The sequence below is a fragment of the Castellaniella sp. GW247-6E4 genome, assembly GCF_040276065.1.
Taxonomy (GTDB): domain Bacteria; phylum Pseudomonadota; class Gammaproteobacteria; order Burkholderiales; family Burkholderiaceae_B; genus Castellaniella.
The window spans coordinates 172,635-628,394 of sequence record NZ_JBELOI010000001.1 but is presented as its reverse complement, the minus strand read 5'-3'; the positions used below and the strand labels follow the sequence as shown (position 1 = coordinate 628,394).

Genomic DNA, 455,760 nt, shown 5'->3' with positions numbered 1-455,760 from the left:
CGCAGGCCTCGCGCATGGATTCCAGAATGTTGACCAGCGCATCGAAGGGGGTGCGGCCCGTGCGCAGGGCCGCCAGCATTTCCTGCAGGCTCTCGGCCTGCCGGCGCACATCCTGCACCTGTCCGCGCATCGTGCCCACCCGGTCGAGCACCTGGGCGCTTTGCGAGGCGATGCGCGAGACGGCGGCACTCATGTCGTGGTTGGTCTGGTTGACCTGCGAGACGTTGTCGGCGACCTGGTCCATCTGCCCGCCCATGCCCTCGAGCTCGTGCACCAGCGCGGTGAATTGCTGTGAGAAATCGCCCACCATGGTGTTCGAGGCCGTCATGTCGGCGTGAATGTGATCGGTCTGGCGACGCGTGCTGGTGACCAGCCCAAGGATCTCTCCGGTGTGCCGGACGATGTCGCCGGTGGCCGCGTTGACACGCTCGGCGAGCTTGCCGACCTCGCTGGCAACCACGGCGAATCCCCTGCCCGCCTCACCCGCGCGCGCCGCCTCGACCCCGGCGTTCAATGCCAGCAGGTGGGTCTGCAAGGCGATGTCCTTGATCAGGCGGCTGGTGTCCTCGACCGAGCGGGCGCGCTCGTTCAGTTGCACCACCATCTCGGAGAAAGCCTGCATCTGCGCGGCGACGCGCCCCACCCGATCATGCAGTTCGTCGAGCCGCGAGCGCGTCTCCTGCAGGGATTGCAGTTGGGTCCGGAAGGACTCGGCCATGCCGATGACGGTCTCGTTGGTCTGCTCGGACAGGCCGGCGATCTGATTGCCCTGGACCGACAAACCGTCGGCATCGAGCGCCTGCCCTTGTGCCAGGATTTCGCATTCCTCGGTATAAGCCTGCAGGCGGGCGGCGTTGATGGAAATCTGGATGCTGGAATGACGCATCACCACGAAGCGCGCCCTCAAGGAATCCAGGAAGCGGCCCACCGGCCAAGCCGCCGGACTCAGGGTCCAGGATCGGTCGGCGAGCGTCGCGTGTCCATGGCTCAGGCGATTGAGCAACCGTCCCAGGCCAAGGGTCCTGCCGTGATCTCTTTTCATGCTGTCTCCTTTTGACCGGTCGCCCATTCCGTCATGGGCCGTATCTAGACATCAATTCATGATTCGCCCGGACCGCTCGTTTGCACCCGCAACGGCACGTCACCGCCCCGCGTGCCGCTCAGAAACCGAGGCTCGCGAGCAGATCGTCGACCTGGTCCTGATTGGCCACGACATCCGCCTTGCCGTCGGGTTTGACCGCCGGCCCGTTGAGCAGCGACCGGGTTTCCTCGCGCCGGTCCTGGGGCACGTTGTCGATCAACACCTGCACGAGCTCGGTCTCGATGGCGGTGACGACGCCCAGCATCTTCATGATCACCTGGCCGGTCAGATCCTGGAAATCCTGGGCCATGATGATCTCCATGACGTTTTGCTGGGTGGCCTGGGTCTTTTCCGGGATGTCCTTGAGCAGGGCCCGCGTCGCATCCACCAGCTCGCGCGCCTGGCCCAGCTCGACCGGATGGTCGAACCACGCCTGCCAGCGCGTATCCAGATCCTGCGCCTGGCCCTGCAGGGCGTCCTGCCAGGGCTGGATCTGCTCGGCGGCGTTGAGGACGCGGTTGGCGGCCTGCTCGGTCATCTGGGCGACGTAGTGCAGGCGGTCGCGCGCATCGGGGATCGCGTGCGCCGCATCCTTGATCGCCTGGTCCAGGCCCAGTTCGCGCATGCTCTCGCGCAACATCCGGGTTAACTGCGCGATCCGGTGGATCAGGTCTATGGGTTCCTCGGGGAACGCACCGAGGCTCATGCTGTTGTCCGTTGTCATGCCGTCCTCCACTCAGAGTTTCTCGAAGATCTTGTTGAGTTTTTCCTCGAGGGTGGCGGCGGTAAAGGGCTTGACCACATAGCCGCTCGCCCCCGCCTGGGCCGCCGCAATGATGTTTTCCTTTTTTGCCTCTGCGGTCACCATCAGGACGGGCACAGACGCCAGGTTGGGATCGGCCCGGATCTGCTGCAGCATCGTCAGCCCATCCATATTGGGCATGTTCCAGTCCGACACCACGAAATCGAAGTTGCCGTTACGCAGCTTCTCGAGGCCGATGGCGCCGTCCTCGGCCTCATCGACATTCTCGAACCCCAGGTCCTTGAGCAGGTTCTTGATGATCCTGCGCATCGTCGGGAAATCGTCGACGATCAGGATTTTCATGGTTTTCTGTACCACCGGTCACTCTCCAATATCAAAGGTGTCAGTACGCATCCATTTGGGGCGGGGCCGTGCGGGCCTCAAACCCGGTGCCCATAGGCGCCCACGCTCTTGAGTATTCTCTCGCTCATGTCCGCCAGCGGGACGGCCTCCTCGGCCGCCCCGATCAGCAGGGCTTCACGCGGCATGCCGAAGACGACGCAGCTCGCCTCGTCCTGGGCGAAGGTGCGCGCGCCGGCCTCGCGCATGGCCAGCAAGCCCTGCGCGCCGTCCTTGCCCATGCCGGTGAGGATCACGCCGATGGCGTTCCGGCCCGCGACCTGCGCGGCCGAGTGGAACAGCACATCCACCGATGGCCGGTGGCGGTTGACCGGCTCGGAGTACTCGAGCTTGACGACGTAATTGGCCCCCGAGCGCGCGAGCTTCATGTGCGCGACGCCGCCCGGCGCGAGATAAACGTGGCCCGGCAGCACGCGCTGTCCGTCCTCGGCCTCGTGGACGCTCATCGCGCACAGGCCGTCGAGACGCTGGACGAAGGATTTCGTGAAACCTGCGGGCATGTGCTGCGTGATCATGATGGCCGGACTATTGGCCGGCAGGGGTTCGAGGACATGACGGATGGCCTCGGTGCCGCCCGTCGAGGCGCCGATCACGACGAGTTTTTCGGTGGTCGCAAACGCCACCGCCAGGCGCTTGCGGGCGCCCCCGTCCACCATCTGGCGCTGGCGCGGCCGGGCGAGCGCGGCGGCGCGGATCTTGTCGGCGATCATGTCGCTGTACTCGAGCAGCCCGTCGCGCAAGCCCAGCCTGGGCTTGGTCACGAAATCGACCGCGCCGAGTTCGAGCGCACGCAAGGTCACCTCGGAATTTCGCTCGGTCAACGAGGACACCATCACCACCGGCATGGGCCGCAGGCGCATCAAGCGTTCGAGAAAATCCAGCCCATCCATGCGTGGCATCTCGACGTCCAGCGTCAGCACGTCGGGGTTGTGCTGTTTGATGAGCTCGCGGGCGACCAGCGGGTCGGGCGCCGTGGCCACCACTTCCATATCGGACTGCCCGCCGATGATCTCGCTCATGAGGCTGCGGACCAGCGCCGAATCGTCCACACACAAAACGCGGATTTTCTTCATGGGTGCCATGTCTGATTGCGCCCGACCTGTCAGGCCAGGGTATAAACGGTCTGCCCCTTCAGGCGCAAGGCCTTGGTCAGGTACGTGAAATTCTCGGAGTGCCCGGCAAACAGCAGGCCGCCGGGCTTGAGCAAGGGTACGAAGCGCTCGAGGATCCGAGTCTGGGTTTGCTTGTCGAAGTAGATCATCGTGTTGCGACAAAAGATGGCGTCGAATTGCTGGGTGAGCGGCCACTGGGGCGCCACCAGGTTCAGCACATCGAAGGACACCATCTCGTACAGCACGGGCTTAACCTTGGCCATCCCCGCCTGCCGGCCCGATCCACGCAGGAAATAACGTTTGAGAAAATCGGGCGGCACGGGCTTGATCCGGTCCAGCGTATAGATCCCCGCGCGCGCCTGCTCGATCGCCTGGGCGTCGATGTCGGTGGCGATGACCGACAAGCCCGCCTCGGACTGCCCGCAGGCGTCGTGCAGGGTCATGGCGATGGTATAGGGCTCCTCGCCAGTGGAGGCGGCGCAGCACCAGACCGTGACCGGCCGCTTGCGCGACTTGACCCACTCGGCCAAGATCTTGAAATGATGCCGCTCGCGAAAAAACGCGGTGTGATTGATCGTGAATGCGCTGATGAAGCGCTCCCATTCGGGAGCCGCCGCATCGAGCTCGAGCATGGACAGGTAGTCGCGCACGGACTCCAGGCCCAGATGGCGCGTGCGCAGGCCCAGGGTGCGCGCAGCCATGTCCATCTTGTGTTCGCCCAGGACGATGCCCGTGCGCCGCCGCAGAATCTGGACAGCACGCGAGAGCTCGTCCGGCTCGGCCCTGGGCAGGATCGGTTGGGAAAAAAACGAGGTCGCCAGCGTTTCGCTGCTCATGCCGCGCGCCTGTGCATCACACGGCTCACGTATTCAGTGCCAGGGTGGGCAGCACAGGCTGAGACCGGTATCCCAGCGCACCGCCCGATACGTCGATCACCTCGCCGCCCTCGCGGATCTTGAAGACCGAAACCGCCTCGGCGAGGCGCTCGGCCTGCTCCTGCAGGGAGCCCGCCGCCGCCGCCGCCTGCTGGACGAGCGCGGCATTCCGCTGAACCACCCCATCCATTTCGGTCACCGCCTGATTGATCTGCACGATGCCGTCGGACTGTTCGCGCGATGCCGACGAAATCTCGTGCATGATGGCGGTCACGCCCTGCACGGACTTGACGATCTCGTCCATGATGCGCGCCGCGTCGCCGACGCGCTCGGAGCCTTCCTTGACCCGCCCGATGGATTCGTCGATCAGGCCCTTGATTTCCTTGGCGGCCTGGGCGCTGCGCTGCGCCAGGGACCGCACCTCGCCCGCGACCACGGCAAAGCCCTTGCCCTGCTCGCCCGCTCGCGCGGCCTCGACGGCGGCATTGAGCGCTAGAATGTTGGTCTGGAAGGCGATGCCGTCGATCACGCTGACGATCTCGGACATCTTGCCCGAGCTCGCGGTGATCCCGGTCATGGTCTCGGCCACGACGGCCACCGCCGCGCCGCCGCGCTGCGCCACCTCGGCCGCGCTCTTGGCCAGGCGATCGGCCTGCTCGGCATTGTCCGAGTTCTGGCGCACGGTGCTGGCGAGCTCCTCCATGCTGGCGGCCGTCTGCTGCAGAGAGGCCGCCTGCTGCTCGGTCCGGCTGCTGAGATCTGTGTTGCCGGCAAAGATTTCCTGCGACCCGTTGCGAATCTCGCCCACGCCGCCGCGCACCGATGCGACGGTCCGGGACAGGCCGTCCTGCATGCGGCGCATGGCCTCGTACAGCACGCCGATCTCGTTGCGCGCCGTGGCGGCGATGGGCCTGGTCAGATCACCGGCGGCAATTCCGTCGAAGTGGGCGCCGGCATTGGCCAGGGGCCGCAACACGACCCGCTGCAGGAATACATAGGCCGAGAAGGCGAACAGCAAGGCCACCAGCATCGAGACGCCGACGATCGCCACGACGCGCTCGAACAGGGTTTCCTCGCGGGTCACGGCCTCGGCGATGTGCAGCCGCTGATACTCCTTGAGGGTCTCGTAGGACTGCTGCAGGTTGGCCTCCATGGGCACGACGAGATTGGTGAGAACATCGTTGTAGGTCTCCATCTGGCCGCTCTTCAGGGCGTCGAGGAGCTTGGTCAGGCCGCTGCTGGTCAACTCGTCATAGGCGTTGATCACGCGGTCGTAGCCGCTCTCGGGCGCCATGGTCGCCTCGGCCTGAGTCTTGAACACGGAAAAAGCCTCTCGGGAACGGGCGATCTGGCGTTCGGCCTCTTTGAGCAGGGCCTGGCTGGCATCGCTCAGGCCGCTGGCCTGCTCATCGCCGCTCCAGCTCGAGACGATGCTGTTGTTGAGCAGATCGCTGTTCACGGTGAAGCTGGCCATCGTGCGGCCCATCATCACCTGGACATCCTGATACTGGTTGATCGCCGCGTCCATGCTGGAGGCGGTGTGCTGGTCTCGAACGATGCTCTTGAGGGCATCATTGTTGAACCTGAGCGACAGCACGCCGAGCGCCGCCCCCGCGACCAGCATGACAAAGAAAAAGGTCAACACCAGGATCAGGCTGGTGCGAACCTTGAGGGCGCCGAATAAGACTTTTTTGCCTATTTGCATGAAGAGTCCCGCCTCTGGATGTCAGGGAATGCGCGGAGGGCCGATCAGGCCGCCGCGCTCTCGACCAGCGCCATTTCGTCGCTGGTCATGAGCTTTTCGATGTCTACCAGGATCAGCATGCGCTCGCCCACAGTGCCGATGCCCATCAAGTGCTCGGTCGAGAAGGCGGACCCGAATTGCGGTGCCGGGCTGATCTGGGAGGACTGCAGCATCAACACGTCGGACACGCCATCGACCACGACCCCCATCACCCGCGAATGGACGTTCAGGATCACCACCACGGTCTGGTGGTTGTATTCGATCTTGTCCAGGTTGAACTTCATGCGTAGATCAACGATGGGGACAATGACCCCGCGCAGATTGGTCACCCCCTTGATGAAGGACGGCACGTTCGCGATCCGGGTGACCGACTGGTTGTCGTAGCCTCGGATTTCCTGGACTTTGAGGATATCGATGCCGTATTCTTGCTCGGCCAGCGTGAAGACCAGGAACTCCTTGCCCTGGCCCTCGGCCTGGTCCCGTTTTTGATTGAGATTCATGATGGTCTCCGAACGTGAAGAGGATCAAGCCACGGCGCGCAGAGCGGACGCGCGCCGCAGCGCAAAGACGTCCACGATCAGCGCGACGCTGCCATCGCCCAGGATGGTGGCCGCCGAAATACCCGGCACCTTGCGATAATTTGCCTCGAGATTCTTGACCACGACCTGGTGCTGGCCGATCAAGTGATCGACCATCAAGGCGAAACGCACATCCTCGGCCTGCAAGATGACCGCGATGGCACGCGTCAGGTTGGCCTCGGCGCCCTCGACGCCGAACACCTCGTGCAGCGCGACGACCGGCAGGTACTCGCCGCGCACGTGCAGCATCCGCTCGGTGTCCGAGATGTTGTGGATCTGGTCGGCGGTGGCCTGCATGGATTCGGTGACGTGGGACAGCGGCAGGATGAAGGTTTCCGCACCGACTCGAACGGACATCCCGTCGAGGATCGCGAGCGTGAGGGGCAGCACGATCCGCGTGGTGGTCCCCTCGCCGGCCCTGGACGAAAGCTGGACGTGCCCGCCCATGCCCTGGATATTGCGCCGCACCACATCCATGCCCACGCCTCGCCCGGAAATGTCGGTGACTTTCTCGGCCGTCGAGAACCCGGGCGCGAAAATCAACTGCCAGAGCTCCTCGTCGGGCGTGGACTCGGAGACCGGAAAGCCCTGGGTGATCGCCTTTTTGAGGATGCGCGCGCGGTCGAGGCCCGCGCCGTCGTCGATGACGTCGATGACGATCTGGCCGCCGTTGTGCTGCGCCGACAGGATCAAGGTGCCCTCGGGATCCTTGCCTTGGGCCTGGCGGACCTCGGGCATCTCGAAGCCATGGTCCAGGCTGTTGCGCACGAGGTGCGTCAGCGGGTCGATGATACGCTCGATCAGACTCTTGTCGAGTTCGGTCGCCTGGCCCTTGGTGACCAGGCGGATGCGTTTTCCCATGCGGGTGGCGTTCTCACGCACCACGCGCGGGAAGCGGCTGAAGACGTAGTCCATCGGCATCATGCGGATGGACATGACGGCCTCTTGCAAGTCGCGCGCGTTGCGCTCGAGCTGCTCGATACCGTTGAGCAGACGGTCATGTAGCACCGGATCCAGGGATTGCGAGGTCTGGACCAGCATGGCCTGGGTGATGACGAGTTCGCCCACCAAATTGATGATCTGGTCGACCTTTTCCACGCCGACGCGGATGGTGCCGGTTTCTTTGGGCTTGCCGGCCTTGCCGAGCCTGCCCGCCTTGTCGTCGCGAGCGGCCGGTGGCTCGGATGCGTCATCGGCGGCCCCGGCCGGCGCGGGTTCGGCCAGGGTGGCGGCTGCGGGACTGGCTGGGGGCCCCGCATCGAGGGCGGTCTCGATGGCGTGCGCGGCCTCGGCAAAGAGCGCGGCGGTCGCCTCGGGCCGCGACGCGGCGGCGCTGGGCAAGGCCTCGGGCCGCACCGAGACCTGATCGGCATCGACGACGAAGCAGCACACGGCCTCGAGGTCGCTGGCCGTCGCGGTGGTCTCGAGCCAGATCGACAAGGCCCCGTCCCGATGCTCCTCGTGCAGCACCTCGCCCATCAGCGCCATTTCGGCCGCGAGCGGCCCGATGTCCTTGTCCCGGATCCGGGCGACGTGGACCCGCAGTGGCAGGTCGGTACCGGACTCGGCGGCAGGCGGATCGGCGAGGGCCGGGTCCGGGGAGGTCGGACGGTCGGCAGGCGAGGACGGCGCCTGGATCGTGGCGGCCTCGCCCTGCTGCTCCAGCGCAAGCTGGCGCAGTTGCGCACAAATTCGCTCGTACGCGTCCTGGTCGGGTTTCCCGGATTCGCGATAGGCGGCAACTTGTTCGGTCAGCACGTCTTTGGTTTCCAGAAAGAGGTCGATCATGTCCTGACGCAGCGGCATCTCGCCGTGGCGGATCAGGTCCAATTGGTTCTCGAGCAGATGGGTGGTCTTGGCCAATTCCTCAAAACAGCCAAACGTGGCCGCTCCACCCTTGATCGAGTGCGCTGCTCGGAAAATGGCGTTGAGCTCGTCCACATCCGGCGCGCTCGGGTCCAGGCCGAGCAGGAGTTGCTCCATTTCGGCGAGCAATTCGTCGGCCTCGTCGAAGAACGTATCGAAGAACTCACTCAGATCCACACCAGCGCTCATGCTTTCGTCCTTAGCCGTGATTGGTGCGCGCCCTGGGCGCGGACGCCGGACCGCGAACCACGCCAGCGTCCACGGCCGCCCCCTGGGTGGGCCCTGTCGGACCGCCCAGGGGAGCCGACGGCCCTGGGGGCGCCGCCGGGACCGCCGGCGCCTCACCCGTCGCCCCGGCGGGAAACGGGGGTGGCGCGGAGTCCGTGGGCGCCTGCGGAGCTGCGTCCGCAGGCGCCGCCGGATCAGCCCCGGGGTCCGCCATGGGCGCGTCCGGCTCGAATGGCGTGCCCAGGCGCTCGCGAAGCTGAGTGGCGTCTCGCCCTGCGGCGTTCTGCTCGTCGATACGGCGTTCCGCCTGGCGATTCAACACCAATATACTGATACGCCGGTTAACGGCTGCGAATGGATTTTCTTTAATGAGATTGACGGTATCGGCTAGGCCGAGAATGCGCTTGATCTTGTTCTCGACGAGGCCGCCGGCCACAAGCTCGCGGCGCGCGGCGTTCGCGCGATCGGCGGAAAGCTCCCAATTGCTGTACTGCCGGTCGCCGGCCGCGTAGCGCATGGCGTCCGTATGCCCCGAAACCGTGATCGAATTGGGCAACCGGCTCACCGCAGGGGCGAGTTCGCGCAAAATGTCGCGCATATAAGTCTGCACGATGGCGCTGCCGGTGGCGAACATCGGCCGGTTCTGCTGATCCAGGATCTGGATGCGCAGGCCGTCCGGAGTCATGTCCAGCAGGAGCTGAGGCCGGAACTGCTGCAGGACCGGATTGTGCTCGATCAGGTTCTCGAGCTCGCGCTGCAGGTTCTCGAGGCGCATGGCGTCCTCCTGGTCCTCGTCGCCATCGCTCTGGTGCGAGGCCGGCAGCGGAAAGGTGTTGGGCACGATGCTGGGCTGGCCCCCGGGAATCACCGACTCGCTGGTGTCGATGTTGGGGCCACCCGAGATCGCCGTCATGAGCGGCATGCGGAAATACTCGGCGATGATCTTGAGATCGCGCGTCGGCACCAGCATCAACAGCCACATGACCAGAAAGAAAGCCATCATCGCCGTCATGAAGTCGGCGTAGGCGATCTTCCAGCTGCCGCCATGGCTGGACTCGCCGTACACGCGCTTGCGTCTGACGACGATCCGGCCCGAGTCGAGCTTGGCCATTCCGCGGCCCTAGCGAGCCGCCTGGCTCTTGGCCTGGCGCACGTGTGACTCGAGTTCGGTGAACGAGGGCCGCACCGACGAGAACAGGACCTTGCGCCCGAACTCGATCGCCAGGGGCGGTGGATAGCCGTTCATGCTGGCCAGCAATGTGACCTTGATGCACTCGAGCACCTTGATCGAAGCCACCGACTGGCGTTCGACCGCGGAGGCGAACGGCGCGACGAATCCATAGGACAGCAGGATGCCGAGGAACGTGCCCACCATCGCCTTGGAAATCAAGTCGGCCAGAACGACCGGGGGCTGATCGACCGCCGCCAGCGCCTTGACCACCCCGAGCACGGCGGCGACGATACCGAAGGCCGGCAAGGCGTCGGCCACGGCGCGCACGGCATTGACCGGGTTGTGATGCTCGCTGTGCAGGGCCTCGATCTCCTGGTCCATCAAGGTTTCGATCTCAAAGGAGTTCATGTTGCCGCTGATCATGATGCGCAGGTAGTCCGTGAGGAACTCCATGAGCTTGGCATCGCGCAGCACGCGGGGGTATTGGGAAAAGATGGGGCTGGAGCCCGGATCCTCGATGTCGGACTCGATCGCCATGAGGCCATCGCGCCGCGCCTTGTTCAGCAGGGTGTACAGCAGCGCCATGAGCTCCATATACAGGGATTTCCCGTAGGGATTGCGGCGCACGGCCCTGGGGATGGCATGCAGCAGCAGCCTCACCGAGGCGCCGTTGCTGGCGGCAATGTAGGCGCCCAGGGCGGAGCCGCCGATCAGGACGAACTCGAACGGCTGATACAAGGCGCCGAGATGTCCGCCCATGGCGATGTAGCTGATGAGCACCGCGCCAAGAACGATCGCATAGCCAAAGATGATAAACACTTGCGCGCCCTGAAATCCAAATACCGACAATCATCGCCCGAGCGACGCCCATCAAAAGCGTCATTCAATAGGGGTTTTTGTCGTCAAATCCCTGCACCGCGATGCGCGCCGCCCCCGCGGCCGGTCACATGGCCTCGGCAGCCTTGCGGCGCGCCCGGGTCTTGCCGGCGCGCGGCGGCGGCTTGCAGATCGCGCAGATGAACCCGTTTTGAGGATCGTGTGCATGCGCCACGAAAGTGCCCGTGCACTGTCCGCAGGGTGTCAGTTGCAGCAGGCCGCTGTCGAAGAACCGCACCAACATCCAGGCGCGGGTGAAGCTGAGCACGGGTTCGCCGGACGCGTCCCCGGGCAGGACGCCAGCGTGGGCTTGCTCGAGGTAGAGCCTATAGGCCTCGACCAGGGCGTGGGATTTCTTGGCCGGCGTATACCGATCCATGAACTGGTAGATGCCATAGAACATGCTGGAGTGGATGTTTGGCAGCCAGGTCGTGAACCAGTCGACGGAGAACGGCAGCATGCCTTTGGGCGGGGAGGCTTTTTTGACCTCGCGATAGAGTCTTGCCAGACGATCGTAGCTCAGCGAGGTCTCGGCCTGGAGCACCTGCAGACGCGCGCCAAGACGGATCATCTCGGTGGCGAGGCGTATTTCGCTCGCCTCCCGGGCGACGCTTTTCGTGGACATGAGGAATATGGTCGAAGGGTCAGTGGTCAGGCGGGCGAGGTATCCCGCTGCGACAGCAGAATGGTGGAATGCGCCTGCTGCAGCACCCCGCCCAGCACCTCATGCGTCAGCGACGAGAGCAGTTGACCATCGTTCAGGCGGAACCCGCAGATCACCGAATTGGAGCCCGCCAGCCGCACGAGTTGGGCCGGCGAGAGCTTAAGGATGGTTTCCGCCACATCGGCGTCGAAGCCCAGGCGGAACATGCCGGCGGCCAGGTTTTCCCTCAACAGGCGCTGGGCCAGCATCAGATATGAAAGATTGACTTCCCGGATGTCGTTCAAGAGCGCGGAATCTAGGTTTGGCATGGATTTCCTTCGGGGATCATGGCCTGCGGAGAAGGCTCGGACGATGACTATGAAATACCGGACAGCCTGTGTTTACAGATTCAAAATGTCATATTTAAATTAATCTATTAATTTGGAAATGACATCTAAAAGACACTTTCATGCATTTTTTACATAACATTGCCAAGTATAGTGCCAAATTACCCAAAAATCACAGATACTTTCCTCGCGCCCATGGTCTTTGTGTAACAAATAATTATTAAAGCAACAAAAACATGTTGCAAATACATTCCGCAATCAGAGGCTTAGCGGCCATGCGAGCCGCGCACCAGGCCCCTGCTCCCTGGGGAAAACGTAAATCGGCATAGAATGGGCCTTCCGGCATCCCGGCCGCTTCGGCCACGCCAGACGCCCCGCGGAAACCGCCATGCTCAAGAACATCATCCTGGTCCTCGCGATCTTCGTCGTCATCCTGCTGGCCCTGAGCTTCGGTGAAACGGCATTCCACGAGGTCTTTGCCTGGATCTCCGCCCTGACGGGCGTCCTGGTGCGCAATTTCGGCGAGCTGTTCGATGCCGTCGCCTACTATCTGCATCTGCACACCGGCAAGGTCCTGCTGGCCCTGCTGCTGACGATTCCGATCAGTTTCTGGGTGCTGCGCTCGCGCCGGGATGTCCTGGCCGTGTCGTCCACGCAGCGCAAGATCGCCATCGTCCTGGCCCTGTTCCTGGGCTGGCTGGGCGCACACCGCTTCTACCTCGGGCAAGTCGGCTGGGGACTGGGCTATCTGCTCATCTGGTACTGGTTCACCCCGCTGGCCGTGGTCCTGGGCCTGATCGACGCGATCCGCTACCTGTTCATGGACGAGGAGGCCTTCGCAGCCTCGCGCCAGCCCTGAGGCGCGCATGACACGCGCCCGCGAGCCATCCGCCGCATGCGGTTCCTGATTCTGCCCGCCGCCTCGTCCAGCGACGGTCGCGCCGACGAGGACTTGATTCCACAGGCGGCGGCGCTGGGGCCCGTGGCCAGGATCTGGGAAGCGCCCCGGGGGCTGGTCGTGCCGCGCACCTATGCGTCCCTACCCGGCTTCGACCACGTCCGCGAGGCCTTTGCCCGCGAAGGCTGGCCAATCGCGGTCCGGCAATCGGGCGGCGGGGTGGTGCCGCAGGGCCCCGGAATCCTGAACCTCAGCCTCGCGTTGCCCCTCCGGGGCCGGCCTCTCGACCACTCAGAGGCGCTGTATCGCTTGATCTGCGCCATCATCCAAGCCGCCCTGACCCCACTGGGCATCGACGCACGCGCCCAGGCCGTCGAGGGTTCATTCTGCGATGGGCGATTCAATCTGGCCGTCGGCGAGCCGGCCCGCAAGATCGCGGGCACGGCCCAGGTCTGGCGCCGCATCCCCGACGGGCCGCGCGACCTGCATGCGGGACTGGTGCACGGGCTGATCCTCGCCCGAATCGATCCAACCGCGCTGACCGGCCAAGCCAACCGGCTCGAGTCGGCGCTCGGCTCGAGCCGGCGCTATCTGCCGGAACGCATTGCCTCCTTGGACACGCTGGGGCCCAGCCCGCGATCCGGCCTGTTCAAAGCCTTGAAATCGGGGCTGGCGGATGCACTGCGCTCGGCCTGGCCCGACCTCACCACGGATCGCTGAGCAGCCCGGGCTGCGGCGCATCGCCGCGCAAGTACACCAGCGCACGCGGCAGGTCGGGCTGTGTGCCGTCCTCGCCGAGGCGATCGAGCACCCCCATGCGCCGCAGCTTGCCGGCTACGCGCGCGTTCGCGCCACACAACACCAGGCGCACGCCGCGCTCCGCGAGTTCGGTGGCCAACTCGTCCAGCGCCTGCAGGGCCGTGGCGTCGGCAAAGGGGACGCGCTCGAGCCGCAGCACCAGCGCCTCGGCGCGCGAACCCTCCAGGGCAAGGCGCAGACGCTCGACCGCGGCAAAGAACAACGGGCCACTGACCTCGCGCACCTCGACGCCGGGCGGCAAACCCTCGAAGCCTCCGGCGCCCAGTTCACGGCGCAGGAGGTCCTCGCCTTGCGCCACGACATCGACGCTATCAGCCATGCGGCGCAGAAAATGCAACACCGCCAGCACAATGCCGATATTCACCGCCACCACTAGGTCGGCGAACACCGTCAGGAAAAATGTCACCAACAGGATGACGACATCGGCGCGCGGCGCGCGACGCGCGAGCCGGATGAAGCGCGGCGCCTCGCTCATGTTCCAGGCGACGACGAACAACACCGCCGACAAGGTCGCCAGCGGGATGTGGCGGGCCAGCGGCGCCAGCAACAGCAAAACGAGCACCAGCGTCACCGCATGGACAATGCCCGCCAGCGGACTATTGCCGCCGCTGCGGATGTTGGTGGCGGTCCGGGCGATCGCGCCCGTGGCGGCGATGCCGCCGAACAGCGGTGAGAGAATGTTGGCCAGCCCCTGCCCCATGAGCTCGGCATTGGAATCGTGACGCGTGCCCGCCATGCTGTCGGCAACCACAGCCGACAGCAGGGATTCGATGGCACCGAGCATGGCGATCGCAAAGGCCGGCCCGATCAGGCTGAGCAGCCGGTCGAGCGACCATTGCGGCCAGGTGAACTCCGGCAGGCCGCGCGGAATGTCGCCAAAGGCGCTGCCGATGGTGGCGACCTGGGGAAACTGGAAAACCCCCTGAATCAGAGTGGCGGCCACCAAAGCGAGCAGCGGCCCGGGGATGCGGCGCAGAGCGCGGACCCGCAGCGGCAGGATCACCAGGGCGAGCGAGCCGATCCCGAACAAGGTCGTGAGCGGGTCGAACTGCGGAAAGGCCTGGACGAGGTGCCAGATTTTTTCATGAAAGTAGCGCCCGGGCGCGGCGGGCAGGCCGAAGAAATCCTGCCACTGTCCCACCCAGATAATGACGCCGATGCCCGCGGTGAAGCCGATGATCACCGGCATCGGAATGTAGCGAATCACCGCACCCATCCGGGCCAGCCCGAAGCCGCAGAGCATCAGGCCCGCCATCAGAGTGGCAAGCTGCAGGCCATCGACGCCGTGATCGGCCACGATGCCCGAGAGGATGACGATGAACGCCCCGGTGGGCCCGGCAATCTGGATGCGGCTACCGCCGCACACGGATACCACCAGCCCCGCGATGATGGCCGTGTACAGGCCCTGCTCGGGCTTGACTCCCGAGGCAATGGCGAAGGCCATCGCCAGCGGCAGGGCAACCACGCCGACGATGACCCCGGCCACGATATTGGGCAGCCAGTAACGCGGGGCCAACAGGCCGGCCCGCCGAGCCTCAAGCAAAGCGAACATAAATCACCCATGAAAGGCCGCCTATTATATCGTTGAACCCTGGGCCAAGGCGGGCGCGGAGCCGGGCTTGCGGGCCGTCTTGGCGGCGCCCTACAATCGCTACGTTACACGAGCGTCGCTAGGGGTGCCGCACACGCGGCTGAGACAGTCCCTTCGAACCTGATTGAGATCATCCTCGCGCAGGAAAGCGGCTAGCCTCGGCCGCCCTGCGGTCAGCGCCTTTTTCCTGTGCTCACGACCAAAGGCGCAGCATGGCTTCTTCCTCCCCATCCCCCTCCCCCGCCAACCAGGCCTTGGCCCCGCTGCCCGACGCACAGCGCGTCTTCGGCTGGCGGGACCACACGGCTTTGTGGTTCAGCCTGGGCGTGGGCCTGCTCGTCATGCAGGTCGGCGCCTATCTCGTCCCCGCCCTGGGCGTGCGCGACGCGCTCGCGGCGGTGATCATCGGCTCGATCCTGGGCGCGGGGCTACTGGCCTGGGTGGCCCGCCTGGGCTGCGACAGCGGCCTGTCCAGCGCCGGCCTGATACATGCCGTCTATGGCAGCCGCTTCGCGCGCCTGCCGGTATTCCTGAACATCATCCAACTGCTCGGCTGGGCTACGTTCGAGCTGGTCGTCATGCGCGACGGCACGATCGCGATCGGCCGCCAAGCCTTCGGCCTGGAGCTCGGCCTCGTGCTCCCGACCCTGTTCTGGGGCTTGGTGGTCACGGCCCTGCTGTGCGGCTCCATGATCACGCTGGTGCGCCGCTTCGTCAGCCGCTACGGGCTGCCGCTGGTGATCGCCTCGCTGGTCTGGCTGACCTTCCAATTCCTGATGAAGCTCGACGCCGAGGGCTTGCGCGCCGCCTGGCTGCGGCCCGGCGCCGGCGGCCTGGGGGTGTTCGGCGCCCTGGACCTGGTGATCGCCATGCCCGTCTCGTGGCTACCGTTGGTGGCCGACTACGCCCGCCACGGACGCAGCGGCCGCGCCGCGTTCGCCGGCACCTGGCTGGGCTACACCGTGGCGAACATCTGGTGCTATGCGCTGGGCGTGCTGGTGATCACGGCGGCCGGCACCGACACCGACATGATCGGCGCCCTGCTGCTGGCGCAGGGCGGGCTCATGGCCCTGGGCCTGATCCTGGTGGACGAACTGGACAACACCTACGGCGACCTGTATTCGGGTTCGATCTCCGCCCACAGCATCACGCCGCGCCTGAGCGTGCGCGGCTGGGGCGTGGCGCTCGCAGCCCTCTCGATCGTCCTGGCCATGGTCTTGCCGATGCACAGCCTGGAGCCCTTCCTACTGACGCTGAGCTCGGTTTTCGTGCCACTGTTCGGCACCATCCTGGGACGCCTGGGGCTGACGACGGGGCCCATCGCCGTATCGGGCCGCGGCCTGCACGTGGGCCCGGCCCTGATCTGGGTGCTGGGCATCCTGTGCTATCACGCCCTGGCGCAATGGGCGCCGCAGTACGGCAGCGCCCTGCCAACGCTGGCGCTGACGTTCATCCTGGGCGCCCTGAGCGTGCGCGGTGCCGGACGACGCCCCCTGGCGGCCTGAGATTCCATCGGACGGTCCGAAGCCCTTATCATGCAGGCATCCACAATCCCCACGGAGACCAGGCCATGAGCAATCCTTTCATGCGGGCAGCCATCGAGGAGGCGCGCAAGGGCCTGGCCGAGGGCGGTATTCCCATCGGCTCGGTGATCGAGCACCGCGGACGCATCATCGGCCGGGGCCACAACCGGCGGGTGCAGAAAAACAGCGCCATTCTGCACGGCGAGATGGACGCGCTCGAAAACGCCGGCCGCCAGCCGGCCAGCGTCTACCGCGAGGCGGTGCTCTACACCACGCTGTCGCCCTGCGCCATGTGCAGCGGCACAATCCTGCTGTACGGCATTCCCCGGGTCATCATCGGCGAGAACCAGACCTTCATGGGCGAGGAAGACCTGCTGCGCTCGCGCGGGGTTGAGCTCGAGGTCCTGCAGGATCCGGAATGCCTCGAGCTGATGCGCCGCTTCATCGCCGAGAACCCCAGTCTCTGGAACGAGGACATCGGGGTCTGAAGGCCGCGGAACGCACAGCACGCGCTGTCGGGCGCGTGCTGTGCTGGAAAGTGTTGGCCGGCGCTGAACGTCCGTGCCGGACGCTCAGCGCGGCGGGACGGACCGCCTAGGCCCGTTGCGGTGCCAGCTCGGTGCCGGGGGCCGACGGCGCGGCCTCGCGGTCGAGCAGTGCGGTCACGACCTGCCACATCACGCCCAACCCCCCGACGATGAACACCACGTCGCCGAAGGTCCGCGCCCAGCGCAGGGTCTGCAGGATGTCCTGCTGCATGAAGGTCTCGCCGCGAGCCCACCAGGTGCCGACGCTGTAGCTGGCGTGGAACTGCATCAGGCCGATGGGCAGCAGGCTCATGACGATCATCAGGACCAGGCCAACGTTCATGCCCCAGAACGCGGTCTTCATGAGGCTTTCGTTGAACTGCATGTTCGGCCGCAGGTAACGCAGCACGAACAGGGTGAAGCCCAGGGCCAGGAAGCCATACACGCCGAACAGGGCCGCGTGCGCATGCACCGCCGTGGTGTTCAGACCCTGGATGTAGTAGAGCGCGATCGGCGGGTTGACCATGAAGCCGAAGACTCCGGCACCCAGCATGTTCCAGAAGGCCACCGCGACGAAGAAGGTCAGCGGCCAGCGCAGGCTTTCCATCCATGGCGCGCGCTCCTTCAGGCGCCAGTTTTCCCAGGCTTCGTAGCCCAGCACGACCAGGGGCACGACCTCCAGGGCGCTGAACGAGGCGGCAATGGCCATGATCGGGGTGGTGGTACCCGAGAAGTACATGTGGTGCAGGGTGCCCGGTGTGCCGCCCAGCATGAACAGCACGGCCGCGGTCAGGCTGGCGATGGTGGCGCCGCGCTTGGACACCAGGCCCATGGTCGAGAAGATGAACGCCAGCGCCGTGGTGGCGAACACCTCGAAAAAGCCCTCGACCCACAGGTGGACCACCCACCAGCGCCAGTATTCCATGACGGAGATGTGGGTCTTCTCGCCATAGGCCAGGCCGGCGCCGTAGAACAGGCCGATGCAGATGACTGACGCACTGAACAGCGCCAGCAGGTTCTTGTCGCCCTTTTGTTTAAAGGCGGGCACGATGCCGCGCAGCATCAGGAACAGCCAGAACAGGATGCCCAGGAACTTGCCGATCTGCCACAGGCGGCCGAGCTCGACATACTCATAGCCCTGATGGCCAAGCCAGAAATTCCATTCGGCCGGGATCAGGTGGGCAATGGCGGCGAAGTTGCCGGTGAATGACCCCACCACCACCAGAATCAGCGCCCAGAACAGGACGTCCACGCCGAGCTTCTGGTGCTTGGGGTCTTTGCCACCGTTGAGAATCGGCACCACGAACAATCCCACCGCCAGAAAGCCGGTGGCGATCCAGAACAGGGCCGCCTGGATGTGCCAGGTGCGCACCAGGGAATACGGCAGCCATTCGGATACGTTGATGCCGTAGAAGGTCTGGCCCTCGACCGTATAGTGTGCGGTAAAGCCGCCGATGAAGATCTGCGAGACGAACAGCGCCACCACCAGGAACAGGTACTTGCCCAGAGCGCGCTGCGAGGCCGTCAATGGAATCTGCAGCACCGGATCGCGGGCCGGCGCAGGTCCGTCATCGTGCTCCCCACGCGTGAATGCCCAGCCCCAGACCAGCAGACCCACGCCCGCAATCAGGATGACCACGCTCATGAGAGACCAGATGATGTTCTCGGCCGTGGGCACGTTGTCGATCAAGGGCTCATGCGGCCAATTGTTGGTGTAGCTGGCCTCGGTCCCCGGCCGGTCGGTCGAGGCCGCCCAGGCGGTCCAGAAGAAAAAGTTCGCAAGGCGGGCGCGGGCTTCTGGCGACGGCAGCGTGCCTTCCTTCATGGCGAAGCTTTTGCGCGACTTGCGCAGGGAGGCGTCGTCACCGAACAGCTTGTCGTAATACACGGCCGTCTGGGCGATGGCCTGGGCGCGCCGATCGGACACCGTGACGGCGCCCGTGGCGGCATCATAGGTGTTCTTGCGGTATTCGTCCTTGAGACGGTGCTGCAGCACCGCCTGGGCATCGCCGTTCAGTTGGGCAAAGTTCACCCCGAACTGGTCCTGCGCGGCCAGATCCAGCCAGGCCAGCAATTCGCGGTGCAGCCAGTCGGCGGTCCAGTCCGGAGCCTGGTAGGCGCCGTGTCCCCAGATCGAGCCGACCGTCATCCCGCCCGCCGACTGCCAGGCGCTCTGGCCGTCCAGAATCTGCCCCTCGGTCATCACGACATGGCCGGAGGCCGTCGCAACCTGGGTCGGGATGGGAGGCGCCTGATTGTAGACTTCCTTGCCCATCCATCCCAGGATGCCGAATGTCACCAAAAGAACGCCGATCAGCGTCCACCACAACTTTTTATACTCACCCATTCTGCGCTCCTTCTGCAGCTATCAGGCATTCTCGACATGGCGCCGGATGACGCCACCTGATCACTTCGATAAAGTATTAAGCAATCGATGTGCCAAGTGTTAACCCTTAGACAGACACTGATCTATATCAAATTGGGTATTTACAACCCTTTCTAAAATGGTATAAATAACCATTTAAGTGTCTTTTATACCTTCATGGAAAATCAACTGCTGACCGATCTGGCCGAGGACCTGCCCGACGGCGTGCGGCTGCAGCGCGCGGCGCAGACCATCCGCAATGCCTTCTCTTGCGACGCCGTGGGCCTGCTGGCACTGGACGGCGGGGACACGCTGCGCCTGGTCGCAGCCGCGGGCCTGGCGCACGAGGCCCTGGGGCGGCGCTTTCTGGTGGCCCAGCACCCCCGCTTCGCCACCATCCTGTCGCGGCGCGACCCAACCTGGTTCGACTTGGACAGCGTGTTGCCGGACCCCTACGACGGCCTGCTGGATGACCGCAAGGGATCTCCGCTGCCGGTGCACGACTGCATGGGCATGACGCTCTACGAGGAAGAGCGGCCATGGGGAATCATGACGCTGGATGCGCTGACCACGGGCGCCTTCGACGAGACGGCGCGTGCGCGGTTGCGGCGCCTGGGCCTGATCCTGCAGGCCGCTGTGCGCCTGACCGGCCTCGAACGCGAAAACCGCCGGCTACGCCAACTGGGCAGCAGCCAGCACGGCATCGAACGCATCGGCGAGGACACCGAGATTCTCGGGCATAGCGAGGCCATCCAGTCCCTGCTGCGCGAACTGGACCTCGTGGCCGATTCCGACCTGCCCATCCTTCTGCTGGGCGAAACGGGCGTGGGCAAGGAACTGTTCGCGCGCCGGCTGCACCGCCGGTCACGCCGCAGCCAAAAGCCCATGATTCACGTCAATTGCGCCGCGCTGCCCGAATCGCTGGCCGAGAGCGAGCTCTTCGGCCACGTGAAAGGCGCATTCTCCGGCGCGACCAGCGACCGCCCAGGGCGTTTCGAGGCCGCCCAGGGCGGCACCCTGTTTCTCGATGAGGTGGGCGAGTTGCCCCTGGGCCTGCAGGCCAAGCTGCTGCGGGCGCTGCAGAATGGCGAAATCCAGCGCCTGGGCACCGACGACGTGATCAAGACCGACGTGCGCATCATCGCCGCCACCAATCGAGACCTGAAGGCCAACACCCTCGCAGGGAACTTCCGCGCCGACCTGTATCATCGCCTGTCCGTCTACCCGGTGCCCATCCCGCCCCTGCGCGAGCGTGAACGCGACACCCTCATCCTGGCGGGCCATTTCCTTGAATTCAACCGGGCGCGCCTGGGCCTGCGCGGGGTGCGCCTGTCCTACGGCGCCGAGCGCGCGCTGCTGCACTACCCATGGCCCGGCAATGTGCGCGAACTCGAGCACGTCATCAGCCGCGCCGCCCTCAAGATGCTCAGCCGCGGCGCCTCACGCGATCAGGTGATGACGATCGGCCCCGAACTGCTGGACCTCGACGCGCCCGAGGTGCCGGCGGCCGAGGACCACTACGAAGGCCTGCACCGCACCCAGGCGGGAGCCTCCCGCCCCTCGGAGGCATCGTCCGAAGGCGAGGATCTCTATGACACCGAGCCATTCTACGGCCCCGGCATGCAGACCGCGCCCGATCTCGCCAGCCCCTCGGGCACGCGGCAAGAGGCGCAGGCGATCCGCGCCCTGCGCGAGAGCGTCGAGTCTTGCCAGCGGACAGCCATCCAGCATGCCCTGGCTGCGACCAACTACAACTGGGCCCAGGCGGCGCGCGCGCTGCAGCTCGATCCCAGCAACCTGCACAAGCTCGCCCACCGGCTGGGCCTCAAGGCTCGGCGCGCGCGCGCATGAAACCATCCGGCGTTTTGTCCATCCAACCCAAAGGCCGTCAACGCCGCGAAAAAGCCGCACGTTCTCACCCTCCGGCACCGGCAGGCCCTAAAATGCCGACGATCCATTACGGCACGCCAACTCTCAATAAGGACAAAGACTCGCCATGGACTGGAACAAGGTCTTGATCGAAAGCGGCTTGTGGCTGCTCAAAGCCTACGTCATCACCCTCTTCGCAACGGCCACCGCCGCCTGGTGCGTGATCCGGCTCACGCGCTGGGGGCGGCAGTTCTGGCTGCTGAGCAAGGACTATTTCTCGCCGCGCCGAAGCTGGCGGCCGCTCGCCGGCCTCGCGCTGATCCTGCTGCTGACGCTCGCGGCCGTGCGCCTGGATGTGCTGTTCTCGAACTGGTACAACACCATGTACACGGCCCTGCAGCAGCTCGACGAATCGGGATTCTGGCTCGCAATGCTGTTGTTCGCGCTGTTGGCGGCCGTGCACGTCGTCCGTTCGCTGTTCGATTTCTACGTGCAGCAGGCCTTTGTCATCCACTGGCGCACCTGGTTGAACGAAACCCTGCTCGCGCGCTGGATGGACCGCCAGGCCTACTACCGGGGCCAGCCGCTCAGCCACTTGGCCGACAACCCCGATCAGCGTATCCAGCAAGACATCACGACCTTTGCGCAGGATTCGATGACCCTGGCCGTCGGGGTGATCAACGCCGTCGTCTCGACCATCGCCTTCACCCTGATCCTGTGGACGCTGTCGGGCCCCATGACCGTGCTCGGCATCGAGGTCCCGCGCGGCATGGTGTTCCTGGTGTTCATCTACGTCTTTCTCGCCACGCTGCTGGCGATCCGCATCGGCCGTCCGCTGATCCGCCTGAACTTCCTGAACGAAAAATTCAACGCCGACTACCGCTATGCGCTGGTGCGCGTGCGCGAATACGCCGAGAGCATCGCCTTCTATCGCGGCGAGCGCGTCGAGGGCAGCGCGCTGCGGCGCTGGTTCGCCCAGGTGATCGCCAATGCCTGGGCCATCATCTATCGGTCCCTGAAGTTCCTGGGCTTTAACTTCGTCGTGACCCAGACGGCCGTCGTGTTTCCCTTCATCATCCAGGCGGCACGCTTCTTTTCCAAACAGATCAGCCTGGGCGACCTGATCCAGACGGCCCAGGCCTTCGGACGCCTGCAGGACAATCTGTCGTTCTTCCGGAACGCGTACGACAATTTCGCCACCTACCGCGCCACCCTGGACCGTCTGACCGGTTTCAACGACGTGATCGACGCGGCGCACGCGCTGTCGCTGCCGCCCGCCCGAGAGGACGGGGAGCGCCTGGCCCTGCACGGCGTCACCCTGCGCACGCCGGATGGCCGCCTGCTGCTCAAGGACCTCGACCTCGAGGTTGCGCCGGCCCAGCCCCTGCTGATCCGCGGCCCCTCGGGATCGGGCAAGACCACGCTGCTGCGCATGATCGCCGGCATCTGGCCCTACGGCGAGGGCGAGGTCGTGCGTCCGGCGGAATCGGCGCTGTTCCTGGCCCAGAAGCCCTACTTGCCCCTGGGCTCGCTGCGCGACGCCCTGCACTACCCCAACCCCGTCCTCGAACAGGCCGACGAGGCAACCCGCGCGCGCGATCGCGAGGTCCTGCGCCGGGTGCAGCTCGGCCATCTCGAGGCACGCCTCGACGATGTCGACGACTGGGGCCGCATTCTGTCGCTGGGCGAACAGCAGCGGCTCGCCTTCGGACGCCTGCTGCTCGCCCGGCCCAGCGCCGCCTTCCTCGACGAAGCCACCTCGGCCATGGACGAGGGCCTGGAGGACGCCATGTACCGGCTGGTGCGCGAGGAACTGCCGGGCACGCGACTGGTCAGCGTCGGCCACCGCAGCACGCTGCAGCGCCACCACGGCGCCCAGCTCACGTTGGCGGGCGGCGCCGAGGGGGGCTGGGCGCTGGCGCCGATCGCCTGAGCCTCGGTCCCGGGCGGCGCGGGCCGCCGCCCGAGCCTGTTAAGATCGCCCCAACAGGCTCGCCGAGCCGCCCCAACGCATCCTCAAAGAAACCGCCATGGATTATTACTACCTCATCAAACACCTGCACGTGACGGCCGTCGGCCTGAGCATCACGCTGTTCCTGATCCGCGCCTACTGGTCGATCGTCGAGTCGAGCCTGCTGCAGGCGCGCCTCGTGCGCATCCTGCCGCACATCGTGGACACCGTGCTGCTGGTCTGTGGCGTCATCCTGGCAGCCATGATCGGGCCCAACCAGCCCTGGATCCTGACCAAGATCGTGCTGCTGCTCGTCTACATCGGCGTGGGCACCATCGCCATCAAACGCGGCAAGACCCGCCGCACGCGCGCCATCGCCGCGCTCATCTCGGTCGCCGTGTTCGTCTACATCGTGGGTGTGGCGATCCACCACGACTCGGCCTCGTGGTTCGCCTAGCGTCGCGCCCCGCTCGACGGCACACGCCACGGGTCGGCCGGTACGGGCCTACAGCATGCCCATCAGGGCCTGCATCCCGAGACTGCTGAGCGCCACCGCGACCCACGTTCCCAAGCCCAGCAGCAAGGGCCGCAACCCCGCGGCGGCCATGCGGCGCAGATCCGAGGACAGCCCGATCGCGGTCAGGGCCATGACGATCAGGAACTGCGAGGCGTGGTGCAGGGGCTCCTGCAGCACCGCGGGCACCCAGCCCAGCGTGTGCACCGCCGAGGCGGCCAAGAACCATACAATGAACCAGGGGAAGATCCGCCGCAGCGACACGCGCGCCGCGCCACGCCGTGCGTGCCAAGCCATCCAGCCCGCGATGACCAGGCAGACCGGAATGATCAGGGTTGCGCGGGTGAGCTTCACGATGGTCGCGACATCGCCGGCCGCCACGCTATAGCTGTAGCCGGCCGCCACCACCGACGAGGTGTCGTTGATGGCCGTTCCCGCCCAGAGCCCGAAACCCGCATCGCTCAGCCCCAGGACATGGCCCAGAAAAGGGAACAGCAGCACCGCGACGACGTTGAACAGAAAGATCGTGGACACCGCCAGCGCCGTGTCATGCCCATCGGACTGAATGATGGGCGCCGTGGCTGCGATCGCAGACCCGCCGCAGATCGCGGTGCCCACGCCGATCAGCGTGCACAGGCGCCCCGTCAAGCCCAGCCAGCGGCCCAGCACCCAGGCGGCGAGAAAGGCCGTCGACAGCGTGACCAGGGTGACCGCGAGCGAGGCGCCGCCCGTATCGACCACCTGGCCCAGGCTGAGGCTGAAACCCAGGCCGATGATGGACCATTGCAGGACCTGGCGCGAGCCGTAGGCGACACCCGGCGCGTACACCGGCGAGACGCCGATCACGTTGCGCCACGCCATCCCCAGCAAAATGCCCAGGACCGGACCGCCGATCAGCGGCAGCCACACACCGAGGCGCCAGGCCAACAGCCCCAGGGCCGCCGACAGGGCCAGACCATGCAGGCGCGAAGGCGAGCGGCCATGCCCATCGGCGCCAATCTCCCGGGTCTGCATGGCGGAGGGCACGGCTTGCGGAACAGCGGAAATAGGAGGCATGCGGGAACGGACTCGAAATGTGTTTATGATTTCCCGTTATTTTAGAAAGAGACGCCCCATCAATAAATTCAACAATTATTAATCATCATATAAAATACATTGATGTCTAAACCCGAGGACTGAACCCCATGCTCGGCATCAGCCTGCGCCAGATCGAGGTCTTTGCCACCATCGCCGCCACCGGCAGCGTGCGCGGCGCGGCCGAGCAACTGCACCTGACACAGCCAGCCATCAGCATGGCCCTGGCCGAGCTCGAGCGTCAGCTCGGCGCCCCCGTGTTCGACCGCGAACGAGGCCGCCTCAGGCTCAATGCCCGCGGCCGCGAGCAACTGCCCCAGGCGCGGGAAATCCTCGAGCGCCTGCGCGACATGCAGCGCCGCAACCCCGCGCAAGCGGGCGAGCTCAACGGCGAGCTGCGGATCGGCGCCAGTAATACCGTCGGCAATTACCTGGTCGGGGAACTTTTGGGGCCATTCGTTGCCCGATATCCCATGGTTTCCCTGCTGCTCGACGTGGGCAATACCCGCAGCATCACCCAAAAGCTGCTCGATCACGAGGCCGACCTGGCCTGTGTCGAGGGCCCAGTCAATCATCCCCGCCTCGAAACCCTGCCCTGGCGCTCGGATGCGCTGGTGGTCTGCGCCGCGCCCTCGCACCCGCTGGCCGCCCGGGTCAGGCTGCGCCCCGAGGATTTCGCGGGCGCGCGCTGGATACTGCGCGAGCGCGGATCGGCCACCCGCAACCAGACCGAGCAGGCCCTGAGCCGGCTACCGCCCGGCCGGATCCTGCTCGAACTGGGCCAGATCGAGGCCATCAAACAGGCCGTCATGGCCGGACTGGGGATTGCCTGCCTGCCGTACGCGGCGACACTGGACGCCGTGGCCACTGGACGCCTGCGTGTGCTGCGCACCCCATTCCTCGCGCTCGAGCGCCGCCTGTCCATCGTGCTGCACCGCGGCCGTTACCGAGGCGCGCTAATCGACGCTTTTCTACAAACCCTCACGGAGCCCCCCGATGCCCAGCCGCAGATCCGCCCCAGCCCCCCAGCAGGCCAGCCTGCTATGCAAGGCCTGCAAAGCCTATGAAACGACCGCACTCGTGCTGCAGGGCGGTGGCGCACTGGGCGCGTACCAGGCGGGCGTCTACGAGGGCCTGCACGAAGCCGGCATCGAGCTCACCTACCTCGCCGGCATTTCGATCGGCGCGCTGAACCTCGCAATCCTGGCGGGCAATCCGCCCGAGCGGCGCATCGAGCGGCTGCGGGAATTCTGGGGCACGATCTGCCAGCCTTATGGTGGCCTGCCCACCAATCCCCTGCTCGAAGCCAGCCTGTTCCAGATCAATGACATGGCGCGCCAGGTCATGGGCAATCTGCACGCCGGCAGCGCACTGCTGGTCGGGCAGAAAGGATTTTTCCGGCCCCGTTTTCCGCCCGCCGTGTTGACGCCGCTGACAGACCCCGGCAACGTGGGCTATTACGACACCCGCCCCCTGAGGGACACGCTCGAGCGCCTGTGCGACTTCGACCGCATCAACGACGGCGGAATCCACGTCTCGGTGGGCGCGGTGAACGTGCGCACAGGCAACTTCGCGTATTTCGACAACCAGCGCACGCGCCTGCGGCCCGAACACTTCATGGCCTCGGGGGCGCTGCCACCGGCCTTCCCGGCCATCGAGATCGATGGGGAATACTATTGGGACGGCGGGCTGGTTTCGAATACGCCTCTGACCGAGGTGCTGACCGAAAGGCCCGAGCGCGACACCCTCGTGTTCCAGGTTGATCTATGGAGCGCGCGCGGCTCGGCGCCGCGCAACATCGGGGACGTCGGCGACCGCATCCAGGACATCCGCTATTCCAGCCGCACGCGCGCGGTCACCGAACAAATGCGCGCATACCGCAAGATGCAGCGGGCGCTGCGCGACGTGCTCGACAAGGTGCCCGCCAAAATCCGCGACCAGGACGCCGCCTGCCGCCGGGCCGAATCGCTTGCCGGCCACAAACGCTACAACATCATCCACCTGATCTATCGGGACAAGGACTACGAGCAGCACCACCGGGACTACCAGTTCGGCCTGGCCACGATGCGCGAGCACTGGGAAACGGGCCTGCAGGACATCCGCAACACCCTGGCCCACGACGAGTACCTGGCCATGCCGGACAATACGGCCGGCTTCGTCACGCACGACGTGCACCGTGACGAGATCGAGCAGGCCATGCGCAGCTCCCACACCACGAGCACCAACGGCGACCGGCCCTGACGGCGAACCGTTCGACGCGGCGCAGCGGCTAGCGCCGGCCGAGCACGACCGCGCTGACGGCCACGAACACCGTGCCGCCGACCTGTATGGTGGTGATCGGCTCGCCCAGGAACACATAGGCCAGGAACAGTATCGAGACCGGGCCGATCAGGCCGAGCTGGGCCGCCAGAGGTGCGCCGATGCGCGCCACCGCCCACATGACCATGAAGGTCGGCAGGACAGTGTGGAACACCGCATGAATCAGCGAGAGCCGATAGACCGGCCAGGGCACCATCAGGCCGTCCCACCCCCTGACGAGAAAAAAATGCGCCATGGTCACCACCGCGGAAACCGACATGGCATAGGCCGTCAGGCGCGTGGCGGTGACGCGCTCGACCATTTCCCCCGAGCCGATCAGATACAAGGCATAGGAGATCGCGGCACCCAGCACGCACAGGGACCCGATCACGACACCATCGCCGCTGATTGACAGATCCCCCCAGAACACCAGGGCCACGCCGAAATAGGCCAGACCCATGGCGACCCATTGGCGCCGCGCGATCGGACGCTTGAGGAAGCAGGCGGAAATCAGCAGGACGAAGGTGGGCGCAAGGAACAGGATCAGGCGCTCGAGTCCGGCCGAAATGTATTCCAGGCCAATGAAATCCAGGAAACTCGACAGGTAGTACCCGATGACTCCCAGAAAGACGATCCGCAAGCCGTCGCGCCGATCCAGCCGGGCGATGCGGCCCAGGCGCGCGCGCCGTGCCTGGGCCCAGGCGATCGCAAGAAAGAACGGCAGCGACAACATCATGCGAAAGCCGATGACATCCAGGGCCTGGACGCCGTACCGATAGGTCAGCTTGGCCACAATCGCCTTTGCGGAGAACAGGACCGAGCCTAATGCCGCCAGCGCAAAGCCCGTCCAGAACATCCGCGCCGTCGGAGGTTTCAAGATATACTTGCCTAGTCAGATACTGATCGTTTAATATTCTAGCATGTCATCCAAACGCGATACGCCTCCGTTCGTTCCGGCCGAGCGCGCGTCGGGCGCCTGCCAATACTACCAGGCTTGCCCCAGCGCCCTCAGCCGGGACAACAATCTCGGCCTGCTGATCAAGCAGGTCCACAGCCTGCTGCATCGCGTGATCGACCACAAGGCGGCGCCTCTGGGCCTGACCGCCATTCAGTGGCGCCCCTTGATGCTGATCCACCACCAGGGCATCGACACCCCGGCGGGCCTTGCCCGCGCCATGCAGGCGGACACCGGAGCCATCACGCGCACGCTCGATCGCCTTGAATCCAAAGGGTTTCTCAGGCGAGAGCCCTATCCCGAGGATCGGCGCGTCGTCAAAATCGTGCTCACCGAAGAAGGCCGAACGGTCGTCGACCAGATCCTGCCGGCTATCGCGGACACTCTGAACCTGCACCTCGAAGGATTTTCCAACGACGAGATTCAGATGCTGTTCGGCCTGCTGCGTCGCATGATCGACAACGGCGAGCGCTACCTGCGCCACGCCTCGGCCCCCGCCACGCCGCCCGGAGCCTGAGCGCACAAAATCCCCCACTGAAAAACACCATCGGTCTTTCGCTCGCTATATAATTGCCTAGTCAGATACAGACCAATCAACAATATTCAGCTTATTGTCAGCATGAAGCCCCTTGCCCCCCTCTTCCTCGCCCTGGCCCTATCGGCCTGCGCCCCCATGGACCCGGGCGCGCCGGCGGTCCAGCCCCTGGATGGCGCCGGCATCGGCCTGCGGGACAGCACCGCGGTCCAATGGCCCACCCACCAATGGTGGCAACGCTATCAGGACCCGCAACTCGACGGCCTGATCGAACGCGCCCTGGCCGACAGCCCGACGCTGGACAGCGCCGCCGCCCGCGTGCGCATGGCCAATGCGGCGGTGCGCAATGCCCGCGCCCTGCAATGGCCGCAGGCCGACGCCCGCTACCGCATGACGCGCCAGCACTACAGCGAGAACTATATCTACCCTCCGCCATTGGGCGGATCGATGGACACGGACAATAGCCTGACGCTGCAGGTCGATTTCGATCTTGATCTGTGGGGCCGGCAACGTGCCCTGACTGCTGCGGCCCAGTCCAACGCGCTCGCCGCGCAGGCCGAGCAGCAACAATCGCGCACCCTGCTGGTTTCGACGGTCGCCCAGAGCTATTTCCAATTGCAGGACGCCCTCGCACAGTCGACCGCGCTCGAGGCCATCGTCGGCAAGCAGCAGACTGCGCTCGACATCACGCGCGACCGTTATACCCATGGGCTCAGCACCCAGGTGGATGTGGACCAGGCCCGTTCGGCCGTCTCTGCCGCCCACGTGCAACTGGCGCAGGCACGCAACAATGCCGAGCTCCTGCGCCACCAGCTCGCGGCGCTCACGGGCACGGGGCCGGATCGATTGCCCGCCCTCGCGCCACGCGAAGGCGCAGCCCTGCCCCAGGGCGTACCCGAGAGCATGCCGATGGCCCTGCTCGGCCGGCGCGCCGACGTGGTCGCCGCGCGCCTGCAGGCCGAGGCGGCCGGCGCCGAGATCTCGGCGGCAAAGGCTGAATTCTTTCCCGACATCAATCTGTCGGCATTCGCCGGATTCATGTCCCTGGGCATGGACCAGCTCCTGCGCGGCGATAGCCGCAGCTACGGCGCCGGCCCCGCCATCACGCTGCCGATCTTCCACGCTGGCGCGCTGAACGCCCGACTGGAAGGCCGCCGCGCCGCCCGCGACCTGGCGATTGCGCAATACAACCAAACCGTGCTCGGCGCGGTGCGCGAGGTCGCCGACGCCAGCGCCTCGATCCGCTCCCTGCGCGAACAGATCCGCTATCAGGAGGCCAGCCTCGCAGCCAGCACCTCCGCCTATGACATTGCGCTCAAGCGCTACCAGGCGGGCCTGGGCGATTTCGTGCAAGTCCTGCTCGCGCAAAGCGACGCTCTCACGCAATCGGTCCACACCGCCGACCTGCGCGCGCGCGCCTACATCCTGGACGCCCAGCTCGCCACCGCCCTGGGCGGCGGCTACCAGGCCGAGCCACCCTCCCCCGCCCACTGATCCTCGACACCCTTCCCACCATGACTTCCGCAACTCAAGCCCCCAAAAGCCCACGCAAGCGCCTGCTGTGGCTCACCACCCTGGTCTTCATTGCCATCGGCATCGCCTACGCCTTCTGGTGGTTCCTGTTCGCCGCCCACTACGAAACGACGGACGACGCCTACGTGCATGGCAACCTGGTGCAAGTCACCTCGCAGATTCCGGGCACCATCATCGCCATCGACGCCGAGGACACACAGCGCATCAAGCAGGGCGCATCCCTGCTGACGCTGGATCCGAGCGACACGCGCATCGCGCTTGCGCAAGCCAAGGCCGCACTCGCGCAGGCCGTGCGACGCACCCGAACCCTGTTCGTCCAGAACGATGCCCTGGCAGCCGACGTGGCAATGCGCAAGGCCAATATCGAGCAGGCCCAGGCCGCGCTCGACAAGGCGCAAAGCGACTTGCAAAGGCGCAGCGCCTTGGGGGGTTCGGGCGGGGTCAGCGGCGAGGAGCTACTGCACGCCCGCATCGCCGTCAAATCCGCACAAGCCGGCATCGCCCAGGCGCAAGCCTCCTATGCCGCCTCCAAGGCCAAGCTCGAAACGAACCAGGCGCTCACCCAGGGCAGTACCGTCGCCACCCACCCCGATGTCCTGCACGCCGCCGACCAAGTGCGCAACGCCTGGCTCGCCGAGGCCCGCACGCGCATCGTCGCCCCGGTGGACGGGATGGTCGCCCAGCGCACGGCCCAACTCGGCCAGCATATCCTGCCCGGCACCCCGCTCATGACCATCGTGCCCCTCGAACAACTCTGGGTCGAGGCGAACTTCAAGGAAAACCAGATCCACGAGATGAAGCCGGGGCAAAAGGCCACCATTACCTCGGACCTGTACGGCGGCACCGTGATCTACCACGGCACCTTGATCGGCGTCTCGGCAGGCTCGGGCGGCGCGTTCTCGCTGCTGCCCGCGCAAAACGCCAGCGGCAACTGGATCAAGGTCATCCAGCGCATCCCTGTGCGCATCCAGCTCGATCCCGAGGAACTGCGCGCCCATCCGCTGCGCGTGGGCCTGTCCATGCAGGTCGAGGTCGCCCTATCGGCACCCGCGGCCGACGCCGTGCCCGCCGATCCGGCGCCGCAGCGCACTGCCGCCTACACGCATGACAGCCGTGAGGTCGATGCCCTGATCCAGTCCATCATCCAGGACAACCTCGGATCATGAGCGAACCCACTCCCGCGTCCCCCTCGGAGGGTGGCGAGGCGCCGCGCGCCGCTCCGGCTCAAGCCGCGCAGGAATACGCGCCGCTGGAAGGCAGCGCGCGCACCTTCGGCACCATCGCGCTATCAGCCGCGGTATTCATGAATGTGCTCGATTCCTCGATCGCCAATGTGTCGATCCCGACGATCGCGGGCGACCTGGGCGTGAGTGCGACCCAAGGCACCTGGGTGATCACCTCGTTCGCCGTGGCCAATGCCATCACCGTACCGCTGACCGGTTGGCTGACGCAGCGCTTCGGCCAGGTGCGGCTGTTCGTCCTGTCGGTGCTGCTGTTCGTGCTCAGCTCCTGGCTGTGCGGCTTTGCGTGGTCCCTGGAATCGCTGGTGTTCTTCCGCGTCCTGCAAGGCGCGGTGGCCGGCCCCATGATCCCGCTGTCGCAATCCCTGATGCTGGCCACCTATCCCAAGGCCAAGGCTGGAATGGCGCTGGCGATGTGGTCCATGACCATCCTGATCGGCCCGATCGCCGGCCCCCTGCTGGGCGGCTGGATCTCGGACAACTACTCCTGGTCGTGGATCTTCTACATCAATGTGCCAGTCGGCCTGGTGGCGGGCTGGGGATCGTGGCAGGTCTACAAGGCGCGCGACTCGCGCCGCGTGCACCTGCCCATCGACCGCATGGGCCTCGTCCTGCTGGTGGTTTGGGTCGGTGCGCTGCAGGTGCTGCTCGACAAGGGCAAGGAGCTGGAATGGTTCGCCAGCCCGATCATCTGTGCGCTGGCCGTGACGTCCGTCGTCGCCTTCGTCTATTTCGTCATCTGGGAGCTGACCGCTCGTCACCCCATCGTGGACCTCACCTTGTTCGCGGGTCGCAACTTCACCGCCGGCGTGATCTCTCTATCGGTCGCCTACGGGGTGTTCTTCGGGACCGTCGTGCTGCTGCCCCTGTGGCTGCAGAGCACCATGGGCTACACGGCCACCTGGGCCGGCATCGCGTCGGCGCCCGTCGGGATCCTGGCCATCATCCTGTCGCCCGTCGTCGGCAAGCTGCTCGCCAAGCACGACCCCCGCGTCATCGCCACCGTGGCCTTTCTGATTTTTTCCCTGATCAGCTACATGCGGGCACAGTTCAACACCCAGGTCGATCTGTACGCCGTCATGCTGCCGACCTTCATCCAGGGCGCGGCGATGGCCACGTTCTTCATCCCGCTGACGACGCTGACCTTGTCCGGACTGAGCGCCGACCGCATCCCGGCGGCGGCGGGCCTGTCGAACTTCGCCCGCCTGGTCTGCGGCGCCTTCGGCACCTCGATCACCACCACGCTGTGGGATAACCGCGCCACCCTGCACCACAGCCGCATGACCGAGGTGGCCCGCCCCGGCGAGCCGGCCTTCGACCACATCATGAATGGCCTGCATCAACTGGGCCTGAGCACTCAGCAGGGTGCCGCCCTGATCGACCGCACCATCGGTCAGCAGGCCTACACCATGTCGGCCACGGACATTTTCTACGCCTCGGCGCTAGTGTTCCTGCTGTTGATCGGCCTGATCTGGACCGCTAAGCCAAAGTCCGCGCGCCAGGCCCTGTCCAGCGGCGGCGCAGGGGTGCACTAGAGAGACGGCCTGAAAAAAACTATGCTATAGTTTCGCTTCTTCGCAATTCCCCGATAGCTCAGTCGGTAGAGCGACGGACTGTTAATCCGCAGGTCCCAGGTTCGAGCCCTGGTCGGGGAGCCAGGAAACTCAAGGACTTAGGTGAAAATCTAGGTCCTTTTTGTTTTGGTGTACGAAAACTCGGAATGTGAAACGTACGGAGCCTGCCCCTCACCCGCCTAGCTCTATTTGCGGATATATCCTGATAAGGCAGGCTTTGCTTCAGGCTTTGCGAATTGCATGAATTTCCTGCAAAACCGGCCATAGGTAGGTGCGCAACAGAGAATAATTTTCCGACATCGGAAAGTGGCCAAGATTTTCCATGCGCTGGAATTTCGCCCCGGGAATCCTCGCAGCCACCTCGGCTGTCATTTCTGGTGTTGCCGAGTAATCGTACTCGCCGGTCAACAGATACAGCGGCGTGCGCCGGGTATCGATCATCCCGAGTTCCTCCAAGGCGATATCTCCTCCTTCCCGGTAATACATCGTGTCACCGTAGAAAATACCCGGGCCGCCCTGCATGTAGTGCCATAGAGTCTCCCAGCGGCCTACCGCCGGACTGGTGGGCGCCATTATGCCGCTCAACCAGCCAGCCGTCGCTTCGCCCCCATTGACATCGGGGCGGTCGAGGTAGGCCGTTTCATGGGTTTGCGCACGCAGCCTGCTCGCAGAATGACGCGTTGTCTGCAACCCGATCGCCCCTCCGAACAACTGGGGGTGTTCCAACAGCAGGTGCAGCACGGCCCGCCCGCCAATGGAACACCCGATGACGACGGGCCGGTGCAAATCGAGCCCGCGCACCACCGCCATGATCGTGTCCATGTAGTAACGACGCGTCAACACATAGTGTTCATTCTGAAATCCCTCGGGCGGAGAAGACTTCCCATGCCATGGCATGTCGAACACGATAACCCGGTACTTTGCGGCGACTTCCGCATCATTGAGCAGCGAACGGTATTGCCGCCCATCTGTGCCTGCCGTGTGCAAGCACAGCAGGGGAATGCCGCTGCCGGCTTCTTCGATATAAACCCGGTGCGCGGCGCCACCGATTTCCAGACGCAAATAGCGCCCGACAATGGGTTCGATCTCTACGTTCACCATGATGCGTCCGCACGCCAAGCGGCGGCCATGACGCCTTTGATCAGGAAGAGGTTGCGAAAGAACAGCAGCATATCGCCCGTCACGTCAAGATGCCCGCTTTCAATCAGCGCGATGATGTCGTGGTACTGAGGCTTGCGATCAGGGCTCGCGTAAGCCTGCCAAACGGATTCAGAAGCCTGCAATTCAAAAGCGCCGCCACTCGCTCGGCCCGCGGGCCGTACCCGGATATCGCCACGGTCGACCGTCACCCGGTAGCGGCTGGCCCCTACCAGGAAATCGAAACACAAATCCAGAAAACGGGCTTTGCGCAACAGAGCCGGATTGCGCCGTATGATAGGCATCACATCGACAGTAGGTAGCACCATGGCACGTATCCAATCGTGGAGACGAGGCCATGATCGACCGGAAACCGAACGCTTGCATAGGTAATAAAATCGAATCCGCAGTTTGGTTTCAATGAAATGTCAGCCCAAGTTCAACATGCCACGTCCACCCCACCTCACCCAGCCCCTTCTTTCAACTTTATCGAAAGACTGATTCGAGCGCCCTGTATGTATCTGCCCCCTGGGCGCAGATACAGTGAAAAGGACTCGTATATCGATGCAAAACCGGCTCGAGAAGCCGCCACTTCCGCATCAAAAAATAGAGAAGACAGACATGGATCGACGTAATTTCTCGCTTTGCGCGACGGGAATATTTTCCTATGCGCCCTTGCTTGCGCATAGCGCTATCGCACCCCGCCCACCACATTCCATCACGCCCGTGATGGACCTCGCCACCGATGGCCCAATAGAGGGGTCCACACGAGCCATCGGCGTTCCTGCACAAAACGGCTAATCCGCCCGGAGACATGAAAAATGGATGTCGCGACGCTAATTGGCCAGTCCATCGTTAACGGGCTCGTCCTGGGCACGATGTACTTCCTGATGGCCATCGGCTTCACCATGGTCTTTGGCATCATGCGGGTCGTCAACTTCGCCCATGGCGAATTCTACATGCTGGGCGGCTTTGCCGTTCTCTATCTGTTCGGCAGCCTGCATTGGTACTTTCTCGCAGCACTGGTCGGGGCAGCCCTGCTGGTGGGCGTGCTGGGATTTGCCATGGAAAGGATTATTTTCCGTCCGTTTCGCGGTGATGAACTCAGTGGCATGATCGCGGCACTGGGCTTGTCGATCGTGCTGCAGAACACGGCTGCGCTGGTCTTCGGCGCCATGCCACAATCCATGCCCGACGTCATAACCGGCAGCGTTGCGCTAGGCCCGGTCATTATCCCCTTCTCGCGCCTGATGGTGATCGTTCTTTCCTTCGCGATCCTGGCGCTACTGTGGCTGTTCATCCGGTTCAGCCGCACCGGTCGCGCCATGCGGGCCATGGTGCAAGACAGCACGGCGGCCACGCTTCAGGGGATGCGGCCGCAGCGCATCTATCCAATCGCCTTTGGCATGGGTGCGGGCTTGGCCGCCCTGGCCGGCGGCATCATGGCGCCGGTCCTGACGGTAGAGCCGTTCATGGGCGCCATCCCGCTGCTCAAGGCTTTCGTGGTCGTCATCCTCGGCGGATTGGGCAGCGTCATGGGTGCAGTGCTGGCCGGCCTCGGTCTAGGCATCTTTGAAAGTTTCGTGAGCAATTTCTACGGTGCGGCAGCGGCCGACCTGCTGCAGTTCCTGCTGGTCATCACCATCCTGCTGGTACGCCCTCAAGGCCTGTTAGGAGAAAAGGAAGTATGAAAAAAGGGACGGAAATGACCATTCCTCTCGGCTCCCCCGCCCCAGCGGGCCCACCCGGACGCATGCCCGCCCGCATGGCAGGATGGCTGGTCGCCTTCGCGGCAGCGCTCTTGCTGCCGGTGGTATCCAAAGAAGCCTTTTACATTCATACAGGCGTCATTACCGCGACTTCTGCGATCGCGGTCATCGGGCTGATGCTGATCTACCGGGTCGGGCAGCTTTCCTTCTGCCACGCGGCAGTCGTCGGCCTCGGCGCCTACACCGGCGCGCTCTTCTCGACTCGCTGGGGATTTCCCGCGCCCTTGTCCATGATCACGGCAATGGCCATCGTGGGCCTCGCCACGTCCCTGCTGGGCTGGATCATCCTGCGAACCCGCGGCGTCTATTTCGTGCTGATCACGTTCGCCACCGGACAAGTTCTGGGACTGATGTTTCTCGATCTCGAGTCGATCACCGGTGGCGCCGTCGGTTTGTCCGGAGTGCCCGCCCCCTCGATGCTGGGCTTCAATTTCGATACGCCATTCAGCTACTACTACCTGGCCCTGGCGATGCTGGCGCTGGCGATCGCCTTTGCCACCCGTATCCTCGAATCGGACATCGGCCACGCGTTCGATGCCGTATCCAGCAACGTGGCCCTGGCGGAGTCCAGCGGTATCGCAACCCTTTCCTACCAGATTCTGGCCTTTGTGATCGGCAGCATGCTCGCGGCCGGCAGCGGAGTGATCGCGGCGCACTACACCCGGTTTGTCACGCCTGGATCCTATGAAATCACATTTATGGTCAACCTCATCGTTATGCTGGTCCTGGGTGGCCGCACCTCGGTCACCGGGGCCGTGGTGGGCGCCCTGTTCGTTGGGCCGCTAATGGAAATCCTGCGCGACATGAAGGAAATGGAAAACATCATCTACGGCGTAATCGTTCTGCTGGTCCTGCGCTTCGTTCCCGGCGGCATCACCAGCATCCCGGGCCGCGTTGTGGCATCTCTGCGCAACCGCTCTGGAGGCCGCCCATGACCGCTCTGCTGGAAGCCAACCGGATATCCAAATCGTTCCGCGGCCTGCGCGCCCTCTCCGAGGTCAGTCTGCGCGTCGACGAAGACGAGATCGTTGGCCTGGTCGGCCCCAATGGCGCAGGAAAAACCACGGCCTTCAATCTGATGAGCGGCGTCACGCCACCCACCGAGGGCGACATTCACATCGCCGGACAACGGATCAATGGGATGTCCCCGCACCGGATCGTGCGGCTGGGCCTGGCGCGTACCTTCCAGGCGACTACCGTATTCCATGACACAACGGTCGTCGAGAACGTGCGGCGCGGTCTGCTGGGAGCGCTGGGTATACGATTCTTCAGCACACTATTCAACACCGCGAGCTATCGGGAACAAACCCGCGCCTCCACCCGGCGCGCCTATGACGTCCTGGAAAGAGTCGGCCTGTCCGGCCATGCCCACGCCTCGGCGGCGACGCTGGCCTACGGGCATCAGCGATTGCTCGGCATCGCTATTGCGCTGGCAGCCGACCCAAAGATTCTCCTCCTCGACGAACCAGCCGCCGGCCTGAACCCGGCTGAAGCACAGATGATGGGCGAGATGATCGTGCGCCTGCATAAAGAACTGAAAATTTCAGTACTGCTTGTGGAGCACAACATGCGCATGGTGATGGGCATCTGCGATCGCCTGTTCGTCCTGCAACACGGCCAACTGATTGCACAAGGCACACCGCAGCAGATCCGCAATGATCCGCGTGTCATCAGTGCCTATCTGGGAAGCGATGATGACGAAGCTGCTTGACATACAGGGCATGTGCGTTGCCTATGGACCAATCGAAGCAGTCCGCGGCATCGACCTGGAAATCGCCCCCGGGGAAGTCGTCGCCTTGGTCGGCAGCAATGGCGCGGGGAAAAGCACCACACTCAAGGCCATCATGGGCCTACAGCAGCCCAGTGCCGGACAAATCCTTTTCGACGACAAGCAGATCGACGCGTTGTCCACGGCTGAAATCGTCGCACGCGGTATCACGCTATCCCCTGAAGGCCGGCGCGTCTTTCCCAAGATGTCGACTCACGAAAACCTGCTGGCGGGCGCGTTTCTACAGCGCGACAAATCCGATAGCCAACAAACAATCGACGGTGTTTATGCCCGCTTCCCCCGGCTGTACGAGCGGCGGACCCAACTGGCAGGATCGCTCTCGGGCGGTGAACAGCAAATGCTGGCTATCGGCCGAGCCCTCATGGCCAAGCCCCGCCTGCTGCTACTGGACGAGCCCACGCTGGGATTGGCCCCTCTTATGGTCAAGGAAATCGCTCGCACGATAGATAGCATTCGCGCCGAAGGGGTCAGCATCCTTCTGGTTGAACAGAATGCCAACATGGCACTGCGCGCCTGTAACCGAGCCGTGGTCATGGAGAACGGCAGTATCGCAATGTCCGGCACCGGGCAGGAGTTGCTGCACGACGAGCACATCCGAAAACTCTACCTGGGGCTTTAAGCATAAGCCACTGGAACAACCCATCAAACCGAGGAGATGATATGAAAATCGCACGAATCAACACTGTGGCGGCAAGCCTTTGCCTCGCCGCCGCCACACTGGGTGTCTCCGCTACCCAGGCCCAGGCCCAGGACACTCTCAAGCTCGGCGTCATCGCCATCCTCTCCGGGCCAGGCCAGCCCTGGGGTCAAGCGCTGCAACACGCGGTGGAAATGGCCGTCGAGGAAACCAATGCCGCCGGGGGGCTGGATGTCGCCGGCAAGCACTATCAGGTCAAGATCATCGCCTACGACTCCAAGTATCGCCCGGACGAAGCCATGTCGGCAGCCAATCGCCTGGTGCTGCAGGATGGCGTGAAATTCATCACTGGCCCGGTCGGCGCGTCCGAAACCATTGCCACGCAATCGGTGACGACGGCGAACAAAGTGTTGACCCTGACCCAAGGCTGGAGCCCACGCGTACTGGGCCCCTCGATGCCTTATCAGTTTCGGGTATCCGCCTCGGATCTCGAGTTCTCCGGCCCCTTGATGAACTGGGTCAGCCAGCGACTGAAGTTTAAAAAGATTGGCGGCCTGTTCCCCAACGACGAACTCGGGCAACAATCCTCCAAGCAGGTTTCCGCCGTTTATGAAAAACTCGGGATTCAAACCGAAATCGAGATGTTCGAACGCAACAGGGTTGATTTTGTACCGCTGCTCACTCGCCTCATCAACCAGGGCATAGACGCCATAGACCTGGATGGCAACGCACCAACCACGTCCGGCCTGATCGTCAAGCAGGCCCGCGGCATGGGTTTCAAGGGGCCCATCCTGCGCAGCGGCGGCCCCGCCGAACAGGAAATCCTGCAAGTCGCCGGCAAAGAAGCCGCCGAAGGCATTTACTTGTATTCGCCCATCAATCCGGCCGATCCGGCGATTGCCGAATTCATGAACAAGCACAAGGCGAAATACGGTAATGATGTCAATGGTTTTGCCCCCGGCTATTACGACGCAACCCGGATGTTGTTCGAGGCCATGCGCCGCGCGGGCACGGTGACGGATGCCGTGGCAGTCACCGCCGAGTTGGAGAAAATGCACGACTTCCCCGGCATCCAGGGCAAGCTGAAATGGACGGGCGCTGAACGTTATGGCGTGAATCGGCAGATCGATTCGGCCTTCTACATCATGCAGCTACGCGACGGCAAATCGGTGGCGGTTGCCAAGTGCAGCTATACCTCCTGCTCCGATCTCTGAGGCCACATGACGACACCACCCGTTTACGAAATCTATGCCTTGCGGTTCGCGACCTTGGCCAGCTCGGCCAAGGACAATTTTCTACTGCGAGGCGAGGTGCATGACGGACCGCTCGCGCTGGATTTCTTTCTCTGGGCTATCCGTAACGAAGAACGGGTCGTCGTCTTCGATACTGGCTTTGGGCACGAGGCCTCCACCCGTCGCAACCGCCCGCTGCTTCGCCATCCCGTCGAAGCCCTGGCTGCCCTGGGCATCGACGCCGCCACAGTAAAAAACGTCGTCTTCAGCCATCTGCACTATGACCACAGCGGCAACGCGGAATGCTTCCCCGCGGCCACTTTTCACGTACAGGACTCCGAGGTCCAGTTCGCCACGGGCCGCTGCATGTGCCACAGGGCCCTGCGCGGCGCGTTCGACGCACAAAATGTGGTCGACCTGGTGCGCAACGTCTATGCGGACAGGGTGAAATTCCACGACGGAGACGAGGAACCGTGGCCCGGCATCAGTCTGCACCGCCTCGGCGGGCATACGGGCGGCCTCCAGGTCATGCGTGTGCATACCGCACGCGGCTGGGTCGTGCTGGCCTCCGACGCGGCGCACTATTACCGAAACTTCCTGCTGGACAACCCATTTCCCATCGTACTGAATATCGCCGACGCGATCGAAGGCAACCGGAAGCTGCTGGCCCTGGCCGATTCGCCCGACCATGTCGTGCCCGGCCACGACCCCCAGGTTCTGAACCTCTACCCACGCCTCGAGTCCGATGAAATCGGCATCTCGTGCCTGCATCTCCCTCCTGTCGGCGAGGTGCAATTATGAAATTTCTTCCAAGACCCAGGAATCAATCATGCGCATGAAGAACAAAATTGGCATCATCACGGCGGCCGCCTCGGGCATGGGCCGGGCGGGCGCGCTGCGTTTCGCGCGGGAAGGCGCATCGGTTGCCGTGGTTGACCTGGATGAAGCCCGCGCCAAGGAAACGGTCCGCGAAATCACCGAAGCGGGCGGCCAAGCCATTGCGTTGTCCGGTGACCTGACCGACGAAAGTTTCTCGCGCCGCATTGCCACTGTCACGGCAAAACACTTCGGCGGTCTGGATTTCATCTGGGCGCACGCCGGCTACCCCGGCCCGGCGGCCATCGAAGATCTCGATCTGAAAGACTTCGACTTCACCATCAACCTCAACGTGCGTACCAACCTGGCCACCGTCAGTACCGCCATTCCGCTGATGCGCAAACGCGGCGGGGGCAGCGTGCTGTTCACGGCGTCCAGCTCTGGGCTGGTGGGCTCACCGTTCAGCCCCGTGTATTCGGCCGCCAAGTTCGGCGTCATCGGGCTGGCTCGGTCGCTGGCCAAGCGCTACGGTGGCGAAGGCATCCGCTTCAACGTCGTGTGCCCTGGCACAACCGATACCCCGATGCTGCGCACCTTCGTGGCCCGCCCGGACAGCGCGGCCGCCAAGGCGGGCAAGGACCCGGAAGAGTTAGTCCAGCAACGCGCCGGGGCCAATCCACTGAACCGTCCCGGCCGCCCAGAGGAAATCGCCAACGCGGCGCTGTTCCTGCTCTCTGACGAAGCCTCTTTCGTCAATGGCGCATCGTTGGCCGTCGACGGAGGCGTTACCGCATGAAAACACCCCGCAATGCGGCCATCACTGGCGGCGGTAGCGGTCTGGGCGCCGCCGCCATCCGCAAGCTGCACTCAAGCGGCGCCAAGGTTGTCATCGCCGACATCGATGAATCGCGCGCCCAGGCCCTCGCCCTCGAACTGGACCCCTCCAGCCGGACTAGTCTGGGCGTTCGCTGCGACATTACGCAGCCCGACGATTGTGAAACCCTGATCGCGCGCGCCGAAGGGTTCTTCGACGGCCCCGTTCAAGTGTTCCTGGCGAACGCGGGTGCCGGATTCGCCGGTTCACTGACACAGGCCGATCCGCTGCAAATCAAGCGCGTCATCGACACCAATCTGACCGGCAGTGTCATGTCGGCTCGCGCCGCACTGCGCAGCATGCTGAAGGGACGCGACGGCGTGCTGCTGTTCACCTCGTCGCTACAAGGCGTCATGGCCCGCTCCCAGCGCAGCATCTACACCGCCACCAAGCATGGCATCATAGGGCTGGTAAAGGCGCTCGCCCTGGAATACGGCCCGCACGGCATCCGCGTCAACTCCATCGCACCGGCATCCACGGACACGGCATTCCTGCGCGGGCAGTTCGAACGCCTCGGCCACTCGGACATCGACAGCTCCGTCGCACAAGTGGCTAAATCCATGCCCTTGGGCCACCTGCCCGACGTGAGTGATTTTGCCGAGGCGGTGCTGTTCCTGTCTTCTTCGGCGGCAAAATCGATCACTGGCCATACCCTAGTGATCGATTGCGGCGCATCGGCGGGCCGTATGTAAGGCCCCATAAGGCCCGTGGCACCACCGCAATAAGATCCCGCCGGATACCGAACGCACCCGGATGCCCATCGCAGCGGTCACGCCTTCTTCAATTAAATCGAAAAATGCTTTCGACCTGGCGGGATTCCTCTACCCCCCTGGCGGCTGCACAATCGTCTCAAGCCATGTACACCATGCCTCTCGCACGCCCGCTTTCAAAAGCCGGTATCGACCGGCCTCCCCGAAACGCCGACCATCCATCGGCCCTGGCCAGGACGGCATCACCATCACATACATCCACTCTCGATAGGAACAGCCACCATGAGTTCGAGCGATTTCGACATTGCCGTCATCGGCGGAGGCAACGCCGCCTTGTGCGCCGCATTGTCGGCCCGCGAATCGGGTGCCCGAGTGATCATTGTCGAACGCGCGCCAAAAGAGAGCCGCGGCGGCAACTCGGCCCATACCGGCGGCGCCTTTCGCATTGCCTACAATGGCAGCGATGATCTCAAGGCGCTGATCCCCGACATGACGCCCGAAGAACTGCGCGACAACGACTTTGGTTCTTACACCGAAACGCAGTTTTTCGAAGAAAGCATTTCCATGAGCGGCTACCGCGCCGACGCTGACGTGCTGGACACGGTAGTCAAAGAAAGCATGCCGACCATGCATTGGATGCGCAGGCAGGGCGTACGCTTCATCCCCATATATGGCCGCCAATCCTTCAAAATCGACGGCAAAAACAAATATTGGGGAGGCCTGACAGTAGAAGTCTCGGGCGGTGGCCTGGGCCTGATGGAATCGCTCTTTGCACGCGCGGAAAAACTGGGCATCGACATCCGCTACAACTGCCGCGCCTATGGCTTGGCCCGCGCGGGCGGCGGCTGGGACATCACCCTGCGGCAAGACGGCCAGGATACTGTGCTGCACACACGCGCCGTGGTGTTGGCCAGTGGCAGCTTTCACGCCAACCTGGAGCGCCGCGCCAAATACCTGGGCCCTCACTGGGACTTGGCCAAGGTCCGCGGCTCGCGCTACAACACCGGGGACGGCATCGATATGGCCCTGAGCGCAGGCGCCGTCGCGCACGGCAACTGGACGGGTTGCCATGCCGTGTTTTATGACCTGAACGCGCCCGCCTACGGCGACCTCAACCTACTCAACCAGCAGAAGAACTACTTCACCTTGGGCATCGTGGTCAACGCCGACGGCCGGCGCTTCGTCGACGAGGGTGCCGACTTTCGCAACTATATCTATTCCGGCATGGGCGCGCGCGTGCTGGCCCAACCCGGCGCGGTCGCCTGGCAGGTGTTCGACGCCAAGACCTCCGGCCTGCTGCCCGACGAATACCGGGTTCGCCACGCAACGCGGCTGACGGCCGACACGCTCGAAGAGCTGGCTGAAAAAATGGAAGGCATCGATCAGAAAACCTTTTTGCGGACCGTGGCGCAATTCAACAACGCCGTGGATCAGAGCATCCCTTACAACCCTGCGATCAAAGACGGGCGCGGTACGCACGGCCTGGACATCCCCAAGTCAAATTGGGCGCACCCGATCGATACCGGCCCCTATGTGGCGTACGCGGTCACCTGCGGCATCACCTTTGCCTACGCCGGCGTCAAGGTCAACCAGGACGCGCAAGTGCTGGATGACCAAGACAAGCCCATCCCCAGCTTATATGCGGCGGGCGAAATGGTCGGAGGCCTGTACTACGTCAAATACGCGGGCGGTATTGGCCTGACGGCGGGATCCGTCTTGGGCCGTCGCGCCGGCGCCCATGCCGCGGGCATCGCGCGCGCCGCAGCCTGATCTTCCATTTTCCCTATCAAACGGAATATGCATCATGAATCACAATGATATCCAGGCCGACCTGATCGTAGTCGGCGGCGGCATGGCCGCCTTTGCCTGCGCGCTGCAAGCGGCGCAAGGCGGCGCCGAGGTGGTCCTGCTGGAGAAACTCCCTGAAATCGGCGGTTCCTCGGCCATGAGCGGCGGCTGCCTGGCCTTCGCCGGCACCGATCTGCAGCAGGCCAATGGCATCGAGGACTCCAATGAACTACTGTTCAAGGACTTGCGCGAAGTCGGCCAGAACGAAAATGATGAAAGTCTGGTCCGCATCTATGTCGACAACCAGCTCGATACATACCAATGGCTGAGGCAAAGCGGCGTACAGTTCAGCAAGGTCATCGACGCCTCATCGGGCCAGTCGGTGCCGCGCGCGCATAACGTGGACCCGGCCGATGCCGTGCGCGCCCTGGCCAAGAGCGCGAAAGACACCAACCGCGTGCGCGTGTTGATGAACACCCGCGCCCTGCGTCTGCTGCGCGACGAGACGAACCGTGTCATCGGCGTCAGCGCCCGGCAGGGCAACGACACTTTCAAGGCCCTGGGCAAGCAAGGCGTGGTGCTGGCCAGTGGCGGTTTCTGCAAGAATCCCGAACTGGTGCATCGCTTTGCGCCGCAATATGATGCCGCCATTTTCATCGGCGGCGAGGGCAATGTGGGGGACGGCCTGAAGATGGCCCAGCAGATCGGCGCAGATAGTCGCGACATGATCTACATCAAAGGCACCTACGGCAAGCACCCTACCGACGAGACCAATCATCACAGTTGCCTGGCCGTATACAAGGGCGCGATCGCCATCAACCAGGAGGGCAAGCGCTATGTCGATGAATCGATCTCATACAAGCTGCTGGGCGATGCCTGCATCCGCCAGACGTACGGCGCCACTTTCCAGGTCCTCGATCAGCCCATCCTCGACAGTGGCGACTACCAGGTGCGCATTCTCGACCTCCAGCGCCGCCTCGAAGAAGGCCTGATGATCCAGGCCGACACGCTGGAAGCGCTGGCTGAGAGGATCGAAGTCCCCGCCGATGCCCTGGTCGACACCGTCAAGACCTACAACCGCTATGTCGATGCCGGGCATGACCCCGATTTCGGCCGCGAGCACCTGGTGCACCAGCACGGCAAGCTGGTCCGGATCGAAACCGCGCCTTTCTACGCCTATCCCTCCACGGTCGCCGTCTACGGCACCTACTGCGGCCTGTGCGTGGATGCGGGCATGCGTGTGCTGGATGTCTACGGCGACGTGCTGCCTGGCCTGTACGCGGCGGGCGAAATAGTGGGCGGTCTGCATGGCGCGGCCTACATGACCGGATCGGCCTTGGGCAAGGCCGCCATCTTCGGCCGCGTCGCTGCGCGCACCGCGGCCGCCGCTTGAGTACCGCCATGCATGTTGCCGTCTTGCTGGCCGGCGTGGCCGATCCGAAGAAACCTCTGCCCACGCCCGCTTCAGGTGATTGGCGCGATCTGCCCGCCGCAACCGCCCTCGCCTACAAGCTCAGCCCTTTCGATGAGGCGGCACTGGAAATCGGCCTGAAACTGCGCGACCAGGGCGCGGCCGCAAGTATTACCGTACTGGTCACGGACGGCGTCCGGGACCTCGCCCTGATGCGCGCCGTGGCCGCCCTCAAACCCGACCGCATGGTCGGCTTGTGCCCGCCGGCATCCCAACGCGGCAATCCCGCCTGGCTAGCACATCACGCAGCCGATCTGCTGCGCGAGGGAGGCCAAGAGCCAGGGCTCATCCTGATCGGCCGCGAACATGGCGATCTCGATGACGGCATGACCCCGCCGTACCTGGCCGAAGCCTGGCAACTACCCTACGCTCACCTGGCCCTGCAAGTGCAGGCCGACCCGGAAGGTGGATGGACGCTGCTGCGCAGCCGCACCGGACAGGACGAAACGCTGCATCTGCCGGCCCCAGCGCTAGCCAGCATCAGCAACGACAAGAGCAACCGCCTGCGCCATCCGCTCATGAAGAACGTGCTGCAGGCCAAGCAACAGAAATTCGATATCGTCGAGCCGGCGCCTGACGTGGCCGCCACGGCATCCGTCCTGGCCGATGCCGGCCCCGCGCAGACCAGCGCGCGCGGATCGCAGGCCTGCCGCATGCTGACCGGAACCGTCGAGGAGCAGGCCGCGGCCCTGGCGGCTTACCTGCGCGCACCCAACCACCAAACGATCCCATCCGGCGCAACTCAACATGTCTGACACACCCTCAGTCCTGGCCCTGATTCCCGCCTGTGGCCGCATGCCCGAGAACGACCTGGCGATGATGCATCAGGCGCGCCGGCTCGCCGACCAGCGTGGCGGCCATGCGCATGCCTTGCTGGCTGGCCCCGGCAGCACAGCCGCCACGGCGCAAGCCCGCGAGGCCGGCCTCGATCACGTCTGGCTGATCCCCGACGGCGGGACCGATACACAGCCGCATCAATACGCGGACCTGTACGCAGCGGCCCTGCGAACCGCAGCGCTCTCCTCGAGCCTGGAGCATGCGCTATTACTGATTCCAGCCCACCCCGACAATGACGCCTGCGCCGGCGCGCTGGCTGCCCGCATCAGCGCCGCGCCGCTAGGCCGATGCTCCGGCTTTGAATTCAACCAGGAAGGCCATTTGACCGCTCGCCGCACAGCCTATGGCGGCCGGATCAATATCGCCTTGTCCTGCGCCACCGGCCCCGCGATAGCCAGCGTGCGCCCTCAGGCGCGGGCCGCAGCCACCGGGGTGGAAAACCACGCCGCCACAGCCCCCACCGTGCACGAGCTGCCTGTCGCCGCAGCCGTCGCACGCCCTCCCCATGCCATCACCGCAGCCCCGCATCGCGAACCCCATGCGGGCCTGGACGGCGCGCGCCTGGTCATTTCAGGCGGCCGGGGCATGGGAGGCGAGGCCGCCTTCGCAGCGCTCTACGAACTGGCGGATAGACTCGACGGTGCCGTTGGAGCCAGCCTGCCCGCGGTAGACTCCGGCTGGGCGCCGGTGACTCGCCAGGTCGGCATTTCCGGCAAATACGTCAGCCCCGACATCTATCTCGCCATCGGCATCTCGGGGACTCCTCAGCATTTGGCCGGCATCGATCCCCACACCCGCATCATCGCCATCAACCGGGATGCCGACGCCGCCATTTTCGGCGTCGCGGAGGTCGGCGCGCTCGCCGAGTGGCAAGCCTTGCTGCCAGCCTTGTTACAGGCGCTGGATTGACAAAGGCACAACCATCGCCCGGCCATGTCAGCTTTTACGGGTGGCAGAACACCACAGCCTCCGTGGTGTCCGTCCTGCAAAAACGGCTGATACTGCCCATGGAGTTCGCATGCTCTTCGAGGCTATGCGCGGCGCAAGCGTCTTCGAGGACGATCACTTCGTAGTCGCGGTCGTGCGCATCGCGCACGACCGCTTGCACCACAGCCTGGGTGGACACACCCGAGCAGTAGATGCGCCGCACGTTGTTGGCACGCAACTGGGCTTCCAGCGTGGTGGAATAGAAAGGGCTGACCCGGTGCTTGACCACCTGAATGTCGCCTGCCTTCTGTTCCAGGTCGGGATGGATCTCGGTGCCCCAGGAACCCAGCTTGAACAGGCCAAGCTTGGGCGCACCCGAAAATACCTGCGAACCTTTTGGACACTCGGGGTAGCCTTCAGAGAAACCCACACGCACAAAACCCACCAGCAGGCCGCCGACGGCCCGCGCCTTGGCGATGGCCCTGGCGGTCTTGGCAAGGACTTGGCGCGCCTGGACCTGCTCACCCAGGGGGCTTTTGCCACTGGGGCCATCGGCATGTACCAGATCGTTCTGCATATCCAGTACGAGATAAATGGAACGGGGAGCGTCCATGTTCAATTCCTTATTGTGAAAAATGAGTCGTCAGCGGTTTGCCAGGCCCGCGTCAATCGCACCAGAGGCCGCCATTGACATCCAGCACTTCGCCTGTAATGAAGCCGGCTTGTGGCGAAGCCAGAAAGAGTATGGCGGCGGCGATTTCTCCTGCGCTGCCTATGCGGCCGGCAGGAATCAGGTCTTTCAAGACCTGCGGAAAGCGGGTCGTCATGGCCGAGGCGACCGGACCGGGCGCCACGGCATTGACGGTGATGCCCGAGGCGGCGAGCTCCTTGGCCAGATAGGACGTCATCGTGTGCACGCCAGCCTTGGAGACGCCATAAGCCACGTTGCCGGCGCTCGCCTGCTCTTCCGGGTTGATCCACGGCCGCGGATTGCCGCCGTTCTTGCCAAGGACCGATCCCAGGTTGATGATGCGGCCCGCCCCCTGCTGTTTCATGGGGCCGATAGCGGCTTGGCAACACAGAAAGGTGCCTTTGAGATTGATGCCGAGGACGCGGTCCCACTCGGACTCGGCCAAATCCCCAGCGCTGCCCGCGGACACCACGCCCGCCACATTCACCAGTACGTCAAGCCGGCCCAGGCGCGACACCACTTCGCGCACACAACGCAGAACATCGTCGCGGCGGGTCACGTCCAGCCGCAAGTGCTGGATACCGGCTGCTTCGGTGGCATCCAGGTGTTCCGGGCCCTGGATATCGGCGGCAACCACTCGGGCGCCATGGGCGGCAAAGGCCCCGCACACGGCGCTGCCGATGCCCCCTGCGCCACCCGTCACCAAGACCACGCAGCCGGCGAATAAATCTGCTGCATACATCATCGAATCCTCGTTGATAGCGATGCTCATGGTGCAGAGCAAGCCATTTCGAAAGCGGCCCGCACCTGCCCCTGCATCAACCTCTGCCATAACCTGTCCGCTTGCCCCTCGCGGCCGACATAGCGCAAGCAATCGTCGAACTTCAGGCGGGCTCGCTCCTCGGTCACATGGATGTCGCCCGCATCGAACACGGTATGCAGCAAGGTCCTGCCGTCTTCGAGCAAGGTCAACTCGGCCTCGGGGTGAGCGGGACCGTCCGGCAAGCTGTCCTCCAGCTCGATACGATCAGCCAGCGCCAGCACCTTGGCATCGGACAAAACTTGCGCCGATAAGCCCTCCAACGTAGGCTCGCCATGCGCCAACGCATATGCCGTCATGAAGGGGATGCTGTATTTGGCATCCTGCAAGGTCCGCGGCCGGCGACGTTGCGCCAAGGGCCGGCATAGGCGTCCCGCCGACGCGTTGACCGCAACACGCACGCGGGCGCCGGGGTGTGCCAGGCTGGTTTCGCGCGCCGCAAGCGCCACCGATATATAGGGATGCGACAGACGACAGCTTGGCCAGAGCTTGATCTCGACATCGGCGCCATGCCAGGTCGAAAAATCTAATAACACGCGACGCTGGCGCGGCGCCAGGGCGCCCGCCAGATAGATACGAAACATCCCCGCTGCGCCGTCCAGCGATCCGACTGGACCGACTACACCCGCCTGCGCCAGCAAGGCGGCCTGCAGGCCGCCTTGCGCGGCAAAGGCCGGGTAGATGCCACGGGATGTTGCTCCAGTGCCAAAGCCCGATTCTTTGCCGCCCGCAAGCTGCATATACGCCAGGCCCAAGCACGACACCAGCTCCAACACGTCCAGCTCCAGCACCAGGCCCGCCCCCAGCGCCGAACCGAGATAACCGAAAAGCTGCGTCAGGAACCACTCCGAACCTGGCCCCTCGCCTTGCGGCGCGCAAACCACACCCAAACGACACATCAGCTCATTACCCAGGGCCACAGCGTCCACCAGCGCCTCGTCGGATACTTTGCCCAAGTGCGCTGCTCCCATGATCGCCGGCAACACGCACGGCCCCGGGTGTAGACGGCCCACATCGTGGATGTCGTCGTAGTCCAGGATATGAATCAGCGCAGCATTGGTGAAAACCGCTCCCAAAGCGGAAGCCGGACCCGCGCCGATCACGCCATGTGCACCCTCCCCGCCTCCCCGGCGCTGAGCCCGCTCGACCTGGCGGGCCAGGTCTGTATCGCGCGCCGCCAGCCCGACACTCAGAGCATCGGCGATATGCAAGCGCGTCTTGGCCCGGATGGACTCGGGAACTCCGGCACGGAATACGCGTGTCACCGTCTGCGCCAGCTCGTAGGCCAGGGCTCTGGCGTCGACCTCACTGCTCATGACACCCTCTTATAATTTTGACTCTGCGATGTGCTGCGCAGACAAGCGGCCAAATACGAGGCCCTTCAGCACCGACGTGGCACCGGTATAGTTGGTGTAGTACATGCCCACCGTTTCCCCGGCCGCATAGAGGCTTCTAATGGGATTGCCATCGGTGTCCAGCACCTGGCCGGCGGAATTGATCTTCAAGCCGCCAAAGGTGAACACATTGGCCGAAATGATGGGGTAGGCCATGAAGGGGCCCTGATCGACGCGGCGCGACCAATTGGACTTCTTCGGAACCAGCCCCCGCGTGGCCAAGCCGTCGAGTTCCAGCGCCTTGAAACCAGCATCCAAGGGGCAGGCCTCGTTATAGCGCTGAACCGTGGCATCCAGCGCGCCCTCGGGCATGCCAAGCTTGGCGCCCAGCGCTTCCAGCGTGCCGGCCTCTATGGCGGGCTGGTCGGTGCGGATGGCCAGGCGATAGTTGGGCACATCTTTTATGCGTTGGTCGAGAATGACGTAGGCGATGCCCTCCCGCTGCTCGTAAATGCGGCGCGTGACGGACTCGTAGCAGGCGTCCACCGTACCCGGAGCTTCGTCTGTGAAACGTTCGCCCGCTTTGTTGACCAGTATCCCGTACGGGAAAACGAATATGGAAGGCTCGGACACACCTGAACGCGGGTCCACCGGCTCGGCGTGGTAACTGCCAAATTCACCGCAGGGCGCCGCACCGGCCTCCAGCGCCATTTCGATTCCCTCGCCCCGGTTGAAATAGCCCCCCTTGCACACAGGGCGCAGATATACTGAACGGGGGCCGAGGTACTTGGCCATCAAGGCCGGATTACCCTCGAAACCGCCGCATGCCAGCACGACCTTGCCCAGGAAATGCACGCCGCCTTCTTCGGGGCTCTGCGCCAACAAGCCTTGCACTTCGCCACGGTCATCGCGTAGCAACCCGCGCGCCGTGGTCTGGTAGAAAAATGTCACGCCCAGTGCCTCGGCCTTGGCGGCAAGCGCTTCGACCAGCGCCTCGCCACCGCCCACGGGCAACAGGCGCGGCTGGGTCTTGGTCAGAAACTGGGTCGGAAGAAAGTCGAACGTCACACCCAGGCCCTGCAGCCAAGCAATCGTGGCTGGCACGTGATCGGCAAAATTCATGATCAGTTCGGGATCGGCGACCCCCAGGGCGCGTGTCGCATGCGACCATGAATTGCGTTCTCGCCCCAGTTCGGCCACGAAATCCGGGTCCATGTAGACACCCGCGTTTTCAGCCAGGTGCGTTTCAAAGTCATCGGACACCCGATCCAATGTCTTCATGCGCAGATAGGCCTCGGTGTAGCGGCTCTGCCCCCCTCGTTCGGCCCGGCTGGCCCGCTCGAGCACCGCCACCCTCAGGCCACATTCGGCGGCGGACACCGCCGCCGACAAGCCCGCCACACCACAACCAGCAACCACGACATCGAAAGTTTTGCCCATGCTCTCTGCCTTCATAAGAATCCTCACCCGAGCGGTATAATCGTCGTTCACCTGGATAGCTTAGAGGGCTGCGTGATTGTGTGTTAGGTGTCGGAACCTAATGCGGTATTTAAAAAAATCGAAAGGGGACTCATGGACAAGCTCTGGGCGATGAAAGTGTTTGTCCGCGTCATGGAATGCGGCAGCCTATCGCGCGCAGCCGAGTCCCTTGATCTGGCAAACGCCACCGTCACATCCAGCCTGCGCAATCTCGAGAAGCACCTGGGCACGACACTAGTCCAGCGCAATTCCCGCCATTTGCATCTCACCGAAGAAGGTCGGCTATTCCTGCCCCGCTGCCAAGAGATCCTGCGCGACGTTGCGCGCGCCGAGGCCGAGATCACGAGCCACTCAGCCGGTGTGTCGGGCATGCTGCGTGTGGAGGCTCCCTTCGCCATTGGCCAAAACCTGCTGTGCCCCGCCCTCATTGAGTTGACGCGCCGGCACCCTGGCCTGTCGGTATCGGTGACCTTGACCAACTCGCCCAACAACATGATCGAGCGCGCCACGGACATCGCCATCCGCATGGACAGCATAGAGGATGCCGACCTGGTCGCCCGGCCTATCTACGAAGCCAGGTATCTTGTTTGCGGCACCCCACTCATGGCCCAATCCTTGCGCACAGGTTCGCCGCGCGACCTCGACCCCGCTCATTGCCTCGGCCTGTTCTCAGAGGGCAACCACAGCCCCAACCCCTGGGTCTTTACCCAAGGCGACGACGAGGTCGTGATTCGTCCGCGTGGGCCTCTGCTGTTCAATAATACAGAGTCCCTGATCCAGGCGGCCCTGCAGGATGTCGGCCTGATCTATGTGCTCGATCTCTTTGTCGCCGACTACATCAAACAGGGCAAGCTCGTCGAACTATTCCCTGAATGGCGGACCACCAAGCGCACTTTTCACGCCGTCACGGTAAAGTCGCGCTTCGCAGCCCCCAGGGTACGCACGTTCATCGACTTCCTGCTGGAGATCTTCGACGCGCGCCGCCGCCCGAATGTCACAATGATTGTTCCAATCGGTTCAAACCGTAAAAAGAAAAAATCTCATTGATCCGGCCTGGATCAGGCAGCCGATGATAGTAGCCCTTGCTGCAGGCCTTGATACCGCAGATATTTCGCAAGTCCCCCAACGCTTCGGCTTGCTTGACCCAGGCCGCCAGCGAATCCAGCACTGGCACGCCGTCCACTTCCGACACGCCGTTCTGCGCCAGCAGCACATTCAGCGGAGCCTCGCCCGGGATGATGACATCCGCCCCCTGAGCAATGAGCATGCGCGCCGCAATACGGAAGCGCTCGATCAGCTCGGTCGGATCCTCGAAAGCCTTGAGCACATCATTGAAGGCGAAGCCCACAGGCACCGCACCCACGAAACGCTCCGACAAACCGTGGTTGCGCGCATTCTCGGCAACGAGCTCTTTCATGTCGTCGATGAAAAGCAGCACACCAAATTTGCGGCCCAGCATGCAGGCCATCAGCATAGCTGACTCGCCATAACCCACCACGGGGATGTCCACCAGCGCACGGATTTCGCGCAGCGCCGGTTCGGGCAAGGTGCTGATGGCATACACATCGTAGCCCTGCTCTTGTGCTTTCAATGCCGCTGTCATGAACTGCACGCCATGCACATATTGGAAAGCCGCATGGCAGATGTCCGATCCTGGGTAGTTGCTGCGATAGGTGCCGGGCTGCATACCGTGCAAGTCGATCTCGGTGCCCGGTCTCGCCACAAGGGCGAAGTGTCGCTTCAAGGATTCGTGATACGCCTCGAGATCGCCAAGGACGGTAAAGCTCTGATGCCAGATTTTCATGAAACACCCTTGTGTGTGAAAGCTTGATCTTCTCAGGAATTTTGCCCGGGCATGCCTTCCCCAGGAACAGTAAAAAGTCGAAGAGGTGATTCACTAATGTTGAATGATCGCCGCGGCGTGGGGCCGCTGCCGCCGCACCCGCACGGCCCGATTCAAGGCCGCGCGGGCGGGTCAATCCTGGGCGCCGTGCACACGCGCCAGTTGGCCGCCGGTCTCATATGCACTGGGAGGCACGCAACGGGAAGGTCAGCCGCCGACACTGGCCGCCTCATGGAACCCCTCCTCGCCCTGCTTCCAGTACGAGGCGATCCGCATGCGCTGCGGGTCGACGCCGGGCACAGCCAGCACATGCTGGCGCAACCGCGCCATGGCGCGGTGCTCGCTGGCAGCCCAGATGAAACCCCCGCCCGGCGGCACTTCCAGCGACTGAACCGCGTCATCCAGGGCATCAACCCATTGCAGATCCAATGCCCTTAGTGGCCCGCGGGTGGACCTGCGCCCTTGGTCCCACTGGCCACGGCCGCCTCCTCGCTCTTGATTTCCGTGACGACCGGATCGTCCCAGGTGCCGGTGACCCGATAGCGCACCGTCATGGCGCGAGCCAGCGGGTTCTTGAACAGCCACTGGCTGAGGAACGCGCCCACGCCGATGACCGGATTGATCGCAATTCCTGCGGCGATGGTCGCGCCGCTGACATCCAGATTGGGAACGATGACGGCCTGCATGTCCAGGCTTTCGTCGATGATGTTGGAATTGCCCTCGAGCAGGATGGTCCCCACCGGCCTGATCACCTTGTAGTCGCGCGCATGGGCCACGCCCTTCGAGAGCTCCACGCTACCGCGCAACTGATCGAAAGGGAATCCTTCCTGGGTCAGGCCCGTCAAGCCCTTGTCCAGGCTGGACAGGCGGGCGACCGATTGCAGCGACAGCAGCTCGAGCAGTTTGGCCGAACGGGATCCCAGCTTGCTGAACCGTCCCTTGTCGAGTTGCACGTCCAGCGAACCGCCGAGCCTGTCCTTGCGATGCGTCCAGGGAAAATCGCGCCATTCGAAGCCGCCCTTCAGCACGCTCTGGCCACCCTCCATCACATCCGCGAAACCGGCGCCGTCCAGCCATGCGCCCAGGTCCGCGACCTCGGCATTCGCCTTGAGGCTCAGGCCGCGCTGCCGCCCCCGCAGGCGCCGGGAGCCGGTGCCCCGGACCTTGGCATGCCCATTGCCCAGGAATAGGGATTCGAGCCGCCAGTTTCCGGCGGCCACGTCCTTGACGCCCTCGAGCGACAGGGCGCCCGCCGAGTGGCCGTAGATCCGCAATTCGTCGGCCTCCAGAGTGATCGCCGGCATGTCCAGCTCGTCATCGAAGGAGATCTCTCCCGTGCCGTTCTCGGGCAGCAGGGACGGCCCATCCGCTGGGTCGTCACCCAGGCCCAGGCGGGCGAAGCGGCCCGACACCCGGCCAACCACCTTGCCCTCCGTCTGGCGCCACTTGAGCGTCCCGGTAGTCTGGTCGGAACGGACATTCATGGACCACTGGCCAGCCTCGGGGTCGCGCAGCAGCCGCAGGACGGCATGGTCCATTCGCATGCCGAGCACGCGGGCCTCGTCGGCCTGCAGATTCAGCATCGTCAGCTCGGGGAACACCGTGCCCGCAGAGCCGGCGCCTTTGCGGACATCCCCATCGACCGAAAACTCGGCCACGATATCGTTCCAGGCGTCCATGTCCATCAAGGGATAGGCGATGTCGATCGCCAGGCCGTCCGGCGGCGGCGCGGCGCGGCTCAGGCCGATCAAGGCGGCGCTGAACCTCGCAATCCTGGCGGGCAATCCGCCCGAGCGGCGCATCGAGCGGCTGCGGGAATTCTGGGGCACGATCTGCCAGCCCTATGGTGGCCTGCCCACCAATCCCCTGCTCGAAGCCAGCCTGTTCCAGATCAATGACATGGCGCGCCAGGTCATGGGCAATCTGCACGCCGGCAGCGCACTGCTGGTCGGGCAGAAAGGATTTTTCCGGCCCCGTTTTCCGCCCGCCGTGTTGACGCCGCTGACAGACCCCGGCAACGTGGGCTATTACGACACCCGCCCCCTGAGGGACACGCTCGAGCGCCTGTGCGACTTCGACCGCATCAACGACGGCGGAATCCACGTCTCGGTGGGCGCGGTGAACGTGCGCACAGGCAACTTCGCGTATTTCGACAACCAGCGCACGCGCCTGCGGCCCGAACACTTCATGGCCTCGGGGGCGCTGCCACCGGCCTTCCCGGCCATCGAGATCGATGGGGAATACTATTGGGACGGCGGACTGGTTTCGAATACGCCTCTGACCGAGGTGCTGACCGAAAGGCCCGAGCGCGACACCCTCGTGTTCCAGGTTGATCTATGGAGCGCGCGGCGCGGCGCCGCACAACATCGGAGACGTCGGCGACCGCATCCAGGACATCCGCTATTCCAGCCGCACGCGCGCGGTCACCGAACAAATGCGCGCATACCGCAAGATGCAGCGGGCGCTGGAGGAGATCGGTCTGTCGGACGTGGCCCCCGGCCAGTTGTCGGCCATCACCAAGGGAAAGCAACGGCTCATCCAATTCAAGACGATCCTGGCGGCTGCTCGCCGCGTGGAAAGTTGGGTGGGTGAGGTTGACGGCGGGGACACCGGGCCGTTTCGCCGGTTCATGTGGAACCGGGTAAAGGACGCCGCGACCGCGTACCGCACGGACAAGGCTAAACACCTCACGAAGCTGCGCGACCTGCTCAACGATATTGCGCCCACGCTCAAGCCCCTACGCATCGAAGCCCCCGAGTTGGGGTACACCTTCGGCAATGACGCAGGCAATAGCGCCACAGCGGAAATTCTGCACGCGCTGCTGCACACGGGCAACGAGAACAACAAGCGCAAGCTGCTGCTCGGACGCAATTGGGCGACCGAGCGCGAGGATGGTTCGCTCGATACCGCGCGATGGGATGCCTTCGTCAAGCGCATGATCGACGAGGGCCGGATCACCAAGGCCCACTACGATTTCGGGCAGGGTGTGTGGGACTTGCTCGAAAGCCTCAAGCCGCTGGCGCAGAAAACGCACCGGGACGTGTTCGGCAAATACTTCGACGAGATCACAGCCACGGCGTTCGCCACGCCCTTCGGCAGCTATCGAGGCGGCTACGTCCCGGCCAAGGCCGACACGCGCGTCGTGGGCGACGCCGCCATGCGCGATCTCGTCGAACGCGAAAACGCCAGCATGGCCTATGCCTTCCCTGCCACGGCTAAGGGGTTCACCAACGGCCGCATCGAATACAACCGCCCCCTCATGCTCAACCTGCGTACACTCGTGCAGCACGTCGATCAAGTGCTGCTGTTCTCGCACATGGAAATGCCGGTGCGCGACGTGACGCGCGTGCTCAAAAGCGTGCAAGGCACGCTGCACCGGCTCGACCCCACGGCCCTGTCCGGGATGCTCACGCCGTGGCTTAACCGGGCGGCTCGCCAGCAGGTCGTCACCCCCATCATTGGCGACGCCGGGATGTCCCGATTCTGGTCTACGTTGCGCACGCGGGCGGACGCGGCGGCCATGCTCGCCAACATCACCAACGCCGCGCAGCAGATCACGGGCTTCTCCCTGGCGGCGGTGAAAGTCAAGCCGAGTATGCGTCGGAACTGTACCAGCCCTGGGCGTCGTCCATCGACGGAAATTCAATCACCACCAGATCGCCCGACCACGATCCTTCCAGCGGTTTGTACGGATCGCCGTGGACTATGTACTTGCCGGAAAACGGGGTCAGCGTCTCATCAATACTGCGCAGATATTTGGCAATCTCATCGTTCAACCTGGTTTCACGGATTACCGCCACGGCGTATGCAGTCATCAATATCCCCCGGGCTCAGCCACCAAAACGGCAGCCTACTTGCCATCATAAACGAGGAGCGGGATCATGCCTATCAACTCACAGAAGCCGCATGACCGCCGGGAGCTTTGCGACAAACCCCAAGCCAACGTCGGCACGGCCACGTCTTGCGGCCCCCTGACTATTTGACGGGCTTGAACGCCGCGACAGTGAGCTGGGCGGCAACCTCATCGAGATCATCGATCTCGTGGCCGTCCGCCTCTGCTTGTTTCAGGCAGTCCCTGATTGCAAGAAACTGGCCGACAACCCGCGCCGCCCGCGCCTGATGCTTTCTGCTGATCCTGTTTTCCTTGATCTTGTCCTGTGGTCCTGACATAAGGGCCTCCATTTCAGTAGCGGTTCAAGTATGCCATAACGCACGCGCGCCAGCCGTCGGCGCCGCTTAGCCGCTGACCAACATGCGCGGCTGCCGGGCATCGTCGGGCAACAGGCTCGCGGCGGCTTCATCGAGAATGACCATGGCGCGCGGATGTCGCTTCAGCACCGTGAACGGAATCGCCTCGGTCACCCCCTGCTGATACCACCGCGCCACGATCTTGGCCTTGGACTCACCGGTAGCGACCAGCAGAATCTCGCGCGCCTCCATGATCTCGGCCATTCCCATCGTGATTGCCGACGCCGGCACGATCGAACCTTCCGCAAAGAAGCGGCTATTGTCGATGCGGGTCTGCTCAGCCAATTCGACCACGTGGCACGGGCAATCAAAGGCCGTCCCGGGCTCGTTGAAACCGATATGCCCGTTGCCACCCACGCCCAGCAACTGTAGGTCAACCCCCCCGCTCGCGCGCAGCCTGGTCGCGTATGCCTTGCAGTGGGCCGGCAGATCCGGCGCCAAGCCATCGGGCAGGTGCAGACGCGCCGCGTCGAATGCCAGATGCTGGAACAGGTGTTCCCGCATATAGGCCGCGTAGCTCTTGGGGTGATCCGGGCTCAATCCGATGTACTCGTCCAGATTGAAGGACGTCAAACGGGACACATCCAGCTTCGATTGGCGCGCCTGAGCGACAAACCGTGCATAAATCGGCTCCATCGTTCCGCCGGTGGCCAAGCCGAGCACGGTATCGGGCTTGGATTGGATTTTGGCGATGAGAATGGCGCTGACGTACTCCGCAATGGATGACGGATCGGGAAAAACTCGGAACATGGGCGGGTGCTTTTGCTTGGCGACCGGGCGCCGATCGGATGGCGCGCCGGACAAAATGCGACGATCGTAGCATGGGATCGCCGCAAGGCCAGCCCTCTCAGTCCGCTCCTTTCAAGCCCCGACCGCTCTTTCCCCGGCTCCGCCCATGCACGGCCCACGGATGCTCAAGACGAGGCGGATGCTCGGCGGCCCACCGGGTATTACTGCGAAAACGGGGCCAGACGTCCCTTTAAAAGGTCGAAGAATTGCTGCGCCAGCAGCGAGGGCTGCCGATTCTTCGGCAAGAGAATGCCGATGCCATAGCGGATTGCCGGCAGGAAGGGCCGGATCACGATATCCGCGCCCGCATGCATCCGGGCGGTCACCGGGTCCAGCACGGCCACACCAACCCCTCTCATCGCGGCTGAGCAAGCCGCCTCGAAATACTCTGTTTCGAGGATCACGCGCCATTCCTTGCCCGCGCCGGCAAAGGCCTCGGCCAGTTGCCGATAGGTGGAATGCTCGTGGAACACCGAGACAAAGGCCTGGCCATCGAGCAAGGCGGGCGTCAACACCGCCTCGCTCGCCAGGGGATGATCCGGATGCAGCGCCATCACGCACTCGAACGACAAGGGCGTCACGTCAACGACAGTGTCGTCGACCGGCAGCTCGGAGATGCCAATGTCGAACCAATTGACGGGAAACAGCTCGCGAATCTCGCGCGAGCTGCGCGACTGCAACTTGACGCGCACGGCCGGGCGGTTCTCCAGGAACTCACCCAGGACCTGCGGCAGAAACTGCATGGCGACGCCGGGGTATGACACGATCGTCAAATAGCCGAGGCGGCCATTGCGGATTTCCTGCGCCACATCCGCGGCCCTGTCCAGGGAATCCAGCGTCTGCAGCGCCACCGTATGGAAGTGATGCGCCTCCGCGGTCGGTATCAGGCGCCCTTTCTCGCGCACGAACAGATCGAAACCAAGCTGATGCTCCAGATTCGACAGCCTCGAACTGATCGAAGGTTGCGACAGATTGAGCATTTCAGCCGCAGCCGTCGTCGTGCCGCAGGCCATGATCGCCCGAAAGCATGCGAGTTGTTGCCAATTCAACCTCATACCCTGCCCCCTCGTCGCCGACGCCACGCATCGGAAACCGCTGATCATGGTCAGTTTCCCAGAGCACCCGCCGCGACGGCAACAGCCATCGCATCCCGCTGCCAGGCCCTCCGAACCTATCAAGATTCTTAATAGCCTACCCAAGATAATTCATTAGCTATGAATATGTCCACAACCCATAATGGGATCAGATCAATGTCTGGAGCACACATGAGCAGCCACAAGCGCACGAGCCCTCCCGGCCAGCAAACCCCGCAAGCGGCACCGGCGCAGAACACGGACGGCGCGCGCGAGAGGCTGCGGGCAACCACGCAACAAACCGCCGAAGAGGTCGTGTCAATCACCTCGCAGCTCGTGGCCATCCCATCGGAAAGCCCACCGGGCGACACCCGGGCAATTGCCGAGGTCATCGCCGGCATCATACGTGGCATCGATGGCGCGCAGGTCGAGCTGATCACCTCGGAACCGCACATCGTCAACGTGGTCGCCCGACTGCAAGGCCACCGCCCCGGCCGCCGGTTGATCTTCAACGGCCACCTCGACACATTCCCGGCCGGCAAGGCCGCGCAGTGGCAATCGGATCCTTTCACCGCCACGCAGCGCGAGGGATTCCTATACGGGCGCGGGGTCTCGGACATGAAAGGCGGCGTCGCCACCTCGATCTACGCCATGAAGACGCTCAGTGCATGGCGCAGCCACTGGCGCGGGGAATTGGTGCTCACACTCGCCGGAGACGAGGAGACGATGGGCAGGCTCGGAACGGACTATCTCCTGGACCATGTGGCCCACGCGACGGGCGACGCCATGATTTCCGGCGATGCCGGCTCGCCACGCGTACTGCGCTTCGGCGAGAAAGGCATGTTGTGGATGGAAGTGCACGCGCACGGCCAGGCAAGCCACGGCGCCCATGTGCACCTGGGCTGCAACGCCATCGATCGGCTCATGGCCGCCCTGCAGCGTCTGAGCAGCCTACGAGATTATCCCGTGGCCCTGCCCAAAGCGGTCGACGCCGCGATCGAGGACGCCCGCGCGGTCTCCGAGTCGATTTCCGGGCAGGGCGAGGCCGAGGTTCTGCGCAAGATCACCGTCAACATCGGCACCATCGATGGCGGCACCTCCAAGAACCTGGTGGCGGACCACGCTCACGCGGGGCTGGACATCCGCATCCCTCCAGGGGTGGACCTGGCGAAACTCGAAGCGCATATCGCGAGCTTGCTGGATCCGCTGGAAGGCATCGAATACCAATACACCAACCGCTATGAACCCAGCTATACCGATCCGGAACATGAGATCGTGGCCCTGACCGCCGCGGCCTGCGCGGAAGTCCTGGGTCAGGCCTCCGTACTGAACATGCGCGTGGGCGCGTCGGATTCACGGCTGTACCGCTACCGTGGCATCCCTTCGGTGGTGTGTGGACCGACACCCTATCGCCTGGGTGCCGCGGACGAACATGTCGAGGTCGAGGAACTCAAAGCCCTTGGGCGGATTTTCGTCCTGGCGGCCTTTGATTATCTGCAACAGGGGGCCGAGTCAGAAGCGGCGTTCCGGACTCAGTCGATAGCGGCGAGCACGCCGCGCACACAAGGTAAAGAGCAATGACCACATCATCTCAACCCGGCCTCACGCCGGCGGCACGCGCCACAGGCCTGACGTCATTCGCACAGCCCACGAGCGCGGCCAGCTTCATGGGGGTGCCGCTGGCCACCGACCCGCGCGGCGCCCGCGCTGCCATATTGGGCGTCCCTTTTGACTGTGGCTCGCACCCTACACGCATCGGCGCCCGACTGGGCCCGTCCGCGATCCGCCAGCAGTCCACGCTGGTGCGGCGCTTTTCCGTGACCGGCCCCGACACCGATCCGATCCAAGCTCTGGGCCTCGTCGACTGTGGCGACGTGATCTTGACCCCCGGCTCGGTCGAGTCCTCGTACCCGAACATCCAGAGGGCCGTGGCCTCGATCGCCGCGGCCGGGGCCATCCCGATCACATTCGGCGGCGACGGCGCGGTCACCCTGCCGCAACTGCGCGCCCTGGCCGGCGAACACGCCGACCTGGCAGTGCTGCATTTCGATGCGCACACCGATGCCTACGACATGACGGGCCATAACACGGCGACGACCTTCACTCGCGCGGCCGAGGAAGGCCTGATCGATGCCGGCGCCTCGATCCACATCGGCGCGCGCGGTCCAACGTTCATGCCCGGCGTGCTCGCCCACACCCGGTCTCTTGGCTACGAGGTGATCGAATTCAACGACTGGCGCGCACGCGGAACCGATCATCTGCTGGGCCATCTGCACCAACGCCTGAAGGGTCGGCCGGTGTACCTGTGTTTTGACATGGATTTTTTTGATCCCTCATGCGCCCCCGGAGTGTGCGCCCCTGTGTGGGGCGGAGCCTTGGCGGGCGAAGGCCTGGCCTTGCTCGAAGGCCTGCAGGGCTTGAATTTCGTCGCCTTTGACATCAACACCGTCAGTCCCCCGCACGATCCGCATGGCCAGACCGCGTACTTGGCGGCAACGGTGGCCTGGCAATGTCTATGGCTGGCTCTGGCCGCTGGCACCTCGAACGGAGATCGCAATTGAAAGATTTCATCTTCCCCACCGCAACCGCGATACTCGTGCTCGCGCTCTGGTACGCGGCCGTACTGGTCTTTGGCGTACCATCCTATCTGCTGCCCTTGCCGGGCGACGTATTCGGGAAAATCGTCAATGAGTTTCCCTTCCTGCTGTGGCACACCTGGGTGACCACCTACGAAACCGTCGGCGGGTTCCTGCTCAGCATTGTCCTCGGCATCGGCCTGGCAATCGCAATCGTGAGCTCGCGCACCGTGGACAAGGCCTTGATGCCTTGGCTGATCCTGTCGCAGACCTTTCCCAAGGTCGCCCTGGCCCCCCTGATCATCGTCTGGTTCGGCTTGGGCCTGGCGCCAAAATTGATCGTCACCTTTTTGGTCGCCTTTTTCCCGGTGGTGATCTCGACCGTGGTCGGCCTTCGCTCCATCGAGGGCGAGATGCTGGAATTGGCCTACTCCATGCGTGCCAGCCGCATGCAGCTCTTCTGGCAGTTCCGCCTGCCCATCGCATTGCCGAATATTTTCGCGGGGCTGAAGGTCTCGGTCGCCTTCGCCGTCGTAGGCGCCGTGATTGCGGAATGGGTCAGCTCGAACGAAGGGCTGGGCTACCTGCTGATCCGCGCCAACGCGGATTTGAACACCACCCTGCTTTTCGCCGTACTGATCATGCTGATGATCATCGGCGTCGTCCTGTATTACGCCGTAGCCCTGGTGGAGCGCGTGATGATCCCCTGGCACCAATCAATCCGCTTGAAGGACGTACAACCCACGATGTAACCCACCACAGATGGAGGAGATCATGCAACAACTATTCAAACCCGCCAAACGCAAGACTCTGAAATACCTGCTGTCGACAGCAAGCCTGGCTGCCGGATCGCCAGTCCTGTACAGCGCGCCCGCGTTCTCGGCCGGCAAGGCATTGATGCCCGTGAATTTCGGGCTGGACTGGTCGCTGTATGGCACGCACGCGGCGTTTTTCCTGGGCCTGAAGAACGGCCTGTACGCAAAAGAAGGCCTGGACGTCAAAATCACCGAGGGCTCGGGTTCCGCCACTCTGGCCCAGCAGATCGCCCGCGGCAACCAGGATCTGGGTTTTCAAGATTTCGCGACCATGATCCGTGGCGTCGAGCAAAAGCTGCCCATCATCGCCGTGATGCGCGTGCTCAGCGGCGCCCTGTGCGTCATTTCGCGGGCGGACAAGCCGATCAAGACTCCAAAAGAGCTCGAGGGGCACACGATGGCCTATTCCCCGGCCGAGTCGTCAGCCCAGATCCTGCCCGCATTGTTGGCCAAAAACGGGGTCGACGCCTCAAAGATCGAGGTCATCCAGCCTGCCGCAACCGCCAAGCTGGCTTTATTCCTGCAAGGACGGGTGGATGCCATCCCAGGCAACGTAAACCAGCAGGTCGCCCAAGCCGAGGAAAAAGGCATCAAGGTGCACTACTTCCGCTTCTCTGACTTTGGCGTAAACATGCTGGCCAACGGCATCGTGTCGAACACCGAGTTTGCGAAAAAAAACCCGGAAGCCGTCCGCGGCTTTGTGCGCGCCACGCGCGCGGCATTCGAGCAGGCCGCGAAAAACCCGGAAGCGGCCGTCGATGCCCTCCTGTCCTACTACCCGCAGCAGGCCGACACGCGCAGCACCCTGTTGAGGCAGTGGGAACTTTCGCTCCCCGCGTTCGAGACGCCCTACACCGCGGGCAAACCCTTGGGCTGGATGGACGAGCGTGACTGGCAGGAAACCCAGGACATTCTGCTGAAATACGGCGGATTGCCCAAGGCCACGGCGATGAACCTGTTGTATACCAACCAATACCTGCCTGAAAATGGGAATTGAATCTATGAAAAAGGCGATCGAGTTCGAGGGGATCAGTAAAAAATTCTCTACGAAACAGGGCATCGTGACTGCCTTGCAGGACGTCAGCTTCGAGGTCGCCGAACATGAATTCGTCGCCGTGGTCGGCACCTCGGGCTGCGGGAAAAGCACCTTGCTGCGGATATTGGGCGGCTTGGTGCCCGCCTCGAACGGCGCCGTGCGGATCGACGGCAAGCCCGTGCAAGGCCCGGTATCCGAGATCGGCATTGTTTTCCAGACCCCCGTCCTCCTGCCCTGGCGGTCAGTGCGGCGCAACATCGAATTGCCGCTCGACATCCGCAAGCTGGATCGTCAACAGTACGCCGACGAAATCAGCAAGCTGATCTCGCTGGTCGGCCTGGAGGGCTTCGAGGAACGCAGCCCATACGAGTTGTCGGGCGGAATGCAGCAGCGCGTGGCGTTGTGCCGCGCGCTGATTCACCAACCCTCGCTGCTATTGATGGACGAGCCGTTCGGCGCGCTGGACGCGATGACGCGCGAGGCCATGAATATGGAAGTTCAACGCATCTGGATGGAAACCAAGAAAACCATCATGCTGGTTACCCATTCGATCTCAGAAGCGGTATTTCTGGCCGACCGCGTCATCGTCATGACCTCGCGACCTGGCCAAGTGCGCGAGATCGTCCCTGTGGACCTCGAGCGGCCCCGGACCTTTGCCAGCATGAAGTCCGAGGTCTATCACAACGCCGTCGGGCGTGTCCGGAAACTATTGAACGCCCAGGCGATGACCGAATAGTATATGATTCGTAGATACATGAAATACACTTTCAAAGTGCCATCGGCCCAGGGTGCGCACAATGGAGCCGAGCCATAACAATGGGCGATCCCATCGACCTCGCAATACTCATCGTTGCTGCCTTCGGCGGCGGCCTGCTGAATGCCGCCGCCGGCGGCGGCACTTTTCTGACCCTGCCGGCGCTGATGGCCGTCGGCGTACCGCCCGTCATCGCCAATGCCACCGGCACCGTGGCGCTACTGCCCGGCTACATCGCCAGTACCCTGGGGTTTCGTGAAGACCTGCAGCGCAGGCGGGATATCAGCCTGCGCACGATCGTCGTCGCCAGCCTGGCCGGCGGGGTCTGCGGTGCCATACTGCTGCAAATAACCCCCAACGCGGCATTCCGCCAGATCGTGCCATGGTTCATGCTGGTGGCGACGCTGTGGTTCGCGCTATGGCCTCTGGTGCAAGCCCGCGGCACGCGCAAAAGCAACGCCGGCACGACGGCCACATTCCTCGGCGTCTTTGCCGTTGCCGTGTACGGCGGCTATTTCAATGGCGGCCTCGGCATCATACTGCTGGCCCTTTTTGGCGCCCTGGGGTTCTCGGACCTGAACTTCATGAACGGGCTCAAAAATGCGGCATCGGCCATCCTGACCACGATTGCAACTGTCGTCTATGCCTGGGGGGGCTTGGTGTACTGGGGCCATGCCGGCCTGATGATGGTGGCGGCCATCATCGGCGGCTACGTGGGCGCGCGCTGGGCCAGACGCATTCCGAGCCGCTGGCTGCGCGCCGGGGTGGTGTCGATCGGCACGCTGATGACCATTATTTTCTTTATCTGGTAGGGCCTCGGGCAGGCATGGTGTGATCGACGCTCATCTCTCGGCCTTGTCGGCTGTGGGGGCGTCCGCGCCGCCGACCTCGGTGACGACCGGGTCGTCCCAAGGGCCCGTGACCCGGTAGCGTACCGTCATGGCCCGAGCCAATGGATTCTTGAGCACCCATTGACTCAGAAAGGCGCCAATGCCGATGACCGGATTGATGGCGATTCCAGCAGCGATCGCCGCGCCGCTGACGTCCAAATTGGGCACGATGACCGCCTGCATGTCGAACGTCTCGTCGATGATGTTGGAGGCGCCTTCGAGCAAAATAGTGCCCACGGGCCCGATCACCTTATAGTCGCGCGCCTGGACCACCCCCCGCGACAGATCAAGCTTGCCGCGCAGTTGGTCAAAGGGGAACCCCTCTTTGGTCAGACCCGAAAGCCCCTGGTCCAGGCTCGAGAGCCGGGCGATCGACTGCAGGGACAGCAGTTCGAGCAATTTGGCCGACTGCGAGCCCAGCTTGCTGAAGCGCCCTTCATCGAGCGAGATCTCCAGCATGCTGCCAAGGTTGGCTTTATCATGCGTCCAGGGCAAGTCGCGCCACTCGAAATTACCCTTCAGCGTCCCTTTGCCACCCGTCATCACGTCCCGGAACCCCGCGCGGTCCAACCATTCGCCCAAGTTCGAAATCTCGGCGGCAGCCGTGAGGTGCAGGCCGCGACGAGGTCCCCGCAGGCGCCACAAGCCCGTGCCCCGAACCTTGGCATGCTCGTCACCCAGGGACAGGGACTCGAGCCGCCAATCGCCGGTGGCCGCGTCCTTGACCCCCTCGAGCGCGAGGCGGCCCGTCGAATGGCCATAGATCCGCAGGTCGTCGGCCTGCAGGACGATCGCCGGTATGTCCAGCTCGTCGTCGAAGGAAATCTCTTTCGTTGTGATCTCCGGCAGCAGGGATGGCCCCTCCGCGGGATCGTCGCCCAGGCTCAAGCGGGCGAAGCGGCCCGCCACGCGGCCGACCACCTGGCCGTTCTTTTCGCTCCACTTGAGCGTCCCGGAAGTCTGGCTCGAGCGTACGTTCATGGACCATTGATCCGCATCCGGGTCGTGCACGAGACGCAGAACCGCATGATCCAGCCGCATGCCAAGCAGGCGGACCTCGTCGGCCTGGAGGCTCAACGCCTCCAGTTCGGGGAATACTTCGCGCGCGGCCTCCCCCCCCTTTCGGCCATCGCTCTGCGCAGAGAACTCGCCCACAATGTCGTTCCAGACATCCATGTCCAGCAGGGGATAGGCCATGTCGATCGTCAAACCCGCCGGGGGCGGGGCCGCACGGTTCAGGCCGACCGACGCGGCCCAGAAATAGGGGCCGACCCGTTTGCCGCGGCGGTGCCGCAATCGGACCGAGAGGTCGGTGCCCAGGTCGACGCTCAGCGTGTCGTCGCGCGCCTCCTGGTTGGACCAGACGACCTGTAGCGTCCTTGCCTGCGGACCGGGCTTGGCGAGCGGCGCGGGAAAATCCAGCGCCAGGCCCCGCAGGTCGGACGCCAACGCCAGCCGGTAGCCACGGTCACCGCGTGCAAGCCGAACCTCGTAGGGCAAAGTCCCCGTGACCCTGGACATCCCGGGCACGCCGACATAGGCCGCCAGGGCTTCGGCCGTCATGCGGCCCCGCATGGCCAGCCCCTGGCCGGCGCTCAACCGCCCGGACAGGCCGGCCTCGCCGCCCAGTACCCGCAGGGTGAAGCCGGGCTCGGGCTCGATCCCCTCCTCGGTGAAATGCAGGGCGCCCTTCAGGCCCTCGAACTCGGGCATCCCCGGCATCAGACGCAGGGCCGCGTCATCGAGCACGACACGACCATCGACCCGCGCATCCTCGCTGTGCGCCAAGGGTATGGTCAATGTCAATGGCACCTGCCAAGCGCCCGAGGCCCGCGCGTCGTCGAATACCTCATCGAGCAATCCGCTCAGGGGCGTATGCGCGAGCAACGCCATATAGTCCGCGCCCGAGGCCCGGGTTTCGCCAGAGACGGTCAGAATGGCGTCATTCTCGATATCCGGGATGGCGGCGCGCAGGTCCGCGAGATCGATGACGGTATCGTCCGTGGGCCGCATTCGTGCCTGGCGGGCGGTCAGCGACAGCGCGACGCGATGCAACTCGGCCGTGCCATCCATGTCCTGCAGCATGGGCCAGGTGGGCTCGGCCGGGACATAGTCGATCACCGCACTGCGATAAGGGCCGGCGACCAGAAAATCCCCCGCCTCGGGATGGTCGCCGAACGGAAACTCGGCCAACTCGCCGCTCAGGCGCAGACGCGCGTCTGTCAGGATGCCCGCCTTCAGACCGTGGGCGAGCCAATCCCTCGCATCAGCGTCCACTTCGAGCGGCAGATAGCGATGAATCGCGGCGAGTTGCGCGCGCGCGATCACCCCTTGGACGTTGATCAGGCCGGCGCGGTCGTTTGCGCGCCACGTCCCCGACGCACTGACGTCGATGTCCGGATTGCGCCAGCGCAACTGGTCGAGGTCCACGGACGGGGAATCGCCCAGCCGCAGCCGCGCCTCGGCATCCAGCCACCCCAGGGCGATGGGGTGCTGGAACCACTCCGGATTGCTCAAGACCAGGCCTCGGGTCTGGATGGCGATGTGCAAGGGGTGGTCCGCGTCGGGCGCGCCGCCCACGGCGGCCCGCCATCCGCTCCAGGGGCCCTGGGCGTAGACCCGGACTCGAGGCGCTAGAAAGCGCGTCGTGGAGGACTGGGTCCAGTCCACATCGTCAACCGCCGCCTCGAGCGTCATCCTGGGGTCGGCGATCTCGCCGGTCGGGCCGGCCTCGGCCCAGGCCCGCAAGGTCGCGCGGCCATCGCGCAAGGGCGGGGGAACGTCCACCCAGGGCCGCCAGGCGGCCGCCCGCACGTCCTCGAGCGCCGCGTACACCCGATACGCGTGCGGCCACTCGCCCTGCGCCAGCCGTTCGGAGTCCTCGAAGCGCGCCCGGACCTCGACCCCCTGACCCAGATCATCCGGCGGTCGCATGGAGAACGAGGCCGACAGCACGCCGTGCACGGATCCGTCGAGGATGGCCTGGACGTCGGTGAACACGAGCTCGGGTGCGGCGCGCCAATCGTCGCGCCAGCGGATCGTGGTGTCGAGCAGGGCGATGCTCGGCTGTGCCACGAGCCAGGCCAGCCATCGCGCATCCCCGCCCCCCTGCCCCCGGGCCTGGATGCGCTGGCCGAGGATGCGCACGGAATCCTCGGCATCGCGACGCAGGGCCAGGTCCATGCCGCGCACCGACACGCGCAATCCGGGGCGCAGGCGCAAGATGCTGCGCCAACTCAGGCGCGCCCGCGTCTGCGGAATCGAGAGCAGGACGACACCCCGCGCATTGCGCAGCACGACGTCGTCGAACTCGAACACGGGATTCCAGCCCTGCCACCCCGCGCGAATCTCGCCCAATTGCACGGGCAGGTCAAGCATTTCCGAGAGCTGCGCCTGGATCTCGGGACGCCAGCGATCGATCTGTGGCATGACCGCGTAGCGCAAACCCAGCAGGGTCAAACCCAGGATGAAATACAGGCAAACAGCGAGGCCGATGATCCGGCGGGGCCATCCAGAGGATATGCGGACACTTGAAATCGATTGGCGCATGCCGTCATTTGAAGTATTTTTAGGGGTCCCCCCGCGGCACGAGGTCCCACAGGCAGAGTCGCGACAACCCTCTGAGGTTAAACCTTCATGTCCGAGGACATTATATTAGAGCCCGCCTTGCGCTGGTCCGGCGCCCTGCGCCGCAAGGCCCTGGCCCAGCCGCGCTTCCTGGAACGGCTGGCCGAGGATGCGGCGCAACCCGTCACGCGCAAGACCATCGCAGAGTGGTTCGAGGAGATCCTACCCACGGGCAATCCCGGCGAGACACCACCGGTCGCCCACCTGCGCCCGGCGCTGCGCCGGCTGCGCGAGCGCGTCTTCTACACCCTCATGGTACGTGACATCGCCGCGCAGGCGCCCCTGCGCGAGGTGGTCACCGCCATGTCGGCGCTGGCCGACCTGGCGATCGGCCAAGCCTATTGGGGGGTCATGCGGGAGCTGATCGAAATCCATGGCACCCCCCGGCATCCGGAAACCGGCACGCCGCAAGACATGATCATCCTGGGCATGGGCAAGCTCGGCGGCAAAGAGCTGAACGTCTCATCGGACATCGACCTGATCATGCTATACGGTGAGGAAGGCGAGACCGATGGCCGCCGGCGCATCAGTCATCACGAGTTCTACGGCAAGGCCTGTCGCATGATGATGCCGGCGCTCTCCGAGATCGATGCCGACGGCTTCGTGTTCCGCACCGACCTGCGCCTGCGTCCGGATGGCGACAGCGGGCCGCTCGCTTGGAGCCTGGATGCGCTCGAGAATTACCTGGTCGCCCAGGGCCGCGAATGGGAACGCTATGCCTGGCTGAAAGCGCGACCGGTCCTCTGCCCCTATTTCACCGAAGACGACCTTGCGGCGCAGACACGGCAGCTCGAGGCCCTGCGACAGCCCTTCGTCTATCGGAAATATTTCGACTTCGACGCACTGTCGGCACTGCGGCGCCTGCGCGAGCGCATCCGCATGGACTGGCAGCGCCGCGCCCACGCCCGCAACGGCGTGGACACGCGCCACAACATCAAGCTCGGCGAAGGCGGCATCCGCGAGATCGAATTCGTGATCCAGCTCAACCAGCTCATTCGCGGCGGGCGCCTGCCCTCGCTGCAGCAGCGCAACCTGCTTGCCGCCTTGCACAAGCAGCGGCGCGCGGGTCTGCTCGATCCGGCGCAGGCCGAGGGGCTGGAGGCCGCCTACGGCTTTCTGCGCCGGGTCGAGCACATGCTGCAATACCGCGAGGACGAGCAGACACATCTGCTGCCGGCGGAACCCGGGCGCCACGCCGAGCTCGCCCGCGCCATGGGCCTCTCGTCCGAAGATTTCACGCGGCGCCTCGAAGCGCACCGCGGCTTTGTGACCCAATGCTTTCGCGATGCCTTCCGCATCGCGGGCATGGGCGGCGTGGCAGCCGAGCCGACCGCCCTGGCCGCCCCGAGCGAACCTGGTGCGCCGCTGCCGCCGCCCTACACCGACGAGGACGCCAAGGTCATCCACCCGCGCATCGAGGCGCTGCTCGAGGGCCACCGGACCCGCAGCCTGCCCAATACCAGCCGCAGGCGGCTGACGGCGCTGTTGCCGCGCCTGGTCGAGGCCGCCGGCGGCACCGCCGACCCGCGCGGCACGCTGCTGCGCCTGCTGGATCTGGTCGAGCACGTGGCCCAGCGCAGCGCCTACCTCGCGCTGCTCGCGGAATACCCCGAAACCCTCGCGCGCGTGGCCCGCATCATCGGGGCAAGCCCCTGGGCTTCACACTATCTCACCCAGTATCCGCTGCTGCTCGATGGCCTGATCGAATGGCGCAGCCTCATGCAGGCCCCGGACTTCGCGGCGATCGCCGAGCAATTGTCCGCCGACCTGGATGCCTGCGTACTGCCCGACGGCCAGGCCGATGTCGAGCAGCAAATGAACCTGATGCGCGACCTGCAGCACCAGGTGACTTTCCAGCTCCTCGCCCAAGACCTCGAGGGAACGATCACCGTCGAGGCCCTGGCCGACCACCTGTCGGCCTTGGCCGACTTGCTGCTGGCCGAGACCATCCATCGCGCCTGGCCGCTGGCACTGCCGCGCAGCCAGCGCGCCGAGCCCGGAACCCCGCACTTCGCGATCATCGCCTACGGCAAGCTGGGCGGCAAGGAAATCGGCTACGCCTCGGACCTGGATCTGGTGTTCCTCTACGATGACCCGGATCAGGACGCGAGTGAACGCTACACCAAACTCGGCCGGCGGGTGGCCTCATGGCTGTCCACCCTGACCTCGTCGGGCCGCCTGTACGACATCGACCTGCGCCTGCGCCCGGACGGTGACGCGGGCTTGCTGGCGGTGCCGATCGATGCCTTCGAGTCCTACCAGCTCAACCAAGCCTGGGCCTGGGAACACCAGGCGCTGACCCGCGCGCGCTTCGTGGCGGGCGACACCCGGATCGGCGAGCGCTTCGAGGACGTCCGCCGGCGCATCCTGCTGCTGCCTCGCGATCCCGAGGTCCTGCGCAAGGACGTGCGCGACATGCGCGCCCGGATCACCGCTGGCCACCCCAACCGCAGCGGCGATTTTGATCTCAAGCACGATCCGGGCGGAATGGTCGACATCGAGTTCGTCACCCAATTCCTGGTGCTGTCCCAATCCGCCACGCACCCCGAGCTGCTGGATAACCTGGGCAACATCGCCCTGCTGGGCCTGGCCGCGCGCGCCGGACTGATCCCCGAGGCGCTGGCCGCGCAAGTGGCCGACGCCTATCGCGTCCTGCGCCGGCGCCAGCACGCGCTGCGTCTGCAAGGCGCTGAAAAGGCGCGCGTGCCGGCCGACGAGTTGACCACCGAACGCGCGGCGGTGCGTGCGCTGTGGAACCAGGTTCTGGACGCGCAGGCCGCGGCCGCCGCCGACCCAAGCGCCTGAGCGTCAGCTTGCGCAGCGTGGGGGCCCCTTCCACCGCCGGATCATTGCAGGGTGCGCTCGAACACGAACTTTTCGCCATTCCAGTCGACTGGCACCACATCGCGCGGTCCGAACCTGCCTTCCAGGATCAGGCGCGCCACGGGGTTCTCCACGTGCTGCTGGATCGCACGCTTGAGCGGACGCGCGCCGAACACGGGATCGAAGCCCGCGCGCGCCAATTCGGCGACCGCCGCGTCCGAGACCTCGAGGCGCATGTCCTGCTGGGCCAGGCGCTGGGCCAGGCGCTTCAACTGGATGCGGGCGATCGGCTCGATGTGCGCGGCGTCCAGTCCATGGAACACCACGATCTCGTCGATCCGGTTCAGGAACTCGGGCCGGAAAGCGGTCTTGAGCTCGTCGCGGATGACCTCCTTGACCACATCGTAGGGCTGCCCGACCATGCTCTGGATGTGCTGCGAACCGAGGTTCGAGGTCATGATCACCACCGTATTGCGGAAGTCCACGGTGCGGCCCTGACCATCGGTCAGGCGTCCGTCGTCGAGCACCTGCAGCAGCACGTTGAACACGTCCGGATGCGCCTTCTCGACCTCGTCGAGCAGAATCACGCTATAGGGCTTGCGGCGCACGGCCTCGGTCAGGTAGCCGCCCTCCTCGTAGCCCACGTAACCCGGGGGCGCACCGATCAAGCGGGCCACCGAATGCTTTTCCATGAACTCGCTCATGTCGATGCGCACGAGATGGTCCTCGGAATCGAACAGGAAGCTCGCGAGCGCCTTGGTGAGCTCGGTCTTGCCCACGCCCGTGGGCCCGAGGAACAGGAAAGAGCCGTAAGGCCGCTGGGGATCGGACAGACCGGCGCGCGAGCGCCGGATGGCATCGGACACCAGGCGCACCGCCTCGTCCTGGCCGACCACGCGCTGGTGCAGAAAGCCCTCCATGCCCAGGAGCTTCGCCCGCTCGCCCTGCATCATCTTGGATACCGGGATGCCGGTTGCACGCGACACCACCTCGGCAATTTCCTCGGCCCCCACGCGGGTGCGCAACAGGCGCGGCGCCTGCTCGTCGGCCGGATGCTCCGGGGCCGCCTCGGCCGCCTTCAAGCGCGCCTCGAGCTCGGGCAGGCGCCCGTACTGCAGCTCGGCCAGCTTGTCGTACTGACCTTTGCGCTGGAGCTCGGCCATCTCGGCGCGCACACGGTCGATCTCCTCTTTGACCGCCTGCGAACCCTGGACCGCGGCCTTTTCGGCCTTCCAGATTTCCTCGTAATCGTTGTACTCGCGCTGCAAGGACTCAAGCTCGTCCTCGATCGCCTTCAGGCGTCGTTCGGAGGCCTCGTCCGTATCTTTCTTGACAGCCTCGCGCTCGATCTTGAGCTGGATGATGCGCCGGTCGAGCTTGTCCATCACCTCGGGCTTGGAGTCGATCTCCATGCGGATGCGCGCGGCCGCCTCGTCAATCAGATCGATCGCTTTGTCGGGCAGAAAGCGGTCAGTGACGTAACGGTGCGAAAGCTCGGCCGCCGCCACGATCGCCGGGTCGGTGATCTGCACGCCATGGTGCAGTTCGTAGCGCTCCTGCAGACCCCGCAGGATGGCGATCGTCGACTCGACGTCGGGCTCGTTGATCAGAACTTTCTGGAACCGGCGCTCGAGCGCGGCGTCCTTTTCGATGTACTTGCGGTACTCGTCCAGGGTGGTCGCGCCCACACAGTGCAGTTCGCCGCGCGACAGCGCGGGCTTGAGCATATTGCCCGCGTCCATGGCACCTTCGGCCTTGCCGGCGCCCACCATGGTGTGCAGTTCGTCGATGAAGACGATGGTCTGGCCGGAATCCTGCGAGAGTTCCTTGAGGACCGCCTTCAGGCGTTCCTCGAATTCACCACGGTACTTGGCGCCCGCCAGCAGGGCGGCCAGGTCCAGGGACAGCACGCGCTTGCCCTTGAGGGTTTCGGGCACCTCGCCGTTGACGATGCGCTGGGCCAAGCCCTCGACGATGGCGGTCTTGCCCACGCCGGGCTCGCCGATCAGCACCGGGTTGTTCTTGGTGCGGCGCTGGAGAATCTGGATCGTGCGACGGATCTCGTCGTCGCGCCCGATCACCGGGTCGAGCTTGCCCGCGCGGGCGCGCGCCGTGAGGTCGGTGGTGTATTTCTGCAGCGCCTGGCGATTGTCCTCGTCCTCTGCACCGGCCACCTGGGCGCCGCCGCGCACCGCCTCGATGGCGGTCTCGAGCGCTTTGCGCTGCAGGCCCACCTCGCGTAACACACGGCCCACATCGCCTTTGTCGTCGCATAGGGCGAGCAGGAACAGTTCGCTGGCGATGTAGGTGTCGCCGCGCGCGGCGGCCTCCTTGTCGGTGCGGGCGAGCGCGGCCTGCAGATCACGGCTGGCCTGTACGTTGCCTTCGGTTCCGCTCACCGTGGGCAGGGCCTTGACCAGCCGGTCGACTTCGGTCGACAGGCGTGGCACGACAGCGCCGGCATGGGCCAGCAAGCTGGCCGCGCCGCTGTCGCCATCGGCCAGCAAGGCCGCCAGCACGTGGATATTCTCGATGTAGGGATTGTCCTGCCGCACCGCGAGGCTTTGCGCATCGGCGATCGCCTGCTGGAACTTTGTCGTCAATTTATCGAATCGCATGATGAGTCCGTATCCTATGGGTGGGCGCGAAGCCCGAATGGAAACTATGTGCGGTCGCACACAGGGATTTTCAAGTCGGGATCAGGGCCCGCCGACCGGCGGCGCCTGGGCGCAGGGTGATTGCGCCGGGGCGCCGCCTGCTGTTAAGCTGGTCCCCGTATCCAGCTCAACGAGGTCGAGGATCATGCGGGGGGTCGTCAAAAAATGGGGTAACAGCGCAGCCGTGCGCATCCCCGCATCCATGCTCAAAACCCTGCGGCTCGGCCCGGACAGCCTGGTGGACATCCGGCTCGAACGCAATCACATCGTCATCGAACCCGTGCGCGGCCAGGAATACGTGCTGTCGCAGCTCCTCGGCACCATCAAGCCCCGCAACATTCATCCCGAGATCGACTTCGGTTCGGCGAGCGACTGATGGCTCCCCGCACCGCCGGCCCCCGCGCTTTCGTGCCCGATATCGGCGACGTCGTGCACGTGCATTTCGCCGCCGCGCCCATGGGCGCACCCGCCGCCCCCAAGGCCGCCCTGATCCTTAGCCCGGCGGCCTACAACCGCAAGACCGGCCTGATGGTGTGCTGCGCCCTGACCCGCCAGCCCAACGGCTATCCCTTTGAAACCCTGCTCGAGGTCCAGCCCGGCGCGGCGGTGCTGGCCGACCAGGTGAAAAGCCTGAAATGGGCCGGGACACACATCACGCTCGAGGGCCGGGCCACGCCCGACGAACTGGCCCAGGTCCGCGCCAAGCTTCGCGCCCTGCTGTTTCACGACTAGCGCGCCGCGTCTGAGCCACCGGAAAACCGGACACAATCCCTTGAAGTAAAAAGCATTGGTTTCATAGGGTTATCCGAAAATAAGGGAAAACCCCATGCTAGAGTGGGTGCAGCCTGCGCGAAGCGCGCCGACATTCCACGATTCTGGCAGAAACGCATGAGTACACACAACGACTGGGACCCGAGGGCGCCGGAAGTCCTGGCCAACCCGATCCATGCCTACGATGCAATGCGCAAGCGCTGTCCCGTGGCCCACAGCGACGCCATGCATCACTCAGTGTTTCAGCACGCCGACGTCATGCGCATCCTGCTCGACCCCGAGACCTTCAGCAACCGGACCGCCGGGTGCGCCTCGGTGCCCCACGGCATGGATCCCCCCGAGCACACGCCATATCGGCGGCTGATCGAGCCGTATTTCAGCCCCGCGCGCATGGCGGCGTTTCGGCCGGAATGCGAGCGGATCTGCGCCGAGCTGACGGCGCGCCTGCCGCGCGACGGCGAGCTCGAGATCATGTTCGACTTCGCCCACCCCTTCTCCCTGTCCATGCAATGCGCCTTCCTCGGCTGGCCCGAGGAACTGCACGCGCCCCTGCTGGACTGGATTCACAAGAAAAACCTCGCCTTGCTGTCGGGCGAAGCCGAGGCGGTCGCCGCCGTCGCCACCGAATTCGACGGCACGATCCTTCGCTTGCTCGACGCCCGGCGCACAGCGGGGCCGGACGCCCCCGACGACGCCACCACCCGCCTGATGCACGAGACCGTCGAGGGCCGTCCAATCGCTGACGATGCCATTGTCAGCATCCTGCGCAACTGGACGGTCGGCGAGCTGGGCACCATCGCCTCGAGCGTGGGCATCATTGCCCACTACCTCGCCGAGCGCCCACGCCTGCAAGAACGCCTGCGCGCCAATCCGGACCTGGTGCGCGCCGCCAACGACGAGATCCTGCGCATGCATGCGCCGCTGATCGCCAACCGCCGCACCCTCACGCGGAATGCGCGCATAGGCGACAAGAATCTGTCGGTAGGCGAGCGCGTCACCCTGATGTGGGCGTCGGCCAACCGCGACGAAGCCGTCTTCGGTGACCCGGACGAATTCCGGCTGGACCGGGACCCAGGCCTGAACCTGCTGTACGGCGTCGGCGTCCATGCCTGTCCGGGCGCGCCGCTGGCGCGTCTCGAGCTCGAGGCCGTCGTGCGCGCACTGCTCGCGGCCACGCGCGAGATCGCGCCGGTGGCCGATGCGTCACCCATCCCCTCGGTCTATCCGGCCGGGGGCTACCGCGAGGCCCGGTTGCGCATCAGGCGCTGAATCCCGCATGGCCACCACCGTGCGCGCGGCGCAACGAAATCCCCGCCTTTGGGTCGCCCCGAGAAGCGCGGCCATGCAAGACCGCGCGGCGAGGTCTACAATTCAAGCATCAAAGGGCGCCCACCGGCGCCCTCATCCGATATTCCGGGATCTGCTCGCCATGTGTCAGCTTTTGGGCATGAATTGCGCCACGCCCACCGACATTACGTTTTCATTTACGGGCTTCGCGGCCCGCGGCGGCCAGACCGACCACCACGCCGACGGCTTCGGCATCGCCTTCTACGAGAACAAGGGCTGCCGCAGCTTCATCGACAACGCCCCCTGCTGCCGCTCGCCGGTCGCGGACCTCATCAAGCGCTATCCCATCAAGTCGCGCAATGTCATCGCCCACATCCGCAAGGCCACTCAGGGCGCCACCGAACTCGAAAACTGCCACCCTTTCGTGCGGGAACTCTGGGGACGCCACTGGCTGTTCGCGCACAACGGCGACCTCAAGGACTTCGAGCCCGCGCTGGGCGGCCATCACCTGCCCGTCGGCCAGACCGACAGCGAGCGCGCCTTCTGCTACATGATGGACGGCTTGCGCACGCGCTTCGGACAAACCGAGCCGGCGGACGACGAGTTGTTCGCAGCCGTCTCGGACATGACCCAGAGGCTGGCCACCCACGGGGTCTTCAATTTCCTGATGTCCAACGGGCGCTGCATGCTGGCGCATTGCTCGACCACGCTGCACTACATCACCCGAGCCTGGCCCTTTCGGGCCGCCCATCTGGTGGACACGGACATGTCCATGGACTTCTCGCGGACCAATGCCCAAGGCGACTGCGTGTCGGTCATCGCCACCAAGCCCCTGACGGACAACGAAACCTGGAGCGCTTTCGAGCCCGGTCGCCTCATCATGTTCGCAGAGGGCCAGCCAAGCGCGGAGGCGTTGATTTCCATCCCCGAGGACGTGCAGCGCAGCAATTTCGACAATCTGGCCTGCGCATGACCCCGGACGCCGATCCACGCCCGCTGGAGCCCGAGGAGCCCGACCTCAACGATTGCTGCGGCAATGGCTGCGAGCCTTGCGTCTTCGACACCTACATCGAGGAAAAACGGGCTTGGGAGCAAGCCATCAAGGTCTGGGAAGAGCGCCACCGCCCTACCGGCGCGGCCAAACCCGCAGCCGATTCGCCCTAAGGCCCGAGGCGCTCATTGCGCCGCGTCCTGCCAGCCCAACCCCATCGACACCCGCCTTGCGGCCGCCCGCAAGGCCAACGCCTGCGTGGTGTCGGTGCGCGCCTCCAGTGAGGAGGCCGGCCCGACGAGGGTCAATGCGAGCACGATCTCGCCCCGGGCGTCGAACACCGGCACGGACAGGCCATTGATCCCCGCGACGTAATCACCCTCGACGCAAGCCATGCCCTCGCGGCGAATCCGGGTGCGCAGGGCCTCGGGCAGCGCCGGCGTCGCGGACTCGCGCCAGGCGTCGAACACCCGTCCGGTGGCCGATGAGCGCGGATCGAACAAGGCGCCCTCGCCCACGCTGATCGATACGCTGCGGGGTGGCTGGCTGACCCGGATCGCAGTGGCCCCGCCGCTGCCCCAGACGGCCACGAAGCAGGTTTCCCCGAGATCGAGGGCGAGGTCCCGCGCCTCGGCCATGGCCCATTGCAAAGGATCCTGGCGGCTGAGCCACGACAGGGCCAGATCGCGGATCGTCGGGCCCAGGCCGTAGTGTCCAGAGCCCGGGTCCTGGGCCACCCAGCCGGCCCGCACAAGGCTGGCCAGGTAGCGATGCGCCTTGGCGCGATGCATGCCGGCCAGGCGTGCGAGATCCGACAGGCCGATCGGGCCGTCAGCCGTCGCCAGCACGCGAAACAACTCGAGGCCCACCTCGACGGACTGCACGCCCTTGCTGCCTTCGCCGTTCTCATCCTGCGCCATCCGGGACTCCCATCATCGCCCGCGCCGGACCATTCGGCGCCTTCCGCAGGGATTGTAATCGCAGGGCCGCGGGCGGGATCCTGAGGTACGGTGCGCCCTCCGGGAAAAACCTAGGCTTGACGCTGATCAAATGCCACGTTATCGTTACTATATTAATAACATTGTTATGTAAATCATAACAAAACCGCAGCCCCCCCCTGCCCTTCCAGACCGGAGACCCATCCATGAAGACCCCCATTACCTTCCCTAAAGCCGAAGGTATCCACACCCGCCAAGCGCACTGCGACATCCCCGACGGCCTGTACGAGCGCGAGCACGGCCGCAGCGGCTTCTTCGGGCCCGCCAGCCACATCCTGCATGCCCATAAACCCACGGCCTGGACCAAATGGGAAGGCCCGCTGGAACTCACTCTGCTGGATCTGAACAAGCTCGAAGACAGCGCGCCCTGCCCCTGGAAGGCCCGCCGCTTCATGCACAATGCCAATACCCAGGTGTGCTTCTGGAAGTTCAGCGAGGCCATGCCCGATCTCGCCCGCAACGGCGATGGCGACATGATTCTGTTCTTTCACCGGGGCGATGGCGAGTTCTTCTGCGACTACGGCCACATGAGCTATCGCGAGGGCGACTACTTGATGATCCCGCGAGGCACGAGCTGGCGCCTCGAGCCAGCAAACCCGGCCGAGGTCCTCACCATAGAGGCCACCGAGGATTCCTTCCAGTTGCCCGATCGCGGCATCGTCGGCCGCCACGCCCAGTTCGACCTGGCGGTGCTCGACACGCCCAAGATCGACGAGGCCTTCAAGGCTCAGCAAGGTGAATTCGAGACGCGCGTGCGCGCCAAACGCCGCAACCAGATCACCACGGTCACCTTTCCCTATAACTTTCTCGATGCCGTCGGCTGGCATGGCGACTGTTGCCCGGTCAAGCTCAACTGGCGCGACATCCGCGAGCTGCTGTCCGACCGCTATCACCTGCCGCCCACAGCCCATGCGACTTTTCTGTCGAACACCATCATCGTCTGCACCTTTGCCCCGCGCCCCATCGAGAGCGATCCCGGCGCGCTCAAGGTCCCGTTCTTCCACAACAACGACGAGTTCGACGAGTCGATCTTCTACCACGCGGGCAACTTCTTCAGCCGCGACAACATCGGCCCCGGCATGTTCACCCTCCACCCCTCGGGCTTTCACCACGGTCCGCACCCCAAGGCCTTCGCAGCGGCGGCGGCCAACAACAAGGGCGAGCGCAAATACACCGACGAGGTGGCCGTCATGATCGACTCGCGCTTCCCGCTCGAGCTCGACGAACTGCCCACCGGCGTCAAGAATCTCGACTACATGAACTCGTGGATGGAATAAGGTCGCGACAACCTTGCCGGCAATAGGGTTCCCAGGGGCGGACGGCGCGGCGGTTCCTATAATGGAATCTCGATGAACTTGCCCCGCCCAAGGAACTCTGCCGTGGCCTCTGACTCCATCCCCATGTTTGCCGAAAACACCTACCCATTCGACGCGCGCGGCGTCGCCAAACGGTTCCGCCACGCAGCGATCTTCGGCGCCCTGTCGGCGCTGCAGCCGGGCGAGACCATGCGCTTTTGCAACGACCACGACCCGCTACCGCTGCTGCAGCAACTGCAAGGCCACTTCGGCGAACAGATTCAGATCGAATACCTCGCGCGCAACCCGGGCGAGATCGTGATCGATTTTCGGATTCTTGCCTGATCCGACACATCGGGCGTCGCCTCCCGGCATCCAGGCGCCCCTGTGATCGCGCCCTCATCGAGGGCGCTTTTTTTGGCCCCCGACACTGCTGATACGGCCCATCCACCCACCCTTGCGGCACGCGCCAGACGCCGCCTCGCGCACGAAAACAAACCTGGATCAAGCTTTCCATGAAAAGCGATTGCAGTGGATTGTAGATACTACATATTGTGCTTAATATGATTAAAAACACAACATATGGTATTTCATCCTGATGAACAATTTTCAATCATTCGGCCGCACAGCACCCGCCATCGACGTCATTCACTCGGTCGATGAGTACCTCGAGCGGCAGGACTGGCGCGTCAACGCCAATGCCAATCAGGGCTATTCCCTGGGCGGCCTGATTCTCAACACCTCGGGCAAAATGATCGCCAATTACTGGCTCAGCCACGTCTATCCCGAGGCCATCGGCCAGGCTCACCGGCAGGCCGATCTGCACATCCACGACCTTGACATGCTCTCGGGCTATTGCGCCGGCTGGTCGCTGCGCACCCTGCTCGCCGAGGGCCTTAACGGCGTGCCCGGCAAGATCGACTCCGCCCCCCCGCGCCACCTGTCCAGTGCCGTCGGCCAGATCGTCAATTTCCTCGGCACGCTGCAAAACGAATGGGCCGGCGCGCAGGCCTTCAGCTCGTTTGACACCTATATGGCGCCCTTCATCCGCAAGGACGCGATGGACGACGCGCAGGTGCGCCAGTGCATCCAGGAAATGATCCACAACCTGAACGTGCCTTCGCGCTGGGGCACCCAGACACCATTCACCAACCTGACCTTCGACTGGACCTGCCCCGAGGATCTGCGCGACCAGACGCCACTCATCGGTGGCGAGGAGATGCCCTTTTCCTACGGCGAGCTACAGGCCGAGATGGACATGATCAACCGCGCCTACATCGAGGTCATGATGGCGGGCGACGCCAAGGGTCGAGCCTTCACCTTTCCCATCCCCACCTACAACATCACCCCCGATTTCGACTGGCACAGCCCCAATGCCGAACGCCTGTTCCAGATGACGGCCAAGTACGGCTTGCCGTACTTCCAGAACTTCATCAATTCGGAACTCAAACCCAACATGATCCGCTCCATGTGCTGCCGGCTGCAACTCGACCTGCGCGAGCTGCTCAAGCGCGGCAACGGCCTGTTCGGCTCGGCCGAGCAGACCGGATCGCTGGGGGTGGTCACGATCAACTGCGCGCGCCTGGGCCATCGGCACCGGGGTGACGAGGCGGCCCTGTACGCGCGTCTGGACGAACTGCTGGCGCTGGGGCGCGACAGCCTCGAGATCAAGCGCCGCGTCATTCAGCAGTACATGGACAAGGGCCTGTTTCCCTATACCCGCCGCTACCTGGGCACCCTGCGCAATCATTTCTCGACCCTGGGGGTCAACGGCATCAACGAGATGATCCGCAACTTCACCGCCGATGAACACGACCTGACCACGCCCTGGGGCCACGCCTTCGCCGTGCGCCTGCTGGACCACGTGCGCGCGCGCATGGTCGAATTTCAGGAGCAGACCGGCCACATGTACAACCTCGAGGCGACCCCCGCCGAGGGCACGACCTATCGCTTCGCCAAGGAAGACCGCAAGCGCCACCCCGGCATACTGCAGGCCGGCACCGCCGACATGCCCTACTACACCAATTCCTCGCAACTGCCGGTGGGCTTCACCGACGACCCCTTCGAGGCCCTGGAGCGCCAGGACGAGCTGCAGCGCAAGTACACCGGCGGCACCGTGCTGCACTTGTACATGACCGAGCCGCTGTCCTCGGCGCAGGCATGCCGTACGCTGGTGCGGCGTGCCCTGGGCCGCTTTTCACTCCCCTACCTCACCGTTACGCCGACGTTCTCGATCTGCCCGCGGCACGGCTACCTGCCCGGCAAGCACGAATTCTGCCCGCATTGCGATGACGAGCTCATCGCCCGCAAGCAGCGGGAAATCCCTGGCGGACCGACCGCCCAGGATACGGGCGCCCTCGCCTGAACCGGGCTCGCAAAGCCCATCCATCACCCCAGACCAAGGAGCATTCACCATGACACATACCATCACCCTGCGCGCCGACGAACGCCAGCCCTGCGAAATCTGGACCCGCGTCATGGGCTACCACCGCCCCATGTCATCCTTCAACATCGGGAAAAAGGGCGAATTCCACGAACGCCGCTACTTCGTAGAGCGCCGCGACAGCCAGGCGCCCGCGCGCCGGGCGGCCTAAGGCCGCGTGGGTCTGCGTACCACCGCCCCGCGCATCGCGCCGGGGCGCGGCGAGGCGCACCTCAAGGTCGGCGGGCTCGTGCCCTTCACGGCGACGGACTTTCCCGGCCTGCTGTCGGCCGTGGTCTTCATCCAGGGCTGCCCCTGGCGCTGCGGCTATTGCCACAATCCGCACCTGCAGCCCCGCACCCCCGGCAGCCCCCTGGAATGGGGCGAAGTCCTGGCCCTGCTCGAACGCCGTGTCGGCCTGATCGACGGCGTGGTGTTCAGCGGTGGGGAACCCACCATGGATCCGGGCCTCGGCCCGGCCATCCACCAAGTGCGGGCGCTGGGCTATCGCATCGGCCTGCACACGGGCGGCACGCACCCGCGCCGGCTGGCGCAGGTCCTGCCGGACATCGACTGGGTGGGACTGGACATCAAGGCCGGCTTTTCAGCCTACGAGCGCGTGACGCGGGTGGCCGGCAGCGGCCGGCCGGCCCGCGACAGCCTGCGGGCCGTACTGGACAGCGGGGTGAACTTCGAATGCCGTACCACGGCGCATCCCGATCTGATCGGCGCCGACGAGTTGCTGGCCCTGGGCCACGAGCTGGCCGGCCTGGGCGTGCGGCACTACGCGGTCCAGGTCTTTCGCCCGCAGGGCTGTGCGGACGACACGCTGAACGCCCATGGACGTTCTCTGCGGGATTGGCCGGGCGACGCGGCGCGGGATGCGTTGGCCGCCTTATTCGAAAGCTTTGAATTGAGGCGCGGCTGAGAAACCGCAAGCGGCTCGGATCCGCCAGGCATCGGGGAATCCGCAGGGACTCCCCGGTGCCTGGCTTATTCCCGCATGGCATCCATTAGCATGCGCGCGGTGGAATCGGCGAAGCTGCGCCGCACGATCAGTTCCCAGGCATCGCCCCGATCCCCCAGGGGCCGCAGCAGCATGTCGGCCTTGAAGAAGTGCGACTGGGCGCACTGTCCCAGAGTCAGGGCACGCGGATGCAGATCCAGGGGACACCCGGCATTGAGGACGTTGGCAGCCTCCGGGCCCCGCACCTGCAAGACGGAATAGCCGCTGGTCTGATCCGTCACGGCAAACCAATGGCCCGTCAGCGCCTGCTCGACTCGCGCCGCCAGCGTGGTTTCACCCGACGCGTCGGCGCGCAGCAGCCATTCGTCGGGGGCCAGCCACAAAGCCGTCATACCCCCCGCCTGCGTGACCGTGTTGGGCCGCAGCGGCAAATCCAGGCCCAGGCTGGCGCGCACGGCATCCCGCATGGGCTGCGAGGCCGGATCCAGGCGCAGATTGGCCAGCGCAACGCCGAGCTGCTCGGTCAGTTCGGCCGCATCCGAGACCCGATACGCCAGGGGCAGGCCGTGGCGGGCGTGCAGGCCAACCAGCGGAGTTTCAATTTCAGTCGACATTTTGACGTGCTCCTTCGGGGTCGTAGAACACCGTGCCGCAGACACGAGCGGGCATGAACTGGCCATCGGCCGTGGCGACGATCACGTCCTGGTCCATCCTGGACTGACCGTCCTTGAGCAAGGCCATGGCGATCGAACGCCCCAGGGCCGGACTCATGTAGCTGGAGGTCACATGACCGAACATCGGCGCCAGCGGCGCGTGCGTTTCGCTCAGCAGAATCTGCCCCCCCTCGGGCAGGACGCACTGGGGATCGCGGGCCAGCAGCCCGACCAGTTGCTTGCGGCCCGGCCCCTGGGTGTCGCTGCGCGTGAGCGAGCGCTTGCCCAGGCAGTCCTTGGTCTTGGCCACCATGCCACCCATGCCAAGATCCAGCGGCGAAACCGAGCCGTCCGTCTCCTGGCCGACGATGATGTAGCCTTTCTCGCCGCGCAGCACGTGCATGGCTTCCGTCCCGTAGGGGGTGATGCCGTAGGGCGCCCCCGCCGACATCAGCAGATCGACCACGCGGCGGCCGCTATCGGCCGGGGTGTAAATCTCGTAGGACAGCTCGCCCGAGAAGCTGACCCGCAAAATCCGGGCAAAGACGCCGTCTATCGTGCCTTCCTTGAAACTCATGAAGGGGAAGGCCTCATTGCCGAAGTCGATGTCCTTGCACACCGCGCTCAACACCTTGCGCGCCTGCGGCCCGGCGACCGTTGCCACGGAATACTGGTCCGTGATCGAAGTCAGGTAGACGCGAAAATCCGGCCATTCGGTCTGCAGCCAGCGCTCCATCCAGCTCATGACGCGTGCCGCGCCGCCGGTGGTGGTCGTCATGATGAAATGATCCTCGGACAGGCGGATGCTGACGCCATCGTCCATGACCATGCCGTTCTCATCCAGCAGCAGGCCGTAGCGGCAGCGCCCCGGCTGCAGCTTGGTCCAGGAATTGACGTAGAGGCGATTGAGGAACTCGACGGCGTCCGGACCGCGCACATCGATCTTGCCCAAGGTGCTGTAGTCCAGTATCCCGACGGCATGGCGCACCGCCAGACACTCGCGCTGCACCGCGGCATGCATGTCCTCGCCTGGTTTCGGGTAGTAGTGGGCGCGCTTCCAGTTGCCAACGTCCTCGAACAAGGCGCCCTGGGCCACGTTCCAGTCATATAGGCAGGTCTTGCGGATCGGATCGAAATAGTCGCCCAATTCACGCCCGGCGATGGCGCCGAAGCTGACCGGCGTGTAATTCGGCCGGAACGTGGTGGTGCCCGTTTCGGGGATGCTTTGCTTCAGCACCTCGGCCAGCACCGCCATCCCGTTGATGTTGCCCAGCTTGCCCTGATCGGTGCCGAAACCCATCGCCGTGTAGCGTTTGACGTGCTCCACTGATTGGTAGCCTTCGCGAACCGCCAGGTAGATGTCGGACACGGACACATCGTTCTGATAATCGATGAACTGCTTGGGGCCCCGGTTGGCTTGCTCTCCCTTGCCGACCGACCACAGCGGCAGCAGAGGCGACTCCTCGAGCGAACGGGCCGACCAGGCGGGCAGGTCGACGGGCTGCGCCCCGACCGCGCCTTGCGCGGCGCGCAGGCCCGCCCGCGCGCCGCCGTCCAGTGCGGACTGCAGGCTGAAATCCCCATTGGCGGCGCCCGCGCTGCTTTGCGGCTGCGCCGCCGCATCCGGCACAAAGCACGCCCGGTCGTCGCACCAGCGGGGGCGGCCCCGGGATTGCGCATACAGGTGCACCACTGGATTCCATCCACCGGACATGGCCAGCAGGTCGCAAGGCAGCACATCCACCGCCTCGAGCAGTCGGGCCCCATGCCCGCGCAGCCGGACGCTCGTGACATGCGTGCCGCCCTTGGCCTCGACGACCACCGCCTGATGGATCACCCGGATCCCCAGACTCGCGGCCTCCTCGGGCAGTGTCCCGTGGCTGAGCACGCGCGGATCGATGACCGTCACCTCGGCGCCATGGCGCTTGAGGTCGATCGCGCACTGATAGGCGCCATCGTGATTGGCGAACACGACGGCGCGGCGCCCCGGCGGCACGCCAAAGCGGTTGATGTAGGTGGACACGGCTCCGGCCAGCATCACACCGGGAATGTCGTTGTTGCCGAACACCATGGGCCGTTCGTGGGCGCCGGTCGCCAGCACGACATGGCGGGCGCGAATCTTCCAGACCCGTTCACGCACCCCGCTGCGACGGTCGACCGGCAGATGATCATGCAGCCGTTGGCAGGCCGTGACCAGATTATGGTCCTGGTAACCGAAGGCGGTCGTGCGCTGCAGCACCCGCACCTGCGGCAAGTCCCGCAACTCGGCCACGCGCTCGGCCACCCACTCGTTGGCGGGCCGGCCATCGATCTGCTCCAGATCGCCCAGCAGGCTGCCGCCCGCCTCGGCGTCATCATCGACCAGGATCACCCGGGCGCCCGTGCGGCCCGCGGCGCAAGCCGCCGCCAGCCCGGCCGGGCCCGCGCCGATCACCAGCACATCGCAGTGCGCGTAGCGCTTTTCATAGCGGTCCGGGTCGGGGACCTCGGGAACCGTCCCCAGTCCGGCGGCATCGCGGATGCGTTCCTCGTATTTGCTCCACCAGCTCCGTGGCCACATGAAGGTCTTATAGTAGAAACCCGCGGGAATGAAGCGCGCGAAACGCTGCATGATCGCCATGCGATCACGTTCGATATCCGGCTTGGCATTCACACTGGCGGCGACCAGGCCCTCATAAAGCTCCACCTCGGTGGCGCGCGCATTGGGCACGGTGTAGGGGCCGCGCTCCAGTTGCACCAGCGCGTTGGGCTCCTCGACGCCGGCCGTCATGATGCCGCGCGGGCGATGGTACTTAAAACTGCGGGCGACGAAATGCACGCCGTTGGCCAGCAGGGCCGCCGCCAGGGTGTCCCCCTGGAATCCGGTGTAGGCCTTGCCGTTGAAGGTGAAGTTCAAGGGGATGCCGCGCTGAATGCGCCCTCCCTCGGACAGACGGCTGATCTGGCTCATATCGTCTCCTTGGTGCCGGCAAAGGTTTCGTAGCCCTGGAAGTCATAGGTCCTGGTGTCGCGCTCGGCGATGAACCAACGGCGGCAGCCATGGGTATGCACCCACTGCTCACGGAACAGCCCAAAGGTATTGCGACGCATGAACACATAGTCGCCCCACTGCCGGTCGTCCATCGACGCGTTGTCCACGGGTCGGGCGATGTCGGCCTCGCCGCCATAGCTGAATTCGCTTTCGGCGCGCTCGCCGCACCAGGGGCATTTGATCTGCAGCATGAAATCTCCTCAGTGGGCCACGGCAGCGGCACCGTGCTCATCGATCAGGTGGCCACTATAGAAACGGTCGATGGAAAAAGCCTTGTTCAAGGGATGCGGCTCATCGTGCGCCACCGTGTGCGCAAACACCCAACCCGAGCCCGGCGTCGCCTTGAAGCCACCCGTGCCCCAGCCGCAATTGAAATACAGCCCCTTGACGTCGGTCTTGCTGATGATCGGGCAGGCGTCGGGCGACACATCGACAATACCGCCCCACTGGCGGTTCATGCGCACGCGGCTCAGGGATGGGAACATCTCGACGATGGCCTGCAGGGTGCGCTCGATGTTCTGGAAACTGCCGCGCTGACCATAGCCCAGGTACTGGTCGATGCCGGCGCCAATCACCAGATCACCCTTGTCCGACTGGCTGATATAGGCATGCACGGCGTTGGACATGATGACGGTATCGATACAAGGTTTAACTGGCTCAGACACCAGCGCCTGCAAGGGATGGCTCTCGATCGGCAAGCGGATGCCAGCCATGTCGGCCAGCACGCTGGTATGGCCAGCCACCACCACAGCGATCTTCTTGGCCTTGATGAAACCCTTGCCCGTCTCGACGCCCTCGACCGCGCCGTCTTTCTTGCGGATATTGGTGACGGGGCAGTTCTGGATGATGTGCACCCCCAGGCGGTCGGCTGCGCGCGCGAATCCCCAGGCCACGGCATCATGTCGCGCCACGCCGCCGCGAGGCTGGAACGAGCCGCCCAGCACCGGATAGCGGCTGTTCAGATTGATGTTGGGGACCATTTCCTTGACCTGCGCCGGCGTGACCCATCGGCCGTCCACACCGTTGTAGCGATTGGCATTGATGCGCCGCTGGGTGTCGCGGACCTCCTGCAAGTTGTGGGCCAGATTCAAGACGCCGCGCTGGCTGAACATCACGTTGTAGTTCAGGTCCTGCGACAGGCCCTCCCAGAGCTGCATGGCCTTTTCATAGAGCTGGGCGGATTCATCCCAAAGGTAATTGGAACGCACGATGGTCGTATTGCGGGCCGTGTTGCCACCACCCAGCCAGCCTTTTTCCAGGACGGCGACATTGCGCACGCCATGGACCTTGGCCAGATAGTAGGCGGTGGCCAGGCCGTGGCCCCCGGCCCCGACGACCACGACGTCGTATTCGCGCTTGGGCTCGGGGCTGTGCCAGACCCGCCCCCAGCGTTCGTTGTGGCTCAGCCCGTTGCGGATCAGGCTGAAAATCGAGTAGCGATTACTCATGGTCTCCTCGCTCATATGACGGCGCACCCCTCCGGGCTGCATGGGTGCAGTACATCAAAAGCGGGCGGGACCCGATAGAACTATTCCGCCGTTCCGATGGAAGAATCTGGCGGTTCGGCATGCCGGGCGACCGCCGCGGTGCATACGAATTCGAGTGCCCCCTGGCCGACTGGCGGCCACCGCGCCAGGCGAGCATCCCTCTCATGCCGGACAATTCAACCCCCCTGGCGCTTTCGTTCTATTCACGCCATACGCTCCGATGGTGTAGTAGCCCGCAGACGGCGCCGGCATGCCGAGCGACGCCACAGCCTCGGACAAGGAGACCCACCCCCATGCGGACCCCACCGCCACTCGCCCCGCCGCTCGGGGCCACCCCATTCTGTCTGACCGTGTCCTGCCCCAGCCAGGCTGGCCAGGTAGCCGCCATCGTATCCTTTCTGGACCAGCGCCAAGGCTACATCGATGAATTCACGGTCTTCGACGAAAAGGACACCCAGCAATTCTTCGTGCGCTGCGTCTTTCATACCGAAGGGCCGCAGGCCCTGGACCTTGCATCCCTGAACCGGGATTTCACGGAGCTGGCGCGGCGCTTTTCCATGCGCTGGGCCATCCACGACCTGTCCCAACGCCCCAAGGTGCTGATCCTCGTGTCCAGGCTCGAACATTGCCTGGCGGACCTGCTGTTTCGCACCCGCATGGGGGAGCTGCCGATGGATGTCGCCGCCATCGCCTCGAACCACGACACCCTGCGCGGCCATGCCGACGCCGCCGGCATCGCTTTTCACCACCTGCCAGTCGGCAACGACAACCGGCCGCAACAGGAAGCCGCCATCCTGGACCTGGCCCGATCGACCGGCGCCGAGCTCGTCATCCTGGCGCGCTACATGCAGATCCTGCGTCCCGAAACCAGCAAAGCGCTGGCCGGCCGTGCCATCAATATCCACCACTCATTCCTGCCCGGCTTCAAGGGCGCCCGCCCCTATCACCAGGCCTACGAGCGCGGCGTCAAAGTGATCGGCGCGACCGCCCATTTCGTCACCGACGATCTGGACGAAGGCCCGATCATCGCTCAGTCCGTCGAGCCCGTGAACCACGCGCAAAGCCCGGAACAACTGCTGGCCACCGGCCGCAACCTGGAGTGCCGGGCGCTGGCCCAGGCAGTGCGCGATTATCTGGAGCGTCGGGTCTTCATCAACGGCCACAGGACGGTGGTGCTGTAGCCACGCCGCCGCCACCGGATGCCGCGGGCGCCGAATGAATCGGCACCCGCGGCATCCGCTGCTTGCGGTTCAGCCGAAGTAAGCCTGCTGGACTTCGGTATTGTTGCGCAGCGCCTCGGTCGGCCCCTCCGCCACCACGCGTCCCTGCATCAGGACATACCCGTAATGCGCGACCGCCAAGGTCTGGTGCACGTTCTGCTCAACCAACAGCACGGTGACGCCCAGCGCATTGATGCGCTCGATGACGCTGAAGGTTTCCTTGACGAACAAAGGCGACAGACCCAGTGACGGCTCGTCGATCAGCATGATCCCGGGCGCGGACATCAATCCGCGGCCGATCGAGAGCATCGCCTGCTCGCCGCCGGACATGGTGCCGGCGAGCTGGCTCTCGCGCTCGCGCAGGCGCGGGAAAATTTCAAACACCTGCTCCATGCGCGCTTGGACGATCGCCGGATTGCGTTCCCGGAATGCCCCGATGCGCAGGTTCTCGCGCACCGTCATTTTCGGAAATACCCGGCGCCCCTCGGGGATGCAGGCGATGCCGGCATGATTGATCCGGTGCGTCGCCAGGCCCGTGATATCCTGCTCGCCCAGCATCACCCGGCCCGATCGCGGTGGCGTCAAAGCCAGGATGGAACGAATCAGAGTGGTCTTGCCCGAGCCGTTCGAGCCCAGGATGCAAGTCACCTTGCCCGGCGTCACCCGAATCGAGACATCGCTGAGCACATCGGCCTTGTCGTAGGCCGTATAGATATGCTCCAGCCGGAGTTCAAGCTGATTTTCCATCACGATTGCCCCAGATAAGCCTGTTGCACATCCGCATTGGCGGCGATCTCGCGATACGAGCCCTCGCACAACTTGCGGCCATAGTTGAGCACCACGCAACGGTCCGTGATGCGTTCGATGACGTTCATCTCATGTTCGATGATGACCACGGACAAGCCCGGAATGCGCTTGCGCACCGCCAGGATGTCGTCCATCAGCTCGCGGGTTTCCTCGTGCGTCATTCCCGCCGAGGGTTCGTCGAGCAACAGCAGCCGGGGCCGGCTGATGAGCGCGCGGCAGATTTCGATGCGGCGCCGGTCGATCATGGTGACGGAGCCGGCCGGGTCGAGCACCCGGTCCGCCAGCTTGGCATTGAAGACCCCAAGCAGTTCGCGCGCCTCGTCGAAGGCCTGCTTGATCTGGCGCCGCAACGCGCCGCGGCGCATCAAATTGAACCACAAGCTATGGTCAAGGCCCTGGTGATTGCCCACCATCACATTGTCGAAAATGGACAACGACAGGCACAGGCGCGAGCGCTGGAAAGTGCGCGTGATGCCGGCCCTGTAGATCTGCTGCGCGGTGTAACGGGTGATATCGCGGCCATCGAACACGAACTGGCCGCCGCTGGCCAAGTACACGCCGGTGATGACATTGAAGCACGTCGTCTTGCCCGAACCGTTCGGCCCCAGCAGGCCCAGCACCTCGCCGCCATAGACGTCCAGATCGAGGCTGTCTAGCGCCACCAGGCCGCCGAAGTGCATGCTCAGGCCGCGGCAGGAAAGCAATGCATCGCTCATTTCACGCTCCCTTTGGCAATCAGCGTGCGCAGGGGCCGCCGAAACAGGCCATCGGGCCGGAACAGCAGGATCAGGATGACCGCTATGCCATACAGCAAGAAACGATATTCCTGGATCGCCTGCAACTTTTCGGGTAGCAACAGGACAATGGCCGCCGCCGGAAACACCGCCCATTGGTTGCCCATGCCTCCCAGCACAATGATGGACAGCAGGATCAGCGAATCGGCAAAGGTAAAGCTGGTGGGCGCAACAAAGCCCGTCATCAGGCCGAAGCAGGCGCCGGCGATGCCCGCAAACAGATTGCCGATAATGAAAACCGTGATCTTCCAGCGCGCGATGTTGATGCCGAAAGTGGCCGCCGCGACCTCGTCGATACGCACCGTGTCGAAACTCACTCCGATCCAGGAGCGCTCGATGCGGCGGGAGGCGACAAAGCATATGACCAGCAGGCCAAAGATCAGGAGGGCGTAGTTGGCGTAGAAGGAAAACGTCAGCCCGAACAGCGTCAGATCCTGACTCAGATCCCAGCCAAACAGGTTCATGCCGGGCACCAGGATCCCCTGAGGCCCGCCCAGGGTGTCGTTGACCTCCAGAAAGGAACGAAACATCGTACCGAAGGCGATCGTCACCAGGGCCGCATAGTGGCCCCGCGTGCGCAGCACGGGCAGGAGGAGCAGGGAGCCCAGCAAGGCCGCCATCAAGCCGCCGCTGAGGATCACCAGCACATGCGGCATGGCGGTATTCACCGACAGGACAGCGGCGGTGTAGGCACCGGTACCGAAGAAGGCCGCGGCGGCAAAGTTCATCACTCCGCAAAGACCGGTCTGCAGGTTCAAGCCCAGGCACACGATGCTGTAGAGCATGAGCGTGGACAGCAGCAGCAGCGAGAAATGCTCCGAGCGCAGCACCACGACCACCACAAGGAAGGCCAGGCCGATGCCCAGGTTCGATGCCGTGCTCCAGGTGGCCATGCCGTGCGAGGCGCTGGCGAACCAGCCCGTGCGTCGCGCAATGAGGCCCCCGCCCACGGCCACGACGAGCGCGAGCAGCATGTTGAATTCATTTTCCGCATGCATGAGAAAGATCACGAAGGCCGCCATCGCGGCAATCCCCGCCAGAACGGCGATCAGATCTGGAATGCGTCTTTCGATCGTCATTGTCTTATACCCGTTCCGAAGATTTTTCGCCGATCAGGCCCGTGGGCTTGAAGGCCAGCATCACAATAATCAAGCCGAACGCCACGACTTCCTTGTAGGCGCTGGGCAGCGGCAACAGCACCACCGTCGCGATCTGGATTGCGGCAAACAGAAAGCCGCCCAAGATCGCGCCATAGATATTGCCCAGACCGCCAACGACCGCCGCGCTAAAACCGATGACCGCCAGCATCAGGCCATTGCCGAAGTACACCTCGCGGTAATACAGCCCGTTCATGAGGCCGGCCATGGCCGCCAGGCCGGATCCCAGGCCGAACGTTGCCAGCACCACCCAGCGGAAGTTGATGCCCATGACGCGCGCCGTCTCGCCGTCCTGCGCAACGGCGCGGATGGCCAGGCCCAGACGGCTGTGATTAATCAATGCATGCACCGCCCAAATCACGATCAAGCCCACCACGACCAGGATCAGGGTATCGATTCGCAGTTCAAAAGTGCCGAACACCAGGGAATTGGTGGGCAGCAGTTCGGGAAACGGCTGCGGGTTCGAGCCGCTGGGGTAGAACAGGCGGATCGCTTCGCGAATCACCGTGCCGATCATCAAGGTGATCAATAAGGTGATGAAGGCCGGGGCCTCACGCAACGGCAGCACGCAATACTGGGCAATCAAGGCGCCCAATACCACCATGCTGCTCACCGACACGATGGTGATCACCAACAGGTGCACCCAAGTCTGCTCCACGCCCACGGCGTGCAATCCAAGATAGGTGGCCAACCCGACAAAGGCGCCCAGGGTCACCACATCGCCATGCGAGAACTTTATAACGTCGAGTACTCCGAAAAACAGGGTAAAGCCGACGGCGACCATCGCATAGATGACGCCCAGCATCACGCCGTTCCAGATGTACAGTCCTATGAATCCGAGGTCCATGGAATCTTTCCGGGTAGCGCCTGCCCGCGCGCCTGCAAGTCATGCACGGCACGGGTCGATGGCGAGGTTTCAGAAAAAGGGGCCGCCTGAGAACATCCGCGGCCCCCGGCCGGTCAACGGCCCTTGAGCTTGCGCTTGCCGGTGGCGTACTCGCTGTCTTCCCAGTCGATCCACTTGCCGTCCTGAACCACGTACTTGGTGGTGGACGGATTGATGTTCTGGCCATGATCGTCGAAGGTCACCTTGCCGATGATGGCCTCGTAGTCCTTCACATCCGCCAACGCATCAAGGATTTTTTCGCGATCCGGACCCACGCGCTCGATCACATCGATCGCCAATTGCGTGGCCGTGAACGCGTAGGGGCCATAGGCCTCGAACGGCTCGTTGTACTTCTGCTTGGCATATTCCTCGAGGAAGAACTTGCCGCCGGGCAGCCTGTCGACGGGCGGCATGTCATACATCGCCATGACGCCCTCGGCAAGATCACCCGCCCCCTTGAGGAAGGCATCGCCCACCATGCCCGATGTGCCCTGGAACTGCGCGTCGATGCCCAGGCGGTCCATCTGGGTGACCCCACGCACCGACAGCGGCGTCAGATTGCCGTAGAAAATGATCTCGGGCTTGAGCTCCTTGATCTTGGTGAGCTCGGCATTCAGGTCTTGCTGGTCAACGCCCACGCCAAAGCTCGCCAGCATCTCGCCCGGGGTATCCTCGGTGAGGAACTTGTTGAAGTAATGGAACATGGACTTACCATAGTCCGTCGTGTCATAGATGGCCGCCCAGCGCCGGTAGCCCATGTCCGTAAAGAACTTGGCGGCGACTTTATTCTGCGAAATCAGCGTCGCGCTGACCCGGTGCATGCTGCGCGTTTTCTTTTTGTAGGTCACATCCGGGTGTACCGCCGCCCACACGATGACCGGCGCCTTGAAACGCTCATAGACATCCACCGTGGCAACCGCCACCGCCGAACAGTAGTGGGGAATAATCACCATGATGGATTTATCGGCGGCCGCCCGCGTCGCCACCTGGACGCCGACGTTGGGCTTGCACTCATCATCCAGGCTGACCAGCTCGAACTGATACTTGGATTTGGGATCGGCGTTATGCAGCTTGACAGCAAGATCGGCGGAATTGCGCCCCCCGAGCCCGTGTGAAGAATTGGAACCGCTCAGCGGGCCGATGAACGCCAGCTTCACCGTTTCCTTGGCGCTGGCGATGCCGGCCGTGCCCACCATCAACGCGAGCGAGGCCATCACAGCACCCGCCTTGAGCATCAATTTCTTGTTCATGACTCCTCCTATTGGTTTTCATGTCGAGATGCTTGCGACCGGTTTCACCGCCGCTTCGCCCGCATCACTTTTCTACTTCTGCAACGTCACCGTGAAAGTGCAATGCGCATGGCCCTGCGCCTGGCACGCCGACTCTTCACACACGGCCCGCAGCACGGGCCGCCGCTCGCGATTGACCCAATCCATGGCGCCAGCGAACCAGCCGGCGAACATATAGCACAGCAGGCCCTGCGCCTCGGGCTGGCCGAGCACCATGGACGAATGGCGCAAGCGAATGCGCGCATGGGCACGCTCTGGATCCACCTCGATGAAATCGAACAAGCCCCAGCCGCGGCTGGACAGGCGATCCAGGTAATGCGAAAACACATCCAGGCCCTGCTTGCCGTGGGTCACCGCCTCGGCATCGCACCAGGTATAGGCCGAGGTGTGGCCGGCCTCATAGAGCTGCTTGGCGTAGACCTCGCGCCCTACCGCGCGCTCGATGGCCGCATGGTTATTGACAAAGAAATGACGCGGCACGTACAACATGGGCAGGCCGTCGGTCATCCACACACCGCTGTCTGGATCGACATCGATAGGCACACGAGGTTCCATGGTCTCACTCCCCTGATAGCGTGATGATCGGTATGCCGGTCCGGCACTCAGTGGCGCGCCGGCGCCCAGACCTCGCCGAACACGCGCATCCAGTTCTCGCCCAGCACCTTGCGGATGCGCGTCTCCGTCCAGTCGGCGCGTTCCATCGCGGCCGTGAGGTTGGGGAAGTCGCCGATGGTGGCCATGCCGGCGGGGTTCTTGATGGTGCCGAAATCGGTCAAGCGGCGGTAACGGCCCTTGTCGTGGGTGATCCAGTCGAAGAAGGCCTGGTCATGTCCCTGGGTGAAATCGGTCCCGATGCCCACGGCATCCTCGCCGATCAAATTGATCACGTAGCCGATGGCTTCCACATAGTCGTCGACGGTGGACTCGATCCCGCGTCGCAGGAAGGGCGGGAACATGGTCACGCCGACGAAGCCGCCGCGATCGGCGATGAAGCGCAAGGCCTCGTCGCTCTTGTTGCGCGGATGATCCTTGAGGCCCGAAGGCAGGCAGTGGGAATAGCACACCGGCTTGGAGGACGCGAGGATCGTTTCCTCGGACGTGCGCGCCCCGACGTGCGACAGGTCGACCATGATGCCGACACGGTTCATTTCAGCCACGACCTCGCGGCCATAGTCCGACAGGCCGCTATCGCGCTCGTAGCACCCCGTGCCGATCAGGTTCTGCGTGTTGTAGCACAACTGCACCACACGGACGCCCATGTCGGCGAACGCCTCGACATTGCCCAGCGAGTCCTCGAAGGCATGAGCATTCTGGAATCCGAGGATGATGCCGGTGTGACCATCGCGCTTGGCCTTGAGGACATCATCGGTCGTGCGCACCAACGCGACCAGGTCGCTGTTTTCACGGATCATCGCCTTCATGCGTGCGATATTGTTGACCGTGTCCTGGAAACCCTCCCAGACGGAGACCGTGCAATTGGTTGCGGTCAGCCCACCTTTGCGCATGTCCGCAAAGACGCTGCGGTCCCATTTGGAAATAATCAGACCATCGATGACGATGCCGTCCTGGTGCAGGCGACTCATGAGCAAGCTCCTCGATTCTTATAATGTGACGGTGCCGAACAACATCCGGCGACGCTCTTAGTACAGCAAAGCTAGAGGGTTCACATATAGAACAACCGCGACATAGGGTCAGAAGAAAGAAGCCATACCCTCGGCGTGGTCGGATTTCAGAAGAAACGCTCTCGATCCGGGTAGCATTCCCCGTAGTCCTCATCCTGCATGTCGGCCCGAGGAGCGGGCGCGGGGGCCAGCGGCGCGACCACGCCGTGATGCTCGCGATAAGCCCCGGGCGAGACACCGAAGGTCCGCCGAAACTCTCGTCCCATATGCGATGCATCGGCGAAACCCGCCCCCGAGGCGATCGAGGAAATGGGGCGTCCAGTGTGCAGGAGCAGCCACTTTGCCATGCGCAGGCGGATTTGGCGCGCATAGATTTGGGGCGACGCCCCCAGGGACTCTTTAAAAAGACGCTGTAGCTGACGTACCGAGACGCCGACCTTTGCCGATAGCGCCTCCATGGACAGCGGTTGGCTGAGATGTTGTTCCATCAGCAACACCGCGCGCTTTACCTTGGGGTGCGTCGTCGGCGCAAGCCCCGCGGGTTGAGGCTGCGGCGCATCGAAACGCGCCGACTCGTCCACCTGCAGAATGCGCAAGGCTTTCTTGACGACACCCGCATCGATGTGCCGCACCAGGATGGCCGCCGCGACGTCGATGGAGGCCCGCCCGCCCGAACAGGTGACGCGACGGCGGTCGATCACATAAAGACGTTCGGAAACGATCAGATTCTCATCCGCCGCCGGAAAGCGCTCGAGGAAATCCCAGTAGTGAAACCAGCTGATACACACCCGGTGATCCTTCAGAACACCGGCGCGCATGAGCGCGAAAACACCGGTGCACACCCCAACCAGGGTGGCGCGGGTTTGCCCGACCGTATGCAGATAGGACAAGATCGCCTCGCTGGTCGTGGAGCCTGAATGCAGCAGGCCGCCCACCACGACGACATAGTCGTACTCATCGGCATCGCCGAACGTGGCCCAGGGTGCGATCTGTATGCCGCAACTGGAGCGCACCGGCGCCAGATTTTCTCCCACGACGCACCATGTACAGCGCACCGGCCGGCTATTGTCGCCCTCGTCGCTGGACAAGCGCAGCATATCGATGAAGCCGGATAGCGCGGTCAGGGTGAAGTTGGGCAACAGGACGATCCCGAAACGCACCGGGGCCGCGGGCTCTGGCATTCCGTCCCTTGGCTTTTCCTGTTCAAAGTGACGCGCAGTCATGACTGAAGTACCCCCATCGCAATGCCATGAACCAGGCAAGTCGCGCGCAGAGCGCGCCTCGCAGGAGACAATATAATGTTTTCGGCCCCGCTGCGTATCAGAGATTTTGATCCCGGGCGCTACGCGGCAGCCGCCGGACACGCCACGCGCCTGGGCACCCGGTGCGTCAAGCCCGCCAGCAGGTCGTTGGCGATCGTGCTGGATGACCACGCGACCTCATCGACGCTGGGGCCGCCGTCACCCCACAGCACCACGGGGGAGCCCACCTGCGCCAGAGGCGCCGGATCCAGATCCACGGACAGCATGTCCATCGAGACCCGCCCCACCAGCCGGGTCCGGACGCCCGCCACCGTCACAGGGGTCCCGGTAATGGCATGACGGGGATAGCCGTCCGCATAGCCGCAAGCGACGATGCCGATCCGCATGTCGTGATCCGTGCGAAACGCATGGCCGTAGCCGATGGCCTCGCCCGCCGGCAGGACATGCGTGCTGATCAACTCGGCACTCAGCGTCATGGCCGGCCGCAGCCCCAGGGTGGCGGCGTGGCGGCCGATGTAGGGGGAGGCCCCGTACAGACAGATTCCGGGGCGGACCCACTGGTCAGCCCCCGGCACGGCGGCCGCCAGCCCGGGGAAAAGAACCGCCGCCGAATTGCATGCGCTGACCGGGCCGGGCAAATCGGCCGCCACACGTCGAAAGCAATCCAATTGCGCCCGCGTCACGGCCAGGTCGTCATCCGCGCGGGCGAAATGGGTCATCTTGCCCACCGCCGCCAAGGTGCCGGCCGCCTGCAGCGCCAGCGCCCGGCCGAAAACGGCGCGATACTCATCGGGCTGGAACCCCAGCCGATGCATGCCGGAATTCAGCATGATGTACGCCTCGATGCCCGACACACTGGAATCGGCGGCCAGCATGTCCAATTGCGCATGACTGTGGACTACGGTGCTGATCCGATGACGGGCCAGGACGCCCAGGTCGGCCGGCCTGAAGAAACCCTCGAGCAGCAGGATCGGCCGCCGCCACCCCAGCTCGCGGCAGCGCAGCGCCTCCTGGATGTCCAGCAAGGCAAGGCCATCGGCCGTTGCAAAGCCGCGCACGGCCGCCTCCAGCCCATGGCCATAGGCATTGGCTTTGACGACCGCCCAGATGCGGGCGGGGGTCGCCGTATCGGCTGACAGGCGGCCAGCCACCAGGCCCAGGTTGTGCCGCAGAGCCTGCGGATCGACGGTGGCTAGGATCGGGCGCGACATGGTGGTTCCTCGGGAACGATGGGGAGATCTTTCAGACGGCGCCCGCCAGACGCCTGCCTCGCTCGCGGAAGCTCTGGCGGATGTCCTCTGGCACCAGCGCGCCGCCCGTGCTCCAGACAAGGTGCGTCGCCCCGTCCATGCGCGCCTCCAGGTGCTGGCGCTGCAAGTACGCGCGTCCCTGCGGCGTATCCAGCACCTGGAGCGGCCCCCGCAGGCCGGTGGCGGCCGAGGGCTCGACATAAATGCCTTCCAGTTCCTCGAGGCGCCAGGCATCGGCATAGAAGATCGCCTCATCGACGGTAAAGACGCCCGACAACAGGCTGGCCATCAAGGGTGCGGCCAAGGGCGAGGCCAGGCCGACCGCCAAGCCGTCCGCCTCGGTCCGGTTGTCCAGCCCGACGTCATAGACCGATACGGGCCGCTCGATCCCACAGGCCAGTTGCACCAGCATGCAGGGCGAGGCGGTCGGCTCGACGAAGAAGCCGTGCACGTGGCGGCCGAACAGGCGCTTCAAGCCGTACAGAATGCCGCCCGGCGCCCCGCCGACCCCGCAGGGCAGGTAGACGAACAGCGGGTGATCGGCATCGACCGGACGCCCGACCGCCCGCAACTGCTCTTGCAGCTCATGTGCGGCCGCCGCATACCCCAAAAACAAGGCCTCGGAGCGCTCATCGTCCACGAAATGCATCAGCGGATCGGCCTGCGCAATGGCACGCCCGGCCTCGACGGCGGCGGCGTAGTCCCCCGGATGCTCGACCACCTCGATGCCACGGTCGCGCAGGCGCTGCTTCTTCCATTCCTTGGCGTCCGCGGACATGTGCACGACGGCCCGCAGCCCCAGCCCGGCGCCGATCAGGCCGATGCCCAGGCCCAGGTTTCCGGTGCTGCCGACCGCCAGGGTATGGCGCCCCAGCACCGCCCGCGCCTGCGGCCCGGCCAACACGCGACGATCGGTCTCATCGCCCAACACACCCGCCTCAGCGCCGATGCGCTCGGCCAGCGACAAGACCTCGTGAAAGCCGCCGCGCGCCTTGACCGAGCCCGCCACCGGCAACGCATCGTCGCGCTTCAGCAACCAGACGCCGGCCGGCCCGGATGGCGCCATGCCATCCCGGAAACGAGGGATCGGCACCAGGGGCGAGATCAGCCGCCCGGCGCTGGCCTGCAATTCGGGAAACACCTGCCGCAACAGGCCGGCGCAACGGGCGAACCGGACCTCGGCCAATGCCGGATCCAGGTGCGACGTCCCACCATCGGCCTGCGGGTCATAACCCGGATTCAACCACAACAAGGGCTGCCGCTCGATCAGACCCTCGGGCAAGCGACTGCGCAATGCCGCAACGTCGGTATTCATGTGCCACTCCTGTGTGCCACGGCCGGGGGCAAAACGTTCATTCATCGAGTCGCGACCCCCGCCTTTGCCCTATAGGATGCCACGCTGGACGAGTATTGCAACATGACGGCCACATCGCGAACGGGGGCTTCGCCGCGCCGCTGGCGGACGGTCCGCCTTGCACACCGCGCTTCTGCACACGGCCGGCGGCGGCCGGCATGTCATTCGCATGCCTGCACTTTGGCGCGAACGTACAAGCGGGAAAGCCTGGCTTCCCTAGAATGGGTCATGAGCCGCCTCCGACCCTCCTCGGAACCGCCTGGCGGCAAACTCATTCACTACGGGAGACACCATGTTTTCAGGAAAGGAACAGATCCAGGGCTTCGACGACGCGCTATGGGCGGCCATGCAGGCCGAAAGCCAGCGCCAGGAGGAACACATCGAGTTGATCGCCTCGGAAAACTACGCCAGCCCACGCGTCATGCAGGCCCAGGGCACCAAGCTCACCAACAAATACGCCGAAGGCTATCCCGGCAAGCGCTATTACGGCGGCTGCGAACACGTGGACGTGGTGGAGCAACTGGCCATCGATCGCACGTGCGAGCTCTTTGGCGCCGACTGGGCCAATGTGCAGCCGCATTCCGGCTCGCAGGCCAACGCGGCGGTCTATCTGGCCCTGCTGCAACCGGGCGATACGCTGATGGGCATGAGCCTGGCCCACGGCGGGCACCTGACCCACGGGGCCAAGGTCAGCTCCTCGGGCCGCCTGTACCACGCCGTCCAGTACGGCCTGGACCAACACGACCTGATCGACTATGACGAGGTCGAGCGGCTGGCGCTGGAACACCGCCCCAAAATGATCGTGGCCGGCTTTTCGGCCTATTCCCAGATTCTGGACTTTCCCCGGTTCCGCCAGATCGCCGATCAGGTCGATGCCCTGTTCATGGTGGACATGGCCCATTTCGCCGGCTTGGTGGCTGCGGGCCTGTATCCCAACCCCGTCCCCCATGCCGATATCGTCACGACCACCACGCACAAGACCTTGCGCGGCCCACGCGGTGGATTGATCATGGGCCGGGCCAATCCGGACATCCAGAAGAAAATCCAGTCCGCCGTGTTTCCCGGCGCCCAGGGCGGCCCGCTGATGCACGTCATCGCTGCCAAGGCCGTGGCGCTCAAGGAAGCCATGCAACCTGAATTCCGCGACTACCAGCAGCGCGTGCTGGACAACGCCAAGGCGATGGCCGAGGTCTTCGTCGAACACGGCCTGCGCATCGTCTCGGGCGGCACCTACGATCACTTGTTTCTGGTGGATCTGTCGGCCAAAGGGATTACCGGAAAGGCCGCCGACGCGGCCCTGGGGGCCGCCCATATCACCGTCAACAAAAACGCGGTTCCGAACGACCCTCAGCCCCCCTTCGTCACCAGCGGCATCCGGATCGGATCCCCAGCCATCACGACCCGGGGTTTCCAGGTCGAGCAGGCCCGCCAGTTGGCGGGCTGGATGTGCGAAATCCTGGACGATCCGGACAACCGCGCAACCATAGACCGCATCCGGGGACAGGTGATCGAGCTCTGCCGCCGCTTTCCGGTCTACCGCGAACGGACGGAGCCGGTCACGATATGACCCGTGCGCCACGGGGCGCCAGCCGCTGCTGCAGGGCCTGCGCCAGGCCACGCAGCACGGCGCGCGGCTGGAACACCGCCATGTCGATGGAGTCCAGCGTGTTCTTGACCATCAGACCCAGTTCCGTGTCGCCCTCGATCACCAGGCGGCGGCTGAAGAACAAGGTGTCCGGATCCTCGCGACGTTGCAGCAGACGGTGGAAGTCCCAGGCATCGGCGCGAAAGGTCAAATCGGGCCCGGCCCCATCATGCCGGGCGGCCCGGAAAGCGCCGTCGCGCCAGGTGTAGTCGAAACGCAGTCCCGCATCCGCCACGTGGATGCGCAGCGAGCGACCCTCGAGCCGCTGCAGGGTGTCGGGATGCAGGTGGCGGGCGAGCAACAGATTCAGCCCGGTGACGAAGAGCACCGAGCCCGGATAGCGGGGCAGATGACCGAACACCCGGGCAAAAGGCTCGGGAATACGATAGGCAGGGGTCGAGGGGGCTTGCACGTTGGGGCTCCAGCAAATAAATGAAATCAGGCCATGGTCGCCTGCGGCGGCACCATGTCCAGCCCGGCGCGCCCGTGCCAGTAACCATTGCACGGCCCGGCCGGCATCAGCGGGACCAGGCGCGCATGCGCCTCGCCCGCGTCCGCGCGGGCCTCGAGCACGTCGCGAAACGCCGCGACCACCTGGTCCATGTCCCGCGACTGAGGGCTGAGGCGCAACACGTCCACCCCCAGTGTCCGCAAGGCTGCGAGCTCGTGGATCAGGGTGTAGACCAGCGCCGACTGGGTCTGGATGCCGTTGATGGTCAGGAACGGCTGGGATTCCTTGGTTTCCAGCAGCAGGCCGTCGGGATGGTCCATGCAGACGTACTGGCAGTTGTCCTTGGGAAAGTTGCGATTGCGCGCGGTAAAGCAGCGTGCCGAGAACGCCAACGGCATCCGGCCGTAGGCGAACACCTCGGTCTGCAGGCCGGCGGGGCGGCCCTGCTGCAACTGCGCCAGACCCTCGCGTCCCATTTCCAGGGGCATGGTCCAGCGCGTCGCGCCCAGGCCCGCGATCACCTCGAGCGTGGGCGTGTTGTAGATGTTCAGGAACGGGCCGGCGACAAAGGGCTGGCCCTGCATGAGATGCACCGCGCCCATGTCGTTGGCCTCGACGGCGTAGCGGTCGTTGCCGGCGATCTTGCGCAAGGTGTTGAGGTCGGCGCCGGATTCCAGCAGGACCTGGGTGGACAGCACCACGGCCTTGCCGGCCTCGGCCAGCATGTCGGCGACCTCGATCCAGTCGGGCAGGCGCAGTTCATGGCGCCGCGAACAGACGGTTTCCCCCAGGTAGACGATATCGACGGGCCATTCGCGCACGGACTCGTAGAACTGGAGGGTCGCGACGCGCGGCCAATAGTATTGCAAGGGTCCCAAGGCGAGTTTCATGTTTGCCGGCCTCCGCGTCATTTCCAGGGCCGATGATAGGCGCCCAGCGTATGCTGCTGGCCCTCGGCCACCTTGTTCAGTTCGGTCATCCACGCGGGTTTGACCGAGTAGCGCGCCGCGCTGACGCACGCCAGATCGATGGCCTCGCGCCAGACCCGCGTGACCTGCGCGACGTAGGCGGGGCTGCGCTGGCGGCCCTCGATCTTGATCGCCCGCACCCCCATGGCCATGAGCCTGGGCAGCAGCTCGAGCGTGTTCAGGCTGGTGGGCTCCTCGAGGGCGTAGTAGTTCTCGCCCGCCACATCGAAGCGGCCCTTGCACAAGGTCGGATAGCCCGCGTTCTCGCCCTCTGTGTAACGGTCGATCAGCACGCCGTTCAGTCGCGATTCCAGGCCCTTGCCGGTTTGCTGCCAGCGCACGTGGCGCGCCGGCGAGCATACGCCGTGTGTATTGGGCGATTCGCCCGTTGCATAGGATGACAGCGCGCAGCGCCCCTCGACCATGACGCACAGGCTGCCGAAGCCGAACACCTCGATCTCGACCGGCGTGTTCTCGGCCACCTGCTCGACCTGGGCCACGGACAGCACGCGCGGCAATACCGCGCGCGCCACACCGAAGTGCCGGTGATACCAATTGATCGCCTCGTAGTTGGTGGCCGACCCCTGGACCGACAAGTGCAGGCGCAAGTCGGGATAGCGCCCGCTGGCGTAGGCCATGAGGCCCGGATCAGCCACGATGACCGCGTCGACGCCGGCATCGGCGGCGCGATCGACGGCGGCGCGCCACAAGGCCCAGGCGTCCGGCTGTGGATAGGTGTTCAGGGCGAGGAAGACCTTGCGGCCACGGTCATGGGCATAGCGCATGCCCTCGGCAATGGCCGCCGCGTCGAAGTTCAGGCCCGCGAAATTGCGGGCGTTGGTCGCGTCGCGAAAACCTAGATAGACGCAATCGGCGCCGTGATCAACGGCGGCCTTGAGAGCGGGCAGGCTGCCGGCGGGACAGACGAGTTCGAAGCCGGAAACGTCGCGGTGGTGGACGACGCCCGGTCGGGCTTGGGAAAACGGTGGGGGCATGGCGGAACCATCGGAAACATGAGGCCGCCAGCGCTGGATACCGTACGGGACGGTCGCGGGCCTCGGCATTGACAACAACAGCACTATGCGCTGATTCGGAGCTGGCATCCTTAATCCCGATCAAGAGACATGACACCTGCCGGTCGGCGCTGCAGCGCGCAGGGTCTTGAGTGCCCGCGCCTGCGCAATCGTGTAAGGTATGCGCGACCCCTGTCACAGGACACTCGACATGAACGATCCCGACATTGCACTGGACGTGCGCGGCATGGCCCCGCCCGAGCCAATGGAGCATTGCCTCGAGGCGCTGTCCAGCCTGACGGCCGGCCAGCGGCTACGCATGAGCATCGACCGCGATCCCATCCCGCTCTACCAGATCCTCGCGCGAAGCGGCTACGCTCACGATACGGTCTTCGAGGGCACCCACTACGTCGTGACGATCTGGCACGCGGCCTCGGGCGGCCCGGACGGGCGCTGATCCATGCAGCGCGCACTGGCCTTTGACAACACACCCGCCCTGCGGGTGCCGCTGCCCTTTTTCCTCAACGTCCCGGCGTTCGCCCTGCTGGCTGGCCTGCTGGCGCTCTGGGCCGGCCCCCAGGCCTTCGACTCGCGCTGGGCGCCGACCACGCTCGCCCTGACCCACCTGTTTACCCTGGGCGTGCTGGGCAGCGCCATGCTGGGCGCCATGATGCAGATCCTGCCCGTGGCCTGCAACGTGCCCTTTCCCCGGGCCACGCGCGTCTCGGCCTGGGTCCATGGCTTGCTGACCACGGGCACCCTCAGCCTCGCCTGGGCCTTTCTGTCGATGCGCGCCTGGGCGTTCCAGGCATCTGCGGGCCTGCTGGGAACGGCTTTCGCCGTCTTCATCGGCGGTGCCGGCCTCGCCCTCTGGCGCCATCGGCACCAGGTCTACAAGGGCGCGCGGGAAATCCTGGTGCCCGTGCGCGCGGCCCTCGCCGGCCTGGCCCTGACGGCCGTCCTGGGCGTGGCGCTGGCCGGCGCCCTGGGCCACGGGCGCGGTCTGCCGGGGCTGATCGACTGGCACGCGCTCTGGGGCCTGGCCGGTTGGGCCGGCCTCCTGCTGATCAGCATGTCCTTCCAACTGATCCCGATCTTTCAAGTGACCGAGATCTACCCCAAGCCCCTGACCCGCTGGCTACCCTTCGTCATCCCAGGGCTGCTGCTGGCCTGGACGGCGCTGGACGCCACCGATGGCCTGCCGCCGCTGATGAGAGAAACGGCCGAGCTCCTGCTGCTGGCCGCCTACGTGGTCTACGCCCTCACCACCTGGCACCTGCTCCAGCACCGCAAGCGACCGCGCGCCGAGCCCACCACCTGGTTCTGGCACCTCGCCATGCTGTGCCTCATTGCCTGCGCCCCGTTGTGGATCTGGCTCACCGGCGATGCCGGCGCGCGCGCGCCGCTGACCCTGGGCATCTGCATCATCGTGGGCGCGCTGTGGTCGGCGGTCAACGGCATGCTCTACAAGATCATGCCCTTTCTGCTGTGGAAGCACGCGCAGGACCACATGGTGATCCCGGATCACGACCCCGCACAGGTCCGCGCCTACCTGCTCGTGATGCCCAAGATGACCGCCTATATCCCCGAGAGCCGCGCGCTGGGCCAGTTCGTCGTGCATACGCTGGCGGTCGCCGCCTGGCTCGGCGCGGGCCTGGGCCTGCCTGGCTGCGCCTGGGCGGCCGGCGGCCTGCTTGCCGTCTCGGCGGCCTGGCTGGCCCTGAACATGGGCTGCGCCCTATGGACCTACCGCCGCACCCTGCGCGCCATGGCCGCGCTGCCCCTGGCGGCCGCCGCCCCCGGGAACACAAGCCGGCCCGCGGCGTGAGGCCGGCTAGCCGTGGTAATGAATCAGGGCGCTCATCTCCAGGATCGTGATCTCGCGGCCGCGCACACGGATCAGTCGCTTGTCGCTGAGCTCGCGCAGAATGCGCGAGAAATGCTCGGGCGTGAGATTCAGGCGCGACGCGATCACGGCCTTGCTGGTCTCGAGGCGAAACGGCGCGGCCTCGTCGCCGGCCAGGCCCTTGAGCAGATAGCCAATCACGCGCTGCGCGCCCGAGCGCAGCGAATACGCCTCGACATCGCCCATGAGGCTGTGCAGGCGCATGCTCAAGCCGGCAAGCATCTTGCGGGCGATGGCCGGCCGCCGATCGAGCTCGTCGAACAGGGCTTCGCGCCCGACATGCAGCAACAGCGAATCGGCCAGGGCCTGGGCCGTGACGATGTAGTCCTTGCCCATGAACATCAGGGCCTCGCCGAAACTGTCACCCGGACCAATCAGGCGCACGACTTTTTCATCGCCCGACATGGACACGAACATGAGCTTGATCTGTCCATAGATCACGATATGAAAGCCCAGGCAGGGTTCGCCACGCCGGAAAATAATGTCGCCGCGCGCGACATGCAGCTCAGTGGTGCCCATGGCGATGGGTTCGAGCTCGGCGGGGGGCAGCTCGTTGAACAAGGGCACCTGTGCCAAATGGTCCTGAATGCGCACGCCGCGCCGCTTTCCACTGCTAGAATCCGTACGAGTCGCCATGTTGGTCGAGCCTCCCTTGTACTCAAATGATCCGCGTCCTGTTCAACGTCCTGGGCACTCTGTCCCTGGGTCTGGGGTTGCTGGGGATTTTCCTGCCCCTGCTGCCCACCACGCCATTTCTGCTGCTGGCGGCGTTCTGCTACCTGCACGGCTCGCCGCGCATGCACCACTGGCTGCTGTCGCACCGCATTCTGGGTCCCTATATCCGCGATTTTCAGGCCGGGCGCGGCATCCCGCTGCGCAGCAAGCTGATAGCGCTGGCGCTGATGTGGCCTTCCCTGGCCTGGTCGGCCTGGGTGATGCCGGTGCCCTGGGCACGCTGGCTGCTGCTGATCCCGGGCATCGGCGTCACGGTCTACCTGATCCGCACGCCGACCCGTCCGAGATCCGAGGACTAGTGTGCTGTCTGGCTCATCCAGACACGACACTAGACTAGATCAGTTTGGAATAGGTCGACACCGTCGGCCGCCCGATGTAGCGGTCAAAAACCATCGCCAGCGCCCGTACGAACAGGCGCCCCTGGGGCGGCACGCGCAGGCCCGCGCCCGAGACCTCGACCAAGCCCGCCTCGGCATAGGGCTCGAGGCGCGCGAGCTCATCCCCGAAAATCTCGGTGAACGGCACGCCGTGCCGGGCCTCGAAGGCGCTGAAATCCAGCGGCATGCTGCACATGACCGTCATGATCACCTCGCGCCGGATCACGTCGTCGCGCGCAAGGTCGAATCCGCGGTCGGTCGGCAGGCGCCCTTCGGACACCGCTTTGCAATAGGCGTTCAGGGAATGTTCATTCTGCACATAGGCGTCGCCCACCTTGCCGATGGCCGACACGCCAAAGCCCACCAGGTCGCATTCCGCGCGCGTCGTGTAGCCCTGAAAATTGCGATGCAGGCTGTGATCCAGGCGCGCCCGATTGAGCTCGTCGCCGGGTTTGGCAAAATGATCCAGTCCGATATATAGATAGCCCGCCTCGAGCAGGCGGCGTACCGACATCAAAAAAATCTGCAACCGCGTCTCGGCCGAAGGCAAGTCCTCGGCGCGGATCAGGCGCTGGGCCTTGAAGCGGTCGGGCAGATGCGCGTAGTTATACAAGGCGATCCGATCGGGCGAGAGCGCGATCAACTGATCGAGGGTGCGGCTGAAGCTCTCGAGGGTTTGTTTCGGCAGCCCGTAGATCAGGTCGGCGTTGATCGATTCGAAGCCGTTGTCCCGGCTGGCCTCAATGGCGGTGCGCACCATCTCGTAGGGCTGTACGCGATGGACGGCCTCCTGGACCAGGGGATCGAAATCCTGCACCCCGAAGCTGCAGCGGTTGAACCCCAGGCCAGCCAGCATGGCCAGCGATTGCGCGCTGACGGTGCGCGGATCGATTTCGACGCCGAGTTCGGCGTCGGGTGTGAACTCGAAGTGGCGGCGCAACCGGACCATGAGCTCGGCGAGCTCGGCGTCGCTCAGGAACGTGGGCGTGCCCCCGCCCAGGTGGAGCTGGACGGCCCGCCGGTGGCGCCCCAGACGCGGACTGAGCAGCTCGAACTCGCGATACAAATAGCCCAGATATTCGGCCGATCGGCTGTGGTCCTGGGTGATGATTTTGTTACAAGCGCAGAAATAGCACAGCGACTCGCAAAAAGGCAGGTGGACGTAGACGGACAGGGGCGGCGCGGCATCGGTCGCGGCTCGCCGCGCCAGGTGCGCCAGGTAGTCCTGCTCGGTATAGCCGGACCGGAAGCGGTCGGCGGTGGGATACGACGTGTAGCGCGGGCCCGAACGGTCGAAGCGGCGTATCAAGGCCTCGGAAATCTCGATATCCGGAAACGAGATCGTATCCGGAACGCTGTGGCCGTTGGTCTGTATGCTGCTCATTGATGCCTGGCTCCTGAACGCGAACGGAGGGTGTATGCCTGCCGGGTCTGATAGGCCAGACCGCATTGTCGGGCGACGCACGGGGAACGGCCTTGACGTAAATCAAACCTTGAACATCACGTATCATAAGCACTCTTGCATCGAATCCGCAGCATTCCCCCATGCTTCTGACGCTTATCCTGACCCTGCCGTTCGCCTGCAGTCTGTGCGCGGCGTTGCTGCCCGCGTCAGCGCGGCGCAGCGGGGCCTGGCTGGCGGGACTGTGCGCGCTGACCTGCCTGGGAATGGTGCTGGCACTCACGCCCGAGGTGCTGGCGTTCGACGTGATCAAGATCCGGATACCCTGGATCCCCACCCAGGGCGTGGACATCACCCTGCGCATCGACGGCTACGCCTGGCTGTTCGCGGTGATCATCACCGCGATGGGCGCCCTCATCGCCTTGTACGCTCATTACTATTTGTCCGACCAGGACCCGGCGCCCCGGTTCTTCACTTTTCTGCTCGGCTTCATGGGCGCCATGCTGGGGGTGGTGCTCTCGGGCAATCTGATCCAGCTCCTGGTGTTCTGGGAACTCACCAGCCTGTCGTCCTTCATGCTGATCGGCTACTGGCACCACCGCATGGACGCGCGCCGGGGGGCCCGCATGGCCCTGCTGGTGACCGGCGCCGGCGGTTTCTGCCTGTTGGCGAGCATGCTCATCATCGGCCATATCGTCGGCAGCTACGACCTCGACGAGGTCCTGGCCTCGGGGAGCCTCATCCGCGAACACCGCTGGTATCCTATCCTGCTGATTCTGCTCGCCCTGGGCGCCCTGACCAAGAGCGCCCAGTTTCCCTTTCACTTCTGGCTGCCCAACGCGATGGCGGCCCCCACGCCGGTCTCGGCCTACCTGCACTCGGCCACCATGGTCAAGGCGGGGGTATTCCTGCTCGCGCGCTTCTGGCCCGTCTTCGCCGGTACCGACTGGTGGACCTGGACCATCGGCGGCGCGGGCCTATGCTCGCTGCTGCTGGGGGCGTATGCGGCGACCTTCCAGCGGGACATGAAGGGCGTGCTGGCCTACTCGACGATCAGCCACCTCGGCCTGATCACACTCCTGCTGGGGATGAGCAGTCCGCTGGCGCTGGTCGCGGCGATCTTTCACATCATCAACCACGCCACCTTCAAGGCCTCGCTGTTCATGGCGGCCGGCATCGTCGACCACGAAAGCGGCACCCGCGACCTCACGCGCCTGTCCGGCCTGCGCACACTCATGCCCCTGACCGCGACCCTGGCCATGGTGTCGGCCGCCGCCATGGCGGGCGTGCCGCTGCTCAATGGCTTCATCTCCAAGGAAATGTTCTTTGCGGAAACCGTATTCGTCACGGGACACTGGGCGACACGCTGGGGGCTGCCAATCGTGGCCGTGGTGGCCAGCGCCTTCAGCGTGGCCTATTCGCTGCGCTTCATCCTGCAGGTCTTCTTCGGCCCACCCGCCCACGACCTGCCGCGCACTCCGCACGAGCCGCCCCTGCGCATGCTGATCCCATGCATGCTGCTGACGCTCATTTGCCTGATCGTCGGCATACTGCCCGGCGCCACACTGGGCCAGATCCTGGGCATGGCCATGCGTGCCCTGCTGGGCACGCACCTGCCGGCCTATAACCTGCAGGTATGGCACGGCCTGAACCTGCCCCTGGCAATGAGCTTGGCCGCAACGGTGGGCGGCATCACGCTGCACGCGCTGCTGCGCGACCGGGACCGGCGCCACCCGGGGCGCACGCCTTTGATCTACCGCCTCGATGGCCGGCATACCTTCGAGGCCATCCTCGAGGCGATCGACGACTGGTCCGCGCGACTGCTGGGCGTCCTCCAGACCCAGCGGCTGCAACCCCAGGTGCTGCTGCTCGTGATCTCGACCCTGGGTGTGGCCACGCTGCCGCTGTGGCACGGCGGCTGGTGGCAGACGACCCTGAGCACCCCGCCCCAGGCCGCGTTCGGCCTGATGTGGCTGGCAGGCGGCGCCTGCGCGCTGGCTGCGGCCCACCAGGCCAAATACCACCGCGCGGCCTCGCTCATGCTGGCCGGCGCGGCCGGCCTCGTGACCAGCATCACTTATGCGTGGCTGTCGGCGCCGGACCTGGCCCTGACCCAGCTCGCCGTCGAGGTTGTCACGACGGTGCTGATTCTGCTGGGCTTGCGTTGGCTGCCGCCGCGCATCGAAGAGTTCCCCGGTCCGACGGCGCGGCTGACGGCCATCCGCCGCCTGCGCGACTTGGGAATCGCCGCTCTCGGGGGCGGCGGGCTGGCGCTGCTCGCCTATGCGATGATGACTCGGCCGTCCCCGCGCGGGGTATCGGGCTTCTTCATCGAACAGGCCCTGCCGCTGGGCGGCGGCGCCAACGTGGTCAACGTGATCCTGGTGGACTTCCGTGGTTTCGACACCTTCGGCGAGATCACGGTGGTGGGCATCGTGGCCCTTAGCGTCTACGCGCTGCTGCGCCGCTTCCGACCGCCGGCCGAGACCATCGCCGCGCCGCTGCGCCAGCGCAGCACGACGGCCGGCACGGCGGCGGCCTTCGTCGAGCCCGATCTCCAGGCGCCGCTGCCAGATGGCCTAATGCGCCTGCCAGCCGTCCTGGTGCGCCTGCTGCTGCCGGTATCCACCCTGATTTCCCTGTACTTCCTGCTGCGCGGCCACAATCTGCCCGGCGGCGGATTCGTCGGCGGCCTGATCATGGCCACCGGGATCATCCTGCAATACATGGTCGGCGGCGTGCTATGGGTCGAGGCGCGCCCCCTCATCCGGCCCCAGGCCTGGATCGGCCTGGGCCTGCTGGTCGCCGGCCTGGCCGCCATGAGCGTCTGGTGGGCCGGCCAGCCCTTGCTGTCGGCCTATAGCGTGGACCTGGCTCTGCCGATCATGGGCACACTGCACCTGTCCAGCGTCCTGCTGTTCGACCTCGGCGTGTACATGCTGGTCGTGGGTGCCACCGTGCTGATCATCATCGCCCTGGCCCACCAGTCGCTGCGCTTCTACCGCAAACTGCTCCCTGAACCCCCTTTGACCGACGTGGACGCAAACTGACATGGAATGGATATTGGCCTGCGCGATCGGGGTGCTGGCGGGTTCGGGCATCTGGCTGCTGCTGCGTCCTCGCACCTTTCAATTCATCATGGGGCTGGCGCTGCTGTCCTACGCGGTGAACCTGTTCATCTTCTCGATGGGCCGCATTCGCCTGGACGCGCCGCCGGTCATCAACACGCAATGGGCGGCCGATCCCAGCCAATACGCGGACCCACTGCCCCAGGCCCTGGTGCTGACGGCCATCGTCATCGGCTTCGCGACCACGGCGCTGTTCTTGGTGGTATTGCTCGCCTCCCGAGGCCTGGCTGACACCGACCACGTTGACGGCGAGGAGCACCGTCCGTGAACTGGAGCCACCACCTGCCGGTCCTGCCGGTGCTGATCCCGCTGCTGGCCGCCGCGCTGATGCTGCTCGTGCGCGACAACCAGCGCGGCGTGCGCCTGGCGATCTCGGCAAGCGCCCTGGTCCTGCAGGCCATCGTCGCGGTGCAATTGCTCGCGGCGACCGGCAACACGACCCAAGGGCCGTGGCCGGACGGCGTGGGCGTCTACCTGGTCGGCGACTGGCCAGCCCCCTTCGGCATCGTCGTCGTCGTAGACCGCCTCTCGGCCCTGATGCTGGCCCTCACCATCCTGCTGGGCGCGTGCTGCTGGGTATACGCCACGGCCCGCTGGGATCGCGCGGGCGCCCACTTCCACCCGCTGTTCCAGTTCTTGCTGATGGGACTGAACGGCGCCTTCCTCGCCGGCGACCTGTTCAACCTGTTCGTCTGCTTCGAGATCCTGCTGACCGCCTCCTACGGGCTGATGCTGCACGGTTCAGGCAAACAACGGGTCAGCGCGGGCCTGCACTACATCGGGATCAACCTGATTGCCTCCTTCCTGCTGCTGATCGCCCTGGCCATGATCTATGGCCTGACCGGCACCCTGAACATGGCCGATCTTGCCGTGCGGGTCCATATGCTGCCGGCCGCCGACCGCCGCCTGTTCGATGCGGCGGCGGCCGTATTGGGAATCGCCTTCCTGATCAAGGCGGCCGCCTGGCCCCTGAACTTCTGGCTACCCAGCGCCTACGCGCTGGCCTGCGCGCCCGTGGCCGCGCTGTTTGCAATCATGACCAAGGTGGGCATTTACGCCCTGCTGCGCATCGGCTCGCTGCTGCTGCCGGCCGGGGCGCCGGCCGCATTCGGCGGCGCCTGGATGTTCCCCGCGGGCATCATCACCCTGGCCTTCGGCTCGCTGGGGATGATCGCCAGCACACAGCCTGAACGCATCGCCGCCTACGCCATCATCGTCTCCTCGGGCACACTGTTCGCCGCGCTGGGCATGCCGGGCGTCACCCTCACGGGACCCGCCCTGTACTACCTGGTCAGCTCGGTCCTGGCGCTGGGCGCCCTGTTCATGCTGCTCGAACTGGTGGCGCGCACGCAATCCTTCGGCTCGGACCTGCTGGCGATCAGCCTCGAGGCCTTTGACCTCGACGATCCCGATCGCGCGGACCTGTCCGACGACGTCGTCGGCATGCCCTTGCCGGCGGCCATGGCCTTCCTGGGGCTGAGCTTCTTTGCCTGCGCGCTGCTGGTCATCGGGCTGCCGCCGCTGTCGGGTTTCGTCGCCAAGTTCTCGCTGCTGTCGGCGGCCCTGCGCACGGCGGAGTTCGGCGCGCCCACCCTCAACGTCTGGCTGCTGGTGGGCGCCATGTTGGGCTCGGGCTTCGCCTGCCTGATCGCGCTCAGCCGCAGCGGGGTGCGCCTGTTCTGGATACCCGACGACATCCGCGTGCCCCGCCTGCGCCTGAGCGAGGCAGCGCCAATCTGCATCCTGTTGCTGACCTGCGTGGGCCTCACCTGGAAGGCCGGCCCCGTCATGGCCTATCTCGAAGACACGGCCTACTACCTCGACCAGCCTCGCCATTATGTGCAGGCGGTGCTGCAGCAGGATCCCTTGCGGCCGCAAGTGCCCTCGGGCAACGGCGGGGATCCCCCATGAAAGCCCTGCGCCGATTCCTGCCGCTGCCGTGCCTGCTGCTGCTCCTGTGGTTGCTGCTGAACGACAGCCTGTCGACGGGCAACCTCGTGCTGGGCGGATCGATCGCGCTGATCCTGAGCCTGCTTGCGCCCGGATTGCGGCCGGTTCGCGCGAGCCTATCGCACCCCCTGACCGCGGCGCGGCTGATCGGCCATGTCGCGGCGGATATCGCTCGCTCGAACGTCGCGGTCGGCTGGCGCATCCTCCGGGGCGACCGGGCGGGCGCATTGCCCGGCTTCCTCGACATCCCGCTGCGAATGCGCGACCCCCACGGGCTGGCGGCCCTGGCCTGCATCATCACCTATACGCCGGGTACGGTATGGGCGGGCCTGGACGAGCAAACCCACACCCTGACCCTGCACGTCCTCGACCTCCAGGATCGCGAGGCCTGGACCCGCACCATCCAGGACCGCTACGAGGCCCCACTCATGGAGATCTTCGAATGATGCCCTTGCTGAACTGGGCCGGCGCCTTTGCACTGCTGTGCTTCTCGCTCGGCCTGTTGTGCGCCGCCCTGCGCCTGATGCACGGCCCCACGGCCGAGGACCGGGTCCTCGCCCTGGACACCCTCTACATCAACGGCATGCTGATCCTCCTGGTGCTGGGATTGCGTTTCGAGGAGGGGCTGTATTTCGACGTTGCCCTGTTGATTGCCCTGTTCGGCTTCGTCGGATCGGCCGCATTGGCCAAGTTCCTGCTGCGCGGCGAGGTGATCGAGCCATGACCGACATGCCCGCCTGGATCATCGTACCCGCCGCCCTGCTGATCGTCGTCAGCGGCCTGCTGACCCTCATCGGTTCGATCGGCCTGCTGCGCCTGCGCAGCTTCAACGAGCGCATGCACGCCCCCACGCTGGGCATGACGCTGGGCGTGTTCTGCATGGTGCTTGCCTCGATGCTGGTGGCCACCACTTTGCAGGGCCGACCGGTCTTTCACGAATTCCTGATCAGCCTGTTTCTGATCATGACCGCGCCGGTCACCGCTATTTTATTGATGCAAAGCGCCATCCGGCGCCAGGGCGGGCGCAACCGGGAATGACTTTGTTACACGCACCCCTAGGGCAAACCCGTACACTGGATATCCATGACAAGCGCGACCCAAAACCCCGGGCCGCTTCGAGCAAGGAGTACTCATCATGCGTATCCCGACACCCGCGCGCACAGCCGGCCTGATCGCTCTCGGCCTGGGCGCCACCCTCCTGTTTTCCCCCCTCGCCCGCGCGGCGGATTCGGCACAGGCGCAGTACCAGACGGACGTCCAGCGCTGCCATTCCACACCGGGCATCGATCAACAAGCCTGCCTGCGAGAGGCCGGCGCCGCGCTCGAGGCCACCCGCCGCGACGCGCTCTCGGCGCCCGGCGTACAAGCCGAGGACGCCAACCGGACCGCGCGCTGCAACGCCCTGCCCGCCGACCAGCGCCAGGACTGCCTGACACTGATGGAAAAACCGGGCACCGTCACTGAGGGTTCGGTCTCGGGAGGCGGCGTCATGCGCGAAACCACGATCACCATCCCGGCACCCGCGACACCAGCAGCGGCACCGGCGACGCCGGCCCCCGTGTCGGGCGGCGGCATGGGGAAATGAGTCGCGGCATCGAATCGCCGACCGAGCCTACAACTCGGTCTGCATGCCCATCTCGACCACTCGGTTGGGCGGAATCTTGTAGAACCGGGTGCTGCGGCTGGCGTTGCGTGCCATGAAGGCGAACAGCCGCCGCTGGCAGAGATCCAGCCATGAGCGCTTGCGCACGACGATGACGGTCTGGCGGGACAGGAAATAAGAAATCCGCATCGGATCGAGCTCGAGTTCGGGCACCTCCTGGGCGATCTGCTCGATGACCTGCGGCACATTGGGTTCCTGCTTGAATCCCCAGCGCGCCACCGCCTGCCAGCTGCTGCGGCTGACGCGCTCGAGGCGCACCCGTTCGTCGAATGGGACATAAGGCACGCCGACGCTCTCGACCGTCAGGAACAGGGCCTGCTCGTGCAACACCTTGTTGTGCTTGAGGTTGTGCAGCAGCGCCGGCGGCACCGTCCCCACGATCATGCTCATGAATACCGCGGTGCCGGGCACGCGGGTGGGCGGGTACTGCTCCAGCCCTTCCATGAATTCGGCCAGAGGTTGTTGATCGCCGGCCAGCATCTCGTGGATCTGCTGGCGGCCGCGCTTCCAGGTCACCATCAGGGCAAGCAGCGCAAGGCCGACCAGCAGCGGCAGCCAGCCGCCCTCGTGGATCTTGAGCGTGTTCGAGGAAAACAACAGAATGTCGATCACCAGGAACACGCCGATCAAGGCGAGCCAGGCGAGGCGGCGCGCCCCGCGCGCGCCACGAGGGAGGACGGCGAAGGCCAGCACCGAGGTCATCAGCATGGTGCCCGTGACGGCAAAGCCATATGCATGCGCCAGGCGATCAGAGGACCCAAAGGCAAGGACCAGGATCAGCACAGCGAGCATCAGCAACCAGTTGACCCGCGGCAAATAGATCTGGCCTTCCTCGCGCGCGGAGGTGTGCTGGATCACCATGCGCGGCCAATAGCCGAGTTGCACGGCCTGCCGGGTCACCGAGAACGCCCCCGAGATCACCGACTGCGAGGCGATCACGGTGGCAGCCGTGGCCAGGCACACCAGCGGCACGAGACCCCAACCCGGAGCCAGCAAAAAGAAGGGGTTGAGGATGGCCGCCGGATCGTCCAGCAGCAGCGCCCCCTGCCCGAAATAGCACAGCACCAGCGCGGGCTGGACCAGCCAAAACCAGGCGCGCCGAATGGCCGGTCGTCCGAAATGGCCCATGTCGGCGTATAGCGCCTCGGCCCCGGTCAACGCCAGCACCAGCGAACCCAGGGCCACAAAGGTTTCCCAGGGCGCCTCGCCAATGAAACGCAAGGCCCAGACGGGATTGATGGCCTGCAGGACCTGCGGCACCTGCAGGATGCGCCAGGCCCCGAGCACGCCCAGCACAAGGAACCAGAGCAACATGACCGGGCCGAACAGCCGGCCCACCGTCCCGGTGCCGCGCGCCTGAACCATGAATAGAGCCACCAGCACCAGCACGGAGATCGGCACCACCCACGGGTCGAAGGTGTGCGAAATCACGCCGATGCCCTCGACCGCCGACAGCACCGAGATCGCCGGCGTGATCATGCTGTCGCCGTAGAACAGACTGGCGCCGATCAGACCCAATATCATCAGGCGCCAGCGGGTCCGCTCGGAGCGGCCGCGCACGGCGAGCTCCATGAGGGCCAGCGTGCCGCCCTCGCCCCGGTTGTCGGCCCGCAGGATGCAGGTCACGTACTTGAGCGAAACCACCACCAGCAACATCCAGAACAGGATGGACAGCACACCCAGGATATGTCCGGCATCGGGCCGCCCGGCGCCCGAGAGCGCGACCTTCATGGTGTACAGCGGGCTGGTGCCGATATCTCCGTATACCACGCCCAGCGCCCCAATCATCAGCGCGGCCTTGGGCGAGGACGTGCGAGCATCGGGATTATTTTGCATATGCGGCGTCATCGGCCGATTCGATCCGTGTCAGATGAGCACCCCGCCGAGGCCCGGGAAAAACGATCGTCACGCGGGTGCCTTGAAAGTCGGGACGGCTGGCGAGCCTCCACCAGGCGCCATGCGCCCTGGCAATCTCGCGTACGATCGCCAGGCCCAGCCCCGAGCCCTCGACCGAGGCGCCGGCCGAGCGGTAGAAGGCTTCGAACACACGCTCGACATCCTCGGTATCGACGCCCGCGCCATCGTCCTCGACCGTGAAGGACGGCGGATTCGCGGCAATGCGCAGCGTTACCCTCGTGGCCCCCTTGCCGTAGCGTAGCGCATTATCGATCAGGTTTCCGAGCAGTTCGCTCAGCAGCAAAGGATCACCATCGATCCAGACCGGCCCGTCGGGCGCGACAAGCTGCAGCTCGAGCCGCCGGTCACGGGCCGCGCCCAACCAGTCCGAGCCCGCATGGCGCATCCACTCGCACAAGTCCAGCCGGGTGAAGCTGTCGCGCGGGCGCGCCGAATGGTCCGCGCGCGCCAGGATCAAGAGTTGCTGGCCCAGCCGGATCATCCGGTCGCTGACCTGCTTGATCCGCTCGGCGCGCGCGCGCACGTCCTCGGGCAGATCGCGCGCCAGCATCAGCTCGGACTCGAGCTTCAGGCCCGCCAGCGGCGTGCGTAGCTGATGCGCCGCATGGCCTATGAAGCGGCGCTGCGCCTGCATGGCATCATCAAGCCCCTGCAGCAAGCCGTTGAAGCGTATCACCAAGGGCGCGATCTCGATCGGTAGGCCAGTCTGATCCAAGGGCTGCAGGTCGTCGACGGAGCGTCGGCGGATTTCATCGGACAGCCGATTGATGGACGCGAGCTCGGAGCGGATACCCGAGATCAGGACCCAGGCGAACAGGATCACCAGGAAGGCCTGGCTGAACACCATGGTCCAGAACAGGTCGCGCAGCAGCCAGGCATTGGCGGCGATGCCGCGCGTCATGAACCAGGTCGCCACCAGATCGATGAGCACCAGAATCACCAGGGCGGGCAACAGGCGCTGGACCAAGTGCCGCGCCAGCGAGCCGCGAGGCATCAGGCGCCCGAGCACGCCACCAGGCGGCGCGGCCTCGTCCTGGTCCGAGGCCGCAGGTGGTTTTACGCTATTGGGCACGATCGGTGTCGAGCAGATAGCCAAATCCGCGCACTGTCTGGATGCCGGCGCCCGTGCCGTCCAGGCGCTTGCGCAGGCGGTAGATATAAACCTCGACTGCGTTCTCGCTGAAATCGGCATCCCAGGCCGAGAGAGAATTGACGATCTGCTGCTTGGTGACGACCCGGCCTGGACGGGCCATGAGCATCTCGAGCACCGACAATTCACGCACCGACAAGGACAGCCGGACACCATCGACGCGCACCTGGCGGTCCACCGTGTCGAAGACCAATGGGCCGCATTCGAGCAGTGTCCTGGCGGTGCCGACGCGCCGGCGAGCGAAGGCGCGCACCCGCGCGGCGAGCTCGGGCAGTTCGAAAGGCTTGGTCACGTAGTCGTCGGCACCGGCGTCGAGCCCGGCGACCCGGTCTTCGAGCCCGTCGCGCGCCGTCAGGATCAGCACCGGCACCTGATTGCCCGCGGCCCGCAGGCGCCGCAGCACCTCGAGCCCGGCGAGGCCCGGCAAGTTCAGATCCAGCAGGAGCAGGTCATACGCCTGGCCCGCGACCGCGCCCTCGACGCGGTCGCCTTCCTTGAGCCAGTCGACGGCATAGCCTTGATCGCCCAGGAATTCGCGTAGGGCATGGCCCAGGGTCGTATCGTCTTCGATCACTAGCACTCGCATGCCGTGATTCTAGCCCGAAGCGCGGTGCTCACACAGCGCTCGTTCGCGGGCGTTACATTCCTGACGACACCCTGAAGACAAGCGGTGGATTCAAGCGTTCAATGCGTGGCCGGCGCGGCGGCCGAAGCGGGTTTGACGGGTTCGTCGGCCGTGCCCGGCGCGGCTGATTCGCCGGGCTGGGTGATGAAGCCCAGACGCTTGATCCCCGCCCTGCGCGCCGCGCCCATGATCTCCGCCAATAGCGCATAGCGCGTGTCGAGGTCGGCCCGGATGCGCACCTGAGGCTGCGGATCGCGCGCCGCCTCCTGGGCGAAACGCGCGGCCAGCTCCGCCATCGCCACCGGCTGCTCGTTCCAGAACATGCCGCCGTGGGAGTCGATGGCCAAGTCCACCACGAGGGGCTCCTGCTCCACCGGCTGCGCGCTGACCCGCGGCACGTCGATGCGGATGGAGTGGCTGAGCAACGGCGCCGTGATGATGAAAATCACCAGCAGCACCAGCATTACGTCGATCAGGGGCACCATATTGATTTCCGACATGGTGCTGGACGAACCCTTGGAATCGAAGCCGCCGAACGCCATGTCAGGCTCCCCGGGCGGTGGGGGCCGCGAGGCTGATATGGCGGCCACGCTCATGACCGTTCTCGGCGACCTGCTGTCCGGTCGACAGGAAGGTAAACAGATCGTGGGCGAAGGCGTCCAGGTTGGCCAGGTAGACGCGATTGGCGCGCACGAAGGCGTTGTAGGCCAGCACCGCCGGGATCGCCACGGCTAGGCCCAGGCCCGTCATGATCAGCGCCTCGCCCACCGGGCCGGCGATCCGGTTGATCGTCACGCCGTCGGACATGCTGATGCTCAAGAGCGCGTGATAGACGCCCCAGACCGTGCCGAACAAGCCCACGAAAGGCGCGGTCGAGCCGACCGAAGCGAGCAGCGTCAGGCCGTTTTCCAGGCGCGCGGTCTCTTCGTCGATCACCTTGCGGATCGTGCGGGTGATGAAGGCGGCCGTCGAACCGCTTTCCTCGAGTTTCATCGCACCGTATTTCGCATGGTGCTTGCGAGCGTGGATGGCGTGGCTGGCCAGATGGGCAAAGGGCTCCTCGGCACCGTGCGTGGCGATCTCGTTCTCGACCTGCTCGAGCGAACTCGCCGCCCAGAACTCTGCCAGGAACTTGGCCGAGCGCCGCCGAATCCGCAAATGCGTGAAGGATTTCGACAGGATCAGGTACCAGCTCGCCAGCGACATCAGCAGCAGGAAGACGAACAGCGACTTGCCCACGGCATCGCTTTGCGACACGAAATGCAGAACACCCAGGCCGCCCGGCCCCAGGTCGGCCGGTGTCGGCGATGTCGGCAACAGGGGGGCGACAGCGCCGGCCAGGGGCACGGTGGAACCGGCCAGCGGCTGCGCGACACCCGCCGCGCCATCGGGCCCGGCCACCTGTGCCAGGATGTGCAAGGCGTCACTCATGAACTCAAGCATGGCGATGTGTCCTATAAAACGAAATCGAAAGGAATGTCGACGAGCGCCTTGTAGGCGATCCCGTTCTCGGTGTAGGGGCGAAACCGCGCGCTGCGCATGGCGTCGATGGCGGCCTGATCCAGCCGCGAATGGCCCGACGAGCGATGCACGGTCACATCGGCCACCCCGCCTTGCGGAGAAATCAGGACGCGCAGCACCACACGACCCTGCTCGCCGCGACGCTCGGACAGGCGCGGATAGATCGGGCTGGGGCGCCGTCCCAGGTAATCGACCTGCCCGATGGTGCGCGGCCGGTCCGGATCGACTGCCTGATGCTCGCCACGCGCCATCGCGGCGGGAGCGCTGACGCCGGGAGCGGCGGCGACTGGCTCGGGTGCCGGCTTGGGCGCCGGTTTAGGTACCGGCTTGTGAACCACGGGCTTGGGCTTTGGCTTTGGCTTGGGCGGGGGCTCGGGTTTGGGCCGCTCGATGATCGCCTCGGGCTCTGGCGCCGGCTCGGGCTCGATCACAGGCTCGGGCGCAGGCTCGACCGTGGGCTCGATGACAGGTTCGGGCTCGGGTTCGATCACCGGCTCAGGCTCCGGCTCGACCACGGGTTCGGGCGGCGGCTCGGGCTCAGGTTCGGGTGGAGGTTCCACGACCGGCTGCGGCGCGGACGGCTCGACCGTCGGCTCGATGGCCGGCCCAAGTTCGACAAACTGGATGTCGAGGGCCTCCTCCACGCCCGGCGCCACGTGATCCGCCGTTGTAGACAGGACCATGGCCAGCACAGCCGCATGCAGACCGATCGCCACGAGCGCGGCGGCCAGCCTCTGGAGCGGATAACGGGGTGTTGAGCCAATAGGCATGGGGATATGGTTCAAGGAGTGGAGACGAATCCCCGAAACCGAGAGATTTTATCAGGAATGCGAACGATTCTCAATTCAAAATACCCATCCAATGCGCGCGAAAATCGTCGCTCGCCAGCCCGCCGGCGATCCGCGAACCCTGCTCGCCACCCCTGGAGAAACAAAAAGATACTCATTGGATGAAACTCGAAACAAGGAATTCCGGTCATTTAGGAAAAGAGTTCGACCACAACCCATCCAACAGGAGACCGGACGCCATCATGCACAAATCCCTCGCCATACTCGCCGCAGTCTGCGCACTGTGCCTCCAGGCCCCGGTGGCCGCATGGGCTGCAAGCACCGCGCCCACAGGCATCTACCTCACCAGCGACTTTCCATCGGTGACCGTCCAGGCGGGCGGGACGTCCAACATCCGCCTGAGCCTGCGCAACAACGACACCCCCCCGGAACGCCTGTCCCTGTCTGTCTCGGGCGTGCCCGAAGGCTGGAAGGCGACGCTGCTGGGCGCAGGCCAGCCAGTGGCCGCCGCCATGCCCGCAGCCAACGATACGCTCTCCCTCCAATTACGTCTTGACATCCCTCAAGCGAAGGATGCTTCGACCCACACGCTGGTGATCCATGCAGAGGGCGGCCAGCGCCAACTGAGCCTGCCCATTGACGTCACGCTCGCCGATCGGCTGCCGCCCAAGCTCTCGATTCAGTCCGATCTGCCTCAGCTCACGGGATCGACCAAAACCGCCTTCGACTTCCAATTGAAGATCAAGAACGACAGCGGGCAGGACGTGCTCGCCAGCCTGGATGCCCAGGCACCTCAATACTACGACACCTCGTTTACGGAAGGCTACGGCAGTCAACAGGTCAGCGCAGTGCCGATCAAGGCCGGCGAATCCAAGGACATTAAACTGCACGTCCGCCCGCCCGCCATGGCGCCTTCGGGCGACCATCCCATCAAGGTCACGGTATCGGCCGGCGGCGTCTCGGCCAGCACAGACCTGAAACTGGACATCACCGGTCAGCCACAACTCGACCTGTCGGGCCGCGACGGGCTGATGAGCGCCAGCGCCCAAATCCAAGAGGCTTCGACGGTACCGCTCGAGATTCGCAACAGCGGCACCGCCGCCGCCCAGGATATCACCGTGGACGGCACTGCCCCCTCGGGGTGGAAACTCAGCTTCGAGCCAGCTCGCATCGAGCGCATCGAGCCGGGCAAGACCGCGGAGGTCCAGGCGCACATCACGCCCTCCTCGCAGTCGCTCGCCGGCGACTACATGGTCAAGCTCTCGGCGCGGTCGCAGGGCCAGTCGGCCCACGGCGATCTGCGCGTGTCGGTGACTACCTCGAGCCTTTGGGGCGTGAGCGGCGCCATCCTCATCGCCATCGCCCTGCTGGTGCTGATCGGGGCAGTCGCAAGGTATGGCCGCAGATGAGCGCGCCCGTCATCACGGCCCAGGGTCTGGGCAAGCGGTACGGCCGGCACACCGCCCTGCACGAGATCAGCTTCGAGGTGGGCGCGGGCGAGGTCTTCGGCCTGCTCGGCCCCAACGGCGCGGGCAAGACCACAACCATCCTGATCCTGCTCGGGCTGACCGAGGCCACGCGCGGAACCGTGCGCATCCTGGGCGAAAACCCGCAGCGCAAGCCGCTGGAGGTCAAGCGCCGCGTCGGCTACATGCCCGACTCCGTCGGCTTCTACGATCAGCTCACGGCGCTCGACAACCTGAGCTATACGGCCAAGCTGCTGGGCATCGAGCCCGGCGAACGCAATGCGCGGATCCTGCAGGCGCTCGAGCGCGTAAACCTCGCCGCGCACGCCCGCCAGCGCGTCGGAACCTTTTCCCACGGCATGCGCCGCCGCCTGGGGCTGGCCGAGATCATCATGAAACGCGCACCGATCGCCATTCTCGATGAGCCCACCTCGGGCCTTGATCCGCAGTCCACCGAGTCCTTTCTGGCGCTCATCGAGGAACTACGCGCCGACGGGACGACCATCCTGCTGTCCTCGCACCTGCTCGACCAGGTACAGCGCGTCTGCGATCGCGTGGCCTTGTTCAACGCCGGCCGCATCGTCCTCGCCGGCCCGGTCGACGAGCTCGCGCGGCAGGTGCTGGGCGACAGCCACGAAATCCGCCTGACGGCCGTCGGCCCGGACATTCGCGCCGCGCTAGCCACTGTCCCCGGCGTCAGCCAGGTCCGCATGCCCGAACCTGGCCACTATGTCCTGCAGGCTGCTGGCGACGTGCGCGCCGATGCGGCACGCGCCGCCATCCAGGCCGGAGCCGGACTGCAATCCCTGGCCGTGGACGTCCCCAGCCTCGAGGCCATCTACCGGCACACCTTCCACACGGGAGCACCCCTATGAGCACACGCAGAGAAGGCTCGCCCTGGCAGGGGCTGGGCGCGGTGACGACCAAGGAGCTGGCCGACCACATGGGCAGCGCGCGCATGCGCGTGCTGGAATGGCTGGTGGTACTGACGGCCGCCGCCGCACTGTATGGCGCCATCGAAGGCATCCGCCAGACCACATCGACGGACCCCTTCGTGTTTCTGCGCCTGTTCACCGACGCGCAGGCGCCGCTGCCCTCCTTCGCGGCGCTGCTGGGCTTCCTGATTCCGCTGGTGGCGATCGGGCTGGGGTTCGATGCGATCAATGGGGAGTACAACCATCGCACCATGAGCCGGATCCTGTCCCAGCCGATCTATCGCGACGCCCTGCTGCTGGGCAAGTTCCTCGCTGGCCTCGCGGCCCTGGGGATTTGCCTGGTGTGCCTGTGGCTGCTGGTGATGGGCGCGGGACTGATCCTGCTGGGCGTACCGCCCAGCGGCGAGGAAGTGCTGCGCTCGCTGGCCTTTCTCTGCGCCGCGCTGGCCTATGCCGGGGTCTGGCTGGGTCTGGCGCTGCTGTGCTCGACCGTGTTCCGTTCGGCCTCGACTTCGGCGCTGGTGGCGCTGGGTCTGTGGCTGTTCACCGCCATGCTGTGGCCGATGCTGGCGCCCGCGATCGCGCAGGCAATCGCACCGCCCGACCTGGCAACCCTGCTGTCGGGCGGCATGGACATGCACACCCTCGCCTGGCAGCAGGCCCTGATGCACGCCTCGCCCGCGACACTATTCAACGACACCGCCATCACGCTGCTGAGCCCGGCCACCCGCAGCCTGGGGCCGGTGTTCCTGTCGCAGATCCAGGGTGCGCTGTTGGGCGCGCCTCTGCCGCTGTCCGAGAGCCTGGCCATCGTCTGGCCGCAGTTCACGGGGCTGATCGCGGCGGTGCTGGTGCTGTTCACGGCAGGATACGTGTGCTTTCAGCGCCAGGAGGTGCGCACCTGACCAGGCGCGCCGGCCCGGCGTGGAACCCGCCCCGCGCCAGGCCGGCGCCCGCTGAATCCGGCATCGCCGCCGGTGACCGCTACAATGGGCCTCGGAGTTCCCTGACCGCAGGCCTCAATGACGCGACCACCGGCGCCCTCGCCACCCGAAACCGATCCGAACGACGGCGGCACCGTGCCGAACGCCGTGCGCTGGCGCATTCTGGCGGTGCTGCTGACCGCCATTTTCATGACCCTGATCGGCGTGAGCATCGTCAACGTGGCCCTGCCGTCGATACAGACCGCCCTGGATGCCTCGCGCTCCGATATCCAATGGGTGCTGTCGGGCTACGCGCTGACCTTCGGGGTCGTGCTGGTGGCGGCCGGGCGCGCTGGCGACATCATGGGCCGAGGCGGGCTGTTCCTGCTGGGCGCCGGAATTTTCACCCTCTCGTCAGTCGCCGCGGGCCTGGCGCCCGACGCGGACTGGCTCAATGCCGCCCGGCTCTCGCAGGGCATCGGCTCGGGCTTGCTCAACCCGCAGGGCATCGGGATGATCCAGCAATACTTCCGAGGCGCCGAACGCGGGCGGGCGTTCGGCTATTTCGGCACTGCGGTCGGCTTTTCGGTGGCCATCGGCCCCGTGCTGGGTGGCTTCCTCATCGAAATCGGCGGCCTGGAACTCGGCTGGCGCCTGACCTTCCTGGTCAATGTGCCCATCGGCATCGCCACGATCATCCTCGGTCTGCTCTGGTTTCCAAAACCTCTGATCCGCCGCAGCGGCGCGCCCCAAGCCGGCGCGCCCGGCCGCGCGGCGCGCATGCTGCGCGCGCTGGATCCCGTGGGCTCGGCCCTGCTGGGCCTGGCCGTGCTCGCAGTGCTGCTGCCCTTCGTCGAAGCCCGCGAGACGCCGCTCACGTGGCTGCTGCTGCCCGCATCCGCCCTGTTGTTCTTCCTCTGGGTCCGATGGGAACGGCGCTACGCGCGCCTGGGCGGCAGCCCCATGGTTGACTTGGAAATCTTTTCCACCGCCAGCTTCACCAACGGCATCGTCATCATGACACTGTACTTTTTGGGCATGACCAGCATCTGGGTGCTGGTGGCGCTCTACATTCAAGAAGGCGCCGGCATGTCGGCGCTGGAATCCGGGCTGTTCGGCATCCCGGCGGCCCTGCTCTCGGCCTACGCGGCGGACTGGGCCGGCCGGCGCGTGCACCGCTACGGCCGCAAGGTCGTGATCGGCGGCCTGCTCCTGGCCCTCGTCGGCCTGGCGACCAGCAGCGGCGTCGTGCTCCTGTACGAACAAGGCCACCTGAGCATCTGGTGGCTGCTGTTGTCGCTGTCATTCATCGGGCTGGCCCAAGGATCGGTCATCAGTCCCAACCAGGCGCTGACCCTGGAGGATGTGCCGCTGGACTACGCGGGCAGCTCGGGCGCCATCATGCAGACCGGCCAACGCATCGGGACCTCGGTGGGCATCGCCATCATCACGGCGGCGGTGTTCGGGACCCTGACAACATCCTCATGGTCAATGGCCGTGTCCGTCGGGTTCGGGGTGATCGGCCTGGTGGTGGCGCTGGCGCTGGGCGTCGCCTTCAAAGACCTGCGCGACCGCGACGGGAGCAGCCGGGTCCGGCTGGCGGACTGAGCGCGCCGGGGGCGGCCCGGCAAATCCGACCGAGCATTCGACCGATTTCAGGGCGCCAGCCCCGTCTCCATCCCCGGCACGCCTTGCCGGATGATCCGCGAGAAGGCCGCATCGCTATCGGCTTGCTGGGCGCGCAAGGTGATTCTGCCGGCGGCCCGCAGGACCTCCAGATCGCCGGGACCGGCTAAACCGCCGATCTGCTCGAGGTATTCCGGCAAATACCCCGAGGCCAGGAGGCGCCAGTTCATGGGCAGGCCGGGCACGATGCGGCGAGCCATTTCGTATACGATGGTGGTGCAGTTGGCCGTGAGCGTATGGTAGTAGCGGGGCTCGGCGACCAGGGCTTGCGCTTTGGCGAGATAGGCCAGAAACAGTGATCGCGCCGCCTCCTTGCTCATATTGACCCGATATAGATAGACGTCTTCTTTGCGGGTGTCGGCGCGTACCCGCAAAACGTCGCGCTCATCCGCAGCGACCAGGCTGAGTTCGAACTGCTTGAAGAACCCCCCGACGGCGGAAAATGCCTCACCGCGCTCTTTGCGGATCTCGATCGAAAATACCAGATAGTCGGTGCTGTCGCGACCCCCGTTGAAGCCGAAGGAGACCAGCGTGTGCGCGATGGCCGGGCCCATCCAGTACGACGCGATCACGTCCACGCTGCTCAGGGAATCCAGATCGTAGCGGCGGGTTTCCCAGCGTTCGACGAAGTCCGTATCGCTGTGCCAGTCGAAGTTGCGCACATTGTGCAGCGTCACGATGGAACCATCAACCTCGGCATGCAGATGCCGCGACACGTCGGGAGCCCAGTCACGCGCATCGGAGGGCGCGAGCATCGACCACCACGCGCACAAGGCGACAAAAACCAGGACGTATGCGGCCAAGGCCTGAAACCGGTATTGCGTCCAGACCAGGGCGGCGGCGGCGAGCGCCAGAGCGGCCCATGCCGAGCAAAGCAGCCAGACGGCTGGGCGGCCGGGCTGAAAGGGGCTCTGATAGAACAGCGCCAGCGTGCCCCAGGCGCCCGATGACAGCAGCATCAGGCTGAGGATCAGCTTGCCGGCGGGCGCACTCAGCATTGCGCGCAAGAACTCCCAGGTCGTCGCGCTCATGCTTGCGTTCCGCGCCCTGCGCCGCCCGCAGGGCAGCATGACGGACACAGACACCAAAGGTACTGCGGATCCTCGGCGGTTTTATGGGCGTCAGACACCCTCGTCATATCGGAATACATATCTATGATCTTAGTCGCTGGGCCCACTTGGCACAGCCCGCGAGCCTCCATGCCTCCATGAGGCGCGCTCTGTGCACCTGGCCAGCAAAGCACTCTAGCAGGAACACAAAAACAATGGCTTCGGCCAGACGAACATCGGGCGCTATCAGGCCCGCTGAAAGCAAAAAACCCGCAAGACCTAGTGTCCATGCGGGTTTTGCTTCGATGCTTCGTACTATATCCGGGTTTTGCTTCGATGCTTCGTACTGAATTGGACCTCTCAAAACAGAGAAGTGGTGCCCAGGAGAGGACTCGAACCTCCACACCTTGCGGCACATGGACCTGAACCATGCGCGTCTACCAATTCCGCCACCTGGGCACTGCATAACGTGTATGCTATTGCTTTTGCTGCCCGCTGCAACTGGCGCCGCGTTCAACGAAGACAGGATTATAGCAGCATTTTTTAGGATGAAAAGCAGCCTTTGAAAAAGCGATTTGATAAAGATAAAAACCCAGACGCCCTCCCCCCATCGTCCGCCGAACTGCCGCCCGACTTCGATCCGGCGGTTCCCAGCCGCGAGCTGGTGATGCACATCCTGCGCACTGCGGGAAAACCCATGACTATCGAAGCCCTGGCCGACGCCACCGACGCGGGCATCCCCCTGTCGGCCGGATTCGTCCGCCGGATCAAGGCCATGGAGCGCGACGGCCAACTGCGCTTCAATCCTCAAGGAAAGTTGCAGATTTGCAACAATACGGATTTCGTCACCGGAGTTGTCCAAGGACACCGGGACGGCTTCGGTTTCCTGATCCCCGACGACAACGGCCAGGACCTGTATCTGTCCACGCATGAAATGGCCAAGGTCCTGCACGGTGACCGCGTGCGGGTCAAGCCCTCGGGCGAATTCCGGGGCCGCACCGAAGGCACGATCGTCGAAGTCCTCGAGCGACGCACCGGCAAGCTCGTCGGCCGTTTTCTCAAGGAACACGGCGCCTGCATCGTGGCCCCCGAGGACCAGCGCATCAAGCACGACATTCTGATCGCGCCCGCCGACACGGGCGGCGCCGAACACGGACAGGTCGTCACTGCGCAGATCCTGCGCCAGCCGGCGCGCCACATGCAGCCGCTGGGCAAGGTCATCGAAGTGCTGGGCGAAATTGACGATCCCGGCATGGAGATCGAGATCGCCGTGCGCAAGTTCGACGTCCCGGTCGAGTTCTCGGACGCCACCTCCCGCGAGCTGCGGACCGTCCCCGATCAGGTGTCGGCGGCGGAATGCCAAGACCGTGTCGACTTGCGCGACATCCCCTTCATCACGATCGACGGCGAGGACGCCCGCGACTTCGACGACGCGGTCTTCTGCATGCCGACCGACCTGGGCAGCGCATCGCGCAAGCGCCCAGGGTGGCGCCTGCTGGTCGCGATCGCCGACGTCAGCCATTACGTACGCCCCGGCAGCGGCCTGGACGAGGACGCACTGGACCGCGGCACCAGCGTCTATTTCCCCCGGCGGGTCATTCCGATGCTGCCCGAGGCGCTGTCCAACGGCATCTGTTCGCTCAACCCCGGCGCCGACCGCCTGGTGATGGTCTGCGACATGATGATCCCCGCCCAGGGCGCCAAGGCCGGCACTGTCACAGCCTACCAGTTCTACGAGGCGGTCATCCACTCGCACGCGCGCACCACCTACACCGATATCTGGGGGGCGCTGCAACAACCCTCCGGCCCGGCGGCGCAAAACCTCGGCCCCCTGCTCGAGCACGTGCGCGACGCCCACGACCTGTACCAGGCATTCGTCGAGGCGCGGAAAAGGCGTGGCGCCATCGACTTCGACACGACGGAGACCCGCATCGTCTGCAACCCGCTGGGCCGCATCGAAAAGATCGAGCCCTACGCGCGCAACGACGCCCACCGCCTGATCGAGGAATGCATGCTCGCGGCCAACACCTGCGCGGCGGACTTCATCGTGCGCAACAAACGGCGCTCGTTGTTCCGCGTTCACGAGGGGCCGACCCCCGAGAAGCTGCAAGCCCTGCGCGAGTACCTGCGCAATCTGGGTCTCGTCCTCGAGGGCGGCGACGAGCCGCGCACCCAGGACTACGCCAAGCTCATCCTCGCGGCACGCAGCCGCCCGGACTACGAGATCATCCAGTCCATGTGCCTGCGATCGATGCAGCAGGCCATCTACAGCCCCGAGCCGGCCGGCCACTTCGGCCTGGCCTACGAGCACTACGCGCACTTCACTTCGCCGATCCGCCGCTACCCCGACCTCCTGGTCCACCGCACGATCCGGGGCATCCTCTCGGGCCAGCGCTACGCCCCGCCACCCCTCGAGGGCCAGCCAGTGGCCGGGGTGCCGGCGGCCAAGCGCGAACAAGAGACCTGGGAGGACCTGGGCATGCTGCTGTCGGCCCGCGAGCGCCGCGCGGACGACGCCTCGCGCGATGTCGCCGCCTGGCTGAAGTGCTGGTTCGTGCGCGAGCACGTGGGCGAGGTCTTCAGCGGCAAGATCACCGGGGTCGCCAGCTTCGGAGTATTCGTCACGCTCGACACGCTCTATGTCGAGGGCATGGCGCATGTCTCGGAACTGGGCTCGGATTACTTCCAGTACAACGAGATCACCAACGAGCTGCGCGGCGAACGCACTGGCATGCGCTATCGCCTGGGCGATGCCCTGCAGGTCCAGGTCTCGCGCGTCGACCTCGAGGCGCGGCGCATCGAGTTTCGCCTGGTCAAGGGCGAAGACTTCAAGGCCCTGCAGGCCGAGATCTCGGGCAGCACGCGGCCTGCCCCCAAACCCAAGAAAGCCGCGGGCGCCAAGCCCACCGCGCTGCGGGGCACCACCTCGCACCAGCGCCGGGCCGAGGCCAAGCGCGCGGCGCGCCAGGCGCCCCCCAATAAGCGGCGCAGCTAGCGCACACACTACAATGGCGCCCGAGGGGCGGCGGGAATGTCGCCCCCCTTGACCGACACAAGGAACACGATGGCATCCAATCAGGTATTGGCGGGCTTTCATGCCGTGCAGGCACGCCTGCGCCACGCCCCGGACTCGATCGTCGATCTCTACGTCGACACCTCGCGTCAGGACCAGCGCATGCGTCACTGCATCCAGCAGATCGAAGCCGCCGGCGTGCGCTGGCACGCCGTCGATGCCACTCGCCTCGATGGCCTGGCGCGCGGCATGCGGCACCAGGGCATCGTCGCCCTGGCCCACCCGCGCGCCCTGGCGATCACGGTCGATGAGGTTCTCGATACGCTGGAGGATCAGGCCGAGCCCGCGCTATTCCTGGTACTCGACGGCGTCACCGACCCGCACAACCTCGGGGCCTGCCTGCGCACTGCCGACGCGGCCGGCGTGCACGCGGTGATCGCCCCGCGTGATCGCGCGGTCGGCTTGAACGCCACTGTCCAGCGCGTCGCCTGCGGCGCGGCCGACACCGTGCCCTACATCATGGTGACGAATCTCGCGCGCACGCTGCGCGCCATGCGCCAGCGCGACGTCTGGCTGGTCGGCGCGGACGATGCGGCCGAACGTTCCATCCACCAGGTCGACAGCCGACGCGCCATGGCCTGGGTCATGGGCGCCGAGGGCGAGGGCATGCGCCGGCTGACGCGCGAGACCTGCGACGAACTGGCCGCCATCCCCATGCGCGGCTCGGTCGAGAGCCTGAACGTGAGCGTCGCCAGCGCTGTCTGCCTGTATGAAACCGCGCGCCAGCGCCTGCTGCCGGACTAGGCCTCGTCGACAGGCAACCGCCGGCTTGCACCCGAAAGGCGCATAATGAGCGGCATCGGCCCCGGCCCATCCGAACTTTCACTCTCTTTCTTTCGCAACACCATGTCCGATAACGGCTTCTCTACTCAGATCGTTCACTCCGACCGCCGCTCGCAACCTACCAACGGCGCCGTCCACCAAGCCATCCATCCGTCCACCGAGTACGGCTACGCGGATGCGCGGGAACTGGCCGCCGTATTCCAGGGCAAGGCCGGCTACACCTATGCACGTCAGGGCACCCCCACGACGGCGGCGCTCGAGGCCAAGGTCACCGCGATGGAGCAGGCCGAGGCGAGCGTCACCTTCTCCACCGGCATGGCCGCATTGACGGCGACCCTGTTTACCCTGCTGCGCAGCGGCGACCACCTGATCAGCAGCAAGTACATCTTCGGCAACACCAATAGCCTGCTGATGACGCTCGCGGACCTGGGCGTCGAGGTCACGCTCGTGGATGCCACCGAAGCGCGCGAGGTCGAGGCGGCCATTCGCGACAACACCCGCATGGTCTTCGTCGAAACCATCGCCAATCCGGGCACCCAGATCGCGGACCTGATCACGATCGGGGACCTGTGCAGTGCGCACGGCCTGGTCTACGTAGTCGACAGCACCCTGTCCTCGCCGTATCTGCGCCCGTCGCGGTTCTTCGGCGCTTCCCTGGTCATCAACTCGCTGTCCAAGCACGTGGGCGGCCACGGCAACGCCCTGGGCGGCGCGGTCACGCAGACCGGGCTCTACGACTGGAAGGACTACCCGAACATCCATCCACAGTACCGCAAGGGTGACTCGCGCAATTGGGGCCTGCTGCAGATCAAGAAAAAAGGCCTACGAGACATGGGCGGCACCCTGGCATCGGATGTGGCACACCGGCTGGCGGCGGGCGCCGAGACCATGGCGCTGCGCATGGACCGGATCTGCGCCAACGCCCTGGCGCTCGCCGGCTACCTCGATGCGCACCCCAAGGTGGCGCGCGTCCACTATCCCGGCTTGCCCTCGCACCCCCAGCACGCGCGCGCGGCCGAATGGTTCGGCGGGCGTTTCGGCGGCCTGCTGGGCGTCGAGCTCGACCCGCGCATCGACGTCTTTGAATACCTGAATCAACTGCGTATCGTGATTCTCGCCACACACCTGGGCGACAACCGCACCCTGGTTCTGCCGGCGGCCCACACCATCTACTACGAAATGGGTCCCGAGCGCCGCGCGCTGATGGGCATTCCTGACGGGTTCCTGCGCATATCGGTGGGCATCGAAGACGAACAGGATCTGATCGGCGACTTTGCGCAGGCCCTGGCGGCGATGCCGGACTGAGTCCTCGAAAGGCCCCGGCCGGCACCGGGCGGACCACGGGACTCCCGGACGCCCGTGGCCGTGTTCCATGAAAGTCAGTAACGGTGCGGCTCTTGGGCGGTTTTCTTCTTGACACCATCTAGTTTCGAAGGCTTAATACGCCTTAGCCGGTAGACTCGATCGCGTGTATGCACAAGGCCATTGGGCCATCGCTATCCATCCGGTCGGGTACGGCTGGCGGTTATGGCAGACCTTATCAATCACAAGCTGGTCGGGCACGCCCGGCGGCCACAATAAACTTCAGGGGTATTCCTTAAAATGAACAAAACCGAGCTTATCGAGCATATCTCTTCCAAGACCGACCTGTCCAAAGCCGACGTCGGCCGTGCCCTGGAAGCGTTTGTCGGTGCCGTCAAGACCACCCTCAAAAAGAAGGGCTCCGTGACCCTCGTCGGTTTCGGCACCTTCGCCGTGTCCGAGCGTGCCGCCCGCACGGGCCGCAACCCGCGCACCGGCGAGGCGATCAAGATCAAAAAGGCCCGCGTGCCCAAGTTCCGTCCGGGCAAGGCCCTCAAGGACGCCGTCAACTAAGCGACGCCCGCGGCCAGGGCCGTTTGCGCGGCGCCAGGCCAGCCGATATAATCGCAGCCTTTCGCACGCACCGTGGCTTCAAGGGGTGCTTAGCTCAGTTGGTAGAGCGGCGCCCTTACAAGGCGTAGGTCGGGGGTTCGAACCCCTCAGCACCCACCACCAAGCCACCCCTTAAAGGCACCTGGAATCCCGGGTGCTTTTATTTTTGCCGCTCAAGGCGCCGTTTTCCGGCCCCGGCGGGCGCCTAAACCCGGGCGATGGCCCTACAATTCCCGGATGAGCCCACAACCCCCTCACGTCCCGTCGCTGCTGTGCGGCCTGGACGAACTCGCCCGTTTCGACGAGATCATCGACGTGCGCACGCCCGCCGAGTACGAGGCCGATCACATCCCGGGTGCCATTAATGCCCCCGTCCTGGACAACGATGAGCGGGTGCGTGTCGGCACGCTGTACACCCAGGAATCCCCCTTCAAAGCCACGCGGCTGGGTGCGGCACTGGTGGCACGCAATATCGCGCACCACCTCGAAACCCTATTCGCCGATCGGCCCCGGACTTGGCGCCCCCTGATCTATTGCTGGCGCGGCGGCAAGCGCTCGGGTGCCATGACCGCCTGGTTCAACCTCATTGGCTGGAAGGCGCGGCAATTGGACGGCGGCTACAAGACCTACCGCCACGACGTGCTGCAGCGCCTCGAGTCCGTCCCGCTGGCGCTGGATTTCATCGTGCTTGCCGGCCCGACCGGCTCGGGCAAGACGCGTCTGCTGCATGCGCTCGCCCGCGCGGGGGCCCAGGCCCTGGACCTCGAGGCCCTGTCCGGGCATCGAGGTTCGCTGCTGGGCGCGATGCCGGATCAACCCCAGCCCTCGCAGCGTGGCTTCGAGTCGACCCTGGTGCAAGCCCTGGCCATACTCGATCCGACGCGCCCCGTCTTCGTCGAGGCCGAGAGTCCGAGGATCGGCCGCATCAGCCTGCCCCAAAGCCTGCTCGCCCGCATGCACGCGGGGCGCTGCGTGCGTGTGCGCGCCAGCCTCGAACACCGCCTGGATTTCCTCTTGCAGGACTATGCGCATCTGTTCGACGACCACGCGGCCTTCAAGCAAACCCTGGAACGCTTCATCGGTCTGCACAGCCGCAACACCGTGGCCGCCTGGCAGGCCCTGATCGATGCCGATCGCCGCCGGGACCTCTTTCGCGACTTGGTCGAGCGGCACTACGATCCCGCCTACCGACGCAGCAGCGGACAGCACTACACCGGCCTCGCGCAGGCCCCCGCCTTTATCTACGACCCAACCGCGGCCGGCGCTCCGGACCAGGCCCTCGCTTGCCTGCGCCTGGCGCAGCAGGCCGGCCTCCCACAGGAATCCACGCCATGAACGCTCCCGATGCCCCCCGTTTGACCGCCCTGTCCCACGGCGGCGGCTGCGGCTGCAAGATCGCCCCCGACGTGCTGGCGCGACTGATGCGCGACGCCCTGCCCGCCGGCTCCTTCCCGGACCTGCTGGTGGGCACCGAGACCGCCGACGATGCGGCGGTCTACCGCCTCAATGACGAGCAGGCCCTGATCGCCACGACCGATTTTTTCATGCCAATCGTCGACGATCCCTATGACTTCGGCCGCATCGCCGCCACCAACGCACTGTCCGACATCTATGCCATGGGCGGGCGACCCATCCTCGCCCTGGCCTTGGTCGGCATGCCCATCAACGTCCTGCCGCACGAGACGATCGCGCGCGTCCTGGAAGGCGGCGCGTCGGTCTGCGCGGCTGCGGGCATCCCCATTGCCGGCGGACACTCCATCGATTCCGTCGAACCCATCTACGGCCTGGCCGCCATGGGTATCGCCCACCCGGCCCGCATCAAGCGCAACGACGCGGCCCTCGATGGCGATGTCCTGATCCTCGGCAAGCCGCTGGGCGTGGGCATCCTGTCGGCCGCCCTCAAGCAGGGGCGGCTGGAGGCCGAGGGATACCGGGCCATGATCGACGCCACTACGCGCCTGAACACGCCGGGCACCGCGCTCGCCGCCCTGCCCGGGGTCCACGCGATGACCGACGTCACCGGATTCGGGCTGCTGGGCCACACCCTCGAACTATGCCGGGGCGCGGGCCTGCACGCCCACATCCGGTACGCCGACCTGCCCTGGCTCGCCGGCGCACCGATGCTCGCACAAGCCGGCGTCCGCACCGGCGCCTCGAGCCGCAACTGGCGCGCCTGCCAGAGCGCGACAAGCCTGGACCCAGCCCTGCCGGACATCGCCCAGACGCTTTTGTGCGATCCGCAAACCTCGGGCGGCCTGCTGGTCGCTTGCGCGCCCGAGGCAAGCGGCGAGGTTCTGGCCACGCTGCGCGGCGCGGGCTTCGAAGCCGCCACCCCGATCGGACGGCTCGCCGCCGGCCCTGCCGGGGTGAGCATCGCCTGAGCCTCTCGACCGGCACTGCCAAGCCGCTACACTTGGAACCCACGCAACCGTTACGGAGCCCACACATGGCCGATCCCCTGATCATCGCCCAGAACTCCAGCGCGCAAGCCGCGCTCCTGCCGCAGTACGCCAACCGGCACGGCTGCATCACCGGCGCGACCGGGACCGGCAAGACCATCACCCTGCAGGTCCTGGCGGAATCATTCTCGCGGATCGGCACGCCGGTGTTCATGGCCGACGTCAAGGGCGATCTGACGGGGATTTCGCAGGGGGGCGCGAGCTCGCCCAAGCTCGCGGCGCGGCTACAAAAGCTCGGCCTGCCCGAGCCGGCCTGGGGCCCCTGCCCCGCCACGCTCTGGGATATCTTCGGCGAACAGGGCCACCCCGTGCGTGCGACGGTCTCGGACCTTGGCCCCCTGCTGCTCGCGCGCATGATGGACCTGAACGACACCCAGGAAGGCATACTCGCCCTGGTGTTCCGGGTAGCCGACGACGAGGGTCAACTGATCCTCGACCTCAAGGACCTGCGCGCCATGCTGCAAAACGTGGCGGATCGAGCGGCCGAGCTGCGCACGCGCTACGGCAACGTCTCGGCGTCATCGGTGGGCGCGATCCAACGCGCCTTGCTGCGCCTCGAGTCCGAGGGCGCCGCGCAATTTTTCGGTGAACCCATGCTCGATGTGTTCGACTGGATGCGCACCGACGCCCAGGGGCGCGGCATGGTGAACATCCTGGCCGCCGACAGACTCATGCAGTCGCCCCGCCTGTACGCGGTGTTCCTGCTGTGGATGCTGGGCGATCTCTACGAACGCCTGCCGGAAACCGGCGACGCGGAAAAGCCCCGACTCGTCTTCTTTTTCGATGAGGCGCACCTGCTGTTCAAGGACGCGCCCAAAGCCTTGCTCGACAAGGTCGAACAGGTGGTGCGCCTGATCCGCTCCAAGGGCGTGGGCGTCTATTTCGTGACGCAAAACCCGTTGGATATTCCCGACTCCGTGCTCGGCCAGCTCGGCAACCGCGTGCAGCACGCCTTGAGGGCCTTTACGCCGCGCGACCAAAAGGCCGTCAAGGCCGCCGCCCAGACCATGCGGCCCAATCCGGGCCTGGACGTCGAGGCGGCCATCACTGAATTGGCCGTGGGTGAGGCCCTGGTGTCGCTGCTCGATGCCAGCGGCCGCCCCACGCCCACCGAAAGGGTCTGGCTGCACGCACCGGGCAGCCGCATCGGCCCGGTCAGCGATGCCGAGCGCCAGGCCCTGCGGGCCGCCTCGATGCTGGGCGGGAAATACGATCGGACCATAGACCGCGAGTCAGCCTACGAGGTCCTGACCAAGCGCGCCCAGGGCGAGACTCAGGCCCCTGCGGCAACACCGCCCGCTGACGCCGCACCGCCCGCGACCCGCCGGCCGGACGCCGGCACGCAGACCGAGGGCGACGGCCTGATGGGCACGATGGGCGATTTCCTGTTCGGCTCGACCGGGCCGCGTGGCGGCCGCCGTGACGGTGTGGTCCAGTCCGCCGTCAAGAGCGCCGTGCGCCAAGCGACCAACCAGCTCGTCCGGGGCTTGCTCGGCTCCCTGGTCGGGCGCCGCCGCTAGAACCGACGGAGGCTCTCCATGCAGCGTTGCGTGTGGTGTTCAAACGATCCTTTGTATATCCAATACCACGACCAGGAGTGGGGCGTCCCCTCACGCGACTCGAGGCACTTATTCGAGATGCTCGTCCTCGAGGGATTCCAGGCCGGCCTGTCCTGGCTGACCGTGTTGCGCAAGCGCGAGGCGTTCCGCGAAGCGCTGCTGGGCTTTGATCCCGAGGCCCTGGCGCGGGTGGACGAGGCCTGGGTCGACGCCAGGATGCGCAATCCCTCGATCATCCGCAACCGGCTCAAGCTCCTGGCCACGCGCACCAATGCCCGGGCCTGGTTGGCGCACCCCGATCCCGTGGGCCTGGTCTGGTCCTTTACCGGCGGACAGCCATTGATCCATCACTATGAGCCGGGCGACGACATTCCCACCGCCGGCCCCGAGGCCCAGGCCCTGAGCCGAGCCCTGGCCAAGGCGGGCTTCAAGTTCGTCGGGCCCACGATCTGCCAGTCCTATCTGCAAGCCGTCGGCTGCCTGATGGACCACACCACCGATTGCCACCGGCATGCGGCCCTGGCGCAAAGCGCCCGATGAGCCGGGCCGCCGCAGATCCGCGCCAAGCCTACCTGGGCGCCGATTACACGGTGCGGACCGACCCGCCGTTCACTCTGCGCATCGGCGAGCCCAGCGCGGCCTTGATCCGCCTGTACGCCCGCCTGGGCTGCGAGCGCTGCGTCTATCTGACCGCCTGCAACCCGCGCAGCCGCCTCCTGCGGCCGGCCGCCAACAGGCGCCGCATGCGCGCGCTGGCCGCCGCCCTGGCGCAACGCGGCTGGAACCCCATTGCCGGCGAAGGCCGCGACCCCTCGGGGCGGTGGCCGGCCGAGCCCAGCCTGCTGGTGCCTGGCATGGATATTCCCGAGGCGCTCGCCCTGGCGCGGCGCTTTGGCCAGAACGCCTTTGCGGCGGCGGGCTCCGAAGGCATCCCGGAGCTGGTCTGGTCCCCCCGTTCCGGCCTCTCGGCGCCTGCCCGGCATGTGCGCCCACCCGGCTAGTCTGCTAACTTTAGAGCATCCAACCACAGGGAAGCCGCCATGCATCGATTTCTCACGCGCTACACCGCCTTTTATACGGCCCTCGGACTCGCGATCCTCTGCGCCCTATTGGCGCTGGCGCGCGGCGGCGGGTGGTGGCTGCCCTGCGCGCTGTTCACCGGGCTGACCTTGCTTGGCGTCTACGACATGCACCAGACGCGCCACGCCATCCGCCGCAACTATCCCGTCATCGGCAACCTGCGGTTTCTGTTCGAATTCATCCGCCCCGAGATGCGCCAGTATTTCTTCGAGGACGATACCGTGCGGCTGCCCTTCTCGCGCGTCGATCGATCGCTGGTCTACCAGCGCGCCAAGCTGGCCATGGACCAGCGCCCCTTCGGCACCCAGGGCGATGTCTATCAGAACGGCTATGAGTGGATCAACCACGCCATGGTGCCCACGCACATCACGGACCACGATTTCCGCATCACGGTCGGCGGCCCGGACTGTGCGCAACCCGTCTCGCTGTCGGTGTTCAACATCTCGGCCATGAGCTTCGGCGCCTTGTCGGCCAATGCCGTGCTGGCCCTGAACAAGGGCGCCGCCCTCGGAAACTTCGCACACGATACCGGCGAAGGCGGCGTCAGCCGCTATCACCTCGAGCATGGCGGCGGCCTGATCTGGAACATCGGTTCAGGCTATTTCGGATGCCGCAACAAGGATGGCAGCTTTTCCGAGGAACGCTTCGCCGACATGGCGCGGCGCGACAACATCCGCATGATTGAGATCAAGCTGTCTCAAGGCGCGAAACCCGGCCACGGGGGCATTCTGCCCGCCCCCAAGGTGACCGCCGAGATCGCCGCCGCGCGCGGCGTTCCCGAGGGCCAGGATTGTATTTCGCCCTCGAGCCATAGCGCCTTCGGCACCCCCATCGAAATGATGGGCTTCATTGCCCGCCTGCGCGAACTCTCCGGCGGCAAGCCGGTGGGCTTCAAGCTGTGCATCGGCCACCCCTGGGAATGGTTCGCCATCGCCAAGGCGATGCTGGCCACCGGCATCACACCCGATTTCATCGTCGTCGACGGTGCCGAAGGCGGCACCGGCGCGGCGCCCATCGAGTTCGTCGACCATGTCGGCACGCCGCTGCGCGAAGGGCTGCGGCTGGTGCACAACACCCTCGTTGGCATCGGGCTGCGCGAGCGCATCAAGCTCGGCGCCTCGGGCAAGGTCATCAGCGCCTTTGACATGGCGCGGATCATGGCCCTGGGTGCCGATTGGTGCAATAGCGCGCGCGCCTACATGTTCGCCATCGGCTGCATTCAGGCCCAAACGTGCCATACGGGACGCTGTCCGACCGGGGTCACCACCCAGGACCCCGAGCGCCAGAAAGCCCTGGTGGTGGCCGACAAGTCCCTGCGCGTGAGGAATTTTCACGCCAGCACGCTCAAGGCGCTGGGCGAGCTGCTGGGCGCCGCCGGTCTGTACCACCCCGGCGACCTGCGCCCGCACCACATCGCGCGGCGCATCGCCAACGACGAAATCCGCGTCCTCTCGGCCCTATTCCCAGACATGGAAAAGGGCGCGCTGCTCGTTGGTCATTACCCAAACACGATCTTCCGCACGGTCTGGCCCATGGCCCAGGCCGAGTCTTTCGAACCGCTCTACAGCCTCAGCGCGGCCCTGTCCGGGCATATGCGCCAAACCATCCCGGCCCCGGCAGCGCAGACCTCGTAACCCGATGCCCGCGCCCCGCCCCCGGGCCGTGCGCCCGCCTGAGGACACTTCACATTTGCTTAAAATTTTAGGGATTAACCCTGGATTGCGAAGTCCCAAGCCATTTCCTATACTGGATTCGCTACCCGATGGTAGTGTCTAGTCACCTTCACGGGTGATTACATAGCACCGCGCCCATGTGGTGCTACTGCCACACTGGCAGTAAGGCCCCGCCAAAAGGCGGGGCCTTTACGTTGGCGGCCCCCGGCGCCGGCTCCCGGGCCGCCACGACCTCATCCAGCGGCGACACGCCCGACGGACTCTGCCCCAGCCTCCATCACCCGGTTGCGCCCCGATGCCTTGGCGAGGTACAAGGCCCGGTCCGCGGCCTTTAATACCTGGACGAAATCCTCGTTGTCCCGAGGCCAGGCGGCCACCCCGCCCGATATCGTCACCCGGCCCGGCAGCCCGAGATCCGCCGCTGCGATCGCCTCGCGCAGGCGATCAGCGCCTTTCAAGGCATCCTCCGCGGCCAGCCCCGGAAACAGCATCAGGAACTCCTCACCGCCCAGGCGGCACGCCACGTCCCCCTCGCGCAACTGCTGACGCATCAAACGCGCCACGCCTACGATCACCTGATCGCCCACATCGTGGCCATACCGGTCGTTGACCTGTTTGAAATGATCGATATCGATCACTACAACCGAAAACTCGCGTCCCAGCGCGAGCCAGGTCTCCACCTCCAGTTCGAGGCCCCTGCGGTTGAGGAGGCCGGTCATGGGGTCGGTCTGGGCATCACGACGCAATCGCCCCATCCGCAACTGCAACAGGCCGATGCCCGCGAGCATCGCGCGCTTGAGCTGCGCCGCCTCGAAATACCAGGAGCGCACCCCCTCGATCTGCCCGAAGGCCTCGGGCGAATCCATTTCACGGGCAATCCGGGCCAGGCCGCCCAAGGGTTCGGAAATCAGCCGCGCCGCCAACCAGACCAAGATCAGCGCAACCGCCGCGGGCCAGACCGAGCGCCGCAGCACATCGAGCATCAACGCATCCAGGCGATCCAGCGTCACCGCCGTGGGCCGCTGGGCCACGATCCCCCAGCCCACCGTCGGCATGGGGGCATAGCCCGCCAGCATGTCGACCCCGCGGGCGCTGACCACGTGCCGCTGGCCCGATCCGCCGCCCAGCACCTCGTCGATCACCTCGCTGCGACCGGCCTGCGTGCCCACGCGCGCGCCGTCCGGGTGATACAGCAGGTGGCGAGTGCGATCGACCACGTAGACGTACGAACCATCCCGATAGTAATGATCCTCGAGCAATTGATTGAGCACATTATGCTCTCGCAGATAGATCGTCCCGGCGACATAACCCAGATAGCGTCCCTCCCCGGTTTCGACCGGATGCGACATCTGCACGACCAGATTGCCCAATACCGACGTGTAGGGCTCGCTGATCAGCGGCGCTCTTTTTTCGAGCGCTTCGAGCGCCCCCCTGGATTCCAGCCGCTGGCCTCGCAGGGACAGGCGGGCCGGCGAGGCCATCCGGACCGTGCCCCGCGCATCGATGAAGGACACCGTATTGAACATGTCGGCCTGCTGGTGCAGGCGTTCGACCTCGGTCGCGATGCGCGCCGTGTCCGCCGCCTGCGTCGCCGACGCCAGCGCCGCGGCCCCGTAGGCGAGCTGGCGCTGTGCCTGGCGCAGATAGTTGTCTGTCGTTGCTGCGAGCTTGGCGGCATACGCCTCGTTGGCATCCAGGGTCCCCTGGATCAGCAGCTCGCGCTGGACCTGGTAGGCCGCCTGGAAACCGTTGACCAGCATCACCAGCGCGCTGAACACCGCCAGCATCAGAATCAGCCGACGCAGATCGATACGGATCCGGAGGCGGGAGCGCATATGCAAGGAATCCCCCTATGCCAGTGTCCAAGCCCGGGACGGCTAGCGGCCCGCCAGGACGTGGACCGTCGCAAACCCCGCAGCCGTCATCGCCAGGGAACCCGCCACATGGGCCGCGATCGTCCCGAAGGCCCAAGCCAGGCGGCCTTGCTGCAACAGCACCCAGACCTCGGCCGAGAACGTCGAAAAGGTCGTCAAAGCCCCGCAAAAACCCGTCACGATGAACAAGCGCCAGGCCACGCTGATCCCCTCGTGGCCGGCGAACCAGGCGATCGCCAGGCCAATGAGGTAGCCGCCCACCAGGTTCGCCACCCAAGTACCCGGCGGCAAGGTCGGGAACAGGTGGTTCAAGCGCAGACTCAGGCCCCATCGCAGCCAGGCGCCCAGCACGGCGCCGAGGGCAATGGCGAACATGGATTTCAGCATGATTAGACCCCGAAGATCAGGAAAGTGCAGCCCTTCCGCAGGCGCTTGGGCATGGTATCACTCGCACGGGCGGCCGATACAAGCAGGGACGCCGGAGAGCCGCCACGCGGCGGGCGGCCGACACGGCTCGCCGGGCGCGCCTCGCTTGCGGGCCCTTGGAAACCTTGTTAGAATTTCGTGCTTTGGCGCATTAGCTCAGCCGGTTAGAGCGACGGAATCATAATCCGCAGGTCCCCTGTTCGAATCAGGGATGCGCCACCAGGAATATATAAATAGCATCAAACACTTACGCCAGCCTTTAACCGGGTTGGCGTTTTGCTTTGGCTCTACCCCATGGCTCTACCCCATAATTGAGGGATGGGCATTCCTCAGACACGGTTGATGACCCCGTTCCAACCGCACTGAGCCAAGTAGCCGCGCAGGCTCGCCTCCGAGCGTCCCAGCACGACATCGAACACCTTGTGGTGCTTCAGATCCACCAGCGTCGTGGCGTAGCCCTGTTTACGGGTGAAGAAGTGCTCGTCGATACCTGCTATTTCAAGTGGGTGACTGTGTCCGGTGTTTCAGGGGGCCGATCCATGCCATGAACACCATTGCGTCAGACCAGCAGATATCAAGATGATTGGTAGCCTATGATGCCAGCAGAGGCCGTTTCAAATGCATAATGACAGCTTGAGCTAGATATGCATAGGCAGTACTGATGATTGATCAACAAATCCAGATATTTGTTAGCCAAGATGGCAAGGCTCAGCTTGAAGTAGCGCTGAATCGGGATACTGTCTGGCTGAGTCAAGGCCAAATGGCCACGCTATTTGATACTTCTGCCGACAATATCAGCCTGCACTTGAGGAATATCTATCAGGAGAAGGAACTGAATGAATCGGCAACTACCGAGGAATCCTCGGTAGTTCGCCAGGAAGGCAAACGCAATGTCCGCAGGCAGATCAAGCACTACAACCTGGACGCCATTGTTTCGGTTGGCTACCGAGTCAGCTCAAAACGAGCAACCCAATTCCGCCAGTGGGCCACTCGGGTGCTCAAGGACCATCTGGTACAGGGTTATAGCCTGAATCAGCACCGCTTATTAGAGCGTGGTGCCGAGTTTGAGCAGGCAGTCAATTTGCTCAGCCGCACGCTCACTAATCAGGGATTGATGTCTGCCGAAGGCGAAGCGGTGGCCAGAGTCATCAGCGACTATGCACGCTCATGGAGCCTGTTACAGGGCTACGATGAGCAGGCACTCGAGGAAATTTCTCTTAATCAGCCGGACATACGCCCGTTGGTTCTGAGTGAGGCTCTAGCCGCAATTACCGAATTAAAGCAGACCTTAATCACGAAAGGCGAAGCGACCAATTTATTTGGATTAGTGCGGGGCGATGGTCTGGCCTCCGCGCTGGCAACGATTGAGCAGGGGCTTGGCGACGAACTGTTTTACCCCAACGTTGCTAGTCGCGCAGCGCATTTGCTGTATTTTCTGGTGAAAAATCATGCACTGGCCGATGGCAATAAGCGTTGCGGTTCCTTCTTGTTTCTTTGGTACCTGCGCCGCAATCAGCATTTATTGGCCCGCCCCGTGGAGCAGTTAATCAACGACAATACCCTTGTTGCGCTGGCCCTTCTGGTGGCTGAAAGCCTGCCTGATCAAAAGGCTCTGATGATCCGGCTGATTGAGCACTTTATCCTGTTGAGGGAGCCTAGCGAGGACAAGAATAGTGTCAACCAATCGTCGACAGCATAGCGAAATAAAGCACCACCATAGCGAAAACAAAGCGGTCTAACATATTGATTGCCAAGGCAAATCGCATGAAAATCGACTCTATAATACGGAATCATAATCCGCAGGCCCCCTGTTCGAATCAGGGATGCGCCACCAGACAAATCAGGCATTGACGCCAATCCTTCGAGGTTGGCGTTTTTCTTTTCGTCACTGTCACGTGGCGCGATGTTGGCGCAACAGCACCAAGACCCCGCCGACGATGATGAGCAAGGTGCTGGCGGCGAACACCGGAGGGATATCCTCGCCAAATATGATGGCACTGGCGACGATGCCCACGAATGGCGTGGACATCAGCATCTGTCCGGCGACGGACGGCGACATGCGGTCCAGCACCCGGCTCCAGGCCCAGATGGCCACAGCGCTGGGCACGATGAAGTTCCAAAGCAGTATCAGGACCAAGTTGACCGTGAACCGCGACTCGAGCGGATTTTCGAGCACCAGCGCCAAGACCACGAAGACCACGCCCGAGGTGAGCAATTGCCAGAGGGTCTGGCTCAGAAAGCTCGCCTTCCACTGATACGATTTGTATAGCACGGCCCCCAGGCCCCAGCCCACGGCGGCCGTCAGAACCAACGCGGTCCCCAATGGGACGCCGGGGTCCCCCCAGGCCAGGACCATCGGATCCAGGAACAACAGCAAGCCCGCCAGGCTGACGGCGATCCCCAGGACTTGGCGCGGCGTCAACCGCCTGCCCAGCAACAGCATGTCGAACAGCGCCGCCCACAGTGGCATGGTGTAGATGATGGCGACCGTGCGACCGGCCGGCAGCACCAGCATCGCCACCGTCGCCAGGCCGATCACCAAGGCGAACTGCAGGATCCCGACCACTGCGAACCGCACGCGCTCTTCCTTGGGCGGCAACAACGGCCCCAAGCGGCCACCGAGGATGAGCAGGGCGACGATCACCGCGCCGCCCAGCGACCGCAGGGCGGAAAACGTCAGCGGCGGCATGTCCTGGACCGCCAGCTTCAACAGCGGATAATTCGTGCCCCACGCAATGATGACGGTTGCGGCCAGGGCCGCCGTCACGACAGCGGGGAATCTTCCGGTCGTCCGGCCGCGCTTCCCGTCCTGGGCGCTCATGGGCACACGCCCGGCTGACGCGGAATATCGGCCCAGGCGGCGCAGCCCGCGTCCAGCAGGTGCGCCAGCCCATCGAGCCGCGTCCGCAGCACGATGTCCGCAAATCCCGCAATGATCTCCTTGGGCCGGAACCCGACGGCCAGCCCCGCCGCCGCCATCATGTCGATATCGTTTGCGCCATCGCCGACGGCGATGGCCTGGTGTGGCTCGCAGCCGTAGAGATGACAGGCCTCTCGCAGCACGGCGGCCTTGCGGCCGGCATTCACCAGGATGCCCTCGAGTTCGCCCGTCAAAACCCCTCCTTCGACGACCAGCCGATTGCCATGCGCAAACGATAGGCCGAGCTCATGCCGCAGGGCTTCCGTGAAAACGTCGAAGCCGCCAGAGACGATGCCGGTCCGCAATCCCGCGGCGTGTGCCGCGGCCACCAGCGCCTCCGCACCCGGATTCAAGCGCACCCGATGCGTGCGGACCCATTGTAGCTCCGACGTCGGCAGGCCCGCCAACAGGCGCACACGCTCGCGCAGGCTACGATCATAGTCCTGTTCGCGCCCCTCCATCGCTTGCGCGGTGAGCGCGGCCACCGCCTGCGCACATCCCTTGCGCACGGCGAGTTCGTCGATGCATTCGATCGGGATCAAGGTGGAATCCATATCGAAGAGCATCAGTGCAAAGGACTCCAGCCGCCGGGGCGGCGCCTCCAGCCATGCATGATCATGCCCATGCATGGCCGATACGCGTGCCACGGGCCCCCGCTCGCCGCGCGGCACGGCATCGACCAGCAGCATCGCGGTGCGCGCATCAAACCGCAGACGCCGATAGGCGCGAACATGGGTCTCGTACGCGTCCAGGGCGGCATCGGGCAACTCGCCCGCCGCGGTCAACACCAGCAGCATCGGCTTTTCCGGGAGATCGTCTTCAAGCATCCCCGGCCGGCTCCTGATCCGGTGCGGGCACAAGCCCCCGCACCGTTTTCCGGACGACCAGCCGGACCGGTGCAATCACGGCGCGCGCGTCGCGGGCCTCACCCCGCATCTGGTCCAGCAGGAGCGTCACCGCATTCTCGACCATCAGTTGCGCAGGCTGCTCGATCGTCGTCAACTGATATCCGCGCCAGGCCGACGGCGCCGCATCGTCAAAGCCCAGGACGGAGACGTCCTCCGGCACCCTGAGGCCCAGATCGTCGCGCAGGCAGTCCATGGTCGCAATGGCCATGTAGTCGTTGGCGGCAAAGATCGCATCGGGCCGGCGGCCGCCCTCGAACAGCGATCGCACCGCCACCTTGGCCTGCTCGAAACCATAATCGCCGACAGCGCGCTGGTAGGGCCCCACACCCAGCGCGGCCAGTTCATCGCGGAATCCCGCCTCGCGGTCCCGGCTGGTAGAGGTGTTTTCCAGGCCAGCGAGAAATGCGAGCCGCCGATGGCCGGAGTTCACCAGGACCTGCGCGGCCAGGCGACCGCCGGCGTAATTGTCTGCCGCGACGGAATTGACGTTCCCATGCCGGCTGACCCGATTGAACAACACGACGGGAACGCCCATGTCCTTGCAAGTCTGGGCCAGCGTCGAGGATAGCGTGGTGCTGACGAGGATCACGCCATCGGCCTGATACTGCATGGACTGCACCAGGAACTCATCGGCCTCTCCGCTATCGCTCACCAACAGGAGCAGGCAGTATCCCTCCTTGCGCAGGCGTTTCGAGAGCTGCTCGATGGCCGAGAGGTAGAACGGATTCTCGAGGTAGGACGCGACGATCGCGACGATCTGCGATTGCTTGGTGATCAGCGTGCGCGCAATGGCATTGGGGCGATAGCCGAGCGTGGACGCCGCGGCGAGGACCCTGGTGCGCATATCGTTCGACACGCTGGCGCCCGGCGTGAACGTCCGGCTGACCGCCGACTGGCTCACTCCGGCAAGCTTGGCGACATCCACCGACGTCACGGGCCCCGACTTGTTCGACATTCTTCTACGCCACGTTTCGATTTATCTCGCGGTCCAGCCCCCGTCCACGACCAGCGCGGAACCAGTGACCATGGCCGACGCATCACTCGCCAGGAAGACGACCGGCCCCATCAGGTCCTCGACGCGCGCCAGCCGGCCCAGGGCGATCATGCTCATCACCATGTCGCGAAATGCCGAATCCTCGAACATCGGCCGCGTCATTTCGGTCTCGACGAACGTCGGGCACACGGTGTTGACGCGAATGCCGTGCGCACCCATCTCCCAGGCCAGCGCCTTTGTCAAACCCTCAATCGCGTGCTTCGTCGCGCAGTATACTGTGCGGCCCGGACTGCCGACGAGGCCCATCTGGGACGATATATTGATCAGGCTGCCCTCAGTCCGCGTCCGCAGCAGGACGCGGCACCACTCCCGTGCGATGCGCCACGCGGCACGCAAGTTCAAGTCAACGACGGCATCGAAGTCCACATCGGGCGTGTCGATGATCGGCTTGGGGCGATTGGTCCCCGCATTATTCACCAACACATGAAACGGCTCATTTGCGGCAAAGAACGCATCCACGCCGTCAGCGTCGGTGACGTCGAGCACCATGGCCCGCGCCGCAAGGCCCGCGGCGCGGATCAGCGAGGCCTGGTGCTCGATGTCATCACGCGACCGCGCCACCATCACGACCTCGGCCCCAGCCTGCGCCAGGGCCGCCGCGCACGCCAGCCCGATTCCGCGGCCGGCGCCAGTCACAAGCGCCCGCCGGCCGTCCAACCGGAAAGAAGGGGTTTGAGGAATCATGGCAAGCTCCTGAAATCGGCCGGCGCCGCGGCCGTCAATCAGCCGGGGCGGGTGCCGGCTGATACCAAGGCAGATCGGGATTCCCGCCATAGCGCCTGACCCTCAGGTTGGCCTGCTCGCCGTGCGCCACGAAGTTCTCCATATGGCACAGCCGCGAACAGATTTCCCCAAGCCGCACGGACGCCTCGTCGGTATCCACGCGCTGATAGGTGCAGGTCTTCAGGAATTTCCCGACCCAAAGACCCCCAGTGTATCGGGCCGCGCGCTTGGTCGGAAGCGTATGGTTCGTGCCGATCACCTTGTCGCCATAGCTGACGTTGGTTCTGGGTCCCAGGAACAGCGCGCCGAAATTCTGCAAGCGATCGAGAAACCACTGTGGATCCTGGGTCATCACCTGGACGTGCTCGAACGCGAGCTCGTCCGCTTTCAGGCGCATCTCGTCGAGCGTGTCGCAAACGATCACCTGGCCGTAGTCGCGCCATGCGATGCGTGCAATGTCCGCCGTCGGCAGACGCTCGAGCTGGCGATCGATCTCTTTCAGGGTCGCCCGCGCCAAGGTCTCGGAAGTGGTCAGCAGAGCCGCGGGGGATGTGGGCCCGTGCTCTGCTTGTCCCAGTATGTCCACCGCGCACATTTCCGCATCGGAGGTATCGTCGGCAATGACGAGCGTCTCGGTCGGACCGGCGAACAGATCAATGCCGACGCGGCCGAACAGTTGGCGCTTGGCTTCCGCCACGAACATGTTCCCAGGACCGACCAGCATGTCCACCGCCTCGATGGACTCGGTGCCGACCGCCATCGCCGCCACCGCCTGGACGCCGCCGAGGGCCAGGATTTCATCGGCGCCGGCAAAGTGCATGGCCGCCACCATGGCGGGATGCGGCTTGCCGTTGAACGGTGGTGCCGTTGCGACGATGCGCTTGACGCCGGCCACCTTGGCGGTCAGCACACTCATGTGGGCCGACGCGATCATGGGATAGTGGCCGCCCGGCACATAACAACCCACCGCGGACACGGGGATGTGCTTGTGGCCCAAGATGACGCCGTCCTGCGTCTCGACCTCGACATCCCGCATCGATTCGCGCTGAATGCGGGCGAAGTTCCGGATCTGCTCCTGCGCATAGCGGATATCCGAGAGCTCCTGGCGCGAGAGGCTGGAGATCGCGCCCTCGATCTGTTGCGGCGACAGCTTGAAATCGGCCGGATCCCACTGATCGAATTGCCGCGAATAACGCCTTACCGCGGCCTCGCCCTCTTGCTCAACATCGCGAATGATCGACTCGACGACCGCACGCACCTTCGCGTCGGCCTCAACCACGGCGGCGGCATCCCGCCCCTGCTTCAAATACCGAATAGCCATGTTCAGACAGTTCCATTAATGTGAAGAAGACGCATCGAGCGCCCCCTGGGCCAGCATGACCTGATCCAGAGATTCGACCAGCAAATCGATCATCAGATCGATTTCGGGCCGGGTGATCGTGTAGGGCGGCGAGAGCACAATGTGGTCCCCTTGATAACCGTCCACGGTTCCCGGCGAGGGATAGCAGATCAAGCCCCTCTGGAATGAGGCGTCCCTCACCTTTTGCGCCAAGCCCAGTGCCGCGGCGAACGGTGCCTTGGTCTGGCGGTCGCGCACGAGTTCGATGCCGATGAACAGTCCCCTGCCTCGGATATCGCCGATGTAGGGACGATCGCCCAGGCGCTGTCGCAACTGCGTCATGATGTACTCGCCGTCCTGCGCGCACTTGTCGACCAGGCCGTCGCGCCGGATGATCCGCTGGACGGCGAGTGCGGCAGCACAGGCGGCGGTGTGGCCTGAATACGTATGCACGCTGGCCAAAGTGCCAAATTGCCGGGCAATGGGCTCGTACACCTTGTCGGAGAACAGTACGGCGCCGATCGGCGCATACCCGCCCGCCAGCCCCTTGGCCGTATACATGATGTCCGGCTCGACCCCGTCGTGCGCCAACGCGCGCCAGGTGCCGCAACGACCGACGCCGCACATGACCTCGTCGGCGACCAGCAGCACGCCGTATCGCCGGCACACCTCCTGAATGCGCTGCGCATAGCCCTGCGGCGCGGGAACGGCACCGCCCGCGGCCCCCACGACGGGCTCCATGAAGAACGCGGCGACTTTCTCGGCACCAATATCGAGAATCGTGCGCTCGAGCTCGAGCGCCAGGAAATCCACCAGATCCTCGTCCCGCACCCCTGCGGGCGGACGATAGCTGTTGGCCGGCGACACATGCGTGACACCCGGCATCAGGGCGTTCACATACGGCCGGCGACGGGCAGGATGTCCGGACAGCGACAGCGCGCCGAACGTGTAGCCATGCCAGGACTGGCGTCGGGCGATGAAGTGCGTGCGCCCCCCCTCGCCCCTGGCCAGATGGTATTGCAGCGCGGCCTTCATCGCCGTGTCGGTCGCCTCCGAGCCGCTGGAGACGTAAGCGACACGGCGCAGGTTGCCGCCCGCGCTCTCGGCCACGATCTGCGACAGCTCATCGATGACCGGGCTGGAGAACATCGTGGTATAGCCGAACTCCAAGGTATCGTATTGCGCCTTGATCGCATCGACGACCTCGCGATTGTTGTGCCCGAGGCAGAACAACGCCGGACCCGCGGATCCGTCGAGGTAGCGCTTTCCCGTGCTATCGATGACGAAGACGCCATCGCCGCCAACCGCCAGGGGCAACTGCTGTCCCTCGGCGTGCTGGTTTATCCATAAATGTTTGATATCACCCATGTCCAAACTCTCTGAAATATAGGCGCGGGCGGGCAGGCGCCCTGCCGCCGCCCGGAACCCCGCCCACCCTCAATCCATCATCCCGATACCCGGGTCCTCGTGCCCCACCTCTTCGAACCGCCCCGCCAGCAGCGAACCGAGCGTCTTGATGACGATCATGGCTGCTTCTAGAAAGAATATGGTCATGCCGATCGACACGAATGCGAAAGGAATCGAGAGCGGCGTCTCGAGCGGGGTCAGGGATACCATGCCGGCCCGGTACGTCGACATGAACGACAGCCAGCTATACCAGGTCAGCATGCCGATGATCACGAGGCTGGCCGATGACACCAGCAACTGCACGACCGCGCGGGACGCGCCGTGCAGACGATCCACGAGCATCCGCACCGACACGTGCTTGCCCGCCCTCAGCGTGTACCCCACCCCGAAATAGAATATCGCCACCAGGAGGTACTGCGCGTACTCGTCGACGAACATCATCGGCTGCTTGAAGAGGAATCGGGAAAACGCGTTTACCGTCACGCCCAAGGCCACGACAATCAGCGCCATGCACGAGATCCAGTTTCCCGCCGCCGATACCCTCTCGACCTGACGATCCAAGAATACGGAAATATTGGCCATCATATTGCCTCCGATGATTACCCCTGGCGGCTCGGCTCAGTCAGCCACCACCTCGTTCAAGAGCTTGACGCTCTTTGCGGCCATTTCCCCACCCGACTCGACATAATCGGTCAGCAGGCTGGCGGTGCGCTTGCGAGCCTCGGCGCGCATTTCCGGAGAGATCTCGTCAAAGGTCGCGCCTTGCGCCTTGGCACCTTCGACGATCTCCTGATTGAACTTGCTGTGGAACTCGTACATCGGCGCCAACGAGAACCACTCTTCGAACAAGGCCGCAAGCTTGGGCTTGAGATCGTCCGGCAGCGAGTCCCATTTCTTTTGGCTGACGACGATCTCGTCGACGCCGTAATAGGGCTCATACATGTTCGTGAATTTCAGGAGCTCCCAGAGCTTTTGGGCATATGCCCCCTGGAGCGAGGTCATCACGCCATCGATCGACTTTCGCTGAACGGCCACATACAGCTCGCTGTAGGGCACCGTCGCGGGCGTCGCGCCGAGCACCTGGGCCAGGGCCGCCGTGTTCTTGTCGTGGGCGCGAATCATCAGCCCCTTGAGGGAATCGAAATCCTTCAGCGGCACCGGAGTATGAATCGCATTGCCCCAGCCACCCGAATCCAGGAAGTAGGCCAGGACTTTCAGACCGTACTTTTCCTTCAGGTACGGATTGGCCACCTCTTCGTGCCAGCGGCGCGTGAACTCATGCTGTTTGTCATAGGGCACCGCGAAAGGCACCATGGGCAGCGCGAACCAGGACTCGACAGAGCTCAGGTAGGTCAAGCCGGTGTGAGAAATCTCGGCCAAGCCATCCGTGGCGATCCGCAGCCCGTCGCGATACTGATAGGGATGCTGCCCCGCCACCAGCACCTTCAGGCGGAACCTGCCATCCGTGGCTTTCTCGGCCGCCTTCGCGAAGTCCTGCATGCGGTGCGTGGTGACGTCGGACGCCGGGAACGGCGACACCATTGTCCAGGATACTTTCTCCTGCGCGAGGGCCACGGCGCCCCATTGCAGGCAGGATGCGCCAACCACTGTGACGACTAGTTTTTGAATCATATTTTTCATGATCGATCTCCCCAAAAAAAAACTACTCTATTCCCAGCCGCGGACCACGCGTCCGGCATTGACTGGCATACGCTCTCCCGCTTCGACGGCCAACTGGCCGTTGACCATGACGTACTCAATGCCCACGGGATAGACATTGGGCCGCGCAATTGTGGATTTGTCCTCGATCCGGCCCGGATCGAAGACGGTGATATCGGCATAGCTGCCCACGCGCAAGTGGCCGCGCCTCTTGAGCCCCAGGCGGCGGGCCGGCAACGAGGTGATTTTGCGCACCGCCTCCTCGAGGGGCACGATTTTCTTGTCCCGGACATACTGGCCCAGCCATTTCGCCACCCAACCGTACGAGGATGGCGAAAACTTCATGTCCGCGAGTTCGCCATAGGGGGCCAGCGCAATCGTGTCGGACATGATCGCGCAATCCGGATGCGCCATGGTCAGCGTCAGGTCCGCTTCGGTGAGAATGTGGCCGACCCAGGTGGCGTTGTAGAGGTTCTCGCCCTCCTCGAGCAGCAGGTCCAGGATGGCGTCGTAGGGATCGCAGTTGCGCATCCGGGCGATTTCCTCGAAGCTCAGGCCGACCAGCGCCTTGTTGGCCTCCGAGGCAAAGAGAATCAACTGGCTCCAGCGCCTGGCAGGCACCAGCTTCCAGATGGTCAGGGGGTTCTGCTTGATCAGCTCGCGGGTCTCGGGGTCCCGTAAGCGCGCCCGTATCTGCTCGATCCCGCCCTCGAACGCCCACGGAGGCAGCACGGCGCTCAGCAAGGTGGGGCCCCACTCGTGAGGAATCGCGTCAAAACCCACATCGACACCCTGGTCGCGCGTCCATTGGACCATTTCCAGGGTGTGTGCGGTGGCCTCCGGCGGCGCGCCGAACTTTGGCGTGATGTGCGAGATCTGGGTCTGTACCCCCGAGAGCCGCGCCACAGACAGGGCCTCGCCGATGCCCTGTTCGTAGAAGTAATCCCGGTTTCGGACGTGGGTGGCGTAGACCTTGTCCTTGCGGGCGGTGACTTTGCAAAGCTCCAGGACCTCCTCGGTCCTGGACGCATTGCCCGGCGAATACTCGAGCCCCGTCGAAAAACCGATGGCGCCCTCTTCCAGGCTCTGCTCGAGCAGGCGCGCCATCTGCCGCGTCTCGTCCATCGTGGCGGGGCGCTGCTGCCCTTTCAGCACCCCGATGCGCAAAGGCCCGTGGCCAACGTAGGCGGCGACATTCACGCCAAGCGGGCGGCTCTCCAGTTGGTCGAGATACTCCGCGAACGTGCGCCATGTGATATCGATGCTCGAGTGATGCCCCACGATGCTGCGCTTGAGAATGGCAGGGTCCCCGATCACCGGCGCACAGCTATGCCCACAATTCCCGATAGCCTCGAACGTCACCCCCTGGTGAACCTGGCTCTCGGCCTTCCCGTCCACCAGCAAGGTGAAATCGGAATGCGTGTGCAGATCGATGAAGCCTGGCGACACGATCGAGCCGCGCGCATCGACGCGGCGGCGACATTCCGCCCCCGCCAGATTGCCGATCGCGGTCACCGTATCCCCGGCGATTCCGACATCAGCCTCGTACCCCGGCTGGCCCGAGCCGTCCACGATCAGACCGCCCGTCAAGATCACGTCAAACATTTTCAGCCTCCCCAGCCCCCGCGGGCTGTATCAAAAAGACCATCGGAGAACCACTCACCCATTACGCTCAGAACAATTTCCCAGGCAGCCACAATGCAATCTGCGGAAACAGATACAAGAGGGCCAACATGAGGATCAGCAGCATCCAGTAGGGGATCGTACCAATGACGACATCCTTCATCGGACGCCCGCCCGATACGCCCTGGATCACAAACAGGTTAAAGCCGACCGGGGGCGTGAGGTTCGAGAGCTCCACCAGCACGACCAGCACCACGCCAAGCCATACCGGCGAAAATCCGAGGGAAACCATCAGCGGATGCACGATCGGCAAGGTGAGGAACAACATGGAGGCGGGCTCCAGGAACATACCCAGGCAGATGTACATCACGACGAGGACGGTAAAGAGCAGCGGGATCGAAAAGTCCATGCTGGTGACCCATGCCGTGATCTGCTGCGGCACCTCGAGCATCGACAGCGCCAGCGAAACGATCTGCGCCGTGACGATCAACAGGATCAAGAAGCACGTCGTATAGACGGCATCCTGGGCCGCATTCCGGATCGTCGCCCAGCTCAGGCGTCCGCCGAACACCCCGATCAAGGCCGCGAATACGCAACCCAGCGCGGCCGCCTCGGTCGGCGTCGCCAGGCCGGTGTACATCGACGCAATGATGGCGATGATCAAGGCGAGGGCGGACCACATGCCGTACAAACCGCGCATGGCCTCGACAAAGGAAAACGGCAGTTTCGGACCCGATGACGAGGGCTGGATCACGGCACGCAGATAGATCCACACCATGAAGATCAGCGCCAGCAGGATGCCCGGTATGATTCCCGCGGCGAACAATTGGCCGATCGATTCGCCAACGAATACCCCGTAGGCGATGAAGGTCACGCTGGGCGGAATCAGGATCCCCAGAGTCCCGCCAGCGGCAAGCGAGCCCATGACCGAGCGCGGGGGGTATTTGTGCTCGTCGATCTCGAGTGAAATGGCCACCGACCCCAGGGATGCCGCCGTGGCGACACTCGAGCCGCACATGGCCGAGAAAATGGCCGAGCTGAAGATATTCGCATGCAGCAGGCCGCCGGGGACCGAGGACACCAGGGCTTTGCTGCCGTTGAATATCTTCTCGGCCAGTCCGATGTGCAGGATCAGATAGCCCATGAAAACGAACAAGGGCAGTGAAATCAGCGCGTATTGGTCGGCCAGTGTGTTGAACAGCAGCAGACCCAGCATGATCAGGCTGCCGCCGCTATCGGCCAGAACGACGAGCGCGAAGATCCCCACGCATGCCATGGCGATCCCGATATGCATGCCAATAAACAGGAGCGGCAGCAAAATACCCAGGATGATGCTTATATTTCGCAGCAGATCGAAACTTTCCATGCGCTTCTCCTATCGCCTCGGCGAGGGCAAGCCCTCACCGGATATCCATTCACATTTTGCATTCGCATGCAACCTCATGACGAGGACCCTGCCCTCACGACCGCGCGCCGATGGCCAGGGACCCATGTCGCGGTGCCTTAGCCCGCGGCCTGCAAAACCCTGCCGATATAATTTTCAAGAACCTTGGATACATCGTTTGCGTATCCGTCATGCGAGAGGCTGCCCAGAAAGGTGATCGAGCCGACCGCGAACAAACTGCCCCACCCTTCGCGCGGCGCGGCATAAATCATGTGCGAACAAATGCCCGGGTGCGCGCGCTCCGACGCGCCCGGCAGCGTCCAGGTCAGAATTTCCTCAGGGGCGGTCTTGAACGAGGGGCCGTGCTGCTCGGATACGGCGACGACGACGGCATGATCCGGAGTCCCGAGGCTCTGGTCCGCCTGGTCGAGTTCGAAGCCCGCCGCACCACCGCCCGACAAGCCAAATCCGCCAAAGGTTTCATCCTTGACGCCATCGAACAGCCAGGCAACGCCGGCGTCGCGGGACTCGGGCGTCCGACGGTAATGGCTCCCTTCGAATTCGCCCTGCACAGTGAAACCGACCCCGCCAACCGCTTGAGGCGCCAGGCCGTTGCGGCGCCACAGGCCGCCGTAGCCGCCGTCCAACTGGTGATAATATTCCCCGGGCTCGCTCGCCCAGGCGCGTACGCCGCCTTCGGCGCGGCGAATTTCCAGCAACTCATCATCGGCGCCGCCCAAGGCGATCTTCCAATAGAACCCATTGCCGCCGAGGTAGGCCAAGTGGCCGCCATTCCGGCGAAAGTCGATCAACGCCTCCAGCATGGCGCGGGTATGGTATTCGGGATGGGATCCGGTGAGCAGGAGATCGTACGGCGCCAGCACCTCGGCACCCTCCTCGTGCAGATCCTCGTCGGTGATCACATCGTAGGCAATGCCTTTCGCCGCGAGCCAGTCGGTCAGATGCGAATCCGCGGGAAAATGACGCAGCCCCGAGCCGCGTGAGTCCGCAAAGGTCAGATAACCCGGCCGCATGGTCAGCAAGGGCCGCAGCCTGGACGACAGGCTGACGCCGGAACCATCGGGATGGCGGTTGTAGGTGGACAGGCCAAACTGCGGGACCCTATCGGGATTATGGGGATACGCACCCCAGCGTTCGATCCGTTCGGCCAGCGCGCCCGGGTAATTGCCGCGCGCATGGTTTCCATAGGCCAGGTAAGTCAGCGTAGAGGCCAGATACGCCACGCGCGCATGGGGTCCCGACTTGGCGGGAACGACAAAGAACGGAATTGTGTCGCGGCCCTGCCCGTTATCGACGACCAGGCCATAGACCGCAGAGCGCGCCGACTGGGGAATCCGCAGGACCAGGCTCGTTTCCCAACCGCAGTCCGACAAGTCGTCCGCATGGAAATGAATGGCCGCGTACTCCTCGGGCCCGTCCTTCCAATCCATGATCAGGCCGCTCCAGCGCATGCCGCGCACCGCACGCATCGGCGCATTGATCAACCGCATCCCGCCGTCTTGGTCAACCGTGTTCGCGACGCATGATTCCTCCATGTCGCTGGAGAAATCCCACCGCGCGATGCAGCGCGCACCTCCGTCCAGCGACACACCCGGAGCCTCGATACGCCCATCGAAAAACCAGAAGGGCCGATCTCCGCGTCTCGCACCGGCCACCAGGACGCGATCCAGCGCCCGGCCACGCCAGTCTGCCGGCAGCGGCGTCTTGGCGCGCGCCGTCCCGGCGGGCGTCCCGTGCTCATGCGCAATCAGCTCGATATCGACACCATCCCGTGAAAACGCCGCCCGTATGAAATACCACGCGCCGCGGTCCACGCCCAAACCCGTCGCCAGCAAGGCCGCGTCACCGGGCCTGTCGAGCCCGTGCAAGACCAGTTCGCCGTTCGCAACAGCAATCACGACCCCCTGCGAGCCGCCTTCGTCCTGGATGGACACCAGAGCCTGGGGATCCTCCTTGACCAACAGACTTTGGAACCCGAGTTCCACGACGAAATCATCGCCGGGCTTTATCGGTGCTATCGGGGCGATGCCATACGAACCCAATTGCGTGGTCTGATACAGGCCCGGGCGTGGATCGGCATCGAGCTCGAAATCCACCGGCACGCACTTCATCCCAGGCCCGTCTGGATTCGGATCCGCACAGTCAATCCTGACCACATGCGCCGAGAACGGCGCATCGCCAGCGGAACTGATCTTGAACTCGAGCCGAGAACCCGGCCGGCCCCGCAAGGGAGTCACATAACCGACGATGGGCGGTTGCGCAGCACCACGAGTCACAGGCATCGGGCCCCTCCTTGCTCCGGGCTCAAACAGGGGATCCCTGGACCGCGCCGGAGCGGCTACACCATTCGCACATGGGATGACGATGGCTGGTTTTGTCTTCTTGCATTCGTATGCAAGGCGATTTATGAAGCGAATGGTACTGATTTCTCTAAACACAGTCCATATCGCATTGTCATGAAATACGCAAAATACGGGTAATCCCCTAATCGCGAAGAAATTTTCGGGCACCGCACCGGGAAGCGGGTTGCGCGAATTTTTCTGGCCGCGATGACCTCCCCTCTTGCGCAGCACTCTAGGCCAGGAATGCCTTGATCAAGGGCGTGACGACCTCCGGCATCTGTATGTGGGGCGCGTGCCCGCAACCAGCCAGCTCGGTGAGCTGCGCGTCCGGAATCACCGCTGCCAGCTCACGTGCCAAGGCAACCGGCGTCGCCTGGTCCTCCAGCCCGACCACCACAAGCGTCCGGCTTTGGACGGATGCCAGGCCCGGGCGCAAGTCCACCATCATCAGATTGCGGCACATCCCGATGAAGGCCTCTGCATCCATCTCCGCCAGCGCCGCCCGGCAGGAGGCCACCGCGCCCGGGTGGGCCTGCGCATAGGCCGGCGGAAACAAGCGCGACAAGGCGATATCCATGACGGCGGGCATGCCGCCCTCCCGCACGCTGTCCATCATCGCCCGCACACCCTCTTTGCCCGCCGGCGGGAAAGCCGCTGCGCTATCGAGCAGGACCAACCGCCGGACCTCCTCCGGAAACTGCTGAGCCAGCGACAAGGCAACAAATCCGCCGTAGCCATTGCCAAGGACACCGAGTTCATGGTTCAGGCCATCGGCTGCCAGCGCCGCCATCAATTCCGCCGCGACTTCCGGAATCGATGCGCCGGAGCGGGGTGATCCGCCATAGCCCGGCAGATCGGGGATGACGACGCGATACCCCGAAGAAAGCTCCGATGCCAAGGCATCCATGCTGCGACTGTCCGCAAGAAGCGAATGCACCAGCAAGAGCGGGCGCCCGTGCCCAATTTGACGCAAGACCATAGACCCTCCGAGAGATTGGTAACTTCACAAAAATGCCAAGCTTGAAAGATTCGTGATATCTCAGAACTACAATTTTCAATATTAATAATTCAGATCACATCATAGAATATTATTGAATCATGATGGATTTTCCTGCTAACTTATTGATATAAAATAGTTTTTACTTACGGGATCATAAGCTATCGCTTATGTTGATCAAGGGAAGCCTTTTGATGTAATATATCAGAAATCGATTTGCAAATATTGTGATATGTCAATACACAAAGCAATCTCATTGAGCCAGAACGTGTACCAGGTCCTGAAAAGCGAAATCCTCGAATGCCGGCTGTTGCCGAATTCAGATCTGCGCGAGCAACATCTCGCGCATCGCTTCGCGGTCAGCAAATCCCCCGTCCGGGAGGCCCTGCTGCGTCTGGAGCAGGAGCGGCTCGTGACGGTGGCGCCCCGCCAGGGCTACAAGGTGGCACCCATCTCGCTCGAGGATGCGCGGGAAATGTTCGAACTGCGCAAGGTCCTCGAGTCCGCCTGCGCCGAAACCGCCGCGTCGACCGGCACCAAAGAATCCCTGAGCATGCTCGATGCCTTCCGGACACTGGATCACGCCGGCGGCGACGCGCCAACCGACGCTTTCATCAAATACAACCGCGAATTCCACATTGCAGTCTGCGAAAGCTCCGGAAACTCGCGCATGGCTCGCTTGGCCACAGATCTGATCGAACAAATGGAGCGGATGATCCGCTATAGCGTGGACGCCATGCCGGCCCAGAACAAAAGCGTGCTGCTCCAGGAGCACGGTGAAATCATCGACGCCATCCAAGGCGGGGACCGCCGCAAGGCCAGCCGCCTGATCAAGCACCACATCTCGGATGCGGAAAAACGCGTCGTCAATCACCTCAGCCAGGCAGCCATCCATCGCTGACCTTACCAGGAGGACACATGCAGGAAACCTACGCCCCAGACGAAAAATCACGCATCCCCAACGTCGGCCACCACATCGGTGGGCGTGAATTTTTCGGCGATGGCGAAAACATGATCGACATCATCAACCCGAACCTGGGAAGCGCGTTTGCGCGCGTGCCTGACGGCAGCCCCGCCACCGTCGAGGTCGCCTACGCCAGCGCACGCGACGCATTCGAGTCTGCCGCCTGGGGCGGCCTGTCGATCCGCGAGCGGGCCAAGCTCGTCAATCACCTGGCCGATGTGCTCGAGGCTCACCTCGAAGAACTCTACCTTCTCGAAACCCAAAACAACGGCCGCCCAATTCGCGAAACCCGCGCCCAACTCGCCCGGCTGCCGGATTTCTTCAGATACAACGCCGGGCTCGCGTTAGCTCGGCGCGACGCCGTGATTCCCGTCCAAGGCGAATATCTGAACTACACCCTGCGCACGCCGGTGGGTGTGGTTGCCAACTGCACGCCGTTCAACCACCCCTTGATGATCCTCTGCAAAAGCCTCGCTCCGGTCCTTGCCTCCGGCTGCACAACCGTGATCAAGCCCTCAGAGTACACACCGCTCACCACCCTGCGACTGGCCGCCTTGTTTTCCCAGGCGGGTCTGCCGGACGGCGTCTTCAATGTGGTGACCGGGATAGGCGCCAACACCGGCAAGGCCGTTGCGAACCACCCCGGATTCGACAAGTTCGTCCTCACCGGCGGGACCGAGGCCGGCCGGATCACCGGGGCCCTGGCCGGCCGCCACTTCGCGCGGCAGACACTAGAGCTCGGCGGCAAGACCCCCGTCATCGTGTTCGACGATTACGACGTGGACCAAGCCGTGAACTACGCCGCGTTCGGCGCATACATCGCGGCGGGCCAGACCTGTATTTGCGCCAGCAGGCACTTGGTGCACAAGAGCATCTACGACGAATTCGTCAGGAAACTGGCCGCCAAGGCCGCCAGCATCCGCATCGGCGACCCGGCCGATCCCGAGACTCAAATGGGCCCTGTCATCTCGGAACGCCAACGCCAACGCGTGCTCGACTTCGTGCAGCGCGGGCGCGATGAGGGCGCACGCCTGGTGGCGGGCGGCCAAGTCCCCTCCCATCTGAAGGGACAGGGGTTCTTTGTCGAGCCCACCCTGTTCGCCGATGTCACACCCTCGATGGCAATCGCCCGCGAGGAGGTGTTCGGCCCGTTCACGGTGGCCATCCCCTTCGAGACCGAAGCCGAGGCGATCGCCATCGCCAACGATTCGCCCTACGGGCTGGCCGCGGCCATCCGCACGCGCGATGTCGCCCGAGCCCACCGGGTCGCCGCGAAAGTGAAGTCGGGCATCGTCTGGATCAACGATCATCATCGCCTGGACCCTGCTTCACCCTGGGGCGGCGTCAAAGATTCCGGCATCGGGCGCGAATGCGGCACAGAGTCCTTTGATGAACATTTCGAGGTCAAGAGCGTTCTCGTCAACGTCGGCGACCACCCATTTGATTGGTACGGTCAGGCAGCCGAAGGTACGCGGCGCTTGAATTGAAATTACAACTAGAAAATCGCCACTACTTGCCGTGCACCCAAACCCGGTGCCGGCAAACAACAGGAGACTATGATGAGCACGGACTTGGCTAAACGAATACACCGGCACTGCTCCATGCGCGCAGTCGCGATCACGCTAGCAGTTGCCTGCCTTTCCACAACCGCGTTCTCGGCGAATGCCAAGACGCTGCGGTGGAGCAACGAAGGCGACGTGACCTCTATGGATCCGTATGCCTTCTACACAACCAGCAATGCAAGCTTTCTCCAGAACATCTACGAGCCTCTCGTAAGGCTCAACAAGGAACTGAAGCTCGAGCCCGCACTCGCCACTTCTTGGGAGGTGGTTGAGCCCACGAGGTGGCGTTTCAAGCTGCGCAGCGGTGTGAAATTCCATGACGGAAAGCCGTTCAATGCCGACGACGTCATTGCGTCGCTGAGGCGTGCGGGTGATCCCAATTCCCCTTATCGCGTGGCCCTGAGCGCGGTAAAGGATGTCGTGAAGGTCGATGACCTCACCGTGGATGTGCTTGTGAACGCCCCCTACCCCGTCCTGCTTAACGACCTTGCAGCGGTATTCATCATGAGCAAGGGATGGATGGAGGAACACAACAGCCTCGCAGCAGTCAATCCCACAAAGGGCGAGGATAGTTACGCCTCTATGCATGCGAACGGCACCGGCCCGTTCATGCTGAAATCCCGGCGACCGGATGCGGAAACCGTTCTGATCTCCAATCCAAATTGGTGGGACAAATCCGAAAGCAATGTCACCGAGGTTGTTTTCCGCCCGATCAGTTCGGACGCAACGCGTGTATCGGCTCTGCTATCGGGCGAGCTCGACTTGATCACGCCCGCTCCTCTCCAAGATGTCGAGCGCCTCAGAAAAGCTCCGGGCGTCGACGTGATTCTCGGCCAAGACGTGCGCCTGATCCTGCTAGGCCTCAATCAAGGCGCCGCACAACTCAATGCCAGCGACATCAAGGGGAAAAATCCGCTTGCCGATCAGCGCGTCCGCAAGGCACTGACCCAGGGCATCGACTTTAAAACATTGACGGCTCGGATTCTACGCGGCCTCACCAAACCGACAGCCAATCTCGTTGCACCACAGATCCAGGGATATGATGCAGCGCTCTCGGATCCACTGGTGCCTTATGATCAGGATGCCGCCAAGGCCTTGCTGGCGGATGCCGGATACCCCAATGGTTTCGAATTGGGCATGGACTGCCCTTCGGATCGATACGTCAATGCCGAACAGGTCTGCCAGGCCATTGCAACGATGTGGGCCCGGATCGGGGTGCGCGCCAGATTGACCGTACAGCCCATGACGCCATACCTGAAAAAAATGCTCGGTGGTGGGGCGGACGTCTATATGATCGGCTGGGCGAATTCCCCCCAACTCGACGCCTACGTCATGCTCAATAGCGTGCTGCATACCAAGGGTGGTAAATCGGGTGCCTGGAACCCCGGTGGTTATTCGAATCCCCGGCTGGATGAATTGGCTACAAAAGTCAGCTCGGAGCTCGATATGGCCAAGCGCCAGGAGATGATCAGCGAAGCCTTTACCATCCACCGCCAAGACTTCGGTTCCATACCGCTCTATCTCGAGCCGCTGGCCTGGGCCACTCGAACGGGCGTCAATGTCGTGCAAACAGCCGACAATAAGGTGCGGCTGTGGTGGATCACGATCGATTAGGAAAAAACAGCCACCACAAAAAAATGCCTCCTGATAAGGGCGCCTCGGATCGTTTCAAAACATAAGGGATATAGGGACAAAATGAGCAGAAGCAGCGACACCTGGTGCATCATCGGTGCTGGAATGGGCGGCAAAGGGCTCGTGGCGGAACTCGGGACCGCCGGCATCCGCTTGCATGTGCACGACATCGATGAGATGCAAATTGCCGGCATGCGTGAAGCCGGTGGGCTTCATGTGGAGGGGCGGGATGCAAATTTCGCACCCACAGCGCTGGCAACCACCGACCTCGCCGCAGCCGTCCAAGGAACGTCCGTCATCCTTATATCGACCTACGGCAATGCGCATCCAGCGGTCGCCCGCATGCTTGCGCCCCTGCTGGTCGATGGCCAAACGATCGTGCTGATCCAGGGGCATTTCGCCGGATCACTCGCTTTCCGCGCAGCACTCGACGCCGCTGGCTGCCGTGCCAATGTCAACGTCGGTGACATGGACGCCTATCCCTACATGCTGACGGTGAAAGCGCCCGATCGCGTGCTGATGACATCGACCAAAGAGGCCTGGAGCCTTGCGGCCTACCCGGCCTCCAGCAGCACCGCAATCATGGACAGGATAGGTTCCGCCTTCCCGGGCATGAGGGCCGCTCCCAACTTGCTGCATACGGCTTTTAATGACCTCGGCGGACTCTTCCACGTTGCGGGCATGATCACCAACGTGGCCATGGTGGAAACGCCCGGAGCCTATAATTTTTACGCAAACAATATGGTTCCCAGTGTATGCCGCCTGATCGAGAAGCTCGACCAGGAGCGAGTCGCCGCCGCGCAAGCCTATTCGGTGGTCGTACCCAACGTACGCGATTGGCTTGTCGAGACTTACGCTCTGCAGCACCCCACACTAGAGCAGTCCCTGCAGGAAATGGCAGTGACCCATTATCGCTACGCGCCTGCGCCCAAGTCGCTTTCGCACCGGTATCTGGTGCAGGACGTGGCTTGCGATCTCGTTCCCATGGCTGAACTGAGCCGAGCGGCCGGTATCTCGACGCCAGCCATGGACGCCGCCATCGGCATGGCCAATGCTTTGACAGGTCGTGACTTCATAGCCGAGGGACGCAATATGCAGAGCCTCGGGCTGGAAGGCAAGTCGGTCGAGGAGATTGTTGCCGATATTTCCGCCTGACCGCCTGCGATCCGCCACAACCGCCATGTTCACGGGCCACTGTCGCACCACCACCTCGGGAAATGAGCCTCACACCCACGAGGACACACGCACAGTTGAACTATCCGACAAAGAGAAAAAAACGTGATCTTGTTTGTCCTGCGCCGGTGTATCCAGGCCATCGTTGTCGTGCTGATAGTATCGTTCGTGAGCTTCGCGATGTTCACTTACGTCGGCGATCCCGTGAACAATATGGTCGGAGAGGAAGCCGGCCCCGCGGAACGCGCCGAGTTGCGCACCAAGCTGGGCCTGGACGATTCGGTGCCGGTGCAATTTGCACGTTTCGCGAGACGGGCGGCTTCTGCGGATTTCGGCATCTCCTACCGCAATGCCGTGCCAGTGACTCAACTGCTCACAGAGCGGCTGCCGGCGACGCTGGAGCTCGTGATCTGCGCCACGATATTCGCCCTGGTACTTGGCATATTGTTCGGCGTCTATACGGGGATAAGACAAAAGGGCCTTCTTTCCCAGCTCATCCAAATGCTATCGCTGGCTGGCATATCGCTTCCGAGCTTTGTGGTGGGCATCCTGCTGATCCTCGTGTTTTCGGTCACGCTCAATTGGCTGCCGTCGTTCGGCCGCGGAGAGGTGACGTCCGTCGGCGGGTGGACGACCGGTTTTCTGACACTGAGCGGCATCAAGGCCCTCATTTTGCCATCCATTACACTGGGCCTCTATCAAATGACGCTCATCATGCGGCTGGTGCGCTCGGAAATGCTTGAGGTGCTACGCACCGATCACATCAAGTTTGCGCGCGCTCGGGGACTACCAGAGAGGCTCGTTTATTTTCGCCATGCGCTCAAAAACACGCTTATCCCCGTCATTACCATAACCGGCTTGCAAATCGGATCGTTGATTGCCTTCGCAATCGTGACCGAGACAGTTTTCCAATGGCCGGGGATGGGCCTGCTATTTATACAAGCCGTAGAGTTTGCCGATATCCCCGTGGTGTCGGCTTATCTCGTGCTTGTCGCGGTGATGTTCGTATCCATAAACCTCATCGTCGACCTTCTTTACTACGCCGTGGATCCGCGCCTACGCGCCAACGGTGCGGCCAAAAAATGAATTCCGCCAAGGATCAACAAATGGCTACTTGCACAGAAAACATCAGGCGAATTCTCGACCACGACCTTGTGTGGAGCCTTCGCTCATCGCCAACAGCGATTCTTGCCGCGGTGATCACTGGCTTGCTGTTCATGATTGCAATTGGGGCTCCATTCATCGCACCGCAAAACCCCTTTGATCTTGCCTCTGTCAGCCTCCTGGATTCCGAGCTTCCCCCAGCCTGGATGGCGGATGGCACGAGCCACTACATATTCGGCACCGATACCCAAGGCCGCGACATTTTCTCCCTCGTCATATACGGCCTGCGCATTTCACTCATGGTGGGCTTCTTGAGCGTCGCAATGTCTTTGCTTATCGGCGTCTCGCTTGGCCTATGGAGCGGTTACGCCGGTGGCTGGGCAGACACCATCATCATGCGTGCCGCCGACGTAAAGCTGAGTTTTCCCACCATCCTCGTGGCAATCATGCTCAACGGGGTGGCAAAAACCCTGCTGCCCGGCGAGGTGTTCCAGCAGTCCGTCCTTCTCATCCTCGTCTTTTCCATAGGTATATCGGGCTGGGTGCCATACGCACGAGTGGTGCGAGGGCTCGCCATGGTCGAGAAAGAGAAGGAATACGTCCAAGCCGCGCGTCTTGCGCGGCGTTCAGCCAGCGCCATTGCCATTTCGCATGTCCTGCCCAATACCCTCGGGCCGATTGCAGTCATTGCCACGATCAACCTCGCGCTCGCCATCCTCACTGAGGCGACTTTGTCCTTTCTGGGCGTCGGCATGCCGCCCACGGAACCCTCGCTTGGCACGCTCGTGCGGATAGGGAACGAATATATGTTGTCCGGCCTATGGTGGATCGTTATTTTTCCATCTCTCATGCTCGTGGTGCTTATTCTCGCCGTCAACCTGTTCGGCGACTGGCTCCGCGATGTCTTTAACCCGAAACTGCGATGAAGACTCCATTACTTCAGGTCGAGAATCTCAGAGTCGAATTCCCGACACGACATGGTACGTTGGTCGCCGTGCGCGATGTGTCGTTTTCGGTGGAAGCCGGCCGAATCCTTGGCATCGTCGGTGAATCCGGAGCCGGCAAATCTCTGACAGGTTCCGCCATTATCCGCCTGCTCGAACCACCGGGACGCATTGCGGACGGCCAGGTTCTGCTTGACGGCCAGCGCATTGACAACCTGCCGCTCGCCACGATGCGGACGGTCCGTGGACGGCAGATCGGTGCCATTTTCCAGGATCCACTGACGAGCCTGGATCCTTTGCAAACAATCGGTTCCCAACTTGTCGAGACGATCGATGTACATCTCGACATAAACAGATCGGCATCGCGTGCGCGTGCCCTAGAACTGCTGGGCGATGTCGGTATCCCCGCTCCAGCGGACCGTTTCGACCAATATCCACACCAATTCTCGGGAGGCATGCGCCAACGCGTGGTAACGGCACTGTCACTGGCGGCCCGGCCACGCCTCATAGTGGCTGATGAGCCCACGACGGCGCTTGATGTGTCCACACAAGCGCAAGTGATGGCGCTCCTGAAACGTCTGTGCGCGGACCATGGCGTTGCCGTGATTCTGATCACCCACGACATTGGTGTCATTGCCGAAATCGCGGACGAAATCGCTGTCATGTATGCAGGCCAGTTGGTTGAGATCGGGCCGGTGCGGCAGGTCATCGACCAGCCGCAACACCCCTACACCTCCGGGTTGATGGCCTCGGTGCCAAGGCTTGAACAGCGTCAGGCGCGCCTGAATCAAATCGGCGGCGGCATGCCGCGGCTCGACAGCATGCCGACGGGCTGTGCATTCCATCCACGCTGTGCGCTAGCCACCGAGCAGTGCAGAGTCGAATCACCACCCTTGGAACTTCATTTCGGCAGGCAAGTCGCCTGCTGGCACGCAGGCGAACATCATGCCTCTCAACCCGAATCAGTCACAGAAGGTACTCCCCACCCGGATGCCGAAGCCCGAACGGAGGCCCCCCTCGTTTCGGTAAAGGCGCTGTCCCGCCATTTCGGGATCTCGCGATCGCCCCTCACGCGTATTGTCATGGGCCAAAAACCACAAACGCTCAAGGCTGTCGATGAGGTATCGCTGAATATCTGGCGCGGCGAAACACTGGCTATGGTGGGCGAATCCGGTTGCGGAAAATCGACCTTTGCGCGCCTGATGGCTGGCCTTTACACGCCGACGTCGGGAAACATATCATTTTCCGGCGCGCCCCATTCGCAGCCACGCATCCAGATGATCTTCCAAGACCCCTATGCAAGCCTCAATCCAAGATGGCGAGTGGAAGATATCATCGCCGAGCCGATGCGCATGGCAACGCCTGTCCCGAGCGCTGCGCAGAGACGCGAGCGCGTCGCAGATTTGCTCAACCAGGTCAGCCTGTCACCCCGCGACGGCGGAAAGTATCCGCATGAGTTCTCCGGCGGACAGCGCCAACGCATTTCCATAGCACGCGTGCTTGCGGCGGACGCCGAGTTCATTATCTGTGATGAGCCGACTTCGGCGCTCGATGTCTCGGTTCAGGCGCAAATCCTGAATCTCATGCAGGACTTGCAGACGACCTTCAACCTGACCTACCTATTCATTTCGCATAACCTGGCCGTGGTCCGGCATGTCGCCGATCGGGTCGCGGTCATGTATCTCGGGCGAATCGTGGAGATTTCGGATGCGTCCGAATTCTTTACCTCGCCAGCACATCCCTACTCCCGCTTACTGCTGCAGTCCGTGCCAAGCCTGTCAAGGCGGGACGATGAAAGAACGGCAATCAATGGCGAGGTGCCCAACCCCATGTCGCCGCCAAGCGGTTGCGCATTCCACCCTCGCTGCCCCTATGCCAATGACCGCTGCCGTGTGGAAGCCCCACGGGACGTGCCCCGGCCCAGCGGGCGTGTCGCCTGCCACGCCTGGGAGGAAAACCGCTTGCCGTATATGTAAGGCCAATGAATATATCAAGCAACCAGGATGCTTGGTAGCGAAACACTTTCCGATCATTTTCTGAGGAAGACATGAGCTGCGCAAAAAATGGAATATGGACCATCATCGGTGCCGGTCATGCCGGCTATAGTCTCATCGGCCGCCTTGGCACATGGGGCTACCGTATTCGCGTGCTGGACACCGACAAGCACAAGGTTGCGGCGATTGACGCGAGCGGAGGGCTGCATGTCGAAGGGGGCGACAAGGATTTCGCGCCGGTGGAACTGGCAAGCACAGATCCCGCACAGGCGCTGCGTGGCGCGGACGTGATCGTCGTATGCACCTACGGAACAGCACACGCGCAAGTGGCCGAAACCATCGCGCCGTTTCTGGAGGACGGCCAGACCATTTTGCTCCTCCAAGGCAATATGGCTGGGGCGCTCATCGTCCGCCGCGCACTTGAGAGAGCCGGCTGCCGCGCGCACGTTGATGTCGCGGATATGGATTCCTCGCCTTTCCAGGCCAAGGTGCTGGCGGCCGACCGCGTCCTCCTCACCGGCATGAAGGCAAGGTGGCAGCTTGCCGCCATGCCCGCCAGCCGCACAGCCGCCGTCCTCGAGCGAGTCGGAGCAGCCTTTCGCGGCATGGTGGCCGCAACAAACCTCCTGCACACCGGCTTCGCAGATCTGGGGGGGGTCTTCCATGTCGGCGGCATCATCACCAACGTGAGCCGCGTCGAAGACGACGGCGATTACCACTTCTATTCGTCGAATATGGTGCCAAGCGTATGCAATCTCCTCCTGAAGCTCGACGCGGAGCGGGTGGCGATCGCAAGGGCATACGATGTCGCGGTGCCCGATGCCGTGTCGTGGCTCGCCTCGACCTACAGGATGGAGCCGTCTTCGCTACACGACATGCTGCATGCCCTTGCAAGCACCGCATATAAGTATTCACCGGCACCAAAATCTTTGCAGCACCGATTCCTTGTGCAGGATGTCGGTTGCACTCTGGTTGCTTTCTCGGCATTGGGTCAAGCGGCCGGCATCCCATCGCCCACGACCGACGCGGCAATCGAGATCGCCGGCGCATTGACGGGGCATGATTTCTGGCATGAAGGCCGATCACTGGACGCCCTTGGGATTGCCGGCATGACGCCACAAGAAATCGTCGAATACATAAGCTGACAAGGCCTGCCGGAACCTGCTGGGCCTCGGTCACACTACGAAGGCGGCGGATTCCGGAAAATCAGATTTCCGGCATGCGCGCCGCCCGACACTCACAAGAGGTCAGTCACGATTTCAGGTGAAAACATGAAGATCATCATCGCAAGCATCAGTCATGAAACCAATAGCTTCTCTCCGGTTCCCACGAGCCTTCGCTGCTTTGGTGTTGGTGACGGGCCGCTATTCGGACAAGACGCTCTTTCTATTTTTCGGAATACCCGAACACCTTTCGGCGCATTTGTCGATATCGCGGAGGAAAAAGGCCACCAGATCGTGACGCCCGTGGTCGCACGGTGCTCGCCCAGCGGGCCGGTGGAGGATACGGCCTATCGTGTCATTTCAGAGTCCCTCATACAGTCTGTCCGGGACGAGCACTGTGATGCCCTTTTGTTGGATCTCCATGGCGCGATGATTACAGAGTCCCTAGACGATGGCGAAGGCTTCTTGCTCGAACGGCTACGCGAGATCGCCCCCGATCTACCGATTGGAGTCGCGTTGGACTTTCACGCGAACGTATCCGAAAGAATCGTAAAAAACTCCACCGTCCTCATGGGATACAAAACGTACCCCCATGTAGACATGTACGAAACCGGAACACGGGTGGCCAATATGCTATTCGAATCGATCGCCGGCACAATCAGACCAAAAATATCGTGGAACAATCTGCCGATGCTTCCACACACTTTGTGCATGGATACCGGACAAGAACCCATGGCTGGGCTCATCAGGATGACGATAGACGCCGAGCAGGAGGAATCCGTACTGGCGGCCAGCGTCTTTGGTGGATTTCCGCTTAGCGACACCTATGACGCCGGGTTCAGCTGCGTCGTGGTCACCGACGCGGACCGCCCGACCGCCGATCGGGTTCGCGATCGCATCTTGGCAGAAGCGTGGGAACGACGCGCGGATTTCGTATACCAGCCAGAACCTCTTTCGGACGCGATTGCCAGGGCTCAAAGAGCAAGTGAGGGGCCGATACTTTTGATTGACCATGCTGACAATTGCAACTCGGGCGGCACCTTGGATTCCATGGAAGTCATCGCCGAAGTGCTGCGTCAAGGACTGACAGGGGTTGCTGCCGCGCCGGTTTGTGACCCAGAAGTCGCGGAGCAACTTCACAGAGTCGGCTGCGGCGGGCAAATCACTGTCGATCTCGGTGAGAAGGTTGCAGCCAAAGGGATAACCGGAACACGCGCGCCTCTGCGCCTGAGCGGAAGGGTGACTGGCTTGTCGAACGGGCGGCTCGTGGTCGAGGGCCCCGTGTACACCGGAACCGAATTGAATATGGGAAAATCGGCCGCATTCACCACCGATAACGGAATCACGATTGTTGTCACATCCAGGCGCATCGAGCCTTATGATCTGAATGTCTTTCGTGCCGTGGGTGTCGAACCCACAGAACAGCGATTCCTGATCTTGAAGTCCAGAATACAATACAAGCCGGCCTACCTCCCGATCGCCAAGGGGGTTATCGAATGCAACGGCAGGGGGGTCGCCAGTTCGGATTACGGAATCTTTAAATTTCAAAGGATCCGCAGACCGATCTATCCGTTGGACGCCGACGCAGCCACGACACGATCAGGGCGGCCCGAATAGCCGTCGCGGGATGAGCGCCCGCTCCCCCCGACTCTACCCCACGCTCCCAATAAACCCCCTCACCATCCCCACGAACTCTTCAGGGCGCTCGAAAGGCGCGAGGTGCCCGCAATCCAGCTCGGCATAGCGGGCACCGGCGATGGCATCGGCCATGGTCCTGGCATGCGCCTTGGGTACCATATAGTCCTGTGTGCAGCCGATCACCAGCGTGGGCGCCTTGACGCGGGCGAGGTGGGGCCTGATGTCCAGCCGGGCATCCAGTGCGATCTGGCGCGCGATCCCGTCCCAGCGGTTCGATACAATGATGGCATCGAGCCATTGCCTCATCTGCTCTCGGTCCAGGTTCGCCAGAAACGCGGGGCTGAAGCCCGTCAACAGGATCATCTTGGCAAAGCTGTGTGGATCGTGGCGAATCAGTTCCAGCCAGAGTTCGGACTGCAACCCCAGCCTCGCGTCCTGGCCGGTCGGAAACCCAGCCAGCAACGTCAGTGACCGCAACAGGTCTGGATGCTCGGCGGCGATCTGGATCGAGACGCACGCCCCGAGCGAGAAGCCGACCAGATCGAATGGCACCGCATCGGCGGCTTCGGCGGCGGCGACGATCTGCGCGGCAAGCAGCTCAATGCTCAGTTCCCCGGGCGGATCGGTGGTCTCGCCCGAGCCTGAGTAATCGGCACGCACCAGCTTGCGGTCCCTGGACAAGGGCTCGACCAAGTGGCCCCAGTTGCTTTGCAGGTTTCCCCCGGTACCGGCCACCAGGACCAAGCCAGGACCATCGCCATCCACCTGGTACGACACCCGCGTGCCCAGCACGTCGACAAACCGCATGATGCGCTCCTTGATCCCGTCCTTGAGATGGGCTTTTGTAACCGAATCCGACAGCACGGGTCAATGACCACCCGGCCGCGTCCGGCCAAGCGGCCCCGCCCGCCGGCGCCTCTCCGCGCCAACCCACGTGTTAAAGCAGGCCCCGAGGCTTCGCGGCTTGCGCGGCCGCCTCGGCGCGTTCGCGCACCAGCGCCACCCAGAACGCAATCTGGCCCAACAGAGCCGCGCCCACCAGCACGACGGCAGCCGACAGTGCAGGATCGCCGCCCACGGCGGCCAGCGTGGTGCACAAGGCGCCGATCGTCATCTGCGCACAGCCATATAGGCCGGCCGCCGAGCCGATGCGGGCCGGATCGACGCTGATCGCCTTGGTCAGGGCTGCAGGGCTGGCCATGCCCGCGCCGCAGGTGAACACCAGCATGATGCCCAGGATCCCGTAAAGGGTCAGGCCCTCGGCCAGCACGACGGTCAGCAAGGCCCCCGCACTCACGAGGCAGATCATGTTGCCCGTCAGCATCAGCCGCTCCATCGGGACACGGCGAATCAGGCGGCCGGTCAGTGCGTTGCCCACCGACATGCCCACAATCATGAAGCCGAGGAAGAGACCCACTTCGCCGGCCGTGCGGTGCAGTTCGTCGATGAAGATGAAGGGCGCGGCCGCGATAAAGGCGTAGATGGCGGTTGTGGTACAGCCCCCGCCCACGGCGAATCCGGCGAATTTGACGGATGACAGCAGGTCGCGATAGCTGCTGAGCAGAACCCAAAAGAAATGGAGCCCCCACGCCGCGCCTGCGGCTTGCTGCCCCCCAAGGGGGCCGCTTTTCCCTTGGGGCGGCCCAGCGGGAAAAGAGGGCCCCCACGCCGCGCCTGCGGCTTGCTGCCTCGAACGGGCGCCGCCGGTCTCGGGCAGCAGGCGCCAGGTGAGCCAGACGGTCAGCAGGCCCAGGGCCGACAGCAACCAAAAGATGGCGCGCCAGCTCATAGAGGTCGCGATGGCGCCGCCAACGATGGGCGCCAACCCGGGCCCGATCATTATCATGAGATTCATCAGGGCGAGTTGGCGCACCGCTGTATCAGCCTGCGCGGTGTCGCGCACGATGGCGCGCCCCAGCGCGAGTCCCGCGCAGCCACCCAAGCCCTGGGCCAGGCGCGCGCCCAGCAACAGGTGCAGGTTGGGTGCGAGCGCCGCAGCCAGTCCCGCCAATGCATACAGAATCAGCCCCGCGATAAGGACGGGGCGGCGCCCCAGCGCGTCGGATAGCGGCCCGTAGAGCAATTGGCCGGACGCCAGACCGAGGATGTACAGACTGATCGTCATCTGCATCTCGCCCACGCCCGTGGCCAGGCCCCGCGCCGCGAACGGCAGGGCCGGCACGAACATATGCATGGCCATGGTGCCGCTGATGGTGATCATGACCAGCAGCCAGATCGGCGGTCGGGAGCGCAGCGGGGGCGGCCCCAGGGCCAGCAGACGCCAGGCGCGGGCCCTCACACCCATTGCTCCGGGTCCTGATCCAGGGCGTCGGACACCTTGAGCAGCACGGCAAAGGCGGCGTCCAGCTCGCGGGAATCGACGATATTCAATAAGCGGGCTCGCAAGTCCTGGGCAATCGCCTCGACTCGGGCAACCATGTCACAGCCCTCGGGGGTCAGCCGCAAAGTCTTGGCGCGGCGGTCAGCATGCTCGAGGCGCTCAACCAGGCCGTCGGACTGCAAGGCATCGAGCAGACGCACCACAGAGGAACCGTCCAGACCCATGGACTGGGCCAGGTCTTTCTGACGCAACGGCTCTGGCGCGCGCGACAGGTGCAGCAAGGCCAGCCAGGTGGCCTGGGTCAGGCCCAGTGGCAGGAGGCGGCGATCCAGCACCCTGCGCCATTGCCTGGAGGTGTGGCCCATGAGGGCAAAGAAGGATTCGCGCGAAGATCCGGCAACATGGGGCATGAGAGGACACGAGCCGCCCGAGGCGTGTTCGTCCATCGGCGGCAGAATTAAATGGCTTTCAAATTATATTACATGCCAATTATTGGTGACTGCCTGTTGCCGGGGCGATGCCAGCCGGTGCGGCTTTTCCGCTGCGGTTTTTCACGAGAAACCAAACCGTTCCCAATCAATGGCGGGCGGACAGTAGCCCAGGCGAATCATCAGACGATTAACGTGCTCTCCGATACCACGGCAAAAGAAAACGGGACGTCCTGCGCCCCGTTTCCTCTCTCTCGATTTCCAGCCTCAATGCCCGACTGAATGGGGCGTCTCGGCGCTGTGGAAGATGGTGTCGTCCGCCTTGCCCTTGACCGTGAGGATTCCCGCCACGCCCTTTTCAACGCGCGACAAGGCATGGTCGACCATGATGTACTTGCCCGGATAGTCAGTCTTGAACTCGACCATCGTCGCGCCGCCCGGCGGCACCATGGTTGTCTGGATATCGGTCAGGGGCTTGCTGGTAAGCGACGCCTGATCATACACGCGATCGAATATCTCGCCGATGACGTGGAAACTCGAGGCCAGGTTCGGCCCGCCCACTCCCATGAAGATCCGCACGGTATCGCCCACATTGGACTCCATGCTGTAGACCTTGGTCAAAGCATCCATCGATCCGTTGAACATCACATGCTCGGGATTTTCGGCCAGGAGCTTTTCCAGCGAGAACTCCTGCAGACCGCTCGCGCCGTGCGGCTGGGCGGTATAGAGCTCGCCCTGCATCACATAGAACTCGCGATCGACCTTGGGCAGGCCGCCCTCGGGCTCGACGAGAATCATGCCGTACATACCGTTGGTGATGTGCTGGGCCACCATGGGGGTGGCGCAGTGATACACGAACAGGCCGGGATGACGGGCCGTGAAGGTAAAGCTCTTGGTCTGGCCCGGAGGCACCTGCGTGACGTCGGCGCCGCCGCCCGGGCCTGTCACCGCATGGAAGTCGACCGAGTGGATGTGCGTGCTGTCCTTGGCGTTGGTGACATTGATCGTGACCAGATCGCCGACGCGCACACGGATGAAGGGTCCGGGCACCTTGTTGTTGAAGGTCCAGAAGCGATAGGTGCTGTGGTCGCCCAGGCGGCCCTCGACCTCGGTGGTCAGCAGGTCCACCGTGACCTTCTGAGGCCCGCGTTTGCCGACAGGCTCACCCACATCATTGGGATCGTGCGCGATCTGCGGCGCCTTGGGCTCGATCTCGGCCGTGGGCTCACCCACGACGATCTTGCCCACCATGCCGGCCGCCTTGTGGCCCGGCAGCGTGCACAGGTATTCGAATGTGCCGTTCTTGGCCGCCCGGAACACGATAGCCGTGGCCGCTTCCCGGCCGGAGATATTATCGGACTTGGCATGGAACTCAGGAATCGCGATGTCGTGGGTGGCGCCATCCCCGTTGACCAGGTTGATCTGCACCACGGCGCCTTCAGGCACCTTCAGGTCAGGATTGATCTGTCCGGTGATCTCGCCCCTATCCCCGATGAACACCAGCTTGCCCTCTGCAATCGAGGTGCGCAGCGTGAACGTGACATCGGGCTTGTACGTCACCGACCGATCCACACCATCATCGCCATGAGCGGCGAACGCGGCGCCGCCAAAGGCCAGCGAGGCCACCAATATCACTGACATCCAGAATGACATCCATACCGACCTCATCATCACCTCCTGCTTTAACCATCGAATGATTCAGCATGGATCATATAGGTAGCACATGCCGCGCGCAATGAAGCCCCCACTAAGCCACCGCCCATCGGGCATCCCTCTTGGGCGGCAGAGCGGCAGGGCGGCCGGCTCGCCCGGCCACGCCCGACGGCAGGGTCGAAAAGCCGAGAAATCCCTAGAAACCCCAAATATACCGACAAAAACCTTATAATCCGCCACGAGGCCCATGGTCTTTCCGGCAAAGCCTTCGCGTATACTGGCCGCGTGATGACCAGGATACAGTTTTCCGCGCCAGGAGCGCTTTTCTGTAGGCGAACCCTTGCTGACCGAAACCCTTTCCCCTGGACGCTCGTCGAAGGCCCGCATGCTTAGACGCGTACCCGTCGCCCCTGAATCGACACGCTGCTCCACCTGCATGCTCAATGCGATCTGCCTGCCGCTGGGCATGTCGCGCACCGACGTCACCAAGATGGACGAGCTCATCAGAGAGCGTATCCGGCTGAGCAAGGGCGGCGCCCTGTATCACCTGGGCGACCCGGTCGACGCCATCTACGGCATCCGCTCCGGCTCGATCAAAACCCAGCTCGAAGACGCGGGCGGTCAGGTCCAGATCACGGGCTTTCTGCTGCCCGGGGAAATTCTGGGTCTCGATGGCTTGATGAACAACCAGCACGTCTCGCACGCGGTCGCGCTCGAGGACTCCGAGGTTTGTATCATCCGCCTCGACGAGATGGACAGGCTGTCCCTGCAGCTACCGTCCCTGCAACTGCAGTTGCGCCGCCTCATGAGCAAGGAAATCAACCGCTCGCACCAGCTGCTGCTCACACTGGGCAGCCTGCGCTCGGAACAGCGCCTGGCGGCCTTTCTGCTGAACCTGTCGCAGCGCCTGCAACTGCTGGGCTACTCGCCCTACGAATTCATCCTGCGCATGAGCCGCGAGGAAATCGGCAACTTTCTGGGCCTGACGCTCGAAACCGTCAGCCGCCTGTTCTCGCGATTCGCGCGCGAAGGGCTGATCCGCGTCCAGCAGCGTGAGGTGCACATCCTCGACATGGGTGCCCTGCAGGCTCTCTCCGGCACTGACTGCGGCTAGCCGCCGGCCGCCCCGAGATCCAGGACACTAGACCGGCCGGAACCGGATCGGTCCGCTATTCCACGGGATCGCCGAACTCGTCGATCTCGACCCCGCGCGGCGCGATCTGCAATGTCAAGGCGCTCGACAGGGCCGCCATCATCCAGAACGTGAAGAACCCCAGGCTGTAGACCAGTTGCCGCGAGGCACTCAGGTGATCGAGAAACACCACGTCCTGAGGGTCCACCAGGGCGAACACGATGGCGCTGGTCACCCCGGCGACCAGGAAAGACGGCCACAGTATCCACATCAATTTGCGCAGCGTCGGCTTCATGCATCCCCCTTGTAGTCGAGCGAGCCCGGTCGATGCCCAGGCCTGTCCTGTGCCGGCGGGCTGACATGCAGCCCCCGCCGCACCCCGCCGTCCTGTATGGCCTGGTCCCCGTAGGACTGGAAGGCCAGGACGATTGTAATGATGCATCCGACCACGGCCAAGGCCGGGCCGAGCATCAACAGCCAAGGCCAGCGGTGCCGCCACCAGGGCCTCTCGGTTTGGCCGGCTGCGTCGACTGGCCGGATTTCCTTGCGTGCCATGGATTCACCTCTTGCAATGCCGGGACGCGGCGCCATCGCTCTACCGGGGCACATAGAAGCTGGACTGCTCGATCACGGTGCTGACGTCGTCCGGCGCCCGGGTGCCCACGCCCGTGAAACTGATATCGTGCAGCCCGGGCGCCAGGCCCTGGGCCGGCGCGCGCAGGACCACGGGCACCAGCCGGTTGGACGAGCCCTCGACCTGCACACGCGTGGCGCCATCGGTGGTTTCGACCACCAGCCCCGGCACGCCGCCCACGCTCAGATCGAGCGTCACCGGGCGCTCGGACGAATTGATGAGCTGCAGGCGATAGACGTTTTCGATCAGGCCGCCGGCGACCTCGCGCCCCAACGCACCACGGTCGCGGATCACATCCATGCGCAAGGTCGTGCGCGTGGCCAGGGAAAACACGAAGCCGATGGCGATGGCGCCCAGCACGGCCGAGTATGCGATCACCCTGGGCCGCAGCACGCGGCGGCGCGCCTGGCCCTGCGTCAAGCCCTCGGTAATGGCGTTGCCCGAGGTGTAGCGAATCAGGCCGCGCTCATAGCCCATCTTGTCCATCACCTGGTCGCAGGCGTCCACGCAGGCGCCGCAGCCGATGCACATGTACTGCAGGCCATCGCGGATATCGATCCCGGTCGGGCAGACCTGCACACACAGGCTGCAGTCCACGCAATCACCCATGCCGGCTTCCTTGTGGTCGATCTTGCGCGAGCGGCCGCCGCGCGGCTCGCCGCGCACATGATCGTAGGTCACGACGAAGGTGTCGTCGTCGACCATCACGCTCTGAAAGCGCGCATACGGGCACATGTACTTGCACACTGCCTCGCGCATGAAGCCGGCGTTGCCCCAGGTCGCGAAGGCGTAGAACAACATCCAGAACCACTGCCATGGCCCCAGTGTGAAAGCCAGCAGGTCCGAACCCAGCTCGCGGATCGGCGCAAAATACCCGATGAAGGTATAGCCGGTCCACAGCGCGATCAGCACCCACAGGAAATGCTTGATCGCCTTGATGCGCAGCTTGCGCGCGTCCCAGGGCTGTTCGTCCAGGCGGATGCGCGCCAGCCGGTCGCCCTCGATCTTGGCCTCGACCCACATGAAGATCTCGGTGTAGACCGTCTGCGGACAGGCATAGCCGCAGAACAGGCGCCCCGCCATCGCTGTGAACAGGAACAGCGCGAACGCCGAGAGCACCAGCAAGACCGCGAGATAGATCACGTCCTGCGGCCACAGCACCATGCCAAACAAGTAGAACTTGCGTGCACCCAGATCAAAAAGCACCGCTTGCCGGCCATTCCATTGCAGCCACGGCAAGCCGTAATAGATGAGCTGCGTGAGGAACACCATGGCCACGCGGATGCGCGCATAGTTGCCCGAAACCGAACGCGGATGAATCTTGCTGCGGACCTCGGCCAGCGCCCGCTCGACCTGCGGCGAGGAACCCCCGGAACCCTTGCGCACCCTCGGAGGCTGCGGCGGGGGTGTGCGGCGAGACTTTTGCTCCACCACCAGTTCAGGGGTTTCCTTGCTCATGATGTCCTCGATATCGATTCAATCGCCGCGCGGGCGGCCGCCTCGGGGCGGCTTGCGGTTCACTCGTTGGATTGCCCCCAGACCCAGGCCGCCAGGAGCTTGATCTGCTCGGGCGTCAGGATATGCTCCTGGCCTGGCATCTGGTTGTCGCGTCCGTTCAGGATGGTATCGACGATCGTCGCCTCTGAGCTGCCGTACAACCAGATGTTATCGGCCAGATTCGGCGCCCCCAACAGCGGATTGCCCTTGCCCTCGGCGCCGTGGCAGGCCACGCAAAAGGTGTCAAAGCCACGCTTGCCGGGCACCACGCGCAGGGGATCATGCGCCAGACCCGAGAGCGAGCGCACGTACTGGGCGATGTTTGCGGCCTCGTCGGGCTTGATCGAGGCACTCCAGGCCGGCATCATGCCGTGGCGGCCCTTGGTGATGGTCTCGAGGATCTGGTCGGGCTCGCCGCCCCACATCCAGTCCTTGTCGGTCAGATTGGGGAAGCTGCGCCCACCCTTAGCGTCGGACCCGTGGCATTGGGCGCAGTTGTTCAAGAACAGGCGCTGGCCGATCTCGCGCGCGCCCTCGTCGCGGGCGATGTCGGGGATCGACATCGCCGAAAAACGCTCGTAGAGGGGTTTGATGCGGGCGTTCAGGGCCTCTTGCTCTTGCTGGAGCTGTTTGCCGGAGGTAAAGCCCAGCGTGCCCTCGTAACGGCCCAAGCCCGGATACAGGACCAGATAGCCCAGGGCGAATATGCACAGGGCGAGATACATCACCGTCCACCAGCGCGGCACGGGGTTGTTCAGTTCGCTGAGGTCGCCGTCCCACACATGGCCGGTATCCTCGACGACCTCGACATTGCGCTTGAGCCAGGCGCGCTGGGAGAACAGCAGATACACGCACCAGACGATGCCGCCCAGCGAGATGACGGCGATGTAATAGCCCCAGAAACCGCTGATGAAGTCACTCATTTGTATCCCCGTCCCTCTTGTCCTGCTGAAATTCCTCGGGCAGCGCGAACGGCAGCATCGACGCCTGCCGGTTCGCGTCGGCGCGCCGCGCCGACCAGGCCCACCAGACAATGCCCGCGAAAGTGCCCATCGCCAGGACCGTCATGATTCCATTGAGTATGCCGACCATATCAGTGGCTCCCCGCTTCCATGGCCGCCGCGGCGGCGGCGCGCCCGCCGACCCCCAGGCCCTGCAGATAGGCCACGATGGCGTCCTCCTCGGTCTTGCCCTTGAGCTGCTCGGGCGCCGCGGCGATCTCCTCGTCGGTATAGGGCACGCCCACCATGCGCAGGGCGCGCATGCGGGCCTGGACGTCGGCGCCCTCGACCGAATTGCGCTGCAGCCACGGATAGGCCGGCATGTTGGACTCTTTGACCACTGCGCGCGGGTCGCGCAGGTGGATCCGATGCCATTCGTCGGAATAGCGCTGGCCCACGCGCGCCAGGTCCGGACCGGTACGCTTGGACCCCCACAGGAAGGGATGGTCGTACATGGATTCGGCGGCGATGGAGTACGGACCATAGCGCTGGACCTCTGACTGCAGCATGCGGATCTGCTGCGAGTGGCAGCCCACGCAACCCTCACGGATGTAGACGTCGCGCCCCACCAGGTGCAGCGCCTCGTAGGGCCGCACGCCCTCGACGGGCGTCGTCGTCGAATGCTGGAAGAACAGCGGGATGATCTGGACCAGGCCGGAGAACGACACCACCAGAATGCTGAAGAAGATCAACAGCCCGACGTTGCGCTCCAGCATCTCATGTGAAAAACGCTTCTTGGAATTGGACATGAGTAAGACTCCTTAGGCCGACGCGGGCACAACGGTACGGGGGGTGACGTCCTCGGCGCGATCCAACGGCACGAGCGGATCAACGCCTTCCTGCCCCTTGACGGTCAGCCAGGTGTTCCAGGCCATGACGCACATGCCGGCGAGGAAGCACAGGCCGCCAATCATGCGGATGGTGTAGAACGGATAGGTCGCCTTCACCGCCTCGACGAAGCTGTAAGTCAAGGTGCCGTCGTCGCCGGTGGCGCGCCACATCAGTCCTTGCATCACGCCCGCGATCCACATCGAGGCGATGTAGAGGACCACGCCCAGCGTCGCCAGCCAGAAGTGCAGGCTGATCAGGTCCGTGCGGGCCATGGATTCGCGGCCGTACAGACGCGGAATCAAGTAGTACAGCGAGCCGAAAGTGATCATCGCGACCCAGCCCAGGGCACCCACGTGCACGTGGCCGACGGTCCAGTCGGTGTAGTGGGACAGCGCGTTGACCGTCCGTATGGACATCATCGAGCCCTCGAAGGTTGCCATGCCGTAGAAGGACAGCGCCACCACCATGAACTTGAGGATGGGGTCGGTGCGCAGTTTATGCCACGCGCCCGACACCGTCATGATGCCGTTGATCATGCCGCCCCAGGACGGCGCGAGCAGAATCAGCGAGAACGCCATGCCCAGGGACTGCGTCCAGTCGGGCAGCGAGGTATACAGCAGATGGTGGGGGCCAGCCCACATGTACGTGAACGCCAGCGCCCAGAAGTGCACGATCGACAGGCGGTAGGAGTAGATGGGCCGATCGGCCTGCTTGGGCACGAAGTAATACATCATGCCCAGGAAGCTCGTCGTCAGGAAGAAACCCACGGCATTGTGGCCGTACCACCACTGCACCATGGCGTCCTGCACCCCGCCGTAGGCGGAGTAGGATTTCCACAGCGACACCGGCATCTCGATATTGTTGAAGATGTGCAGGATGGCGATGGTGAGGATATAGGACCCGAAGAACCAGTTCGCCACGTAGATGTGCTTGACCCGGCGCTTGGCGATGGTGCCGAAGAACACGACCGCGTAGGCCACCCAGACCAGGGTGATCAGGATATCGAGCGGCCATTCGAGTTCGGCGTATTCCTTGGTCGAGGTGTAGCCCAGCGGCAGAGTGATCACCGCGCCCACGATCACGGCCTGCCAGCCCCAGAATGTGAACGATGCCAACTTGTCGCTGAACAGCCGGACCTGGCAGGTGCGCTGCACCACGTAGTACGAGGTTGCGAACAGGCCGCTGCCGCCAAAGGCAAAAATCACGGCGTTGGTGTGCAGGGGGCGCAGACGCCCGTACGTCAACCAAGGTGTTTCAAAGTTGAGTTCGGGCCAGATCAACTGCGAGGCGATCAGGACGCCCACCGCCATGCCCACGACACCCCAGACGATGGTCGCAATGGTGAATTGTCTGACGACGCCGTAGTTGAAGGTCTCGGCCGGTGTCCCTTTGGTGCCGGACATGCCCATGCGCTTTCCCCTAAAAACAAGTTAAGACATTAATTTTTAAAACGGTGAATAATCCCTTACCCGAGGCAAAGGCACATTGATTTACATCAAGTAGCCTAAGACTGGGGCCGATCGTCATCCCGGAGGATCGCCTGGGCCGCGTCCTGCGTATCATCGAACTGCCCAGAGAAGATCGCCCACCAGAATGCCACGCCGATTCCCACGACGAACAGCAGCGAAACCGGCAGGAGGAGAAACAGGGCATCCATGGCGGCCTTCAGGCGAGGCTCTGCGCCAGCGGCATCGGCTCACACGTGGCCATGCGCGTCAGGCGCCAGGCATTGGCCGCCACCGCCAAGGAGGACGCCAGCATGGTGAGCGCCGCCAGCCAGGGCTGTACCCAGCCCAGGGCGGCCAGCGGCGTCATCAACAAATGCCAGACAAGCGAGCCGTAGAGGTTCTGGCGTGCGATCCGGGCCGTCGCGCGGTCGAGCGCCTGCGCGTCCGCAGGATCCAGCACCCCTCCCTCGCGCAACTGGACCGCACGGCGTGCGGACAGCGCCGTAGGCACCGACATGGACATCGCGCAGGGACAACTCATGACCAGCAATGCGACGGTCACGGTCATCGCGTGCTCGGGCGTGGTCCGCAGCCAATACAGGCCGACGAGACAGGCCAGCAGGATCTGGACCAGAACGAACCAAAAGGCCAGGCGATCGGCCGAGCGCAGCAGCGGCACCCCATCGAAGCCTCCGGGCTGCCCGGACACCGCCTGCCGCGCGCAAGTCTCTAGATAGCGCGCCGTCAGTAGAAAGGCGACGAACATCGAGACCGAATCGAAATAAACCTCACCCGCATCGGCCCAGGTGGCGAGGACGCTGGGGATGAAGGCGGCGAGAATGCCCAAGGCCACCGGCACGTCCATGCCCACGCGCAGCCGAGCCAAGTCGTGCCAGGCCCCGCGCCACACCGGCCAGGCGCAATACAGCACCACCGGCACGCACAAGGCTAGGCTGATCCAGTTCATGAGGACGATGGCCTGCTCGAGGGAGGCCTGGGATTCGGCCGAGCGTACACCACCGCGCAGGTAGCCCGGAAACGCCAGCATCATGATCTGCATCATGCCTAGCCACGCCAAGCCAGTGCGCGCCAGCATATGGCGGCGCGCGCGACGCATCCCCCCGCTCATGCCGGGGGGTGGGGAAAACAGTGAAACTCTGGGCATAGTGGGCACTATATCGACGGAAAACCCCTTTAGCTTTGATTTAAATCAAAGTGAACTTATTATCCCTGCTAACGATGTGGAAACACCACACCCCACCTTGCCGCAAAAAACGGGAGGGCCAAGCCCTCCCGAAACACGGCATGGAAAAGTCCCCCGACTTTTCCGTCCTCAGGGATCCGCTGCGCCTCAGGCCACCCGCGCCTCGGCGTGCTCGTGGTCGAACTGGGCCTCTTCGGTCGATCCGGCCAACGCGGTGGTCGAGGACTGCCCGCCCTCGATAGCCTGGGTCACGGCGTCGAAATAACCGACCCCCACCTCGCGCTGGTGCTTGACCGCCGTGAACCCCTTGTCCGCGGCGGCGAACTCTTTTTGTTGCAACTCGACGAAGGCGCTCATCTGGCTTTGGGCGTAGCCGTGGGCAAGCTCGAACATGCTGTAGTTCAGGGCATGGAAGCCGGCCAGGGTGATGAACTGGAACTTGTAGCCCATCGCACCCAGCTCGCGCTGGAACTTGGCGACCGTCGCATCGTCCAGGTTTTTCTTCCAGTTGAACGAGGGCGAGCAATTGTAGGCCAGCATCTTGCCGGGGAACTGGCGGTGGACCGCCTCGGCGAAGCGGCGCGCATAGTCCAGGTTCGGTGTCGACGTTTCGCACCAGATGAGGTCCGCATAGGGCGCATAGGCCAGGCCGCGCGAGATGGCCTGGTCCAGGCCCGCGCGCGTGCGGTAGAAACCCTCGATCGTGCGCTCGCCCGTCACGAACGGTGCGTCGTTGTCATCGATGTTGCTGGTCAGCAGGTCGGCGGCCTCGGCATCGGTGCGCGCCACCAGCAGGGTCGGCACGCCCAGCACATCGGCGGCCAAACGGGCGGACACGAGCTTGGCGACGGCCTCGCGGGTAGGCACCAGGACCTTGCCGCCCATGTGGCCGCATTTCTTGACCGAGGCGAGTTGGTCTTCGAAGTGCACGCCCGCCGCGCCCGCCTCGATCATGGATTTCATCAGTTCGAAGGCATTGAGCACGCCGCCGAAGCCGGCCTCGGCATCGGCCACGATGGGCGCGAAGTAGTCGATATAGCCCTCGTCGCCGGGATTGCGCCCCTCCATCCACTGGATCTGGTCGCAACGGGTCAGGGCGTTGTTGATCCGGCGCACCACGCTGGGCACCGAATTGGCGGGATAGAGGGATTGGTCCGGATACATTTCCCCGGCGATGTTCGCATCGCCCGCCACCTGCCAGCCCGACAGATAGATGGCCTTGAGCCCGGCCTTGACCTGCTGCATGGCTTGGTTGCCCGTGAGCGCGCCCAGTGCGTTGACGAAATCCTCTTTGTGAAGCAGGTGCCAGAGGCGCTCGGCACCGCGGCGCGCCAGGGTGTGCTCGACAACCACGGAGCCCCGCAGACGCACCACCTCGTCGGCACCGTAACCTCGCTTGATCCCCTGCCAGCGCGCATCCTCGGCCCATTGGCGCTGCAAGTCGCGCACTTCACTCTCACGTGTCTTCATGGTCATGCTCCTCGATGAAAGAAAGAAGAAATCATTGAGTCACAGTCTATGCGGATGACGCAGCGCACACAGCACTTATATCTTATATAAGACAAAAAATATTTTCTTTTAAAATCAATTAATTATTAATTAAATTTCATGTTATGAAAAGTTTTTTCTCTTTACGAAAGGATCGCGTCCGCAATGCAGCATGGTGATTTTCATATGGCGAAGTGATCGGCCCACGATCCGGAATCGCGAGTGACCGGGGCTACAATCAAGCCATCCCAAAATCGACGCCCCAGGCCGCCATGTCCCGCACTCTCTATACCGACAGTCCTCTGGGCCGCAGCGTGCCCGAGCCCACGGGCTACGATCCCGCCCTGCTCTACCCCATCGCCCGCGCGGATACTCGCGCCGGCATGGATCTGCCGACCCCCACCCACGGTGCGGATATCTGGAACGCCTATGAGCTGTCCTGGCTGAACGGGCGTGGCAAGCCCATCGTCGCCATGGGCCGCTTCACCTTTCCCGCCGACAGCCCGAGCCTGATCGAGTCGAAATCCCTCAAGCTCTACCTGAACAGCTACAACGAAGAACGCATCGAGCACCCCGACATCGTGCGCCAACGCCTCCAGGCGGACTTGACGCGTGCCAGCGGCAAGTCCGTGCACGTCGAGATCCTGCCGGTGCGACCCGCCTTCGAGCTCAGTTGTCAGGCGCTGGCGGGCCAGTGCATCGACGACCAGGACATCGCGATCGACACTTACGAGCCGGCGCCCGAGCGGCTGCGCTTGGCCGATCCCGCAGGCGTCGTGCGCGAGGCCCTGGTATCCGAGCTGCTGAAATCGAACTGCCCCGTCACCGGCCAGCCGGACTGGGCGAGCCTGCAGATTCGCTACGCCGGCCCACGCATCGACCACGAGGGCCTGCTGGCCTACATCGTGTCGCTGCGGCGGCACAATGAATTCCACGAACTGTGCGTGGAAAAGATCTACGGGGAAATCATGCAGCGCTGTCAGCCACAAGAGCTGCTGGTCTACGCGCGCTATACCCGCCGGGGCGGCCTGGACATCAACCCCTGGCGCGCGAACCACGGGCCCGAGTCCATCGGACAGGCCCGGACCTTGCGGCAATAAGCCTCGGAGCCGCCGCCAGGCGAGCCCGCGTGGCGGGCCGCCGGCTCAGCCACGCTCCCGAATCTGGGGCCAGGCACGGCGCAGGTAATAGCACATCGACCAGACCGTCAGGATGGCGGCAACGACGATCAGCACCGAGCCGACGATCCGCGTGGACACTCCATACAGGGGCTGCCAGTACAGCAGGCAGGGGATGGCAACCATCTGCGCGGCGGTCTTGAACTTGCCCAACCGATGCACGGCGACGCTGCGGCTCGCACCGATCTGGGCCATCCATTCGCGCAGGGCCGAAATCGTGATCTCGCGCCCGATGATCACCAGGGCGATGAAGGAATCCACGCGATTGAGGTCCAGCAACACCAGCAAGGCGGCGCTGACCATGAGCTTGTCGGCAACCGGGTCGAGGAAGGCACCAAAGGCCGAGGTCTGGTTCCAGCGCCGCGCCAGCCACCCGTCCAGCCAATCAGTGACCGCCGCCACGAGAAACGCCACGGCGGCGACCGCATCGCGCAGGCTCGGATCGACCCAGCCCACAGGGATGTAGAACAAGCCCACGACCAGTGGGATCATGGCGATGCGCAGCCAAGTCAGTGCGATGGGGATATTGAACGGCATGATAGGTGCAATACTACCCCACAAGACGGGCCCGCGCAGGGCCGGCGCCGCGGCTCAGCGCAGGGCGTGGTAGATGCGTTCGGCAAGCTCGTCCGAGATCCCTTCGACCGAGCGCAGGTCGTCGATGCTGGCGTCGACGACCCCCGAAAACCCGCCAAAGCGCGCCAGCAGTTTCTGGCGTCGCTGCTTGCCCACACCCTCGATTTCCTCAAGACGCGACACGTTGCGGGCCTTGGCGCGGCGGGCGCGCATCCCGGTGATGGCAAAGCGATGAGCCTCGTCGCGCACCTGGGCCGCGAGCATCAGCGCCGCGGACTCGACACCCAGGGCCACGGGCGGGCGGCCGTCGACGAAGACCAGGGTCTCGAGCCCCACCTTGCGCCCTTCCCCCTTGGCCACGCCGACAATGGTGCTCACATCCAGGCCCAGCTCGACGAAGACCTGGCGCGCGACCTCGACCTGCCCCTTGCCGCCATCGATCAGCACGACGTCAGGCATCTGCGCATCGCCGTCGGCCACGCGGGCGAAACGGCGCGAGAGCGCCTGGCGCATGGCGGCATAATCGTCGCCCGGTTCGATGCCGGCGATGTTGAAGCGCCGGTACAGCGAGGGCTGCATCGCGTGGTGCTGATAGACCACGCAAGAAGCCTGGGTCGCCTCACCCGCGGTATGGCTGATGTCGAAGCACTCGATATGCATGGCCTCGAGCGCCTCTTCATCGGTGTCCAGGTCCAGCTCGATCGCCAGCGCCCGGGTGCGCGCGGCGCGCGCGCTGGACTCGCCGAGCATGCGCGCCAGCGCCATCTGGGCATTGCGCACGGCCTGCTCGAGCCACAAACGACGCGCACCCTGGGGCCGCGTGAGGACACGCGCCTTGTGGCCGTGCTGCTGGGCGATCAGATCGATCAGGCCCGGATCCGAGAGCGTATGAGAGCAGACCAGCACCGGCGGCAGAGGATTGTCGGCGTAGTGCTGGGCCACAAAGGCCGACAGGACGTCCTCCGGCGCCTCGTCCTGGGCCTGGCTGGGAAACAGGGCTTTGTCGCCCAGGTGACGTCCGGCGCGCACCATCGCCAGGTTGACGCACACGCGCCCACCCGCGCTGGCCAACGCGATCACGTCCACACTGTCATCCCCGACCTGCTCCATGGTCTGTTGCTGCAGCACCTTGGCCAAGGCGCGCATCTGGTCCCGCAGCACGGCGGCCTGCTCGAAATCCTCGGCCTCGGCAGCGCTCAGCATCCGGGCCTCGATATCGCCGAGCACCTCGCCGGCGCGCCCCTCGAGGAAACGGATCGCGCGGTCCACATCCGCCTGGTAGGCCTCGGGCGATATCAGGCTCACGCAGGGCGCGGAGCAGCGGCCAATCTGATAGAGCAGGCAGGGACGGGTGCGGTGGGCATAGACACTGTCCTCGCAGGTGCGCAGGCGGAACACTTTCTGCAGGATTTGGATCGTCTCGCGCACCGCCCATGAATTCGGATAGGGTCCGAAGAAATGCCCTTTGCCCTGGGTGCTGCCGCGGTAATAGACGATGCGCGGCGCCGCGTGCGCGGTGATGTGGAGATAGGGGTAGGACTTGTCGTCCCGGAACAGAATGTTGTAGCGAGGCTTCAGTCGCTTGATCAGGTTATTTTCCAGGATCAGCGCCTCGGCCTCGCTGCGGGTCACGGTGACCTCGGTGCGCACCACCCGCGCCAGCATATGACTGATACGCGGGCCATGGCCCGACTTCTGGAAATACGAGCTGACGCGGCGCTTGAGGTCGCGCGCCTTGCCGACGTACAGTACCTCGTCGTTCGCATCGATATGCCGATAGACGCCCGGGAGGCGCGGCAACTCAGCCAAAAAGGTTTTGAGATCGAAGGCTTCGGGCACGGAGATACCTCGGATCCGCCAGCAGCGCCGCCCAGCCGGGCGCCGGGCGCGCGGGCATGAGGCGGCGGATGCGGTTCACCGAACGGGGGTCCAGGGGGCGATCAAGGCCGCGGAGGAGCTCGTCGGCGAGATCCGGCCGGTTGCACACCAGCACCATGTCGCAGCCCGCATCCAGGGCTGCGCGCGCGCGCGCATGAATGTCGCCCGCGACAGAGGCGCCCTCCATGGTGAGGTCGTCGGAGAACACCGTCCCGTCGTATGCCAGGCGACCACGCAGGATCTCGGTGATCCAGCGCGCCGAAAACCCCGCAGGCTCGGGCGCCACCTCGGGATAGATCACGTGCGCCGGCATCACCGCCGGCAAGACCAGGTCGCCCAGCCAGGCATAGGGTGCCGCATCCCGCGCGAGAATGGTCTCGAGGGGCCGCTGGTCGACCGGAATCTCGAGGTGCGAGTCCGCCGCGACGGCCCCGTGGCCGGGGAAGTGCTTGCCGCAGGCCGCCATTCCCGCCTCATGCAGGCCCTGGATCAGGGCGCGCGCCAGCAGGGCCACCACCTCGGGGCGGTCGTGAAACGCACGATCGCCGATCACCTGACTGACGCCGTAGTCCAGATCGAGCACCGGCGTGAAGCTGAAATCCACCCCGCAGGCCCGCAGCTCGCTGGCCAGCACGAAGGCAGTCTCGGTCGCGCCGCGCAGGGCCTCCTGGGGCTCGGCGTCGTACCAGCGTCCGAACAGCCGCATGGGAGGCAGGGGCGTGAAGCCATCCGTGCGAAAACGCTGGACACGCCCTCCCTCGTGATCCACGGCGATCAGCAGCCGCTCGGCGCGCGCCTCATGGATGGCGGCGCACAAGGCCGTGAGCTGGGCGCGGTCTGAAAAATTGCGCGCAAACAGGATCACGCCCCCGACCTGCGGATGGCGCAGCCGTTCGCGCTCGTGCGGGCTCAGCTCGAGCCCCGCCACATCCACCATCACGGGACCCGGCGCCATGATCGACATCATGATTTCCTCACCTCGACATCGGCGGACAGGGCCTCGATGATCACGAAGGCCGCCACCATGTCGTGCTCATCCGTCAGGGACACGTGAGCCGGCCCGAAACGCGCGTGGTACCAGTCCGCCAACGGCTTCGACAGCCGCACGCCGGGCCGCCCCCCCGGCAGATTGATCACCTGCATGCGCGACCAGGCCATGGGCATGTGCATCCCCAGTCCGATCGCCTTGGAGAAGGCTTCCTTGGCGGCGAAGCGCGTCGCCAGGTAGCGCATGCCCCGCCGGGGATCGCGTGCCGCGCGTCGGCGAAACACGGCCTGCTCATCGGGCCCAAGGATGCGTGCCACGAACCGCTCGCCGTGCCGCGCATAGACGCGCTCGATGCGCTCGATGCGCAGCAGGTCGGTGCCGATCCCGGCGATTCCAGGCGCGGACATGGCTCCCCTCAAAGTTTGATGAAATGCTCGCGGTAATGAGCGAGCTCGGCAATCGATTCCTGAATGTCGGCCAGAGCCTCGTGCTTGCTCTGCTTGACAAAGCTGCGATAGACCTCGGGCTTCCAGCGCAGGGAGAGCTCCTTGAGCGTGCTGACATCCAGATTGCGATAGTGGAAATAAGCCTCCAGGCGCGGCATGTACTTGACCATGAAACGCCGGTCCTGGCCGATGGTGTTGCCGCACATCGGCGACTTGCCCTCGGGCACCAGGGGCGCCAGGAAATCCAGCAAAATGCCCTCGGCCCTCTCCTCGGTGATCGTCGAGGCCCTGACCCGGTCGATCAGGCCGCTCTTGCCGTGGGTGGCTTGATTCCACTTGTCCATGGCCTCGAGCAGTGCGTCGCTCTGGTGGATCACCAGAACCGGCGCCTGCGCCACGGGCGTCAGGTCGGGCTCGGTGACGACCATCGCGATCTCGATGATGCGTTCCTTTTCCGGATCCAGGCCGGTCATTTCCATGTCCAGCCAGATCAGGCGCTGATCGTTAACCGCCATACCATATAATCCTTGATAGAAAACCTGATTTTCGCATATGGCCGGACGGATATGTTTACCTCGCTGTTCATCGCCTGCTTGCTGGGCGACCTTCTCATCCGATTCTGGCTCGCACGGCGCCAGGTCCGGCACGTGCTGCGCCATCGCGACGTCGTACCCGAGGTCTTCGCCGAGCGCATCGGCCTGTACAGCCACCACAGGGCCGCCGACTATACCACCGCGCGCGTACAGCTACTCCTGGTCGAGCGGGTGGTCGAGGCCGCTGTGTTGCTCGGCCTGACGCTGCTGGGCGGGCTGCAGTTCCTCGACCTTCACATCGGGCGTCTCATCGAGCCCGAGATTCCGCGCCAGTTGATCCTGGTCGGCTCGGTCTTCGCCATCCTGGGCCTGGTGGGCCTGCCCTTCGCAATCTGGCGCATCTTCAGGCTCGAGGCGCGCTTCGGCTTCAACCGCATGACCCCGCGGCTGTTCGCACTCGACACCCTCAAGATCCTCCTCATCACGCTGATCCTGGGCACGCCGCTGCTGGCCGGCATCCTATGGGTGATGGCGCATACGGGCGCCGCCTGGGCCTGGTGGGCCTGGGGCCTGTGGGTGGCCTTCAACCTGCTGGTGCTGTGGCTGTATCCCAGCCTCATCGCGCCCTTGTTCAACCGCTTCGCGCCGCTGGACGACCCTGAGCTGAGCGCGCGCATCCACGCGCTGGCCAAGCGCTGTCGCTTTCATCTGTCCAGCCTGTACGTGATGGACGGCTCGCGGCGCTCGGCGCATGGCAATGCGTACTTCACCGGCTTTGGCCGCCACCGGCGCATCGTCTTCTTTGACACTCTGCTGGCGCGCCTGAATTCCGACGAGGTCGAGGCCGTGCTCGCCCACGAGCTGGGGCATTTCGCGCACAAGCATATCCTCAAGCGCATGGCCGTGAGCTTCGGCACCGCGCTGCTGCTCCTGCTGCTGCTCGCCTGGCTGTCCACGCAGCTCTGGTTTTACACCGGCCTGGGCGTGATCCCCCAGCTCGGCCGCCCCAATGACGGCTTGGCCCTGCTGCTGTTTTTTCTCGCAATGCCGGTTTTCACGTTCTGGGCGGCGCCGCTCGCCAGCCTGCTGTCCCGCCATGATGAATTCCAGGCCGATCGCTACGCCGTTGCGCAATGCGGCGCCGAGCCGCTGGTCAGCGCGCTGGTCAAACTCTATGACGACAATGCGGCGACCCTGACACCCGATCCGCTGCACTCGGCCTGGTACGACAGCCACCCGCCGGCCGCCGTGCGCATCCAGCACCTGCGGCATGGGCACTGATGAGCACTGAGGACCAGGCCGTCGGGCTCGTCGTCGCCTCGCACGGCCGGCACTACGCGGTTGCGCTGGACGGCGGCGGCCAGCGCCAGTGCTATACCCGCGGCAAGAAATCCGGTCCCGCCGTGGGTGATCGGGTCACCATCCGGCTCGAAGGCGACCAAGAAGGCGTCATCATCGGAATCGCGCCCAGACGCAATCTGCTCTACCGGTCCGACGCCACGCGCAGCAAGCAGTTCGCCGCCAACCTGGACCAACTGCTGATCGTGCTCGCCCCCGAGCCGGAATTCTCGGACGACCTCACGGGCCGCGCCCTGGTGGCCGCCTGGAGCGCAGGCATCGAACCCGTCATCCTCCTGAACAAAGCCGACCTGACGGCGGCCCTGGCGCGCGCCCAGGCGCGCCTGCAGCCGCTGGTCGACCTGGGGGTGCGTGTCGTGACCCTGTCCGCCCTGGACTCCGGCGAGGTCCACCACCTGCTCGATCCCATGCTGCGGAATCGCCGCAGCCTGCTGCTGGGCCAGAGCGGCATGGGCAAATCCACCCTCCTGAATGCGCTGGCGCCGGACGCCGGAGCCGCCACCCAGGCGCATTCGGACGCCCTGGGCACCGGGCGGCACACCACCACGAATACGCGCCTGTATACCCTGCCCAACGGGGGCGAGCTCATCGATTCGCCGGGCTTCCAGGCCTTCGGCCTGCAACATCTCAGCGCCCACGACATCGAGCAGGGCTTCCCGGAATTCGCCCCGGCCATCGCACACTGCCGCTTCTACAACTGCACCCACCGGCATGAGCCGGGCTGCGGCGTGCTCGAAGGTGTGGCCCACGGCGGGATTTCACCGGCCCGCCACGCGCTCTACCAACGCATCCTCGAGGAAAACGAGGCGGCCCAGCGCTATTGAGCACATGCTGCGCGGCCGGCGCTACTGCCCGAGACGCGCAGCCGCCAGGTAGTGATAGAAATTGCGGATCAAGACGGCTGTCGCGCCCCAGATGAAATAAGACTGCCAGGTGATGGAAAAATAGCAGCGTGCCGCGCCATCGGGCAGCCGCAGTTCATGCAGGCGATGCTGCGCCGGATCCATCAGAATCCCCAGAGGCACCTCGAACACCTCGGCCACCTCCTGCCCGTCGGACTGGATCGTGAAGCCCGGCAACAGCTCGCCGATGATCGGCGTCATCACAAAGTGGGTCGACGTGAGAAAACTGGGTTGGACGCCGATGACACGCACAAACTGCCGGTCAATGCCGATCTCTTCGCGCGTCTCGCGCAGGGCGGCCGCGATCGGATCGCGGTCGCTGGCCTCGATGCGCCCGCCCGGAAAGCTGATCTGGCCCGCATGATCGTGCAGATGCTCGGCCCGCCGGGTAAAGACCACGTGCAAGCCTTGGTCGCGCTGCACCAGCGGCATCAGAACCGCGGCCTGTCGCGCACCGGATGGGCCGACCACGGCGGGCGAGAAGGATTCGGTGAACAAGGGCTCGACCTGCCAGTGCACGGGCCGCTGAAACGCGTCGCGAATGTAGTCCAGCCGCAAACATTCCGCAGGCAGGCCGGGCAGTGCCTCGCACCCGAGCACAGGTTGGGTCGCGGGGTCGAAGCCGGCGATGCGCGCGGTATCCGAGGACGATATCCGGTCAGACATGAAATCCTAGAAACAACAAGGGCACCCGTACGGGTGCCCTGTTGGACTGGCGGCGCGACTAGTTGGCGACAGCCTTGCGAACCAGCTTTTCCTTGATGCGAGCGGCCTTACCCGTACGACTGCGCAGGTAGTACAGTTTAGCACGACGCACGTCGCCCCGACGCTTGACCTCGATGGAGGCGATCTGCGGGGAATAGAGCTGGAAGGTCCGCTCGACGGCCTCGCCCGAGGAGATCTTGCGCACGGTGAAGGCCGAGTTCAAGCCTCGATTGCGACGCGCGATGACCACGCCCTCATAGGCCTGGACGCGCTTGCGCGTGCCTTCAACGACGTTCACGTTGACCACCACGGTATCGCCCGGACCAAAGCCCGGCAGCTCGCGCCCGGCGGTCAGACGCGCGATTTCCTCTTGTTCGAGGGTTTCGATGAGATTCACGGTAAGGCTCCGATACATCATTCACGCGGCTATTGGTCGGAATTGGCGTGCCGCGCCAGAGGATGAATTTGGTAAAACAGGGAATTATACAGGAACCGCACAGCTGATGGAACACATGGCGGGCATCGGCCCGGATGATCCCTCAGAACCCGGCCACCGCCCCCAGCCACATCAGGCCGGGGATCATTGCCGCCCACGCAAGCACCATGCAGACGTCGGCGGCCGCTAGGGCCAGGCGGTGCAGGCGGGCGGCCCGCCGGGCGCGCGCGAAGCCCGCGCCCACCACCGGCAATCCCTCATCCAGCCTCATGGCGCGATCAGGAATGCGTCGCCTCACCACAGCCGGCGCACGCCGGACCTGGGTGGCGGCCCGCCGCCCTGCGGGCGCCGGGGAAATCCGCCATTGGGAATAGACTGTTGCCGTCATGCCGTCACCTCGCCTCGTGGACTCGGGCCGACCGAAATGAGCTGGCCCGTGAATACTGTTTTTTCATACAGTTTTATATACTGTACAAAAAAACAGCATCCGGTGCAAGCATTTTCTGCGCTGGGCCGCCCGGCGGCAAGCGCGCGGGATCAGCGATTCGGCTGAGGGGTGATCCGCAGATAGGGACGGACCTCTTTATAGCCCTTGGGGAATTTTTCCTTCAGGACGGCGGGATCCTTGATCGAGGGCGCGATGATGACGTCCTCGCCCTGCTTCCAGTTCACCGGCGTGGCGACGCTGTAATTGTCGGTGAGCTGCATCGAATCCAGGGCACGCAGGATCTCGTCGAAATTGCGGCCCGTGCTGGCGGGGTACGTCAGGATCAGGCGGATTTTCTTGGCGGGATCGATCACGAACACCGAGCGCACCGTGGCGGTGGTGCTGGCGTTGGGATGGATCATGTCATAGAGGGTCGCGACCTTGCGATCCTCGTCGGCCAGGATCGGATATTCGACCTTGGTGTTCTGCGTGTCGTTGATGTCCTTGATCCAATCGATGTGGGACTGCCGGCCATCGACCGAGACCGCGATCACCTTGGCACCGCGCTTGGCGAATTCGCCCGAGACGATCGCGGTATAGCCCAGCTCGGTGGTGCACACCGGGGTGAAGTCGGCCGGATGGGAAAACAGCACACCCCACCCGTTGCCCAGAAACTCATGGAATTTAATCTTGCCGAGCGAGGAATCCTGCTCGAAATCGGGGGCGATGTCGCCCAGGCGCAGTGTGGCCATCGAATACTCCTGTTTTGCGGACCTGAAGTGCCCGCCGCCGGCGGTTGACCGGCGGCGGCGAAAGTTGACACTTCATATTCTGACAAGATATAGAACGAGGTCCAAATAATTTTTACTTATATTTATATCCACTGCCGATTCATATAGCGATCGGCCAGCGCGCCGACCGAGATCGCATCGGCCATGGCGGCGGCGCGCGGCAACACGTGCGCCGCATAGGCCACCGCCGTGGCGATCTTGGCCGGATGGAACGCATCGGTGGAACCTGCTCGGATCGCGCGCGCCGCCGCCAGTGCGGAACGCGCGAGCTGCCAGCCGGCATGTACAGTGCCGGCCTGCATCAGGCATGGGACGCTGCCCATGAAGGCACCGCGGACGTGCGTGCCCGCCTGCGCGAGAATGTCGTCGACCGAAGCCTCGTAGGCCCTCGCCGCAGCCTCGAGGCGATCGGCGATCAGGGCCAGGCCCTCGGCGTCGGCCCCGTCGTCCGCACGCAAACCGGCCGCGGTCTCGAGCATCCCGGCGATCTGCTCCTTGGCGATCGCACCGCCATCGCGCAGGATCTTGCGGCCGATGAAGTCATTGGCCTGGATCGCCGTCGTACCCTCGTAGATCGGCAGGATGCGCGCGTCGCGGTAATACAGGGCGGCACCGGTTTCCTCGATGAAACCCATGCCGCCGTGCACCTGCACGCCGAGCGAAGCCACCTCGACCGATGATTCGGTCGAGAACCCCTTGACGATAGGCACGAAATATTCGTAGATGGCCTTGTGCCGGGCCCGCGCCTGCGGGTCGGCCGCACGCGCGGCCTTGTCGCGATGCGAGGCGGCGACGTAGGCCACGGCGCGCGCGCCCTCGGTGAGGCCGCGCATGATGCCCAGCATGCGCTGCACGTCCGGGTGGCGCGCAATCGGCACCGCGCCATCCGAACCTTCCAGCGCCTGCCCCTGGACGCGCTCGTTGGCATAGGCCACGGCCTGCTGCAAGGCGCGTTCGGACACCGCGACGCCCTGCAAGCCCACCGCGTAGCGCGCGGCGTTCATCATGATGAACATGTACCCCAGGCCGTGATTTTCCTCGCCGATCAGGTAACCCACCGCGCCGCCCCCGCCCACCTCGCCCTTGCCCGAGCCGTACAACAGGACCGCGGTGGGACTGCCATGGATGCCGAGCTTGTGTTCGAGCGAGGCGCAATAGACGTCGTTGCGGGCGCCAAGGGTGTTGCCGTCCGCCAGGAATTTAGGGACGATGAACAGCGAAATGCCCTTGACCCCCTTGGGTGCCTGCGGCGTGCGCGCGAGGACCAGGTGGATGATGTTTTCGGCCATGTCATGATCTCCATAGGTGATGAAGATCTTTTGGCCGGTGATGCGATAGCTGCCGTCGTCCTGGCGCACGGCGCGGGACTGCAGCAAAGCCAGATCCGAGCCAGCCTGCGGCTCGGTCAGGTTCATGGTGCCCGTCCATCGCCCTGCGAGCAGGGGCGGGATGTAGAGGGCCTGCTGCTCGGGCGTCCCCACCAGCGACAGCGCCTCGATCACGCCGTCGGTCAGCAAGGGGCACAGCGAGAACGCCAGGCTGGCGGCGTTGAGATTCTCGGTGGCGGGCGCGCCGACGAGCCGGGGCAAGCCCTGGCCGCCCATCTCGGATTCATGCTGCAGGCCTTGCCATCCTCCCTGGGCGAAAGCCTCGAACGCGGCCTTGAAGCCGGGCGAGGTGCGAACCTCGCCATCCTGCCAGATGGCCGGATGACGATCGCCCTCGACGTTCAGCGGCGCAACCTCCTGTTCGACAAAGCGCGCGTTTTCCTCGAGGATCGCATCCACCAAATCCTCGGACACCTCTTCGAAACCGGGCAGCGCCAGCACGCCCTGAAGGTCGGCGAGCTCGCGCAGCACGAAGCGGATATCCTGAATGGGGGCCTGATAAGTCATGATCGCTCCTATCGCATGAGCGGCGGGCCCCGCCTGGGCCCGCCATGGCGGACGCACCAGGGCGCGTCCGGATTGTCTCGGCCTAGAGTGCCTTGACCAGTTCCGGCACCGCCTCGAACAGATCGGCGACCAGCCCGTAGTCGGCCACGCCGAAGATCGGCGCCTCGGCATCCTTGTTGATGGCGACAATGACCTTGGAGTCTTTCATACCCGCCAGATGCTGAATGGCGCCAGAGATGCCCACCGCGACATACAACTGAGGCGCGACGATCTTGCCGGTCTGTCCCACCTGCCAGTCGTTGGGCGCATAGCCCGCATCCACCGCCGCGCGCGACGCCCCCAGGGCGGCGCCAAGCTTGTCGGCGAGCGGCTCAAGGAGCTTGAAATTCTCGGCGCTGCCCATCCCGCGGCCGCCCGACACCACCACCGAGGCCGAGGCCAGGTCGGGACGATCGCTCTTGGCCAGGGCACGGCCGACGAAGGAGGATTTGCCTGAATCGCCGACCGCCTCGACGGTGTCGATGGCACCGCCGCCACCCTGAGCCGCCACCGGATCGAAGCCCGTGGTCCGCACGGTGAGGACCTTGACGGCGTCGGTGGTCTGCACCGTCGCCATGGCATTGCCGGCGTAGATCGGGTGCACGAAAGTATCGGCGGACTCGACCGCGACGATGTCCGAGACCTGCGCCACGTCCAGTTTCGCTGCTACGCGCGGGGCGATGTTCTTGCCCGAGGCGGTCGCGGCGAACAGGATGTGGCTATAGCCGCCGGCCACGGCCAGGACCTGCGCCGATACGTTCTCGGCCAGGCCATCGGCCAGCGCCGGCCCATCGGCCAGCAGCACCTTGGCAACCGACTGGACCTGCGCAGCCTGCTCGGCCACGGCACGGGCACCGGCACCGGCTACCAGCACATGGATATCGCCGCCCAGACGGGCGGCCGCAGCCACGACGTTCAGGGTCGCGGCATTGAGTTGGGCGTTGTCATGTTCCGCTATGACGAGAATGCTCATTTACACCACCTTTGCTTCGTTCTTGAGTTTGTCCACCAGCGTGGCGACATCGGGCACCACGATCCCGGCCGCGCGCGCGGGCGGCTCGGAAACCTTGAGGGTCTTGAGGCGCGGCGCCACGTCGACGCCCAAATCCTCGGGCGAGAAGGTATCCAGGGTTTTCTTTTTGGCCTTCATGATGTTGGGCAGGGTCACGTAGCGCGGCTCGTTCAGCCGCAGGTCCGTGGTGATGATGGCCGGTAGCGCCAGGCTCAGGGTCTCGAGACCGCCATCGACCTCACGGGTGACCTTGACACGGTCGCCCTCGACCTCGACCTTGCTGGCGTTGGTGGCCTGCGGCCAGTCCAGCAAGGCGGCCAGCATCTGGCCGGTCTGGTTGGCATCGTCGTCAATGGCCTGCTTGCCCAGGATGACGAGCCCGGGCTGTTCCTTGGCGGCCAGCGCCGCCAGCAGCTTGGCCACGGCCAGCGGTTGCAGCTCGGCGTCGGTCTGCACCAGCAGGCCCCGATCGGCACCGATCGCCATCGCGGTGCGCAGCGTTTCCTGGCACTGGGCCACGCCGCAAGACACGGCCACGACCTCCTGGGCCACCCCGCTTTCCTTGAGGCGGGTCGCCTCTTCGACGGCGATTTCGTCGAATGGGTTCATGGACATCTTGACATTGGCGATATCCACGCCGCTTTGATCGGATTTCACGCGAACCTTGACGTTGTAGTCAACGACGCGCTTGACAGGTACCAGGACCTTCATCGAGCACTCTCCATAAAAAAAATAACCCGCACCCGGCCTTGCACAGCCAGGCGCCGAGCCTTGTCGGGCAATATGCCAAATATATTCATAGTCCGCCCAGCGCCCGGATATGCGCCGCGACGCTGCGACCCAGGGCCGAGAGGTTGTACCCCCCTTCCAGGAAACTCACGATCCGCCCCTGGGCACAGCCATGCGCAACCTCAAGCAGCTCCCGGGTGATCCAGGCGTAATCCGCCTCGGTCAGCTTGAGCTGCCCCATCTCGTCCTCGCGATGACCGTCAAAGCCCGCCGAGACCAGGATGAGTTCAGGACGAAACGCCCGCAGCGCGGGCAACCAGCAATCCGTCACGATATCACGACAGACCGATGCCTCGGCATACGGAGGCACCGGAACATTGATCATATTGGACCCAGGGTCGCTCGCCCACATGTCGGGGAACAGGGGACGCTGGTAAAAGCTGCACATCAGGACGCGCTCGTCGCGCAGAAAGATCTCCTCGGTCCCATTGCCGTGATGCACGTCAAAATCGATGATCGCCACGCGGTCCAGAGCGTGGCGCTCGAGGGCATAGGCGGCGGCCACGGCGATGTTGTTGACGAAGCAGAACCCCATCGCCTGGGCGGGGCGCGCATGATGGCCGGGTGGACGCACGGCGCAAAAGGCCGTGCGGGCCTCGCCGCCCATCACAGCGTCGATCGCCGTCAGCCCCGCGCCCGCGGCCGCCTGCGCTGCCTCGAACGTATGTGGATTCATGGCGGTGTCCGGGTCGATCATGGCATAGCCCTCGGCGGGCGCCGCCCGCCACAGCGCCGCCAGATACTCGGCCCGGTGCACGCGCAGCATATCCTCGTCGCCGGCCAACCGGGCCGTGCGTGGCGACAGGAAGTCCATCAAGCCGTGGATCAACAACTGATCGGAAATCGCATCCAAGCGTTCCGGGCACTCGGGATGCCGGGGGCCCATCTCGTGCAGCCGGCACGCGGGATGGGTAATATAGAGAGTTTCCATAAAGGCGATTATGTCCAGACCAGTCCGCATTTTACAAGTTGCCGCCGCGTCACTTGCCCTGGCTGGCTGCGCCACGAGCGGCACCGCGGACCCCAGCGCCCCCGTCGCCCCCAGCGCCCCCCATTCAGACACGGCAGCCGCCATACCGAACAGCCCGCCGAAGCGTGCGCCGGTGCCGGCCCGTGGGGATTTCGTCGCAGCCAACGGCGCGCTTCAGCCGGACGTGGCCGCCTTTGCCCGCGAAGTATCCGCCGCCCACGGCATCGCCCTGCCGGAGGTCGAGGCGCTGCTGCTCGAAGCCCGGTTCGACGCCACCGCGGCCCGCCTGATGACCCCGTCGGGCAAGCGCATCCGCCGCGCCTGGCTCAGCTACCGACAGCGGCACGTGGACCCGATCCGGATCCGCGAAGGCGTGGCCTTCTGGAACGCAAACCGCGCCGACCTGGACCGGGCGAGCCGGCGGTATGGCGTGCCGCCCTCCATCATCGTCGCCATCATCGGCATCGAGACCGTCTACGGCCGCTACACCGGCGACCACCGGGTGCTCGATACGCTGGCCACCCTGGGCTTCCGCTACCCGGATCCCGGCCGCCCCGAGCGCGCCCGGATGTTCCGCCAGCAGCTCGAGGATCTGATCGTGCTCGACGCGCAGGGATTGCTCGACGCCCGCAGCGCCGAGGGCTCTTTCGCCGGCGCCATGGGCCTGCCTCAATTCATGCCGGGCAGTCTCATGCGCTACGCCGCCGATGGCGACGCCGATGGCCGCATCGACCTGATGGGCAGCAAGGCCGACGCCATCGCCTCGGTGGGCCTGTTCCTGCAAGAGCATGGCTGGGTTCGCGACGTGCCGGTATTCGCGCCGGTGGCCCTGCCTGCCCGGGCCGACGCCCTGGTGCAAGACGGCCTGTCGCCGACCACCGACTGGCCCAGCCTGCGCGCCGCGGGCGCCCGGGCGCTGCCAGGCGGCGGCACCGCCTGGCAAGCGGCGGCGCTGGGGGTGATCGACCTGCGCGACGAGGTGCGTGGCGTGAACGAATACCGCAGCGCAACGCCGAATTTCTTTGCGCTGACCCATTACAACCGCAGCTACTTTTATGCCGCCTCAGTGGCGGATCTGGCGCACGAAATCGCCGATCGGGTCGGCTACGGCGACCCAAACCGCCTGGATCATTGACGCCCCGGATCCCCACCGACGGCGACACCGCTGCGCCAAGGTCCATGCGAGAAACGCTCCAGCATGAAATCGAGAAACACCCGCACTTTCGGCATGCGGTGCCTGCCCTGGGGATAGACCGCAAACAAGGGAATCGGATCGACTACATGGAAATCGTCCAGGACAGGGACAAGGCACCCGCTCCTGACCGACTCCCCGACGAGCAGGTCCGCCACGCGTGTAATGCCACCGCCGGCCACCGCGATGCGCAGGGCGGTTTCCGCGTTGTCGACCGCCAGCCGGGCGGCGACATCCACGTCCACGAGGCCGCCATTCACCAAAAACGGCCAGCGATAGGGGGGTTTGCTGGCATGAACAATGCAGTCGTGCGCCGCTAGGTCACCCGGGGTTCCGGGCATGCCCCGCTTTGCGAGATAGGCGGGCGCGGCGTACAACCGCCGTTCAAAGTCCGCTATTTTCCGGGCGACAAGCGATGGATCCAGGATGGCCCCCGAGCGAATCCCAATGTCCGCGTTCTCGGCAAGCAGATCCACAACACGATCGGTCACGGCAAGCTCGATGTGCATGTCGGGATAGCGGGCGGAAAAAACAGGGAGCGCATTCGCAAGCTCATGGAAGGCGAACCCTGTCACACAGTTGATGCGCAGCCGGCCCCTGGGCATGCGCCCGGCTTGGGATACCTCCGCTTCCGCATCCTCGATCGCGGCCAGGATATCCCGCGCACGCAGGTGGAAGATGTCCCCTTCGGGCGTCAGCGAAAGTCTTCTGGTCGTCCGATGCAGCAAGCGGACTTCCAGGCGATCCTCGAGGCGCGACACCAGCTTGGACACCGCGGAGGGCGTCAAGCCCAGCTCGGCGGCGGCCAGGGAAAAACTCCCACGTTCGACCACCAGGACGAAGGTCCGAAGATCCGCGTTCATCTATTCCAAAAATTCACAAATATTATTCCATGTGCCTAATTTATCATCATCTTGTTAAAGAGTAGCATTCATTTCACATTCCCGAAAAGCCGCAATGGCTGACAACCTGGAGATAGATTTGAAAGTTTTCCTGACTGGCGCCTCTGGCTACATCGGCGGCACGATCGCCAATGCGCTGCTCGCGGCGGGGCACTCCGTGACCGGCTTGGTCCGCTCGCAAGAACGCGCACAACGGGTTCGCGCCCACGGCATCCAAGCGGTATTGGGGACCCTGGATCACGCTGAGCTGCTGGCGGAGCTGGCCGACTCCGCTGATGCCGTCATCAATGCCGCGGATGCCGACCACCGGGGCGCGGTGGAAGCCATGCTGCCGGTCCTGCGCGGCAAGGCATTCATCCAGACCAGCGGGTCCGGAATCGTTGCCGATTGCGCGGGGGGCGAACTTAGCGACAAGATTTACGAGGACGACACGCCCGTCCAACCCCTGGCGGCGCGCGTGGCCCGCGTCGCGCTCAACACGCTGGTGCTCGACTCGGCCAGCAACGGCGTACGGGCAAGCGTGATCGCGCCGCCGATGATCTACGGCAGAGGCACCGGCCTGAATCCGGACAGCATCCAGATTCCACGGATGATTGCGGTCGCCCGCAAACACGGCGTCGCCCGATACGTCGGCCGGGGTGCCAACACCTGGTCCAACGTGCACGTCGAGGACTTGGCCGACCTGTACGTCAAGGCGCTGACCGACGCCCCCGCGGGCGCCTTCTACTACGCCGAGAACGGCGAGGCGTCGATGGCGGACATCTGCCGATCCATCAGTCGCATGCTGGGATTCGGCGAAAAGACCGCCTCCATGACCCAAGAGGAGGCCATTGCCGAATACGGCGAGGGTCCCACCCTTTACAGCTTCGGGTCCAACAGCCGGGTCAGGGCCCTGCGTGCCAGAGCGGAATTGGGCTGGAGCCCCCGGCGCGCCTCCCTGTTCGACGAGATCGAGCAGGGATCCTATTCGAGTCAGGCATATTGAGCCACGAGGACACGCCATGACAAACCCGGACCTCGACCGCCTGTGCTCCATCCAGGAGATCAAGCGGCTGAAGACCCGCTACTGCCACTACGAGGAAGCCTACCGGCGGGAGGACGGGTGCTGGCGGATCGCCCACTTGCGCCTGTGCCGCATGCGACTGATACCGCTGCCCCCGGACCATCCACGCCCACACCTGCCGCCCCCTTGACCGCAATGGACTGGCTCCAGGACTACTGAGGTCTCAAAAGTGAAACATCGCTATTCACTGGCACACCTGTCCGCCCTCGGGCTGACGCCGCCGCGCCTGATACAGGCAGCGGCGGACGCGGGCTATGCGCGCGGCGGTATCGGCATCGCAGGCCGCCTGAGCCCCGACTCAGCCGAACACGCCGGTCGACAGATAGCGGTCGCCGCGGTCGCAGACGATGAACACGATGGTGGCGTCGCGCACCGTGGCGGCCACCCGCATCGCGGCCACCGCCGCGCCCGCCGACGAGATGCCGCCGAAGATGCCCTCCTCGGCGGCCAGGCGGCGCGCCATCGCCTCGGCCTGCTCCTGCGAGATGAGCTCGAAGGCATCGACGCGCGAGGCGTCATAGATCGAAGGCTGGTAGGCCTCGGGCCATTTGCGGATGCCCGGGATGTGCGCGCCCTCGGCCGGCTGGGCGCCGATCACGCGCAGCTCTGGATTGCGCCCATGCAGGTAGGAGCCGACTCCCATGATGGTGCCGGTCGTGCCCATGGCGCTGACAAAGTGGGTGATACGCCCCTCGGTCTGTTCCCAGATCTCGGGACCGGTGGTCTCGGCATGGGCCCTGGGGTTGTCTGGATTGGCGAACTGATCCAGGACCTTGCCCTTGCCCTCGGCCTGCATCTGCAAGGCAAGGTCGCGAGCGTACTCCATGCCGCCCCCCTGGGACGGCGTCAGGATGAGTTCGGCCCCATAGGCCGTCATCGCCGCGCAGCGCTCTTGGGATGAATTGTCCGGCATGATGAGGATCATGCGATAGCCGCGCACGGCCGCGGCCATCGCCAGGGCGATGCCGGTGTTGCCGCTGGTCGCCTCGATCAGAGTGTCGCCCGGAGCGATCTCGCCGCGCTGCTCGGCGCCGCGGATCATGAACGCGGCGGCACGGTCCTTGACCGAGCCCGCCGGGTTGTTGCCCTCGAGCTTGGCGAGGACCACGTTGCCACGCGCCTGCCCCGCCTCGCCCGGGATGCGCTGCAGGCGCACCATGGGAGTGGAGCCGATGATGTCTTCGATGGTGGGGTACGTTTTCATGCTCGAAATCATACACCCGGCATCAACATTCCGCCTCACGGCCCCACAGCCCTCAGGGGCGCCGGGGCGGTACCGGCCCGGAGGCCTTGGCGCGCCCGGCCGCATCCGGCGGCGCGGCGAGCGCCGCTGGTCCCGTATCAATGCTCAGGCCAGCCGCGCGCAGCGCATCGGCCCGCCGTGGGCCGATGCCCCGCACCCGGTCGGACAGGTCCTCGAACGAGGTGTAGCGCCCGCCGCGTTCGCGCTCGTGGTGAATGGTCTGCGCGGTCTTGGGGCCGATACCGCGGATGCCCTGCAGTTGCGCAAGCGTCGCCGTGTTCAGGTCCAGGGCGAACGTGCCGCCCGACCAGGTGACCGCAGCCAGGCCCGCGGCGCCCAGGGCGCGTGCGAGACGCCGGCCGCGAGGCGCGCGGCGTCTCGCGAAGGTGCGCGGCGGGATCAGCCTGGAGGAACGGCGTGAGCCGGTGCGCAAGGGCTGGGCGACGGTGGGATGAAGAAAGGGATTCATGGTGGGCTCCTCGTGTGGTATGAGTCCGTCCATGATCGCTCGCCGCACTCGTCAAGGGCAGGCCTGGGGGAGGTTCGCGCCCATGCGGACAAGCCGCGAGCCATGGGGTTGTCGCAGGCGCGGCGACGGCGCCATCCGGCCCCCACCGCCGCGGCCCAATGCGCGAACTAGGGCAAGCGCCCCTGTTCGATCAGCCGCTGGGCATAGGCCGACACGCCGGCTTGCACATCGCGGAAGGCGCCCTCGTACCCCGCCGCCCGCAGCCGGGTCAGGTCAGCCTCGGTATGGCTCTGATAGCGGCCCTTGAGGTCGTCGGGAAACGCGATGTAGCGCAGGGACTGCTGGGCCACGAGCTCCTCCAGGGGCAGCGCCAGGCGCCCCTGGTGGATCCTCAGGGAGTTGACGACGGTTTGCGCCACATCGTTGAACGGTTGGGCGCGGCCCGTGCCGCAGTTGAAAATCCCAGAAATCTCGGGGTGGTCGAGGAAAAACAGATTGACCTTGACCACGTCCTCGACATAGATGAAGTCACGCTGCTGCCCGCCATCGGGATAGCCGTCCCAGCCGCCGAACAACCGCACGTGCCCTTCGGCGGCGTACTGATTCATGTTATGGAAGGCCACGGATGCCATGCGCCCCTTGTGCTGCTCGCTGGGGCCATAGACATTGAAATAACGCAGGCCCACCACCGGCGCGGTGAGCCGGTCCATGTGCCGGCGCAACACCTGGTCGAACAACAGCTTGGAATAGCCGTAGACGTTCAGCGGCGCCTCGAAGGCCGGATCCTCGACATAGCGCGGGCCCGCGCCATACACGGCAGCCGACGAGGCGTACAACAGAGGCACCTCGCGCGCCTGGCAATACTCGAACAGTTCGAGTGTGACCCGGTAATTGTTGTCCAGCATGTAGCGGCCGTCGCGCTCGGTGGTGTCCGAGCAGGCGCCCTGATGCAGCACCGCCTCGGGCCGGGGCAGTTCGCCGGAACACACCAGCCGCCGGAATTCGTCCTTGTGCAGGTAGTCTGCGATGCGCAGGTCGACCATGTTCAGGAACTTGTCGCCGTCGCTCAGGTCGTCGACCACCAGGATGTCGTCGATGCCACGCCGGTTGAGGCCGCGCACGAGATTGCTGCCGATAAAGCCGGCGCCGCCGGTCACGATGATCATGAGAGTTCCTCCACGCTGACGATGGACGTGCCCAGCTTGCCGACCACGATGCCGCCCGCCCGGTTCGCCCATAGCATCGATTCATACCAGTCCAGGCCCGCGGCGCGGGCGACCGCCAGAGTGGCGAGCACCGTATCGCCCGCCCCCGACACATCGAATACCTCGTGCGCCTGGGCATCGGCATGCCGGCGGCCCTCGCCGGTGAACAGTGTCATGCCCTGCTCGGAACGCGTGATCAGCAGGGCCTCGAGCCCCAGTTCGGCACGTAGGGCCTGGGCGCGCCGGGTCAAGTCATCCTCGGAATCCCAACGGCCGACCGCATCCTGCATTTCGTTGCGGTTGGGCGTCACGATGCTGGCGCCGTAATAGCGCCGATAGCGGTGCCCCTTGGGGTCGACCAGCACGGGAACACCGGCGGCGCGCGCCGTCTGGATCAGGCCCTCGACCCGCGCCAGCGTGCCCTTGGCATAATCGGAGAGCACCAGCAACTGGCACCCGGCGATCGCATCCGCCATCCGGTCATCCACGCCATCGAGCGCACGCGCGCCCGGGGCATGTTCGAAATCCACGCGCAGCAGTTGCTGCTGCCGGCCCAGGACGCGCATCTTGAGCGTGGTATCCATGCCGTCCGGATCCTCGACCAGGTGGGCCTCGATGCCGTCCTCAGCGGCCAGCGCGCCGACGCGCGCGCCTGCCTCGTCGGCGCCGACCACGCCAACCAGTGCCACCCTGGCGCCCAGTGCGGCGATGTTGCGCGCCACGTTGGCCGCTCCGCCCAGGCGATCCTCGCGCCGCGCCACGCGCACCACGGGGACGGGCGCCTCGGGGGAAATCCGGTCGACCTCGCCGAACCAGTAGCGATCCAGCATGACGTCGCCGACCACCAGAATCTTGGCGGCACGGGCCTCTCGTGCCGGAAACGGCATCATTTCAATTCCTCCAGGCGGCGCGGTGCATAGGATTCCCACGTATTGCAGCCAGGGCATTGCCAGTAGAAGCGCTGAGCCTCGAAGCCGCAATGGCTGCAGGCGTATCGGTCCAGGCGCTGGGTATGCTTGTGAATCATCGAACGCAGCAGGCCCAGGTCGACGCCGGGGAATATCTGGTCGGCACCGCCGCCCTCATGAGTGTGTGCGATCTCGACCTCGAGCAGACGATCCAGCCCGAGGAGCGAAGGATGCGCACGCAGGGCCTCACGCGCAAAAGTCCAGGCCGGCCGGGATCCCTGCCGCGCCCTCAACGCCCGAAAGACGACATTGAACAGATCGAGCGTCGGGTTGCGCAAGTAATGGGCCTGCAACAGGGCCAGGCCCTCGTCGGGCCGCCCCAGGGCCTCGTAGCACGCCAACAGGGGCTCGGCCACCAGGCCCGCATAGTCCGACGCCTCGGCCAGGACATCCTGCAGGTGCGCGCGCTGGCCCTCGACATCGCCGCTCGCCGCCGCCCACTGCGCCCTCAGCATCCGCACGCGGGTCTCGGCCGCGGGGCTGGTGCCGGTCTTGCGCATGGCATTGTCGGCTGCCTCGAGCGCCCGGGCGGCGCCTTCCAGGTCTGGCGGCCTGGCCGCGAGCATCCCGCTGGCGAGTTCGCACTGATAATGGGCGAGCTGCGGAACAGGCTCGTCGACCAGCTTGTGCAAGTGCCGCACGGCATCGATGGCGCGCGGCCAGTCATGCTCGGATTCATAGATGCGGATGAGCGAACGCACCGCCTCGAGGGCATGACGCGTATGCATCACGGCCTGGAACCCCTGCTCGGCGCGATCCAGCATGCCGGCCTTCAGGAAATCCTGCGCCAGTTCGAACTGGGCGTTCTCGCGATCGGGCATGGGCAGGTCCTGGCGCGTCAGCAGGCTCTGATGCACACGGATGGCGCGTTCCATCTCGCCGCGACGCCGGAACAGGCTGCCCAGGGCGAAGTGCAGTTCGGTGGTCTCGGGATCGAGCTTGGCCACCTCGACGAACGCATCGATGGCCCGGTCCGGCTGCTCGTTGAGCAGGAAATTCAGGCCCTTGAAATAGGAATCCGGCAGGTTCCGGGTCTCGGAAATCATCTGTCGAAAATCGAATCGCGCGGCCATCCACCCGAGGGCGAAGACCACCGGCACGAAAATCAACCACCAAGGCTCGAAAGACACTGTGCGCGCCCCGGCGTCAGAGTGGCGCCAAGGGCGCAACCGTCTCGGGAATGATCGGCCCCGCCGGCGTTTGCGGATGCTCGAGCGCCTCCTGGGCGCGCGCCAGTTCGCGGCGCAGGCGGGCGGCCTCGCGCCGCTTGCGCAGGACCGCCGTGGCGGCGATCAGCAGGCCGAAGGCTACGCCGAGGACGAAGGCAATCAGCATCACCACGATCAGGGGTACCTGGTGGAAAGTTTGATCGGCAAAAAATCCCACATCGACCGGCGCCGTGTTCTTGAGGGCGAAAAGCAGCACAATGACGAAGATCGCCAGCCGCAGTATCCAGACCAGATAGCGCATATCCAAAGCTCCATGCGTGGGAATTCCGTCATTGTAAGGGGAAACCGGGGGGCCGCAGCCCGCCTCTCGCCCCAAAAGAACAGGCCCTCGAATGAGGGCCTGCCCGTGACCACCGCCCAAAGGTGAAGGTCAGCCGCCGATCACACGCGCCTGGTAGAGATCGGCCACGGTGGCGAGTTCCTCGCTATCGCCACCATCCGGCCCAAGGTCCACGCGCTCGCGCAGTTCCTTGCCGGGCTTGAAGTGGGGCACCAGCTTGGCGGGGACCAACACTTTCTCGCCGGACTTGGGATTGCGGCCGATGCGCTGCGAGCGCTGCGACAGCGAAAAGCTGCCGAAACCCCGGATCTCGATGCGTTGGCCCCTGGACAAGGTATCGGCCATCGCGTCAAGCAGGGTTTTCACCGCAAAATCCATATCCCGGGCCGCTAGTTGGGGATAGCGGCCCGCGAGTATGGTGATGAGCTCGGACTTGGTCAAACCGCCCATCAGCTATCGTCGCGCTGCTGATCGAGCTTGGCCTTGAGCAGCGCACCCAGGTTGGTCGTGCCCGAAGAGGCGCTGGCTTCCGTCATGCGCTGGATGGTCTCGGCGGTCTCGGCACTGTCGCGCGCCTTGATCGACAACTGGATCGAGCGCGCCTTGCGGTCGATGTTGATGATCATGGCCTCGACCTGGTCACCGGCATGCAGCACCGTGGTGGCATCCTCGACGCGGCCCGCAGACATCTCGGACGCGCGCAGATAGCCCTCGACATCCACCGACAGGGTCACAACCGCGCCCTTGGGCTCGACCGATTTGACCGTGCCCGACAGCACGGCGCCCTTGTCGTAGGTGGCGACAAAATTGTTGAACGGATCGCCTTCGAGCTGCTTGACGCCCAGCGAGATACGCTCTTTGTCGGTGTCGATACCCAGCACCACGGCGTCGATCTCGTCGCCCTTCTTGAAGTTGCGCACGGCTTCTTCGCCCGACTCGGTCCACGAAATGTCGGACAGATGGACCAGGCCGTCGATGCCGCCGGGCAAGCCGACGAACACGCCGAAATCGGTGATCGACTTGATCGCCCCGTGAACCTTGTCGCCGCGCTTGAAGTTGGCGGCGAAATCCTCCCAGGGATTCGGGCGGCATTGCTTCATGCCCAGCGAGATGCGGCGACGATCCTCGTCGATTTCGAGGACCATGACCTCGACCTCTTCGCCCAGGGTCACGACCTTGCGCGGATCGACGTTCTTGTTGGTCCAGTCCATTTCGGACACGTGAACCAGGCCCTCGATACCGGCCTCGACCTCGACGAACGCGCCGTAGTCGGTGAGGTTGGTGACCTTGCCGAACAGGCGGGTGCCCTGCGGGTAGCGACGACCCAGGCCGATCCAGGGATCCTCGCCCAGTTGCTTGACGCCCAGCGACACGCGGGATTTTTCCTGGTCGAACTTGAGGACCTTGGCCTCGATTTCCTGACCGACCTGCAGCACCTCGGAGGGGTGGCGGACACGGCGCCAGGCCATGTCGGTGATGTGCAACAGACCGTCGATGCCGCCCAGGTCGACGAACGCACCGTAGTCGGTGATGTTCTTGACCACGCCCTTGATGATGGCGCCCTCGTGCAGGGTCTCGAGGAGCTTTTCGCGTTCCTCGCCCATGCTGGCCTCGAGGACCGCGCGGCGCGACAGCACGACGTTGTTGCGCTTGCGGTCGAGCTTGATGACCTTGAATTCGAGCGTCTTGCCCTCGTAGGGGGTGGTGTCCTTGACGGGGCGCAGGTCGACCAGCGAGCCGGGCAGGAAGGCGCGGATGCCGTTGGTCATGACCGTCAGGCCGCCCTTGACCTTGCCGGTGATGGTGCCGTTGACCAGTTCGCCGGATTCGAGAGCCTGCTCGAGTTGCAGCCAGGCCGACAGGCGCTTGGCGCGGTCGCGCGACAGGATGGTGTCGCCATAGCCGTTTTCCAGGGAATCGATGGCGACCGAGACGAAATCGCCGTCCTGGACTTCGAGCTCGCCCTGGTCGTTGAGGAATTCTTCGAGGGGAATCAGGGCCTCGGACTTGAGGCCGGCGTTGACCACGACGAAATTATGGTCGACGCGCACGACTTCGGCGGAGATGACCTCGCCGGAGCGCATGTTCTGATCCTTGATGCTGGCGGCAAACAGATCGGCAAAGCTTTCGCCGCCCAGCGCGGCTTCGGTTGAAAGGGTGGACATGAACGATAATCCATTCGCCCATCGGGCGATCAATGACACACCAGGCACAATGCCCGGTGGAGTGAAAAAATCCCGCAAAGGCGGCGGCGGACCTCTGTGCCCCTACCCTGCGAGTCCTCGTGCCGACCAGAGGTCGAGCACCTTGCGGACCGTCTCATCGATCCCCATGCGGGACGAATCCACGACCACGGCGTCCGCGGCCGCCACAAGCGGCGCGTGCACCCTGTCGCGGTCACGCGCATCGCGTAACCGCAGATCCTCCAAAAGGTCGGACAGCTTAGCAGAAAAGCCTTTGTCCTTCAACTGTTTATGACGCCTGAGAGCCCGCTCATTCACGTCCGCATCCAGGAAAACCTTGAGCGGCGCATCCGGAAAGATCACCGTGCCCATGTCGCGGCCATCGGCCACCAGGCCCGGGGCCGTCCGGAAGGCTCGTTGGCGCTCGAGCAGGGCCGCGCGCACCGCCGGATAGGCGGCCACGCGGGAGGCCAGGTTGCTGATCGCCTCGCGACGGATCTCGTTGCCGACCTCGACCCCGTCCAACCAGATGCCGCCGTCCCGGAACACCACGTCCAGGGCGCGTGCCGCGGCGGCCGCCTGGGCCTCGTCGCCGCCGTCGCCGCCCGCTCGCGTCACCGCCAGCGCCGTGAGCCGGTACAGCGCACCGCTGTCCAGGGCGTGCCAGCCCAGGGCCTGCGCCACGCGCATGGCCACTGTCCCCTTGCCCGAGGCGGTGGGGCCATCGATGGTGATGACGGGAGGGGCAGCAAGAGTCATGAACGGATCAGCCTGCGAAAGTCTTCGAAATACGCGGGATAGGTCTTGCTGACACAGCCCGGATCCAGGATGGTGACGGGCACGGGCCCGAAGCTGGCCAGCGAAAAGCACATCGCCATGCGGTGATCGTCATAGGTGCCGATCTCTGCCACGCGCCACTGATCCTCGGCCATGGGGTGCACCCGCAGACTGTCCGCGCCGGATTCCACCCGCGCACCCAGGCGCGCCAGCTCGGCATGCATGGCCTCGATGCGGTCGGTCTCCTTGACGCGCCAGCTCCCGATGTTGCGCAACCGGCACGGTCCGTCGGCATACAGCGCGAGCACGGCCGCCGTCATGGCGGCGTCTGGCATCAGATTGAAATCCAGATCGAAGGCCTGCAGGCGCTCGCCGCGGGCGACCACGGGGCCCGTGACCGTCATGGCGTGGTCGGCGCGCTCAATGCGCGCCCCCATGCCCTCGAGCACATCGGCGAAGGCAATGTCGCCCTGGATGCTGCGCACCCCCGCCCCACGCACCTCGATCGGTCCCCCGGCGATGGCGCCCAGCGCCATGAAATAGGATGCCGAGGACGCATCGCCCTCGACCGCGTAGCGGCCCGGACTGCGATAGCGGGCATCCGCCGGAATCACGAAGCGGTGCCAGTCCTCCCGCGCCACCTCGACGCCGAAACGCGCCATCAGGTTCAGGGTGATGAGGATGTACGGCTTGGAAATCAGCGGGCCGTCGAGCTCGATGACGACCTCGCGCCCCCAACGGGCCGCGAGCACGGGCGCGGCCATCAACAAAGCCGTGAGGAACTGGCTGGATACCGAGCCACGCACGCGCACCGTCCGTGCGGCCTCGGAATTGCCCGCGCCGATACGCAACGGCGGATAGCCGTCGCGCCCCTCGTAGTGAATCTCGCAGCCCAGGCCGCGCAAGGCCTCGACCAGATCGCCGATGGGACGTTCGTGCATCCGGTCCACGCCCGAGAGGCGGTACGACCCGCCCATCAGGGCCAACGCCGCCGTCAACGGCCGGAAAGCCGTCCCCGCGTTGCCCAGGAACAGATCGGCATCCATGACCGGCCAGCGCGAGGCGCCCGTCACCGCGATGCTCTCCGGGTCCGAGTCGTCGACCGCCACGCCCAGCGTGCGCAGGGCCGCGAGCATCACCCGCGTATCGTCCGACGCCAGCAGCCCCTCGAGCCGCGTTTGCCCCTCGGCGAGCGCGGCCAGCAGCAAGACGCGATTGGAAATGCTCTTGGAGCCCGGCAGCGTGACGCCGCCTTGGGCGCGCTGGGCGGGCTCTAGGCGCAGCGCGTCGATGGAATTCATGTCATTGCACTCCTGCCGTCCCACAGGCGGCGCGCCAGCGCCGCCTGTTCGAGGAAGGCTTCCAGCGCCCGGGGATCCGGGTCGTTTTCAAGCGTCCTGCGCAGCTCGTCGAGCGCTCGGCTGAAAGCGTCAAGCTCGTCCAGAACCGCAGCGCGATTGGACAGAAAGATATCCCGCCAAACCTCGGCGGATCCCGCGGCAATCCGCGTGAAATCACGAAAACCCGTGCCGGCCAGGGACAGTCGCAAGTCGGCATCGGCCGCGCGCGCGACCTGCGCCATATAGGCCGCCGCCAGGAAATGCGGCACATGGCTGACCGACGCCAGCACCCGATCATGCCGTTCGGCATCCATCAGCAGCACGTGCGCGCCGCAGGCCTCCCAGACCCGAGTCAACCAAGCCCGCGCGTGCGCCGGCGTTTCGTCCAGCGGCGTCAGGATCACCTTGCGCCCTTGGTAGAGCGCCGGGTCGGCGGCCTCGGGTCCGGTCATCTCGGACCCCGCGATCGGATGCCCGGGCAGGAACTGGCCCACACGGTCGCCCAAGGCCTCGCGGGCAATCGCCGCCACGTCGGACTTGGTGCTGCCGGCGTCGGTGACGAGGGCCTGCGGACGCAAATCCGGACGCAGGGCCTCGAGCGCACCGCGCATTGCGCCCACCGGCGTGGCCAGCAGAATCAGGTCCGCACGCCGCGCCGCCTCGGCATAATCCACCGCCTCGTCGATCAGGCCCAGCGCCAGCGCCCGGTCGAGCGAACTCTTGCGGCGGCCTACCCCCAGCACCCGTCCGACTTGCCCAGCACGGCGCAACGCCGCGGCAAAGGAACCGCCGATCAGACCGATGCCCACCACCGCCAGGACCGGCACCAGGGGAGATGCGTCCCCTAATTCGCGCTTGGGACGGCCCGGCGCGCTCATGTCACCCCCTGGGCGCTGCGCGCCACCCCCCCAAGGGGGGATTCGCGCTTGGGACGGCCCGGCGCGCTCATGTCACCCCCTGGGCGCTGCGCGCCACCCCCCCCAAGGGGGGATTCGCGCTTGGGACGGCCCGGCGCGCTCATGCCACAAGAATTTCCGTGAGCGCCTGGACGAAGCGATCGTTCTCCTCCGGCAGGCCAACGGATACGCGCAGGTGCTCGGGCAGGCCGTCGCCGTCGACGGATCGCACGATGACGCCACGCTCGAGCAGGGCGCGATTGACGCGCGCGGCATCGCCCACCCGCACCAGAACGAAATTCGCATGGCTAGGGACGAACTCGAGGCCGAGTTTGGTGAACGCCCGCGACAGTTGCTCGCGCCCGGCACGGTTGATCTCGTAGGTGCGCCGCAGGAAATCCTGATCGGCCAGGGCCACGCGCGCGGCCAATTGCGCCAGCGCATTGACATTGAACGGCTGGCGCACGCGATTGAGCAGATCGGTCACGTCCGTCTGCGCCAGGGCGTAGCCTACGCGCAGGGCCGCCAGGCCGTAGGCCTTGGAGAGCGTCCGGGTCACGATCAGGTTCGGATAGCGGCGCACCCACTGGGCGCTGTCGAAGCGCTCGGCCGGGTCCAGATAGTCGTCATAGGCCTCATCGAGCAGCACCACGACCCGCTCGCCGTGCCGGACCCGCACGCGCTCGAGAAAGGCCTCGATACGATCGGCCGGATTGTGTGTTCCCGTCGGATTATTGGGGTTGGCAATGAACACCAGGCGCGTGTCGTCGACAATCGCCTCGGCCATCGCCTCCAGATCATGGCCATAATCCCGGGCCGGGACCATCACGTGGCGCGCGCCACGCGCTTGGGTCGCGAGGCGATACACCACGAAGGCATGCTGCGCATAGACCGCCGAGGTGCCGTCGTCGAGAAAGGCCAGCGAGGCGAGCTCCAGCAGGTCGTTCGAGCCATTGCCCAGCGTGACCCACTGTGCCGGCACCTCGTGACGCGCCGCGATGACCGCCTTCAGATCGAAACCGTTGGCATCCGGATAGCGGCCATGCAGGTCGCCGACCGCCTCGCGCAAGGCCTCGCGAACCCGCTCGGAGCAGCCCAGGGGATTTTCGTTGGAGGCGAGCTTGATGATGCGCGCCGGATCCAGCCCGAACTCGCGAGCCAGCTCCTCGATGGGTTTGCCCGCCTGATACGGCGCGATGGCTTGCACATGCGCCGGAGCGATTGGATGAGAGGACATGGACATGAAACCTTATTGCCTGGGATAGGAGCCAAGGATCTTGAAGAACGCGGCCTGCTGCTTGAGCTCGGAGAGCGCTTGGCTGACCGCCTCATCGTCGCGATGGCCCAGCAGATCAACATAGAAATAATATTCCCACTGCCCGGTGCGCGCGGGGCGCGATTCGAAGCGCGTCATGGATACTCCATGGGCCGCCAGGGGCGCAAGCATCTCGTAGACCGCGCCGGCGCGGTTGGGCACCGCGAGAACGACGCTGGTCTTGTCGCGGCCGGTGGCGCCGGCGTCGGCCGCGCCGATCGCCAGGAACCGCGTCTGGTTCTGCGGATCGTCCTGGATGCCCGAGACAACGACGCTCAGTCCCCACGCGGCGGCGGCGGCCTCGCCGGCGATCGCCGCGCGCGTCGGATCCTCGGCCGCCAGGCGCGCCGCCTCGGCATTGCTGGCCACCGGCAGGCGTTCGAGCTCGGGGTGGTTGCGGCTGAGCCAGGCCTGGCACTGGGCCAGGGCCTGGGGGTGGCCCAGCACCTGGCGCACGCCCTCGAGCCCGCCGGTGAGTGTCATGAGATTGTGGTGGATGCGGATCGTGCGCTCGCCCAGGACCTTGAGCGAGGAGTTCAGCAGCAGATCGAGGCTGCGATTGACCGCCCCCTCGGTCGAGTTCTCCACGGGCACCATACCGACGTCGGCCTGCCCGGCCTCGACCGCGCGAAAGACCTCGTCAAAGGACTCGCAGCGCAGGCCGCTGACCGCGTGGCCGAAATGCTCGAAGGCCGCCTGTTCGGAAAACGAGCCCTGCGGCCCCAGGTACGCCACGGTCAGGGTGCTTTCGAGCCCACGACAGGCCGAAATGACCTGATTCCAGACGGCCTGAACCGCCTCGGCGGGAATCGGACCGGGATTGAGCCCTTGCAGGCGGCGCACGATCAGGGCCTCGCGCTCGGGCTTGAGGACCGGCCCGTCCGCGTCGAACGCCTTCTTGACCTCGCCAACCTCGAGGGCGGCACGCGCCCGGTCGTTGAGCAGGCCGAGAATCTGCTCGTCGAGCGCGTCGATGCGCGCCCGCAGGGGCTCGAGCCGAGCAAGCAGCGCCTTATCCATGACGCCTCTCGAAGTCACGCAGAAAATCAATCAGGGCCAGCACGCCCTCGATCGGCATGGCGTTGTAGATCGAGGCCCGCATCCCGCCGACGCTTTTGTGGCCCTTGAGCGACAGCAGCCCCGCCGCTTCGGATTCGGTCAAAAAGACGGCATTCAGCCCGTCGTCGCCCAGTACGAACGGCACATTCATGCGCGAACGACAGGCGGGATGGACACGGTTGCGGTAGAACGCCGAACCGTCGAGATATCCGTAGAGTGCGCTGGCTTTGCGGTCGCTGGCCGCATCCATCGCCGCCACCCCGCCTTGGCGCAGCAGCCACTTGAACACCAGGCCCGCAATGTAGAGCGCGTAGGTCGGCGGCGTGTTGAACATCGATTGCGCACTCGCGACATTCGCATAGTCGAACACCGAGGGACAGACCGGCAGGGCATGGCCCAGCAGGTCCTTGCGCACGAAGGCCAGGGTGACGCCGGCCGGCCCCGCATTCTTTTGGGCACCGCCATAGACCAGGCCCACCCGCGAGAAATCGATGGTGCGCGACAGAATATCCGAGGACATGTCCACGGCCAGGGGCACATCCGGCGCGCCCAGTGCGGCCAGGTCCGGCAGTTCGGCCAGCTCGACCCCTCCGATCGTTTCGTTGGCGCAGACGTGCAGATAGGCCGCATCCGGACGCACGCGCCACTGCGCGGTCGGCGGCAACCAGCACCAGGGATCGTAGTCCCGCCCATCGATCCTCGCGGCATCCTCGGCGGTGGCGGCCACCGCGATATCGCCGTAGCGGCGGGCCTCATTCCAGGATTTGCGCGCCCAGTGGCCAGTCAGCACGTAGTCCGCCCGGCCCAGACCAGCCCTGCCGATCAGGTTCAGGGGGACGATGGCGTTCTGGGCCGATCCGCCCCCCTGCATGAACAGGACCTCGAAATCGTCGGGCACCGCCAGCAGGGTCCGCAGATCGGCCTCGGCCTCATCGCGGATGCGGGTATAGTGCCGGCCGCGATGGCTCATTTCCATCACCGACATGCCACTGCCCTGCCAATCGGCCATCTCGGCGGCCGCTTGCTGCAGGACCTCGAGGGGCAGGGTCGAAGGACCCGCCGCGAAATTCCACGGGCGCATCACGCATCATCCTCATCGTCCGCGGCCCGGTCCGGCGCCTGGCCGGTGCCGTCCACGCCGTCGGCGTCGGGCTCGCGCCCCACGTCTTCATCCGCCTCGGCCTCGTCGGCGTCGCTCTCGACGACCCGGCGCACGCCCGAGAGCAGGCTGTCCTCATCCACATTGATCAGGGTGACACCTTGCGTCGCCCGACCCATCTCGCGGATTTCCGACACGCGCGTGCGCACCAGCACGCCGGCCGTGGTGATGAGCATGATCTCGTCCTCTGGACGCACCAGCACCGCGCTGACCACCTTGCCGTTGCGCGCCGAGGTCTGGATGGCGATCATGCCCTTGGTGCCCCGGCCATGGCGCGTGTACTCGACGATCGAGGTGCGCTTGCCATAGCCGTTCTCGGTCGCGGTCAGCACGCTCTGGGTCTCGTCCTCGGCAACGAGCAACGCAATCACCGTCTGCCCGTCCTCCAGCATCATGCCACGCACGCCGCGCGCGGCGCGGCCCATGGGACGCACGTCGTTCTCATCGAAGCGCACGGCCTTGCCCGCATCCGAAAACAGCATCACGTCGTGCGCGCCATCGGTCAGTTCGGCACCGATCAGGAAGTCGCCCTCGTCCAGCCCCACGGCAATGATCCCCGCCTTGCGCGGATTCGAGAAATCCGAGAGCGGCGTCTTTTTCACCGTCCCCCGCGACGTTGCCATGAAGACGTACTGGTCCTCGCTGAAGGCTTTGACCGACAGCACGACGGTGATGGTTTCCCCATCGACCAGCGGGAACATGTTCACGATGGGCCGTCCGCGCGAGTTGCGCGAACCCTGCGGCACCTCCCAGACCTTGAGCCAGTACACGCGGCCACGATCCGAGAAGCACAGCAGGTAGTCGTGCGTATTGGCGATGAACAACTGGTCGATCCAGTCGTCTTCCTTGGTGGCGGCCGCCTGCTTGCCGCGGCCGCCGCGTTTCTGTGCGCGGTACTCGGACAGCGGCTGACTCTTGATGTAGCCGCTGCGCGACAAGGTCACCACCATGTCGGTCGGGGTGATGAGGTCCTCGGTCTCGAGCTCGGTGGCGTTGTATTCGATCTCTGAGCGGCGCTGATCCCGCACCGCGGTCGAGAACTCGGCACGGATTGCCTGCAACTCGTCGCCGATGATGCTGGTGACGCGCTCGGGACGCGCCAGCACGTCGAGCAGATCGGCGATCGCGTCCATGATCTCGCGGTACTCGCCCACGATCTTGTCCTGCTCGAGCCCCGTCAGGCGCTGCAAACGCATGTTCAGGATTTCCTGCGCCTGAACCTCGCTCAAACGGTACAGGCCGTCGGCCTGCAATCCGAAATGGGCCTCCAGCCCCTCGGGCCGATAGGCCGCGCGCCCGCCCGAGGCGACGTTCTCGTCGGCGCGCACCAGCATCTCGCGCACCAGGGAGGAATCCCAGCTACGGTCCATCAGGGCCTGGCGAGCGACGGGCGGCGTGGGCGCCGCCTTGATGATGGCAATGAAATCGTCGATATTGGCCAGCGCCACCGCCAGGCCTTCCAGCACGTGGCCGCGCTCGCGGGCCTTGCGCAACTGGAATATGACGCGCCGGGTCACGACCTCGCGCCGATGCAACAGGAAATACTCGACCATCTGCTTCAGGTTCAGCAGGCGGGGCTGGCCGTCGACCAGCGCCACCATGTTCATGCCGAAGGTTTCCTGCAGCTGGGTATTCTTATAGAGGTTGTTCAGGATAACCTCGGGCACCTCGCCGCGCTTCAACTCGATCACCAGGCGCATGCCGTCCTTGTCGGACTCGTCGCGGATGTCGGAAATCCCCTCGATTTTTTTCTCGTTCACCAGTTCGGCGATACGCTCCTGGAGGGATTTCTTGTTGACCTGATAGGGAATGGCATCGACTACGATCGCCTGGCGGTTGCCGCGTTCCAAGTCCTCGAAATGTGCCTTGGCGCGCATCACCACCCGGCCGCGGCCGGTGCGGTAACCCTCGCGCACCCCGCTCATCCCATAGATGATCCCGCCAGTGGGAAAATCGGGTGCCGGGATGCGCTCGATCAGTTCGTCGATCGAGCAGTCGGGATTGTGCAGGCAATACAGGCAGCCATCGACCACTTCGGACAGATTGTGCGGCGGGATATTGGTCGCCATGCCGACCGCGATCCCGGCACTGCCGTTGACCAGCAGATTGGGCAGGCGCGAGGGCAGCAGCAGGGGTTCCTGTTCGCTGCCGTCATAGTTGGGGCCGAAATCCACCGTTTCCTGATCGATATCGGCCAGCAGCTCGTGGGCGATCTTGGCGAGGCGAATCTCGGTGTAACGCATGGCCGCGGCATTGTCGCCATCGATCGACCCGAAGTTGCCCTGCCCGTCGACCAGCATGTAACGCAGGGAAAAATCCTGGGCCATGCGCACGATGGTGTCATACACGGCGGTGTCGCCATGGGGGTGGTATTTACCGATGACATCCCCGACAATGCGGGCGGACTTCTTGTAAGCGCGGTTCCAGTCATTGTTCAACTCGTGCATGGCGAACAGCACTCGCCGGTGAACGGGCTTGAGGCCGTCGCGCACGTCGGGAAGCGCACGCCCCACGATCACGCTCATCGCATAATCGAGATAACTGCGGCGCATTTCATCTTCGAGCGAGATGGGTAGCGTCTCTTTCGCAAAGGAGTCCATGGTGTATCCGAGACCTTCAGGCGTAAATAAGTACCGATGACGGGCCAATCGTAAATTCTAGCATTGACGCGCCCCCCTCTCCCCAGCGACGGCCCCAGGGGGTCCACGGCCCGCCGATCCGGCCCGCCCCCCAAGGTCGTTGCGAAAACCCCACAACAATCCGCCCATGAGAGGGGAAATTCCCTGATCTGGGCCTCTAGGCCCGCCATGACTTAACCCACGACAGAAAAATGCCTTAAGATTTCGGCTAACACGCATAAAACCCAGCGCAAATTCTGAGTATCCAGCCAGGACATTGCTATACTGGACGCGTTTATCGATATGCGGCGGGGGTTCGCTGCGGTCACTTTCAAGCATCATGCTCAAACGAGGAGAAACATGAACAAACCCTCCAAAATCGCTATGGGACTCGCCATCGCCGCCATGTCGGTCGTCGGCTCGGCTTCTGCCAGCGACAACTGGACGAACGTTGACGGTAACGTCTGGAAAGATGCTAGCGGCCAAAACTGCTGGCGCGATGCGTTCTGGACTCCGGCCACCGCCGCCAACGCTGAGTGCGGCCTGCCCGTCGCCCAGTCCCCCGTGGTCGCCCCGACCGCCAGCAAGGTCGTCCTGAACGCCGACACCTTCTTCGACTTTGACAAGGCCACCATCAAGCCCGAAGGCCGTCAGGTTCTGGATCAGGTCGCCTCGCAAGCCTCGTCGATCAACCTGGAAACCGTGATCGCCACCGGCCATACCGACTCGATCGGCAGCGAAGCCTACAACCAGGGCCTGTCCGAGCGCCGCGCCAATTCGGTCAAGCAATACTTGATCAGCAAGGGCGTGCCCGCCGACCGCATCTACGCTGAAGGCAAGGGCGAACTCAGCCCCGTCGCCTCCAACAAGACGCGTGAAGGCCGCGCCCAAAACCGTCGCGTGGAAATCGAGATCGTCGGCACCCGCAAGTAATCCTTGCCGGCTGCCGTACCCGCCGAGCCGCTGGCCCGGCGGGTACAATAAGGGCTCCGTTATACGGAGCCCTTATTTTTGGAGCGCCCTTCCATGCAGACCGCCAACGCCGATCAGGCCGAACTCGACAAATTCAGCGCCCTGGCCTCGACCTGGTGGGACCCCAACGGCGCCTTAAAGACCCTGCACGACATCAACCCCCTGCGCCTGGACTGGATCCGCGAACAGGCCGGCGGGCTGGACGGCCTGCGCGTCCTGGACGTGGGCTGCGGCGCCGGCCTGCTGGCAGAGGCGATGGCCGCCGAAGGCGCCACGGTCACCGGCATCGATCTGGCCAGCGAATCCTTGCAGGTCGCGCGGCTGCACGGCCTCGAGACCGGGATCAAGGCGGACTACCGGCAGATCAGCGCCGAGGCGCACGCCGCCGAGCATCCGGGACAATACGACTTGGTGACCTGCATGGAGCTCCTCGAGCACGTCCCCGACCCGGCCTCGATCGTACAGGCCTGCGGCACCCTTGCGCGCCCAGGCGGGCTGGTCTGCTTCTCGACCTTGAATCGCAACCCCAAGGCGTTCATGCTGGCCATCGTCGGCGCCGAATACCTCCTGCGCATGCTGCCACGCGGCACCCACAGCTACGAACACTTCATCAAGCCCAGCGAGCTGGCCGCCGCCGCCCGCGCGGCCGGACTCGAGCCCGCCACCCTGGCTGGCCTGGAATACAACCCCCTCGCCCGGCACTACCGGATCACGCGCGACACCAGCGTAAACTACATGATGGCCGCCAGACGCGCGGATTGATCACCATGGAAAATCTTGTCCTGTTTGATTTCGACGGCACACTGGCCGACACCGCGCCAGACCTGGCCGCGGCCGCCAACAAGCAGCGTGCCCATCGCGGACTACCGCCCCTGCCCTACGAGGCCCTGCGGCCGCACGCCTCGCACGGCGCGCGCGGCCTGCTGGGCGCGGCTCTGGGCCTGCGCCCCGGGGATCCCGGCTACGAGGACTGCCGCCAACGTTTCCTCAGCGACTACGCCGAAGCCATCGTCGTGCACACGCAGCTGTTTCCCGGCGTGCCCGAATTGCTCGACGAGCTTGCCCGGCATCACTATGCCTGGGGCATTGTGACCAACAAAGTCGAATACCTCGCCCTGCCGATCATCCGCCACCTTGGGCTCGACTCCCGCTGCGTGGTCACCGTCGGCGGGGACACCACCCCCCACATCAAGCCACACCCCGAACCTTTGCTGCACGCCGCCCGGCAGGCGGGCTACGCGCCCGCCCAATGCATCTACATCGGCGACGACGAGCGCGATGTCCTGGCTGGCAAGGCGGCCGGCATGGCCACCGTCGCGGCCGCCTACGGTTACTGCTCGCTCGAGGACCCCGCCACCTGGCGCGCCGACGCCATCGCCCGACAGGCGCCGGATCTCTGGCCCATCATCCAGCGTTGGTCGACCCCCACGGCCCAGACGGCGCGGACGTGACACCACGACAGGCGGCCACGGACGTCTCCGATGCCGGCACCGCGGCCCTGGCCCCCAGTGGCCGCCTGCGCGTGGCGATCAATGTCGGCAACCCCATCCTGGCCCGCCTCGACCCCGCCACCGGCCTGCCGGCCGGCGTATCCGTGGACCTGGCCCGCAGGCTCGCGACGCGGCTTGGCACCGCCCTTGAACTGGTGGTCTACGACGCAGCGGGTAAATCTGTCGAGGGCGTGGCCAGCGGCGAGGCGGATTGTGGTTTTTTCGCAATCGATCCCAACAGGGGCGAAACCATCGCCTTCACGGCCCCCTACGTGCTGATCGAGGGCTGCTACCTCGTCCGCACAGACTCCCCCATTCAGGACAATAGCGAGGTCGACCAGGCAGGGCATACCGTGGTCGTCGGCAAAGGTAGCGCCTATGACCTCTTTCTGACCCGCACACTCGGTCATGCCTCAATCCTCCGCGCGCCCACATCCCCGGCGGTGGTGGGCACATTCATGGAATCCGACGCCGACGTGGCGGCAGGTGTGCGCCAGCAACTCGAAATGGACGCCCGGCGGCTAGGCGGCGGCCTGCGACTGTTGGACGGCCGTTTCATGGTCATCCGGCAGGCCATGGGCACAGCCCGCGACCGAGGCCCGAAGGCGGCGGCCTGGCTCGCCGGTTTTGTAGAGGATGCCAAGGCCGACGGCTTTGTCGCCGAGGCGCTCGCACGCCACGGCATCCAAGGAGCATCCGTGGCACCCGCCGCCTGAAGGCGGTTGTCCAACCGGCCTTTCGGCAGCTTCTATTTCATTATCTGAAAAATAACGGTAAAATGGCGTGTCTGGGGCCGACATGGCTTCGACGTGGGTCACAAAGCAAGATAGTGCATACCGAGCACCAGTTCGCTCGTAAATCCACTGGAAAACTACAAACGCCAACGACGAGCGTTTCGCTCTGGCCGCTTAAGCGGTGAGCCGCTGCACCGACTGGTCCCTGGGTCGGGTGGGGTCAAACCCACTGCAGCGTCATCTACAGGGAATCGGATTTGATCAGGTCACTGGACCAAATCTTAAATCAGTGTGAATCGCCGAAGAAGGGCCTGTCGTCCGGCATGATCCGAGGTTAAATCTAAAATTGGCCGACTAAGTATGTAGAGCTGCTTGTGGAGGGCTTGCGGACGGGGGTTCAATTCCCCCCGGCTCCACCAGAACACCTTCCGATAAGTACCTTGAAACCCGTATGAACACTACGTTCTGCGGGTTTTTTCTTGCCCGCAAGGTTCGCCAGCGTCCGCTAACGGCCCCGATGGAGAGCCGGTACCCTCAAGGTCATTGCTCGCGATTACATCCATGCCACGCATAGCGCCGACCATTATTGATGAAGCCAGACCTTCACTGATGAAACGACCAGAATTACCGCCAGAGCTGGCAGCAGTATGCTGGGCTGGACGACCCCCAGCAACTGATCGCCGATAGCCGCGCCAACAATTGATCCCACAGCCATCGCGAAGACAAAGGATTTGTGGGTCCGCAAGATGCTAAAGGATCGATCCTGGCTGTAGCTCGCGAAACCGACAATCATGGTGGGCAAGCTGATCGCCAACGACAGCGAACCGGCCAGCTTGATATCCACGCCAAACAGCAATCCCAGCGTGGGTATCAGCAACTCTCCGCCGGCCACGCCCATGATAGAGGCCACCATACCGATGCCAGAACCCGCTATTACGCCAACCACAAGTTGAGCGGCACCAGTCAGCATCGGACTATGTGTGGCCCGATCGTGGCCGAGTATCAGCACAATGGCGATCATTACGAGCAAGACCGCCAGAACTTGGCGCAGCATGCGCCCGTGTAATGACCCAGCGGAACCTGCACAGGTTAGGCGGCTAATGCGAAGGCCTCAGCCGGGGTTTTCATGTTCAGTGCCTGGTGCGGGCGTCGGTGATTGTAAAAGCGGATCCAGTCGCCGATGACGCGGCAGCCACATCTCAGGATTCTAAAATACGTTGGGGTAATGCCGAGACGCCGAAAACATCCAGCGGGGAAACACCACGCAAAGCCAGGTAGGGGGCTATTTGTAAAAAAACTTCCAAGCCTAATGGATAGTGCGGCGTTCCTCACAAGCGTTTACATCGGCGTAAAGCAAGCAGCATGAGAGTGACTGGGGGCGGAGGGAATGCCAAGCACACTGATGACCCAGCGTCCGTATGTGCTTGTGATGATTATCCACGATAAAACAGTAATTTTTTGTAATCCCGCCTGACTGCGATGCAAAATCAACCTCTAATAAGTGTGGATCGCCCACAGGGTCAGAGCGAGTTATGGGCGCCACACGATCTGCTGGACGACCCGCAGGCCATAGGGGGGCAGGCGGTTGCCCGGGCTGCATCTGGTCCGACTGAGATCCAAGTCCACAGAGTGATTTGTTATACTATGGAAGCCGCTAGGCGTCGACTTTCCTAAGGACGTTTGGGTCGGCTTCGGGGGACGGCAAGTGACATGACGAGCGAAAAGCCAGTACGCTTCGGGTTCTTGTTGCTGCCCAGTTTTACACTGACGGCATTTTCCGGGATGCTGGACGTATTGCGCCTGGCCAGTGACGAGGGGGATCGCAGCCGACCGGTACGCTGCGACTGGCAGATCATCGGCGAATCGCTAGCGCCCGTCTGCTCTAGCAGCAGTATCGAAGTCACGCCATCGGCGTGCTTGGGGGACCCGACTCGCTTTGACTACCTGGTGGTGGTGGGCGGCCTGCTGCAGCGTCCACCCACCAGCCAGACGATCCTGAATTTCATACGATCTGCCGCGTCCTCTGGCGTCACCATCGTGGGCCTATGCACCGGGGCCTTTACGCTGATGCAAGCCGGCATTCTGGACGGCTACCGCATCTGTATCCACTGGTTCCACTATTGGGATTTCCTCGAGCATTTTCCCAATGCCGATCCGGCAAAGATCGTGGCTGACCGCCTCTATGTGATCGACCAGCGCCGCATCACCTGTTCCGGGGGGCGGGCCACGATCGACCTCGCCGCCGAGATTTTAACCCACCACATCAGCCCATCCATCGTGCAAAAGGCGGTGCGGATCCTGCAGGTTGACGATGTCCAGCGCAGGAATGCGGCTCAGTCGCTCCCCCCGGGCATACCCCCACCGACCCATCCAGTCGTACGCCGCGCTGTGCTGCTCATGGAGCAACACATCAGCCAAGGACTCAGCTTGGACGAGCTGACCAGCAAATTAGGGGTTTCAGGACGCCAACTGGAGCGACTCTTCAAGGAAACCATGGGTCAAAGCCCTCAAAGCTACGCGCGCGGCGTGCGCTTGCGTCTCGCAGCCTGGATGCTGACGAATACCGATAAAGCCATTTCCGCCATCGCGATGGATTGCGGTTTCTCGGGTGCATCGCATTTCGGACGGATATTTCGTTCGACCTTCCACATGCCACCCAGCGCATGGCGCGAACGGGCTCGGTCCACTGATGCCTTGGCACAGGCGTCGGAGGCGCTGCCTGACCCCATTAGCGAAGTCTTCCCCGATCGCCGGGAGTTCTATTGAGCGTCTCGCGACGCCTGGGGAACCCCGCTAAGCCGCGCTCAAATACAGCACGCGCTCGACGACGGGCCGGATGCGTTTGCCGACGAACGCCTCAGCCTAACAACCCTTGCATAGCCCGACTCTAGATGGAAAGTGGGCGACGAGCGCGGTATCAGCGCCATATTCCCCTATTGGCGCCGCTGCGCCTGGAGCCCCCAACGCCGCGGTTTTTCCCTGCAAAATCTCGGTAAAGAATTTCACATTATCGGCGATATACATTGTCATATCGTCCGGCACATCTTCATCAAAGAAAATGGCATCCTCCGGACAGGCCGGCACACAGGCTCCGCAGTCGATGCACTCGTCCGGTTGAATGTACAGGGCCCGGGCTCCCCAATATATGCAATCAACGGGACACTCTTTTACACACTCCTGGTGTATGCAATCGATGCACGTTTCGGTTATCACATGTGGCATTTTCCAACGTTCCCAATACAGGTATTTTCCATCAGGGCCAAGATCGCGGCATGGCACGTCACGGGCGCAGACACCCGAGACACACCATGTATGCTTATCCGTCCATTCAAAAGCAGGCGGCCCTCTTTCGAGGACCAACCTGGATGCCTTGCCTACTTCAACAGTACATTTACCGGTGAAACCGAATGATACATTTCGCCGGCCCACTTTGGCTTTGCCCCTTTGGGGTCGAACTCGATCGAGGCGGCTTCCGCCAACAGGCCTTTGATCATTTCGGCGGCCTCCACGCGGCCGACGTAACGGCCCACGCAATACCCCGCGCCAAAGCCAAATGCAAAGTGCGTATTTTGCTCCCTGTTCGGCACAAAGCTATGCGGGCACTCCCACTTCTCTTCGCTCCTGTTCGTCAGTGGTGTGATCACGTAGATCCCATCGCCTTTCTTCATCTTGGTGCCGTTCAGGTCAACGTCCTTGAGTACCGTCCTGCGAATCGTTCTGAACGGCGTGAGATAGCGCAAACCTTCCTCGACATAATCCTGCACCAGGTTCGAATCCTTGCGAAGCTTTGCCTGTAAATCCTGGTCACGCACCAGTATGTACAGCAAGCCTCTCGACAAGGGCTTCGTCTCATTGTCCATGCAGCTCCAGCAGTAAGTCATGATATCTTTTTCACCCCAATCCGGAAAAACAGAGGGGCCTTCCTGCCAGAACTTGCTGATCAGATCGTCGCGCGGGTTGTCGCGCCGATCCCTTATAGTGGGCATGACCAGTTCTTCCACCGCGGCTAGTGCTTTCATGCCATCCTGGGCGATCTTGCTGTTCAGCGAAATACCCTCCCCAGAGTGCAATGCCTCTTTCCAGACGGCCCGTATTTGCATTTGATGATTTAGTTCCTGCATGAAGGCATCACTGGAAGTGTCGATCCCGAGGAAAGTACAGCCCACATGCAAAGGCACCGTATCGGCGTATTCCACTGACAGCTCGGCGGATCCCCGCGCCACCAATGCCGCACCGATCTGTTTCGCCTTTTCAAAAGCCATGGGGCGGATTTTTTCCGCAAAGTCCTCACCCGTCAACTTCATATGCAGGGTATGCAGGCGTCGGTGATCCCGCCCCGATAGATTCAACAAATGCCTGCCCCAAAACTCATCGGCACCTTCCCGGTCTGGAACGTCACGCCAGAAGGTATCGGCTTCCTTAAGTACGCGAAACCCCTCATCGTAGCCAGTAACGATCCAGGCATTCCTATCTGAATTCCAATATACCGGCTCGGATTCCAACCATCGAACAAAACCCGCTTCGATTTCCTTGCTCAACTCGTTATCGGTTGCTATTGCTGTTCCTGTGCTCATCTCATCCTCTTTCTTAAGATAGGTTTAACCTAGCCAGGCGCTAAAAACTCACCTCGATTTTCCATCATCAAACTTCGCAGTGCACCATGTAAATATTAAAGATCCTTCGCATAGATTTATATCCGACCTAAAAACCACCACAAGCGCTATGAAAAAATTCAGCGATTTCTCATCAGTGTAGTCAGCACGGCGATTCATGCCGGCACATTCGCGACGATTCGATAGCATGTTCGAGCCATCTCAGGCTGGTAAGCCCACCCTCACGTGCTCGCCCGCATATTGCTCGGCGGCTCGATACCCGCCGCCATCGTAGACATCGCACGGCATACGTCACATAGGGTATTGACCAAGGTTTCGAATTTCATCGCCGACACGGTAATGGGGGGCAGGTTTGCCTGATACTCCACCACGATTGGATAATGCTTCACCGTTGCTCCAACCTGTTTCCCAAGCTCCATCAACCTCATCATGCACGTCCCCGCAGCCCGCTCCGAAATATGAAAACCAAGGCTCAGTTCATCGGCCCCGGTGGCAACAACTCCCACATGAAGATCCCACATCCGCCAGGGCTCAAATGTAAACGCGAGAAAACGGAACCCGGCCTTCCTTTCGCGGAAAACCACCGCCTCCGGATCCATTCCTTCTTCATAATCCTCGCCGATATGTGCCGAGACCCCTGTGATTTCCCCGCCCAGCCTCTCGAGCACCTCTGCGCCAAGCGTGCGGCGCAGGCTTTCATCGTTCACCAGCTCTTCCTGGATTTTCGCTTCAACTGCTTCGTGGCGAGTCCCCATCACAAGTTCCTCCAATATCCGACATGCAGCGACAGCCGGCGAACATCTGAAATCACACCTCAGAGGTAAACAAAGCGCGCCAGCTCATGGTCATTAAAATTTTCCCGTGTCGCCACCGCCGTATCGTCATATACAATTTCGCCTTCCCGCATGACCATGATGCGGTCGGCCACTTTGAAAACCAAATCGAAATTCTGCTCCACGATCAGCATCGTCGCGCCCTGCTCCTTGAGCCGGCTGCAGATCGAACCGATCTCGGCAACGAACTGCGGCGACAAGCCTCCGGACGGTTCGTCGAGCAACAGCAGTTTGGGTTGGCCCATCATGCTTCTACCGATGGCGACCATGCGACGCTCCCCGCCCGACAAGGTGCCGACCTTTTGGCTGCGGCGCTCCGCCAGTCTAGGAAAGGACTTGAATACGGCGTCGAGCGCGCCCCTCCCCGTCTCCGCTCGGCCGCGCGCGCATGTCGCCCCCAAACGCAGGTTGTCCTCCACCGACATATCCAGGAACAAGTCCATGAACTGCGAGACCTGAATGACGCCCAGGCCCGCCACCTGATCCGGGCGCCGCCCGATCAAGGACGCCTGCTCGAACAGGATGCTCCCGGCCGTCGGTTTGATGAAACCACTGATCACGTTCAGCAGGGTTGTTTTCCCAGCGCCATTGGCGCCGAGCAAGCCCACGACCTCAGCGCTTTGGACTGAAAACGAAATACCGCGATTGACTGGATTTTCTCCGTAGCCCGCATCCAGGCCTTTAATCGATAAAATATTCTCATACGTAGCCAAGATACGCCTCCGCAACCGTTCGATCTTCTCTTATCTCCGTCGGTGAGCCGGAGGCGAGGAGCTTGCCGCCGTTGAGCACGATGATTTTGTCGGAGCCTTTCAGAACCATTTCCATGGTGTGCTCGATCATAAGAACACCGATGCCTTTATCGACGGCAATACTGCGAATCGCCTCGAGCACCTTTGCGCGCACCGGCGGGCTGAGCCCCACTGCAGGTTCGTCCAGCATCAACAACCGCGCTCCAGTGCTCCAGGCTCGCGCAATTTCGATCAGCCGCTGCTCTCCCCCCGACAATTGGCCCACCGGCACGTTTTCCGGCACGTCGATTTCAAATTCAGCCAGCAATTCCCGGGCGCGAGCGATTGCCGCATGCTCCTGCTCGCGCGCCTTGCGCTTGCCCAGCAGTGTCCCAAAAAAACCACTGTTGATTTCCGTATGCAATCCAATCAATATATTTTCAATGGCTGTGAGCTGCCTGAATAACCCGCCGTTTTGAAAAGTTCTCCTGATCGCGCATCCTGTAATTTCCAGGGGCGTGAGATGGCTGATCTCCCGCCCATTCAAACGGATGGAACCTTCCCGTATCTGTACATTCCTGGTGATGGCATTGAACAGCGTCGTCTTGCCGGCCCCATTGGGGCCGATAATGGATGTGACCTGGCCGCTTTCAGCCGTGAACGACACTTTCTCGACCGCCCTCAAACCGCCAAACTGTATCGACACGTTCTCCACTTCAAGCAGCGCCGTCATACAGGCTCCTTATAGAAATACGCATACCGTTTGGAACCTCGGCCACCCCAAAGACTAATGAGCCCCCGCGGCAAAAACAGGAGGACGAGAATCATGACCGTGCTTGTGACAACCTCGGCGGTCCCCGGATACGCACTCAACAAGTCAGGCACGATGCCCAGCACGATGGCACCCAAAACCGATCCGCCGATGCTCCCCAAGCCTCCCACCATGACCATCGCGAACTGGTTGATGAGAGCACCCATATCAAACATATCGGGAATCACGCGACCCACGGTGATTGCGCTCAATCCGCCACCGACCGCGGTGACACATCCGCTCCAGCAAAAGGTGAAGATCACGTAACGTGGCACAGAGATCCCCAGCGACGTCGCCGCAACCGCGCTATCCCGTATGGCCACGATCGCGCGCCCGAACTTCGAGCGCAAAAGCACGAGTGTCAGCCAGATCATCAGCGCACCAATACCTACGAAAAGGTAGTACTGATTGAATGCCGTGGTCATTTCGAAGCCAAGGAAGGTCGAACCAGGCACGTCGATTCCGTTGGCTCCCTGCGTGACCGGCCCCCCGTAGATATACGCCCAGCGCAGGAGCTCTCCAAACGCGAGCGTGATGATGGCCAGATAGAGTCCGCGTATTCCCCTCAGCGCCGGCAGACTCACGATGAGCCCACCGATCGCCCCCGCTAATGCGCTTGCCACCAGGGCCAACTCGAGCGGTAGGTGGAGGATTCCCAGAACGATTGCCGTTGCATACGCGCCGATGCCGAAAAACGCCACATTGGCAAACGCGAGCTGACCCAAATAGCCGAGGGCGATATTGAAGCCCACGATCGCAATCGCCGTAACGACGATCCTGTTCACCACATACTGCGTATATTCCCCAAGAAACAATGGCAAAGCCAGTAGTGCGAACAAGCCAATAAATGTCCAGGCTCGGCGATGGGACCCACCGAAAGAAGACTTTCGCCCATCAACTTGCCCCTCGCGATGTTGTGTCGCATCAACTTTCACAGCAGGCTCCTCTAAATGCGTGTTCCATCATCAGATACCGCCTCGCTCACACGCGCTCTACGATGCGCTGCCCAAGCAACCCCGTCGGGCGCACGACCAATACAATGATGATGATCAAGTATGGAACGATCTCTATGAGAGCCGTATCGATATAGGCCCCCGCCACGTTCTGTAGGATCCCCACCAATAGCCCCCCGATCACCGCACCCCACAGGTTTCCGAATCCCCCCAACGCCATGCTGGCAAAAGCCATGAGCAAAAGGCCTCGGCCCATATCAGGGTAAAGCTGGGTCAGCGGGGCCAGCAACACCCCGCCTACGGCGCCGATCGCGAGCCCCGCCCCCCATAAGCCCGCTTGATAGCGTCTGACGCTGATGCCGACCAGGGCGGCCCCCGTCGGGGACTGATAGACCGCCTGGATCTTGCGGCCCAGCCATGTCTTGTTCAATAAAATGAAGAATGCAAGCGTGAGCACCAACGCCACCGAGGCGATCAAAAGACTGGATCCCGTAATGATCACGTCTCCGATGATGATCGGCTTGAGGTGATAGGGCAGCCGCAAGGCGACCACGTCGCGACCATAGATGATATTGGCGATGCTGTTTAACAAAAAACCGATCGCGATGGTCATCATGATCTGGCCAAGGTGCGATCCCTTGGTAGTTGTTTCAATGAAATAGATGTGAATCACCAGCCCCAGGACACACAGTAGCGTCGTGCTTATCAATAGCGCGAGCAAGAACGGGAAACCAGCCGAGACCGTAAATGCAAAGACCAGAAAAGCGCCCGCCATGATGAAGTCGCCATGTCCAAAGTTCACTATCGTCGTACCGCGATAAATGATCGTCATGGACAAAGCAACCAAGGCATAGATGGCGCCCTGTGCCGCACCGCTGATAATGAGTTGCGCTAGCATGAGGTTGTTCCTAATCCAGATTGCAGAAATGATGGCCGGGACACCGCCCGAGTGCCGCAAGGCTGCGTGGGAGGCAGCAATTTAAGAAATCAGGAGGGAAGCGTCGTCGGGCCGCCTCACGGCGACCGGCGATGCCATTGCCCACGCACCCGGCAATGGCCGCCGCTACGCCGCAAAACGAGCGCCCTGATATTACGGACCGCGTACGAACGGCTCAGGCAGCCAAGTCCGTACCCTGCCCCCTTATTTTGCGGCCAATGGCTTTTGCCAGGATGCATAGAAAACGGCATTTCCGGCATCATCGTAGCAAGCCACGGCTGACTGCTTGACGCCTTGGTGGTCCTCCGGCGTGAAGGTGATTTTGCCGGCCAGGATGCCAGTGTCAAAATCCCTCAGCTTTTCCAGCTCAGCAATGAATTTTTCCCGCGTGAGCTCTGGCCCCGCGGCCTCCATGGCCTTGACCGCGGCGACGGCGCCACCCATACCGAGATACGTGTACGTCGTTATGGATTCTTTGGGATAAGTCGCCTGGAAGATCTTATTCCAGGGCTCCAATGCGGGGGATCCGATTGGCGCAATCATCGCATCCAGACCGCAGTAGGGCCGCATGATGTCCAAACTCTGGACCCTGGCCAGCAAGTCCACGATATTGGTTGCGAAACCGCCGATTACCGGTATGTTGATCCCCAGATCATGCATCTCACGCAGCATGATGGCGGTCTCAACCGCATACAGGTTCGCGATGATGAAAGTGGCATTGGCCTCTTTGATTTTAAGCAATTGTGGAACCGCCGTCGTCGCTCCGCGCGCCATCGTCAAATCCACGACAGGCTTGGTATTATATTTTTTCTCCAGGTACGCGACTTCCGGATCGTGATAGCTCTTGCCCCATTCATCATTGAACGAAATAACGGCAATCCGATGCGGTTCGGGGGCGGACATGGCAAAATCCACCTGAGTATTGCCTGCATCGACGCTCGTGGGCACCGTATGGAAAACGTACGGCGTCACAGGACTCGAAATATCCGGGTTCACCGCCTGCGCAACGAGAAACGGCGTTTTATTGGTCAAGACCAGCGGTTTCACCGCGAGCCCGACCCCGCTGCAACCGATGCCATTGATGAAAAAGACTTTATCATCGAAAATAAGCTTCTTGAACGCCGAGATCCCCTGCGCCTCATTGCAAGCCGTGTCGATCTCGATCGGCTCCAGTTTTCTTCCGTGAATTCCGCCCTTCGCATTGATGGAGTGATAGTACGCGGAAATACCGTGTTCAACGGCGCCAAACGGCGCATTGAAGCCCGTAAAAGCACCCGGCACGCCGATCTTGATAGTGTCTGCGGTGATTCCCGTCGTATCGGCCGCGTACGCAGTGGCCAAAGGCAAGGCCAACGACAAGGCGGCGAACTGGCAAGCCAGCTTGAAATACTTTGATTTGCTCATTTTTGTCTCCTTCCACGTCCAGCAGCCATCCCCCGCAATTACGCCAGTCAATCAGGCCGTCTCTCTGGCGGCTTCCGTTGATTTGCTGAGAAAGGCAAACGTGTTGCACAGTAAAAACTACATTTCAACGCCGCCACCACAGACGGCGCCACCGACCTCCCAAAACACTGGTACCACGCCTTGCCGTTTTGCCATTGCGCGTGACGCACGCCTTCCGGCAAGCCCCAAAGCCTCCGGAAATTCTCTCTGTCCTATTCAGCAGCTCGGCTCGTCAAACCCGGTTGCGGGATCCTTGCGAGCGGTCAAGCTGGGCATCGGCAGTCCGAATCAGCGGTATCTCAGGACATGGTAGCCGGGGCCCCGGAAAATGCTTATGTGATTTCGACGGATATGTTGCACAATTCCGCCATACCGGCATTCGAAAGAGTGATCCCCTCGAAAACCCTAGGTTGCCTCTCGTGGCCACCACGGCGGACAGGGAGGTTCCCGCCGGCCACTGCGTCACCCCGCAGCGGCGGCACTCCATCGAGCGATGCGGCCATCATCGAAAAGCGGATGGGCCGCTGGGTGCCCTCCCTCAGGATGCCGAATCACCCTCGCCCGCCAGCTCGGCCTTGTAGGCGAAGGCGACGAATATCGAATGGGCCAGCGCCATGGAGCTGACCAGGGAGCGGAAGCCGAGGGTGGGACGCTCTTTAATCAGAATCAGGTGCGCCGCCAATTGCGCATACGGACTCATTTGACTGTCCGTGATGGCGACAATGGCGACGCCCTGCTCGGCCGCAAAGCGCGCGATGTCCAGGGTTTCCTCAGCGTAGGGCTCGTAGCTGAATAGCAGCAGGATGTCGTCTTTCGCCATGCGCCGGATCTGGCTCCGGTACATTCCGCCGGTATTGGTGATCTGCACCGCATCAGAGCGGATGTGCTGCAGCGCGTAGGTCAGATACGAGGCGACGGGATAGCTGCGCCGCATGCCGGCGATCCAGATCTTGTCGGACCCGATCAACCGATCGACCACGGCGTCGATCTCTTTGAGGCTGGGCTCCGAGCCCAAAGAGACCAATTCCTCGATGGAGCGCTGCGTCGATTGCTGAATGATTTCATCGCTGCCGAATACCGTTTGCCGGGTGCCGATGACTTGGCGGATCCGGTCCCGGTAGGGGTTTTCGAGCTCGACCCTGCGGCTGAGCCTTGCCTTGAAGACCGCCTGCATCTCGGAGAAGCCCTTGAAGCCAAAGTGGTGTGCGAACCGGATGATGGCGGAGGGCTGGACATCGCATCGCTCGGCGATGTCCTTGATCTTGTAGAGGCCGACGTACTCGTGGTTTCTCTCGATGAATACAGCGATTTTGGCGAGTTGCCGGCTAAGGTTCGGGTACTCGGCGGATATCGTCTGCAGCAAGGTCTCGACATTGCCCGCGCCGCGCGCATCCTCGTCGGTCGTCGTGTTCCGGAGGGCCTTCTTCGCCATTGCAATCCCGCCTGCCTGAAGTGATCGGTTTCGCCGCCGCGCACGGAAACACGAGGCGCGGACACGGCCACCCGTGATCGGGGAGCGGTTCCGATTGTATCGTCCTATTGGAAAATATTTTCTAAGTACTTACACTAATGGAAAAAAATTTCTATAATCACTACAGTCTGATTTCCCGGCGGCTTGCTCCGCGCGCCTGGGCGCAACAGGCGGAACCGCCGGCCCCCAGCACCTCCCCGATCCAGGACCAGGGTTAATGAACTACAGTTTCGATTTCGCAAGCCTCCTGCCGCACTGGCACGCCTTTCTGGGAGGATTGTGGCTGACGACGCAACTATCGTTTTCGACGACTATCCTGGGTTTCGTGTTCGGGACGCTGCTGGCCATCGGCCTGGACACCCGGGGCTGGGTCGCGGTGCCCTGCCGCATCTATGTCGAGCTGATCCGCAACACGCCCCTGCTGGTCCAGTTGTTCGTCGTGTTTTTCGTATTTCCCAGCCTCGGGTGGAAAATCTCCGCCATGAGCGCCGCCGTGATCGCTCTGGGTGTGAACCTGGCGGCCTACGCCAGCGAGGTGATCCGGGCGGGCATCCAGTCCGTGCATCATGGGCAGATCGAGGCGGCCGAATGCCTGGGCCTGAACAAGGCCCAGATCTACTGGCACGTCATCCTGATGCCCGCCATCGAGAAAGTCTATCCAGCCCTCTGCGGCCAGTTCGTGCTCCTGATGCTGGCGTCCTCCCTGACCTCGCAGATTTCAGTCAATGAACTGACCGGGATCGCCGGCCAGATACAGTCCGAGACTTTCCGCTCGTTCGAGACCTATACCGTCATCGCCGGCCTCTATCTGTTGCTGGCCTTCAGCATGCGGCTCGGCCTGTGGCTGCTGGGCATGTTGATCTTCACCCGCCGCCGCAGGCTGGGTTCTTCGATTTCGATCTAGGCGGCCGCGATGGACATGTTCACACAGACGCATCTAGAAATCATCCTCCAGGGGGCCGGCTGGACGGTGCTGCTATCGTGCATCGCCATGATCGGAGGCGGCGCCCTCGGGCTGCTGATCGCCCTATGCAACATCTCCAAGAGCCGGGCCCTGCGCCTGCTCTCGGGCGCCTACATCCAGTTGGTCCAAGGCACGCCGCTGCTGGTGATCATGTTCCTGTCGTTCTTCGGCCTGTCGATCGTCGGCTGGAATCTGCCGGCGATCGTGGCCGCCTCGCTGTCACTGTCGCTGTACACCGGGGCACACCTGGGCGAGATCTGGCGCGGCTGCATCCAGTCCGTCCCCAAGAGCCAGTGGGAGGCCGCCGAGTGCCTGGCGCTCAGCCGCTACACCCGCATGCGGCAGGTGATCCTGCCCCAGGCCCTACGGATCGCGACCCCGCCCACGGTGGGCTTCATTGTCCAGTTGGTCAAGAACTCCTCGTTGGCCTCGGTGATCGGTTTCGTCGAACTAGTGCGCGCGGGGCAGTTGGTGAACAACACTATTTTCGAGCCCGGGATCATCTACTTCCTGGTCGCGGCGCTTTACTTTCTCACGTGCTACCCGCTTTCAGTGTTCAGCAGAAAGCTAGAGAGGAAACTACATGTCGGCCGTCGTTGAGCTGCAGGATGTACATAAGAAATTCGGCAACAACCGGGTCCTGAACGGCGTCTCGTTCTCGGTCGAAAAGGGCCAGGTCGTCGCCATCATCGGCCAAAGCGGCTCGGGCAAGAGCACCGCGCTGCGCTGCATCGACCGCCTCGAAACCATAGACCAGGGGCGGATCGTCGCCTGCGGCCATGTGGTCAGCGACCCGCAGGTCGACCTGCTCGAGCTGCGCAAGGACATCGGCATCGTATTCCAGGGGTACAACCTGTTTCCCCATCTGACGGTCCTGCGCAACATCACGCTGGCCCTCACCTCGGTCAAGAAAATGAGCCGAGCGCAAGCCAACGAAGTGGCCGGCGAGGTCCTGGACCAGGTGGGCCTGCGCGCCAAGATCGACGCCTACCCCGAGGAACTCTCGGGTGGACAGCAGCAGCGCGTGGCGATCGCGCGTTCGCTGGCCATGCATCCCGGCCTCATGCTGTTCGACGAGGTGACCTCGGCGCTGGATCCGCAATTGACGGGCGAAGTCCTCAGAGTCATGGAGGGGCTCGCGAAGAATGGAATGACCATGATCATGGTGACCCATGAAATGGCGTTCGCGCAAAAGATCGCGGACACCATCATCTTCATGCACCAGGGCAAGGTCTGGGAAATCGGCGGGCGAACGCTTTTGCAATCGCCTCAAACAAAAGAGCTGCAGGACTTTATCAGTAACGGGCTCTAATTCTGGAGAGTGGCACATGAACCTGAAGAAAATCGCAAGCATCGCATTCATCGCAGCCAGTTGCGCCATGGCTTTTCAGCCGGCCGCGGCCGACACGCTGGACGACGTCAAGGCAGCCGGCAAGCTGCGCGTCGCCATCGACCTGGGCCTGCCGCCGTTCGGCATGCTGGATCAGAACCAGCAGCCCACCGGCTCGGACATTGACGCCGCAAAGCTGCTCGCCAAGGACCTGGGCGTCGAACTCGAGGTCGTGCGCACCACGACCCCGAATCGCATCCCATTCCTGCTGACGAACAAGGCCGACGTCATCATCTCGACCCTGTCCATCACCGAAGAGCGCATGAAGGTCATCGATTTTTCGAAACCCTACTCCGTGCTGGCGCAGGCGGTGGCCGCGCCCCAAAGCGCACAGATCAAGGACTACGCCGACCTCAAAGGCCAAAAAGTAGCCACCGTCCGCGGCGCGCAGGGTGATGCGATCCTTTCGGCCAACACCAAGGACGCGCAGATCATGAAGTTCGACGACGACGCCACGGCGGTGACCGCGGTCCTCAGCGGCCAGGCGGACATCCTCGCCAACTCCACGGCCGTCATCCAGCAGCTCAAGGACAAGGCTCCGGACCGCAACTTCGAGACCAAGTTCCTGATGAAGAACTACGCGCTGGGGGTGGGCCTGCGCAAGAACAACCCGAAATTCAAGGCGTTCCTCGACGAGTGGGCGCAAAAGAATTTCCAGAACGGTCAACTCAACACTATCTACAAGGGCTATCTCCATGTCGATCTGCCGGCCGACCTGATGGAGATGGCCCCCGCCAAGTAACCGTCCTGGACGGAGCACATGGAAAAGGACAGGGTTGACGCATATATTTTCGGAAGTTCAGATGATTCGTTTCAATATCGTTGAAGGCAGAAAGTTCGACTTGGTCTGCCTGGGCAGGCTGGCTGTGGATCTATACGCCAGGCAGGTCGGCGCCAAGCTCGAAGATGTGTCGACCTTTTCCAAGTATCTCGGCGGCAGCTCCGCCAACATCGCCTTCGGCGGCGCGCGGCTAGGCCTGCGCACCGCCATGCTGTCACGGGTCGGCGACGAGCAGATGGGCCGTTTTCTGGTGGAAACGCTGGCAAACGAAGGCTGCGACACCTCGATGATCCAGGTGGACCCGGACCGCCTGACCGGCCTGGTGCTCCTGGGCATCAAGGACCGGGAAACGTTTCCGCTGCTGTTCTACCGTGAGAACTGCGCGGACATGGCGATCGACCCGGCGCTGATCTCCGAATCATCCATCGCCGACAGCCGCGCCCTGCTGATCACCGGCACGCATCTCTCGCAACCCCTGGTGCGCGAGGCCTCCGCCAGGGCACTGGCCTTTGCGCGCCGGCATGGCACGTTCAAGGTCCTGGACATCGATTACCGCCCGGTGCTGTGGGGCCTGACCAAGCGCGGCGAGGGCGAAAACCGTTACGTCCCAGACCAGGACGTGACCCGTAGTCTGCAAGCAATCATCCCCGAGTTCGATCTGCTGATCGGCACCGAAGAGGAATTCCTCATCGCCGGCGGCGTACCCCACGACCTGATCGGATCCCTGAAGGCGCTGCGCGCCATCACGCCGGCGGGCTTCGTGGTCAAGCTCGGCGCCAGGGGCTGCTGCCTGATCGACGGCGAGGTTCCCACGGACATCGAAAACGCGGTCATACATCGCGGGGAAAAGGTCAAGGTCCTGAATGTGCTGGGTGCGGGCGATGCGTTTGCCTCCGGCCTGCTGGCCGGAATCCTGAGCGGCAAAGACTTTGCCGAGACGGCGCGGATGGCCAATGCGTGCGGTGCCATCGTGGTCAGCCGCCACGCCTGCGCACCAGCCATGCCGACGCCGCGCGAATTGGAATACTGGCTGTCCAAGGACGGCCGCGACATCGACTACGCACACCTCGATCACCTGCACCGCACGACCGCACGCCGCAAAGCCTGGAATGAGCTGAACGTGCTCGCCTTCGACCACAGGCAGCAGTTCATGGATCTGGCCCGAAACAACGGCGCGGGCCTGGACGAGGTCCGGCGCTTGAAACAAATGCTGGTTGCCGTGGTCGAGCGCGCCGAGCAAAAATATCAGTTGCAAGGCAAGATCGGCGTCCTCGTGGATGGCGGCGAGCAAGGCGGGGATACCCTGTGCTCGATCACCGGGCGCGGATGGTGGCTCGGGCGGCCGGTGGAAAAGCAGATGTCACGGCCATTGAAGTTCGACCATACCTCTTCGGTCGCCTCCATGCTGGCCGACTGGCCGGTGGAGCAGGTGGTCAAATGCCTGGTCGGCTATCATCCCCGGGACGAGGCCACCATCCTCGAGGCCCAGGAAGACCGCCTGCGCGAACTCTGGGAGGCCACGCGCCACAGCGGGCACGAACTCCTGCTCGAGATCATCCCGCCTGCGGACAAGGTCACCGCCGACACCCACGACCATGTGGTGCTGGAGAGCCTCGAGCGGCTCTACTCTCTGGGCATCAAGCCGGACTGGTGGAAACTCTCGCCCATGGCCGAAGCCTCCTGGAACCGATTGGCCGAACTGATCCAGGCCCAGGACCCCTATTGCCGGGGTGTGGTGCTGCTGGGCCTGAACCTGCCCCTGGACCATCTGGCCACCTCGTTCAGACAAGCCCGCCATCCCTTGATCAAGGGATTCATGGTCGGGCGCTCGATCTGGCAGGCGCCCAGCATCGAGTGGCTCAATCGGCGCATCGACGACGAGGCCTTCATCGAGGCCGCGGGCGCCAACTTCTCGCTGTTGATCGACGCCTGGCGAAACAGACACACCGCCGTGGAGGCATGAAAGTGAAATCACTACTATCCAAGGCCCGCAAAACGGGGAAGGACATCGTTCAAATCACCCCGCAGGATGCGGACTGGACCTATGTCGGCTTCAAGGCCGAGCGCCTGTCCGCGGGCGAGACGACGCGCACGGAAACCGGCAGCCGCGAACTGTGCATCGTGGTCCTGACCGGCCGGGTGGACATACGCGTGAATGGCGAACTCTATCCCGGCCAGGGCGGGCGTGACTCGGTCTTCGAGGACAAGGCCCCGGCCGCCCTGTACGTGGCGATGGGATCCTCCGTCGAAGTTCAGGCCAGCGCGCCCGCCGAGATTGCGTTCTGCTACTCGTCCCTGGGCAGCCCCGCCAAAAAGACCAAGGTCCTCGATCCGGCCGCCATGCGCCGCAGCGTCCGAGGCCAAGGGTCCAATCAGCGTTTCGTGTGCGATATCCTGCCGCAGGACGACCTCAGTGCCGAGAGCCTGCTCGTGGTGGAGGTGGTGACCCCGGCCGGGCACTCATCGAGCTATCCGCCGCACAAGCACGACACCGACAACGAACCGTACGAGACTCGGCTCGAAGAGGTCTACTACCACCGGATCAATCCGTCCCAGGGCTTTGCCTTTCAGCGGGTCTATACGGACGACCGATCCATAGACGAGACCATGGCGGTCGAGGACCATGACCTGGTCTCGGTCCCCCGCGGATACCACCCCTGCGTGGCACCGCACGGCTACGACCTGTACTACCTGAATGTGATGGCCGGCTCCAAGCGGCATTGGATCTTCAAGAACGATCCCGCCCACGAATGGATGATTGTCCAGGGCTAGTATCCTGTTCGGTTAATCCGGCATGGCTCACGCCACTCGGCCCGCCCGCACGGCCATAGGCCAGTGGACTAGGCGCTGGCGGTGCGCGCCGCCCCAAGCGGGCGCAAGGCCGACGGTCAGCTCGGCGACGGGATCGAAGCCCCGCGCGGCCATGAAGCGGGCGGTGGCGGACCAACTGCGCAGATAACCCAGCATCTGATCCAGATCCCAGGTGGCTTGCAAGAACAGCGGCGGCGCCTCCAGGGGCTGGAAGGGAAACGGCAGGTCGCGGTAGCCGGTCTCGACGTGCCGGCGTTCGGCCGGCCACCAGGGGCCGACCGTCTCGTGATAGTAGGCCCGCAGCAGCCGGTCGACGGCATCGCCCTCGACCATCATCACGCCATAAGTCCAGGCGGCGAACACGCCATCGGGCCGTGCCACCCGCCGCACCTCGCGATAAAAGGCCTCGAGATCGAACCAGTGCAGGGCCTGGGCCACGGCCACCAGGTCGACGCTTTGATCGGGCAGGCCGCTCGCCTCGGCGGGCGCCACGCGGTATTCGACACGCTCATGGGCCCGGGCCTGGGCGATCTGCGTGGGGCTGGCATCGGTGGCAATCACGCGGCGAAAATCCCGGGCCAGCATGACCGAGGCCTGGCCGCTGCCGGCCCCGCAATCCCAGGCGCAGGCCCGATCGGCGCACTGCGCGGCCAGCCAATCGAACAGCGCGGCCGGATACCCCGGCCGGCTTTCGGCATACTGGCGGGCCACATCCTTGAAATGGTCGCTGAACGGTTTGGGCGTCATCCCGCCATTGTATCCGTCCGGCGTGCCCGGGCGACACGCCGGGGACCGCTCCTGGTATCCTCCCGATGAGCGGATTCCAGGAATGAAGGCATGTTCAGGTGGCTGGCCGGCAAAGGCGCCTCGCAGCGCAAGGTCGAACACACGCTCGCCCTGATCGGGGACGAGCAATGGCGGCGCGCGATCGAAACGCACCCCTTTCTCGACGGCCTGGCGCCGCGCGAGGACGAGGCCCTGCGCCGCCGGGCCGCATGGATACTGGCCAGCAAGTCCTTTCACGGCGCCCAAGGCTTCCCCATCGACGATGAGATCATGCTCTCGATCGCCCTGCAGGCGGCGCTGCCCATCCTCGAGCTCGACCCGGGGCTGTATGAGGGATGGACCGACATCGTGCTGTACCCGGGCGGTTTTCTGATTCCCCGGGTCGAGGTCGACGAGAGCGGCGTGGTGCACGAGTATCTCCAGGAATCCTCCGGCGAGGCCTGGGATGGCGGGCCGGTGATTCTGTCCTGGGAGGACGCCGATCCGGACACGGCCCGCTATGGCAACGTGGTGATCCACGAGTTCGCGCACAAGCTCGACCAGCACTCGGGTGAGGCGGACGGCATGCCCGGGCTGCACGCGCACGCCGATCTGCGACCCCGCCAGTGGCGCCGCGTGCTCGATGCGTCGTACGAGGCATTCTGCGAGGCGCTGACCCATGTCGAGGAGGCCATTCCACCCGATATCGACCCCGAGTCCGAGGACGCGTCGCCGTGGTATGACACACTGCCGCTGGATCCGTATGCCGCGACCGACCCGGCGGAGTTCTTCGCGGTCAGCTCAGAAGCGTTCTTCATCGATCCGGCGCCGCTGGCCCGAGGATTGCCCGACTGGTACGCCCTGCTGTCGCGCTATTACCGCCAGAACCCCCTGCGGCGCCTCGCGCCCGGCGCACCGCGCATCGCCTGAGCCAGCCCGGCTGGCGCAAGCGGTCCACAGCTCCTACACTGGCAGGCATCGTTTCTTCGAACGCACTGGAACATCTTGGAGGCACACGCATGAGCGACATCACCCTGACCGCATCCGACGGACACACCCTGGACGCCTACATTACCGGTCCCGAGGACGCCCGCGCAGGCGTGGTCGTCCTCCAGGAAATCTTCGGCATCAATGCCAATATCCGCCACATGACCGATATGTTCGCCTCGCACGGCTATCGCGCGATCTGCCCGGCGATGTTCGATCGGGTGCAGCCCAAGGCCGAGCTGGGCTATGACGCCGCCGACCTCGACCAGGGCCTGGCTCTGCGCAACCGGATCCCCGAATCGGCGGCGTTGCTCGACATCCAGGCCGCGGCTGCCGCCCTGCCCGCACACAGCGCACGAATGATCGTTGGTTATTGCTGGGGAGGCACTCTGGCATGGCTTGCGGCGTGCCGCGACGATACGTTCGCCGCCGCCTCATGCTGGTACGGCGGCGGCATCGCCAAGGCCCTGGGGGGAACCCCCGGATGCCCGGTGCAAATGCATTTCGGCGAAGACGACCCGTCGATCCCCATGCGCGATGTGGAGGCCATCGGCCGCGCCCACCCCGAGGTCGACCTGTACACGTACCGCCATGCCGGCCATGCTTTCGGGCGCGCCGGCACACCCGCCCACCACGCGGCCTCGGCGGCGCTCGCCTGGGATCGCACCCTCAAGCTCTTCGCCGCGGCTGCCGGCTCGCCAAGCGCCTGAGGCCGGCCAAGGGGCTTGCGCCGGCGCGTCGATCAACCGCCCCAGTGCCCACAGGCGCTAATGCAGGACACCGAGGTCCGCGGGCCCCTCGTCCTGCGGATCATCGGCGCTGTACTCGTCGACCCGCAGATCGGGCGCGCCCATCGCCGCTTCCCAGCTTCGCAGGGGTACGCAGGTCTGCAGGCGGATGATCGCCTGCCGGATCAGGGCCTCGTGCAAAGCGTGGCTGATGCCCGAACCGATGTCCAGGGTGGCATCGCCGCGCAGCTCGGCCAGGCGGGCATGGACCTGCCGCGCCTGGCTGGCCGGCGCGACGCGATCCTGGGCGCCATGCAACAGGTGCACAGTGGTGCGGGGCGGCGCCGCCTCGGGCAGGGTCGCGAATCTCGTGGAAAACAACAGGGCGCGGCCCGCCAGATCCGGTGAGGCGCAACAGGCCTCCAAGGCCACCGCCGCGCCTTCCGAGAACCCCGCCAGCGCGGTCTGCTCGCCGCTCAGGCCGTGGCGCCGCTGCCAGGCCTCGATCTCGGGCGCCAGCGCCGCTCCCGCGGCCGCAACCAGGTCCGCATACGCCTGCGCATCCGGGCGGGCGTCCGCGATCCAACGCCGGTCGTCCCCCTCGCCAAACGGCCCGTGGGGCTGGACGATCGCCGCCAGCGGGAAGGCTTGGCGCACCGCCGCCGCAAGTTCCAGCAATTGCCCCGGTCCGGCGGACTCGCCATGCAGCAGGACGAAAAGCTGGGCGGCCGCGCCGTCCGACGGCAGGATGAGCAAAGGTTCCGGTCTCATGGCGGGGCTCCGGGTGTGGGCATGGGCCCCACTGTACGGCGTGGACCGGCGTCAGGGCAAGGCGTCCAACAAGCATGCCGCTTCCCGATCGAGCGCGTGCGCTGCCTCCGCACTCACGCCCGATCGAGGAGCGGCATCAGGTCTCGTGAAAAAAGAAGCGCCGATACATCTCGATCTGATGCGACAGCATGTGCTCGCCATAGAACACCGGCATCCCGCGCCCCTCGGCGAGCTGCAGCAAGCGGGTCTCGCGCGGCTTCATGATGATGTCGGCGATCAGCGTATTGCCTGCCAAGGCGAGCGGATCGAAGGGCAAAGGGTCCGTGAGGCGCAGGCCCAGCGGCGTGGCGTTGATCATGATGTGCGTACCGCGCCAGTCCGTCCCCTCGGGCTCGAGCTGCGCGACACCGGCACGGTGCGCGTTCAAACGCCGCACGAGCCGCTCCGACTGCTCGGGGCGCACGTCGCGGATGCGGATCGCGGCGGCGCCCGCCTCGACCAGCGCCGCCGCGATGGACACGCCGGCGCCACCCGAACCGACCAGGCCGATCACCTGGCCGGCGGGATTATGCCCCTGCGCCTCGAGGCCGGCGACAAACCCTCGGCCATCGAAATTGTCAGCCTCCCAGGCACCGTCGGCGGCACGGCGCAGCGCATTGGCCGAACCCGCGAGCTGCACGGCCGGACTCAGCCGCTCGACCGCGTCGCACACGGCGAACTTGTGCGGGATGGTGACCATCATGCCGTCCATGTTCTCGATCCGCCGCAACGCGGCCACGACCCCCTGCAGCGCCTCGGGCCGGACATGCATGGGAACCATGATCGCATCGGTGCCCAGTTTCGCGAACAGCTGGTTCATCAGGGACGGACCCTTGACCTGGGCGATCGGGTCGCCCAGGAGGGCGTACAAACGGGTCGCGCCGGTGGGATTGGGGATGCTGAGAATGTCGCTCATCGGGCGTCCAGTTCGTGGATTTTCACGCTACGGCCTTCACGTGCGGACCAAACGGCCGCCTCCGCGATGCATTGCGCCGCAAAGCCATCTTCGATGGTGGGCACAGAGGCCCCGGCGTCGGCCAGGAAATCGGCGAAAGCCTCAATCGTCCGATAGTACGACCCGCCAATCCGTTCATAGATATTCTGCGGAAACGGTGCTGACGCCAGCTCGGCGCCCACCGCGCGACGCACCGCAGCCGCCGGCTGGCGGCAGGATTCCACCCATCCCTGCGAACCGAACGCCTCGATGCGCTCGTCGTATCCATAGCTGGCCGTGCGGCTATTGTCGATCTGGCACAGGGCGCCGCCGCGCATGCGCAGGCTGACGATGGCCGTGTCGAAATCGCCGAGGTCGCGCACATCCTGGTGCACCAGGGCGGCGCCCATGGCCGAAACCTCCTCGACTTCGTCGCCGGTGATGAAACGCGCAAGGTCAAAAAAATGCACGCCCTTGTCGCGAAAGAAGCCACCGCTGCTGCGCAGGTACTCGACGGTGGCGAGCCGGCTCGGGCCGCGCGAGGTGAGCTGGACGATCTGCAGCCGCCCGAGGCCGCCGGACGCGACCTGATCGCGCACCGCCGCATGACTTTCCTCGTAGCGCCGGTTGAACCCCATCATGATGCGTGCGCCGCAGTCCCGCGCCACCGTGACCGCCCTGCGCGCCTCATCGAGGCTCAGGTCGATGGGTTTCTCGCAAAAGACCGGCTTGCCCGAACGCGCGGCTTGCCGCAACAGCGCGCTGTGGCTGTCCGTGGACGAGGCGATCATCACGGCATCGACATCGGGCGCCTCGAAGACGTCCGCCAGGTCGCGCGCCGCGCGGCCACCGAACTCGGCGGCGAAGGCCTCGCGGCGCTGCGGCGAGCGCGAGTACGAGGCGGCGAGGGTCAATTCCGGATGGCGGGCGATATTGCGTGCATGCACAGCGCCGATATGGCCGACGCCGATCAAGCCTATACGATACATTGTATATATACCAATGATAAACGGATCACAAGGACAAAAAGCCACCATCCACCGCAAGCTCGACGCCAGTGATGTACGAAGCCTCGTCCGAGGCCAGGAAGAGGACGGCGGTGGCGACCTCCTCGACGTGTCCGGCCCGCTTGAGGGGCACTGCGTCGATCTGCTTTTCGCGCCAGACTGGATCGGCCGAGCCCCGGGACGTGCGCATGGGCGGCAGCAAGCCCGGCGCCACGGCATTGACGCGGATGCCATCCTCCGCGTAGTGGACCGCGGCGGCGCGGGTCATGGCCTGCACCGCCGCCTTGGAGGCGCTGTAGCCCATGTGCACCCGATGCTGCCCGACGGATGCCGAGATCGAGGACATATTGACGATCGCGCCGCCGCCACGCGGACGCATCAAGGGCACAGCGTGCTTCATGCCGAGGAAGACACCCTTGGCATTGACGTCCAGCAGCCGTTCCCAGGCGCGCGTGCTGCTCAGGTCCGGATCGAAAGTACCGCTGATGCCGGCATTGTTGAACAGCACGTCCAGACCGCCGCTGTCACGCAGCATCCGTGCGAGCACCTCCCAGTCCTCCTCGCGGGCAACGTCCAGGCGGACGAACCGCGCCCCCCCGCCGCCCGCGGCGTCCAGCTCGGCCAGCAGCGAGGCGGCCTCGTCCTCCAGCAGATCGCAGGCGACGACGGCAGCTCCCTCGCGCGCGAACCCCAGGGCGGCACTGCGGCCCATGCCGCTGGCCGCGCCGGTGATCACGACGGTCTTGTCTTTGAATCTCATGGTCTTTCCTTCCCCCTGAATATTTGACTTCAATTGACTTCAAGCCGGCTCGGCACACGCCGCGGCATCCTCGAACAAGGACTTGTCCATGCGCTTGGGCTCGGCCGGGACGATCGGGGCGAACCCCATCCGCTCGAGCACGTCGCGGCGCACGTCAATGCCCGGCGCGACCTCGGTCAGTACCAGCCCCTCACGGCGCAGCTCGAACACGGCCCGCTCGGTGACGACCACGGCCTGATGGCCGCGCAGCAGCGCCTGAGCGCCCGAATACGTGATCTGCTCAACCTGCTCGACCAGCTTGCGCACGGAGCCATGCCGGTTCACGCGCAGGCCCTCGGGTGTCACGCTCACATCGCCCCCCTTGGTGTCGAAGGTGCCGCAGAACACGACTTTGCGGGCGTTCTGGGCAATGTCCATGAACCCGCCCGGGCCCACGGTCAAGCCGCCCAGCCGCGACACGTTGACGTCCCCGCGCGCGTCGAGCTCGCCGAAGCCGAGAAAGGCGATATCCAATCCACCGCCCGAGTAGAAATCGAACTGCGAAGGCCCGTCGATCATGGCCGAGGGACTCTGCGCAAACCCGAACAGCATCCCCACCAACAGCGAGCCGCCATAGGTGCCATGCTCGATCGTCTGGTAATAACGGCCGCCCTCGCCGCGCTCGGCAATCAGGCGGGCCACCCCCTCGCCGATGCCCACGCCAAAGTTCAGGATGGCGCCATCGCGCAGCTCTTGGTAAGCACGCCTCGCGATGAGGGCGCGCACGGCCGAGGGCTCGGCCGCCAGCGGGCGCGCCGGGCCGGCACGCTCGCCCGAAATGGTGGGGTCGTACGGCAGGTCGTAGCTCATGCGCTGCTCGGGGTCGACCACCACGACATCGACAATGGCACCCGGCACCCGGACCGAGCGCGCCGGCAGCGAATTCACGTTGACGGCGGTGCGCACCTGCGCGATCACGAGCCCACCGGAATTGTGCGCCGCGAGCGCCGCCGCGTAGACATCGACATTGGCGGCCTCCTGGTCCAGGCTGATGTTGCCCTCGGCATCGGCAAACGAACCACGGATGATGGCCACGTCGACCGGAAACGACTTGTACCGAAGCAGCTCACGCCCGCCGATCTCGACCACCTCGACCAGATCCTCGGTGGCCGAACGGTTCACCTTGCCGCCCTGATGCCGTGGGTCGACGAAGGTGCCCAGGCCCACATGGGTGAACAAGCCGGGGCGCCCCCCGGCGATGTCGCGATAGAGCTGCATGATGCAGCCGCTGGGCAGTACATAGGCTTCGATTTTTTCGTCGCGTGCCAGCGCCTGCATCTTGGGCGACCACACCCAGTGGCCGCCGATCACGCGCCGCACCAGGCCCTCGTGGGCGAAATGGTTCATGCCCTCGGCCTTCTTGTCGCCGATGCCCAGCGCGTGCACCACGGTCAGGTTTCTCGGAGCGCCGGTCTCGAGAAAGCGCCGGGACACCGCACGGAATACGCAGGTCGGCTCCATCAAGCCGCCGCCGCCGCCGACCAGCGCCACCGTGGCGCCGTCGCGGATCAGCGCAACGGCTTGTTCGGCGGTCCTGAACTTATTGCCTTTCATGCCCGCATCCCCCCGACACACCCACATGGGCCGGCAGGCGCCCTTCGGCCGCCGCCACGCGCGGGGCCGGGCGGGTCGCGCTCAGCGCAATCCCGCCAAAGCATTTTCCGGATGACATCTCGATCCTCGATAAAGAGCCGCTCAGGGCACGAGCAAAATACGGCCGATCGCCTCGCGGTCGCCCAGCAGGCGATGGGCCTGCGCGGCCTGCGCCAGCGGCAGTTTTTGCCACACCACGGGCTCGATGCGGTGTTCATGCATGAAGCCCAGCACCTCGGCCAGTTCATCGCGGGTGGCGCTCTGGACGCCGCGGATTTCCCATTCCTTGAGAATCACCAAGCCAAGATTGATGCTCACCGGCGTTCCATGCAGTTCGCCGATCACCGCGCAGCGGCCGCCCGGCGCAAGGCTGCGCATGGCGCCGTCGAAAGTCGGCGAACCAATCAGTTCGACCACCAGATCCACACCCCTGCCCCCGGTCAGGCCCCTGACCTGCTCGCCGAACGCGCCGTCGGGGCTGACCACCACCTCGTCCGCGCCAGCGGCACGCAAGGCCTCGACCTTGCCCTGGCTCCCGGTGATGGCAATGCTGCGGGCGCCCAGGGCGCGCACGATCTGGATCGCCGCCAGGCCCAGTCCGCCGCTCGCGCCAGTAATCACGACCGACTGCCCGGCACGGATTTGCCCGACATGCCGGATGGCCTTGTAGGGCGGCGCAAAGACGCAAGCGCCAAAGCAGGCGTGCTCGAAAGGCATGCCTTCTGGCAGCTTGACGAGGTTGCCCTGGAGCAGGCAGGCGTACTGGGCATAGCCGCCATCGCGCGTCTGGCCGATGTCGCCATGGGTCTGGCGGCACAGCGAGGGGCGCCCGCGCAGGCAGTCCTCGCAGACGCCGCAGGCCTGGAAGTTGAAGGAGGCGACCCGGTCCCCGGGCGCGAAACCCTCGACGCCCTCGCCGACCTCGGCCACGGTTCCCGCCAGTTCGTGCCCGATGATGCGCGGCGGCTTGACGCGCGAGCGCATGCCCTTGCGCAGGATCAGATCCAGGTGACAGACCCCGCAGCAGCGGATTTCGATCAAAACCTCGCCGGGCCTCGGCGCCGGCCTGGGCACCTCGCCATATTCCAGGACCTCGGGCTCGCCAAAGGCACGCAGCACAACGGCCTTCATCATCGCTTCATGTTTCATATATCGTCATTCCTCCAAGTTAGTTGGCGCACCCGCGAGCGCGCTCACCGATCAGCCCTGATCATTTGTGCAAAATCTGCCCCAGGAATTCGCGCAGGCGCTCGTGCCTCGGGTTGGAAAAGAAACGCTCGGGCGCGTCCTGCTCGACGATGCGGCCACCGTCCATAAAGATCACCCGATCAGCGACGCTGCGCGCAAATCCCATCTCATGCGTCACGCACAGCATCGTCATACCATCTTGTGCAAGGCCTATCATCGTGTCGAGCACCTCCTTGACCATCTCGGGATCGAGCGCCGAGGTCGGCTCATCGAACAGCATGATCCTGGGCGTCATGCACAGCGCCCGCGCGATGGCCACGCGCTGCTGCTGACCGCCCGACAACTGGGCGGGGTATTTATCCGCCTGGTCGGGAATGCGCACCCGCTCGAGATACTTCAGCGCCAGCTCGCGCGCCTGCTCGCGGGACGTCTTGCGCACCCGCATCGGGGCGAGCATGCAATTCTCGAGCACCGTCATGTGGGGGAACAGATTGAACTGCTGAAAGACCATGCCCACCTCGGCGCGCACCGCCTGAATATTGCGCGCATCGCCTCCCAGGTCGATGCCATCCACCAGGATGGTACCCTGCTGGTACTGTTCCAGGCTGTTGAGACAGCGAATCAAGGTGGATTTGCCCGAACCCGAGGGGCCGCAGATGACGATGCGCTCACCGCGCGCGACCTCCAGGTCGATGTCGCGCAGGACCTGAAAATCACCATACCATTTCTGCACGCCCCGCATCGAGACGATGCTCTCGGAGGCCCGGCCGCCGTCCGCGCGGCGGACGGTGCCGGCCGGCTCTTGGTGAGGCATCGCTGCGCCGCTCACTTCGTCACGATGGCCGGCAGCGGCGCATCCCCTTCACCGGTATCGGGCATATCCGCGGGCAGGTCGTTGCCGATCCATTTCTTGTAGAGCGCCGAGAGCTCGCCGTCGGCGATCTTGCGGCCGATCACATCGTTCAGGTAGTCGGCCCACTCGCGCTCACCGGGGCGCACGGCGGCACCGTTGTACACCCGCGAGAGCACCAGCCTGGATTCGTACTTGCCGGGCCCGGCAACCTGAGCCAGGTTGCCCACCTGAGTGATGGCCGCGCCGATCGCATCGACCTGTCCCGATATCAGCGCCTGCACGGTGGCGGCGTCGTCGTCGAAGCGCATCAGCTTGGTGTCGGGCAGGTTCGCATCGGTCAGCGCCTTGTCCTGGGGCGTGCCCCGGGGAACGCCGACGCGCATCCCCTTCAAGCCCTCCCAGCCCTGCATCTGCGGGCCGGCCTTGGCGATGACGACATTCTCGTTGACCGCATAGGGCCTCGAGAACAGCACGACTTTCTGCCGGTCAGGGAAAATCCCCATCACCGCCGCCAGCATATCGACCTGTCCGGTCAGCAGCGCGGCCGTGCGATTGGCCGGAGTCACCGGCACGATCTGCGGCTGGACGCCAAGATCCTTGGCCACCATGCGGACGAACTCGACCTCGAAGCCCGTGAGTTGGCCCTGCGCATCGGTGAAGCCCCAGGGCACTTGCGCGACCTGCACCCCCGCCTTGAGCACGCCGGAGGCCTTGACCGCGTCGACGCTCTGGGCCTGGGCCGACGGCGTGAACGCCGTTCCGAGGGCCATGGCGGCGACTGCGCTCAGCAAGAGGCGGCGCGTGCCACTGACGGGACGAAATGATGCTGATTTCTTCATGATGTCTCCTGTGGAGGAATGCGAGCCGGGGGCCGCGATGGAATGGACGTCCGGAGGGCGCCGAGCCGTCAAGTGGCCACGGCGTACCGGCGCTCGAGCCGCGCTGCATAGCGCGACAAGGGAAAACAGATCAGGAAATAGCCCAGGGCCGCGAAGCCATAGGCCCACAAAGGCTTGTAGGTCGCGCTCGAGACGAGCTGCGCGGAGCGTGACAGCTCGACGAACCCGATGATGGCGGCCAGCGACGTCCCTTTGATCAACTGCACCAGGAAACCGATAGTCGGCGCAAATGACATGCGCAGCGCCTGCGGCAGCACCACGTAGCGCATCCGGTCGACGTAGCCCAGGCCCAGCGCCCCGGCCGCCTCGCTCTGGCCGCGAGGCACCGCTTGAATGCCGCCGCGCCAGATCTCGCCCAGGAACGCCGCGGCATGCAGGGTCAGGCCCACGGCCGCCGCCACCCACACGTTCACGTGCAGGCCAAAGACCGGCAGGCCATAGAAGACCAGGAACAACTGCAGCAGCATCGGCGTGCCCTGGAAGAAATCGATGAATCCACCGGCCAGCGTGCGCAGCGCGCGCACCGGCGCCGTGCGCAGCAGGGCCACCAGCAGGCCGAACACCCCGCCGCCGGCAAAGGCGATGGCCGACAGGATCAGCGTGGCCTGGGCCCCGGCCAGGATCATCCAGATTTCATTGAGGGTGAATTCGCGGACCATGGCCTCGCCTCACTTGATCGGGTAGGAAAAGCAGGCGCGGTCGATCGCCTTGAACAGGTTCGAGAACATCAGCGACATGCACAGGTACAGCAAAGTCGCGACGATGTACACCTCGAAGCTGCGAAACGTCGTCGAATCGATGCTCTGGGAAACGGATGTGAGTTCCTCGGCCGAGATCGAGGACACGATGCTGGTCGTCAGCAACAGCAGGACGAACTGTCCCGAAAGCGCCGGAAAGATCACGCGGAATGCGGGCTTGAGGACGATGTGGCGGAACGTCTGGAACGGTGAAAGCCCCAGCGCCGCCCCCGCCTCGAACTGCCCGCGCGGCACGGCATCGATGCCGCCGCGCACGATCTCGGCCGAGAACGCGCCCAGGTTCAGGCTGAGCGCCGCGACCGCCGCCGCCCAGGGCGACAGGCTGATGCCGAGTTGAGGCAAACCGAAAAAAATGAACAGCACCTGCACCAGGAACGGCGTATTGCGAATGATCTCGATATAGCTCACCCCGACCGCCCGCAGGAAGGCATGGCGGCTGCGCCGCGCCAGGATGGTCAGCATCCCGAGGCTCAGCCCGAGCACGGTCGACAGAGCGGTGAGCGCCAACGTCAGCAGGCAGCCATGCAGGAAGACCTGCCAATACGGCAGCAGCGCGGCAAAGTTGAAGGTATAAGTCATGCGTCCAACCTTTGTTCGTGGGGCGAGTATAGCAATCTGTGGAAACCCTTTCCACATTGGAACACCGTTGAATATATCAGCGTTTACCCTTAATAGAACTCGGTTCTGATATGAAGATTAGCCAAAATCCTTGATCTCGAGAAGGTTCTCCAGGTCAGGGTTCCAATTTGGAATGGCTTTCCAATACAATGAACCCATGCCCGTGCCGCCCATCGATGAGACCCGCCCATGAGTAGCAACCTGCCCCGGGGCCTGCTCGCCCTCGAACTGCTCACCCGCCACCCGGGCGGCCTGCCCCTGCACGCCATCGCCGCCGAGCTGCGAATCCCGCGCAGCACGGCCCACCGGATACTCGCCGAGCTGGTGGCCACCGGATACGTGCGGCAACAGGACGGAGACTTCAGCCCCTACCGGCTGACCCTCAAGGTCGCGACCCTGGGCATGCAATTCCTCTCGGCTACCGGCGTTGTCGAGCTGGTTCAGCCCGTGCTCGACAGGCTCGCGGCGGACTCCGGCGAGCTCGCGCGCATGAGCATCGTCGAGAACGACCGCTTGATCTGGGTCGCCAAGGCCCAGGGCGCCCGAGGCGGGCTGCGCTACGACGCCCAGTCGGACCCGGGCGAGGACGTGCGCCTGTTTTGCAGCTCCAACGGCCAGGCCTGGCTGTCGACGTTGAGCGACCAGAAGGCGCTCGAGATCGCCTCCAGGCAGGGCTTCGGCGAGCCAGCGCAGTTCGGGCCCAACGCGCCGCGCACTATCGAGGCGTTCCTCGACTGCATCCGGCTCGCCCGCGCGCAGGGCTACGCCATCGTCCACGAGACCTACGAGATCGGCCTGTCGGCGATCGCCGCGCCCGTCCTCAACCCGCATTCCGAGACCGCGATCGGCGCGGTCAGCATCGCCGGCCCCGAGGCCAGGATGAAGCACGCCGAGCATCTCATTCCCCTGATCCAGAGCGCCGCCCGCGCGCTCTCCGCGCTCAGCCCAGGCATCCGCGCCTGCGGCCGCTGAACCACACTCGACCGCAACAATCGTGAATGGATGTGTACCCCAGGGCGCAGCGCCGGCCTGCGGTAGCGTTTTGAAGCGAATCTGCGGAATATCCTCACGTTTGCCGGCGGACCCGAGGCCACAATGGATGCATCGAAGCAAGGAGAAGGATTCGGCATGAACAAGTTCTTACTGGCGGCTGCCGCGACACTGGCCATGACCGCCGGCCAGAGCGCGCTGGCGGACGTGGACGTGGGGATCTCGATCGGCATCCCCGGCTTCGTCTACCCAGCGCCGGGATACTATTACGAACCGCCGCCGCGATATGTCCGCCGGCCTCGCGTCGTGGTCGTGCCCGAAGCCGTTTACGTGCCTGGCCCGCGCTGGGTATGGTCGGACCGCGGCCACGGCTATTACCGCGCGGTCCCGCCGGGACACCGTGGAGGCAAGCACTGGAAGAAACACCGCCGCGGCCACGGCGACTGGGACGATTGACCCACCGCCGACCGCGGTCGGGCACGAGGGGCGCGGACCACAAGGCCGCGCCCCTCGTCATGTGCCACCACAGCGCCACGCGGGGACATTCCCCGGGAAGGGGCCGAGACAGGTCTATGATGGTCGCACGACCACTTCCTCAGGAGCCTCTCATGGATCAAGCGATGTACCCGAACCCCACCCCGGAAATCGCCCGCAAGCGCGCGGAGCTCGCCCCCGAGCCTCTGACAGCGTTCAAGGCCTTCAGCAAGGCGGTCTTTGCGCCCGGCGCGCTGGATGCGCAAACCAAGCAACTGATCGCCGTGGCCGTCGCCCACGTCACCCAGTGCCCATATTGCATCAAGGGCCATACCGAGAGCGCGGCCCGGGCCGGCGCCACCGAGGCCCAGATCATGGAGGCGATCTGGGTAGCGGCCGAAATGCGTGCCGGCGGGGCCTACGCGCACTCGGCCCTGGCCCTGCAGACGCTCGAGCGCCTGCATCCGCACGATCCCGCCTGAACCACGCCGACCCGCGCGGCGGGCGCATGCTACGATTCCCAGCTGGCCGCCGCCATCCACATCATCCACGGGAACTCGTACATGAATCCAGACCACACGCCCGCCGCGTCGCCCGGCAACGAAAGCCTGCGATCCGCCAGAACCTTGACGGCGGTGATCTATGGCCTGCAGGTCGCCGCGTTCTTCCTCGGCATCACGGCCGTGATCGCCCTCATCATCAATTACGTCAAGCGCGGCGACGTGCGCGGCACGTGGCTGGAATCGCACTTCCGCTGGCAGATCCGCACATTCTGGTTCAGCCTGCTATGGATGATCGTGGGCGCGGCGACGGTCTTTGTGCTGGTCGGATACGCCATCATCGCGGCCAACACGATCTGGGTGCTCTATCGCATCATCAAGGGCTGGCTGCGCCTGAACGACAGCAAACCCATGTACCAGGGTTGAGCCCGCACGGCCCGAGGCATCAAAGCCCGACGTTTTCCTTTTCCAGGACCTGCTCGGCCCGGTAGCTCGAGCGCACCAGGGCGCCCGAGACCACCTCGCGGAACCCCTTGGAGAGGCCCAGGTCGCGATAGGCACGGAATTCGTCGGGCGTGACGAAGCGGCGCACCGGCAGGTGATGCTGGGTCGGGCGCATGTACTGGCCAAAGGTCAGGATATCGACATTCGCGGCACGGATGTCGTCCATCGCCTGCTCGATCTCGGCATCGGTTTCCCCCAGGCCCAGCATCATGCTGGTCTTGGTCAGGGTATGCGGGGCGTGGCGTTTGGCAAAGGCCAGCACGTCCAGGGTCTGGCGATAGCCCGCGCGCGCGTCGCGCACCTCGTGGGTGAGGCGCTCGACAGTCTCGACGTTCTGGGCGAAAGTGACCAGGCCCGCATCCAGGACCTTGGCCACACAGGCCTCGCTGCCCCCGAAGTCGGGTGTCAGCGCCTCGACTGCGGTCTGCGGGGAACGCTCGTGGATGGCGCGGATACAGGCTGCGTAGTGCCCGGCGCCGCCGTCGATCAAGTCGTCGCGGTCCACCGAAGTCAGCACCACGTATTTCAGCCGCATCAGCGCCACGGCATCGGCGACGCTGGCCGGCTCGTTATGGTCGAGCCAACCGTGCGGGTTGCCGGTGCTGACGGCGCAGAACCTGCACGCCCGCGTGCAGACCGAACCCATCAACATCAGGGTCGCCGTCCCCCGCCCCCAGCATTCGGCGATGTTGGGGCATTTGGACTCGGCGCACACCGTGTTCAGCTTGTGAGTCTGGACGATTTCGCGAACCTCCTGGTAGCGCGCGCCCGAAGGGACGCGCACGCGCAGCCAGGCGGGCTTGGGCTGGGAATCGGGGATGTGCGACAAATCGCTGGGGCGCATGCCGTCCTTGACGGCCTTGGTGCCCTGCGGGCTGATGAACTTGCTGCCCGAGCGGGCGCGGATGATGGTGACTTCGTCGGCCATGACAGACCTATCGGGTGAATAAATCCAGTGGGCGTCCGCTTCGGGCGCCCCTGCGTTGAATAGTACCACGCACCCCCGCCTCGTCCGGCAGTACCATCGTTGCCCTTGGGGCGCTCGGCGGTTCGCCGCCGCGCACCGCGCAACGGGCCGGTAAACGCGGCTTTCTTGATTCAGCGCAAATCCCATTTGGGCAGCGCGGGCATTTCAATCGTTTCGAAGCTATGCTGCGAGCTTCAAAACATGTCAGACCGCACCGCCCCCCTTTCGACGGATTCCCGCCCCGCCATGCCCAAGACCTTCAGCATCAGCGCGCGCCTGAGCGCATCATTCTTTTTCCTCATCTTCCTGAACATCGGGCTGACCGGCGCGGGGCTGTGGCTGATGGAAAGCAACAACGCCGCGGTCAACAACCTGATCGAGGTGCGGCTGGTCAACGAACGCCTGAGCACCCACTGGGAAAAGCTCCTGGACATGAACATGACGCGCACCGAGGCCATCGCCCGCACCGACGACGCCGCTGCCATCCAATATTTCCTCGCCGAGATCGAAAAGGACACCGCCGTGGCCCTGAAGACGATCGAGGCCCTGCGCGCCAATCTGCTCGACCAGGAGGCCAAGGACCGCTTCCGGCGCACCTACGACCATTACATCGCCTTTCGCGATGCCCGCCTGTCCGCCCTGCAAGCCAAGGCGCGCGGGGACCACGCGGCCGCCCAGCCGTTCTTCGAACGCGACATGGCGCGGCTGTCCCAGCCGTATAAGGAAAGCTTCAAGTCGCTGATCAGCTACTTCGCGGGCAAGATCCAGGAAAACACCCTCACGATCGAGGCCAACAACCACCGGGGCCGGATCATCATGATCGGCCTGACCGGCCTGGCCCTGCTGATCGGCCTGGGCCTGGGCTACATGATCCAGCGCTCGATCACGCGCCCGCTCAACCGCGCGGTGCGGCTGGCCGAGGCGGTGTCGCAGCGGGACCTGAGCCAGGCCGTCGAGGTCCACGGCCGGGACGAGACCGGCCAACTGATGCAATCGCTGCAGACCATGACGGGCAGCCTGACGCTCACGATCGGCCAGTTGCGCGACGACGCTCAATCCATCGCCGCGGCTGCGCGCCAGATCGCCGTGGGCAACCAGGACCTGGCCGCGCGCACCGAGCACCAGGCCTCGTCCCTGGCCCAGACCGCGGCCACGATGGAGCAAATGACCGCCACGGTCAAACAGAATGCGGACAATGCCCAGCAAGCCAATGCCGTCGCCAGCTCGGCCGCCGAGGTCGCCCTGCGCGGCGGGCGGATGGTGGACCAGGTCGTGGAGACCATGGCCTCGATCAACGACTCGGCGCGGCGCATCGAGAGCATCATCGGCGTGATCGACAGCATCGCCTTCCAGACCAATATCCTGGCGCTGAACGCGGCCGTCGAGGCGGCGCGCGCCGGCGAGCAGGGCCGCGGCTTTGCGGTGGTCGCCTCCGAGGTGCGCGCCCTGGCCCAGCGCAGCGCCGCGTCGGCCAAGGAAATCAAGGGGTTGATCGACACGTCGGTCGCCGCGGCCGAAAACGGCAACGCGCTGGTCGCCGATACGCGCAGCACCATGGATGAGATCGTCGGCGGGGTCCAGCGCGTCACGGACATCATGGGCGAGATCACCGCCGCCAGCCGCGAGCAGAGCATCGGCATCGAGCAGGTCAACACCGCCATGAACCAAATGGACGAGGTCACCCACCAGAACGCGGCCCTGGTCGAAGAGGCCGCCGCCGCGGCCGCCAGCCTGCTCGATCAGGCCAATACCCTGGCCGCGCTGGTGGCGACATTCAAGCTGCGCGCAGACGCCTGCGCCGTCCATGCGTCCGGGCCGGACGAAATCGCCATTGGCGGCTCCAGCATCGCGCCCGCCGGCGCGCTGGCGGCACCGATCTGAGTCTACCCGGGCCACGGGCGGCGGCCCGCCGAGCGGCATGCCGCTCCGGTATACTTTCCGCCATGTCCGCGACCCCGTCCACGATCAAGCGCCCGCCGGGAGACCGGCTGATGCTGGCCTGCCTGGCGGCCATGGTCTGCCTGTGGACCGTCCTGTGCGCCATCAGCCACAAGGCGCCCGATCTGGACGGCATGGAAGAGCTCGTCTGGGCCGCCAGCCTCGAACTCGGCTACACCAAGCATCCGCCGCTGCCGTCCTGGTTCATGTATTTCGCCACCGAGGCGCTGGGCCGCCCGATCTGGCTGCCCTTCCTGATGGGCCAGCTATTCTCGGCGCTGGGATTGTGGTTCGTCTGGAAACTGGCGCGCGAAATGACGACGCCACGCCTCGCACTGATGGCGACCCTGCTGGTATCCACGACGGCTTATTTCTCGCTGCGCGGCACGATCTACAACCACAACACCGCACAGCTCTGGTCCATCGCCTGCGCCACCTGGCTGTTCTACCGGGCGCTGCGCGACCAGCGCCTGCGCGACTGGTTCTGGCTGGGCGTGGTCGGCGCCCTGGCGATGATGACCAAGTACAGCGCCGTCATCCAGTTCGCGGCCTTCCTCCTGGCCATGCTCGCCGCCGGCAGCTTCCGGGACACGCGCACCTGGCGCGGCCTGGGGGTGGCGCTCGCCACTTTCTTGGCGGCCCTCTCGCCTCACCTGATCTGGCTCGCCCGGCACCATTTCGAGCCGCTGCTATATGCCGATGCGTCAATCGAGCTTCCCGGCCGCCTCGCTGCGCTCGGACTGATGCTGGATTTCATTCTCGACCAGGCCGGGCGCTTGGCGCCAATGGTACTCGTGCTGATCGCCTGGACACTCTGGCAGCACCGCAAGGGCGACCGGGCGCCGGGCGTCGTCGCCAACGAGGACATTTTCCAGCCCGCCGAGCAGGGTCCAAGACGGTATTTCCATGCCTTCGTCCCCGGGGATCGCCGCTTCCTGCTGTGGGTGGGCCTGGCGCCCTTCCTGTCCACGCTATTGGTCTCGATCGTGCTGGGCACGCGGCTGGAAGCCTCGTGGGCCAGCACCTTCTTCATCCTTTTCGGCTTTTACGCCGTCTGGTGGCTGCATGGCCCCCAGGCCCTGCAACTACGCCGCATTCTGATTCTCGTGGCCGCCGTCCACATCGTGATGGCCGCGGGCTACGCCCTGGCACGCGGGCCGCTGGCCTGGGAGGCCGGACGCGCGGCCCGCTCCACCTATCCGGGGCCGGAGCTCGCGAGCCTCGTCCTCGAGCGCTGGAACGAGCATCAGCCGGGGCGCCCCCTGCGCGTGGTGGTGTCCAACACCTGGATGGGCGGCAACATCGCCGTGCACGTGAGCAACCGCACACAGGTGTTCATCGATGCGAGCGAGGCTGAATCGCCGTGGTTCGCACCGGGCGAGGCCCTGGCCTGCGGCGCGGTGGTGGCCTTCAGCGAAAAGGGGCGCGCCGCGCCGGCGCCCGCCGTCCAGGCGCTGTTCGATGCCGCGCCCTGGAAGGGGGTGAGCGAGTTGCATTGGTCCTCGGAACGCAGCCCCGTGATCGACCTGCATTGGGCCGTCCTGCCGGCCACTGAACACTGCAAGGGCCGATAAGGGCCGCTGCGCGGCCCTGGACGGCACCCTTAGCCGGACTCGCAGGCTCTCTCGGGCCGCATGTCGCGCCCGCCCGACAGCAGGGCCTCGAATCCCGCCGCGGACAGCGGCCTGGAGAACAGGAAGCCCTGCCCGAAATCGCAACCAGCCGCCGCGAGGAGCTCGTACTGCGCGTGGGTCTCGATACCCTCTGCGACGACTTTCAGGCCGAGCTTGTGCGCCAGCAGGATGACCGCCTCGCACAGCGCCAGGTCGGGCCCCTGCGGGCGCAGGTTCGCGACGAAGGACTGGTCAATCTTGAGATAATCGATCGAGAACTTCCCCAGGTACGACAAGGACGAATAGCCGGTGCCGAAATCATCGAGCGAGACCTGGATGCCGGCCTGATGAAAGGCCGCGATCTGCTGGTCGATGCGCACCGCCGAATCCAGGAGGATCCCCTCGGTGATTTCGATGATCACGCCCCTGCCCTCCAGGCCCAGCGTATCCAGATGGCCGAGCCAGAACCCCAGGTCGATCCCCTCGTGGCGAAACTGCACTGGCGAAATGTTCACGCTGAGCTGGAGCCCATCCGAGTAGTCGCGGCGCCAGTCGCGCGCCTTCCGCGTGGCCTCGCAAAACACCCAGTCCCCGATATCGCGGATCATGCCGGTTTCCTCGGCCAGCGGCACGAACTCGGCCGGAGGGATGAGCCCGCGCACGGGATGATTCCAGCGCAGCAGGGCCTCGGCCTTGGCGATGCGCCCTGTCGAAAGCTCGATGATGGGTTGGTAGGCCAGGAAGAACTGTTTTTGATCCAGCGCCACGTGCAAGTCGTTGACCAGCCGCATGCGCGTCTGCGCCTGTTCCTGCATGGAGGCGGTGAAATAGCAGCTACGGTTGCGGCCTTCGGCCTTGGCGGCATACATGGCCTGATCCGCATTGTTGAGCAGCACGTCGGCCTCGGTGGCGTCGTCGGGGTAGAAGGTGACCCCGATGCTGGTCGAGATGAATACGGTCTCCATCCCGAGATGGAAGGGTTCGGAGAGCCGGCGCAGGATCTTGCGGGTGACTCGCTCGACATCGCGGGCCTCGTCGATGCCATCGAGCAGGACCGTGAACTCATCGCCACCCAGGCGCGCCACCGTGTCGTTCTGGCGCACGCAACCGTTCAAGCGGCGGGCGGCCTCCTTGAGCAATTCGTCGCCCACGGCATGGCCCAGCGTGTCGTTGATTTCCTTGAAGCGGTCCAGATCCAGGAACAGGAGGCAGGTCTTGGTGTTGCCACGCTTGGATTTCCTGATGCTCTGCTCGAGGCGATCGTTGAACATCTGGCGGTTGGGCAAGTCCGTGAGCTTGTCGAAATTGGCCTGCTTCCAGATGATGGCCTCGGCCCGCTTGATCTCGGCGATATTCGAAAAGATCATCACGCGCCGATACACCTCGCCGTCCTCGGCGTACGAGGTATTGATGCTGAGCCACTCGGGGTAGAGCTCGCCGTTCTTGCGCTGGCCCCAGTGCTCGCCCTGCCAGCGTCCGGTCTCGAGCACGCCGCGCCACATGCCGCGATAAAAGTCACGGTCGTGACAGGAAGAGTTCAGACAGCGGACATGGCGTCCGATGACCTCGGACTCGTGCTGGCCGCGCAGGCGGACGAAGGCGGGGTTCACGTCCAGGATGAACCCCTTGGGATCGAGCACCAGCATGCCTTCGCTGGTGGCGCGATACACCAGCGACGCGAGGCGGGCCTGGCGCTCGTCGTCGCTGACCTCGGGATTGCGCTCGCGCATCAGGCACAGAAAGCTGCGCCCCGACAGGCCGAGCATCGGGGTCACCGCGCCCACCAGGCTGAACGTCGACTGATCCGGGCGCCTGCCGGTGCTGCGCCACGCGATCGAGGACGCCTCGCCCGGATCCTCGAGCCGATCGAGAAACATCTGGATGTCGGGGAGCAGGTCCGCGACCGGCAAACCGAGCGCCGAACGGCGCCGGTAGCCGAACAGGCGTTCGGCCGCACGATTCATGTAGGCAACGCACCCCTGCGGATCAGTGGCGAGAAACGCGTCGCGCGCGAAGTCCCCCAGGCGCAACAGGGCAAGGATGTGGCTGCGGTCCAATGCACTGCGCGGCATTTTCCGGATCGCAGCCGTATCGGCGGTCAACACGTGGGAAAAGGTGTCGGCAGCGGTGTTCTGAGGCATGGAGCCAGCCCTTGCCAGGATCGCTAATGCCCCGCGCCAGCAAACCCCTGGGATTGTTCAGTAAAGTGAAACCTTTTTAACATGATCACACAATTGGAGCCATCGGGTTTACCCTTCGACCCCCTGCGCCATGAGCGATGCTAAGGGCCTTCGCCGAAATATTCCTTGAAGCGATGGCCGAGCTTGCGCGCCTTGGTGCGCAGGTACTGCTCGTTGTAGGGATTGCGGTTGACCTGCAGGGGAATACGTTCGCAGACCTCGATGCCCAGGCCTTCGAGCATCCGCACTTTGCGCGGATTGTTGGTCATCAGGCGCACGCGTGAGACGCCGAAATGGGCCAGCATGGGGCCGCACAGATCGTAGCGCCGCATGTCGGCCGGAAAACCCAACCGCTCGTTGGCCTCGACCGTGTCGGCGCCCTGGTCCTGCAACTGATAGGCGCGGATCTTGTTCAGCAAGCCGATGCCCCTGCCCTCTTGGCGCAGGTACATGATCAGGCCCCTGCCCTCGTGCGCGATGCGCTGCATGGCGGCCTCGAGCTGGGCGCCGCAGTCGCAGCGCTGGCTGAACAGAGCATCGCCTGTCAGGCATTCGGAGTGGATCCGCGCGAGCACCGGTTCGCCGGCGCCGAGGTCGCCGAGGGACAGCGCGATGTGCTCCTTGCCCGTGTCGGGTTCGACGAAGGCATGAATCTCGAAAATGGCCCAGGGGGTGGGCAGTTTGCTGGAGGCGGCGTATTGCAGGGCCGCGCCTGTCGCGGCGCCGTGGGCGCCCTCGCTGGGATGCATAGGATAGCTTGAACGTGTTGAAGACCGTGACGGGCTATAGCTTAGCGCAACACCGCCGCAAGAAGCCAAAAAAACCGGACCCCGCTTGCGCGGGATCCGGCCGCAGCCCCCCCGGGCCACACACAAAACAGTGGGTTCAGGCCTTCACCCCCAGATAGCGTTCGATGATCTCGCCATTGCCATGCAGGTCGTTGGGCGTGCCCTCATAAACCATATGTCCATTGTTGATGATATAGCAGCGATCCGCAAGTGACAAAGCGGCGCGGACGTTCTGCTCGACAATCACGATCGTGTTCCCGGAGTCGGCCAGCTTGCGGCAGACCCCCATCAGGTCGCGCACGATCAGGGGCGCCAGGCCCTCGAAAGGCTCGTCCAGAAAAATGATGCCGGCGTTGCGAATCATCGCCCGGGCGATCGCCAGCATCTGCTGCTCGCCGCCCGAGAGCTGCTTGCCGCGATTGCGCTTGCGTTCGGCCAGCCGCGGGAAGCTCTCGTAGATCTCATCGAGCGAACGTGGGCTCTCGGCGGTCATCGCCGCGAGCTGCAGGTTTTCCTGGACTGAGATCGAACCGAACACCCGCCGCTCCTCCGGCACGAGCTGGATCCCCAGGGCCGCGCGCTGGTAAGGCGGCAAATGCTGCACCTCGACCCCATTGTGGCGGATGGCGCCGGATTTCACGGCGACCATGCCCATGAGGGATTTCAGGGTTGTGCTTTTACCCGCGCCATTGCGCCCCAGTAGGGCCACCACCTCGTGCTCCTCGACCCGCATCGACACATCGAACAGGATGTGCGAGTCGCCGTAGTAGCTGTTGATTTTGTCGACTTCAAGCAAACTCATGATCGTCCACCCCCCCGAGGTAGGCGGCCTGCACCGACGTATCCTGGCGGATCTCGTCCGGCGTGCCTTCCGCCAGTTTGCTGCCTTCATACAGGACCGTGATGCGCTCGGCCAGTTCGAACATGGCATCCATGTCGTGCTCGACGATCACCATGCTGCGGCCCTTGCGGATGGATTTCAGCAGCGACACCACCAACACCCGCTCCTCGGGGCCCAGGCCGGCCAGCGGCTCGTCGAACAGCAGGACGTTGGCGCCCGTGGCGAGCGCCAGGCCGATTTCCAGCCGGCGCTTCTCGCCGTAGGACATCTCGGACACCAGCGTATCGGCATGATGACTCAGGCCGACCAGCGCGATGGCCGCGTTCACCTGTTCATCGAGCGCTTCGGAGTGCAGGCCCCTGAGCATGTCGCTGCGGAATTTGCCGCGACTGCGGGCGAGCACCGGAATCATCGCGTTCTGGCGCACGGTGAGCTGCTCGAACAACTGGTTGATCTGGTAGCTCTTGCTCATGCCGAGCTGGCAGACTGCCGTCACGCCCACCCCCGTGATCTCCTGGCCACGGAAATACACCTTGCCGGCCGTGGTGGGCAGTTCACCCGCCAGCATGGCGAAGAACGTGGACTTGCCGGCGCCGTTGGGGCCGATCACTCCGTGCAGCTCGCCCTCGCGCAGGCTGAAGTCGACGTCGCTGACCGCCTTCAACCCGCCGTACTGCTTGGTGATGCCGCGCGCCTCGAGGACGGGCGTACCGGGGCGGCTGGACGCCAGCGGCGGAACGATTGCGAGCTCGGATGAAACCTTGGCGCTGGCGCCGGCATCGATGTCCGCCGGCAGCCGGCCGCGGCGCATCCTGACGAAATCCAGGATGGCGCCCGCCACGCCGTGGCGAAACACGGTCACCAGGACCACAAAGACGATGCCCAGGATCAGTTTCCAGTAGGGACCCAGGTTGCCCACCTGTTGCAGCCCCTCATACAGATAGAGCCATATCGTGGCGCCCAGCAGCGGTCCGAGCAAGGTGCCGGCACCGCCCATCACGGTCTGGATCACCAATTGCGCCGACGTGTCCAGCGCGAAAGCGTCGGGCGGCATATAGGACTGAAACAGGCCCAGCAGCCCGCCGGCCAGGCCACCGTAGGCCGCCGCCACCACGAACACCGTCAGCTTGTAGGACTGGATCGAGTGCCCCAGCGCCATGGCGCGCTTGGGATTGCCCCGGATGGCCTTGAGCACCGCGCCGAAAGGCGAGCGCACGATGCGCCGGGCGATCAGATAGCCAACAAAAAAGAAAATCGCCACGAACCAGTACATCGGCCAGCCGCTGGAGATGTTGAAGTCCACGAACCCCAGCGACAAGTGAGGTGGCGGCACGCCAGCGATGCCGTTCTCGCCGCCGGTGTACTCCTTGAAGGAGGAGTTCTCCAGGAAATAGAACATCTCTCCAAAGGCCAGCGTGCTCATGGCGAAGTAAATCCCCGTGCGCCGCAGCGTCAGGTATCCGATGACCAGGCCCGCGACCGCCGCGACGACCATGCCGATCAACAAGGCGATCAGCATATTGGGCACCAGATCGGCCGTCAGCAGATAGGCCGTCACAAAACCGCCCGTCCCGTAGAATGCCGCCTGGCCGAAGGACAGCAGGCCCGTATAGCCGAACAACAGATCAAAGCCCAGGCCGAACAGGCCCCAGATCAGAATCCGGGTCAACAGATCCGGGCTCATCCCCACGTGGGGCAGCACGAAGGGCGCCGCGATCAGGCTCAGCCCCACGAGGATTTCCGGCAACTGTCTACGCATGCTGCCGCCGTGGGCCGGCTGCTGCGGCGCCGCGGCCGCCTCTGCGGTTCGATGGCCCGCGGCCATCATGCTGTCATGTACGGAGCTCATTCGCGTCCCTCCTGTCCCATCAGGCCCTGCGGGCGGAAGATCAGCACCAGCGCCATGGCGATAAACAGCATGACATCCGAGTACTGCGGATTGACCATCGCGGTCAGACTGAGGATCTCACCGGCGATGATGCCGCCGATGATGGCCCCCGGGAACGAGCCCACCCCGCCGATCACCACCACCACAAAGGATTCCACCAGGTAGCGGAACCCCATGTCCGGCGTGAGCGCGACGATGGGCGAATTGATTACGCCTGCGAAACCGGCGGCCATGGCGCCGATGCCGAACACCAGCAGGAAGGTGCGCTTGACGTTGATGCCCAGCGCGTTGACCATCTGGGCGTCCTCGATGCCGGCGCGCACGATCAGCCCCAGGCTGGTGCGATACAGCACGAAATACAGTAGCAGCAGCGTGGCCGCGGCGATGCCCAAGGTTTGCAAGCGATACATTGGATATATCAAAGAGCCCAGACGGGCAATCCCCTGGCCCCAGTCGGGCGGGGTGACCGACAGGCTGACGCCGCCGTACAGGCCGCGCACGATCTCGACCAGGATGATGCTGATGCCGAACGTCACCAGGATCTGGTCCTCGGGCGGGCGGCTGTAATACTTGCGCATCAGGCCGCGTTCCATGATCAGGCCGGCCGCCAGGGCCACGGCCGAACCGCCGGCCACCGCCAGCACGAAAGAATCCGTCAGGCTGTAAACCGTATACCCCGCATAGCCCCCGACGACGAACAGCGCGCCGTGGGCGAAATTGATGACACCGAGCGTGCCGTAGATAATCGTCAGGCCGGTACTGATGAGGGCCAGCAACAGGCCGGTGGCCAGCCCATTGAATAGCTGCGAAAGAAACAAAGACATGCTCGGCATCGAGTTGCCTCCTGTGAGAGCCCCGGAACCCGGCCTTTCCCCCGGTCTGGAGGAAAGGCCGGAAACCGCGCTTAGACGTAATCACCCATCTTGCAACCCAGCAGGCCGACCGGAGGCAGGACGTCCTTGCCGCTGACGACCTGGACGACATCGAAGAAGTCCTCCGGGCTCTTCATGTCGGCGGGCTTCTTGCCGCGCAGGATCGGAAAGTCGACGATGCCCTGATGGTCTTCGGGGCGGAACGTGACCTTGCCCACCGGGCTGTCGCGAAGCTCGCCGGCCTCCAAGGCCTTGACCACGTCGATCGGGTAGAGGCTCTTGGCGCGCTCCACCGCATCGGCCCACAACACCAGCGCCAAGTAGGCGTACATGGCCGAATCCCGGGGTTTGCTGTTGTATTTTTTCTCGTAGGCGGCCACGAAGTCCTTGGCGACGGGAATCTTGTCCTCCATGGTCCACCAGAAGCCCTGGGCGGCGTAGACGCCTTGCATGACCTCGGCACCGACTTCCTTTTCCAGGTAGGCGGACATATAGGGAATGACGATCTTCATCTTGTCGAGCAGGCCGAACTGCTTGGCCTGCTTGATGGCGTTGGCGGCATCCGCGCCATAGGCCACGACGACCAGCACATCGGCGTCGGTGTTGGCGATGTTGATCAGGTAGGAGCTGTAGTCCTTGGCACCCAGCGGGTGGACCTGGTTGGTGATCGTCTTCCAGCCTTCCTTCTCGGTGAACTCGGTCATGGACTCTGTGGTGGTATGGCCGTAGGTGTAGTCCGGGGTCAGGTAGGCGGCCTTGCGATTCTTGCCAAGCTCCTTGGCGACCACCGGGGCGATGGCCTTGCAGGCCATGTAGGCGAAGTAGCACAGGCGAAAGCCGTAGCGCTGGCAGTCCACGCCAGTGGTTTCGTTGGAGCCCGAAATGGCCGTGAAGTACGGGGTGTGTTCGCGGTTGCAGACTTTCTGCAGGGCGATGGCCACCGCGCTGCTGGTGCTGCCCGCGATCATCATGGCCTTGTTGTCATGGATGAAGCGGGTGGCCGCCTGCACCCCGGTGTTGGGCTTGGTTTCGGCGTCGGCCGAACCGAGCACCAGCTTCTTGCCCAGGATGCCCTTCTTGATGAGCGGGGAGATCTTCTGAACCTCGGGAGCCCCGGCATTGATCTGCTCGGCGGCCAGCTCGTAGCCGTTCTTCTGCTCGGCGCCCTGGGCCGAATACGGACCTGTGAGGTCGACGGTCAGACCCACAAATACGGAATCCCCGTCGGCGCCCGCCGGCCACGCCCCCAGGGGCTTCTTGTCCTCGGCCAAGGCAACCCGGGCGGCTCCGGGCATCAGCATGCCGCCGGCCACGCCGGCCGCACCCGCTTTCAATACCGAGCGGCGCTGCACACGTGCCTTCAAGGCGTTGCCCAAAGTCTTCTTTTCATCCATTGCTTGTCTCCTGAGTGATTGAGCCCGGGTATCGGGGACGCCCGGCGTGAAATGAATTTCCAGTGAAGCACCCGCTGTCTTTTTGTGAGTCATGTCAAGCTTTGTTTTTATGTCGGCAGATAAAAACCTCACTTACTTCCGCGTGACGCTATTAGTAAGATTTGAAACTTACGCAAAACTTACGCAAATAGGACATGGATTTATTTGCTTCTGACATACCTCAGGCAAACATCGGCCCATCGCGAATATCCGCGATATTCAAAGCACTGTTTTCAAATGGATTTATCGCCCGGAAAAATTTCCGCAACGCACAAAATCAGGGTAATTGCTTAAGGGAAAACAGCAGGGCGGAAAAATCGGCATTTTTCCCCGCGGCATGTCAGGACCCGCTCGGCGGATCCGAATCATTCAAGTCAAAATGATCTTGTCGACATACTCGCACGGCGTCTCGAGGGCCGGACCCCTGGACGGCTGGATCAGGCCGGCGCCTCTGCCTTTGCCACGCAGCCTCTTGCATCCGGAAAGAAAATGAAATGTAATCGCAGGGACACCTGAAGCCGGTCGAGGCTCGAGAATCCTTAGCACACTGCGTCCATCCACGATCATGCGGTTTATCCCAGGCCTGCTATCCGCCATCATGCTATGCGCGGGCCTGGCGCCCGCACACTCGCAAACAGCGGACCTCTGGCCCGACCCGCCGTTCCGCAACGTGCTCGCGACCCCATACGGCACGCTGGAGGTGCGCACCACCAGCTACGTCTACGGATCCGCCCTGCTGCTCGACGGCACAGAGGTCGAGCCGCCCATCGAGGGTCTCATCAACATCAGCTATGCCTACCGCGTGGGCAAGCGCAGCGTCGCCCTCATCAGCGTCGACACCGGCGATCGAGCCTGCCCCATCCACTACCACTGGATTGCGCTCGATAAATCCGGCCACCGTGTCACCAAGGCCTTCGGCTCGTGCTCGCCCAAGGTCCGGGTGAGCATCCACGGCCGCAACCTTCAGCTCGAGACGCCGAGCGCCGACGCGCCCGGCAAGATCGACCTCTGGTCCTACGATGGCCGCTCGGTCAGACGTCGCCACTGAGGCGCGGCTACTCGAAGGCGCCAAGCAGCCAGGGCGACACCAGGGCGAGGAAATCCACCACCGGCATGTCCCGCCCATTCAAGATCACCCGGCCGGCGCCATAGATGAACGCGAGCCGGGCGACACCGCCCTCGAGCCCGATGAGCCCCGCACGCACGAGACGGCCCGAGACATGATCGAACGCCATGCTCGCCATGGCCGCCGCGCGCTCGGCATCGGCCGGATTCGCGCGCCGCGCCGTTTCGAGCAACATCGCCTTGGACACCTCGACATCCAGGCGCACCTGCCGCAGCGCGCCTTCGATGAAGGCGCCCAGCCCGGCCGCATCGGCGCCCGCCTCGCCGGGCGCCGTGAAATCCACGGCCAGCGTGGCCTGGCTGCGACCCTGGGCATTGAGCCAGCGCAAGGGATCGATCGCGACAGAGGGTCCCGCCGCCAGCACCGGACCCAGGCGCTCGCGCAGCATCGCCTCGTCCTCGGGGCTGAGGCCCTCGGATTCATCGCCGGTCGCCGCGATCCGCTCCCAATCCCGCCGCAGAGCCTGGAACGCCGCCACGTCCAGGCGCTGCGCCGAGGCCCCGAATTCCAGCCGACCCATGTCCGCGCCCCCCACCCGCAACTGATCGAGGGCGTAGCGCAGCCGGCCATCGGCAAGCGCGCCGGTGCGCGCCGCATCCAGGCCGACCTCGAGGCCGTGCATCTCGACCACGGGCGTATCGGGCTGCTCGAGCAAGGCCTGCCCGATCGAGAGGCGATAGTGCGTCTGCCCACCGCTGTCGTCGGCCAGCACGCCATTGCTCTGGATCGTCACGTCCCGCAAGCGCAACCGCTCGCCGGTTTCGGGGGCGACCAGGCCGAGCTCGCCCAGGCTGCCTTGCGCCTCGGTGGCCCGCGTGCCGGGATCGTAATCCACCGTCATGCGTCCCGCATCGAATGCGAGCTGGGTATCCTCGCCGTTCACCTTTGCGGCCCGCAGTTGCCAGACCGTGTGGATCTTGCCATCGAACGCGATCCGGGTGTCGATCGTCAGCGGCGAGCCACCGCCCTCGACGCCATCGAACCAGGCCCGCCAGGCGTCGCTGGGCGTCAGCGAGAGGCGACTGTAGGCCATCGCGGGCCGCCAGTCGCCCGCGCGCAGCGCCGCCCAGGGCAAGGGTCCATGCGCCAGATCGTCCTGGAAATGCAGATCGCGCGCGCGCCCGGCATCGTCCCGGTAAGCCAGGGTGTAGCGGATCTGAGACGAGAACCAGCCGCGCTGGTAGTCGTCGATGCGCAAAAGCGGCTGCGGTTCGGACACCGTCCACTGCGCCGCGAGGCCGAGATTCACCTGCTCGACGAACCGCTCGATTTCGGACTCGGCCTCGCGTCCCGCGTACCACGATGCCCCTGCATAGGCGCCCACCAGCACGAGCGCCCCAACCACCGCAACCGCGGCCGGGGAACGGCTCATGGCCGGCCCCCATCGGCGCGCTCGTAGAGACGGGCCAACTGCGAGACGTCCTGCGGGCCCAGCCCCCGGCGGCTGGCGAGCCGGTAGCTTTGTCCGGCGGCGGCCGCCACGGGAACGGCAGAGCCCTGGGCACGGGCCAGGGCAGCCACGGTGTCGAGGTCCTTGAGCATGGTGTCCAGCCCCGCCTGCACCGGTGGCGGCGGCTGGGTCATGCGCGGCACGAAAATCTGCAGCAGCGTCGAGTCCGCCCAGCCACCGCCCAGGGCCTCGGCCAGGCGCGCCGGGTCCACCCCGGCATCGCGCGCCAGGCCCACCGCCTCGGCGATGGCGGCGATGGTGGTGGCCACGATCGTCTGGTTGCAAAGCTTTGCCACCTGGCCCGCGCCGGTATCGCCCATGTGCGTGATCCGCCGGGCATAGGCCGTCAGCACGGGCTCGACCGCATCGAAGGCGGCGCGCGGGCCGCCCGCCATGATCGCGAGCGTGCCGGCGTCCGCGCCGCCGGTACCGCCCGATACGGGCGCATCGACCCAGACCGCGCCCGAGGCCTGCTCGAGGCGCGCGGCGAAGCGCCGCGTGGCATCCGGCGGGATCGAGGAATGGTCGACGACCACCGCGACACCAGCCGCCTCCGCCAGCCCCTGCGGCCCGAACACCACGGCCTCGACAGCGGCCGCGTCATACACGCACATCAGAACGTAGTCGCATTGCTCGCCCAGGGCGCGCGGCGTCTCGCACACGCGTGCGCCCTCGACGCCGAGGACCGCGGCGCGCGCCGGCGAGCGATTCCAGACCCGCAACTCGTGCCCGGCCGCCAGCAGCCGCCGCGCCATCGGGGTCCCCATCAGGCCCAAGCCGCAAAAACCGATAATCATCCGTTCTCCTTCCGGCGCGCTTCGCGCTATGCTCGAACAAATATAGTACCTTGCCCAAGGACGCCCACATGCCCGCACCCCTCGATTTCTATTTCGATTTTTCCTCGCCTTACGGCTATTTCGCCAGCACCCGCATCGATGCGCTGGCGCGGGAGCTGGGCCGCGACGCCCGCTGGCACCCGATCCTCCTCGGGCCGATCTTCAAGGCGACCGGCACGGTGCCCCTGGTCCAGATCCCGCTCAAGGGCGACTATTCACGCCTCGACATTGCGCGCACCGCGCGCCTGCACGGCATCCCCTTCAAGATGCCTGATCCTTTTCCCATCGCGACCGTCGCCCCGGCGCGCGTCATGCTGCACGTCGGCCAGGATAATCCGGCGCTGGCCAAGGCCTACGCCCGGCGGGTCCTGCACGCCTACTATGTAGACAACAAGGCTATCGGCCAGACCGAGGAGGCGCTGCGCCTGGCCGGCGGGCTTGGCATAGATACGGGGGCGCTGGCCGAGGCGATCGCCTCGGAAGCGGTGAAGACCCTGTTGCGCCAGGCCAACGACACGGCTATCGAGCGGGGCGTGTTCGGCTCGCCCTTCATCCTCATCGACGGCGAACCGTTCTGGGGCTTCGACCGCCTCGAAACCATCCGCCTGTGGGCGCGCGACCCGCAGGGCCGCGCCCCCACCGGGTCCTGATCGACCCGACAGGCGCTAGGTCGCGAGCTTGCGCGAGAGCTCTTTGGGCAGCGGAAAGGCGACGTTCTCGACCACGCCCTCGAGCGGGCGCACCGAGCGCGCGCCCAGCTCTTTGAGCCGCGCGATCACCTGCTCGACCAGCACCTCGGGCGCCGAGGCGCCGGCCGTCACGCCGACCCTGCGGACCCCCCGCAGCCATTCCGGATCGATCATGTCCGGATCGTCCAGCAGGTAGGCGGTCACGCCGCGGCGCTCGGCCACCTCGCGCAGGCGGTTGGAGTTCGAACTGTTGGGGCTGCCCACGACCAGCACCAGATCGCAGGCCGGCGCCATGATGCGCACCGCGTCCTGGCGATTCTGCGTCGCATAGCAGATGTCGCTTTTCTTGGGCTCGGCGATGCCCGGGAACCGCGCGCGCAAGGCGGCGGCCACCTCAGCCGCGTCGTCGACCGACAGCGTGGTCTGGGTCACAAAGGCCAGTCGATCAGGGTTGGCCACCTGCAGGGCGGCGACGTCGGCGATGGTTTCGACCAGGTGGATGCCGCCTTCGGCCTGGCCCAGCGTCCCCTCGACCTCGGGGTGTCCCCGATGACCGATCATGATGATCTCGCGCCCGTCCGCGCGCATGCGCGCAACCTCGATGTGGACTTTGGTGACCAGCGGGCAGGTCGCATCGAAGATCCGCTGGCCGCGCGCCTGGGCCTCGGCACGCACCGCACGCGAGACGCCGTGCGCCGAAAAGATCACGATGGCGCCGGAAGGGGCGTCGACCAGTTGGTCGATGAATATGGCGCCCTTGCTGCGCAGGTCCTCGACCACGTAGCGGTTGTGCACGATTTCGTGGCGCACGTAGATCGGCGCGCCGTGGAGCTCGAGGGCGCGCTCGACGATCTCGATGGCCCGGTCCACGCCGGCGCAAAAGCCCCGCGGCTGAGCCAGGACGATTTCAGGTTCGGGCAAGAATGTCTCGGTCATGGTCACAGTACCCCCAGGATCCGGACCTCGATCTGCAGATCGACGCCCGCCAGCGGATGGTTGAAATCGAACAGCCCCGAGGTTTCGCCCAGCTCCTTGAGCACGCCGGAATACCGCCCGCCGTTGGGCGCCACGAACTCGACCATGTCGCCCGGCTCGAATTCGGCGTCCGGGGGCGCGTTGTCACGCATGGTCTCGCGGCTGACGCGCTGGATCAGCTCGGGATTGCGTTCGCCGTAGGCCTGCGCCGCCGGCAGTTCGACCGTGAAATGCTCGCCCTCGACACGCCCGACGAGGAGGCTCTCGAGGCCCGGGGCCCATTGCCCCACGCCCATTTGCAAGGTCGCCGGCCGGTCCAAAAAGGTATCGACGAACACCGCGCCGGCCCCCTGGCCGCTGGCGAACTCGATGCGGTAGTGCAAGGTCACGTAGGAATCGGCACGGACAAAAGTATTCACCGCGTCAGATGTGGAAGTCAAAGTGTGTCACCGTAGAAGATCATGCTTATGCGCCCATTTTAGAGCCTAATGTGACACAAGATCCCGCTTCTCCCTATTCCCGGCCCCCGGCCGGCCGCATCGCGAGCCCCGAGCGCCCCCGCGAGCGCCTGCTGGCCCACGGCGCCCGCTCGCTCACCAGCGCCGAGCTGCTGGCCGTGGTGCTGCGCACCGGCACCCGCGGGTGCGACGCCGTCGCACTGGGCAGGCGCCTGCTCGAGCGCTTCGGCGGCCTGCGCGCACTGCTGTCCGCCCCGGCCGGCACGCTGCTGGAGATCCCGGGCGTGGGGGTGGCCAAGACCTGCGAGCTACTGGCCATCCAGGAACTGAGCCGCCGGGCGCTCGAGGAGGGCCTGCGCGCCGGCCAGTCGATGGATCAGCCCCAGCGCGTCAAGCAGTTCTGCGCCGCGCACCTGGCGCACCTGCGGGTCGAGCACTGCATCGCCCTCTATCTCGACACCCAACTGCAATTGATCGGCTGCGAGGAGGTCTCGCGCGGGACCCTGTCGCAGGCGACCGTCTATCCCCGCGAGGTCGTGCGCGCGGCGCTGGGCCATCATGCCGCCGGGCTGATCCTCGCCCACAACCACCCATCGGGCCTGGCCGAGCCCAGTCCCGCCGACCTGAGCCTCACGCGCCACTTGAAGCAGGCGCTCGCCCTGGTGGACATCCGCCTGATAGACCACCTGATCGTGGGCGCCTCCGGGACGGTATCCCTGGCCGAGCGGGGCGAGTTGTAGGCCGCGGCCCCGGCGGCGGCGGGTCTGGCCCGCGGCGCTTGAGAAAACGCCTGCAACGCAGTAGAATGGTCGGCTTTACTGGATACGTTGTTGGGTCTTTGATGGGGTTTGGTGCCATCGGCCCGGCTGGCGACCCTACCACAGACCGACTGGAACCCACCATGAAAGAAGGCATCCACCCCGAATACCGCGAAGTCGTATTCCTGGATCAGCAAACCGGCAACAAGTTCATCTCGCGCTCGACCCTCTCGACCCGCGAAACGACCGAGATCGACGGCAAGACCTACCCGCTTTTCAAGTGCGATGTGACCTCCGAGTCTCACCCCTTCTACACGGGCGCCCAGACCCGGATCGTCGAGACCGGCCGCGTCGAGAAATTCCGCGCCCGCTTCGCGCGCACCGCCGGCACGGTCAAGAAAGACCAGTAAGCACGCCCCGCAAGGTCGCAGGCAGCCGCTGGGCTGCCTTTTTTATCGGGGAACAGCAAGCCGAAGGCGCCGCGTGGGGGTCCTTTTTTCATTTAAGATGGCTCTGTCCATCTCCTCACTGGTGCTGTCCCGGTGCTCCAAGACCACGTTCGCTCGACACCCGCCAGGCTGACGGCTCCCGCCGCCGTCAAGCTCTCGCGTCTATTCCTGCTCGTCGTCGGACTGGTCTACATCCTGGCCGGCCTGTTCTACCGCGACCCCTGGAAGACCGACGACGTCACGAGCCTGGCCACCATGCTCACGGCGCTCTCGGACACGGGCACCCATGCCTGGCTGCTGCCGCAGATCGGATCGCTCGCGCACGCCCAGGACGGACCGCTGGTCACCTGGGTGGGGGGGTTCTCGATCTGGGCATTCGCGCCACTGTTCGAATGGTTCTCAGGGCCGCTGGATGCGGCGATCATCGCCTCGCGCTTGCCCAATCTGCTATGGTTCGGCATCCTCACCAGTTCGATCTGGTATGGCACCTACCTGCTGGGCCGGCGCGCCGAGGCGCAGCCCATGGCCCTGCCCTTTGGCGGCGAACCGCATCCGCGCGACTACGGACGCATGCTGGCCGACGCCGCCTTGCTCCTGATCGTCGCAACCGTCGGCATCGTCTGGCGGATGCACGAAACCTCCGAGGTCCCGGCGGTCATCGCGTGCCAGGCCCTGGCCTTCTATGCCGTCGCCCGCATGTTGGACCATCCGCTGTCCGGGGCGGTGACGCTGGGCGTGGCGCTGGGCGCCGCATTCCTCGCGCGGGGATGGCTGGGCGGCCTGCCGCTGATGCTCGCCGCCGGCTGTGCGTTCTTGCCGCGTAGCCCGCTGCGCGCCGAATCCAAGTGGCTGGCGATCAGCGCCCTGATCTGCGCGGTCCTGATCCTGCTCTGGTGGATCCCCGCCCGCGAGTTCGGCCCGTACTGGACGCGGAGCTGGTGGTACTGGACCAGCCAGTCCTTTGGCTGGCCCCACCCCAAGGCCTTGCTGAGCATCGCGCGCGACCTCCCCTGGTTTCTATGGCCCACGTGGCCGCTGGCGCTGCTTGCGCTCTGGCGCTGGCGCGGCTGGCTGGCGGCGCCGCACATCCTCATTCCCGCGAGCTTTGCCGGCGGCGCCCTGCTGGTGATGTTGTTCGTGGCCGACCCCTTCGAGCCGGAATACAGCGTGCTCGCCGTGCCCTGCGCCGCCCTGGGCGCATTCGCCCTGCCGACCCTGCGCCGCGGCATCGTCAATACCCTGGACTGGTTCGCCATCATGTGCTTCTCGCTGACGGCCGCCACAGTCTGGCTGGGCTGGGTCGCCGTGCAGACCGGCTGGCCTGCCCAGATCGCACGCAACATCGACCGCCAGACCTCGGGCCTGGACGCCCACGTCGCCTGGCCGGCGCTCGCGCTGGCCGTGCTGGGAACCGCCGCCTGGATCCTGCTGGTGCGCTGGCGGGTGCGCTCGCACCCGGCCGGCCTTTGGCGCGGCACGGTGCTGTCAGCCGGCGGGCTGATCACGACCTGGCTGCTGCTGGCGACCCTCTGGATGCCCGCCCTGGACTACGTCCGCAGTTACCGCGAGGTCTCCCACTCGCTCGCGGCCGCGCTCGCGATCCACCAGCAGCCTGGCGACTGCGTGCGCACGCTGCACCTGGGCACCGGCCAGCGCGCCTCCTTCCTGGTGTTCGACGGCATCGAGTTCAGTTTCGACGAGCGCTGCCCTCTGGTTCTGCAACAGGTCGCGCCCGAGTCGCTGCGCAACGGCGAGGCGCCCTACGCGCAGCGCGCCGCGCTGTGGGAAGGCCGGCGCGGCCCCGACCGCAACGAGATGTTCCGCTTGCTGCGACTGAAGCAGGCCCCATGAGTCGACCGCCACGGACCGGCCCGGTGCGCGGCGCCATCGCCGAGATCCTGCGGCAGGCCTGGCCCATCCTGATCAGTTCCTGGGCCGGGATCATCTTTGCCGTGCTGGACACGGCGATGGTGGGCCACACCACGGCCACGGACCTGCAGGCCATGGCCCTCGGGGCCTCGATCTACATCACGATCTTCATCGGCCTGATGGGGGTCGTCCACGCCCTGATTCCCATCATCGCCCAACACTTCGGCGCCCGGCGCCTGGACCTCGCCGGCCACGCCTGGGGCCAAGGCGTGTGGCTGGCCCTCTACCTGTCCCTGATCGGCGGCGCCACGCTGCTGTTTCCCGATGCCTGGCTGTCCCTGTCGGGCACGGTCGACCCCGAGGTCCGCAAGCGAATCGCCTGGTATCTCCTGGCCCTGGCGGCCGCCCTGCCCGCCGCCCTGGTGTTTCGCAGCATCTATGCCCTGTCCACCGCGATCTCGCAAACCCGGGTCGTGATGCTGATCAACGTCGCCAGCATCGGTTTCAAATTGCTGTTCAACGGCATGTTCATCTTTGGCTGGGCGGGAATCCCGGCCATGGGCGCCGTGGGCGCCGGACTGTCCACCCTGGTGGTCAGTTGGATGACCCTCGCCGCCGGGCTGTGGATGATCCGGCGCCTGCCGGCCTTTCGCGCGCTGGACCTGCGGGTGCGCCGCCCCCGGTGGGCCGACCAAAAGGAATTGCTCAGGCTCGGACTGCCCATGGGCGGCTCGTATCTGATCGAGGTCTGCGCTTTCAGCTTCATGGCCCTGTTGATCGCGCGCGACGGCCTGTACGTCAGCGGCGGCCAGCAGATCCTCGCCAACTTGATCGCCCTGTGCTATATGCTTCCGATGTCGATCAGCCTGTCGACGGCTTCGTTGACGGCGCAGGCGATTGGCGCGCACGACGCCGCGCGGGCCCAGACGACGGGCTTGTCCGGCGTGCTGCTGGTCGCGCTGGGCGCGGCCGCCACGGCGGCGGTCCTGGTCCTCGCGCAAGGGCCCATTGTGCGCGCCTATACCGATGAGGCCCGCGTGGCGCTGGTCGCATTGGCTCTCCTGCAGGTCGCCCCCTGGTTTCATTTCTGCGACGCCATGCATTGCGCCAGCGCCTATCTGCTGCGCGCCTACAAGGTTGCCGTGGTGCCGTTGATCCTGCAGATCGTCGCCCTGACCGGCGTGGGCCTGGTCGGCGGCTGGTGGCTGGGCTACGGTCCGGGCGCGGGCCGTCTGCGGCCCGTGGCCGACTGGCTGATGCCCGGCGCGCCCGTGGGGGCCGCCACCATGTGGATCATGGCGGCCGCCGGCCTGGGCCTGACCTCGGCCCTGCTCTTCGGATGGTACGCCCGGGTCCTGCGGCGCACCGCCGCCCGCCTGGCCCGGGGCTGAAACCCACACCAGGGCAAGGCTCAGGCCGCGTCCCGCGCCACCGCTGCCATGGGCTCGGGCGGCGGTCCCGCCCCGTCCGCGCCAGCCACCGGGCTGACCAGTTCCACCACGCGGCTGCGCGACAGCACCCCGACGAACTCGTCGTCCTCGCCGGTGACCGCCAGGGGTTCGGGGCTGCGCAGCAGACGCGCGAGAACCTCGTCGAGGCCGGCGCTGGCGGGCACGGAAGCCATGTCGCCCACGTAGCGCGCCACGTCGCGCGCACCGCTGCGCACTGCCCGCTCGGCCTGCTCGCGCGTCAGGACCCCCGCCAGGCGCTTGCCGTCGAGCACTGCCGCATACTCGTAGCCCCGCCCCGCCAGGCGATCCAAGGCATGTGCGGGATGCGTGCGCATGGTCAGCGTCAAGGGCCGCTCGTTGCAGGCGTGCGCGGCGTTGAGGACCTTGCCGCGATTGACATCCTGCAGGAAGGACTGGACGTAGTCGTTGGCCGGCGCGAGCAGGATGTCCTCGGGCGCGCCTTCCTGGACCAGCTCGCCGTCCTTGAGGATGGCGATCCGGTTGCCCAGGCGCAAGGCCTCATCCAGGTCGTGAGTGATGAACACGATGGTCTTGTTCAGGCGCGCCTGCAGGGCCAGGAGTTGGTCCTGCATCTCGCGGCGGATCAACGGGTCGAGCGCCGAGAACGCCTCGTCCATCAGCAGGATTTCGGCATCGGTGGCCAGGGCGCGGGCCAGGCCCACGCGCTGCTGCATGCCGCCCGAGAGCTGATGCGGATATTGCCCCTCGAAACCGGACAGGCCGACCTGCTCGAGCCAATGCATGGCGCGTTCCTTGCGGGCCGCGCGGCCCACGCCCTGGACGGCGAGCCCGTAGGCGGCGTTGTCCAGGACGCTGCGGTGGGGCAGCAAGCCGAAGCGCTGGAACACCATGCTCATCTTGGAGCGCCGGAAACGCTCGAGCTCGCGCGGGCGCAAGCGCATGACATCGACCCCGTCGACCAGAATCTGGCCGGCGCTGGGGTCGATGAGGCGGTTGAAATGACGAATCAGCGTGGACTTGCCCGAGCCCGACAAGCCCATGATCACGTGGATGTGGCCATCCTCGACGGACAGGCTGATGTCGCGCAGGCCCAGCGTATGGCCACTGCGCTCGAGCAGCACCTCTTTCGAAATGCCGTCGCGCACGGCATTCATCCAGCGTTGCGGCCGGGGGCCGAACACCTTGTAGATATTGCGGACTTCGATCTTGCTCATGTCAGGCCCTCCGCCGCAGCTGCCGATTGCCGAACTGCTGGGTGATGCGGTCGAAGATAATTGCCAGAATCACGATCCCCAGACCCGCCAGCAGGCCGCGCCCCACCTGGAGGCGGTTGATCCCTTGCAGGACCTCGTAGCCCAGTCCGCGCACCCCGATCATGGAGGCGATCACCACCATGGCCAGCGCCATCATGGTGGTCTGGTTGATGCCCGCCATGATGTTGGGCAGCGCGAGCGGGAGCTGCACCCCAAAGAGCTGGCGCGTGCGGCTTGCTCCAAAGGCCCGCGAGGCCTCCAGCACCTCGTGATCGACCAGGCGGATGCCCAGGTCGGTGAGGCGGATGACCGGCGGCACCGCGTAGATCACCGTGGCGAACAGCGCCGCAAGCTTGCCCAGGTTGAACAGCATCACCACGGGGATGAGGTAGACGAAGCTGGGCATGGTCTGCATGACGTCCAGGATCGGCAGCATGACCGCGCGCACCCACTTCACACTGGCCATCAGGATCCCGACCGGGATTCCGATGGCCACCGAAAACAGCACCGCCACCAGCATGAGCGATAGCGTCTGCATGGCGGCATCCCACAGGCCGACGGCCCCCAGCAGGCAGAGCAACCCGCCCATGAGCAGGCTGAACCAGGGCTTGCGGCTACCCAGCCAGGCGACCGCCACGATCGCGCCCACCACCAGCCACCAGGGGGCGTGTCTCAGGGTCTGGTCGGACCAGACGAGCAGATCGAGTAGTGGCTGGGTCAGGGCGCGCAGGGTATCCGCGTACTGATTGACGATGCCCTCGACGAAATCGTCGATGGGGCGCTGCAGCTCGCGCGCCTTGATGAGTTCCGGGAACATGGCGGCCCCGCTTAGAGCGCCGCCTGCACGCGTTGCGCCACATCGGCCGGCAGCCACTGCGTCCAGATATCCTGCTTGGATTTCAGGAACCACTGGGCGGCGGGCTCGGCATCCAGTTCGTTCTCATCCATGTACGACAAGGTTGCGTTCATGGCGTCGAGCGGAACCTTGACCCCGGAGAGGAAGCCGATCAGCTTGGGCGCCTTTTCAGAGAACTCGGTATTGACCGCGGTGAACACCGGATTGTCCGGATATGCGGTGGGCTGCGGATCGGCGCAGTTCACGTCAGTCAGGCAGAGCTGCTTTTCCTTGTCGTAAGGCGGCAGCTCGAGTTGCACCAAGTCCATGGACCCTACAATCGAGGTCGGGAACCAGTAGTAGAAGACGATGTTTTCCTTGCGCTGGTAGGCGGAGGCCAGCGCCGCCTTCTGTGTCGCGCCGGTCCCCGGCGAGAACAATGTGAAGGTGTCGCTCATGCCCAGGGCCTTGAACAGATTGCCGTTCACGACCTCGCAGGCCCAGCCCGCCGGGCAACCGTAGAAGCGACCCTTGCCGGGCTCCTCGGGATCCTTGAATTCGTCCTTGAACTTGGGCAGGTCGGCGGCCTTTTTCAGCCCAGGCAGCCGCTCGGCCGTATAGCGCGGGATGAACCAGGCCTCGCCGCCCATGTACAAGTCGCCGATGCGCTTGACCTTGCCGCTCGCCTGCGCCTTGTTCCAGGGCTCGAGCGTGCTGTTCAGCCACAGCTCGGTATTGATGTCCAGGTCGCCGCGCTCGAGGGCCGCGAGCGCGGGCAAGGTCTCGGTGGGCAGGACCTCGGACTCGCAGCCGTAGCCGTGCTTGATGATGAAGCGCTCGACCTCGACGAGCACCAAATTCGACTCCCAGTTCATGCCGCCAAACCGCATCGGGCGGTCGAGCTCGCATTGCGGGGTGTCGGCGGCCTGGGCCACCAGGGGAACACCGCCCAGCAGGGCGGTCAGCGCAAGGCCGACCATCCCTTGGGATAGGCGATGACGAAAGGCCGTCTTGCGCGGCAGGGGGGATTGAGTAGACATGTAGCCTCCTTTGGGTTACGGAGACGCGCAATACACGAAACGTATCGCGCGCCATAGCTTAGGGGAGGGTGTGCGGAAGACGGGGGCTGACCCGCCAATACATACCGGCACTAGCGCGGATGCCCAATGGCATCCATTGACAGGGTGATGGGGCCGATGCGAACCGGCCCGTCATACGCCAGAATTGAAAAATCATGCCGCCCGGCTTATTCGGAACCCCGAGCCCGGGCGGCTGACCCATGACCCTCAAGTCACGGGCGAAACCTTATTTTACACACATGATGATGCAAAATAAACCTTTTTGGCTACCTGGAGGGGCTTGACGGATCGCGATAAATGTAGTCCCGGCGCCAGGGATAGCTCAGGTCGGCGGGGTAGTCGAGCTCGTCCTCACGCCCGTGGGTACGGGGCTGGACGAGGATCTGGTGCAGGGCGATCCAGCCGTGCTCGAAGCCCATCGCGCAGCCCGCCAGGTACATGCGGTAGGCCCTCAGCGACCGGGCGCCCTGGTCGGTGTTCAGAATGGCGCGGGCCTGTTCGAGCTTGTCCTCGAGGGCGTCGCTCCAGGCCCAGAGCGTGCGCGCATAGTGCGGCCTGATGTTCTCGACATCCACGTCCTCGAGGCCCGCCTCGGCGAGCGTGCGCATGACGTAGTTGATGTGCGAGAGTTCGCCGCCGGGGAAGATGAATTTCTCGATGAAGTCCCCCATGCCCGCACCAAGCTCGGCGTTGTCCAGGCCGCCGGCGGTGATGCCGTGATTCAGGATCAGGCCGCCCGGGCGCACCAGGCGGCGCAGCTTGGCGAAGTATCCCGTCAATTGCGCGCGGCCCACGTGCTCGAACATGCCGACCGAGGCGATCTTGTCGTATGGCGTGGATTCATCGAGCTTGCGGTAGTCCAGCAAGTCCATGCGCACGCGCCCGCCCAGGCCCTTTTCCTCGATCAGCCGATTGACGTAGGCATGCTGGTTGTGCGAGAGTGTGATCCCCGACGCCTGCACGCCGTAGTGCTCGGCCGCCCACAGTAGCAGCCCGCCCCAGCCGGCGCCCACGTCCAGGAAACGCTCGCCGGGCGCCAGCGCGAGCTTGCGGCAGATGTGGTCGAGCTTGGCCTCCTGGGCCTGCGCCAGCGTCATGCCGGGCTCGCGGAAGTATGCACAGGAATAGACCCTGCGGGGATCCAGCCACAAGGCATAGAAATCATCCGACAGGTCGTAGTGGAACTCGATCTGCCGGGCGTCGCGTTCGATCGAGTGGCGCCAGACCGACACCAGACGCCGCACGATCCCGGTGAGCCAGCCCGAGCGCGCGGCATCGACCGGCGATTGAGGCAGGATTCCAGCGGCCAGGCGCATCAGATCGCGCATGGAGCCCTCAAAACCGAACCGGCCCTCGACGTAATCCTCGCCGAGGATTCCGACCTCACCCGCGGCAAAATGCGCCAGGACGGCGTGGTCCTTGACCCGCAGCCGGATCGCCGCGTCGGCGGCGCCGATTTTTTGCCTATCAGGCAGTTCGAGAGATACGGGAATAGGCAATGCAGCAAGCTTGGCTTCTATAGCGGACTGGATAGCACTCAACACAACCTCCCTTTTGTACGCTCAGGACCTTGCTATAGTAGCGCCAAATAGATTGAGCTCAAGCCCCTCGCATGCCTCCCCGCACGACACTGGAAACCCTGCCGCCCTGGCTGATCCTCATGGGCTCGTTGGCGGCGATCGGGCCGCTCGCGGTCGACATGTATCTGCCCGCGTTTCCGGCGATCGCCGCCGACCTGGGCGTCGCCCAGGGCCTGGTGGAGCAGACCCTGGCCTCTTACCTGCTGGGCCTCGCGCTGGCGCAGCTCTGCTATGGCCCGCTGGCGGACCGCTACGGACGCAAGGTCCCCCTGCTGGGGGGCCTCACCCTGTTCGTGGTCGCCTCGCTGGGCTGCGCCACGGCGGCCACCATCGACCAGTTGGCGCTCTGGCGGATCATCCAGGCGTTTGGCGGCGCGGCGGGCATGGTGATTCCGCGTGCCGTGATCCGCGATCATCTCGAGACGCGCGACGCGGCCAAGGCGCTGTCGATGCTGATGCTGGTCATGGGTGTCATGCCGATCCTGGCCCCACTGATGGGCGCCCAGGCCCTGCTGCTGGGATCCTGGCGGACGATCTTCCACATCATGGCCGCGGTCGGGATCATGCAGTGGCTGGCGGTGGCGAGCTCGATGCGCGAATCGCTCGACCCGGAACACATCGCGGCCCTGACGCCGCGCATCGTCGCCGCCACCTACCGCGACCTGCTACGCCACAAGGCGTTCATGGGCTACGCCCTGGCGGGCGGATTCGGATCGGCGGGCCTGTTCGCCTACATCTCGGGCTCGCCCCGGATCTTCATCCTCATCTATGGAATCGAGCCGCAGTACTTCGGCCTGCTGTTCGGCCTGAACGCGGCCTCGCTGATCGTCGCCTCGCAGCTCGGCGCCCGCCTCCTCAACCGCCACACCCCGGCGGCGCTGCTCGCGCGGGCCCTGCGCGGTATGGTGCTCGCGGCCGTGGCCGCCCTGCTGCTGGCACTCGGCGACCTCATCACCCTGCCCCTGCTGATGGCGTGCCTGATGGGCTTCATGGCCAGCCTGGGATTCGTGGGCCCCAACGCGGCGGCGCTCGCATTGGCCGAGCAGGGCCGCCGGCTGGGCGTGGCCTCGGCGCTGATGGGCGGCATGCAGATGCTGTGCGGCGCGGCCTCGGGCCTGGCGATCAGCGCCTGGCACACCGACACCCCGCTGCCGCTGGCGGGTATACTGGCGCTCTGCGCGACGCTGGCCTGGCTGTCCGGCCGTTTTGCGATGCGCCCCGCTTGATTTTCCAGGCATTTTCAGTTTAGAATGCTTGGCTTTACTGATATCCATATTACACAGAGGTGAGCCCATGGCACGCGTATGCCAAGTGACCGGCAAAGGCCCGATGGTGGGCAACAATGTCTCGCACGCCAACAACAAGACCAAGCGTCGTTTCCTGCCCAACCTGCAGTCACGCCGTTTTTGGGTCGAGAGCGAAAACCGCTGGGTGCGCCTTCGTGTGTCCACCAAGGCCCTGCGCACCATCGACAAGAACGGCATCGATGCCGTGCTGGCCGACCTGCGCGCGCGCGGCGAACTGGCCTGACCGGCCCTAGGAGCACACCATGGCAAAAGGCATCCGCGAAAAGATCAAGCTCGAGTCCACCGCTGGGACGGGTCATTTCTATACGACGACCAAGAACAAGCGCAACATGCCCGAAAAAATGCTGATCAAGAAGTTCGACCCCGTCGCGCGCAAGCACGTCGACTACAAGGAAACCAAGCTGAAATAGTCCGAGGCTCCGCCCCCGCGGGGGCGCCTCGCCGGCTTTCGCTGGTATCCCCACCGCCCGTTCCACGGGCGGTTTTTTTTGCCCGGCACCCGGCGGCCGCGCATCGAGGGGCCGCACCGGCCCAAGCAGGGCACGGCACGGTACAATGACGGGTTGCCCAATTCCAACACAATCCAAGATCCCAACATGCAGGAACGCTACCTCCCGACCGAAGTCGAAACCGATGCCCAGGCGCACTGGCGCAAGGCCGATGTCTACCGCGTCACCGAGGACGCGCGCGACGTCCGGGGCGAACCCAAACCCAAGTTCTACGCCTGCTCGATGCTGCCCTACCCCAGCGGCAAGCTGCACATGGGCCATGTGCGCAACTACACCATCAACGACATGATGACCCGGCAGTTGCGCATGCGCGGATACAACGTGCTGATGCCCATGGGCTGGGACGCCTTCGGAATGCCGGCCGAGAATGCCGCGATGAAATCCGGCGTGCCACCGGCCAAGTGGACCTACGACAACATCGCCACTATGAAAAAGCAGATGCAGGCGATGGGGCTGGCGATCGACTGGTCGCGCGAGATGTGCGCCTGCGACCCGAAATACTACAAGTGGAACCAGTGGCTGTTCCTCAAGATGCTGGAAAAAGGCATCGCCTACCGCAAGACCCAGGTCGTGAACTGGGATCCGGTGGACCAGACCGTGCTGGCCAACGAGCAGGTGATCGATGGCCGCGGCTGGCGCTCGGGCGCCCCGGTCGAAAAGCGCGAGATTCCCGGCTACTACCTGCGCATCACCGACTACGCCGACGAACTGCTCGACACCCTCGATGGCGGCCTGCCGGGCTGGCCCGAGCGCGTGCGCCTGATGCAGGAAAACTGGATCGGCAAGAGCGAGGGGGTGCGCTTCGCCTTCCGCCACGACATCCGCGACGCCTCCGGCACCCTGATCCAGGACGGCCTGCTGCACGTGTTCACCACCCGCGCCGACACCATCATGGGCGTGACCTTCTGCGCCGTGGCCCCCGAACATCCGCTGGCGACGCGTGCCGCCCGTGACAATCCCGGGATCGCGGCCTTCATCGAGGCGTGCCGGCAAGGCGGCACCACCGAGGCCGAGCTGGCCACCCGCGACAAAGAGGGCATGGACACCGGCCTGACGGCCATCCACCCCCTCAGCGGCGAGGCCGTGCCGATCTGGGTCGGCAATTACGTTTTGATGGGCTACGGCGACGGCGCGGTGATGGGCGTGCCCGCCCACGACGAGCGCGACTTCGCCTTCGCCCGGAAATACGGCCTGCCGATCCGCCAGGTCATCGCCATCGAGGGCCGCGAGTACTCCACTGAAACGTGGCAGGACTGGTACGCCGACAAACAGGCCGGCCACGCCGTCGCCTCCGGCAAGTACGACGGCCTCGGCACCGCCGATGCGATCCGCGCCGTGGCCGCCGATCTGAGCGACATGGGGCTGGGCGAGACCCGGACCACCTGGCGCCTGCGCGACTGGGGCATCTCGCGGCAGCGCTACTGGGGCACCCCGATTCCCATCATCCACTGCGAGGACTGCGGCCCGGTGCCCGTCCCCGAGCGCGACCTGCCGGTGATCCTGCCCGAGGACCTGGTGCCCGACGGCAACGGCAATCCGCTCGCCCGGCACGAGAGCTTCCTGTCGTGCCAATGCCCGCGCTGCGGCAAGGCCGCGCGCCGCGAGACCGATACCATGGACACCTTTGTGGACTCGTCCTGGTATTTCATGCGCTACACCTCGCCCGGCAACGACACGGCCATGGTCGATGCGCGCAACGACTACTGGATGCCGATGGACCAATACATCGGCGGCATCGAGCACGCGGTCCTGCATCTGCTGTACGCCCGGTTCTGGACGCGCGTGATGCGCGACCTCGGCCTGCTCGAGTTTTCCGAGCCCTTCACCCGCCTGCTCTGCCAGGGAATGGTGCTCAACCATATCTATTCGCGCAAGAACGCCCGTGGCGGCATCGAGTATTTCTGGCCCGAGCACGTCGAGAACATCCGCGACGACAAGGGCACGATCGTCGGCGCGCGCCTGAAATCCGACGGATCGCCGATCGACTACGGCGGCATCGGCACCATGTCCAAGTCCAAGAACAACGGTGTCGACCCGCAATCGCTGATCGATGGACTGGGCGCCGACACCGCGCGACTGTTCGTCATGTTCGCAAGCCCACCCGAACAGACCCTCGAATGGTCGGACTCCGGCGTCGACGGCGCGAATCGCTTCCTGCGCCGGCTCTGGGCCCTGTGCCACGCCCACGTACAGGACATCCGTGGCGCGCGCGACACCGACGCCGACTGGTCCGGGGCCGGCGAGGCCGACCTGGACCTGCGGCGCCAGATCCACACCCTGCTCAAGCAGGCCGACTATGACTATCAGCGCATCCAGTACAACACCGTCGTCTCGGCGGCGATGAAGATGCTCAACGCGCTCGAGACCGCCGGCGCGGCGCCGGCCAGCGGCCGCGCGCTGTCCGAGGGGGTGTCGATCCTGCTGCGGGTGCTGTACCCCGTGGTGCCTCACATCACCTGGCGCCTGTGGCGCGAGCTCGGCCTGGATGCCCGCTGGGGCGACCTCCTGGATGCGCCCTGGCCGCAGGTCGACGAGGCCGCTCTGCGCGCCGACCGGATCGAGCTGGTCCTGCAGGTCAACGGCAAGGTCCGCGCCCAGATCTCGGTTGCCCAGGACGCCGACAAGGCCAGCATCGAGGCCCAGGCCCGCGGTCACGAGGCCGCCCTGCGCTTTCTCGAGGGCCGCGAGCCCAAGCGCGTGATCATCGTCCCCGGCCGCCTGGTCAACGTCGTAGGATAGCCTCCCCATGGCCCCCTTCCGCCCTGCCCGCCGCCATGGCCTGCGCCTGGCCGCCACCCTGGCGCTGTGCGCGGTCCTGGCCGCCTGCGGCTTCCATCTGAAGGGGGCCACACCCGTGCCCTTCAAGACGATCTACACCAACATCAGCCCGGATACGGAATTCGGCGCGCGCCTGCAACGCGCCATTCTGTCGAACTCGCCGGACACGCGCTTCACCGAGCGGCTCACCGAGGCCGACGCCTACTTGCATCAGATATCGGACGAGCAGAACCTGCGCCAGGTCTCACTGGACGCCGAGGGCCGCGTCGAGGAATACGAGCTTCAGCTCGCCTTCACCTTCGAGGTGCTCGACCGCGAGGGTCACCTGATCCTGGCACCGACCACGCTGCACAGTGTGCGCGAGCTGCCCTACAACGAGCGCATCGTCCAGGCCAAGGAAAGCGAGATCACGCGCACCTTCACCAATATGCGCAATGGGCTGATCGACCAGATCCTGCGACGCCTGAGCGCCCCCGAGGTCGCCGAAGCCTACGCCAACGTCTCCAGCCGCCCGGTGGTGGAGGTCCCCGGCGAACCGGACGCGACGGCGCCCGCCAAGCGGCCGATCGGTCCGCTGTCGCGGCCGGCCTCGCCCGCCACCTACCCCTGAGGCCATGAGCCGCGACGCGGATCCCGATCGCTTCATCGCACAACTGGCATCGGCGCAATCGCTTGCGCCCTGCACGGTGATCTGCGGCGACGAGATCCTGCTCGCCACCGAGGCGGGCGATGCGCTGCGCGCCGCGGCCACGCGCCTGGGCTGCGCCGAGCGCACACGGCTGGTCATGGATGCGCGCGGCGATTGGAGCGCCGTGCTGGCGGCCACGCAGAACACCTCGTTGTTCGGCGATCTGCGGCTGCTCGAGATCAGCCTGCCCACGGGCAAGCCCGGCAAGACCGGCGGCGAAACCCTGCAACGCATTGCGACCCTCGCGGCCGAGGGCCGGTTGCCGGACGTGCATATCGTCGTCCACCTGCCGGGGCTGGATCGCGCCACCCAGCAAAGCAAGTGGGCTCAAGCCCTGCGAAAGGCCGCCCTCTGGGTGGACGTGCCCGCCATCGGCCGCGAAGCCCTGCCCGCCTGGATCTCGAGCCGCCTCGGGCGCCAGGGGCAGGACATGGCGCGCGAGGCCCTGGACTGGGTGACCGACAAAGTCGAGGGCAACCTGCTGGCCGCCCACCAGGAAATCCAGAAGCTGGCGCTACTCTATCCGCCCGGCCGCGTCTCGCTCGAGCAGGCACAGGCCGCCGTCCTCAACGTGGCACGCTACAACCTGTTCGACCTGCGCGATGCGATGCTGCAAGGCCGCGCCGACCGGGCCCTGTCGGTGCTCGAGGGCCTGCGGGCCGAGGGCGAGGCCCTCCTGCTGGTATTATGGGCGGTGGGCGAGGAAATCCGCATCCTCGCCCGCCTGTCCGAAGCCCAGCGCGCCGGCCAGAGCATCGATGCGCTGTTGCGCAAGCACCGGCTGTTTGGCCCGCGCGAACGCCTCGCGCGTCAGGCGCTGGCGCGGGTGCCGCCCGGCGCCTGGCCGGCCGCGGTGCGGCACGTCCAGGAAATCGACTGCCTGATCAAGGGCATCCCCGTCCCCGGCAGACTGTCCGACCCCTGGGACGAGCTCACCCGCCTGATCATGCGCATCGCCGTCGCGGGCGCACCGCGTCCCTGAACCTTACTTTTGTACTGTGGCCCCATGAGCGACATCCCCTCCGACTCCTCCATGACTCTCCTGGGCCGCCAAGCCCGCCAGGCGGCGCGCGGCATGCGCAATGCCACCGGCCAGGCCAAGGCGCGAGCCCTACGGGCGATGGCCGGCGGGCTGCGCACCCGCAAGGCCTGGCTGCAGGCCGAAAACGCCCGCGATCTCGAGGCGGCCGAGAGCAACGGTCTCGAGGCGCCCCTGGTCGAACGCCTGCGGCTGTCCGACAAGGCCCTGGACACCATGGCCCTGGGCCTCGAACAGATCGCCGCCATGCCCGACCCCATCGGCGGCCTGAGCGAAACGCAGATCCGCCCCAACGGCATGCGGGTCGCGCGCATGCGGGTGCCGCTGGGCGTCATCGGCATCATCTATGAATCGCGGCCGAACGTGACCATCGATGCGGCGGCCCTGTGTCTGAAATCGGGCAATGCCGCCATCCTGCGCGGCGGCAGCGAGGCATTCCACTCGAACCGCGCCCTGGGCGCCATCATCCAGGCGGGCCTGGCCGAGGCGGGGCTGCCCGCCCACGCCGTCCAGGTCGTCGGCACCACGGATCGGGCGGCCGTGGGCGAAATGATACGCATGACCGAATACATCGACGTCATCGTGCCGCGCGGCGGCAAGGGCCTGATCGCGCGCCTGGCCGAGGAAGCCCGAGTCCCCATGATCAAGCACCTCGAAGGCAATTGCCACATTTACGTCGATGCGGCCGCCGACCTCGAGCGCGCGATCGAGGTCGTCGTCAATGCCAAGACCTACCGCTGCGGCATCTGCGGCGCGGTCGAAACCCTCTTGGTCCACGCGGATGTCGCCGAGACGCTGCTGCCCCGGCTGGGCCAGCGCCTCGCAGCGCTGGGGGTCGAGCTGCGCGCCTGCCCGCGCGCCGCGGCATGGCTGGGCGACAGCGTGCCGGCCACCGAGGCGGACTGGGCCACCGAATTCCTCGCCCCCATCCTGGCCGTGCGCATCGTCGACACGCTCGACGAGGCCATGGAACACATTGCGCGCTATGGCTCCGAACATACGGAATCGATCATCACCGAAAACCTGGCGGCCGCTCAGCGTTTTCAGCGCGAGGTGGACTCCAGCTCGGTCTACGTCAATCTGCCGACCTGCTTTGCCGACGGCTTCGAGTACGGGCTCGGGGCCGAGATCGGCATCTCGACCAATCGCCTGCACGCACGCGGCCCGGTGGGCCTCGAAGGGCTGACGATCCTGAAATGGGTGTTGACCGGCGAAGGCCAATTGCGGGGATGACCGTGCTCTGGGTCAAAACCTTGCACATTTTGTTCGTCGTCGCCTGGTTCGCGGGCCTGTTCTACCTGCCGCGCATCTACGTGAACCTGGCCCAGACCGCCGACCCTGGTGCGCGCGCGGTGTTGCTGGGCATGGCCCGCCGCCTCTATCGATTCATGACGCCGCTGGCGGTGCTGGCCGTCCTGCTGGGGCTCTGGCTCTACCTGGGATGGGGCGTGGGCCGCGGGCAGCTCTGGATGCACGTCAAGCTCGCCGCCGTCGCCGCCCTCGTCGCCTACCACCTGCTGTGCCTCGCGGCCCTGCGCCGCTTCGAACGCGGCAGCAACACCCACGGCCACCGCTATTTCCGCTGGTTCAACGAAATCCCCGTCCTGCTCCTCCTGCTGATCCTGGCCATGGTCGTGATCAAGCCCTTCTGAAGCCATGAACGACTCCTCCTCACGCAAGACCCTGAGCCTCAAAGGCAAGGCGCGGGCGCCCGCGGCGCCGGACCGGGAGGCGCCGCGCAAACGCTCGGGCGCCCGGGCGCGCCAGGTCGCGCTCCAGGAACGCGCCCAGCAGCAGTCCCCCGAGGCACGGCCATCGGCCGGTGGCCCGCCCCGCCACCGCGAGCCCACGCCCCGACCCGGCACCCGTCCCGCGCGCGAGACCCGGCCCCCGCGCGAGGCGGCGCCCCGCACCGTACACCCCTCCGAGACTGCGCACGCGACGCCCGAACCCGAGGCGCGCATCCGCCGCGTGCGCGCCCCGCGCGCGGCCGAGATCTTCGATCTGTTTGCTTCCTGCCCGCACGGGCTCGAGGAAGCGCTCGAGCTCGAGCTCCAGGCCCTGGGCTACGACGCTGTGCGCCGGGGGCGCGCCGGCTGCCACTTCCGCGCCGACTGGACCGGCGTGCTGCGGGCCAACCTCCACTCGCGGCTGGCCACGCGCGTCCTGGTGCGCGTGGCCCAGGCCGGGATCCAGACCGAGGATGACATCCTCGAACTGGCGCGACAGACGCCCTGGGAGCGCTGGTTCGGCGCCGAGCAGACGCTGCGCGTGGACACCTCGGCGGTACGCAGCCCTCTGCGCAGCCTCCAATACTGCAACCTGCGCGCCAAGGACGGCATCTGCGACCGCCTGCGGGAACGCGAAGGCGCGCGGCCCGACATCGATACCGTGCGCCCCGACGCGCGCGTGCACCTGTTCCTCGAGGCCGACCGGGCCACGCTCTACCTCGATGTCTCGGGGGAATCGCTATTCAAGCGCGGCTGGCGCCTGGACAAAGGCGAGGCGCCCCTGCGCGAGAATCTCGCGGCGGGCTTGCTCGCCCTGTCGGGCTGGACGCCCGACGCGGCCCTGCTGGATCCCTTCTGCGGCAGCGGCACCCTCTTGATCGAGGCGGCCTGGATCGCCCTGGGCGTACCCCCGGGGATCTGGCGCCCCTTCAGCTTCGAGCGCCTGCGCAGCCACGACGCGCGCCTCTGGCGCGACCTCAAGGACGACGCCCGCGCGCGCATCGCGCCACGGCTCGAGCAGGCGCTGGTCGGCTGCGACCTGGACCCGGCCGCGATCGCCGCCGCCCGCGCCAACCTCGAGCGCGCGCACTTGACTCCTGAATCCGTCCGCCTCGAGATCGGGGATGCGCGCCGGATCCTCCCGCCCGCGCCCGAGGGCTGGATCGTCACCAACCCCCCCTACGGCGAGCGCCTGAGCGGGGACGACGCCGACCTCTGGCCGCAATGGGCGAGCCACCTCAAGCAGCACTACGGCGGCTGGCAGGTCAACGTGATCACCAGCGATCTCGACCTGCCCGAGCGCATGCGCCTCAAGGCACACCGCCGACACCCCCTGCACAACGGTGCCCTGGACTGCCGGCTGTTTCAATTCAGCATGGTGGCGGGCGGCTATCGGGACCGGGAATAGGATTCCGGCGCGGCTGGGCCGCGCGCGGGCCCCAGGGCAAAGGCAAACACGATCGGAAACGCCAGCAGGCCCAGCACGACCAACATCGCCAGGCTCAAGCCGATGCGCTCGCCGATAAACCCGAGCATGGGCGGGCCGACCAGAAAAGCGGTGTAGCCGATCGTGGCCAGCACGCCGATGCGTGCGGCCGGATTCGGTCCGTTGGCCGCACCGGCGGACATGGCCACCGGAAAGCCAAGTGATGCGCCGATGCCCCACAGCACCACGGCCGCACCGGCCAGATAAAGATTCGGCGCGAGGATCACGGCCAGGATGCCCAACGCGCCGATGATGCCGCTGACCCGCATCACGGCCACAGGGCCGAAGCGGCGCAAGGCCCCCGTCCCCAGGAAACGACCCGCCGTCATCGTCGCGGCAAAGGCCGTGAACAGCAGCGAGCCGGTTTTTTCCGAGGCCCCATGCGCATCCACGATCAGCAAGGGCAGCCAGTCATTGGCCGCACCCTCGGCCAACGCGACCGCCACCACGATCAGGCCGATCAGCAATAGCCTGGGATCCGCTCCAATCGTGGCCAGGAAACCCGCGTGCCGCGCCCCGGCGCCCGGCCGCGCGCCGGGGGCGCCGGCGACGCCTCTGGATACGTGGATCATCATGGGCGCCAAGATCGCGCAAGCCACCAGCATGTGCCATGCCACTGAAATCCCCCACGCGACGATCAGCAGCCCGCAGGCCGCGCCAACGGTCGTGCCCAGGCTGAAGCACCCATGGACAGCGGTGAGCACCGGGCGCGACAGCCCCCGCTCGACATGCGCGCCCAGCACGTTGACCGCGACCTCGGACACGGCCATGCCCAGCCCAACCAGTCCCAGGCCCAGACCGGCCAGCCACGCCGAAGCGGCCAAGGTGCCCCCGGCCACTCCCAGCAGACCGGACGCGGCCAAGCCCAAACCGGCCAAAATGGCGCGGTCGGCCCCGACGCGTGCGACGATCCTGCCCGCTTGCAGGATGCCGCCCATGGAACCCAGCGAAAAGCCAAAGAGCACCATGCCCATCTGCGCGGTCGACGCATCCAGCGCATCGCGGATGGACGGCGTGCGCACGATCCAGGACGCCATGGCGAAGCCGATGGCGAGAAAACAGCCAAACAGTGCCCTGCGCACTCTGAGCAGTTCTTGAAACGATGCATCCATGCGTGCGATTGTACGTATCAGACCCGACACGTCCACTGCGCCGACAAAGAGAGCCCCAACGACACGGCCGGGGACGTCGAGGCGCGCGTGGCGCAAGCCCGCGGCCCGCCTCCCGTTTCATGCCCCAGTGCTCTTCAGTAAAAAGCCGCTTGCATTCAATCTAGGGTTAACCCTATAATAGGGTTAACCCGAGCGAAACGCTCTTCATCAGCTAAGAGGCTAGCCATGAACATCAACCACACCCACCTGACCGATTCCCTCGAACGTGAACTGCTGCAACAAGCCATCGCAGCCCAGTATGAGTACCCCCGCCTGGACGAATTGATGGTCAAGCTGTTCCGCAAGATCGTGTCGTTCTTCAGGGGCCCCGAGGTCGTGCTGAATCAGACCCACACCGCCCACTGAGCCTCGCTGTCGCATCGCCGCGAGCGCAGCCAGGATGAACTGACGCCCAGAAGCTGGGCGGTCAAAGCGTAGGCAATCGAGGCCCGCGCCCGGTCCACACCGGTCGCGGGCCTCGTCATTGGGCCATTCCCCTAGCGCCGAGAGACTACGCGTCGGCTTTCGGAATGAACCTCAGGCCCACGCCCGGCTCGGTCGCGATCCAGCGCGGCCGCGCCGCGTCGTCGCCCAGTTTCTGCCGCAGCTTGCCGGCCAGGACCCGCACATAGTGCGTGTCCCCGACATGGGTCGATCCCCACAATTCCCTCAGGATCTGTGGTTGGGTGACAACGCATCCGCCATGCTTCAACAGCAAGGCCAACAGCGCGTACTCCTTGCGCCCCAGCGCCAGGCGCCCGCCATCCAGGAGCACCTCGCGCCGCGACAGATCGATGTGCAAGCGACCATCGTCGAAAACAACGGCATCCGCGTCGCCACCCGCATGCTGACGCAGCAGCACGCGGACGCGGGCCATCAGTTCCTGGGTGCCAAAAGGCTTGGTGACATAGTCATCGGCGCCGCCATCCAGCGCGGCGACCTTTTCCGACTCGCTCGAGCGCACGGTCAGCATGACGACGGGCACCTGCGACCAGCCGCGCAGGTCGCGCAGCACCTCATGGCCATCCATATCGGGCAAGCCGATATCCAGCACGACCAGATCGGCACCATGGCTGGCCAATACCTCGAGCCCTTCTTTGCCTGTCGCCGCCAAAGCAACCGCGTACCCCTGGGCGCGCAGGCTGATGTCGAGGAGCCTGCGAATTTGCGGCTCGTCATCGATCACCACGATATGCGCGGCATTCCGGGAGGGATCAGTCAGCATCCAGGCTCCTGGGGAGCGGGGGCGGTTGCAGTAAGGGGAGCGTAACGCGGATCAGGGTGCCGCGCCCATCCGGCCCGGGCAGCGCCTCGATATGGCCGCCATGGGCGCCCACCATGCCGCGCGCGATCGTCAGGCCCAGGCCCGAGCCCTGGCGCCCGCGGTCGCCGCGCTCGACGCTGTAGAAAATATCGAACACGCGGCCACGCTCGGATTCTGGAATGCCCGGCCCACGATCCCACACGTCGAGTTGCAGGTTTTCGCCGATCACGCGCCCGGCGATGTCGATCGCCTCGCCCGGCGGCGAAAACTTGGCGGCATTCTCCAGCATGTTGAACAGGGCTTGCTCGATCAAGGCCGGATGAACCCATATCGCCGGCAAGCCCGCATCGAGATTCACCTCGAGCGTCACGCTGGGCTGATACCGGCGCAGGCGGCCGGCCGCCGACCCGATCAACTCATCGACACCTATCCAATCGCGGTTCAGGGTCAGGCCGGCATGCCCCAGCCGCGTCATGTCGAGCAGGTTCTGGATGTAGCGGTCCAGGCGGTCGCCTTCGAGCAAAATGGTATCGAGCAGGCTCTTGCGATCCGCGTCGTCCATGGCGCCGGCATAGTTGGCGAGGCTACCGGCCGATCCCACCATCGCCGCCAGCGGCGAACGCAGGTCATGGGACACCGAGGACAGCAGCGCCGAACGCAGGCGTTCGGCTTCGTTGACGATACGCGCGTTTTCCAGATCCACCACCAGCGAGGCGCGCAACACAGCCTGGGCGATGTCCGCGGCCATGGCCTCGGCCAGGCGACGGAAGGCCATCGCCGAGAGTTTCGGCCCCGCACTGAACTTGAGCCCCATCGCGCCGATCGTGTCCCGGCCATTGCGCAGCGGCAGGAACCACCAGGCCGCGCCCGCCAGGGTATCGGTGCCGCGCCCGGCGGCTTGCCCATGCGCGAGCGTCCAATCCGCGGCCGCGCGATCGATCTCCGCAAGGACGGCGCCACGGGTGGTTTCATCGGCCCCGCCGGCAATCAGCCAGACATCCGCGCCAAGCGCACGCTCGAGCGCGCTGCGCCCCGCCTTCAACACCAATCCTAAATCCGCTGCCGCACTCAATTGACGCCCCAGATCCTGCAATGCCGTCGCGTGGGCATTGGCCGCACGCAAGGCCAGCACCTGCATGCGCAACTGAGAGGCCAGACGCCCGGCCACCAACGCCGCCAGCAAGAACAGCAGCACCGTGGCGAGCCCCTGGCGCGCGCCGATGAAAATGGTGAGCTTCGGGTCGATGAAGAAGAAGTCATAGCTCAGGAAGCACAGCATCGCCGCCAGCACCGCCGCCGCCATGCGGGTGCGGGAGGCCACCAGCACCACGGCGACGATGAAGACCATCGACAAGTCCTCCAGACCCACCCAATGCTCCGCAAGCCACGCCAGCAGGGTGGACACGGCGGCAGCGGCGACCGCCAGCAGCGCGTCTCGCCGCCGCAAGCGCCAAATCGAAGCTCTGGCGCGTTGCTGGGCGCGGACCCTCACCTGCGGGGAACTGATGATGACCAGTTCGTAGTGCGCGCCGCGTTGCAGCAACTGCTGGGTCAGGGTGCGGTTGACCATCCGGGCCCATGGGCGCTCACGGGTGCGTCCCACCACAATCGTCGACACGCCCTCGCGCCCGGCATGGTCGAGCAAAACATCCGCGGTGCGCGGGCCATGCAGGACCTCGGTATCGGCGCCCAGGCTGCGCGCCAGCGCAAAGGCCTGGTCCAGCTCGGCTTGGCGGGCCGGGTGGACGGCGCCGGATTGCACCGTCACGACGCTCCAGGGCGCATCACGGCGTTCGGCGATGCGGCGCCCGGCGCGCACCAGATACTCGGAGGCGCCCAGCCCGTCGATGGCGATCAGCACGCGCCGGCGCAGCGCAATGCCCGGCAGGCCACGCGCGGCCTGCGACTCCCGCACATCGTCCTCGACGAGATCGGCGGCGGTCTGCATCGCCAGTTCGCGCAACGCCGCCAAATTCGAAAGTGAAAAAAAGGCTTGCAAGGCGCGCCCCGCCTGATCGGGCAGATAGACCTTGCCCTGATGCAGGCGCTCGATCAATTCCCGAGGCGGTAAATCCACCAGGCGGATGTCGCGCAGGCGATCGAATACCACATCGGGCACCGTCTCGCCGACCCGCACGCCGGTGATGCGATGAACGATGTCGTTGAGGCTTTCGAGGTGCTGGATGTTGACCGTCGTGTAGACATCGATGCCGGCATCCAGCAATTCGACCACATCCTGCCAACGCCGCTCGTGGCGGCTGCCTGGCACGTTGCGGTGCGCCAGTTCATCGACCAGGGCGATGCGCGGACGCCGCGCCAGCACGGCGTCGATGTCCATGTCCTCGAGCGGGTGGCCCTGATAGTCGATGCGTCTGCGCGGCACGACCTCCAAGCCCTCGATCAGGGCCGCCGTCTCGCTGCGCCCATGGGTTTCGGCCACACCGACCACGATGTCGATGCCCTGACGCTGCAATTCGCGGGCGCGGGCGAGCATCGCGTAGGTCTTGCCGACGCCCGGTGCCGCGCCGAGGAACAAGGTCAGGCGGCCCGCCTCCTGGCGGCGCAGCTCACCGGCCAGCGCATCGGCTTTCGCGCCACGATCCTCGTTCATATGCTCAATGTACACCGCCCGTTGCCTGCCAGGCATCCAGTGCCAGGTTCAAGCTCAGGACGTTGACCCGGGCCTGACCGAAAAGACCGAGTTGCCGCCCTTGGACATGGCGCTCGACCAGAGAAGCCAGGCGCTGCGGATCCAGGCCGCGCGCCCTGGCCACGCGGGCGATCTGAATGCGGGCCGCCTGCGGGCTGATATGCGGATCGATGGCGCTGCCGGATTGCGTCACGAGGTCGCCGGGCACCGCGTCCGGCGCGACGCCTTCGCGGGCGGCAACCGCGGCGCGCGCCGCATCCAGCCGCCTGCGCAAGTCCGGATTGGTGCGCGCCTGGTTGCTGCCCGCGAGCGCCATCACGTCGTAGCCCGCCGCCGAGGGACGGGGATGAAAGTAGCGGTCGCTGGCAAAGGGCTGCGCCACCAGCACCGAGCCGATCACTTTGCCGCCGCGCTCGATCATGCTGCCGGTGGCCGCCCGAGGGAACAATACCCGGCCCATATAGGTGGCCGCCAGCGAGTAGGCCAGGCCAAACACCAGCAGCGTGATCGCCGCCAGGCCGAACGCCGCGCGCAGCGGCCTGCCGCCATGCGGGGAGGCTTGTGCGGACGCCGCCGCGCGGGATATGTCGATCCACATTTGGCCCTCCTCAGGTGCCGGCGGTCGCGGCCAGCAGCAGGTCGATCAGCTTGATCGACGGAAACGGCAGCAGCACCCCGCCAACCCCATAGATCAGCATGTTTCTGCGCAGCAGCGCGCTGGCCGCCGCCGGGCGGAAGTGCACGCCATGCAGCGCCAGGGGAATCAGCAGCGGGATGATGATGGCATTGAAAATCAGCGCCGCCAGAACCGCATTGGCCGGACTGGACAGGTCCATGATGTTCAAGGCCGCCATCGAGGGGATGGCGCCGGCAAACAGCGCCGGCAGGATAGCGAAATACTTGGAGACGTCATTGGCCAGTGAAAACGTGGTCAGCGCGCCACGGGTGATGAGTTGCTGCTTGCCCACTTCCACCACCGCCAGCAGCTTGGCCGGGTCGGAATCCAGATCCACCATATTGCCGGCTTCCTTCGCCGCTTGCGTGCCGGAGTGCATCGCCAGGCCGACATCGGCCTGGGCCAGTGCCGGGGCGTCGTTGGTGCCGTCGCCCACCATCGCCACCAGATGGCCGGCGGCCTGTTCCTGACGGATGCGGGCCAGCTTGTCCTCGGGTTTCGCCTGGGCGATGTAGTCGTCCACGCCAGCCTCGGCGGCGATCGCGGCGGCGGTCAGCGGATTGTCCCCGGTGATCATCACCGTCTTGATGCCCATGGCCCGCAAGCGCGCGAATTTCTCCTTGATGCCATGCTTAACCACATCGGAGAGCTCCACCACGCCGAGCACATGGCGGCCATCGGCCACCACCAGCGGCGTGGCCCCTTTGCGTGCCACCTGCTCGACGCGCAGCCGCAGTTCCACGGACGTGCCGCGGTCCGGCGCGCCGACATGGTGCAGGATGGCGTCCATGGCGCCTTTGCGGATGCCACGGCCATCGGCCAGGTCCACGCCGGACATGCGAGTCTGCGCGCTGAAGGCGATAAAGTGCGCGCCCACCGGCTCATCGAGGACCGCATCGGACTGGCGCGCCAGCTTGACGATGGACTTGCCCTCGGGGGTCGGATCGGCCAGGGAGGCGAGCAAGGCGGCCGCGCGCAAGTGGCCGGCATCGACGCCCGCCAGTGGATGAAATGCCGTGGCCTGGCGGTCTCCGTGGGTGATGGTGCCGGTCTTGTCCAGCAGCAGCACATCCACATCACCAGCAACCTCCACCGCCTTGCCGGACTTGGCGAGCACGTTCGAGGACAGCGCACGGTTCATGCCGGCGATGCCGATGGCGGGCAGCAGGCCGCCAATGGTGGTCGGAATCAGGCACACCAGCAGCGCGACCAACAACAAGGGATCGAGCCGCACGCCGACGAAACCGGCGATGGCCGGCAGCGTGGCGACCACGATCAGAAAGGACAAGGTCATCGTCGCCAACAGCAGGCCGAGAGCGATTTCGTTCGGGGTTTTCTGGCGGTTCGCGCCTTCGACCAGCGCGATCATGCGATCGAGGAAGCTATTGCCGGCCTGCGCGGTGATCTGAATCACGATTTCGTCGGACAGCACCTTCGTGCCGCCGATCACGCCGGAGCGGTCGGTGCCGGCTTCGCGCAGCACCGGCGAAGACTCGCCCGTCACCGCCGACTCGTTGATGGTGGCCAGACCACGCACGATCTCCCCGTCGCCCGGAATGACCCCGCCTTCGGAGACGACGACCAGGTCCCCCGGCCTCAATTCGGCGGCGACGACGGTTTGCGCACCCCGCACGTCATCGGCGTCGGTGATGCGCCGCGCCACCAGATCCCGGCGCGCCTTGCGCAGCGCGGCGGCCTGACCGCGCCCGCGCGCCTCGGCCACGGCCTCCGCAAAGTTGGCGAACAGCACGGTCAGGAGCAGTAAAGCGCTCACGCTCCAACCCATGCCCGGGGCGCTCTTGCCCAGCAGGGTAAGCACGGCGCACAGCCAGGTGCCCAGCCAGACCACGGCCATCACCGGATTCCTGAAGGCATGCCATGGCGCGAGCTTGGCGAAGGCGCCGAGAACGGCCGCCCTGGCGCCGGCGCCATCGAGCAGCGCCGTACGACTGCCGCGCGGGATCAAGGAAGTGAAAGGTTCGATCACGGCACATGGCTCCTATTGCACCGCCAGGGCCAGGTGGTCGGCCACCGGCCCCAACACCAGCATGGGCATGAATTGCAGCAGCGTCAAAATCACGATCACCGCGATCAGCGTCCCGGCGAAAGTCGGGGTTTCGACGCGCAGAGTCCCAGGGCCCTCGGGCGCCACCCGCTTGCGCGCCAGCATTGCCGCAATCGCCAGCGGCAGGATCAGCGCCGGATAGCGCCCCAGCGCCAGCACCACGGCGGCGCTCAGGTTCCACCAATACGTGGCGTCGCCCAAGCCCTCGAACCCCGAACCATTGTTGGCAAAGGCCGAGGTGTACTCGTAGAACACCTGGCTGATGCCGTGGAAGGCCGGGTTGGAGTTTCCGACGATGGACGGCATCGCCAGGGCCGCCGCGCTAAAACCCAGCACGACCAAAGGCTGCAGCAGCACCAGTGCGGCCAGCAGCCTCACCTCCCGGGCCTCGATCTTGCGCCCGAACAATTCCGGTGTGCGCCCGGTCATCAGGCCGGCAAGGAACACAGACAGCAACAGATAGACGAGAAATTGCTGCAAGCCGCAGCCGATGCCGCCCCAGATGGCATTGACCAGCATATCGCCCATCATCACCAGGCCGGTCAACGGTGCCAGCGTATCGGACATGGCGTTGACCGAGCCGTTGCTGGTCTGCGTGGTCACGGCGCTCCACAGGGCGGAGGCATCCACGCCGAGGCGGACCTCTTTGCCCTCCATCAAGGCACCGTCGGCCGCGGTGGCGGAATAGCCTTCGGACCACAGCGCGACGCCGGTGGATACCAGCGACATCGCCAGCATGCTGCCAAACACCAGCGCGGTGACGCCGCGGCGGCCGGCCAGCGATCCGGCCATGACGGTCACGGCCATCGGCAACAGGACGATGGCGAGCGTTTCCAGCACATTCGACAGCGGCGTGGGATTCTCCAGCGACACGGTGCTGTTCGGGCCATACCAGCCGCCGCCGTTGGTGCCCAATTGCTTGCTGGCGATCATCGCCGCCACGGGCCCCAAGGGGATCTTCTGCTCCCGCATGTGCGCACTGGCATCCAGAGGCGCCGCCACCGGCCCCCCTTGCAAGGTGGACGGCACACCCTGCCAGGTCAGCAGCAGCGACAGCAGCAGGCACAGCGGCAGGAGCACGCGCACGGACGGACGGATCACATCAGCCCAATAGTTGCCGACATCCACCTCGCATGTGTCGTCCCCGCCTGGGCCGTGTTGCGGCCGACGGCCGCCGAACAAGCCTCGAAGCGTCGCGGTCACCAAGGCAAGCCCCATCATCGGGGTGATGACCTGCAGGCCGACGATGCCGGTCATCTGCGCCAGATGCGACAGTTGTGCCTGGCCGGCATAATGCTGCTGATTCGTATTGGTCAGAAATGACACCATCGTATGCAGCGCCAGGTCCCAGCGCATATCCGGCGCCGCATTGGGATTGAGCGGCAGGCGCGCCTGGGTCACGAAGATGACCCAGACCAGTGCCCCCAGCACCACATTGCTCAGCAGAAAGGCACCGGCATACGCCTTCCAATCCATGCCTTGCGCGGGATCGACGCCAAGCACCCGATACAGCGGCCGTTCGGCCAGGCCGAATACGCGGTCGCCGCGCATCGGCGCGCCACGCATGACCACGGCCAGATAGCGGCCCAACGGCCAGGCGAGCGCAATGGCGCAGGCAAAGACGACAAGGAACTCGGCCATGAGCATTGTCCTGAAAGCCGGACCGGCGGTTTCAATATTTTCGAACCCGATGGCATAACGTTTCCATTCCCGTGTCGAGCGGTACACATCAATTCTTCGTAAATTTTGGGGCCAACCGGATGCGTTCAGGCCACGATCCGCACGCCGCTGGCACGCGGCCGCAAGGATGGCGACAATATCGATCTGGACCCGGCGGTCCAGGCCCCTGGTCCGCCGGCCTCCCGACCCGACCGTTGTCAACGACCCAAGGAGCCCGCCCATGTTCTCCGGCCTCAGCGCATTCCCCCTGACCCCCACCAGCGAGGACGGCATCGATGAAACCGCCTTCGCGACACTGGTCCAGCGGCTGGCCGCCGCGGGTGTCGACTCCATCTGCGCGCTCGGCTCCACCGGCAGCTACGTCTACTTCACGCGCGCCGAACGGGCGCGGGTGGCACGGCTGGCCATCCAGCATGCGAGCGGCGTGCCGGTCATCATCGGCATCGACTCTCTGCGCACCCGTGACGTGCTGGCCCTGGCCGAGGATGCGCAAAAGGCCGGGGCCGGCGGCGTGCTGCTCGCGCCCGTGTCATACCAGCGGCTGACGCAGGACGAGGTCTTCGGGCTTTACGAGACCGTCACGCGCGAACTGTCGGTGCCGCTGTGCGTGTACGACAACCCCGGCACCACGCGCTTCGAGTTCAGCGACGAACTGCATGGCCGTATCGCCCAGCTCCCCCGGGTGGGTTCGATCAAGATTCCCGGCGTGCCGGCCGAGCCCAAGGCCGCCAAGGCGCGCGTCGAGCGCCTGCGCGCCCTGATTCCCTCGCATGTCACCATCGGGGTCAGCCGCGATGCCCTTGCCGCGACCGGCCTCAATGCCGGCTGCGACGCCTGGTACTCGGTCATCGGCGGCCTGTTCCCCAAGGTGTCGCTGGCGCTCACCCGAGCGGCCCGGGCGGGCCACGCCGAGGAAGCCGCACGGCTTTCCGAACGCCTCGAGCCGCTGTGGACGCTGTGTGGCGAGCATGGCGGCGGCCTGCGCGTCATGGCGGCGGCGGCCGAGCTGCGCGGCCTGACGCAGCGGCCCTGCCTGCCGCTGCCGCTCCAGGCCGTGGACGGCGCCGCGCGCCGGCGGCTCGGCGAACTGCTGGACGCGCTGGAGCTGGCATGACGCGCCTCTCTGCGCCGGCGGGCCTTGCCTGCCACGTTTTTGCAGGATAATAGGGGGTTTTACCGATACTCTTTTGCACCATGCCCGCCAGCCCGTCGCCCACCCCGCCCGTCCCCAGCCGCCTGCGGCGCTTTGCCTGCATGATGTATGAGGGCGTCCTGCTTTTTGGCGTTCTGTTTCTCGCATCCTATCTGCTCGACACTCTGACCCAGAGCCGCGAGGCCCTGACGCTGCGCCATGCGCGCCAGGGTGTCGCCTTCCTGGCGATCGGCCTGTACTTCATTCTGTGCTGGCGCCACGGCGGCCAGACCCTGCCCATGAAGACCTGGGACATCCGCCTGATCGGACAGGATCGGGCACCGGTGCCTCTCTCGAGGATGCTGCTGCGCTACCTGCTGATGTGGCCGCTGCCGCTGCTGGCCGCCTGGCTCGTCAGCCGCCTGTCGGCCGCCACGGGCTACGCCTCGATGGACCTGCTGATCGTGGCGGCGCCCTTCTCGATTTTCATCTGGACCTGGTTCGACCCCCAGGGACAGTTCCTGCACGATCGCCTGCTGGGCACCAGGCTGGTCGATCTCAAAGCGACGGCGCAACCATGAGCGACACCTTGCACAAATACCTCGCCCTCGACCACGGAACCCGTGTCCAGGCGGTGCGCCTGGAGGACGCCTGGCGCACCGGCCTGGCGCACCAGGACCTCCCGCCCGTGCTCCGTGGTCTCTTGGGCGAGCTCGCGGCGGCCGCGGTCCTGCTGGCGAGCAACATCAAATTCAACGGCTCGATCGTCCTGCAACTGCAGGGCAACGGCCCCGCGCGCCTGATCGTGGTGGAATGCACCGCCGATCTGGGCCTGCGTGCGACCGCCCACGTGCGCGAGGGTGCCGACATTCCCGCCGACGGCACGCTGCAGACCCTCCTCAATGCGGACGGCCAGGGCCGCTTCATGGTGATGCTCGATCCGGCCGAACGCGCCGCCGGCACGCCGGCCTACCAGGGCATCGTGCCCCTGGAGGGCGAAACGGTGGCCGAGGCGCTCGAGCACTACATGCGCAACTCCGAGCAGCTCGACACACGCATGTGGCTGGCGGCCGACGAGCGGCATTGCGCGGGCTTCCTGCTGCAGCGCATGCCCGAGACCGGAGGCCAGGCCGCCGAACCGGGCGCCGAGCCGAGCTGGGAGCGGTTCGTCGCCCTGGCCGAGACCCTGCAAGCAGCCGAGCTCCTGGCCGAAGACACCGAGACCCTCATCCACCGGCTGTTCTGGCAGGACGACCTGCGCATGTTCGAGCCCCGGTCGGTCCGCTGGCACTGCCCGTGCTCGCGCGAGCGCGTCGCCAACATGCTCCGCTCCCTGGGGCGCGCCGAGATCGACAGCATCCTGCGCGAACAGGAGCAGGTCCAGATTGCCTGCAATTTCTGCGGCAAGCCCTATGCCTTCGATGCGGTGGACTGCGCCATGCTGTTCACCGACAGCCCTCAGATCCCCCAGGAACCGGGCCGCACCCTGCATTAGCGCGGGCGCTGGGGCCGCGCACGGCGGTCCGCGCGGTTTCCACAATCGACAGGCGTTCGGCGGTCACGGACACTGGCGGGCCATCGAGGCCATCCGAGACCGCCAGGACATGCGCACCCATATCGTCCCGTCCCGCGCCGCCACGGCCCGCCAGCGCGGCGCGGGCATGGCGGGATTCCTGCTCACCGCCCTGCCTGTCCTGCTGCTGGGCGCGGGCGGGATCGAAACCGCCCATTGGCTGTTTCTCAGGCAGTCCCTCGGCTTCGCGCTGGTCGAGGCGGGCCGCGCGGCCATCACGCGTCAGGCCGAGCCCGCCGCGCTGGCGCAGGCCTTCGAACGGGCGCTGCGCATTCTCCACCCACAGCCTCCACAGTTGGAGGCCGCCCTGGCATGGCGGCGCCACGCACTGGATGGGCTGCCCTGGAGAATCCGCATCGTCCGGCCGGCGCGGGCCGCCTTCCTGGATCACGCGGACGCAGACCTGGGCGCGCGCGGCGCGCCGGCGAGGCTGGCCACCATCCGCAACGACCGCCAGGACGAGCAATACCGGCGCGATCGCGCAAAAGGCTGGCCCGAAGGCCGTGGGCCCACGTCGGGGGACACGATCTTCGAGGCCAACACGCTCGCGCTCGAGCTGACCTGGCCTCACCGCCCGCTGCTGCCGGGCGTTGCCGCCGTGCTGCGACTGATGGCGCGGCCGTCCGCGCCATCGGACTACCGCCAGCGGGTGCTGGCGCAAGGCCTGCTGCCGATCATGCGCAGCACGATGCTGGCCATGCACTCGCACCCCGCGCGCTGGCCGGATCTCGCCGACGGCCGCGTCGTGCATGAGGGGTCGGCGCCGACTGGGGCCGCGCACGCCTCCGGCTGCCGGGCCGGGGCGCCGGCCTGTCTTCCCATCCACAACGAAGCCGGGCCGGTGCCCGGTGTGCCAGGGCCCGGCCTCGCGCCGGCGACCGGCGCGGATAGCCTCGATAGCGGCACGCCGGCGGACAAAAAAGCCGGTGCCGGCGATCAGCCGCCGTCCGCGGCCAAAGACGCGGACGGAGCGCCACCCGGCGAGGGCCTCACCTGCGATCCGCCCTCAACCTAAGGGGGATCGAGGGTTCTCAGGGTTTCGGTCCGGCCGGCAGGATCTGGACAAAGTATTCGCCTTCGCGAATCATGCCCAACTCGCCGCGCGCGCGCTCTTCGATGGCCGAGGTGCCGGATTTCAGATCCTGGACCTCGGCCTGCAGGGCATTGTTCCGGGCGGCGAGCGCCTGCGTGTTTTCCTGCTGGGCCGCGACCTGCTTTTGCAGCTCGTGGACCCGCATCCAGCCGCCCTTGCCCCACCACAGCGGATACTGGGCAGCCACCGTGAGGGCGGCCAGGACGAGGACCAGCAAGCGCATGCCCGGATCCTCGCGGGATCAGCGCAGGTTATAGAAAGCGTCGCGCCCGGGATAAGCGGCCACCTCGGCCAGCTCTTCCTCGATGCGCAACAACTGGTTGTACTTTGCCATGCGGTCCGAGCGCGACAGCGAACCGGTCTTGATCTGCATGGCGTTGGTCGCCACCGCGATATCGGCGATGGTGGAATCCTCGGTCTCGCCCGAACGGTGCGAAATGACCGCCGTGTAGCCGGCGCGCTTGGCCATCTCGATCGCCGCAAAGGTCTCGGTCAGGGTCCCGATCTGATTGATTTTGATGAGGATGGAATTGGCGATCCCCCGGTCGATGCCTTCCTTGAGGATCCGGGTATTGGTGACGAACAGGTCATCGCCCACGAGCTGTACCTTGCGTCCGAGCTGCTCGGTCAGGATGCGCCAGCCGTCCCAGTCGTCCTCGGCCATGCCGTCCTCGATCGAGATGATCGGGTACTTGTCGCACCAGGAGGCGAGCAGGTTGGCAAAGTCCTGGGAGCCGAGCGCGATGCCGCCCTCGCCCGCCAGATGGTACTTGCCGTCGCGATAGAATTCGGAGCTGGCGCAATCCAGGCCCAGCACGATCTGCGAGCCAGCCTCGTAGCCGGCCGCGTCGATGGCCTTCAGGATGAGCTCGATGGCCGCCTCGTGATTGGCCACATTGGGCGCGAAGCCGCCCTCATCGCCCACGGCGGTCGACATGCCCTGCTGGCCGATGATTTTCTTGAGCGCGTGGAAGACCTCGGCACCCATGCGCAGCGCCTCGCGAAAACTCGCGGCACCCACCGGCAGGATCATGAACTCTTGCATGTCGAGGGTATTGTTGGCGTGCGCCCCCCCGTTGATGACGTTCATCATCGGCACGGGCATCTGCATCGGGCCGCTGCCGCCAAAATAGCGATACAGCGACAGCCCCGCGTCGTCAGCCGCCGCGCGCGCCACGGCCATGCTCGCCGCCAGGATCGCATTGGCGCCCAGGCGGCTTTTCGAGTCGGTGCCGTCCAGGTCGATCAAGGTACGGTCGATGAAGGTCTGCTCCTGGGCGTCCAGGCCCATGAGCGCGTCGGAAATCTCGGTGTTGACGTGCTCGACCGCCCGCAGGACGCCTTTGCCCAGGTAGCGGGCCGCATCGCCGTCGCGCAGTTCGATTGCCTCGCGCGACCCGGTGGAGGCGCCCGAGGGAACGGCCGCCCGGCCCATCGCACCGGACTCGAGCAGCACGTCGCACTCTACAGTGGGGTTGCCGCGTGAATCCAGGATTTCGCGTCCGATGATATCTACGATTGCACTCATAATCTGACTATCCTGCCTGTGTTGAGGGGTTGCGTGAAAAAACGCAAAGCCCGGGTATTTTACCCGGGTGTCCGGGGGGCCAGTCTACCCCGGAGGCGGGCTGTTCTCATCATAGCCCAGCAAGCCGCGCGACATCGCGGCATCGTTGCGCGCCGGACGTCTGGCCCGGGCCCACCGGACCGGTTCACCTCTTGCCGTTCAGCTCATTCATGATAAGATAGTAATCAATTACTCACTTATGGGAAATCAGGCAATGAGCGGACGTTCGAAACACCTGCCCGCCGAGGAACGACGCGCAGCCACCGTCGAGGCCGTGGTCGAACTGGCCGCCGAGCAGAACCCCGGCGACATCACGACCGCAGCCATCGCGCAACGCATGGGACTGACCCAGGGGGCGCTCTTCCGGCACTTCCCCACCAAGGACGCCATTCTGGAAGCCGCGATGGCCTGGGTGGCGGAACGCCTGCTCGCCCGGATCGACAAGGCCGCGCAAGGTGCCGCCTCCCCGGCCGTCGCGCTCGAGGCCGTCTTCATGGCGCACATCGACTTTGTCACCCAGCACCCCGGCGTGCCGAGGATGCTCTTTGGCGAATTGCAGCGGCCGGGGGAAACCCTGCTCAAACAGACGGTGCGGACCTTGATCCAACACTATGGCGAGCGACTGCGGCGCCTGTTCGAGGCCGGCAAGGCACAGGGCGAACTGGACGCGGCCCTGGACACGGACGCCGCCGCTGTTCTGTTCATCGGCACCATCCAGGGGTTGGTCATGCAGTCCATGCTGGTGGGCGACGTGAACCGCATCCGCCGCGACGCCCCGGGTGCCTTCGCCATCTACCGCCGCGGCATCGGAGGCAGCGCATGAGACTTCCCCGCCCCCAGCGCCGCACGCTCGCCCTGATCGCCGTCGTCGCGCCGCTCCTGGCACTGTTCGCCTATGTCGCCCTGCGCTCGGGGCCGCTGGCACCGAGCGCGGTGACCGTGACGACGGCCGAACAGCGATCCATCGCACCGGCCCTGTTCGGCATCGGCACCGTGAGCGCCCGCTATCGGTACAAAATCGGACCCACCCACGCTGGACGCATCCAGCATCTGGACGCGCACGTCGGCGATGCGGTCGAGGCGGGCCAGGTATTGGGCGCGATGGACCCGGTGGACCTGGATGACCGCATCAGGGCGCAACAGGCGGCGATCAAGGGTGCCGAGGCCATCTTGCTGCAAGCGCAGGCCGGGCAGGCTTTTGCGCGGACACAGATGAATCGCTACGAACGGCTCGCCGCCGCGCGCGGCACCAGCGCCGAGAGCGCCGCCATCAAGCGACAGGAGTTGGCGGCGGCCGATGCGGCCCTGACCGCGGCCCGCGAGGACGTCGCCCGCTTGCATGCCGAACAGCAAGCCCTGCGCGCCCAGCGCGACGACCTCATACTGGTGGCACCCGTCGCCGGCCTCGTCATCGCACGCCACGCCGACCCCGGCACCACCATGGTGGCCGGCCAGGCAGTGATCGAAATCATCGATCCCGCCAGCCTGTGGGTCGATGCGCGCTTCGACCAGATCAGCGCCGATGGGCTGGCCGCCGGCCTGCCCACCCGGATCACGCTGCGCTCGCGCCAGGGCCGGCCTCTGACGGGCCGCGTGCTGCGAATCGAGCCGCAGGCCGACGTCGTGACCGAGGAAACCCTCGCCAAGATCGTCTTCGACGGGCCGCTCTCGCCGCTGCCGCCGGTGGGCGAGTTGGCCGAGGTCACCGTGCAGTTGCCCGGGCTGCCCGCGGCACCCACGATCCCCAATGCGGCCATCCGCACGGTCGATGGCCAGCGCGGCGTATGGAAACTCACCGATGGCGGCCTCGCGTTCGCACCAATCGTGCTCGGGCGCTCGGATCTCGATGGCCGCCTGCAAGTGGAAAACGGCCTCGCCGCGGGCGACCGGCTCGTGGTGCATAGCGAAAAGACGCTCACCGCACGCAGCCGCATCCACCTGGTCGACCGCCTGCCGGGGGTGGCGCCATGATCAGCCTGGCCGGGCGCGACATCCTGCACACCTGGGGAAAATTCATCTTCACCGGCATCGGGCTGGGGCTGCTGATCGGCGTGACGCTGACCATGGCCGGGGTATACCGCGGCATGGTGGACGACGCCAAGGCCCTGCTGGACAACAGCGGCGCCGTACTCTGGGTCGTGCAGAAAGACACCCTGGGCCCCTACGCCGAATCCTCCAGCATTCCCGACGACCTATGGCGCGGCATCCGCGCCATGCCGGGCGTGGCGGAGGCGGCCAATATCACCTACCTGACCATGCAAGTCGGCAAGGGCGACCAGGACGCCAGGGCGATGGTGGTAGGCATCACCATGGGCGGGCCCGGCATCCCGGGCTGGCCGCCACATCTCGTCGCCGGGCGCCAGATCACCCGCGGGCACTATGAGGCGGTCGCGGACCTCGCCGCCGGCTTCCAGCTCGGGGACGTGCTCACCATCCGCCGCAACCGCTATACCGTGGTTGGCCTGACGCGCCGCATGGTCTCGTCCAACGGCGATCCGATGGTGTTCATCCCGCTCAAGGACGCCCAGGAGGCTCAATTCCTCAAGGACAACGACGCGATCCTGATGCAGCGCCGTCGCACCACCGCCGACCCGGCCTTCAACCGCCCCGGCGCGCCCGAGCTGCTGGACGCGGTGCTCGCCTCGCAGACCGGCAACGGCTATGTCAACGCTGTTCTTGTCCGCATCCGCCCGGGGTTCACCGCGGCGGAGGTGGCCGAGCCGATCCGGCGCTGGAAACGACTCACGGTATACGACCGCGCGCAAATGGAAGGCATCCTGGTCGGCAAGCTGATCGCCGCCTCGGCCCGGCAGATCGGAATGTTCCTGGTGATCCTGGCGCTCGTCAGCGCGGCCATCGTGGCGTTCATCATCTACACACTGACCATGGACAAGATCCGCGAAATCGCCGTACTCAAGCTCATCGGCACGCGCAACCGGACCATCGCGGGGATGATTCTGCAGCAGTCCCTGGTGCTCGGCGTGATCGGCTTCGTCGTGGGCAAGATCACGGCGACCTTCGCCGCGCCCCTGTTTCCAAAGTACGTGCTGCTGGTGCCGATCGATTCGATCCTGGGCTTTCTCGCGATGCTGGCCATCTGTGTGCTGGCCAGCATCATCGCCATCCGCATGGCACTCAAGGTCGATCCCGCAGCGGCGATCGGGTGATGACCATGGGTGAAAAAGGCATCCGCATCGAGCACCTGAGCAAGCGTTTCGGCGAAGGCGACACCGCTGTCCTCGCCCTGAAGGACGTGAACATGCGCGTGCTGCCCGGCGAGGTGGTGGGCCTGGTCGGGCCATCCGGCTCGGGCAAAAGCACGCTATTAAAATGCCTGGGCGCGGTGATCGACCCGACCTCGGGCCGCATGGCCCTGGACGGCGAGACGATCTACGACAATGGCTGGAAGGTGCGCGACCTGCGGGCCCTGCGCCGCGACAAGATCGGCTTCGTGTTCCAGGCGCCCTATCTGATTCCGTTCCTGGATGCGACCGACAATGTGGCGCTGCCCCCCATGCTGGCCGGCGTGCCCACCGGTGAGGCGCGCCGGCGCGCACTTGAACTGCTGACCGCGCTCGATGTGCAGCACCGCGCGCGGGCCATGCCCGCGCAACTGTCAGGCGGCGAACAGCAGCGCATCGCCATCGCCCGGGGCCTGGTCAACCGGCCCCCGGTGATCCTGGCCGACGAGCCGACCGCACCGCTGGACTCCCAGCGCGCCATGGCGGTGATCCGGATTCTGAACGACATGGCCAAGCGCTTCGAAACCGCGATCATCGTCGTCACCCACGACGAGAAGATCATCCCGACATTCCGGCGCATCTATCACATCCGCGACGGCGCGACCCACGAGGAAGCCGGCGAGGGTCGGGGTTTCGACTAAAAGCCGATACAAACGGCGGCTCAGACGCCCTGGACGATGTACATGGTCACGCGCGCCGCGTCGGCGCGAGCCTTGCGACCTTGACGGTACTCGGGGGAATCGTAGAACCTCCGCGCGGCCTCGACATCGTCGAATTCCATCACGACCGTGCGTCCCGGGAGGGCGCCCTCCAGGGACGTGACCTCGCCGCCGCGCACCAGCACCCGGGCGCCGTACTTGCTCATCGCCTCCGAAGAGAATTTTTGATACTGCTTGTATTGCTCGGGATCGGTGACTTCGACATTGACAATGATGTAGGCACTCATCGGACTTCCTTTACAAGATTCAAAGCGAATTCAGCAGCGCGCCGCCTTCCTTGACGCAGCGATCGATGCCCTGCAGGCTGGCGAGCAGGTCGCGCATGCGGTCCAGCGGCACCGCGTTGGGGCCGTCCGACAGCGCGCGGTCGGGGTCGGGATGGGTTTCCATGAACACCCCCGCCACCCCCGCGGCCACCGCCGCGCGGGCCAGGACCGGCACGAACTCGCGCTGGCCGCCCGAACTGGTGCCCTGCCCGCCCGGCAACTGCACCGAGTGTGTCGCATCGAACACCACGGGGCATCCGGTCTCGCGCATGATCGCCAGCGAGCGCATGTCGGACACCAGGTTGTTGTAGCCGAACGAGGCGCCGCGCTCGCACACCATGATGGTATCGCCGTCGCCGCCGGCCTCCTGCGCCGCGGCGCGCGCCTTGGCGACGACCTGGCGCATGTCCTGCGGCGCGAGGAACTGCCCTTTCTTGATGTTGACCGGCTTGAGTGTGGCCGCGCACGCATGGATGAAATCGGTCTGGCGGCACAGAAACGCCGGCGTCTGCAGTACATCGACCACCTGCGCCGCCTCGCGCGCCTGATCCGCGTCGTGCACATCGGTCAGCACGGGCACGCCGAGCTGCGCCCGCACGTCGGCGAGGATCGCCAGGCCCTGCTCGATGCCCGGCCCGCGGAAAGAGCGATCCGAACTGCGGTTGGCCTTGTCGAATGAACTCTTGTAGATGAAGGGGACACCCAGCGAACGGGCGATTTCCTGGAGGCGGCCGGCCGTCTCGAAGGCGAGCTCGCGCGACTCGATCACGCAGGGGCCGGCGATCAGGAACAGCGGTTGGTCCAGGCCGACCTGGAAATCGCACAGTTTCATGGATCCCCCTCAGGCCTCGGCCAACTCGCGCTTTTGGTGATGCGCAAGTGCGGCCTGAATATAGCTGGTGAACAGCGGATGCCCATCGCGCGGGGTCGAGGTGAATTCCGGATGGAACTGGACGCCCATGAACCACGGATGGTTCGGGATCTCCATGATTTCGGGCAGATTCTCCGTGGGCGTGCGCGCGCTGATCACCAGTCCCGCCTCCTCGAGGCGGTTGACATAGACGTTGTTCACCTCAAAGCGATGGCGATGGCGCTCGTTGACCTCGGGACCGTAGATCTCGAAGGCGCGCGTGCCCGGCTTGACCGGGCAGCGCTGCGCGCCCTTGCGCATGGTGCCGCCCAGGTCGGAGGCCTGGTCGCGGCGCTCGATCTTGCCCTCGCGGTCCTGCCACTCGGTGATCAAGGCGATCACGGGATGCGCCGCCGAGGGGTCGAACTCGGTGCTGTTGGCGCCGCCGAGGCCGGCGACGTGACGCGCGTACTCGACCACCGCAAGCTGCATGCCCAGGCAGATCCCCAGATAAGGAATGCCGTGCTCGCGGGCATACTGGATGGCCTTGATCTTGCCCTCGGTGCCGCGCTTGCCGAATCCGCCGGGCACCAGGATCGCATCCAGGGGCTCGAGCACCGAGGTGCCCCGCGTTTCAATTTCCTCGGAGTCGATGTACTCGATCTGTACCTTGGAGTGCGTGTGGATGCCGGCGTGCACCAACGCCTCGCTGAGGGACTTGTAGGATTCGGTCAGATCGACGTACTTGCCCACCATGCCCACAGTGATGGTCGCACGCGGATGCTCGATGGCGTCGATCAGGCGGTCCCACAGCGTCAGGTCCGCGGGCGGCGGGGTCAGGGCCAGGGCATCGCACACCAGGCTGTCGAGCCCCTGCTGATGCAGCATGGCCGGAATCTTGTAGATCGAATCGGCGTCCCAGACCGAGATCACCGCATCCAGCGGCACATTCGAGAACAGCGAGATCTTGGCGCGTTCGTCGTCGGGCACCGGACGGTCGGCCCGGCACAGCAGCGCGTTGGGGTAGATGCCGATCTCGCGCAATTTCTGCACCGAGTGCTGCGTGGGCTTGGTCTTGAGCTCGCCGGCCGAAGCAATGAAGGGCACCAGCGTCAGGTGCACGAACGCACACTGATTGCGTCCCAGCCGCAGGCTCATCTGGCGCACGGCCTCGAGAAAAGGCAGCGATTCGATGTCCCCGACCGTACCGCCGATCTCGACGATCGCGACATCGGCCGCGCCGTTCCAGGCCGCCTCGGCGCCGCGCACGATGAAATCCTGGATCTCGTTGGTGATGTGCGGAATCACCTGGACCGTCTTTCCCAGATAGTCGCCGCGGCGCTCTTTGCGCAGCACGGACTCGTAGATCTGGCCCGTCGTGAAGTTGTTGACCTTGCGCATCCGCGTCGAGACAAAACGCTCGTAGTGGCCCAGGTCAAGGTCGGTCTCGGCGCCATCCTCGGTGACGAAAACCTCGCCATGCTGGAAGGGGCTCATCGTCCCCGGATCGACGTTGATGTAGGGATCCAGCTTGAGCATGGTGACGCGCAGCCCGCGCGACTCCAGGATGGCGGCGAGCGACGCCGCCGCAATGCCCTTGCCCAGGGAGGACACGACGCCTCCCGTGACGAATACGTATTTGGTCATCTTGACATGCCCGGGATTGGCGGGCCGGAGCGGGAAATTTGGATTATAGCCTTTCGGTGCGCGCCAGCAGCCAGTCGCGCGCCGGGCCCTCGACCCACGGCAGCAGGCGCGCACGCACCAGGGCGTGATAGTCGTTGAGCCAGCCGAGCTCCTCGGCCGACAACGCGCCGGGCAGCACGCAGCGCGTATCGATCGGGCACAGCGTGAGCGTCTCGAAGCACAGAAAATGGCCGAATGCGGTGCGCTCGCCCTCGACGGCAAGCACTAGGTTCTCGATCCGGATGCCCCACTGCCCCTCGCGATAGAGCCCCGGCTCGTTGGAAGTCACCATGCCCACGCGCATGGCCTGCTCGGGGCGGGGACGGGCGCGCACGGCGATCGATTGCGGCCCCTCGTGGACGTTCAGAAAATAGCCCACGCCGTGGCCGGTGCCATGCCCGTAATCCAGCCCCTCGCGCCATAGCGGCATGCGCGCCACCGTATCGAGCGCGGGCGACGGCGTCCCGTCGGGAAAACGGGCCAGGGCCAATGCGATATGCGCGCGCAAGACGGCGGTGAAATCCGCAAGCTGCGCGCGGCTGGGCCGCCCCACCGGCACAACGCGCGTGATGTCGGTGGTGCCACCCAGGTACTGGCCGCCGGAGTCGATCAGCAGCAGGCCATCGCCCTCGAGCGCGGCATGCGACTGCGGCGTCGCCTGATAATGGGGCATGGCCCCGTTGGCATTGAAGCCGGCGATCGTCGCAAAGCTGGGCGAGACGAAATCCCGGCGGCGCGCCCGCGCGGCCGTGATGCGTTCATCCACGTCGAGCTCAGTGATGCGCTTGCCCGCCGCCAAGGCGGCTTCGAAACCGGCAAAGAATTCGCACAGCGCCGCGCCGTCCTGCTCCATCGCCCGGCGGATGTTCGCCGCCTCGGCGCTGGTCTTGAGGGCCTTGAGCATCTGGGACGGGTTGGCCGCCTCGATCAGCCGCGCCCGCGGCGCGTGGGCCAGCGTCCCGGCGGTCACCCGGGCGGGATCGACCATCAGCGGCGCGCCCTCTGGCAAGGCCGCGAGATCGCAGGCGATCTCGTCATAGCCGCGCAAGGCCACGCCATCGCCGTGCAGGACATGCGCCAGGCCCTCGCCGATCTTGCCTGTAGCGACATACAGCCGCGCCTCATCCAGGCCCACCAGAACGTGGGCCAGGAACACCGGGTTGTAGGGCACATCGGCGCCGCGCAGGTTGAGCAGCCAGGCGATGTCGTCCAGAGTGGACAACAGCAGCCACTGCGCCGCATGGTCGCGCATCCCCGCGCGGACCGCCGCCAGATTGTCCGCGCGGCTGCGGCAGGCGTGCGGCGGCAGATGTTCATACACGGGCGCGGCCGGCAGCGCCGGCCGATCGGTCCAGACGGCGCCGACCGGATCGCGCGCGAGCTCGAGCTCGAGGCCTGCCGCCTCGAGGCCCGTGCGCCAGCGCCGGGCCGTGCCGAGGTCGAGAACGCGGCCATCGGCGGCCACGCGCGCGCCGCGCGGCAGGTGCGCCAGGGCCCAGTCCAGCGGCTCGGGCACCTCGGCCTGCCCCGCGCGCATCAACGCGATGCCCGACCCCCGGAGCTGGGCCTCGGCCTGTGTCCAGTACCGGCTGTCGGTCCACAAGCCGGCAAACTCATCGGTCACCAGCAGGCTGCCGGCCGAGCCGGTGAAGCCGCTTGCCCAGACGCGCGCCTGCCAGTGCTCGGGCAGGTACTCCGACAGATGCGGGTCCGCCGACGGGATCAGGCAGGCCTGCAGGCCCTCGGCACGCAATTGCGCGCGCAAGGCCCGCACGCGGTCCGCCGCAGGCATTCCGGATGGCGACGAGGTCACGGGCTCAGGCGACGGCCGACACGTCCAGACGGGCGGAGGTCTTGGAGCGGACCTCGTCGACGGTGACGCCGGGCGCGAGCTCGATGAGCTTGAGCCCATCGTCGCCGACCTCCATCACCCCCAGATCGGTGATGATCAAGTCGACGACGCCCACCCCGGTCAGCGGCAAGGTGCACTCGGGCAGCAGCTTGAGGCTTTCCGTGCCGTCCTTGGCACGGGCGACGTGCTCCATCAGCACGACGACCTTGCCGACGCCGGCCACCAAGTCCATCGCGCCGCCCATGCCCTTGATCATCTTGCCGGGAATCATCCAGTTGGCCAGGTCGCCCTTTTCGGACACCTGCATGGCCCCCAGGATGGCCAGATTGATCTTGCCGCCACGAATCATGCCGAATGAATCGGCCGAGGCAAAAATCGAGGAGCCGGGCAACGTGGTGATGGTCTGCTTGCCGGCGTTGATGCAGTCAGCGTCGATCTCATCCTCGGTCGGGAAGGGGCCGATGCCCAGCAAGCCGTTCTCGGATTGCAGCCAGACCTCGACACCCTCGGGCACGTGGTTGGCCACGAGCGTGGGCAGTCCGATCCCCAGGTTGACGTAGAAACCGTCACGTAGCTCGCGCGCCGCGCGCGCTGCCATTTGTTCGCGATCCCAAGCCATTTTCTATCCCTCCTCAAGCCTTGCGCGTGGTGCGTTGTTCGATGCGTTTCTCTGGATTCGCGTTGAGCACGATCCGATGGACGAAGATTCCGGGCAGGTGGATGTCGTCGGGATCGAAGGCGCCCGTGGGCAGGATCTCCTCGACCTCGACGATGGTGACCTTGCCGGCCATGGCCACGTTGGGATTGAAGTTGCGCGCGGTGCGCCGGAACCGCAGGTTGCCGCTGCGATCGGCCTTCCAGGCCTTGACCAGCGAGACGTCGGGCACCAGCGAACGCTCCATGACATAGGTGCGACCGTCGAACTCGCGGGTTTCCTTGCCCTCGGCGACGACCGTGCCCACGCCCGTAGCCGTGAAGAAAGCCGGAATCCCGGCGCCGCCGGCGCGCAGCTTCTCGGCCAGCGTGCCCTGCGGCGTGAATTCGAGCTCGAGTTCCTTGGCGAGGAATTGGCGCTCGAATTCCTTGTTCTCGCCAACGTACGAGGCGATCATCTTGGAGATCTGGCGGGTGCTCAGCAACTGGCCCAGGCCGAAGCCATCGACCCCGGCGTTATTGCTGATGCAGGTCAGGTTGCGCACGCCGGAATCGCGTAGCGCGGCGATCAGCGCCTCGGGAATGCCGCACAGCCCGAAGCCGCCCACGGCAATCAACTGGCCATCGGCGACCACGCCCTGCAGTGCCTCCGCGGCGCTTCCATAGACTTTTTCCATGCTCTAGTCCTCGTGAAGGATGGATACAACGGTTCAAACAGAAAAACAGCGTGCCAAGGCCCGGCGATCGGCTTCGGTCCAAGGCGTCGGGCGCCCGGTCGCGCCATCGGCGCATACCAGGACGTTGCGCCCGCGCGCGTATGCTTCCCCCGGCTCGTCGGCCCGCTCGATTCGGGTGTCCAACTCGAGACTGCTGCGTCCCAGCCGCAAGAGCTTCAGGCCCACGACGATACGCGCAGGATACAACAGCGGCCTCAGAAAATCACACGAGGCATGGGCGAGCAGGCCCACGCGCCCCGAGGCGAAATCCATGTCGATCGCGGCGTACAGGTGAACGCGGGCTTCCTCGAAATAGCGGAAGTAGATGGCGTTGTTGACGTGGTTCAGGGCATCCAAATCACCCCAACGGACGTCGATCAGGGTATCGAACGTCCCGGAGGGAGGGGGCGTGGCGGAGGGATCCAAAGACATGGGATCATGGTACCACCCCGCGCCGCCGGTCATAATACAATGATGGTCCGGCTGCCGCGGGGCGCCGCAGCCGGATCAAAACCTCGACAACCGGAGTCACACCACCCATGACCGAACGCGAATCAATGGAATACGACGTCGTGATCGTCGGCGCGGGGCCCGCCGGCCTGTCCGCCGCGATCCGGCTCAAGCAAATGGCCGCCGAGGATGGCCGCGAGATCGGCGTCTGCGTCCTCGAAAAGGCCGCCGAAATCGGTGCCCACATCCTGTCGGGCGCCGTGATGGATCCGCAGGCGCTCACCGAGCTGATTCCCGACTGGAAGGAAAAAGGCGCGCCGCTGGACACAGCGGTGACAGAGGATAAATTCCTGTTCCTGACGACGAAAGGCGCGCGCGCCACGCCCGGCTGGCTGCTGCCGGACTGTTTCAAGAACCACGGCAACTACATCGTCCGCCTGGGTCATGTCACGCGCTGGCTGGGCGAGCAGGCCGAAGCCCTGGGCGTGGACGTGTTCCCGGGTTTCGCCGCCGCCGAAATCCTGTACGACGAGGCCGGCGCCGTGCGCGGCGTGATCACGGGCGACATGGGGGTGGCGCGCGACGGCAGCCCTACCGACCACTATCAGCCGGGGATGGAACTGCTGGCCCGCTACACGATTTTTGCCGAGGGGTCGCGCGGCCACCTGGGCCGCCAGCTGATCGAGAAATTCCGCCTCGACGCGGGCCGCGATCCCCAGAGCTACGCCATCGGCATCAAAGAGCTCTGGGAGGTCGACCCGGCCCAATCGCACCCGGGGCGCGTGGTGCACACCGCGGGCTGGCCCCTGGATGCGGACACCTATGGCGGCTCCTTCCTGTACCACCTGGACGAGGGGCTCGTGGCCGTGGGCCTGGTGGTGGGCCTGGACTACGCCAATCCCTGGCTGTCGCCCTTCGAGGAATTCCAGCGCTACAAGACCCATCCGGCGATCCGCACGACCTTTGAGGGCGGCAAGCGCATCGCCTATGGCGCCCGCTCGCTGACGGCGGGCGGCCTGCTGTCGCTGCCCAAGCTCTGCTTCCCCGGGGGCGTGCTGGTCGGCTGCGAGGCCGGCGTGCTGAACGCCTCGCGCATCAAGGGCAGCCATTCGGCGATCAAGACCGGCGCCCTCGCGGCGGAGGCGATTTTCGAGGCCCTGGCGGCCGGTCGCGCCCACGACGAGCTGACCGCCTACCCGGCGGCCTTCGAGCGCTCCTGGCTGCACGCCGAGCTGAACAAGTCCCGCAACTTCAAGCAATGGTTCAAAAAGGGCCGCACCGTCGGCACGCTCATGACAGGCATCGAGCAGTGGCTGCTCAGGGGCAACATCCCCTGGACGATCCACCGCAAGAAACCCGACCACGCCTGTCTGCAGCCGGCGGCCGAGTGCGCGCGCATCGACTATCCAAAGCCTGACGGCACACTGACCTTCGATCGCCTGAGCTCGGTGTTCATCTCGAACACCAACCACGATGAAAACGAGCCCGTGCACCTGACGCTCAAGGACGACACGGTCCCGGTAACGGTCAACCTCGCGAAATTCGGCGGCCCCGAGGCGCGCTTCTGCCCGGCCGGCGTCTACGAGTTCGTCAAGACCGAGACCGGCGAGGACCGCCTGCAGATCAACGCCCAAAACTGCGTGCACTGCAAGACCTGTGACATCAAGGACCCGACCCAGAACATCGTCTGGGTGACGCCGCAAGGCGGCGAAGGGCCGGTATACAACGGGATGTAGAGCTTCTTGCCGTCCCTCGCCTCGAGCCGAGGCCCCTGGAGCGGGCGGCAGCCTGCTCCAGGGGCATATAAGAAAGAGGCGGGGGATTCCCCCGCCTCTTGGGTGGCGTCCGATGCCCTGGATCACAAGGCACCGTCCAGCACTCGTTACCGGACCTGGGCCAACTGGTCCAGAATCCCCGGATTTTCCAGCGTCGACACATCCTGCGTGATCGCCTCGCCCTTGGCGACCACCCGCAACAGGCGGCGCATGATCTTGCCCGAGCGGGTCTTGGGCAGGTTTTCGCCGAAACGAATTTCGCGCGGCTTGGCGATGGGGCCGATTTCCTTGGCCACCCAATCGCGCAACTGCTTGGCCATGGCGTCGGCCGCCGCACCCTGGGGCAGCGGGCCGTTCAGCACCACGAAGGCCACGACGGCCTCGCCCGTGGTGTCGTCCGGGCGGCCCACCACGGCGGCCTCGGCCACCAAGTCATGCGCCACCAAGGCCGATTCGACCTCCATCGTGCCCAGCCGGTGGCCCGAGACGTTGAGCACGTCGTCGATGCGGCCCATGATCCAGAAATAATCGTCCTTGTCGCGCTGCGCCCCGTCCCCCGCCAGGTAGTAGCCCTTGAGCTCGGGTGGGAAATAGGTTTTCTTGAAGCGTTCCGCGTCGCCCCAGATCGTGCGGATCATCGAGGGCCAGGGACGGCGTATCACCAGGAAGCCCCCCTTGCCGCGCCCGACCTCCTCGCCGGTCTCGTCCACGACCGCCGCATCGATGCCGGGCAGCGGCAAGGTGCAGGATCCGGGCTTGAGCGGCGTGACGCCCGGCAGCGGGGTGATCATGTGGGCGCCGGTCTCGGTCTGCCACCAGGTGTCGATCACCGGGCAGTGCTCGCGGCCGACGTTCTTGTAGTACCAGACCCAGGCCTCGGGATTGATGGGCTCGCCCACCGAGCCGATGATGCGCAGCGAACTCAGGTCGAACTCGCGCGGATGCACCTTGGAATCCGTCTCGGCGAGCTTGGTGAGCGAGCGGATCGCCGTGGGCGCGGTGTAGAACACCGTGACCTTGTGCTGCTCGATCATGCGCCAGAAACGGGCCGCGTCCGGGTAGGTCGGCACCCCCTCGAACACCACTTGCGTGACGCCGGCGGCCAGCGGGCCGTACGTCACGTACGAGTGCCCCGTGACCCAGCCCACGTCGGCGGTGCACCAGAAGACATCGTCGGGCTTGGAGTCGAAGGTCCATTTCATGGTCATCAGCGACCACAGCAGAAAGCCGGCCGACGCATGCTGCACGCCCTTGGGCTTGCCGGTGGACCCTGAGGTGTACAGGATGAAGAGCGGATGGTCCGCATCCACCGGCACAGCCGGGCAATCGTCCGGCTGGCCGGCGATCACGTCATGCCACCACAGGTCGCGCCCATCCCGCCATTGCACCGGGCTGCCGGCGCGCTTGTAGGTGATGACGTGGCGCACCCCCTCGCAGCCGCCCATGTCCAGGGCCTCGTCCACGGCATTTTTCAGGGCGATGGTCTTGCCACCCCGGATCTGGGCATCGGCAGTGATGATCAGCGTCGCCCCCACATCGACCGTGCGCTCGTGGATGCTCTTGGATGAAAAGCCGCCGAACACGACCGAATGGATGATCCCCAGCCGCGCGCAGGCCTGCATGGCGACGACCGCCTCGATCGACATCGGCATGTAGATGATGGCCCTCTCGCCGGTCTTGCAACCCAGGGACTTGAGCGCATTGGCGAATTGGCCGACGCGCGCCAGCAATTCCTTGTAGGTGACCTTGGTAACCTTGCCGTCGTCCGCCTCGAAGATCAGCGCCACGCGATTTTCCGCGGGCGTGCCCATGTGTTTGTCCAGGCAATTGGCTGAAACGTTCATCTGGCCGTCGGGGTACCACTTGTAGAACGGAGCGTTGGACTCGTCGAGCACCTGTGTAAAAGGACGGCTCCAGACGATGTTTTCCCGCCCCAGACGCGCCCAGAACGCGTTCGGGTCGCGCCGAGCCTCATCGCACAGGGCCCGGTACCCGGCCATGCCCGAGACATTGGCCTGCCTGACCAGGTCTTCAGGGGGCTGGAACACCCGATTCTCGATCAGTATGGATTCAATCTCCGTTGTCGTCATGATTGGCTCGCTCCTAAGGTTTGACTGTATTTGAATGCGTACTGTTCTTGTATATCCACTATATTGTGTCCACTATGTGCAACCCTACTGCACGATGCTTACTCGTCGCTGACAAATGCAACCGGATCGCGATGGGCGCCCGCATCGCGGGTGCCACTCACCGGATCACGGCGACCCGGCGGCCTCGCGGCTGCGCAGCCCGCGCTGGAAATCCAGGCCCGCCAGCACCACCAGCCCCGCCACAAAGAACACGCCCGTGACCAGCAGCCCCAGGCGATGATTGCCGCCCGTGACCCAGACCACCAGGCCGTAGCACAGGGGCCCCACCACCGCCGCGAGTTGCACCGCGAAGGACCATAGCGCATAAAACTCGGCCGGCCGCCGGGTCGGCGCGAGCACCCCCACCATCGCCCGGCCCGCGCTTTGGCTGGTGCCCATGCACAGGCCGGCCAAGGCCGCGGCGGCCCAGAAGGTGCGCACGTCCTCGGCCGCGACCGCAAGGGCCACCATCAGCAGCCAGCCGACCAGGGTGACGGCCAATGCGCGCTTGTGCCCGACCCGGTCCTGCGCATAGCCAAAGGCGAAGGCGCCCAGGGCGGCGGCGATGTTGACCAGGAACACCAGCAGCATGGTCTGCTGCATCTGGAAACCCATGACCTCGGTGGCATACACGGCCGCCAGCGTGATCACCACCGTGATCCCCGCCTGGTAGCAGGCGATGCACAGCAGCAGACGGCGGAAATCCGGAAAATCGAGGCGCGTCTCGCGCCAGGCGCGCCGCAGGTCGGCGAACAGGGCGCTCGAAGCCCGGCCATCGCCCGGCGCCGCACGCTCGCGCAACCACAGCATCGAGGGGATGGCGGCAAGGGCGAACAACGTCGCGGTGGACAGCATGACCCAGGGCACGTAATCCTCGGCGGCGGCCCCCCGGGCCTCGCCGCTGGTGGCGATCCACAGGGCCAGACCCAGGGCCAGCATCCCGCCGCAATACCCGAAGCTCCACCCCCACCCCGACACCCTGCCCAGGGATTCCGTGCGGGCCAGCCCCGGCAGAAAAGAGGCGACCGCCGATTCGCCGACGCAATAACAATAGTTCGACAGCGCCAGGCACAGCAGCCCCCAGACCACGTCGCCCGGGCCGACGGTGGCCAGCAGCACGGTGCCGGCGATGCAGCCCGCCGTGCTGGTGAACAACAGCCGGCGCTTGGCCGCGCGGGCGTCCGCGTGCGCACCGAGGCCCGGCATGCTCAGCATCACCGCCAGGTAGGACAGGGACAGCGCCAGGGTCAGCGCCAGCGTGCCCCAATGGCGCCCGGCGGCGACGACGCCGACGAAATAGGCGTTGAAGACCGTGGTCAGGACGACCGTGGTGTAGCCCGAGTTGGCGAAATCGTACATCGCCCAGGACCAGACCTCGCGGCCGCCGACCCCGGGTTGCAGCGTCTCGCCGCGCGCCATCCGGGTGCTCAAAGGGTCGCGCGAATCTGGTCGAGCGCGCCCGGATCCTCGATGGTCGTCAGATCACCCGGGTCGCGCCCCTCGCACAAGGCTACGATGGCGCGCCGCAGGACCTTGCCGGAGCGGGTCTTGGGTAGGCTGTTGACAAAGAGGATCCGAGCGGGCCTGGCGACGGGGCCATTGCGCTGCTCGATGATTTTCTTGATCTCGGCCTCGAGACGGTCGCGCGCGCCCTCCTCGAGCAGCAGGTCGGGGGCCCGCAGCACCGCGAACGCCATGGCTGCCTGCCCCTTGGTCGGGTCGGCCACGCCGACCACGGCCGATTCGGCTACCGCCGGATGCGTATTGACGGATTCCTCGATCTCGCGCGTACCCAGGCGGTGCCCGGCCACATTGATGACGTCGTCGGTGCGGCCCAGGATGTACCAATAACCATCCTTGTCGAACAGGCCCCAGTCCGAGGTCGAGTACAGCATGCGGCCGGGGAACGATTCAAAGTACGTATGCACAAAGCGCTCGTCGTCGCCCCAGATCGTGCTCATGGCGCCCGGCGGCAGCGGCGGCTGGATGGCCACGACGCCCTTCTGGCCGGGGCCGCAATCCTGGCCCGTCGACTCGTCCACCGCCCGCACGTCATAGCCGTAGACCGGAAAGGACGGGCTGCCGAAGCGGGTGGGAACCTCCTCGAGCCCCGGCTGCGCCGACAGGATCGGCCAGCCCGTCTCGGTCTGCCAATAATTGTCGATGACCGGCTTGTCCAGGGCCTCGGACAACCACTGGCCGGTCAGCTCGTCGAGGGGCTCGCCCGCCAGATAAATACGCTCGAGGCTGGACAGGTCGTGGCGGCGTAGCAATTCCGGATCATGTTTTTTCAGCACCCGGATGGCGGTGGGTGCGGAAAACAAGGCATTGACCTTGTACTGCTCGACGATGCGCCACAGGACGGCGGCGTCCGGGCGCACCGGGGTGCCTTCATACATGACGGTGGCCTGCCCATTGAGCAAGGGCCCGTAGACCACATAGGAATGCCCCACCACCCAGCCCACGTCGCTGGACGAAAAATACACATCGCCCGGCTTGCCGCCATAGATGTACTCCATCGAGGCGCACATCGCCACGGCGTAGCCGCCGGTGTCGCGCTGCACGCCCTTGGGATTGCCCGTGGTCCCCGAGGTGTACAGCACATAGGAGGGCTCGTTGGACTCCAGCCAGACGACCGGCACGTGCGCGTCGAGGTGGCGCGCGCGCAGGGGCGCGTAGGCCAGGTCCCGGCCTGCGTGCATGGCGCAGGGGACGAGACCGCGGTCGATGATGACCACGTGCTCGGGCGCGTGGCCGGCGATATCGATGGCCTGATCCAGCAGCGGCTTGTAGGCGACGGGTTTGCCGCCGCGCGAGCCGGCATCGGTCGAGACCACCACCTTGGGCTGCGCATCATCGATGCGCTGGGCCAGATTGTGCGAGGCGAAGCCGCCGAACACCACCGAATGGATGGCGCCGATGCGCGCGCAGGCGAGCATGAAGAACGCGGCCTGGGGAATCATCGGCAGGTAAATCAGCACACGGTCGCCGCGCACGACCCCGAGCTCCTGGAGGATGGCGGCCGCGGCGTTGACCTCGCGTGCCAAATCGGCGCGCGTGTAGACGATTTCCTTGTCGACCTCGGTGGATACCCAGATCAGCGCCGGCTGGTCCCCCTGGGTGTCGAGCCAGCGGTCCACGGCGTTGTAACACAGGTTCGTACGCCCGCCGACAAACCAGCGCGCAAACGGCGGCTTCGAATAATCCAGGACTTGCTTGAAGGGCGTTTCCCAGTGAATACGTTGGGCCTCGCGCCGCCAGAATGACTCCCGCTCTTCGATGGATTGGCGGTGAAACTCGCGTGTCTTTTGCATGCCGTCCTCCTGTGCGCGTCTGTCCCATGGGCGCACGAGGCACCCGCTCGTCTCGAAATTAATTTTTGATCGGACTACATGCTACTACAGCCGCAAGCTGGGCGGACCCTCCCGAAACCCCCCTCCTCGACTTTACCCAAGCGCCCGGATTGGCTAAACTCGCCCGATTGGCGATTCTTTGCCCCTCCCAAAAAAACAAGCCATGCCACCGCCACATTCTCCACCACATTCCGGTCTGTCACGCGCCTTCACCCGACTGTCCAAACTCTTCTTGTGCGCCGCGGCCCTGGCCCTTGCCGGTTGCGCGACCCAAACAAAACAGACCGCCGACGCCTCCTCTTCACACCTGCTGCGCGACGCCTACCTCATCCAGACCCAAGCCGACCCTCTAGGGGCATGGCTGAGCACCGATGGCGACCTGGCAATCAATCGCGCCGATTCCCTGAACTACGGCTCGTCCTCGTCCCCCAAGACGATCGTCTCGACGGCCATGAAGTTCCTTGGGGTCAAGTACCGCTACGGCGGCGACACGCCGGGCGAGGGCTTCGACTGCAGCGGGCTGGTGGCCTATGCCGCCGAGAAATCCCTGGGCCTCAAGCTCCCCCGCAGCGCCCGCGAAATGGCCCGCGAGGGCATCTCGGTCGATCGTGACGAGCTGCGGCGCGGCGACCTGGTGTTCTTCAACACCCGCGGACACCGCTATTCGCACGTGGGCATCTACCTGGGTGATCATAAATTCGTCCATGCGCCCCGCTCAGGCGCCAAGGTCCGCGTCGAAAGCATGGACATCGCCTACTGGCGCAAGCGCTACAACGGCGCGCGCCGCATCGGATCCGAAATCCGGACCGCGGCCGCCGAGACGTCCAAGCCCACCCAGCGTGCGGCCGCCCAAAAGCCGCAACGGAAAATCGTCAAGAAAGCCGCCCGCTGATTGTCACGCCTCGCGGCGCGACGCCAGGCGGATCCCCCCTCGCGAGCGTCACACCACGGCGTGGACGCGGCCCGCCCTGGATGCCGCCGCCTCCTCGCGCAGCGGACATGCCTGACAATAACCGCACTGATCCAACGCCTGCTTGACGCTGCATACCGAGCGGCGGCAGGCCATCACCTGGATGCCGGCGCGCTGCGCCGCTGCCCGAAAGGCTTTCATCACGTTGTGGCCCAGGAAGTCCGTGAGCAGGATCACCAACTGGGTTCCCGACGGCAATTGCGGCGTTTTCTTTTGGTGGGAAGGATCGCGGCCGCTGATGTGGTGGCGGATGGCGATGTTGTGGTCTCTGAGCAGATCGGGGATGTTGCCCAGCCGATCCGCACCAACGACCAGGGCACTGACGGGTTGCTGCGCCATAGGAAGTTCCTGCGAGGTTATGAATTATTAATGATAATCATTCCTATTATCAAAAGCAATTCTTTAACCCTGGAAAAAACCCTAGACTCGGCCTGGATTTGCAACCAAACTCGACAGGCGGCGCGCCCGCCCGCAGCGCCTCTCAGGCGGCGGCGCGCGGCGGCTCGCCGCTGCGCTCGACGGCCTTGTCGACCACCTCGCGGGTCAGGTCGGCGGCAAGCATCTCGAGCAGCACATACACATAGTCCCGCAGGAACACGCCGCGCTTGATCGCCACCGAGGTGGTGTGCTGGCCGAACAAGTGCCCGGCGGGCAGTCCGACCAGAGTCTTGTCACGGCGCGGATCGAAGGCCACGCCCGCAATGATGCCGATGCCCAGGCCGATGTCCGCGTAGGTCTTGACCACGTCGGCGTCGATCGCCTCGAGCACGATGTCGGGCACCAGGCCGGCGTGCTCAAAGGCCGCGTCGATCGCACGGCGCCCCGAGAATGCCCGATCGTACGTCACGATGGGATAGCGCGACAGGTGCTCGAGCGACAGGCTGCGCGCCGCGCTGGAGGTCAGCTCGGCCAGGGGATGGTCGGGCAGCACCACCAGGGTGTGCTCCCAGGTGTAGACGGGCAACGTGACCAGGCCCGGGGTCTGGGCCAGGGTTTCCGTGGCGATCGCCACATCGGCCTTCTCGTGCAGCACGAGCTGCGCCAGGTGCTCTGGATTGCCCTCGGCGAGCGAAACGTGGACCTTGGGGAATTGCTCCCGAAACGCGGGGATCACGCGCGGCAGCAGGTAGCGGGCCTGCGTATGGGTACAGGCGATCACCAGGGCGCCCTCGTCGCGCCGCGCGAACTCGTCGCTGACTTTCTTGAGGTTGTCGACCTCGCGCATGATGCGGTCAATGATGACCGCCACGACCTGCCCGGGCTTGGTCAGGCCCTTGAGGCGCTTGCCATGGCGCTCGAAAATCTTGATCCCCAGTTCGTCCTCGAACTCGATGATCGCCTTGGACACCCCGGGCTGCGAGGTGTAGAGGGCACGCGCCGCCTCGGTAAGATTGAAGCTGCGCCGGATGGTTTCGCGCACGAAACGGAATTGCTGGAGATTCATGAAAACGGCCCTAGGTAGAATAACTATTATATTGAATAAGGAATCATTCAATTATTACTTTTAGTTATTTACTTAGGGCGAGCTACCGAAGAACCGGAGGGTGCGGCTGGATCACCTCCGGCATCAGGCCGGCGCCTTGCGGGGCCTGCGGACGCGCAAACGGTGCCAGAACAGCCCGGCCGCTAGAACGAAAAACAGCACATGCACCAGCCAGACCCCCAGGCCAAAGCTCAACTGCCCACGGGCAATCCAGCCGCGCGACAGATTGATCAGGTTCATATACAGCAGGGCCACCAGGCCGGCGATCAGGAGATCGCCCGAGCGCCCCAGGCGCGGGTTGACCGCCCCGAGGGGAATGGCGATCAGGGCCAGGTTCAGGACCGCCAACGGCAGGGCCAGGCGCCACATGAGCTGGGACAGGGATTCGGCATCGCTGCTGGCCACCAGCATCGACGTCGGGCGCGCCTTGATTTCCTGCAGCGCCGCCTGGCGCGCCGCCTCGAGCGAGTTGGCATCGCCGCGGCTCTCGATGCGGACCCCATAGCGGTCGAAATCCAGCAGCCGCAGCTCGGGCGTGCCGGGCTTGAGATCATAACGATGGCCCGGCCCCAGCACCAGAAACCGGTCGCCATTGGGCTCGCTGCGGATGGACGCGCTGTCGGCGGTCACGATGCTGAGCCATTCGGGCTCGATGACGCGCGCGATCACGCGCCCCAACTCATCGCCGTCCCGGGCCGGCGGCTCGGCGAAAAAGACCCGCGCGCCGCCCTCGGTCTCGATGAACTGGCCGGCGGTGACCTTGGACAGGTCCGAGCGCTGCTCGAAGCGCTGGCGATACTCGGCGATCTGGCTGTATGCCCAGGGAGAGGCCGCCAGCGACAACGTCGCCACCAGCGCCGCCACCGGCAGGGCGAAACGCATCACCGGCCGCACCCACTGGGCGAGCGACAGGCCGCTGGCGAACCACACCACCATCTCGGATTCACGGTAATTGCGCGTCACCGTGGTCAGCACGGCCACGAACAGGGCCACCGATAGAATCACCGGCAAGGCGGTGATGCTCGAGAACGCCGCCAGCCCCAGCACGACGTTGGCCCCGATGTCGCCATTGGCCGCCTCGCCCAGCAGGCGCACCAGCAGCACGCTCAGCCAGACGACCAGCAGGGTCGAGAACACGATGCCTGCATGGCTGGTGATCTCGGAAAAAACGGAGCGCTTGAACAATGACATGGAAAATGCGGAATAATGGACTATCTACCCAGGAATGCACGAAACCCATCGAGGAAAAAACGAATGGAATTTAGCACACTGACCCATGCTTCATTACACACTCTGAAGACCCCCGCGCTGGCGGTGGGTGTATTCCAGGACGGCGTCCTTAGCGAGGCGGCCGATGCCCTCGATCAGGCTGCCTCGGGCGCCCTGCGCACCATCATCAAAACAGAATTCGACGCGGTGCCGGGTTCTTGCCTGCCGATCCATGCCCCTGTGGGCATCGCCGCCAAGCGTGTCATTTTACTCGGGCTCGGCCCTCAGGACCATTACAAAGCCTCAGCCCACGCGCGCGCCGAGGCGGCCCTGGCCGCCTACTGCGCGCGCGCCGGCGTGACCGGCGCGGTCTCGACCCTGGCTGCCATCGCCTGCGCCGACGCTTCGCTGACCGATCGCGCGCGCACCGCCGCCCGCGCCGCCGGCACAGCCGTCTACCGCTATGACGCGACTTTCAGCAAGCGCCGGCCCGCGCCCAAGCTGCGCAGCTTCGCACTGCACGTCGGACGTGGCCAGACGGCCCAGGCGCGCGAGGGGCTGCGCCAGGGCGGCGCCATCAGCGCGGGCATGAACCTCGCGCGCACCCTCGGCGATCTGCCGCCCAACGTCTGCACCCCCACCTACCTGGGCAAGACGGCACGCGACCTGGCTCGGCAGTTCAAGACCCTCAAGGCCGAGGTCCTCGACCGCCGCAAGATCGAGGCCTTGAAAATGGGCTCCTTTCTCTCGGTGGCGCGTGGCTCGGCCGAGCCACCGGCCTTTATCGTCCTGCGGCACACCCCCAGCGTCCGGCCCTCGGGCAAGGCGGCCCCCATCGTCCTGGTCGGCAAGGGCATCACGTTCGACTCGGGCGGCATCTCGCTCAAACCCGGCCAGGCCATGGATGAAATGAAATTCGACATGTGCGGGGCCGCCAGCGTCCTGGGCACCATGCGGGCGATCGCCGAACTCGACCTGCCGCGCGAGGTCGTCGGCATCGTGCCCTCGTGCGAAAACCTGCCCAGCGGCACGGCCAACAAGCCCGGCGACATCGTCACCAGCATGTCCGGCCAGACCATCGAGATCCTCAACACCGACGCCGAGGGCCGCCTGATCCTGTGCGACGCCCTGACCTATGCCGAGCGCTTCAAGCCCGCCGCGGTCATCGACATCGCCACGCTGACCGGCGCCTGCGTGATCGCCCTGGGACACGTCAACAGTGGCCTATTCACGCAGGACGAGGCGCTCGCCCAGGCGCTGCTGGCCGCCGGGCGCGGCGCGCTCGACCCCGCCTGGCGCATGCCCCTCGAGGACGCCTACCAGGATCAGCTCAAGTCCAATTTCGCGGACATGGCCAATATCGGCGGACGCGCCGCCGGCTCGGTCACGGCGGCATGCTTCCTGTCGCGATTCACAGGCAAATACCCCTGGGCTCACCTGGACATCGCCGGCACCGCCTGGAACGAGGGCAAGGCCAAGGGCGCCACCGGCCGCCCGGTGCCCCTGCTGGTGCAGTACCTGCTGGGCCAGGCCGGCAGCCGCTAGGGCCATGAGCCGCATCGACTTCGCATTCGGCGCCGAGGACCGCCTGCGCATGGCCTGCCAGACCGCCGAGCGGCACGCGCAGGCGGGCCGGCGCCTGCTGGTCTATTGCACGGATGCGCGCCGCATGCGGCGGTTCGACGCCCTGCTCTGGTCTTTCGAGCCGGCCAGCTTCGTCACGCATGCGCCGGTCGGCGATCCCCTGGCCGCCGAGGCCGCCGTGCTGCTGGCGGCCGGCCCCGAGGCCCTGGATGAGGCCGTCCACGACGGCTGGCTGCTCAACCTCGACCTGGAATGCCCGCCCGGGGCCGGACGCTTCGAGCGCGTCCTCGAGATCGTCTCGGGCCACGAGGCCGACATCGCCGCCGCCCGTCGCCGCTGGCTGGCCTACAAGGCCGAAGGGCACGAGTTGCGCGCCCACGACCTCGCCGTCGGGAACCCTGGCGCCGGCGCATAGTCCAAGCCCATGAAACCCCTGAAAACAAGCATGGACTCGATGATTCAGCTTGTTGTAAGATGATTTACATCCCGGCCCCGATCGACGATGGGCCCAACCGCATCAGAGGAAACCCGACATGTCCGACTTCCACCCGTCCAGCCTGCCCCGCGAGGGGATGTACCCGGCCGGGGCCGCGGCGCGCAACCGCGTCCTACGCAACACCTATTGGCTGCTGGCCCTGTCGCTCATCCCCACCGTACTGGGGGCGGCCCTCGGCCTCACCTCCGGGGTCAACCAATTCATGGCTGCCAGCCCCGGCACCAGCACCATCATCTTCCTGGTGGGCGCCTTCGGCCTGATGTTCCTGATCGAGCGCAACAAGAACTCCTCGCTGGGCGTGGCCCTACTGCTGGGGTTCACGTTCTTCATGGGCCTGATGCTCTCACGCCTGCTCGGACACGTGCTGGGCATGGGCAACGGCTCGCAACTGGTCATGCTGGCCTTCGGCGGCACGGCGGCGGTCTTTGGCGTCATGTCCAGCGTCGCCGCCACCACCAAGCGTGACTTCACCCACCTGCAGAAATTCCTCTTCATCGGCGTGGTCCTGCTGATCCTGGCCTCGCTGGCCAATATCTTCCTGCAGATCCCGGCGCTGATGCTGACGGTGTCGGTGCTGGCGGTCGGGATTTTCTCGGTCTTCCTGCTGGTCGACCTGCAGCGCATCGTCCAGGGCGGCGAGACCAACTACGTCAGCGCCACCCTCGCCGTCTACCTGGATTTGTACAATATCTTCGCCAACCTGCTGATGCTGCTGGGCATCTTCGGCGGCGATCGCGAGTGACCCCACGGGCGGCCCCCCCAGGGGGCGGTGCCCGAACTACGGCGTACGGACCTGGCGGGCTTCGGCCCGCCATTTTTGCAGGCCCTCGAAACCCACCAGGCTGATCGCCACCCAGATCGGCACATAGGTCAGCCATTGGGAGGCCGTCACAGGCTCACCCAGGACGAGGAACGCCACCCAGAACAGCAGCACCGGCTCGATGTAGCCAAGCAGCCCGAACAGCGACAAGGGCAGCATGCGGCTCGAAGCAAAGTACATGGCCAGCGCCGCCGAGCTGAGCAGACCGAGCATCGGGACCAGGAAAAACAGGCGGGGATGCTCCAGGAAGGCACTCAGGGCCTCCTGGCCCTGTATCTGCAGGACCAGCAGAGCCACCGGCAGCAGGAACAACATGTCATACCACAGGGCGACCAGGGAACCGACCCCAAGGCGGCGGCGCAGCATGAAATACGGCGGATAACCGAGGATCACCACGGCGGTCGCCCAAGACACCGCCCCCACCCGGAAAAGCTCGTGCGCCACCCCCATCGCGGCCAGGCCGACCGCCCAGCTCTGCGGACCGCTGAGCCGCTCGCGATAGAACAGCCGGCCCGCCACCACCATCATCAGCGGCAGCAGAAAGTATCCCATCGAAACGTCCAGGCCCATGCCATGCAGCGGCGCCCACACGAACAGCCAGAGCTGCACGGCCAGCAAGGCGGCGCTCAGGACCGACAGTGCGAGAAACCCGGGTTTGCGCATGCGCCGGCCGACGGCGCGGACCTCGCCCCAGGCCCGTGCCCGCAACACCATGAGGGCCAGGGCGGGCAGGCCCAGCAGGACACGCCAGGCAAAGATGATGTCCCCGTCGTAGGGTCGCATCAGGGTCACGTAGAAGTACATGCTGGCAAACAGCACCGACGCGCCGATCGACATGGCGACACCCTGCTTCATGGGCCGTTCTTCCTTTCAACGGCGCCGCGGGCGCCAGCTTGTCTCGCCATTCGGCGGTTGGTGTGCCGCTTGGCTCATTCGCACCCTAGTAGCGCTGCAGGTCCATCAGGACCTTACGGGTGCGCAGCGGGGTCTCGAGTAAGGCGTCCAGCCGTTCGCGCAAGCGCCGTCGCAGCATCGGCTCGCCGCCATCGTCCTCGAAGTCGGGCGGCTCGCCCTCCTGGCCATACCCCGTCTCGTCGAGCAGCAGCCACTCGAAACGGCGCAGCGCCCCGGCGGGCGGGCGCCGGCGCGGATCCGCCAACTCGTCCAGGGCCGCCTCGTAGGCGTCGAAGACGCCCGGATGCGGATCCTCGCGCGCCAGCAGCCGCAAGATCAGTTCGTTCATGTACCAGCCCGACATCATGGCGCGCCCATCGAGCAGTCGCACGCCGCAGGACTCCGCCCGCACCAGCGTGCGCACCTCGGCCGCACCGCTCCAGGACAGGGACAGCGGCTGGAAGGTCGCCAGGATCGGCCGCAAGACCGAATAAGGCCGTTTGGCGCCCTTGGCCACCAGGGCCACGCAGCCGTGCTCGCGCGTGAAGCCCTGGACGATCAGCGAGGTCTCGCGCCAAGCACTGGCATGCAGGACGTAGCCGCGCGCGTCCTGCACCCGCTGGCCGCGCCTACTCATAGCCCAGTTCGCGCAGCGCCGCCTCGCGGTCCGACCAGCCTTTGCGGACCTTGATGTATACGTCCAAAAAGACGGGCTTGCCCAACAGCTCGACGATGTCCTGGCGCGCCTCGGTGGCGATGCGCTTCATGTGCAGGCCGCCGGCGCCCAGCAGGATGGGCCGATGGCTCTGACGCTCGATGACCACGCAGGCGGCGATGCGCGCGCCCTCCTCATTTTCCTCCCACTGCTCGATCACGACGGTGCAGCCATAGGGCAGCTCGTCACCCACGAGGCGGAAGATCTTTTCCCGGATCAATTCGGCGGCGATGAAGCGCACCGGGCGGTCGGTCAGGGTGTCGGCCTCGAACAGGTGCTCGCCCTCGGGCAGCCGCGCCGCGATCTCGTCGAGCAGGATGCCGAGCTGGACATCGCGCAAGGCGCTGACCGGCACCACGGCCGCATAGGGAAACTGGGCGGTGATGCGCGAGACGTACGCGAACATCGCATTTTTGTCCCGCAGCGCATCGACCTTGTTGACGGCGAGGATCACCGGGCGCGACGTCGGCAGCAGCGGCAGCAGCTGGGCATCGCCCGAGGACCACTTGCCGGCCTCGACCACATGCACGACCACATCGACCTCGGCCAGCGCCTGGGTGACCACGCGGTTCATCATGCGGTTCATCGCGCCGCCGTGCCGGGTCTGGAAGCCCGGCGTATCGACGAATACAAACTGGTCCGCCCCCCGGGTCAGCACGCCGTGGATGCGGTGGCGCGTGGTTTGGGCCTTGCGCGATACGATGGAGATCTTGGTGCCGATCATGGCATTGGCGAGAGTGGACTTGCCCACGTTGGGCCGCCCCACGATCGCCACGAAGCCGCAGCGGCCCGGCGCGCTCATTTTTTCTCCTGGGCGACCGCCACCGGCAGGCTGAGCTGCGCGGGCTTGCGGCCGCGACGGGCGGCCTTGCGGACCGGCCCCAACGCCTCGATGGCGTCGATCGCCTGGCTGGCGGCGAGCTGCTCGGCCGCGCGGCGGCTGCTGCCCGAGGCGGTGACGCGCACGTCCAGCCGGTCGATCCGGCACTCGACGTCAAACACCTGGCTGTGCGCGGCGCCCCGCGTGGCCAGGATTTCGTAATGCGGCAAGTCCAGGCCGCGCCCCTGTACGATTTCCTGCAGCAGAGTCTTGGGATCCTTGCCAAAGGTGCGGATGTCGATGTGGCTGAGGATGGGCCGGTAGAGGCGCTCGATCACCTGGCGCACGGCCGCATAGCCGCCGTCGACGTACACGGCGCCGAAAATCGCCTCGAGGGCGTCGGCCAGAATCGATGGTCGGCGAAAGCCACCGCTCTTGAGCTCGCCCTCGCCCAGGCGCAGGTGCTCTGAGAGCGTGAGTTTTTGCGCGATGTCCGCCAGCGCCGCCTGCTTGACCAGGTTGGCGCGCACCCGCGACAAATCGCCCTCGTCCATCTCGGCATGTTCCCCGAACAGCAGGGTCGTGACCACGAAATTCAGCACCGAATCGCCCAGGAACTCGAGGCGTTCATTATGCGGCGCACCATGGCTGCGATGGGTCAGCGCCTGCTCGAGCAGGCCCGGGTCGCGAAAGACATGCCCCAGGGCGGACTGCAGGGACGACAGGGTAGCCATCAATCGAATCCACCTATCCGGCTCGGAGAGCCGAAGTTCATCCAGATGAAAAACGCCCGGCCGACGATGTTGGCGTCCGGCACGAAGCCCCAGTAACGGCTGTCCAGACTATTGTCCCGGTTGTCCCCCATCATGAAGTAGTGGCCCTGGGGCACGGTGCAGCGCACGCCGCCGCCTGCGTACACGCATTGGTCATAGCCCGGAAACCGCAGGATCGGCATCAGGTCCTGGCGGGCATTCTCGTTGAGCAGAATCCGATGCGAAGCCTGTCCGAGCTGCTCGCGGTACTGCCCCACGTAGACCGCCCGATCAGGCTCATAATAATCCCCATCGCGCGCGCGCGGCACCTCCTGGCCATTGATCGTCAGGACCTTGTTGCGATACTCGATCACGTCGCCCGGCAGGCCCACGACCCGCTTGATGTAGTCCACGGCGGGGTCCACCGGATAGCGGAACACCACCACATCGCCGCGCTCGGGCGTCCCGATGTCGATCACCTTGCGATCAATCACCGGCAGACGGATGCCGTATTGAAACTTGTTCACCAGGATCAGATCGCCGCTCTCGAGGGTGGGCAGCATTGAGCCCGACGGAATCCGGAACGGTTCGACCACGAACGAGCGCAGGACGAAGACGAACAAGACCACCGGAAAGAAGCTGACCCCGTACTCGACCCACCAGGGCGGGCGCGCCGCGCGCTCGTAGGCCCGCGCGCAAGCCTCCCGCAAGGCGGCCTCGTCCAGGCCCGCCGAGTTGTTTCGGCAGGCTTCAGCGGCCTGCTCGGCGCGCGCGGTCCGGCGGGCGCGCAGGCGAAAGACGTCCAGGCACCAGACGATCCCGGTCAACACCAGCGCCACAAACAAGATCAGGGCGAAATCCCAGCTCATCCGGTTTCCTCAAGGTCCAATGGTCACGATTCGGTTCATTTGTCCTCGACCTGCAGCACGGCCAGGAAGGCTTCCTGCGGGATCTCGACGTTGCCGACCTGCTTCATGCGCTTCTTGCCGGCCTTCTGCTTTTCGAGGAGCTTCTTTTTGCGCGAGATGTCGCCGCCATAGCATTTGGCCAGGACGTTCTTGCGCAAGGCCTTGACGTTCTCGCGCGCCACCACCTCGGCGCCGATGGCCGCCTGGATGGCGATGTCGAACATCTGGCGCGGAATCAGCCCGCGCATGCGCGACACCACCTCGCGGCCCCGGTATCGGGCATTGGCCCGATGCACGATCATGGACAGGGCATCGACGCGGTCGCCGTTGATGAGCAGGTCCACGCGCACCACGTCGGCGACCCGGTATTCCTTGAACTCGTAGTCCATCGAGGCGTAGCCGCGCGACACGGACTTCAGGCGATCGAAGAAATCCAGGACGATCTCGGCGAGCGGAATTTCGTAGCTGAGATGCACCTGGCGGCCATGGTAGCTCATGTTGAGCTGTATGCCGCGTTTGGCGGTGCACAGCGACATGACCGGCCCGACGTACTCCTGCGGCATGAACAGGGTCACCGTCATGACGGGCTCACGGATTTCCTGGATGTGACCGACCTCGGGCATGCGCGCCGGACTGTCGACCATCAGCAGGTTGCCATCGCGATCCAGGACCTCATAGACCACCGAGGGCGCGGTGGTGATGATGTCCATATCGAACTCGCGCTCGAGGCGCTCTTGCACGATGTCCATGTGCAGCAGCCCCAGGAATCCGCAGCGAAAGCCGAACCCCAGGGCCTGGGACACCTCGGGCTCGAACATCAGCGAGGAGTCGTTGAGCTTCAGTTTTTCCAGGGAGTCACGCAACTGATCGTATTCGCTGGACTCGACCGGATACACCCCCGCGAACACCTGGGGCTTGACCTCTTTGAAGCCGGGCAGCGCCTGCGGCGCGGGCTTGCCGGCCAGGGTGATGGTATCCCCCACCTTGGCATGCTCGAGCTCTTTGATGCCGGCGATCAGGAAACCCACCTGGCCGGCCGACAAAGCGTCGCGCGGCTGTGACTTGGGCGTAAAGACCCCGAGATGCTCGCACAAATGGGTGGCGCCGGTGGCCATGAGCAGGATCTTGTCCTTGGGGCGCAGCACGCCGTTGACGATCCGCAGCAGCATCACCACGCCGACATAATTATCGAACCAGGAGTCGATGATCAGCGCCTGCAACGGCGCCGCGGGGTCGCCGGTGGGGGGCGGCACCCGGTGAACGATGGCCTCGAGAATCTCGTTCACCCCCATGCCGGTCTTGGCGCTGGCGGGGATGGCCTCGGTGGCGTCGATCCCGATGACATCCTCGATCTCGGCCGCCGCCGCATCTGGATCGGCCGAAGGCAGATCCATCTTGTTCAGGACCGGGAGGACCTCGACGCCAAGCTCGATCGCGGTATAGCAGTTGGCGACGGTCTGGGCCTCGACCCCCTGGGAGGCGTCGACCACCAGCAGGGCGCCCTCGCAGGCCGACAGCGAGCGGCTGACCTCATAGGAAAAATCCACGTGCCCCGGGGTGTCGATCAGATTCAGATCATAGACCTTGCCATCGGCCGCCTCATAGCGCAGCGCAGCGGTCTGGGCCTTGATGGTGATCCCCCGCTCGCGCTCGATATCCATCGAGTCCAAGACCTGCGCCGCCATCTCGCGGTCCTGCAGGCCGCCGCAGCGTTGGATCAGGCGATCGGCCAAGGTCGATTTGCCGTGATCGATGTGCGCAATGATGGAAAAGTTGCGGATATGGTCCATAAACCCCGTCTAATGCCAGAAGATCCCGGCCGCCCAAGAAAGGGCGAAGACCGGCTGAGCCCGCCGCCCACGAGGGCGGGCATAAAAGGGGGACGCCCTGGGGCGCCCCCTTCACGTCAAACCGGTATTTTAGCTTTTTCCAGCGGGCAAGATCATTCCGGCTTGACAATCACCCACTGGGACTGGTCCCCGCGCTGGATCAGCAGCACCGCCGGGCGCGACTTGTTCAGCCCCTTGACGACCTTGGCGTACTGCTCGGGGCTCGTGATGTCGACGTCGTTGACACGCAGGACGATATCCCCCTGCTCGATGCCGGACTGTGCCGCCGGCCCCTCGGACTCGAGCACCTCGACCCCTGCCGGGGCGTTCTTGTCGCCCGAGGCCACAGGCCCGATCTTCAGGCCGAGCATGTCGGTGCTCGCAGCGGACTCCTCAGCCTCGGCCGGTGGCGCGGCCGCCTCGTCGCTGAGCTCGGCCACCTTGGCCTTCAGTTCAACGACCTTGCCCTTGCGCCACACCTGGACCGCCACCTCGGTGCCGGGACGGGTCCCGCCGACCAGGCGCGGCAGATCGCTCATGTGCTCGATCTTTTGGCCGTTGAAGCCGGTGATCACGTCGCCGGCGCGGACCCCCGCCTTGGCCGCCGGGCCGCCGGGCTCGACGTTGCTGACCAGGGCGCCGTGCGCCTTGTCCAGGCCCAGAGCCTTGGCCACGTCGTCAGCCACCTCGGTGATCTGTACACCGATGCGCCCGCGGGTCACCTTGCCGTGCGCCTTGAGCTGATCGACCACGCGCATGACCTCATCGATCGGAATCGCCAGAGAAATCCCCATGAAGCCGCCGCTGCGTGACACGATCTGGGAATTGATGCCGACCACCTGGCCCTGGAGGTTGATCAGCGGCCCCCCCGAATTGCCCGGGTTGACCGCCACATCGGTCTGGATGAACGGCAGGTAGTCGCCCGTATCGCGGTTGATCGCACTGACGATCCCGGCGGTCACGGTCGAATCCAGGCCGAAGGGCGAGCCGATGGCCAGCACCCACTGCCCTTTCTTGAGCATGTTGGAGTCGCCGATCGGCAGGGGCTTGAGATCCTTGGCATCGATCTTGATGAGGGCGATGTCGGTACGCGCGTCCTTGCCAATGACCTTGGCCTTGTACTCTTTGCCATCGGTCATCGTGACAAAGATCCCGTTGGACTTGTCGACCACATGGTTGTTGGTGAGGATATAGCCGTCATCGGAAATGATGAAACCCGAGCCGATGCCGCGCGGCACGGTGCGCTCCGCGGGCGCGGGCGAGCGCTGCTTGCCGTGCGGCTGGGGCTGCTGCTGCATGCCCGGGGGCATGAAGTCGGGACCGAAGAACCAGCGGAACAGCTCGGACGGATCGGCGCCCGGCCCCATGGGCGAGCGGCGCGCCGGCACCGCCTCGGTGGTGCGGATGTTGACCACGGACCCCTCGGTCTGGGCGACGATCCCGGTGAAATCCGGCAGGCCCGCAACCGCGGCGGATGTTTGCGCCTGCGCCACGGCCAGGGGCGCCGTGGCGACCAGGATCAGGCTGGCCGCTGCGCCGGCGACGGCCCGTTTGAGGATTGAGCGGTCTGACGGGTTCAATGGCATGGAAGACTCCTTGAGATCATTATTTCTGATGGGCGGCACGCGGCACGTACTCGACGGCATGCGCGATGTCGCGCACCGTCTGAGCCGGCACCTCGCCCACCGCGGTCAACCAAAAAGTCGCGACCCGCTTGCGGTAGACGTTGATGGCGCCTTGGCTCATACCGCCCTGCCTGACGTTTTGATCACGTTCCGGGTCAAAGGTTTCAATGAAAATCGAAATCGCCGCCAATCCGTCCGACAAGACGAGCTGATCGGCCTGGTGGCCGGGGCGGATGACGCGCACGATCTGGGTCAGAGGCCGGAAACCCTCGGGATAGGCGAAACGCCAGCCCCTGGCCGGAAGGTCCGTTGTCTGGATGGTTTCCTCGACGAGCCGCCAATCGCGGGTGTTCCACTGCGAATCGAGCTCACGGGTATTGGTTTCCTTGCCGATCCGCAGGCTGCCGAAGGCCACCTGATCGACGACCCCCCCCTGCTCGTCGAGCGTCTGGGCCTTGAGCATCAGATGCGACTGCAAGTCCGTGCAGATCCGGTAGCTGTAGCGCAAGGCGTCCCGGGCGAGGAGCTCGGAGACCGCGCAGTCGCGGCCGGCCACCCGGTAGGACCGGGGCGATTGTCGCAACTCATAGTGCGCGGGAATGCTCGCCGCGTCGCCCAGCAGCAGGCTGGGGAAATGGTCGCTGCGCGAGGTCTGGATGAGGATGAGCTTGTGGGCGGGGATCAGGGTCTGGCTCACGCTGCCCTGGCGCAGGTACTCGCGCGGCTCGCCGTCCAGGGTCTCGAGGCGCTCGCGCTCGCCCATGCCATCGACCACGTGCACGATGCGCGAGGACAGCATCGACGCCCCCTGCTGGTAGGTATAGACGCCCGAATAGTCCAGGGTGCGGGCGGCCTCTTGGATTTTTTGGAGAAAAACGACGCCGGGATCCACGGTTTTGCGGGCCTGCGCATGAAGGAGCCCGGGCGCCGCCAGGGTGCCCGCCAGGGCGAAGGCCAACGCATGCAACAGGCTCCGCATCCGACGGGCCGGGGCCTGTTGCATGCGTTGGCCGGGTATGCGCGAGTCGGCGGCGCCGCGCATCAGGGCGTCCCCATCCGATCGAAAGAGACCTGATGGACCGGCCCGACGCCAACGATTGCCCGATGGGCGGCCATGTAGTCGGCCAGGCCGGGATCGCCGGCGTCGGTCGGCACGGCGGCCGGCTGCGCCTGGGCGAGAACGGGTGCACTCTGCGAGGGTGCCTCGTCGGCACCGAGCAGGGCCGGGCGGGCGATCCATACCACCGAGGCGACGGCGGCCGCCACCGCCAGGCCCGAGAGGCCCAGCCGGAGCATCCCCCGGTGCGGGACCGCTGCGGGTGCCAGCACGACCGGTTCGGCGTCGATCGCGGCCGACACCCGCGCATAAAAGCGGTCCGTAGGCCGAATGGCCAGGTCGCGGCTGCGCATCACGTCGCCGATCAAGTGATAGGTATCCCAGACTTGGCGGCCGTAGGGGCTGTCAAGCTCGTCCGCACGGATGTCCGCCTCGCCATCGACCCAGGTGGACACCGAGGCTTCCCAGGCAGCATCGGATTCGCCATCTGTCGAATGTACGGTATTCATAGGGGCTCCTTACCAACGACGATCCGCATCGTGATCCATGACCGGGCGCAGGCGGGCCGCAATGGCCTCGCGCGCACGGAAAATCCGGGACCTGACTGTCCCGATCGGGCACTGCATGGTGCTGGCGATGTCTTCATAGCTCATCCCTTCGATCTCGCGCAGGACGATCGCCGTGCGCAAATCCTCAGGCAACGCCTCGATCGCGTCATTGACCGTTTCGGCGATCTGGCGGCTCGCAACCATGGATTCCGGCGTGCCATGATCACTTAGGCTGTCAATCTGGTCAAAAGTTTCACCATCCTCGTTTTCCAGGGCGGAGACGGTGTTCGGGCGGCGGTGACGGGCGGCCTGCCAGTTGCGGGCGGTATTGATGGCGATGCGGTAGAGCCAGGTATAGAAGGCACTATCGCCGCGAAACTGGGGCAGCGCCCGATAAGCCTTGATGAAAGCCTCCTGGGCGACGTCCTCGACATCGGCGGGGTTGTGGATCATGCGCGAGAGCAGGCGCATGATCTTGCGCTGGTACTTGATGACCAGCAAGTCGAAGGCACGGCGTTCGCCGCGCTGTACACGCTGGACCAGGTCCAGATCGACCTCGCGCTCGCTCATGGCTGTGCCCCTCGAGGCACGCGCGGCGCGCCGCGCATGTCGGGACCTATATCCGGCGCACGATCATCGAACCGTTGGTGCCCCCGAAGCCGAAGGAATTCGACAGGGCCACATCGATCGTCATCTCGCGCGCCTGGTTCGCGCAGAAATCCAGATCGCACTCCGGATCCTGGTCGAACAGGTTGATGGTGGGCGGCGACACCTGGCGATAGACCGCCAGCGCCGTAAACACGGCCTCGATCCCGCCCGCCGCCCCCAGCAGGTGGCCCGTCATGGACTTGGTCGAATTGATCACGAGCTTGTAGGCATGATCGCCGAATGCGAGCTTGAGCGCGTCCGTCTCGTTCTTGTCGCCCAGCGGGGTCGAGGTGCCATGCGCATTGACGTAGCTGATCTCGTCGGCGTTCACCCCGCTGTTGCGCAGGGCATTGAGAATGCCCCGGCGCGGGCCGTCCTGATCGGGGCTGGTGATGTGATAGGCGTCGGAGCTCATGCCGAATCCCGAGAACTCGCAGTAGATGCGCGCGCCCCGGCGGCGAGCATGCTCGTATTCCTCGAGCACCACCACCCCGGCGCCCTCGCCCAGAACGAAGCCGTCGCGGCCGCGATCCCAGGGGCGCGAGGCGGTCTTGGGGTCGTCGTTGCGGGTGGACAGCGCGCGCATGGCGGCAAAACCGCCCATGCCCAAGGGCGAGACAGAGCTCTCGGCGCCGCCGGCGACCATCACGTCGGCATCGCCGTACTCGATCAGCCGCGCGGCATCGCCGATGCTGTGCAGCCCCGTGGTGCAGGCCGAGACCACCGCATAGCTCGGTCCTTTGAGGCTCAGCATGATCGAGAGCTGGCCCGAGATCAGGTTGATGAGGGACGCCGGGACGAAGAACGGCGAGATCCGCCGCGCCCCGCGCTGCAAGTACTCGATCTGGGTCTCTTCGATCCGGGGCAGGCCGCCGATGCCCGAGCCGATGATGGTGCCCAGGCGGGTCGGGTCCTCTGTGTCGATGTCCAAGCCCGAGTCGCGCCAAGCCTGCAGGCCGGCCACCACGCCATAATGGATGAAGGTATCCATCTGCTTGGCTTCTTTGGGCGGAATATAGGCCGAGAGATCGAGTCCCCGGACCTCTCCGGCGATCTGGCTATTGAGCACTGAAGCATCGAAGCGTGTCACCCGGTCGATACCCGACCGGCCATTGACAATATTGTCCCAGGCGGTATCGACATCGTTACCCACGGGGGAGACGATGCCCAATCCGGTTATCACGACACGTCGTTTCACGTACGGCTCCTGAAATTGGAAAAGGCGGTTTCAAGCAGGTGGTGCGCAAGCCTGGCATGCCAAGGGTATTGGCATGCCCGCCAACCATCTGCTAGGAACCGCCCTGAGGCTCTTGCGCGGCGTGCCGCGTCATCGCTATGAAAGAAAGTATTATTGCTTGCTATGCGAGGTGATGTAGTCAACAGCCTGCTGCACCGTCGTGATCTTCTCGGCCTCTTCGTCCGGGATCTCGGTTTCAAATTCGTCTTCGAGGGCCATCACGAGCTCGACCATATCGAGCGAATCGGCACCGAGGTCGTCAAGGAAGGAAGATTCGTTCTTGATCTCGGCCTCGTTGACGCCGAGTTGCTCAGCGACGATCTTCTTGACGCGCTGTTCGATGCTTTCCATGCATATCTCCAAGTAGGGAAAATCCCGCGAATTATAGCCAAATGAGACAATCTGGGCAGCGGGTGGTGATAAAAAAGGCAGATCCAGGACGCGCGTCGACATCCCCCGGGATCTCGACGCGCCATGCGTGGCATGCCGGTTGATTTGAACGGATTTTACCTTAGACGGCGCCATCCGTTCCTGATGCATTACATGTACATACCACCATTGACGTGCAGAGTGGTACCTGTTACGTAGGCGGCATGCGGCCCCGCCAGGTAGGCGACGGCATGGGCGATCTCGGTTGCCGAGCCCAGGCGCCCCAGCGGAATCTGGCCGAGGATGGCGGCGGTCTGCGTTTCGTTCAGGGCACGGGTCATGTCGGTCTCGATGAAGCCCGGCGCCACGCAGTTCACCGTGATATTGCGACTGCCCAGCTCGATGGCCAGGGCGCGCGACATCCCGGCCACGCCAGCCTTGGCGGCCGCGTAGTTGGCCTGGCCGGCGTTGCCGCTGTACCCCACCACCGAGGTGATGTTGATGATCCGCCCCCAACGGGCCTTCATCATGGTCTTGGCCACCCCGCGCGACAAGCGGAACACCGCCGACAGATTGGTGTCGACGACCGCCGCCCAGTCCTCGTCCTTCATCCGCATGATGAGGCCGTCGCGCGTGATCCCGGCATTGTTGACCAGGATGTGCGGCGCGCCCTCGCCCGCGAGCTCTGCCAGCAGGGCGTCACAGGCCGCGGCGTCATTGACGTTCAGGACGACACCGCGCCCGCCATGTGCCGCCAGAGCCTCGCCGATAGCCCGGGCGCCCGCCTCGGAGGTGGCGGTCCCGACCACTGTGGCGCCGCCGGTGGCCAGTTCCTGAGCGATGGCGCGGCCGATCCCGCGCGAAGCGCCCGTGACGAGGGCGATTTTGCCTTTGAGTTGCTTGTCTGACATGTCAGCCTCCCAGTGCGTCCAGCGTCTGCCGCAGCGATGCCGGATCGGTGATGTTCATAGCCTGCAGGTTGCGGTCGATGCGCTTGACCAGGCCGGACAGGACCTTGCCGGGCCCGCACTCGACCACGTGAGTGACCTCGGCGGCGGCCAGCGCCTCGATGGTCTCGACCCAGCGCACCGGGTGCCAAGCCTGGCGCACCAAAGCGTCGCGGATCGCGCCGGGATCGCCCGGCCGGGCGACATCGACGTTGTTGATCAGGGGAATGGCCGGGCTGCGGACCTCGATCGCCGCCAACGCCTCGCGCAGCACCGCCGCCGCGGGCTCGAGCAGGCTGGAATGAAACGGCGCCGAGACCGGCAGCGACAGCGCGCGCTTGGCCCCGGCGGCTCGGGCGCGCTCGCAGGCGCGCTCGACCGCGCCCGCATGTCCGGCGATCACGACCTGAGCCGGTGCGTTGTAGTTCACCGCCTCGACCACCTCGCCATCGGCCGCCTCGCCGCAAACGCGACGCACCGTCTCGTCGTCCAGGCCCAGGATCGCGGCCATGCCGCCCATGCCGACCGGCACTGCGGCCTGCATGGCCTGCGCGCGCACCCGCACGGTGCGCAAGGCGTCGGCGAGATTGATCGAGCCCACGGCGGTCAATGCGGAATACTCGCCCAGGCTGTGGCCGGCGACCAGGTCAGGCGCGCGCCCACCGGCCGCGATCCAGGCCCGATACATGGCGACCGCCGACAGCAGCATCGCGGGCTGGGTGTTGGTGGTGAGGTTGAGATCCTCGGCAGGTCCCCGGGCGATCAGCCCGGAGAGATCCTGGCCCAGGGCGGCGTCGCCCTCGCGCACGGCCGCCTGGACGACCGCATCGTCGACCCAGGCATCGAGCATGCCGACTGTCTGCGAACCCTGGCCGGGAAAGACAAAGGCTATCTTCATAGGGACCCCTACATTTTGGCGAGGACCGAGCCCCAGGTGAAGCCGCCGCCGACGCCTTGCAGCAATACGAGATGCCCGGGACGGATGCGGCCGTCGCGACAGGCCGCGTCCAGCGCCAGCGGTACGCTGGCGGCCGAGGTATTGGCATGCTCGCCCACCGTGATCACGACCTTTTCGTCAGGGACGTGGAGCTTGCGGCTGATGAAGTTGATGATGCGCACGTTGGCCTGGTGGGGGACCAGCCAGTCGACCTGCTCGAGCGCCACGCCGGCCTGTTCGCAGACCTCGCGCGCCGAGCGCGACAGAGAATTCACCGCGAGCTTGAACACCGCCTGGCCATCCATCCGCAAAAAGGGGTCGCCCGTCACCTGGCCCCGATCGATATTGCCCGCCGCGCACAGGATGTGCATCTGGCTGCCGTCGGCGTTGAGCGTGGCCCCCAGGATGCCGGGCTCGTCGCTGGCGCGGAGCACCACCGCACCGGCGCCGTCGCCAAACAGCACGCAGGTGCGCCGGTCGCTCCAGTCGAGGATGCCCGAGAACACCTCGGCACCGATCACCAGCGCGTGACGCGCGCGACCGGCCTGGATGAAGGCATCGGCGGTGGCCAGGGCATAGACAAAGCCGCTGCAGACGGCCTGGACGTCGAAGGCGGCGCCGCCCGCGGCACCGAGATTGGCCTGCACGAGGCACGCCGTGCTGGGAAAAATGAAATCGGGCGTGGAGGTGGCGACGATGATCAGATCGATGTCGCCGGCCGCAACGCCGGCGGCGTCCAGAGCGGCCTGCGCCGCGTAAGTCGCCAGCGCGCTGGTCTTGACCCCCGGGTCGACGATGTGGCGCTGTCGGATGCCGGTGCGTTCGACGATCCAGGCATCGGAGGTCTCGACCCCACGCGTCGCCAGCTCGGCGGCCAAGTCGTCGTTGGTGACGATCCGAGGGGGCAGATAGCCGCCCGTTCCTATGATCCTGGCGTAAGGCATCGTTCTTCCGGAAAGAAAACTAGGGGGCGGCGGGCGCGGAATCGGCGGCCGTGTCCGAGAGCGTATGGCGCAAGGCCGCCAGGCCCTGGATCGTGCCGTCGAGCAGACCGTTGTGCACCGCCTCGCGAGCCCGCTGCAAGGCCTGCCCGAAGGCGTAGGCGTCGGCCGAGCCGTGGCTCTTGATCACGATGCCGCGCAGCCCCAACAGGGCGGCCCCATTGTAGCGACGATTGTCGACCCGCGAGCGGAAGCGGTTGAGCACAGGGCTGGCCACCAGGCCGGCGGCCATGGTCAGCGGCGTGCGGCGGAATTCCTCGCGCATCATGACGCTGATCATCCGGGCCAGGCCCTCGACGGACTTGAGCACCACATTGCCGACAAAGCCGTCGCAGACGACCACGTCGACCGTGCCCTTGAAAATATCATCGCCCTCGACGTTGCCGTGGAAGTTCAGGCCGCTGGCGCGCAACAGCTCGGCGGCGCGCTTGACCACATCATTGCCCTTGATGACTTCTTCGCCGATGTTGAGCAGCCCCACGCGGGGCTGTTCCAGCCGATCGACGCTGGACGCCAGGGCCGAGCCCATCAAGCCGAATTGGAGGAGGTGCTCGGCCGTGCAATCCACGTTGGCCCCGAGGTCCAGGACCGTGGTCGCCCGTCCCGCCTGGTTGGGAATGGCGGTGGCGATCGCTGGTCGGTCGATGCCGTCGAGCGTCTTGAGCACGTAGCGCGAGATCGCCATCCAGGCCCCCGTATTGCCGGCGGACACCGCCGCATCGGCACGCCCGTCCTTGACCGCCTGGACCGCGACGCGCATCGAGGAGTCCTTCTTGCGGCGCAGCGCGACCTCGACCGAATCGTGCATGGTGACGACCTCGGAGGCGTGGAGGATCTCGAACGAGCCGGCGGGCGCCGCGTCCTTTTGCAAGGCCTGGCGGACCTGCGACTCGTCGCCCACCAGCAGGCAGTGCGCATCGGGACACGCCCGCGCAAACGCGATGGCCGCCGGCACCGTGACCGGCAGACCATGGTCGCCCCCCATGCAATCGATGGCGATACGAACCCTGCTGTTAGGCATCGGATACGTGATCCGGGGGCGATTACTCGTCGTTCTTGGTCTTGAGGACCTTGCGGCCGCGGTAGACGCCGTTGGGGCTGATGTGGTGGCGCAGATGCAACTCGCCGGTCGTGGGCTCGATCGCCGTGGCCGGAGCGGCCAGGAAATCGTGCGCGCGGTGCATGCCGCGCTTGGACGGGCTCTTTTTGTTTTGCTGGACAGCCATGATGACTCCTGTAATCGGGCCGCTCATTGTAAGCGAAAGCCCAGGTGTTGAATAAATTTCAGTGCCGCTTGAGGCGCTCCAGCGCCGCGAAGGGCGACGGGCGCGCGTGATCCGCATCCCGCCCGCCGGCCGGCCCGTCGGGGCAGACCTCATGCCTGGGCGCATAGGGCACGGCGAGGATGAGTTCGTCCTCGACCAAGTCCAGCGCATCCAGGCGCCCCTCGGCGACCAGGTATTCTTCGCCGCCTTGCCCGCTCGCCTCGAGCGCATCCATCGCCTCGAGTTGCGCCTGGGTGCGCAGCAGCCGCAGGCTGTTGTCGACCTCGACCGGCAAGCCGAAAACCTCGAGGCATCGCTGGCACGTCACGCGCACCTCGCCCCGGGCCCGCACATCCAGCCAGGCGTTGCCCTGGCTGTCCGCACGGCCGGCCAGACGCCAGGCGATCGTGCCGTCCTGCGGCGCGGGCAACCCCTCGCATAGACGCGAAAACCGGGCAAGAGGCGTCTCGTCATGCAAAACCCGCCCCGTGTGCGCAAATTCCAGCGCATCGACGAGCCAAGAATTCGAGAAATCCATGGATTCGGTATTCGGAAAAACTCTAGATCATACCTTACTGCAAGAAATACGGTCAATTTCAACCGCCAAAACGCGCTCGCAGCGGCGCGGCGCGCGCTACACTGTCGCCTGGAATGAACATCTCCGGCCCCGTATGCGCCTGATTCTTGCATCCAGTTCCCCTTACCGCCGTCAGATGCTCCTGCGTCTGGGGCTGCCTTTCGAGGTCTGCCCTCCCGACGTGGATGAAACGCCCACCCCCGGCGAGGACCCCGTCGCGCTCGCCTTGCGGCTTGCCCGGGCCAAGGCGCTGAGGGTCGCGGCGGCGCATCCCGACGCCATCGTGATCGGCTCCGACCAGGTCGCGGTCTTCGAGGGGCGCCCGGTGGGCAAACCGGGCAGCCACGCCGGCGCACGCGCGCAGTTGCGCCGCTTCAGCGGCCGCAGCGTGGCTTTTCACAGCGCGCTGTGCGTCACCGACGGCACCACCGTTCACGTCGAGGATGTCCCCACCGACTGCGAATTCCTCACGCTCGATGAGGCCCAGATCGAACACTACCTGCGCACCGAGCGCCCCTACGACACCGCCGGCAGCGCCAAGGCCGAGGGTCTGGGCATCGCGCTGATGGCCCGAATGCGCAGCGACGACCCCACGGCGATCATCGGCCTGCCCCTGATCGCGCTCGCACGCCTGCTGCGCCGCCTGGGCCTCGACCCCCTGCAACCCCCGACTCTGACGCCACCATGACCGTGCTGCACCTGATCCCCGTTGGCCTGAGCCCGGCGCCCCTGGACGCCTGGCTGCCGGCGGCCGCCCGCGAAGCGGCGGCCAGCCTGCGGATCTACATCGCGGAAAACGCCAAGACCGCCCGCGCCTTCCTCAAGACCATCGGCACGCACGCGCCCTTGCAAGACATCGTGATCCACACCCTCAGGCCCGACACGCGTGACGACGAGATCCGGGCCTGGCTGCAGGCCATCCCCGCCGGGCAGGACATCGGCCTGGTCTCGGAGGCCGGCTGCCCCGCGGTCGCCGACCCGGGCGCTGCCGTCGTCGCCCAGGCGCACCGGATGGGCCTGCGCGTCCTGCCCTGGACCGGCCCCTCATCGATCATGCTGGGCCTGATGGCCAGCGGCCTGCAAGGCCAGCGTTTCGCCTTTCACGGCTATGCGCCGGTCAAGCCGGGCGAGCGCGACGCCCAGTTGCGGGCCTGGGAATCCGCTTCGCACAAACAGCAGCAGACTCAGATCCTGATCGAGACCCCCTACCGGAACGAAGCCATGTTCGAGGCGCTGCTGCGCACGCTGCGCGAGTCCACCCGCCTGTGCGTCGCCTGCTCGCTGACTGCCGAGAACGAATGGATCCGCACCTTGAGCATCGCGCAATGGCGCAAGGCGCCACCCCCCGACCTGGCCCGCAAGCCCGCGCTGTTCCTCTACCTGGCGGACTGAACCTCTATCCGGACGGCCGGGTCCGGACCCGCCACCACAGCCGCAACCCCAGCAGCGCGGCAAGAATCAAGGCGTAGACGTGAGGCTCGGCAAAATCGTTCTTGCCCGCGCGCATCAGGTAGAAATGCAGCACCGAGAGCACAGCCGCCGGATAGACGAGGGTGTGCAAGCGCCGCCACCCCCGCCCCAGCCGGCGGATCCATCCGTGAGTGGACGTCAGGGCCAGGGGCACCAGGCACAATACCGCCAGCGTTCCGATCAGGATGAAATCGCGCTGCCACACGTCCGTCCACATCGCCGCCCAGTTGCCGCCCCGGTCCCACCAGCCCCAGGCCAGCACATGCAGCACCGTATAGAAAAACGCGTACAGGCCCAGCATGCGGCGGTACCGGATCGCCCCCGGCCAACCCAGGAGACGCCGCAGCGGGGTTGCGCACAGGGTCAGCCACAGCGCGACCAGCGCCCAGACCCCCGAGGACCGGATGAGAAACTCAGGCGGGTTCGCGCTCAGCCCGTCGTGCGCTCCCAGCCAGAACCAGCGCGCCAACGGATACAGGCAGGCGAGGAACAGCCCCCCCTTGGACAGACGCAGGGGCCAGTCGGCGCGCGCCATCAGAAATTCCGTCGCAGATCCATGCCCTGATACAGTCCTGCCACCTGCTCGGCATAGCCGTTGAATGGCAGGGTGGGGATGCGCGGCGCGAACAAGCTTTGGCCGATGCGCCGTTCGGTCGCCTGGCTCCAGCGCGGATGCGGAACGTCGGGATTCACATTTGCATAGAAGCCGTACTCGCGGGGCGCGGCGCGCATCCAGCTCGAGACCGGCGCCTCGGCCTGCAGGCGGATATGGACCAGCGACTTGGCCGACTTGAAACCGTATTTCCAGGGCACCACCACCCGCAGCGGCGCGCCGTTCTGGGCCGGCAGGCGGCGTCCGTACACGCCAAACGTCAGCAGGGTCAGCGGATGCATGGCCTCATCCATGCGCAGGCCCTCGGTATAGGGCCAATCGAGGATGCCGTCGCGCACGCCCGGCATGGCCTCGGCCTGCAGGTCGGTGGTGAATACGACATAGCGGGCGTCGGCCGTGGGCTCCACGTATTTGATCAGGTGGGAGAGCGAATATCCCGTCCAGGGAATCACCATGGACCAGGCCTCCACGCAGCGCAGGCGGTAGACGCGCTCTTCGAGGGGCGCCAGGCGCAGCAGCGCATCCATGTCCAGCGTCACAGGACGGCGCAGCGCCCCGTCGATGCGGACCTGCCAGGGCTCGAGGCGCATCCGGCCAGCGTTCAGGGAAGGATCGGCCTTGCCGGTGCCGAACTCATAGAAGTTATTGTAGGTGGTGATGTCGCTCCAGGCATTGGGCGGCTCGTCGACCGACAGGGCCGGATTGGGCCTGCCCGCGAGGGGCGGCCCCTCGGGCGCCGCCTCGTCGGCGCGCGCGCCCCAGGGCAGGCCCAGGGCGAGCGAGCCCGTGGCGACTTGGCGCAGCCACTGGCGCCGGGACTGCCAAACCGCCTCCGGGGTGATCTCGGAGGGCCGGATAGGATTGCCGCCGCGCATACGTTCTCCAGGAAACCGGGACGAGGCCCGCATGAACCCTCGGACTATTGTCCGCCGCGAAAGTTCAAATTTCAAGCGTCCGGCGGGCGCGCTCAGGTCCGCGCCAGCAGCCAGGCCTGCATGTCGCCGACGCTCGAGGCCAGGGCCGTGGGCTCGGCCGTGCCGAGCTCCTTGCGCGAATGCGCGCCGTAGCTGACCGCCAGGCTGTCGACGCCCGCATACCGGGCCATCAGCACATCATGGGTGGTGTCCCCCACCATCACCACCTCGAAGGGCTCGAGGCTCAACTCGTGCAGCAGTTGCTCGAGCATGGCGGGGTCGGGCTTGCCGGCCGCCTCGTCGGCGCAGCGGGTGGCCTGGAACACCTCGCGCAGCGCCAAGGCGTCGAGCGCGCGGTCCAGCCCCCGGCGGCTCTTGCCCGTGGCGACCCCCAGGACGACGCCGCGCTGGTGCAAGCCCCGCAGGAAGGCGTCTTGCCCGGGAAAGAGCTGTTGTTCCCGATCCTGGCTCAGGAAGTGCGCGCGATAACGTTCGGCGAAGGCCTCCATCCGCTCGGACGTGAGGTCCGGGACCAGCCGGTACAGCGCGGCCTCGATGGACAAGCCGATGACCCAGCTCGCCTCCTCGACCGAGGGCAGGGGCAGGCCCAGATCGGCACAGGCACTGCGCAAAGCGGCAACGATGTGCTGCGTGGAATCCATCAGGGTGCCGTCCCAGTCGAAAATCACGGCGCGGTAGGTCTTCATGTGCGGTCTCCGAGAGTGCGCAGCAGGGCCAGGCAGGCGGGAGGCAAGGGCGCCTCGAGCCGCAGCGGTTCGCCGCTGACCGGGTGGGGCAACTCGAGGCGGTGCGCATGCAGGAACATGCGCCGGAACCCCGCGGCCGCGAGGGCGGCGCGCACCTCGTCCAGGCCGTACTTCTCGTCGCCCGCGATGGGATGGCCGCTGGCCGCCAGATGCACCCGGATCTGGTGGGTGCGGCCGCTGCGCAGCTCGGCGCCCACGAGGCTGTAGCGCCCATAGCGCCGCTGCAGGGTGACAATGGTGTGGGCGGGCCTGCCCTGTGGATCCACGCGGACGCGGCGCTCGCCCGAGGCGGTCAGGGTCCTCAGCAGGGGCAGCCGGATATGCTGCCGCTCGTTGACCCAATCCCCCACCACCAGGGCCAGATAATGCTTGTGCCCCGCCGCTTCGCGCAGCATATCGTGCAGGGCGAGCAACGCCCGGCGCGAACGGGCGACCATCAACAGGCCGGAGGTCTCGCGGTCCAGCCGATGCGCCAGCTCGAGGAAGCGCTCGCCGGGCCGCGCCGCCCGCAACTGCTCGATCACCCCGAACGACACCCCGCTGCCGCCATGGACCGCCACGCCGGCGGGCTTGTCGATCACCAGGAGGTCCCGGTCCTCGTGGATCACGGGAAACACGGCCGGCGGCACGGCGGGCCGCTCGCCGGGCGCGGGCAGGCGCAGGGGTGGAATGCGCAGCAGATCGCCATCGTTCAGGCGAGTGTCCGCCGCGCAACGGCCCTTGTTGATCCGCACCTCGCCACTGCGGATCGCCTTGTAGATGTGGCTCTTGGGCACCCCTTTGCAGGCGCGCAACAGAAAGTTGTCCACACGCTGCCCGGCATGCTCGGGCCCCACGGTGACAAAGCGCACACTGGGCGCGGGATTTTTCACGGGAATCGCATCAACTATTTTGCGCATAGGGAAAAGCGGCATATAATCGCTTCCAGCCTATAGAGGCTGGATACCGCTCGACGTAGAGATGCAATGGATGCGTCTCCGTCGAACCATAAGGCGCTCATTGTAATGCCTGGACTCCAGCCTCCGGGTCCAAGGTCGCCGGTACCATCCTGGTTCCACCCCGCCCACATCTCATGTCGGGCCCGGGGAATCGATGGAACACCGCGTGCGACGCTGTCGGTTTCTGCTCTTTTCAGCACCAGGCGTGGCCATTCGTGCGCGCCTGCCGTTCCCAGCAAGTATTTTTGTCAACCACTACCGTGCCCCTGACCGCCCTGCTGCCAGAACCTCGCGCCTCAAGGCGCGCCGTGCCTACCCGGACAGGAGTGGGCGCGGCCTGACGTTCCTGGCCCGCTCGACCCTTACGCAGACCACAGCCACGCAGACCGAGTGACCCGAGGTCGTGCGCCGAACCCGGCGCGCCATGACAACGGAGAAACCCACTCATGAAACGCATGCTGTTCAATGCGACGCACCAAGAAGAGCTACGCGTCGCCATTGTCGATGGTCAGAAGCTCATCGATCTGGACATCGAAACTGCCGGACGCGAACAACGCAAGGGCAACATCTACAAAGGCGTCATCACACGCATCGAACCCGGCCTCGAAGCCTGCTTCGTCAGCTACGGCGAAGAACGCCACGGCTTCCTCCCCTTCAAAGAGGTTGCGCGCAGCTATTTCAAGGAAGGCGTGGACGTGCGCACCGCGCGCATCCAGGACGCGCTCTCCGAGGGCCAGGAACTCATCATCCAGGTCGAAAAAGAAGAGCGCGGCAACAAGGGCGCGGCCCTGACCACCTTCATTTCGCTGGCCGGCCGCTATCTGGTCCTGATGCCCAACAACCCCCGGGGCGGCGGTGTCTCGCGCCGCGTCGAGGGCGAGGACCGCCAGGAACTGCGCGACACCATGGACCAGCTCGAGATCCCTTCGGGCATGAGCATGATCGCCCGCACGGCGGGCATCGGCCGCAGCGCCGAGGAGCTGCAATGGGACCTGAACTACCTGCTGCAGCTCTGGAGCGCGATCGATGCCGCCGCGCGCGACAACAAGGCGCCCATCCTGATCTACCTGGAATCCAGCCTGGTCATCCGCGCCATTCGCGACTATTTCTCGCCTGAAATCGGCGAGATCCTGATTGATACCGACGACATCCATGATCAGGCCACCGCCTTCATGAGCGTGGTGATGCCCGACAACGTCGGCCGCGTCAAACTCTATCGCGACGACGTGCCGCTGTTCTCGCGCTTCCAGATCGAACACCAAATCGAAACCGCCTACTCGCGCACGGTCCAGCTCCCCTCGGGCGGGGCCGTCGTGATCGACCACACCGAGGCGCTGGTCGCCGTGGACGTGAACTCGGCGCGCTCCACGCGCGGGGCCGACATCGAGGAAACCGCCTTGCGCACCAACCTCGAGGCCGCCGACGAGGTCGCCCGCCAGTTGCGCCTGCGCGACCTGGGCGGCCTGATCGTGATCGATTTCATCGACATGGAGGAAAGCAAAAACCAGCGCGCCGTGGAACAGCGCCTGCGCGACGCGCTGCACTTTGACCGGGCTCGTGTCCAGATGGGCAAGATCTCGCGCTTCGGCCTGATGGAGCTCTCGCGCCAGCGCCTGCGTCCGGCCCTGAGCGAAGGGTCCCACATCACCTGCCCGCGCTGCACCGGCACCGGCGTGATCCGCGACGCGGAATCCAGCGCCCTGCACGTACTGCGCCTGCTCCAGGAAGAAGCCATGAAGGAAGGCACTGCCGCGCTGCACGCGCAGGTGCCCGTCGAGGTCGCCACGTTCCTGCTGAACGAAAAGCGCCGCGACATCGGCCAGATCGAGTCCCGCCTCAAAGTGAACCTGGTCCTGATCCCCAACAAGTCGCTGGAAACCCCGCACCACCACATCGAGCGGCTGCGCCACGACGACCCGCGCCTGGAAGAGCACAAGACCAGCTTCGAACTGGTGCAGGAGCCCGAGGACAAGGTGACCTGGCAGCCCAACAAGGCCCAGGAGGCCAAGTCCCGGCCCGAGGCGCTGGTCAAGGGCATCCAGCCCGCCGAGCCGGCGCCGCGCCACGTTGAACCCGAGGCCAAGGCCGTGGCCGCGACCGCCGTCGCCGCGCCGACGCCCCGGGCCAGCGGCGGCCTGTTCAAGCGCCTGTTTGGCTGGCTGGCCGGATCGGACCAGACGCAAACCGCCACCGAGGCCCCCAAGGCCGAGGAAACCGCCTCGGCGCGCGGCCGGCGCGCCGGCACCGACGCGCGCCGCGAACGCGGCCAGGGCACATCATCGGGCCGCGGACGCCGACGCGAGCGCGGCGAGCGTCCCAACGAGCGCGGTGATCGCGAGGCCGTGCGCACCACCACTGCTGTCCAGGCAAATCAGGCTCCCGTACAAGCAGCCCCCGAGGCCGCACACGCCGAGACCGGCGAACCACGCCGTAATCGTGGTCGCCGTGGCCGCGGTCGTAGCCGCCACGAGGACGCCCAGGTCGCAATTGGAGCCGAAGCGGACGAGCTGACCACGGCGCTGCCGGCGGCGGCAAGCGCCGCCATCGCCCTGCCGGCCGAGACCCTGGCCCCCACCCTGGCCGATCTGCCGGATGACGAGACCGAAGCACCCGTCGCCGGTCCCGCCGTGGACACCGAATCCGGCGATCCCGAGCGCAAGCGCCGCCGCCGCCGCAGCCGCCGCGGCCGCCGCAGCGGCGAAGCCGCCGTCGAGGCCACGGACAGCGATACCCAGGCCGTCGAGGCATCCGGTGACGACGACGGCGCCCCACACGCGGTCGATATCGAAACCCACGAGTCACCGCGTTTCGATCCTCACGCCCTGAACGGTGCCGCACAGCCCGACGTGCAGCAGACCCTGGAATTCGCGCCCCGCGAACCCGCCCCCACGGCGGCTGCCGAACCGGCCCCGGCCGACGCCGAATCGGCCCATGACCGCTACGCCCGGATCTTGCCCGCTGCCGCGCAACCCGTGGCGGACACCGCCAACGAGGGGTGGACCGAGGCCAGCACCGGCTCGACGACCGCCGAATCCTCCACCCCGGTGTCCTGGGAGGAGGTGCCGACGGCCGAACCGGCCGCCCCGGCAGCCGAGGAAACCGTCCCCGCGGCCGAGGAGCCCGTCTCCGTGATCGAGGAAGCCGCCGTCACTGCCATGGAAGCCGCCCCCGCCATCGAGGAAACGGTTCCCGCCATCGAGGAAACGGTTCCCGCCATCGAGGAAACGGCTCCTGCCATCGAGCAGGCAACCCGGGCAGCCGCCCCCGCCGTCATCGAGGCCGCCCAGGCGCGCGACGACCGAGCCATCGGGCTTGCGGACACCACGATCGTGCAGGCCGAACCGCCCGCCGAGACCACGGTGCCCGACGGCACGGCGCCGATCGCCATGCCACCGATCAGCGAGTCGCTGCAGGCCGCCGGCATGCAGCTCATCGAAACGCGCACCACAGGCACGTCCTACACCCCGGCCGCGCCGGTGCGCCTGGGCCGCGCCCGCAAGCCGGCGGCCCTGCGCCAGGACGAGCCCCTGGAACAGGTGGAAACCCACTGACCCCCGACTCGGCCGCCCTTCGGGGCGGCCCCACGGATAAAAAGAGGGCGGCACGATGTGCCGCCCTCTTTTTATCGCGTGACCTGACGCTAGGCGACCTTTGACACCACCTCGATGGGCTGGCGCATGAACAGGGCCAGCAGGTGGGCCAGCTCGGTGCGCATCTCGCGGCGATCGACCACGCAGTCGATCGCGCCCTTGGCCAGCAGGAACTCGGCGCGCTGGAAGCCTTCGGGCAATTTTTCGCGCACCGTCTGCTCGATGACGCGCGGCCCCGCGAAACCGATCAGAGCGTTGGGCTCGGCCATCACCACATCACCCATGAAGGCGAAACTGGCCGACACGCCGCCCATGGTGGGATCGGTCAGGATGCTGATGAACGGCAGGCCCGCATCAGCCAGGCGGCTGAGCATGGCATTGGTCTTGGCCATCTGCAGGAGGGAAAACAGTGATTCCTGCATGCGCGCGCCGCCGGAAGCCGACACGCTGACAAAGGGCGTGCGCCCTTCGATGGCGGCCTGTACGCCGCGGGCGAAGCGCTCACCGACCACCGAGCCCATTGAGCCGCCCATGAAGCTGAATTCGAAACACGCCAGGACCGCCGGCACCGACAGGATTGTGCCGCTCATGACGACCATGGCCTCGGATTCCCCCGTCAGCTTGATGGCCTCGGAGACGCGCTCGGGATATCTGCGCGAGTCCTTGAACTTCAGGGGGTCCATCGGCCGCGTGCCCGCGCCGATCTCGACGCGGCCCTCGGGATCAAGCAGCGCATCAATACGCGCGCGCGCGCCGATACGCATGTGGTGGCTGCACTTGGGGCACACGTTCAGGGTCGCCTGCAGGTCCTCTTTGTACAACACGGATTCGCAGGAAGGGCACTTGACCCAGAGGCCCTCGGGAACGCGCTTGTTGGCGCTGGAATCGCTGCTGCGATTAATGCGCGGAGGCAGGATTTTCTCGAACCAGCTCATGAACTATCCTCGCTTGATCTCTGTCAGTGCCTGGTGGATGCCGCCCAGCCATTGAGCCGCGGCCTCGATGGCGGCTTGCGGTCCGCGCTCGTGCGAGGACTGCTCGATGACCTGGATGAGCGCGCTGCCGATCACCACCGCATCCGCGCAGGCGGCCAAGGCCTGTGCGCTGTGCGCATCGCGAATGCCGAAGCCCACCCCCACCGGGATATCCAGGTGGCGGCGGATGATCTCGAGGTGGCGCCGCACGTCCTCGGTATCGAGGTGCCCGGCGCCGGTCACGCCCTTGAGCGACACATAATACACATAGCCGCGCGCCAGTCGGGCGACCAGCCGCATGCGATCCTCGGTCGAGGTCGGCGCGAGCAGGAAAATCGGATCCAGGCCGGCCTCGGCCAGCATCCCGGTAAAATCCATCGATTCCTCGGGGGTGTAGTCCACCACGAGGACGCCATCGACACCCGCCTGCGCCGCGCGCCCGGCAAAGACCTCGCGGCCCATGCGCTCGATCGGATTGGCGTAACCCATCAGGACCACCGGCGTACGCTCGTCGCGGCGACGGAATTCGGCAACCATCTCGAGGACCCGCGTGAGGCTCGTGCCGGCAGCGATCGCCCGATCGCCGGCGCGCTGGATCACCGGACCATCGGCCATCGGGTCGGAGAACGGCACGCCCAGTTCGATCACGTCGGCGCCGGCGCCGGCCAGGGCATGCATGAGCTCGGGCGTTGAGGCCACCAGCGGATCGCCGGCGGTGATGTAGGGGATCAGCGCCGCGCGGCCGGCCAGCGCCCCGAAGGTCGCCGACAGGCGGGCATTGCCGACCCGGGTGGTGCTCTCGGTCATGGCGCGCTCCGTCACAGGGTGATGCCGCTGAACTCAGCGACCGTATGCATGTCCTTGTCGCCACGGCCGGACAGGTTCACCAGGATGACCTGGTCGCGCGGCAGCGTCGGGGCCAGCTTGGCCGCGTGGGCGACGGCATGGGCGGACTCGAGCGCGGGCATGATGCCCTCGATGCGGCAGCAATCGTGGAATGCCGCCAGGGCCTCCTGATCGGTGATCCCGACGTACTCGGCCCGGCCCGACTCCATGAGCCAGGCGTGCTCGGGACCGACGCCCGGGTAGTCCAGGCCTGCCGAGATGGAGTGGGTCTCGGTGATCTGGCCGTTGGCGTCCTGCAGCAGGTAGGTGCGGTTGCCGTGCAGCACACCCACCACGCCGCGCTCGAGGGAGGCCGCGTGCCGCCCGGTGTCCAGGCCCTCGCCCGCCGCCTCGACGCCCACGAGACGCACCCCCGAATGATCGATATAGGGGTGGAAGATTCCCATCGCATTCGACCCGCCGCCGACCGAAGCCAGGATGTAGTCGGGCTGACGGCCCGCGTCGCGCGGCATCTGCTCGAGGCATTCGCGGCCAATGATGGACTGGAAGTCGCGCACCATCATGGGATAGGGATGGGGCCCGGCGACCGTGCCGATGATGTAGAAGGTGTTCTCGACGTTGGTCACCCAGTCGCGCATGGCCTCGTTCAAGGCGTCCTTGAGCGTGCGCGAGCCGGACTCGACGGGCACCACGGTGGCGCCAAGGAGCTTCATGCGGTAGACGTTCGAGGCCTGGCGGCGGACATCCTCGCTGCCCATGTACACCACGCACTCGAGGCCGTAGCGCGCGGCCACCGTCGCGGTGGCGACGCCATGCTGGCCGGCGCCGGTCTCGGCAATCACGCGCGGCTTGCCCATCCGGCGCGCCAGCAGGGCCTGGCCGATGCAATTGTTGACCTTGTGCGCCCCGGTATGGTTCAGATCCTCGCGCTTGAACCAGATCTGCGCCCCACCGAGCTGCTCGGACCAGCGCCGCGCATGATAGACGGGACTGGGCCGTCCGACGTAATGCTCGAGCTCGTAGGCGAATTCACGCTGGAACTCCGGATCGTCGCGATAGCGATCGTATGCCTCGCGCAGCGCATCGAGCGCATGCACCAGCGTCTCGGCGACGAACGATCCGCCGAATACGCCGAAATGCCCCTGGGGGTCGGGAAGATGATAGGGTTCCAAGGCTTTCTCGAAAAACATCCGCTGGGCGAAGGCCCGCGCGGGGGCGGCACAAACGACGCGCCGGATCAAACAGGATATTCTACCAGCGCCGCCCCCGCGCGCGCCGCCAGGGCCATGCGGGCGGAAAATCACTGGCGGCTCGCATCCACGCCCGGCAACTCGTTGACCGCGGCCAGGGCCTGGGCGATCTGCTCGCCGTTGCGCACCTCGATGGTGAACACCATGTGCGCCAACGAGCGGCGGCTATGCGTGGTCACCCGCACCACCCGCAGCCGCAGGCGGGCAAAGACCTCGGACAGGTCACGCAGCAGCGTGGGTCGGTCCTGCGCATGGATGCCGAGGTCGATCGGATACATGGTGCCGCCGGTGTCGCCCCAGGCGACCTCGATGATGCGTTCGGGATGGCGCTGCGCCAGGGCGGCCCACGAGGCGCAATCGCGCCGGTGGATGGACACCCCCCGGCCTCGCGTGACAAAGCCGCCGATCAGGTCCGGCGGCGCCGGCCGGCAGCAGCGCGCAAGCTGCGTCAGCAGCGAATCCACCCCCACGACCAGCACGCCGCTCTTGCCGGTGCGCGCCACGCTGCCCTGGTCGCTCGCATAGACGCGGGCCTCGTCGCGCTCGGCCTGCGCGGGCGACACCGGCTCGCGAAAGACGTGGTCGATCTGGCGCAGGCTGAATTCTTCCTTGGCCGCGGCGACGTACAAGTCGTCGGCGCGAGCAAAACCGAGCTGCTGCGCAAGCTGCTCAAGGTTGGTTGCCGTGCGGCCCAGGCGCTGCAATTCCTTTTCGACCAGGGCCTGACCCTGGGCGATGCGCTGCTGCAGCTCGATCGCGTTGAACCATGCGCGCACCTTGGCACGCGAGCGGGGACTGGCGAGAAAGCCGAGCTGCGGATTGAGCCAGTCGCGCGAGGGGCCGCCGGACTTGGCGGCGATGATCTCGACCGTCTGACCGGTCTGCAAGGTCGTGGACAGCGGCACCATCTGGCCATCGACCCGCGCGCCGCGGCAGCGGTGCCCCAGGTCGGTGTGCAGGTAATAGGCAAAATCCACCGGCGTGGCGCCCGCCGGCAGCTCGATGACGCGTGCCTGCGGCGTCATGACGTAGATGCGATCGGCCGCCTGCGCCTTGGGCGCGGGCCCGCCCTCGTCCTTCCAGGCCAGGAGCTGGCGCATCCAGGCGATCTTCTGGTCGTAGTCGCCGCTGGCCGACACCTGTCCACCGCGCGCACCAGCCTCCTTGTAGCGCCAATGGGCCGCCATGCCGTACTCGGCGAACTGGTGCATGTCGCGCGTGCGGATCTGCACCTCGAAGGCGCGGCCCTGCTCGTCGGCAACCACGGTATGCAGCGAACGATAGCCATTGGGCTTGGGCCGGGCGATGTAATCGTCGAACTCGTCGGGCAGCGGCGTCCACAGAGCGTGCACGAGGGCCAGAGCGGCATAGCAGGCGCGTTCGTCCTCGACGATCACGCGCAAGGCCCGCAGATCAAACAGCTGGCCGAAGGCCAGGTGCTTGAGGCGCATCTTGTTCCAGATGCTGTAGATATGCTTGGGTCGGCCATGGATCTCGGCCGGAATGCGCGCATCCTCGAGCGCGTCGCGCAGCCGCCCCACCACCGCGTCAATGAAGGCCTCGCGCTCGTTGCGCTTTTCCTCGAGCTGGCGCGCGATGGACTTATAGATGTCGGGCTCGAGAAAACGGAAGGCCAGGTCCTCCATTTCCCACTTGAGCTGCCAGATCCCCAGGCGATTGGCCAGCGGCGTGTACAGCGACATGGTCTCGCGCGCGAAGCCGGGCGGACACGGCGTGTGTGTGCCCGCATACCAGCGCAGCGATTGCAGCCGCGAAGCCAGGCGCATCAGAACGATGCGCAAGTCGGCGGCCATCGCCAACAGCATTTTGCGCTGTTTTTCCTTTTGGTCGCCGTCTGCGGCGTCCTCTGCGCGCCCGGCGACCTGGCCCAGGCGCAGCAGCGCGCGCACGCCCTGCACCAGCGTCATCACCTCGGGCCCGAAGGCCTTGCGCATCGGATCCTGGCGCGCCGCCTCACCCGCGGGCGCGGACTGGACCGCCAGCAACGCGGCGGCCCGGGTCACCGCGTCCGACCCCAGCGCGGCCAGGATCGCGACCACCCCCGCGCTATGCGCATCCAGCGCCTCGCCCGTGCTCGCCCGAATGCCCCGCAGGGGCTCGCGCACCCACTCGGCGGCCTGCGCCAGCAACGCCCGCCCCGCCTCGTCCAGACCATCGCCCGCCGCCTGCAGCCAGGCGGCGTCGAATGGGTCGGCGGTTTCGGATTCGATCGGGGCGCTCATGGGTATCGGCAACACGCGGGGCGAATACGGGCTTCTCAGGCCCCTATACTACCGTGAGTCGCATCATGACGTAGGAGCCGCCATGCCGAAGCAATTGACAATCATCTGGCATTCGCGCACCGGCGCGGCGCGGCAGATGGCCCAGGCCGCGGCGCGCGGTGCCCAGGCAATCGCCGACGAGCTGCGGGCTGGCGAGAATTTCATTCTGTGCATGTTGCGCGCCGAAGACACGGGCGCGGAGGCGCTATTGGCCGCGGACGGCCTGATCCTCGCCGCGCCCGAAAACCTCGGCAGCCTGAGCGGCGCCATGAAGGAATGCCTCGACCGCAACTACTACGCCGTCCTCGACCGCCTCAATGGCCGCCCATACGCCGCAATCGTCACCGCGGGGTCGGACGGCCAGGGCGCCCAGCGCCAGATCGAACGCATCTGCACCGGCTGGCGCCTGGCGCAGGCCGCCCCGACCCTGATCGTGCCCATGCGCGCCCAGACCCCCGAGGCGATCCTGGCGCCCAAAACCGTCCCCGAGCCATGGCTGGAGCGCGGCGCGACGCTGGGCGGCACACTGGCCGCGCTGCTGCTGTGAGGGCGGGTGGCCTTTCTAGGAAATGCCGTAAGCACAAATTAACTTATTCCGGATATCCCTCATTTCGATCACAGATCCTGAATATATAGCCGCTACAATTTCAAATAATTATCATATAAAACAATAGATTAAATAAACAATCGAAAATATTCGATACCTAAAATATACGTTTTTTAGATTTATTTAAAATATACCTATATATGTCATTTTGACAACTTTACTGCCCAAATAGACATTCCAATCTCGGCTCTTCCGGCCGATGATGTCATCCTGCACCCCCCGACACCAGGAGACATCCCATGAAAACCCAAGTCGCCATCATCGGCGCAGGCCCCTCGGGCCTGCTGCTCGGCCAATTGCTGCACCTCCAGGGCATCGAAACCGTCATCCTCGAATCCAAAACCCCCGATTACGTTCTGGGGCGCATCCGCGCCGGCGTGCTCGAATACGGCTTCGTCGACCTTATGCGCGAGGCCGGCGTCGCCCGGCGCATGGATGCCGACGGCCTGGTCCATGACGGCTTCAGCCTCTCCTTCCAGGGGCGCCGCGAGCGCATCGACATGAAGGGCCTCACCGGCGGCCATTCGGTGCTGGTCTATGGCCAGACCGAGCTCACCCGCGACCTGATGGATGCGCGCCGCGCCAGCGGCGCACCCATCATCTACGAGGCGGCCGACGTGGAACTGCATGATTTCATGGACGAAAAACCACGCGTGTCCTTTACCCGGGACGGCGAGCGGATCGAACTCGAATGCGACTACATCGCCGGCTGCGACGGCTTCCACGGCGTCTCGCGCAAATCGGTGCCCCAGGGTGCCATCCGGAATTTCGAGCGGGTCTACCCGTTTGGCTGGCTCGGGCTGCTGTCGGACACCCCGCCGATCGAGGACGAACTCGTCTACATCCACAACCCACGCGGCTTTGTGTTGTGCAGCATGCGGTCCCACACGCGCAGCCGCTATTATCTCCAATGCAGCCTGGCCGAGCACGTCGAGGACTGGTCCGACGACCGCTTCTGGACGGAACTCTCGGCGCGCCTGCCTGAGGACATTGCCGGCAAGCTGATCACCGGCCCGTCGCTGGAAAAGAGCATCGCTCCCCTGCGCAGTTTCGTCGCCGAGCCCATGAAATTCGGCCGCCTGTTCCTGGTGGGCGACGCGGCGCACATCGTGCCGCCCACCGGCGCCAAGGGCCTGAACCTCGCCTCCAGCGACGTCTACACCCTCTATCACGCGCTGCGCGGCACCTATCACGACGGGCGTGCCGAACTGCTGGAAAAATACTCCGAAATCTGTCTGCGGCGCATCTGGAAGGCCGAGCGCTTTTCATGGTGGATGACGATGCTGCTGCATACTTTCAACGATGACCCCTTCAGCGAGCGCATCCAGCGGGCCGAGCAGGACTACTACACCAGCACGGTCGCAGGGCGCACCACCATTGCCGAAAACTACGTCGGGCTGCCCTACGAGTCCGTCGCATAGGCCGCTTTACGGCGCCAAGCCCACCCTCCACGCAGGGCAATCCGGGTTCACCCGAACATTTTCGGTAAAATCCCTCTTAGGCCGCGCGCGGAAACCCGATCCGCGCGCCGGCCCGATCGATTGCCGGAGCCCGAACCATGACACACGTCGTCACCGAAAACTGTATTAAATGTAAATATACCGACTGCGTCGATGTCTGTCCGGTGGATTGCTTCCGCGAGGGCCCGAATTTTCTGGTGATCGATCCCGAAGAATGCATCGACTGCGCGGTCTGCGTCCCCGAATGCCCCGCCAACGCGATCTTCGCCGAAGAAGACGTGCCGCAGGATCAGCTCGACTACATCCCCCTGAATGCCGAGCTCTCGCCCGAATTCAAGCCCATCAACCGCTCGGTGGGGGCGCTGGACGGCGCCGACGAATGGAACGGCGTCGCCGACAAGCTCAAATACCTCGAGCGCCCCTAAACAGAGACCACGGTCTGGCGCCGGGTCGCGGCGACCACCCCCCGAGGGAAGCCGTGGGCGCCACGGCACCCATCCGGGCGGCGCTTTATCGCATGACGTCATAAAAACGCCACATCCCCCTCTTCAGGGAATGGGGAAAACCCGTACCCAAGGGGTTTCGGGTACCGTCCCCCATCAAATTCCGTTACTTTAAGTACACATTCGATTGGAACGCGGACGCCCCATGCTGTACGACCTGCACGAACTACAACGCTCATTCCTGGCACCCCTGGCCGCTTTCACCGACACCAGTTCACAGTTATTTTCCAACCCCTACAGTCCCCTGGCCTATACGCCGCTCTCGCGCCAGTTCGCCGCCGCCTACGAGCTGGTGCACCGCCTGGGCAAGGACTACGAAAAGCCTGCCTGGAACATCTCCAGCGTCAAAACGGGCGTCCACACCGTCCCGGTCATCGAGGAGATCTCGCTCTCGCGGCCATTCTGCCGCCTGGTCCGCTTTCGCCGCGAGACGCGCCGTCACGATCCGCGGGTGCTGCTGGTCGCCCCGCTCTCGGGCCACCACGCAACGCTGCTGCGCGACACCGCGCGCGCGCTCCTGTCCGAGCATGACGTCTATGTGACCGACTGGCTCGACGCCCGCATGGTCCCGGCCTCGGAGGGCACATTCGGCCTGGATGACTATGTGCGCTACATCCAGGACTTCATCCGCCACCTGGGCCCCGACGTCCACGTGGTCTCGGTCTGCCAGCCCACGGTCCCGGTGCTCGCGGCGGTGTCCCTGCTCGCGAGCGAAGAGGCCACCTGTCAGCCACGCTCCATGACGATGATGGGCGGCCCGATCGACTGCCGCAAATCCCCGACCCAAGTCAACCGGCTGGCCACGACCAAGCCCTACGCGTGGTTCGAGGACAACCTCATCCACCGGGTGCCCGCGCGCTACCCCGGTGCCGGCCGCAAGGTCTATCCGGGATTCCTCCAGCATGCGGGCTTTGTGGCCATGAACCCCGACCGCCACCTGCGCTCCCACCACGACTACTACCTGCATCTGCTGCGAGGCGACGACAGCGATGCCGAGGCCCACCGCCGCTTCTACGACGAATACAACGCGGTGCTCGACATGCCGGCCCAGTTCTACCTCGACACCATCCGCACGGTGTTCCAGGAATTCCAGCTCCCGCGGGGCAACTGGTTCGTCGACGGCCAGCGCGTCGATCCCGCCGCCATCCGCCGCACCGCCCTGCTGACGGTCGAGGGTGCGCTCGACGATATCTCCGGCGAAGGCCAGACCCACGCCGCCCACGACCTGTGCCGCTCGCTGCCCCGATCCATGCGGCAAGCCTACACGGCCGCCGAATGTGGCCACTACGGGATTTTCTCGGGGCGGCGCTGGCGCGAGCAGATCTGTCCTAAAATCTCGGCATTCATCCGTTCACACTAGTCGGGTCCGCCGACCTCAACCACGCCAGCGCCAGGCGGCGCGCGGCGTGCTCCCGCGCATGCCCTCTCTCGCCGACGCCATCGATGCCCTCCTGCCACAGACGCAATGCATGCAATGCGGCTATGCGGGCTGCCGCCCGTATGCCGAAGCGATCGCGGCGGGCGAGGCCGATCTCAACCGCTGCCCCCCGGGCGGCCCGCGGACCATCGCCGCGCTGGCGGCACTGCTCGAGCGCCCCGAACGGGCGCTGGATCCGGCCGTCGGCACACACCAGCCTTTCCGCATCGCCCTGATCGATGAAGAACACTGCATCGGCTGCACACTGTGCATCCAGGCCTGTCCGGTGGACGCCATCGTCGGCGCCAACCAGTTGATGCATACGGTGCTCGAAGGGGATTGCACCGGCTGCGAGCGCTGCGTCGCGCCCTGCCCGGTCGATTGCATCACGATGGTGCCCGCCGACCGGGCCTGGGGCTCCGAGGACGCCCGCCACGCAAGAACGCGCTACCAAGCGCGCAATACCCGGTTGCTGCGCCGCCACGACGAGTCCGCCGGACCCGCCGCCCGCACCCTGTCCAACAAGCCCGCCCTGGCCGCACCCGCCGGCGACGAGGCCAAACATGCACGCATCGCCCAGGCGCTCGCCCAGGCGCGCGCCCGCCGCTCATGAACCAAAACTCCCGTCGAGAAATTTTTCGCCGTTTCCAGGCGGCCAACCCTGAACCCCGCACCGAGCTGGAATACGGCAGCACGTTCCAGCTCCTGATCGCAGTCATCCTCTCGGCGCAGGCCACCGACCGGTCGGTGAATCTGGCCACGCGCGGTTTCTTTCCCGAGCACGGAACGCCGCAAGGGCTGCTCGCGCTGGGCGAGGACGGCCTGGCCGAGGCCATCCGCACGATCGGCCTGTACAAGACCAAGGCGCGCAACGTGATTCGCACCTGCGAACTCCTGCTGGCCTGCCACGGCGGCCAGGTCCCGGACACTCGCGAGGCGCTCGAGGCCCTGCCGGGCGTGGGCCGCAAGACGGCCAACGTGATTCTCAACACCGCCTTCCGGCAACCGGCCATGGCGGTGGACACACATATCTTTCGCGTCGCCAACCGCACAGGCCTGGCACCAGGCAAGACGGTGCTGGCCGTCGAGCGGGCCCTGCTCAAGCGCGTGCCCGCCGAGTATCTGCTCGACGCCCACCACTGGCTGATCCTGCACGGCCGCTACGTCTGCGTCGCGCGCACACCCAAGTGCCCGCAATGCGGCATCCGGGATTTGTGCGAGTACACGCACAAGACCCAGCCGAACGGCAAGCCCTGACGCAAGGGACACCATGTAAAACCCGGATAGCGCTTCAAAGGTCAAAGATCGATACTGAAGCACAATCACATCGACGGGGAACGCATCCACATGGGCGGCCACATACTCGAGACCCGGGGGCTGAGCAAGGCCTTTCGCGGCTTTGTCGCAGTCGACGATGTGAACCTGCAAGTACGCCAGGGGCATATCCACGCCCTGATCGGCCCCAATGGGGCGGGCAAGACCACGTGCTTCAACCTGCTGACCAAGTTTCTCGAGCCCACCTCGGGCCAGATTTTCTATGATGGCGCCGAGATCACCCGCGACCGCCCGGCCCAAATCGCGCGCAAGGGCATCATCCGCTCCTTCCAGATCTCGGCCGTCTTTCCCCAGCTCTCTGTGCTCGAGAACGTGCACATCGCCCTGCAGCGCGCGCTGGGGCAATCATTCCATTTCTGGCGCAGCGACCGTGGCCTGGACCGCCTGAACGGGCGCGCGCGCGAACTGCTCGACGAGGTCGGTCTGGCCGGCCTGGCCGACGAGCAGACCGTGAACCTGCCCTACGGGCGCAAGCGCGCCCTCGAAATCGCCACCACCCTGGCGATGGAGCCGCGCCTGATGCTGCTCGACGAGCCCACCCAGGGCATGGGCCACGAGGACGTCGCACGCGTCACCCAGCTCATCAAACAGGTGAGTGTCGGGCGCACCATCCTGATGGTCGAACACAATATGAATGTGGTCTCGTCCATCGCCGACCGCATCACCGTACTGGCGCGCGGCGCGGTGCTGGCCGAGGGCGATTACGCGGCGATATCCCGCGACCCGGCGGTCATGCAGGCCTATATGGGCACAACCCAGGGCGAACTCGAAGGAGCTCACGGATGACTGCGGCGCTTGAAATCTCCGGCCTGCACGCCTGGTACGGCGAGTCCCATGTGCTGCACGGGGTGGACATGCGCGTCGAGCCGGGCGAGGTGGTGACCCTGCTCGGGCGCAACGGGGCCGGGCGCACGAGCACGCTGCGTGCGATCCTGGGGCTGACGGGCAGCCGCAAGGGCTCGATTCGCATCCGCGGCACCGAATCGATCCACCTGCCGACCTATCGCATCGCGCACCTGGGCATCGGCTATTGCCCCGAAGAGCGCGGCATCTTTGCCTCGCTCTCGTGCGAGGAGAACCTGCTGCTGCCCCCGACGGTGGGCGAGACGCTGGGCGGGGGGATGTCGCTGGCCGAGATCTACGACATGTTCCCCAATCTCGAAGAGCGTCGCCATTCTCCGGGCACGCGCCTGTCGGGCGGCGAGCAGCAGATGCTGGCGGTGGCGCGCATCCTGCGCACCGGCGCGAACCTGCTGCTGCTCGACGAGATCTCCGAGGGGCTGGCGCCGGTGATCGTGCAGGCGCTCGCGCGCATGATCACCGCGCTCAAGGCCAAGGGCTACACGATCGTCATGGTCGAGCAGAACTTCCATTTTGCCGCGCCCCTGGCCGACCAGTTCTACGTCATGGAGCACGGCCAGATCGTCGAGCGGTTCAAGGCCGCGCAGCTCGACGAAAAGCGGCAAATTCTGGACAACCTGCTCGGCGTCTGAGATCCATTCAGCCGGCTCGCCGGCAACACTAAGAGACCACCCCATGAAATTGCGTACGCTATCGACCGCTTTGACCCTCGCCGGCCTCGGGCTGGCGATGAACGTCCACGCGGCCGGCATTTCCGACGACGTGATCCGCATCGGCTTCATCGCCGACATGTCCGGCGTCTACGCCGACATCGACGGCAACGCGGGGGCCGACGCCATCCGCATGGCGATCGCCGACATGGGTGGCGAGATCAACGGCAAGAAGATCGAGCTGTTGACCGCCGACCACCAGAACAAGGCCGACATCGCCTCGGCGCGCGCGCGCGAATGGTTCGGGTAGACCTCGAGCGCCGTCTTGGCGGGCGGCACCCATCGCCTCGGCGCGCGCGCGCGAATGGTTCGACCAGCAGAACCTCGACATGCTGATCGGCGGCACCAACTCCGCCACGGCCCTGGCCATGGCCGCCGTCGCCGCCGAAAAGAAAAAACCCTTTATGGCCGTCGGACCGGGTTCCTCCGCCCTGACCAACGCCCAGTGCACACCCTATACCGTGCACTATGCCTACAACACCATCGCGCTGGCCAACGGCACCGGCTCAGCCGTGGTCAGCGAAGGCGGCAAGACCTGGTATTTCCTGACTGCCGACTACGCCTTCGGCCACTCGCTCGAACAAGACACCTCCAAGGTCGTCGAGGCCAACGGCGGCAAGGTCCTGGGCGCGGTGCGCGCGCCGATCGCCACCACAGACTTCTCGTCCTTCCTGCTGCAGGCGCAGTCATCCGGCGCCCAGGTCCTGGGCCTGGCCAACGCCGGCGGCGACTTCATCAATTCCGTCAAGGCCGCCAAGGAATTCGGCATCACCAACTCGATGAAGCTCGCCGGCCTGCTGGTGTTCATCAACGACGTCCACGCCCTGGGCCTGGAGAATACCGCCGGCCTGTACCTGACCACGGCCTGGTACTGGAATCAGGACGACGACTCGCGCGCCTGGTCCAAGCGCTTCTTCGACCAGCACAAGCGCGCGCCGTCCTTCCTGCAGGCGGGTGATTACTCGGTGGCCAAGACCTACCTCGAGGCCGTCAAGGCCACGGGCACGGACGACGGCGACGCCATCATGACGCACTTGAAGTCCATCGAGATCAACGATATGTTCATGAAAAAAGGCCACATTCGCGCAGATGGCCTGACCATGCACGACATGTACCTGGCCCAGGTCAAGACCCCCGACCAGTCCAAGGCACCCTGGGACTACTACAACATCGTCAAGACCCTGCCGGCCGAGGCCGTCTACGGGCCGCTATCCTCGTCCACCTGCCCCTTGCTGAAGAAGTAAGCTCCGCGCGGCGCGCCGCGCCCATGCTCCCGCGACCGGGCGCACGGGCGGGCGCATGACCGACCCGCCCCGACCCCTTCCGGCCGCATCCTTATGACACTACTTTTCGGCGTACCCATACAGGCCCTGCTGGGCCAGTTGCTGCTGGGCCTGGTCAATGGCTCGTTCTATGCCGTGCTCTCGCTGGGCCTGGCGGTGATCTTCGGCCTGCTGAACATCATTAACTTCGCCCACGGCGCGCTCTACATGCTGGGCGCCTTCGTCGCCTGGATGGGGCTGCAGTACCTGGGCCTGAACTACTGGGTAATGCTGCTGGCCGCGCCCATCGTCGTGGGGCTGTTCGGCATTGTGCTCGAGCGCCTGCTGCTGCGCCACCTCTACAAGCTCGATCACCTCTACGGACTACTGCTCACCTTCGGCCTGACCCTGCTGATCGAGGGCCTGTTTCGCAGCATCTTCGGCGTCTCAGGCCAGCCCTATGCCACCCCGAAGCTGCTGGCGGGGGGTGTCAACCTGGGCTTCATGTACCTGCCTATCTACCGTGCGCGGGTGGTCGTCGCCTCCATCCTGGCGTGCCTGCTGACCTGGTTCGTGATCGAGAAAACCCGCCTGGGCGCGCTGCTGCGCGCCGGCACCGAGAACCCAAAGCTTGTCGAGGCCTTCGGCGTGAACGTGCCGCTGATGATCTCGCTGACCTTCGGCTTTGGCGTGGGCCTGGCCGGTTTCGCCGGCGTGCTCGCCGCCCCCATCCTGCAGGTCTCGCCCCTGATGGGCTCGAACCTGATCATCGTGGTCTTTGCCGTGGTGGTGATCGGCGGCATGGGCTCGATCCTGGGGTCGATCCTCACCGGCCTGGGCCTGGGCGTGATCGAGGGCTTCACCAAGGTTTTCTGGCCCGAGGCCTCCAGCACCGTGGTGTTCATCATCATGGTGATCGTGCTCTTGCTGCGCCCGGCCGGGCTGTTCGGGAAGGAATCATGAATCGACAAGTGCTTGCCTACGGCGCAGCCCTCGTGCTGATCGCCGCGCTGCCCGCCCTGGGCGGCTACCCGATCTTCCTCATGAAGGTCATGTGCTATGCGCTGTTTGCCTGCGCCTTCAACCTGCTGCTGGGCTACACCGGGCTGCTGTCATTCGGGCACGCCGCCTTCCTGGGGCTGGCGGCCTACGCCTGCGGCCAGGCGCTGGCCGTCTGGGGCTGGCCCACGGGGGCGGGGCTGTTGTTTGGCACCGCCGCGGCCGCGCTGCTGGGGCTGCTCTTTGGGCTGCTCTCGATCCGGCGCAGCGGCATCTACTTTGCCATGATCACCCTGGCGCTGGCGCAGATGCTGTTCTTCTACTTCCTGCAGGCGCCGTTTACCGGCGGCGAGGACGGGCTGCAGGGCATCCCGCGCGGCACCCTGCTGGGCCTGGACCTCCGCCAGGACCTCCACCTGTACTACGTGGTGATGGCGATCTTCGTCATCGGCTACGCCATCATCTGGCGCGCCGTGCACTCGCCCTTCGGGCAGGCCCTCAAGGCGATCCGCGAGAACGAGCCGCGCATGGTCTCGCTGGGCTATGACACCGACCGCTTCAAGCTGCTGGCCTTCGTGCTCTCGGCCACGCTCTCGGGGCTGGCCGGCGCGACCAAGGCGCTGGTGTTCGTCTCGGCCACGCTCTCGGACGCCACCTGGCAGATGTCGGGCATGGTGATCCTGATGACGCTGATCGGCGGCATGGGCACGCTCACCGGCCCGGTGCTGGGCGCCGTGATCGTGGTGGCCCTGGAGAACAAGGTCGGCGAGCTCGGGCGCTTCCTGATGCAGCAAACCGGCATCGAATGGTTCCGTATCCTGGGCGAATCGGTGACCATCGTGATCGGGCTGATCTTCATCCTGTGCGTGATGGCCTTTCGCCGCGGCATCGTCGGCGAATGGCTGCACCGGCGCGCCCGGCGCCCCGCCCACGCTAGTGAGACTGCGCCCGGCGCCCCAGCCCCAGATAACTCTCGATGACCCGCGGATGGCCGGCCAACTCGCCGGCCGGGCCTTCGAGGACCAGGTCGCCGGTCTCGAGTACGTAGCCGTAGTCGGCCACGCGCAGCGCCGCCCTGGCATTTTGCTCGACCAGCAGGATCGAGACGCCCGTGCTGCGCAGACGCGCGATGGTCTGGAAGATCTCGCGCACGATGCGCGGCGCCAGGCCCAGGCTGGGCTCGTCGAGCATCAACAGACGTGGCTGCGCCATGAGCGCGCGACCCACGGCCAACATCTGGCGCTCGCCGCCCGAGAGCGTGCCCGCCTGCTGGCGCGCGCGCTCGCGCAGACGGGGAAACAGCTCGAACACCTGGTCCAGGGTCTCGCGCCAGCCCCGCACCCCGGCCTGGTAGAGCCTGAAGCCGCCCAGCAGCAGATTGTCCTCGACCGACATGCTGCCGAACAGTTCCCGGCGCTCGGGCACCAGCGACATGCCCTGCCCGACCTTGCGCTCGATGGCCCAGTCGTGGACCGCATGCCCGAGGAAATCCACCGAGCCGCGACTGTGGCCGCCAGCCGGCAAGGCACCCATGATGGCGTTCAACAGCGTGGATTTTCCCGCCCCATTGCCGCCGATGACCGTGACGATCCGGCTGGCACCCACGCGAATCGACAGCTCGCTGAGGGCCGCGACCTTGCCGTAGTGGGCGGACAGGCCGCGCACGACGAGCACGTCGGCCGCGTCCGGCGCGGAGGTTGTCTGGGGGCTCATGCGCGCACCTCGGCCGCGGCCGGCTCGTCATCCCAGTCGCCCAGGTACGCCTCGAGCACGGCCGGATCACGCTGGACGTCCTCGGGCCGGCCCTCGGCCAGCCGGGTGCCGAAATCCATCACCAGGAGGTGGTCGGTCAGGTTCATCACGAAATCCATATCATGCTCGACCAGCAGCATGCTCATGCCCTCGCCGCGCAAGCGGTCGAGCACCTCGGCGAGATCCTGTTTTTCCTTGTAGCGCAGGCCGGCGGCCGGCTCGTCGAGCATCAGCAGCACCGGGTCGCAGGCCAGTGCCCGGGCGATCTCGAGGATGCGCTGGCGGCCCAGGGGCAGGTTGCCCGCGAGCTCGTGCATATGCTCGCCCAGCCCCACCCGCCGCAACTGTTCGGCCGCCTCGCGCAGCAACGAGGCCTCGCTGGCGCGTTCGGCATGCAGGGCGGCGGCCACCACGCCGGCGCGGCTGCGCAAGTGCGCGCCCAGGGCCACATTCTCGAGCACCGACATGTCCGGCATGATCTGCACGTGCTGGAAGCTGCGGGCGATGCCCATGCGCGCAATCTCGTGCGCCGGACGGCCGTCGATGCGCCGGCCCATGAACAGGACCTCGCCGCCCGACAGCGGCGTGACGCCGCTGATCAGGTTGAAGGTCGTGCTCTTGCCCGCGCCGTTGGGGCCGATCAGGCCCATGATCTCGCCGGCGCGCAGCTCGAAACTGATATCGTTGACGGCGACCAGCCCACCAAAGGTCTTGCGGATTCCCGCCACCCGCAGCACGGACTCGCCCGCCGCGGGCCGCCCGCGCCGCGCAAGCGGACGCGCCGCCTCGAGGACCTCGACGGCCACAGCGCGCGATTCACCGCGTCCGCCCAGGCGCCTCCACGCCGCCGCCAGCGCCGGCCAGACGCCGTCGCGCGCGTGCTGCAGCACCAGCACCATCAAGACGCCGAACACCAGCAGCTCGACGTTGACCGAAGTGCCGACCAGCCCGGGCAACACGTTTTGCAATTGATCCTTGACGATCAGCACCACCGCGGTGCCCACGACCGCGCCCCAGACGCTGCCCATGCCGCCGACGACCGCCATGAACAGGTACTCGATGCCATAGCCCAGGCCAAAAGGGCTGGGACTGACGGCGCGCTGCATGTGCGCGTACAGCCACCCCGAGAGGCCGCCCAGCAGCGCCGCATAGACGAATATGACGACCTTGTAGTGCGCCAGATCCACGCCGAAGGATTCGGCCATCGAGCCGCTGCGCAAGGACCGGATGGCGCGGCCGGAGCGCGAGTGCAGCAGGTTGTGGGTTGCCCACATCGCCAGCAGCAGCAGGATCCAGATCAAGTAGTACATGCGCTCGCCGGGCCCCAGCGACCAGCCCAGCAGAGAAATCGCCGGAATGCCGGCGATGCCGTCGTAGCGCCCGAGGAAATCCAGGTTGCCATACAGATAATAGAGGGCCAGACACCAGGCCAGCGTGCACAGGGGCAGGAAATGCCCGGACAGGCGCAAGGTGATCGCGCCGAGCACATAGGCCACCAGCACCGTGAGCGCCAGGCCGGCCACCAGGCCCACCCAGGGCGAGAGGCCCGCCGTGGTGCTCAGCCAGGCGGTGGCATAGGCGCCCAGGCCCACGAACGCCGACTGGCCAAAGGACGTCAGCCCGCCCACCCCGGTCAGCAGCACCAGCCCGAGCACCACCAGGCTGTAGAGCCCGATGTAGTTCATCTGGGTGATCCAGAACACCGGCAAGCCCGGAATCAGCGGAAGCGCCGCCAGCAGAACGAGGATGCCGGCCAGCAGGTGGCGGGTGCGCATCCTCATTCCTCCTCATCCACGTGCGCGGCGCCCAGCGAGCGCCACAGCAGCACGGGGATGATCAAGGTGAAGACGATGGCCTCCTTGAAGGGGCTGGCCCAGAACGACGAGAACGCCTCGAGAACGCCGACGAACAGGGCACCGAATGCGGCGACCGGATAGCTGATCAGGCCGCCGAAGATCGCGGCCACGAAACCCTTGAGGCCGATCAGGAAGCCCGTGTCGTAATAGATGGTCGTGATGGCCGCGATCAGCATGCCCGAGAGCGCGCCGATCGCCGCCGCCAGCGTGAAGGTCAGCTTGCCGGCGACGCTGGTGCGGATGCCCACCAGGCGCGCCCCGCGGCGGTTCACCGCGGTTGCGCGCAAGGCACGGCCATAGAGGGTGCGACCAAAGAACAACCACAGGCCGACGATGAGGATCGCGCAGGTGGCCAGCACCGCGAAAGTCTGCGCCGTCCAGGCGACCGGCCCCATCTGCACGCTGCCCTCGACCAGAGGCGGCGTGCGCCAGCCCTCGGCTCCAAAGAACACCAGGCCCAGGCCGGTGAAGGCGAAATGCACGGCGATCGAAACGATGAGCAGCACCAGCACGCTGGCCTGCTCGACGGGCTGGTACACCAGACGGTAGATCATCGGCCCCAGGGGGATGACCAACGCCAGCGAGAACAGCACCCGCAGCCACAGGGGCGTGCCTTCGGCGGCGGCCACGGGCGCCAGGCCGTAGAGTGCGCCCGGCAGCGCCAGGGACCAGACGGCGGAGCGCACGAGGCCGCTCCAGTCCCGGCCGCGCCAGGCCGCCGCCAGTTCGACGACGAAGACCAGCGCGCCCAGCAGCATCAGCAGGTAGACCGTGCCCGGGATCCTGCCGTTGGACAAGAAGGCCAGGGTGAGCGCGCCGAAGGTGACGAACTCGCCCTGCGGGATGAAGATCACCCGGGTCACCACGAACACCAGCACCAGGGCCAGACCCAACAAGGCATAGATGGCGCCATTCATGACGCCATCCTGCAGCAGGATCAAGGCAATGGTGAGGTCCATCTACAACTCGTGACGCCGGAAGCCGGGGCCTACAGATCGGGCTGATAAGTCCATTTGCCGCCGACGACCTTGACCATCACCCGGCCGCGTTCGTCCAGGCCCGCGTGCTCGGTGGGGCTCATATTGAACACCCCCTGCGAGGCGGGCAGCTCGTGGACCTGCTCAAGCGCGCCGCGCAGCGCCGCGCGAAACTCGGGCGTGCCGGGCTTGGCACCGGATTTCAGCGCCTCGGGAATCGCCCGCTCGATCAATTTGCCGGCATCCCACATATGGCCGCCAAAGGTATTGATGGTCCCCGCGCCGTACTTGTCCTCGTAGGCCTTCTTGTAGACCAGCGCGCTTTGCTTGACCGGATGGCTGTCGGGCAACTGGTCGGCCACCAGCAGCGGCCCGGCCGGTAGGATCATGCCCTCGCAGTCCTTGCCGCAGACGCGCAGCACATCATTATTGGCCGCGCCATGGGTTTGGTAGATGGTGCCCTTGTAGCCCCGGTTGACCAACTCGCGCTGCGGCAGCGCCACGGGCGTGCCCGAGGCGGCGATCAGGATACCGTCGGGACTGGCCGAGAGCAGCTTGAGGATCTGGCCGGTGACGCTCGTGTCGGCGCGCGCGAAGCGCTCGTCGCCGAGGACCTGGATCCCCTTGGCCTTGGCCGCGGCTGACATTTCCTGGAACCAGCCGTCGCCGTAGGCGTCGCTAAAGCCGATGAAACCCAGGGTCTTGACGCCCTGCTTGACCATGGCGTCGGCCAGGGCGCGCGCCATCAGCGCATCGTTCTGCGGGGTCTTGAAGACCCACTTGCGGGGGCCATCGACCGGCTCGACCAGCTTGGCGCTGGCGGCCACGCTGATCATGGGCGTGCCAGTCTCGGCGGCGACGTCGGACATAGCCAGCGAGGCGGGTGTCACCGAGGTGCCGAGCACCACGTCCACGCCGTCGTCGGCAGTGAACTTGCGGATGTTCTTGACCGCCTGGGTGGTGTCGGTTGCATCGTCCAGCACAATGTACTGCACCGCCTGCCCGCCGATCTCTGTGGGAAGCAGGGCCACGGTATCGCGCTCGGGAATGCCCAGCGAGGCGGCGGGGCCAGTCGCCGACACCGTGACGCCGACCTTGATCTGCGCCGACGAGGCCAGGGGCAGCGTGGCCAGCAGGGCGCCGGCGCACAGGGTGAGCCCGATCGTTTTGGTGAATTTCATGAATGTCTCCGTCCGATTGGCATGGGTTGAGCAATCCAGGCCGGGCAATCGCCGCGGCCGCGGCAATAAAGATGCAGCCGGGCGCCATAATAACTCAGGTAGACGCAATTCGTTGCTATATATGCCCTTATTGCATGGCCCGCGCAGGACTGCGGCCGCTCTCAAAGTCGATTAAGATAGATTGTTTACCGCAAGATCGCGGGTATGGATGTGGAGTATGGACGTGGACAAGGTCTCCCGCACCGAGGCGCAGTGGCGCACCCGGCTCAGCCCTGAGGAATTCGCGGTCACCCGGCTCAAGCACACTGAACGGCCCTTCACCGGACGCTATTGGGACACCCGCCAGGCCGGCACCTATTATTGCGTGTGCTGCGGCACGCCGCTGTTTGCCTCCGACACCAAGTTCGATGCGGGCTGCGGCTGGCCCAGCTATTTCCAGCCCATCGATCCGGCCCATGTGCGCGAGGAACACGACACCAGCCACGGCATGGCGCGCACCGAAATTCTCTGCAACGTCTGCGACGCCCACCTCGGCCACGTCTTTCCCGACGGCCCGCCTCCCACGGGCCTGCGCTACTGCATCAACTCCCTGTCCCTGCGCTTCGCACCGACCGAATGAAAAAGTTCCTGTTCGACCTGTTCCCGCTGATCCTGTTCTTCCTGGCGTTCAAGTTCGCGGATATCTTCACGGCCACGGCGGTGGCCATGATCGCCGCAGTCGCACAGATCGCGTGGCTGAAGGCGACCGGGCGGGCCATCGAGGCCACCCACTGGATCAACCTCACCGTCATCATCGTATTCGGCGGCGCAACCCTGCTGCTGCACGACGATACCTTCATCAAATGGAAGCCCACGGTGCTGTACTGGCTGTTCGGCGCGATCCTGCTGGGTGCGCGCCTGGTCTTCGGGCGCAACCTGATGCGCAAGCTCATGGGCGAAAAAATCGCCCTGCCCGACGGCGCCTGGAGCCGCCTCAACGACAGCTGGGCGCTGTTCTTCATCGCCTCGGGCGCGCTCAACCTGTACGTGGCCTTCTCGGGCCGTTTCACCGAGGCGCAATGGGTCAATTTCAAGGTCTTCGGCCTCATGGCCCTGCTGCTGGTCTTCGCCGTGGGCCAATCTATCTGGCTTGGACGCCACATCCAGTCCGAGGCCCCCGGGCGCGACGACGCATGAGCCACGATCCGCTCCAGGCCCTCATCACCGAGCGCCTCGCCACGCTCGACCCGGTCGTGCTCGAAATCCACGACGAATCCCACCTGCACGTGGGCCACGCCGGCGCCCAGGGCGGGGCACGGCACTTTCGCGTGCGGATCGTGTCCAAACGCTTCGAGGGCATCGGCACGCTGGCCTGTCACCGCCTTGTGTATGATTGCGTGCGCGACCTGATGCCCCACCCCATCCACGCGCTGGCCATCACGGCCGGCACCACTCAAACCGAAGGACACCCATGAAACGACTCGCCGCTCTGGCCATCGCCTGCACCCTGACCCTGCCGGTCCACGCCAAGGACATCGCCAAGGTCAACGGCCAGGCCATCACGCAGGAACACTATGACCAGTTCGTCAGCCTGCTGATCGCCCAAGGCGCACAGGACACCCCGCAATTGCGCGCCCAGGTGAAAAAGGAGATGATCAACCGCCTGGTGGCCGTCCAGGCCGCCAAGAAGGCCGGCCTCGAAAAGGATCCGACGGTGCGCCAGGAAACCGAGCTCGCCACCCAGGGCATCCTGGTGCGCGCCCTGATGACCAAGTACCTGAACGACAACCCCATCACCGAAGAGACGCTGCGCAAGGACTACGACGCGATCAAGGCCGAGCAGGGCCAGCGCCAGGAATACAAGCTGCGGCACATCCTGGTCAAGGACGAGCAACAGGCCGTGGCGCTGACCAAGGCGATCAAGTCCGGCAAGACCACCTTCGAGGCGGCCGCGAAAAAGGACTCCATCGACACCGGCAGCGGCAAGAACGGCGGCGAGCTCGGCTGGGGCCCCTCCAGCAACTACGTGCCTGAATTCGCCCAGGCGGTCGAGTCCATGAAAAAAGGCCAGCTCAGCGAAAAGCCCGTGCAGACGCAGTTCGGCTGGCATGTCATCCAGGTCGAGGACGTCCGTCCGATCACCTTCCCGCCCTTTGACGAGGTCAAACCCCAGCTCGAGGAAATGCAGCGTCAGCAGGCCCTGGCCGCGTACCAGGCCGACCTGATCAAGAACGCCAAGATCGAGGAATCGGCCGACTGAGGCCCCCCGCGATCCGGCCTCCTCCCGGAGGCCGGGATTGCCGTCACGCCGGCGGACCGCCGGCGCGCGGCGCCGACAACAGGGCCTTGAGCCCGTCCTCGTCGAGGATGGGCACTCCCAGTTCGGCCGCCTTGGCGAGCTTGCTGCCGGCCTCATCGCCGGCGACCACCCAGGCCGTCTTGCGCGACACCGATCCGCTGACTTTGCCCCCGGCCGCGAGAATCATGCGGGTCGCCTCGTCGCGCGACAGGCTGGGCAGCGTGCCCGTCAACACCACCGTCTTGCCCGCCAGGGGCTTCTCGCCCACCGGCACGGCCTCGGCCACAGGCTCCACGCCCGCCGCCCGCAGATCGGCGATCACCTCGCGGTTATGCGCCTCGGAAAAGAACCGCCGGATCGAGGCCGCAACCACGGGACCGACCTCAGGCACCACCAGCAGCTCGTCCTCGGAGGCCGCCACGATGGCGTCGATTGAACCGAAATGCCGTGCGAGGTCGCGCGCCGTGGTCTCGCCCACATGGCGGATGCCCAGGGCGTAGAGCAGCCGCGAAAGCGGCGGGCGACGGCTCTGGCCAATCGCCTCGACGAGGTTCGCCGCCGATTTGAGCCCCATGCGGGGATAGGTGGAGAGCTCCAGCTCGCCCAGGGAATACAGGTCGGCCAGAGTGTGTACCCGGCCGCTGTCGACGAGCTGTTCGATCAGCTTGTCGCCCAGGCCTTCGATGTCCAGCGCCTTGCGGCTGGCCGCGTACCACAAGGTCTGCTTGCGCTGCGCCGGACAGAACAGGCCGGCCGTGCAGCGCGTGATCGCCTCGCCTTCGGGACGCTCGACAGCCGACCCGCAGACCGGGCAGGCCGGGTACATCGTCCCCATGTCGAACACCACCTCGGCGCCGGTGCGCAAGGCCTCTACCGGGCCGACGATTTCGGGGATCACGTCGCCCGCGCGCCGCACCACTACCATATCGCCAATGCGCACGTCCTTGCGCCGGATCTCGTCCTCGTTGTGCAGCGTGGCGTTGGTGACGGTCACCCCGCCCACGAAGACCGGACGCAAGCGGCCCACCGGCGTCAAGGCGCCGGTGCGCCCCACCTGTACGTCGATGCCCTCGAGCCGAGTGGTTTCCTCTTGGGCCGGAAATTTGTGGGCGATGGCAAAGCGCGGCGCCCGCGCGACAAAACCGAGGACCTCCTGGGACTTGAGATCATCGACCTTGTACACCACCCCATCGATGTCATAGGGCAGCGTGGCGCGCGCCGCGCCGATGTCGGCATAAAAGGCCAGCAGGCCGGCCGCTCCGCGGCACGGCCTGCGCCCCGGGCTGACCGGAAGGCCCAGCGCACCCAGCCAGTCGAGCATCGCTCCATGGCGCCCATGCGGCAAAACCTCGCGACCCGCCTCGTCCAGAACCTGTCCCCAGCCGTAGGCAAAGAACCGCAGGGGGCGGGTCGCCGTGATCCGGGGATCGAGCTGGCGCAGGCTGCCCGCGGCGGCATTGCGGGGATTGACGAACGTCTTGTCCCCGTGCGCGGCCTGCGCCTGGTTCATGCGATCGAAATCGGCGCGCGTCATCAGCACCTCGCCGCGCACCTCGAGTACGGCGGGCACGTCCGGCCCGCGCAGGCGCAGCGGCACCGAACGCAGCGTGCGGGCATTGGCGGTGATGTCCTCACCCACCTGGCCATCGCCGCGCGTCGCAGCCAGGACGAGCCGCCCGTCCTCGTAGCGCAGGCTCACCGCCACGCCATCGAACTTGTATTCCGCGACATACTCCACCACACCCTGCGGCAGCAGACCCGCTTCGCGCAGGGTGCCGGCCACGCGCTCGTCGAAGGCCTCGATGTCCTGGGGCTCGAATGCGTTGCCCAGCGACAGCATCCGCACCGCGTGGCGCACGGTGCCAAAGGCGTCCAGCGGCGCGGCGCCGACGCGCTGGCTGGGCGAATCAGCGGTCACCCACTCGGGATGTGCAGCCTCGAGCTCGAGGAGATCGGCCATCAGCCGATCGTATTCCGCATCCGACACCGTCGGCGCGTCCTCGACGTAATAGCGCCGGTTATGTTCGGCGATCTGTTCACGCAGCGCCGACAGCCTCTGCCGGGCGTCGCCGGCGGCCGGGCTCACGAGAACACCCGCGCCGCCCGCTCCGTCCCTGCGAGGAAACCCGCCTTGTCGAGCTGATCGTACAAGCCGCTGATCTGGCGGTCGATGGCCGGAGCGGCGCTATCGGACAGCGTGCGGCCCTGGTCGTCCAGCAGGCTGGCCCCGAGCCGGGCCGCGAGGTCGCGCCCCACCGCCATCATGCGGCTGAACGCCTCGTCGTCGGGCACGCTGTTGGGAACGTCCAGGACTAGGTCGACACGGTGATGAGCCTGCTCGACCGCCTCGGACGCTCCCTCCTCGAACTGCATGACGAAGCGTGGCAGGCCATTCTCGGCCATCCAGGCCCAGCGCTCGCCGTGGGGCAGGAAGCCGACGCCGGTCGCCATCTCGACGATCGCCTGGCGACTGCGGGCCTGCGACAGCTGCAAGATGAGGCCGACCTGGGCGTCCATCTCGGCGCAGCGCGCATCCAGCGCCTGCGCCCGGGCCAGGGCCGCCTCCTGTTCGGGGGCCTCGATGACGCCATCGAAGCGCTCGGCCAGGTTCTGGGCCAGGGTCCACAAGTGCGACCACTCGATGTCCGTCAGCGGGCCGCTGCGATTGGCGAGCACCACGGCAAGCTGCATCGAGACGTAGCTTTCGCCCTCGCGCAGGCGGGCGCGGTGGCCGCCGCTGTCGGTCTCGGCAAAGATGCGCACCGGTTTGCGCCCCACCCGGGCCACCGATTGCAGCGCACCTGCCAGGGTCTCACCCGGCACCGGATGCCCGAAAGCGATGTCGATCACCGCCTCGCAGGTCTCGTCGGCCTCGGCCGCGTCATCGCTGCCGCCGGCCGGCGTCGGGTGCTCGCCCGCCCAGATACCGGGCTCGCGCCGCGCGGGCGCATCCTGCATCAGGGGGTCGCGCTCGCCCTCCGGAAAACGCGCCTGCATGCTGCGCCGCACACGCCAATCCTGCCACCAGTTGTACAAGACGACGGCGGCGATCAGGACCAGCCCTATCGAAATCAGCAGAATCTGCAAGTCACTCATAAAGACCTCGTCTCATGCCCCGTTGGCTCAAACAGGCTCCCCGGCCCATTGCAGCGCGGAATCCATATCCACCGCAACAATACGCGAAACCCCCTGCTCCTGCATGGTGACTCCCACGAGCTGGCGCGCCATCTGCATGGCGATCTTGTTGTGGGAAATGAACAGGAACTGCGTCTGGCCGCTCATGCTGCGCACCAGGTTGGCGTAGCGCTCGGTATTGGCGTCGTCCAGCGGCGCATCCACCTCGTCGAGCAGACAGAACGGCGCGGGATTGAGCTTGAACAGAGCGAACACCAGCGCCGTGGCCGTCAGGGCCTTTTCCCCGCCCGAGAGCAGGTGGATGCTGCTGTTGCGCTTGCCCGGCGGCTGTGCCATGACCTGCACGCCCGCATCCAGAATTTCGTCACCCGTCATGGACAGGCGCGCCTCGCCGCCGCCGAACAGGCGCGGGAACAGGTCGCCGAAATGCTCGTTGACGGTATCAAACGTCTGCTGCAGCAGCTCGCGGGTCTCGCGGTCGATCTTGCGAATCGCATTCTCGAGGGTGTCGATGGCCGCCAGCAAATCGCTTTGCTGCGCATCCAGGAAACCCTTGCGCTCGCGCGCGGCGCCGAGCTCATCGAGCGCGGCCAGGTTGACGGGGCCCAGGGCCTCGACCTGGCGCGAAATGCGCTGCACCTCGGATTGCAGCCAGCCGATGCGGGTCCATTCGGCGGCCTGTTCATCGATGTGGCGGCGCAGAGCCGCGCGGTCGACCTGGCGCTCGTCGAGTTGCTCGGCGTACTGTTCGACCGACAGGCGCGCGGCCTGCTCCTGCAACTGTAGTTCCGTCACGCGGGCGCGCAAGGGATCGAGCGAGCGCTCGAGCGTCAGGCGGCCTTCGTCGGCCTCGCGCAAGTCGCCGGCGACCTCGTCTTGGCGCAGGCGCGCCAGCCGCAAAGCCTCCTCGCACTCGGCCCGCGCCTCGAGCGCATCCTGCAATCCGGCCTGCGCCACCGACTCGTCCAGCTCGAACAGCTCGCCCTGCAGCGACTCGAGCTCGGTGCCCGAGCGCCGGGCCTGCTCGGCGGCGAGTTGCAGGGTCCGGTTCAGTTCGTCGAGGCGGTGGCCGAGGCTGCGCGCCGCGTACTCGGCCTCCTGAGCGGCGCGCTCGCGCTCGCGGACCTCCTGGCGCGACTGCTCGGCGCGGCGCGCCAGGTCCTCCGCCCCGAACTCGGCTTCGGAGTACAGCTCTTGTTGCTGCGCCAGGGACTCGTCCAGGGCCTGGAAACGCTCCTCGGCCTCATCGCGGCGTCCGGCCGCCACGGCTTGCTGGCTGGCGATCTCGTCGAGGTCGCGGCCGATGCGCCGCGCGTGCTCATCGGATTGGGCGGCCTGCTGCGCCAGGCGGTTGTGCTGAATCTCGGCCTCGTGCAGGGCGCGCACCAGTTCGGCAATGCGCTGGCGGGCCGGGCCGAGCTCCTGCGCCACCTGGCGACAGGCCGCATCCGCGCGCGCATGCGCGTCCAGCGCCTCGTCGGCGATCAATTGCGCCGCGCGCACCTCGCGCAGCAGATTATCGATCTGCTGCTGGCGTGCGAGCATGCCGGACTGCTCGGAATCGGCCGCATAGAATCTGACACTATGGGCATCGACCCGATGGCCGGCACGCACCACCCAGCACGCGCCCCAGGGCAATTCCTCGCGCCTGGCCAGGGCCTGTGCCAGATCCTCGCTGGCATAGGCATGACGCAGCCAGACGCCGAGCACGGCATGCACCTCGGGGGCCTGGGTGCGCACCAAGTCCAGCAGCGGCCGCGCGCCCGCGGGCGCCTGCGGCGGCGCCGAGGCGGCGGGCGCCTGATAAAAGGCCAGGCGCGCGGGCGGCGCATCCGCGGCAAAGGCCCGGGCGATGTCCAGATGGCGCAGGCCCAGGGCATTCATGCGTTCGTGCAACACCGCCTCAAAGGCCGATTCCCAGCCGGCCTCGACCTGGAGTTTCTGCCAGAGGCGGCTCATCCCGGAGAGCTCCTGGCGCTGCAGCCAAGGCTCGAGGGCATCCTCGGATTGTATTTTTTCCTGCAGGGCGATCAGGGCCTGGCGCCGCGCATCGAGTTTTTCGAGCGCCAGGCGGGCGCCCTGGCTCGCCTGCAAGGCACCGGCGCGCTCGTCTTCGAGGGCCGGCAGGCGTTCCTCGAGGGCGACGAGGACATCCTGCGCCTCCTCGAGCTTGGCCTGCGCCACGGCGCATTCCCCCTCGAGGCGGTCGACCTCGGCCGGATCGGGCGCGCCCAGGGCCGCGCGCTCGGCCTCGAGCCGGGTGCGCCGCTCGTCCAGCGCGCGCCACTGTCCATCGGCGTCGCGCTGTGTCTGGGCGGCCAGCGCGAGATCTTGCTCGATTCGCGACAGGGCCGCGCGCAGCTCGTCGCGCCGCCCCGCCACCGCGCGCAATTCGGCATCCAACTGCGGCAGACGCGCCTGGCTTTCGTCGGCCTGGACGGCCAGCGTCTCGGCGCGCGCCGCAGCCTCCTCGATCTGCCCCTGGACCTCTTCGATGGCGCCCTGGCAATGGCCCTGCTGATCGCCCCATTCCTGCATCTGCGTCTGCAACTGGGCCCGGCGGGCCTGCAGGCGATGGCGGGCATCGACCACATGGCGGATCTCGGCCTCGAGGCGGCTGACCAGGGCGCCGGCCTCGAACACCCGGCCCTGCGCCTGATGCACCGCGTCGTTGGCCTCGAAATGGCCGGCGCGCCGCGCCTCGAGATCGGCCTCGAGGGCGCGCAGCCGGGCGACGGCCTCCTCGAAGGCGGCCTGGGCCTGCTCGATCCTGACCGCGATGTCCTGCCGGGAGGCGCTCGCCGCCGCCTCGCGCAGCAGCCACAGCGCATGCTGCTTGAGCTCGCCTTCCTCTTGCAGACCGCGGTAGGCCCCGGCCACCTCGGCCTGAGATTCGAGCTTTTCGAGCTGGCCGGACAATTCGCGCAGAATGTCCTCCAGGCGGGTGAGGTTCTCGCGCGTGTCCGAGAGACGGTTCTCGGTTTCGCGCCGCCGCTCTTTGTAGCGCGAGACGCCGGCGGCCTCTTCGAGGTAAACCCGCAGTTCTTCGGGCCGGGCCTCGATCAGGCGATTGATCATCCCCTGGCCAATAATGGCGTAGCCGCGCGCGCCCAGGCCCGTGCCGAGAAAGATATCGTGGATGTCGCGGCGCCGCACTTGCTGGTTGTTGACGAAATAGCTGCTCGCCCCGTCGCGCGTCAGCACGCGGCGCACCGCGATCTCGGCGAAGCTCGACCACTGGCCGGCCGCACGGCCCTCGCCATTGTCGAAGACCAGCTCGACGGACGCGCGGGCGGCGGGCTTGCGCTGGCCCGATCCATTGAAGATCACGTCCTGCATCGAGGCGCCGCGCAGCTCGGAGGCCTTGGTCTCGCCCAGCACCCAGCGCACCGCATCGATGATGTTGGATTTTCCGCAGCCGTTGGGCCCCACCACGCCGACCAGTTCACTGGGCGTGGGGATCACCGTCGGATCCACGAAGGACTTGAAACCGGCGAGTTTGATCTGGGTCAGGCGCACGTTACAGGGTTGTCCGGAGGCAGACTGGGTTCTGGGCGATCGACAATTGCCGTCATTGTATGTATTTCACGGCGTACGGGGGCTGCGTTCATCCGCAATCGGTGAACGTATGATAGCGTACCGAGGGCCCCGATTCGATGCGCTCCGGCACGGAAGGCCGATGATTCTTTTCCTATCCACCGGCCGTCAACGGCTATACTGCACCACATTCCAAAATCACATTTTGTGACTGATCCGCCTATCACACCCCACCCACAACCGGGACCGCGCATTGAATAAAGGCTTCTATCTGGTGATGGCCGCGCAGGCATTGTCTTCCGTGGCGGACAATGCGTTGTTGATAGCGGCCATCGCCTTGATTGCCCAGCTCAGCGGCCCCGAGTGGATGGCGCCCATGATGAAATGGTGGTTCGCGCTGGCCTACGTGGTGCTCGCCGCCTTCGTCGGCGCCTTCGCCGATTCGTTCCCCAAAGGCCGGGTGATGTTCTCGACCAACGCCCTCAAGACCCTGGGCTGCGTGTTGATGTTCAGCTATAACCACCTGCTGCAGGGCCCCGAGCACCAGCTCCTCTTGATTTTCGTGTCCTACACCATCGTGGGCATCGGCGCGGCGGCCTATTCCCCGGCAAAATACGGCATTGTCACGGAAATGCTGCCCCCCGATCTGCTGGTCAAGGGCAATAGCTGGATCGAGGGCCTGACCGTGCTGTCGGTGATCGTCGGCACGGTGCTGGGCGGGGTGCTGATCAGCCCGACGGTATCGGCGCACCTCATGGCCCACCCCTGGGTGCAAGCCGCGGCGGGCAACGCGGCACAGGGCGCCATCCTAGTGATCGGGCTGGTGTACATTGCCGCGGCCTTGTGCAACCTGCTGATTCCGGACACCCATGCCTATTATCCCAAGCAGCAAACCCATCCGATCCGCCTGATCCGCAGTTTCGGCACCTATGTGCGGATTCTCTGGGGCGACAAGCTCGGCCAGATCTCGCTGGCGGTCACCACGCTGTTCTGGGGCGCGGGGGCGACCCTGCAGTTCATCGTCATCGAATGGGGCGCCCAGCATCTGGGCTACCGCCTGGACCAGGCGTCGATCCTGATGGGCGTGGCGGCGTTGGGCACGGTGGCGGGTTCGATACTCGCCGGACGCGTGCCCCTGCGCAAAGCGCTCTCGGTGCTGCCGGTGGGCGTCATCATGGGCCTGGTGGTCCTGCTGATGCCGGCCGTCCAGGCGACCTGGGCGGTCTACGGTCTGCTGCTGCTGATCGGCGCCCTGTCGGGATTCTTCGTCGTCCCCATGAACGCTCTGCTGCAGCACCGGGGTCACGTCCTGCTGTCGGCGGGACACTCGATCGCCGTCCAGAACTTCAACGAACAGCTCAACATTCTGCTGATGCTCGCCCTCTACAGCCTGATGCTCTGGATGGGGCTGCCCATCAATGTGGTGATCATGATCTTCGGCCTGCTGGTGGCGGGCCTCATGCTGGCCTTCATTCGCTGGAACATGCTGAACCACCGGGCCAATCCGGGCCTGACCGGCCTCATCGGCCAGCATGGCCACGGCACCGCCCTGCACTGACGAGATTCAGGCCCGCCGTGCAGGATCCCGCGCGGCGCGCGCCAGGGCCAGCAGGTCCATCCACGCCTGCGCCTTGTACACAGGCCGCACCAGCAGGGACGCCGGATGATGAGTCACCCAGAGAGGGATGGTCGAGCCATCGGACAAGGTGTAGGCGTGCTCGTGGCCGCGCAGGTCCTCGAGCGCGGCGCGCGTCTCCAGCAGCGCCCGGGCCGCCAGCCGCCCCAGGACGAGGATGTGACGAGGCCGCAAGAGCTCAATCTGGCGACGCAGATGCGGCAGGCAGGCCGCAACCTCGGCCACCTGGGCCATCCGCCCGCCCGTCGGCCGGCATTTCAGCACATTGGTCAGATAGGCCGAATCCGCATCCGGCACGCGCGCGCCGGCCAGCATCGCGCGCAGCAGGCTGCCCGCCGGCCCCTCGAAAGGCCGACCCGCGGCATCGTCGGCGGCCCCCGGCATTTCACCCACGATCAGGTATTCGGGAGATTGCGTCCTCCCGGCGCCCGGCACCGCGCGCGTGCGGCCGGCGTGCAGGCCGCACGCCTGGCAAGCCAGAATCGCCTCATCGAGCGCCTCCAGGCTGGCACCGGCGTCGGCCGGCGGCGCGGGCGGGCGTTCCACGGGGGGCGTCTGCTGACCGCCGAGAGCAGGCCTGGGCGCCGAGGGCGCCTCGGCGCCCAGCAGGCCGAGCCACTGCGGATCGACACCGATCTCGGTCAGCCAGGCCGCCTGTAGCGAACTGATCGGGGGGCTCATGCGGCCACCAGATGGAGCGTCATGATCCAGCCATCCTCGCGCTCGCCATGGGCGGACGGATAATAGCCCTTGCGCGTGCCGACATGGCGGAAGCCGAACTTGCGATAAAACCCGACCGCCCGCACATTGCTGGGGCGCACCTCGAGGGTCAGGGCGCCAAAGCCCGCCGCGCGGCAATGGTCCAGACAGACGCGCAGCAGGCGCGAACCCACCCCCTGGCCCTGGTCGTTGGGACGCACGCCGATCACCAGCAGGTGCGCCATGTCGGGCGCCTCCATCAGCAGGGCGAAGCCCTGCATTCCGCCCATCCGTCGCAGCACCCAGCCCTTGTAGCCGGCGGCCAGGCCGTCGGCAAAATTGCCTCGTGTCCAGGGAAAGGACTGGACCCGCCGCTCAATCGCCGCGACCTCGTCCAGATCGCTCTCGGCCATGCGATGCAAGGTCCAGGCACCGCCGACGGCCTGGGGATTGCCGCCCAGGCCATCGGCGCGTTCGCGGGTGGTATAGGCCACCTTGTCGCGAACGTAGGCGGGCGCCGCCGCCTCCGCGGGCAACGTGCGCCCGGCATCCCAGTCGTGCGCGGCCAGGCGCGCGATCGTCGTGGCCTGCGCCCGGGCGCCGGCGGCATCGGTCGGCGCCACGATTTCGAACCCCAGGGCCCGCAGCGCCGCATCCAGCTCTGGGAACGCCGCCAACGCATCACCATGGACGCGGTGCGCGCCGCCGCCCCATCCCGGGGCCTCGCGTTCCAGCCAAATGGGTACGTCGGCCACGCCCAGCAGCGTGGGCGCCTGCAGCGTCCACCATCCGTGCCCGCCGCCGCGGCGATACACGGCTGCATACACCTCGTGCATGCGCGCATCCTGCAGGACGACGTGCACGCCATCAGTCCCGGCGCCGCCCTGCAGCGCAATGGCCCGCATCGAGTCCACCGGAATCACAGGCAACCCCAGGGCGACGGCCAGGCCCTGGGCCACGCCGCAGGCGACCCGCAGACCGGTGAAACCGCCCGGCCCCTGGCCGAAGGCCACGGCCGATAAATCCTCGCGCCGCACCCCCGCTTCGGCCAGCAAGTCCCCGGCCAGGGGCAGGATGCGCCCGGCATGCTCGCCGCGGCCCTCATGCTGGCCGCCGCGCAGGTGCAGGCGCCCATCGGTGCGCGACAGCAAGGCCACGCCGCACAAATTGCTTGATGTTTCAAACGCCAGGATGTGAAAATCGCTCATGTCGTTCCAATTTCCAATGCATTCATTTTAAATGAGAGGGTCCGTTCGCGGCATCGGCTCATCCCCGCCCCGCCAACGGCACGACCCGCCCTGCCAACCCGCCGCGATGTTCAACCAAACGCGTAAGATGTAAATTGTTGTGATAAGCGCTGGTGCGGCTTTCCTGAGCCTGTTACATTTTCGCCATGAACACGCAAAATCAGACTCTTACCCGCAAGATCCTCATCGTCGACGACGATCCCAGACTGCGCGACCTGCTGCGGCGCTACCTGACCGAGCAGGGCTTCAACGTCTACGTGGCCGAGGACGCCAAGGAAATGGCCAAACTCTGGCAGCGCGAGCACTTCGACCTGCTGGTGCTGGACCTCATGCTGCCGGGCGAGGACGGCCTGTCCATCTGCCGGCGCCTGCGAGGCAACCACGACAACACCCCCATCATCATGCTCACGGCCAAGGCCGAGGAAATCGACCGCATCGTGGGTCTCGAGATGGGTGCCGATGACTATCTGACCAAGCCCTTCAACCCGCGCGAGCTCCTCGCCCGCGTGAACGCGATCCTGCGCCGCCGCGGCACCGAAGAGCACCCGGGCGCGCCCAGCCAGGAAAACGAATCGGTCGAGTTCGGCCCCTACGTCCTCAACCTGTCCACCCGCACCCTGACGCGCAATCACGAGGTCGTGCCCATCACCACGGGCGAATTCTCAGTGCTCAAGGTCTTTGCCCGCCATCCCAAGGTCCCGCTCTCGCGCGACAAGCTCATGGAACTGGCGCGCGGCCGGGAATACGAAGCCTTCGACCGCAGCCTGGACGTCCAGATCTCTCGGCTGCGCAAACTGATAGAACCCAATCCGTCCAAGCCAGTCTTCATCCAAACCGTCTGGGGCCTGGGCTACGTCTTCGTTCCCGACGGCGGCCAATAGGGCCCTGTCCCACCCGGCCAGCCGGACGGCACGCCGGCCGGGTGTGGCGCAACGCGGTCGCGCGTGCCGGCAAGCCCTGACGCGCGGCGGCGAAGCCGCACGCATCCGACATGTCCTTCAAGACGCAATCCTCGAAACTGCCCAGGCTCCGCCTGGGACTCTTCAGCCGCTCCTTTCTGCTGCTCGCCACTCTGATGCTCGTCAGTCTGGGCGCATGGCTGCAGGTCGTCTTCAACATCGAGGAAGGCCCGCGCGCCGCCCAGATGGCGCAGCGCGTGGCCACGACCGTGAGCATTACCCGCTCGGCGCTGATCTACGCGCCGCCCCAGGTGCGCCCGGCCCTGCTGCTGGATCTGGCCACCAAGGAGAGCCTGCGGGTGCAGCCGCGCGAGCACGCCGACGTGCTCGAGCCCCTGCCTCACACCGACTACTGGCAGCACGTCGGCAAAGAAATCCGCAACCGGCTGGGCAGCCAGACCGCCATGATGTGGTCAGTCAACAACGTCCCCGGCATCTGGATCAGCTTCCACATCGATGAGGACCAGTACTGGCTGGTGTTCGATCGCGATCAACTGCGCCTGACCACCGGACGCGAATGGGTGGGCTGGGTGGCCGCGACCCTGATGCTGGCACTGCTCGGGGCGGCCATCAGCGTGCGCTTCGTGAACCAGCCCCTGGCCCAGCTCGCCAAGGTGGCGCAACAGGTGGCGCGCGGGGAAACGCCGTCAGCCCTGCCGGAAAAGGGCCCCGTCGAAATTCGCGACATGAACATCGCCTTCAACCGCATGGCCAGGGACTTGCGCCAAAACGAAGCTGACCGCGAGATCATGCTGGCCGGCATCTCGCACGACCTGCGCACCCCCCTGGCGCGCATGCGCCTGGAAATCGAGATGAGCCGGGTCAGCGACGAGACCCGCCAGGCCATCGACGAGGATCTGGCCCAGATCAACCACAGCATCGGCCAGCTCATGGAGTACGCCCGCCCAGCGGGCGCGGTGCCCGAGGCTGGCATCGATGTCTCGCGAGTCCTGCAGGACCTGTTCGAGCGCGAGCGCAGCCACACCGAATCGCTGGGCGGCGAGCTCTCGGCCCGCATCGAACCCAACATGCAGGCCCGCATCAGCGCCAACGACCTCAAGCGTATCGTCAGCAACCTGATCGAGAACGCCCGCCGCTATGGCCGCAGCCTGGTCGATGATCGTGCCCACATCGTCCTGCACGCCTACCAGTCGGGCAATATGCTGCGCATCGACGTGCAGGACCAGGGCACGGGCATCCCGCAGGCCGACATCCAGCGTCTGCTGCGGCCCTTCGCGCGCGGCGAATCGGCCCGCACCGGCGTCAGCGGCGCGGGCCTGGGCCTGGCCATTGTCGAGCGCCTGCTGGGGCAGGTGGGCGGCAAGTTCGAGCTGATCTCGCGCCCGCCCGGCGGCCTGCTGGCACGTATCGAAATCCCCAAGACGCGAGCGCGGCCGGGCGACAAGGGCTTGGCGTAAAATGGCCCGGCGGACTCCGGCAGCCGCGACTCAACACACAGGAGCCCCGATGAAAACCATAGGCGACAGACTGGACGCATTCCGGGTGACCGGCGTGAAACCAGGCTTCAATCACCATGAGGAAAACGGCGTTTCGGCTTTCGAGGACATCACCGAAAGCTCATTCCCGGGCAAATGGAAGGTCATCTACTTCTATCCCAAGGACTTCACGCTGGTGTGCCCCACCGAGATCGCGGGCTTCAACCAGCTCGCCGACGCTTTCGAGGAACGCGACGCCGTTCTGATGGGCGGTTCGACCGACAACGAATACGTCAAGCTCGCCTGGCGGCGCGAACACCCCGACCTCAGCAAACTCAACCACTACCAGTTCGGCGACACGACGGGCTCACTCGTCGATCAGCTCGGAATCCGCGAAAAATCCGAGGGCGTGGCGCTGCGCGCCACCTTCATCGTCAACCCCGACAACATCATCCAGCACGTCTCGGTCAACAACTTCAATGTCGGCCGCAATCCCGAGGAAACCCTGCGCATCCTCGATGCCCTGCAAACCGACGGCCTGTGCGCATGCAACCGCGCCATCGGCGGCGCCACGCTCTAGCGGTCTGTTTGCCTAATCCGACGGGCGCGCCAACAGGGTCACCGCACTGGCGGCAATCCCCTCGCGGCGGCCCAGATAGCCCAGGCCCTCGTTGGTCTTGGCCTTGATGTTCACGCAGGCAACGTCCAGATCCAGGTCCTCGGCGATATGCGCCGCCATGGCCGCAGCGTGCGGCCCGACGCGTGGCGCCTGGGCGTGCACGGTGGCATCCACGTTGACCACCGCCCAGCCCGCCGCGCGCGCCATGCGCGCGGCCTCGCGCAGAAACATCCGGCTGTCGGCCCCGGCCCAGCGCGGATCGCGATCCGAGAAATGCCGGCCGATGTCGCCCAGTCCGGCCGCGCCCAGCACCGCGTCGGTCACGGCGTGCAACAGCACGTCCGCGTCTGAATGGCCCACCAGCCCGCGGTCATGGGGGATGCGCACCCCACCGATGATCAGCGGCAGGCCCTCGGCCAGGGCATGCACGTCGTAGCCCTGGCCCACCCTGAAAGGAATGTCTCTCGTCACGCTTCGTCCTCCTGCGGGCGCCCCTGCCCGCCCGTCCCCGCGAGGGGTGCCGGCCCACCACCGCCCAGGACCTGCTCGAACCAGTCGAAATCCTCGGGCCAGGTGAGTTTTTCATTCGCCCGTGCACCACGCACCAGCAGCGGCGCCTCGTCGGTCCCGGCCCACTCCACGGCCGAGGCCTCGTCGGTCACGCGCGCATCGCCGGCGCTGGCAAGCAGGGCGTCCAGCAGCACACCCGCACGAAACATTTGCGGCGTCTGCGCGAGCCACAGGCCCTCGCGCGCCAGCGTGCACGCCACCACCGGCGGCACGCCGTCCGCCGGATCCGGCGCGGCGGCACGCTTGACCGTGTCGGCCACCGGCAGGGCCAACAGCCCGCCACGCCCGTGCCGCCAGCAGGCATCGATCAGGCGCGCCAGCGCCTCGCGCGACAGGCCCGGGCGCGCCGCGTCGTGGACCATAACCCATGCCTCGCGCGGCAGCGCGGCATCCCGCAAGGCCGCGCACACCGTATCGGCACGCGTGGGCCCGCCGCAGGGTCGCCAGACCGTGCGCGGCAGTCCCGCGAGCGCATCCGCCGCCCAGACATCCGCCGCCGATACCGCCACGCGGACCTGAGCCACGCGCGGCTCGGCCAGCAAGGCCCGCACCGTGCGGCGCAACATCGCCTCGCCGGCAAGGCGGCGATACTGCTTGGGCAGACCGTCGGCCATCGCCGCGCGGGATCCCAGGCCCGCCGCCGGTACGAGGGCGGTCACGGATTTTTCATTCATCATCATAGCGGCCGATTTTAGCCGAGGGCGCCGGCCCGCACCCGTGCCGATGGTCTTTAAGAGGGGCGTCTCACGTTCTGCTGGATGGACAGGCGCACGACCGCGCCCGGCAGGCCGGCCTGGAGCGCTTTCAGGCCCTCGACCGTTTGCGCAAAACTCCCATACCGCACAATGATGATGCCGGTCGGCGCAAAGTACTGCACCGACATGGGCCGAGGCCCCCCGCCGGCCGCTGCCAGCACTTGGTCCTCGGCAGCCTGCGTGACCATCACCTCGTGGTGGCTGGCGGCCACCACGCCCCGTTCATCGAGCAGCAAACTGCCCCGTCCGTCCGCGGTCTTCTGCGGCAACAAGCGATAGCGATCCGCTCCCGTATCATAGACAGGCAGGTCCCCCAGGGCCTCGACCTGCGTCGATGAGAGCCGCTGTCCCGGGGCGAGCGGCGCCGCCTGACAGGCCAGCGCCAAGGCGCATCCCGCCAATCCAAGGGCGAGTCGTGTAATTGCGAGCATAGGACGCTCCCGCGGATGAAAGGGTTTCATTGCGCGATGATACGCGCCTCGAGCGCAAACTCGTAAGCGGCCGGGCCACCGCCCTCGAGGGACGAGCAAGGCGTCCATCCCGCCGGAAGGCCATGATCGGGATTGGCCGCGAGGAGGAAGACCTGCCAGTTCCCCCGGGCCGGCTCGCCGTAGAAGGCCACGGAGCTCAAGCCGTAATCCTTGAAGGAAGCCACGCCATCCTTGCGGAAGTGGTCGTTGGGCAGCTTGAGCAGCGAAACGGTGCCCGACGGCGAACGCACGGCGATGCCCATCGAGCCCAGGCAGACCTTCTCGGCGGTCAGGCGCAACTGGAACAAGTCGACGGCCTGCTCGGGTGCCGCGAAAGTCCCCAGCAGAGTCACCACCCCATAGGGGAACGCGCCCGATGTGGCCAGGCTCCGCTCGGCGATCGTCTCGAACCCCGCCATCTTGATATCGGTGGAGCGGCCCAGCGAGGGATCCCGCCGGTAATCCCGGGCCAGGCTCACCGCCTTTTCCGCATCGGGCACGCCAAAGCCGTACCAGTTGGAATGCACATTGCCGGCGGCATTTTCCTGCCAGCCCAAATCGATCGGAACCACCGTCGAGCCATCCACGATGTCGGCGGTGCCGCCGACCACCGTCCCCAAGGTATTGTCCGTCAAGTCCATCCTCGCGCTATACGGTACATTCCCGTCGGGAGAGGCATGAATGTAGTCCGGGTCCACCCGGCGCGCCGACAGGCGCAGGATGTCGCGGACATCACGCCAGCTCAAGCCTGGATTTGCCTCCAGCATCAAGGCCACCACCCCCGAGATCGTGGGCGTGGCCGCCGAGGTGCCGTTCATGTAGTTGTAGTCGCAATCGGGGTTGTCCGGCACGCCATCGCGCACGGTTTCCCCACGCAGGAACGGCGTCGCCTCCCCCGCCTTGCTGTACCCTTGCGCGCAGCCCCGCAAGTCGGTGCTAAAGATCGTCGGCCCGCTATAGGGGCCGGTCTTGCCCTCGCCATAGTCGCCGCCCGAGCCGAATTCGCCGCCCAGCCCGGTGATCCAGATCACCGGACCGGCGCTGCTGTAGCTGCTCGCCTGACCAAAGGCGTTGAGGGCCGCCACCGTGATGGTGACGGGCTCGAGCGCCTCTGGATCATTGATCGGACTGGTGCAGTCATAGTAATTGTGGCCATGACCGCATTCGCTGGCGCTGAAAGAATTACCCGCGCCTTTCACATAGATCGCGCCTAGGCCGCCGCGCAATTGCTTCAGGCCACGCAGGATGGGAATCCCGGCGTCGGTGCCATTGTCATAGGCCCCGGCCGAGACAATGGCGGCATAGGGCGCATTGATGATGTGGGCCTTGCTCGACCAGGGCGCGCCGCCCAGTGCCAATGCCCGGGTGGTCGCCGAGAAGTCGCTCTGCAGATAATTGGCGGCGCCCAGCGTGACCCGCGGCGCGATGCCCATGACCCCCTCGCCATTCTGGGCGGCTGCGATCATGCCCGCCACGGCGGTGCCGTGCGGATCATCGATCGCCGAGAGGATAACCGGATAGGGATCGCTCTGCTGGGTCGTGAAATTCCACGACATGCTGTAGTCGGCGTTGGGCGCGAGGTCCTCGTTGCGCAGATCGGTGCCGGTGTCGAGCACCAATACCTTGACCCCCTGGCCCTTGATGCCTTGCCGGTGCACCGGCTCGACGTTCAGATCCAGCCCGCCGCCGAAGGTGTCCGGATAATCATTGAAATAGCTGTCCCTGTAATTGAGGGCCCACTGGAAGGTGTACAGGGGCTCGGTCGCCCCGGTCTTGCAGGCGTGAGGGCCGTCCTCGAGGCAGGACGCGGCCACGGGGCCCCGCCCATCCCCACCGCCATCGCAAGCCGCGAGCAGCAGCGCCATCGTGGAGAGCAGGCAGTACCGCAGCGTCGTTCCGAGTGTCATCCGATGTCGCCCCAGCCAATGAAGGTCCGCCGGATGCTACTAAACATGGACGCCGATTGCTATAGGCGTCAGCCATCAACTCTTCAACGGTCCAGCCCACGGCGATGCGCCAAAGCCGGCCGGACGCAACGGTATAATCCCCAGCCTGATGACCCGCCCCACCTCCCCTCTCGACATTCCCTCGATCGCGCCCACTCTGGCGGCCCTCAGGCCCGGGCAACGCTACGTCCAGCCCCGGCCGCCGGGCTCGGGCGACGCCTGCCTGATCGCCGGGCTGGCGCGCGCGGCGGGCAGGCCGCTGGCCGCCCTGTGCGCCGACCCGCTGGCCGCGCGCCGCCTGGCCGACGAGATCCCGCTGTTCGATCCCGATCTGCGGATCCGGCTCCTGCCGGATTGGGAAACTCTGCCCTATGATGGCTTCTCGCCGCACCAGGACCTGATCTCGGAGCGCCTGCGCACCCTGCACGCCCTGACCCAGGGGGCGGTGGACGTCCTGATCGTGCCGGTCACCACGGCCCTGTACCGCCTGGCGCCGACCGCCTTTCTCGCAGCCTACACGTTCAGTTTCCGGCAAGGCGACACCCTGGACGAGGGCCGGCTGCGCGAACAGCTCACCCTCGCCAGCTACAACCATGTCACCCAAGTGACCGCCCCGGGAGAATTCTGCATCCGGGGCGGCCTCATCGACCTGTTCCCGATGGGCTCGGTGCTGCCCTACCGCATCGATCTGTTCGACCGCGAAATCGAGTCGATCCGGAGTTTCGACATCGACACCCAGCGCAGCCTGTATCCGGTGCGCGAGATCGAGCTGCTGCCCGGCCGCGAATTCCCCATGGACGAGGAATCGCGCGGACGCTTCCGCTCACGCTTTCGCGAAGTCTTCGAGGGCGATCCGTCCCGCGCCCTGCCCTACAAAGACATCGGCAACGGCATCGCCTTCGCGGGCGTCGAATACTATCTGCCGCTGTTCTTCGAGCACACCGCCACCCTGTTCGATTACCTGCCCGGCGACACCCTGGCCATCACCCTGGGCGATGCGCCGGCGGCCATCGCCCAGTTCAGCCAGGACACGCGCAACCGCTGGCAGTTCCTGAAAGCGGATCGCGAGCGCCCGGTACTGCCCCCCGACGCCCTGTTCCTCGGCGACGACGAATTCCACGCCGGCTTGAAAGCCTTTCCTCGCCTGGCCCTCGTCGAGGGCGATCCGCGGCCCGATTTTCGACCCTGCCCCGACGTCGCCGTCAATCGCCGGGCCGAGGACCCGCTGGCCGGCCTGCGCCGGCACCTGGCGGACGGACGGCGCACCGCCCTGTGCGTCGACACCCCGGGGCGGCGCGAGACCATCGCTGAATTGCTTGCCGAGCACCGCCTGTCGCCCGATGCCGTCCATGACACTCTCCAGGACTTTTTCCAGGGCGAGGCGCGCTTCGCCCTGGTCGTCGCGCCGCTGTCCGGCGGCTTCCAGCTCACGGCCACAGACCTGGCGTTGCTGACCGAGAACGACCTATACCCCGGCCAGGCCGGACGCACCACGCGCGCACGGCGCCGCCAGGAGCGCGTCAGCGACATCGACGCCATGGTGCGCGACCTGGCCGAGCTGCGCATCGGCGATCCGGTGGTCCATGTCCAGCACGGCATCGGGCGCTACCGGGGCCTGGTCGAAATGGATCTGGGCGAGGGCCCGATCGAACTCCTGCACCTCGAATACGCCCAGGCCGCGACGCTGTACGTGCCGGTGTCGCAATTGCATCTGATCGCCCGCTACAGCGGCGCCGACCCCGAGAACGCGCCCCTGCACCCACTGGGCTCGGGCCAATGGGACAAGGCGCGGCGCCGCGCCGCGCGCCAGGCGCGCGACACGGCAGCGGAACTGCTCGCCCTGTACGCCCGGCGGGCCGCACGCGAAGGTTTCCACTTCAAGCTGCCCGCGAGCGACTACCAGGCCTTCGCCGAAGGCTTCGGCTTCGAGGAAACCCCGGACCAGGCGGCGGCCATCGCCGCCGTGATCGGCGACATGACCTCCGGACGCCCGATGGACCGCCTAGTCTGCGGGGATGTGGGCTTCGGCAAGACCGAGGTCGCTTTGCGCGCCGCCTTCCTCGCCGTCATGAACGGTCGCCAGGTCGCCCTGCTGTGCCCCACGACCCTGCTCGCCGAACAGCATGCCCAGAACTTCAGCACGCGCTTTGCCGACTGGCCCGTGCGCATCGCCGAGCTCTCGCGCTTTCGCACCGGCAAGGAAACCACGCGCGCCATCGAGGGCCTGGCCGACGGCAGCGTGGACATCGTCATCGGCACCCACAAGATTCTGTCCAAGGATGTGCGCTTCAAGCAGCTCGGCCTGGTGATCATCGACGAAGAGCACCGTTTCGGCGTGCGCCAGAAAGAAGCCCTGAAAGCCCTGCGCGCCGAGGTCGACGTGCTGACCCTGACCGCCACCCCCATCCCCCGTACCCTGGGGATGTCGCTGGAGGGCATCCGCGACTTTTCAGTCATCGCCACCGCGCCGCAAAAGCGCCTGGCCATCAAGACCTTCGTGCGCCGCGAAGACGGCAGCACCATCCGCGAGGCAGTCCTGCGCGAGCTCAAGCGGGGCGGCCAGGTCTATTTCCTGCATAACGAGGTCGAGACCATCCAGAACCGCCGCGCCCGCCTCGAGGAACTGGTGCCCGAGGCCCGCATCGCCGTGGCCCACGGCCAGATGGGCGAGCGCGAGCTCGAGGACGTGATGAAGGGCTTCTACCAGCAACGCAGCAATGTGCTGCTGTGCACCACCATCATCGAGACCGGCATCGACGTGCCCACGGCCAACACCATCGTTATCCACCGGGCCGACAAGCTCGGCCTGGCCCAGCTCCACCAGTTGCGCGGCCGCGTGGGGCGCTCGCACCACCAGGCCTACGCCTACCTGCTCACGCCCGGCGAGGACGCCATCACCGCCAACGCCAAAAAACGCCTCGAGGCGATCCAGTCGATGGAGGAGCTGGGCGCCGGATTCTTCCTCGCCATGCACGATCTCGAGATCCGTGGCAGCGGCGAAGTCCTGGGGGAATCCCAATCCGGCAACATCCAGGAAATCGGCTTTTCCATGTACAGCGACATGCTGAGCGCGGCCGTGCGCGCCCTCAAGTCCGGCGAGGAGCCCGATCTGGACTCGCCCTTCGAGACGCAATGCGAGGTCAATCTGCACGCCTCGGCCCTGCTGCCCGCCGACTACTGCCCCGACGTCCATGCCCGCCTGGGCCTGTACAAGCGCCTGTCGCACGCGGCCGACGGCGACGACATCACGCTCATTCAAGAAGAACTGGTCGACCGCTACGGCAAGCTGCCCGAGGCGGGCCAGACCCTGCTCGCCCTGCATCGCCTGCGTCTGCTCGCCGAGCCCTTGGGCGTCATTAAAATCGATGCCGGCGAGGCCCAGGCGTCGGTGCAGTTCTCCGCCAAGCCCAATATCGAGCCCCTGCGCATCATCGAACTGGTGCAGCAAGACCGCAACGTGCGTCTCAACGGTCCCGACCGCCTGAAGATCACCTACGGCGCCACGGTGGACGTGCCGGGCCGCATCCGGACGCTGCGCGGCGTCCTGCAGCACCTGGGCGGCACAGCGCAATAAGCCGCCGGGCGGCCGCCGCCCGCATCACCATACAGGCATGCACCGCCGCCGCGCGCGGGGTCCATGCATCCCCACAATATCATTGAATCAATAACGATTCTCGTTTAGAATTCATTTCCTTAATGAGAATGATTTTCATAACTTTTATCAACAACGGGAGAGGGAAATTGGAATCGTACATTGAGCCACAACCCGGAAAGCTCGAACCGCGGTTTGGAAAATTAACCGGCGGGCTCGCGACAGCACTGGCGACCCCGACGCTGTTCCTGCTGCCCCAGGCGGCACAGGCGCAAGCGAGCCCCACGGAGCTCAGTCCGGTCAAAGTCCAGGGTGAAAAGCCCGCCCCCTTCCTGGTCACCGAGTCGGCATCGCCCAAATTCACCGCACCCGTCCTGGACACGGCCAAGTCCGTGCAGATCATTCCCCAAGAGCTGATCCAGAGCCAGGCCGCCACCACGCTGACCGACGTGTTGCGCAATTCCCCGGGCATCACCTTCGGCGCCGGCGAGGGCGGCAACCCGCTGGGCGACCGCCCCTTCATCCGAGGCTATGACGCCCAATCCAGCACCTTTGTCGACGGCATGCGCGACATCGGCGCCACCTCGCGCGAGGTTTTCAATCTGGAGCAGGTCGAGGTCATCAAGGGCGCGGACGGCGCCTACGCCGGGCGCGGCGGCGCCGGCGGCAGCATCGACCTGATCAGCAAGACCGCCAAGCTGCGTGATTTCACTGATGTGTCCCTGGGCTTCGGCACCGCCAAGTACTTTCGCCAGACGGTGGACAGCAACTGGAAATTGGGCGAAACCACGGCCTTTCGCCTGAACGCGATGAACCACAATCAGGACGTCGATGGCCGCGACACCGTGGACTACAGCCGCTGGGGCGTGGCGCCGACCATCAGTTTCGGCCTAGGCACGCCCACCCGCGTGACGCTGAGCTATTTCCACATGGAATCGGACGACACGCCCGATGGCGGGATGCCGTACACAATCTCCAAAAAGGGCGCCAACGATCCCAATTTTCACCGCACACCGATCAGCACGATCGACCGCAATAATTTCTACGGCCTGGAAAGCGACTACCGACGCACACGCAACGACATGGGTACCCTGCTGCTCGAGCACGACTTCAGCGACCGCCTCACCCTGCGCAACCAGACCCGCTATACACGCGCCACGCAGCGCTACGTCTGGACCCAGCCCGACGACAGCAAGGGCAATGTCAACGACGGCATGGTCTGGCGCCGCAACAACAACCGCGACAGCCGGGTCAGCACCTGGGCCAATCAAACGGAACTGTTGGGCGAATTCACCGCTGGTGGTTTCAAGAACCGCTTCCTGACCGGCATCGAGCTCTCTGCAGAGGACGGCCGCAAGGACAGCCTGAACATCGATCGCGGCAACAGCAATTGCCCCGCCGGCATCGGTGCCGCCGGTAACTACACGTGCACCAGCCTCTACAACCCCAACCCCGGCGACCCCTGGGTCAATCCCCTGAACGGCGGTCCCAAGGGCGAGCCGACCTATACCCGCACCTTGACGAAATCGATCTATGGCTTCGATACGATCGAGTTCACCGAGCAATGGCAAGCCACGGTCGGTCTGCGCGTGGACGATTACGAGACCCGCCTGGATCAGTACAACCAGGATCGCGTCAGCCGCCACGATACGCTCTTCAATTACCAGCTCGGCCTGGTCTACAAGCCGGCACCCAACGGCAGCCTCTACGTGTCCTACGGCACCTCGTCCACCCCGGCGGGCGCCGCTCTGGGCGAAGGCAGCGAAACGCAGAGCCTGACGCCGGGCCGCGGCGGTGTCGGCACGAATGCCGCCGACCTCGCCCCCGAAAAGAACCGCACGATGGAGTTGGGCACCAAATGGGACCTGATCGAAGGACGCCTGGGCCTAACGGCCGCCGTCTTCCGGATCGAGACCACCAATGCGCGCATCACCCAGCCCGACAATACCTACGCCATGGCGGGCGACAAGCGCGTGGACGGATTCGAGCTCGGCCTCTCGGGCAGCATCACGCCACAATGGCAGGTCTATGGCGGCTATACCCACCTGAAGAGCCGCATCGGCGACGATGGCAAGACGGGCGCCGCATCCAACGCGGGCAATGCCTTCCCCAACACGCCGGAACACAGCTTCAGCCTGTGGAACACCTACGCCTTCACACCGCAATTGACGGCCGGGGTCGGCGCCACCTTCGTGGACAAGCAATACGGCAACGAGGCCAACACCAACAGCATCCCGTCGTACTGGCGCTTCGATGCCATGGTGGGCTACCGGTTCACCAAGACGGTGGACCTGCAAGTCAACGTGAACAACCTGTCGGACGAAACCTACTACGACAAGGCCTACCCCTCGCACTACGCCTCGATCGCCCCGGGCCGCTCGGCCGTCGCCACCTTGAACCTGCACTTCTGACCATGGCCGGCAATGCGCTTCATGACGCCGGCACGGCATCCGGGGCGCTGAATGGCCATGCCATCAACCAGGCCACGCCCGAGACCCTGGCCGCCGACTTGCAACGCATTCTGGCCGGCCCGCCCGAACAGGCGGCCGCCACCTTGCGCGCCGCCGCCGAGGGCGGCGTCGTCCAGGCTCAGCTCGTCTACGGCCAATGGCTGCTGGACGGGCGAGGGGTCGCACGCGACGCCGCCCAGGCCGTGCAATGGTTCGAACATGCCGCCCGCAAGGGCGAACCCATGGCGCTGAACATGCTGGGCCAATGTCACGCTCAAGGGTGGGGCACGCCCGCCAACCCCCTGATGGCAGCCTACTGGTACCGGTTGGCCGCCCAGGGTGGTCTGGACTGGGGCATGTACAACTATGCGACCGCCCTGGCGCTGGGCCGCGGTGTCACCGAGGACCGCGCCGCCGCCCTGGACTGGTTCCACCGGGCGGCCGCCCTGGGCCACGCCAAATCCATCAATATGATTGGCGGTTTTCACGAGGACGGTTGGGTCGTGCCGAAAAACGACGCCCTCGCATTGAACCACTATCTGCGAGCCGCCGAAGGGGGCGACTTCCGCGGGCAATTCAATGCGGCCCGCCTGCTCATTGCTCAGGGCCGGCTGGACGAGGCCATGCGCTGGTTGCGCGCGGTCCCACAGACCGCCACCACGGCGTTCCTCGACAAGGCCGCCGCATGGCTGCAGCGGCAGGCCACCGCGACACTGCACGAGATTGCCCAAGCCTATCGGAAACACCCCTGACGCGCGCAAGGGCCGGCCGCACGCGCCACGACGCACGAGACCGAAAGCGCACAGGAACCTCAGCGCACCGTCGCCAGCCTGAACCAATTCAGAATGGCGTCCAAGGGGCTGTAGTCCAGGGCGAAGCGCGCCTGGGCGCGCACCGCCGGCTTGGCCCGGTAGGCCACGGAATACGCCGCGTGCGCCATCATCCGCAGGTCGTTGGCGCCATCACCCACCACGATGATCTGCTCGGGCGCGGCGCCCAGCCGGGCCGCTGCGTCCGCCACATGGTCGGCCTTGGCCTGGCCGTCCACGATGTCGCCCAGCACCCGCCCAGTCAACACCCCATCGATGATCTCGAGTGTGTTGGAATGGGCCTCGGCCAAGCCCAGACCGCGGCGCAGGCGCTCGGTGAAATAGGTAAAGCCCCCGGACACGAGCAGCGTATGCAGCCCGCAGGCCCGCGCCACCTCGACCAGCCGTTCAGCCCCGGGATTGAGGGCCAGGCGTTCATCGAACACGCGCTGCAGGGCCGATTCAGGGACCCCGCGCAGCAGGGCCACCCGGCGGCGCAGGCTCTCGCTGAAATCGGCGATCTCGCCACGCATGGCCGCCTCGGTGATGGCCGAGACCTCGGCCTTGCGCCCGACCATATCGGCGATCTCGTCGATGCACTCGATATTGATCAGCGTCGAATCCATATCCATCGCCAGCAGCTTGCAACTGCGCAACGGCACCAGTCGATCGAGGTGAGCCGCGTCGATGCGGCGCTCGCGGCACACCACGAGCGCCTCGTCCAGGCCGTCCGGATCCACGTCGAGAATGCGCACATGAGTCGGCCCGACCTCTTGCACGCCGCCGGCGTTGAGCAGCGCGGCAATGCGTTCGATGTCGGCCGGCAGGAGGTTGGGGGCTTGCAGGATCAGATGGGACATGGCGATACGGACGGCGGGGGCTGGCGGGGATGCCGGTGATTGTACCTACACATTCCATCCGGAATTTCCCTGTATTCGCCATTCCACAATTAAAACAGGATTGATTATTATTTGCATTATTATAATATTCGGCGACAACGTTCTCGACATCCCAATCATGCTGCTGTCCATCCCCGACCTGTTGACCCAGGAACAAACCCGCCAGTGCCGCGCCGCCCTCCAGGAGGCGGCCTGGATCGATGGCCGCGACACGGCCGGCCACGTCGCCACGCGGGTCAAGGACAACCGGCAATTGCCGCTGGACCACCCAGCCGCCCAGACATGGGGCCAGGTCATCGTTCAGGCCCTGTCGACGAACCCGATCTTCATGTCGGCCGCCCTGCCCCAGCGCATCCTGCCGCCGCGCTTCAACCGCTATGAAGGCGGCGAGGCCTATGGCTTCCACATCGACAACGCGATCTTCCAGGCGCCGAACGCCGCCACGCGCGTGCGCAGCGATATCTCCACCACGGTGTTCCTCAGCGATCCCGACGAGTACGAGGGTGGCGCGCTCATCATCCGGGACACCTATGGCGAACACAGCATCAAGCTGCCGGCCGGCCACGCCGTCGTCTATCCCGGCACCAGCCTGCACCGCGTCACCCCCGTGACACGGGGCGTGCGCTACGGCTCGTTCTTCTGGACCCAGAGCCTGGTGCGCGACGATGGCCGCCGCGCCCTGCTGCTGGAACAGGACGTCGCCATCCAGCGCCTGATCCAGGCCGGCGCCGACCCCGAGGTGGTCGCGCAACTGACCGGCGTCTACCACAACCTGCTGCGCATGTGGTCCGAGCTATGACCCAGCCACTCTGCGCCCAGGACTACGCCGACCTCGCGCAGGCACGCCTCGACCCCGCCGTCTGGGCCTGGCTGGAATCAGGCGGCGCCGACCAGATCACCGCCAGACAAAATCACGCCGCCTTCGAGGCGGTCCGGCTGCGCGGTCGAGTGCTGCGCCCGCTCGCAGGGGCACATACCCGGCTGACGATCGGCGGCCAGGCCCTCGCCCATCCCATTCTGATCGCACCCTCGGCCTGGCACGGCCTGCTCCACCCCGAGGGCGAGCGCGCCACCGCGCTGGCAGCGGCGGCGACCGGGACGCCGCTGGTCCTCAGCGCCCAGTCGGGCACCGCCATCGAGGACCTGGCCGCCATGGCGCCGGCTCCGGCCCTGTGGTTCCAGCTCTATGCCCAGGCGCGGCGCGAGGACACCCTGGCCCTGGCCAGCCGCGCCTTGCAGGCAGGCGCCCGCGCCCTGGTCCTCACCGTGGACGCCCCGGTCAACGGCGTGCGCAACGCCGAGCAGCGCAGCGGCTTTCGTGTCCCGCCCCATATCCGCTCGGCCCACCTCGAGGGCCTGTCCCCGGCCTCGGCCCGCGCGACTCCGCCCGGCGGCAGCCCGCTGTTCAACAGCGGCTTGCTGGATGCGGCACCGACCTGGGCGGACGTCGCCTGGCTACGTGCGCAGTTCCCCGAGGCCACGCTCTGGCTCAAGGGCATTCTGGACCCCGTCGACGCACGCCAGGCCTTGTCCACCGGCATCGACGGGATCATCGTCTCCAACCACGGCGGCCGCTGCCTGGACACCCTGCCCGCGACCCTCGAGGCCCTGCCCGCCATCGCGCGGGCCATCGGGGACCGCATGCCGATCCTGCTGGATGGCGGCATCCGCCGCGGCACCGACATCCTCAAGGCCCTCGCGCTGGGCGCGCAGGCCGTCCTGATCGGCCGGTCGGCCCTGCATGCACTGGCCGTCGGCGGCGCCCCCGCCCTCGCCCACCTGATCCAGGTGCTGCGCGGCGAGCTCGAGGTCGCCATGGCGCTCACCGGCTGCAGGACCCTCGACGACATTGGCCCGGACGTCCTCTGGAAGGCGTGAGCCCGCTCGGGGACCCGGCGCCCAGGCGACGAACGATATAGGGGGCGGATGGGCACAACACGCCAGGCCGCGAGGGCCTCGGCGGACAGGACATCAGGTCGACTTTCGGCCCGCGCCCTTGCGGCGCTTGAGCATGTAGCGGAACACGAACCCCGGGTACCCCATCACCAGGAACAGGCTGAGGCTGACGGCATAGAACTCCCAGGTCCGGGCAAAGGCGTTGCCCAGGTTCAGCTCTAGAGCGAGGCCCAAGGTGCCGACCAGGACATAGCACACGAGGGTTTCCAGCAGCCGGTCGAAGAACGACTTGGGCACGCCCTGCGCAGCGGCGCGCCAGCCTGGCAGGGCCAGCAGGCCGGCCGCCAGCGCGCAGACCAGGACCAGCTTGAGCAGGAACAGCGGCGCGGTGTCGCCGCCGCCCGCGAAAGCGCCGCCCACCAGGATCAGGGTGCCCTGGACCCAGGCCGCCGCCAAGGCGAAAAACAGCAGACAACGCAGCCACCGTCTGCCCGCCCCCGCCGCGCCGGCCTCGAGCCAGGGCAGGGACACCAGCGGGCGCTCGATCACAAACGGCAGATTGGCCGCGACCAGTGCCAGCACGATGACGGACCAGGCGGCGGCCGACAAGTCCATCTTAGAATTTCAGCGAGTGCTGGATGACTTGTACGCACAAGGTCATCAGCCCGCCCGGCAAGATCCCCAGGCCGATGACGAGCAGGCCGTTCAGGGACATGACGCCGCGGGTCGCCATCGTGCCGGCCTCGAGGGTCACGCCGTCCTCGGGTTCGTCGAAATATGCGACCTTGACCACGCGCAGGTAGTAGAACGCGCCGATCAGCGAAAACATCACGGCGATCACCGCCACGACCACATGGCCCGCGCCGACGAGGGACTGCAGCACGGCAAGTTTCGCGTAAAAGCCCGACAGCGGCGGGATGCCCGCCAGCGAGAACATGGACAGCATCAGTACGCCGGCCAACAGCGGATTACGCCGATTCAGCCCCTTGAGATCGGAGATCTCCTCGCACTCGAAGCCCTGGCGGCTGAACAGCAGGATCAGGCCGAAAGTGCTGAGCGTGGTCAGCACATAGATCACCACGTAGAACAGCGAGGCGCCGTAGGCCTGGGCGCTCGCGCCCGGCTGGCCTTCATGCACGCCCGACAGCAGCCCGAGAAAGACGAAACCCATCTGCGAGATCGTCGAATACGCCAACATGCGCTTGAAATTGGTCTGAGCGATGGCCACGATGTTGCCGATCGCCAGCGACAGCACCGCCATGATCAACAACATGGGCTGCCAGTCCACCGCGATACCGTGCAATGCCTCGATCAGCAGGCGCAGGGTGATGGCAAAGGCCGCGAACTTGGGGGCCGCGCCCACCAGCAGCGTCACCGTCGTGGGCGAGCCCTGGTAGACGTCGGGCGTCCACATGTGGAATGGCGCCGCCGTGAGTTTGAAGGCCAGGCCCGACACGATGAACACCACCCCGAACACCAGCGGCAGACGATCCGCGCCGCCGTCGCGAATGACCTGGGCGATCTGCTCGAGCCCGAGGTGCCCGGTCGCGCCGTAGATCATCGACATGCCGTAGAGCAGGATACCCGAGGCCAGGCACCCCAGCACGTAGTATTTCATCGCCGCCTCGGTGGCTGGCAGGTGCTCGCGGCGCAGGGCCACCAGGGCGTAGAGCGCGAAGGACATGAGCTCGACGCCCAGGTACACGGTGAGCATGTTGCCCGCCGAGATCATGATGAACTCGCCCAGCAGCGCGAGCAGCGCCAGGGAATAGAGCTCGCCGCCGTTTGCGACCATGTCGCGTTTTTCAGCGTAGGCACGGCCGTAGACCAGCGTCACCGCCACCGCGATACAAGACAGGATCTTGAGGAAATGCCCAAAGGAATCCGTGACGTACAGGCCGCTGAAGGTGCGCCCCTGGACGTCCTCGCCCCACTGGCCCCAGGACACCAGGACCAGCACGAACAAGGTGGCCATGGTCAGCATGAAGGTCATGCGCCGCTGCGGCTCGCGGCCGAAAGCGTCGATCAGCAGCACCGCGCCGGTCAGGACCAGCAGCACGATCTCGGGCGTAGCCAGGGCGAAGTCGAATGGATTTTGCATAATGATTCAGGCCTACAATTTCGAGATGGACACGTGTTGCAGCAGCGCCTGCACCGAGGGGTGCATGAGGTCCGTAAAGGGCTTGGGATAGATCCCCATGAACAGCGTCAGGATCGCCAGCAGGCCCAGGATCAGAAACTCGCGGCTGCACAGGTCCGACATCCCGCCCACCTGTTCGTTGGCCACCGGACCGAAGGCGACGCGCTTGAGCATCCACAGCGAATACCCCGCGCCCCAGATCAGGGCGGTCGCCGCCAGCAGGCCGATCCAGAAGTTGTACTCGACCGCGCCCAGGATCACCGTGAACTCGCCGATGAAACCGCTGGTGCCCGGCAGGCCGGCGTTGGCCATCGAAAACAGCACGAAGAACGTCACGAAGCGCGGCATGCGGTTGACCACGCCGCCGTAGGCATCGATGCGCCGCGTATGCAGGCGGTCGTACATCACGCCGATGCACATGAACATGGCGCCCGAGACGAAGCCGTGCGAGATCATCTGGACAATCGCGCCTTCGAGGCCGGTCACGTTGAAGACGAAGAATCCCAGCGTGACGAAGCCCATGTGCGCCACCGACGAATAGGCGACGAGTTTTTTCATGTCGTCCTGAACGATCGCCACCAGGCCGATGTAGATCACCGCGATCAGCGACAGCGCGATCATCAGGCCAGCGAGGCTGTGCGAGGCGTCGGGAGCGATGGGCAACGAGAAGCGCAGGAAGCCATAGGCGCCGAGTTTCAGCATGATGGCAGCCAGCACGATCGAGCCGCCCGTGGGCGCTTCGACGTGGGCGTCGGGCAGCCAGGTGTGCACCGGCCACATCGGAACCTTGACCGCGAAGGCCGCCAGCAGCGCCACGAAGATGAACACCTGCTCGGTATAGCTCAGACGCACGTTGTGCCAGGTCTGGACGTCGAAGGAACCGCCGGCCGCATGCCAGAGGTAGATGAAGGCGATCAGGGTCAGCAGCGAGCCCAGCAGCGTGTAGAGAAAGAACTTGAAGGCCGCGTACACGCGATTGGGCCCGCCCCAGGCGCCGATGATGATGTACATCGGGATCAGGGTGGCCTCGAAGAACACGTAGAACAGCATGCCGTCCAGGGCGCAGAACACACCGATCATCAGCCCCGAAAGGATCAGAAAGGACGCCATGTACTGCGCCACGCGGGACTTGATGACCTCCCATCCCGCCAGAATCACGATCAGGGTGATGAAGGCGGTCAGCAACACGAACCACACCGAGATCCCGTCGATCCCCAGGTGGTAGTTCATGGCGAAGGCCTCGATCCACGGCGTGTTTTCGACGAACTGCATCTGGGCCGTGCCAGCGTCGAAGCCCGTGTACAGCGGCAGGGTCACCAGCAGCCCGGCGATGGACCCCACCAGCGCCAGGACGCGCGCCGGCCCCGGGTTGTCGTCGCGCCCGACCAGCAGCACCAACAGCCCGAAGACGATCGGCACAAAGATCGAGAGTGTCAGCCAGGGGAGTGTAGAGGACGCCATTTCGCTAGCCATCAGTGAACCATCAAGACGAAGAATGTGAGAAACACCATGATGCCGATGATCATGGCGAAGGCGTAATGGTAGATATAGCCCGACTGCATCAGGCGACCGGCGGCGGCCACCATGCCGACCACCCGGGCGCTGCCGTTGACGACCAGGCCATCGATCACGCCGCGGTCGCCGCCCTGCCAGAGGCCGCGGCCCAGCGCGCGCGTGGCGCGCGCAATGATCTGCTCATTGACCCAGTCGAAGTAGTACTTGTTGTCCAGCAGGCGGTAGAGGCCCGAGAACGATGTGGCGATCCGGGCGGGCACCGCCGGATTGACCAGGTAGCAGTACCAGGCGACGACGAACCCGGCGACCAGCAGCCAAAACGGCAACACCGTGAAGCCATGCAGCGCGAAGGCCACCCAGCCGTGCCACTCGTGCGCCAGCTCGGCCATCGCCGGATGCTGCGCGAGGACGACGATCGTCTGGCCGAAGTATCCGTCAAACAGCAGCGGATCGATGAACCAGACCCCCGCGACCACCGACATGACGGCGAGCAGCGCCAGCGGCAGCGTCACGACCCACGGCGACTCGCGCGGTGTGCCATGGTGCCCATCATGGCCCTCCTCGTCATGGCCATGCGCCGGCGCACCGGACGCGCCGCCGAAACGCTCTTTGCCGTGGAAGACCATGAAGTACAGGCGGAAGGAATACAGCGAGGTCACGAACACGCCGCAAAGCGTGGCGTAGTAGGCAAAGTTTGCGCCCCACACGCCGGCAGCGCCCGCCGCCTCGATGATGTGTTCCTTGGAGTAGAAGCCCGAAAAGAACGGTGTGCCGACCAGGGCCAGGGTGCCGATCAGCATGGTGAGCCAGGTGATGGGCATGTACTTGCGCAGGCCGCCCATGTTGCGCATGTCCTGGTCATGGTGCATGCCGATGATGACCGAGCCCGCGCCCAGGAACAGCAGCGCCTTGAAGAACGCGTGCGTCATCAGGTGGAAGATCGCCACCGAATAGGCCGAGGCGCCCAGGGCCACGGTCATGTAGCCCAGCTGGGACAGCGTGGAATAGGCCACCACGCGCTTGATGTCGTTCTGGACCACGCCGAGGATGCCCAGGAACAGCGCACCAAAGGCGCCGATCACGATCATCACCGCCAGCGCGGTGTCGGAGTGCTCGAACACCGGCGAGAAGCGCGCCACCATGAAAATTCCGGCCGTCACCATGGTCGCGGCGTGGATCAGCGCCGAGATCGGCGTCGGGCCTTCCATCGAGTCGGGCAGCCACACGTGCAACGGCGCCTGCGCCGACTTGCCCATGGCGCCCACGAACAGCGACAGGCAGGCCACGGTCAGCAACTGCCAGTCCGTGCCCGGAAAGGACAGGCCCGCGAGGCGGTCGGCTTGGGCGAATACCTCGCCGTAGTGCAGGCTGCCGGCGTAGGCGAACAGCAGGCCGATCCCCAGCACAAAGCCGAAGTCGCCCACGCGGTTGACCAGGAACGCCTTGAGATTGGCAAAGACCGCCGAGGGTCGGGTGTAGTAGAAACCAATGAGCAGGTAGGACACCAGGCCGACCGCCTCCCAGCCGAAGAAGAGCTGGAGCATGTTGTTGGACATGACCAGCATCAGCATCGAGAACGTGAAGAGCGAAATGTACGAAAAGAAGCGCTGGTACCCCGGATCGTCGGCCATATAGCCGATGGTGTAGATGTGCACCATCAGGGACACCGACGTGACCACCACCATCATCAGCGCCGACAGCGGGTCGATGAGGAAGCCGATCTCGAATTTGGCCGTGCCGATCAGGGACCAGGTGTAGACGGTGCCATCGAAGACCTGCCCGTCCAGCACCTGCTGCAGCACGATCAGCGAGCCCGCAAAGGAGATCGCCACCCCGAGGATGGTGATGATGTGCGAGGCGCGCCGCCCGATCCAGCTGCCCATGAATCCGGTGCCGAAGAACCCCACCACAATGGCGGTCGCCAGCGGCGCCAGGGCAATCAATAGATAAAGACTCTGTGCGTTCATGATGGCGCCTGTCATCCCTTGAGCTGGTCGAGCTTGTCGACGTTGATCGTGGAGAGGTTGCGGAACAGCAGCACCAGGATGGCCAGCCCGATGGCGGCCTCGGCCGCTGCGACCGTCAGCACAAAGAACACGAACACCTGCCCGGACAGATCGCCCGACCAGGTCGAGAACGCCACGAAGTTCATGTTGGCCGCGAGCAGGATCAATTCGATCGACATCAGCAGCACGATCAGGTTGCGCCGGTTCAGGAAGAACCCGAACACCCCCATGGAAAACAGGATGGCGCCCACGATGAGGTAATGGGTCAGGCCCAGTGTCATTTGTTTTCTCCTTCCTTGGCTTCGACCTGCGCAGGCATGCTCACCAGGCGCACCCGATCGGCGGCGCGCACGCGCACCTGCTTGGACGGGTGGGTCCGCTTGTAGTCCGCGCGCTTGCGCATCGTCAGCGCGATCGCCGAGATCATGCCCACCAGCAGAATCAGCCCGCCAATCTCGACCGCGTAGACGTAATCGGTGTACATGGTCGCGCCCAGCGCCAGGGTGTTGTCGAAATCGTCGGCAAGGGGCACCGGCGGCGGCGCGTCTCCCCACGAGCGCAGCACCACGAAGGCCATTTCCAGCACCATGATCAGACCAATGCCCAACCCCAGCGGCAGATACACCCGCATGCCCTCTTTGAGGCCCTCGGTGCGCATGTCGAGCATCATCACCACGAACAGGAACAGCACCATCACCGCCCCGACGTAGACCAGCACCAGCACCAGGGCGAGGAACTCGGCCTGGATCAGCATCCACATCATGGAGGCGGTGAAAAAAGTCAGGATCAGATGCAACACGCCGGTGACGGGGCTGGTGGCGGTAATCACGCGGAAAGCGGCGACCACCAGCACCAAGGCGAGGATGTAAAACAGTACGGTATCGAACGTCATAATCTGTGTTCCCGCTTCAACGGTAGGGCGCATCGGCCGCGCGATGCGCGGCGATCTCGGGCTCGTAGCGGTCGCCGATGGCCAGCAGCATGTCCTTGGTGTAGTACAGGTCGCCGCGCTTTTCCCCGTGGTATTCGTACAAGTGGGTCTCGACGATCGAGTCCGTCGGACAGCTTTCTTCGCAAAAACCACAGAAGATGCACTTGGCGAGATCGATGTCGTAGCGCGTGGTGCGGCGCGTGCCGTCCTCGCGCTGCTCGGACTCGATGGTGATGGCCAGGGCCGGGCAGACCGCCTCGCAAAGTTTGCAGGCGATGCAGCGCTCTTCGCCATTGGGATAGCGGCGCAGCGCGTGCAGGCCGCGGAACCGCGGCGAGGCCGGGGTCTTTTCCGTCGGGTAGCGCAGGGTGATCTTGCGCTTGAAGAAATACTTGCCCGTCAAGCGCATGCCCTCGAACATTTCCTTCAACATCAAGCTGCCGAAGAAATCCTTGATCGCTTCCATGTCGTACCCCTTATTGCCAGATGTTCCAGGGCGTCTGCATCCAGATCGCCACCACCACCAGCCAGACGCCAGTCAGCGGGATGAAGACCTTCCAGCCCAGGCGCATGATCTGGTCATAGCGGTAACGCGGGAAGGTGGCGCGGAACCAGATGAACATGGACACCACGACAAAGGTCTTGATGCCCAGCCAGAGCCAGCCCGGAATCCAGGTGAAGGGCGCGAAATCCAGCGGCGGCAGCCAGCCGCCCAGGAACATGATGGAGGCCATGGCCGAGAGCAGGATCATGTTGGCGTACTCGCCCAGGAAGAACAGGGCAAAGCCCATCCCCGAGTACTCCACCATGTGGCCGGCCACGATCTCGGACTCGCCTTCGACGACGTCGAAGGGGTGGCGGTTGGTCTCGGCCACCGACGAGACCACGTAGATGATGAACAGCGGCAGGAGCGGCAGCCAGTTCCATGACAGGAAGCTCAGGCCCATGCCGGCGAAGCGGCCCGTGCCCTGCCCCTCGACAATGCCGCTGAGGTTCAGCGTGCCCGAGACCAGCAGCACCGTCACCATGACAAAGCCGATGGCCAGCTCGTAGGACACCATCTGGGCAGCCGCACGCAGCGCGCCCAGCAGGGCGTACTTGGAGTTCGAGGCCCAGCCCGCGATGATCACGCCGTAGACGCCCACCGAGGTGATGGCCATGACGAACAAGAGACCCGCGTTGATGTTGGCCAGGACGACCTCGGGCTGAAACGGGATCACCGCCCAGGCCGCGAGGGCCGGCATCAGGGTGACCATCGGAGCCAGGACGTAGAGCACGCTGTTGGCCTGGGCCGGCACGATCAGCTCTTTGGTGAGGAGCTTGAAGACGTCGGCAAAGGGCTGCAGCAGGCCGCGGTAGCCCACGCGCGTGGGACCGAGGCGCACGTGCATGGCGCCGATCATCTTGCGTTCCCAGTAGGTCAGGTAGGCCACGCACAGAATGATGGGCACGGCGATGACGACGATCTTGATCAAGGTCCAGACCACCAGCCACGGCGTTTCGCCGATCAGGCCGGTGCCGTAGGCGTCGAGGGCGTTCAACCAGTCCATTAGATTCGCTCCACCGTGATTTGGCCCTGGCCGCAGCCCAGGGCGGCGGTCTGCTCGAATGCGCCGGCGATGCGCACGCCGCCGTCGGCCACCGCGTCGTCCAGCGCCGCCGGCAACTCGATCGCGCCATGCGCGCTGGAGATCCGCAAGGCATCACCCTCTTGCGCACCCAACGAACGCAGCGTGGCCGCGTTCATGGCGGCGCGCGGCGGCGCCGAGGCGACGTGGTCTTGCAGGGGCTGCGAGCGGCGCACCAGGGCGTCGCTGCGATAGATGGGCACCTCTGGAATGCGCTCCAGGCCCTGAACGGGCGCATGCAGGCCCGGCGCGGTGCGGATCGCGTTCGACAAGCGGCCGTCGAGCCCGCCCACCATCACAGTGTCGCGCACCGATTCGGAGGTCTCGTCGTCAAAGCCCTGGAGCTCGAACAGATTGCCCAGCACGCGCAGGACCTTCCAGGCCGGGCGGGTGTCGCCCACCGGCACGGCCACGCCCTTGAAGCTCTGGGGCCGGCCCTCGGCGTTGACGAAGGTGCCGGAGGTTTCGGTGAACGGCGCCACCGGCAACATGACATCGGCCCAGTCCTCGGCCGCCGAGCGGTACGAGGTCAGCGCCACCGCCAGCGCCGATCCCTGCAGGGCGCGCACCGCGCGCTCGCCCGGATCGCTGTCCAGGCGCGGCTCGGCGTGCAGCACGATATAGGCCTTGAGTGGTTCGGCCAGCATGCGCGCGGCGTCCAGACCGCCTTGCGCGGGTACGGCGCCGGCGAGATAGCCACCGACGGTGTTGCCGCCCGCCGTGAGGAAACCGAAGGCGCCGCCAACGGCCTGTGCCACCGCATCGGCGTTGGCCGCCAACAGGGCGGACTGCTCCGAAGCGACCGCCATATTGCCCAGCAGCACGGCGACGCGCTCGCCCGAGGCGAGACTGGCGGCGATCGCCCGGGCCGCCTCGCCCGGCTGCACGCCGGCGAAGGCCTCGGACGCCGCGCGGCCCGTCTGTTCGGCCAGCGCCACCGCCACCTCGGCCAGGGCATTGGCACAGGCCGAGGGCGCCACCGTCATGCGGGCGGTCACCGGCACCAGCGGATCGGTCGCCACAGACTCGATCAGCGAAAGCTGCATGCCGCGCTTGGCCGCCTGGCGCAGGCGCTGCGCGAGCAGCGGATGGTCCTTGCGCAGGAACGAACCCACCACCAGCACGCGGTCCAGGTCGTTCAGGCCGGCGATCGGCAGGCCCAGCCAGGGCGCGCCCGAGAGCGCGCCGTCCAGCGCGGCGCCGTCGCCGCGCAGGCGAAAGTCGATATTGTCCGAGCCCAGGGCGCGCGTCAGGCGCGCCAGCAAGGCGAGCTCCTCGAGCGTCGCGGTTTCGGTGCCGAGGGCGCCGATCTGGGCCGGGCCGGATTCCTCACGCACCTGGTTGATGCCATCAACCACGGCTTGCAGGGCGTCGGACCAGGACGCCTCGTGCCACTGGCCATCGCAGCCCTTGACCATGGGATGCTGCAGGCGGTCCTCGGTGTACAGCCCGCAATAGGCGAAACGGTCGCGGTCGCTGATCCAGCACTCGTTGACATCCTCGTTCTCGAACGGGACGACGCGCATCACACGGTCCATCTTGGTCTGGACCACGAGGTTGGCGCCCACGCTGTCGTGCGGGCTGACCGAGCGGCGACGGGCCAGTTCCCAGGTGCGCGCCGACATCATGAAGGGCTTGGAGAGCAGCGCGCCCACCGGGCACACGTCGATCATATTGCCCGAGAGCTCGGACTCGACGGCCTCGCCCACGAAGGTGGTGATCTCGGAGAACTCGCCCCGGTTGAGCATCCCGACCTCCATGATGCCGCCGATTTCTTCGCCCACGCGGATGCAGCGCGTGCAATGGATGCAGCGCTGCATCTGTTCGGCCGAGATCAGGGGGCCCATGGGCTTGTGGAAGACCACGCGCTTGGGTTCCTTGTAGCGCGAGGCGGACTCGCCATAACCCATCGCCAGGTCCTGGAGCTGGCACTCGCCGCCCTGGTCGCAGACCGGGCAGTCCAGGGGGTGGTTGATCAGCAGAAATTCCATGACGGCGCGCTGCGCGGCCACGGCCTTTTCAGAGCGCGTATGCACCACCATGCCGTTGGTGACGGGCGTCGCGCAGGCCGGCAGCGCCTTGGGCGCCTTTTCAACCTCGACCAGGCACATGCGGCAGTTGGCGGCAATGCTCAGCTTCTTGTGATAGCAGAAATGGGGGATATAAAGGCCGGCCGCATGCGCGGCCTGAATGACCATGCTGCCCTCGGCGGCTTCGACCTTGAGGCCGTCTATGGTGAGTTCTACCATGAGCGTGTCCTGATCCTACAGATATTTGGACACCACACAATCCTTGTGCTCGATGTGGTGTACGAATTCGTCGCGGAAGTGCTTGATAAAGCTGCGTACCGGCATGGCGGCGGCGTCGGCGAGGGCGCAGATGGTGCGTCCCATCATGTTGTGCGCCACCGAGTCCAGGGTTTCGATGTCCTCGGGCGTGCCGCGCCCGTGCTCGACGCGATTCATCATGCGATAGAGCCAACCGGTGCCCTCGCGGCACGGCGTGCACTGGCCGCAGGATTCCTCGAAATAAAAATACGACAGGCGCATCAGGGACTTGACCATGCAACGGGTCTCGTCCATGACGATCACTGCGCCCGAGCCCAGCATGGACCCGGCCTTGGCGATCGAGTCGTAGTCCATATTGGTCTGCATCATGATATCGGCGGGCAGCACCGGGGCGCTGGAGCCGCCCGGGATCACGGCCTTGAGCTTGCGCCCGCCGCGCATCCCGCCCGCGAGCTCCAGCAGGGTCGCAAAGGGTGTGCCCAACGGGATCTCGTAGTTGCCGGGGCGCTCGACGTCGCCCGAGATGGAGAAGATCTTCGTCCCGCCTGCGTTGGGAATGCCGGCCTCGAGATAGGCCTGGGCGCCGTGGCGAAAAATCCAGGGCACCGCGGCGAAGGTTTCCGTGTTGTTGACCGTGGTGGGCTTGCCGTACAAGCCGAAGCTCGCCGGGAAAGGCGGCTTGAAGCGCGGCTGGCCTTTCTTGCCTTCGAGGGATTCCAGCAGGGCCGTCTCCTCGCCGCAGATGTAGGCGCCAAAGCCGTGGAAGGCGTGCAACTCGAAATCAAACCCCGAACCGAGGATATTCTGGCCCAGGAACCCCGCCTCGCGGGCCTGTTCCAGGGCCTGCTCGAAGCGCTCGTAGATCTGGAAGATTTCGCCGTGGATGTAGTTGTAGCCCACGCTGATGCCCATGGCATACCCGCCAATGATCATGCCCTCGATCACGGAGTGCGGGTTGTAACGCAGGATGTCGCGATCTTTGAAGGTGCCGGGCTCGCCCTCGTCGGAATTGCAGACCAGGTATTTCTGACCCGGCAGCTTGCGCGGCATGAAGCTCCATTTGAGGCCGGTGGGAAAGCCCGCGCCCCCGCGGCCGCGCAGGCTCGAGGCCTTGACCTCGGCGACCACGTCCTCGGGTTTCATGCCCGTCGAAAAGATACGGCGCAGGCCCTCGTAGCCGCCACGCGCAACGTAGTCTTCCAGGCCCCAGTTGTGGCCATCCAGGCCGGCGAGAATCTGCGGCTCGATGTGACGGCCATGAAAGATCATGCTGCGCGAGGGATCCCCGCCCAGGTCCGGAGACAGCGCGTCCGTTGAGAATTTCTGCAGTACGTCCAGACCGCTCATGCCGGCTCCTGCTGTTTGAGTTCGCCGATCAGGGCGTCGATTTTTTCCGGCCGCATGCGGCAGCACATGTGCTTGCCGTTGACGATCATGACGGGCGCATCGCCGCAGGCGCCCATGCACTCGCCCTCGAGCAGGGTGAACAGGCCATCGGCGGTGGTCTCGTGAAAATCGATCCCGAGCTTTTCCTTGAGGTACTCGGCCGACTTCACGCCGTCTTGCAGGGCACAGGGCAAATTGGTGCAGATCGTCAGCGTGTAGCGGCCGACGGGCTTGGTGTTGAACATGTTGTAGAAGGTCGCGACCTCCTGGACTGCGATGGGCGGCTGGCCCAGGTACTGCGCGACATCGCGGATGATCTCGGGCGAGATCCAGCCCTGTTCATCCTGCGCGATGGTGAGCGCCGCCATCACGGCGGAGCGCTTTTGTTCCGGTGGAAACTTGGTCAGTTCCTGGTCGATCTTGCGATAGGCTTGTTCAGAAAGCAGCATATGAATCCCTGGTTGGCGTCCTCGAGCGGCGGGTGCGGACGACTAACGGTCGATTTCGCCGAACACGATGTCCTGGGTGCCGATAATGGTCACCACGTCGGAGATCATGTGGCCGCGGGACATTTCCTCTAGCGATTGCAGGTGGGCGAAGCCCGGTGCGCGGATCTTGACCCGATAGGGCTTGTTGGCCCCGTCGGACACCATGTAGATGCCGAATTCGCCCTTGGGGTGTTCGACCGCCGCGTACGCCTCGCCCTCGGGCACGTGCATGCCCTCGGTGAACAACTTGAAGTGGTGGATCATGTCTTCCATGCCGGTCTTCATGCGCTCGCGTTTTGGCGGCGCGACCTTGTGGTTGTCGACGATGACCGGGCCCGGATTATTACGCAGCCACTCGACACACTGGCGGATGATGCGGTTGGACTCGCGCATCTCGGCGATGCGGACCAGGTAGCGGTCGTAGCAATCGCCGTTGACGCCCACCGCGATGTCGAACTCGAGACGGTCGTAAACCTCGTAGGGCTGGTGCTTGCGCAGGTCCCATTCGACGCCCGAGCCGCGCAGCATGGGCCCGGTGAAGCCCAGCGCCAGCGCGCGCTCGGGCGTGACCACGCCGACGTCGACGAGGCGCTGCTTCCAGATGCGGTTGTCGGTCAGCAAGACCTCGTACTCGTCCACGCAGGCCGGAAAGCGGTTGGTGAAATCCTCGATGAAGTCCAGCAGCGATCCCGAGCGCGCGGCGTTCATGACGCGCATTTCCTTGTCGCTGCGATATTTGCTGGGCGCGTATTGCGGCATGGTGTCGGGCAGGTCGCGATAGACCCCGCCGGGACGGTAGTAGGCCGCGTGCATGCGCGCGCCGGACACCGCCTCGTAGCAGTCCATCAAGTCCTCGCGCTCGCGGAAGGCATAGAGGAACACGGCCATCGCGCCCACGTCCAGGGCGTGCGAGCCCAGCGACATCAGGTGATTGAGGATGCGCGTGATTTCGTCGAACATCACGCGGATGTACTGGCCGCGCAGCGGCACCTCGATCCCCAGCAGGCGCTCGATGGCCATGCAGTAGGCATGCTCGTTGCACATCATCGACACGTAGTCGAGGCGGTCCATGTAGGGCAGCGCCTGCAGATAGGTGCGATGCTCGGCGAGCTTTTCGGTGGCGCGGTGCAAGAGGCCGATATGGGGGTCGGCGCGCTGCACGACCTCGCCGTCCAGTTCCAGCACCAGGCGCAACACCCCGTGGGCCGCCGGGTGCTGAGGGCCGAAGTTCAGGTTGTAGTTCTGGATTTCTGCCATGTCAGTACCGCTCTATTCCGTAGTGATCCTCGCGCACCACGCGCGGGGTGATCTCGCGCGGCTCGATAGTGACCGGTTGATAAATGACGCGCTTCTGTTCGGCGTCATAGCGCATTTCCACATGGCCGGAGATCGGAAAATCCTTGCGGAAGGGATAGCCGATGAAGCCGTAGTCCGTGAGGATGCGGCGCAGGTCGGGATGCCCCTCGAACACGATGCCGAACAGGTCGAAGGCCTCGCGCTCGTACCAGTTCACCGCGGGCCAGACCTCGATCAGCGAACGCAGCACCGGGAACTCGTCGTCGGGCGCGTACACACGCACGCGCAGCCGCCAGTTATGACTCACCGACAACAGATGCACCACGACGGCGAAGCGTCGCGGATACGCGGCCGCCCCGGACGTGCGGGTCGGGGCCTTCCAGGCCGAGTAGTCCATGCCGCACAGATCGACACAGGATTCGAAGCGCAGCCGCGCATCGTCCCGCAGGGTGCGGCAGGCGTCGATCCAGGCATCGGCGGGCACCTGCAGCGTCAATTCGCCATGGGCCTCGACCAGGTCGGCCGCCGCGCCGAAGACCTCGCGCAGGTTGTCGTGAAGAGTCTGTAGCCGTGTCATATGCAGATCGTGGAAAGAGGTTCAGCGAGGGGCCGGCGGGACGCCGGCTCAGCGGGCGATGGTGTTGGTCAGGCGGATCTTGTTCTGCATCTGCAGCAAGCCGTAGACCAGCGCCTCGGCCGTGGGCGGACAGCCCGGCACATAGACATCGACCGGGACGATGCGGTCGCAGCCGCGCACCACCGAATAGGAGTAGTGATAGTAGCCGCCGCCATTGGCGCAGGAACCCATGGAGACCACCCAGCGGGGCTCGGGCATCTGGTCGTAGACCTTGCGCAGGGCCGGGGCCATCTTGTTGCACAGGGTGCCGGCCACGATCATCAGGTCGGACTGGCGCGGGCTGGGACGAAAGATGATGCCGAACTGGTCCAGGTCGTAGCGGGCCGCGCCCGCATGCATCATTTCCACCGCGCAACAGGCCAGGCCGAAGGTCATGGGCCAGAGCGAGCCGGTCTTGGCCCAGTTGAGGAACTTGTCCGCGCTGGTGGTAATGAAGCCTTCGTTGAGTACACCGTCGATTGCCATGATTGATCCCCCAGGTTATTCCCAGTCCAGCGCGCCGCGGCGCCACTCGTAGATGAAGCCCACCGTCAACACGGCCAGGAACACCGCCACCGCCCAGAAGCCGACCATCCCCACCACCCCGTTGGCCATGGCCCAGGGGAACAGGAATGCGATTTCCAGGTCGAACATGATGAACAGGATGGCGATCAGGTAATAGCGCACGTCGAACTTCATGCGCGAATCGCCGAACGCCTCGAAGCCGCACTCATAGACGGACAGTTTTTCGGCATCGGGCCGGTTAGGCCCGAGAAACCGCCCCGCCACTAGCAAAGCCGCACCGATCAAGGTCGCCACGATGATGAAAAGCAGCACGGGAAAGTACTGTTGCAGATTCATGCGCAAGGCCCCTGTTCACAATAATTAAACTATGGGATTGTAGCATTTCGACAGAGCCTTTCAGCGGGAAAACCCTGTACGGAAACATATTGCGGATCAAGGCTTTCCGAGCATACCGACACGGGCTTGCACGGACCTGAATGCCGCGTTCCGCAGGGCCCCGCGGCCCCGCGGGCGTCGCCCCGGGCCCGCGGGGCCGCATCAGCGGGCGCAGTCGCGGAAAACCACCCCGTGGGGCGGTTTTCCGTGATCGGGCACCGAGGCACCCGATCGGCTCACGCGACCCGGCGGCCCGGGCCTCGTCGCATGGGGGGCCCCATGCGCGGCGCTCAGAACCGGTGATTCAGCCCGAGGCCAAGCTCCTTGGCCTTGGCGCCGTCGACATAACCGACTCCCGTGCCGTAGCTGCCGTAGGCGTACAGAGAGGTGCGCTTGGACAGGGGGTACTTGTAGTTCAGGTGATAGATGTTCTGGGTCTTGGCGTCTTCGCCCCACTTGTCGGCGTCATCCAGGTTGGACGCGGAACGCCCCCAGGATACGGCCAAGACGCCCGTGCCGACCGGCGCAGACAGGCCGACGTAGTAGTTGCTGGACTTGAAGTCATGGCCAAGCGAGTACGAGCCGATCGCGGGCCGTGTGTCCGCGGTGAACAGGCCGGAGGCCACATTTGCCCAGCCCAGCTTGCCGTAGCGGTCCTGGCCGTACGCCAGGTGCAGCTTCACGACCTCAAAATCATAGGACCCGGCAATCGCCCAGTTGGTGGTCGCATTCTCCAGCGCGTTGCTTTCGCGATCGTAGCTGAGCGACACGTCGATCGGGCCGCTGGCATACTTCAGGCCGGCCGACAGCCGGTTGCTGCGCTCGGTGATGTTCGCGCCGCCGGCGGGCGTGTCGACGCTCAGGATGCTGGTATTCGGATTGCCATAGGCGACACCCGCTTGGAAACCGGAGAAGCTGGGGGTCACGTACTTGAACGCGTTGTCCATGCGATTGCTCGAACCCTGTCCGCCAAAGGTCCGGTCCATATCGCCCATGCTGACGCCCACATTGGCGCTGCCATACGTGAAGCCGTTGCCCATGTTGTACTGGCGGCCCATGGTAAAGGAACCCCAGTGGTCGCTGGCCAGACCAACCCAGGACTGGCGATGGAAGAGCGCACCGGACTTGCTGCTATTTCCGCCACTCCCGATATCGAAACCGGCTTCGAGGGTAAAGATGGCACGCAGGCCATCACCCAAATCCTCGGAGCCGCGGACACCCCAGCGGTTGCCGCTGACGACCCCGGACGCCAGGCCGGAACTGGTGCTCCTGACCCGGATGTCGTTCCTGTCGTACTTGATTTGGCTATAGCCATAGCCGGTGTCGAGGATGCCGTACAACGTGACGGACGTTTCCGCTTGGGCGGCGCCGGCGAGGCCGGCAAACAGCGCGGCAGCGAGCAGCGTCTTTTTCATGTGAGAGATCTCCGTAGGTTGAATGGATCAGAGCAGCCCAACAGCGGCGTGGCGCCGCCGCTGCCGGCAACGTCGCGAGTGAACGTTGCGGCTAGAGAGCTGAAACGGAGTCTAGCAGTGAGATTCGCGTTTTATACGGGAAAATCCCTATTGAAACATATTTCAATTTAATGACGAAATTACTTCAATTCGATGACCGCAACACCTCGATACGATGACAGTGAGCTCTTGGATTCAACGACGCTCTATGGCCAAGCGTCCGCCGACAACCTCGATATTGCCTGCAACCCTGCAACATACCTGCCATAAAGCCCTGCTCTTTGCGGGCTGCCACGCACGATCGCTGCTCTCCTGGCTTCTTGGCACGTCGTTTGTACGCCACACCGCTGCCCGGCACAGGGGCCACCAACCCGTCAAAATCCGTGTCGCACCCGCGGCTGACCACCTCTGGAAGGAGGCCGCTTTCGCCCCAGGCGCGGCCCAGATGCAAAAAACCACCCCGAAGGGTGGTTTTTTGCGATCCTGAGATCGGGAACCGGAGTTCCTGAACCGGGTTCAGGTGGCCCGGCAAGCCGGGCCTCGCGGCATGGGATGACCCATGCGCGGCGATTAGAACTTGTGGTTCAGGCCGACACCGGCTTCCTTGCCCTTCAGGCCGTCGATGTAGGCGATGCCCGTACCGTAGCTGCCGTAGGCGTACACGGTGGTGCGCTTGGACAGGGGGTACTTGTAGTTCAGGTGGTAGATATTCTGAGCCTTGGCATCGTCGCCCAGCTTGTCGGCGTCGTCCAGGTTCGAATCCGAACGGGACCACGACGCGGCCAGGGTGCCGGTACCAACCGGAGCCGACAGACCGACGTAGTAGTTGTTCGACTTGAAGTCCTGGAAGTAGGCGTTGGTGGCCAGGCCATTGTTCATGCCGGTGTCGCCGCCGAGTTCACCCCAGCCCAGCTTGCCATGACGGTCTTGGCCGTAGGCCAGGGCCAGCTTCACGACTTCGAAGTCATAGGAACCGCTCAGCGCCCAGTTGGTGATGGCGTTTTCCTGACCACCGCCCAGGCTGGCGCGATCGTAGCTGGCGCCGACAGCCAGGGGGCCGTTGGCGTAGTTCAGGCCGGTCGACAGCCAGTTGCTGCGGTCGCTGGAACCAACGCTGGTGCCGTCAACTCGGGTAATGGTGGTCTTGGGGTTGCCATAGGCCACGCCAGCGGTAAAGCCGGAGAAATTGGGGGTCACGTACTTGAACGAATTGTCCATGCGGCTGCCCAGACCTTGGGAGCCGAAGGCCTTGTCCATATCGCCCATGCTGACCGACAGGTTGTTGGCGTAGGTCATGCCGGTGGCCACGTTGTACTGGCGACCCATGGTCAGGGTGCCCCAGTTGTCGCTAGCCAGACCAACATAGGCTTGGCGGCCGAAGAAGGCGTCGTCGCCTTGCTGGCTCTTGCCGGTGTTGATGTCGAAACCAGCCTCGAGGGTGAAGATGGCGCGCAGACCGTCGCCCAGGTCCTCGGAGCCACGAACGCCCCAGCGGTTGCCGTTGACGATGCCGGAGGTCAGGCCCGAGCTCGTACGCTTGGCGCTGATGCCATCCTTGCTGTACTTGAAGTTCGAATAGCCGTAGCCGGTATCGAGGATACCGTACATCGTGACGGACGTTTCTGCTTGAGCAACGCCGGCAAAACCGACGATCAGAGCAGCAGCGAGCAGAGTCTTTTTCATGTAAGAAATCTCCGTAGATTGAGTAAATCAGAGCAGCCCAACAACTACCTGTGCTGCTGCTCCTTCTAACTCCGCGATGGGAAGTTGTAGGTATTGCATCAAAAATCCGTGGGGAGCGCTATGACACCTTGTTTAAATCCGCGAGTTTCCAGCCATTGCGTTGTGTTTGAACCACAACTTTGCAACCCCCACTCGGGCATACCAGGGTTTACCCGAGGCCGAGGAATCCGGACCATAAAACAGAAAACCCGAGCACATGGCGCCGCGTGAGGCATTACGCCGTCACCCCTTTCCCGCATAGGCACCGTATCATTATCGCTCATCGCGGCCCTCTTGGCACGGCCCGCGCGCAACCCAGGAGGTTCCTTTGCCCGCCCTCGCCCAATTGACCTGCGTCGAAGATTTCCGCCGGCTCGCCCGCCGCCGCGTGCCGCGCATGTTCTACGACTACGTGGATTCGGGCTCATGGACCGAAGGCACCTACCGCTCCAACGAGACCGACTTCCAAAAACTGACGTTCCGCCAGCGGGTCGCCGTGGACATCGGCCGACGCAGCCTGCGCGCCACCTTGCTCGGCGAGGATGCGGCCATGCCGGTGGCCCTCGCCCCCACCGGCCTGACGGGGATGCAGCATGCCGACGGCGAGATCCTGGCGGCGCGCGCCGCCGAGCGCTTCGGCATCCCCTTCACGCTCTCGACCATGAGCATCTGCTCGATCGAGGACATCGCCGCGCATACCAGCCGCCCGTTCTGGTTCCAGCTTTACGTCATGCGGGACCGCGATTTCATCGGCCGCCTGATCGACCGCGCCGCGGCCGCAGGCTGCTCGGCCCTGGTCGTCACCCTGGACCTGCAGGTGATGGGCCAGCGCCACAAGGACATCAAGAACGGACTCTCCACCCCGCCCAGGCCCACGCTGGCCAACCTGATCGATCTGGCGACCAAGCCCCGCTGGTGCCTGGGCATGCTGGGCACCCGGCGGCGCGCCTTCGGCAATATCGTGGGGCATGTCCAGGGGGTGACCGACATGCGCTCGCTGGGGGCCTGGACGGCGGAGCAATTCGATGCCTCGCTGAACTGGGAGGATCTGGCGTGGATCAAGGCCCGCTGGGGAGGCAAGATCGTTGCCAAAGGCATCATGGACGCGCAGGACGCACGCCTGGCGGTCGCCGCCGGCGCCGATGCGCTGATCGTCTCGAACCACGGCGGCCGGCAGCTCGACGGGGCCCCCTCCTCGATCTCGGCCCTGCCCGCGATCGCCGACGCGGTGGGCGGGAACGTCGAGGTCCTGATGGACGGCGGCGTGCGCGGCGGCCAGGATGTGCTGCGGGCGGTGGCGCTGGGCGCGCGCGGCGCCATGATCGGCCGCGCCTTTCTCTATGCGCTGGGCGCCCTGGGCGAGACCGGCGTGACGCGCTGCCTCGAGCTGATCGCCAACGAGCTGGACGTCTCCATGGCCTTTTGCGGCCGCACCCGGATCCAGGACGTGGACCGGACGATCTTGCTGAACCCGGGGATTTTCGACTGAATACGGCGCACGGGGCGCGCTACACTGCCGCATGCTGAACGTTCTGTGGCTCGGATTCTTCCTGGTGGCGGCGGCGGCCGGCCTGTTCCAATGGCTGGTTCTGAACGATGCCGCGGTGTTCGCGCGCCTGATCGCCAGCCTGTTCGATATGGCCGAGCTGTCGGTGCAGCTCATGCTGCTCTTGTTCGGCACGCTGACGCTATGGCTGGGCTTTCTGCGGATCGCCGAATCGGCGGGCCTGGTCGACTGGCTGGGCCGCCTGCTCGCGCCGCTGTTTCGCCGCCTCATGCCAGGCGTGCCCGCCGGCCATCCGGCGCTGGGCCTGATCACCCTGAACTTCGCCGCCAACGGCCTGGGCCTGGACAACGCCGCCACGCCGATCGGCCTGCGCGCCATGCACGCCCTGCAGACGCTCAATCCCGAGCCGCGCACCGCGACCAACGCGCAGATCCTGTTCCTGGTGCTGAATTCCTCATCGCTGACGCTGCTGCCGGTGACGATCTTCATGTACCGCGCCCAGCAGGGCGCGCCGGATCCGACGTTGGTGTTCCTGCCCATCCTGCTCGCCACCTCGGCCTCGACCCTGGTGGGCCTGCTGTCGGTGGCGCTCATGCAGCGCCTGCGGCTGCACGACCCGGTGGTGCTGGCCTGGCTGGGGGCGGCGGTGCTGGCGCTGGGCGGTTTCATGGCCCTGCTGGCCTCGCTGAGCGCGGCCGCGGTGGCCGCCCTGTCCTCGTTGCTGGGCAACCTGGTGCTGTTCGGGGTGATCATCGCCTTCCTGCTGGCCGGGGCCTGGAAGCGCATCCCGGTCTACGAGCAGTTCGTCGAGGGCGCAAAGGAAGGATTCGAGGTCTGCAAGAACCTGCTGCCCTACCTGGTGGCCATGCTGTGCGCCATCGGCGTGCTGCGCGCCTCGGGTGCGCTGGACGTTTTGCTGGACGGCATCCGCTGGCTCGTCCAGGCGGCGGGGCTGGACACGCGCTTCGTGGATGCCTTGCCCACCGCGCTGGTCAAGCCTTTTTCAGGCAGCGCGGCGCGCGCGCTGATGATCGAGACCATGCAGCACTACGGCCCCGACAGCTTCCCCGCCCTGCTCGCCGCCACCGTGCAGGGCAGCACGGAAACCACCTTCTACGTCCTGGCGGTTTACTTTGGGGCGGTCGGGGTGCAGCGCGTGCGCCATACCGTGGGCTGCGCGCTGCTGGCGGACGTGGCCGGCGTGCTGGCCTCGATCGGGGTGTGTTACTGGTTTTTCGGCTAGCGCCGACGCCCGCGTCAGGCGACCGCGGGGCCGGGCTCGGGAATACCGACGCTCGCCAGCGCCCGCAGCGGCCCGACAGCGCGAATCGCCTCGATCTGGGCGGGCTCGCGCACATAGACCGTGCCGCCATAGGACAATGCGTTGAGGGACACCCCTTCGAAGTGCTCGCGGCTGCGCGGCAGCACCAGCATCCAGCCATCCCCCACCAGCATATTGCACGGCGGCAGCAGGCCGTCCTCGCCGCCGGGCACCAGACTCAACTCGGCGCAGGCGCGGCCAAACGCGTCGTGCATGGCCTGTGCGGCCGCCTCCGGGTCACAGCCGAACCCCGCCTCGACGCGCACGAAGCAATGGCGCAGCGGCAGGCCCGGATGGCGCGCGAGGGCGCCCGGCGCGATGTCGGCGGGCAGCCCCTCGCCGAGATACCGCAAGGAGGCGTTGCCCTCGGCGGCGGGAATCCATTGGACGTGCTTGTGCCGCTGGCTGGCGCCGGCCGCCGCGCCGCCGTTGTAGAAGCCCAGCCCGCCCGCGTCCGAGAGCACTATGGCCAAAGCGAGGAAATCGACGAGCTCCAGCGGGCTGAGTTGCTCGGCGAACTCGCGGCGCGCCAGCACCAGATGATGCAGGCACACGGGAAACTTGTTGAGGACGACGTTATGGTGCGCCCCCAGGGGGCCAACGGTCAGGGCCGGGTCCGGCGGGAGGAAAGGGTTGAAATTCGGATCGCGCGGACCGCCCGGCAAGGTGGTCGCCGGCGTGGCGCCCGCCTTGGCCGCATCCTTGGCCGCCAGCGCGGCGACCCAGCGCACGGTGAACGGCAGGCCGGCGTCGCGCATCACGACCTGCTCGGCGACGATGGGTTGCAGATCGCCCGAAGCAATCGCGGCGTCGGTGCGCGCCCGCACGGCGCCCATGAACGTCGAGTCCATCACATTCTCCTGTCCGACCGGGGCGCGTGCACCGTCGCGGCGGACCGCGCCCGCGCCCCGGAACCATGATTGGGTTTGCCGCCGATTGTAGGGCATCCCCGCCGCCACGGAAGGCCCAGGCGTCGAAGCAACACGAACTCGCGCGCCCCGGCCTCGTGAGTGCGCTAAGATAAATACTTGCACGCGATGCGCTCGAATCCCGGGCGCAGGCGGCAACCCCACACAGCGAGGTCGCACCATGGCCACAGTCAGCCTTTCATCCCGACTCGGCGCCACGATCCGCCTCGCCCTGATTGCCGGATCGGGCATGGCCCTGGGGGCTTGCGCCAATATCGCGGCCACGCCGCCAGGCACCCCGATCGATCAGGTGCAAGCGCAATTCGGCGCGCCAACGCTCACGTGCACATCGCGCGCGGGCAAGCCACGCGCGATCTGGTCGCAGCAGCCCTACGGACAATTCGCCTGGGGCTCGGACCTGACCTCCGATGGCCGCGTCGAGCGGATCGAGCCGGTGCTGACCGATGCGCACTTCAAGGTGCTGGCCGAGGGCACGTGGACGCCCGAGCAGGTGCGCTGCGAATTCGGGCCGCCGGCGCAGATCGACACCGCGGGCCTGCCCTCTGTGCGCCAGATCGTCTGGAACTACCGCTATCGCCAGGACGGCGTCTGGAATTCGCTGATGTTCGTGTTCTTCGGCCGTGACGGCGCCCAGGTCACCAAGTTCCACCCGGGCCCCGACCCGATGTATCTGCAAGACGACCGCTCGCCGCGGTTCTGACCCGACGACCCTCATGCGCGGGCGCCGCCTCCAATGACGTCCCAGAGCCCGCGCCACGGCCTCGACCTCTCCGCCATTGTCCTGCTGGCGGTTTTCTGGGGCATGAACTGGCCCGCGGTGCGCATTGCGCTGTACGAGGTGCCGCCATGGACACTGCGCGCCATCGGCATGGGCGCCGGCGCGCTGTTTCTGGCGGCCCTCACCATCCTACGGCGCGAACGCCTGCGGCCCGAATCCGGCGAGTGGCTGCCGATCCTTGCGGCCGGCTTCTTTTCCATCACGCAGTTCAACCTGCTGCTGGCCTTCGCCCAATTGCTCGCGCCGACGACACGGGCGGTGATCGTCACATACACCATGCCCGTCTGGACCATCCTCTTTGCCCGCCTGCTCCTTGGCGAACGACTGGATGGCCGACGATGGACCGGGCTGATCCTCGGCGTGGCGGGATTGCTCGGCCTGGGCTGGCCGCTCGTTCAGGCAGGCACCTTCTCCTATGGCCTGGCGTTGGCGCTGCTGGCCGGCATGAGTTGGGCCTTGGGCACGATCATCAGCAAGCGCTTTCCCGTCGCCACCCCCTCGATGTCGGTCGTCGCGTGGCAACTCGCCGGAGGGGCCACCGTCGCCGCCATCGGCGCCGTGGTTTTCGAATCGGAATCGCCCGTCGACTGGACCACCCTGCGGGCCGAAACCTGGATGGCGCTGGGCTACCACATCATCTTTGCACAGGCCCTGGCCTATATGGCCTGGTACAAGCTGCTGGACCGCCTGCCTGCCGGAACGGTCAGCCTGTCGATGCTGCTGGTGCCGGCGATCGGGGTGATGGGCTCGATTCTGATGCTGGGCGAGCATCCGACATTCGCGGACTATGCCGGCCTGCTGCTGATGACCGCCGCGGCCAGTGCGGTGCATGCTCCGCGCCGGACCCGCGCGCCCTAGTGTCCTGTTCAGTCCATACCCGTACTCGAATTCGGCGTCTGCGCATCCATCCAAATTTGAATGTGCGGATGAACCGAACAAGGCACTCGCCAGGCTGACTCCAGGCGCGGGCTTGTGGCGATTGCGGCGACGGTCATCGACTCAAGCAAGCGGCTTCTGCAGCAACGCCAGCACACCCGACACCAACAACATCATCGCTGATACGGCCAACCCGAAGGACAACGAGCCAGCCCTGTCGCTCAACCATCCGCAGGCGGCCGGGCCTATCGTCTGGCCGATGGCGAACAGGCTGGTGGCGATTGCCATGGCGTTGCCCCAGGCCGGCCGGGCGAGGTTATTCTTGACAAAACCGGTCACGGCGGCGGGCACCATGAAAACACTGCCGCCCACCAAAGTCGCGGAAAGCCAGATCCCCACTAGATTGGGCAGAATCAGGGGCAGGGCCGCGCCCGCCGTCAACACGAACAGCGCGGCCCCCATCGGGCGGCCGTCGCGGCGCCCATCGAAGGGGCGCGCCCAGAGCAGCGGGGCCAGCAGCGTCATGACGCCCAGCAAGCCCCACATCACCGAGGTGGTCGTGGCCAGGCTCGCGGCATTGACGGCGTCATGCCGGACCCAAGCCACCATGAACGTCATGTAGGCGATATAGCCCAGCCCGAAAATAAAGTATGACGCCAGCACCGGCAGGCAAGCGCGCCACGGCCAGTCGGCGCCGACGTGCGGGGAAGAGGGCTCGGCGATGGAGCGCGCGGCATGGATCGCAGCGACGGAAAGCGGGAGGCAGACGACGCCCGTTGCGATCCACGCCGCTGGCCAGGCGGCTGGCCCCCGCAACTCGAACAGCCACGGCAGCACCGCGCCCGTGAGCAGCATGCCCAAACCGCCGCCGCTGAAGAACACGACGATGGCGCGCGTGCCCAGCACGCCCGCAAGCACGCCCCCGCAGATGAATACCCCCGCCCCGCCGAACCCGGCCGTGAACCGGAACACGCCCAGCCAAAAAAATCATGCGTCAAGCCGCAGGCCAGCACCGACACCGTCGTCAACGCCATGCCCCACATGAACAGGCGCCGGTTTCCCAGCCGCGCGACAAAGTAGATGGCGAGCACCGCGCCCAGCAGATAGCCGAGCGCATTCACGGTATTGAGCCAACCCGCCTGCGCGTAATTCAATTGCAGGTCGGCCTGCATCGCCGGCAGAATCAGCGCATAGCCGAAACGCGCGAAACCCACGGCGACCGCCGATCCGCCGGACAGGGCCCAGGCCACGGCCGCGGGCTTCACGACCGCCTCCGGCCACGCCCTGTACTTTCAGGCGCGGCGGTGTCGCGGTACGACATTCGACTAGGAGAAGAAGCCATGTGAGGACAAGGCTTTAATGCCAGAAAATCTGGCGGAGACGGAGGGATTCGAACCCTCGATGCGGGTATAAGCCGCATGCTCCCTTAGCAGGGGAGTACCTTCAACCACTCGGCCACGTCTCCAGCAAGGCTGGGATTCTAACACAGGAAGACGGCCCGGGCCGCGGGATTCCGGCCCGGATGCCGCGATGCTCAGACCTCGGGCCGTACGGACTCCTGGTCGAGTTCAAAGGCCTTGTGCAGCGCGCGAACGGCCAGTTCCATGTACTTGTCGTTGATCAGCACCGAGGTCTTGATCTCGGAGGTGCTGATCATCTGGATGTTGATCCCCTCCTCGGCCAGCGTGCGGAACATCAGGCTGGCGACGCCGACGTGGCTGCGCATGCCGATGCCGACGATCGAGACCTTGGCCACCTTGTCGTCGGAAACCACCTCGCCGGCGCCGACCGCCGGGGCAATCTGGTCGCGCAGCAGATCGAGGGTGCGGGCGAAGTCGTTGCGGTTGACGGTGAACGAGAAGTCGGTCATCCCCTGCAGCGAGATATTCTGCAGAATCATGTCGACGTCGATGTTGGCGGCGGCCACGGGCCCCAGGATCGAATAGGCGACGCCCGGGGTATCGGGAACGTTGCGCAGGGTGATCTTGGCCTCGTCGCGGCTGAAGGCGATACCCGAGACAACGGCGGTTTCCATTTTCTGGTCTTCCTCGAAAGTGATGAGCGTGCCCGAGTGCATTTCCTCTTCGACCGGGATCATGGGATCAGTCAGCGAGGACAGCACCCGCAGCGGAACATGGTATTTGCCCGCGAACTCGACCGAGCGGATCTGCAGGACCTTGGAGCCCAGGGAGGCCATTTCCAGCATTTCCTCGAAGGAAATGACATTCATGCGGCGGGCTTCGGGGACGACGCGCGGATCGGTGGTGTAGACCCCGTCGACATCCGTGAAGATCAGGCACTCGTCGGCCCCCATCGCGGCGGCCACCGCAACCGCCGACGTGTCCGAGCCGCCACGGCCGAGGGTGGTGATGTTGCCCTCGTCGTCGATGCCTTGAAACCCGGTGACGATGACCACGCGGCCGGAATCCAGATCGGCGCGGATGCGCTTGTCGTCGATCGAATGGATGCGCGCCTTGGTGTAGGCGTTGTCAGTGCGCACCGGCACCTGCCAGCCGGCGTAGCTGCGCGCGGCCGCGCCCTCGCGCATCAGCGCCATGGCCAGCAGGGCGCTGCTTGCCTGCTCTCCGGTGGCCGCCAGCATGTCGAGCTCGCGCGGATCCGGCTGGGGCGAGATTTCCTTGGCCAGGCCGAGCAGGCGATTGGTCTCGCCGGACATGGCCGAGGGCACGACCACGACCTGGTGGCCGGCGGCGTGCCACTTTGCGACGCGGCGCGCGACGTTCTGGATGCGTTCGACGGACCCCATCGAGGTGCCGCCGTACTTTTGAACGATGAGAGACATGATGCGATCGGTATGGGTGGGTACGGGCGCGCATGCGCGCCAAAAACTGCTTATTCTACCTGTGTTTTTGGCTCGAGGACCACGCGTCCGCGCACGCAGGCAACCCAGCGGCCGTCATGGCGCATGCGCATGTGCCGGTCGTGGCCCAGGGCGTGCAGCCCGCGCAATTGCCGCAAGAGCTCGTCCAGGCGGGCCGCGCTGGGCGCGCGCAAGCCCTGCCGGCCCAGCCAGTGGCGCAGCGCCAGGGCTTGCCGGGCCGGCGGCAACCGCCGCCAGGCCGCCAGCGAGAACGCGGTGCCGTCCGGCGAGGGATCGAGCCCGCTCCAGTCCGCGCGTGCGACCTCGTCGATCAGCAGCGCCAGCTCGCGGCCCTGGTCCGCATGGCGAACGAGGGTGCCCTGCCACCCCGGCCAGCGCGCGTCGAGCACGGGGGCGAGGCGTTCGCGCAGGGCCGCTCGGGTATAGCGCGGATCCGCGTTGCTCGGATCGTCGACGGGGCGCCAGCCACTGTGCTCGCCATAGCGATCGGCGCAGCGCAGGATTCGCGTGCGCGGCACGGCGAGCCAGGGGCGTAGGTAGCGCAGGCCGTCACGCGTCATTTCGGGGGCCATGGCCGCCAGCGCCAGCGGCCCGGCGCCGCGCAAGAGCCGCAGCAGCACGGTCTCGGCCTGATCGTCGCGATGATGGGCGAGCAGGACCGTGTCCACGCCCGCCAGGCCCGCCAGCCGCGCCAGGGCGCCGTAGCGCGCATCGCGCGCGGCCGACTCCATGCCGTCGCCGCGGATGGCGACCTCGACGCGCAGACTATGGCATGAAATCCCCAGCGCCGCGGCCAGGCGATGCGCATGGGCCTGCCAGCGGTCGGCATCGGCCTGCAAGCCGTGATGGACGTGGAAGGCGTGCAGGGTGCGGCCCGTCTCGTGCGCCACGCGCGCCGCGTGCAGCGCGAGCATGGCCGAGTCCGCGCCGCCGCTCAAGGCGACAGCCGCCGGGCCGGCGCCGCCGGCCAATGCCGGGCGCAGCGGCTCGAGCAGCGCCGGATCGCAATCCGGCCAGCAGGACTCCAGCCGAATCATGGCGCCCGCGGCGTGTGTCGCCCCCTCGAGGCATCGAGCCTCATCGCGGCACACACCCTGCGTTCAGGCGGTGGGATCCTCAATGCGGCTCCTTGTGCGGTGTCGATGGCCCCAATGGTGTCTTGTCCGGCTATTCCACACAGCACACTAGGCGCGCGCTTCCTGATAACGCCCGTAGGCGGCGATGCGTTCGTGGCGCTGGCGCAGGAGCTCGTCGGTCTCGAGGCCGGAGACCTGGCGCAGCGCATCGGCCAGGGCGCGGTGCAACTGGCGGGCCATGGTGGCCGGATCACGGTGGGCGCCGCCCACGGGCTCGTTGACCACCCGGTCGATCAGGCCCAGATCCTTGAGGCGCGGCGCGGTGATCGCCAGGGCCTCGGCGGCGGTGGCCGCCTTGTCGGCGCTGCGCCACAGAATCGAGGCGCACCCCTCGGGCGAGATCACGGAATAGGTGGCGTATTGCAGCATCATCACCACGTCACCCACGGCGATCGCCAAGGCGCCGCCCGATCCGCCCTCGCCGATGATGGTGACAATGATGGGAACCTTGAGGCCGGCCATGGCGAACAGGTTGTGGCCAATGGCCTCGGACTGTCCGCGCTCTTCGGCGCCCACGCCGGGATAGGCGCCCGGGGTGTCGACGAAGGTGAAGACCGGCAGGCGGAATTTTTCCGCCAGCCGCATCAGCCGCAGGGCCTTGCGATAGCCCTCGGGCAGCGGCATGCCGAAGTTGCGCATGGCGCGCTCTTTGGTGTCGCGACCCTTTTGGTGGCCGATGACCATGCAGGGGGTGCCGTTGAAGCGCGCCAGCCCGCCGACGATGGATTGATCGTCGGCGTACATGCGATCGCCGTGCAGCTCGTGGAAATCGGTGAAAAGCTCGCGCACGTAATCCAGCGTGTAGGGGCGCTGGGGATGGCGCGCGACCAGGGCGGTCTGCCACGGCGTGAGCTTGGCATAGATGCTCTTGGCCAGGGACTGGCTCTTTTGCCGCAGGCGGCCGACCTCTTCGGAAATATCCACCGCCGAGTCGGCCTGCACAAAGCGCAGTTCCTCGATCTTGTTGTCGAGTTCCGCCAGAGGCTGTTCGAATTCGAGAAATGTATTTCGCATGAGCACTATTTTCCAGGGGAATGCAATTCAGTATTCGATGGCGCCGGCATCCATGCTACGCCACAAATACCAGCTCGCGACGGTGCGCCACGGCGCCCAGGCCTGCGCCACCTCGCGCGCCTCGAAGCGCGAAACGGGCTCGCCGCTGAAGTAATGGTGAGAGATCGCCTTGAGCAGCGCGGTATCGTCCAGCGGCAGGACGTCCGGACGGCCCAGATTGAAGATCAGGAACATCTCGGCCGACCAGCGCCCGATGCCGCGAATCGCACACAGTTCGGCGACCACCGCAGTGTCGTCCATGCCGACCCAGCGCTCGGCCTTTTCGCCATGGTCTCCGAAATAGCCGGCCAGATCCAGCAAGTACTGCGCCTTGCGGCGTGACAGGCCCATGGCGCGCAGCTCCGCCTCGCCAAAGCCTGCGATGCGCTCCGGCGTCGGATCGGCGCCGCAGCCGCGCACCAGGCGTCCCCACTGGTCGCGACCGAGCGAGGGTGAGATCTGCTGGCCGACGACGATGCGCGCAAGTGTGGCAAACGGGCTGCGGCGCACCGCAATGGACTCGTCGCCGAAGGCCGGGATGAGTTTGCGCAGGATGCGGTCGCGCCGCATCAGATGCTCGCAGGCGCGGTCCCAGTAGACGGGACGGGTCTGTCGGGCGGATTGTCGGTGCAGAGCATCCACGGCTATACCCTGCGCCATTGGGTCAGGCCGCCGGCCTTGTCCTCGAGCTCGACGCCCTGCTCGCGCAGGTCGGCGCGGATCCGGTCGGCGCGGGCGAAATCCCGGTCGGCCTTGGCCTGCGCGCGCTCGGCCACGAGGGTATCGATGGCGGCGGCCTCCAGCCCCGGCCCCACCGTCCCGCCGAGGTAGCGGGTGGGGGATTTGAGATAGGTCCCGGGATCGCCTTGCAGCAGGCCCAGCACGCCACCCAGCGCGCGCAACAGACCGCTGGCCTGCGCCGAGCGCTCGCGGTTGGCCTGGCCAGCCAAGTCGAACAGCACGGCGACCGCGCCCGAAGTGTTGAAATCATCGTCCATAGCGGCTTTGAAAGCCGCCGCCGCGGGCTGATCCCAATCGATATCGATCTCGGCGGGCGGCACGTTCGCCAGGGCCTGGTAGAGCCGGTCGAGCGCATGCTGCGCATCGAGCAGATTATCCGGCGCGTAGTTCTGGATACTGCGGTAGTGATTGCGCACGATGAAAAAGCGCAGCATCTCGGCCTCGCGCGGATTGGCCTCGTAGCCGGCCGCGTCCTCGGCGGGCGTCCCGCCTGCCAGCGTATCGCGAATGCGCTGGAAATTGCCCAGGGACTTGGACATCTTTTCCGCATCCACCATCATCGGTCCGCAGTGCATCCAGGTCCGCGCCAAGGGGCCGCCAAAGGCGCCCTCGCTCTGGGCGATCTCGTTTTCGTGGTGGGGGAACTTCAGGTCGGGGCCGCCGCCATGGATGTCCAGCGGCATGCCGAGCAGGGCGTGGCTCATGGCCGAGCATTCGATGTGCCAGCCCGGCCGGCCCGGCCCATAGGGGGATGGCCAGCGGGATTCTGCGGGCTCGTCCGCCTTGGCGGCCTTCCAGAGGACGAAGTCCAGGGGGTCATGCTTGCCCGCGGCCACCGCCACGCGCTCGCCGGCGCGCAGATCGTCCAGGGACTTGCCCGAGAGCTTGCCATAGCCTGGGAACTTGCGCACCGGGAAATTGACGTCGCCGTCCTCGCCGCGATAGGCCAGGCCACGCGCCTCGAGCCTGCCGATGATGTCGAGCATCTGGCCCACGTACTCGGTGGCGCGCGGCTCGGCATCCGGCGGCTGCACCCCCAGGGCGCGTTCGTCGGCGCGCATGGCCTCGATGAAGAAATCGGTGACCTCGTGCAGACGCCGGCCGCTCTGTACGGCGCGGCGAATGATCTTGTCGTCGATGTCGGTGATGTTGCGCACGAAATTTACGCGCCAGCCGCTGGCGCGCAACCAGCGCTGCACCACATCGAAGCCCACCAGCATGCGCGCATGCCCGAGATGGCAGAAATCGTAGACCGTCATGCCGCACACGTAAATCCGCACCGCACCCGGCTCGACGGGATTGAAGGCCTCTTTGCGGCGCGAAAGGGTGTTATAAATGTGCAGCATGATCGGTCAGACAAGAGCGCGGAGGGCGACGGGACGAGGGCCGCGAGGCATGGTGTGAGCCACGCCCGCCACGGGCGTCGCGCACACGGCAAGGCTAAAATGAGCTGACAAGTATACCTTCCCTCGATGATTTCCCTCAGTCCCAGACATAGGCGCCCCTCAGCCGTGATTCGACATTCTTTTCTCGTATTGACTCTGTGCGCTTGCATGGCGGCGGCCGCCCAAAGCCCGTCGGGCCATCTTAACGCGGACGGCGCGCCCGTGGCGGACCTCATGTTCGATCCACAGACCGGCCAGTTCATCGAGGCTCCGGCGCCCGAGCACGGATGGCAAGCCTTCGCCGACCTGCTCGAGGCGGCCAGCCCGGGCGTCGACACCGCGATCCCGCTGACGCCCTCCCAGGTCACCAGCCACATCGCGGCCATGCTGGACGCCGGGCGGGCCGAGGCCGCGCTGGACCTGATCCGCAAACGCCAGGAACAGCGCGAAAATGCCGGTAGCCTGGGCACCGACGTCCAGCTCATGTACTTGCACGGACGCGCCCTGGCCGCGTTGGGCCACCATGCGGAAGCAATCGGGGTATGGCGTCAGATGACCGTCGACTTCCCCGAACTGCCCGAGCCCTGGAACGCCCTGGCCATCGAATATGCCCGCCAGGGCCAGCTCGACCTCGCCCGCGAAGCCCTGCTGACCGCGCTGGTGGTCAATCCGGATTTCGCCCCAGCCCTCGAGAACCTCGGCCATGTCGACACCCGACTCGCGCAGCGCGCCTTTGCCCGGGCGCGGGCCGTGCGGGGCGAGACAGGCGCGACACGCCGGCCGGGCACCCCGGGCGGCGGCACGCCCGCCAATGCGGCACAATAGCGGTCCCACGACCCGGAGCCTCGCCACGATGTCCCCTATGTCTTCATTCCTTCGTATCCTGCCCTCCTGGATACGCGTTCTATGCCTGGCCAGCGCCATCGCCCTGATTCCGGGCGCCGCGAGCGCCGCGCAAGGCTCATCCACCCACGACCAAGGCAAGACCATGAGCAACCACCCCCAAGTCAAACTCCACACCAACAAGGGCGACATGCTGATCGAGCTCGACGCCGAAAAAGCGCCCAAGACCGTGGAGAACTTCCTGACCTACGTAAAGGAAGGCTTCTACGACGGCACGATCTTCCACCGTGTCATCAATAACTTCATGGTCCAGGGCGGCGGCTTCGAGGCCGGGATGAAACAAAAGCAGACTCATTCGCCGATCGAGAACGAAGCCAACAACGGCCTGAAGAACGACCGCTACACGCTGGCCATGGCCCGCACGGCCGACCCCCACTCGGCCACCGCGCAGTTCTTCATCAATGTCGCCGACAACGATTTCCTCAACTTCACCGCACCCACCTCCAACGGCTGGGGCTACGCCGTCTTTGGCAAAGTCGTCGAGGGTACCGAGGTGGTCGACGCGATCAAGCAGGTGAAAACCGGTAACAAGGGCTTCCATCAGGACGTCCCAGTCGATGACGTCATCATCGAAAGCGCCACGCTGGTTGAATAAGCTCACCCTGCCGGGCACGGTCTGGATCGCCTCGGACATCCACCTGGGCGAACACAATCCCGGCACGGCGGCGGTCTTTCTGCATTTTCTCGAAAGGGCACGGCGGGAGGCCGACGCCCTGATTCTGTGCGGCGATGTCTTCGAGGCCTGGATCGGCGACGACCACGCGCTGCACAATCCTCCCGACTGGTTGTCCGGAGCGCTCGAGGCCCTGCGGGATACCGCGCGCGGCATCCCGCTATGGCTGGGTCGCGGCAACCGCGATTTCCTGATGGGCGCGGCACTCGCCCGCAGCCTGGGCGCGCAACTGCTGGACGACGAGGTCCTCCTGAGCACCGCCGCGGGCACGGCCCTGCTCGCCCACGGCGATCAGTACTGCACGGACGATATTGGCTACCAGCGCCTGCGGCGGGTGGTGCGCACAGCCTGGGTGCAGTGCGCGTTCCTCGCGCTGCCGCTGGCCCTGCGCCGGCGGATCGCTGCCTGGGCGCGCGCGCGCAGCCACCGGGCGCGCGCCATGAAAACCATGCGCATCATGGACGTCAACCCCCAGGCTGTCGAGCGGGCGCTCGCGGCCGCGGGCTGCAGCGTCTTGATCCACGGTCACACCCACCGACCCGGCATGCATGAACTGAATGCCGGAGGACGCGCCTGTCGGCGGTTCGTCCTGCCAGACTGGGACCACGACCAGCCGCCCAGGCGCGGCGGATGGCTGGTGCTGGACGCGGGCGGCCCGCGCCTCGTGCTCGACGAGTCCTAGCCAGCGTCCGCGAACCCCGCCCTCACGGAGCGCCGGCGCCACCCAGGACCGGCCCCGCGGATCAGAGCAGCACCCAGAGGGCCACGACCGCCGCCAGCCCGATGCGATACCAGGCAAACGGCCGATAGGTCCGCCGGGACACGAAGGCCAGCACCGCACGCACCAGCACCATGGCGCTGAGAAAGGCGCTGAGAAAGCCCACGACGATCGCCAGCGACTGCGCCTCGTCGAGTGCCGCGCCATTCCTGTACAGGTCGTAGACGGTCGCCGCCAGCATCGTCGGCATGGCGAGGAAAAACGAGAATTCGGTGGCCGTGCGCCGGTCGATGCCGGCCAGCATGCCGCCGATAATGGTTGCACCCGAACGCGAGGTGCCCGGCACCATCGCGATCACCTGGGCACAGCCCACGGCCAGGGCCTGTTTCCAACTGATCTGCTCGAGCGCATGCGCGCTGGCGTGCTGCGAAACCTCGGTCTCGGCGCGGTCGCCCGGCTGCCTGGCGTGGCGCGGCCGGCGCTCGACCCACAGCATGATGAGCCCGCCCAACGCCAGGGTGACGGCGAACACGCCCGGGTGATGGAACAGCGCCTTGACGTAGCGGATGCCCAGGGCGCCGATCACAGCGGCCGGCAGGAAGGCGATCGCCAGATTGGCCACGAAGCGGCGTTCCTGAGGATCGCCGCTAAAAAAACCGCGCACGAGGCGCAGGATGCGTTCGCGAAACACCCACATCACCGCCAGGATGGAGCCCAACTGAATGACGACCTCGAATACCTTGTCATTCCCCGACGAGAAGCCGATCCAGTCGCCCACCAGCAGCAGGTGCGCCGTGCTCGAGACCGGGATGAACTCGGTCAAGCCCTCGACCAGGCCCAGGAACAGGGCCTTCAACAGAAACCACGCGCCATCGCTCATAAAACCTTCTCGGGGCCCCGCTAGCCCACTGTCTCAATTTCAGTATCCGGATCGGGCGGTTCGATCCGCGCGATCTGGACCGTCGCAATGCGGCGCCCGTCCATCTCGAGCACCGTGAAGCGAAACGCCGGCAGCCCGCCCCGCACGTGCTCGCACGAGTCCCCCACCACCGGCAGCCGCCCGAAACGCTCGAGCAGATAGCCCGCGATCGTCGCGTACTCCTCATCGTCGTCCACCAGGCCGTCGGTGTGCATGATCTGCTCGAGGTGATGCAGGTCGGCGGCGCCATCGACGCGCCAACGCCCGCTGCCCTGATCGATGATGTCCGGAATTTCGTCCTCGTCGGGGAACTCGCCCGCGATCGCCTCGAAAATATCGATCGGCGTGACCACCCCGACGATGGAGCCGAACTCGTCGGCCACCAGCACGAGCAGGCCCCGGGAACGCTTGAGCGTGTCCATGAGCTGCAGAATCTCAATCGACTCGTGCACGATGATGGGCTCGCGCAGGCGCGTCTCGCGGATGCTGCCGTGGACCAGCAGGTCGGTGATCAGCTCCTTGGCGCGGCCGACCCCCACGACCTCATCGAGCGAACCACGGCACACGGGGAAAAAACTGTGGGGCTCCTTGGTGATCTGCTCGCGCAGCTCGGCCGGATCGGCCTCGAGGTTGATCCACGATACGTCTGTGCGCGGCGTCATCACCGAATGGACGTTGCGGTCGCTCAGGGTCAGCACCCCGCTGACCATATTGCGCTCCTCGTCGCCGAAAGCCTCGATCGGCATCGGCTCGGACAGGCCGGGCTCGAGTTCGGGGCCCGCGATGGGACGGCGGCCCAGCAGCAGCAGCACCGCCTCGGCGGTACGCTCACGCATCGGCCGGCGCGATTCGACGCGGCGAATATTGCGGCGCGCAAGCTGGTTCAGGGATTCGACAAGGACCGAGAAGGCGATGGCCGCATACAGATAACCCTTGGGCACGGCGAAGCTGAAACCCTCGGCCAGCAAAGAGAAGCCGATCATCAACAGGAATCCCAGACACAGGATGACGACGGTCTGGTGCGCGTTGACGAATTGCGTGAGCGGCTTGGAGGCCACCAGCATGATCGCCATCGCGACGATGACGGCGATCATCATGATGGCCAGGTGGTCCACCATGCCGACCGCCGTGATGACCGAATCGATCGAGAACACCGCGTCCAGGATCACGATCTGCGTGACGATCACCCAGAAGCCGGCATGCAGGCGCGAACCCGAGGCGTGCGCCGTGCGCCCCTCGACGCGGTCGTGCAGCTCGAAAGTGCCCTTGGTCAGCAGAAAGAAACCTCCGCCGATCAGGATCAGGTCGCGGCCCGAGAACGCGAAACCGCCGAACGACAGGATCGGATCGGTGAGCTTGACCAGCCATGACATCAGCGTCAGCAGCAGCAGGCGCATGGCCAGGGCCAGGCCCAGGCCCAGCACCCGGGCGCGGTCGCGCTGCTTGGGCGGCAGCTTGTCGACCAGGATGGCAATGAAGACGAGGTTGTCGATCCCGAGGACGATCTCGAGAACGATCAGGGTGAGCAGGCCGACCCATGCGGACGGGTCAAGCAACCATTCCATCGATTGGTCCTCAGGTGCCCAGGTAGCTGATCATCTGCGGGAACACCTTGGGCGAGGCCGCAAGCATGTTGCCGCCGGCCATCCACCCCTGCTCGCCCTCGAAATCCGACAGCAGGCCACCGGCCTCGAGCACCAGCAGGCTGCCGGCGGCCATGTCCCAGGGCTTGAGCCGTACGCCGCAAAAGCCGTCCAGGCGCCCGCAGGCGACATAGGCCAGGTCCAGCACCACCGAACCCGTGCGCCGCGCCGCCGCGCAATCGCCCAGCATCGCCGAAAAAGGCGAACCCGCCGGCAAGGCGGTGGACTGGGGCACGTGCGAGGCCAGCAGGGCGTCGTGGTAGCGCGTGCAGCCCGAGACCCGCACGCGCCGATCATTCAGGAACGCCCCGCTGCCGCGGCTGGCGGTGAACATCTCGTTGCGCGAGGGGTCGTAGACCACTGCGTGGGCGGCCAGCCCGCGGTGCATCAGGGCGATCGACACGGCATAGTTCGGAAAGCCGTGAATGAAATTCGTGGTGCCGTCCAGCGGATCGATGACCCACTGGAACTCCGGCGTTCCGCCGCCGGGGGCGCCGTGCTCGCCGGTTTCCTCGCCCAGCACGGCATGGCCCGGGTAGGCCGTGCGTAAAATATCGATGATGGCGTCCTCTGCGGCACGGTCGACTTCCGTGACATAATCCTTGGGTCCCTTGCGCGCCACGTTCAGGCGTTCGAGATCCAGGCTCGCACGATTGATGATGGCGCCTGCGCGGCGGGCCGCCTTGATGGCGGTATTGAGCATCGGATGCATAGGATTCCAGAGAGAAACTGCTTTGCCAAGCCTACGAGCCATGCCGACGATCCGCAGTGAACACGTCACCCATGGCATGGAAAGTCTTCTATTTTAAATGACTCCGCAAGAATCCTCTGAAAACACGGATCCGGCCGGCTCCGGCCCGTTCGGCCAGGTGCGCTTCATCATGGTCCAGCCCACCCACCCCGGCAATGTGGGCTCGGCGGCGCGCGCCATCAAGACCATGGGCTTCGGCGATCTCTGCCTGGTCGATCCCGAACTGCCCGACGTCCTGTCGCGCCCGGAGGCGATCGCCTTGGCCAGCGGCGCGGGCGACGTCTTGCAGGGCGCGCACATCCATCCCAGCCTCGCCGACGCCCTGGGACCGACCACCCTGGCCTTTGCCCTGACCGCCCGCGCACGCGCGCTGGGCCCGCCACCCTGCGACATCCGCGAGGCGGCAGGCCTGTCGGCGCGGCATCTCGCCAAGGGTGGGACCGCGCGCGTGGCAATCGTGCTGGGCACCGAACGCTCGGGCCTGTCCAACGAGGACATCACCCTGTGCCAGAGCGTCTGCCACATCCCGGCCAATCCGGCATACAGCTCGCTCAACGTGTCCCAGGCCCTGCAGCTCGCCGCCTGGGAGCTGCGCTATGCGCTGCTGCCTCTGACCGGCGATGCCCGCCTGCCCGACACGCATGCCCGACACGACCCAGGCACTGATCCGGCCGACAGCGCGCGCCTCCAAGCCATGCTCGCGCATCTCGAGCAGGCCCTCCTCGAGGTGGGCTTCCTCGACCCCCTGCACCCCAAGAAACTCCTGCCCCGCATGCGCCAGCTCCTGACCCGCGCGCGCCCCAGCGCCGACGAGGTCGACATGCTGCGCGGCATGTGCACCGCCATGGTCAAGACCGCGCGCTCGGCCTGTGGCGCCCGCGGCGCGGCAGGCTCACCCAAGGTGGAATGACCATGTTCAGCCAGCTTCGCGAAGACATCGACTGCATACACCAGCGAGACCCGGCGGCCCGCAGCCGCATCGAGATCCTCACCTGCTACCCCGGGCTGCACGCCATCCTCGTGCACCGCCTGGCCCACGGCCTGTGGCGCCGCGGCTGGCTGTGGGCGGGACGATTCACGTCACACCTGGGCCGCATCCTGACCGGCATCGAAATCCACCCGGGCGCACAGATCGGCAAGCGGGTCTTCATTGACCACGGATTCGGCGTCGTCATCGGCGAGACCGCCGTCGTAGGCGACGACTGCACCATCTACCAGGGCGTCACCCTGGGCGGCACCCGCCTGTACAAGGGCGAAAAGCGCCACCCCACTCTCGAGGAAGGCGTGGTCGTCGGTGCGGGAGCCCAGATCCTGGGCGGTTTCACCGTCGGTGCCCACGCCCGGATCGGCTCGAACGCCGTGGTGATCAAGCCAGTCCCGGCCGGCGCCACGGCGGTCGGCAACCCCGCCCGCGTCATCCTGAAGGAGGATGAGCACCCAACCAGGGAGCCGCTGCCGCCGCAGGCGCCGACCGAAGCCCCGGGACAGGCCACGGACGACGCCCCCCTGCCCTGCCAGACGGATTGGACGGCCAAGCCCTTGCAAGACCTGCTGCAACGTGGACATCCGAACAACGAACGCCCCGCTGGCGAGGCAACCGAGTTCGCCGCCTACGCGGTCGACCGCCGCGACGATGATCCGCTGATCAAGGTCCTGCACGAACTCATCGACCACGCGGCCAGCCAGGAAAAACGCATCACGCGCCTGTGCAAGGCCATGGAAGACCTGGGTCAGCGCGTCGAGAACGGACAAAAACCCCTCGACGCCGAACGCCTGAACCGGATGGTCGAGTAAAGAGCCCCCTCAATCCCCCGGGGCGGCGGGCGCCGCGCCCGGCACCGCGCGCACCTCGCGCAGGGGGATCGGCGTCCTCAAGCCGGCGCGCTGCAAGGCTTGTACCGCCTCGCGGTACAGATCGAAACGTAGATCCCAGTATTTCTCGGCGGGCGTCCACACCCGGATATTCACCATCACGGCGCTGTCGCGATATTCCGTGGCCATCACGCGCGGCGCGGGATCGCGCAGCACATCATCGCCCCGGCTCTCCACCAGACCCCGCAACGCGGCGATCGCCTGATCCAGATCGTCGCCATAGCGCACCCCGACGGCAATGTCCAGGCGGCGCGACGCATTGCGGCTGTAGTTGATCACCGCATTGCCCCAGACCGAGCTGTTGGGCAGCAGGATGTGGACCCCATCGAACTGGATGAGCCGCGTCATGAACAGGCCCACCTCGTCCACCGTGCCCTCGCCCTGTCCAGCGATCGAAACATACTCGCCCGATCTCACCGGCCTCAGGATCAGCAGCATGATGCCCGCCGCGATATTCTGCAGCGTGCCCTGCAAGGCCAGGCCCACCGCCAAGCCGGCGGCGCCCAGCATGGCGATGAGACTCGCCGTCTGAACCCCGAGCCGCGCCAGCACCGCCAGCAGCACCACGGTGCGGATCGTCCAGACGGTGACGCTGCGCAGAATCGGCACAACCGTCGGATCGATGCGCGCGGAGCGCGCCGCCAAGCGGCGCACGCCATGCGCGGCGAGGGACGACAGTGACCAGCCCACCACCAGGATGACCAGGGTGATCAGGCCCTCGACCGCCGTGTGGTGCAGATCGGGTAATACTTCGACGAATTTGTTCAGCTCGTCCATGGTTCCAGTCCTCGAAAAACCAGCGACGCGGCCGCGGCGGCCGCGCGGATGCGGGTTTGTATTTTAGCGGCCCGGGCGCCCACGGCTGCGAGCGCCGCGAAGAAGGTTCTCCACGCAAGATGTGGACAAGCCCAGGGACAAGTCCGCCGAGATCGAAGAATCTGTTTGTGCGACGGGCACTTGCGCAGCCGGGTCAAAAAATGCGCAGCCGCCTTCCACTGATCGCGCGCAACTTGTCCACTCAAGATGTGGACAAGTGCATGGACAATCCGTGACTTATTCGACAATCCGCTTGTGTGATAAACACTTGGGACCGCCGGTCGAAAATTGGCCGGGGCGAGGGTTGCGATCGCCGTCGAGGCACCACGACTCAGTCCTGCTGAGCGACTTGCAGGGCGGCGCCGACCCCGAGCCACCAGACCCATCAAAGGACCCGCACGGAGTAATTCTACAAATTAGTTATAAGGTTATTATGACGTGTTGACATCCTGATATCTGATACTCTAGAATCTCGTTAACGCCAAGGCTCTATCCACCGCGCCGGCAGCCATAGATCGCTGGCCAGCACCAGCGACGACACAGGAGACTGAAAAATGGACAAGATCACATTGGTCAAACCAGACCAGGCCACAGGCGAAATCGCCGAGATCTTCGAGGACATCCGCAAAGTCAAAGGTGACCGCTTCCTGACGCCCACCTGGGGCTTTTTTGCCTTGGACGTGGATTTGCTGCGCCATTGGTGGGGCCTGACCAAGCGCCTGCAAATGATGGACGGCGACCTGCCGCACACCTTGCGCAACGCCATCTCCCTGATCTGCGCGAGTGAAGTCGACTGCCCGCGCTGCATCAACAATCACCAGACGCACCTGATCGAGCACTTTGGAATGGATGCGGATGACGTCGCCGAGATTCTGGATTTCGAGAATTCAGACAAGGTGGATGCCCGGACTAAAGCGGTGCTGCGCTTCGCTCGCAAAATGGCTTTCACCGAAGGCCTGACCGATGAGGACTTTCAGGCCCTGCGTGACAACGGCGTTACCGACCGGGGCGTCGCAGAGATCGTGTCAATGGCCATGATGGAATCCGGCATGGCTCGCCATGCGGTAGGGGTGGCGCAGTTCGAGGACGGGGATGCCTGGCCACGCACCAATCTGCCGACCGCCTTCTACGGCGAAAACGTCAACCGCTAATTTTCCAAGGGGGCCTGTATGGTTTTCGACGTCGACGACGCAACCTTCGAGGCGCGTGTCCTAAAGAACACGCTTCCCGTATTGGTGGATTGCTGGGCACCTTCCTGCAAGCCGTGCCTGAGCATGCACCCGGTATTCGAGAGCTTGGCGGCGGCATATGACGGACGCCTTGCGGTCGCCAAGATCAATGTGGATGAAAATGCCGGGACTGCCAAGGCGTTCGGCGTGCGCAGCCTGCCCACCCTGCTGCTGATGCACGAGGGCAAAGTGCTGGACAAGAAACTGGGCGCCATGTCCGAGTCGCAAATCACAGACTGGATCGGCACCCGGCTCGACATGTAATACGCAACCGACCAAGGCGTACGAAAATGCCCGCACTGAACATTCGTGTCGCGAAAGAGCAGGAGCACAGCAGCCAGCCGACGAGTCGGGTGAGGCCTCTGGATGATTTCGAGAAAATCTTCAAGCCCAGCACGCTGAGTTTGTCGAGTCCGATCCCGCTCTACGCACAATTGGCGGCACACCTCTCCACGTACATTACCAGCCTTGGGGAATACGGGATCGGGTGCCCGCTTCCATCAGAAAAGGAATGTATCCGCATATTCGACGTGAGTCGGCCGACCGTGCGGCAGGCGATTGCCGAACTGACGGCCCAAGGTCTGGTCCGCAAAGAGCGGGGCCGCGGAACATTTATCTGTGAGCCTCGAATCGTCCATGACATCACCCACATCTTCGAAAATGACATGCGGGCGGCCCAGAAGGCGGTGGCATTCAAGCTGCTGGAACACGGCGAGGTGCCCGTGCCGCCCCACTTGCTGTCCACCTTTGGCGACGACGCCCAGAGACTGTATCGAGTCCTGCGCCTCAGATTAGTGGCCGGCCGGGTCATCGGAGTCGAAGAGCGCTTCCTGCCGATACTGTTCAAACGCCACCTGACACAGAAAGTCCTGATGGAAAGCAACGTCTTTGCGATTCTGAGGCTATTCACGCGCGCCGACAAAATTGCGTCTGACAATGCCGTTCGCTCGGTGATCCTCGACACGGGTCAGGCGGCGCTGATCGGGGCGCCCGAGCGCTCCGCCGCCCTGATCCGCGAAACGACGTACTTCACCGACAAGAATACGCCGGTGATGTATGGGGTGGTGACCTTTCTGGCTGATTTGTATCAGCTCCGATTCCAATCGACCATCGAATTGCGGCGGCAGCCCAGCGAGGAAACGCACCATGAATGACGTCAACGGCAAGCACGCGCGACTGCTGATCCTTGGTTCCGGACCTGCCGGCTATAGCGCAGCAGTCTACGCCGCACGCGCCAACCTGCAGCCGGTGCTGCTGAGCGGCATGGCGCCGGGCGGCCAACTGATGACGACAACCGACGTGGACAACTGGCCAGGGGATTCCGAAGGGGTGCTAGGGCCCGATCTGATGGCCCGTTTGCAGGCGCACGCTGAGCGCTTCGGCACGCGGATCGTGCAGGATCATATCGAGTCCGCCGACCTCGGGCAGCACCCGTATCGGCTGCGAGGCGAGCAGGCGGAGTACACCTGCGACGCGCTGATCATCGCCACCGGCGCCACGGCAAAGTATTTGGGGCTGCCCTCGGAACAGGCCTTTATCGGGCGCGGGGTGTCCGCGTGCGCGACATGCGATGGCTTTTTCTATCGCGGTCAGGTCGTCGCGGTCATAGGGGGTGGAAACACGGCAGTCGAAGAGGCTCTCTATCTGTCCGAAATTGCAGCCAAAGTGCTGGTCGTGCACCGGCGCGACCGGTTCCGCGCCGAACCGCTGCTCACCGACCGCCTATTGGCCAAGGAGGCCGAAGGCCGGGTACAGATCCTGTGGCACCACGAGCTCGATGCCGTCCTGGGTGATTCCAGTGGCGTGACGGGCATGAGGCTGCGCAACAACCGCGACGATACACTGCGGCAGTTCGATCTGTCCGGAGTCTTCATCGCCATAGGCCACACACCCAATACACACTTGTTCGAAGGCCAGCTCGAGATGCGTAATGGCTACCTGGTCACACGTGGCGGCTTCGATGGCCCGGCCACCGCGACGAGCGCGCCCGGCATCTTCGCGGCGGGTGACGTCCAAGATCACAACTACCGGCAAGCCATCACCAGTGCGGGCAGTGGCTGCATGGCGGCGCTGGATGCTCAGCGCTGGCTGGAAATCATGCCCGAAATACGTCTTGGTGCAATCCCGGCGACCTGATGACCGGGTTTATCTGAACGCGCCAACACCTGGAGACCCCCTGAAGCGCGAATAATCAGGCGACATATTCCTGTCGAGGACAGCCAAGCCGTTGAACGGTTGTTTTATATAAAACAAAGGAGACAATATGTTTACGCTGAAAGCAATCAAGCACGCGCTATTGATGGGCGCACTATCGAGCATGCTGGGAAACGCATTCGCAGCGGATCCCGCGCAAGCTGAGTGGCCAACCGTCACGGGCGACGTAAAGGTCGGGCTGGTCGTCCCTGAAACGGGGCCGCTTGCCACTGTCGTCGGCGACTCGCTGAAAGCGGGCACCGAGGTCATTGTGAGCATGTGGAACGAAGCCCATCCCGATCGTGCGATCAAACTGACCATTTGCAATGACGAAGGCAACGCGGAGCGCGCGATCACTTGCGTCAATTCACTGAAGGACAAAGTCGACGTGATGATCGGGCCCAATTTCGGATCCACGCACGCCGCGACGAAAGAAATGCTGGGAATCAAGCAGATCGACGTGGTCCACACGCCCCACGCACTGCCGGCGCCGACGACGGGAATTTTCCAAGTGGCCGTACCGACCGAGGACGCCATGGGGGAAGCGATCCGATATATGAAGAGCCACAACATCAAGAAATTCGGCTTCATGACATCCACGGACGCCACTGGCCTGAGCGCGCGCGAGCATGGCCTCAAGGCGGCGCAGGAATTATCCGTCCCAGTCGTGGATGTTCAATTCGACCCGGGGGCCCAGAACCTGATTCCGCAGGTTGCCAAGCTCGCCAGCCAGGGTGTGGATGCCCTATTCATCTGGAGCACGGGGCCGCAGGTCGTAACGGCATTGCGTGCCATCGCCGCTGCGCGCATGGATGTACCCGTTTTCCTCAATTATTCATCCATGTCCTACGACCTGATGAATCTGGTGAAAGATGTCACCCCGAAAGAGCTGCTCTTTACCGGAGACGATGCCTTTGATACGTCTGGCATCAAGGATCAAAAGCGCGTCGAAATGATCGAGGAATTCAACAAGCGCTACGAGGCGAAAAGAGGCCTGTCGCCCGACTGGATGGCATACGCCTACGGCGATACGTTCACGGTCGCGATGACCGCGGCGCTCCACGGAGCGGACCGCGACGCGATGGTGAAGTACCTGGAGAATGGGCCCGACATCAGGGGATTCCACGCGGTATGGCGCTATAGCCCGCAAGACCACATCGGTGTCACAAAGGGGGTGGAAACGCCGGTACGCATTCAACGCTGGAATGGCAAGCGCTGGGTCAACGCCGAATAGGGTCGTCGCAATGTAAGGTGCCCGCCTTGCCGCCGGACATGGCGGGCACCTGTTCACCTATCGGCGAGCCCGACAGCGGGCCTCGGTGCGACGGAGCCCTCAACCCGACCCGGCATCCGCAAACCGTGGCCATTCAACGGCGCCGAACGCCTCCAGACTGGGGGCTTATGCCTAAAACCATTGTCATGGCAAGCACGCAGCAATTAGCGAACTGCTTCAGCCTTTGTTTTCCGATGTGAACGCCAGCCATACTGAGCCATCGAGGCGGCTGGACGGCCTACTTTCCTGAGAAGACATATGTCGTTATTTACCCTCATTTTGTTTTCGGGTCTCACAATGGGCGCCATCTACGCACTGCTTGGCGTCGGTATTGTCCTGATCCGCAATGCCACCGGAATACTCAATCTGGCGGCGGGCGATTGTTTCCTGATTGGCGCCTTTTTAAGCATCACGCTCAGCCGGCTGCACGTTCCGCTGGCAGTGATCATCATCACCGTTCTCGCAGTCCAGGCCATCCTCGGCTACGGGATAGATTTCATATTGGAACGATGGATGGCACGTGCGACGCTAGTGATCAAGCTGCTGGGAACCGTGGCCATCGCAGTCGTCCTGTCGGGGCTCGAGTTGCTGCTCTGGGGCAGAAACCCGACCACTATGGAGCGTTATATGCCCACGAATTTCGACAGCGGCTGGCTCCAAAGCCTGGATCTTCAGAGCGCAACGCTGATCGCAGGCGCCGTGATCGTCGGCATCGCGCTTTTCCTGTTTCTGGACCGGACGAGCGCGGGCCGCGCCATGCGCGCGGCAGCGACCGACTCCACGGGCGCGGCGGCCAGCGGGGTGAATGTCACGTTCTACAGGATCAGCGCGTTCGTCCTGGCCGGCATGATTGCCGGACTGGGCGGCTTATTGGCCGCGCCCATCATTCTGGTCGACTTCACCATGGGCCTCGGATTCGCGCTTTTGGGGCTGATTGCCGCACTCATCGGCGGCATGACGATTCTTGGGACACTGGCCGCTGGACTGACGCTCGGGGCAATCGAAGCGCTGGTGACCGTCTATGGCTCGGATGTGTTCCGCGATGCCGTCGTTTTCGCGCTGCTCATCGCGTACCTTCTGACCGCACAAGGCATTACATTTCTCGGAGAGGCCAGAAAATGACCCGCAGCACCATATTGCTGTCGTGCGGCGCCTTATTGCTCATCGGCGCCTCACCTCTGTGGATGAGCGATGACCTGTTGCGCTTCACCACCACCTTGCTGATATACGCGCTCGCCGCGATCGGCCTCGACCTCATGTACGGCATCGCGGGCCTGCTGAGCCTGGGTCACGCCGTGTTTTTCGGAATCGGCACGTACGTGACCGGCCTGCTCCTGGTCAAAGGCGATAGCGGCATCTTATTTGCAGTGCTAGGCGGTGTTCTCAGCGCCACCATCGGCGGGATTGCCGCATTCACCATCGGGGCAATCGGGCTGCTGCGCCGAGCCCAGTACTTCACCATCGTCACTCTGGCAGCCGTGGGCATCGTATTCTCGGTGATCAACGGCTCCGCGTGGACGGGCGGGCCGAGCGGCCTGACGGGGATCCGGAAAGGCTTCGGCGTCAACTCCGCGATCATGGATTTATGGCTTTTTTACCTTAGCCTGATCCTCGTTTTCCTTTTCATCCTCCTGATCCGTAATTTCAAGAACGCGAGCCACGGACGGGCATTGAGGCTCGCCAAGACCCTGGAGGCAGCCGCGCACAGCTACGGTTTCAGTGTCTACGGCAATCGCCTGCGCGCCGTGGTCCTTGGGGGCGCTATCGCCGGGCTCGCGGGGTCTCTGTTTGCCTTGAGCCTGGGCGCGGCCTCGCCGGAATTCGCCGGCTTGACCCAAAGCATCGATTTGCTGTTGATGGTCATCATTGGCGGCGCAGGCTCCATCTGGGGCGTGATTCCCGGAGTCCTGATCGTCCGCGGCCTTCCCGAGTTCGTGCAGGCAGTCAGAGACTGGCAGGTACTCATACTCGGCCTCTTGATGCTCCTCGTCCTGATTCGTTTCCCGCTCGGAATCGCCGGGACGCTCGAGCACTATTGGAAGCAGCGCGCACGACTGAAGGCAGAGGCCACGAAACTCAGCCGCCACGGCGGCGCGGACCTCGATGCCGCGCAAGGCGCGCCCGCCATCGACCATCATCCGTCCGGGTCGGCCCCTCTTGCGCCGGCATCCAGGATTCAGGGTGAAAACAGCCCCTTGCTGGCGCTGGAGCACACCGGAAAAAAATTCGGCGGCATCCAGGCGCTCCACGATGTCTCCATCACGGTACAAAAGGGGTCCCTGCATGCACTGATCGGGCCGAACGGGGCCGGCAAATCGACATTGCTGAACTGCATCACAGGCATGTTCCGCCCCACCACGGGAACGATCATGTTCAAGGGCGTTGACATATCCGCGCTATCCGCGGAAGCCCGCGCGGAAATGGGTATGAGCAGAACCTTCCAGCTATTGGAACTGGCACCGGAGCTCACCATCACAGAGAACGTGAAACTGGGAGCGTATCGCCGACAACGCAATCGCTTCCTCTCATCCCTGGCACTGGGGGTGCACTCCCGGGAGGAAGTCGAATTAGAGCGGGAAACGGCGCGCGTGCTGGCACAGTATGGCCTGAGCGAGATCGCCCAGGACTTACCCAAAACCGTCGCCGTCGGATTGCAACGCCTGTCGGGGGTGGCCCGTTGCGTGCTGTCCGGCGCCGATCTCATTTTGCTGGATGAGCCCGCGGCTGGCTTGAACCCGGTGGAGACTGCGGTATTGGGCAAGCGCCTCAGAGAGCTGGTGAGCACCGACACGACGATCATCCTGATCGAACACGACATGAAGCTCATCATGGACATCGCCGATGTGATCAGCGTGTTGGTGAATGGTTCCCACCTCAGGACCGGGGGCCCGGCGGCCATCCGGGAGGACAAGGAAGTCATCGCCGCCTACCTCGGCAGTGAACTGGAGGACTAATACGATGAACACACGAGATGACCGTATGGGACAAACCTCCGGCGAAAAAACAGTCTTGAAGGTACAGGGCGTCCACGCCGGTTACGGACCCATCCGGATCCTGCAGGGCATCGACCTGGAAATCCGGCAGGGGGAAGTGGTCGGCCTGCTGGGCGCGAACGGCGCGGGAAAGACAACCCTGGCGCGGGTCGTGGGCGGTTGGTGCGACATCTACGAGGGAACCGTGGAATTCAACGGCCTCGACATGCATGCCTGGGCGCCCTACAAGCGCGCGCGGCACGGCCTTGCCCATGTCCTCGAAGGCCGCCACCTGATCCCCAATCAAACCGTGATCCAGAACCTGGAGCTGCCGCTGATGTGGCGGGGGCTGGACGAAGCGGAGCGCAAAGAGAGGATACAAAGAATCTTTGACATGTTCCCGCGCCTGCTTGAACGACGGCTGCAGAACACAGGCAATCTGTCCGGTGGAGAACAGCAAATGGTGGCGGTGGGCCGCGCATTGCTTCTAGAGCCCAAGGTGTTGATTCTGGACGAACCCAGCAGCGGCCTCGCGCCACTGATCGTACAGGCAATCTTCAAGAAAATCAGGGAGTTCAACGAAGAGCTGAATATCAGCATCTTATTGATCGAACAGAACGTAAAACTCGCGGTGAAGATTGTCGACCGGGCTTACGTTCTACAGAACGGCAGCATCGGCGCTCAGGGAAACATCTCAACATTGCTAAGCGACGAACGCGTACGGACGATGTACATGGGCATCTGAAACCAGGTAACCCTCAGGACATCCATGGAGTGCACAGATGAAAAACGAATATTGCGGCGTTTTTGCAAACCTCATTACCTCATTGGCGACCGCCGACGGGGACTTTGACCCGGGAATCATGAGAGACCACGTCGATTGGGTGGTTGGAAACGGCGTTCACGGGGTCAGTTGCCTGCTGGGTTCCGGCGGCTTCACCTACCTGACACGCGCCCAGCGCCGCGATGTCATCCGATGCGTCGTCGACAGCGTACGAGGCCGGGTCAAGGTCTTGGCCGGCATCATGGGCGAAACGACAAAACACACCATAGAGTTGGGCCAGGATGCGATAGAGGCCGGCGCGGATGTCGTCGTGGCGCAGGCACGCTCGTATATCCCGCTGACCCGGGATGAGGCGGTCGCCCATTTTTGCCGCGTGGCGGACGCCATGAGCGTGCCCATCGGTATCTATAATCACCCCCGCAGCACCGGCTTTACAATTTCCCCGGATGTTTATAAGGAACTGATCGATAAGGCCGGCGCCATCCTGACGAAGGACGGCGGGCCGGACGTATCCAACGTTCCCAATGTGACAAGTATTTGCGGTGAGAATTTTGCATATCTTTCGGGACATCCCGAAGTCATGCTGGGCGCGTTCGCAATGGGGGCCGACGGCTGCGACGTCGCTCTGGGCAGCGTGATTCCAAAAGAGCTCGTCGAACTCTACACCGCGGCCTGCGAGGACAAAGATCTGGTCAAGGCACAGCAAATTTTTTCGCGGCTCCTGCCGGTGCTGCAGGCATTCAAGCGCATTGGAACGCCACGGGCGGCCAAGGCGGCAGCCCGCATATTGGGCGTTGCATCGCCCATACAGCCACAGCCCGTGCTGCCCATCACGGCCGACGATGAGAAACTCTTGCGGAATGCGCTGGCACAGGCAAACATCCTGCGGGCATGAAGGACATCCGTCGCAAACCCTCCGCACAGGCACCTAGAGGCACTGTTCCCAGGCCTGCAACAGCGGGCCTCGCCGAGCCTCAAGCCCGCTGCGGTGCCGCGCCCGGATAGACAATCCGGCCATCGGGCTGGATGATCGCACCCTGCGTCAAACGCGCGGGTTCCAGGCGGCCTTGCCCCATGATATGAAAAACCGTCGCGCCCCGGGCCAGTAGATAGTCGGCAACGATGCGCCGATGGCAGCGCCACCAGACCGCCTCCGAGCACATGAAGGCGCAGCGCTGGGCGCGCCCGCGCGCAATCAGGTCATCCAGCCCCTCACGAAAGGGCTCGGACAGCGCGTAGTCGGCATAATGATGAAAGCTGTCGTTTTCCCAGAAGCCGTTGACCTCGGGGGAAACCTCTTTCGACCTGCCGCGCAGGCCGCCCAGCGCCGCCACGCGCTCGTACTCGATATGGAAAGCCGCAAGCGCATCGGGCAGGACGTCCTGGTTGAACTGCGGGTTGGCCCGCGAGCGCGGGATGGTCCGGATATCGATCAGGAGCCCGATCCGAGCCTCGCCCAGCAACGCCGCAAAGGCGTCGAAACTGCGGTTCGAATGACCGATGGTATGAAAGGTGGGCATCGGCTCCGCATCCACTTTCTTTCCGGTTCCGTCCATGATACGGGAATGATACTCCAGCAGCGCCGCCGCACCAGTCCGACCGAAAACCCAAGCCCGGGTTGCGGCAGCATCATTTCCTTTCTCCAAAACCAGCTTGCGTAGCATGGCTTCGAAAGCGGCCCGGGATCGCCCCATCGTCTAAGATAGGACACTCGAACCACCCCGGAAGCTTCAGGATCCCGACATGGCATACACAGGTTCCAGGACGCCGCCGGCGAGGCGACCGGCATCGGCGCCGCCACGCCTGCTGTTGTTGAACAAGCCCTTCGACGTCCTGACCCAGTTCAGCGACGACCAGGGCCGGACCACGCTCAAGGATTTCGTGGATGTACCCGGCGTCTATGCCGCGGGGCGCCTCGATCGACACAGTGAAGGCCTGCTTCTGCTGACCAACGACGGACGCCTGCAGGCGCGCATCGCCGACCCCAGGCACGAGATGGCAAAAACCTACTGGGTGCAGGTCGAAGGCGCACCCGACGAGGCGCAACTGGCCGCTTTGCGCACCGGAGTGGAACTGAATGACGGCCCAAGCCGCCCGGCCGAGGTTCTGCGGCTCGATGAGCCAGACCTGTGGGACCGGCATCCCCCCATCCGTTTTCGCCGGAACATCCCGACCGCATGGCTGGAGATCACCATTCGCGAAGGTCGAAACCGGCAGGTGCGCCGCATGACGGCAGCCGTGAGCCTGCCGACCCTGCGCCTGATCCGCACCCGGATCGGCCCGTGGAGCCTGGACGGGCTGCTGCCGGGACAGTGGCGCGAAGCGCCCTTCCCCGCACCCGGATCACCGTAATCCGAACGTCGTCATGATCGCCCCGAAACGGCGCCGCATCAAACTGATCAAGGACTCGAACATGGACACACGCCCGCTTGGCACTACAGGACTGGACATCGCACCCATGGTGTTCGGCGGAAACGTATTCGGCTGGACAGTTGACGAGCAGGCATCATTCTCCCTGCTTGATGCCCTGCTCGACTCCGGCCTGAACGCCGTGGATACAGCCGACAGCTATTCCAAATGGGTCGCGGGCAACCAGGGGGGCGAATCCGAGACCATCATCGGCAACTGGCTGAGCCGCAATCCAGGCAGACGCGATCGGATCACCCTGATCACCAAAGTCGGCTCCGAACTCGGTCCAACGAAAAAAGGCCTGTCGCGCCGCTGGATCACCCAGGCGGTCGAGGATTCCCTGCGGCGCCTGAAAACGGACTATATCGACCTCTATCTATCCCACTGGCCCGACCCCGACACTCCCATCGAAGAGACATTGAGCGCCTTCCAGTCATTGCGCGAGGCCGGCAAGATTCGTGCAATCGGCGCCTCGAACCTGAACGCCGGCCAGTTGTCCGACGCGCTGGCCGCCGCCGAGGCCCATGGACTGCCGCGCTACGACGTGCTGCAGCCGGAATACAACCTCTATGATCGATCCGGGTTCGATGGCGCACTGCGCGACCTGACCCGCAAAGAGCACATCGGCGTCATCACCTACTACAGCTTGGCGTCGGGCTTCCTGTCGGGCAAATACCGCTCGCAAGCCGATCTGGCAAAAAGCCCGCGCGGCCAGGGCGCAGCCAAGTACCTGGATGAGCGCGGACACCGGATCCTGTCTGCGCTGGATCAAGTATCCAGCGCCCTGGATGCCCACCCCGCCGAAGTCGCGCTGGCCTGGATCATCGCCCAGGATGGCATCACCGCACCGATCGCCAGCGCCACAAACCTGCATCAGTTGAGCAGTCTGGTTCGGGCAACCCAACTGACGCTGGGCAGCGAGCACCTGGCGCTGCTGGATGGGCTGCGGGTCTAGGCTGGCTCGAACCGGCCCACAGGACTTAGTAGAGGGACTATCCGCGTCTTTCGATCGGCTGGAGGGCGGCTTGAGTCGACCGCCGACCGACGATCAATCCAAAGAGAGCATGCATATGAAGAAGACCCTTTCCATTTTGGCATTGAGCGTACTTCCGGCCTTCGCATGGGCGGCGGGCAACCATGCCGGGGGGCATGGCGCACCGGCGCATGGCATGCCGGGCCATGACATGTCCACGATGTCCACGGCGGCTTCGCCGACAGGCCAGCCAGGCGACCCGGCCAAAGTGACCCGAACCATCGAGTTGACAATGGACGACACCATGCGGTTTACGCCTGCCGAGATCCGGGTGAACACCGGAGAGATCGTTCGTTTCATCATCAAAAACACCGGCAAGATCCCCCATGAAATGGTGATCGGATCCCTTGCCGAACTGCAGGCCCATGCGGTCGAAATGCAAAAAATGCCGGGCATGCAGCATGCCGAGCCGAATATGGTCGCCTTGGACGCGGGCAAGGCTGGCGGCCTGGTGTGGCAGTTCGATCAAGCGGGCACGGTGGACTTTGCCTGCCTGATACCAGGCCACATGGAGGCCGGAATGATCGGCAAGATCAAGGTCGATTGATCCGATGTCACAGAAAAACTTGGCCTTTGGAATGGTCGGTGCCGCGACAATCGGCGCCGCCGCT

General features: G+C 65.2%; 423 protein-coding genes, 5 tRNA genes, 1 other RNA gene, 5 pseudogenes and 1 riboswitch (2 of these 435 running past the window's edge). Of the genes and pseudogenes, 189 read left to right on the top strand and 245 right to left on the bottom strand.

Going from position 1 to position 455,760, the window contains the following annotated elements; translation table 11 throughout:
• The 12 genes and pseudogenes from ABS761_RS02935 to flhD all read right to left on the bottom strand — a co-directional run.
• Positions 1-1,042 carry the 5' portion of a methyl-accepting chemotaxis protein gene (locus tag ABS761_RS02935; protein WP_350406545.1) on the bottom strand. It extends 497 nt beyond the left edge of the window, so 1,042 of the gene's 1,539 nt are visible here — the first part of the coding sequence; the start codon lies at positions 1,040-1,042; its stop codon lies beyond the left edge, outside the window.
• 118 nt (positions 1,043-1,160) lie between these two features.
• Positions 1,161-1,805: a protein phosphatase CheZ gene (cheZ, locus tag ABS761_RS02930; protein ID WP_350406544.1), complete on the bottom strand. Its 645-nt coding sequence runs from the start codon at positions 1,803-1,805 to the stop codon at positions 1,161-1,163.
• A 12-nt stretch (positions 1,806-1,817) separates the two neighbouring features.
• Entirely contained in the window at positions 1,818-2,201 is a 384-nt protein-coding gene (gene cheY, locus ABS761_RS02925; protein WP_350406543.1) for a chemotaxis response regulator CheY, read from the bottom strand.
• Positions 2,202-2,263: 62 nt separating this feature from the next.
• Positions 2,264-3,316 (bottom strand): protein-glutamate methylesterase/protein-glutamine glutaminase, encoded by a 1,053-nt coding sequence (locus ABS761_RS02920; protein WP_350406542.1) that lies wholly within the window; start codon positions 3,314-3,316, stop codon positions 2,264-2,266.
• A 29-nt stretch (positions 3,317-3,345) separates the two neighbouring features.
• Complete coding sequence (locus ABS761_RS02915) at positions 3,346-4,191, bottom strand: CheR family methyltransferase (protein WP_350406541.1); 846 nt, start codon at positions 4,189-4,191, stop codon at positions 3,346-3,348.
• Between the two features lie 25 nt (positions 4,192-4,216).
• Entirely contained in the window at positions 4,217-5,935 is a 1,719-nt protein-coding gene (locus ABS761_RS02910; RefSeq protein WP_350406540.1) for a methyl-accepting chemotaxis protein, read from the bottom strand.
• Positions 5,936-5,979: 44 nt separating this feature from the next.
• Positions 5,980-6,474: a chemotaxis protein CheW gene (locus tag ABS761_RS02905; protein ID WP_350406539.1), complete on the bottom strand. Its 495-nt coding sequence runs from the start codon at positions 6,472-6,474 to the stop codon at positions 5,980-5,982.
• A gap of 24 nt (positions 6,475-6,498) precedes the next feature.
• Positions 6,499-8,607, bottom strand: coding sequence for a chemotaxis protein CheA (gene cheA, locus ABS761_RS02900; protein ID WP_350406538.1), 2,109 nt, complete (start codon positions 8,605-8,607; stop codon positions 6,499-6,501).
• A 223-nt stretch (positions 8,608-8,830) separates the two neighbouring features.
• Positions 8,831-9,757, bottom strand: a pseudogene (motB, locus tag ABS761_RS02895) (flagellar motor protein MotB); the annotation flags it as partial.
• A 9-nt stretch (positions 9,758-9,766) separates the two neighbouring features.
• Positions 9,767-10,636, bottom strand: a complete 870-nt coding sequence (gene motA, locus ABS761_RS02890; RefSeq protein ID WP_350406537.1) for a flagellar motor stator protein MotA — start codon at positions 10,634-10,636, stop codon at positions 9,767-9,769.
• A 124-nt stretch (positions 10,637-10,760) separates the two neighbouring features.
• Positions 10,761-11,318 carry a flagellar transcriptional regulator FlhC gene (flhC, locus tag ABS761_RS02885; protein ID WP_350406536.1) on the bottom strand — a complete coding sequence of 186 codons (558 nt, stop codon included), beginning with the start codon at positions 11,316-11,318 and terminating at the stop codon, positions 10,761-10,763.
• Positions 11,319-11,344: 26 nt separating this feature from the next.
• Positions 11,345-11,665 (bottom strand): flagellar transcriptional regulator FlhD, encoded by a 321-nt coding sequence (gene flhD / locus ABS761_RS02880; RefSeq protein WP_350406535.1) that lies wholly within the window; start codon positions 11,663-11,665, stop codon positions 11,345-11,347.
• A 406-nt stretch (positions 11,666-12,071) separates the two neighbouring features.
• Here flhD and ABS761_RS02875 point away from each other — a divergent pair, with 406 nt between their 5' ends.
• Both ABS761_RS02875 and ABS761_RS02870 read left to right on the top strand, forming a co-directional pair.
• Complete coding sequence (locus tag ABS761_RS02875) at positions 12,072-12,542, top strand: TM2 domain-containing protein (protein WP_350406534.1); 471 nt, start codon at positions 12,072-12,074, stop codon at positions 12,540-12,542.
• A 36-nt stretch (positions 12,543-12,578) separates the two neighbouring features.
• Complete coding sequence (locus ABS761_RS02870) at positions 12,579-13,301, top strand: lipoyl protein ligase domain-containing protein (protein WP_350406533.1); 723 nt, start codon at positions 12,579-12,581, stop codon at positions 13,299-13,301.
• On the opposite strand, the gene ABS761_RS02865 is transcribed toward ABS761_RS02870, so the two are convergent.
• Positions 13,285-14,952 carry a SulP family inorganic anion transporter gene (locus tag ABS761_RS02865; protein ID WP_350406532.1) on the bottom strand — a complete coding sequence of 556 codons (1,668 nt, stop codon included), beginning with the start codon at positions 14,950-14,952 and terminating at the stop codon, positions 13,285-13,287. The two genes, ABS761_RS02870 and ABS761_RS02865, sit on opposite strands and share 17 nt — an antisense overlap.
• 110 nt (positions 14,953-15,062) lie before the next feature.
• A riboswitch (TPP riboswitch) is annotated at positions 15,063-15,155 on the top strand.
• A 48-nt stretch (positions 15,156-15,203) separates the two neighbouring features.
• Here ABS761_RS02865 and ABS761_RS02860 point away from each other — a divergent pair.
• Together ABS761_RS02860 and ABS761_RS02855 are read left to right on the top strand one after the other, a co-directional pair.
• Positions 15,204-16,496, top strand: a complete 1,293-nt coding sequence (locus tag ABS761_RS02860) for a purine-cytosine permease family protein (protein WP_350406531.1) — start codon at positions 15,204-15,206, stop codon at positions 16,494-16,496.
• A 65-nt stretch (positions 16,497-16,561) separates the two neighbouring features.
• Complete coding sequence (locus ABS761_RS02855; RefSeq protein WP_350406530.1) at positions 16,562-17,002, top strand: nucleoside deaminase; 441 nt, start codon at positions 16,562-16,564, stop codon at positions 17,000-17,002.
• A 106-nt stretch (positions 17,003-17,108) separates the two neighbouring features.
• Here ABS761_RS02855 and ABS761_RS02850 read toward each other — a convergent pair whose 3' ends face one another.
• The gene (locus ABS761_RS02850; RefSeq protein ID WP_350406528.1) at positions 17,109-19,388 is read right to left on the bottom strand and encodes a nitric-oxide reductase large subunit; all 2,280 of its coding nucleotides are present in this window, start codon (positions 19,386-19,388) and stop codon (positions 17,109-17,111) included.
• 195 nt (positions 19,389-19,583) lie between these two features.
• Between ABS761_RS02850 and norR the strand changes: the two genes are divergently transcribed.
• The 3 genes from norR to ABS761_RS02835 all read left to right on the top strand — a co-directional run bounded on the left by norR (position 19,584) and on the right by ABS761_RS02835 (position 23,683).
• Positions 19,584-21,257: a nitric oxide reductase transcriptional regulator NorR gene (gene norR, locus ABS761_RS02845; RefSeq protein ID WP_350406526.1), complete on the top strand. Its 1,674-nt coding sequence runs from the start codon at positions 19,584-19,586 to the stop codon at positions 21,255-21,257.
• A 145-nt stretch (positions 21,258-21,402) separates the two neighbouring features.
• Complete coding sequence (locus ABS761_RS02840) at positions 21,403-23,208, top strand: ABC transporter ATP-binding protein/permease (protein ID WP_350406525.1); 1,806 nt, start codon at positions 21,403-21,405, stop codon at positions 23,206-23,208.
• Positions 23,209-23,305: 97 nt separating this feature from the next.
• Positions 23,306-23,683 (top strand): SirB2 family protein, encoded by a 378-nt coding sequence (locus ABS761_RS02835; RefSeq protein WP_350406523.1) that lies wholly within the window; start codon positions 23,306-23,308, stop codon positions 23,681-23,683.
• 48 nt (positions 23,684-23,731) lie between these two features.
• Here ABS761_RS02835 and ABS761_RS02830 read toward each other — a convergent pair whose 3' ends face one another.
• Positions 23,732-24,796, bottom strand: coding sequence for a YeiH family protein (locus ABS761_RS02830; protein ID WP_350406522.1), 1,065 nt, complete (start codon positions 24,794-24,796; stop codon positions 23,732-23,734).
• 128 nt (positions 24,797-24,924) lie between these two features.
• On the opposite strand from ABS761_RS02830, the gene ABS761_RS02825 reads away from it, so the two are divergent.
• Positions 24,925-25,881: a LysR substrate-binding domain-containing protein gene (locus tag ABS761_RS02825; RefSeq protein ID WP_350406521.1), complete on the top strand. Its 957-nt coding sequence runs from the start codon at positions 24,925-24,927 to the stop codon at positions 25,879-25,881.
• The gene (locus ABS761_RS02820) at positions 25,811-27,055 is read left to right on the top strand and encodes a DUF3734 domain-containing protein (protein WP_350406520.1); all 1,245 of its coding nucleotides are present in this window, start codon (positions 25,811-25,813) and stop codon (positions 27,053-27,055) included. Before ABS761_RS02825 ends, ABS761_RS02820 begins: the two co-directional genes overlap by 71 nt.
• Positions 27,056-27,083: 28 nt before the next feature.
• On the opposite strand, the gene ABS761_RS02815 is transcribed toward ABS761_RS02820, so the two are convergent.
• On the bottom strand, positions 27,084-27,968 hold the full coding sequence (locus ABS761_RS02815) for a DMT family transporter (protein ID WP_502881373.1): 885 nt from the start codon (positions 27,966-27,968) through the stop codon (positions 27,084-27,086).
• 64 nt (positions 27,969-28,032) lie between these two features.
• Here ABS761_RS02815 and ABS761_RS02810 point away from each other — a divergent pair, with 64 nt between their 5' ends.
• From ABS761_RS02810 to ABS761_RS02790, 5 genes are all read left to right on the top strand, one after another.
• A complete protein-coding gene (locus ABS761_RS02810; RefSeq protein WP_350406518.1) occupies positions 28,033-28,584 on the top strand; it encodes a MarR family winged helix-turn-helix transcriptional regulator in 552 nt (183 codons plus the stop codon).
• Between the two features lie 102 nt (positions 28,585-28,686).
• A complete protein-coding gene (locus ABS761_RS02805; protein ID WP_350406517.1) occupies positions 28,687-30,096 on the top strand; it encodes an efflux transporter outer membrane subunit in 1,410 nt (469 codons plus the stop codon).
• Between the two features lie 20 nt (positions 30,097-30,116).
• The gene (locus tag ABS761_RS02800; RefSeq protein WP_350406516.1) at positions 30,117-31,301 is read left to right on the top strand and encodes an HlyD family secretion protein; all 1,185 of its coding nucleotides are present in this window, start codon (positions 30,117-30,119) and stop codon (positions 31,299-31,301) included.
• On the top strand, positions 31,298-32,911 hold the full coding sequence (locus ABS761_RS02795) for a DHA2 family efflux MFS transporter permease subunit (protein WP_350406514.1): 1,614 nt from the start codon (positions 31,298-31,300) through the stop codon (positions 32,909-32,911). The genes ABS761_RS02800 and ABS761_RS02795 overlap by 4 nt, the downstream gene beginning before the upstream one ends.
• 47 nt (positions 32,912-32,958) lie before the next feature.
• A tRNA-Asn gene (locus tag ABS761_RS02790) sits at positions 32,959-33,034 on the top strand.
• A 138-nt stretch (positions 33,035-33,172) separates the two neighbouring features.
• Here ABS761_RS02790 and ABS761_RS02785 read toward each other — a convergent pair.
• Together ABS761_RS02785 and ABS761_RS02780 are read right to left on the bottom strand one after the other, a co-directional pair.
• Positions 33,173-34,051, bottom strand: coding sequence for an alpha/beta fold hydrolase (locus ABS761_RS02785; protein ID WP_350406512.1), 879 nt, complete (start codon positions 34,049-34,051; stop codon positions 33,173-33,175).
• Positions 34,045-34,416: a hypothetical protein gene (locus tag ABS761_RS02780; RefSeq protein ID WP_350406511.1), complete on the bottom strand. Its 372-nt coding sequence runs from the start codon at positions 34,414-34,416 to the stop codon at positions 34,045-34,047. The genes ABS761_RS02785 and ABS761_RS02780 overlap by 7 nt, the downstream gene beginning before the upstream one ends.
• Before the next feature lie 492 nt (positions 34,417-34,908).
• Here ABS761_RS02780 and ABS761_RS02775 point away from each other — a divergent pair, with 492 nt between their 5' ends.
• The 12 genes from ABS761_RS02775 to ABS761_RS02720 all read left to right on the top strand — a co-directional run bounded on the left by ABS761_RS02775 (position 34,909) and on the right by ABS761_RS02720 (position 46,919).
• Positions 34,909-35,778 carry a branched-chain amino acid ABC transporter permease gene (locus ABS761_RS02775; RefSeq protein WP_350406510.1) on the top strand — a complete coding sequence of 290 codons (870 nt, stop codon included), beginning with the start codon at positions 34,909-34,911 and terminating at the stop codon, positions 35,776-35,778.
• Positions 35,775-36,791 (top strand): branched-chain amino acid ABC transporter permease, encoded by a 1,017-nt coding sequence (locus tag ABS761_RS02770; protein WP_350406508.1) that lies wholly within the window; start codon positions 35,775-35,777, stop codon positions 36,789-36,791. The genes ABS761_RS02775 and ABS761_RS02770 overlap by 4 nt, the downstream gene beginning before the upstream one ends.
• Positions 36,788-37,567 (top strand): ABC transporter ATP-binding protein, encoded by a 780-nt coding sequence (locus ABS761_RS02765; protein ID WP_350406506.1) that lies wholly within the window; start codon positions 36,788-36,790, stop codon positions 37,565-37,567. Before ABS761_RS02770 ends, ABS761_RS02765 begins: the two co-directional genes overlap by 4 nt.
• On the top strand, positions 37,548-38,264 hold the full coding sequence (locus tag ABS761_RS02760) for an ABC transporter ATP-binding protein (RefSeq protein WP_502881364.1): 717 nt from the start codon (positions 37,548-37,550) through the stop codon (positions 38,262-38,264). The genes ABS761_RS02765 and ABS761_RS02760 overlap by 20 nt, the downstream gene beginning before the upstream one ends.
• A gap of 41 nt (positions 38,265-38,305) precedes the next feature.
• Entirely contained in the window at positions 38,306-39,496 is a 1,191-nt protein-coding gene (locus tag ABS761_RS02755) for an ABC transporter substrate-binding protein (protein WP_502881363.1), read from the top strand.
• Between the two features lie 6 nt (positions 39,497-39,502).
• Positions 39,503-40,315: an N-acyl homoserine lactonase family protein gene (locus tag ABS761_RS02750; RefSeq protein ID WP_350406505.1), complete on the top strand. Its 813-nt coding sequence runs from the start codon at positions 39,503-39,505 to the stop codon at positions 40,313-40,315.
• 28 nt (positions 40,316-40,343) lie between these two features.
• Positions 40,344-41,126 carry an SDR family NAD(P)-dependent oxidoreductase gene (locus ABS761_RS02745; protein ID WP_350406503.1) on the top strand — a complete coding sequence of 261 codons (783 nt, stop codon included), beginning with the start codon at positions 40,344-40,346 and terminating at the stop codon, positions 41,124-41,126.
• Positions 41,123-41,896: an SDR family NAD(P)-dependent oxidoreductase gene (locus ABS761_RS02740; protein ID WP_350406501.1), complete on the top strand. Its 774-nt coding sequence runs from the start codon at positions 41,123-41,125 to the stop codon at positions 41,894-41,896. The genes ABS761_RS02745 and ABS761_RS02740 overlap by 4 nt, the downstream gene beginning before the upstream one ends.
• 300 nt (positions 41,897-42,196) lie before the next feature.
• Positions 42,197-43,684 carry an FAD-dependent tricarballylate dehydrogenase TcuA gene (gene tcuA, locus ABS761_RS02735; RefSeq protein WP_350406499.1) on the top strand — a complete coding sequence of 496 codons (1,488 nt, stop codon included), beginning with the start codon at positions 42,197-42,199 and terminating at the stop codon, positions 43,682-43,684.
• 34 nt (positions 43,685-43,718) lie between these two features.
• Positions 43,719-45,095 (top strand): FAD-dependent oxidoreductase, encoded by a 1,377-nt coding sequence (locus tag ABS761_RS02730; RefSeq protein ID WP_350406497.1) that lies wholly within the window; start codon positions 43,719-43,721, stop codon positions 45,093-45,095.
• 8 nt (positions 45,096-45,103) lie between these two features.
• Complete coding sequence (locus ABS761_RS02725) at positions 45,104-45,928, top strand: hypothetical protein (RefSeq protein WP_350406495.1); 825 nt, start codon at positions 45,104-45,106, stop codon at positions 45,926-45,928.
• A complete protein-coding gene (locus ABS761_RS02720) occupies positions 45,921-46,919 on the top strand; it encodes an electron transfer flavoprotein subunit alpha/FixB family protein (protein WP_350406493.1) in 999 nt (332 codons plus the stop codon). Before ABS761_RS02725 ends, ABS761_RS02720 begins: the two co-directional genes overlap by 8 nt.
• 34 nt (positions 46,920-46,953) lie before the next feature.
• Here the strand turns inward: ABS761_RS02720 and ABS761_RS02715 are convergent, their stop codons facing one another.
• Genes ABS761_RS02715 through ABS761_RS02700 form a run of 4 tightly spaced genes read right to left on the bottom strand, consistent with a single transcriptional unit; the run spans position 46,954 to position 51,222 of the window.
• Positions 46,954-47,550 (bottom strand): cysteine hydrolase family protein, encoded by a 597-nt coding sequence (locus ABS761_RS02715; protein ID WP_350406491.1) that lies wholly within the window; start codon positions 47,548-47,550, stop codon positions 46,954-46,956.
• Positions 47,551-47,602: 52 nt separating this feature from the next.
• The gene (locus tag ABS761_RS02710) at positions 47,603-48,400 is read right to left on the bottom strand and encodes an SDR family NAD(P)-dependent oxidoreductase (protein WP_350406489.1); all 798 of its coding nucleotides are present in this window, start codon (positions 48,398-48,400) and stop codon (positions 47,603-47,605) included.
• Positions 48,397-49,764 carry an MmgE/PrpD family protein gene (locus tag ABS761_RS02705; protein WP_350406487.1) on the bottom strand — a complete coding sequence of 456 codons (1,368 nt, stop codon included), beginning with the start codon at positions 49,762-49,764 and terminating at the stop codon, positions 48,397-48,399. Before ABS761_RS02705 ends, ABS761_RS02710 begins: the two co-directional genes overlap by 4 nt.
• A gap of 9 nt (positions 49,765-49,773) precedes the next feature.
• Positions 49,774-51,222 (bottom strand): FAD-dependent oxidoreductase, encoded by a 1,449-nt coding sequence (locus tag ABS761_RS02700; RefSeq protein ID WP_350406485.1) that lies wholly within the window; start codon positions 51,220-51,222, stop codon positions 49,774-49,776.
• A gap of 132 nt (positions 51,223-51,354) precedes the next feature.
• Between ABS761_RS02700 and ABS761_RS02695 the strand changes: the two genes are divergently transcribed.
• Positions 51,355-52,308, top strand: a complete 954-nt coding sequence (locus tag ABS761_RS02695; protein WP_350406484.1) for a LysR family transcriptional regulator — start codon at positions 51,355-51,357, stop codon at positions 52,306-52,308.
• Here the strand turns inward: ABS761_RS02695 and ABS761_RS02690 are convergent.
• The 3 genes from ABS761_RS02690 to ABS761_RS02680 form a co-directional block, all read right to left on the bottom strand.
• Positions 52,256-53,065, bottom strand: a complete 810-nt coding sequence (locus tag ABS761_RS02690; RefSeq protein WP_350406482.1) for an aspartate/glutamate racemase family protein — start codon at positions 53,063-53,065, stop codon at positions 52,256-52,258. The two genes, ABS761_RS02695 and ABS761_RS02690, sit on opposite strands and share 53 nt — an antisense overlap.
• 246 nt (positions 53,066-53,311) lie before the next feature.
• Entirely contained in the window at positions 53,312-53,533 is a 222-nt protein-coding gene (locus ABS761_RS02685) for an SIP domain-containing protein (RefSeq protein WP_502881362.1), read from the bottom strand.
• Between the two features lie 5 nt (positions 53,534-53,538).
• Complete coding sequence (locus ABS761_RS02680; RefSeq protein ID WP_350406480.1) at positions 53,539-54,855, bottom strand: YhdP family protein; 1,317 nt, start codon at positions 54,853-54,855, stop codon at positions 53,539-53,541.
• Positions 54,856-54,859: 4 nt separating this feature from the next.
• Between ABS761_RS02680 and ABS761_RS02675 the strand changes: the two are divergent.
• Positions 54,860-55,580 (top strand): annotated as a pseudogene (locus ABS761_RS02675) (patatin-like phospholipase family protein); the annotation flags it as partial.
• Positions 55,557-57,014, top strand: coding sequence for a hypothetical protein (locus tag ABS761_RS16935; RefSeq protein ID WP_502881374.1), 1,458 nt, complete (start codon positions 55,557-55,559; stop codon positions 57,012-57,014). The pseudogene ABS761_RS02675 and the gene ABS761_RS16935, both read left to right, overlap by 24 nt.
• 65 nt (positions 57,015-57,079) lie before the next feature.
• Here the strand turns inward: ABS761_RS16935 and ABS761_RS02665 are convergent, their stop codons facing one another.
• The 3 genes from ABS761_RS02665 to ABS761_RS02655 all read right to left on the bottom strand — a co-directional run bounded on the left by ABS761_RS02665 (position 57,080) and on the right by ABS761_RS02655 (position 59,196).
• Positions 57,080-57,274: a hypothetical protein gene (locus tag ABS761_RS02665; RefSeq protein ID WP_350406479.1), complete on the bottom strand. Its 195-nt coding sequence runs from the start codon at positions 57,272-57,274 to the stop codon at positions 57,080-57,082.
• Positions 57,275-57,340: 66 nt separating this feature from the next.
• Positions 57,341-58,102, bottom strand: a complete 762-nt coding sequence (locus tag ABS761_RS02660; protein ID WP_350406477.1) for a glucosamine-6-phosphate deaminase — start codon at positions 58,100-58,102, stop codon at positions 57,341-57,343.
• A 200-nt stretch (positions 58,103-58,302) separates the two neighbouring features.
• On the bottom strand, positions 58,303-59,196 hold the full coding sequence (locus tag ABS761_RS02655) for a LysR substrate-binding domain-containing protein (protein ID WP_350406476.1): 894 nt from the start codon (positions 59,194-59,196) through the stop codon (positions 58,303-58,305).
• A 210-nt stretch (positions 59,197-59,406) separates the two neighbouring features.
• Between ABS761_RS02655 and ABS761_RS02650 the strand changes: the two genes are divergently transcribed.
• From ABS761_RS02650 to ABS761_RS02625, 6 genes are all read left to right on the top strand, one after another.
• Entirely contained in the window at positions 59,407-60,795 is a 1,389-nt protein-coding gene (locus tag ABS761_RS02650; protein WP_350406474.1) for an ArgE/DapE family deacylase, read from the top strand.
• 86 nt (positions 60,796-60,881) lie between these two features.
• The gene (locus ABS761_RS02645) at positions 60,882-61,775 is read left to right on the top strand and encodes an arginase family protein (RefSeq protein ID WP_502881372.1); all 894 of its coding nucleotides are present in this window, start codon (positions 60,882-60,884) and stop codon (positions 61,773-61,775) included.
• Positions 61,772-62,542 carry an ABC transporter permease gene (locus tag ABS761_RS02640; protein WP_350406471.1) on the top strand — a complete coding sequence of 257 codons (771 nt, stop codon included), beginning with the start codon at positions 61,772-61,774 and terminating at the stop codon, positions 62,540-62,542. Before ABS761_RS02645 ends, ABS761_RS02640 begins: the two co-directional genes overlap by 4 nt.
• Positions 62,543-62,564: 22 nt before the next feature.
• Complete coding sequence (locus ABS761_RS02635; RefSeq protein ID WP_350406469.1) at positions 62,565-63,602, top strand: ABC transporter substrate-binding protein; 1,038 nt, start codon at positions 62,565-62,567, stop codon at positions 63,600-63,602.
• 4 nt (positions 63,603-63,606) lie between these two features.
• Positions 63,607-64,377 (top strand): ABC transporter ATP-binding protein, encoded by a 771-nt coding sequence (locus ABS761_RS02630; RefSeq protein ID WP_350406468.1) that lies wholly within the window; start codon positions 63,607-63,609, stop codon positions 64,375-64,377.
• Positions 64,378-64,457: 80 nt separating this feature from the next.
• Positions 64,458-65,207, top strand: a complete 750-nt coding sequence (locus ABS761_RS02625; RefSeq protein WP_350406467.1) for a sulfite exporter TauE/SafE family protein — start codon at positions 64,458-64,460, stop codon at positions 65,205-65,207.
• Between the two features lie 30 nt (positions 65,208-65,237).
• Here the strand turns inward: ABS761_RS02625 and ABS761_RS02620 are convergent, their stop codons facing one another.
• Entirely contained in the window at positions 65,238-68,834 is a 3,597-nt protein-coding gene (locus ABS761_RS02620) for a YhdP family protein (RefSeq protein ID WP_502881361.1), read from the bottom strand.
• A gap of 87 nt (positions 68,835-68,921) precedes the next feature.
• Here ABS761_RS02620 and glnE point away from each other — a divergent pair, with 87 nt between their 5' ends.
• Entirely contained in the window at positions 68,922-71,717 is a 2,796-nt protein-coding gene (gene glnE / locus ABS761_RS02615; protein WP_350406464.1) for a bifunctional [glutamate--ammonia ligase]-adenylyl-L-tyrosine phosphorylase/[glutamate--ammonia-ligase] adenylyltransferase, read from the top strand.
• Between the two features lie 41 nt (positions 71,718-71,758).
• Here the strand turns inward: glnE and clpB are convergent, their stop codons facing one another.
• The gene (clpB, locus tag ABS761_RS02610; protein WP_350406462.1) at positions 71,759-74,353 is read right to left on the bottom strand and encodes an ATP-dependent chaperone ClpB; all 2,595 of its coding nucleotides are present in this window, start codon (positions 74,351-74,353) and stop codon (positions 71,759-71,761) included.
• 184 nt (positions 74,354-74,537) lie between these two features.
• On the opposite strand from clpB, the gene ABS761_RS02605 reads away from it, so the two are divergent.
• The 5 genes from ABS761_RS02605 (at position 74,538) to ABS761_RS02585 (ending at position 77,614) form a co-directional block, all read left to right on the top strand.
• Positions 74,538-74,768 (top strand): AbrB/MazE/SpoVT family DNA-binding domain-containing protein, encoded by a 231-nt coding sequence (locus tag ABS761_RS02605; RefSeq protein WP_350406461.1) that lies wholly within the window; start codon positions 74,538-74,540, stop codon positions 74,766-74,768.
• The gene (locus ABS761_RS02600; protein ID WP_350406460.1) at positions 74,768-75,124 is read left to right on the top strand and encodes a type II toxin-antitoxin system PemK/MazF family toxin; all 357 of its coding nucleotides are present in this window, start codon (positions 74,768-74,770) and stop codon (positions 75,122-75,124) included. Before ABS761_RS02605 ends, ABS761_RS02600 begins: the two co-directional genes overlap by 1 nt.
• Positions 75,125-75,280: 156 nt before the next feature.
• Positions 75,281-76,432 carry a cytochrome P450 gene (locus tag ABS761_RS02595; RefSeq protein ID WP_350406458.1) on the top strand — a complete coding sequence of 384 codons (1,152 nt, stop codon included), beginning with the start codon at positions 75,281-75,283 and terminating at the stop codon, positions 76,430-76,432.
• Between the two features lie 160 nt (positions 76,433-76,592).
• Entirely contained in the window at positions 76,593-77,423 is an 831-nt protein-coding gene (locus ABS761_RS02590) for a class II glutamine amidotransferase (RefSeq protein ID WP_350406456.1), read from the top strand.
• A complete protein-coding gene (locus ABS761_RS02585; protein ID WP_350406454.1) occupies positions 77,420-77,614 on the top strand; it encodes an oxidoreductase-like domain-containing protein in 195 nt (64 codons plus the stop codon). Before ABS761_RS02590 ends, ABS761_RS02585 begins: the two co-directional genes overlap by 4 nt.
• Positions 77,615-77,626: 12 nt before the next feature.
• Here the strand turns inward: ABS761_RS02585 and ABS761_RS02580 are convergent, their stop codons facing one another.
• Positions 77,627-78,361: an IclR family transcriptional regulator gene (locus ABS761_RS02580; protein WP_350406453.1), complete on the bottom strand. Its 735-nt coding sequence runs from the start codon at positions 78,359-78,361 to the stop codon at positions 77,627-77,629.
• A 224-nt stretch (positions 78,362-78,585) separates the two neighbouring features.
• On the opposite strand from ABS761_RS02580, the gene ABS761_RS02575 reads away from it, so the two are divergent.
• The 5 genes from ABS761_RS02575 to ABS761_RS02555 all read left to right on the top strand — a co-directional run bounded on the left by ABS761_RS02575 (position 78,586) and on the right by ABS761_RS02555 (position 83,084).
• Positions 78,586-79,716: a homogentisate 1,2-dioxygenase gene (locus ABS761_RS02575; protein WP_350406451.1), complete on the top strand. Its 1,131-nt coding sequence runs from the start codon at positions 78,586-78,588 to the stop codon at positions 79,714-79,716.
• A 123-nt stretch (positions 79,717-79,839) separates the two neighbouring features.
• Complete coding sequence (locus tag ABS761_RS02570; RefSeq protein WP_350406618.1) at positions 79,840-80,079, top strand: DUF2249 domain-containing protein; 240 nt, start codon at positions 79,840-79,842, stop codon at positions 80,077-80,079.
• A 253-nt stretch (positions 80,080-80,332) separates the two neighbouring features.
• The gene (locus ABS761_RS02565; RefSeq protein WP_350406449.1) at positions 80,333-82,099 is read left to right on the top strand and encodes a ribonucleoside triphosphate reductase; all 1,767 of its coding nucleotides are present in this window, start codon (positions 80,333-80,335) and stop codon (positions 82,097-82,099) included.
• Between the two features lie 49 nt (positions 82,100-82,148).
• Positions 82,149-82,328 carry an anaerobic ribonucleoside-triphosphate reductase gene (gene nrdD / locus ABS761_RS02560; RefSeq protein WP_350406447.1) on the top strand — a complete coding sequence of 60 codons (180 nt, stop codon included), beginning with the start codon at positions 82,149-82,151 and terminating at the stop codon, positions 82,326-82,328.
• Positions 82,329-82,334: 6 nt separating this feature from the next.
• Positions 82,335-83,084 carry an anaerobic ribonucleoside-triphosphate reductase activating protein gene (locus tag ABS761_RS02555; protein WP_502881360.1) on the top strand — a complete coding sequence of 250 codons (750 nt, stop codon included), beginning with the start codon at positions 82,335-82,337 and terminating at the stop codon, positions 83,082-83,084.
• A 65-nt stretch (positions 83,085-83,149) separates the two neighbouring features.
• Here ABS761_RS02555 and ABS761_RS02550 read toward each other — a convergent pair whose 3' ends face one another.
• The 4 genes from ABS761_RS02550 to ABS761_RS02535 are packed head-to-tail and all read right to left on the bottom strand — an operon-like array spanning position 83,150 to position 88,255.
• A complete protein-coding gene (locus tag ABS761_RS02550) occupies positions 83,150-83,737 on the bottom strand; it encodes a sarcosine oxidase subunit gamma (protein WP_350406446.1) in 588 nt (195 codons plus the stop codon).
• On the bottom strand, positions 83,727-86,726 hold the full coding sequence (locus ABS761_RS02545; RefSeq protein WP_350406445.1) for a sarcosine oxidase subunit alpha family protein: 3,000 nt from the start codon (positions 86,724-86,726) through the stop codon (positions 83,727-83,729). The genes ABS761_RS02550 and ABS761_RS02545 overlap by 11 nt, the downstream gene beginning before the upstream one ends.
• Positions 86,723-86,998 carry a sarcosine oxidase subunit delta gene (locus ABS761_RS02540; protein ID WP_350406444.1) on the bottom strand — a complete coding sequence of 92 codons (276 nt, stop codon included), beginning with the start codon at positions 86,996-86,998 and terminating at the stop codon, positions 86,723-86,725. The genes ABS761_RS02545 and ABS761_RS02540 overlap by 4 nt, the downstream gene beginning before the upstream one ends.
• 9 nt (positions 86,999-87,007) lie before the next feature.
• Positions 87,008-88,255 carry a sarcosine oxidase subunit beta family protein gene (locus ABS761_RS02535; RefSeq protein WP_350406442.1) on the bottom strand — a complete coding sequence of 416 codons (1,248 nt, stop codon included), beginning with the start codon at positions 88,253-88,255 and terminating at the stop codon, positions 87,008-87,010.
• Between the two features lie 332 nt (positions 88,256-88,587).
• Between ABS761_RS02535 and purU the strand changes: the two genes are divergently transcribed.
• Positions 88,588-89,475, top strand: a complete 888-nt coding sequence (purU, locus tag ABS761_RS02530) for a formyltetrahydrofolate deformylase (RefSeq protein ID WP_350406441.1) — start codon at positions 88,588-88,590, stop codon at positions 89,473-89,475.
• A 69-nt stretch (positions 89,476-89,544) separates the two neighbouring features.
• Here the strand turns inward: purU and ABS761_RS02525 are convergent, their stop codons facing one another.
• The 10 genes from ABS761_RS02525 to dsdA all read right to left on the bottom strand — a co-directional run bounded on the left by ABS761_RS02525 (position 89,545) and on the right by dsdA (position 99,896).
• Positions 89,545-90,261, bottom strand: coding sequence for an ABC transporter ATP-binding protein (locus ABS761_RS02525; protein ID WP_350406439.1), 717 nt, complete (start codon positions 90,259-90,261; stop codon positions 89,545-89,547).
• Positions 90,261-91,037 carry an ABC transporter ATP-binding protein gene (locus ABS761_RS02520; protein WP_350406438.1) on the bottom strand — a complete coding sequence of 259 codons (777 nt, stop codon included), beginning with the start codon at positions 91,035-91,037 and terminating at the stop codon, positions 90,261-90,263. Before ABS761_RS02520 ends, ABS761_RS02525 begins: the two co-directional genes overlap by 1 nt.
• Entirely contained in the window at positions 91,034-92,194 is a 1,161-nt protein-coding gene (locus tag ABS761_RS02515) for a branched-chain amino acid ABC transporter permease (protein WP_350406436.1), read from the bottom strand. Before ABS761_RS02515 ends, ABS761_RS02520 begins: the two co-directional genes overlap by 4 nt.
• Positions 92,195-92,198: 4 nt before the next feature.
• The gene (locus ABS761_RS02510; protein WP_350406434.1) at positions 92,199-93,119 is read right to left on the bottom strand and encodes a branched-chain amino acid ABC transporter permease; all 921 of its coding nucleotides are present in this window, start codon (positions 93,117-93,119) and stop codon (positions 92,199-92,201) included.
• 113 nt (positions 93,120-93,232) lie between these two features.
• Positions 93,233-94,408, bottom strand: coding sequence for a branched-chain amino acid ABC transporter substrate-binding protein (locus ABS761_RS02505; RefSeq protein WP_350406433.1), 1,176 nt, complete (start codon positions 94,406-94,408; stop codon positions 93,233-93,235).
• 72 nt (positions 94,409-94,480) lie between these two features.
• Entirely contained in the window at positions 94,481-95,002 is a 522-nt protein-coding gene (locus tag ABS761_RS02500; RefSeq protein ID WP_350406431.1) for a DUF5943 domain-containing protein, read from the bottom strand.
• Positions 95,003-95,049: 47 nt separating this feature from the next.
• The gene (locus ABS761_RS02495) at positions 95,050-96,030 is read right to left on the bottom strand and encodes a dipeptidase (RefSeq protein WP_350406430.1); all 981 of its coding nucleotides are present in this window, start codon (positions 96,028-96,030) and stop codon (positions 95,050-95,052) included.
• Between the two features lie 146 nt (positions 96,031-96,176).
• Positions 96,177-97,250 carry a GlxA family transcriptional regulator gene (locus ABS761_RS02490; RefSeq protein ID WP_350406429.1) on the bottom strand — a complete coding sequence of 358 codons (1,074 nt, stop codon included), beginning with the start codon at positions 97,248-97,250 and terminating at the stop codon, positions 96,177-96,179.
• Positions 97,251-97,411: 161 nt separating this feature from the next.
• Positions 97,412-98,542: an alanine racemase gene (gene alr / locus ABS761_RS02485; protein ID WP_350406428.1), complete on the bottom strand. Its 1,131-nt coding sequence runs from the start codon at positions 98,540-98,542 to the stop codon at positions 97,412-97,414.
• Positions 98,543-98,573: 31 nt separating this feature from the next.
• Entirely contained in the window at positions 98,574-99,896 is a 1,323-nt protein-coding gene (gene dsdA / locus ABS761_RS02480) for a D-serine ammonia-lyase (RefSeq protein ID WP_350406427.1), read from the bottom strand.
• A gap of 331 nt (positions 99,897-100,227) precedes the next feature.
• Between dsdA and glyA the strand changes: the two genes are divergently transcribed.
• Positions 100,228-101,502 (top strand): serine hydroxymethyltransferase, encoded by a 1,275-nt coding sequence (gene glyA, locus ABS761_RS02475; RefSeq protein ID WP_350406425.1) that lies wholly within the window; start codon positions 100,228-100,230, stop codon positions 101,500-101,502.
• On the opposite strand, the gene ubiT is transcribed toward glyA, so the two are convergent.
• From ubiT to ubiU, 3 genes are read right to left on the bottom strand one after another with little or no spacing between them, the layout of a single operon-like run.
• The gene (ubiT, locus tag ABS761_RS02470; RefSeq protein WP_350406616.1) at positions 101,492-101,962 is read right to left on the bottom strand and encodes a ubiquinone anaerobic biosynthesis accessory factor UbiT; all 471 of its coding nucleotides are present in this window, start codon (positions 101,960-101,962) and stop codon (positions 101,492-101,494) included. The two genes, glyA and ubiT, sit on opposite strands and share 11 nt — an antisense overlap.
• 56 nt (positions 101,963-102,018) lie before the next feature.
• Positions 102,019-102,921, bottom strand: a complete 903-nt coding sequence (ubiV, locus tag ABS761_RS02465) for a ubiquinone anaerobic biosynthesis protein UbiV (protein WP_350406424.1) — start codon at positions 102,919-102,921, stop codon at positions 102,019-102,021.
• 17 nt (positions 102,922-102,938) lie between these two features.
• Positions 102,939-103,994 carry a ubiquinone anaerobic biosynthesis protein UbiU gene (ubiU, locus tag ABS761_RS02460; RefSeq protein WP_350406423.1) on the bottom strand — a complete coding sequence of 352 codons (1,056 nt, stop codon included), beginning with the start codon at positions 103,992-103,994 and terminating at the stop codon, positions 102,939-102,941.
• Positions 103,995-104,223: 229 nt separating this feature from the next.
• Here ubiU and ABS761_RS02455 point away from each other — a divergent pair, with 229 nt between their 5' ends.
• Positions 104,224-104,469, top strand: a complete 246-nt coding sequence (locus tag ABS761_RS02455) for a DUF2249 domain-containing protein (protein WP_350406422.1) — start codon at positions 104,224-104,226, stop codon at positions 104,467-104,469.
• 3 nt (positions 104,470-104,472) lie between these two features.
• Positions 104,473-105,840: a hypothetical protein gene (locus ABS761_RS02450; protein ID WP_350406420.1), complete on the top strand. Its 1,368-nt coding sequence runs from the start codon at positions 104,473-104,475 to the stop codon at positions 105,838-105,840.
• A gap of 6 nt (positions 105,841-105,846) precedes the next feature.
• On the opposite strand, the gene ABS761_RS02445 is transcribed toward ABS761_RS02450, so the two are convergent.
• Positions 105,847-106,554 carry a Crp/Fnr family transcriptional regulator gene (locus ABS761_RS02445; protein WP_350406418.1) on the bottom strand — a complete coding sequence of 236 codons (708 nt, stop codon included), beginning with the start codon at positions 106,552-106,554 and terminating at the stop codon, positions 105,847-105,849.
• Positions 106,555-106,580: 26 nt separating this feature from the next.
• Here ABS761_RS02445 and ABS761_RS02440 point away from each other — a divergent pair, with 26 nt between their 5' ends.
• On the top strand, positions 106,581-106,952 hold the full coding sequence (locus ABS761_RS02440; protein ID WP_350406417.1) for a YbaN family protein: 372 nt from the start codon (positions 106,581-106,583) through the stop codon (positions 106,950-106,952).
• Between the two features lie 34 nt (positions 106,953-106,986).
• Here the strand turns inward: ABS761_RS02440 and hemN are convergent, their stop codons facing one another.
• Positions 106,987-108,414, bottom strand: coding sequence for an oxygen-independent coproporphyrinogen III oxidase (gene hemN, locus ABS761_RS02435; RefSeq protein WP_350406415.1), 1,428 nt, complete (start codon positions 108,412-108,414; stop codon positions 106,987-106,989).
• Positions 108,415-108,575: 161 nt separating this feature from the next.
• On the opposite strand from hemN, the gene ABS761_RS02430 reads away from it, so the two are divergent.
• The 7 genes from ABS761_RS02430 (at position 108,576) to ABS761_RS02400 (ending at position 115,095) form a co-directional block, all read left to right on the top strand.
• Positions 108,576-111,482: a monovalent cation/H+ antiporter subunit A gene (locus ABS761_RS02430; protein WP_350406414.1), complete on the top strand. Its 2,907-nt coding sequence runs from the start codon at positions 108,576-108,578 to the stop codon at positions 111,480-111,482.
• 1 nt (position 111,483) lies between these two features.
• Positions 111,484-111,828: a Na+/H+ antiporter subunit C gene (locus ABS761_RS02425; RefSeq protein WP_350406412.1), complete on the top strand. Its 345-nt coding sequence runs from the start codon at positions 111,484-111,486 to the stop codon at positions 111,826-111,828.
• Positions 111,825-113,471 carry a monovalent cation/H+ antiporter subunit D gene (locus ABS761_RS02420; protein ID WP_350406410.1) on the top strand — a complete coding sequence of 549 codons (1,647 nt, stop codon included), beginning with the start codon at positions 111,825-111,827 and terminating at the stop codon, positions 113,469-113,471. The genes ABS761_RS02425 and ABS761_RS02420 overlap by 4 nt, the downstream gene beginning before the upstream one ends.
• 5 nt (positions 113,472-113,476) lie before the next feature.
• The gene (locus ABS761_RS02415) at positions 113,477-113,956 is read left to right on the top strand and encodes a Na+/H+ antiporter subunit E (RefSeq protein ID WP_350406615.1); all 480 of its coding nucleotides are present in this window, start codon (positions 113,477-113,479) and stop codon (positions 113,954-113,956) included.
• Positions 113,953-114,234, top strand: coding sequence for a K+/H+ antiporter subunit F (locus tag ABS761_RS02410; protein ID WP_350406408.1), 282 nt, complete (start codon positions 113,953-113,955; stop codon positions 114,232-114,234). Before ABS761_RS02415 ends, ABS761_RS02410 begins: the two co-directional genes overlap by 4 nt.
• Positions 114,231-114,548 (top strand): monovalent cation/H(+) antiporter subunit G, encoded by a 318-nt coding sequence (gene mnhG, locus ABS761_RS02405; protein WP_350406406.1) that lies wholly within the window; start codon positions 114,231-114,233, stop codon positions 114,546-114,548. Before ABS761_RS02410 ends, mnhG begins: the two co-directional genes overlap by 4 nt.
• Before the next feature lie 97 nt (positions 114,549-114,645).
• Positions 114,646-115,095: a hypothetical protein gene (locus ABS761_RS02400; RefSeq protein ID WP_350406405.1), complete on the top strand. Its 450-nt coding sequence runs from the start codon at positions 114,646-114,648 to the stop codon at positions 115,093-115,095.
• 27 nt (positions 115,096-115,122) lie between these two features.
• Here ABS761_RS02400 and ABS761_RS02395 read toward each other — a convergent pair whose 3' ends face one another.
• The 6 genes from ABS761_RS02395 to ABS761_RS02370 form a co-directional block, all read right to left on the bottom strand.
• The gene (locus tag ABS761_RS02395; protein WP_350406404.1) at positions 115,123-117,009 is read right to left on the bottom strand and encodes a potassium transporter Kup; all 1,887 of its coding nucleotides are present in this window, start codon (positions 117,007-117,009) and stop codon (positions 115,123-115,125) included.
• Positions 116,999-118,084, bottom strand: coding sequence for a sensor histidine kinase (locus ABS761_RS02390; RefSeq protein ID WP_350406614.1), 1,086 nt, complete (start codon positions 118,082-118,084; stop codon positions 116,999-117,001). Before ABS761_RS02390 ends, ABS761_RS02395 begins: the two co-directional genes overlap by 11 nt.
• A gap of 67 nt (positions 118,085-118,151) precedes the next feature.
• Positions 118,152-118,826: a response regulator transcription factor gene (locus tag ABS761_RS02385; RefSeq protein ID WP_350406403.1), complete on the bottom strand. Its 675-nt coding sequence runs from the start codon at positions 118,824-118,826 to the stop codon at positions 118,152-118,154.
• Positions 118,827-118,924: 98 nt separating this feature from the next.
• Positions 118,925-119,407, bottom strand: coding sequence for an ExbD/TolR family protein (locus ABS761_RS02380; RefSeq protein ID WP_350406401.1), 483 nt, complete (start codon positions 119,405-119,407; stop codon positions 118,925-118,927).
• A 1-nt stretch (position 119,408) separates the two neighbouring features.
• On the bottom strand, positions 119,409-120,308 hold the full coding sequence (locus tag ABS761_RS02375) for a MotA/TolQ/ExbB proton channel family protein (RefSeq protein ID WP_350406400.1): 900 nt from the start codon (positions 120,306-120,308) through the stop codon (positions 119,409-119,411).
• A gap of 11 nt (positions 120,309-120,319) precedes the next feature.
• The gene (locus ABS761_RS02370; protein ID WP_350406399.1) at positions 120,320-121,156 is read right to left on the bottom strand and encodes an energy transducer TonB; all 837 of its coding nucleotides are present in this window, start codon (positions 121,154-121,156) and stop codon (positions 120,320-120,322) included.
• A gap of 260 nt (positions 121,157-121,416) precedes the next feature.
• Here ABS761_RS02370 and ABS761_RS02365 point away from each other — a divergent pair, with 260 nt between their 5' ends.
• The 4 genes from ABS761_RS02365 (at position 121,417) to ABS761_RS02350 (ending at position 126,106) form a co-directional block, all read left to right on the top strand.
• Entirely contained in the window at positions 121,417-122,583 is a 1,167-nt protein-coding gene (locus tag ABS761_RS02365) for a COG1470 family protein (RefSeq protein ID WP_350406397.1), read from the top strand.
• On the top strand, positions 122,580-123,515 hold the full coding sequence (locus ABS761_RS02360; RefSeq protein WP_350406396.1) for an ABC transporter ATP-binding protein: 936 nt from the start codon (positions 122,580-122,582) through the stop codon (positions 123,513-123,515). The genes ABS761_RS02365 and ABS761_RS02360 overlap by 4 nt, the downstream gene beginning before the upstream one ends.
• Positions 123,512-124,480, top strand: a complete 969-nt coding sequence (locus ABS761_RS02355) for an ABC transporter permease (RefSeq protein ID WP_350406395.1) — start codon at positions 123,512-123,514, stop codon at positions 124,478-124,480. The genes ABS761_RS02360 and ABS761_RS02355 overlap by 4 nt, the downstream gene beginning before the upstream one ends.
• Positions 124,481-124,597: 117 nt before the next feature.
• Positions 124,598-126,106 (top strand): MFS transporter, encoded by a 1,509-nt coding sequence (locus ABS761_RS02350; protein ID WP_350406394.1) that lies wholly within the window; start codon positions 124,598-124,600, stop codon positions 126,104-126,106.
• Positions 126,107-126,153: 47 nt separating this feature from the next.
• Here ABS761_RS02350 and ABS761_RS02345 read toward each other — a convergent pair whose 3' ends face one another.
• Both ABS761_RS02345 and ABS761_RS02340 read right to left on the bottom strand, forming a co-directional pair.
• A complete protein-coding gene (locus ABS761_RS02345) occupies positions 126,154-127,215 on the bottom strand; it encodes an Lnb N-terminal periplasmic domain-containing protein (protein ID WP_350406393.1) in 1,062 nt (353 codons plus the stop codon).
• Positions 127,216-127,607: 392 nt separating this feature from the next.
• Positions 127,608-127,692: transfer RNA gene (locus tag ABS761_RS02340), tRNA-Leu, on the bottom strand.
• A gap of 103 nt (positions 127,693-127,795) precedes the next feature.
• Between ABS761_RS02340 and rnr the strand changes: the two genes are divergently transcribed.
• The 11 genes from rnr (at position 127,796) to ABS761_RS02285 (ending at position 139,735) form a co-directional block, all read left to right on the top strand.
• Positions 127,796-130,228 carry a ribonuclease R gene (rnr, locus tag ABS761_RS02335; protein ID WP_502881359.1) on the top strand — a complete coding sequence of 811 codons (2,433 nt, stop codon included), beginning with the start codon at positions 127,796-127,798 and terminating at the stop codon, positions 130,226-130,228.
• 69 nt (positions 130,229-130,297) lie between these two features.
• A complete protein-coding gene (gene rlmB, locus ABS761_RS02330) occupies positions 130,298-131,050 on the top strand; it encodes a 23S rRNA (guanosine(2251)-2'-O)-methyltransferase RlmB (protein ID WP_350406392.1) in 753 nt (250 codons plus the stop codon).
• 102 nt (positions 131,051-131,152) lie between these two features.
• Complete coding sequence (locus ABS761_RS02325; protein ID WP_350406390.1) at positions 131,153-132,394, top strand: cystathionine gamma-synthase family protein; 1,242 nt, start codon at positions 131,153-131,155, stop codon at positions 132,392-132,394.
• 297 nt (positions 132,395-132,691) lie between these two features.
• Positions 132,692-132,964, top strand: coding sequence for an HU family DNA-binding protein (locus tag ABS761_RS02320; protein WP_269495036.1), 273 nt, complete (start codon positions 132,692-132,694; stop codon positions 132,962-132,964).
• Positions 132,965-133,047: 83 nt separating this feature from the next.
• A tRNA-Val gene (locus ABS761_RS02315) sits at positions 133,048-133,123 on the top strand.
• Between the two features lie 117 nt (positions 133,124-133,240).
• A complete protein-coding gene (gene mnmH / locus ABS761_RS02310) occupies positions 133,241-134,338 on the top strand; it encodes a tRNA 2-selenouridine(34) synthase MnmH (RefSeq protein ID WP_350406389.1) in 1,098 nt (365 codons plus the stop codon).
• Positions 134,335-135,384, top strand: a complete 1,050-nt coding sequence (gene selD / locus ABS761_RS02305) for a selenide, water dikinase SelD (RefSeq protein ID WP_350406387.1) — start codon at positions 134,335-134,337, stop codon at positions 135,382-135,384. The genes mnmH and selD overlap by 4 nt, the downstream gene beginning before the upstream one ends.
• A 65-nt stretch (positions 135,385-135,449) precedes the next feature.
• Entirely contained in the window at positions 135,450-136,982 is a 1,533-nt protein-coding gene (locus ABS761_RS02300; protein WP_350406385.1) for a helicase HerA-like domain-containing protein, read from the top strand.
• Between the two features lie 18 nt (positions 136,983-137,000).
• Entirely contained in the window at positions 137,001-137,561 is a 561-nt protein-coding gene (locus ABS761_RS02295) for a DNA-3-methyladenine glycosylase I (RefSeq protein ID WP_350406383.1), read from the top strand.
• On the top strand, positions 137,558-138,022 hold the full coding sequence (locus tag ABS761_RS02290) for a DUF3293 domain-containing protein (RefSeq protein WP_350406381.1): 465 nt from the start codon (positions 137,558-137,560) through the stop codon (positions 138,020-138,022). The genes ABS761_RS02295 and ABS761_RS02290 overlap by 4 nt, the downstream gene beginning before the upstream one ends.
• 39 nt (positions 138,023-138,061) lie before the next feature.
• Positions 138,062-139,735 carry an FMN-binding glutamate synthase family protein gene (locus ABS761_RS02285; RefSeq protein ID WP_350406380.1) on the top strand — a complete coding sequence of 558 codons (1,674 nt, stop codon included), beginning with the start codon at positions 138,062-138,064 and terminating at the stop codon, positions 139,733-139,735.
• A 272-nt stretch (positions 139,736-140,007) separates the two neighbouring features.
• Here the strand turns inward: ABS761_RS02285 and ABS761_RS02280 are convergent, their stop codons facing one another.
• Complete coding sequence (locus tag ABS761_RS02280) at positions 140,008-141,609, bottom strand: diguanylate cyclase (RefSeq protein ID WP_350406378.1); 1,602 nt, start codon at positions 141,607-141,609, stop codon at positions 140,008-140,010.
• A 42-nt stretch (positions 141,610-141,651) separates the two neighbouring features.
• The gene (crcB, locus tag ABS761_RS02275) at positions 141,652-142,035 is read right to left on the bottom strand and encodes a fluoride efflux transporter CrcB (RefSeq protein ID WP_350406377.1); all 384 of its coding nucleotides are present in this window, start codon (positions 142,033-142,035) and stop codon (positions 141,652-141,654) included.
• Positions 142,036-142,219: 184 nt separating this feature from the next.
• Here crcB and ABS761_RS02270 point away from each other — a divergent pair.
• Positions 142,220-142,296: transfer RNA gene (locus ABS761_RS02270), tRNA-Met, on the top strand.
• A 146-nt stretch (positions 142,297-142,442) separates the two neighbouring features.
• Here the strand turns inward: ABS761_RS02270 and ABS761_RS02265 are convergent.
• A pseudogene (locus tag ABS761_RS02265) lies at positions 142,443-142,571 on the bottom strand (transposase); the annotation flags it as partial.
• A 164-nt stretch (positions 142,572-142,735) separates the two neighbouring features.
• Between ABS761_RS02265 and ABS761_RS02260 the strand changes: the two are divergent.
• Positions 142,736-143,773 (top strand): virulence RhuM family protein/type II toxin-antitoxin system death-on-curing family toxin, encoded by a 1,038-nt coding sequence (locus tag ABS761_RS02260; RefSeq protein ID WP_350406376.1) that lies wholly within the window; start codon positions 142,736-142,738, stop codon positions 143,771-143,773.
• A 192-nt stretch (positions 143,774-143,965) separates the two neighbouring features.
• On the opposite strand, the gene ABS761_RS02255 is transcribed toward ABS761_RS02260, so the two are convergent.
• The 12 genes from ABS761_RS02255 to ABS761_RS02200 form a co-directional block, all read right to left on the bottom strand.
• A complete protein-coding gene (locus ABS761_RS02255; RefSeq protein WP_350406375.1) occupies positions 143,966-144,895 on the bottom strand; it encodes a DMT family transporter in 930 nt (309 codons plus the stop codon).
• Entirely contained in the window at positions 144,892-145,821 is a 930-nt protein-coding gene (gene serB, locus ABS761_RS02250; protein ID WP_350406374.1) for a phosphoserine phosphatase SerB, read from the bottom strand. The genes ABS761_RS02255 and serB (ABS761_RS02250) overlap by 4 nt, the downstream gene beginning before the upstream one ends.
• Entirely contained in the window at positions 145,814-146,857 is a 1,044-nt protein-coding gene (locus ABS761_RS02245; RefSeq protein ID WP_350406372.1) for a LacI family DNA-binding transcriptional regulator, read from the bottom strand. The genes serB (ABS761_RS02250) and ABS761_RS02245 overlap by 8 nt, the downstream gene beginning before the upstream one ends.
• A 21-nt stretch (positions 146,858-146,878) precedes the next feature.
• Positions 146,879-147,640, bottom strand: coding sequence for an SDR family NAD(P)-dependent oxidoreductase (locus ABS761_RS02240; RefSeq protein ID WP_350406371.1), 762 nt, complete (start codon positions 147,638-147,640; stop codon positions 146,879-146,881).
• A 34-nt stretch (positions 147,641-147,674) separates the two neighbouring features.
• Complete coding sequence (gene hisD, locus ABS761_RS02235) at positions 147,675-149,000, bottom strand: histidinol dehydrogenase (protein WP_350406370.1); 1,326 nt, start codon at positions 148,998-149,000, stop codon at positions 147,675-147,677.
• A gap of 15 nt (positions 149,001-149,015) precedes the next feature.
• Positions 149,016-150,386: an aspartate aminotransferase family protein gene (locus ABS761_RS02230; protein WP_350406368.1), complete on the bottom strand. Its 1,371-nt coding sequence runs from the start codon at positions 150,384-150,386 to the stop codon at positions 149,016-149,018.
• A gap of 69 nt (positions 150,387-150,455) precedes the next feature.
• Positions 150,456-151,010, bottom strand: a complete 555-nt coding sequence (locus ABS761_RS02225; protein ID WP_350406367.1) for a TRAP transporter small permease subunit — start codon at positions 151,008-151,010, stop codon at positions 150,456-150,458.
• A gap of 33 nt (positions 151,011-151,043) precedes the next feature.
• Positions 151,044-152,066, bottom strand: a complete 1,023-nt coding sequence (locus ABS761_RS02220) for a TRAP transporter substrate-binding protein (protein WP_350406365.1) — start codon at positions 152,064-152,066, stop codon at positions 151,044-151,046.
• Positions 152,067-152,093: 27 nt separating this feature from the next.
• Positions 152,094-153,689 carry an N-acyl-D-amino-acid deacylase family protein gene (locus ABS761_RS02215; RefSeq protein ID WP_350406364.1) on the bottom strand — a complete coding sequence of 532 codons (1,596 nt, stop codon included), beginning with the start codon at positions 153,687-153,689 and terminating at the stop codon, positions 152,094-152,096.
• A 67-nt stretch (positions 153,690-153,756) separates the two neighbouring features.
• Positions 153,757-155,073, bottom strand: coding sequence for a TRAP transporter large permease (locus tag ABS761_RS02210; RefSeq protein ID WP_350406363.1), 1,317 nt, complete (start codon positions 155,071-155,073; stop codon positions 153,757-153,759).
• 137 nt (positions 155,074-155,210) lie between these two features.
• Positions 155,211-157,394 (bottom strand): N,N-dimethylformamidase beta subunit family domain-containing protein, encoded by a 2,184-nt coding sequence (locus ABS761_RS02205; RefSeq protein WP_350406361.1) that lies wholly within the window; start codon positions 157,392-157,394, stop codon positions 155,211-155,213.
• Positions 157,395-157,686: 292 nt separating this feature from the next.
• Positions 157,687-158,433, bottom strand: a complete 747-nt coding sequence (locus ABS761_RS02200) for an alpha/beta fold hydrolase (RefSeq protein WP_350406360.1) — start codon at positions 158,431-158,433, stop codon at positions 157,687-157,689.
• Between the two features lie 274 nt (positions 158,434-158,707).
• Between ABS761_RS02200 and ABS761_RS02195 the strand changes: the two genes are divergently transcribed.
• The 9 genes from ABS761_RS02195 (at position 158,708) to ABS761_RS02155 (ending at position 170,604) form a co-directional block, all read left to right on the top strand.
• The gene (locus ABS761_RS02195) at positions 158,708-159,352 is read left to right on the top strand and encodes a GntR family transcriptional regulator (protein WP_350406359.1); all 645 of its coding nucleotides are present in this window, start codon (positions 158,708-158,710) and stop codon (positions 159,350-159,352) included.
• 17 nt (positions 159,353-159,369) lie between these two features.
• Positions 159,370-160,902 (top strand): aldehyde dehydrogenase, encoded by a 1,533-nt coding sequence (locus ABS761_RS02190; protein ID WP_350406358.1) that lies wholly within the window; start codon positions 159,370-159,372, stop codon positions 160,900-160,902.
• A gap of 69 nt (positions 160,903-160,971) precedes the next feature.
• A complete protein-coding gene (locus ABS761_RS02185; RefSeq protein WP_350406357.1) occupies positions 160,972-162,591 on the top strand; it encodes an ABC transporter substrate-binding protein in 1,620 nt (539 codons plus the stop codon).
• A gap of 81 nt (positions 162,592-162,672) precedes the next feature.
• Positions 162,673-163,764, top strand: a complete 1,092-nt coding sequence (locus tag ABS761_RS02180; RefSeq protein WP_350406356.1) for an NAD/NADP octopine/nopaline dehydrogenase family protein — start codon at positions 162,673-162,675, stop codon at positions 163,762-163,764.
• Between the two features lie 123 nt (positions 163,765-163,887).
• On the top strand, positions 163,888-164,868 hold the full coding sequence (locus ABS761_RS02175) for an ABC transporter permease (RefSeq protein ID WP_350406355.1): 981 nt from the start codon (positions 163,888-163,890) through the stop codon (positions 164,866-164,868).
• Positions 164,865-165,812 carry an ABC transporter permease gene (locus ABS761_RS02170; protein ID WP_350406354.1) on the top strand — a complete coding sequence of 316 codons (948 nt, stop codon included), beginning with the start codon at positions 164,865-164,867 and terminating at the stop codon, positions 165,810-165,812. The genes ABS761_RS02175 and ABS761_RS02170 overlap by 4 nt, the downstream gene beginning before the upstream one ends.
• The gene (locus ABS761_RS02165; RefSeq protein ID WP_350406353.1) at positions 165,809-167,806 is read left to right on the top strand and encodes a dipeptide ABC transporter ATP-binding protein; all 1,998 of its coding nucleotides are present in this window, start codon (positions 165,809-165,811) and stop codon (positions 167,804-167,806) included. Before ABS761_RS02170 ends, ABS761_RS02165 begins: the two co-directional genes overlap by 4 nt.
• Positions 167,807-167,877: 71 nt before the next feature.
• The gene (locus ABS761_RS02160; protein ID WP_350406352.1) at positions 167,878-168,969 is read left to right on the top strand and encodes an NAD/NADP octopine/nopaline dehydrogenase family protein; all 1,092 of its coding nucleotides are present in this window, start codon (positions 167,878-167,880) and stop codon (positions 168,967-168,969) included.
• 126 nt (positions 168,970-169,095) lie between these two features.
• Positions 169,096-170,604, top strand: a complete 1,509-nt coding sequence (locus ABS761_RS02155) for a M81 family metallopeptidase (RefSeq protein ID WP_350406351.1) — start codon at positions 169,096-169,098, stop codon at positions 170,602-170,604.
• 33 nt (positions 170,605-170,637) lie between these two features.
• On the opposite strand, the gene ABS761_RS02150 is transcribed toward ABS761_RS02155, so the two are convergent.
• The 4 genes from ABS761_RS02150 to nirK all read right to left on the bottom strand — a co-directional run bounded on the left by ABS761_RS02150 (position 170,638) and on the right by nirK (position 175,035).
• Positions 170,638-171,432, bottom strand: a complete 795-nt coding sequence (locus ABS761_RS02150) for an alpha/beta fold hydrolase (protein ID WP_350406350.1) — start codon at positions 171,430-171,432, stop codon at positions 170,638-170,640.
• Positions 171,433-171,562: 130 nt separating this feature from the next.
• Complete coding sequence (locus ABS761_RS02145; RefSeq protein WP_350406349.1) at positions 171,563-172,930, bottom strand: MFS transporter; 1,368 nt, start codon at positions 172,928-172,930, stop codon at positions 171,563-171,565.
• On the bottom strand, positions 172,921-173,376 hold the full coding sequence (locus tag ABS761_RS02140; protein WP_350406348.1) for a MarR family winged helix-turn-helix transcriptional regulator: 456 nt from the start codon (positions 173,374-173,376) through the stop codon (positions 172,921-172,923). Before ABS761_RS02140 ends, ABS761_RS02145 begins: the two co-directional genes overlap by 10 nt.
• A gap of 285 nt (positions 173,377-173,661) precedes the next feature.
• Positions 173,662-175,035 carry a copper-containing nitrite reductase gene (nirK, locus tag ABS761_RS02135; RefSeq protein ID WP_350406347.1) on the bottom strand — a complete coding sequence of 458 codons (1,374 nt, stop codon included), beginning with the start codon at positions 175,033-175,035 and terminating at the stop codon, positions 173,662-173,664.
• A 397-nt stretch (positions 175,036-175,432) separates the two neighbouring features.
• On the opposite strand from nirK, the gene ABS761_RS02130 reads away from it, so the two are divergent.
• On the top strand, positions 175,433-176,161 hold the full coding sequence (locus ABS761_RS02130) for a helix-turn-helix domain-containing protein (protein WP_350406345.1): 729 nt from the start codon (positions 175,433-175,435) through the stop codon (positions 176,159-176,161).
• Between the two features lie 55 nt (positions 176,162-176,216).
• Here ABS761_RS02130 and ABS761_RS02125 read toward each other — a convergent pair whose 3' ends face one another.
• The 10 genes from ABS761_RS02125 to aceA form a co-directional block, all read right to left on the bottom strand.
• On the bottom strand, positions 176,217-176,474 hold the full coding sequence (locus ABS761_RS02125; RefSeq protein WP_350406344.1) for a hypothetical protein: 258 nt from the start codon (positions 176,472-176,474) through the stop codon (positions 176,217-176,219).
• Entirely contained in the window at positions 176,471-176,734 is a 264-nt protein-coding gene (locus tag ABS761_RS02120) for a hypothetical protein (protein ID WP_350406343.1), read from the bottom strand. The genes ABS761_RS02125 and ABS761_RS02120 overlap by 4 nt, the downstream gene beginning before the upstream one ends.
• A gap of 40 nt (positions 176,735-176,774) precedes the next feature.
• Positions 176,775-178,271 carry a cytochrome c oxidase accessory protein CcoG gene (ccoG, locus tag ABS761_RS02115; protein WP_350406341.1) on the bottom strand — a complete coding sequence of 499 codons (1,497 nt, stop codon included), beginning with the start codon at positions 178,269-178,271 and terminating at the stop codon, positions 176,775-176,777.
• A 59-nt stretch (positions 178,272-178,330) separates the two neighbouring features.
• A complete protein-coding gene (gene ccoP / locus ABS761_RS02110) occupies positions 178,331-179,233 on the bottom strand; it encodes a cytochrome-c oxidase, cbb3-type subunit III (protein WP_350406340.1) in 903 nt (300 codons plus the stop codon).
• Positions 179,226-179,402 carry a cbb3-type cytochrome oxidase subunit 3 gene (locus ABS761_RS02105; protein WP_350406338.1) on the bottom strand — a complete coding sequence of 59 codons (177 nt, stop codon included), beginning with the start codon at positions 179,400-179,402 and terminating at the stop codon, positions 179,226-179,228. Before ABS761_RS02105 ends, ccoP begins: the two co-directional genes overlap by 8 nt.
• 1 nt (position 179,403) lies before the next feature.
• On the bottom strand, positions 179,404-180,060 hold the full coding sequence (gene ccoO / locus ABS761_RS02100; protein ID WP_350406336.1) for a cytochrome-c oxidase, cbb3-type subunit II: 657 nt from the start codon (positions 180,058-180,060) through the stop codon (positions 179,404-179,406).
• Positions 180,061-180,072: 12 nt separating this feature from the next.
• Positions 180,073-181,551, bottom strand: a complete 1,479-nt coding sequence (gene ccoN, locus ABS761_RS02095) for a cytochrome-c oxidase, cbb3-type subunit I (protein ID WP_502881358.1) — start codon at positions 181,549-181,551, stop codon at positions 180,073-180,075.
• Positions 181,552-181,646: 95 nt separating this feature from the next.
• The gene (gene ccoS, locus ABS761_RS02090) at positions 181,647-181,799 is read right to left on the bottom strand and encodes a cbb3-type cytochrome oxidase assembly protein CcoS (RefSeq protein ID WP_350406332.1); all 153 of its coding nucleotides are present in this window, start codon (positions 181,797-181,799) and stop codon (positions 181,647-181,649) included.
• Between the two features lie 8 nt (positions 181,800-181,807).
• Entirely contained in the window at positions 181,808-182,755 is a 948-nt protein-coding gene (locus ABS761_RS02085) for a P-type ATPase actuator domain-containing protein (RefSeq protein WP_350406331.1), read from the bottom strand.
• 186 nt (positions 182,756-182,941) lie between these two features.
• Entirely contained in the window at positions 182,942-184,264 is a 1,323-nt protein-coding gene (gene aceA, locus ABS761_RS02080) for an isocitrate lyase (RefSeq protein WP_350406329.1), read from the bottom strand.
• A gap of 290 nt (positions 184,265-184,554) precedes the next feature.
• Here aceA and queF point away from each other — a divergent pair, with 290 nt between their 5' ends.
• Positions 184,555-185,382 carry an NADPH-dependent 7-cyano-7-deazaguanine reductase QueF gene (gene queF / locus ABS761_RS02075; RefSeq protein ID WP_350406327.1) on the top strand — a complete coding sequence of 276 codons (828 nt, stop codon included), beginning with the start codon at positions 184,555-184,557 and terminating at the stop codon, positions 185,380-185,382.
• A gap of 45 nt (positions 185,383-185,427) precedes the next feature.
• Here the strand turns inward: queF and pgsA are convergent, their stop codons facing one another.
• Genes pgsA through orn form a run of 5 tightly spaced genes read right to left on the bottom strand, consistent with a single transcriptional unit; the run spans position 185,428 to position 189,863 of the window.
• Entirely contained in the window at positions 185,428-185,997 is a 570-nt protein-coding gene (gene pgsA, locus ABS761_RS02070) for a CDP-diacylglycerol--glycerol-3-phosphate 3-phosphatidyltransferase (protein WP_350406326.1), read from the bottom strand.
• A gap of 54 nt (positions 185,998-186,051) precedes the next feature.
• Entirely contained in the window at positions 186,052-187,875 is a 1,824-nt protein-coding gene (uvrC, locus tag ABS761_RS02065; protein ID WP_350406325.1) for an excinuclease ABC subunit UvrC, read from the bottom strand.
• Positions 187,838-188,881 carry a beta-N-acetylhexosaminidase gene (gene nagZ / locus ABS761_RS02060; protein WP_350406324.1) on the bottom strand — a complete coding sequence of 348 codons (1,044 nt, stop codon included), beginning with the start codon at positions 188,879-188,881 and terminating at the stop codon, positions 187,838-187,840. Before nagZ ends, uvrC begins: the two co-directional genes overlap by 38 nt.
• A complete protein-coding gene (gene acpS, locus ABS761_RS02055; RefSeq protein WP_350406322.1) occupies positions 188,878-189,309 on the bottom strand; it encodes a holo-ACP synthase in 432 nt (143 codons plus the stop codon). Before acpS ends, nagZ begins: the two co-directional genes overlap by 4 nt.
• An 8-nt stretch (positions 189,310-189,317) precedes the next feature.
• Positions 189,318-189,863 (bottom strand): oligoribonuclease, encoded by a 546-nt coding sequence (orn, locus tag ABS761_RS02050; RefSeq protein ID WP_350406321.1) that lies wholly within the window; start codon positions 189,861-189,863, stop codon positions 189,318-189,320.
• A 51-nt stretch (positions 189,864-189,914) separates the two neighbouring features.
• On the opposite strand from orn, the gene ABS761_RS02045 reads away from it, so the two are divergent.
• Both ABS761_RS02045 and rsgA read left to right on the top strand, forming a co-directional pair.
• Entirely contained in the window at positions 189,915-191,162 is a 1,248-nt protein-coding gene (locus tag ABS761_RS02045) for a M48 family metallopeptidase (protein ID WP_350406319.1), read from the top strand.
• On the top strand, positions 191,162-192,064 hold the full coding sequence (gene rsgA / locus ABS761_RS02040; RefSeq protein ID WP_350406318.1) for a ribosome small subunit-dependent GTPase A: 903 nt from the start codon (positions 191,162-191,164) through the stop codon (positions 192,062-192,064). Before ABS761_RS02045 ends, rsgA begins: the two co-directional genes overlap by 1 nt.
• 21 nt (positions 192,065-192,085) lie before the next feature.
• Here the strand turns inward: rsgA and ABS761_RS02035 are convergent, their stop codons facing one another.
• The 8 genes from ABS761_RS02035 to ABS761_RS02000 all read right to left on the bottom strand — a co-directional run bounded on the left by ABS761_RS02035 (position 192,086) and on the right by ABS761_RS02000 (position 199,167).
• Entirely contained in the window at positions 192,086-192,808 is a 723-nt protein-coding gene (locus tag ABS761_RS02035; protein WP_350406317.1) for a CoA pyrophosphatase, read from the bottom strand.
• Positions 192,809-192,866: 58 nt separating this feature from the next.
• A complete protein-coding gene (gene rplS, locus ABS761_RS02030) occupies positions 192,867-193,244 on the bottom strand; it encodes a 50S ribosomal protein L19 (RefSeq protein WP_350406316.1) in 378 nt (125 codons plus the stop codon).
• Between the two features lie 142 nt (positions 193,245-193,386).
• Positions 193,387-193,671, bottom strand: coding sequence for a hypothetical protein (locus tag ABS761_RS02025; RefSeq protein WP_350406315.1), 285 nt, complete (start codon positions 193,669-193,671; stop codon positions 193,387-193,389).
• 149 nt (positions 193,672-193,820) lie between these two features.
• On the bottom strand, positions 193,821-194,462 hold the full coding sequence (locus ABS761_RS02020) for a peroxiredoxin (protein WP_350406314.1): 642 nt from the start codon (positions 194,460-194,462) through the stop codon (positions 193,821-193,823).
• Positions 194,463-194,584: 122 nt separating this feature from the next.
• Complete coding sequence (locus ABS761_RS02015) at positions 194,585-196,396, bottom strand: acyl-CoA dehydrogenase (protein WP_350406313.1); 1,812 nt, start codon at positions 196,394-196,396, stop codon at positions 194,585-194,587.
• Positions 196,397-196,478: 82 nt separating this feature from the next.
• On the bottom strand, positions 196,479-197,408 hold the full coding sequence (locus ABS761_RS02010) for an electron transfer flavoprotein subunit alpha/FixB family protein (protein ID WP_350406312.1): 930 nt from the start codon (positions 197,406-197,408) through the stop codon (positions 196,479-196,481).
• Positions 197,409-198,158: an electron transfer flavoprotein subunit beta/FixA family protein gene (locus ABS761_RS02005; RefSeq protein ID WP_350406310.1), complete on the bottom strand. Its 750-nt coding sequence runs from the start codon at positions 198,156-198,158 to the stop codon at positions 197,409-197,411. It lies immediately after the preceding gene.
• A gap of 85 nt (positions 198,159-198,243) precedes the next feature.
• Positions 198,244-199,167 (bottom strand): histone deacetylase family protein, encoded by a 924-nt coding sequence (locus ABS761_RS02000; protein ID WP_350406309.1) that lies wholly within the window; start codon positions 199,165-199,167, stop codon positions 198,244-198,246.
• A 10-nt stretch (positions 199,168-199,177) separates the two neighbouring features.
• Between ABS761_RS02000 and mltB the strand changes: the two genes are divergently transcribed.
• Complete coding sequence (mltB, locus tag ABS761_RS01995) at positions 199,178-200,341, top strand: lytic murein transglycosylase B (RefSeq protein WP_350406308.1); 1,164 nt, start codon at positions 199,178-199,180, stop codon at positions 200,339-200,341.
• Here mltB and ABS761_RS01990 read toward each other — a convergent pair.
• Positions 200,335-201,261 carry a LysR family transcriptional regulator gene (locus ABS761_RS01990; RefSeq protein WP_350406306.1) on the bottom strand — a complete coding sequence of 309 codons (927 nt, stop codon included), beginning with the start codon at positions 201,259-201,261 and terminating at the stop codon, positions 200,335-200,337. The two genes, mltB and ABS761_RS01990, sit on opposite strands and share 7 nt — an antisense overlap.
• 118 nt (positions 201,262-201,379) lie before the next feature.
• Here ABS761_RS01990 and ABS761_RS01985 point away from each other — a divergent pair, with 118 nt between their 5' ends.
• The gene (locus ABS761_RS01985; protein WP_350406305.1) at positions 201,380-202,285 is read left to right on the top strand and encodes an NAD-dependent epimerase/dehydratase family protein; all 906 of its coding nucleotides are present in this window, start codon (positions 201,380-201,382) and stop codon (positions 202,283-202,285) included.
• A gap of 16 nt (positions 202,286-202,301) precedes the next feature.
• Complete coding sequence (locus ABS761_RS01980; protein ID WP_350406304.1) at positions 202,302-202,493, top strand: hypothetical protein; 192 nt, start codon at positions 202,302-202,304, stop codon at positions 202,491-202,493.
• Between the two features lie 168 nt (positions 202,494-202,661).
• On the opposite strand, the gene cysM is transcribed toward ABS761_RS01980, so the two are convergent.
• The 15 genes from cysM to gyrA form a co-directional block, all read right to left on the bottom strand.
• Positions 202,662-203,567, bottom strand: a complete 906-nt coding sequence (gene cysM / locus ABS761_RS01975; protein WP_350406302.1) for a cysteine synthase CysM — start codon at positions 203,565-203,567, stop codon at positions 202,662-202,664.
• Positions 203,568-203,619: 52 nt separating this feature from the next.
• The gene (locus tag ABS761_RS01970; protein WP_350406301.1) at positions 203,620-204,075 is read right to left on the bottom strand and encodes a ComEA family DNA-binding protein; all 456 of its coding nucleotides are present in this window, start codon (positions 204,073-204,075) and stop codon (positions 203,620-203,622) included.
• 167 nt (positions 204,076-204,242) lie between these two features.
• Entirely contained in the window at positions 204,243-205,241 is a 999-nt protein-coding gene (gene rfaD / locus ABS761_RS01965; protein ID WP_350406300.1) for an ADP-glyceromanno-heptose 6-epimerase, read from the bottom strand.
• On the bottom strand, positions 205,238-206,170 hold the full coding sequence (rfaE1, locus tag ABS761_RS01960; protein ID WP_350406299.1) for a D-glycero-beta-D-manno-heptose-7-phosphate kinase: 933 nt from the start codon (positions 206,168-206,170) through the stop codon (positions 205,238-205,240). Before rfaE1 ends, rfaD begins: the two co-directional genes overlap by 4 nt.
• Positions 206,167-207,378 carry a lipopolysaccharide assembly protein LapB gene (gene lapB, locus ABS761_RS01955; RefSeq protein WP_350406298.1) on the bottom strand — a complete coding sequence of 404 codons (1,212 nt, stop codon included), beginning with the start codon at positions 207,376-207,378 and terminating at the stop codon, positions 206,167-206,169. The genes rfaE1 and lapB overlap by 4 nt, the downstream gene beginning before the upstream one ends.
• A 16-nt stretch (positions 207,379-207,394) precedes the next feature.
• On the bottom strand, positions 207,395-207,718 hold the full coding sequence (locus ABS761_RS01950; protein WP_350406296.1) for a LapA family protein: 324 nt from the start codon (positions 207,716-207,718) through the stop codon (positions 207,395-207,397).
• A 129-nt stretch (positions 207,719-207,847) separates the two neighbouring features.
• The gene (locus tag ABS761_RS01945; RefSeq protein WP_350406612.1) at positions 207,848-208,198 is read right to left on the bottom strand and encodes an integration host factor subunit beta; all 351 of its coding nucleotides are present in this window, start codon (positions 208,196-208,198) and stop codon (positions 207,848-207,850) included.
• An 8-nt stretch (positions 208,199-208,206) separates the two neighbouring features.
• Positions 208,207-209,922, bottom strand: coding sequence for a 30S ribosomal protein S1 (rpsA, locus tag ABS761_RS01940; protein WP_350406295.1), 1,716 nt, complete (start codon positions 209,920-209,922; stop codon positions 208,207-208,209).
• A 102-nt stretch (positions 209,923-210,024) separates the two neighbouring features.
• The gene (gene cmk, locus ABS761_RS01935; RefSeq protein WP_350406293.1) at positions 210,025-210,699 is read right to left on the bottom strand and encodes a (d)CMP kinase; all 675 of its coding nucleotides are present in this window, start codon (positions 210,697-210,699) and stop codon (positions 210,025-210,027) included.
• Positions 210,696-212,018 carry a 3-phosphoshikimate 1-carboxyvinyltransferase gene (gene aroA / locus ABS761_RS01930; protein WP_350406292.1) on the bottom strand — a complete coding sequence of 441 codons (1,323 nt, stop codon included), beginning with the start codon at positions 212,016-212,018 and terminating at the stop codon, positions 210,696-210,698. The genes cmk and aroA overlap by 4 nt, the downstream gene beginning before the upstream one ends.
• On the bottom strand, positions 212,015-212,935 hold the full coding sequence (locus tag ABS761_RS01925; protein ID WP_350406291.1) for a prephenate dehydrogenase: 921 nt from the start codon (positions 212,933-212,935) through the stop codon (positions 212,015-212,017). Before ABS761_RS01925 ends, aroA begins: the two co-directional genes overlap by 4 nt.
• Before the next feature lie 139 nt (positions 212,936-213,074).
• Positions 213,075-214,196, bottom strand: a complete 1,122-nt coding sequence (gene hisC / locus ABS761_RS01920) for a histidinol-phosphate transaminase (protein ID WP_350406290.1) — start codon at positions 214,194-214,196, stop codon at positions 213,075-213,077.
• Positions 214,197-214,202: 6 nt separating this feature from the next.
• Positions 214,203-215,288, bottom strand: a complete 1,086-nt coding sequence (gene pheA, locus ABS761_RS01915; RefSeq protein ID WP_350406289.1) for a prephenate dehydratase — start codon at positions 215,286-215,288, stop codon at positions 214,203-214,205.
• Positions 215,281-216,408, bottom strand: a complete 1,128-nt coding sequence (serC, locus tag ABS761_RS01910; protein ID WP_350406288.1) for a 3-phosphoserine/phosphohydroxythreonine transaminase — start codon at positions 216,406-216,408, stop codon at positions 215,281-215,283. The genes pheA and serC overlap by 8 nt, the downstream gene beginning before the upstream one ends.
• Positions 216,408-219,086 (bottom strand): DNA gyrase subunit A, encoded by a 2,679-nt coding sequence (gene gyrA / locus ABS761_RS01905; protein ID WP_350406286.1) that lies wholly within the window; start codon positions 219,084-219,086, stop codon positions 216,408-216,410. Before gyrA ends, serC begins: the two co-directional genes overlap by 1 nt.
• Before the next feature lie 378 nt (positions 219,087-219,464).
• On the opposite strand from gyrA, the gene ompA reads away from it, so the two are divergent.
• From ompA to ssrA, 5 genes are all read left to right on the top strand, one after another.
• Positions 219,465-220,037 (top strand): outer membrane protein OmpA, encoded by a 573-nt coding sequence (ompA, locus tag ABS761_RS01900; RefSeq protein ID WP_350406285.1) that lies wholly within the window; start codon positions 219,465-219,467, stop codon positions 220,035-220,037.
• Between the two features lie 93 nt (positions 220,038-220,130).
• Positions 220,131-220,838 (top strand): bifunctional 2-polyprenyl-6-hydroxyphenol methylase/3-demethylubiquinol 3-O-methyltransferase UbiG, encoded by a 708-nt coding sequence (ubiG, locus tag ABS761_RS01895; RefSeq protein ID WP_350406283.1) that lies wholly within the window; start codon positions 220,131-220,133, stop codon positions 220,836-220,838.
• A 5-nt stretch (positions 220,839-220,843) separates the two neighbouring features.
• Complete coding sequence (locus ABS761_RS01890) at positions 220,844-221,527, top strand: HAD-IA family hydrolase (RefSeq protein ID WP_350406282.1); 684 nt, start codon at positions 220,844-220,846, stop codon at positions 221,525-221,527.
• Positions 221,524-222,282, top strand: a complete 759-nt coding sequence (locus ABS761_RS01885; RefSeq protein WP_350406280.1) for a transporter substrate-binding domain-containing protein — start codon at positions 221,524-221,526, stop codon at positions 222,280-222,282. Before ABS761_RS01890 ends, ABS761_RS01885 begins: the two co-directional genes overlap by 4 nt.
• Positions 222,283-222,355: 73 nt before the next feature.
• Positions 222,356-222,719, top strand: a transfer-messenger RNA (tmRNA) gene (gene ssrA / locus ABS761_RS01880).
• 164 nt (positions 222,720-222,883) lie between these two features.
• Here ssrA and ABS761_RS01875 read toward each other — a convergent pair.
• Together ABS761_RS01875 and ABS761_RS01870 are read right to left on the bottom strand one after the other, a co-directional pair.
• Positions 222,884-223,402: a sulfite exporter TauE/SafE family protein gene (locus ABS761_RS01875; protein WP_350406611.1), complete on the bottom strand. Its 519-nt coding sequence runs from the start codon at positions 223,400-223,402 to the stop codon at positions 222,884-222,886.
• Complete coding sequence (locus tag ABS761_RS01870; protein WP_350406279.1) at positions 223,390-223,632, bottom strand: integrase core domain-containing protein; 243 nt, start codon at positions 223,630-223,632, stop codon at positions 223,390-223,392. The genes ABS761_RS01875 and ABS761_RS01870 overlap by 13 nt, the downstream gene beginning before the upstream one ends.
• A gap of 378 nt (positions 223,633-224,010) precedes the next feature.
• Here ABS761_RS01870 and ABS761_RS01865 point away from each other — a divergent pair, with 378 nt between their 5' ends.
• Positions 224,011-225,066: a GlxA family transcriptional regulator gene (locus tag ABS761_RS01865; RefSeq protein ID WP_350406278.1), complete on the top strand. Its 1,056-nt coding sequence runs from the start codon at positions 224,011-224,013 to the stop codon at positions 225,064-225,066.
• Positions 225,067-225,162: 96 nt separating this feature from the next.
• Here ABS761_RS01865 and fdxA (ABS761_RS01860) read toward each other — a convergent pair whose 3' ends face one another.
• From fdxA (ABS761_RS01860) to ABS761_RS01820, 9 genes are all read right to left on the bottom strand, one after another.
• A complete protein-coding gene (gene fdxA / locus ABS761_RS01860; RefSeq protein ID WP_350406276.1) occupies positions 225,163-225,522 on the bottom strand; it encodes a ferredoxin in 360 nt (119 codons plus the stop codon).
• A 152-nt stretch (positions 225,523-225,674) separates the two neighbouring features.
• Positions 225,675-226,874, bottom strand: a complete 1,200-nt coding sequence (locus ABS761_RS01855; protein WP_350406275.1) for a cytochrome P450 — start codon at positions 226,872-226,874, stop codon at positions 225,675-225,677.
• A gap of 260 nt (positions 226,875-227,134) precedes the next feature.
• On the bottom strand, positions 227,135-227,668 hold the full coding sequence (locus tag ABS761_RS01850; RefSeq protein WP_350406273.1) for a hypothetical protein: 534 nt from the start codon (positions 227,666-227,668) through the stop codon (positions 227,135-227,137).
• Between the two features lie 59 nt (positions 227,669-227,727).
• Positions 227,728-228,459 (bottom strand): ABC transporter ATP-binding protein, encoded by a 732-nt coding sequence (locus ABS761_RS01845; protein ID WP_350406272.1) that lies wholly within the window; start codon positions 228,457-228,459, stop codon positions 227,728-227,730.
• Positions 228,446-229,210: an ABC transporter ATP-binding protein gene (locus ABS761_RS01840; RefSeq protein ID WP_350406271.1), complete on the bottom strand. Its 765-nt coding sequence runs from the start codon at positions 229,208-229,210 to the stop codon at positions 228,446-228,448. The genes ABS761_RS01845 and ABS761_RS01840 overlap by 14 nt, the downstream gene beginning before the upstream one ends.
• Positions 229,207-230,223 (bottom strand): branched-chain amino acid ABC transporter permease, encoded by a 1,017-nt coding sequence (locus ABS761_RS01835; RefSeq protein WP_350406270.1) that lies wholly within the window; start codon positions 230,221-230,223, stop codon positions 229,207-229,209. Before ABS761_RS01835 ends, ABS761_RS01840 begins: the two co-directional genes overlap by 4 nt.
• 46 nt (positions 230,224-230,269) lie before the next feature.
• Complete coding sequence (locus tag ABS761_RS01830) at positions 230,270-231,139, bottom strand: branched-chain amino acid ABC transporter permease (protein WP_350406268.1); 870 nt, start codon at positions 231,137-231,139, stop codon at positions 230,270-230,272.
• Positions 231,140-231,382: 243 nt separating this feature from the next.
• Positions 231,383-232,582, bottom strand: coding sequence for an ABC transporter substrate-binding protein (locus tag ABS761_RS01825; RefSeq protein ID WP_350406267.1), 1,200 nt, complete (start codon positions 232,580-232,582; stop codon positions 231,383-231,385).
• 577 nt (positions 232,583-233,159) lie between these two features.
• Positions 233,160-234,053: a MurR/RpiR family transcriptional regulator gene (locus ABS761_RS01820; RefSeq protein WP_350406265.1), complete on the bottom strand. Its 894-nt coding sequence runs from the start codon at positions 234,051-234,053 to the stop codon at positions 233,160-233,162.
• 256 nt (positions 234,054-234,309) lie between these two features.
• Here ABS761_RS01820 and ABS761_RS01815 point away from each other — a divergent pair, with 256 nt between their 5' ends.
• From ABS761_RS01815 to iolB, 6 genes are all read left to right on the top strand, one after another.
• Positions 234,310-234,996 (top strand): amino acid ABC transporter permease, encoded by a 687-nt coding sequence (locus ABS761_RS01815; RefSeq protein WP_350406264.1) that lies wholly within the window; start codon positions 234,310-234,312, stop codon positions 234,994-234,996.
• A gap of 9 nt (positions 234,997-235,005) precedes the next feature.
• Positions 235,006-235,656, top strand: coding sequence for an amino acid ABC transporter permease (locus ABS761_RS01810; RefSeq protein ID WP_350406263.1), 651 nt, complete (start codon positions 235,006-235,008; stop codon positions 235,654-235,656).
• A complete protein-coding gene (locus tag ABS761_RS01805; RefSeq protein ID WP_350406261.1) occupies positions 235,640-236,368 on the top strand; it encodes an amino acid ABC transporter ATP-binding protein in 729 nt (242 codons plus the stop codon). The genes ABS761_RS01810 and ABS761_RS01805 overlap by 17 nt, the downstream gene beginning before the upstream one ends.
• 16 nt (positions 236,369-236,384) lie before the next feature.
• Positions 236,385-237,188 carry a transporter substrate-binding domain-containing protein gene (locus tag ABS761_RS01800; protein WP_350406260.1) on the top strand — a complete coding sequence of 268 codons (804 nt, stop codon included), beginning with the start codon at positions 236,385-236,387 and terminating at the stop codon, positions 237,186-237,188.
• Between the two features lie 61 nt (positions 237,189-237,249).
• Positions 237,250-239,190, top strand: coding sequence for a bifunctional 5-dehydro-2-deoxygluconokinase/5-dehydro-2-deoxyphosphogluconate aldolase (locus ABS761_RS01795; protein ID WP_350406258.1), 1,941 nt, complete (start codon positions 237,250-237,252; stop codon positions 239,188-239,190).
• Positions 239,187-239,999 carry a 5-deoxy-glucuronate isomerase gene (iolB, locus tag ABS761_RS01790; RefSeq protein ID WP_350406257.1) on the top strand — a complete coding sequence of 271 codons (813 nt, stop codon included), beginning with the start codon at positions 239,187-239,189 and terminating at the stop codon, positions 239,997-239,999. Before ABS761_RS01795 ends, iolB begins: the two co-directional genes overlap by 4 nt.
• A 27-nt stretch (positions 240,000-240,026) precedes the next feature.
• Here iolB and ABS761_RS01785 read toward each other — a convergent pair whose 3' ends face one another.
• A complete protein-coding gene (locus ABS761_RS01785; RefSeq protein WP_350406256.1) occupies positions 240,027-240,785 on the bottom strand; it encodes a class I SAM-dependent methyltransferase in 759 nt (252 codons plus the stop codon).
• A gap of 90 nt (positions 240,786-240,875) precedes the next feature.
• Here ABS761_RS01785 and ABS761_RS01780 point away from each other — a divergent pair, with 90 nt between their 5' ends.
• Positions 240,876-241,733 (top strand): M90 family metallopeptidase, encoded by an 858-nt coding sequence (locus ABS761_RS01780; protein ID WP_350406254.1) that lies wholly within the window; start codon positions 240,876-240,878, stop codon positions 241,731-241,733.
• Positions 241,734-241,822: 89 nt separating this feature from the next.
• Positions 241,823-242,500 carry a dienelactone hydrolase family protein gene (locus tag ABS761_RS01775; RefSeq protein ID WP_350406253.1) on the top strand — a complete coding sequence of 226 codons (678 nt, stop codon included), beginning with the start codon at positions 241,823-241,825 and terminating at the stop codon, positions 242,498-242,500.
• Positions 242,501-242,557: 57 nt separating this feature from the next.
• Here ABS761_RS01775 and ypfH read toward each other — a convergent pair whose 3' ends face one another.
• From ypfH to ABS761_RS01725, 10 genes are all read right to left on the bottom strand, one after another.
• Positions 242,558-243,289 carry an esterase gene (gene ypfH / locus ABS761_RS01770; protein ID WP_350406252.1) on the bottom strand — a complete coding sequence of 244 codons (732 nt, stop codon included), beginning with the start codon at positions 243,287-243,289 and terminating at the stop codon, positions 242,558-242,560.
• A 136-nt stretch (positions 243,290-243,425) separates the two neighbouring features.
• Positions 243,426-244,244, bottom strand: a complete 819-nt coding sequence (locus ABS761_RS01765; protein WP_350406251.1) for a shikimate dehydrogenase family protein — start codon at positions 244,242-244,244, stop codon at positions 243,426-243,428.
• Positions 244,241-245,251: a Gfo/Idh/MocA family oxidoreductase gene (locus tag ABS761_RS01760; protein ID WP_350406250.1), complete on the bottom strand. Its 1,011-nt coding sequence runs from the start codon at positions 245,249-245,251 to the stop codon at positions 244,241-244,243. The genes ABS761_RS01765 and ABS761_RS01760 overlap by 4 nt, the downstream gene beginning before the upstream one ends.
• Before the next feature lie 25 nt (positions 245,252-245,276).
• Entirely contained in the window at positions 245,277-246,029 is a 753-nt protein-coding gene (locus ABS761_RS01755; RefSeq protein WP_350406249.1) for an SDR family NAD(P)-dependent oxidoreductase, read from the bottom strand.
• A gap of 39 nt (positions 246,030-246,068) precedes the next feature.
• On the bottom strand, positions 246,069-247,622 hold the full coding sequence (locus tag ABS761_RS01750) for an acyl CoA:acetate/3-ketoacid CoA transferase (protein ID WP_350406247.1): 1,554 nt from the start codon (positions 247,620-247,622) through the stop codon (positions 246,069-246,071).
• A gap of 141 nt (positions 247,623-247,763) precedes the next feature.
• Positions 247,764-248,810 carry an alcohol dehydrogenase catalytic domain-containing protein gene (locus tag ABS761_RS01745; RefSeq protein WP_350406246.1) on the bottom strand — a complete coding sequence of 349 codons (1,047 nt, stop codon included), beginning with the start codon at positions 248,808-248,810 and terminating at the stop codon, positions 247,764-247,766.
• A 61-nt stretch (positions 248,811-248,871) separates the two neighbouring features.
• Positions 248,872-249,591: an amino acid ABC transporter ATP-binding protein gene (locus tag ABS761_RS01740; RefSeq protein WP_350406610.1), complete on the bottom strand. Its 720-nt coding sequence runs from the start codon at positions 249,589-249,591 to the stop codon at positions 248,872-248,874.
• A gap of 83 nt (positions 249,592-249,674) precedes the next feature.
• Positions 249,675-250,541: a transporter substrate-binding domain-containing protein gene (locus ABS761_RS01735; RefSeq protein ID WP_350406245.1), complete on the bottom strand. Its 867-nt coding sequence runs from the start codon at positions 250,539-250,541 to the stop codon at positions 249,675-249,677.
• A gap of 68 nt (positions 250,542-250,609) precedes the next feature.
• On the bottom strand, positions 250,610-251,260 hold the full coding sequence (locus ABS761_RS01730) for an amino acid ABC transporter permease (protein ID WP_350406243.1): 651 nt from the start codon (positions 251,258-251,260) through the stop codon (positions 250,610-250,612).
• A 9-nt stretch (positions 251,261-251,269) separates the two neighbouring features.
• Positions 251,270-251,938, bottom strand: a complete 669-nt coding sequence (locus ABS761_RS01725; RefSeq protein ID WP_350406242.1) for an amino acid ABC transporter permease — start codon at positions 251,936-251,938, stop codon at positions 251,270-251,272.
• Between the two features lie 228 nt (positions 251,939-252,166).
• On the opposite strand from ABS761_RS01725, the gene ABS761_RS01720 reads away from it, so the two are divergent.
• From ABS761_RS01720 to ABS761_RS01705, 4 genes are all read left to right on the top strand, one after another.
• The gene (locus tag ABS761_RS01720; protein ID WP_350406240.1) at positions 252,167-252,949 is read left to right on the top strand and encodes an IclR family transcriptional regulator; all 783 of its coding nucleotides are present in this window, start codon (positions 252,167-252,169) and stop codon (positions 252,947-252,949) included.
• A gap of 156 nt (positions 252,950-253,105) precedes the next feature.
• On the top strand, positions 253,106-253,423 hold the full coding sequence (locus ABS761_RS01715; protein WP_350406239.1) for a virulence factor: 318 nt from the start codon (positions 253,106-253,108) through the stop codon (positions 253,421-253,423).
• Positions 253,424-253,575: 152 nt separating this feature from the next.
• A complete protein-coding gene (locus tag ABS761_RS01710) occupies positions 253,576-253,923 on the top strand; it encodes a carboxymuconolactone decarboxylase family protein (protein ID WP_350406238.1) in 348 nt (115 codons plus the stop codon).
• Between the two features lie 81 nt (positions 253,924-254,004).
• Complete coding sequence (locus ABS761_RS01705; protein WP_350406236.1) at positions 254,005-254,367, top strand: DUF4870 family protein; 363 nt, start codon at positions 254,005-254,007, stop codon at positions 254,365-254,367.
• Positions 254,368-254,386: 19 nt separating this feature from the next.
• Here ABS761_RS01705 and lipA read toward each other — a convergent pair whose 3' ends face one another.
• Positions 254,387-255,373, bottom strand: coding sequence for a lipoyl synthase (gene lipA, locus ABS761_RS01700; protein WP_350406235.1), 987 nt, complete (start codon positions 255,371-255,373; stop codon positions 254,387-254,389).
• A gap of 285 nt (positions 255,374-255,658) precedes the next feature.
• On the opposite strand from lipA, the gene ABS761_RS01695 reads away from it, so the two are divergent.
• Entirely contained in the window at positions 255,659-257,293 is a 1,635-nt protein-coding gene (locus ABS761_RS01695; RefSeq protein ID WP_350406234.1) for a methyl-accepting chemotaxis protein, read from the top strand.
• A 62-nt stretch (positions 257,294-257,355) separates the two neighbouring features.
• The gene (locus ABS761_RS01690; protein ID WP_350406233.1) at positions 257,356-258,924 is read left to right on the top strand and encodes a glycosyltransferase family 39 protein; all 1,569 of its coding nucleotides are present in this window, start codon (positions 257,356-257,358) and stop codon (positions 258,922-258,924) included.
• A 29-nt stretch (positions 258,925-258,953) separates the two neighbouring features.
• Here the strand turns inward: ABS761_RS01690 and ABS761_RS01685 are convergent, their stop codons facing one another.
• The 6 genes from ABS761_RS01685 to ABS761_RS01660 form a co-directional block, all read right to left on the bottom strand.
• Positions 258,954-261,104, bottom strand: a complete 2,151-nt coding sequence (locus ABS761_RS01685) for a putative bifunctional diguanylate cyclase/phosphodiesterase (RefSeq protein WP_350406231.1) — start codon at positions 261,102-261,104, stop codon at positions 258,954-258,956.
• 140 nt (positions 261,105-261,244) lie between these two features.
• The gene (gene ribA, locus ABS761_RS01680; protein ID WP_350406230.1) at positions 261,245-261,892 is read right to left on the bottom strand and encodes a GTP cyclohydrolase II; all 648 of its coding nucleotides are present in this window, start codon (positions 261,890-261,892) and stop codon (positions 261,245-261,247) included.
• Between the two features lie 136 nt (positions 261,893-262,028).
• Positions 262,029-262,733 carry an ABC transporter ATP-binding protein gene (locus ABS761_RS01675; protein WP_350406228.1) on the bottom strand — a complete coding sequence of 235 codons (705 nt, stop codon included), beginning with the start codon at positions 262,731-262,733 and terminating at the stop codon, positions 262,029-262,031.
• The gene (locus tag ABS761_RS01670) at positions 262,720-264,621 is read right to left on the bottom strand and encodes a branched-chain amino acid ABC transporter ATP-binding protein/permease (RefSeq protein WP_350406226.1); all 1,902 of its coding nucleotides are present in this window, start codon (positions 264,619-264,621) and stop codon (positions 262,720-262,722) included. Before ABS761_RS01670 ends, ABS761_RS01675 begins: the two co-directional genes overlap by 14 nt.
• Positions 264,618-265,484 (bottom strand): branched-chain amino acid ABC transporter permease, encoded by an 867-nt coding sequence (locus ABS761_RS01665; protein WP_350406225.1) that lies wholly within the window; start codon positions 265,482-265,484, stop codon positions 264,618-264,620. The genes ABS761_RS01670 and ABS761_RS01665 overlap by 4 nt, the downstream gene beginning before the upstream one ends.
• An 80-nt stretch (positions 265,485-265,564) precedes the next feature.
• A complete protein-coding gene (locus ABS761_RS01660) occupies positions 265,565-266,926 on the bottom strand; it encodes a substrate-binding protein (protein ID WP_350406224.1) in 1,362 nt (453 codons plus the stop codon).
• 604 nt (positions 266,927-267,530) lie between these two features.
• Here ABS761_RS01660 and ABS761_RS01655 point away from each other — a divergent pair.
• The gene (locus tag ABS761_RS01655) at positions 267,531-268,013 is read left to right on the top strand and encodes a hypothetical protein (RefSeq protein ID WP_350406222.1); all 483 of its coding nucleotides are present in this window, start codon (positions 267,531-267,533) and stop codon (positions 268,011-268,013) included.
• Positions 268,014-268,020: 7 nt separating this feature from the next.
• Here the strand turns inward: ABS761_RS01655 and ABS761_RS01650 are convergent, their stop codons facing one another.
• Positions 268,021-269,463 carry a YdgA family protein gene (locus ABS761_RS01650; RefSeq protein ID WP_350406221.1) on the bottom strand — a complete coding sequence of 481 codons (1,443 nt, stop codon included), beginning with the start codon at positions 269,461-269,463 and terminating at the stop codon, positions 268,021-268,023.
• Entirely contained in the window at positions 269,460-270,338 is an 879-nt protein-coding gene (locus ABS761_RS01645; RefSeq protein WP_350406220.1) for an NAD(P)-dependent oxidoreductase, read from the bottom strand. The genes ABS761_RS01650 and ABS761_RS01645 overlap by 4 nt, the downstream gene beginning before the upstream one ends.
• A 68-nt stretch (positions 270,339-270,406) precedes the next feature.
• On the opposite strand from ABS761_RS01645, the gene ABS761_RS01640 reads away from it, so the two are divergent.
• Complete coding sequence (locus ABS761_RS01640; protein WP_350406218.1) at positions 270,407-271,027, top strand: 2-hydroxychromene-2-carboxylate isomerase; 621 nt, start codon at positions 270,407-270,409, stop codon at positions 271,025-271,027.
• A gap of 15 nt (positions 271,028-271,042) precedes the next feature.
• Here the strand turns inward: ABS761_RS01640 and ispH are convergent, their stop codons facing one another.
• Positions 271,043-272,002: a 4-hydroxy-3-methylbut-2-enyl diphosphate reductase gene (gene ispH / locus ABS761_RS01635; protein WP_350406217.1), complete on the bottom strand. Its 960-nt coding sequence runs from the start codon at positions 272,000-272,002 to the stop codon at positions 271,043-271,045.
• Positions 272,003-272,004: 2 nt separating this feature from the next.
• Positions 272,005-272,481, bottom strand: a complete 477-nt coding sequence (locus tag ABS761_RS01630) for an FKBP-type peptidyl-prolyl cis-trans isomerase (RefSeq protein WP_350406216.1) — start codon at positions 272,479-272,481, stop codon at positions 272,005-272,007.
• Between the two features lie 50 nt (positions 272,482-272,531).
• On the opposite strand from ABS761_RS01630, the gene radC reads away from it, so the two are divergent.
• The 4 genes from radC (at position 272,532) to ABS761_RS01610 (ending at position 276,966) form a co-directional block, all read left to right on the top strand.
• The gene (gene radC / locus ABS761_RS01625; RefSeq protein ID WP_350406214.1) at positions 272,532-273,239 is read left to right on the top strand and encodes a RadC family protein; all 708 of its coding nucleotides are present in this window, start codon (positions 272,532-272,534) and stop codon (positions 273,237-273,239) included.
• 161 nt (positions 273,240-273,400) lie between these two features.
• Positions 273,401-273,667, top strand: coding sequence for a type B 50S ribosomal protein L31 (locus ABS761_RS01620; protein ID WP_350406213.1), 267 nt, complete (start codon positions 273,401-273,403; stop codon positions 273,665-273,667).
• Positions 273,668-273,799: 132 nt separating this feature from the next.
• Positions 273,800-275,557: an ArnT family glycosyltransferase gene (locus ABS761_RS01615; RefSeq protein WP_350406211.1), complete on the top strand. Its 1,758-nt coding sequence runs from the start codon at positions 273,800-273,802 to the stop codon at positions 275,555-275,557.
• Positions 275,554-276,966, top strand: coding sequence for an MATE family efflux transporter (locus ABS761_RS01610; protein WP_350406210.1), 1,413 nt, complete (start codon positions 275,554-275,556; stop codon positions 276,964-276,966). The genes ABS761_RS01615 and ABS761_RS01610 overlap by 4 nt, the downstream gene beginning before the upstream one ends.
• A 20-nt stretch (positions 276,967-276,986) precedes the next feature.
• Here ABS761_RS01610 and ABS761_RS01605 read toward each other — a convergent pair whose 3' ends face one another.
• The 4 genes from ABS761_RS01605 to ABS761_RS01590 all read right to left on the bottom strand — a co-directional run bounded on the left by ABS761_RS01605 (position 276,987) and on the right by ABS761_RS01590 (position 281,695).
• Entirely contained in the window at positions 276,987-278,222 is a 1,236-nt protein-coding gene (locus ABS761_RS01605; RefSeq protein ID WP_350406209.1) for a quaternary amine ABC transporter ATP-binding protein, read from the bottom strand.
• Position 278,223: 1 nt separating this feature from the next.
• Positions 278,224-279,078, bottom strand: coding sequence for an ABC transporter permease (locus ABS761_RS01600; RefSeq protein ID WP_350406208.1), 855 nt, complete (start codon positions 279,076-279,078; stop codon positions 278,224-278,226).
• Between the two features lie 11 nt (positions 279,079-279,089).
• Positions 279,090-280,076, bottom strand: a complete 987-nt coding sequence (locus tag ABS761_RS01595; protein ID WP_350406609.1) for an ABC transporter substrate-binding protein — start codon at positions 280,074-280,076, stop codon at positions 279,090-279,092.
• A gap of 365 nt (positions 280,077-280,441) precedes the next feature.
• Positions 280,442-281,695 carry a class I SAM-dependent methyltransferase gene (locus tag ABS761_RS01590; protein WP_502881371.1) on the bottom strand — a complete coding sequence of 418 codons (1,254 nt, stop codon included), beginning with the start codon at positions 281,693-281,695 and terminating at the stop codon, positions 280,442-280,444.
• 92 nt (positions 281,696-281,787) lie between these two features.
• Between ABS761_RS01590 and ABS761_RS01585 the strand changes: the two genes are divergently transcribed.
• From ABS761_RS01585 to ABS761_RS01545, 9 genes are all read left to right on the top strand, one after another.
• Positions 281,788-282,981 (top strand): multidrug effflux MFS transporter, encoded by a 1,194-nt coding sequence (locus ABS761_RS01585; RefSeq protein WP_350406206.1) that lies wholly within the window; start codon positions 281,788-281,790, stop codon positions 282,979-282,981.
• A 67-nt stretch (positions 282,982-283,048) separates the two neighbouring features.
• Positions 283,049-283,285 (top strand): 50S ribosomal protein L28, encoded by a 237-nt coding sequence (gene rpmB / locus ABS761_RS01580; RefSeq protein ID WP_043681023.1) that lies wholly within the window; start codon positions 283,049-283,051, stop codon positions 283,283-283,285.
• Between the two features lie 19 nt (positions 283,286-283,304).
• Positions 283,305-283,472: a 50S ribosomal protein L33 gene (gene rpmG / locus ABS761_RS01575; protein ID WP_003810296.1), complete on the top strand. Its 168-nt coding sequence runs from the start codon at positions 283,305-283,307 to the stop codon at positions 283,470-283,472.
• A gap of 186 nt (positions 283,473-283,658) precedes the next feature.
• On the top strand, positions 283,659-286,310 hold the full coding sequence (gene leuS, locus ABS761_RS01570) for a leucine--tRNA ligase (protein ID WP_350406202.1): 2,652 nt from the start codon (positions 283,659-283,661) through the stop codon (positions 286,308-286,310).
• A 7-nt stretch (positions 286,311-286,317) separates the two neighbouring features.
• Positions 286,318-286,959 (top strand): LPS-assembly lipoprotein LptE, encoded by a 642-nt coding sequence (locus ABS761_RS01565; protein ID WP_350406200.1) that lies wholly within the window; start codon positions 286,318-286,320, stop codon positions 286,957-286,959.
• Between the two features lie 4 nt (positions 286,960-286,963).
• Entirely contained in the window at positions 286,964-288,019 is a 1,056-nt protein-coding gene (gene holA, locus ABS761_RS01560; protein ID WP_350406199.1) for a DNA polymerase III subunit delta, read from the top strand.
• Positions 288,020-288,043: 24 nt separating this feature from the next.
• Complete coding sequence (locus ABS761_RS01555) at positions 288,044-289,309, top strand: glutamate-5-semialdehyde dehydrogenase (RefSeq protein ID WP_350406198.1); 1,266 nt, start codon at positions 288,044-288,046, stop codon at positions 289,307-289,309.
• Positions 289,306-289,728 (top strand): CopD family protein, encoded by a 423-nt coding sequence (locus ABS761_RS01550; RefSeq protein ID WP_350406197.1) that lies wholly within the window; start codon positions 289,306-289,308, stop codon positions 289,726-289,728. The genes ABS761_RS01555 and ABS761_RS01550 overlap by 4 nt, the downstream gene beginning before the upstream one ends.
• 4 nt (positions 289,729-289,732) lie before the next feature.
• Complete coding sequence (locus ABS761_RS01545) at positions 289,733-291,214, top strand: THUMP domain-containing class I SAM-dependent RNA methyltransferase (protein ID WP_350406195.1); 1,482 nt, start codon at positions 289,733-289,735, stop codon at positions 291,212-291,214.
• Here the strand turns inward: ABS761_RS01545 and ABS761_RS01540 are convergent.
• Positions 291,196-292,404, bottom strand: a complete 1,209-nt coding sequence (locus ABS761_RS01540; protein ID WP_350406194.1) for an MFS transporter — start codon at positions 292,402-292,404, stop codon at positions 291,196-291,198. The two genes, ABS761_RS01545 and ABS761_RS01540, sit on opposite strands and share 19 nt — an antisense overlap.
• Positions 292,405-292,629: 225 nt before the next feature.
• Here ABS761_RS01540 and ABS761_RS01535 point away from each other — a divergent pair, with 225 nt between their 5' ends.
• On the top strand, positions 292,630-292,809 hold the full coding sequence (locus ABS761_RS01535; protein ID WP_350406193.1) for a hypothetical protein: 180 nt from the start codon (positions 292,630-292,632) through the stop codon (positions 292,807-292,809).
• Positions 292,810-292,954: 145 nt separating this feature from the next.
• On the opposite strand, the gene ABS761_RS01530 is transcribed toward ABS761_RS01535, so the two are convergent.
• Genes ABS761_RS01530 through kdpA form a run of 5 tightly spaced genes read right to left on the bottom strand, consistent with a single transcriptional unit; the run spans position 292,955 to position 300,739 of the window.
• Positions 292,955-293,668 carry a response regulator gene (locus tag ABS761_RS01530; RefSeq protein WP_350406192.1) on the bottom strand — a complete coding sequence of 238 codons (714 nt, stop codon included), beginning with the start codon at positions 293,666-293,668 and terminating at the stop codon, positions 292,955-292,957.
• Entirely contained in the window at positions 293,658-296,318 is a 2,661-nt protein-coding gene (locus ABS761_RS01525; RefSeq protein ID WP_350406191.1) for an ATP-binding protein, read from the bottom strand. The genes ABS761_RS01530 and ABS761_RS01525 overlap by 11 nt, the downstream gene beginning before the upstream one ends.
• 4 nt (positions 296,319-296,322) lie before the next feature.
• A complete protein-coding gene (gene kdpC, locus ABS761_RS01520; RefSeq protein WP_350406190.1) occupies positions 296,323-296,955 on the bottom strand; it encodes a potassium-transporting ATPase subunit KdpC in 633 nt (210 codons plus the stop codon).
• A 10-nt stretch (positions 296,956-296,965) separates the two neighbouring features.
• Entirely contained in the window at positions 296,966-298,999 is a 2,034-nt protein-coding gene (kdpB, locus tag ABS761_RS01515) for a potassium-transporting ATPase subunit KdpB (RefSeq protein WP_350406608.1), read from the bottom strand.
• 33 nt (positions 299,000-299,032) lie between these two features.
• On the bottom strand, positions 299,033-300,739 hold the full coding sequence (kdpA, locus tag ABS761_RS01510) for a potassium-transporting ATPase subunit KdpA (RefSeq protein WP_350406189.1): 1,707 nt from the start codon (positions 300,737-300,739) through the stop codon (positions 299,033-299,035).
• A 259-nt stretch (positions 300,740-300,998) separates the two neighbouring features.
• Between kdpA and ABS761_RS01505 the strand changes: the two genes are divergently transcribed.
• The 4 genes from ABS761_RS01505 (at position 300,999) to ABS761_RS01490 (ending at position 304,498) form a co-directional block, all read left to right on the top strand.
• Entirely contained in the window at positions 300,999-301,892 is an 894-nt protein-coding gene (locus ABS761_RS01505; RefSeq protein WP_350406188.1) for a dihydrodipicolinate synthase family protein, read from the top strand.
• A gap of 80 nt (positions 301,893-301,972) precedes the next feature.
• Entirely contained in the window at positions 301,973-302,491 is a 519-nt protein-coding gene (locus ABS761_RS01500; protein ID WP_350406187.1) for an RDD family protein, read from the top strand.
• Positions 302,488-303,405, top strand: coding sequence for an Hsp33 family molecular chaperone HslO (gene hslO, locus ABS761_RS01495; RefSeq protein WP_350406186.1), 918 nt, complete (start codon positions 302,488-302,490; stop codon positions 303,403-303,405). Before ABS761_RS01500 ends, hslO begins: the two co-directional genes overlap by 4 nt.
• A 109-nt stretch (positions 303,406-303,514) precedes the next feature.
• Positions 303,515-304,498: a hypothetical protein gene (locus tag ABS761_RS01490; protein ID WP_350406184.1), complete on the top strand. Its 984-nt coding sequence runs from the start codon at positions 303,515-303,517 to the stop codon at positions 304,496-304,498.
• A 16-nt stretch (positions 304,499-304,514) separates the two neighbouring features.
• On the opposite strand, the gene ftsB is transcribed toward ABS761_RS01490, so the two are convergent.
• A complete protein-coding gene (gene ftsB, locus ABS761_RS01485; protein ID WP_350406183.1) occupies positions 304,515-304,799 on the bottom strand; it encodes a cell division protein FtsB in 285 nt (94 codons plus the stop codon).
• Positions 304,800-304,817: 18 nt separating this feature from the next.
• On the bottom strand, positions 304,818-306,104 hold the full coding sequence (gene eno / locus ABS761_RS01480; protein WP_350406182.1) for a phosphopyruvate hydratase: 1,287 nt from the start codon (positions 306,102-306,104) through the stop codon (positions 304,818-304,820).
• 253 nt (positions 306,105-306,357) lie between these two features.
• Here eno and ABS761_RS01475 point away from each other — a divergent pair, with 253 nt between their 5' ends.
• Genes ABS761_RS01475 through ABS761_RS01460 form a run of 4 tightly spaced genes read left to right on the top strand, consistent with a single transcriptional unit; the run spans position 306,358 to position 310,026 of the window.
• Positions 306,358-306,966: a TetR/AcrR family transcriptional regulator gene (locus ABS761_RS01475; protein ID WP_350406180.1), complete on the top strand. Its 609-nt coding sequence runs from the start codon at positions 306,358-306,360 to the stop codon at positions 306,964-306,966.
• Positions 306,963-308,114 (top strand): efflux RND transporter periplasmic adaptor subunit, encoded by a 1,152-nt coding sequence (locus ABS761_RS01470; protein WP_350406179.1) that lies wholly within the window; start codon positions 306,963-306,965, stop codon positions 308,112-308,114. Before ABS761_RS01475 ends, ABS761_RS01470 begins: the two co-directional genes overlap by 4 nt.
• Positions 308,111-309,310, top strand: coding sequence for an ABC transporter permease (locus ABS761_RS01465; protein ID WP_350406178.1), 1,200 nt, complete (start codon positions 308,111-308,113; stop codon positions 309,308-309,310). The genes ABS761_RS01470 and ABS761_RS01465 overlap by 4 nt, the downstream gene beginning before the upstream one ends.
• Before the next feature lie 5 nt (positions 309,311-309,315).
• Complete coding sequence (locus tag ABS761_RS01460) at positions 309,316-310,026, top strand: ABC transporter ATP-binding protein (RefSeq protein WP_350406177.1); 711 nt, start codon at positions 309,316-309,318, stop codon at positions 310,024-310,026.
• A 20-nt stretch (positions 310,027-310,046) separates the two neighbouring features.
• Here ABS761_RS01460 and ABS761_RS01455 read toward each other — a convergent pair whose 3' ends face one another.
• The 7 genes from ABS761_RS01455 to ABS761_RS01425 are packed head-to-tail and all read right to left on the bottom strand — an operon-like array spanning position 310,047 to position 316,560.
• Positions 310,047-310,331 (bottom strand): DUF1330 domain-containing protein, encoded by a 285-nt coding sequence (locus ABS761_RS01455; RefSeq protein ID WP_350406175.1) that lies wholly within the window; start codon positions 310,329-310,331, stop codon positions 310,047-310,049.
• A gap of 19 nt (positions 310,332-310,350) precedes the next feature.
• Positions 310,351-311,202: a 3-deoxy-8-phosphooctulonate synthase gene (gene kdsA / locus ABS761_RS01450; RefSeq protein ID WP_350406174.1), complete on the bottom strand. Its 852-nt coding sequence runs from the start codon at positions 311,200-311,202 to the stop codon at positions 310,351-310,353.
• A 9-nt stretch (positions 311,203-311,211) separates the two neighbouring features.
• Positions 311,212-312,867 carry a CTP synthase gene (gene pyrG / locus ABS761_RS01445; RefSeq protein WP_350406172.1) on the bottom strand — a complete coding sequence of 552 codons (1,656 nt, stop codon included), beginning with the start codon at positions 312,865-312,867 and terminating at the stop codon, positions 311,212-311,214.
• Between the two features lie 43 nt (positions 312,868-312,910).
• Positions 312,911-314,698: an aminopeptidase P family protein gene (locus ABS761_RS01440; RefSeq protein ID WP_350406171.1), complete on the bottom strand. Its 1,788-nt coding sequence runs from the start codon at positions 314,696-314,698 to the stop codon at positions 312,911-312,913.
• 25 nt (positions 314,699-314,723) lie between these two features.
• Positions 314,724-315,377 (bottom strand): CoA transferase subunit B, encoded by a 654-nt coding sequence (locus tag ABS761_RS01435; RefSeq protein WP_350406169.1) that lies wholly within the window; start codon positions 315,375-315,377, stop codon positions 314,724-314,726.
• A 13-nt stretch (positions 315,378-315,390) separates the two neighbouring features.
• On the bottom strand, positions 315,391-316,089 hold the full coding sequence (locus tag ABS761_RS01430; protein WP_350406167.1) for a CoA transferase subunit A: 699 nt from the start codon (positions 316,087-316,089) through the stop codon (positions 315,391-315,393).
• A 33-nt stretch (positions 316,090-316,122) separates the two neighbouring features.
• Entirely contained in the window at positions 316,123-316,560 is a 438-nt protein-coding gene (locus tag ABS761_RS01425) for an acyl-CoA thioesterase (protein ID WP_350406166.1), read from the bottom strand.
• Between the two features lie 107 nt (positions 316,561-316,667).
• On the opposite strand from ABS761_RS01425, the gene ABS761_RS01420 reads away from it, so the two are divergent.
• Positions 316,668-318,314 (top strand): electron transfer flavoprotein-ubiquinone oxidoreductase, encoded by a 1,647-nt coding sequence (locus ABS761_RS01420; protein WP_350406165.1) that lies wholly within the window; start codon positions 316,668-316,670, stop codon positions 318,312-318,314.
• 146 nt (positions 318,315-318,460) lie between these two features.
• Here ABS761_RS01420 and acs read toward each other — a convergent pair whose 3' ends face one another.
• The 3 genes from acs to ABS761_RS01405 form a co-directional block, all read right to left on the bottom strand.
• Positions 318,461-320,443, bottom strand: coding sequence for an acetate--CoA ligase (gene acs / locus ABS761_RS01415; RefSeq protein ID WP_350406163.1), 1,983 nt, complete (start codon positions 320,441-320,443; stop codon positions 318,461-318,463).
• Positions 320,444-320,608: 165 nt separating this feature from the next.
• Positions 320,609-321,901: an MFS transporter gene (locus ABS761_RS01410; protein WP_350406607.1), complete on the bottom strand. Its 1,293-nt coding sequence runs from the start codon at positions 321,899-321,901 to the stop codon at positions 320,609-320,611.
• A gap of 8 nt (positions 321,902-321,909) precedes the next feature.
• Positions 321,910-323,796 carry a propionate--CoA ligase gene (locus ABS761_RS01405; protein WP_350406162.1) on the bottom strand — a complete coding sequence of 629 codons (1,887 nt, stop codon included), beginning with the start codon at positions 323,794-323,796 and terminating at the stop codon, positions 321,910-321,912.
• A gap of 202 nt (positions 323,797-323,998) precedes the next feature.
• Between ABS761_RS01405 and ABS761_RS01400 the strand changes: the two genes are divergently transcribed.
• A complete protein-coding gene (locus tag ABS761_RS01400; RefSeq protein ID WP_350406161.1) occupies positions 323,999-324,727 on the top strand; it encodes a C40 family peptidase in 729 nt (242 codons plus the stop codon).
• A 48-nt stretch (positions 324,728-324,775) separates the two neighbouring features.
• Here ABS761_RS01400 and ABS761_RS01395 read toward each other — a convergent pair whose 3' ends face one another.
• The 3 genes from ABS761_RS01395 to lptF all read right to left on the bottom strand — a co-directional run bounded on the left by ABS761_RS01395 (position 324,776) and on the right by lptF (position 327,479).
• Positions 324,776-325,144 (bottom strand): DUF2325 domain-containing protein, encoded by a 369-nt coding sequence (locus ABS761_RS01395; protein ID WP_350406160.1) that lies wholly within the window; start codon positions 325,142-325,144, stop codon positions 324,776-324,778.
• 142 nt (positions 325,145-325,286) lie between these two features.
• Positions 325,287-326,249: a CysB family HTH-type transcriptional regulator gene (locus ABS761_RS01390; RefSeq protein WP_350406158.1), complete on the bottom strand. Its 963-nt coding sequence runs from the start codon at positions 326,247-326,249 to the stop codon at positions 325,287-325,289.
• Positions 326,250-326,372: 123 nt separating this feature from the next.
• Entirely contained in the window at positions 326,373-327,479 is a 1,107-nt protein-coding gene (gene lptF / locus ABS761_RS01385) for an LPS export ABC transporter permease LptF (RefSeq protein ID WP_350406156.1), read from the bottom strand.
• Positions 327,480-327,542: 63 nt separating this feature from the next.
• Here lptF and ABS761_RS01380 point away from each other — a divergent pair, with 63 nt between their 5' ends.
• The 3 genes from ABS761_RS01380 to ABS761_RS01370 all read left to right on the top strand — a co-directional run bounded on the left by ABS761_RS01380 (position 327,543) and on the right by ABS761_RS01370 (position 330,319).
• A complete protein-coding gene (locus ABS761_RS01380; protein ID WP_350406154.1) occupies positions 327,543-329,042 on the top strand; it encodes a leucyl aminopeptidase in 1,500 nt (499 codons plus the stop codon).
• Positions 329,043-329,046: 4 nt separating this feature from the next.
• Positions 329,047-329,496: a DNA polymerase III subunit chi gene (locus ABS761_RS01375; protein ID WP_350406152.1), complete on the top strand. Its 450-nt coding sequence runs from the start codon at positions 329,047-329,049 to the stop codon at positions 329,494-329,496.
• 118 nt (positions 329,497-329,614) lie between these two features.
• Positions 329,615-330,319: a Bax inhibitor-1/YccA family protein gene (locus tag ABS761_RS01370; RefSeq protein WP_502881356.1), complete on the top strand. Its 705-nt coding sequence runs from the start codon at positions 329,615-329,617 to the stop codon at positions 330,317-330,319.
• Positions 330,320-330,355: 36 nt separating this feature from the next.
• On the opposite strand, the gene rarD is transcribed toward ABS761_RS01370, so the two are convergent.
• The 18 genes from rarD to ABS761_RS01280 all read right to left on the bottom strand — a co-directional run bounded on the left by rarD (position 330,356) and on the right by ABS761_RS01280 (position 346,487).
• Positions 330,356-331,252, bottom strand: coding sequence for an EamA family transporter RarD (gene rarD, locus ABS761_RS01365; RefSeq protein WP_350406151.1), 897 nt, complete (start codon positions 331,250-331,252; stop codon positions 330,356-330,358).
• 85 nt (positions 331,253-331,337) lie between these two features.
• Positions 331,338-331,928, bottom strand: a complete 591-nt coding sequence (recO, locus tag ABS761_RS01360; RefSeq protein ID WP_350406149.1) for a DNA repair protein RecO — start codon at positions 331,926-331,928, stop codon at positions 331,338-331,340.
• Entirely contained in the window at positions 331,921-332,808 is an 888-nt protein-coding gene (era, locus tag ABS761_RS01355; protein WP_350406147.1) for a GTPase Era, read from the bottom strand. Before era ends, recO begins: the two co-directional genes overlap by 8 nt.
• Positions 332,805-333,560, bottom strand: a complete 756-nt coding sequence (gene rnc / locus ABS761_RS01350) for a ribonuclease III (protein ID WP_350406145.1) — start codon at positions 333,558-333,560, stop codon at positions 332,805-332,807. Before rnc ends, era begins: the two co-directional genes overlap by 4 nt.
• Complete coding sequence (gene lepB / locus ABS761_RS01345; protein ID WP_350406143.1) at positions 333,560-334,447, bottom strand: signal peptidase I; 888 nt, start codon at positions 334,445-334,447, stop codon at positions 333,560-333,562. Before lepB ends, rnc begins: the two co-directional genes overlap by 1 nt.
• A 35-nt stretch (positions 334,448-334,482) precedes the next feature.
• Positions 334,483-336,276, bottom strand: a complete 1,794-nt coding sequence (lepA, locus tag ABS761_RS01340; RefSeq protein WP_350406142.1) for a translation elongation factor 4 — start codon at positions 336,274-336,276, stop codon at positions 334,483-334,485.
• Positions 336,277-336,428: 152 nt separating this feature from the next.
• The gene (locus ABS761_RS01335; RefSeq protein WP_350406141.1) at positions 336,429-337,901 is read right to left on the bottom strand and encodes a Do family serine endopeptidase; all 1,473 of its coding nucleotides are present in this window, start codon (positions 337,899-337,901) and stop codon (positions 336,429-336,431) included.
• A 19-nt stretch (positions 337,902-337,920) separates the two neighbouring features.
• Complete coding sequence (locus ABS761_RS01330; protein WP_350406140.1) at positions 337,921-338,943, bottom strand: MucB/RseB C-terminal domain-containing protein; 1,023 nt, start codon at positions 338,941-338,943, stop codon at positions 337,921-337,923.
• 38 nt (positions 338,944-338,981) lie between these two features.
• On the bottom strand, positions 338,982-339,506 hold the full coding sequence (locus ABS761_RS01325; RefSeq protein ID WP_350406139.1) for a sigma-E factor negative regulatory protein: 525 nt from the start codon (positions 339,504-339,506) through the stop codon (positions 338,982-338,984).
• Positions 339,507-339,515: 9 nt separating this feature from the next.
• Positions 339,516-340,115, bottom strand: a complete 600-nt coding sequence (rpoE, locus tag ABS761_RS01320; protein WP_350406137.1) for an RNA polymerase sigma factor RpoE — start codon at positions 340,113-340,115, stop codon at positions 339,516-339,518.
• A gap of 46 nt (positions 340,116-340,161) precedes the next feature.
• Positions 340,162-341,391, bottom strand: a complete 1,230-nt coding sequence (gene fabF, locus ABS761_RS01315) for a beta-ketoacyl-ACP synthase II (protein ID WP_350406136.1) — start codon at positions 341,389-341,391, stop codon at positions 340,162-340,164.
• A 150-nt stretch (positions 341,392-341,541) separates the two neighbouring features.
• A complete protein-coding gene (gene acpP, locus ABS761_RS01310) occupies positions 341,542-341,781 on the bottom strand; it encodes an acyl carrier protein (RefSeq protein ID WP_043680887.1) in 240 nt (79 codons plus the stop codon).
• Positions 341,782-341,969: 188 nt separating this feature from the next.
• Positions 341,970-342,710: a 3-oxoacyl-ACP reductase FabG gene (gene fabG, locus ABS761_RS01305; RefSeq protein WP_350406135.1), complete on the bottom strand. Its 741-nt coding sequence runs from the start codon at positions 342,708-342,710 to the stop codon at positions 341,970-341,972.
• 1 nt (position 342,711) lies between these two features.
• Positions 342,712-343,644, bottom strand: a complete 933-nt coding sequence (gene fabD / locus ABS761_RS01300; protein ID WP_350406134.1) for an ACP S-malonyltransferase — start codon at positions 343,642-343,644, stop codon at positions 342,712-342,714.
• An 8-nt stretch (positions 343,645-343,652) separates the two neighbouring features.
• Complete coding sequence (locus ABS761_RS01295; RefSeq protein WP_350406133.1) at positions 343,653-344,627, bottom strand: beta-ketoacyl-ACP synthase III; 975 nt, start codon at positions 344,625-344,627, stop codon at positions 343,653-343,655.
• A 19-nt stretch (positions 344,628-344,646) separates the two neighbouring features.
• Positions 344,647-345,705: a phosphate acyltransferase PlsX gene (gene plsX / locus ABS761_RS01290; protein ID WP_350406131.1), complete on the bottom strand. Its 1,059-nt coding sequence runs from the start codon at positions 345,703-345,705 to the stop codon at positions 344,647-344,649.
• A gap of 22 nt (positions 345,706-345,727) precedes the next feature.
• Positions 345,728-345,910: a 50S ribosomal protein L32 gene (rpmF, locus tag ABS761_RS01285; protein WP_350406130.1), complete on the bottom strand. Its 183-nt coding sequence runs from the start codon at positions 345,908-345,910 to the stop codon at positions 345,728-345,730.
• Positions 345,911-345,968: 58 nt separating this feature from the next.
• Complete coding sequence (locus ABS761_RS01280; protein WP_350406129.1) at positions 345,969-346,487, bottom strand: YceD family protein; 519 nt, start codon at positions 346,485-346,487, stop codon at positions 345,969-345,971.
• Between the two features lie 133 nt (positions 346,488-346,620).
• Between ABS761_RS01280 and ABS761_RS01275 the strand changes: the two genes are divergently transcribed.
• Positions 346,621-347,214 (top strand): Maf family nucleotide pyrophosphatase, encoded by a 594-nt coding sequence (locus ABS761_RS01275; RefSeq protein ID WP_350406128.1) that lies wholly within the window; start codon positions 346,621-346,623, stop codon positions 347,212-347,214.
• Complete coding sequence (locus tag ABS761_RS01270; protein WP_350406127.1) at positions 347,211-347,918, top strand: SAM-dependent methyltransferase; 708 nt, start codon at positions 347,211-347,213, stop codon at positions 347,916-347,918. The genes ABS761_RS01275 and ABS761_RS01270 overlap by 4 nt, the downstream gene beginning before the upstream one ends.
• A 4-nt stretch (positions 347,919-347,922) precedes the next feature.
• Here the strand turns inward: ABS761_RS01270 and msrQ are convergent, their stop codons facing one another.
• The 4 genes from msrQ to ABS761_RS01250 all read right to left on the bottom strand — a co-directional run bounded on the left by msrQ (position 347,923) and on the right by ABS761_RS01250 (position 351,204).
• The gene (gene msrQ, locus ABS761_RS01265; protein WP_350406126.1) at positions 347,923-348,531 is read right to left on the bottom strand and encodes a protein-methionine-sulfoxide reductase heme-binding subunit MsrQ; all 609 of its coding nucleotides are present in this window, start codon (positions 348,529-348,531) and stop codon (positions 347,923-347,925) included.
• A complete protein-coding gene (gene msrP, locus ABS761_RS01260) occupies positions 348,531-349,484 on the bottom strand; it encodes a protein-methionine-sulfoxide reductase catalytic subunit MsrP (protein ID WP_350406125.1) in 954 nt (317 codons plus the stop codon). The genes msrQ and msrP overlap by 1 nt, the downstream gene beginning before the upstream one ends.
• Before the next feature lie 92 nt (positions 349,485-349,576).
• Positions 349,577-350,230: an HAD-IA family hydrolase gene (locus ABS761_RS01255; protein WP_350406124.1), complete on the bottom strand. Its 654-nt coding sequence runs from the start codon at positions 350,228-350,230 to the stop codon at positions 349,577-349,579.
• Positions 350,227-351,204 carry an RluA family pseudouridine synthase gene (locus ABS761_RS01250; RefSeq protein ID WP_350406123.1) on the bottom strand — a complete coding sequence of 326 codons (978 nt, stop codon included), beginning with the start codon at positions 351,202-351,204 and terminating at the stop codon, positions 350,227-350,229. The genes ABS761_RS01255 and ABS761_RS01250 overlap by 4 nt, the downstream gene beginning before the upstream one ends.
• A 470-nt stretch (positions 351,205-351,674) precedes the next feature.
• Here ABS761_RS01250 and ABS761_RS01245 point away from each other — a divergent pair, with 470 nt between their 5' ends.
• Entirely contained in the window at positions 351,675-354,779 is a 3,105-nt protein-coding gene (locus ABS761_RS01245) for an Rne/Rng family ribonuclease (protein WP_350406122.1), read from the top strand.
• A gap of 89 nt (positions 354,780-354,868) precedes the next feature.
• Here ABS761_RS01245 and accD read toward each other — a convergent pair whose 3' ends face one another.
• The 4 genes from accD to ABS761_RS01225 form a co-directional block, all read right to left on the bottom strand.
• The gene (accD, locus tag ABS761_RS01240) at positions 354,869-355,753 is read right to left on the bottom strand and encodes an acetyl-CoA carboxylase, carboxyltransferase subunit beta (RefSeq protein ID WP_350406121.1); all 885 of its coding nucleotides are present in this window, start codon (positions 355,751-355,753) and stop codon (positions 354,869-354,871) included.
• A gap of 3 nt (positions 355,754-355,756) precedes the next feature.
• Positions 355,757-356,599: a tryptophan synthase subunit alpha gene (gene trpA, locus ABS761_RS01235; RefSeq protein WP_350406120.1), complete on the bottom strand. Its 843-nt coding sequence runs from the start codon at positions 356,597-356,599 to the stop codon at positions 355,757-355,759.
• A gap of 11 nt (positions 356,600-356,610) precedes the next feature.
• The gene (gene trpB / locus ABS761_RS01230; RefSeq protein WP_350406119.1) at positions 356,611-357,810 is read right to left on the bottom strand and encodes a tryptophan synthase subunit beta; all 1,200 of its coding nucleotides are present in this window, start codon (positions 357,808-357,810) and stop codon (positions 356,611-356,613) included.
• 128 nt (positions 357,811-357,938) lie between these two features.
• A complete protein-coding gene (locus ABS761_RS01225) occupies positions 357,939-360,131 on the bottom strand; it encodes a RelA/SpoT family protein (protein WP_350406118.1) in 2,193 nt (730 codons plus the stop codon).
• 82 nt (positions 360,132-360,213) lie between these two features.
• Here ABS761_RS01225 and ABS761_RS01220 point away from each other — a divergent pair, with 82 nt between their 5' ends.
• The 11 genes and pseudogenes from ABS761_RS01220 to ABS761_RS01170 all read left to right on the top strand — a co-directional run bounded on the left by ABS761_RS01220 (position 360,214) and on the right by ABS761_RS01170 (position 370,304).
• Positions 360,214-360,717: a flavodoxin family protein gene (locus ABS761_RS01220; protein WP_350406117.1), complete on the top strand. Its 504-nt coding sequence runs from the start codon at positions 360,214-360,216 to the stop codon at positions 360,715-360,717.
• A gap of 299 nt (positions 360,718-361,016) precedes the next feature.
• Positions 361,017-362,198, top strand: coding sequence for a 4-hydroxybenzoate 3-monooxygenase (pobA, locus tag ABS761_RS01215; RefSeq protein WP_350406116.1), 1,182 nt, complete (start codon positions 361,017-361,019; stop codon positions 362,196-362,198).
• A gap of 137 nt (positions 362,199-362,335) precedes the next feature.
• Positions 362,336-362,662, top strand: a complete 327-nt coding sequence (fdxA, locus tag ABS761_RS01210; RefSeq protein WP_350406114.1) for a ferredoxin FdxA — start codon at positions 362,336-362,338, stop codon at positions 362,660-362,662.
• A gap of 223 nt (positions 362,663-362,885) precedes the next feature.
• On the top strand, positions 362,886-364,100 hold the full coding sequence (locus ABS761_RS01205; protein WP_350406113.1) for a polyhydroxyalkanoate depolymerase: 1,215 nt from the start codon (positions 362,886-362,888) through the stop codon (positions 364,098-364,100).
• A 58-nt stretch (positions 364,101-364,158) separates the two neighbouring features.
• On the top strand, positions 364,159-364,770 hold the full coding sequence (locus ABS761_RS01200; RefSeq protein WP_350406112.1) for an RnfABCDGE type electron transport complex subunit B: 612 nt from the start codon (positions 364,159-364,161) through the stop codon (positions 364,768-364,770).
• Positions 364,767-365,414 (top strand): endonuclease III, encoded by a 648-nt coding sequence (gene nth / locus ABS761_RS01195; protein ID WP_350406110.1) that lies wholly within the window; start codon positions 364,767-364,769, stop codon positions 365,412-365,414. Before ABS761_RS01200 ends, nth begins: the two co-directional genes overlap by 4 nt.
• Before the next feature lie 90 nt (positions 365,415-365,504).
• Positions 365,505-366,278 (top strand): ABC transporter ATP-binding protein, encoded by a 774-nt coding sequence (locus ABS761_RS01190; protein WP_350406109.1) that lies wholly within the window; start codon positions 365,505-365,507, stop codon positions 366,276-366,278.
• Complete coding sequence (locus ABS761_RS01185) at positions 366,275-366,985, top strand: ABC transporter ATP-binding protein (RefSeq protein WP_350406108.1); 711 nt, start codon at positions 366,275-366,277, stop codon at positions 366,983-366,985. The genes ABS761_RS01190 and ABS761_RS01185 overlap by 4 nt, the downstream gene beginning before the upstream one ends.
• Before the next feature lie 43 nt (positions 366,986-367,028).
• Positions 367,029-368,307 (top strand): annotated as a pseudogene (locus tag ABS761_RS01180) (ABC transporter substrate-binding protein).
• Positions 368,308-368,400: 93 nt separating this feature from the next.
• On the top strand, positions 368,401-369,288 hold the full coding sequence (locus ABS761_RS01175) for a branched-chain amino acid ABC transporter permease (RefSeq protein WP_350406107.1): 888 nt from the start codon (positions 368,401-368,403) through the stop codon (positions 369,286-369,288).
• The gene (locus ABS761_RS01170; protein ID WP_350406105.1) at positions 369,285-370,304 is read left to right on the top strand and encodes a branched-chain amino acid ABC transporter permease; all 1,020 of its coding nucleotides are present in this window, start codon (positions 369,285-369,287) and stop codon (positions 370,302-370,304) included. The genes ABS761_RS01175 and ABS761_RS01170 overlap by 4 nt, the downstream gene beginning before the upstream one ends.
• Here ABS761_RS01170 and ABS761_RS01165 read toward each other — a convergent pair.
• Genes ABS761_RS01165 through ABS761_RS01150 form a run of 4 tightly spaced genes read right to left on the bottom strand, consistent with a single transcriptional unit; the run spans position 370,258 to position 375,090 of the window.
• Positions 370,258-371,037 carry an ABC transporter ATP-binding protein gene (locus ABS761_RS01165; protein ID WP_350406103.1) on the bottom strand — a complete coding sequence of 260 codons (780 nt, stop codon included), beginning with the start codon at positions 371,035-371,037 and terminating at the stop codon, positions 370,258-370,260. The genes ABS761_RS01170 and ABS761_RS01165 overlap by 47 nt on opposite strands.
• Complete coding sequence (locus ABS761_RS01160) at positions 371,034-372,851, bottom strand: branched-chain amino acid ABC transporter ATP-binding protein/permease (protein WP_350406102.1); 1,818 nt, start codon at positions 372,849-372,851, stop codon at positions 371,034-371,036. Before ABS761_RS01160 ends, ABS761_RS01165 begins: the two co-directional genes overlap by 4 nt.
• 2 nt (positions 372,852-372,853) lie before the next feature.
• On the bottom strand, positions 372,854-373,891 hold the full coding sequence (locus ABS761_RS01155; protein ID WP_350406100.1) for a branched-chain amino acid ABC transporter permease: 1,038 nt from the start codon (positions 373,889-373,891) through the stop codon (positions 372,854-372,856).
• A gap of 29 nt (positions 373,892-373,920) precedes the next feature.
• Positions 373,921-375,090: an ABC transporter substrate-binding protein gene (locus ABS761_RS01150; RefSeq protein WP_350406099.1), complete on the bottom strand. Its 1,170-nt coding sequence runs from the start codon at positions 375,088-375,090 to the stop codon at positions 373,921-373,923.
• 217 nt (positions 375,091-375,307) lie between these two features.
• Between ABS761_RS01150 and msrB the strand changes: the two genes are divergently transcribed.
• The 4 genes from msrB to ABS761_RS01130 are packed head-to-tail and all read left to right on the top strand — an operon-like array spanning position 375,308 to position 377,329.
• Positions 375,308-375,709, top strand: coding sequence for a peptide-methionine (R)-S-oxide reductase MsrB (msrB, locus tag ABS761_RS01145; protein ID WP_502881355.1), 402 nt, complete (start codon positions 375,308-375,310; stop codon positions 375,707-375,709).
• Entirely contained in the window at positions 375,706-376,266 is a 561-nt protein-coding gene (locus tag ABS761_RS01140; protein ID WP_350406096.1) for a septation protein A, read from the top strand. Before msrB ends, ABS761_RS01140 begins: the two co-directional genes overlap by 4 nt.
• The gene (locus tag ABS761_RS01135; RefSeq protein WP_350406094.1) at positions 376,263-376,544 is read left to right on the top strand and encodes a BolA family protein; all 282 of its coding nucleotides are present in this window, start codon (positions 376,263-376,265) and stop codon (positions 376,542-376,544) included. The genes ABS761_RS01140 and ABS761_RS01135 overlap by 4 nt, the downstream gene beginning before the upstream one ends.
• A complete protein-coding gene (locus ABS761_RS01130) occupies positions 376,541-377,329 on the top strand; it encodes a peptidylprolyl isomerase (RefSeq protein WP_350406092.1) in 789 nt (262 codons plus the stop codon). Before ABS761_RS01135 ends, ABS761_RS01130 begins: the two co-directional genes overlap by 4 nt.
• A gap of 43 nt (positions 377,330-377,372) precedes the next feature.
• Here ABS761_RS01130 and ligA read toward each other — a convergent pair whose 3' ends face one another.
• From ligA to smc, 3 genes are read right to left on the bottom strand one after another with little or no spacing between them, the layout of a single operon-like run.
• On the bottom strand, positions 377,373-379,454 hold the full coding sequence (gene ligA, locus ABS761_RS01125) for an NAD-dependent DNA ligase LigA (protein WP_350406091.1): 2,082 nt from the start codon (positions 379,452-379,454) through the stop codon (positions 377,373-377,375).
• The gene (locus tag ABS761_RS01120) at positions 379,451-380,464 is read right to left on the bottom strand and encodes a cell division protein ZipA C-terminal FtsZ-binding domain-containing protein (RefSeq protein ID WP_350406089.1); all 1,014 of its coding nucleotides are present in this window, start codon (positions 380,462-380,464) and stop codon (positions 379,451-379,453) included. Before ABS761_RS01120 ends, ligA begins: the two co-directional genes overlap by 4 nt.
• A 27-nt stretch (positions 380,465-380,491) precedes the next feature.
• Complete coding sequence (gene smc, locus ABS761_RS01115) at positions 380,492-384,022, bottom strand: chromosome segregation protein SMC (protein WP_350406088.1); 3,531 nt, start codon at positions 384,020-384,022, stop codon at positions 380,492-380,494.
• Positions 384,023-384,293: 271 nt separating this feature from the next.
• On the opposite strand from smc, the gene lplT reads away from it, so the two are divergent.
• A complete protein-coding gene (lplT, locus tag ABS761_RS01110) occupies positions 384,294-385,598 on the top strand; it encodes a lysophospholipid transporter LplT (RefSeq protein ID WP_350406086.1) in 1,305 nt (434 codons plus the stop codon).
• Between the two features lie 6 nt (positions 385,599-385,604).
• Here lplT and ABS761_RS01105 read toward each other — a convergent pair whose 3' ends face one another.
• Together ABS761_RS01105 and tsaB are read right to left on the bottom strand one after the other, a co-directional pair.
• Positions 385,605-386,357 (bottom strand): uracil-DNA glycosylase, encoded by a 753-nt coding sequence (locus ABS761_RS01105; RefSeq protein ID WP_350406084.1) that lies wholly within the window; start codon positions 386,355-386,357, stop codon positions 385,605-385,607.
• Positions 386,354-387,583, bottom strand: a complete 1,230-nt coding sequence (gene tsaB / locus ABS761_RS01100) for a tRNA (adenosine(37)-N6)-threonylcarbamoyltransferase complex dimerization subunit type 1 TsaB (RefSeq protein ID WP_350406083.1) — start codon at positions 387,581-387,583, stop codon at positions 386,354-386,356. Before tsaB ends, ABS761_RS01105 begins: the two co-directional genes overlap by 4 nt.
• 185 nt (positions 387,584-387,768) lie before the next feature.
• Here tsaB and ompR point away from each other — a divergent pair, with 185 nt between their 5' ends.
• The 3 genes from ompR (at position 387,769) to ABS761_RS01085 (ending at position 390,597) form a co-directional block, all read left to right on the top strand.
• Positions 387,769-388,503: an osmolarity response regulator transcription factor OmpR gene (ompR, locus tag ABS761_RS01095; RefSeq protein WP_350406081.1), complete on the top strand. Its 735-nt coding sequence runs from the start codon at positions 387,769-387,771 to the stop codon at positions 388,501-388,503.
• A gap of 110 nt (positions 388,504-388,613) precedes the next feature.
• The gene (locus ABS761_RS01090) at positions 388,614-389,999 is read left to right on the top strand and encodes an ATP-binding protein (protein WP_350406079.1); all 1,386 of its coding nucleotides are present in this window, start codon (positions 388,614-388,616) and stop codon (positions 389,997-389,999) included.
• A gap of 49 nt (positions 390,000-390,048) precedes the next feature.
• A complete protein-coding gene (locus ABS761_RS01085; protein ID WP_350406077.1) occupies positions 390,049-390,597 on the top strand; it encodes a peroxiredoxin in 549 nt (182 codons plus the stop codon).
• A 12-nt stretch (positions 390,598-390,609) separates the two neighbouring features.
• On the opposite strand, the gene ispF is transcribed toward ABS761_RS01085, so the two are convergent.
• The 4 genes from ispF to ABS761_RS01065 are packed head-to-tail and all read right to left on the bottom strand — an operon-like array spanning position 390,610 to position 394,338.
• A complete protein-coding gene (ispF, locus tag ABS761_RS01080; RefSeq protein WP_350406075.1) occupies positions 390,610-391,107 on the bottom strand; it encodes a 2-C-methyl-D-erythritol 2,4-cyclodiphosphate synthase in 498 nt (165 codons plus the stop codon).
• A complete protein-coding gene (locus tag ABS761_RS01075; RefSeq protein ID WP_350406605.1) occupies positions 391,104-391,880 on the bottom strand; it encodes an IspD/TarI family cytidylyltransferase in 777 nt (258 codons plus the stop codon). Before ABS761_RS01075 ends, ispF begins: the two co-directional genes overlap by 4 nt.
• 56 nt (positions 391,881-391,936) lie before the next feature.
• Complete coding sequence (locus ABS761_RS01070) at positions 391,937-392,392, bottom strand: hypothetical protein (protein WP_350406073.1); 456 nt, start codon at positions 392,390-392,392, stop codon at positions 391,937-391,939.
• Between the two features lie 26 nt (positions 392,393-392,418).
• On the bottom strand, positions 392,419-394,338 hold the full coding sequence (locus ABS761_RS01065; protein WP_350406072.1) for a S8 family serine peptidase: 1,920 nt from the start codon (positions 394,336-394,338) through the stop codon (positions 392,419-392,421).
• Between the two features lie 148 nt (positions 394,339-394,486).
• Between ABS761_RS01065 and mfd the strand changes: the two genes are divergently transcribed.
• The 3 genes from mfd to ABS761_RS01050 all read left to right on the top strand — a co-directional run bounded on the left by mfd (position 394,487) and on the right by ABS761_RS01050 (position 401,171).
• Positions 394,487-397,951 (top strand): transcription-repair coupling factor, encoded by a 3,465-nt coding sequence (gene mfd, locus ABS761_RS01060; protein WP_350406070.1) that lies wholly within the window; start codon positions 394,487-394,489, stop codon positions 397,949-397,951.
• 179 nt (positions 397,952-398,130) lie between these two features.
• Positions 398,131-400,380, top strand: a complete 2,250-nt coding sequence (locus ABS761_RS01055; protein WP_502881370.1) for a TonB-dependent receptor — start codon at positions 398,131-398,133, stop codon at positions 400,378-400,380.
• Between the two features lie 2 nt (positions 400,381-400,382).
• Positions 400,383-401,171 (top strand): tetratricopeptide repeat protein, encoded by a 789-nt coding sequence (locus ABS761_RS01050; RefSeq protein ID WP_350406066.1) that lies wholly within the window; start codon positions 400,383-400,385, stop codon positions 401,169-401,171.
• A gap of 59 nt (positions 401,172-401,230) precedes the next feature.
• Here ABS761_RS01050 and serB (ABS761_RS01045) read toward each other — a convergent pair whose 3' ends face one another.
• Complete coding sequence (gene serB, locus ABS761_RS01045) at positions 401,231-402,094, bottom strand: phosphoserine phosphatase SerB (RefSeq protein ID WP_350406604.1); 864 nt, start codon at positions 402,092-402,094, stop codon at positions 401,231-401,233.
• Between the two features lie 151 nt (positions 402,095-402,245).
• Between serB (ABS761_RS01045) and ABS761_RS01040 the strand changes: the two genes are divergently transcribed.
• A complete protein-coding gene (locus tag ABS761_RS01040) occupies positions 402,246-402,926 on the top strand; it encodes a Fe2+-dependent dioxygenase (RefSeq protein ID WP_350406064.1) in 681 nt (226 codons plus the stop codon).
• Positions 402,923-404,005 carry an alpha-hydroxy acid oxidase gene (locus ABS761_RS01035; RefSeq protein ID WP_350406062.1) on the top strand — a complete coding sequence of 361 codons (1,083 nt, stop codon included), beginning with the start codon at positions 402,923-402,925 and terminating at the stop codon, positions 404,003-404,005. The genes ABS761_RS01040 and ABS761_RS01035 overlap by 4 nt, the downstream gene beginning before the upstream one ends.
• Positions 404,006-404,098: 93 nt before the next feature.
• On the opposite strand, the gene ABS761_RS01030 is transcribed toward ABS761_RS01035, so the two are convergent.
• The 17 genes from ABS761_RS01030 to ABS761_RS00950 form a co-directional block, all read right to left on the bottom strand.
• Positions 404,099-404,638, bottom strand: coding sequence for a DUF2818 family protein (locus ABS761_RS01030; RefSeq protein ID WP_350406060.1), 540 nt, complete (start codon positions 404,636-404,638; stop codon positions 404,099-404,101).
• A 1-nt stretch (position 404,639) separates the two neighbouring features.
• Positions 404,640-406,127 (bottom strand): NADH-quinone oxidoreductase subunit NuoN, encoded by a 1,488-nt coding sequence (gene nuoN / locus ABS761_RS01025; RefSeq protein WP_350406603.1) that lies wholly within the window; start codon positions 406,125-406,127, stop codon positions 404,640-404,642.
• Positions 406,128-406,136: 9 nt separating this feature from the next.
• Complete coding sequence (locus ABS761_RS01020) at positions 406,137-407,639, bottom strand: NADH-quinone oxidoreductase subunit M (RefSeq protein WP_350406602.1); 1,503 nt, start codon at positions 407,637-407,639, stop codon at positions 406,137-406,139.
• Positions 407,636-409,645: an NADH-quinone oxidoreductase subunit L gene (nuoL, locus tag ABS761_RS01015; protein WP_502881354.1), complete on the bottom strand. Its 2,010-nt coding sequence runs from the start codon at positions 409,643-409,645 to the stop codon at positions 407,636-407,638. The genes ABS761_RS01020 and nuoL overlap by 4 nt, the downstream gene beginning before the upstream one ends.
• An 11-nt stretch (positions 409,646-409,656) precedes the next feature.
• Entirely contained in the window at positions 409,657-409,965 is a 309-nt protein-coding gene (gene nuoK, locus ABS761_RS01010; protein ID WP_350406058.1) for an NADH-quinone oxidoreductase subunit NuoK, read from the bottom strand.
• Positions 409,962-410,576: an NADH-quinone oxidoreductase subunit J gene (locus ABS761_RS01005; RefSeq protein WP_350406057.1), complete on the bottom strand. Its 615-nt coding sequence runs from the start codon at positions 410,574-410,576 to the stop codon at positions 409,962-409,964. Before ABS761_RS01005 ends, nuoK begins: the two co-directional genes overlap by 4 nt.
• 16 nt (positions 410,577-410,592) lie before the next feature.
• A complete protein-coding gene (gene nuoI / locus ABS761_RS01000; RefSeq protein WP_350406055.1) occupies positions 410,593-411,081 on the bottom strand; it encodes an NADH-quinone oxidoreductase subunit NuoI in 489 nt (162 codons plus the stop codon).
• Between the two features lie 10 nt (positions 411,082-411,091).
• Positions 411,092-412,165 carry an NADH-quinone oxidoreductase subunit NuoH gene (gene nuoH / locus ABS761_RS00995; protein WP_350406054.1) on the bottom strand — a complete coding sequence of 358 codons (1,074 nt, stop codon included), beginning with the start codon at positions 412,163-412,165 and terminating at the stop codon, positions 411,092-411,094.
• A complete protein-coding gene (nuoG, locus tag ABS761_RS00990) occupies positions 412,165-414,492 on the bottom strand; it encodes an NADH-quinone oxidoreductase subunit NuoG (protein ID WP_350406053.1) in 2,328 nt (775 codons plus the stop codon). Before nuoG ends, nuoH begins: the two co-directional genes overlap by 1 nt.
• Positions 414,493-414,507: 15 nt before the next feature.
• Positions 414,508-415,800 (bottom strand): NADH-quinone oxidoreductase subunit NuoF, encoded by a 1,293-nt coding sequence (gene nuoF / locus ABS761_RS00985; protein WP_502881369.1) that lies wholly within the window; start codon positions 415,798-415,800, stop codon positions 414,508-414,510.
• A gap of 74 nt (positions 415,801-415,874) precedes the next feature.
• Entirely contained in the window at positions 415,875-416,366 is a 492-nt protein-coding gene (nuoE, locus tag ABS761_RS00980; protein ID WP_350406050.1) for an NADH-quinone oxidoreductase subunit NuoE, read from the bottom strand.
• A gap of 42 nt (positions 416,367-416,408) precedes the next feature.
• Positions 416,409-417,662, bottom strand: coding sequence for an NADH-quinone oxidoreductase subunit D (locus tag ABS761_RS00975; protein ID WP_350406048.1), 1,254 nt, complete (start codon positions 417,660-417,662; stop codon positions 416,409-416,411).
• Between the two features lies 1 nt (position 417,663).
• Positions 417,664-418,278, bottom strand: coding sequence for an NADH-quinone oxidoreductase subunit C (locus ABS761_RS00970; RefSeq protein ID WP_350406047.1), 615 nt, complete (start codon positions 418,276-418,278; stop codon positions 417,664-417,666).
• Between the two features lie 48 nt (positions 418,279-418,326).
• On the bottom strand, positions 418,327-418,803 hold the full coding sequence (locus ABS761_RS00965) for a NuoB/complex I 20 kDa subunit family protein (protein ID WP_269496173.1): 477 nt from the start codon (positions 418,801-418,803) through the stop codon (positions 418,327-418,329).
• Between the two features lie 15 nt (positions 418,804-418,818).
• The gene (locus ABS761_RS00960) at positions 418,819-419,178 is read right to left on the bottom strand and encodes an NADH-quinone oxidoreductase subunit A (protein ID WP_350406046.1); all 360 of its coding nucleotides are present in this window, start codon (positions 419,176-419,178) and stop codon (positions 418,819-418,821) included.
• A gap of 329 nt (positions 419,179-419,507) precedes the next feature.
• Positions 419,508-420,632: a porin gene (locus ABS761_RS00955; protein ID WP_350406045.1), complete on the bottom strand. Its 1,125-nt coding sequence runs from the start codon at positions 420,630-420,632 to the stop codon at positions 419,508-419,510.
• A gap of 609 nt (positions 420,633-421,241) precedes the next feature.
• A complete protein-coding gene (locus tag ABS761_RS00950; RefSeq protein WP_350406044.1) occupies positions 421,242-422,354 on the bottom strand; it encodes a porin in 1,113 nt (370 codons plus the stop codon).
• Positions 422,355-422,721: 367 nt separating this feature from the next.
• Between ABS761_RS00950 and ABS761_RS00945 the strand changes: the two genes are divergently transcribed.
• The gene (locus ABS761_RS00945) at positions 422,722-423,882 is read left to right on the top strand and encodes an alpha-hydroxy acid oxidase (protein ID WP_350406043.1); all 1,161 of its coding nucleotides are present in this window, start codon (positions 422,722-422,724) and stop codon (positions 423,880-423,882) included.
• A 31-nt stretch (positions 423,883-423,913) separates the two neighbouring features.
• Positions 423,914-425,143, top strand: coding sequence for a spore maturation protein (locus ABS761_RS00940; protein WP_350406042.1), 1,230 nt, complete (start codon positions 423,914-423,916; stop codon positions 425,141-425,143).
• Between the two features lie 14 nt (positions 425,144-425,157).
• Here ABS761_RS00940 and ABS761_RS00935 read toward each other — a convergent pair whose 3' ends face one another.
• Entirely contained in the window at positions 425,158-426,072 is a 915-nt protein-coding gene (locus ABS761_RS00935) for an ATP adenylyltransferase family protein (RefSeq protein WP_350406041.1), read from the bottom strand.
• A gap of 238 nt (positions 426,073-426,310) precedes the next feature.
• Between ABS761_RS00935 and ABS761_RS00930 the strand changes: the two genes are divergently transcribed.
• Together ABS761_RS00930 and ABS761_RS00925 are read left to right on the top strand one after the other, a co-directional pair.
• Positions 426,311-426,850, top strand: coding sequence for a hypothetical protein (locus tag ABS761_RS00930; RefSeq protein WP_350406039.1), 540 nt, complete (start codon positions 426,311-426,313; stop codon positions 426,848-426,850).
• A 33-nt stretch (positions 426,851-426,883) separates the two neighbouring features.
• On the top strand, positions 426,884-427,786 hold the full coding sequence (locus ABS761_RS00925; protein ID WP_350406038.1) for a DMT family transporter: 903 nt from the start codon (positions 426,884-426,886) through the stop codon (positions 427,784-427,786).
• A 141-nt stretch (positions 427,787-427,927) separates the two neighbouring features.
• On the opposite strand, the gene ABS761_RS00920 is transcribed toward ABS761_RS00925, so the two are convergent.
• From ABS761_RS00920 to cysS, 8 genes and pseudogenes are all read right to left on the bottom strand, one after another.
• Positions 427,928-428,776, bottom strand: a complete 849-nt coding sequence (locus ABS761_RS00920) for a YbfB/YjiJ family MFS transporter (RefSeq protein ID WP_350406624.1) — start codon at positions 428,774-428,776, stop codon at positions 427,928-427,930.
• A gap of 14 nt (positions 428,777-428,790) precedes the next feature.
• Positions 428,791-429,018: pseudogene (locus ABS761_RS00915) on the bottom strand (YbfB/YjiJ family MFS transporter); the annotation flags it as partial.
• Between the two features lie 158 nt (positions 429,019-429,176).
• Positions 429,177-429,269 (bottom strand) — tRNA-Ser (locus ABS761_RS00910).
• Positions 429,270-429,338: 69 nt separating this feature from the next.
• Positions 429,339-430,607 carry an aspartate kinase gene (locus ABS761_RS00905; RefSeq protein WP_350406037.1) on the bottom strand — a complete coding sequence of 423 codons (1,269 nt, stop codon included), beginning with the start codon at positions 430,605-430,607 and terminating at the stop codon, positions 429,339-429,341.
• Between the two features lie 50 nt (positions 430,608-430,657).
• Positions 430,658-431,683 (bottom strand): tRNA lysidine(34) synthetase TilS, encoded by a 1,026-nt coding sequence (gene tilS, locus ABS761_RS00900; RefSeq protein WP_350406036.1) that lies wholly within the window; start codon positions 431,681-431,683, stop codon positions 430,658-430,660.
• Positions 431,684-431,830: 147 nt separating this feature from the next.
• Positions 431,831-432,796: an acetyl-CoA carboxylase carboxyltransferase subunit alpha gene (locus tag ABS761_RS00895; protein ID WP_350406035.1), complete on the bottom strand. Its 966-nt coding sequence runs from the start codon at positions 432,794-432,796 to the stop codon at positions 431,831-431,833.
• A 27-nt stretch (positions 432,797-432,823) separates the two neighbouring features.
• Positions 432,824-433,495 (bottom strand): DNA-3-methyladenine glycosylase family protein, encoded by a 672-nt coding sequence (locus ABS761_RS00890; RefSeq protein ID WP_350406034.1) that lies wholly within the window; start codon positions 433,493-433,495, stop codon positions 432,824-432,826.
• The gene (gene cysS / locus ABS761_RS00885) at positions 433,480-434,922 is read right to left on the bottom strand and encodes a cysteine--tRNA ligase (protein WP_350406033.1); all 1,443 of its coding nucleotides are present in this window, start codon (positions 434,920-434,922) and stop codon (positions 433,480-433,482) included. Before cysS ends, ABS761_RS00890 begins: the two co-directional genes overlap by 16 nt.
• Before the next feature lie 273 nt (positions 434,923-435,195).
• On the opposite strand from cysS, the gene ABS761_RS00880 reads away from it, so the two are divergent.
• The 3 genes from ABS761_RS00880 to ABS761_RS00870 all read left to right on the top strand — a co-directional run bounded on the left by ABS761_RS00880 (position 435,196) and on the right by ABS761_RS00870 (position 437,219).
• Positions 435,196-435,786 carry a tetratricopeptide repeat protein gene (locus ABS761_RS00880; RefSeq protein ID WP_350406031.1) on the top strand — a complete coding sequence of 197 codons (591 nt, stop codon included), beginning with the start codon at positions 435,196-435,198 and terminating at the stop codon, positions 435,784-435,786.
• 163 nt (positions 435,787-435,949) lie between these two features.
• A complete protein-coding gene (locus tag ABS761_RS00875) occupies positions 435,950-436,459 on the top strand; it encodes a peptidylprolyl isomerase (RefSeq protein ID WP_350406600.1) in 510 nt (169 codons plus the stop codon).
• A complete protein-coding gene (locus tag ABS761_RS00870) occupies positions 436,452-437,219 on the top strand; it encodes a UDP-2,3-diacylglucosamine diphosphatase (RefSeq protein WP_350406030.1) in 768 nt (255 codons plus the stop codon). Before ABS761_RS00875 ends, ABS761_RS00870 begins: the two co-directional genes overlap by 8 nt.
• 61 nt (positions 437,220-437,280) lie before the next feature.
• Here ABS761_RS00870 and ABS761_RS00865 read toward each other — a convergent pair whose 3' ends face one another.
• From ABS761_RS00865 to ABS761_RS00855, 3 genes are read right to left on the bottom strand one after another with little or no spacing between them, the layout of a single operon-like run.
• Positions 437,281-438,135, bottom strand: a complete 855-nt coding sequence (locus tag ABS761_RS00865; RefSeq protein WP_350406029.1) for an undecaprenyl-diphosphate phosphatase — start codon at positions 438,133-438,135, stop codon at positions 437,281-437,283.
• A gap of 20 nt (positions 438,136-438,155) precedes the next feature.
• Complete coding sequence (locus ABS761_RS00860) at positions 438,156-439,739, bottom strand: TerC family protein (RefSeq protein ID WP_350406028.1); 1,584 nt, start codon at positions 439,737-439,739, stop codon at positions 438,156-438,158.
• Positions 439,740-439,749: 10 nt separating this feature from the next.
• Positions 439,750-440,529: an inositol monophosphatase family protein gene (locus ABS761_RS00855; protein ID WP_350406027.1), complete on the bottom strand. Its 780-nt coding sequence runs from the start codon at positions 440,527-440,529 to the stop codon at positions 439,750-439,752.
• 97 nt (positions 440,530-440,626) lie between these two features.
• On the opposite strand from ABS761_RS00855, the gene ABS761_RS00850 reads away from it, so the two are divergent.
• Positions 440,627-441,478: an RNA methyltransferase gene (locus ABS761_RS00850; RefSeq protein ID WP_350406026.1), complete on the top strand. Its 852-nt coding sequence runs from the start codon at positions 440,627-440,629 to the stop codon at positions 441,476-441,478.
• A 2-nt stretch (positions 441,479-441,480) separates the two neighbouring features.
• On the top strand, positions 441,481-442,362 hold the full coding sequence (gene cysE / locus ABS761_RS00845; RefSeq protein WP_350406024.1) for a serine O-acetyltransferase: 882 nt from the start codon (positions 441,481-441,483) through the stop codon (positions 442,360-442,362).
• Between the two features lie 9 nt (positions 442,363-442,371).
• On the opposite strand, the gene ABS761_RS00840 is transcribed toward cysE, so the two are convergent.
• On the bottom strand, positions 442,372-443,217 hold the full coding sequence (locus ABS761_RS00840) for a mechanosensitive ion channel family protein (protein WP_350406023.1): 846 nt from the start codon (positions 443,215-443,217) through the stop codon (positions 442,372-442,374).
• Between the two features lie 593 nt (positions 443,218-443,810).
• Between ABS761_RS00840 and ABS761_RS00835 the strand changes: the two genes are divergently transcribed.
• The 9 genes from ABS761_RS00835 (at position 443,811) to ABS761_RS00795 (ending at position 452,602) form a co-directional block, all read left to right on the top strand.
• Complete coding sequence (locus ABS761_RS00835) at positions 443,811-444,407, top strand: carboxymuconolactone decarboxylase family protein (RefSeq protein WP_350406021.1); 597 nt, start codon at positions 443,811-443,813, stop codon at positions 444,405-444,407.
• A gap of 18 nt (positions 444,408-444,425) precedes the next feature.
• Complete coding sequence (locus ABS761_RS00830) at positions 444,426-444,749, top strand: thioredoxin family protein (protein WP_350406020.1); 324 nt, start codon at positions 444,426-444,428, stop codon at positions 444,747-444,749.
• Between the two features lie 26 nt (positions 444,750-444,775).
• On the top strand, positions 444,776-445,639 hold the full coding sequence (locus ABS761_RS00825; protein ID WP_350406019.1) for a GntR family transcriptional regulator: 864 nt from the start codon (positions 444,776-444,778) through the stop codon (positions 445,637-445,639).
• A complete protein-coding gene (trxB, locus tag ABS761_RS00820; protein ID WP_350406017.1) occupies positions 445,632-446,621 on the top strand; it encodes a thioredoxin-disulfide reductase in 990 nt (329 codons plus the stop codon). The genes ABS761_RS00825 and trxB overlap by 8 nt, the downstream gene beginning before the upstream one ends.
• A gap of 127 nt (positions 446,622-446,748) precedes the next feature.
• The gene (locus tag ABS761_RS00815; protein ID WP_350406016.1) at positions 446,749-447,912 is read left to right on the top strand and encodes an ABC transporter substrate-binding protein; all 1,164 of its coding nucleotides are present in this window, start codon (positions 446,749-446,751) and stop codon (positions 447,910-447,912) included.
• Positions 447,913-448,209: 297 nt separating this feature from the next.
• Positions 448,210-449,073 (top strand): branched-chain amino acid ABC transporter permease, encoded by an 864-nt coding sequence (locus ABS761_RS00810; protein WP_350406014.1) that lies wholly within the window; start codon positions 448,210-448,212, stop codon positions 449,071-449,073.
• Positions 449,070-450,905: a branched-chain amino acid ABC transporter ATP-binding protein/permease gene (locus tag ABS761_RS00805; RefSeq protein ID WP_350406013.1), complete on the top strand. Its 1,836-nt coding sequence runs from the start codon at positions 449,070-449,072 to the stop codon at positions 450,903-450,905. The genes ABS761_RS00810 and ABS761_RS00805 overlap by 4 nt, the downstream gene beginning before the upstream one ends.
• 25 nt (positions 450,906-450,930) lie before the next feature.
• Positions 450,931-451,668: an ABC transporter ATP-binding protein gene (locus tag ABS761_RS00800; protein WP_350406012.1), complete on the top strand. Its 738-nt coding sequence runs from the start codon at positions 450,931-450,933 to the stop codon at positions 451,666-451,668.
• 37 nt (positions 451,669-451,705) lie between these two features.
• Positions 451,706-452,602: a dihydrodipicolinate synthase family protein gene (locus ABS761_RS00795; RefSeq protein ID WP_350406011.1), complete on the top strand. Its 897-nt coding sequence runs from the start codon at positions 451,706-451,708 to the stop codon at positions 452,600-452,602.
• 79 nt (positions 452,603-452,681) lie between these two features.
• Here the strand turns inward: ABS761_RS00795 and ABS761_RS00790 are convergent, their stop codons facing one another.
• Positions 452,682-453,263 carry a DUF488 domain-containing protein gene (locus tag ABS761_RS00790; protein WP_350406010.1) on the bottom strand — a complete coding sequence of 194 codons (582 nt, stop codon included), beginning with the start codon at positions 453,261-453,263 and terminating at the stop codon, positions 452,682-452,684.
• Between the two features lie 187 nt (positions 453,264-453,450).
• Between ABS761_RS00790 and ABS761_RS00785 the strand changes: the two genes are divergently transcribed.
• The 4 genes from ABS761_RS00785 to ABS761_RS00770 all read left to right on the top strand — a co-directional run.
• Positions 453,451-454,059, top strand: a complete 609-nt coding sequence (locus ABS761_RS00785; protein WP_350406009.1) for a pseudouridine synthase — start codon at positions 453,451-453,453, stop codon at positions 454,057-454,059.
• A gap of 61 nt (positions 454,060-454,120) precedes the next feature.
• Entirely contained in the window at positions 454,121-455,071 is a 951-nt protein-coding gene (locus ABS761_RS00780) for an aldo/keto reductase (protein ID WP_502881368.1), read from the top strand.
• A gap of 115 nt (positions 455,072-455,186) precedes the next feature.
• A complete protein-coding gene (locus ABS761_RS00775) occupies positions 455,187-455,696 on the top strand; it encodes a cupredoxin domain-containing protein (protein ID WP_350406007.1) in 510 nt (169 codons plus the stop codon).
• Positions 455,697-455,700: 4 nt separating this feature from the next.
• Positions 455,701-455,760: the 5' portion of a c-type cytochrome gene (locus ABS761_RS00770; protein ID WP_350406005.1), read on the top strand. It continues 420 nt past the right edge of the window; only the first 60 of its 480 coding nucleotides appear in the window; the start codon lies at positions 455,701-455,703; the stop codon falls past the right edge of the window.

Excerpts from the sequence above, each read along its gene's own strand:
- ABS761_RS01050 (WP_350406066.1), top strand. The coding sequence starts at position 400,383 with ATGGCCGGCAATGCGCTTCATGACGCCGGCACGGCATCCGGGGCGCTG.
- rpmG (WP_003810296.1), top strand. The coding sequence starts at position 283,305 with ATGGCAAAAGGCATCCGCGAAAAGATCAAGCTCGAGTCCACCGCTGGG.
- ABS761_RS02020 (WP_350406314.1), bottom strand. The coding sequence starts at position 194,462 with ATGGCCACACTGCGCCTGGGCGACATCGCCCCCGATTTCGAGCAGGAT.
- rpmB (WP_043681023.1), top strand. The coding sequence starts at position 283,049 with ATGGCACGCGTATGCCAAGTGACCGGCAAAGGCCCGATGGTGGGCAAC.
- ABS761_RS02365 (WP_350406397.1), top strand. The coding sequence starts at position 121,417 with ATGCACAAATCCCTCGCCATACTCGCCGCAGTCTGCGCACTGTGCCTC.
- ABS761_RS00970 (WP_350406047.1), bottom strand. The coding sequence starts at position 418,278 with ATGACACGGCTACAGACTCTTCACGACAACCTGCGCGAGGTCTTCGGC.
- glnE (WP_350406464.1), top strand. The coding sequence starts at position 68,922 with ATGTCCGAGGACATTATATTAGAGCCCGCCTTGCGCTGGTCCGGCGCC.
- ABS761_RS02500 (WP_350406431.1), bottom strand. The coding sequence starts at position 95,002 with ATGGAACCTCGTGTGCCTATCGATGTCGATCCAGACAGCGGTGTGTGG.
- ABS761_RS02140 (WP_350406348.1), bottom strand. The coding sequence starts at position 173,376 with ATGCCCCATGTTGCCGGATCTTCGCGCGAATCCTTCTTTGCCCTCATG.
- msrB (WP_502881355.1), top strand. The coding sequence starts at position 375,308 with ATGGACGTGGACAAGGTCTCCCGCACCGAGGCGCAGTGGCGCACCCGG.
- ABS761_RS00780 (WP_502881368.1), top strand. The coding sequence starts at position 454,121 with ATGGACACACGCCCGCTTGGCACTACAGGACTGGACATCGCACCCATG.
- ispH (WP_350406217.1), bottom strand. The coding sequence starts at position 272,002 with ATGACCGAGACATTCTTGCCCGAACCTGAAATCGTCCTGGCTCAGCCG.
- ABS761_RS02710 (WP_350406489.1), bottom strand. The coding sequence starts at position 48,400 with ATGAGCATCGCTATCAACGAGGATTCGATGATGTATGCAGCAGATTTA.
- ABS761_RS00800 (WP_350406012.1), top strand. The coding sequence starts at position 450,931 with ATGGGACAAACCTCCGGCGAAAAAACAGTCTTGAAGGTACAGGGCGTC.
- ABS761_RS01805 (WP_350406261.1), top strand. The coding sequence starts at position 235,640 with ATGTCGGCCGTCGTTGAGCTGCAGGATGTACATAAGAAATTCGGCAAC.
- ABS761_RS01505 (WP_350406188.1), top strand. The coding sequence starts at position 300,999 with ATGTTCTCCGGCCTCAGCGCATTCCCCCTGACCCCCACCAGCGAGGAC.
- selD (WP_350406387.1), top strand. The coding sequence starts at position 134,335 with ATGAACGCTCCCGATGCCCCCCGTTTGACCGCCCTGTCCCACGGCGGC.
- ABS761_RS02910 (WP_350406540.1), bottom strand. The coding sequence starts at position 5,935 with ATGCAAATAGGCAAAAAAGTCTTATTCGGCGCCCTCAAGGTTCGCACC.
- ABS761_RS01620 (WP_350406213.1), top strand. The coding sequence starts at position 273,401 with ATGAAAGAAGGCATCCACCCCGAATACCGCGAAGTCGTATTCCTGGAT.
- ABS761_RS01685 (WP_350406231.1), bottom strand. The coding sequence starts at position 261,104 with ATGCCTCAGAACACCGCTGCCGACACCTTTTCCCACGTGTTGACCGCC.
- lptF (WP_350406156.1), bottom strand. The coding sequence starts at position 327,479 with ATGTCATTGTTCAAGCGCTCCGTTTTTTCCGAGATCACCAGCCATGCA.
- ABS761_RS01440 (WP_350406171.1), bottom strand. The coding sequence starts at position 314,698 with ATGCCTGCGGCGGACCGCGTGCGGGCCTTGCGCGCGCAATTGCGTGCC.
- ABS761_RS02450 (WP_350406420.1), top strand. The coding sequence starts at position 104,473 with ATGCAGCGCGCACTGGCCTTTGACAACACACCCGCCCTGCGGGTGCCG.
- cmk (WP_350406293.1), bottom strand. The coding sequence starts at position 210,699 with ATGACTCTTGCTGCCCCTCCCGTCATCACCATCGATGGCCCCACCGCC.
- ABS761_RS02755 (WP_502881363.1), top strand. The coding sequence starts at position 38,306 with ATGAAAATCGCACGAATCAACACTGTGGCGGCAAGCCTTTGCCTCGCC.
- ABS761_RS01785 (WP_350406256.1), bottom strand. The coding sequence starts at position 240,785 with ATGACGCCCAAACCGTTCAGCGACCATTTCAAGGATGTGGCCCGCCAG.
- pgsA (WP_350406326.1), bottom strand. The coding sequence starts at position 185,997 with ATGCCGTTCAATATCCCCATCGCACTGACTTGGCTGCGCATCGCCATG.
- ABS761_RS02345 (WP_350406393.1), bottom strand. The coding sequence starts at position 127,215 with ATGAGCGCGACGACCTGGGAGTTCTTGCGCGCAATGCTGAGTGCGCCC.
- tcuA (WP_350406499.1), top strand. The coding sequence starts at position 42,197 with ATGAGTTCGAGCGATTTCGACATTGCCGTCATCGGCGGAGGCAACGCC.
- flhC (WP_350406536.1), bottom strand. The coding sequence starts at position 11,318 with ATGTCCACGAAAAGCGTCGCCCGGGAGGCGAGCGAAATACGCCTCGCC.
- ABS761_RS02130 (WP_350406345.1), top strand. The coding sequence starts at position 175,433 with ATGCTTAGACGCGTACCCGTCGCCCCTGAATCGACACGCTGCTCCACC.
- ABS761_RS01395 (WP_350406160.1), bottom strand. The coding sequence starts at position 325,144 with ATGGCGCAGCAACCCGTCAGTGCCCTGGTCGTTGGTGCGGATCGGCTG.
- ABS761_RS01475 (WP_350406180.1), top strand. The coding sequence starts at position 306,358 with ATGAGCGGACGTTCGAAACACCTGCCCGCCGAGGAACGACGCGCAGCC.
- rfaD (WP_350406300.1), bottom strand. The coding sequence starts at position 205,241 with ATGATCATCGTGACCGGCGGCGCCGGCTTTATCGGCAGCAATCTCGTG.
- trxB (WP_350406017.1), top strand. The coding sequence starts at position 445,632 with ATGAATGACGTCAACGGCAAGCACGCGCGACTGCTGATCCTTGGTTCC.
- fabD (WP_350406134.1), bottom strand. The coding sequence starts at position 343,644 with ATGAAGATAGCCTTTGTCTTTCCCGGCCAGGGTTCGCAGACAGTCGGC.
- ABS761_RS01140 (WP_350406096.1), top strand. The coding sequence starts at position 375,706 with ATGAAAAAGTTCCTGTTCGACCTGTTCCCGCTGATCCTGTTCTTCCTG.
- ABS761_RS02215 (WP_350406364.1), bottom strand. The coding sequence starts at position 153,689 with ATGTTTGACGTGATCTTGACGGGCGGTCTGATCGTGGACGGCTCGGGC.
- ABS761_RS02185 (WP_350406357.1), top strand. The coding sequence starts at position 160,972 with ATGATGAGCACGGACTTGGCTAAACGAATACACCGGCACTGCTCCATG.
- ccoP (WP_350406340.1), bottom strand. The coding sequence starts at position 179,233 with ATGAGTGACTTCATCAGCGGTTTCTGGGGCTATTACATCGCCGTCATC.
- ABS761_RS01545 (WP_350406195.1), top strand. The coding sequence starts at position 289,733 with ATGAACGACTCCTCCTCACGCAAGACCCTGAGCCTCAAAGGCAAGGCG.
- rsgA (WP_350406318.1), top strand. The coding sequence starts at position 191,162 with ATGAGCACTGAGGACCAGGCCGTCGGGCTCGTCGTCGCCTCGCACGGC.
- ABS761_RS02840 (WP_350406525.1), top strand. The coding sequence starts at position 21,403 with ATGGACTGGAACAAGGTCTTGATCGAAAGCGGCTTGTGGCTGCTCAAA.
- orn (WP_350406321.1), bottom strand. The coding sequence starts at position 189,863 with ATGGCGGTTAACGATCAGCGCCTGATCTGGCTGGACATGGAAATGACC.
- ABS761_RS02920 (WP_350406542.1), bottom strand. The coding sequence starts at position 3,316 with ATGAAGAAAATCCGCGTTTTGTGTGTGGACGATTCGGCGCTGGTCCGC.
- ABS761_RS02620 (WP_502881361.1), bottom strand. The coding sequence starts at position 68,834 with ATGCGCCAATCGATTTCAAGTGTCCGCATATCCTCTGGATGGCCCCGC.
- ABS761_RS01830 (WP_350406268.1), bottom strand. The coding sequence starts at position 231,139 with ATGCTAGCGCAACTCATTATCAGCGGTGCGGCACAGGGCGCCATCTAT.
- ABS761_RS02510 (WP_350406434.1), bottom strand. The coding sequence starts at position 93,119 with ATGGACCTCGGATTCATAGGACTGTACATCTGGAACGGCGTGATGCTG.
- rpoE (WP_350406137.1), bottom strand. The coding sequence starts at position 340,115 with ATGAGCGAGCGCGAGGTCGATCTGGACCTGGTCCAGCGTGTACAGCGC.
- clpB (WP_350406462.1), bottom strand. The coding sequence starts at position 74,353 with ATGCGATTCGATAAATTGACGACAAAGTTCCAGCAGGCGATCGCCGAT.
- ABS761_RS02765 (WP_350406506.1), top strand. The coding sequence starts at position 36,788 with ATGACCGCTCTGCTGGAAGCCAACCGGATATCCAAATCGTTCCGCGGC.
- fabG (WP_350406135.1), bottom strand. The coding sequence starts at position 342,710 with ATGTCAGACAAGCAACTCAAAGGCAAAATCGCCCTCGTCACGGGCGCT.
- ABS761_RS01425 (WP_350406166.1), bottom strand. The coding sequence starts at position 316,560 with ATGTCTTTGGATCCCTCCGCCACGCCCCCTCCCTCCGGGACGTTCGAT.
- ABS761_RS01865 (WP_350406278.1), top strand. The coding sequence starts at position 224,011 with ATGACGAGCGAAAAGCCAGTACGCTTCGGGTTCTTGTTGCTGCCCAGT.
- ABS761_RS01155 (WP_350406100.1), bottom strand. The coding sequence starts at position 373,891 with ATGGACCTCACCATTGCCTTGATCCTGCTGCAGGATGGCGTCATGAAT.
- ABS761_RS02820 (WP_350406520.1), top strand. The coding sequence starts at position 25,811 with ATGCCCAGCCGCAGATCCGCCCCAGCCCCCCAGCAGGCCAGCCTGCTA.
- ABS761_RS02245 (WP_350406372.1), bottom strand. The coding sequence starts at position 146,857 with ATGTCGAACAAGTCGGGGCCCGTGACGTCGGTGGATGTCGCCAAGCTT.
- ABS761_RS02625 (WP_350406467.1), top strand. The coding sequence starts at position 64,458 with ATGGGCGATCCCATCGACCTCGCAATACTCATCGTTGCTGCCTTCGGC.
- ABS761_RS02860 (WP_350406531.1), top strand. The coding sequence starts at position 15,204 with ATGGCTTCTTCCTCCCCATCCCCCTCCCCCGCCAACCAGGCCTTGGCC.
- ABS761_RS01535 (WP_350406193.1), top strand. The coding sequence starts at position 292,630 with ATGAACATCAACCACACCCACCTGACCGATTCCCTCGAACGTGAACTG.
- ABS761_RS02370 (WP_350406399.1), bottom strand. The coding sequence starts at position 121,156 with ATGCCTATTGGCTCAACACCCCGTTATCCGCTCCAGAGGCTGGCCGCC.
- ABS761_RS01270 (WP_350406127.1), top strand. The coding sequence starts at position 347,211 with ATGACCGTGCTGCACCTGATCCCCGTTGGCCTGAGCCCGGCGCCCCTG.
- ABS761_RS02645 (WP_502881372.1), top strand. The coding sequence starts at position 60,882 with ATGGGGGTGCCGCTGGCCACCGACCCGCGCGGCGCCCGCGCTGCCATA.
- ccoN (WP_502881358.1), bottom strand. The coding sequence starts at position 181,551 with ATGGGCATGTCCGGCACCAAAGGGACACCGGCCGAGACCTTCAACTAC.
- ABS761_RS00860 (WP_350406028.1), bottom strand. The coding sequence starts at position 439,739 with ATGGAATGGTTGCTTGACCCGTCCGCATGGGTCGGCCTGCTCACCCTG.
- ABS761_RS01840 (WP_350406271.1), bottom strand. The coding sequence starts at position 229,210 with ATGACGGCGCTGCTTGAAGTGGAGAACGTGTCGATACAGTTTGGCGGT.
- mnmH (WP_350406389.1), top strand. The coding sequence starts at position 133,241 with ATGAGCCCACAACCCCCTCACGTCCCGTCGCTGCTGTGCGGCCTGGAC.
- ABS761_RS02835 (WP_350406523.1), top strand. The coding sequence starts at position 23,306 with ATGGATTATTACTACCTCATCAAACACCTGCACGTGACGGCCGTCGGC.
- ABS761_RS02850 (WP_350406528.1), bottom strand. The coding sequence starts at position 19,388 with ATGGGTGAGTATAAAAAGTTGTGGTGGACGCTGATCGGCGTTCTTTTG.
- ABS761_RS02210 (WP_350406363.1), bottom strand. The coding sequence starts at position 155,073 with ATGGAAAGTTTCGATCTGCTGCGAAATATAAGCATCATCCTGGGTATT.
- ABS761_RS01250 (WP_350406123.1), bottom strand. The coding sequence starts at position 351,204 with ATGCCGCTTTTCCCTATGCGCAAAATAGTTGATGCGATTCCCGTGAAA.
- hslO (WP_350406186.1), top strand. The coding sequence starts at position 302,488 with ATGAGCGACACCTTGCACAAATACCTCGCCCTCGACCACGGAACCCGT.
- ABS761_RS02260 (WP_350406376.1), top strand. The coding sequence starts at position 142,736 with ATGATTGATCAACAAATCCAGATATTTGTTAGCCAAGATGGCAAGGCT.
- ABS761_RS02875 (WP_350406534.1), top strand. The coding sequence starts at position 12,072 with ATGCTCAAGAACATCATCCTGGTCCTCGCGATCTTCGTCGTCATCCTG.
- ABS761_RS01380 (WP_350406154.1), top strand. The coding sequence starts at position 327,543 with ATGGAATTTAGCACACTGACCCATGCTTCATTACACACTCTGAAGACC.
- ABS761_RS01565 (WP_350406200.1), top strand. The coding sequence starts at position 286,318 with ATGGCCCCCTTCCGCCCTGCCCGCCGCCATGGCCTGCGCCTGGCCGCC.
- kdpA (WP_350406189.1), bottom strand. The coding sequence starts at position 300,739 with ATGGCCGAGTTCCTTGTCGTCTTTGCCTGCGCCATTGCGCTCGCCTGG.
- ABS761_RS01090 (WP_350406079.1), top strand. The coding sequence starts at position 388,614 with ATGTCCTTCAAGACGCAATCCTCGAAACTGCCCAGGCTCCGCCTGGGA.
- ftsB (WP_350406183.1), bottom strand. The coding sequence starts at position 304,799 with ATGCGCTTGCTGGTCCTCGTCCTGGCCGCCCTCACGGTGGCTGCCCAG.
- ABS761_RS01555 (WP_350406198.1), top strand. The coding sequence starts at position 288,044 with ATGAGCGACATCCCCTCCGACTCCTCCATGACTCTCCTGGGCCGCCAA.
- norR (WP_350406526.1), top strand. The coding sequence starts at position 19,584 with ATGGAAAATCAACTGCTGACCGATCTGGCCGAGGACCTGCCCGACGGC.
- aceA (WP_350406329.1), bottom strand. The coding sequence starts at position 184,264 with ATGAAGACACGTGAGAGTGAAGTGCGCGACTTGCAGCGCCAATGGGCC.
- ABS761_RS02720 (WP_350406493.1), top strand. The coding sequence starts at position 45,921 with ATGTCTGACACACCCTCAGTCCTGGCCCTGATTCCCGCCTGTGGCCGC.
- ABS761_RS02125 (WP_350406344.1), bottom strand. The coding sequence starts at position 176,474 with ATGAAGCCGACGCTGCGCAAATTGATGTGGATACTGTGGCCGTCTTTC.
- ABS761_RS02190 (WP_350406358.1), top strand. The coding sequence starts at position 159,370 with ATGCAGGAAACCTACGCCCCAGACGAAAAATCACGCATCCCCAACGTC.
- ABS761_RS01400 (WP_350406161.1), top strand. The coding sequence starts at position 323,999 with ATGCCACCGCCACATTCTCCACCACATTCCGGTCTGTCACGCGCCTTC.
- rfaE1 (WP_350406299.1), bottom strand. The coding sequence starts at position 206,170 with ATGATGCCGTTTCCGGCACGAGAGGCCCGTGCCGCCAAGATTCTGGTG.
- ABS761_RS02240 (WP_350406371.1), bottom strand. The coding sequence starts at position 147,640 with ATGATTCCTCAAACCCCTTCTTTCCGGTTGGACGGCCGGCGGGCGCTT.
- pyrG (WP_350406172.1), bottom strand. The coding sequence starts at position 312,867 with ATGACCAAATACGTATTCGTCACGGGAGGCGTCGTGTCCTCCCTGGGC.
- ABS761_RS02695 (WP_350406484.1), top strand. The coding sequence starts at position 51,355 with ATGGACAAGCTCTGGGCGATGAAAGTGTTTGTCCGCGTCATGGAATGC.
- ABS761_RS02285 (WP_350406380.1), top strand. The coding sequence starts at position 138,062 with ATGCATCGATTTCTCACGCGCTACACCGCCTTTTATACGGCCCTCGGA.
- ompA (WP_350406285.1), top strand. The coding sequence starts at position 219,465 with ATGAACAAACCCTCCAAAATCGCTATGGGACTCGCCATCGCCGCCATG.
- trpA (WP_350406120.1), bottom strand. The coding sequence starts at position 356,599 with ATGACCGAGAGCACCACCCGGGTCGGCAATGCCCGCCTGTCGGCGACC.
- ABS761_RS01640 (WP_350406218.1), top strand. The coding sequence starts at position 270,407 with ATGCCCGCACCCCTCGATTTCTATTTCGATTTTTCCTCGCCTTACGGC.
- ABS761_RS02145 (WP_350406349.1), bottom strand. The coding sequence starts at position 172,930 with ATGGGTGTGAGGGCCCGCGCCTGGCGTCTGCTGGCCCTGGGGCCGCCC.
- ABS761_RS02505 (WP_350406433.1), bottom strand. The coding sequence starts at position 94,408 with ATGAACAAGAAATTGATGCTCAAGGCGGGTGCTGTGATGGCCTCGCTC.
- ABS761_RS00975 (WP_350406048.1), bottom strand. The coding sequence starts at position 417,662 with ATGGCAGAAATCCAGAACTACAACCTGAACTTCGGCCCTCAGCACCCG.
- ABS761_RS02390 (WP_350406614.1), bottom strand. The coding sequence starts at position 118,084 with ATGCCTCGCGGCTCGCTGGCGCGGCACTTGGTCCAGCGCCTGTTGCCC.
- ABS761_RS01650 (WP_350406221.1), bottom strand. The coding sequence starts at position 269,463 with ATGAGCCGTTCCCCGGCCGCGGTTGCGGTGGTTGGGGCGCTCGTGCTG.
- ABS761_RS02700 (WP_350406485.1), bottom strand. The coding sequence starts at position 51,222 with ATGGGCAAAACTTTCGATGTCGTGGTTGCTGGTTGTGGTGTGGCGGGC.
- ABS761_RS02520 (WP_350406438.1), bottom strand. The coding sequence starts at position 91,037 with ATGAGCGATGCATTGCTTTCCTGCCGCGGCCTGAGCATGCACTTCGGC.
- ABS761_RS01765 (WP_350406251.1), bottom strand. The coding sequence starts at position 244,244 with ATGAGCGACATTCTCAGCATCCCCAATCCCACCGGCGCGACCCGTTTG.
- ABS761_RS02155 (WP_350406351.1), top strand. The coding sequence starts at position 169,096 with ATGAAGATCATCATCGCAAGCATCAGTCATGAAACCAATAGCTTCTCT.
- msrP (WP_350406125.1), bottom strand. The coding sequence starts at position 349,484 with ATGCGCGGCGGCAATCCTATCCGGCCCTCCGAGATCACCCCGGAGGCG.
- ABS761_RS01455 (WP_350406175.1), bottom strand. The coding sequence starts at position 310,331 with ATGAGTGCCTACATCATTGTCAATGTCGAAGTCACCGATCCCGAGCAA.
- ABS761_RS00895 (WP_350406035.1), bottom strand. The coding sequence starts at position 432,796 with ATGCGAAATACATTTCTCGAATTCGAACAGCCTCTGGCGGAACTCGAC.
- ABS761_RS02375 (WP_350406400.1), bottom strand. The coding sequence starts at position 120,308 with ATGCTTGAGTTCATGAGTGACGCCTTGCACATCCTGGCACAGGTGGCC.
- gyrA (WP_350406286.1), bottom strand. The coding sequence starts at position 219,086 with ATGGACTCCTTTGCGAAAGAGACGCTACCCATCTCGCTCGAAGATGAA.
- ABS761_RS16935 (WP_502881374.1), top strand. The coding sequence starts at position 55,557 with ATGCAGCGGGCGCTGGAGGAGATCGGTCTGTCGGACGTGGCCCCCGGC.
- ABS761_RS01245 (WP_350406122.1), top strand. The coding sequence starts at position 351,675 with ATGAAACGCATGCTGTTCAATGCGACGCACCAAGAAGAGCTACGCGTC.
- ABS761_RS02200 (WP_350406360.1), bottom strand. The coding sequence starts at position 158,433 with ATGGTCTTGCGTCAAATTGGGCACGGGCGCCCGCTCTTGCTGGTGCAT.
- ABS761_RS00880 (WP_350406031.1), top strand. The coding sequence starts at position 435,196 with ATGTTCGATCCACAGACCGGCCAGTTCATCGAGGCTCCGGCGCCCGAG.
- ABS761_RS00865 (WP_350406029.1), bottom strand. The coding sequence starts at position 438,135 with ATGAGCGATGGCGCGTGGTTTCTGTTGAAGGCCCTGTTCCTGGGCCTG.
- ABS761_RS02205 (WP_350406361.1), bottom strand. The coding sequence starts at position 157,394 with ATGCCTGTGACTCGTGGTGCTGCGCAACCGCCCATCGTCGGTTATGTG.
- ubiU (WP_350406423.1), bottom strand. The coding sequence starts at position 103,994 with ATGCCCCCACCGTTTTCCCAAGCCCGACCGGGCGTCGTCCACCACCGC.
- ABS761_RS00785 (WP_350406009.1), top strand. The coding sequence starts at position 453,451 with ATGGCATACACAGGTTCCAGGACGCCGCCGGCGAGGCGACCGGCATCG.
- ABS761_RS00925 (WP_350406038.1), top strand. The coding sequence starts at position 426,884 with ATGACGTCCCAGAGCCCGCGCCACGGCCTCGACCTCTCCGCCATTGTC.
- lipA (WP_350406235.1), bottom strand. The coding sequence starts at position 255,373 with ATGGCCGACGAAGTCACCATCATCCGCGCCCGCTCGGGCAGCAAGTTC.
- ABS761_RS02660 (WP_350406477.1), bottom strand. The coding sequence starts at position 58,102 with ATGTTCCGAGTTTTTCCCGATCCGTCATCCATTGCGGAGTACGTCAGC.
- acpP (WP_043680887.1), bottom strand. The coding sequence starts at position 341,781 with ATGGAAAGCATCGAACAGCGCGTCAAGAAGATCGTCGCTGAGCAACTC.
- ABS761_RS02650 (WP_350406474.1), top strand. The coding sequence starts at position 59,407 with ATGAGCAGCCACAAGCGCACGAGCCCTCCCGGCCAGCAAACCCCGCAA.
- ypfH (WP_350406252.1), bottom strand. The coding sequence starts at position 243,289 with ATGAGACCGGAACCTTTGCTCATCCTGCCGTCGGACGGCGCGGCCGCC.
- ABS761_RS01780 (WP_350406254.1), top strand. The coding sequence starts at position 240,876 with ATGTTCAGGTGGCTGGCCGGCAAAGGCGCCTCGCAGCGCAAGGTCGAA.
- ABS761_RS02525 (WP_350406439.1), bottom strand. The coding sequence starts at position 90,261 with ATGGAAAATCAGCTTGAACTCCGGCTGGAGCATATCTATACGGCCTAC.
- ABS761_RS01040 (WP_350406064.1), top strand. The coding sequence starts at position 402,246 with ATGCTGCTGTCCATCCCCGACCTGTTGACCCAGGAACAAACCCGCCAG.
- ABS761_RS02715 (WP_350406491.1), bottom strand. The coding sequence starts at position 47,550 with ATGGACGCTCCCCGTTCCATTTATCTCGTACTGGATATGCAGAACGAT.
- nagZ (WP_350406324.1), bottom strand. The coding sequence starts at position 188,881 with ATGATGTCGATCATGGCGCCGGGTCCCGTGATGGTGGATGTGGCGGGG.
- ABS761_RS02360 (WP_350406396.1), top strand. The coding sequence starts at position 122,580 with ATGAGCGCGCCCGTCATCACGGCCCAGGGTCTGGGCAAGCGGTACGGC.
- ABS761_RS01030 (WP_350406060.1), bottom strand. The coding sequence starts at position 404,638 with ATGGACTTGTCGGCCGCCGCCTGGTCCGTCATCGTGCTGGCACTGGTC.
- ABS761_RS01585 (WP_350406206.1), top strand. The coding sequence starts at position 281,788 with ATGCCTCCCCGCACGACACTGGAAACCCTGCCGCCCTGGCTGATCCTC.
- ABS761_RS01990 (WP_350406306.1), bottom strand. The coding sequence starts at position 201,261 with ATGAACGCGGATCTTCGGACCTTCGTCCTGGTGGTCGAACGTGGGAGT.
- ABS761_RS01205 (WP_350406113.1), top strand. The coding sequence starts at position 362,886 with ATGCTGTACGACCTGCACGAACTACAACGCTCATTCCTGGCACCCCTG.
- ABS761_RS01740 (WP_350406610.1), bottom strand. The coding sequence starts at position 249,591 with ATGCGGGGCGTGCAGAAATGGTATGGTGATTTTCAGGTCCTGCGCGAC.
- ABS761_RS02805 (WP_350406517.1), top strand. The coding sequence starts at position 28,687 with ATGAAGCCCCTTGCCCCCCTCTTCCTCGCCCTGGCCCTATCGGCCTGC.
- ABS761_RS02010 (WP_350406312.1), bottom strand. The coding sequence starts at position 197,408 with ATGAGCATTCTCGTCATAGCGGAACATGACAACGCCCAACTCAATGCC.
- ABS761_RS01690 (WP_350406233.1), top strand. The coding sequence starts at position 257,356 with ATGTCCGCGACCCCGTCCACGATCAAGCGCCCGCCGGGAGACCGGCTG.
- ABS761_RS02550 (WP_350406446.1), bottom strand. The coding sequence starts at position 83,737 with ATGTCGACTGAAATTGAAACTCCGCTGGTTGGCCTGCACGCCCGCCAC.
- rarD (WP_350406151.1), bottom strand. The coding sequence starts at position 331,252 with ATGAAGCAGGGTGTCGCCATGTCGATCGGCGCGTCGGTGCTGTTTGCC.
- ABS761_RS01600 (WP_350406208.1), bottom strand. The coding sequence starts at position 279,078 with ATGTTCCCGGAACTCATCAAGGCGCGCGAGCTGCAGCGCCCCATCGAC.
- ABS761_RS00850 (WP_350406026.1), top strand. The coding sequence starts at position 440,627 with ATGACTCCGCAAGAATCCTCTGAAAACACGGATCCGGCCGGCTCCGGC.
- ribA (WP_350406230.1), bottom strand. The coding sequence starts at position 261,892 with ATGCATCCCAGCGAGGGCGCCCACGGCGCCGCGACAGGCGCGGCCCTG.
- lepA (WP_350406142.1), bottom strand. The coding sequence starts at position 336,276 with ATGGACCATATCCGCAACTTTTCCATCATTGCGCACATCGATCACGGC.
- ABS761_RS02385 (WP_350406403.1), bottom strand. The coding sequence starts at position 118,826 with ATGCGAGTGCTAGTGATCGAAGACGATACGACCCTGGGCCATGCCCTA.
- ABS761_RS01665 (WP_350406225.1), bottom strand. The coding sequence starts at position 265,484 with ATGTCTTTGTTTCTTTCGCAGCTATTCAATGGGCTGGCCACCGGCCTG.
- ABS761_RS01530 (WP_350406192.1), bottom strand. The coding sequence starts at position 293,668 with ATGCTGACTGATCCCTCCCGGAATGCCGCGCATATCGTGGTGATCGAT.
- ccoO (WP_350406336.1), bottom strand. The coding sequence starts at position 180,060 with ATGTCCAATTCCAAGAAGCGTTTTTCACATGAGATGCTGGAGCGCAAC.
- ABS761_RS02580 (WP_350406453.1), bottom strand. The coding sequence starts at position 78,361 with ATGGCGCAGGATGAGAACGGCGAAGGCAGCAAGGGCGTGCAGTCCGTC.
- hisC (WP_350406290.1), bottom strand. The coding sequence starts at position 214,196 with ATGTCCATGTCCTCTCATCCAATCGCTCCGGCGCATGTGCAAGCCATC.
- acs (WP_350406163.1), bottom strand. The coding sequence starts at position 320,443 with ATGACGACAACGGAGATTGAATCCATACTGATCGAGAATCGGGTGTTC.
- ABS761_RS01460 (WP_350406177.1), top strand. The coding sequence starts at position 309,316 with ATGGGTGAAAAAGGCATCCGCATCGAGCACCTGAGCAAGCGTTTCGGC.
- ABS761_RS02160 (WP_350406352.1), top strand. The coding sequence starts at position 167,878 with ATGAGCTGCGCAAAAAATGGAATATGGACCATCATCGGTGCCGGTCAT.
- hisD (WP_350406370.1), bottom strand. The coding sequence starts at position 149,000 with ATGGCTATTCGGTATTTGAAGCAGGGGCGGGATGCCGCCGCCGTGGTT.
- ABS761_RS02575 (WP_350406451.1), top strand. The coding sequence starts at position 78,586 with ATGAAGACCCCCATTACCTTCCCTAAAGCCGAAGGTATCCACACCCGC.
- ABS761_RS01980 (WP_350406304.1), top strand. The coding sequence starts at position 202,302 with ATGACAAACCCGGACCTCGACCGCCTGTGCTCCATCCAGGAGATCAAG.
- ABS761_RS01035 (WP_350406062.1), top strand. The coding sequence starts at position 402,923 with ATGACCCAGCCACTCTGCGCCCAGGACTACGCCGACCTCGCGCAGGCA.
- ccoG (WP_350406341.1), bottom strand. The coding sequence starts at position 178,271 with ATGAGCAAGGAAACCCCTGAACTGGTGGTGGAGCAAAAGTCTCGCCGC.
- nuoL (WP_502881354.1), bottom strand. The coding sequence starts at position 409,645 with ATGAACGCACAGAGTCTTTATCTATTGATTGCCCTGGCGCCGCTGGCG.
- ABS761_RS01525 (WP_350406191.1), bottom strand. The coding sequence starts at position 296,318 with ATGAACGAGGATCGTGGCGCGAAAGCCGATGCGCTGGCCGGTGAGCTG.
- ABS761_RS01130 (WP_350406092.1), top strand. The coding sequence starts at position 376,541 with ATGAAACGACTCGCCGCTCTGGCCATCGCCTGCACCCTGACCCTGCCG.
- ABS761_RS01175 (WP_350406107.1), top strand. The coding sequence starts at position 368,401 with ATGACACTACTTTTCGGCGTACCCATACAGGCCCTGCTGGGCCAGTTG.
- ABS761_RS02705 (WP_350406487.1), bottom strand. The coding sequence starts at position 49,764 with ATGAGCAGTGAGGTCGACGCCAGAGCCCTGGCCTACGAGCTGGCGCAG.
- pobA (WP_350406116.1), top strand. The coding sequence starts at position 361,017 with ATGAAAACCCAAGTCGCCATCATCGGCGCAGGCCCCTCGGGCCTGCTG.
- ABS761_RS01465 (WP_350406178.1), top strand. The coding sequence starts at position 308,111 with ATGATCAGCCTGGCCGGGCGCGACATCCTGCACACCTGGGGAAAATTC.
- ABS761_RS00810 (WP_350406014.1), top strand. The coding sequence starts at position 448,210 with ATGTCGTTATTTACCCTCATTTTGTTTTCGGGTCTCACAATGGGCGCC.
- ABS761_RS02045 (WP_350406319.1), top strand. The coding sequence starts at position 189,915 with ATGTTTACCTCGCTGTTCATCGCCTGCTTGCTGGGCGACCTTCTCATC.
- ABS761_RS00815 (WP_350406016.1), top strand. The coding sequence starts at position 446,749 with ATGTTTACGCTGAAAGCAATCAAGCACGCGCTATTGATGGGCGCACTA.
- ABS761_RS02770 (WP_350406508.1), top strand. The coding sequence starts at position 35,775 with ATGAAAAAAGGGACGGAAATGACCATTCCTCTCGGCTCCCCCGCCCCA.
- ABS761_RS02120 (WP_350406343.1), bottom strand. The coding sequence starts at position 176,734 with ATGGCACGCAAGGAAATCCGGCCAGTCGACGCAGCCGGCCAAACCGAG.
- ABS761_RS01735 (WP_350406245.1), bottom strand. The coding sequence starts at position 250,541 with ATGAAGAAATCAGCATCATTTCGTCCCGTCAGTGGCACGCGCCGCCTC.
- ABS761_RS02690 (WP_350406482.1), bottom strand. The coding sequence starts at position 53,065 with ATGAAAATCTGGCATCAGAGCTTTACCGTCCTTGGCGATCTCGAGGCG.
- ABS761_RS00960 (WP_350406046.1), bottom strand. The coding sequence starts at position 419,178 with ATGAATCTGCAACAGTACTTTCCCGTGCTGCTTTTCATCATCGTGGCG.
- eno (WP_350406182.1), bottom strand. The coding sequence starts at position 306,104 with ATGAGTGCAATCGTAGATATCATCGGACGCGAAATCCTGGATTCACGC.
- rpsA (WP_350406295.1), bottom strand. The coding sequence starts at position 209,922 with ATGTCCACCCTTTCAACCGAAGCCGCGCTGGGCGGCGAAAGCTTTGCC.
- ABS761_RS00875 (WP_350406600.1), top strand. The coding sequence starts at position 435,950 with ATGAGCAACCACCCCCAAGTCAAACTCCACACCAACAAGGGCGACATG.
- ABS761_RS01500 (WP_350406187.1), top strand. The coding sequence starts at position 301,973 with ATGCCCGCCAGCCCGTCGCCCACCCCGCCCGTCCCCAGCCGCCTGCGG.
- ABS761_RS02630 (WP_350406468.1), top strand. The coding sequence starts at position 63,607 with ATGAAAAAGGCGATCGAGTTCGAGGGGATCAGTAAAAAATTCTCTACG.
- ABS761_RS02590 (WP_350406456.1), top strand. The coding sequence starts at position 76,593 with ATGTGTCAGCTTTTGGGCATGAATTGCGCCACGCCCACCGACATTACG.
- ABS761_RS02750 (WP_350406505.1), top strand. The coding sequence starts at position 39,503 with ATGACGACACCACCCGTTTACGAAATCTATGCCTTGCGGTTCGCGACC.
- ABS761_RS01970 (WP_350406301.1), bottom strand. The coding sequence starts at position 204,075 with ATGAATCCCTTTCTTCATCCCACCGTCGCCCAGCCCTTGCGCACCGGC.
- ABS761_RS01595 (WP_350406609.1), bottom strand. The coding sequence starts at position 280,076 with ATGGTCGGCCTTGCGCTGACCGCCCTGCTGGGCGGTGTTCCCCTGGTG.
- ABS761_RS00930 (WP_350406039.1), top strand. The coding sequence starts at position 426,311 with ATGGCCACAGTCAGCCTTTCATCCCGACTCGGCGCCACGATCCGCCTC.
- ABS761_RS01750 (WP_350406247.1), bottom strand. The coding sequence starts at position 247,622 with ATGAAAGGCAATAAGTTCAGGACCGCCGAACAAGCCGTTGCGCTGATC.
- kdsA (WP_350406174.1), bottom strand. The coding sequence starts at position 311,202 with ATGAAACTGTGCGATTTCCAGGTCGGCCTGGACCAACCGCTGTTCCTG.
- ABS761_RS01775 (WP_350406253.1), top strand. The coding sequence starts at position 241,823 with ATGAGCGACATCACCCTGACCGCATCCGACGGACACACCCTGGACGCC.
- nth (WP_350406110.1), top strand. The coding sequence starts at position 364,767 with ATGAACCAAAACTCCCGTCGAGAAATTTTTCGCCGTTTCCAGGCGGCC.
- lepB (WP_350406143.1), bottom strand. The coding sequence starts at position 334,447 with ATGAGCTGGGATTTCGCCCTGATCTTGTTTGTGGCGCTGGTGTTGACC.
- alr (WP_350406428.1), bottom strand. The coding sequence starts at position 98,542 with ATGTCGCGCCCGATCCTAGCCACCGTCGATCCGCAGGCTCTGCGGCAC.
- ABS761_RS01335 (WP_350406141.1), bottom strand. The coding sequence starts at position 337,901 with ATGCCATTGAACCCGTCAGACCGCTCAATCCTCAAACGGGCCGTCGCC.
- ABS761_RS02230 (WP_350406368.1), bottom strand. The coding sequence starts at position 150,386 with ATGGGTGATATCAAACATTTATGGATAAACCAGCACGCCGAGGGACAG.
- ABS761_RS01730 (WP_350406243.1), bottom strand. The coding sequence starts at position 251,260 with ATGGTCCGCGAATTCACCCTCAATGAAATCTGGATGATCCTGGCCGGG.
- ABS761_RS02810 (WP_350406518.1), top strand. The coding sequence starts at position 28,033 with ATGTCATCCAAACGCGATACGCCTCCGTTCGTTCCGGCCGAGCGCGCG.
- ABS761_RS00830 (WP_350406020.1), top strand. The coding sequence starts at position 444,426 with ATGGTTTTCGACGTCGACGACGCAACCTTCGAGGCGCGTGTCCTAAAG.
- ABS761_RS02000 (WP_350406309.1), bottom strand. The coding sequence starts at position 199,167 with ATGGAAACTCTCTATATTACCCATCCCGCGTGCCGGCTGCACGAGATG.
- ABS761_RS02440 (WP_350406417.1), top strand. The coding sequence starts at position 106,581 with ATGATCCGCGTCCTGTTCAACGTCCTGGGCACTCTGTCCCTGGGTCTG.
- queF (WP_350406327.1), top strand. The coding sequence starts at position 184,555 with ATGTCCCGCACTCTCTATACCGACAGTCCTCTGGGCCGCAGCGTGCCC.
- ABS761_RS01135 (WP_350406094.1), top strand. The coding sequence starts at position 376,263 with ATGAGCCACGATCCGCTCCAGGCCCTCATCACCGAGCGCCTCGCCACG.
- ABS761_RS01220 (WP_350406117.1), top strand. The coding sequence starts at position 360,214 with ATGCCGAAGCAATTGACAATCATCTGGCATTCGCGCACCGGCGCGGCG.
- ABS761_RS01005 (WP_350406057.1), bottom strand. The coding sequence starts at position 410,576 with ATGACGTTCGATACCGTACTGTTTTACATCCTCGCCTTGGTGCTGGTG.
- recO (WP_350406149.1), bottom strand. The coding sequence starts at position 331,928 with ATGAGTAGGCGCGGCCAGCGGGTGCAGGACGCGCGCGGCTACGTCCTG.
- ABS761_RS02490 (WP_350406429.1), bottom strand. The coding sequence starts at position 97,250 with ATGCCAGAGCCCGCGGCCCCGGTGCGTTTCGGGATCGTCCTGTTGCCC.
- ABS761_RS01085 (WP_350406077.1), top strand. The coding sequence starts at position 390,049 with ATGAAAACCATAGGCGACAGACTGGACGCATTCCGGGTGACCGGCGTG.
- ABS761_RS00795 (WP_350406011.1), top strand. The coding sequence starts at position 451,706 with ATGAAAAACGAATATTGCGGCGTTTTTGCAAACCTCATTACCTCATTG.
- mltB (WP_350406308.1), top strand. The coding sequence starts at position 199,178 with ATGTCCAGACCAGTCCGCATTTTACAAGTTGCCGCCGCGTCACTTGCC.
- ABS761_RS01075 (WP_350406605.1), bottom strand. The coding sequence starts at position 391,880 with ATGAATGAAAAATCCGTGACCGCCCTCGTACCGGCGGCGGGCCTGGGA.
- ABS761_RS02220 (WP_350406365.1), bottom strand. The coding sequence starts at position 152,066 with ATGAAAAATATGATTCAAAAACTAGTCGTCACAGTGGTTGGCGCATCC.
- plsX (WP_350406131.1), bottom strand. The coding sequence starts at position 345,705 with ATGCCTAACAGCAGGGTTCGTATCGCCATCGATTGCATGGGGGGCGAC.
- tilS (WP_350406036.1), bottom strand. The coding sequence starts at position 431,683 with ATGATTCGGCTGGAGTCCTGCTGGCCGGATTGCGATCCGGCGCTGCTC.
- ABS761_RS01165 (WP_350406103.1), bottom strand. The coding sequence starts at position 371,037 with ATGAGCCCCCAGACAACCTCCGCGCCGGACGCGGCCGACGTGCTCGTC.
- ABS761_RS02035 (WP_350406317.1), bottom strand. The coding sequence starts at position 192,808 with ATGTCTGACCGGATATCGTCCTCGGATACCGCGCGCATCGCCGGCTTC.
- iolB (WP_350406257.1), top strand. The coding sequence starts at position 239,187 with ATGAAAGTGAAATCACTACTATCCAAGGCCCGCAAAACGGGGAAGGAC.
- ABS761_RS01160 (WP_350406102.1), bottom strand. The coding sequence starts at position 372,851 with ATGCGCACCCGCCACCTGCTGGCCGGCATCCTCGTTCTGCTGGCGGCG.
- ABS761_RS02395 (WP_350406404.1), bottom strand. The coding sequence starts at position 117,009 with ATGCAAAATAATCCCGATGCTCGCACGTCCTCGCCCAAGGCCGCGCTG.
- ABS761_RS02085 (WP_350406331.1), bottom strand. The coding sequence starts at position 182,755 with ATGCCCAGAGTTTCACTGTTTTCCCCACCCCCCGGCATGAGCGGGGGG.
- ABS761_RS02730 (WP_350406497.1), top strand. The coding sequence starts at position 43,719 with ATGAATCACAATGATATCCAGGCCGACCTGATCGTAGTCGGCGGCGGC.
- ABS761_RS02355 (WP_350406395.1), top strand. The coding sequence starts at position 123,512 with ATGAGCACACGCAGAGAAGGCTCGCCCTGGCAGGGGCTGGGCGCGGTG.
- ABS761_RS01225 (WP_350406118.1), bottom strand. The coding sequence starts at position 360,131 with ATGAGCGCCCCGATCGAATCCGAAACCGCCGACCCATTCGACGCCGCC.
- ABS761_RS02425 (WP_350406412.1), top strand. The coding sequence starts at position 111,484 with ATGGAATGGATATTGGCCTGCGCGATCGGGGTGCTGGCGGGTTCGGGC.
- ABS761_RS02870 (WP_350406533.1), top strand. The coding sequence starts at position 12,579 with ATGCGGTTCCTGATTCTGCCCGCCGCCTCGTCCAGCGACGGTCGCGCC.
- ABS761_RS01150 (WP_350406099.1), bottom strand. The coding sequence starts at position 375,090 with ATGAAATTCACCAAAACGATCGGGCTCACCCTGTGCGCCGGCGCCCTG.
- ABS761_RS01820 (WP_350406265.1), bottom strand. The coding sequence starts at position 234,053 with ATGGCGAAGAAGGCCCTCCGGAACACGACGACCGACGAGGATGCGCGC.
- ABS761_RS01695 (WP_350406234.1), top strand. The coding sequence starts at position 255,659 with ATGCCCAAGACCTTCAGCATCAGCGCGCGCCTGAGCGCATCATTCTTT.
- cheZ (WP_350406544.1), bottom strand. The coding sequence starts at position 1,805 with ATGACAACGGACAACAGCATGAGCCTCGGTGCGTTCCCCGAGGAACCC.
- cysM (WP_350406302.1), bottom strand. The coding sequence starts at position 203,567 with ATGAAAACGTACCCCACCATCGAAGACATCATCGGCTCCACTCCCATG.
- ABS761_RS02280 (WP_350406378.1), bottom strand. The coding sequence starts at position 141,609 with ATGCGCTCCCGCCTCCGGATCCGTATCGATCTGCGTCGGCTGATTCTG.
- ABS761_RS01890 (WP_350406282.1), top strand. The coding sequence starts at position 220,844 with ATGGAAAATCTTGTCCTGTTTGATTTCGACGGCACACTGGCCGACACC.
- fdxA (WP_350406276.1), bottom strand. The coding sequence starts at position 225,522 with ATGCCACATGTGATAACCGAAACGTGCATCGATTGCATACACCAGGAG.
- ABS761_RS01405 (WP_350406162.1), bottom strand. The coding sequence starts at position 323,796 with ATGCAAAAGACACGCGAGTTTCACCGCCAATCCATCGAAGAGCGGGAG.
- ABS761_RS01275 (WP_350406128.1), top strand. The coding sequence starts at position 346,621 with ATGCGCCTGATTCTTGCATCCAGTTCCCCTTACCGCCGTCAGATGCTC.
- ABS761_RS02785 (WP_350406512.1), bottom strand. The coding sequence starts at position 34,051 with ATGGTGAACGTAGAGATCGAACCCATTGTCGGGCGCTATTTGCGTCTG.
- ABS761_RS00790 (WP_350406010.1), bottom strand. The coding sequence starts at position 453,263 with ATGGACGGAACCGGAAAGAAAGTGGATGCGGAGCCGATGCCCACCTTT.
- ABS761_RS01325 (WP_350406139.1), bottom strand. The coding sequence starts at position 339,506 with ATGAATACCGTACATTCGACAGATGGCGAATCCGATGCTGCCTGGGAA.
- ABS761_RS01815 (WP_350406264.1), top strand. The coding sequence starts at position 234,310 with ATGAACTACAGTTTCGATTTCGCAAGCCTCCTGCCGCACTGGCACGCC.
- ABS761_RS00835 (WP_350406021.1), top strand. The coding sequence starts at position 443,811 with ATGGACAAGATCACATTGGTCAAACCAGACCAGGCCACAGGCGAAATC.
- cysS (WP_350406033.1), bottom strand. The coding sequence starts at position 434,922 with ATGCTGCACATTTATAACACCCTTTCGCGCCGCAAAGAGGCCTTCAAT.
- nirK (WP_350406347.1), bottom strand. The coding sequence starts at position 175,035 with ATGTCAGTGATATTGGTGGCCTCGCTGGCCTTTGGCGGCGCCGCGTTC.
- ABS761_RS02515 (WP_350406436.1), bottom strand. The coding sequence starts at position 92,194 with ATGACGATCGAAAGACGCATTCCAGATCTGATCGCCGTTCTGGCGGGG.
- ABS761_RS01330 (WP_350406140.1), bottom strand. The coding sequence starts at position 338,943 with ATGCAACAGGCCCCGGCCCGTCGGATGCGGAGCCTGTTGCATGCGTTG.
- hemN (WP_350406415.1), bottom strand. The coding sequence starts at position 108,414 with ATGAGCAGCATACAGACCAACGGCCACAGCGTTCCGGATACGATCTCG.
- holA (WP_350406199.1), top strand. The coding sequence starts at position 286,964 with ATGAGCCGCGACGCGGATCCCGATCGCTTCATCGCACAACTGGCATCG.
- ABS761_RS01610 (WP_350406210.1), top strand. The coding sequence starts at position 275,554 with ATGAGTCGACCGCCACGGACCGGCCCGGTGCGCGGCGCCATCGCCGAG.
- ABS761_RS01715 (WP_350406239.1), top strand. The coding sequence starts at position 253,106 with ATGAACAAGTTCTTACTGGCGGCTGCCGCGACACTGGCCATGACCGCC.
- ABS761_RS02165 (WP_350406353.1), top strand. The coding sequence starts at position 165,809 with ATGAAGACTCCATTACTTCAGGTCGAGAATCTCAGAGTCGAATTCCCG.
- aroA (WP_350406292.1), bottom strand. The coding sequence starts at position 212,018 with ATGAATTCCATCGACGCGCTGCGCCTAGAGCCCGCCCAGCGCGCCCAA.
- ompR (WP_350406081.1), top strand. The coding sequence starts at position 387,769 with ATGAACACGCAAAATCAGACTCTTACCCGCAAGATCCTCATCGTCGAC.
- ABS761_RS01705 (WP_350406236.1), top strand. The coding sequence starts at position 254,005 with ATGAATCCAGACCACACGCCCGCCGCGTCGCCCGGCAACGAAAGCCTG.
- ABS761_RS02655 (WP_350406476.1), bottom strand. The coding sequence starts at position 59,196 with ATGAGGTTGAATTGGCAACAACTCGCATGCTTTCGGGCGATCATGGCC.
- ABS761_RS02800 (WP_350406516.1), top strand. The coding sequence starts at position 30,117 with ATGACTTCCGCAACTCAAGCCCCCAAAAGCCCACGCAAGCGCCTGCTG.
- ABS761_RS02585 (WP_350406454.1), top strand. The coding sequence starts at position 77,420 with ATGACCCCGGACGCCGATCCACGCCCGCTGGAGCCCGAGGAGCCCGAC.
- ABS761_RS01950 (WP_350406296.1), bottom strand. The coding sequence starts at position 207,718 with ATGCGCTATCTGGTCTGGATACTGCGGCTGGCGATCTTCGTCATTGTG.
- ABS761_RS01540 (WP_350406194.1), bottom strand. The coding sequence starts at position 292,404 with ATGGATGCATCGTTTCAAGAACTGCTCAGAGTGCGCAGGGCACTGTTT.
- ABS761_RS01825 (WP_350406267.1), bottom strand. The coding sequence starts at position 232,582 with ATGAGCAAATCAAAGTATTTCAAGCTGGCTTGCCAGTTCGCCGCCTTG.
- ABS761_RS01375 (WP_350406152.1), top strand. The coding sequence starts at position 329,047 with ATGAGCCGCATCGACTTCGCATTCGGCGCCGAGGACCGCCTGCGCATG.
- mfd (WP_350406070.1), top strand. The coding sequence starts at position 394,487 with ATGACCCGCCCCACCTCCCCTCTCGACATTCCCTCGATCGCGCCCACT.
- ABS761_RS02830 (WP_350406522.1), bottom strand. The coding sequence starts at position 24,796 with ATGCCTCCTATTTCCGCTGTTCCGCAAGCCGTGCCCTCCGCCATGCAG.
- ABS761_RS02540 (WP_350406444.1), bottom strand. The coding sequence starts at position 86,998 with ATGCTGCAGATCAAATGCCCCTGGTGCGGCGAGCGCGCCGAAAGCGAA.
- ABS761_RS01925 (WP_350406291.1), bottom strand. The coding sequence starts at position 212,935 with ATGAGCGCGCCGGGCCGTCCCAAGCGCGAATTAGGGGACGCATCTCCC.
- nuoE (WP_350406050.1), bottom strand. The coding sequence starts at position 416,366 with ATGCTGCTTTCTGAACAAGCCTATCGCAAGATCGACCAGGAACTGACC.
- ABS761_RS01200 (WP_350406112.1), top strand. The coding sequence starts at position 364,159 with ATGCCCTCTCTCGCCGACGCCATCGATGCCCTCCTGCCACAGACGCAA.
- ABS761_RS01725 (WP_350406242.1), bottom strand. The coding sequence starts at position 251,938 with ATGACTTATACCTTCAACTTTGCCGCGCTGCTGCCGTATTGGCAGGTC.
- dsdA (WP_350406427.1), bottom strand. The coding sequence starts at position 99,896 with ATGAATACCGACGTTGCGGCATTGCGCAGTCGCTTGCCCGAGGGTCTG.
- ABS761_RS02015 (WP_350406313.1), bottom strand. The coding sequence starts at position 196,396 with ATGACTTATCAGGCCCCCATTCAGGATATCCGCTTCGTGCTGCGCGAG.
- ABS761_RS01490 (WP_350406184.1), top strand. The coding sequence starts at position 303,515 with ATGCGCACCCATATCGTCCCGTCCCGCGCCGCCACGGCCCGCCAGCGC.
- flhD (WP_350406535.1), bottom strand. The coding sequence starts at position 11,665 with ATGCCAAACCTAGATTCCGCGCTCTTGAACGACATCCGGGAAGTCAAT.
- ABS761_RS01660 (WP_350406224.1), bottom strand. The coding sequence starts at position 266,926 with ATGGATGAAAAGAAGACTTTGGGCAACGCCTTGAAGGCACGTGTGCAG.
- ABS761_RS01435 (WP_350406169.1), bottom strand. The coding sequence starts at position 315,377 with ATGGCTTGGGATCGCGAACAAATGGCAGCGCGCGCGGCGCGCGAGCTA.
- ABS761_RS01120 (WP_350406089.1), bottom strand. The coding sequence starts at position 380,464 with ATGAGTGACTTGCAGATTCTGCTGATTTCGATAGGGCTGGTCCTGATC.
- ABS761_RS02325 (WP_350406390.1), top strand. The coding sequence starts at position 131,153 with ATGTCCGATAACGGCTTCTCTACTCAGATCGTTCACTCCGACCGCCGC.
- ABS761_RS02495 (WP_350406430.1), bottom strand. The coding sequence starts at position 96,030 with ATGAGTCGCCTGCACCAGGACGGCATCGTCATCGATGGTCTGATTATT.
- accD (WP_350406121.1), bottom strand. The coding sequence starts at position 355,753 with ATGAGCTGGTTCGAGAAAATCCTGCCTCCGCGCATTAATCGCAGCAGC.
- ABS761_RS02775 (WP_350406510.1), top strand. The coding sequence starts at position 34,909 with ATGGATGTCGCGACGCTAATTGGCCAGTCCATCGTTAACGGGCTCGTC.
- ABS761_RS01670 (WP_350406226.1), bottom strand. The coding sequence starts at position 264,621 with ATGAGCTCCGTACATGACAGCATGATGGCCGCGGGCCATCGAACCGCA.
- ABS761_RS02180 (WP_350406356.1), top strand. The coding sequence starts at position 162,673 with ATGAGCAGAAGCAGCGACACCTGGTGCATCATCGGTGCTGGAATGGGC.
- mnhG (WP_350406406.1), top strand. The coding sequence starts at position 114,231 with ATGACCGACATGCCCGCCTGGATCATCGTACCCGCCGCCCTGCTGATC.
- ABS761_RS02740 (WP_350406501.1), top strand. The coding sequence starts at position 41,123 with ATGAAAACACCCCGCAATGCGGCCATCACTGGCGGCGGTAGCGGTCTG.
- ABS761_RS02455 (WP_350406422.1), top strand. The coding sequence starts at position 104,224 with ATGAACGATCCCGACATTGCACTGGACGTGCGCGGCATGGCCCCGCCC.
- nuoF (WP_502881369.1), bottom strand. The coding sequence starts at position 415,800 with ATGATCTTTCATGGCCGTCACATCGAGCCGCAGATTCTCGCCGGCCTG.
- ABS761_RS00935 (WP_350406041.1), bottom strand. The coding sequence starts at position 426,072 with ATGGACTCGACGTTCATGGGCGCCGTGCGGGCGCGCACCGACGCCGCG.
- ABS761_RS01255 (WP_350406124.1), bottom strand. The coding sequence starts at position 350,230 with ATGAAGACCTACCGCGCCGTGATTTTCGACTGGGACGGCACCCTGATG.
- ABS761_RS02635 (WP_350406469.1), top strand. The coding sequence starts at position 62,565 with ATGCAACAACTATTCAAACCCGCCAAACGCAAGACTCTGAAATACCTG.
- cysE (WP_350406024.1), top strand. The coding sequence starts at position 441,481 with ATGTTCAGCCAGCTTCGCGAAGACATCGACTGCATACACCAGCGAGAC.
- acpS (WP_350406322.1), bottom strand. The coding sequence starts at position 189,309 with ATGTCCGCGCCTGGAATCGCCGGGATCGGCACCGACCTGCTGCGCATC.
- ABS761_RS01295 (WP_350406133.1), bottom strand. The coding sequence starts at position 344,627 with ATGCCTTACGCCAGGATCATAGGAACGGGCGGCTATCTGCCCCCTCGG.
- purU (WP_350406441.1), top strand. The coding sequence starts at position 88,588 with ATGCGGACCCCACCGCCACTCGCCCCGCCGCTCGGGGCCACCCCATTC.
- ABS761_RS01430 (WP_350406167.1), bottom strand. The coding sequence starts at position 316,089 with ATGGAAAAAGTCTATGGAAGCGCCGCGGAGGCACTGCAGGGCGTGGTC.
- ABS761_RS01410 (WP_350406607.1), bottom strand. The coding sequence starts at position 321,901 with ATGGCGCGCGGCGAGACGCTGCAACCCGGGGTCGGCGGCCGCGAGGTC.
- ABS761_RS01280 (WP_350406129.1), bottom strand. The coding sequence starts at position 346,487 with ATGGATTTCTCGAATTCTTGGCTCGTCGATGCGCTGGAATTTGCGCAC.
- pheA (WP_350406289.1), bottom strand. The coding sequence starts at position 215,288 with ATGGATAAGGCGCTGCTTGCTCGGCTCGAGCCCCTGCGGGCGCGCATC.
- ABS761_RS00955 (WP_350406045.1), bottom strand. The coding sequence starts at position 420,632 with ATGAAAAAGACGCTGCTCGCTGCCGCGCTGTTTGCCGGCCTCGCCGGC.
- ABS761_RS01760 (WP_350406250.1), bottom strand. The coding sequence starts at position 245,251 with ATGTATCGTATAGGCTTGATCGGCGTCGGCCATATCGGCGCTGTGCAT.
- ABS761_RS00940 (WP_350406042.1), top strand. The coding sequence starts at position 423,914 with ATGCTGAACGTTCTGTGGCTCGGATTCTTCCTGGTGGCGGCGGCGGCC.
- glyA (WP_350406425.1), top strand. The coding sequence starts at position 100,228 with ATGTTTTCAGGAAAGGAACAGATCCAGGGCTTCGACGACGCGCTATGG.
- ABS761_RS01370 (WP_502881356.1), top strand. The coding sequence starts at position 329,615 with ATGTCCGACTTCCACCCGTCCAGCCTGCCCCGCGAGGGGATGTACCCG.
- ABS761_RS02565 (WP_350406449.1), top strand. The coding sequence starts at position 80,333 with ATGAACAATTTTCAATCATTCGGCCGCACAGCACCCGCCATCGACGTC.
- ABS761_RS00805 (WP_350406013.1), top strand. The coding sequence starts at position 449,070 with ATGACCCGCAGCACCATATTGCTGTCGTGCGGCGCCTTATTGCTCATC.
- ABS761_RS02795 (WP_350406514.1), top strand. The coding sequence starts at position 31,298 with ATGAGCGAACCCACTCCCGCGTCCCCCTCGGAGGGTGGCGAGGCGCCG.
- ABS761_RS02410 (WP_350406408.1), top strand. The coding sequence starts at position 113,953 with ATGATGCCCTTGCTGAACTGGGCCGGCGCCTTTGCACTGCTGTGCTTC.
- ABS761_RS02430 (WP_350406414.1), top strand. The coding sequence starts at position 108,576 with ATGCTTCTGACGCTTATCCTGACCCTGCCGTTCGCCTGCAGTCTGTGC.
- rpmF (WP_350406130.1), bottom strand. The coding sequence starts at position 345,910 with ATGGCTGTCCAGCAAAACAAAAAGAGCCCGTCCAAGCGCGGCATGCAC.
- ABS761_RS01105 (WP_350406084.1), bottom strand. The coding sequence starts at position 386,357 with ATGAGCCCCCCGATCAGTTCGCTACAGGCGGCCTGGCTGACCGAGATC.
- ABS761_RS01470 (WP_350406179.1), top strand. The coding sequence starts at position 306,963 with ATGAGACTTCCCCGCCCCCAGCGCCGCACGCTCGCCCTGATCGCCGTC.
- ABS761_RS01720 (WP_350406240.1), top strand. The coding sequence starts at position 252,167 with ATGAGTAGCAACCTGCCCCGGGGCCTGCTCGCCCTCGAACTGCTCACC.
- ABS761_RS01550 (WP_350406197.1), top strand. The coding sequence starts at position 289,306 with ATGACCGTGCTCTGGGTCAAAACCTTGCACATTTTGTTCGTCGTCGCC.
- ABS761_RS02780 (WP_350406511.1), bottom strand. The coding sequence starts at position 34,416 with ATGGTGCTACCTACTGTCGATGTGATGCCTATCATACGGCGCAATCCG.
- ABS761_RS01795 (WP_350406258.1), top strand. The coding sequence starts at position 237,250 with ATGATTCGTTTCAATATCGTTGAAGGCAGAAAGTTCGACTTGGTCTGC.
- ABS761_RS01855 (WP_350406275.1), bottom strand. The coding sequence starts at position 226,874 with ATGAGCACAGGAACAGCAATAGCAACCGATAACGAGTTGAGCAAGGAA.
- ccoS (WP_350406332.1), bottom strand. The coding sequence starts at position 181,799 with ATGGATGCCCTGTTTCTCCTCCTGCCGGTTTCGCTGCTGTTCGTCGTG.
- ABS761_RS02915 (WP_350406541.1), bottom strand. The coding sequence starts at position 4,191 with ATGAGCAGCGAAACGCTGGCGACCTCGTTTTTTTCCCAACCGATCCTG.
- nuoG (WP_350406053.1), bottom strand. The coding sequence starts at position 414,492 with ATGGTAGAACTCACCATAGACGGCCTCAAGGTCGAAGCCGCCGAGGGC.
- ABS761_RS01070 (WP_350406073.1), bottom strand. The coding sequence starts at position 392,392 with ATGCTCGCAATTACACGACTCGCCCTTGGATTGGCGGGATGCGCCTTG.
- cheA (WP_350406538.1), bottom strand. The coding sequence starts at position 8,607 with ATGAGCGCTGGTGTGGATCTGAGTGAGTTCTTCGATACGTTCTTCGAC.
- nrdD (WP_350406447.1), top strand. The coding sequence starts at position 82,149 with ATGACACATACCATCACCCTGCGCGCCGACGAACGCCAGCCCTGCGAA.
- ABS761_RS01850 (WP_350406273.1), bottom strand. The coding sequence starts at position 227,668 with ATGGGGACTCGCCACGAAGCAGTTGAAGCGAAAATCCAGGAAGAGCTG.
- ABS761_RS01065 (WP_350406072.1), bottom strand. The coding sequence starts at position 394,338 with ATGACACTCGGAACGACGCTGCGGTACTGCCTGCTCTCCACGATGGCG.
- rlmB (WP_350406392.1), top strand. The coding sequence starts at position 130,298 with ATGGCATCCAATCAGGTATTGGCGGGCTTTCATGCCGTGCAGGCACGC.
- ABS761_RS00855 (WP_350406027.1), bottom strand. The coding sequence starts at position 440,529 with ATGCATCCGATGCTCAATACCGCCATCAAGGCGGCCCGCCGCGCAGGC.
- ABS761_RS00775 (WP_350406007.1), top strand. The coding sequence starts at position 455,187 with ATGAAGAAGACCCTTTCCATTTTGGCATTGAGCGTACTTCCGGCCTTC.
- serC (WP_350406288.1), bottom strand. The coding sequence starts at position 216,408 with ATGCGCCCGTGGAATTTCGCGGCGGGTCCTTCGACCCTGCCCCTCGAG.
- crcB (WP_350406377.1), bottom strand. The coding sequence starts at position 142,035 with ATGCTGAAATCCATGTTCGCCATTGCCCTCGGCGCCGTGCTGGGCGCC.
- ABS761_RS02255 (WP_350406375.1), bottom strand. The coding sequence starts at position 144,895 with ATGAGCGCCCAGGACGGGAAGCGCGGCCGGACGACCGGAAGATTCCCC.
- ubiG (WP_350406283.1), top strand. The coding sequence starts at position 220,131 with ATGCAGACCGCCAACGCCGATCAGGCCGAACTCGACAAATTCAGCGCC.
- serB (WP_350406374.1), bottom strand. The coding sequence starts at position 145,821 with ATGCTTGAAGACGATCTCCCGGAAAAGCCGATGCTGCTGGTGTTGACC.
- ABS761_RS02815 (WP_502881373.1), bottom strand. The coding sequence starts at position 27,968 with ATGTTCTGGACGGGCTTTGCGCTGGCGGCATTAGGCTCGGTCCTGTTC.
- ABS761_RS00890 (WP_350406034.1), bottom strand. The coding sequence starts at position 433,495 with ATGGCGCAGGGTATAGCCGTGGATGCTCTGCACCGACAATCCGCCCGA.
- ABS761_RS00950 (WP_350406044.1), bottom strand. The coding sequence starts at position 422,354 with ATGAAAAAGACTCTGCTCGCTGCTGCTCTGATCGTCGGTTTTGCCGGC.
- ABS761_RS01190 (WP_350406109.1), top strand. The coding sequence starts at position 365,505 with ATGGGCGGCCACATACTCGAGACCCGGGGGCTGAGCAAGGCCTTTCGC.
- ABS761_RS00965 (WP_269496173.1), bottom strand. The coding sequence starts at position 418,803 with ATGGCAATCGACGGTGTACTCAACGAAGGCTTCATTACCACCAGCGCG.
- ABS761_RS02745 (WP_350406503.1), top strand. The coding sequence starts at position 40,344 with ATGCGCATGAAGAACAAAATTGGCATCATCACGGCGGCCGCCTCGGGC.
- ABS761_RS02150 (WP_350406350.1), bottom strand. The coding sequence starts at position 171,432 with ATGCGGTTTGTCGACGTGCTGGGCACGCGGGTGTCGTACCAGGTGGAT.
- ABS761_RS02225 (WP_350406367.1), bottom strand. The coding sequence starts at position 151,010 with ATGATGGCCAATATTTCCGTATTCTTGGATCGTCAGGTCGAGAGGGTA.
- fdxA (WP_350406114.1), top strand. The coding sequence starts at position 362,336 with ATGACACACGTCGTCACCGAAAACTGTATTAAATGTAAATATACCGAC.
- ABS761_RS02760 (WP_502881364.1), top strand. The coding sequence starts at position 37,548 with ATGATGACGAAGCTGCTTGACATACAGGGCATGTGCGTTGCCTATGGA.
- ABS761_RS01755 (WP_350406249.1), bottom strand. The coding sequence starts at position 246,029 with ATGAGATTCAAAGACAAGACCGTCGTGATCACCGGCGCGGCCAGCGGC.
- nuoK (WP_350406058.1), bottom strand. The coding sequence starts at position 409,965 with ATGACACTGGGCCTGACCCATTACCTCATCGTGGGCGCCATCCTGTTT.
- ABS761_RS02290 (WP_350406381.1), top strand. The coding sequence starts at position 137,558 with ATGAGCCGGGCCGCCGCAGATCCGCGCCAAGCCTACCTGGGCGCCGAT.
- ABS761_RS01420 (WP_350406165.1), top strand. The coding sequence starts at position 316,668 with ATGACCGAACGCGAATCAATGGAATACGACGTCGTGATCGTCGGCGCG.
- ABS761_RS01390 (WP_350406158.1), bottom strand. The coding sequence starts at position 326,249 with ATGAATCTCCAGCAATTCCGTTTCGTGCGCGAAACCATCCGGCGCAGC.
- ABS761_RS01710 (WP_350406238.1), top strand. The coding sequence starts at position 253,576 with ATGGATCAAGCGATGTACCCGAACCCCACCCCGGAAATCGCCCGCAAG.
- ABS761_RS02825 (WP_350406521.1), top strand. The coding sequence starts at position 24,925 with ATGCTCGGCATCAGCCTGCGCCAGATCGAGGTCTTTGCCACCATCGCC.
- ABS761_RS02320 (WP_269495036.1), top strand. The coding sequence starts at position 132,692 with ATGAACAAAACCGAGCTTATCGAGCATATCTCTTCCAAGACCGACCTG.
- ABS761_RS02295 (WP_350406383.1), top strand. The coding sequence starts at position 137,001 with ATGCAGCGTTGCGTGTGGTGTTCAAACGATCCTTTGTATATCCAATAC.
- ABS761_RS02905 (WP_350406539.1), bottom strand. The coding sequence starts at position 6,474 with ATGAATCTCAATCAAAAACGGGACCAGGCCGAGGGCCAGGGCAAGGAG.
- ubiV (WP_350406424.1), bottom strand. The coding sequence starts at position 102,921 with ATGAAACTCGCCTTGGGACCCTTGCAATACTATTGGCCGCGCGTCGCG.
- ABS761_RS02535 (WP_350406442.1), bottom strand. The coding sequence starts at position 88,255 with ATGAGTAATCGCTACTCGATTTTCAGCCTGATCCGCAACGGGCTGAGC.
- rnc (WP_350406145.1), bottom strand. The coding sequence starts at position 333,560 with ATGGCTACCCTGTCGTCCCTGCAGTCCGCCCTGGGGCATGTCTTTCGC.
- ABS761_RS02105 (WP_350406338.1), bottom strand. The coding sequence starts at position 179,402 with ATGGTCGGCATACTCAATGGAATCATGACGGTCCTGGCGATGGGCACT.
- ABS761_RS02600 (WP_350406460.1), top strand. The coding sequence starts at position 74,768 with ATGGCTCCCCGCACCGCCGGCCCCCGCGCTTTCGTGCCCGATATCGGC.
- ABS761_RS01185 (WP_350406108.1), top strand. The coding sequence starts at position 366,275 with ATGACTGCGGCGCTTGAAATCTCCGGCCTGCACGCCTGGTACGGCGAG.
- nuoI (WP_350406055.1), bottom strand. The coding sequence starts at position 411,081 with ATGGAAGCGATCAAGGATTTCTTCGGCAGCTTGATGTTGAAGGAAATG.
- ABS761_RS02570 (WP_350406618.1), top strand. The coding sequence starts at position 79,840 with ATGTTTGCCGAAAACACCTACCCATTCGACGCGCGCGGCGTCGCCAAA.
- era (WP_350406147.1), bottom strand. The coding sequence starts at position 332,808 with ATGAGCGCGCCGGGCCGCTGCGGCTTCGTGGCGATCGTGGGGCGGCCC.
- ABS761_RS01170 (WP_350406105.1), top strand. The coding sequence starts at position 369,285 with ATGAATCGACAAGTGCTTGCCTACGGCGCAGCCCTCGTGCTGATCGCC.
- tsaB (WP_350406083.1), bottom strand. The coding sequence starts at position 387,583 with ATGAGCGATTTTCACATCCTGGCGTTTGAAACATCAAGCAATTTGTGC.
- ABS761_RS02545 (WP_350406445.1), bottom strand. The coding sequence starts at position 86,726 with ATGAGCCAGATCAGCCGTCTGTCCGAGGGAGGGCGCATTCAGCGCGGC.
- ABS761_RS02725 (WP_350406495.1), top strand. The coding sequence starts at position 45,104 with ATGCATGTTGCCGTCTTGCTGGCCGGCGTGGCCGATCCGAAGAAACCT.
- ABS761_RS02380 (WP_350406401.1), bottom strand. The coding sequence starts at position 119,407 with ATGGCGTTCGGCGGCTTCGATTCCAAGGGTTCGTCCAGCACCATGTCG.
- leuS (WP_350406202.1), top strand. The coding sequence starts at position 283,659 with ATGCAGGAACGCTACCTCCCGACCGAAGTCGAAACCGATGCCCAGGCG.
- nuoH (WP_350406054.1), bottom strand. The coding sequence starts at position 412,165 with ATGGACTGGTTGAACGCCCTCGACGCCTACGGCACCGGCCTGATCGGC.
- ABS761_RS02005 (WP_350406310.1), bottom strand. The coding sequence starts at position 198,158 with ATGAAGGTCCTGGTACCTGTCAAGCGCGTCGTTGACTACAACGTCAAG.
- ABS761_RS00905 (WP_350406037.1), bottom strand. The coding sequence starts at position 430,607 with ATGTCTCTCATCGTTCAAAAGTACGGCGGCACCTCGATGGGGTCCGTC.
- ABS761_RS00825 (WP_350406019.1), top strand. The coding sequence starts at position 444,776 with ATGCCCGCACTGAACATTCGTGTCGCGAAAGAGCAGGAGCACAGCAGC.
- ABS761_RS02445 (WP_350406418.1), bottom strand. The coding sequence starts at position 106,554 with ATGGCGACTCGTACGGATTCTAGCAGTGGAAAGCGGCGCGGCGTGCGC.
- ABS761_RS01810 (WP_350406263.1), top strand. The coding sequence starts at position 235,006 with ATGGACATGTTCACACAGACGCATCTAGAAATCATCCTCCAGGGGGCC.
- ABS761_RS02605 (WP_350406461.1), top strand. The coding sequence starts at position 74,538 with ATGCGGGGGGTCGTCAAAAAATGGGGTAACAGCGCAGCCGTGCGCATC.
- ABS761_RS02865 (WP_350406532.1), bottom strand. The coding sequence starts at position 14,952 with ATGTTCGCTTTGCTTGAGGCTCGGCGGGCCGGCCTGTTGGCCCCGCGT.
- ABS761_RS02595 (WP_350406458.1), top strand. The coding sequence starts at position 75,281 with ATGAGTACACACAACGACTGGGACCCGAGGGCGCCGGAAGTCCTGGCC.
- ABS761_RS02855 (WP_350406530.1), top strand. The coding sequence starts at position 16,562 with ATGAGCAATCCTTTCATGCGGGCAGCCATCGAGGAGGCGCGCAAGGGC.
- ABS761_RS02350 (WP_350406394.1), top strand. The coding sequence starts at position 124,598 with ATGACGCGACCACCGGCGCCCTCGCCACCCGAAACCGATCCGAACGAC.
- ABS761_RS02400 (WP_350406405.1), top strand. The coding sequence starts at position 114,646 with ATGCGTATCCCGACACCCGCGCGCACAGCCGGCCTGATCGCTCTCGGC.
- ABS761_RS01645 (WP_350406220.1), bottom strand. The coding sequence starts at position 270,338 with ATGATTATCGGTTTTTGCGGCTTGGGCCTGATGGGGACCCCGATGGCG.
- ABS761_RS00840 (WP_350406023.1), bottom strand. The coding sequence starts at position 443,217 with ATGGACGAGCTGAACAAATTCGTCGAAGTATTACCCGATCTGCACCAC.
- ABS761_RS01655 (WP_350406222.1), top strand. The coding sequence starts at position 267,531 with ATGCGGTTTATCCCAGGCCTGCTATCCGCCATCATGCTATGCGCGGGC.
- ABS761_RS01745 (WP_350406246.1), bottom strand. The coding sequence starts at position 248,810 with ATGAAACATGAAGCGATGATGAAGGCCGTTGTGCTGCGTGCCTTTGGC.
- ABS761_RS02300 (WP_350406385.1), top strand. The coding sequence starts at position 135,450 with ATGGCCGATCCCCTGATCATCGCCCAGAACTCCAGCGCGCAAGCCGCG.
- ABS761_RS01800 (WP_350406260.1), top strand. The coding sequence starts at position 236,385 with ATGAACCTGAAGAAAATCGCAAGCATCGCATTCATCGCAGCCAGTTGC.
- msrQ (WP_350406126.1), bottom strand. The coding sequence starts at position 348,531 with ATGGCGCGCGCCGACTGGCCCCTGCGTCTGTCCAAGGGGGGGCTGTTC.
- kdpC (WP_350406190.1), bottom strand. The coding sequence starts at position 296,955 with ATGTGGATCGACATATCCCGCGCGGCGGCGTCCGCACAAGCCTCCCCG.
- ABS761_RS01605 (WP_350406209.1), bottom strand. The coding sequence starts at position 278,222 with ATGAGCAAGATCGAAGTCCGCAATATCTACAAGGTGTTCGGCCCCCGG.
- ABS761_RS01675 (WP_350406228.1), bottom strand. The coding sequence starts at position 262,733 with ATGAGTTTGCTTGAAGTCGACAAAATCAACAGCTACTACGGCGACTCG.
- ABS761_RS02665 (WP_350406479.1), bottom strand. The coding sequence starts at position 57,274 with ATGTCAGGACCACAGGACAAGATCAAGGAAAACAGGATCAGCAGAAAG.
- ABS761_RS02025 (WP_350406315.1), bottom strand. The coding sequence starts at position 193,671 with ATGACGGCAACAGTCTATTCCCAATGGCGGATTTCCCCGGCGCCCGCA.
- ABS761_RS02170 (WP_350406354.1), top strand. The coding sequence starts at position 164,865 with ATGAATTCCGCCAAGGATCAACAAATGGCTACTTGCACAGAAAACATC.